Source organism: Dictyobacter aurantiacus (genome assembly GCF_003967515.1).
Lineage (GTDB): Bacteria > Chloroflexota > Ktedonobacteria > Ktedonobacterales > Ktedonobacteraceae > Dictyobacter > Dictyobacter aurantiacus.
This window is the reverse complement of the sequence record NZ_BIFQ01000002.1, coordinates 1,268,771-1,730,143: the sequence shown is the minus strand read 5'-3', so window position 1 is coordinate 1,730,143 and position 461,373 is coordinate 1,268,771. Positions and strand designations below refer to the sequence as shown.

Sequence of the window (461,373 nt, the reverse complement as noted above, 5' to 3'; positions counted from 1 at the left end):
GCTTCTCCAGATGTTCAGGATTGTGAAGAAACAGCCAGGCAAGATGGCGCGGAGCCAGTTTGTTTGTTCTCGTCTGCGTGTTTTGTTGCGTTTGGTCGGCTGCCTCAGCTCTCTCGTCCTGTTGAAGTTGAACCCAGCGGTAGACCATCATCCAACTACCAGTAAATCCACGCTCTTGCACATCCTTCCATAACTGGTCGATGGTGCGGCATCCTGCTTCCCAACGCTCTTGCAGATATGGGCGATATGGGTCAATCGCGCTCTTGGTGCGAGGAACTCGCTGAAATTCAGGAAAAGTGGAGGCCTGAACAAACTTGCGAACCGTTTGCCGGCTGATCTGGAGTTGTCTGGCGATCCCCTGAATAGTCCCTCCTTGCTTGGATAACTCCACCACCTGATTGTAGAGTGCCAGGCGTCGGTTTCGTGAGCCCTCGGAGCGAGCTCGCTCGCCACTGGTTCTCTTCTGACGCGGCGCAATCGTCAAGCTGATTTCCGCTCTTACCTCCTCTGGCATTTGGGTATGACTGAGAAATCGCTCGACAGCTTCCCGAAGATTTTTTAACAGATGCCAGCGATCTATGACTTGTTGGGCTTGTGGTGCGCCTTCAGTTGCCCCACGTAGGTAGTCCTTGGAACGATCTCGGCTGATAATTTCGACGCCTGGATGCTTCCTGAGCCAGTCGGCAAAGGTTTCTGCGCTCCTATCTTCCAGCACATCAACTGGTTGGTGACTTTCTAAATTGATGAGGATCGTCCCATAGGTGCGCCCGCGTCGAAAAGCAAAATCGTCCACACCCAGGATTCGGGGCGTTGGTGACGGTGGGGCCTTCTTTTTGGCTCGTCGGAGAAGTGTATCGGCGCTCACTGGCATGGCTAATTGCTCGGTGAGTCGTGAGCCTGCTTGTCCACTGAGAACAACAGCGATGCCATCCAGCAATGTTGCTAACCGAGTCGTTTGCCGGGCTGAAACGGGAAGACTAGGCAAGCGTTCGGCAAAGGTTTGTCGCTGGCAAGTGTGATTCAAGCAGCGGAAACGCCGCACTCGTAAAACAAGCTGGACAATGTGACCGCTGACCGGCAAGTCTTGTGGTGAGCGTGTGTAATAACTATGGATATGAGACGAAACGTGTTGGCAAGATGGGCAAGCCGCTGTGGGACTAGTGGCACAGGCCGTAATAGTTAGGATCTCCCTGATATGTGTGATGTGTTGAATGGCAAAACCGGATAACGAGAACGGAAGCATTGGCAAGAAGGAGCACCTCATTCATGATTTTATTGGAGGCAAAACAATTTCCCTCCATCTTTTTCTACGAATAGGGGTTGCAAGCCCAGCACGGAAAGTGCGGAAGAGCCAAAATATTTGACAGACCCACAGAAATCAAGAAGACTGCTCCTTGATATTTATATAGCTAATCTGTTAAGATAGCATCTGCCAAGAAAAGGCGATCACTTGTACTCTTATTGAACTTATAGCAATTACAAATACTATACAATAAGCGATTAATAATGAATATTGTTTCATTGTTAATCATATTCCATAAATGAGTACCGTATTTCGCGGGTGCTTTTTCTTATTCTTTCTACTTCAATGCTCCCTTATTATAAAAAGGAGACACAGATGTCTGCTGATGCGCAGTTGACAAAAAATCCCATACATATTCAAAATAGCTTTCTTGAAGATACCTCACAAAAGGCAGAGCTTTCATCCACAGTGACGCAACATCCACAGGCGGCATTTGCCCGTCACGAAACCTTTCACCCACGCTCTGGATGGATAAAAAAAGGCTTTGACCGCTCTCAACAGAATAGCAATATCTTTCTGAAAGACGATGCCACAACCATCCTTGGGGTTGGTAAAAATATGGTACGCTCCATTCGCTATTGGTGTGCGGCATTCAAAGTGCTAGCAGAGACTCAGGAGAAGAATACGCGCAATAAAGAGATTGCACCCACTCCCTTTGGAGCGCACCTGTTGGCTGATGATGGTTGGGATCCTTATCTCGAAGATCCCGCATCTCTCTGGTTGCTTCACTGGTATCTGCTCAAGCCATCCTGCATGGCGACGACCTGGTATTTTACCTTCACGTGTTTTAAACGGGCAGAGTTCTCTTCTGAGAGCCTCACTAATGCGTTAGATGAATACGTTCATCAACAATTTCCCAAAAGTAATGTAGCGATATCATCGCTGCAAAAAGATATTTCTTGCTTGTTGCATATGTATGCTGGCCTCAAGTCACGTTCCAATTCACTTGAAGAGGCGCTCGATAGCCCATTTACTACGCTGGGGTTGATCCAGCCTGAAAGCGATGGCAAGCATTATTCATTCCACGTAGGCTATAAAAATACGCTCCCCCCTGAGATTATCGTAGCTGCTTGCCTAGAGTTTGCCGAACAGGTTGGCAAAGGCGAACGCACGATGTCGATTCCCCGCCTCATGTATGAAGAGGGGAGTCCGGGTATGGTTTTCAAGCTTACAGAAAGCACTCTGATCGACGCCATTGAGCAGGTAGCGCAATCGGATCAACGTCTCTCGCTGTCAAATACAGCTGGCATTATTCAACTTGCTTTTACACAGCACCCTGCCATGCTGGCTGACGCGCTTTTAAATCAATATTATCAACACGATTAGCAAGAAGTAGAATCATGGAACAAAAACTCTCTGACGTTATTTCTTTAAAGCGACGATATAATCGATCAATCAATCTGGAGCGTGACCTCTCACTGACCGAGAGTGTCCTTGGCTACATCCCAACGTCGTGGGCCCTGGATACCAGTGAGCATATTCTGCGCGCCTTAGTCACCGATAACGCCGTTCGAGCCTGGACTATTACGGGCGTTTATGGCACTGGCAAATCGGCGTTCGCCCACTTTCTCGCCGCCCTGGTCGCGCCCAAGTCCGATCCGCTTCAACACAACGCTCAATCGATTTTAAAACACTATCTCGGCCCACACCATCCATTCATCGAGACGATCACTGATCAGCTATCCGACAAAGGATTGTTGCGCGCGGTGGCGACGGCCCAACGTGAACCATTGGGCTACACCATTCTGCGTGCTCTGCGCCGTGGCTGCGAACTAGTCTGGCCTCATGATTTCGACCAGCAGCCTATTGCCCATCTGCTCCAAGGTTTTGAAGAGATCATGGAAGAAGATCAGAAAGTTTCTAATCAGGAAATCATTCAATGTATCCAACAGGCGGCGAAAGAAACACAGAGGGGAATTCTCCTCATCATTGACGAGCTAGGGAAGGGATTAGAATACGCGGCCTGGCATCAAGAGAGCGATGATCTCTATCTGCTGCAGCAACTAGCCGAGCTACCAGCCACTGAGCATGCACCCAAAATCGCTGTGCTGGGACTCCTTCATCAATCCTTCGCGGAGTATGCGCAAAACCTCACCAAAACGCAGCGCAATGAGTGGAGCAAGATCCAAGGTCGGTTTGAAGATATTCCCTTCACCGCCACCAATGATCATATGTTGCATCTGCTTAGCCAGGCCATTGACCATGCACATGACACTGATCTCTTGCCGTTTCTTGATAGCTGGGCGACCAGCTGGCAGAAGACCCTCCATTCGCATGATATCCATCAGGAACGCCTGACCATTGAAGAATTCAGCAGTATCTATCCACTGCATCCTTTGGCCGCGTTGACGTTGCCAATTCTCTGTAGTCGCTACGCTCAGAATGATCGTTCGCTCTTTACATTCTTGACTAGTCAGGAGCCCTATTCCTTCACATCATTCCTACAGACAACGCCCTTGCAAGGGGAGCGGCCGACAACCTTAAAGCTCCATCGCATCTATGACTACTTTATGGAAGCTGCCAGCGTCTCACATTCAGCCAAAGCTTCAACTCAACGTTGGGTGGAAATCCAGGGTCGCATTTCAGATGCCCAGCATTTAGAGTCCGACCTGGTCCAGGCGCTAAAAACGATTGGTATTCTCAATCTAGTGGATACCGTTGGGACGCTGCGCGCGACGCCGCAGCTTGTTCTATTGGCATTATCGGAAGACCCCAACGATCTCCAGGAAGCGCAGCGCTGGACGCAAGCAATTGAGATGCTTGTTCAGCGTGGTCTGGTGACGCACCGCAAGCAGCTCGATGAGTTGCGTATCTGGGAAGGGTCAGATTTTGATATCGAGCAGGCCACTGCCGCAGCGGTCGAAAAGGAGCAGGCATCGCTGGCCAGCCTATTAACCCAGGCCTACCCGTTATCACCCATCATTGCCCAACGCCACAGCTATACCACCGGTACATTGCGCTATTTCGAGCGTCGCTACATCAGCGATTATAACGAGCTCGCTCAGATCAAGCCAACCAGTCCCGATAGTGATGGCGTCATCGCCTATTGGCTTGGCGAGCAGCTTCCCACCCAATGCCCACCGTCAACTACTAATGGCAAGCCGTTTGTATTGCTGGCTGGCAAAAATATTGAGAAGCTCGCCTCTGTCAGCCGGGAGGTGGCAGCGTTAGTCACCATTGATGCTACATCTCCGCAGTTGCAAAGTGATGGAGTGGCTCGTCGTGAAGTTCGCCAGCGATTGACACAAACACGCCGGCTGCTCATCGACTTGCTGGAACAATCATTCCTTTCAGGTAAAGAAGAGGTCCCATGCTTATCGAATGGGGACCTGCTACACCTGCGTACGCTTAAAGACTTTCAGCAACATCTCTCGAATCTTTGTGACCAGGTCTATCCAAAAACGCCTGTACTCTGGAATGAGTTGATCAATCGCCGCGAAATTACATCCCAGGGAGCCAAAGCGCGGCGCGAACTGCTCGAAGCGATGTTGCGCAACGCCCATCTTGAGCGTCTAGGATTGGAAGGCAATGGACCCGAAACCAGTATCTATCTGTCCTTGCTGAATCATTCCGGCATCCATCGTTATAGCGATGGTCAGTGGAGCTTTGCGGAGCCCAAAGAACCAACTATTCTGGGAGTATGGAAGGCTATTGAGCAGTTTTGTTTGGATGCACGTACGAAGCCAGAAACTCTCGATCAGCTCTATGCCATGCTAGAAGCTCCTCCTTATGGAATGAAAAAGGGGGCCATTCCGCTCTTGCTTGCCGCGGTGCTGCTTTATCATAAAGATGATGTCAGTGTCTATCAAGATGGTACCTTCATTCCATTGCTGGGCGCCGAGCATTTTGAGTTGCTGGTAAAACAACCGGGCCGTTTCGCGGTCAAGCATTTCGAGATCGCCGGTCTACGCACGCAAGTCTTCAAAGAACTGGCCCTGCTCTTGCGCCGCCCACAGTCTTCGTCGACAGTATCAGCTACGCGCAATAATACCGTACTGAGTATCGTCAAACCACTGATTCATTTCGGCAATAGCCTGCCTGCTTATACCGTGAAAACCAAGCAGCTCAGTCCAGAAGCCATGGCTATCCGTGATGCCATCCGTGACGCCCGTGAACCCGATGAACTGCTCTTTACCACGCTGCCTCAAGCGTGCGGCTTAGTGCCGATTAGCGCGCAAGAAGCTCATGATGATACCCAGGCTCAGCAGCTGAAAGAAATACTCATCCGTTCTTTGCAAGAGTTGCAGCTCGCATACGATCGCTTACTTGAAAAATGCAAATATTTGCTTTACAATACTTTTACCGTTCACAGCGATATTTCAAAAATCAGGGAAGACCTTCGTGTGCGCGCTCAATACCTAAAAGATAATTGCATTGAGCGGCAGATGCGCAGCTTCCTCTTTGCAGCCATCAATGATGCGGCTGACGAACGAGACTGGTTAGAAGCACTCCTTATGGTTGTCGCGGATAAACCAGTGGCGTCATGGACCGATGATGATGTAACACGCTTTGAAGTTCGTTTAAGCGACCTGGCTCGTCGTTTTATCCACCTAGAAGCCATCAAAAAAGAAGTCTATCAGCAACCGGCTGGCTTTGAGGCTCGGCGCATTACCGTGACTCAACCTGACGGCTATGAGAGCAACCATATCGTCTGGCTCAATCATGAGCATCAAGCACAAATTGAAAAGCTTGTTGAAAGCATTTTGCATACAGACTTTATTCAAGACAATGAGCAGTTGCAGCAAGAACTTGTTGCCGCACTCGTTGAGCGCATTTATCAACCTACCACACAACAGCACAGTTCTCACCGTGCGCCTCAAACGGGAAAGGAAGCCTAACTCATGGGGACAAAAGAAGTTCGACATATTCTTGGCCTCTCAGGAGGGAAGGATAGTACAGCACTAGCAATCCTCATGCACAAAAAAGTTCCGCAAATGGAATATTTTTTCTGCGATACGCATAAAGAGCTCCCAGAGACCTATGAATACCTTGATCGCATTAAGGCTCGCCTTGGCATTAAAATCACCTATCTCAGCGCGGAACGCGGCTTCGACCATTGGCTCGACGTCTATGGTGGCTTCCTGCCATCACCGAAAATGCGCTGGTGTACGAAACAGCTCAAAATTATTCCTCTGGAACAATTTATTGGCGAGGATGATGCCGTGAGCTACGTCGGTATTCGTGCCGATGAGAAACGCGATGGCTATATTTCTACCAAACCGAATATTAAACCAATCTATCCATTTAAAGAGGCTGGTTTGGTGCATGCCGACATTGTACGTCTACTTGAAGAGAGTGGTATTGGGCTCCCTAACTATTATAAGTGGCGTTCACGTTCGGGCTGCTTTTTCTGCTTCTATCAGAGAAAATATGAATGGGTCATGCTCGCTGAAGAACACCCAGATCTCTTCGCGGAGGCCGTGAAATATGAAGAAGAGCATAGTGATGGCCGTAGCTTCACCTGGGTGCAGGGCGAGACGCTGACCGAGTTGCTGGCACGAAAGGACCGCATTCTGGCTGACCACGAGAAGACACTGGCTCGCAAGCAACTTCTGAAACCCAATAAGAACCTGGCGCAGGCGCTCTCAGACGTGCTTGATGACGAGGACGACAGCCTTCCCTGCCTGACCTGCCATCTCTAAAAACTCTTATTCATTGAATTGTATTGAATTGGATGTAAAATGGTAAACGTTTTACATCCATACTTATGTTGTGTGTATATTTGTATTTCTATTCGCTTAAATACATAAGAAGACGAGGAATATGATGGCTTTTCATGACTCTGCATGGATACGCTTTCTCCGTCAATATGGCCCCGTACCAACCAATGACAATATGTATGACGAGTTTATTCAAAAAGCAGCTCGCAGCAAAAAGATGCACCCCGTCTCGTTTACTGCGGAATATTTAGATGTTCTCATCGACAATTTTCAATCCAATACACCTGTCTCGGTCATTCTCACTGGTACCGCTGGCGATGGCAAAACCTACTATTGCCGTCAAATCTGGACGGCCCTTAATGGCACAGAAGCTGCTTGGACGCAGAAGAGCAAGATCCGCACCTTGCGCCTTCCTTCTGGTCGTACATTGATTGTAATTAAAGACCTGAGCGAGTTCTCTGCCGAAGAGGCACAGACGGAATTGCCCCAGATCGCGGCATCCATCGATCGCCAGAATACTGAATATGTCTATCTCATCGCTGCCAATGATGGGCAATTAATGGAAAAGTGGCGTGATGTCACTGCGACGCCACAAATTGTCAAAGTACGTCAAGCTATTGAAAATCTGCTGGTCAATGAGCAGAGGGATAATCCAGACTTCGCGCTCCGGCTCTACAATCTGAGCCGCCTCCCCATTCGCCGCGTCTTTCCTCGTATACTTGATGCGGTGCTCAATCATGAAGGCTGGCAGACATGCGATCAGTGCCCTTTCCGGCAGGCGACCGCCTCTACCCAACAGTGCCCGATCTGGGAGAATAAAGAGCGACTACAGAACGATCCCACAACGCGTGAGCGCATCCTGCAGCTACTTGAGTTATGTGAACTCAACAACGTCCACATTCCAGTCAGACAACTGCTCCTGCTGGTCTCCAATATGATCCTCGGTCATCCCAATACCAAGGACCATCTCATGACCTGTAAAGATGTTGTACAGGTGATTGATAACGGGGATACAGCCCAGGCGAGTCTGTACCGCAATATCTTTGGTGAAAACCTCGGAAAGCGCCGCCGCCAGTCCACTGAAGTCTTTGTGGCGCTCAATCGCTTCGGCATTGGCAACGAGACTAATAGTAGCGTCGATAGCATGCTGATCTTTGGACAGGATGATCCCTCGCAGAAAGAGAACTATCAGCGCTTTGTGCTTTCCGACACCTACTATGGGGCCGATCATTCATTCCAGAGCCAACAAAACGCCTATCTCGAAGGCACTACAGCTGACAATGGAGAAAAGTTTCTGTCGATGTTGCGTGCGCAACGTCAACGCCTATTCTTCACACTCCCGCCAGAAGCGGCGGCAGCGACCAAACTGTGGAGCCTGACTGTATTCCAATATGCTGGCGAGTACCTTGATATCATTGAGAAACTGCGTCAGAGTGGCAAGATCACCTCGAAACAATCGCTCGCACGCCTGGTTCAGGGCCTGAACCGCATCTTCACCGGGCTCCTCGCCCATGAGGCGGAACATTTAATCCTGGCCACTTCAGGCAGCCATTCCCAGGCACGCGTCTGCCATGTCTTAGAAGACTATGTATCCGTCTCCAAAAAAGCCGGTGTCTATGTCAACCTTGAACTTGATCATAATGAGCGACCTCTCCTGACTGTTTCGCTTGGGAAAGAGGATGGCCTCCAGGTACCGCTACGCCTTCAACTAACACGCTTTGAATTTCTGTGTCGCGTTGCTGAGGGTGCCCTCCCGAGCAGTTTCTCGCGTGAGTGCTACGAAGACATCCTATCGTTCAAAACCAATCTGTTGCGTCAGCTCGATTACCGTCGCAGGTTATATGATGACGATCCGGATGCTGAGTTAACATTGAACATGATCTATCTTGACAATGAAGGGGATATCAAAGAGAGCTCGCTGGAGGTCCAATTTTCATGATTACATCACCAAATACTTCCAACAACACACCAGATACTTCTATCAATAAAAGTATTGAAGTTGATATGCTGGTGGACGAAGAGATCTGGGGCCACCGTATCTACAATGAGCAAACACCCTGGCTCTGCTTTCTTGAATTTTTGGGAGTTCTCTACTCTATTCATCAAGATCCAAATCAGCAAGCATTCGTCGAGGCCAAACCCAATACCCTGAGCTATCTTCCACAGTACCGGCTCTACTTACGCAACATCCTCTTTAACAATCCTCGCCTGGTCGCTGTTGTGAAGGAAACGACCAACGAGGAGGGGCGCTGGCAGCGTTGGTTAAACTATATGAAAGAGAGCGGAGCTGGCCTAAGCGAGCAGCCTGACTTTCACTACTTGCAGCAGCGCTTCGAGAAATTTACTGATTTTGTGAAGGTGATCGATTTTCTCCGTGGAACAGCCATCGAGGGCGATAGCAACAAGCGCTGGAGCTCAAAATTTGTCTTCCCCTACGGACCTTCTTGCTTCTATGAAGATGTCGCCGTTTCTACCAGAGGATCGGTAACCAACGATAGACGGTTCTTTGCCCGTACCGGCGAAATTCTCTATCTGATGCTCTGCCGTAGCAATCGGGCATCGGAGTTAGTGCCTGAGTTTGAAAAGTTGCTCTTCACACCCAATAAATGGGATAAAATCGTGCGAGCGCTCCAGCCCGATGAATCTAAAGAGCCCAACCCAAGCAAGCCCAGGGAAGGAGCCTATCTCCCCGGCGGCACACGCCAAAGATACCAAAATCTCGCCGATGATTGGCTCAATATCTTCCGCTGCTCAATGCCTGGATATGATGCCCTTCCACACATCGTAACAATTATGGGTCTGCACATGATCCTCTATATTCTAGAGCGCGCCAGTGAAACCATCCAGCGCGCGGACCGCGTTACCTTTGTGCTGGAGATCATCAGTCCTGAAAAAAACAGCGTCCATCAGCTGGCCACCGCCTCCTATCAGGAAAATAACCGCCTGACGCAACAGGCCCTTGAAGCATACATCGATCAAAAAATCGCGGCTGCTGACTGGCAAGAGGCGATCGCGAATAATGATATTGCAACCTTGCGCGATCTTTTCCGAGATGACTTTGCCCTAAAAGATGCGGACAAAATTGATGCTAATCAGGACGCGGAAAAGGCTATTCGAGAATTTAAAGCGCGCGTCTTCAGCCGGCATCAGAAACACCTTGAGAAAGTCCATAGTGTTTGGGGCAGCGCGATCGGCCTCTCTTCCAGGCGTAGCAGTCGCTACATCCGCTACACGCCAAAGGACATACTGATCAAAACGCTTGTCTTATGTACCGTTTCGGGTCGCATGGAATTTCAAGAGTTCCTGCATCAGCTCTATGAGAAATATGGCTTTATTATTGGCCCTAAGCAGGCGCTACAGTACTTCGATGCAAAAAAAGCTGAACAAGATGACTTTACGATGAATGCTAAGAGACTGGAAGATCGTCTAGCGAGTCTCGGCCTGCTGAAACGGCTCTCAGATGCATGTGCTTACGTTGAAAACCCATTCGCCCAGGAGCGCCAATAAATGAATACACATCAGTTGATCGGTCTGGTAGCCGCTGATATCATCAAACAATCATTGGGAACACGTGAAGAGCAGGACACCACCGTTGCCCGATTCCTGTTGGACCGCCTTACACCCGCGCAGGTAGCGGAAATTTGTCGCCAGGTCCTGAGCGATCCTATACTACAGCACGTCGTTGAGATCAAGATTCCACGCGCCTTCTCTGAAGGCGAGCAGTTACCAGAGTCAATCTTAACCAAAGAGCGTACCACCTACTGGCGCAATGCTCCCTGCGACAAACCCATTCTCATCCTCGCAAATAATGATGATGATCAGGGACAGTCTTTAAATGAGCTTGCCTCTCTCAATGCGAAGGAGCTGAAGTCCAACATCAATACCTGGATTACCATTGCCAGTCGCACGCTTCCACTAACAGATGAGCAGAAGAAGCAATGGGCAAAGGCTCTGACCGGCTTGCAGCAAGCGAATGAGTATACCCTGGAGATGTTCGCTGAGTATGTAGTTCAAGTTCATAATTGCATCGAGGAAGAACATCTTCCACTCATTGATGCACTTGGCTATGCCCTCCCCGTCCTGGAAATTCCAAGGGATACGGGATATTTCCAGGCCATCCCCGAAAAAAATCGCACCAATGTCACCAAATGGCAAAAACTCTATCAGGAAGCGATCTCCAAACGAGCGACGCTCCTGCGCAAGCATCTCCCCAATCAGCAACGCATTGATGATGATGATCTCCTAAAACAGTTCAACAATGTGAAGGATGAGATCATATTAGAGGCTCATCCAGTTATTCAGCGTTTTCTCAGCGCACCTGATGACTGGACCGAAGAGAGCGCTCAACTTGCTCAATTCGAGTGGGAGAAAGATGGCATCAGTGGGCTCTTTACCGGCCTCAAAGTTAAGAAGTTAGATCTCGCCACCGAGACCAGGGAGTTCTTTGAAGACGAAAATCCTGATGAGCTTACGCCGGAAGATCTGAATTACCTGGAAACCCTCTCGAAGCGGAAGACTCGCGAGCCGATTGATGAGGATAGAGAGTTCTACGATCATCATCATCTGACCCTGGATAAAAAACGCCAGCTCAAAGCGAAATGGGATAAATTCGTCTATGGGAAACCGATTGAGTGTACCGATTTTATCGTTGGCTTGCTTGATTGCATCGAACGATTGATCGCCCAGGCTGGCGGCGCCCAGGCAAAACGGTACTTCACAGTGAAAACCCAGTATGAAAAGGGAAAAAGTAAGTGGCTCAATTCACTCAACCAGGATGTTGGCCTCTATTTCTGTACTCGCTACCGTGGATTCGATACGCTGACCAGTCCATTCATCGAGTGGCAAACCTTCTGGCTGTTTGAATATGATCAGCTCATTGAGGATCAAAAAAGCAAGATCAACAGCAAAGGCGAGAAGTTTACCCCGAATACGTCCGCCTCACGCGATGCCACACAACTCAAGTTCCATGTCAGCCTGACCTATGTCCTGCATGGCAAACAAGAGGTGGCAACAACCCAACTAATCTGGAAGTGCAATCCCACCTCCATTGGGATGGAACTCAATGATGACCTGAACCGCTTGAGCAGAAAACCATTCCTACTGACATCGGTCAATCGCGAACCAGTCAGTAAAAAGGGACATCTGCAGGAAGTATCCTTAAGTGATGTTAGCACCCTTGAGGCGGCCTTCAGCCAGGATAGAGGCTCGCTGGTCAGCACTTCAACCAAGGCACAGGATGCGTCTAAAATCTTTCTGACCAGACTTCAGGAGGCAGAGAAAGATAGACGCCTTCCACCAGATGGGCAGGAAATACTTAAACAAGCCTGGAATACATTCGCCGCTAGTTATACCAGAGCCATCCAGAGCTTCGCCGATGCGGAAGGTATTGCCAGTGACGATATTCTCCACCAGGCCGATGCCTACTGTCATCTACTCCAGATGCTCCAGCAACATGCCACGGGAGATAAAAACCGTGTCGATCTCTGGCATCCCGTGTTAGAAATTGGCACAGTTCGCATTCAGGAAGGGAAACCGGCCGCCATTGTGACCCCCTGGCATCCGCTGCGCTTGCTCTCAATCTCGGTGAAGGCACGCCAGATTGCCCACTTTGTCAAATACCTCATCGAGACTCCTGATGTCGAGTTTGGTGACGATCGGCTCTTCTTCTTCCACCTCAAGAACGACATGAGTCATCCTTACTATCCAGAGGTGACCGTGGGCTTCCAGGGTGAGCAACCCAGACTCCTCGGCCTATCAGATACCGTCAACGACTATAGCTTGATGGAAGTTCCCTTGCGCGACGATACTGATCAAACAACCAATGAGAATCCGCAGGAAGCGTCAGAAAAGGTGCGCGAGGTCATTCGCCGCTACCTGGAACTGCAGCCCCATAAACGATCCAACATGGGTATCGTCCTCTACAATTGTGACTCTAAAGGTTTGCCTATGGCGGTGGTCGATAAACTCTCATCGCTCTACGAGAATAAGACCGCCAATGAGGTGTGTTGCCAGATCATCCTGCGTCACCAGGATACGCAGAAACTGAGCGAGCTATACGAAAAAATGATCAATGTCGTCGAAAGTGATCCTGATGCGTTTATTGCCAGTGAATCTGAGAATGATTTTATGTCGCGTTTACGCATTGGTATTATGGCGACCGATGCCGAGACCAACGGCAACTCTCAGGAGAAAATGACCGACATCGTCTTCTTGCAAGATGTCATTTCGCGGCAAGCCCAGATTGTCTGGATATCGGTGGACGGCGACAGTGATGTTCCGCAGCCCTTACAGCATTTCCCGGCCCGCTGGTCGCGCCGCCATCCCACGGCATATGGAGATTTGCGCTCGATCGTCTATCTGGTCTGTCCCAGCCAACCCGCTGTGGGCACAGCCTATCTAGATGCCATTCATGATGTGGTTGAGCAACAGACAGAAAAAGGGAAACACTTCATCCCATCACGCCAGGTTTCGTTTCAAGATAATAAAACTCAACACATTTTCCAGGAAGTTCATCAACTTGGTGAGTGGGTGGTCAACTATGATGACCTGCTGGAGAGACGTCTGCTCCAGCATCAAGATGTTACCGTCATTAAGTACCAGCAAAATCGCGCCCAGGATCGCAACCTGATCATTTCTTCCACCTCATCGTTCCAACTGCTGCAGGTGCTTGTCAAACAACGCCTGGAGAAACTCAGCCTCTCCAGTGAGATTGATATCGAAGCGTTAGCCAAACGATGTATCAATGAAGCCAAAACGCTCTCTGGAGACATCGTTTTGCGCGCCGCTCGCCGTGGTGCCAATGCCAGTGAGTTGATCGGGCTGGTACTCAGCAAAAGCCTCATCGCATCCGAACTGCAATCCAACGAGCCCGTTGGCTGGTTCTTCCTTGATGACTACGCAAGTTGGTTGGGGCAAGATGAGCAACAAATCGCAGACATCATGGCCCTGGCTCTCTGCGAATACAATGGCGTCCCCACCTTAAAAATCATTATCTCTGAAGCCAAATACTTCGAGGCCAACGTGGCTGATGCCCGCAAAACTTCGCAGAAACAGCTAAAAGAGACGGTACAACGCATTCAAGATGCCCTCTTCCAGAATCCCAGCCGTCTGGACCGTGATATCTGGTTAGCCCGGTTAAGCGATCTGTTAATTGATGGTATTCAGGTCAACTCGCTCCAAGCCATCGATATCCAGCAGTGGCGTGATAATCTGCGCAAGGGCAAACTGCAGATCGAAGTCAAAGGCTATTCGCACGTCTTCTCACCCATGCCAGACGTTGTGCTCAGCGACGATCCTCAAGTCAAACTCGCAGGGGTCGACGGCTGCTATCAGGAAGTCTTTGGACGCAAGAACATCCAGGATCTTCTATTGGCACTCTACCGCAACAGATCAAGCATGCCTGTCCGCACTAGTTTAGGGGATGATCGCCCATGGGATGTGCACACACCGCACTATCCTGCACCAGACGCCTTGTGGAAGGCACAACCTGCTGCTACGCGAGTGGCATCATCCAATGGTCATGCACCAACGACCCCAGGCGTCATAGGCAGCAATGGTTCTGGCGAACACATCGTAACAAGCAATGGAAACACTGTACCCAATCAGACGCCAGTTACTACCTCGGGTTCGGTTCTCACACAGATCCACAACCCACTGCCAGGTACGAGCACACAAACTAGCCAGGTCGCGACCAAAACCGATGTAATCGAGAAGAATGAGCAATGGAGCCAGAATATTCAACAAACATTGCGGAGCGCGCTTATCGGCTACAACCTTCAGGCCAAGATCCTGGGTTCGCGCCTGACGCCAAACGCGCTGCTTATTCGGCTCAAAGGTTCAGACCACCTGAAAGTTGAGGATCTTGAGAAGAAAAAATCGGTCTTGCTCACCACACATGGCCTCTCCCTCCTCAATATTACGGCTCAGCCAGGCGAGATCATCGTCTCGATTGCGCGTCCACAGCGAGAAACCGTCTCCTTGCTCGATGTGTGGAAGGAACGAGAATACTTCGCTGCACCAGGAGAGATGAACCTGTGCTTTATTCTGGGCATTAAAGAGATGGATGGCGAGATCCTCTACCTTAATGTAGGCAAGTCCAACGATAAAGTCCAGCAGCACGCGCCTCATACGCTCATTGCCGGAACGACGGGCAGTGGCAAATCGGTGTTGATGCAGAATTTGCTGCTCGACATCTGTCAGACCAATTCATCCAAACTTGCGCACATCTACTTGATCGATCCCAAAAAAGGTGTGGACTACCAACAACTCCTGGATCTGCCCCATCTACGGGAAGGCATCATCACCGAGCAAGGGAGGGCACAGGAGATCCTCGCCTCGCTTGTCACCCAGATGGACCAGCGCTATGATCTTTTAGCGAAGGCAAGGGTCAACAACTTGGTCGACTACAACAAAAAGGTCGCTCCCGAGGAACGCTTGCCAGTCCTCTGGCTCGTGCATGACGAGTTCGCCGACTGGATGCTGGTAAGTGAATATAAAGAGGCGGTCTCCGCGTCGGTACAACGTCTGGGCACCAAAGCCCGCGCAGCAGGCATTCACCTCATCTTCGCGGCCCAACGGCCAGAAGCCAACATATTGCCACCACAGCTACGAGACAATCTGGGCAACCGTTTGATCTTACGCGTTGAAAGTCAGGGTACCTCTGAAATCGCCTTGGGAGAAAAGGGAGCCGAAAAACTGTTGGGCAAAGGACACCTGGCAGCCAAACTGGGTGGAGAAATCACCTATGCGCAGGTCCCATTCCTCTCCAACGACGATCAACTCCAAGTTGTGGAAGCAATTAGAAAGTACGATAATGAACGCTAATACCCAGAAAAAACCCATTTACATGGATTATCATGCCACCACACCTATGGATCCACGTGTAGTAGAGCGCATGCTCTACTACATGACCCAGGCGTACGGCAACGCCAGCAGCACCGACCATGTCTATGGAGATGAAGCAGAAGCAGCGGTGGCGACCGCTGTCCGCCACGTCGCGACCCTGCTCGGCACAGTCCCGCGCAACATCGTCTTTACCTCTGGAGCAACAGAGAGCATCAATCTGGCCCTCCAGGGACACTGCCATGCCCGTGGTATCCGCCAACGCATCGCTGTCTCCCCGATCGAACACAAAGCCGTCCTTGACACCTGTCAGGCCCTCGAACAGCAAGAGAAAGCCACACTGACCTGGCTACGAGTCGACCAACAAGGGCGCATCGATCTGAACTATCTGAAAGAGGTCTGCCAAGCGGGTATCGACCTGATCTGTATCATGGCTGCCAACAACGAAATTGGCACCATCGCCCCGATCCAAGAAATCGCCAGCATCGCGGCCCAATACAACGCCGCTTACTTCTGTGACGCAACGCAGGCGGCCGGAAAAATCCCCATTGACTTCGATGCCACCGGCATTACGTACATGGCACTCTCCGCGCACAAAATGTACGGTCCCAAAGGGTCTGGCGCCCTCCTCGTGCAATCAGACGCCAATCTCGTCCCCCTCATCCATGGAGGCGGGCACCAGAGGGGTATGCGCTCCGGCACCCTCAACGTCCCCGGCATCGTTGGCCTTGGCGAGGCCTGCAAACTGCGCGATCAGGAAATGGACCAGGATGAGGCAGCGATTCAAGTCAAAAGAGACCGTCTACAAAGCCTCCTACAGGCCGAAATCCCCAACATCGTCATCAATGGAAATCTCAACCATCGTCTAGCGGGCAACCTCCACATCTCCATCCCTGATCTCGATAACAGCATCCTCATCGCCCACATCCGCCACCAACTCGCCATCTCCACAGGATCGGCCTGCACCTCCGGTGTGGAAGCCCCTTCGCACGTCCTGCAAGCCATCCACCTCCCCGCTAACCTCATTGGGGGAGCGCTCCGCATCAGCATCGGCAAATTCACCACCGATGACGACATTACCGCTGCCGCCCAACTTCTCGCTCAAACCTACCAAACCATCAACCAAAAACGCTAACCAACAAAGAGAGTTGTAAAAGCTTGCAGCTCTCTTTTTATATGTGAATAACATATAACTTTTATCTTTAACGCTAGCGCATACTTCTTTAAGACTTTATAAAAAAACTTCTCTTTTGTTGAGATAAAAAGATTGGGTAACCACCCAGGACCCAATGCAATGGGGAGGGGAGAACCTTGAAAAACGGCAGCCAGGGCAGCCAGCATGGAGCGTCCCTGCTTGCGCATGGTTGACAAGTAACTGCGAATGAGACAAAAGGCCGTCGCCCCGTCGTTGCTGCGGAAGGTCCCGGAAATTTTTTGCTGGACTTTGATCATCCGTAAGTCTCGTTCGGCGAGGTTATTCGTAAAAGGCAAAGTCAAGTCATCCAGGAAGGCAAGCACGTCTTGAGCACGCCTCAAAAGAGCGTCGAGCAGATTTTTCGAAGCATCCTGTTTGCGTCGCCCTTGTTTGTGGGGTATGGGAGGAGCTTGGGGATGATGCGCAGCAAATCCCGCCGCCAAGATGTCGAAGTACTGAGCAATCAAGTCGTTGCGTACCTCTCGCACAAGGGCACCTGCACCAGTGGAGCGCGCCTGGTCGGTGGTCTGGACCATCTGCAGCAGGAGACCGAACATCCTTTGTCCCCACGGCTGCTTTTCTTGCTCAGCCACAAAGAGACAATCGCGCAAGAGATGGGCTCCACAGAGGCTGTGAGCGCAATCATACTGGTCATAACTGGCCCAGCGATCATGCATAGCCCGCCCCTGAAAGTTCGGCCAAATCCCGATGGCGTCCATCGCTTCTTTTCCACGTTTGCGATGCCAGCTATACAAAGTCAGAAAGGTGGTCGCACTCACATGGACCCAATGCAAGATCCCCTTGATCCGCACGCCCGTTTCATCAGCATGCAGCAGTTCACTTTGCACCAGCAACGTTTTGATGCGTTGGTGGGTGGGTTCAAGGAGGTGTGTGGCCTGCTCAATCCAATTGAGCAGGGTGCCTTCCGAGAGACGACAGTGACAGAGATCGGAGAGCGTCTCACACACCCGCTCCATCGGCAGCAGTTGAAAGTGGGACAAATAGACCGCCAGGGCTTGCACGCGAGGGCCATATTGAGCTGCTGTTCGCACCGTGGCGGGAAAGCTGCCTCGGCTCCTGGCCTGACAGCACGGGCAACAGATCTCCACCACGTGATGCTCTTCGACTTCCAGGCGTAATTCCGGCAAATCGTGGACTTGACGCCGCTCTTTGACTTTCCCTGGGATGTGCTGCAAGTCCTGGTGGCAATTTTCACACGTCTCTGGACGGTGCATGAGGACGCGATCCGGTTTCGCTACCTGACTGAGGGTGTGGCCGGGATGGCCCTGTTGTCCGCCAGAGCTCTTCTCACTCTTCTTTCGTTTCTCCCGGACTTTTCGGTGCAACCCATCGCTCGATGGCGGCTTGCTGCTGTTATGGCTATCTTTTCCTAACCGCCTCTCCAGTTCCTCGATCCGCAATAACGCCGCCATCAACAGAGATTCTAACTCCGCTATCCGGCTGTCTTTCTGCGCTAATTCCTTTTTGAGCGCTGCGTTTTCTTCTCTCAGTTCCTGGGCTTCTTCTTCTGTCATATCCGCAGTTTACTCGTTTTCAGGACCCCTTTACAAGGGGTCCTGGGTAGGGCACCTCGCTGCATGATGCTTGATGTCTTTGGTCAGTCCAACGTGAGCAAAAACGCCTGAACCCTTGCAAGAGGCAGCTTGACTCCCCTACACTGGAATGAGTTGGCGAATGATGGACAGAAAGCTCTGCTGATCCTCCAGCATCATCATATGTCCCGCACCCGGTTGTATCGTGACGCTGGTCGCCCGCTGGAGAACCCATGGAGGAACATCCCACCCATCTCGTGAGCGTGAACCTGCAACCAGGTGGAATGGGATCGACTGGTCAAGAATGGTGGCGATTGCTTGAAGATAGGATGCATCCGAAGTTGTCTGAACCACCGAACCGGCCATTGCTTGGAGCGTGGAGCTGGGCTGGGCAGCCAGACTATGTGCGGCAAACTCAACCTGCTCCTGCGTGGCATCGATCCCGGAGCCGGCGAGCCAGGCGCGCGGATTGGCACGATAGGATTCAAGCAGAGCTTCCGCTTCGCTCCTGTCCATCTGTGCGAGCCGCTGGGACCAGAACGCGTCATTCAGGGTGAAGTTTCCCTCTGCGCTCACAATGGAGGCGACAGCCTCGGGATAACGGCTCGCGATAACGACGGCGACTGCTCCGCCAACCGAGTGTCCTACCAGGTGAGCCTGATCGTATCCCAGTTCGTGTATATGCCCACAGATGAAGTCAGCCGCAGCGCCGACCGAGATCGCTTCAGGGGGAACGTGTCGATGTGTTCCATACCCTGGCAGATCAGGGATGGAGACAGGATTTGGTGAAAGAAACTCCGTTACTCCTGGCCTGAATGGTCCCTGAAAGAGACCATGAATGAAAATGATGGGTTTGACTTGCGCCATTGCATTGCTCCTTTTTGAACACGTTCGCCGCTCGATTTGAGCGACGATTCGCTTACCTTATGTCAGGGCAGAACCACGTTCTTCAGTTGTCTTGCAATCTGCGCGGCATGAATAGCGTCATGGGAAACGATGTGCAGGGTGTGGCTGCTGATAGTAATAGTGCCCTGTTCTTCATGCTGCCCAGAGTGCTCCCACTCCTGTGGGGAGAGCTGCACCAGTTCGTTCACATGTTGGGTGCGGAAGCGAGTGAAGGCAGCCAGGGCATCTTGCAAGGAAGCCTGAGCATAATTGTATTCTCTCGCCCAACGTTCCTGGTCGTAGGCAGCGATCACCGGGGCAATGTTATCACGCATGAGGCGCATGCGGGAGAGCGCCTCCTCTTCAGCGTCACGCAGGTGACAGACGACCTCGACGACTGACCATCCCTCGTCACCACCCCGTGCCGCAGTGGCTTGCTCTTGTGTGCAACCATCTAATAGGGCCTCCAACACCTCAGGTGTGGCTCGCTGAGCATCCAACAAATCTTGTGCAGTGTTGTACATGTCTTTACTCCTTAGTATGATCTCGTCAAATCTCAACAAGCGCCGAGTATAGCAGAACGAGGGAGCAAGCACACCGTCCTTCTGAACGATGCGCTTGCTCCCTCGTTCTGCTATACTAGGAGACCCACCAGCAAGGGAGGACAGACACTCCTCATATGGCCGCCTTTGTTTTGCTCACGTTGGACTGACCAAAGGCATCAAGCATCATGCGGCGAGGGGTCCTGGGTAGTTACAAGATTGGAAAATATAAATGTAGCTACCAATATTCTAATACTTCTATTGTTTTATTTGCTATTACTCGCTTACTAAAAAGAACCTCTACATGACTGACACGAGCGGCCTTATTGCATCATCAATAGTCCACAATGTTACCAGCTTCGCTCCTGCCACAGGGAAAATACTCTGGTCGACCCAGAATTCACAACTGCTAACATCAACCCTCCCACTACTTTTGATCAAGGATACGCACATTCTCAATCACTGAGTATGAATAGCAAGATGAGAGGATGTCTCCAAAGGCATCCTCTCGCCTCGCTATAGTAGGAAGTTATACAGAAAGCTCAGTTGACCAAACATATCTTCTCATATCTTCTATAGTACGAGGCAATAGATAGTTGGCTCTTCCACGTTATCCCATTGCCCGCTGACGCCACTACTATTGTGCTCGCTTCCAACGGCTATCCATATGTACAAGATAACCCTGGAAGCATCCGAACTAGCACTCCAGGAGGTCCTGCAAGAAGACCCATTGCTCTTCCGCAAATACAAAACTACAAAGGGATTACAACGTGGGAACGTTTCATTCGACGATCGAGCCTATATAAAAATTGCATTGAGGAAGGACACTCCTGAGGAGTAACAGCAAAGAAAGCCGAAGAGACGGTGGAGATAAAAGATAAGGTCTCTTCGGCCCTCACACGTTCTGGCACCAGTAGCTCACTCTATCGGCAGTAAACATCCTTCTTTCTGTATATATCCAGGGATAGAGATACAGCCGATTTGAAAGCCATTTGGGCAGGCTGTGTACGAGTGATGAGATAAGTGTGGAACCTGTTCAAGCCACTTTCTGGCCAGAGTTCTTGCGTGTTGCTGATCACGAGCATAGACAAAGTGGTAGGCATCTGTAGAGCCCTCTTCTCCAGGAGCATTCGAACTAGCCCGTATGGTCCAGAGCACCTGATACTCTTCCCATACCACGATATCTACCTGCTCCAGCGATAGCTCCAGACCAATGTGTCGTGCCAGGGCAGCGACTATTTTCTCGGCATCGCGCTGAAAAACTGGCTGCCTAAGAAGCGCATGATACACGGTTCTGGTCTCTAATCCTGCAAGCGTTGCCAGAGTAGGGATATCAAAAAAATGAAGCGTTCGGATCTGCTCTAAAGTTGGTTTCTTCTTTCTCTCTTCCATCATCACTATCCCATTGTTTGAATATAAGCTTCCACAGTGATTTGTGCCGCTTCTTGTTCGCCGACAATAGCCGCTAACTGCTCCTGTAGATTACCGATCGATGTGTATTGATAATTAATCATATCGTGAGATGCTGTGACTTTGAAGCCGCTCATCGCTCGCTTCATGACTTCACATTCCATTTCTATTTGCTGTCTCAAGGCTGCAACTTCACTCAAGAGATGCTCCTTTCTATCCGATGCAGTAAAGAAAAAGGTTAGCATCATAATAATAGCATTACAATGCATACATTACAACGATATCTACGCAACGCTATCGTTATTACCATATTCTGTTAATCTTTTCGCTCTGATACACTTGCCTGGAACGAATACATAGGAGCGTCATCATGTTACGTCTCAGAGTCAAAGAGGTGGCTGAAGAAAAGGGGATAAGCATAGCTAAATTAGCACGGAGGGCTGATTTAGATAATCGTACGGTCTATCGTATCGTCCACGATCCCTTTGCTGAGATCACGACGATTACACTGGCACGATTAGCTGAAGCATTAGAAGTCTCCGTAAAAGATCTGATAGAAGATGTTCCCCCCTCTCCAAACAAACAAATATAGACGCGTCACATCTTTTTATGCATACATGTATTTCTCTCTTCTTGTTTGCTATCCCTTATATTGGCAGATTCATAACAGCTCAATAAACCACACAAAAAGGAATACATGATGCATTTTACGTTGCCAGACGAAACACTGATAGCGGCACTTGGTGCCTGGTCGCTTTCTCAGCCTTTCACGATTACACGTATCCCCGGGGGATTCACAGCTGACGTCTGGTATGTTGAGACCTCCCAAGAACGCTTTGTCGCGAAATTTGCCTATGATACCCAGGAGGCCTTCGAGACCGGCCTGCACACAGCAGAGATAATTAAGCGTGCCGGAATCGCAAGTGGTTCGCCGCTGCGAACAGGAACCGGGAAACGAACAGTCATGGTGGAAGGCCCCCCAACCCGCTATCACCCATTAGCGCTCCTTCATCTCGTGGCAGGAGAACAGATCCATTTTGATCAATCTGAGAGCGCCTATATGATCGGTTCGCTGCTCGGTCGCATCCATACTATCTGGTTGCGTGAACAGTTTCGTCCAGGTAACGGGGATCGTCTCTTTGGGTATTTGAGGGAAGAAGCAGAAGAAGTACATACTCAGCCTGGATTGTCAGAGTTGATCTATCAGGCAGCCAAGGCGGTGGAAACCTTTGAAGAAAGCAAGGGCGTCACCAATGGCACTCTCTATGGGGATAGCTTACATGTCCTTTATGATCAAGCCACCCAACAGGTAGGTATAATTGACTGGGGAGCGGTCAGTTGGGAACCATTACTCTTCGATGTCGCCTTGAACGCAGAACATTTCACTTCCAGCCAGGCTCTTACTGACAAATTCTTACGCAGTTATCAGGCTGAGGCACCGATCCAACCATACGAGTTGGAAGGATTACAATACTATCAGGCGTTGCATTCCGCGCAAGTAGCCAAATTTTTCGCCTGGCGCCTGACTCATCAGGCAACGCTCGGATATGCTGATCCCTTCACCAATGAAAGGGCGCTACAAAAAAATCGGATGATGCTTGAGCAAACCTGAAAAACATTGTCTAGAAAAAAAGGGCGGTAGATAGATCGGCGAGTGTTCCAGCACCATCGGAGGCGGCACTCAGTGCCACAAGCGTCGTGCCCACTGGTGTTCGGTAATCAGCATGTCTCTGTCGGCGCTCTAAACACCTCAGGCTTGCGCCATGTTTGGTCAGCGTCTGTTCGTCGGTGTTCAGAATCAGAGAGTGGGATCCATCAAGAAATGGTTTACTTGATGCCCCACGCAGTTAAAAGAAACCAGATGCCTGTATAATCGGGGCGAGACCAGCCATCGCGCATTTGTTCAAGCAGATCATCGAATGCTTGTGGGGAATGTATGATGTTTGCGCGCAATAAAAATGGCTTCAGCAAATGTAACGCAATCGAAAAATCTTGCTGTACTGCTTGAGCCTGCTCCTGGCCATAACTGATATCGATCGCAGATGGATAAATATGCACAGGCGTAAATCCTGCCTGTCGTAAAAAATAGGGGAGCTTATTCACAATGCCCATAGTTGTACTTGGATTGAATCCTCTATGCGACAAGTACATACTGCGCACAATATAGTCCGTCATTTCCGTTTGCGCGGCGTTATTGGTCACAGCGGCCTCACTTTCAGTGATGCGCAAAATACCTCCAGGCCGCAGCAATGATTTACATGTTTCGATTAATGGCATCCAGGATTCTCGCAACATAAAACCACTAATAAAACGCATGTTAATCAGATCAAATGTTTCCATTTCAAACGAGAGATCTTTGATGTCCATCTTTATAAAATGGGCATTTGCTGATTCTGCTCTGGCTAGCTGATTGGCAAATGCAATCATACGCTCACTGATGTCAATACCAGTGATATGCATATGTGGCGCTAGGCGGCTTAATTCTAACGCCCATCCTCCTGGGCCACATGCAATATCAAGAACATCTGTGATATGGTCAAGAGACGCTACGCTTTGCTCTGGAAGTGGTTTCCCTCCCGTGATCAATTTGTCTTGCTCTAAAAGACGAGCCATTTCAGTCGCTGACTCTGGATCGATAAAGTAATCGTTCCTATCCATGAATATGTCCTCTCGCGCTACTCTTTGTTATTATCAGTATCTAAAAGCTCAGCTATCGAAAGAAAATCATTGTCTGCAAATGCCAGTGATAACAGAACACTGTACTTTTCAAAATATCGATAAAACAATGAAGCATACGAACTTTCTTCGCTACACACAGTAAAACAGCCAGCAACGCTCCCAAAGCGGAGTAATGGAAATGCAGCTGAAGACTTAATATGCTCCACTCCAATTTGATTCGTTACACGTCCATCCTGTCCTAGTATATCATGCCCTACACTAACAGCAATAAATGGTAATGTCTCTGAATGCAAATAGCTATCGGTAAGTATGCGCTGTGTCGTTCTGCTTGTATGAGAAAATATATATCGTTCTTTAAGAAGAAGCTTATTTTGTTGAGAGTAGCATTGAGATACAATATAGTGAGCGCGATATGCTTGTGCTTCCAAACGTACTGCCATATCATTGAGACAGAGGGCAATAACCCCCCATGTTCTTAATGTATCCGCTCTTGTTGCTAAATCTCTTAATATGGAATCATATAGGATGCCGGAAATTTCCCTGGTATATTGGTCTTGAGCCTCATCAACATTGCTTTCCATATGATATGCCTGGGCCAGACATTTTTTGAAATCATTCTCTAAAGATGCAGCAGCTAGTAACGCTCGGACATTATTCATACGAGGATTTGATTCACCGCTTATCCATCGATCAATAGTAATTGCGCTTATATTAAGCTCAGCCTCGAGCATCTTATGTCTTTTATCATCAGCAACTATGTTTCCTAACATATCTCGCCAGTTCTCACGCATAGAACCACCTTGTAAAAAGAGAGAATAATGCCAACGGACACATTTCCGCTGACTGTAGACAACCCTTATATATAATAACGTATAACAACGATCACATTTTATCTTCAATTTGTATACAAAATGCCTGCTTTTGTATAATGTTCTTATTCTAAACACGCGTAGCGATAGAGCATAGCCTATGAGGTGAAAAGCAATAATATAGCAGTAATAAAAAGCAATATAAATTTATTTGTTAACAAAGTTGACAAATAAGCATCATAAATGTTATCTTTTTATTTGGACTTAGGTATTTCACTTAGGTGTGGCTCCAGGCAAGTTTTTTGATTGCTTCGTTTAGATGCATGGCTATTTGTAGTGCAAAGTATAAAAGAAACGAGTGAAGAGCTTCCTATGCGATCTGAAATCCAAATACACGACGAGACTATCGAAATTGCGAGGTTAACCAATAAGCATCCTCTTTTAACCACCTGCATGGGAGAAGTTTTACCAGGGGTATCTCAAGTATATCCTTCTATTACAAAACATCTTACGCATGTTCTCGATATCTCCTGTGGTCCAGGTGGGTGGATGTTAGAATGTGCACGAAGGTATAAAAATGCACATATTATTGGTGTCGATACACGTAAAACCATGGTCCGCTGCGCAGCAAACCGGTGCAAAGCATTTCCGAATATCGATGTCTTCCACATAGCATCCTATACGGACTTTGATCGCTTTCAAGACGCATTTTTCGACATTATTTCTCTTCAATGCATTCATTTGTCCGTACGGTATGACCAATGGATCCATCTGCTCAACGAATGTAAACGGATGCTGAAAAAAGGTGGATGTATTCGGTTCACAACGTTTGAGTATGCTCGCTCAAACTCTCCTGCTTTACAAAAGTTACATGAGTGGTACAGTCAGATAGAAGATCGGAAGCAATCGTTTTCACATACTCGTCAAGATCAGGGCAGCCTCTATGAATTAGAACCTCTTCTTTCCGATCATTTTTTTGAAACGTTCCTTCTCCCCCATCTCATCAATTTTTCTTACGGAACAGCTATTCACAAAGGGTGGACCCACGACCTGCTTTTGCAAGCCCAACAAGATTTGCCGTATATGGCACATCATCGCATTATCACGCAAGAGCAGATTATCCCTTTTTTACATCAAATGGAGATAGAATTTGCGCTTCCAAACTTTCATGCACTACAATACGGAATGACTATCTGGGGGCGCAAAAATTAGTGCTTTCTATGTATGATTACGAGCCCACAGCATAGCTTTGTTCTTGAGGGGCGCGTTTTCTCGTGTGCCACCACTTACTTACAACAGCAAGAGGCTACCAGAGCTCTATAACAGCCTCATGATAGCCTCTTGCTGTTGAGAAGAGACGTGCGATGTATCTCATTTCAGACCAAATGAAAAACCAGGCGTCCTGGCTATCAGCTCATTCATAGATGAGAACAAAGGCGCTGGCGACATCACCACGAATTCACTTCGTGATACTAACATGCATAGATGTTTTCTATCATGGCGTTTCTGAGCGCTCCCCTCTGCAACCAACAATATGCATATCCCCTATCATTAATCCATAAGGGATTGGCGTACAATAGACCTGAGGAAGAGCTTCCCGAACGTGATCAAACCAGGCTGCAGTTAACATTCGTGCATACGCTTCATTCTTTGCGTAGACACAGGTAAATTGATCGTGCTCAAAATGCACGCCGTCGGTTGCCCTGATACAGTAAAGAAGCAAAAAATCATCCCACAGCACAATATCAACGTTCTCCAGGGTAAGCCGTCTCCTGGGCGTGGAAAGCACCTCCAAAACTTTGTTTGCATGCTCTTTAGAGACAGGCTGACCAATGAGCATGAAATAGACGACGCGGGGAGGAACACCCGCAGCGGCAGCTGTCCCAGGAATATCGATGTGCATCGTTCCGCGTAACGTTTCTAACCGTATTTTTTCTTCACCCATCTCATCGCTCCTGACAAGGCCGGTTATCCAGAGAGGTCTCAACAACCGCAAGAAGATGTCGCACCTGAAACGGTTTCATGAGGAATTTGTTCACTCCGACTACACGCCCTTTGAGCCACTCAATCATGCTTAAGAAATCTTTGTCTCTCGACACGATACCTCCCAACCTTCACAGACACTTTTGTCCATAGACGAGATAGAACTCATACGTGGTTTTATACTGTTCCCACTCCCCGGGCAAAGCGGAGACCACCTGGTCAAATGCCATCGGATCAACGCCAAGGGTTCCCACATAAAATCCCTTGAATCCTTTGAATACTTCATACATGTCTCGTCCGAGGAGATCTCCAGCCCTCCCGGCCCATTTGCCAAGCGGAATCTGGATGGTTTCTAAATGAACGTGTTGCAAACCATGAGACATCAAAAGTTCGTCAAGCGTGGGCATTAAGGCCAGATCAAAGCCTATCTGTGGGGCTTTGGCGTCCCACCACGTATTCAACTGCGTGGTAGCTGGGCCGCGGTGAGAGAAGACCCTTCCCGCTTCTAGCAATTCCACCCAGCCACCTATGCGGGTAATACGCACCAGTTCTTTCATGGTAAAGGGCCAGAGATACGTGGGGATCGCCCCCACCAGGAGGCGTTGATGGACATAATCAAAGGCATGATCAGGATAGGGAAGTCCTTGCAAGATATTGCCTTGTTGAAAGAAACAATTGGAAGGAAAGTTCACGTACGATGCAGGTGGCTCAATATCAATGCCATCAATCCGGGCATGGGGAACTTCCTGAGCCATTTCACTCATCCATCTGCCCGTTCCACTCCCCACATCTAGGAGAGTGTGGACCTGCATCAAGTCCAGAGGAGCCTTATAATTCGCGCCGACGACACACTTCAACCCAAAGTGCTGAAAATCCAGGCGGTGAATCTCCTGATGATCCTTCGGCAGCAGATAGGGCACGTCTGTTCGGTGCCTACGACCTTCAATGATGGCCGTAGGAGTACAACAATGGTGTGATTGTGTCGCCCGCGTACGGCGTTTGCGGTGAAAGAGATGGAGGCGTATTCCCATGGATTGGACCTTCCTTTCTCAATCAAAGCGCTTATTCGATACGTTCTTGTAGGAAGAGGCTGAAGCAGGAAGACCATCGGATGCATGAGCATCTAGCTCTTCCGTAAGGATTTTCAGAGCATCCGTTGGTCCCACGAGCGTACTGAGTTGTACTTGATACGTACCCAACTGGGTATATTTACGATTAATGACACGGTGTTGTGCAACTGACGCGTACCCGTTCAGTGCCTGATTCATGGCCTCAATTTCAGTGGCGATACGCTCTCGCAGTTGCGCCACGTCACTTTCTAACATAGAGTTTCCCCTTTTTCTCCTATCACTACTAGCAATGGAAACGCACCTCATATCGAGCATTCCCTCGATGCATCTGTATACTATCGCTATGAAGGAATGACATATGGTTCATGATGAATGTACCAATCTATAAAGCTATAAGAAAAACCCCAAAATAGGTGGTAAATTTCTAGACCTTCATTCATCATCTTGATTTGGATTGCAGAGAAAAGTCTTTTCACCGATATGAGGAGTATAACTCAATTTGCGGTATTTGTAAATACCGCAAATCAGATCAATATTAATAAATAATGCGAAGCAATAAACTGTTCCCTATGAGTAACAATGCTGATCTACCAAACATTACAGGCTTTTTAACGATAAAAGAAGCTGCGCAAATACTAGCTCTGGCGGAAAGAACCGTCTACGAATACGTTGAAACTGGGAGGCTTCCCGCTGTTCGTGCCGCTGATATTCTATTGATCCCCCAAGAAGAGGTAGCAAATTTCAGACGCGGGAATACTGGTAGGCCACGCAAAAATACACCTCCCTGGCGTATTTCCTCTGGTAAGAATGTTCAGCATATGGTTCTCATCCATGTACAGATACGCTCTGGTAAAGAGGACACTTTTTTTCAGAGATTAGATCTCATTCGGCAGGAGAACAGGCATACATTTCCCGGCACAGTGATTCGATCTATCGCAAGTAATACTGCTCACCCCGAACAAATCACGATCATTCTTATTTGGCGCGGTACAGTCATGCCACATAAAGAGGATATCAATGTGGCATTGGAGGCATTAAAAAAGGATTTGATGGATGAATTAGACTGGGATACTGCTCAATATACTGAAAATACGGTGCTGATGCATACATAACGGTGGTATTATGAGTAAATTTAGTATGTTTCAAGAGAATAATCTTTTTATTGGTACGTCTTTGGCTGCTGAGATCCCATCATCATCTTCTGAATTAAGCGCATTTATTATCATTGGTTCTTATGTACCAGCGCCGAAAGAAGCATCTGATTTATCAGAAAGCAGTTTCCAAGAAATGTATCTAGGCTATCCAAGATTCTTAATAGAGATCACAACGATACAAGATTTTGGCTGAAAAAATATGAAATAGAGACCAATATTTGGAAAGAGAAGATGAAGTAGATGAATTTTTGATAAATTATATATATAAGAGGATTTTAAGCGTTGATATTTTAGAACATGAAGTAGAGGCCTATCTACAAGATTTTTCCCTTCTGAAACCAGCGTGGTATTTTGATCCACCTATTCCTTTTTTTTAATAGAGCAGCAACCAGGAATGGTATACCTACGACAATGGAGTATCCCGCACCCTGCGCCGCAGCACCACCTCGGCCGGCACCAGCCTGACCGTCTACGCCTGCGGCCTGGAGGAGCACACCTATAACAGTACGGGCACCACTACTGGTGGCACCTACTACTACAGCCTGGGTGGACACCTACTGGGAAAGACCGACGGCAGCACCACACAGTTCTACCTGACCGACTCGCTGGGCAGCGTCGTTGAAACCTTTACCAACACCGCCAACAGGGCCGCTGTTCTGGGCAACCAGACCTACGGCCCCTACGGCAACCAGCGCTACGCTCAGGGCGCCATGGGCACGGCCAAAGGCTTTACCGGCCAGTACGCCGACTCATCGGGATTGGACTACTACAATGCCCGCTACTACGATCCGGTCGTGGGCCAGTTTACGGCGCCCGACACGATCGAAGGGAACCTGCAGGGAGATGACCCCCTACACCTATGTAGGCGGCAATCCCGAAACGGCCACGGATCCCACGGGCCTCTTCCGCGAGGGCAACGCTGGCGAGAAATCATGGACCAGCCCGATCGGCAACAAAGCCACCTATGTCGACTCGGACTATAACCCATCGCTATCACCCATCATCATTGGCGATGGCTGGGGATCATCCTGGCATCCGGCTATGGGTCCCTTCCCATCCGTGACCCCACCACCATCAGCCGTCAAGCCAGCGCTCAGACCATCTCCCAGGCCATCGCCTGCACCCAAACACAAAGCCACACCGACACCCGCGCCGGTCTCTAACCCCATTATCGATGGGGCGCTAACCCTGCAGAAAGGCATCCTCTAGGCAGGCGATCAAGTCCTGGGTGTCTCATCAATGATGCACGATGGACAAGTCCTCACCAGCAACGCCAGTTAGCAAGAGAAAACACTGGCCGTGAACAGGCGACATTTCTGCATTATACTCTCCGAGGCTTGCTTTTCAAGCGAGCGAGGAGTGAGAATACACCTCCGATGACTGGACGGGCATGGAAGCCCACTTGCTTGTCGGAGATCGTATCATACCAGTCCGTGAACGGGACACGTGAACCGCTCGTATTGACAAACTGATATAACGCGTCGATGAGGTACTGACGCAGCGACGCGACATCAGTTGAAGCGGCAGTCCACATCTCCCAATCAGCTTTTGTATAGGAATGCCGAATATCAAGAGGAATGCCAAAGGCGTTTTCATGCTGCATATACCATGTGGATTCTTCCGTCAGGGCTGTCATCGGAATGAGGTTCAAGCCAAGAAGTTTGTCAGGGAATGCATTGTACTTCAAACTCCATGTCCCATCCTGATCATACGCCAGTTTAAGATGGAGGCCGGATGAGTCCTGCGACTTATTGACCCACTGGCTAATATAGCTTGTTGCCTGACCCTGATAGTATACGGCGTCTGCTGTCTTGCCAGCAGCCGTAGCGACCTGGCCCATAGCGGCAATGGCCAGAATACCTTTCAGCGCCAGATTTGAACTGTGGGCAATAAAACCGGTAAAGTCGTCGGTTTGATTTTGATATCCGGGATCCAGGGCATTCTGTACGAGGTAATCTGCCCATTGTTTGAGGATAGGATAGTGAGCGTTGGCATAGACCGTCGCATCATGGTCGCTTGCGAACCGTATGTAGGCCGCAACCATAATGAGCATATTGGCCGACTCCTCAACGGGCATATCCTCCTCGGTCTTATTCTCGGAGGTATCATCATTGTGTCCAGTTGCATTGGGATAATGTGAGCCAAGATCATGGACACAGAATGGAAGAGGCCAGCCACCAGTCTCCGTATAGGCAAGAATGGGGTCAAGCAAGAGCCGGAGCAGGTACGGATTGAGATAGACCAGGACGGGCATGCCGGGATAGATTACGTCAATAGTCGAGACGTTGCCATCGCTACTGATCTCCTTGAGCAGCAGCCAGGGCTGGCTCGTCGTTCCCACCAGCTCAGTGCCACTCATGGCTTGCCGGAGCGCGAGTGCACACAGGGCCGCGTAGTTTGTCCCACCGACCTGTGTCGCGTCAGCAGTAATCGCTGCGTCGATCTTCTCGGAACGTTTGAATGCCTCTTTACCATCAGCGTACGTCGAAGCGAGCATCTGCTGCCAGGTTGACCAGTATGCTTTCCAGAGCGGCGGGATTGGATTTCCCAGATAGCTGACAGCCGGTTCACGTACATGCCCCAGCACAAGTGTCATCGGTGATGTTGCTCGCTCTGTGACAGTTCCCATGTTTAAGGCGAAGGCAAACACCGGCCAGCGGTCATTAATGGCACGCGGCTGATTTGCATCCATCGTGTTGTTCAGCGTTCCCTGCGAGACGAAGAACGCGCGTACGACGACATCTTCACCACTCTGTATAGCCAGCTGCGGTTGACTCTCGGTCGCCCAGACGGCTGTTCCCCACGAGGGATAATCATTTACCTCTGACAAGACCTGGGGAGAATGGGGCGTAACGGTAAAGGTGGTAAGAGTGCCGGCACTTTTCGCATGTGACACCTGCTCAGTGTTCCAATTGATGAGCTCATTGCTATCCCCATGAGCCCACTCGCCAGAGATATCGAAGTAGAGGCGAACAGCATGTGTTTGCCCATCGTTGCTTTGGGCGGTGGCGGTAATATAACTCAGAGGCACAGACAGGTTTTGTATATTGTCTACCTCAACAGGTGATAGGAACGTCACCGTCAATGTCACCCCTCCCCCCTGCAAGGTGAAGATGGATTGTGTCGGCGTGATGGTCAAATTGGTCTGCGTCATGGTCTGTACTGAGCCAATACGGGTCGGGGCACCCATAAAGAGATACGCCGTCCCGTCGATATGCGCCATACCGGTCATGGCCTTGATCGCGCCGGTCCAGAAGGTCGGCCATGTGCCCGGGAGCGTGTCTGCCGCGAGCCAGGTACTCACGTAAGGGCTGCGTACCACCAGGGGTGTCGCTGGCGGGCGTAGTGGTGTGAAGGCTGCAGAGGTTTGTGGGGGAGTCGCATGGTAGAGCGAGAAAACGTCTGCATCACTCAAGACCCGATTATACAGGCGTACATCGTCGATGAGACCAGGCCAGAAGTCCACCGGCCCCCCATTATATTTTCCCCGTCCAATCACTGTCTCGCCTTGAGCATTCCACGCGGTCCCTACTGACTGCGTGTCGACTAATGTACCATTGACGTAGAGCTTGATCTGTTTCGCCATCGTATCATGTACCCCGACCAGGTGATACCATACATTGGTAGAAGGGGAAAACGGAGAGATGGCTCGTGTCGTCGGGCTTTGCGCCGAATCGGTGCTAATCAAACTAAAGGCGAAACGTCCTCCATCAGGTATAGCTGGATTGGTGTACTGCAAGTAGAAACCACTGACGTTCGCACCGTCTTGAGTGACTGCGGACGCCCAGACATTGGGATTGCTTATCTGTACCCATGCGGCCACCGTATAGTCTTTACTGGTGTCCAGCACGCTCGCATTGATATCAACTTCCGCGCGAGACCCATTGAAGCTGAGCGCGTCACTCATTCTTCCGCTGACCCAGATTGGCCCTCCGGTCAGTGTCCCGCTGTTGCCAGCGCCAGATGAGTCTACAGCGATGCTGCCACTGCCATCATCGAATTTCCAGTACCCCACCAATCCGGCAGTTGTATCCATCGACGCTGCAAGCGCGATCCCGGGCTGGAAAAAAAGCGCATCTAGCGCACCTCCCGCGAGCCCTGCCGCAGCGGCCCATTTGATGAACTCGCGCCTGCCTACAGGGGTGTTGTGAAACGATAGAACATTGCCCTCGTGATCCTTCACTGTAAAACTCCTTTTCTTCATTGACGCCTATGTTCGCAAGAGACGATCGCACTGTTATCTTTATTGCTGGGGCCACCAAACCACGTTTCAACCTTGATACCGCCTCTCTACACAGGAGGCGCTTTGGGAGCGGGAGACAGCACCATAGCGCGCAGTTTCTTCTGTCCGGCAAGACGCGTTTGCAGCAGGACAACAACCAGCAAGAACGCTCCCCGAATCACGGTTTCCCAGTAAGAGCTCAGGCTGATCAAACCATACCCGTTCTCGAAGTTGAGAACGTTCAGAATCAAGCCGAGCAGCAACGCACCAACCAGTGAGCCGAATAGAGTTCCTTTGCCACCTGTGAGTAGCGTCCCACCCACGATGACGGCGGCGATCGCATTGAGTTCCCAGCCGACAGCCTCGTTGGGATTGCCGGTATACGTTTGCGCCGCCAATAGCACACCTGCAAGACTCGCCAGTATCCCACTAATCACATAAACCAGTAATTTGATGCGTACGACTGGCAATCCCATCAGACGAGCCGCCTCTTCATTGCCGCCAATCGCCAGGGCATGGCGACCAAAGCGTGTATAATGAAGAAGAATGGAGCCCAGGACAAACGCCACTACCAATAATAGGATGGGCACAGGAATGCCCAGCAGCGTCCCCGAATAGATGGCGGGGAAATCGTTGCCGCTCGTCGAGAGCGTTGCCGCCCCCGAGATAATCAGGGCCATACCACGAACTCCGATCAGTGTTGCCAGCGTCACGATGAATGGCGGGATGCGCAAGCGCGCCACCGCCCATCCATTCAAAAGTCCGATCAGGAGCCCGACGAGCAGGGCCATACCCAGCGCGGGAACGAGGCCAGCGCCACTAAAACGTGTCGCGACGACCGCAGAGAGCGCCGCCACCGATCCAACGGAGATGTCGATGTTCCCCGTCATAATCACGAAGGTCTCTCCCAATGCGAGAAGTCCGAAAATTGTGTTGTAGGAGAAGAAGCTAATCATATTGTAGGTCGATAAGAAATAGGTATAACGAAACGAGGCAAAAAGAAAGAGCAGCACAAAGATGAGCAGTGGCCCTTGCTGGCTCAGCATTCCTCTTCCTCGACGCAGTAGCACTCCCCATGGTATTGAGCGGCTCCTGATAGGTGTCTGTGTCATACTACCCTCTTCTTCGAACTCCGGGGTCCGCTGCGTTTACCGCAGCACACCATGACAGTGACAATGACCCGAGATCGGGAGAACTATTTCCTCCTCGCCGAACAGCAATGGTCGTTGCTCAGGATTGTGGCCGAATCTGGAGGTAAACCGCAACAAGGATGATGAGTGCATTCACGACGAGCGCGGTCGCCTGGGGAACATTGTTACCGACCAGAAAGGTATAAATAAGTTGCGTAATTAAAGCCCCCAGAAACGTGCCAAAGACACGCGCCTCACCACCCAGAAGCGAGGTGCCTCCAATCGCTACCGCAGCGATTGCGTTGAGCTCTACGTTCAAGCCGACTGTACTGGGATCAGAGTTTGAGTTGAGCGAGACGACGATCAGCCCCCCTAAGGCTGCCAGCACGCCCGTAATAACGTATACGGCAATCCTGGTACGTGCAACCGGAACACCAGCCAGTCGCGCGGCCTCGGCATTCCCGCCAATCGCCTGAATGGAGCGCCCGAACCTCGTCCCACGCATAAAGAGCGAAAAGACTACGAGCAGCAGAGCCATCAGGTAAGCCTGAACCGGCAATCCCAACAAACTCCCTTTCCCTAACCATGAGAAACCAGCATTGGTAAAGGGTTGTCCCGCTCCATTGGTGAGCACCTGTGCGATCCCACGCCCCGCCGTGAACAGGATCAGTGTAGCGATAATTGGCTGGAGTTGAATACGTGCGACCAGCCAGCCATTGAAGAGTCCACAGGCGGCTCCCGCGAGCAGGGGAAGGAACAACGCTAACGCGAGCCCCAGGACCGGGTTAGCAATATGCAGAAAGAGGAGGGGCGCCAGCACCCCTGCGATCGCCATGACCGACCCCACAGAGAGGTCAATTCCACCTGTCGCGATGACAAGCGTCATGCCAATTGCCACGATGGTCGTGCTACTCATCTGCTGAAGATTGATGCCAAGCGTTTGAAAACGCAGGAAGTTTGGCGTAAAGATGCAATTGAGCAGTAGAAGCAAGATACAGGCCAGCAGCGAACCTGTGCGCCCTCTGGAGTGCCACAGGCCTCTGCTCCCTTTGAGACGAGATGCCGGCGCTTGCGGAGTGGGCGTTGTTGCCATTTGATTAATCCTCTCCACGTGGAGCCTCCGTTTTCAGGTCAGACACAGGCGGCTTCGGCTCCCCTTCGCCATGCGCCATGGCCGCCATTAAAGCATCCTGGGTCACCTCGTTACGCGCAAAGGAGGCCACACTTTTCCCATCGCGCAGAATAACGATGCGATCACACCCTTCGATCAACTCCTCTAACTCAGAGGAAATCATCAGCATACTGACTCCTTTTTCCGCCAGTTCTTCAATCAGTCCCTGAATCTCTGCCTTCGCACCGATATCGATGCCGCGTGTCGGCTCATCCAGCAACAACAATGTGGGATCGAGACAGAGCCAGCGAGCCAGCAATACCTTCTGCTGATTGCCTCCTGAAAGCTCGCGTATGGGCTGATCAGGGCCAGAGGTCTTGATGTCAAGGCGTCGAATGAACGTGTCGACAATCTCTTGCTGTTTCTGGCGCGAGACAATACCGTAACGTGAGATGCGTGGTAGCACCGCCAATGTCATATTCTCGCGTACGGAGAGAAAAGGAATAATGCCATCAGCTTTACGATCCTCCGAGCAAAAGCCAATCCCGGCGCGAATGGCATCGATCGGCGTGCGAAAATGCGTCTGTTCTCCCTCGACGCTAATCGTTCCTCCCTCAATCGGATCAGCGGCAAAAATCGCTCGCACAACCTCACTCCTCCCCGAACCCAGCAGGCCACCCAGGCCCACAATCTCGCCCGCGTGAACACGCACACTCGCTCCGTGTAACACCACGCTGCGGCGCAGATCATGGGCCTCTAACACCACCTTTGCTTGAGCATGATGCTGTTCGGGGGTAAAGCTTGTCTGCCCGTGCTGGCGCAGATCGGACTGTTCTTTCCCTAGCATGCGTGAGACAAGTTCTACTCTTGGAAGTGAATGCAGGTCACGCACATCGACCGTGCGGCCATCACGCATAATGGTTACACGATCACAGATGGTATAGATCTCATCAAGACGATGACCAACAAACAGGGTCGATACCCCTTCGGACTGTAACTGACGGATACTATCAAATAAGGTTTCGACCTCGTGCTCATTGAGCGAGGAGGTCGGTTCATCCATGATCACAAGGCGGCTCTCAAATGAGAGTGCTCGCGCAATGGCAACCATCTGCTGCAAGGCAATGTTATAGCTGAGCAGCGGCCTGGTGACGTCGATGGAGATGTGAAGACGCTCAAGCAATGTGCGCGCACCCTCGTTCATCGCGCGCCAGTTGATAAAACCCCAGCGCCTCGGCTCTTTTCCCATGTAGATATTCTCGGCAACCGTACGGAGAGGAACCAGGTTAATCTCCTGGTAGATCGTGCTGATGCCTGCGTTCTGGGCCTGCTGCGGCGTATGGAAGTTAACTGGTTGTCCCTCAAAGGTAATGCTGCCACTCTCACGCGTGTATGCTCCGCTCAGGATCTTGATCAACGTTGACTTGCCAGCACCGTTTTGCCCAACCAACGCATGCACCTCACCGGGAAAAACCTGCAGATGCGCGTCTGTCAACGCAACCACGCCGGGGAAAGTTTTCCTTACGTGTTCGATTGTCAGGAGTGGAACTGCCTGGTTCATGCCAGTATCCTCTTTCCAACACTGTGACTGCACAAGATCGAGGCACCTGCTGACCTCGATCTTGTGCGGCCATGTATGGTTCGCTAGAAACCTGCGCCTTTCGACAGCGCATCAGTGATGTTATCAGCGGTGTACTGGTTGTCTTGCTGGACAACCCACTGCTGGGGCACCGTGCCATTTGCGTATTTGTCAATGGTATCAAATGCGATAGGACCCAGGCGGGGATTACACTGCACGACAATGGTCTCTTCCCCGTTTTGAACAGCCTGTAGCGCGGCATTCTCACCATCAATGGATGCCACCAGGACATCTTTACCGGGTTTCTTGCCCGCCGCCTTGAGCGCATCTATCGCGCCCAGGGCCATTTCGTCGTTCTCAGCATATACAGCCGTGACTTCAGGATGCGATTGAAGCAGGGTCTGCATCGTCTTTAGACCTGTCGCACGATCGAAGTTGGCATCCTGCCTGGCAATGATCTGCATGCCGGAATGCGATTGAATCTCATCCTCAAATCCCTTGGTACGGTTGATCGCCGGTGAGGAACCGGTTGTTCCCTGTAACTCGATAATCTTCGCTTTCCCGTTGGTCTTCTGAATGAGGTGCTGCGCCACGCGCTGCCCCTCACGGACAAAATCAGAGCCAATAAAGGTGATGTAGTCTTTACCGGGCGTTACCTTACTATGGTTGGCATCACGATCCAGCAGGATCACTGGAATACAAGCCGCCGCCGCCTGCTTGATCGCAGAGACTTCGCCATCCTCGGTCAACGGCGCGATCAAAAGGACATCGGGATGTTGGGCGATAATGCTTTGAATGTCTGAGACCTGTTTGCTGTCTGAGTTCTGGGCATCGGTATAGATAACGGTGTCGCCGCGCCTGGAGGCTTCTTCCTGTACGCTTGTTGTCTCAGCAATACGCCAGGGGGCATTGTTCACTTGTTGGGAAAAACCTACCCGATAATGACTCTTTTTCGCGAGCTTGGGAGGAGAAGAACAGCCACTGCTGGAGGCATTGCCTGAGGTGTTATCACCTCCACAGGCAATCAGGAAGGTGCTAAAGAGGAAAAGGGCAAGAACCAGAGGTATACCATGATGGAGAAACGTGCGCTGTCTCATACGAAAATCCCTCCTTTAGGATCTGTACAACCTGGTGGTCAGGCCTTCACGAAACATAGGCCAGGAAGTTCTGTCGCTATAGCGCGGGGCGGAATGGGACACCCTTTTCTGATAACGGTACCCATCACCGCTTCTTCCTGGGAACGTGCTACTACTCCTTTCACTTTTTCCTTAGCCTATACATTGATTCTAAATAAATGCCCATTATAACGGCTTTCCTCCACGGAAATCAAGAAAAGCAAAAAAACATCTTCCCTAAAAATGGTCCTTCATTTCGTTTTTTGCCAAATCAAACAATAGCAAGTATAGTTTGCATTATAGTAAATGTCAATACATGCATTGACCTTTCTGACATCCTTTCTCGAATAGCAAATTTAGAGGTATATTGCCTGCATTACCCTTCTTATTAGTTATAAAAATATTTCTCATTTTAGACTCAGGGGAATAAAACTATTGACATTTACATATATGATTTATTATACTTTTCTTGCATCAATTAGCCGTTACCTTAAATAAACAGCAAGATCTTTAACGGCGAATGAAGATATTGAACGCTTCACAATGAAGTGTGCGTACCTGCAATGAAACAGCCGAAGATATCGAAAGGCGCAAACCCTGGTTTGGGGAGAAACAATGGCAAAATTGGGAAAAGTGCTCGTTCTAGATCTCACCGAGAATAGTGAGACCTGCTTGTTGCTATTGAAAGCCCTCAGTTCGGAGACGAGGTTAACCATTCTGACGTTCCTGGGCAATCGCACTGTCAATGTCAACGAGATCGCGGAAGCGCTCAATATCGCGCCCTCGTCAGCGACAACCCATATTCAGATCCTTGAAAAGGCTGACCTGATACGTACCAAAATCATCCCTGCCACCCATGGCTTACAAAAGCTGTGCGCCAGAACCTACGATGATGTGCATATCCGCATCGAAGGAAGCCCGGCAGATATGCAGGATGCATTTACAATCACTATGCCAATTGGGCAATACTATGCATTTGATATCCATCCAACCTGTGGCCTGGTGAGCGAAACGAGCCTGATTGGTCTGCTTGACAACCCGGCAAGTTTCTATGAGCCAGAACGTGTCAATGCACAATTGCTCTGGTTCGGCTCTGGAAGTATCACGTACCGCTTTCCCAATCATCTGCCAGCTGGCACTCGCCCCACACGTATTGATATCAGTGCTGAACTCTGTTCCGAAGCGCCCCTCCATCATAACAACTGGCCCTCTGATATTACTGTTTGGATTAACAACGTCGAAATCGGTAGCTGGACGAGTCCAGCTGACTTTGGTGGTGAACGGGGCCTGCTCACCCCCTCCTGGTGGGAAACAAAGGATACCCAGTACGGGATGCTCAAGATCTGGTCCGTTAAGAGAGAGGGCAGTTTTATCGACGGACGAACTATCAGTTCGGTACAAATAGATGACCTGTGTATCCTGGAGCACCCCTTTATCGAGGTACGTCTGGGCATCAAACAGGACGCGACGAACGTCGGTGGTATTAATCTCTTCGGTGAGAAGTTCGGTAACTATCCTCAGCCACTCGTTATGAAAGTGTACTTTGAACACGTGCGCAAAAGCTAATCATGCCCGCAGGAGCTAAACGGAATCTTTTGTTGGAGCTGTTAATCGGTGTGGCGTACAGGTTTGCCTTTCGCTTTTATGCGTGTGGTGATGGGGAGGCAGTTTCCGTTGGCACAAGTTCTTCTGTTAGTCCACTATCGTGACGATTACGTACATGCGAATCCCTGGAACCTGGTGGCCCGCTACGACTATGATCCATTTGGCGATGTGGTTGGTTGAAAACCAATAGAAGTGGAAAAACTCTCTATGAAAGCAAGGAGATAGCATGGCAGCGCTGCTTCATTTTCCTGATCGGATTTTTAGCATCTGGAAGTATACCATCTCTCACCGTCAGCTGATCCTGCGGAGCGTAAAAGACAAAGAGCGAGGGATATCGACACGAGTTGATATTCTTTTTAAGTCTGTGGCCTGGATGAGTCTTCCAATTAGCTTCTCGGATTTACGTGTTGACGCTGCAAGCCCAGAACAGGTCGAGTTCATGACGACCAGTTCTGGTGCGATCCTGCAAGATACAGAAAAATTGTTTGTCTTGAGAGGAAAAAGCTCACAAGGCTATGTGGCTGCCTCTGTCTATGCTTTCGATGAGAGCACGCGAGAGTTCGATGAACCTGACATTTGGGGGAATCTCTCTTTCTATGCTCCAGAATATAGTGAACGGACACCTGAGGAATGGAGGCAACTTGGATACAGCAACGGGAGACGACTTCGGAAAGCTTCTCCCGATACAGACGAGAACTTTCTCCACCAGATCATCAAAGATTGCCTGCTCGGTTTAGAAATCAGCGTTGAACAAGCGTCCATTGATGCCTTCATTGAAGGAATGGATGCCGGGTACACACAGCGTGCAAGATAACAAAGCCCTCCATTCATTTCAGATTGGTTACGCCCATGGACCCTAAAAAGCTCTGGAACACCAGACAGTGCGGTTGTCAAACAAACATAAGAACAGTATGCTTATTTATATATGCCTATGCCTGGACTCAGAATAGGCGGCGTGCGATGCCAAAGCAGTTGATGTTGTCACTGCTGCCTCATGAGACATATATGCAGATATATGTCCGCTTGTCATAGATGAGAGCAGACAAAAAGAAGGTTCGTTATTACATGAAAGTACACATTTCCGGTTTTGGACCGTTTGGAAAGGAAAAAACAAATCCCACGGCCCGCTTGATTGAAGACCTTGATAGCTACCGTATTGACGGCGCATCACTTCAGTTGCATCTCTTGCCTGTTACCGTTCAAGGAATCTATGATTATGCCACATTGCTTTCTGGAGAGAGTCTTGATGAGGAGATCCTGGTCATTGCTTTTGGTCTCGCCGGCGGAAGAAAAGGCATGACGATAGAACGAGTGGCCATTAACTGCTTCGACTTTTCAATACCTGATAACGATGGGCAGAATCTGATCGATACCCCTATTGTTCCAGGCGGCCCGGATGCCTATTTTTCCGGACTTCCCATAAAGCGAATCCAGGCATGCTGGCAACGTAGCGGTATACCCGGTTCTGTTTCCAACACGGCTGGCACGTATCTGTGCAATGGACTCTTCTACCTTCTCAGGCACTATACCAGGACTTCCGGCGCACGTGGTGGCTTTATCCATGTTCCTTATACAGGCGACATCATTACTGATGCTTCAGAACCAACAATGAGTTACGCGGATGTTTTGAGCGCGGCCAAGATTGCGATCGAAGTAGCGATACAGCACCCTGACGATGAAGTGCTTCCAGGTGGAGCTATTTGCTAACCTTTGGGAGTAAGCATGTATGGGGCCATCCGGATGCTGGTGCTCGTTCTTTTCGGGCATGTATCTGCGCCACTTGCCTATTTATGGCGCAGCAGTTTTTTCAGACATAATTTCTAAGGAGCATCACGCTTCGGGTAGCAGACGAACCGCTTCGCCAAACGGTACGTGTTCTGTGCTGATGCCGCCAGGCGAGAGCACCCAGAGCGTCTGCAGCGCAGGCGGTTGAGCGGGAAAGCTCCCATAGCCGTTGGTCAGATAGATGCACACGCCGTTATGGGGATCATCGAGCACACCCTCAAGCACACGAAAGAAGGGGCGGAAATCAGTACTACCTCCGCCTTGAGGCTGGGGCAGCGGCATCTCAACACTAAGCTCATAGGGACCATAGCAGGCGGCATCGGTATAGTAGAGCGTGGCCTCCAGGTGAGGATACGCCCTCAGGATGGCCTGCACCTCGCTTAAAAAGAGCGCCATCACCTTGGTATCGATCGAACCACTGGTATCGAGAGCGATAAAGACGCGCAGCTTTTCTCCAGCCAGCGTATCCAGGTAGAGGTCCTAGCCAACGAACCGGCGATCAAAACCTTGGAAATCGGTAGGTGTCTGCACCAGGAAGCGCCAGAGATATGTGCGCCAGTCTAGCTAGGAGGGATTGAGATGGGTCATCTCGCGCAGCAATCCCGCCGGAAGTGTCCCTGCGCCACAAGCAACGTCTGGGCTTGTTGTAAAACCTGCAGCCAATACTGCTCCAGTTCCGCGTAGACATTCGCCTCAAACGCTCCATCTGGTTCCAGCAGGTCGGCAAACAGCAGGCATAGCAACTTTTGCAGCCTTGGCTGTGCATGAAGTTTGTAGTACACTTGAGCAATTCGATGAGACCCATGATCACCTTGGCAGCATGGAGAGCTTCTCTCAGTACGTGCAAGCGCTTCAGGTGCTCGGCGTGGAAAAATATGATTCCTACCTCACTGACGGCCATTCCGAATTCTTTGGCAAGGATGGGCACAAGATAGTCTCACCTTCGGTCCACGTCACACTGACCTACGAGCAGTTCCGCTACGGCTTTACCAACGCGCTCTCGGAAGAGGAAGCCCGCCAACTCTACGACCGGTACGCAGTTCCAGGTTCTGGCACCCCTGTTTTCCAGGCCGCTGCCACCAACCTGAACCCGTGGACAGAAGATCAACTCAACATCAGGAATCCTGAGCGTGGACCCCTCTTGCTCATCGCAGGCGAACAAGACCATATCGTCCCTCTAGCAGTCGTCAAGGCAGCATACAAATTGCAACAGCAGAATCCCTCGGTCACAGCGTTGCGTGAGATGTCTGGCCGTGAGCACTCACTTATCATTGACCACGGCTGGCGTGAAGTGGCCGAGTTCGCATCAGCCTTCATCGCAGAACATCTCTTGAGCGACCAGTAGTCTGTCTTAACATTCTCCCCACAGCTTTTGCCGGGGGATTCCCGCAATCACTTACGGAGTTTTCCTGCTTTGCTGAGTCTTGTCGGGGGTGGTTTTCACCGCTCCCTCATCTCTAGCACCAAAGCCGCTTGTGAACCCGCTTCACAGGCGGCTTTCTTTTGCTTCCTTTTGCTCCACACTTGAGGTTGACCTCCATTAAAGATTTTGACAACTGATTAACTTATTTCAGACCCACGAGTTACCATAACCTTTACTCTTTACAGAAAGAATCATCCCATCTCTCCCGGCCTTTGATCACACATAATTTCAAATCTTTGATTATACACTAATTGTATGTCTGTAAGAGCCGCATCTAACGTCTCTAATAGAGCATCCATATGCTGGCAAAACGCTGGTACATGGAATATAAAATGAGGAGGAACGGAAGCCTGAGCATCTTTTTTAACGGGATATCGAAACGTATAGGAGCCTTCATCTACAGAGTCAAATTCTTTAACGAAGCGAACAAAGTCATCGAACGTGCGCATCTCTTCTGTTTCAGTTTCCCAAATACACCCCACATTATTAAAAATTTTCCTTACGTCACCTACAAATTGCGATAACTTATGCTGTGTTAAGAGATAATTAGGAAAAGGATGATTTTCATTATCAAGGCGCTCAATCTTACATCCTTCATACACGATAGCTTTAAGATAAAGCTCTAGAGAATGTCGATATAAAAAAACGATAGGGCAGGCATCAACATCATGGTAACTAGGAAGAGAAAACATAGCATCAGCTAATTTTTGACCTGCATTATGAAATGCACGAGCATATACTCCAAGCTCACTCATCGCTGAGGGTTGAAAATTAAGCACTACATTCCCATATAGAGAGCTTGAATGAAAAAGCAAAGATTCTGAAGATGCATCATCCATAACGGTTTTACTCCTATTATTATCTCTATTAACACTAAGTAAAAATAATATATCCTAGTAATCTTATAATATTCAATCTACATTAAAAACAATAAAAGCAGCCTCTACCACGGCGCCCTTTTTTCCTCATAAAAATACTCCTCAAAAAACAAACCTCGTGCTTCACAAAGCAACAAGGCAGAACAGAACCCAATAAAGCTTAAGCAGTGAATTCCTCATGAGATTTTAGTCATTCATACAAAGAGTCAGGATGAATACGGCGAACACCACGCAGGAGAATAGAAAGCAACCCTTCATGGTTAAGGTACTGGCACACGGTAGTACGGCAGACCCCAAGCATAATAGCCACCTCCGCAACACTCAACAACACAGGCTGAGCGGTCGAGATCTTTTTACGACGGCCCATAAAGCATCTCCTATGACGCTGAATCAGCGATATGATAGAGCACGCGTTTTTTGCGCACCGTTTCCGTGAAATCCTTCTGTCGTAGTCGCATGTACTCTTCCGCCAACCGGTAGTATACCGACAACGTATCCGAGAAATCAGCAGATATATCAGCATCCGGGCGATCATCAGAATGAGCACGCCAGGCTTCGAAGGTAGACATGCCCCCCGTCAGTTGGGCTACCTCCGTTCCATATTGACATGCCGCTTTCTTTCTCGAATGTAGGGAGCCAGATTGAACACCGCGGGATCAACGACAGGAGCAACATATGCAGGCTGCTGTACAGCAGACTTTCTCTTTTTCCTATGTACTGGCTTGCTGTGCTCGAAAGGATGCTCTTCCAGGTAGGCATCGACCTCGGCCAGCAACTCTCCTCTTGTTCATATTCGGACTCTTCTAGTTCAGGCACTGCAAAGGCTGATTGAATAACTTGCCAATCAGGATGCACTTTCCGGCGAGAGCGGTTGACATCCGTTTCGCTGGGAATAACATAGCGAGCCAGCCATCCGGCAGACCATCAACGCCGCCATCCACACGACCCGCCGCATACCCCCACAGACCAGCAATGTAGGTTTCGAGCAAAAACGCATCCTCGATCCCATGAAACAAGACCTCCTCTTGTTCCTCGCCATCCTTGACACCCGGCCTACTTGTTTCATTTCTCGAAGCGCTGGACGACGGTACCGGATCTCATTGCGTATCACCGACATATCTTCCGTATACTCAAACCAGCGGGCAACCATCAAAAGAAAAACGCGTCGGAATGTTTTCCTCTTCCTCTTGCGCCAGTTCTTGAGTTGCAGCAGCTCAAGTTTCAGCTCATCAGACAACTTTTTCTCGACTATCTGAAAATTGGTATCTCTCTGGTACACATTCAGATAGAGCGTATCTAGGAATGCTCCCAAGACTTTCACTTTGCTACCCATAGGCACCTCCTCTCAAAGTGTTTAAAACCAGCCACATTACTGGTAAAATGGCTTGGGTCATGACAACAAGTGACGAGGGAAAGAAAAGCGAGAAATAACCAGTTATGGATAACAACACCAGAAACCAGATTATTGAGAAAATCCAGTCAATTCGAGGTATTTTTTCCTGCATTGCTCTGCTTTTTATTTTTTGCGTTTTAGGTTATTTATGTGTAGATGCCCTTGAAAAGAAAATGTATCCTCCCTGCAATTGGTTATGGTTTTTTGGCCTTTGCTGTGCTGGGACCATTCTGGATAATGCTATTTGCCAAATTGCTCGTCGTCTTTTTAGCCAAGCGATACAACACACAGCCATCTAGCCAAGAAGCCCAATCAGAAGAATAAGAATATCAGGTAGAGGGAGAAAGAAAAGAGGAAATACTACCCGTCATATAGATGTGTTAAAATGGGGAAAAACGAGCTTGCGATGAGTGGGCCTTGTATGTTTTCGCCCCGATTTTATGCAATAGTTGCGATAGTGATTGTCTGCATAGCCATGGTCCTGCTCGATTATTTTGCATATCGAAATTGGATAGACACATTCATCTATATAATAATCGTGTTTATAGCAGGGATAATCGCAAACAAATTTGCAAAACCAAAGGCTAAACGGACAAACGAAAACAACCCTCAGGAGGACAATACCTAATTACCAAGCCCCCAATGCTTTGATATTGCTTTGTTTTATACACACCTCTTTGTGACTTATGCGATCAAAGACTGTAGTAATGAAAAATAATGTTATAAACACAAAAAAGGTAAAAGACATGTTCCTTTACAATAAAATCACTTTATTTATACTTTTTGTTCTTTGGATTATCGGAGTTGTAGTAATAACCTGGATGAATCTATCAGATGGCAAACCACTGCAAAAAGCTCTATACCTAGCGTTAATACCAATAAGCATTATGTCAGTATTAAATATATTATTGTTTCTATTGGCAGAAAAATCGATTAACAAGAACAAAAAGCGATAAAAAATATAATGCTAGAACCACCAAACAAATGAAAGGTATTCTGAGCAGTCTGGTTTACTTGTTGGACTGCTCAGAGCAATATCGCACAACCAATCCACAGAACGAAGCAAGGTATCAAACTCCTCATTCCAATCGTCTTGCACCTCATCCAAGGTTATGCACACGCGAAACGCTCGATAGCAGATCGACCTATCCAGAGCACGCGCACACGCATAGGCATCCGGCAGAGACCATAATTGCGCATGGCATCTTCAATCGCCTGGAAGGCTGTTGCAGCTTTGATATATCCAACATACAGAGGCATACGGTTCTCTCCAAGACCTGCAGGCCAGATTGCGATATCAAACCAACCTGAAACAGGTTCGCCGTCCCAAGGACCATAGTCCTGCAATGGTTGTCCATAATTCGGCATACAGACTACCTCCTAACATAGCTAGCACAGGAACAAAGAACGCGATACGACATAAGCGCAGTTTGTGGGATAGTAGGTACTTGCGTAAGGATTTTTGAGAGGTGAAAGCTTATAATTATATAGTTATATATTTGTGTTGTATGGAGATAAGAGCATCATATGGGAAGCATTCTATGATTTTACCAGATTTAAGTATCATCCTTTCAATTATTGCGATTCTTATTGGACTTCTAGGAGTAGGAATAAGTATTAATGAAGGCCACTATACTAAACATGCCTGTCAGGAACCCCATAGCTAAAGCTAGGGGCTTGCTTCGGTAAGCCTACCTGACCAGCTTGAGGTTTGAAAGACAACCTACGTTACGAGTGAAATGAGGTACGACAGGGTGCATGCCAGCTCTGCCCGCTACGGTCAGCGATTAAACAGAGGTACAAGGGTTAACTCAGTGTCGTTGGCGATAAACCACTCGATAACTTTAGCGAGGCACACATTACCCGTGCAAACGGAGGCTCTGAAAGGGGCAACAACCAATGTCCAACGTATTCGTTGTAGATACCTATCAGCGACCATTGAATCCGGTCCACCCAGGACGAGCACGAATCTTGCTCTCCGAGGGGAAAGCAGCCGTGTTTAAACGCTATCCCTTTACGATCATCCTAAAAATTGAAGTACAGGAGCCAGCAGTACAGCCACTACGCATCAAGCTTGATCCTGGTTCGAAGACAACTGGTCTTGCGATTGTCAACGATGCCACAGGTGAGGTGGTCTTTGCTGCCGAGTTATCGCATCGAGGACAGAAGATTAAAGCCGCCCTTGATGATCGTCGAACGGTGCGCCGATCTCGTCGGCAACGCAAAACCCGATACAGAAAACCACGGTTCAATAATCGCAAGAACAAGAAAAAGGGGTGGCTCCCACCATCCTTAGAAAGCCGCATTGCCAACGTGCTCACCTGGGTCAATCGGATGTCTCGCTCTTGTCGTATCACTGCCATCAGTATGGAGTTGGTCCGCTTTGATATGCAACTGATGCAGAATGCAGAGGTGTCCGGCGTTGAATATCAACAAGGAACGCTCGCAGGATATGAGATCAGACACTATTTGCTGGAGAAGTGGGACCGAACGTGTTCGTATTGCGGATCGAAAGACATGCCATTGCAGATAGAGCACATACAGCCACGTGCCAATGGGGGCACCAATCGCATTTCAAATCTGTGTTTGGCCTGTGAAGCGTGTAATACAGCGAAAGGGACGCTCGATATAGCGGTATTCCTCAAAAAGAAACCGGAGGTACTCAAGCGTATCCAGTCCCAGGCCAAGAAGCCTCTCAAGGATGCAGCCGCCGTCAACGCCACGAGGTGGGCGCTTTTTGAGAGACTCAAGGCCACGGGACTCCCGATTGAATGTGGTTCCGGCGGTTTGACAACGTTCAATCGAACGACAAGAGCATTCCAGAAGACGCACTGGTTAGATGCTGCCAACGTCGGCAAGAGTACGCCTGATGTCCTGATCGTAAAGGATATCGTGCCGGTACTGATCACTGCCACAGGGCATGGTTCACGCCAGATGTGCCGTCCCGATCGCTATGGCTTCCCACGCACATCAGCCAAAGGCAACAAGAAAGTCAAAGGCTTCCAGACGGGAGACATCATCAAAGCCATCGTGACGACTGGCATCAAGAAAGGCACGTATATCGGGCGTGTAGCAGTTCGTTCAAGCGGATCATTTACTATTGTGACATCGACCCAGACGATCCAGGGAATCAGCTATCGTTTCTGCCGAATGGTGCATCACAGTGATGGCTATAGTTATACCAAAGGAAGCGCACTCCTCCCCATGCATGAATGCAGGGGTATCCGTGCGCTTGAAAAGAGATGATGCTGTGAGACAGGTTGCAACAGCAAAGCCAGCAGATATACAACAAATTGCAGCCTCACAATTAGAAGTTAATAGTGCGTATTACAAAAGAGGATAAGGTATTTCGACCATCGAGGAAAGCCATGCATGTGTTTCGGTCATGGTAATGGAATACGAGTCTCGAAACATCCGTTTCACAGTGCTATAAGCGACATCGGCATTACGCTGAAGTTTTCCCTGCCGGAAGGGATGCAGGTTTCGCACATCCAGATCACCGAAGTTACTCCTGGAAAAGAGGCTGTCCAGCCAGAAAATCCTCGATCATACTCTCCCAGTTCATCTCGGCGAATTCAGATCCAAAGAAGGCTCCGATGGCGAAATCCATCTTGCCAGGCTCCCAGATATCCTCGTTTTCATAAATGGTCGTGAGTATATTCCGTTGAAGATCCGAGAGGTCGGAAACGGTTGTATTGCGCGCGATTTCCAGGTCTCCAAAAACAAAGCTGAGCAGAGCAATGCTAATGGAAGTATCAAGATCGGACTCGGCAAAGGGAAGTTCGTTGAATCGTTCTTTCACATCTGAAGACAGTTCGTAGCCCCGGAGAAGTATCCTCAGGGCATCCTGGCTGGTCTGCTCTCGCATAGCGAAGACCCACCCCATGGCTGTGGCAATTTGGCCAAGAGGATTTTCTGCCTCTTGTAAAAGGCCTGTGAAAAAGAAAGCCGTTTCTTCGCTCTTTTCGAGAAGTTGCCCCAGGCTCAAGAGAAGACTGGCACGGACAAAGGGAACAACCTCAGTTGAAAGAGATTGCTGCATATCAGGTGCTATTTTTGCTCTGTGCGATTGACAACGGCTGAGAGTATAAGCTGCCCAGGCGCGAAGCTTCTCGTCTGGTGCTTGCAATAAACGCAGATAGGTTGCATAGCCATCGCTTACAGCATCGCTTGCGTTCTGCACCCAACTGAATGCATCGGTAATCTTCAACTGTGCCTCAGGAGTTTCTCTGCGTTCTTTATTGAGCATATGGACATTGGAATAAGGAGCACCATGTGCGATCGCCTCTAGAAATGCAAGTAATTCAGTCTTATTTTGTACCTCAGAAGCTTCCAACAACTCGCAGAAGAAAGGAACGACATAGGCGGTTGAGCTATAGACCGTGCCCTGGTGGGCAACTGCATGCCAGAGACGACGAATGGCACCTTTGTAGATCTCTTCCTTCGGTGAGGCAAGAGCACGAATCAAATCAGGCACCTCACTGGCTTCACCATATGCGTGTTCCAGTTTGTTCCAGGGAATAGAATCGAGGGTTTCTAACATGTGAGAGTTCTTTCTCGCGTAAAAACGCTGCCAATTTTCATCCTAAAAACCGCTGCGGTAACACTGCGGAATAATAGTATATACAGAGAGACATTCCTTGTAAAGACCAACTTTCCACTGTACCAGGGCATGCGACGGGAAATAAATAGCGTGGAGAGATCTGATGTTCTCCATTGTATATTAGCGGAGGAGCAAGCGAGTTCCTGTGCCTGACCTCTCTTTGCTTGTGCGGAGAGCGAAGTCGGAAGCACGAGGCTTCTCTGGCTCTATTGCAAAAGAAAGCTGACCTGCCAGAATGGCGAGAAAAGCAGGAAAAGAGGATCAGTCATGATGGAGCACCCTCCTTATGCAGGAAAGCAGCCTTTGTGGGAATGCCTCTCGGCGCCTTTTACAGTAGAGTTTGCGGCGCTTTTTTGCACTGCTCGACAACCTGTGCAGTATGAGCCAGTGTAATGGAAAGCCTCACCAGTGCAAAGACCAACTCCGTGCTGTGGAAAGTTGGTCTTCACATATATTCCCGATTAAGTCCCCTGAGAATGCACTAGGCACCCTTCGTCTCATTGAAGCATCACTGTGTATTCCCATAGTGTCTCGTCGCGATATTCGCTATAATCTCGCTCTCGGAGGCGGGGCCACGATGGACGCGGGTTCCTATCCCATCAACCTCGTACGCTTCCTGAGTGGGGAGGAACCAGAAGTTGTGCAGGCAACGGCAACGTTGGCTTCGCAGGGCGTTGATCGCCGCATGGATGCCGATCTACGCTTCCCCAGCGGGCTCACAGGCCATATCAGGGCCTCGCTCTTCTCCAGCGATCTCTTGCGCATCAGTGCGCGCATCACCGGTGATCAGGGGCACATGAGCGTCTTTAATTACGTCTCACCGCAAGCCTATCACCGCCTGACCGTCAAGACCACCAGCACACATCGGACAGAACATATGGCAGGAGACGCAAGCTATACGTATCAACTGCGCGCCTTTGCCCGGGCCATCAATGAAGGGACACCAGTGCTAACCAACGCCAATGACGCGATCGCCAATATGCGGGTGATCGACTCGGTCTATCGCAAAGCTGGCCTGCAGCCACGTATGGCTGCAGAAGATAGTCCTCAGTCCACTCCAACAGCAACATAAAGATACTGAAGAAGAGATACGTTCGATGCATGCGGTCGTTGTTAGACCCATCCGTGAACTGCCTTTTCAACAAGGCCACTCTGATGAGTAGATAAACTCATCAATAAAAAGAGCAAAAAATTTTGAAGGAGCCATCAAAAAGCGTATTGTAAGGTAGCTTAAGGCAAATCGGCATGGGTAGTAGAGCGTTTCTCTCTCAAAACCAGATACGTCCTAGAAAAAGAACTGCTCTCATATCGGGCAGTTCTTTTTCTATTTACAACCGTAAGGAAGCTATCTCCACCAAGGAGCATACAATCCCACCCGAACTGATGCGATAGTCGCCGCATCACTAGTTATGGCGGTGACGCTGTGTAGTAATCGCATCGAAGACACAGGAGGCCTGAGCCTTTGTGAGCAGGTCTTCGGGAGTGGGAAACTCCTGATGGATATGCAAGACTTGTAGATGAAAGCGCCCGTAGCTAAAAGGCTCCATGGCTTGCGCGCGCAACGCATCATGCAACGTTTTCCCGAAATTGGGGGGAAGCCGGAGTCCGCGACGCGCTACAATGCGATCACTCGCTCCATCTACCAGTACCACGAGCAGAGGAATATATTCACCAGGAGCAACCGCAGGAGGAAGTGCGTGCGTATATACATTTCCGAAAAGGTGCCAGTTGTACGGAATATCTCCCCAGGATGAGAAACCATGGAAGTGGTGGCATAGAAACAGAATATGCTCTTGCACGAAAAGCGCCAGTTCTACCCGATTGTTCTGCACGGCACTGATACGACTGTGTGAAAGCTGCGATTCAGATAACACGAGTAGATGGTTTCCTTCAAGATAGCTCTAAAAATGGCCCTCCTTCTCCTTCTGAATAAATGACGGCCATGGAGCGCCAATTTGAAAGGGGTCCTGATACGTCATGTTGCGTTTCCTCCTCAGGCTCTAAAGGAACCTGTATCATGTCTATAGTTGCTAAAAGTCTAGCGAATCCTTGATTCACTGGCTCATGGAACTACCAGCGGGCTTCACGCGAGTCGTGGAGCAGCAGTTTGTTGAGTGAATCACACCCTGGAATGGTGTCCCAGTTCCCGGCTCTGTGGCGCTGTATTAAGGGTAAGCGAAAGCTGAAGGTGTGCAGCGTGTCAAAACCTCAAGGAACAATCGCGAGGGGCGTTTTACTTCCGAAAGGAGAGCTTAAAGCTATGATGTGTTTGGTGTATGTGATCAATCAGAATGGCCAGTGCTTGATGCCCTGCAAGCCATCCAAAGCACGTAAATTGCTCAGGGATGGCCGGGCTCGTGTCAAGCACCGGAGCCCTTTCACGATCCAACTCCTCTGGGACTGTGAGGAGCACGTCCAGGAGGTGGTGGTCGGGATCGATAAGGGCAGTTCGATCACAGGCTTCGCCTGTGTTGGTAACGGCGAGCTCCTGCTGTCGGGGGAGATTGTTCATCGGAAAGACGTCAAAGAGAAGATGCAAACCCGCCGGATGCATCGGCGCAGCCGCCGAAACCGCCGTTGGTATCGTTCGAAGCGGATACGCAACCGAGCTTCCAGTCGTCTCAGTGGGCGACTTCCTCCCTCGATCAAAACGAATGTGGAGGAGGTGATCCGCGTGGTAGAGCGCCTGCCGTTGCCGCTCGCCCACATCGTGATCGAAGATGTCCAAGTGGACATCGCTCGTTTGAACGATCCGACGCTTCAAGCACGTCGCTATCAGGACCCGACACGGCTAGATGAAAACCTACGGATCGCCTGCCTGATGCGCGACGGTTACCAATGCCAATACTGTCACAAGCGCGAGACGCGCCTGGAAGCGCATCACCTCGTGTTTCGCCAACACGGTGGCAAAGATACCCTAAGCAATCTGCTCACGCTCTGCGAGTCGTGTCATCACCGTGTGCACGAGGGCAAGGTCACGCTGTCGGTGACAGGCGTGAGCGGTCATTTGGACCATATCGCGCAACGGTCCATGCAAGGGAAATCGCATCTGTACGCAACGCTGGAACAAGGCATTTCCCTGACCACCCTCTTTGGGTACCAGACGGCAATCTGGCGCAAGCATCTAGACCTGCCCAAAGCCCATGATGTAGACGCTCTCTGCATTGCCACCTACGATACCGGAGAGGTTATTCCCTGGCAGCAAGACCGTTTCTACCAGGTGAGGTTTCGCCCGCGTCGAACGCGGCGGCACTACCATGATTTGCCTCGGAAAGGACAAGGCAGGGTGCGCTATCAGGTCAACAGCGAACTGGAGGGCTTTCGCAAAGGTGATGTGGTGCGCGTGAAGGGCACCTTTGTCAAGCAGATCAATTCGATCTACAGCGACGGCTATCTTGCCTTTCCGCGGGTCAAAGGGGAACCCTCAAAAGCTCGACCGAAGGATTGTGTGTTGCTCGAACGTGGCACCACAATACTCTGGCAAAGGATGGCAGAATGATCAAGAAATGTCAAGGATCCACTATGAATCCAAAGAACGATTATAATACACACAAAGGGCCTGCAAGGAGGAAACCCCTTGCAGACCCTTTGTGTTCAGCGCTGTAACAACCCCTAGCGGGGATCTTTGGAGCGAGGACGATAGATATTCACGCCAGCTTTGATGTGCTCATGTTCTGGTATAGAAACATTCCCATCTGTGCTGGCGATGGTGATTGATTTGCCGCTTGCTGAGAAACCATATTCCTGCGTCAAATCAACGGTGATAATCAGTTTGTCGCCTTCCACTTTCATTTCAATATTCTTCATGTTTGTTCTCCTTTGTAACGTGATCACAACTATAACTCATCAATATATTGCACACTGGCTACACAATTACTCCGATGCATTTTGCGTATCCTGGCCTGATTGTGTTTCAAGAGGCAGAAGTTCTTCTCGGACAATCGAGACGTCGGGTGGCGCACTAATGCCAAGTTTGACCCGCTCCCCTTCGACACCAAGCACTGCTATTTTAATAAAGCCGGCAATCACCAGGATTTCGCCAACTTTTCGCCGCAACACTAACATGTTTCTTCACATCCTTCTTGTATGGCCACCGGCCATGCTCATTGATGACAATATCCTGAATCCCCCTCCAGGTCACGACAATACCTCCTGCCTGCTTTCAATGGGCCTATAGAATCTCATGAATCTGATTGCACCTCACCGCTCTGCTCTTCCTCAGATCGTGTAGGCGAAACGAGAAAGAGGTGTACCTGGAGTTCCATAGCTTCCTGGGGACCCTCAAGATCTTGAGCGGTTAAAAATGTCATGTGCTTTGGTGGCGTGCTGGCATGAGCCAGTGCCAACGCTTTTTTCCTGGCGGCCTCGTACGCCGCAGCATAATCGGGATGGCCTAATCCGTCCTCTCCATAGGTTCCGACACATCGGACATAGGGGAACCAGGCCTCTTTTTGTTGAAGAATCATGTTCACCTCCTGGTAGGTGCGCTCGACACCTGAAAAGTAATAGACTGACCGATCCGGGGGGACAAGGATCACGACGGTGGGATCAAGGATCTGACCATCAGGCAGGGCATACCACCCATGCTCGTTGATCACTACTTCGTCCTCAAGATCAACGACATACCAGCCCTCGACCAGTTTCCCGGCAGCCGAAAACGCCTCAGGCAAGTAGTGCACCATCATATCGATGACATTGCTAAAACAGGTATTGGGATTCGCCCGCATAGCACGCGCGAATAGGAGCGAGAGGTCAACGACCAGATCGTCGCTGCTTTTCTCCTGGACACCATTGTGGGCATCCTTTGAACGTGAATCGTTCACAATAACAACTCCTTTCATACCAAAAGGACCCACCACGTTCTCTGCAGAACATGGCAGGTCTTCTGACGTAGATATATATGTAAAGCTCTAGAAAAAGCATCCCATGCCGAGTGCAGAGCAGAACAGCAATCCTACAACGTTGCGTTATCCTCACGATCATGCTGTTTGGAATGTCTTGCACATACCGTCACACTGGAGATGCTCCAGGAAAAAGGGACATAGGACATCATTAGATTGAGAGCATGGGTTTTCCGCCATGAAGAGGAATAGAGCAATCGTGTAGGGAGGATGGGAGCCATTTTTCAGTGCAGTGGGGCGAAGCGTTAGTGCTGCTGGCCGCGCAGAAAGTATTCTATCGATCGCAAGATGACCCCTGCGACGACATCCGGCAGGCGAAACAGGAGGCCGGGTAAGAGCACTTCATTCATATTAAAGGCATTTCTGATGCCCAGGCAGAAGTAGCCGGGATAGAGGCGAGCGCGTCCCGCAACCTCTGGCGCTCGCTGGACTTCAGAGTCATAGTCAAGGTCAACGGCTCCCAGATAGGGATGGTTGACACTCAGCCCCATCTCCCGCAGCAGATCAGCGTTGGGAGCATAGCCAATCAATGTGTAGAGCTCATCATAGGGAAACCGCTGCACGACTCCATCTTCCCGTATCGCCACCACCCGCCGTTGCTCGCCGTGCTCCAGGGACCAGTGCATAACATGCGAGACGATATGGCCAGTATCACGTGCTTGCTCAAATGCCGCAGCAACCTCTGGCAGATCTCCAGCCAGGCGCAGCAACTGCATTTTCTCAGGACTACGATACAGGCGCATCTTATGGCCATGATGCATCACGACCCTCCCGGGCTCAGCTAACGCCGCATCAGGGTAATGGGTAAGAATCCGATAATCGATATTGAGTCCAGCACGGTTAAAGTGCTGAATCTGTTTGACCATTTCCAGCGTTGAGTTGGACAGGCTAATAAAGAGTACCGTGCGTCCGTGATAGCGCCGAGCGTGCTCTGCCGTCCAAACTTGCTGCCAGCGGATGCCTGCTTCATGCGGCGCCACATCCGTGGTCATCACACCTGGTCGTGAGGGGGAAAGCGGCTCCCCAACGCCAAGCGCATTGATCACAATGGGCGCCATCATCTCGTGATGACGGCCCGCCTCATCTTCATAGCAGATGCGATGCTCGACATCCCCTGGTTGCACTGTAAGAACGCGCGCTTTGATCATCGTTGGGGGTCGATCACTGCGTCCACGCGCAATGCTGTGTAACCATTCCATCACAGCATGACCCGTGCCCGGTGCCGCATCGAGTTGGTAGTCCTCAAAGCGCAGCGGGAACGGGTTCGCTCTGGATGCTCCTCGCAGAAAATCCTGATTCCACACACCACCACACTGGCCTGATTGATCGAACAGCACGACATTGACGAATCCCACATCGAGCAGAGCACGGGCGGCAAGAAGTCCGGCCGCACCGGCGCCGATAATCACAATGCGGGTCGTCAGCCCAACCTGGGCCGGAACCCTGAGACCTGCACACGAATAGGCCCCGGCTGCGCCACGCCAGGTGACGCTACGCCATCCGCATGCCTGGCTCTGGCCCTCCCAACTCGCATCCACCTGGATGTTCTCACGCCGGGTCCCCTGGTATTCAGGTGGAGGAGCAGGCAGGTGTGTGAAACTCTGCCGCAAAAGCTGCCCCTGCGCCTGGATCGCGGGAGAGCGCAGGATCACGTGCCCAAACAACGCCCCGAGAAAATGGGGCTGCTGATGCGCCAGGAAGCGCATCGTTGCTGTGCTGATCCCTTTATCAGCCAGCATTTGAGCAAGCAGATGTTCAAACAATGGTCCAATGTGCGCATGATCGTGTTTTAAGATCGCTACAGCTGGAATATTCTCATTCATAAGATCCATCCTTTCTCCGCCAGAAGGCGGTACGAGACTCCGATGCGATAGCAACAGGACATTTCACTTCAAGTGGAAAGAAAAAAAGACAGCCCTAGAAGGCTGTCTGCTCACATTGGGAACATGATTGATCATCGTGAGGGGAATGAAATGGGTCTGGACGCAGAGGGGTGCGTGCAGCATACCAAAGATGAATTGCTCCTGGTGAAACGATCTCTGGGATGCTCTCTGAGATCGTTCCCATACATGGGATCAGCCAGAAACCGCCTCCCCTCGGTTATGTGAACATGGCATGGCTAGGCGGTGCGGTGAGTTCGTGGCGTCTCGTCCTCAATCGTGCTCCAGAGGGATTGCATGCCGTATTCTCCGATTTCCGCTCGCCTGGCACGCGTTTCCGCTCGGACCTGTGCCGCAAGAGTAAACTGTGTCGCATCCAGTTCCAGGCCAAGTTCCGCTCGAGCCTGACGGACAGCGGTCTCGGTCGGCACATCAGGAATCGCAATTTCACGGGCCAGCCTCGGCTCCTCTTCCAGATCGAGCAACGTGGATCGTGTCACGGTCGCGATCGCACGCAATGTGCGCTCAATATCGGCAAGGCTGTACTGACGCTCCGCCGGAGTTTCCCCGACGATCTCTTGCACCTGATCCATGATACGATCAATCTCAGCATCCCCATAAAAGTTCAAGGCCCGTACCTGCGTGAGCAGGTTCTCCAGTTGTCTGACCGATTGATAGGCAAAGCTTTCCCCCGAGCGCCGTTGGAGCGTGGAGAGCACATCACAGGCAACGGTGTAGGTGAGATGACGCAACTGGCTGACAACCGAGGAGAGAAAACTATCGAGGGCGGAATCAACACGTTCCTGCGCGTGCATGCGCAGATCATGCTCAAGCACAGAACGCTGCCATTCCCGTCCCTGGGTCTGCGATCGGGCAAGATCCACAGAGAGCGAATGCTCATTATCCTCACGTTCGTGGTCATCTGAAGCATCATGGTGCTCACCTGCAGACCCAAGCTGTGAGAGGCTATCGATCAACACGTATCGAAAATCGAAGGTCTCGCGAATGTGCTCAGGAGAGGGAATCTGAGCACTGATACGATTGCAGTACGTGGTGACAAACCGTTCTTGCGTTTCTGTGATCAGTTCCGGGTGGGTTCCGCGCAAGCGGCGATAGGTGTCAGCCGCAATCACTTCATATTCAGCCAGCACCTGACGGGAGAGAGCACGATGGTTGGCCACAATATCGTCACGCAATGCATCATACTGCGCTTTCAACGACTCTGTGGCATCCCGCCAGGCAACATAGGCTGACGAGGGAACAAATGCTCCGAGCTCGGTTCGAAATGATCGATCCTTCAGGGTATGCCTGGCACCGCTTTCAATGCGCGCGAGAGCCTTCATATACGCGATCGGCAGTAAGCGCTTCTCGCCCAGAACAAGCCACCTGGACAGTTTTTCCCTCACCGTCTCATCTTCAACCCGTACCCCAATATCTTCGAGCACCAGGCGCGTCGAAAATCGACAGCGCCGAATATGCAATCGCACAAGCACACCATCCTGAAGGAGGCGCCGCCAATCAATCGATTCAAACGAGCGTGCACCAAAAAGCGTGGCAATCGTCTGTCGTCGCTGTGAATCAGGCGGGGACCCTCCTTGCTCGGATTGGATAGGCTGGTTGTTGTTGGTCATAAAACACCTCGCGATATCACCTGGAAACAAGCATCCAGCATCGACGCCCTTTCCAGGCACTGCCTACACATCTCGCTCCTCATAGGGAAAACGAGACAACAACAAACCACGACAATGTACAGACATTGTTCAATGATAAAAAAGTGCTACATGCGACGCGACGAACGCGCTTCTGAAAGCGAGGTAACAGGCTCTGTGGGCTGCTCAGTTCCCGTTACGGCAGTACGTCGGCGTTCCCGTTCCTGGGCCGCCATGCCGGGAGGTAAGAAGCGGAGATTATTGCAGGCCTCACGCGCCCGACGGGTGAAGGCTTCAACGAGCGTCAGCGTGACAGGCCGCACGTTTTCCAGTGCCTCCTGCGCATCCTGCACGCTGATAATCGAGCGCCCATTCCAGCGAGCAAGCAAACGCGCCTCTTTCACCAGCGCCTCCAGATCTGCAGCACTATAATTGTGCGTTTGACCGGCAAGCAGCGTGACAGCCTCGGGTTCAAAAGCCGTTTCTTGCAGGCGAGCCTGTACCATCAGCATGCTCCGGCGCGCGTCCAGGTCAGGACACAACACCGGAAACACGACATCGAAACGACCCGGTCGAAGCAGCGCCGCATCCAGCAGTTCCGGGTGATTGGTTGCACCTACCACGATAACCCGACCACGTAAGGATTCATCGCCCATAAATTGCAGGAGCGCCCCAAACAGATTGGCAGCCACCGGGCTCCCCGAGGTAGTGCCGCGCTGGGAGACCAGCGTTTGATCAATTTCATCGATGAACAGAATCGTTGGGGCAAGACTCCGAGCGACATCAAACAGCTCCTGCAGATTGCGTTCAGAGGTGCCAACGATCCCTCCCAGAATGTTGGCCATGCGTAGGGCAAGCGCGTTATACCCGAGCTCCTTCGCCGCCGCCTCCACATAGCGCGTTTTTCCATTCCCGGGAGGGCCTACCAGCAGAATCCCTTTCGGCACATCCCATCGCCATCCCTGCCGCAGGGGAGCCATTACTTCCGCGCAGGTAAACTCGATCAACTGCTCCATACCTCCAAGGCCCCCAAACCCTTCAGGCAAGGGATCGAGCATCACAATGGCCTCGCTATATTGCTGGCGAATAATCGCATCTTTGCGAGTCTTGACGAGCAGACGCGTGACACCTGCCGTCTCGCCTTCACGTCCACTGGTTGCCCCTAACAGCAGGATATCTTCGACCTGCCGCAGGTCCAGTCCCGCTGTATTGCGAGCAAGATCTTCCAGCGAGAGATCAACCAGCGCAATCGGATCCTCTCGGCGGTGCTCTTCAAGGTACCAGCGGATATAGGACAGGCGTGTCTGCTCATCAGGCAACGACTCTTCGATCACTTTATAGCCACTGCCACTCGTGCGTAAGTCGGGATGCAGATCGCTCAGGCGAGGTGTCAACAGAAACACCGGATTATCCTGCTTCCCCAAGCTACTATCAAGACCCCAGTACTGCAGCGTTGCCAGCACCGATAGTTGATCATCTCGCATCACCGCCTTACTGGTTGCGGGACAGATAAGGTCGGCGCCATCGAGAATAACGGCCACACGCCCTCGCGATTCCGGCCCCCCGGCGCGAAGCAGCGCTTCTAAAATGGCCAGCGCTTCCCGTGGCCGGCGCGCACCACTGAAGACATCGCCCGCGGGCGCTATGCGACCAGGAAGGCCAGCGGCATCAAGCGCCGCTGAAAGATCATCGTCAGCGGCTGGCACCGTCCAGTCTGGACCAAGCAGTGCCAGAGCCTCGGTCCGCATCGAGGGCAGCGGGAATGTGATCCCGATGGCACGGTGATAATACGCGATAATCGTCCGGCGCTCGGTATGCAGGATCCCCTGCATGAAGCGCAGCTGGGATGCCCCTCGCAGAGAGGTGACCCCATGAACATCTCCATAGAGGATGAAACAGTGGCCGGCGCCTGCGCCAAAGAGCGTGCTAAATTCACGATACCAGGCAGGCAGTGCCTCCTGCATCTGCTGATCCATCATAATTCTCTCCTTCAACACAAAAAATGGGAAGATGGCGTGTGGCCATCTTCCCGCTATCAAAACACTATTCTGTGTCGCTTTAAGGACAGACATAGGCCTGACGCTCAGTCATGACAATACCCAGCGCTTCGAGCAAAGCAAAGTACCGGTCACGATCGAAATCAAGATCCTTATCGCCATCAGCGTCCCATGCGCGAATAGGTCGTCCCAGTTCCCACAGCACGCAGTGCTCGCAGGTGCCGATTTTGTAGGATGCATCGGCATCGATCGAGACATGAAGCTCGGGGGCTTGTACCGCCTCTGCAGGCGTCGTATCTGCAGCGCTAATGCCTGACCATTCAGGTGGCAGGTGGAGAGAGGATTCCATAGTCGTCATCGCTTATCCCTCCACGTGTGCTTCTTGATCGGGCTCAAAGGCAGCATTGAGTTCCTGCAGCAAGCCCTGAGCGGCCAGCAGTTCTGGCTTGGGGGTCATGGCCGTTTGCTCAGGCTGCACCCCAAACTGTGCCAGCAGGGTGTGCATCTGTTTGCCGGCCGCAAGACAGTCGGCGCCAGAGAAGTTGCGGAAATCGGTGATGTAGGACCCATCCTCTTTCACGGTGATATGAATCACTTTAGGCTGCATAGCTTCCTCCTGTAATCGTAATCTGATCATCCAATTGCTGGCTGCTGACCTGGTAGTTCATCTGCTTGAGGACCGCCATGTGGGCAAGCGCCGTGTACTTCTGGACAATCGCCTGTTGCACCTGCTGATAGAAGTGCTCATCTACCGCCCAGGGATCCCCCAGGAACTTCAGCGCACCCGTTTCGTCGACGACCAGTCCGATGCCACGCGGGATCGCTTCTCCTCTCGGCTTCCCAGGTCGTATCGGGATATGAAGCGCCAGGCCGGTATTTGCCGGTTGCTCCACGCCATAATAGGTATAGTAGGAAGACCGGACCTCGCCATCGTACTGCTTCGCCGTCAACACCACTGCCTGGTGAAGCAGCTTCATACAGGGATGTTGTGCCGCAGCAGACAGATCGCCTTGTTGGAGCAAGACCGGCAGTCCATTGAATACAAGATGGGTTTTACCTTCTTCAATATGACTCATGATTTTTTTCACTCCTTGTGTGTGAATGTGATACATATATCTCATCAAAACAAAAAGCGCAGCATAAGCCACGCTTAGGAACAAGCAACGAGAACACTGCGGAGGGGCACGAGGCCACGCCAGAGACGGGCCGTATATCTGCATCATAAGAGAACCTCACGCATAGGATTCGAGGAAACATACTCATGGAGAGAACTGCGCTCTGATCAGGCAGTTCGACCGATGACTGAGGCATTACATAGGCGGAAGGCAAGCAGTTCAACGCCCGAGAAGAACAATGAGAGGGTCTAGCACTTTATTGTAGAGAAGTGCCTGAGGCCAGCAATGCATTGAGGGTTGACTGTTTGATACGATAGGCCTGCCGCTTCCCGAGATGCGGGAGAGCGATCGCTTCCAGAGTGCCAGACTTAATCCAACGCCGCACCGTCGTATCATCGACACGGAGTTGGCGCGCAACTTCACGAACCGTTAACAGGGTATCTTCATGAGGATTCGACATGGGTTCCTTCTCCTTTTTTCATCAAAACAGGGTATGGCAAACCATTTTCATCATGGGACAATAGAAAATGAAGAAACAGCGAGTTGCCCGAGCGGTTTCTCGTACAGAAACAGGCAAGGTGGTGTGTGAGGATAGGGGGACTCCGAATCCCAGGTAAGAAATGCGCTCCATGCATGGTAGGTAGCCTTTCAAGAGCACTGGTGAGCGTGCGGCACGATGAGGAAGTTGCGAGAGGGATTAAACATACATCCGTGATCAGGGCAAACGGAAAACCTGCAAGGGAGAGGGTAGCAAAAAGAGATCATCGATGATAGTCTTTTCTTTGCTTTATGGTTGGGCGTATATGAGCATGCCAACAATGCAGACAGATGCCGATCAGGGTTATGATCAGGAAAAGCAGCGCCAGAGCAACCTCCACGGCATTGTTGAGCATCTCGTCCGTCAGGGAGGGTAACATGATGAAATGCCAGGCGAACAGCGTCTCCAGCACCACGCGGAACACATCGATGAGATGAGGGCGCATACCTTGCAGGGAAAGGAGACGCAGCACCTCAGCCCCCCATTCTTTTCCGGTATCGGCAAGACGTCCCTGTTTGCCTTTCTGACGAATCAACGCCTCGGTGACGTGACGTGCAGCACCCACCCCCGAGATATCTAACACCTCTTGCAAATGCAGGAGTGTGGCCGGTTTCAGCTCCAGTTGTCGCCACGTTTCCTGCAGTTCTTTTTTTGCCTCACCCCTCTGCTGAGGAGATCCACGCACCTGGCCGATTGATTTCCTGGACATATGATCCTCCTTGTCCTGGCGCGTTCTTCAACGACAGCAATTGAGAACGCAGAAGAAAACAGTCGGTGAGAGAAGGGTCTATTTCTGAGGAGGCATGTTCGCGCGCTGTTCATATCTGATTGCTTGATAATGGCGATAGGCTAGCAGCATACAGCAAAACAGGAGCAGAACTCCCAACGCCATCATACAGACAACCAAAGAGTTCAGGAGAAACGGCCCCTGCACAAAAGACCAGGTCAGACAGGCATCGATCAGCAGCCGACCCGTCTCAAGAAGATGCTGGCAGCCTTCTTCTAAAAACGTCAGTCGAAGCTCTTCGCTGATCCACCCCCAGATAGATCGGATCACCTTTTGCTCCTCGTGTTGCAGTTCCAGATCCAGAGCCGTCGTCGCGGCCAGAGCAAGCCCTACTCCCTCAGCCTGCACCAGCTGTTCAAGATGATCTCTGGTTTGTGGGAGCAGTTTTAAGGAATGCCACCGGGCTTCTAGATCCTGCACTGAAATGTCCGGGGCATGTTTCGTAAGATGGGAACGATGAGGATGCGAAGTACGATGTGCATGTTTGCGAGACATAGGGATCCTCCATATTCTGCTTGCTCAACTTGAGCAAGCGTCCTGTTTGGATACGGGATAGGGAGCGAAACAACCAGCAGGTGGAAAGAAAACGTCCAGAGGAGAGGAGCGTTGCTACACAGCGTATACCAAAGAGGAATAGAAGACAAGAATCGCTAGCGAACGAAACCCAGGTAGTGATGAATCAATGACACCGCAACTGCGCCATCACCGGTCGCGCTGGCAACGCGTTTGATGGACGCCGCCCGCACGTCTCCAACGGCAAAGATGCCAGGGATGCTGGTTTCCAGCAGGAGCGGATCGCGATCAAGTGGCCAGTGATCCCCTTTGGCCTGCGGGCCAGTCAGCACAAAACCAGCCTGATCCCTCATAAGTGTGTCAGGCAGCCAGGAGGTTGAGGGAGTGGCACCAATAAAAATGAATAGCGCCGCAGCCTCAACGAGCCGTTCGGATCCAGTGGTATTCTCACGCAAACGGAGGTGCTCAAGGTGATCCCCGCCGAAACAGCCGGCAACTTCCGTCTGTGTTTCTACCGTAATATTATCCCTGAGCGCCATTTCCTGCAGCAAGTAAGAGGACATACTCTCCTCCAGTGATGCACCACGCACAAGCAGCGTGACGTGCTGCGCATAATCGGCAAAGTAGAGTGCCGCCTGTCCCACTGAATTGGCCCCACCGACAACGAAGACCTGTTTGCCCTGGCACGTTGCGGCCTCGGTCATCGCGGCGCCATAATACACGCCACTGCCGGTCAGTCGATCCAGATCAGGCACTGCCAGCGTGCGATAGGACACACCAGTTGCCAGGGCGAGCGCATAGCATCCAAGCTCACTGCCGTCAGCAAGAGTAACATAGCGATAGGAATCGGCCACCCGAATTCCAACGACCTCTTGCGGAGAAAAGATATGCGCTCCCAGACGAGCTGCCTGAGCACTCCCACGAATGGCAAGTTCAGCGCCCGGCAGGCCAATTGGAAAGCCCAGGTAATTCTCAATACGAGAGCTCATGCCAGCCTGACCACCCGGAACATCTCGTTCAATGACCGCGGTACGCAATCCTTCTGATGCCCCGTAAACAGCGGCCGCAAGACCCGAGGGACCAGCACCAATGATGATGAGATCATAAAATGGGATCTCGCTATGCATCATCAATCCTATTTTCGCTGCAAGCTGGGCCAGCGTTGGCTGAGACAGCACTGATCCATCAGGGAATTGGAGGATAGGCAGTGGGAGCGGTACACCACCATGTTCTCCCATCTGCAGCGCTTCCGGATACGTTTCCAGGTCGACCCACTGAAACGGGATGGCATGACGAGCCAGGAAGTCTTTGACCTGGTGAGAGTCCGCTGACCAGCGATGACCAATCACGCACATCCTATGACAACGCGGGGCACATACCACATCACGAGTCACACCCGCCTCCTGACTGAGCAATGCATCCACCACGGGAAAGAAAAAGTCTTCTGGCGGCACACAGGTGCTCAGAAGCGCATCGACTTTGAAATGCAGGACCCCCAGTGATTCAGACGATTGCTGATCCGTGACCACCAGGCATTTTGCGCCTGGGACATGCTGTTTGGCCTGTGCTAAAAACGCCATCCCTTTCATATCTGGCAACTGTTGATCCACCATCACAAGGAGAATCGGTGCCTGTAACTGCTTCAGGTGCACAAGCATATCCAGCGCCTGATCACCTCGCTGGCACTGGATCACCTGATACTCACGATAATGTGAAGCAAGATCGAGCGTCGGGAATGTCGTTCCGACGGTAACGAAAACCTGTTGCATCAAAACCTCCTCGAAGGCATGCATACTTGCATATCCTTCTCAACAAAAAAATCTGCTCACAGCTTCGCGGCAGGCACGAAGGATGCAAGCAGAGTGCAGCAATAAAACAGCGTTTTGAAGAAAACATGGCACACGATGTGATAACACCAAGGCAGGAGGACAAAGGGAATAGCCGGAAGGCGCCATCCACCTCGGTTTCGATGAAGAGGAATATATGAGCAGAGAAGATGAGAGAGGCACAAAGCCAGGCGATGTCGACGACGTGAGCAGGAAAAGCATACTCATATCGCCGCTCCAGGCGACAATCAGGCGCTTTCTTCTGAGACGAGCGCGCGCACGTGCAGCAGATGGACATCCATGATCGTGAATATAGCGACAATCTGATGCCACACTGGACCATGCATGGTCGAGGCACCATCACAGAGGATCACCGCATCAAACAGGGTGAAGAATGGCTGTGCCATGTCGACACCAATCTGCGTCTGGATATCAAACACACTTGCCAGACAGATCTGGGCATCTTGAGCACGCTGAGGCAACGATGTAATCGAGAACTGCTCGGAAAGCTTCCGTCCATCAAGTGAATGCAGCTCCCACTCCTGCAGCAATCGGGCTTTGAGTTTTGGATCGACCAACACCAGGACATGGTTGTAGTGTTCATCGCGTAGGATATGCGCGATTGACATCATCGTTTCCATGAATATGCTTCTTTCTTTGGGTAGGGATGACCGTGGTCACAACAGCTTCTAGCTGCGGCATGCATCGGCATCCGATATGGTACGGAAAAACACGATAAAGAGGCGTTTCAACAGGGTGTCTCAACAGAGAGGTGAACATGATCACGCGCGATACGTTCGTGGAGAGCGCGTACGACTACGAGAAAGAGGAATAGTCAGAGAAAGGGATAGGAAGATCCTCATCGACATACCCTTGTTCCACAAGGGCTTTGGTGGCCAGCGAAAAGTCCCCACCATGTTCCAGAAAGGTATAGGCGGCGAATTTACTGATCCCAACGCGTGGCTCAAAGAGCGTTGAGGTGGAGAAGACATAGAGGTACCCGCTGCCCCGATAGTTGGTGGTGGCGCTGATCCCACTCGTTTTCCCGGGCCGGCGCCAGAAATCCTCTTTCCCAATCGTGCGCACCCAGGTCCAGCCGTGCGGCACTAAAATGTCAGACCACGTCGCTCGCTCATTGAAGATGGTGCCAGGCTGACGCCTCTCAGTACGCTGTTGGGATTGCTTCTGTGGTCGCAGTCCTTTTTGGGAGGAGGTCCTGTAAGACGGCGGGATCTCATCCAGGGTGCGAGCAACAGCGAGCAACAACGTACGATCCTCAGGTTGAATCGTTTGAATCGTCGTCAGATGGCCACGCTGGACCACATACGGCAGACCGCTGGGATGCACCGTTCCATGAGAGGGGGCACCAATGCTATAGCCACCTTCCCCTCTCGTTTCAATTAAACTCACAACATAGGGAGGCTCGTTGATTGGGCGCTGGGCCACCTTGATACTGCCCCCGGAGAGCAATGGAGTGCGGTAATACAGGTGAACGCCCTTTGGGGACCACTCTGTATATCCCCGTTCGATCCGTTCCAGGAGTGGGTGCAATCCTTCTTCCCGCACCCGCTCAACAAATTGCTGGTAGATGAGAACATCATCAAAATCCAGCATCTCCAAGCCGCCGCTCACCTGTCCAGTGATAAATGCAATGCCATACTGGTGATCATAAAACCACTGCCGTGCCTGGCCAGAGGTGGGGAGCCTGTATTGAAAGGCTTTCCATCTGACTGCCGGACTCTTGGTACCATCAGTCAGAATGGGGATGCAACTAATACCCGCACGGAGCGCAACCAACGCCGTCTGGTACACATTTAGAGAGGAAAGGGACTCAGATGATACACGCATCATCAAGGCCACTCCTCTCTCGGCACTGTGCATTCAGGCACCGGGAAGTGCGCTGAATGAAAAACATCCATGTAGGCATACCTATATGATTCTCGCCTCTCGTGATCGTTCGAAAACAAGCCTGGGAAGAACATACGTTCCATTCGTTCTTGTATATTATACGTGGTAAACCACGAAAGCTTCAAGAGATGATGCTGTGATCATCAGGACGCATGTCCCAGCCGGCTGCGTCCTGCTACCGGCTCCAGCGGTATCGTCTCCATCGAACTGATATCTGCGTGTGGACATACGTGCACGACAATACAGCCGATGTTATCCGTTCCACCTCCGTCGTTGGCCATCTGCACCAGCTGGCTCGTCATACACGAAGCATGAGCCCAGGGCGTCGCCAGCACTGCTTCAATCCTGTCGTCGCGCGTCATCTCCCACAGCCCATCACTGCAGAGCAGGAACGTGTCGTCGCCAGAGAGGGGTACCACAAAGATATCAACATCAACCTGGGGTCGAATACCGAGGGAGCGCGTAATCTGGTTGCGCTGTGGATGCGTATAGATCTCCTCTTCGCGAAGCACGCCTTCAGCAACCAGATGGGCAACCAGGGAATGATCCTGGGTGATCTTTTTGAGCGAGCGATGATAGAGATAGGTACGGCTATCACCCACGTTGGCAACATAGGCCACACGGTCCAGGAGCAAAAGCGCGGTCACGGTGGTGCCCATATGACGCATTTGCGAGGTACTGACGGCAACGCCATCGGCAATCCGCTCTTGATCCAGGCATTGATTGCGCAGATAAATGCATCGGTTCGCCTGCTCAATGCCATCGACGAGCAACCGTTCCCAGGAAGGAGGGTCCACATCATTTTCTAAATGGGGAAGCAGATATTCGAGGATCGTTTGCAGCGCGAGATGCGCTGCTTCCTGTCCATGAACGTGGCCGCCCATGCCATCACAGACAATAAACAGGCCAAAGGACTCCTGAGAAGGTCGACGCCCCTGAACCACAAGCACGCAATCTTCATTCCGGTCGCGTACACGACCGGGATGCAATCCAATACTGACATCACACCGGGATCCATCTGTGAGGGCACATGCATCACTCTGAGTACGATTGATCGCGTAGTCGACCAGAAATTGCACATGCTGGTATTGCCGATTGGCAAGCGCAGCATGAATATTGTGGAGAAACACACGCATATCGACGACCATACCACGTCCTTTCTGTGATACCTCCTGATAGGAGTATCAATGGACATCAAAAAGACACGCCTCTGCTGAAAAAAGCACAAAAAAGCCCTCCTCTTGAGTCCGCTTTCGTACAAACGGCTCAATGTCGTGCAGAACAGCTGGGGCTTTTTTACGCCATGAGTGCTCTCATATTCAGCACATCACGAATCGCCCGCGATGAGGGACCCTTCGTATGCATCCAGAAGGCGCATCGGACACACAGGCAGTAAAACAATAGACGTGAACAACACTATACGGACAACAACCTCAACAATACAACCCACAATACATATCTACATTTTTCGCCACCTATGATGGAACAACCTACAGAGATTGCACCATACTCTTTATGCCTACAAAGTGAAAGCGCTACGAAAAACACTCAGGTTTGTGCTGACCATCAGGAGAGTTCGTTCATCGCAACGATGAAGGCCCTGCAATCCGTCTTTCAGCTCATGATCAACGAACAGAACTGTGTTGCTGTGATCATGCGTGTATAGTCGATCTCCTCGTTTGGATGTACCAAGTGAGGAAAAACAACTATACGGGAATGGCAATGCTGCCAGGTGCAGATGGTGTCTCTGCTTTTTCTTTTTCTATTCACTTCAATCATACAAAACAACCCCATAGAGCAGAGGGGCAGCCGGGGGGTAGGATGGCGTAGGATAGCGACAAAGAGGCTGGTGAACTCTGTTCGTGGGTCAGACTCAATATTACGGCACTTCACCTCCGCGCACGCCAACGGCAACAAAAGGCCTGCCTTCTTTTTTGCGCTATCTGATCCGCCATACGCCCGAGAAGCGTCTTACGCCATCGCCCATTTTCGGCAGATCACCATTTCGTAGCACATGTGGATCTTGCAGTACAGTGACAGAAGTGGGAAATGGTCACACCGATGAACACAGCTGAGTAGATCCCCTGCAGAAAGAGAGCTGTCATGAGCAAGCATCACAGATGCCTCATTGCCAGCCCGCTTCTTCGCCACACCTTTTTACACAAAACACTTGTTTGGCTTCTTTTCTAGAAGAAAAATGTTCTTGAGTCCCTCTACCCCGACAATAATGGTAGAATGAAGAAGAGCATGATAGAAAAGAGAGGATCCATATCGATGCACGTCCCTGTAGAGGTTACACAACAAGCCAGCATCCATCATCTGGGTATCCCACAAAAACGATATACCCGCTTCTGGCAAACCCTGCCGTATCTTTTTGTCGCCATCATTACACTCCTTCTCAGCGTATCTCTCTTCATACTCGCGATACTCACTGGCCCCATTCCAGTCATCTCCGAAGTTCCAGACTGGAAAGGCTTTGGGATCCTCACCACGGTCGGCATCCTCATTGGCGCAACGTCTGCACTCTATCTCTACCTCAGCATCCCTCCATTGGCCTTTGCCGCCTATGTATATAGCGAGGGTTTTATCGAATGCAATCGATGGACACACAGCATCATCCACACGCTCCGCTGGAGCCAGGTGGAAGGGACACACATCAATCGCTCTCGCTACGGCACCACCTATAGTATTTATGCGTTCACGGCCTCCCCACCGAACAACGTCTTTACCATCCCTTATCGTGGTATCTGGAAACGGTGTAAGCAAGCAACTACAGGACATGAAGCACGCAGAAAAAAAGAAGAGATGCCTCTCACCATACTCATGCCATGTACGCAGTCGACCAATAGCCGAATGCACACTCCTTAAAAAGGCTCTGCAGTATCTCTCATGCCCCTGCCTGGCTGCGACAACTATGTTGCCGTACTCATTCAAAACTGCCGCAGCCATACATACCCATTTACCATGCTTGAGGGGTTATCTGTCGACAGGCGCACCATTGTTTCGCGTGGGTCACTGTGTGCGCACTATAAATATAGCTCAATCAATGTGCCCTCCAATATCTTATCGGCGAACAGACGCCCCCATTAGGCGATAAGGTATTGGCAACTGCACGGCTCGATCGCTTCTTACATCATACGAAGATGACCGCCATGAATGGTCGGAGCTATTAGGTCCACCAGTTTTCAATCAGCTCGCCACAGTGCCAACGTTGACAGGTGCGATGATTCAAACGATCGTATTCCATCTTTCATGTCCATGCTGAAAATGATCGATGAGGCTCAGTCAAATAGGAGCTTCAGCAGTCAACCTCTAATCGCAGAACTAGACGCCACTGATCACAAGAAGACTCGTTCCTCCACTACGAGCCAGAACCGTTTCACCTGGAGAGCCAGTATCAGTAGACCCTGTGCACTGAACAGTGAGAACGTGCGAGCCTGCCGGAACGTCACTATCTGTTGCTGTCATCGAGAGCGAGGCCGGTAGGCTCGCATTACTCGACCATGCCGTAGTAAAAAGCGTCGTACTACTATCAAGGACCAGCGAACAAGTCTCTGTTACGACAGTACCACCCTGTCCACAACATCCTCCACCGCCGAACTGCGCGTCAATGAGGCTTGTGATCTGGAGTTTTGCGGGTGCAACGACGCTAAAAGGAATACGTACGAGTGTGAGCGTACTTCCATCTTCAGGCAGATTCTGGCTGGAAAATGTTCCATTGAGCGTCTCGACAGATGGAAGCGTCTTCGCTGCCTGTGCTTGCAATGGGAAACGAACAAGTATCACAAGAATGCACACCGCGACGATCCACCCTCCATATTTGAGCAATCCGATTCTCTTCATCTTTTTTCCTTTCATCTTTTTACTTCTGGAAAATAACAACACATTGGTCCTTATCCCAATGGAGGCGCCCGATCAATTCCAAGTCCACCCAACAAATATCTGTACCAGTAGCGATACATCTACTAAGGGACATCATCAAGATCACGTGTCTCGTCCTGCTCAGTTAGCCACATTTTCTAATGCCCCTCCTGGTTACGATACTCGGCATTCCCTGTACGTTAATGCACACGCTCATTGACCTTCTACAAGGTGTAGGAAGGAAATAAAATTGACTATTGTTGCACTATCTATCTTCGTGAAAAAAGGTTGATATATATCAGAGCTCAATAGATGCCCTTTTATACAGAGCATTTTTATAGTATTCAATATCTGGATGACAAGAGTCAACAAGCATACGCCTTGTATATGAAAAATATCCACATCATGAATCTTCCTCCTCTATTCTTCTGAAAATCTCTACGTAACGTGTACTGAGAGCGCTCGACTGTTATCCTGGCTACTCTACTCACCGAACATAACACCGTTGGGTTTGCTCAGGTCCAGGCGATCAAAATAATCATTTCCTGGCTCCTCATACGGTACACCGGATCTAGCGACAAAAATAATATTGAGGTAGCGGATCCTCAATGTGAGTAGGCACGTGGTGGCATCCTGGTAGCCATCTGCAAACATCCATAGATTCTTTTTCCTGTGATCGTTTTGCCAATACGTCCACCGAAAGAATCATGAGCATAGCTGTTGAGCACAGTACCGGCGTTATCGGTCATCTCACATAATCAATCCCAATGCATCGAAGAGATAAGCGTACATTTGACGCCCGGTGCATACATACTAGTGAGCATTCGCAACTACAGTGCACATACTCGATGTCCACTCATCGCATGCACACAAGGAAAGACAAGAGAAGAGGTGAGGAAAACCCCAGCACTCTTGCTCTTGTCTGAGAGAAACAAACCAGAGGAAACAGTATGAATAGGCCCATGATCATGAACAAGCTCAACCAGAACGGGAGCGGACATAATCACCACAATCCATACCGGCAATCCGTGAGAGGAGAGAGAAAGTACACGAGCAAGCTCAACCAAAACGGGAGCGAACGTGCACGTTCTCCATCCTCTCGGTAGATCCAGACTTTATAGGAGGAGCCAGATCCACTTCTTCGCAACCGCGAAGCCTGCCCTGGATGCAGAGGACAGGGTTAGGAAAAGCTCCAAAGGAAGAAAGCAGCAATACTGCATCTTCCTGGCCAAACTACAAGAACGACATACACATCGTCGTGAGATTAGTGATGAGGAAACGCGAAGTAGATCGCGACCAGAATACCAGCAACGAGCAAAAGCCAGAGGAACAGACACCCGATGGTATTTTTTCCTGTGCTCACCATGGTGTTGGCAAAGGAAGCTCGGTCATCCCATCTGGCGAGGGAACGCAGAGCAAGCTGGTGTTCCCTGTTTTCACGCTCTTGCTGCCCAATGAGTTTTTCACGCTCTTCAATCTGCTGCTCACGTGTCTTCACGCTCTCCTCGTATTTGTTCGCCCAGTCACGAGCCATCTGTTGACCTGACTCAAAGACGGCACGGCGCTCTCGCTCACCATCTAATACCGCATCATTCAGACCACGCACGACCGGGTACGCTGCATCAAATGCTTGCTCAGCCTCCTTTCGTTTCGCGACGGCTCGCCGCTCATCTTCCTGTTCCCAGAACAGTTGGAGGTCAAGAATCATCGTCGAGATCTCTTGCTGTAGATCGTACTGAAACGGTTGGTAGAAATCCTGCCGGATCTGCTTGCCCGCCGCTTTCTCGCGAAGGATGGCAAGAGCTTGCTTGCGCGACCAGTTCCGTACCGCGGACAGAAGATGTGGTCCAGGATTCGCTCGATCACGCTTCGCAGCATCAAACGCCTGCGCGAGACGTCGGTCCGCCTGCTTCTCATCCGCTTGCAGCTGAGCCTCATCAATCGTAGAGGACGCACTACTGATCGTTTTCAAAAAGGCCTGACCACCCTCAAACATGGCGGTCGCAATAAAGTTGGTCCAGTCAGGGTGTACACTATTGGTGGATGTTGAATACTGCGTCATGGAAGGTCCCTCTTCTTCTTTCTTCCACACACCGCGAGGCATCTGTGCAACCGGTTCCATGACGAGGTTTGCACCATCGTCAGAGAAGCAGTCCTCCAGATGTCTCTGCGATGGTGAATGTACGAACAATACATTTCTTGCCCTCTCCACAAGGGTTCACTCGTACTCTACGCCATGCCAGCAGGGAATACCGGGGAAAGCAGCCCGAGAACGGAGGGAGAGGGTAGAGGAACATGGGAGCATACGAAAATAGTGACACGAAATGGTGATCTGCCAAATCGTGAAAATCGTATCAACGCACGTGTGAAGCAGTTCGAGAGCGTACCCTCTTCATTTTTACGGAAGGCACGTATGCTTCTACCTATGTCACCAAAAGAGCACATTTCACACTATCCATAATAATGCGTAACATGAATGAACACATATGTGAGCGGCAGGTAGAAAAGTTTTCTTCTCTAGCCACAAATATAGAAAAGAAAAATACCTTCCTCTATTCAACTTGGGTTGGTCGTTGAGACTAAGAAAAATCAAAGGACATGACAAGGTTTTTTTTGTGGATGCATATGGTATAAATGTATTAAAAGTGTGAACTGCAATAAATGTTGCTGTCGTAGACACTAATGAAGTAGCACGTAATCTTTGGCAACAAGGTGGTGCGCCATGGATGATTTATCAAAGGACCAGTTAGAACAACTCTTAGACATTCTGGGGAATATTTTTACCAGTAAAGAAAAACTGGGGAAATTGTTACGAACAAAATTGGATATCAGGTTAAATCGAATTACCAACGGTACCAATATGGATGAAATTATTTTTACGCTTATAGAAAATGCTGAGTCTGAAGGGTGGCTAGACGATTTTATTACAGCAACCGCAAAAGAATATCCCAAAAACCATCGCCTTCAACAGGTGTACCAGCAATTTTGCATACCCCAACCATCAGATCAATCATCCAAACATACAAACGCTCACGTTCAAATTCCTGGCAACACTCGTCCATCTCTTATACGAGCCACAGAAGAAGCATCGACTCCAGCCCAATCTTTCCACACAAGTCCAGTGTCACCTCAGCAATCTGTGTCTCAAATAATTCCACTGAGTGCATTTTCTCAACAGCAACAAATGAGTCATCAAGCTGCACCATTCTCAGCAAATTTTCGTCACCAGTGGAATTGTCATCCAGCAGCTGGCGATCCTTGGTATCACCAATTTAGCCGACATATCGCATGAACGTCAATTGCAGGTTTGCATTCATTGCCTGCAAGCAGGTCAACAACTTTTACAGGGGCAGACTGCTCCTGAAGAAAAAAAGGATATAGAAAATATAGAACAGAAACATATTGATTTGCTTAAAGATTTTTTTCAGGATATACGAGGAATTCTCAGCACCCTCCAGAAGGGTGCTCAATATCCTCGGATCAACTGGGAAAAGGTAGCGCATCTTATAGATGAGAGTAGTGCCCTTATTCTTTCGTCTTCCTCATTGTTGAAAACAAAGGGAAAAACATCAGACTATTATTTGCAATTACTACAATGTGATCGAAAATTGGCGGAAATCTTAGAAGATGTCACCCTGTGAATTGTCACACTTTGTATACATTCCTTGAATGCAGCCTTATAGTGTGCAGCTCATTGTATCCTCGAAAGGGATCGCAAACATGCCAAATACACCCATCATTCAAGGACCCTGGTTACCACAACCACAAAAACAGCTGTGCAACATTAGTCAATATCGTGCAATTATAGATCAAGCCACTGTTTCGATTCGTGAAAGTACAGTACAGATTAAAGAATATACAACATTTATTTCAGAATCACAGGGACCATACAGAACTCCATTTTGTCGCGCTGTTCAACATGCAATCCAATCAACGAGTGTAGCCTTAAAACCTTGCTCTCAACAATTAGAGTATCCCGAACTGCTCTCAACAGAGCTAAAGATTCAGCGCTATCGTTTTCTTGCATTCTATCGAACTATTGAGCATCTCGTTGATGTTCTCGTATTCCACATACAAAACCTATCCGCTGTGCATGTCTTACAGCCTCAAGAGGCTCCACAAATGCGCCGGCAGGTGATTAGAGAACTTGAACTTTTGGCGCACTATTTGGAGATGTTACCAGAAATCCTAAAAATCTTATGCGACCAAGGCATATTCTATACATAAACTCTAACGCTTAGAACACTACGATACGTGGTACCATTCAAAAGGGAACGTTACGTGTCCAATGAACGAAGAACAGATTCTAAACCTCGTTTTACCAGAAGATCGCGTATAGAGACAATGGGAATTCCCTCGTTGTATCTCATGCTTGAATGAGCATCCTGTGTACCTCCGCGATGAAGGCAGACTAAATCCATCATCTGATTGAAACCTGGAGCCCCCGATGACCCAGGCATGGTATTTGTTCGATACCGTACACGAGTCTGGTTAGCATTCATCTGAATGATAGAGTTCGTATCAAAGGCAAGCATAAGTGGAGATCCATGAGGGTATTGCAAAATAAACAACGAAGCGCCTGGAGTAAGTGAGGAAATCAACGCAGTCGAATGAAGCTCAGAGAGATTAAACCAGCCGCGTTTACGCGCATTTGGCCTTCCTTTTCCACTTAACTCTTCATTACCGATGCTCTGAGACAAACGAACAATAGCATAATCAAGTTCATCCACAGCAGGGAGTTGGGTTAATGAGTGAGATACATCGTCAAGGGAGCTTGGCTGGCTAGCGTCAACAAACCAATCCTGCGCAAGCCTCAACGTTTTCCCATCAAGCACTTTCCCATTTGCCAGTTTTTTGTGATCAAAACGAATCCGAATATCTGCAGGATAGACTGATGGCGCCTTAAGATAATGACCTAGCACATGATAGTTGGTGAGAACGAGATCAGGGCCAATAAGGAAGCCAGATCCTTGCGCATGTGGTGTCTCTATACGACATACACGAAATTCAGCTTCGCTCAACCGTGTGTTCCAAACCGCCAGGTCAATGAATACGTTTGCTTCCCGAATAATCGCTTCCGGCCTTGATACAGCTGTGACTGTTGGCAACAACCCAAGTTGCTGGACTACCACAAACAATGGTTGGTTTCCAGGAGTCATCCGATGCGCTCCCAGAAGCAGTTGGTCAAACCATCCCTCAGACTCTGCAGTATCCATGACATCAGATACAAGATCAAGAAGAGTATTGGCCAGGGAAATCTCTTCAAGCTTTTTACCACAATAAATACGCAGCATGCGCTTCAGCTTTTCTCGCGTTCTATACGCATCTTTCAGAGCAAGGAATGCCGCTTGATAATTATCATCATTCTGCATATATAAAACACCCATCTATTGCGAATAAAACCCAATATATACAATATTAACCGATATTTATATAATTATCATCATGCAAATGTTATAATTCCTAGGCTAGTAGCATGACTGGTGGCAACGCTACTCCTTTCAATGAATATCCACCCAAAATCGTTCACGAGATATGAGAACACAGCAGCATCAATCACACGTTGGATACGTATTCACATGTTCCTCCAGCCTTACAGAAACAGGCGGCAGCACAATTAAATACACTCTTTTCAACACCAATATCAACGTTGCAAAAAAATCAGTAGGCAGGATAATGTTCTGATCAGAAGAAGTGGCAGTTGCAGGTGCACTTGCTGCTCCTACCCCCTCACTCCCTGCCTTGTCCCTCCTGTACTCTCTCCCTGCTTACCAATGGCCTGCCACCGTTCCCGGAGTACGCTCAATCTCGACGCGTACAAACGGCGCGATGTTCGATGGAAGGCAACCATCTGAGGAGAAAAGCCTCGGAAGGAGAAGGCAGAGCCGTGGATTTTCAGCAATTTTTTCAAGTCTTGAAAGTACTGTTCAACGCGCCCAATGCAGGATTTGGAACTAGCATCTTGGGGCCACTGCAGCCCCTTTTTACCAGATTCATGAGTAGCACGCCATTGGAGTTGACGACCACCAATCGTGTTGTAGTTGGCGCCTGGGAAACCACGCTTGCGGTTGCGGATGCGTTTTTTCTGCTCCTGATCATTTTCGGCGCCATCCAGATCATGGTTTCAGAGAGTACTGGAACGCTCACGCTTCCACTTAACCAGTTCGTGCCCAAAATCCTCGTGACTGCGCTCTTGATGAATTTAAGTTTCTTCTTTGGGCAGGATCTGCTGATCTTCAATAATGTGTTGTGCGGTCTGGTCAATGCAAATCTGGATGGATTTTTCAACACCATCAATAACGGAGCGCGCATCACACAGGGGCAAGGCGCCTTGCTGTATCTTGGCGTCATCATTCTTCTCAATTTCACCATGATTCGCCTGGTGTTTCAGGCATTTGAGCGCTTCGTGCTCTGGAATCTGTTGTTTGTGCTCTCACCACTGGCCTTCTTATGCTCCTTTTTACCACAGACGTCCTCTTTTTTTTCGTTCTGGGGACGCATGTTTGTCGTTGTCACCTTTACGCAGTTCATCCAGTTTCTGGCTTTTGCCCTCGGGCTCGCGTTGCTGGCAAGTGCTGGGCAAAATGGCGTCAGCGGCATCTTGCTCGCCATTGCCATGCTGTTTCTGGTGGCCAAAGTCCCTGATCTGCTCGCACGTTTCCCATCGATGTCCATTCAAGGATCACAAGGTATTGGTCGCGTCATTGGAACCATTATCGTTGGTGCCAGGCTTCTCGCGCTCTGAGCACCTGTTGGAGGATTTCTCATGAACTATGGAACACTCAATACCCTCAATAACATTTTAAAAAATCTGCAGTCGGATGCCGCTACCCTGGGGCTCACGATTGCGGGATTAATGATTATCGTCTACGTGATCATGGTCATGTTTACCGATGATACCAATGTCACCGCCCACAACAAACGCTGGCAGAATCTTCAAAAAGTGTTTCTCTGTGCCGCGCTGATCGCGGCAGCTGGTGCCATTGTCACCTTTGGGCAACAGCTCGGGCACGCAATCCATCCCTGATTCCCACGGGTGCTCATCCATGACTGGAGTCCATACAGTGAAACGCGAGGAGGACGTATCCCAACGTCCTCCTCGCGAGAAAATGATACCATGATGCAAGAAGAAACGCAGGTACAACCACAACATGACAATCCATTGGTCAAAGAAGTTGCCGGGCACCTGTTTACCTTCGAAGAGAAAATCTTCGGTATGAGCCTGACCCAACTTCTCACCGATCTTGGAGTATTGACGGGCACATTCTCCTTGACGGGAGCACTCCCTCTCGTTCCTCACCTCATCAGTTGTGTGCTGATCACGCTCGTGGCTATGGTCTTCGTGCATGCCAGAATTCAGGGGGTCGCGCTCGTCACCTGGCTCTATCTGATTGCACGATCAAAAACGATCCCCACGAAAACCACCTGGCAAGCACACAAGAGCAACCAGAGCAGGCAAGCGCCTGGGAGCAAACCGCTCCCATCCGTACAGGCAACCTGGATCCCCATCGATACACTCCACCATGGCATCGGCTGCAAAATCTACCAGCACAAGAAAGGAGCAACGATCCGCTCCTGGACGGCACTGGAAATTGAGGGAAAAAACATTGGTCTGCTCCCAGAACACGAACAACTGCGCATCTTTCGCCGGTTCGAGGGATTTCTGGGTGGTCTTGATTTCCATCTGCAGGTGCTCTCCATCACTGAACAGGTTGATGCGCAGCAGGCGCCTGGCGTAGTGGCCCAACAAACAGCTCTTGCGACGCTCTCACAGACACCACGTCTGCGGGCCTTTCAGCAAGAGAGTATCCGCATCCAGCAACAGCACATGGCGTCCTGCACACGAACGCGGCATGTGCTCATCGTCTCCGCAGCCAGCACGGATGCGGTGTTTCAGCATCCCAATGGGTCCCCCTCATCAGTACGCGCCAGTGCCATCCGGCTCCTGAGATTTCACCAGAGGCCCCCGGTCTCGCAAGCCCAGGTGCTTGATCAGCTCCATATCCGCATCTCGGTGGTCAGGAAAGCCATGCAGCACCTGGGGATGCATATCTGGCCGCTCCAAAACCAGGAAGCGTTGCAGCTCTTTGCGTGTTGTCTTGCACCCGGGAGTGCGCATCCTACCTTTGCCCCGGAACTTCTGGCCTCACAGAGAGGGAGCAAAAACTATAAGAAGCGCATTCTGGGGCTGCATGGCGCGTTCGTATATAGCAGCCCGCATGCCAGGTGCGCCGACGAACCAGGCATCCTTGACGTGGCGGATCTGCTCGCCCCATCTGCCGTAACGATTGAGCCAGATGTTCTGCAGATACAGGCAGGGACACAGACGCGCTACATGTGCACGTTTACCATCACTGGCTACGGACATCACCTGCTGTGTGGATGGATGCAGACGCTCCACGACCTGGGGTTACCGCTGGTCGTCTCGTCCCAGATGACACCCATCGATAGCCGTTTCATGATTCTGAAATTGGAACAGGCCCTGACCAGGTTAGAAAGCCAGCGCCTCTCCAATCAAAAAACACTGCGCATCACGAGAGCAGATCAAACCGTGGAAGCAAACCAGATTCGCCGCATCACCCATGCCCTGGCGGCCAGGACGTTGAAGATCTTCGACGTCTCAATCACCATCTGTGTCCATGCGAGCACCATGGAGCGTCTCGAGCAACGCTGCCGCTACCTGCTCTCCCATCTGCGTGATATGCAACTGCAAGCTCGCCCTGCATCCTATCAACACGATCTGGCCTGGCAATCATGCCTACCGGTGGGACTCGACCGATTGCAACACGGGGTCAAGCTCACAAGTGACGTTGTTTCCACTATGTTGCCTGGCACCGGTGGCACCATCGGAACGCCAACAGGCGTGTTCCTGGGCTACACCGGCAGTGGTTTTTCCCGGCGACCCGTCTATCTCAATCCCTGGTCCCAGGACAAAAAGATCGCCAATCCCCATGTCGTGGTGATCGGAGAGACGGGGCAGGGAAAATCCTGGCTGGGCAAAACGATCGCGACTGGCTTCATGGGCCTTGGACTCGCCGACGTCGTTGTCCTTGATAAAGACGACGATTACCTGCCACTCCACGAGGCACTGGCCGGGGAAAGTCAACGCTATAGCCTGGCACGCAGTTGCCCCATCAATCTCTTTGATATTCCCTTTGGGCCGGCAGACGTTGACCCGGATGACCCGGCAGATATCCTGGCGGAATTTTTTGATAATGCCCTGCTCACCGGGCTGGCGCTCCTGGTCACTGATGAAGAGAGCAAACTCTCAAAGGGGGAAGAAGCCTATCTCACAACGGTTGCGCGCGCGACCTATGCGGCGTGTGGCATTACATCAGAGGCGATTCGGCATGATCCCGACACGCTCCTCAAACCGCCGCCTACCCTGGCTGATTTTATCAAAACAATGCAGAGCACCCCCACTTCATCCGAGAGCATGCGTCAGTCATTGCTCGAACGATTGGAAAAGGCGTCCTATCTCTTCCAGACCGGGCAGACCAGTGTCTCATTGGAAAAGCCGCTCACCATCTTTTCCATCAAGGGGCTCGATAGCAAATGGTTTGCGCTCATGACCTACGTCGTTCAGAACTTTCTACAGCGGCACCGAGCGCTCAAAAAGGATGACCGCTATCTCGCCTACATCGTGGAAGAGGCCTCCTATTTGCTCAAACATGCCGCAGGACAACACTACCTGGAAAACTGGAGTCGGAGTTTTCGCAAACTCGGCATTGCGCTTATCACGCTTTCCCAGCATCCTCGCGATTTTCTGGAGGCCGGGCAGGTCATCTTGTCGAATGCGGGGACAGTCTTCTATCTGGGGATGCAACGAACAGCCGTTGAGAAGCTCAATCTCCCAGCGGAGCTCGAACGCATCCTTGTTGAGGGCATTCCCGGGCAGTGTGTGGTACGCATTGGCAACGAGTACGCGCCACTCTCTATCTGGTCCAACCCCGTCTACCGCGCTCTCTTTACGACCGATCCCGTCGAGCGGCGAGCCATGCGTATGAAGACACAACGTCCAGGAACACTACCACAAGCGCCTGGTCCTTCAGCGTACGCTGGTCGCGCGTCTCTGGCAATGCCACAACAGAAAGGACAGCACACATGAGGCTCATGTCTTCTTCTGCGACAGCACCTACCATCCAGATACCGCCATCATCACCCGTTGATGTCATTGCCACACCGGTTGGGGCTGAACACGTGCTCCTCATTCTGCCCGGCGAAGAGGGAGAACTGCAGGCAAGCGCGATGGAGAATTTTTTTCAGGCCTGCGCCACCGATGAGGCGTTTAGCCTGGAACTGGTCGGAACGCGCCGGGAGCAGGGGTTTGTCCTGCGCGCCTCCTCAGCGGAACAACTGGTCCTGCTCAGCAAACAGTTTTCCGCTCAGTACCCTCAGGCTGAACTGCATCGCATTGCCCCGGCCGCTGATCCACTCTTTCTCCATCCTGGCGAGCACGCCATGATTGGAGAATTTGCCCTCACGCAACGGCCATGGATGCCGCTCAAGACATTTCCTGGAAAAACGCTGGCAGAACCGGGTGCGGACCCGCTGGCCGGTATTCTCGCCGCCATGGAACCACTGGGGTCCGGGCAACGCTGCATCGCACAACTGGCCCTCGTGCGCGCACCAGATACCTGGATCAGCCGCTATATCCGCAAATCCATTGAGCACCCATTGCAGGGGGAACGCGACGCCATCACCCGGGAAGGAAAACACACAACGACCACCACAGAAGGCCTCAAAACCCTGCTGCTGATTGGGGGAAGCTTCGGCATCCTGCTCGGCTCGCGTTGGTACCTGGCCCATGCCTGGGTACACCTGGCATTGCTGGGTATAGCGCTTGTGATGGGAGGGATCATGCTGCTCTGGTGGAAGATCACCCGGAGTCACCAGGACATGTATGACATGAAACTGGTCGCCGAGAAACTGTCACGTCAGGCATTCTATACTCGGCTCCGGGTGGTGGTGATCGGGCAGCAGGCAAGCTCAACGCACATCCAACTGAAAGCACACATTACACGACTGGAGGTCGCCTATCGCCAGTTTACGCTGGCCTCGGCCAACAGCCTGTATCTCAAACGGGTCCGCTACATCCGGGCAGAACACAAGCAGGCAAGCAGGCTCATACACGCAGCGGCAGCCTTTCCCTATCAGCATCCAGTGCTCCGGTTCCTGCACGGCGGTGCTCCCGGACCTGATATCTGCAATGGCCTGGAGCTCTCCGGCGCCTTTCATCTCCCGCAGGCCTTCACGGATCTGCCCCTGGTTCGCCGATTATCCGTGAAGCATCTCTTAGCCTCTCCTGAAATTGCCGCGCAGATTGAGCAGGCCCCGGCTCCTCTGCCACCGGCATTGATCGGCCATTCCAGGCATCGTGGCTTCTCCATTCCGGTCTATCTGCCCTATGACACGCTCTTTCGCCACACGTTCCTGGCCGCGCGGTCTCGCTACGGCAAATCGACCCTGATTCAACTACTGGCGCAGGCGGCGATGCAACCGATACGTCATGGGATGCCCCAACCTGGCATCTTCGTCATCGACCCCCATAAGGATCTGATCGAAGATCTCCTGCTGCTCATTCCTCCGCAGCGCGCACAGGATGTGATCCTGCTCGATCTTACCGATACAAACTACGTCGTTGCCCTCAATCCTCTCGATGCCAGTATGGGCTTTACCCGAGACCAGGCCATCGCCAATGTGATGTCGAGCTTTGAACGCGTCTGGGCCGATTTTTGGGGTCCAAGGATGAGTTATTTTTTGAAAGCCGTCTGCCTGCTGCTCTATAGCCTCAATCAAAAGAAAGTACGACAGGGACAGGCAGATCAGCAATATACCCTGCTCGATATTAATCCTCTGCTGCAATACCCTGACTATGCCCTTCAGGTCCTGCAAGAGCTTGATATGGCGGAAGTATGGCACCGGGAACTGCTGGCCTGGTGGCAACATGTCTATTTTAACCTGCCAAAGCAGAGCTCGTTTCGCAGTGAGGTGATCATGCCCATTGTCACCAAACTTGGCGTTTTTCAGGACAACCAGCAGCTTCGCAAAATCGTGGGGCAGCCGATCACCAAAGCTCCGATCCATTTAAGCGTGACTGAGGGCAAGATCATTCTCTGCGCCCTCTCTTCCCGTGATATGGATGACGCCGCAGTCAATGTCCTCGGCAGTACACTCATCAATTTGCTCCACCGCGCGTTTCGCATGCAAGAACCACTTCCCCTGCTCAAGCGAAGAAAGGTGTTCTGCGCGGTTGACGAGTTCCATGCCTTCTCAGGAGGAGACTATGACCGTCTGCTCTCAGAAGATGGTAAGTTCGGGTGTAGCATGCTGCTCGCGACACAAAATCTCAAACGCTTGAATAAGATCCGCGATGGCCTGCTTGAAATGGTCTTTTCCACCTGTGATACCATCTGCGCGTTTAACGTTTCGGCAGCAGATGCCGAGCTTCTAGAAAAAGAACTGCGCCAGGTGGTCGAGCAACGGCATATCATTAGCCAGCCCCGGCTGCATTGCTATGCGCGGCTAGCCATTCCCAGCTATCCTGTGCAGATCGTATCTGTCTCGCTTGCCAGGCCGTCTTCCTGGAGCCACACCGCAGCAAGCCAGCAGCAAGCAGAAGCTATTCGCCACTCCAATCAACAACAAAATGCACGGGCAGCTGATATTGATCAGCACTACGCCCGGCATGTCTCGCAGTTTCTCGATGTGGCGCTCTTTGTCCAGAAGATGCAACGCGATGTACAGGCAGAGCAAAAAGCGAGGCAAGAACGAGAAGAAGCTGATCAACGGGCAGAAGCGCTACGCCAGCAGGGGCTAAACATCTCATCCCCACAGCCGTCCTCATCAACGGTAGCAGATGAAAGCAAGCAACAATCATCAGACGCTGGCGACACACCAGCAACCATTGGCAGCAGCCTTGCAGGCGGATCATCAGCGAGAGGAACAGGAACGCACGAAGAGAACGAAGGGAAGCGCAATCATCCACGCAGCAGACGGAATAAAGCAACCAAAGATCCGGTCGGCGTCCCACCTCCATCACAACCCCAGAACAACCCCCAACCAATACCATCCAATCAGCAGGAGAATCGACCCATCATCCTCCCTGAGAGGAGCATGAAGGGGAGAGCGTTTTGGGGAAGTGAACGAGAAAGGGGTGAGTAATGACCAGAGAGCCAGCCAGCGTCTGGACGCCACTGTATCGAGCTGATCTCGAAACCATCCTGCACAAACAGGACTATACCATACTGCATCTCACGATTCTCTCCTGGCTGATCTGGCTGTCCCTTCTCTCTGAAGAAGAGTTGCTTCGTATCCTTGCTCAAAAAGAGGCACAGCTGGATAAAGGCCATCTTGCTGAGCAGCTCAAAAGAATGACTGAGTTGGGACTTATCGACGCGATTGTGCTCCGCGAACCTCCCATTGGCAAACAAAAGCGCTACTATGCCACAGATATGGGGCTCTACCTCTATCTGTCTGCAGTGCATCCATCCCCACCACTCACGATGGCCCGACTCGCAAAATCCTATCCCGTCGAACGCGCTGACCTGCTCGCGCGCCTGGCACGCCCTCACATCCATCTCGCATGCACGTCCCTGGCGACACGCATCATTGCCGAAGGAGCAACCCATAACAACCAGCTCATGAGCTATCAGCAACCATGGCACCATGTCTATTCCCTGGCACAGGAGAAACACACCCTCACCAGCGATGCCGCCTTGCTCATTGAGCACGTGGATGAGGAAAAAACCTACACCTTCCTCGTACATGTGGACACTGAGCCACACCAGAAAGCAGAGCGGGCAGTGGCACGCTGGTTGCTTTCACTGCTGGATCTGCGCCAGAGTCTGCGGCTCTATCGTCACCAGTGGCCAGAAGTGCTGATTATCTCCACACACTCCAGGCTTTCGCTCTGGGCGCGCCTGCTGCTGGAAACGAGCATCCAACGAACCACCACGCCGCTCTCAGGAGGAATAACCACGTTGGATGCGCTCAGCGATGGCATCTACACGCCTATCTGGTGGGATCTCGGCATCCTGGCATCGATAGAGCATCCCGACCGGTATGGCCTTTCCCACTTTCTTCGTGAGCCCGCCTCAAAAGAGCTCATCGAACAGATTTCGAACCAACGCCACTTCTATGCAATGCGCCTCAAAGAGGCAGCTGCGCCTCCACCACGTACCAAAAAACGGCTGCAGCGCTATGTTGGTGACACCCTGCAGGAGGAAGCAGAACAGCTGACAAGAGAACGTCTCAAGGAACTCTTTGCCGCAAAACGAAAAAATCAGCTCGGGATAGAGGGAACAGGGTTGCTGACCCTTGCGCTCACCAGCTCGGAAAAAACATTGATCAACTGGTCAGCGCACCATCCCTTGCTTGACGTGCCCACCTTCCAGGCACTCCTGCGGCCCGGATCTAATCCCCAGGCAATCAAACCACTGCAACAGCGTATCACCTATCTCTTCCAGCTTGGACTGATCGAAACGAGATTGTGGTCCTCGGGAAGAACACCATTAGAACAGCAGAGGTACCTCCTCACGCCTGTCGCATTAAAGTTCATGGCCATTCGTATTGGGGAACCATACACCTATTATTTTGTCTCACCCAAGTACAAAAAAAATGATGATGAGCAACTTGATCGGCAATGGGGTACACGCGGACTCAATGGGCAGATGTGGCACACCAATTCGCTCTATTCGTTTATGCGTCACCTCTACCGCAGTGCCCATGAGCGAGGAGAGGTCATCTATCAGTGGAAAAGCGCCCATGAGGCTGCACGCTGGTATCGGGACACCATCACCCACAACGATGAACACGTTCGGCCTGATGCCGAAATCATCTTCGCGCTCTCTCCCACCGACCACCCCATGAGAATGGTCCTGCTCGAATATGATCGAGGGACCACAGGCATCGTGCAATATACCCGCAAATTTACCGCCTATCTGGACTATCATCAGGCAACAGGCGCAGCGCTTCCACTCCTCGTTGTCACCACATCTCGTAAAGCCATAGCACGGATGCAGCAGGTCCTCGACTCACTGGGTCCATTACGGCTTGTCATCCTCCTGGAGAAAGACCTTCTCTCATACGGCTTCACGCTTGTAATCCATCATTTTCCTACAGCATTTTAGGAACCAATGAAAATAGCATGGTTTCTCATCATATGTGTCGGTAGAAAATGAGCATGAGGGAAAAGGGCACCATGGTCTACATCGAGAAGCGCTGCCGGGTCTGCAACGCAGTCATCACCTGGGAACAGAGCGACACCGCCTGTAAGATGCACTGCCGCGACCGACTCTATACCGAAAGCTATCGCATCGAGCGCCATAAAGAGAAATCCTATCGCAAGAACCACCCCTGCCGCCAGCAGATCGGCGAGTGAGCCGAGATTCTGCGGCACTACACATGGCGCGGCGCCTTCTGCCAGGGTCCATTTGAGAGCCTGAACCATTTTGTCCCAGTAAACAAGGGTGGCGCTACCCGGGTCGGCAACGTCGTGCTCGCCTGCCTGCCGTGCCAGATCGCCAAAGACAACCGGCTTCCCCAGGAAGTAGAGGTCATCCCCCAGGGGTCATTGAACGCGTCACCCGCTATATCCAGAGGCGCACCCACTAACACAATACCGATGGCACATTTGAATGGCTTTTTCCCACTCAGAAAAATAACGATTACGCTCAACTTTGAACCATATTCCATACCCTTCTGTCTGTATATTCTCAAATTCTCCCCTAAGCACATACACAAACCCATCTTTCTCAGCAATCAAAATGGTGAAATACTGTTCTAATTGAAAATAAGGAACGGCGAAACTTCCGCAAGGTACATGAAAAGTATTGTGACAAACGTGCGCAACCGTATAATCATCCCAGGAGACAGCTATATCCGATAAAAAGCCTTGTGATGCACTAAAAAAACAGGGCTGATATGTATCTTGATCATCATCCGTCACCGAAGTTTTATTGCCAGGGACGAAGTGGACCTCAAAATCTTCAATGACCGGAAAAAGCACTCGTTGAGCCGGGGTTAGTCCTACAGCATTTTCCTCTATCGCCTTCCTGAAGTAAGAAGGCCCGCAGATGTTCTCCAGATCAGGCACAGCAAGAGTATCGTATGAAATGTGAAGTCTAAAATAATCAATAGGCTCTGAATTCACCCATACTTTTACTTGATCGGGTTCCCAAATGTAGCCATCCAAAAATTTCAAGCCGTTTGGAAAAGAAAACGGGTGCATATATATCCTTTCTCTATTCAGGAGATGTGGGGGTGGGGAGCCAATGGTTGTGTATAATGTCGGTATCCGCTTGATAGATCGATGGAGCCGATATCGTGCATGTGTCGAAAGATCCAGTCCTGTTGAAGAGGCTCGTTACAGTCTTTTTGCCATATCGGCGTTGGCATTTTCAAGCCAGGGTGCGCAATTGCGTTCTTCACATTTCTTTTGTATCCAAAGAATGATGTCGGCATAACTTTGCACACCGTTTTCAGCCTGATTCATTTGCAGGGGAACCGTATGAAAGATATCCGCCAGCACAAAACAGGTGTGGTTATCTTTTGAGTAACTGGCGATGCGGATGTCGAGAAAAGCTCGATACAATAACGTGAAAAGGTACTCTTTTTCTGCCATAAATGCTTCCTTTCCTGCACGGGAGAGCCATGGAAGTTTAACATCCTGCCTCTCATCCTGCGAATAACCACACTTCCATTAAGCAAAGGCGGGTCTATCGCATCCTATCCTGTACGGCCTGCTATTTTGATCATTCAGAATGATATCATCCCTTGTCCAGAAGACAAAGGAGGCTTTTTGATCCGCTTCCTGAATGACTAACAGATGTGTTTACTCTGTCTACAACGGAAGCAAGGGCTAGTGGCACGCAGCTCGACGAGAACCTGGTCTTGAGTTGTGAGGAAGATTTACTAGAACCCAAAGTTCTGTCCACGTAGCTTTGGCAAATGCGCATGATGTTTGCTAGCAATATATGTGCGAGACCGCTAGAAAATGACCAAAGAGTATGGTATGCTTGAATTTAGCAGTCAAACAATCTATTTGCCAAAGGAGTACGTTAGTGTTTGTTGTTCTCCGTAATCGCAACTATGCTCTTCTCTGGCTTGGCGGGTTGATCTCTACCCTTGGTGATTGGGTTCTACGTGGTGCGTTGCCGTTTTACGTCTACGCCCATACGGGGTCTGCCCTCGCCACTGGCATGGCCTTTATCGCCAGTACGCTCCCGTGGATTGTCCTCTCTTCAGTGGCTGGGGTGTTTGTAGACCGCTGGAATCGGAAATGGACCATGATTGTGGCCGATCTCGCGCGAGCGATGCTACTCCTGCTCTTGCTGCTGGTTCTTTATGCACCAAATCTCTTCTGGCTTGTCTATGTTGTGAGCTTTACAGAAGCTTGCATTACCCAATTCTTTAATCCCGCGTCTCTCGCATTCATCCCCTCTATTGTTGGTCGTAATCATTTACAGAAGGCCAATGCGCTTAGTTCGTTGAGTAGCAGTTCCGCGCGCCTTCTAGGGCCTTTGCTAGGAGGCGCTCTCCTAGAAATCTTCGGACTCGGCTCGACGACTCTTGCAGACAGCATCTCCTACCTTTGTTCAGCAGTGCTAATCGCCCTGGTTCTAGTTGCGCCCAATTCCGAAGCGGAGCAAGTAGAGGCCTCTGGGGGTACAGTGCGTGCAAAATGGTTTGCGTACTGGCGCGACTGGCTAGAGGGGCTTCGTACAGTGGGACAACAAAAAGGGATCAGAACACTCTTTGTGGCAGTAGGATTGGGTTCGCTGGCCGATGGAGTGATCAATGCACTCTTTGTTCTTTTCCCATCGGCCATCCTCGGCATGGAAGCTGCCCAGTACGGGGCTATGCTGACAGCGCTGGGGATTGGTAGTCTCCTTGGCAGTGTTTGTGTCGGGTGGCTCGCGAAAAGACTCTCTCTACCGCGATTGTTCTGGCTGGGCTGGGCAGGCAAGGGCTTGATCTACCTGTTGGCTTTCAACGTTCGGTCATTTCCATTGATTCTAGCCTTGTTCACGCTCTCAGGCGTACCAACAGTGAGCAACCAGGTCAGCACTCAAACCTTACTTCAAACCTCTGTCGAGGATCGCCTACGCGCTCGCGTGTTCGGCGCCTATGTCGCTACGCTCTCTCTCCTTCTCTTGGTAGGTACCGGACTAGGTAGCATACTGGCTGTTCCGCTTGGTATCCTGCCCCTTCTCGACCTCGGTTGTGCTTTCTTTCTCCTCGCGAGTTTGGCTGCCCTCCTGCTCTTTATTCCCTCTCTTGCATTAGAATCTGGTCAATCACAGGAAACAAGAGAGCACAGCACATTACCTGACCACGCTGGTCAACATGATTAGAGTATTGAAACCGATCTTTGGAAGTATAGTGAATCCTTGACAATTCGTGCGTATCATCGTATCATAGGCCTATGAAACTCAGTGACTATGCCAAACAGCAAGGGGTCCGCTATGAGACCGCCTGGCGCTGGTTCCGGGATGGGAAGATCCAGGGGCGGCGCGTCGGGGCTCACACGATTCTCATTGATGAACCAACCACGGTCTCCGCCCCTGGATCGAAGACGCACACCGTGGTCTACACGCGGGTGTCTTCCGCCGAAAACAAGGCCAATCTGGATCGTCAGGCCGAACGGTTGGTCGTGTACTGCACGGCTCGTGGTTATGGTCAAGGAAATTGGCTCGGGCGTCAATGACAACCGCCCCAAGTTTCTGGCGCTGCTGGCTGATCCGAGCGTGGGGCGTATCGTCATTGAGCACAAAGACCGCGGCACCCGCTTCGGGTTCCGTTACATTGAGACCTTGCTTCACACCTATGGACGTGAGATCGAGGTCGTCAATCAGGCTGACACGAGCACCGAGGACCTGCTCGCAGACCTCACCAGCATTGTGTATTCCTTTTGTGCCAGACTCTATGGGCAACGACGTGCCAAACGAACGACAGAGCGTCTGGTGCAGGAGTTGGAGGCCGAGCATGCAGTTGACTGAAAGGCATATCATTGATCAGAGTGATCCCCGGTATGGGGCGCTCGATGCCGCCTGCTTTGCCTCTAAAAACCTCTATAACGCGGCGCTCTACGAAATGCGTCAGGCCTTCATCTTTGAGGGGATCTCTCTCACCTACCAGCAGATGGATCGGCGCATGCAGTCGCATGAAGCCTACAAAGCCCTGCCGGCCAAAGTGGCCCAACAGGTGCTCCTACTGCTCGAACGCAATTGGACCTCGTTCTTTGCAGCCCTCAAGGCCTACAAGGCCGATCCCTCCACGTTCCGTCGTCGTCCCCAACTGCCCACCTACAAACACAAAACGACCGGTCGCCATGTGCTGATCTATACGATGCAGGCCGTCAGCCGCAGCAAACGGACCCTTGGTCGGCACCTCATTGTACCTTCAGGATTGGGCATTCAGGTCAAAACGCGGCAAGACCCCAAGACGATCGCGCAGGTCCGGGTGGTTCCCAAACACGGCTTTGTCGTGGTAGAGATCGTGTATGAACAGGAGCCAGCCGAATCTGCTGTCGATCCTTCCCTCATCGCGGGCATCGATGCTGGGGTCGATAATGTGATCGCGTTAACTGCAAACAAGCCGGGCTTTGTCCCGGTCGTCGTTAACGGACGCGGTCTCAAAAGTACGAACCAGTTCTATAACAAGACGATGGCCGATCTGCAGCAGGCCCTTGGCCGCCCTGGCGTGACCCGACGCATGCAGCGCCTGACGATCTGGCGCCATCGACGCATCGAGCATGATCTGCATACCATCTCTCGCTTTGTGGTGGATCTGCTGGTCGCCGAGGGCATTGGCACCCTGGTGATCGGGCGCAACGCAGGCTGGAAGCAGGAGAGCAACCTGGGCGCACGCAACAACCAGCACTTTGTTCAGCTTCCCCATGCGCGCTTGATCCACATGCTCAGGTACAAAGCGGAGCACAAAGGCATCCAGGTGTTGCTCACGGAAGAGGCCTACACCAGTAAGGCCAGTTTCCTGGATCGTGATCCACTACCTCCCTATCAGGCTGGGCAGGAGAAGCCGCCTGTGTTCAGCGGAAAACGCATCGCACGGGGCCTCTATCGGGCCCAAGATGGCCGACTCATCAACGCTGATTGCAACGGGTCGTATAACATCATTCGAAAAGCAGCTTCTGATGCCTTTGAGGTGGAGGGAGTAGCGGATGGGAAGTGCAAGGTTCATCTGCCGGTAGTCCATCCCGTGAGGCTGTCGTTCCCTCACAAAGCTGCTCACGTGAAAATCCTGACACCTGTCAGGATTCGCTAGTCGTGACGGAACTATGGAGATCGTCTCCTACGAGTGGGAAGACGCACTCAAAAGACCCCAAAAGCAGAAGAAAGTTTGACCGTTTGTGGCCAAACTTATCTTCCATTTGCAATTTGGAAATTCACTTCCCAAATGCCATTCCCGTTGTCAATCGAAGTGAGACATGCTTTTCCTCCTAGCCATGTGTAACCGTCTACGGTTTATCCGTGGGATCTCCACTTAGCTATGCGGATAAATGATGCCGGGAACAGCACTCAGTGCGTGCCAGGGATGGGAATGGTGGGGCACTAGCAACATCAAACATGCAAGCACTGCCAGGAACACGAACAGAACGATTACGAAAGCTCTTGGTATAGTAAGTCTACACATCATGTCAACACTACCTTCCTTTAACTATGTGGGTAAATAACGTGAGGAACATGAGTACGTGGGTAAATAATGTTCGGAGTGCTGTTCAATACATGCTCGATTGGGTGTGGGCTAGCAAGAACCAGGGAAACAAGAACAAGCAGTGCAAGCAATGCAATAACTCCGACGATAAAGATGAGTTGCTGACGAAGTGTATGCGTCATATAGCTGTACCTTTCTACCGTAAAACTATGCGACTTTCACCATTTTTAGTGCCAGGGACACACGTTTGGAATTGTCATACTGACAAGAGGCCGCTCATTCAAAAACAAAGCGTACCGTGCGTACCAGGCCAAATCAAGGTATGAGCACAATCGATTGTATATGTGTGATAGTAAACCACGGATAAAAGACACGAGGAGATAGTGAAACCAGACTATACCAGGGGTGAAAAGCCCGAGGCATACCTGATGCTAAACGAAACCAGGGAAAAGCCACATGAGATGCTATAGTCTCAACACTATACCAGGGAAAAAAGACATGAGGCGCGATAGCCTCCACGCTATACCAGGGAAAAGACACATGAGGTACTACTGACGCCAGGCTAAACCAGGGGTAAAAAGCCTGAGGTATTACTGACGTCAAGCCATACCAGGGAACAGCAATAAGCGTCAATATTGCAACCACATGGAACCTGGGAACAGCAATAAGGGATTGTGCTGCAGCCAGGCTATACCACGGCATAATGATATGTGGATCTGGCTGGAAAGAGTGAGCCACGGCATACCAGGGAACAAATACCCGTGAAATTGCTCCAAACAAGGAAAACCAGGGAAACGATATGCAGGATGTTGTACATGGCTCTAAACTTGAATGAAGTTGAAAAAGAATTGACATAGAGGGCTTCCTTCCTTTATTCCCAGTTCCTGGAGCAAAGAACTGAGATTCAACTATACAAATAGATAATGGTGGGAGTCGTGCTCAATCTGTGCCAAAAAGGAACCTGACAGGATGCAATAAGCACCATACAAAACGCAGTTATTTCTATGAACACTATAAGGTTCATCAATGATGAAGCAAAAGCACCAGGTAGATAGCTCCTTTCCTTTCTATCTATGCTTTCAAGAAATGTCTCTGTTACAAGCCTAGCAGATATCAAAACAAAATACTTTTTTTATATGTGACATACAGCGTACAGACATGCCAAAAGTTCAGCATGTCTGTACTCACAATCTGATGGTTATTGAGAGACGGAGGATATATTCGCAAGGTATGCTCTATGAAAATGGGAGCGGGAGGTTTCATTCTAGATGGCACCGGGTCAATGCGCCTGTTCTGAGAGTGCCTCTCCTGTTGATTGTCCGCGACCATTGCTTGCAAATTGTACCGCGTATGAGAAGTTCGCTGGAGCATAGTATGGCCATCGTATTTGGATTATCCTCTGCGTGTATGTTCGGGCTCTTAGATATTTTCATCGCGCAAGCCACTCGAACAATAGGCATATGCTACACGCAGGTCTTAGCACATACAACGGCAGCAGGTATCCTGTGCCTCGTTCTGTGTGCGAGTACGCCAGTATGGACATGGGGAATGCATCCAGGATCCCTTCTTTTGCTGCTGTGCATGGGATGCGGGCTCGGGCTGGTCAGTAGCCTGACCAACCTCAGCTTGTATCGGGCCCTCGCCCTCGGCCCACTGGCCCTGATCTCACCGGTAACGGCGAGTTATGGGTTGATCACCATGGCTCTGGCTGTTCTCCTGCTCCATGAGATCCCCTCGCCCTTTGTGATTATCCTTCTGCTGCTCGTCGTCACCGGCATGATTCTGACTATCAGCACCGCAGCGAAAGAGCATGTTGCGTTCCCACGTCTGATGCCCTCACGTCAGATGCTCACATTTGTGGTGCTCGTCCTGGGTCTGACGGGAGCAGCAGCTACGACGTTGTTTGCCATGCTCTGCTGGTTGGGCGTGAATATGTGGTTTATTTGGTTCTCTGTTCTCACCGAAAGCATCTGTCTCCTGCTCGCCTGCGGCTTGGCGCTGGTGCCGATGCTGGAGAGAGGACAGTACAGGTGGTCCGACAATCAACAGCAAAGCGGCGTATTCTTTGGCATCGGTGCGATGCTTGGCTTTGGCACCGAATATTTTTTGCTCAGCCTGGCGACACGCCATCTGGGACCCATTCAACCGATCATGGCTTCACGCCTCTTCTCCGCGCTCTTTTTATTCATCTACGCGCGATACCAGCACGTTGCTGGTTGGGGAGAAATTCAGCTCAAACAGTGTGGTAGTATCGCCTTAATTGGTCTCTGCGATGTCATCGGCACCGTCTCCTATGACATCGGCTCACGTGAGAGCACCCTTATGGTCGCCGCACTCTCCTCCCTCTATCCTCTACTCCCATTTCTGGTGGGTGTGGTGTGGTATCGCGAGCGCATAAAGTTGCCCCAATGGGCTGGTACGGGCATGATAGTATGCGGAATGGTTGGGTTATCACTCTTTGGAAAGTAGGTCACAGTATGATGGTATCTTCGTTTGAGTATCCCTCTGTAGTCATGCCTTCCAGGGAAGAAACTACGAAGCCGATTTACATGATGTACCTCCTGAGTACATTTGCACTCTGCCTCGGGATCGGCTGTCTCCTCATGCTCCCGCTCGCTCCACACTATCGGCTGGTTGGTACCCACTACTGTGCAGCGCTATTACCCCTGCTGTTCACGTGGTGGGGAATCATCATACCAGTTGTGACCTATTGGCTTTTCCAGCAGTATGTCTCCACTTATTGGGGAGAGGCTACTACTCCACAAATATATGACACGGCCCCTGAGCCAGGAACAGGCACGCTCAATTTTCTAGCACTCCACTTGGCGCGCCAATGGTCATTTGCAAACCATCAAAAATACGACGAACGCATTCTTCACATGATGCGCCAAGAAGAAGCACTCGAGGCCATGGCGATAGCGACTGGAATGGATAAGAAACGCATGGCTTTGCCTATGTTGAGTTCTAACTCGGGCACAGTACGAACTGCTTTACTCCAGTGGTTCGGAGAGAAACAACACAAGCGGGCGCCACCACAGATTTCGCTCAGGCAGCCCATCAGTTCAATACTCTAACACAATTAATCTTTCATATGTGGTCATCTACCAATGACAACAAGGAGCTGCTAGCCCTTGACAACAGACACGCAGGTGTTTACTATAGGTATCTGCATATACCACGATACTTCGAATGGATCTTGCATGTTTTCGTGAAGGCACTGCAATGATGGGATCGGCAACAGGTGTTCAAAGCCCACCGAACCGCAATGAACGGGCGACATGGCACCCAAGAAGACGGCCTCTTTCTCCTTCTCCAGGAAGCGGCAGAGGCCAGATGGTGGATCATGGCCTCGTGTTGCGTCTCACCTGTGAAGCACAAGCGAGATCTGAAAAACCAGGAAAGCATAAAGGCACGCACGATGAAAACCGCACACCGGATCAGAATGAACCCCACACCCGAGCAGGTGGACTATTTGAAACGTGCCTGTGGCACCAGACGGTTTGTGTACAACTGGGGCCGCGAACAATGGGAGAAACAGTATCAGGCGTACAAACAGGAGCAGGAGACGACGCCCCAAGCGCAATGCGTGCTCAAAGCTTCGAACGCCTTCGCCCTCAAGAAGCAGTTCAATGCCATTCGCCATGACGCCTATCCCTGGACGGGTGAGGTCACTAAGTGTGTGGTGGAAGGGGCCTTCGATGACCTGAAGAAGGCCTATGACCATTTCTTTGCGGGCCGGGCAGCCTATCCCCGCTTCAAGAAAAAGGGAAAAACGCACGAATCCTTTTATCTCTCCAACGACAAATTCACCGTTGGCAGTCACTAAATCTCAATCCCAGGGTTGGGGCGCTTCATCCTGGACCAACGTCACACCACCAAGGATCGAGGCAAGCTCCTGCGCCCCCTGGGAACGGTCAATCTGGCAGAAAAGCTGCGCTTTGTCCAAGCGGGGAAGGCCACTAGGCCAACGACAAAGCGACATCGGCGCACACAGGTCCTTTGTGAAGACCTGAAGATTCTGGGGGCAACCGTCTCCTGTGAAGCCGGTCAGTGGTATGTATCCATCCAACTCGACATCCAAAAAGAGCGCTCGCCTACGCCCGTGCCCGTCGTGGGGGTCGATGTAGGCATTACGCACGCTGCGGTGGTTTCTGATGGGAGACGGCTCCAGAACCACAGGCCGTTGGCATCCCATCTCAAGAAACTCGGCAAGTTGCAACGTCAGATCTCCAGGAAACAGAAGACGAAAGACCTGGAAACCGGGCGAACCATCTTCAGCAAGAACTATGAGAAGCAGCGGCGCAAAGTGGCGCGCGAGCACCAGAAGATCGCCAACATCCGTCGGGATGTGCAGCACAAGTTCACGACCGAATTGGCGCGCACCTGTGGAGCGGTTGGCATCGAAGACCTCCATGTGGTGGGGATGATGGCCAACCGGAAGTTGTCGCGTGCCGTGGCGGATGCGGCCATGGGGCAACTCTTGCAGTTCCTGCAGACGAAAGTGGAGAGCGCGGGAGGCGATCTCTTCATCGCTTCACGCTGGTTTCCCTCGACCAAACGCTGCTCGTGTTGTGGGCATATCAAAAAGCGCATGCCCCTCAAACACCGAACCTATGTGTGCCAGATCTGTGAGTTGGTGATCGACCGGGATATGAACGCGGCGTTCAACTTGGCCTGGTTCGCGACCGACATGCTTTGCCAACGTCATGCGTAACGTTGACCGTCCTGGGTAGTGGTTACGACCGGACGCTAAAGCGCCTGTGGAGCCTATGTGAGACCGAAACGAGGGAGCTGATCCAAAGGTCCTCGTGCTCTGGCAACTGGCGATGAAGCAGGAACAACTGACCGCTCACGCGCGTCTTGCACACGTTTGAGTATGAGAATGGTAGCAAGGAAACGATGATGCTTCATCAAACAGTTGTTTTGATTGTCAGAGGAGGTACGGATAATTATATGTTGCTCCCCCTCCCAAATTCGCACTCCCTTGATCGAGAATCTGTCACTGCGTTGCTCAAGGGGATGCTGCGCCGAGCAAAAGAGAGTCGTTCTTAATAGTTCGTCGCTGCCCAGTACGTTCGCTGAAAGTATCTAGGGCGAGAATATGTGTTCTCGCCCTGGATACTTTCAATTTATATCAACGGCGTGATACACAAACAGTACTCTTATCGTATATTATATACTTGTGGTTTCTTTGTAACTATAGTTTACTCAATCATTCCTATTCAACTAGCGCGCTTTCAAACTTGTTATGTAGTTCTTGGCGTGCTTTTCAAACTGAAGAGATAGTCATCCTTATAAAGAAGATCCGGACGAGGATAGAAATTTGGGCATAACTCAGAGATCTTACTTTTATTCCTTTCCCTCATTGGAAAAGAATCTGGACGGATAAGGATTTGAGCGAACCAGCTCAGATAGCTCTCTTTGATACTGATCGGAGTGAAACATGGATGTTCCTGAGCAAGAACCAAAACCACAGCGCAAACGCAAGAACAGAACAAAAAAAACGAGCGGAGAAGTAACACGATCAGGCATAGATCCCTCATCGGCCAATCCGGATGAAGGGGCTGATGCGAGCGATGCACAGGGTGAGAAAAGACAGAGTGATTCGAAGGCGCATCACCCACGAAAGCAGAAAAAAGTGGAATCTCCGGCTAAAGGAACCAAGCAGCCATCTGCGGGGGATAGTCATCCGGCACAGACCATGCCCATCATACCAGACTCGCGTGTAGAAGAAATACCACAAGAAATCCTGACTCCTTCACCGAAAGAAGAAACGCTTCCTGCATTGCCACCACCGCATCCCGTCATTGAGGCACATAAAGCAGAAAAGGATGTAATACATGGTCAGGGAGGCATCTCCATTCGCGAACACGTTTTGCGCAACTTGTCCAGGGGATTGGGATGGTTTATCAATGCGTTTGCGACGGCGATTCTCTCTGTTCTGCTGGGTTTTGCGCCGCCAGTTTCTGATGTTCCTCTCCTGGATTTTATTAAGAGCCATAAGCTAACGGTGCTGGTTATTTTATGTGTTGTTGTCTTTCTCACAATGGTTGCGCTGCTCGCTTTCTATGAGCGTTTCCAGCCAATGGATGCTCTCCGCAAAGCCATGGGGACTGTGACCATTGTTTCTATGCTGAGTTGCGGCCTGTGTCTCTCTTTGCTCTGGGTCACTCTGGCCCGTCCTTCCTGGTGTTTGACTTCACTTTCTTCGCTCTGCCCGGCCTCAAAGACGATTGTAAAGCCACTTACCTCAACGCGGGGATCACACGATACGAACCTGGATGCCTACTTCATCAGTTTTCAAAGTGCAACCTATGCTATTGCGGGCAATCCTCTCAAACCAGATTATATTCCGAGCAGTGGGAATCCTCGCAGTATTGGGGTCGTACCACTCGATACCAAAGCGCCTTCCACTCCTTATACTATCGCGGTCGGCGTGCATAGTCTGTCTACAGGAGGATACAGCGTTGTGATTGATAAAGTGGCCCTGCTCGTGACGAGGGTGAATGTGGTACCAGATCCACTGAATGTCTATGCTGCTGGCCTTTTTACTACATACACCTCCACCAATCCGTCTCGTTTTGTGTATCGAGGCCAGCACGTTTCTCAGATGATCCCTGACACCTACTCCAATAGCCCACTTCCACGTGTCATATTGGGTGCCGGCGAATCTGATCAGATTGATGCCGCATTCGAATCAAGCGTCCCGGTGGATATACAGTTTCGCATCCAGGTAACATATCATATTCTTACCCACGAAGACGCTCATTCGCTTACGCTACCGCAAGTGTTTGAGGTCGTTTTCTCCAATGTTTCTACCTGGCGCACATATCAATTGAATCTTGCCAATCAGAATTTTGTTTCGGCACCATGACGATGCTATTAAGGAAGGTACTAGAAAATAGGTAAGAGATTGAAATCACACTGATTATTCAACCTCTCACCGTGTTCAAATGGGAGAGCCATTTAAAAGCAAATAGCTCCATTGGTTACAGGGACAAACGCTTTTCCCTGGAGTTGATAGCAACCGAAATGATCGTCAGGAGCCATGACAAAAGTTTCCTTCCATTGGGGGAGATCAATCACTTTGTTGGTTTCCTGTGGCGTATTGATCACAACCTCCGGCTCAATCGTATAAGTAAGTGCCAGAGAAAGATTGTCCGGCATGAAACGAAACTGAAGAAAGGCTGTATCTTTGGGGACAATGGTTTGCTCTTTCGGAGCGGCTAGCGTAGTGGATTGTCCCTGTACGACCGTACCAGCATGACCTGAGCCAAAAAAGAACATATATGAGATGGGTTGTACCTGGCCTCCAAGCCCGGGGCAGGTACCACTATCTATTTCAGGATGGACTTCGCGGAGGACAGAGCAGTAGTCGACCAGTCTGTATTGTGTATCGGCTGCTGTTGGTTCTGCTAACAGTTTCATGCGTAATTGGACGAGCTGAATTGGCTGTTGCCCGATGTTGGTTATCTCCCAGCCGGTTGGGCAATTCTCGAATTGTGGTAGAAGCATGCTGGGGCTGCTCGTAGTAGAACCCCCATCTATCTGCGTGAGCGTTTGAGGTAGAGGCATGCTGTCCCCATTAATGTAATAGTTATACATCTCTTGCAATTCGTCTGTTGTGTACGTGAGGCGGTTGGTTGACAGTGCAGTTCCCAGACAACTGCCTTCTGAACTCCGAAAGAAGGCGCTGGTGCTTATGCCTCCGGAGATGGTGAACAAACCCGGTATCGTCAATTGGGATGCCCCACTAGAGGTTGTCGAAGGAGCAGTCGCTTTGGCCTGTTCAGTTTTGCCGGGTTCACCAGCGGTCGCCGAAGGAGCTGTGGCCCTGCTCTGTGCGGTTTTGCTCGGCTCACTGGAATGTACTAATTGGCGAGATGATCGCTGGGGCCATGGTAGATGGCCGATAGCAGCACCATAGACCCAACTTCCCATGACGAGGGTCATGATGAGCACGATCGTCATGGCTATTGTAGGGGGAGATAATCGTATCTTTCTGTTTTTATAATAGCCCTGTTGCCCCACAATCCTTGTTTTGCCCTGTATGATTTGCTCTTTGATTTGACGTAGCAACCGCCTGGAAGATAATGGCTGGCGTTCACCGGGAATGCTTTGGGCCAATTGTTCCTGGGGCGCTTTCGTGTTTTCCGCTAATGCTTTGATCCGCTCTTCCTGTGAGGTGTTTTGAACTTTCAACAAGGTAATCTGCTTTTGTTGCTGTTCGGTGAGTTCCTTGAGCATGATGATTTGGTCGTGCAATTCAGTGTGTTTCTCTAGCAAGCCGATCTGCTTTTGCTGTTGCTCGGTGAGTTCCTTGAGTAAGGCGACTTGCTGTTGGAGCTCTTTTTTCATTTGCTGAAGTTGGGCCAACTCTTCTTCTAGCATACTTTGTGTTCTCCATTGTGATAGTGCTTGTGCTACTATCTACACTAGTCGAACGGTGCATGATAGTGATAAATACGTAAAGAACATGCGTATGTATGTATGCTGACTCCTCATATAAAGGGTAAAAAGCAGAAACATTAACGAGCCACCGAATTGTGAAACAATTAGATCTTTGCTTGTGAAAAATACAAGGACCGTAAAAATGCGCGACAGGAACATCACTTTTTGTCGACATCATTTGCACCTTCCGTGCAATAAGTTTGTTTGAACTGTGAGTCATTTCTTGCTTGTAGCTGCATATTTTTGGATGGTATTATCGCAACAAATGAGACTACACCCCAGCCATCTACTAAAACTAGTATACGTTAGCATCGCCTTTCTTACAAGTTCTGCACAAAGGCACTGGCTGACTCACCTGGATAATTATTAAGCTGAATGTACTATGTATCATTAGAAGAAGTGCATCTGCTCAGGACCCGACTCAGGCTCTTCGGGCTGCCAATTGAGAGGAGACAGGGGGATACGGGCTCGCACGCGCTGGAAGAGTTGGTAGTAGATCTCGGGCGAAAACCCGTCCTCATGGCTGATACCGCACAGTCCCTTGGGACAGATACGGAAACTGGTGGGTATCTCCTGAACCAGCGCGCCACTGCCTCAGTTGAGAGTATCGCGTAAAAATGATGTTAGTCCCATTATTATGCCTCAGCAGGTTTTCACCTGCATCTGCTTTCCTTTAACTCTAGGCCGAAGAACGCCAAAGAGTTGGCCTATACCAAACTTTATATCAACGCGTTACGCGAATGCCACGTCGAGTTAGAAATCCAGCGCCAGGTGATTGCTCATCCCTCACCCAGCCGGGCCAGGATGCCCCTGTCTTTTAAGCGGGGGAGGAAGGGCCGTTCCTTCTGTCGAGGTGGATTGGGCGGCGGGATTGGCATAGCCTTCTCCTTTCGCGTAACTATAGCCATCTGAACGGTGGAGATGACGGAAAAAGCGCACATCCAGCCCGGCAATACGCCCACGCCGGGTGGTGATATCAAATGAACCCGTCGCGCGCACCAGGACCCGGCCCACATAGATCCCCTGTTTTTTGCCTCTCGTCACGATAGCCCTGGTGATATCGCCCGTCTGGAAGCCCTGGACGTTTTTCGGCCCTTTGGGGGCTGAGCACGGCAGACTGATCGTATTGACGTTGCGCATGCGCCGGCACCCATGCCCGCACGCCTCAATGCGTAAGGGATGCACTCCTGCCACCTGCAAGACGTCGGGCGTACTGGCCCCCACGCATGCCGCATCAAGCCAGTGCGTTTTCGGCAAGTTGCGCATGACCCGGTTGTATTTGGTGCGTCCCCCGCTGCCACACTCGATCGGCAGCCTCACCGCTTTCAACCGCTCGAGCAACGCCAGGCGTGTGGCATTGACGGCGGCAGCATCCTTCAACGGAGCTTTCGCCTGTGCCTGGATGCGTTTCAACACCTCGGGCTTCTTCTTGAGGAACACAGAGAGATCCAGCGTACCTTTCTTCCTGTTGCAGGCTTCGCACACCAGCGTCAAGTTGCTCACGCAGTTGCTGCCTCCCTTGGCGCGTGGCACGATATGTTCCACCTGGAGCGGAACCCCTTCTTTCCCGCAATAGGCGCATTTCCGCTGCCACTTTTCCAACAGGTATTCGCGGGTCTCGTAGCCTGCGAGGGTGCCTTGTTGGTACTGCGTGCCGCTGATTTCTGGATTGTCCATGGCTTGCAAGTCGAACCGGACTAGCTCCATGCTGATCGCCTGGATGGGAGCCAGACGGCGCACGCGCTCGACCCAGGTAACCACATTGTGGATGCGGCTCAAAAGCGAGGGGGGCAACCAGCCTTGTGGTCGCCTGCGATTGCGCCAGCAGGGAGCGCGGTAGCGGGTCTTGCGTTGGCGGCGTCCCCGCCGGACTCCTCTTCGGGTGTTGAGGCTCTTCGTGATCTGCTGCCCCCGGTGGGACAACTCTGCGGCAAAGACCACCACCCCGCTCTCGTCGTTGACCAGCGCAAGACCGGTGGTCTTGCTGCCAGGATCGATCTTGAGGCGCAACGATTGCGCCTCCTGGGCAGGGACACCCCCTTTCAACATGATGGTAAAGGGATAGCGCCGCCACACAGCGGCGCGCCCCTGCTTTAAGAGCAGGCAAGCATGCCCAGGATGGACCGGGGCACATGGCTGTTTGTTGGTATCCACGACAAACACGTGTGACATCGTAACTCCTGGTGCTCCTTGCGGAGCCTCCGCGTGCGCGGGTAATGGTGGCCTCGACAATGTTGGAAGCGGTTTGTTTGCCAGAGGCACTGACCGTACCCTCGATCTGTTTAACTACTGGCCGTAGAGCGGTGGGCTGGCCTCGCACCCACCGGTACCTAATGTTGTATTCGCCTCCAACGGAGCCCTTTCGGGCCAAGTCTGCTCATGTTGCGGTCGGAAAATGGCGGGGCGTGCATCAATCGCTCGGATTGCTACATGCCCCGGTTTTCAAACCAGGGTCCATGACTACATCTCGTTTGGCTTTGCTCAATTCTGATCAAATCATGCCACGCAATCACTATACGTATAACAATATGCGAGCAACGGTCGCTCATCGCAAGTACGAGAACTTCCAAATCACAGAAAAGTAAGAGTTGTATCCCTACAAACAAACGGGTGCTCCACACCCCAGGAAATAGAGGCACCCATTTGTTTGTGACACCTTTGAGCATCGGTAACCTTTCTAGTACATCAGCATGTTTTCACGCTTGCTTCACGGAGAAGGTCGCCAGTTGCTCGATCTGCTGATGAACCCATATGCTGCCTTGCTGTGTGGCATTGCCAGTGTAGACATCGTTGGTCAGATTCGCTAAATCGTCCAAAAGCGTCTGGGCCACCGATTGGTGGAGCTGCTCATCGGACATGGCAAGCAGCACTTTGGCATCGTGTCGCGCCTGCTGGAGCATCTGGATGATCCCATTGATCGCGGTAATGATGGTTGCGGCGTTCTGCTTTTGCTGCATCGTGACACCGGGAGAGGTCGTTATGCTCGTCAAGTGGGAGGTGATATGAGGAAAGTATCCTTCTAACGCTTGCGTTTGCGTAACATCGATGAGACCGATGCGAAGGAGCTTTGGATCAACAAGTAAGGGTGTCCCTGCTGACACATCCTGATAGACATACGCCGTTCCATCGATGTAGTCCAGGGTACGAATAAGCTGCCGACGCATAAAGGACACATCAGCCTGTCCCCAATCATCACGCGCCGATTGCGTCCACTCGATGAGCTTCCCGCAATGCTTATACTGCCAGTAATCAAGCCCCGAGTGAAGCCCCAGTGCTTCCAGAGTTGGATCCTGGACCAACAGGTGTCGCAGGTGATCGAGCAGGCTATAATGGTGGCTATCACTGGGAGAGGGTGTTTGCGCAATAGATCCTACAGAGCGCCATACATGGCTATCCGGCGAAGGTGCAATTGGTGGAGCACTCTGGCTTTCCTCTGTAACCAGGAACTGGCTATAGCTGGCCAGGAGATTACGATGCCTTGGATCACGATAGGTCAGTTCTGCCACCCCACCGTGGGGAAGAAGCATTCCCAGCAAGAGTGGACGCCCATCACTCACGTTTTTATCACCGAGTAGCCAGGCGTAATAGGCATTCCCAATTGTAGGGCTGCTAAGATGCTGCAATGCAAGATGGACCTGATCACAGACGCCACTTGTCCCCTCTTGATTATAGATGCGACTACTTTCAAATGCGACCTGTCCAGTAACCTGGGATGCCAAAGGTGGGGATTGGCTGAGAGCGGCGGGAATCGATTGCTGCTGCACAAACACAAAAAAGGCGGCTGTCAGGAGCGTCAACAGACTTAGAGCGACAAGGAGCAGTTTCATCGGCCTCTGTGATACCCGTTTCTGCTGGAGGAGTTTTGTCTCGTGCACTGTTGGTGCTGGCTGAGGAAGATGTGGATCCAGATGCTGTTTATCAATAGCTTCTGGCTGAACGTGCGCGATGTGATCTGTAACATCCTCAAGAGAGGAAAAAACCAGCGAAAAACCGTTCTCCTTTGCCCATTGTCTGGCCAATCTATCCTCCTCAGGAATGACAAGAAACATCTGCTTCTTGTTTTGGGCATGGAGCTCATGAAAATCATGCGCTCGACCAAAGGCACATCGCTGTGCCGCGATTCCTGAAAGGACAAGAAGCAGGTTCTGAGATGGTAGTGCCTTCACTATTTCCAAAACCGTTGTGAGCTGATCCCGACGGTCAACCTGAATAACATGCAGTTTTTCCTGCATATCTGCCTGTGTCATACTCCCCCTCTTTTCTATATCAGGATCTGAGAACGTTCCGATTCAATAGACACCGCTGAAGGAGGAAGAGGCGTTCGTTGAAAACGCTTCAGCATATATCCTGTCTCCGTGACAGCGACAACATCGATGCCCAAACTGCGCATTTTCAATCGTGCGCGCGAGAGGGCTCCTCGCATAGGGCGAACGCATTCATCCCAGCGCCCCTCTTGTTGTGCCTTGTGAAGACGACGACGGGAATTATCAATATCCTGAAGTGTAGTCTGCCCTCCTGCATATGATGCAAGCAACTGTTCATAGGGGCAGTAGTGGGGATAGCATTGCAGGAGAGGGATCAATAAGCATATTTCACTGACGGTAAATTGCTGCTCTTCTAAAAGATCTGGTCCTGGGGTCAGGAGAGATACTGTTCCTAACTGAGGATTGAACACAAGCATATGATCTGTTTCGAGGAGGCCTGTGAGCCGAAATGACAGCATTTCATTGGGTCCTGACTGATAGCGTTCCTTGCGCGCCAGGTGAACCATTACATTTTTTCTCCTTTCCTGGTACGAGACAAGGCGGCTCGTATCCATACAACGCACCAACCCTGGTCTCTGGAAAAATCTCTTACACCGAATCTGGATAAAACGATAAACACATATACCAGAAGAACGTAAGCGAGAGAGAATGGTCGAAAGACGACATACTGGTAACTACTCAATAGGACATAGGCGGGAAATCCATGTACTGATGCAGGGTCGCACCATGTCCAACACTATGAGCATCTCTACACAATGGAATGGCTCTGTGCATATCCTCTAAAGATACATAATCAGCATACAATCACTGTAGCATAGATATGATGCATATGTCAACGCATTTTGGTGCATTTTGGAACGCGAAATGATGCATGAAGATACATGTCCAATAAGAGTGGCAGAAACTATCATCTGGCTGAAATCGAAGACGTTTTACCTGTAAAAAGACAGTCATTTCCGGTATAATAAGCATGTAAAAAGAGAAGCTTATCATTGATGAGCAAAACGTCGCATCTATCGGGAACTGTTGACGATAAGGGCTTTAGCCCGCCGCAAGCCTCCGTCTCTTTAGAGCGTGCGGTTAGGCGTGTTTAGGCTTTCGCCCGTGGTCCCTTCGGGCCTGACTTGCGTGGTTGAGCAAGAAATGCCTCAAGAGAATCGGTATAGATCAACCAGTCTCTTGCAAGTTGAAAGCCTTCCAGTTTCCCTTCCCTGAGAAGGTAGGTCATATAACTTGTGCTCAAGCCGGAGCGTTGAGCGGCTTGTGAGGTGGTAAGAAAAGGTCTGTTTGGTTGCATACATAGAGTATACCACGAATGATTCATGCTTGACAAATCATAAGCGCACATGATATAATTTTTTTAGAACAAATGATTTTGAAAGGAGCCAGGAATGGCAAAGGCTACAACCACCATTCAACAAACCTTGACCTATCAGCCCCATCATGGCGACTGGCTTGCCGCTAATCAGGCTCTTTTCAATCGTGTGGCCTCTTTTTATTTTGACGTCATCCAGGCACATTGCAACGTGCTTGATCATCCCAATAAAGAAGCCCTGACCATTCTTGAATTGCTCACCCATACCACACAACGCAATTCCAACCCGGTCATGCCTCTTTCTGATATTGCTGAAGATATTCCTGCCTATTTTCGCCGAGCGGCAATCCACGCAGCCCTGGGTTCTGCTCACTCATTCCATTCTCACCTTGAGAAATGGAAACAGCGTAAAGAGAAGGCCATAGCCAAAGGCAAGACGTTTCATGTGCGTCCACCTGTTCCCCCTCGCGCATGGAATAAATCAGTCACACTCTATCAAGGCATGTGGAAAGATCGCACTGACAATAGCATCATGATCAAAGTGTGGACCGGGACATGTTGGAGCTGGATCAACGTTCGCATAACAGGGCGTGAACTGCCTCTTGATGCTGAATTGGGAAGCCCTCAACTCATTCGAAAAGGAACGCAATGGTGGTTACATACCCCGGTTGAAAAACAATTTCAAAACCCTGGAAAAATTGAAAAGCAAGTCACCACCAATCTGGAAACAAAAATCTGTGCTGTAGACCTTAATATCAGTGAAAACATTGCGGTGTGTACCGTCCAAACTGTCGAAGGTACGATCCTCGCCACGAAATTTATCAAAGGTGGTGATGAGATATCCGGCTTTAGGAAGCGCCAGTTGGGCCGTATTGCACGCAACCGACGCAAGACGAGCATCATTGCAAAGGGTGAACAAGATAACATTGCCCTTTGGAAAATGATTCGCCAGGTGGATGAGCAATGCGCCCATCGTATCAGTGCACGCATTGTTCAGTTTGCCAAGCAACATGAAGCGAGCATCCTGGTGTTTGAACACCTGGGGAATCTTCGACCTGCAAAGGGGATGTATAGCCGACGGGGCAATACCAAACGGGCCTATTGGATGAGGGGACGCATTTTTACGTATGCCAAATACAAGGCGTATAACACAGGCATTGTTACCAGTAGGGTGAGTCCAAGAAATACCAGTAGAGAGTGTGCATATTGCCATAACCTGATTGCTCGCTACAATGCAGGCAAGCCAGCAGAAGGGTACACGCCTGGTGCTCCCCTTGCTGCTTGTGGTGCATGCGGAATGAAGGGCAATGCAGATAGGAATGCGAGTCTGGTGATCGGTCAACGTTTGATAGAACGATATCACCCAAAGGAAAAGCCTCAAGCTCTTCGGAGAGTATCGAAAGATACAGGTGTTATTGTCAGCCAGGATGCCAAAAACAAAAAGGAACCATCTATTCCTTCCGTCAGGCATGCAGACAGTAACGAGCATGGCACCGCTCAAGATGTAGTGTTCAGGATGGATGAACATGCATCAGATATTCCTACTCAACTACGGTTATTCAACGAGTAGTCCCTATGGGACACATACCCAGAATGCCGCGTATAGTGGAGTGTTAGAAGCTACGGGGTTTTAACCCCTGCGGAGTGTCACGATATGAAAAGCATGTTTTATGCTCAAAGCAAAATATCATGCTTACCGAGGACTATATGACAACAGAGAAAGCAGCCTGGCGTCGATATCTTGATGATCTCTTCCGTCGTCTGTCACCGGCGGAAAAACAACGCCTGTATGCAGAGGTTGGCGTTTCCCGTACCACAATCCAGCGCTGGAGAAATGGTGAGAATACGGCTGAGCCTTCACATGTCCATCGACTTCTCAATGCGCTTCCTGAACCAGAACGTCATCAACTGCGTCTTCTTATGCAGGAAGACCCGACACTGCAGGTGCCGGAAACACCGCCACCTATCGAAGTGGCGTCCGATCACATTCCCCTGCATGTGTACGAAGATGTCCTTCATCTAGCCCGCCATGCTCCTGATCAATTCTGGCTGCTGGGAGGAACCATTGTATTTCATGCACTCACACAATTAGAAGCCACCGAGCAAGCAGAACTTGAGATCGTGATTGCTGGTTGTATGCCACCAGGGGATGATGGGAAAATCAGATCCCTGAGAGCCCTGGGCGTGAGAGGCACTGCGCCCCGGCGAACGGATTTTCATACAAAAGAAATGCTTTTTGGCATAGAATCCCTGGCAGGATACGCAGCAATGCAACGACATAGCATGCTCGTTCCAGATACACAGGATCCAGGTACGGCGCTCCCGCTTCATAGCCTGGAACATGAACGCAGTTGTGCAGCAGTACCATTGATGTGGGGAGGCAAAATCGCAGGGGCCCTGCTTGCGACAAGTAACCTGCTCCATTTTTTTACAGAGGAAAAACTGAGGCTGCTGGAGAGATATGCAGATCTGATGTGCCTCGCCTTCTCTCACCAGGACTTCGTCGACGTTTCCTATCTGGACCTCGCCACGCTCCCAGACTGGCAGATACAACAAACTTACTTTCGTTTGTTTCGCCAACGTGTAAACGAAGAATATAAACGGTCAGTCCAACATGGATCGCTGCAAGAATTAGCACATGTAGAAGTCACAGTGCGTCAGAAAATTGAAGGGGAATTGCTTCAACTCACACCTCTTCCTTCACGCCTTGAAACCATAGAAGGATGAGGGATCCCGACTCCTCATCATCCATGGTGCAAGAGAGAGACAATGAACAGACAGAAGCATAGCGAACTCGGACATATACTACGAACGTTCGTTAAGGAGAGTCAGGATTCTTTTGAGGATTATGATTATCTGGTATTGGCGCAAAGTATATTCAGATATATTGAATTGAAGTCGGAGAACAGCAGCCTCCTTATGCAAACATGCTGCCTATTGATCACCCAACGGCAACTGGGAAAGCCTCACATTCGAAGCATCAAACTAGTCCTACAGTTGTAGATGACCTCTGCTTTGCCAAGCCAGGATTGCTTCGTGAAAAAAGAAGAAGTCTCCTTGAAGCTTATCAAAAGATCTCACGGTAATAGAAGAGGCAAGAGAGGTCGTTCTCTGCATGTCCATTAGAGGGGGAAACACACATCAAAGACCGAGCCTTCGCCTGGAGAGGATCGAACCTGGATGGAGCCACCATGCTCTTCGACGATCCAGCGCGCAATGGAGAGACCCAGACCGCTTCCAGAGGGAAGGCTCGCGTTCTCCGTTGGTCTGGTATGGGTACGGGATTGATCGACTCGGTAGAAGCGCTCGAAGAGATGGGGCAGATGCGCGGCTTCGATGCCCGGCCCCTGGTCGATGACCTGGAGCCGCGCGTAACTCTGATCCTGGGAGAGTTTGACTTCTACCTGTTTGCCAAACTGAGCGCTGTATTTGAGGGCGTTTTCCAGCAGATTGAGACACAGTTGCGTCAGATAGAGCCGGTCTCCCCAGACCATTAGCTCGTCCAGACCCGACAGGCGGATCTCGATGGCGTTGCGCTCTGCCAGGTGTGCGAGGTCTTCTGCCGCGTCGACGACGATCTCGCTGAGATCGACCCGTTCGCGCTTGAGCACGCTCTGCCCCTGGTCTGCGCGGGCCAGGGTCAGCAGATCACCAACCAGCCGCGTCATGCGTTGCTGCTCCTGGAGGATGATGGAGAGCGCCTGCGTATATTCCTGGGTGGTGCGTGGCCGTTGCAAGATCCGCTCTGTCTCGGTTGTCACAATGCTCAGCGGGGTGCGCAGTTCGTGGCTGGCATCGGCGGTAAATTGCCGCTGGCGCTCAAAGGCTCTTTCCAGGCGATCCAGCATGAGGTCAAACGTCGTGGCCAGCTCTCCTATCTCATCGCGCTGTTGCAGATTGAGGCGGCGGTGCAGATCGGTGGCGCTGATTTCCTGGGCGGTGCGTGTGATGGTTTGCACCGGACGCGTGGCCCGCGCGGCCAGCCAGTACCCTCCCGCGCTGGAGAACAACACCACCAGAGACGTTGCCACAGCCAGTGAGGCCAGGAGTTGCCGCAATTGTTCCGGGATATTGCTGCTGGGAACACCAACATACAAGAAAGCAACCGGTTGATGATTCTGCCAGTTGGTGATGGTCACGCGTTGTATGGCATAGCCATCCCAGGCGCCCCCCAGATCAGCAGCAATGGACGAACCCGCGCTTGTAAAAACAGGCGACCCCCCGCTCGTAAAAAGGAGCCCCTGGTTGTTGTGAGCGGCGGAGGTAAAGGAATCCCGACTGGTGCTCCACAGTTGACCTTTCCCCCAGTCTTTTATGTGAGAGAGGTCAGAACTCAGTGCCGGGAGAACTGAGGACGGCACGGCGGGCATGACCTGGGTGATGTCTCCCTGCGGATTTTGCAGGATGACCAGGACATTCGTACTGCTTGCTGTTACCTGGCCAGATTGCGCGTCATAGAAGGAAGTCTCTTGCTCAATCGTAGGATTGAGGATGGTATCCAGGTTCTGATAGGAGGTATATGCTTCAAATACATAAATAGCCGCGCTAAAGGCGCAGAGCGCGAGCCCCAGAATCAGGAGATACCAGAGCATCAGACGAAAGCGCAGACTGTGAAAGAAACGCAGTAGGCGCTGTGTCTGCCCGACTAAAAGCACTGTTGTTTGCATCTCTGCGCTCCTCATCTTATTTCCAGCTCGCGCAGGCGATACCCTGCTCCATAGACGGTCTCCAGCAGCTTGTTCTCGTAGGGGTCGTCAAGCTTGCGGCGCAGGCGTCTCACATAGACATCTACGACATTGGAGGCGCTGATAAAATCATAACTCCAGATATGGTTCTCGATCATGTCGCGGGTGAGCACCTGGTTGGGATGGCGCATGAAGTACTCCAGCAGGGCAAATTCTTTAGCATTCAGGCGGACGTGTACCCGCGCCCGCGTGACTTCATGCGTGGCCGGATTGAGAACCAGGTCCCCAACGGCCAGTACTCCGTTCTTGTGCGGGGCTGCGCGCCTGAACAGTGCGCGCAGGCGGGCTAGCAGTTCGTGTAAGGCAAAGGGCTTGACCAGGTAATCATCCGCTCCGCTGTCGAGACCCTGCACGCGGTCTTCGATTGTATCGCGGGCGGTGAGCATCAGGATGGGCGTGGTGATGTGGTGCTGGCGAAGCGCCCGGCAGACCGCGATCCCATCTTTGCGCGGCAGCATGATGTCGAGGATAATCGCGTCATAAGGCGTGCTCTCGGCATAGCTCTCGCCCTCTTCCCCATCATAGACCGCGTCGATGGCATAGCCTTCCTCAACCAGGCTCTTTTTCAGTGCCTGGCTCAGACGATAGTCGTCCTCGATAATCAATAGACGCATACTGGTTGCTTCCTTTCTGGTACTTCCATTCTATCCCAAAAAGATGACAAAAAGATGAAACTTCTTTTCACTTCAGTGTCATCTTTTTGCTTTAGAGTTTCCTGTGTCCCAGGAAATGGACAAAACCTGCTTTAGGAGGAGAGTTCTGGCTACAGGCTGCGCCTCCAAACTTCCAGATATAGAAGGAGAGTCCTATGACTATGACTGCGCTAACCAGTTCCGGGAAGGCTACCCGGACGATCCAGCGACCGCGCCTGATTGCGCGCGTGATAGCCTGGGAGTTGCGTCGCTTCCAGGCGTCCCGCATCTTCTGGCTGCAAGCCCTCGGCTTCTTTGGCCTAGCGCTTCTCCTGGTGTGGTCCCAAAAGATACCCCTGACGCTCAATCACGCGCAGGCCGTCGTGCCTTTTGACGGCTACCTGGCTGAAACCAGCGCCTGGGGGCTGCTGCGCACCCTTTCCACAGGACTGTTGCTGCTGTTGGGGATGCTCCTGCCTTTTATCAATGCGGATGGCGCGGCGCGAGATCTCTCCCGGCGTACCTATGAACTGCTCATGGCAACGGCACTGCCAACCCGGGTCTATCTCTGGGGACGCTACCTGAGCGGCCTGTTGTTGAGTCTGGGGCTGACCCTGCTGACGCTGGTCGCTCTCCTGGGCATGGGCTGGTTCTGGCACCTGAAGTTCGCCGACTATCCCATGCCGGATATCGGCGTGCTTCTGGCTGTCTGGGGGGGCCTGATTGTCCCCGCGACCATCGTGGTGAGCGGCCTCAGCTTTGCCCTCAGCACCCTGCTCCCGCGCCTGACCATTCTGGTGAAGGTCGCGCTCATGGTGGCCTGGTTTGTTGGGGCGGAGATGCCCTTCATCCAGTTCGGTGATGCCAGTCACTCTGCCAGCTTCAGTCTCCCTGCCTGGTACGTCAACTGGGACCCGACCGGCACTGGCATCGCGCTCGGCCTGTTCAACAGGTATATGACCGCCTTCAGCAATCTGGCCGACAGAGCCGGCACGACAGCGCAAACGCAGCTCGACCTGCTCGCGGTCGAGAACAGCTTGCTCGATCTCGGAGGCTGGTTCGGACCACATCTGCTCCTAGCCGGGCTCAGCCTGGCGCTGGTGCTGATCGTGGCTCTGGTCTTCAAGCGCACTCGTCCCACCCTCAATTAAGCCGTTCGTCAACTGCTGCAATAGAGACTATATGAGAGGATCTTCTATGACAACGCTCGTTCAGGCTCGACCTGACCCGCAGACCGTCACTCCCAGCGGACGGAACTCTCCGCTGCTGAGTGTCCTGGCCTGGGAACTGCGTCGCTTCCGCGCCTCGCGCCTTTTCTGGTTTCAGGCGCTCGGCATCTTCTGCTTCCTGCTTTTCCTGACGTGGGCTCTGCACGCGTCAGAGGGCTTTGGTACGGTGAGTAACAACTTGCAGATCACTGGCTTTATTGCCGGAACCAGCCCGGAAGGACTGCTTCACACGCTGCCCACTGTTCTGCTGGTGCTGGCTCTCTTTCTGCCCTTTGTGACAGCCGATGGCGTGGCACGAGATTTTTCCCGGCGCACTCATGAATTGCTGCTGACGACGGCGCTGCCAACCCGGGCCTATGTTTGGGGACGCTACCTGGCGAGTCTGCTGATGAGCCTGGGCCTGGCGCTGCTGTTGCTGGCCTCCCTCCTGGGCCTGGGCTGGCTGCTACATCTGACCGGGGATGACTATCCCGCGCCAGACCTCACTGCTGTGCTGCTCCTCTGGGTCGGCATGGTAGTGTCGGCGACGATTCTGGTCAGCAGCCTGGGCTTTGCCCTCAGCACCCTGTACCCACGCCTCTCCATGCTGATCAAAGTCGTGATCCTGGTGGCGTGGATCTTTGGCGGCGCGGTGATCCCCCTGGGCGAGGGCAAGGGCACGCCCCCGGCCTGGGCTGTCAATTGGGACCCCACCAGCGGCATGACCGGGCGCGGGCTGCTTTCCGCGTACCCCAATCCAATGGGCCCCGCGATCACGAGCGAGGCGCAGCTTCAGCGGCTCATTCTCGGCATTGAGAGCAAGATGCCCGCGCTGGCAGGCTGGTTCGTGCCTCACCTGCTGCTGGCCGGACTCGGCCTGGTGCTGGTGCTGGTCGCGGCCCTCGCCTTCAAGCGCTCCCGCGCTGTACTCAATTAACCTGTTTGCTGCTCCTTTCGCTGAAGGGAGCCAGTTCACACAAGAAGGAGAAAACACAGATGGAATTGACTATTGATCACCTGAGCAAACAGTATGGGTCGCAGACTGCGCTTCACGATCTGTCGCTGCGCTGCGTACCTGGCGTACTGGGGCTGGTTGGACCCAACGGCGCCGGCAAGACCAGCCTGATGCGCATGCTTGCGACTCTGCTGGCGCCAAGCGCGGGGACCATTCGCTGGAATGGGCAGGATATCCACGCGCATGGTCAGGCGCTCCGCCAGGTGCTGGGCTATCTGCCCCAGGATTTCGGCGTCTATCCAGAGTTCACCGGACGCCAGTTCTTGCGCTACCTGGCTGCGATGAAAGGGCTGTCCTCTGATCAGATCAAGCGGCGCGTCGATGAACTGCTGGAACTGGTCAATCTGGAGGAGGCTGCCGATCGCAAGCTGCCTACCTATTCTGGTGGGATGAAGCAGCGCGTGGGCATTGCTCAGGCGCTGCTGGGCGACCCCGAACTCTTGATTGTCGATGAGCCGACGGCGGGCCTCGATCCCGCCGAGCGTGTGCGCTTTCGCATGCTGCTCGCCAGCCTGACCCGCCAGCGCATTATCATTCTCAGTACCCATATCATCAGCGATGTGGAGGCAGTGGCCAGCCGCTTCGTGATATTACAGGCGGGACGCGTCCTGCGCGATACAACGCCAGAGGCTCTGCTGGCCGCCGCTGCTGGCTCGGTCTGGAGTGTGATCGTCGATCAGGCCACAGCCTCGCGCTTGCAGAACAGCTACCAGGTCAGCACGATGCTCAGCCAGATGAACGGCGTGGCACTCCGCCTCGTCAGCCCCACACGCCCGCACGAGCACGCCGTCGTTGTTGATCCCAACCTGGAAGAAGCCTATCTGCTGACGATGAGCAAGCAAGCTGTTCGAGCTTGACAGGAGTGCGCACTCTCTCTCAAGGAGATCGGCGGATCAAACTGCTGATCTCCTTGGGAGGCGGACAATACATCGTCCTTTTTCACCTCTCACGAAACCGAGAAACTTCTTTTCCCTTTATGTATCAAAAGAACACAAAGATAGCAAAGGAATCTCCTATGGCTTTTTCCCCAGAAGCTTGCCCATCTTCTTCCCCTAAAGAGGTTTGGACTACGGCGCTCGACCAACTGAGCCAACAGATCAGACAGCATTTCGTTCGATCAGAGTCTCATCAGCGAGCTCTGGCCTACATACAAGGATTGATGAGCGGAGCCTCACGAAAAAACGGATGGCAAGTGGCTGAAGAGGTAGGAGAAGCCACACCGTATGCCATGCAACATCTGTTAGACCGCGCCAGATGGGATTGTGACAGGGTGCGAGATGCGTTACGTATGTATGTCTGGGAATCGCTTGCAGAGCCCAAGGCGGTGTTGGTGATTGATGAGACAGGTTTTCTCAAAAAGGGACTCAAATCGGTGGGGGTTCAACGACAGTACAGTGGCACGGCTGGGCGCATCGAAAATTGCCAGGTAGGGGTGTTTCTTTCCTACGCCAGTTCGCGTGGACACACGTTGTTGGATCGCGAGTTGTACCTCCCCAAGAGTTGGGCTGACGACCAGGAGCGTTGCCGAGAAGCTCATGTGCCCGTTTCGGTGACTTTCGCCACAAAACCGGAACTGGCCGCGCGAATGCTTTGGCGCACTTTAGATGCTGGCCTCCCCGCCGCCTGGGTAACCGGTGATACCGTGTACGGGAGCGCACAGTCGTTGCGAGCTGGTCTGGAGGCTCGCAAACAGGCGTATGCGTTGGCGGTAACCTGCAAAGAACAGGTGGAGGTGCAGGGAACCTGCAAACGAGTGGATCAGGTGGCGCATGACATAGCCAGAGAGGATTGGCAGGTGTTGAGTGCAGGCACAGGGAGTAAAGGCCCTCGCCTCTTCGCGTGGGCGCGCATTGAACTCGCGGCACCAGAAATCAGCGGGTGGCAGCGCTGGCTCCTGATCAGACGAAGCCTGGATGAAGGAACAAAACCTGCTGAGATGGCCTATGTGCTGGTTTTTGCTCCCATTGGCACTTCGTTAGAGGAGAGATGGTGGAGGCTTTTGGCGCGCGCTGGACCGTGGAACAGTGTTTTGAGGAAGGGAAAGGTGAAGTGGGCTTGGATGAGTATGAAGTGCATTCCTGGCACGGATGGTACCGACATGTGACGCTCTCAATGCTCGCTTTAGCTTTTTTAACCGTTTTACGAGCTAATGGAGAACAAGATGTGCTTAAAAAAAGTCTGAGCAATCTCTCCAAACCCCAGAGTCAGAGGAGACCGACTCTGTTCAAGCCCAAGTATCTTCTGACCTCCCGGTGATGGTTCCCCTCTCTGTTGCTGAAATCCGACGGCTTTTCTTTTATCTCGTAGGCACACAGTCTCTTTCTTTTGCGTATCGCTTGGCCTGGTCATGCTGGCGACGCGCGCATCAAGCCCTCGCGAGACTCTGCCACTACAGGCATCGAAATGCTATTGCAAGCCATCTACAACTGTAGGATTAGATGGCCTGTATGGCAACGGGGGCGTCCTCAAAGACCTGGTGCAGTCCGGCGTCGGTATCACGGTGCACCGTAAGGACTATGGGCTCCTTGATCTGCCCCTGGTACAAACCCGTTTGCAATCCCCTCCTGACCAACACACCGTTCATCCCGAGAGTGGAGCAAGCCGTTCCCTCTTCGATTGCCCCGCGGTGCCACTGACCCCAACCGAGCCTTGCGTGCGTGTGATCGTAGCAACCCACCCAACTTCCTCCACCAGCAAACCGCCCATTGGAGTTCTGCGTGATGAGACGGTGTATGAATTGTTTCTCACTACGGCGCCCCCTTCTGCTTCACCTGCACTGATGTGCTGGATCTGTATCTGCATCGAGGGTCCTTTGAGACCGTCCTCTCCTGAAGATCATGAACAGTCCACCGATCGGTGGTGTTCTCGGACCAGCTATGGCCAGGAATTTTGGCAAATCTTGAACCAATGGCTCTGGAACCTTCGTCTGGATTTGGGGCAACACTGGCCAAGGTGGTGGGCGCTGAGCAGGTTTTACCATGATATACGCCCAATTTTTTCATTTTCTTGTTTCCTTCGAGCCTCGATTGGAACCAATCAAGGCTCGAAAATCTGTTCTCAAAATTCAGGGTAACTCATGTCTTTTCCCCCGGAGAGCGAGGCGAAGCCTTGCGAGCGTTACAGGGAAAACGGGTAAACTAAAAAGCCCTGTTGTTGTTGCTTTCGTGTTGTTTGTTATGGAACGATATAGCCCCCATCTACAGGGAGCGCGACGCCTGTCACATACGAAGCGGCATCTGAGCAGAGCCAGAGTGCCGCTTCTGCCACTTCTTCTGAATTAGCCATGCGCCGCATTGGGATCGCAGCGTTGAGTTGTCGCTGCCCCTCTTCTGTTCCTGCATACCCCCGCATAATCATCTCTGTCCGCGTCGCTCCAGGGGCAATGGCATTGACACGGATATGCTCTGGGGCATACTCCAGAGCGGCTGCTTTGGTAATTCCAATCACCCCATGCTTGCTTGAAATGTATGGAGTACGGTTATAATTGGCAATTAACCCACCTACCGAACTCGTATTCACAATGGCCCCCTGGCCATTCTTGAGCATCGCCAGGATTTCGTATTTCATGCATAAAAAGGCACTCTTCAAATTCCCATCAACCACACGATCAAAATCCTCTTCGCTAACATCAATGAGGCGAGCATTGGGAGCACCTACCCCTGCATTGTTGAAGGCAATATCCAGATGTCCGTAGACTTCAAGGGTGCGTGCGACCAGTGCCTCTACGGAGGCCGCGTTGGTCACGTCTGTTGGCACCGCTACTGCCCTTCCTCCCGCAGCACTGATCTCTTCGACGAGCGCGTTCAACGAATCAGCGGTTCGGGCTGCTAGCACCACGGCAGCACCTGCTTGCGCGAATAAGCGGGCCGCGGCTGCCCCGATACCTCGACTGGCACCGGTAATGATGGCTACCTTGTCTCTGAGCAAGCTATTCCTTGAGAAAAATTCCGGTGTATTAGAAAACGTGTTCATGATTCTTTCCTTTCTTTCTAAGTACAATCATATTACTTTCGCGAGATCATATATGCTTGGCAAGCCCAGATGGATTCTGTGTTTGCTCTATGAGCGTATTTAGATATGTGCTGCGCCGTTCGTAAGAATATGCTGTCCCGAGATCCAACGCGCATCGTAGCTGGCGAGGAACGCGACCACATCGGCAGTATCTTGAGGTGTTCCCAGGCGGCCCATAGGTGACGACTGGGCTATACGCTGCTTCTCTTCCAAGGGGTATTCTTCAAGGAATCCTGAATCGGTGGCTCCAACCAGGACACTGTTGACGGTTACTTGGCGCTGACCGATTTCCTGGGCCATCACTTCAACGAAGAGTTTTGAGGCAGCTTTACTGCCGGCATACACCGCTACTCCCTGTGTCGGGTAGTACGTTGTACTTGATGATATGACAACAAGACGACCGCCTGGCTCAACGCGACGTGCAGCTTCCTGAAGCATAAAGAACACACTGCGTGTGTTGATGGCAAACACCTGATCGAACTGCTCCTCAGTGACCTCGATGATGGGCATTCTGTGCGGTACACCCGCATTCGCGACGACGATGTCGATGCGCCCAAAATGGCCATGCACCTCCTCAAATAGGTGTTCAATCGCTCCTCTCTCTGTTAAATCTGCCTGCAAAGCAAGAACAGTTCCTCCCTGTGCACGTATGGCTTCCACGGCTTGTTGGGCCTCGTGCTCGTGGTTGCGATAATGGAGAATCACACTGGCACCGTCTCGACTGAGTCGCTCGGCTATAGCGCGTCCAATACTTTGAGAAGCGCCGGTGACTAGCGCCACTTTCCCTTTAAGAGGTTGATGTCTCTCCATCATTTCCGGAGAAAACTCATTGCTCTGTATCAACATTTCTCCTTTTTTCATTCTTCATCCTTTCACTCCTATTGCAGGGCCATAGTCGTTTACCCCTTCAACGGATGGTATAATTATGACATGTTTCTAAACATGCAACCAGCGTTTCTTCATCATAGCACTCTGAGTGATAGGATAAAACATGCGGCAGCAATATGATCAAAGGCGGCAGGCTTTGGGTGAGTTTCTGCGTACCAGGCGTATGAAATTGCATCCAACAGAGGTAAATCTGCCAGTAAGACGGTATCGGAGAACGCCAGGCTTGCGCCGTGAAGAGGTGGCAGTTCTGGCGAATGTAGGTGTATCGTGGTATACGGCCCTGGAGCAAGGGCGAAAGGTTCATCCTTCCGCCACTGTGCTTGAGTCTATAGCAGATGCCCTGCAGCTGACTGAGGAGGAGCGCCGTTACCTTTATATGCTTGCAGAGCAACCAATTCCTATACAAATACAAAACGAAAGATATGAAGAAGTTGCCAGCCCTGCAATTCGACAGATTGTAGATGACCTGGGTATTAATCCTACCTATGTGCTTGGGAAGTACTGGGATCGTCTCTATTGGAATCAGGCAGCAGAACAAGCGTTTCTGCTCTCCCTCCCTGCCCCTCCTCATACGCGCAATCTGGTGTGGCGGCTCTTTACCATTCCTCAACACCGGTCGCTTTATACTAACTGGAAACAGATTGCTCAACAGGTCCTCGCCGATTTTCGCGCCGATAGTGCTCGCTATCCCGGTGAGGCACAATTTACGGCGCTCATTAAGGATTTACAACAGGCGAGTGGGGAGTTTGGCCTGTGGTGGGCTCAGCATGATGTTCGAGGAGACTTTGAAGTACGTCAGGAGATGAATCATCCCGTCGTAGGGCCTTTGATTCTTCAGCTTACGGCATTACGTGTCGCAACGGATCCTGATATGAAGATTATGATCTATACTCCATCGACAGAAGCAGAAACTACCTCCAAATTGCGGCACCTTATAAACTCGCAATGATCGTAATTACTCACAATCTTCTTTCTCTGCATTTTACAAGCAAAAAAGAAAGTAAGCATTTCACCATGTCTGGTCGTTCTGCCCGCTCCTTTTTTCCCAACCAAAAGATTCCGGGTGTTTGACTATGCTGCTGAAGATACAGTCCCTTAAAATGATGACAAATATGCCTATCGGTCATCCGTTCAGACGGCCAGCCGTCTTGGGCGAACTGCCGCGCCCGCTACTCCTCGCCCCAATTGCAAAAGGTCGGAGTTACTTTTTCGGAGAATGTTCCAACTCCCATTGATATCGGCATGAATGATGGTTCCATCACTGGCGCGATACCAACTTCTCGCAATACGCCTGCCTGAAAATATGGGCCTTTCAGAACGATTGGCTTGATACGTTGGAAGAGGATCGTTATCCAGAAAGCTCGCTTTGCTTGTATAGCTCTCTTCTTGGATGATCACCTGAATTCCTACGAGTTGGGCCTTGTAGGCCAATTGCTCAATGAAACGAGCATGGGGAAGTTGCACAAATTGCTGATTGTTTTTGCTTCCCAGGTTCACTTCCTGCTTCCAGAGGGGATTTTTGCCGATCACGAGCACGCCGATGCCCTCTTCCACCAGCAGATCAATGATGCGACGGCTTGCCGTGTGCAGATAGCTGTCCACACGGCGATTGCGCTTCGTCGTCACGCGATCCAGATGGCGCGAGGTGAATCGTTTTTCGTGGCTCAAGCGGCTTTGATGCTGAGCACGACGTTTGTTGTACTGCTGATTAAGGCTTTTGAGGGGCTTGCCACTCACTAGGCGAGGGACAAAGCCGGGTTTGTTGCTGGTGAGAGCTGCAAGGACATTGACGCCAGGATCAAGGGCCGCGACGAGCTTCGTATCCACGTCAGCTTGCTCTTCCTGCTGCTCATACACGACTTCTATCATGTACCCATCTGCACGCGGCACGATACGTACCTGGGCCAGTTGCCACCACTCGGTGACCGAGGTCTCAATCTCGATGGGTAATCCTGAAGGGATCAGCTTGCCTGTTTTCTTGAACGCGCGTTTGCCCAGAGCCTGGGTGTCATAGATCAAGATGTTGCGTCCTTTTGCCTTGTCCTTGTACCTGGGAAGCCGGGGGCGTCCGGTGAAGCGAGAGGGCTCCGTTTGGAATGCCTCCAAGGCTTCAAAGAACGACACCCAGTTCTTATGCAGGAGGATGAGAATGGAATTGGCGACCTTGGCTGGCAACGCTTTGTAGCAGTCCATGCCCTTGACGAGGTGAAAAACGTCAGCATAGGACAGATACTTCCCATGAGAGATGTAGGTTTGCCGGATCTGATAATTGGCTTGATTGTACAGGTTTTTGGATGCAAACGCCGCCGCATCAATGGCGGCAAAGCGTGGATCAGTTGTGCGAACGAGATGACGTTCAACGAGCCGCATCAAGCATCCTCCCGTTTCCGCAACGCTTGCACAACGTTCTCCGTTTTGCGTTTGGCTCTCCGTTGTCCGTACAGTCGAGCACAAAACGAATAGATAATACTGGTCAAATCAGCCAGCAATTCTTCGGTATCGTTGTGAGCGGGATTGACCACTTCAATCACCCGGCCCTGCACAGAAAAGAGCGCATCAATGTACTGGAAACCGAAACGAGTGAGACGGTCTCGGTGTTCTACAACCACCCGCGTGATACTCGTATCCTTCAAAAGACTCAGCAGTTTCGGGCGGTTGTCATTGACGCCCGAAGCAACCTCTTTGACCACCAGTGCCACGTGGTACCCGCGTACCGTACAATACTGGCCTACCCGTTCTGCTTGCCGTTCTAAATCCGCCCGCTGCGCTGAGGAAGAAACGCGCGCATAAATCGCCACTTTCGGAACGGCTTGCGCTGGTTCGCGGCTTTCCGTCACGATGATCGTGCCTGATGGAGCCTGATACCCTTGGATGGTTCCAGCTCGAAACCAGCGTAACGCGGTCCGATAGCTAATCCCTTGTTGTTTGGCATACTGGCTTCATTTCATACCCATCATGGTTGCATATTTTTACGCATTTGTCAACGTTTGACGTCATTTTTTAGAAACGTTTATAACACTTGTAACTCAGTTAAGGAATGAAAAAAGTATGTAGAAAATAGGAGCCTCTAACGGCAAAGGTGTTCTTCCTATTTGGGAGTTGCGGCATACCTTTGCGGCAATGAAATAGTACATGCTTGCTATGCTACACTCGACTCTCGGCAAATGTTTATGACAATCGTGGCTCAGCTTTGCGACAAATCACAGTAGGACAGGCAAAAACGTAACAACACCGCAGTGAATTTACAGAATTGATTGAGCCCGATTCGCATTTGAAGCGGCTGCGCTCGCAGTCATGAACTGGACTGCTTATATCGGAGGGCAAGATCCGCTCATGTCGCAAGTCATTTACCACGATTTTTTCACTTCAGCGAGCAAAACAAAATCACGGCGAGAGGCTATTCGTGCGGCTGCAGCAACCAAAATCTCTGAGGAGAAAATTCGCAATACTCGATCTCTCGCAATGTGGTGGGCATTTCGTATCTATTTCCATATCAAGCCTAGGGGATCGCGACCGCACGATATTGAGAATGCAGCCAAGCTTGTTGTAGATGCATTCAGCAAAAAGATGCTTGAAGCTGATCAATCAAATTTTAAGGACCACCTTGCGCTTTTTGAGGATGACTCTATCGAGCATGTGAGAATTATCGAAATCGGTGGACAGCCAGATCAACACCCCAAGACTATTGTAGAGATATTTTACTGTTTAACATCAGAAATGTCTACATAAGCAGTGCAGCAATGTAACTTTGCATTGCTGCAGGGAGCAGACGCGATACAAACCGATCCTTATACTTGACTGCAAAATAATGCCATAACCTTGTCTATTGTGGTGAGTGTCCTTCAAGCTTGCTGCAAAATACCACCGCATTAGCTGCAGTGCAAAATCACCAGTTACGAGTGCAAATGGGATAAGAACGGGTCTGGCACACTTTAAGTGAAGCGCGCTTGTTGGGAGCGCCGGATTGAGAAAGGCTTGTCGGCACATAAAGCCACCGAGATCCAGATGGGAGAACTCCTGGCACCAAAACTCATCGGTGGGTTCCCTCCAAAGAGGATCTGGGTGATCCTGCAGTTCTCCCTTGCCGATGTCCACGGTATTCGAGCATCGGTGGGCTACCCGCTGGGGAAAAAGCGGAAGAAGCAGGGAATGTGTTGATCATATAATAACTGAGACAATAACACCAGGCTCACTCCGCACGGATGCTCAGGGCCGAATAGATCTCGTTGAGATAGCGGCTGGGGACGCGTTCCAGCACGGTAGTCTGAGTAAAGCCGTTCTGCCGTGCCAACGCCTCCCAGGTTCGATAGGAGAGCGGATAGGGAGCCCAGAAGTTGCCGCGATCGGCATTGTACTCGACCAGCAACAAGCGCCCACCGGGACGTAGATACCCATGCACGCGCTGCAAGAGCTCATCCTTCTTGCGCACATAGTGCAGTGAGTTGGCCATCACCACTCCATCGAGTGGGGGAAGATCCAGGCGGCGCGTGAAGTCAGAAACCTGGTAGATAACCTCGACGGCTGGAAAGTGCTCACGCAGAGCCTGCTCTTGCTGCTGGAGTGAGGCGCGCTCTTTGTCTATCGAGTAGATACGCGCCGTTGGCCCCAGCAGATCAGCCAGGGCCAGCGTAAAAGCGCCCCAGCCCGAGCCGAGGTCGGCCCATACCCCCCCATGCCCAGCCACCCCCTTGCGCAACAACCTGACATGATCGCTATGATTCATCATCTGTCCTTACTCATTCTGTAGCCTTCTTGAGAAACATTCACCTTCATTGTAGAGCATAGCAAGAGTATCCGACAAGGCAATTATTCCTCCCGGGCGTCAATGCCTCTGTTTCACCTCAAACATCGTCGAACATTCGGTTCTGCCCCCTTCTTGGGAATACAAGCATATCAGCAGAGCATGAGAAAGATGTTCATTCGCTTCAGGGAGCCTTTCCCAAAACCACTCCATAGCTATGCAATTCCCGGATCATGAAGGGTGAGGCAAAACCCCAACCTGCGTATATGCCCCTTGCTGCGCATGAAGAGAAACGCTCCCAGCAAAGATGCTCTCCAGCCAGGATATAGAAGATTGTCAGGAAACAATCTCCTCTGAAAACGAAGCAATTTCATGTTGGGTGGTGCCTCCAGATATGAAGGGCTTGGAGATGCTCATGGGCATAATCCGCTTTCCGTCCACACATCACCATGATGTACAGCATAAATCCTCTCTTGCTTTTCCTGCCAGAACCAACTATGATACGTTCCAGCAAGTAATGATTATTCAGGGGGCACTCATGCAGGTTTATCTACTGACCGTTGAAGGCATCGCAGACGCCAATGAAGGCAGGTTCAGGCTCACTCCTCGGGTCCTCTTGCGCAATCTCCCAAACACTATTATCATCCCTATGCCAGAGGACCCTCTTGAACTGCGTCTCCCGGATGAGCGTCTCCTTCAAGCCCGCGTCGCGAGCTTTGGTATCGACGCCTGGCGCGATGCAGAAGGGAATCTTCTGATAGATACTGATCCCGCGAACCCGGAGCTCTCGTTGACCATTACCGGGATCGAGTGGTCAGATATCCTCCCTGGGACGGAAATCTGGTTACTTGAGCCGAAATTTCACGCGGGCGGCAAGCCTTCTTGACGGTATCTGCGATCCTCATTGCTATGACGCAGGGCAGCGATCAGCGTGCATCGTGCTTATGAAAGCACATCCCTCACCAGGTGTGTGTATGAACCGACTGTTTGGCCAAGCTTCACGTGGGCCGGTCACGCAATAAAGGGACTGGAATTATACCCAAAAATGCTTGTATGGCAGGTTATCATGAACCTAGAAGAAACGCTTCAATATCATCATATCGATGTATCATCATTAAGCCTCCCTGAATATCAGCGTGGAGGGAAAGAACATCCCATCTGCCTTCTGCGGGTTCCCGTCACTCAGATCCTCGCGCAATGGGAAGTATTACGGGGTCTCGTCTCTGAGACAGGATATTGGCCAGTCATTGGATGGGATCGTTTTAAACAGCCTCTCTGGGAAGAAGAAATGGTCCAAACTATCCTTGAGGCAGGATTGTACATTGATATTCAGCAATGGCTGAAACAAGAGGGAATTCACACAAGAATAGATGAAGAGGGCGTGAGAAAGCGTGCTGACGTTCCACCGGCCCCTTTCGACTTCCGCCTTCCCTATGGTCGGTTTCCCTATACACTCCCTTCTCTGGTTCCCATTGCTCTTGTTCCAACAACTCATTTCTGGGAAGTGCCAGCCTATCTCCCCGTTCAAGGGAATGAATGGGACCCGTCAAATGCAGTCCAGGTGGCGATGATGAAATATTGGAATGAACGCTGGGGAGCCGAATTAGTTGCCATGGCCCCAAGTACCGTGGAAATGCGTGTGCTACAGCCGCCAACCACGTGGGAAGACGCTTTTCTGCTTGCAAAAGAACAGTACATTTACGCTCCTGATGTGGTTGATCAATGGCTCAGAGGGAATTTTGCGACGCTCGTCAAGACATTGCTTAACGGTCATGTATGGTTATTCTGGTGGGATTAGCAAGATGTGCTTTGATTTCAGGCAAGCGATGGAATGCAGAATTCGGCCCTACCCCAAAAGCGGCCAATCATTGTGATAGATAGCATCCGTGGTGAGGGAAGCCTTTCATGATCGATAGTATACTGAAAGGCTTCTCATGAGTGCTTGATAGCTTCTCAACGACGGCAATGTATTACTTCGCCATTCGGAATAGGTCTAGTCACAGCTTGCGCGCTAGAGTATGATAAATATGCCAATGCTTTGGTGCTCCATCTGCTGTTGCCCCATCTTCTTCCTCTTCCTCGAACTCAAGCAGTTCTAATCCTTCAAGATATGCGAGAGCCTGCTGGCGTGTCACAAATGTCATGTGCGTGCCTGGAATATTCCAGGTATCATGAGTTCCAAAGAATTGCCCAACAAAAATCGCTCCAGGTTTCAGTGCTGCTTTCAGGCGGCCAAAAACAAGAGGGAAGTGCTCACGATCAATAAAGGGAAGCGAAAAATGGGCATTAATCACATCATAACGGCCAAACTGAAACGCTTCAAATGAGCATTGCACCCGATGGAGTTGATCCGTTGGCAGATCAGAAAGGAGCTCCAGCGATGCTGCTTCTTGATCAACAGCAGTAACGCGGAATCCGCGCTCAATCAGATAACGAGTATCACGACCTGCACCACATCCCAGGTCTAATGCCTCACCACGGGACTTCTGCAGTTCTACCGCCCGAACGAGTCGAGGCCAGGGAGGGCGATTCTTCGTAATTGCATAAAAATCAGTCCAGTGAAATGCTTGCATAGCTTCATTCCTCTCTCTATCTCTGCCGGGATTTGGGTAGCCTCAATACACAAACCAGAATAAGGGCGGTATGTTTTTCTCTCCCTGGCTTACCTTCCTCTCATCACCATACCTCTTCCTCACCTCCCCCCGTATGAACACCATAGCTTCTCCTGTTCCAACGGTATCTGCAAACTACGCTGGGAAGAGCAAGTACCTCAGTCATACAACATCTGTCAGTCTCACATGGAAAGGAAAGCGACAATGATCGTATTGAAACAGCATCACACCCAACGAACGCTGATCATCCTTGGGAGCAGTCTTGTCACCACGCTCATGCTCATCACAGGAACCATAGCAATCCACAGCCAAAAAGTAGCGCCGTTCATAAATGCCGTTCACGCTGCAACGAACTCGGTTGCGACAACCTGTGCAACCACCAGGGGTACACAACAGGCTCTATGCGAACACCAGGATCCGATTGCCCAGGGGTGCGTTATCGATGCAGAAAGCCTCGATCTCCAAACCGTTTTTCAGGATACAGAGCAGACTAAACCGCTGGGTGACGTTGAGCTGCGTTACTCACCAACCTGCAAGGCGTATTGGGTCCGTACAACTGCCTTTGTGACCAGGTCGGGAATTTTTAAAGCGATCCACGCCATAATGCTCTTCCACAATCATACAACAGAAGACATCACCGGCACACCCACATTTGCTGGTACTCCTTTTGCCTATGCTGCCTGGTCAGATATGACTACAGCGCCGATCTCCCCACATGCTGGATCAGGCAGTTTTGATCTCGTTGGAAAATCGCGATCGTTCACCGTTTCTGTACAAGCTCACACATAATCACCTATACGCATCAAATGCTTCTGGAAAGGGAAATGAAACGAATGATTATCACACCACGAAGAAAACGTACACAGCCTGCCCATATGATTCTCCTGCTTGTGATTGCCTGCCTCACCACTCTGCTTGTGTTCTTTGGAAGCCAGCTGTTGCATGTCTCCGACGTTTCATTGTTCTCCCGTGCTCATGCAGCGATCACGTGCGCATCAACCCATGGAACGCAGCAGGCAGTATGTGAACAGCAGAACCGTTATCAAGAACTTAGACAAACATAGACAAGCTACATTTGCTGTCTTGTTCTTGCTTCGACCAGGGCAGTTTCACCGGGTATTTCTACCCAGCCAGAGCCGTCCTGTCCACAAGCTTTAAATCCCCTGTAACTCAGGGTACTCCTCAGGTCATGCTAACGCAGCCAGATTATACGCCGCGTTCAAATCTCGGTCTAAGACCAGGCCGCAGGCGTGGCACAAAAAGGTTCGCTCACGTAAATCAAGTTCTTCTCGGACCGCTTTGCACCCTGAACAGGTCTTGCTTGATGGCTCCCAGCGAGAAACCAGGACCACCTTGCAACCCGTCTGCTCGGCTTTATAGAGCATTTGACGGCGAAATTCGTAGAAGCCAACATCGGCAATGGCGCGGCTCAATCTTCTATTTTTGAGCATTCCCGAGACGTTGAGGTCCTCTAGCACAATCACAGCGGGCCTCTCACTTGATGACTTGGTTTTCATCACCAACTGCGAGGTCGCTTTATGGAGTGCATCCTTGCGAATATTGCCTATATGGGCATGCAAACGAGCAAGCTTACGGGTCGCCCTTGCTCTATTTTTGCTGCCTTTTTGTTTCCGAGAATGCTGGCGTGATGCCCGTCTCAGCTTTTTCAGGTTGGAACGCAGGGCTTTCGGGTTGGCGATGATCGTGCCGTCAGAGGCAGTCGCCATAGCCTTAACCCCTAGATCAATCCCAAGAGCGGGGCCAGTGGCCAGAACCGGGTCCGAACCGTATTCCTCGACCTGCACGCTCACAAACCAGCGGCCTGCTTGCTCAGAGACGGTTGCCGATAACACCTTGGCGTTTGTTGGGATATACCCGTGCTCGTGCAGTCGTAATGTACCGAGGCGTGGAAGCTGAATACGGTCCTCAAAGACGTGGATCGCTCCCGTCAAGCGAAAAGAGCCAATGCCTCTCTTCTTGCTCTTCCATCGAGGATACCCGAGCTTCCCCCGATATGTGCCCTGGGCCTTGAGTTTTACCTTCCCGAAGAACTGTTTGAATGCCTTCTCCAGGTTGCGCAATGCCTCTTGCGGCGCGCACTTGGAGACGGTATACATCCAGGGAAAATGGGTCTGTTTCAAGGCATTGAGTTCTTTATGCAGGCTCATTGCGCTTGGCGCTTTCCGGCCCGCTTTGTACTCTTCCTCATACCGCTTCAACCCCCAGTTATACGTAAATCGAGAGGCTCCGGCATGCTGCAAACACGCGGTTTTTTGCGCGTTATTCAGGTCCAGCTCGGTCTTGTATCCGCGTATCACCTGCATGTCCGGGGTCCCTCCCTTTCGTTTTTTCGTACTCCTGGTCGATGAGACGTTCTAACAGATCAATCATAGACACATTATTCGTAGCGGCAGCAATTTTGAGTTTGTGTAAAGAATGCCGCCATATTTTCGTGGTAACCCGCTCTTTTTCCATGGAGTCATTGTACCCCATGTACCCCATAACATCAAGGATAAAGGCCATCAAAAGACGAGAAATGGCTACAAAATTTAAAACTAGTTTCCACCCTGTCACACAAGGATGTATGCAAGACAGTCACATCATTGAACTCCAATCCGTCTTCACAGCCCAAAATGAGCTGATTGGCGGCGTCAGTTTCTTGCATTCGGCGATCTGCAAGACCTATTGGATCAGTACACTTGCCTATGCCAGTGCGCAGCAGCAGGTAGCAGCGATAGATGCGGTTATTTCTTTTCAGAACGGCCGAGTAGAAGACGTCAAACGCATAGTCCTCGCAGATGGAAGGCAAACCAGTGCCATCACGGATATGGTTTTTACACTCCCGAACGTTCGCCCAACGAACTGGGCAGGCGCTTTTTTCCTCAAAGGCCAAACACAACCCATAACGATCCCCGTCTAGCAAAGCACAGAGATAATCGAAAGGTACTTACACTATGAGCACCATGGGAACAACACAGCTGTCAGTTCTTCACATCCGCATGGCCATCAAGATGCTACCCATTATAGTCGTATTGTTGCTGATAGGCAGCATCCCTGATATGCTGCTCGCGCCCTCTGCTCACGCAGCAGGAACGATAGCCTGGCCAATTCCAGGGGCTCTGTGCATCCGATCCCACAGCACCACACTATACCAACCAGGATCCCATGATACAGGGATGCTACCAAGACGCACAGACCATCGCATTCCACGAAATCCCTGATGGTCAGGGGCAGATGTTAGCAACTCTCCAGCGGAGATATTCGCCAACCTGCCATAGTGAATGGGGAAGAATTCTCACTTCACCAGACACCCACCAACCCGTCAGCATCACCATCGGAGCGCGTGCCAGCCAGGCATCACCGGGCCCTGTAGCATTCACGGACATGGTTTTTGTTTCCAATCTGAGCCGCGTCTCCGAAATTAAAGGAACGGTCAGCATCAATAGAGTACCACCTGATCAAGCAGGTGGTGCAGGGCTCACCGTGACCCTCCCAACATTGCCCTCTTAACAAAAATAACTTAATCATTTTCCGGTGGTGCTTCTTTTCGAAAAGAAGCACCACCGTGTTTTGCCCTTGTTGTTTTATAGGATATTTTAAAGTACTATTTCATTGATATTTATTAATTCCAATCTTACAATGCATGCTATAAAATCCAATATTGATAAGAAAATGAAATATGCAAGTAACTTTTACATTTAACACAGATGCCTTACAGCGCTCTCGGCACATTCAAATAGGCTTAGGTAAAAAAGCACCTTACAATATTCCTCCAGACCCAATTTATAATCCTGTGCATTCTTTTCATAACAGATATGCTACTCCCGCACCAGGATATCCCTTTTCCCTCGTCACCCTCCTTCATGCTACAGCAGTAAAGAAACTTGGGTATCCAGGGAGTATATCTCGATTTATTAAACGAAGTCTCCTGATTACAGGGGGGTTATATTTAGCGTTAAATCCGAGGCATCCAGACCTAGAAATACGGAAGATTATGGGTGATTTTGCTTCGGGTTTCAGTCATGATTTTGGGGTTGGATTAACTCTGTTAGCAATTTCGGATATGTTTAATATAAATTTTGACAATCTCAATCCAATACGCGTTCAAGGTACTAAAGCTCTAGACTACGCAACATTACTTCCAAACAATCAAGGTCTACTACAAATAGAAGCGAAAGGTGTGACAAGCAATGAAAGTCGCAATAATGCACGAAGAAGCATTTATGCAAAAAAACAATCAAGCCAAAATACTGTAGTGTTGGAATCAGGAAAAACACTTACACATACTCAAGTAATCAAGCTAGGCATTATTGTTCAAGCTGCTTGTCAGAGTAAAACTCCATCTGTAAATTCAAAAAAGAAAGGTCAAACACAGATTCGACGAGGGTTAATTGAAATTATAGATCCAACACCGAACGAAAACTTAAGCAATTTACCAAATGAATATTTCACAGCAAGTAAATATTATCATTATGCCGGGATAGCGCTATTTTCAGGTTTATCCCAGATTGCAGAAGAATTTGTTTTAAGAGCACAATCTTTAATAAAAGGAATCCACAGGGATTTTGAATTACAAAACTTTCGTTTTGATGAGAGGATGCTATGGCAAAGACAAAATCGAACGTTAGTAGGAGTGCGGTGGCAACCAAGCGATATTCCTCTAGGGGCTAATGATGTTTGGTTTTATCAAGCAGCAGATCAAGACATATTACAACAGATTCTTAGATATGGTGAGTTTCCTGAAACTCATGCATACCATCCAGAAATATCTAGCATCGATCAAGGCAACCTTGCAGAGAGCATGCTGCCTGATGGCTCATATTTTGGCATTGGGACATATCAATCGAAGGGATTAACCTTTGAATCCCCATTCTAGGGTATGCGTCAAAGCCGTGCATTGTATTGTTCCTTTTGAGGAATGGGGAATATCGATTTACGCACCCACTCCTCCAGCAGTATTTCGCAGATCTCGAGCTAGAGGCCATGCCAGAACAAGACACAGAGCATGCGCCCGTGCCTCATGAAACACCATAGCCATCTGGGAACACTCCTTGTCCCAGATGGAGAAATCCACAGGCGCAGATGCGCATGGCAACACCGTGCAGCCATAGGCAAGCCATCCAAGAGTGCGTTTCTCATCCAGTACGAACAAGGTAACAGCCCCCCTCACCAGCGGATAGCGGCCTGCTCCTACTCCTGGTGCATAAGATAGCTTGCTCATTCGAGCGATGTATTTCCATTCTGCCCCTTATGCTATACACGAGATCCCTCTCATCTAACTCCTCCATCCACACCCTACCTCTCTGTTGCCTCTCTACTGGTATATTATCTGCCCCTGTTCTCAGAGGACGGATTTTCTATGCTGGTGGTGAGGGAAAAAGTGGAACACGTTCGTGATCCAGATCGCAACGCTGGATGATCAGCAATCCCTGACAGCAACGAACCTACCAATCAGCGAGGCATCTGGAGACATGCACAGGCAGAGGGCAACTCGCCCATGTACAGGAGGTTATGCTTCTATGATCACCCCGAACCAATCACTGGAAGAAAAGCAACTGAGACATCCGGATCCCCGGAATGCATCTATATTAACACTCGTACTGCAGCAACGAGCGATCAGAATCGATCAGATGATGTGTTTCATCACGGCATGCGAGGGAGGATCACAAGGGCATCGTCCATTCCCTTCAAAAAGCAGTATCCATAACCGTATCGAGCATCTCCAACGAGAAGGCCTGCTCAATCTGGAGCAGATTGAGCAGGGTCAACCAGGCTGGATATGGCTCACCAAAAAGGGCGTACGTATGCTTGGTTCAACTGCGCCGTGGAAACGTCCTGGTCGTCATGTGCTCCCATTCCTCTCAGCGAGCAATGCAATTCGCCTTCTGCTTACCGAGCAGTATCCACAGGCAACATGGCGAAGTCGGCAACAACTCAAGGAGGCTGCAACAAAGCCCCGCGAGTCTTTGCTCCCAACAGCAGAGCTACTCACAGACTCGGGCCAACGAATCGCTATTCATGTGATGATCCGCCTGGTAGGAACCGATGAACAGGTTGTGATGCATATATGTGAGCAGCTCGCCCACAACACCGATGATGGAACGCCCTATTATACAGCGCTCTGGTATTATGCCTCAGGCAAGGAAGAACAACGACTGCGAACAGCACGCGCCATCGTTGCCGCCCTCACAACACAGGCGATCGCACGAAAAATCAGCATTATCTCCTCTCCCTTCCAACCACACCAGAGATGGAACCACCCTCACCTCGCTGTTCAGACACATCCCTGCTCAGGAAATGACAATGCGTGCATCTCGATGCGGAAAGGGGAGAAACCATGAGAAATGCCAATACGATCGCTGCACTGCGCATCGGCCTGGCCAGCCCCGAAGATATCCATCGTTGGAGCCATGGTGAGGTCACCAAACCGGACACCATCAACTATCGCACACAACAGCCGGTCAAAGATGGTCTCTTCTGCGAACGCATCTTTGGCCCCACACGTGATTGGTCCTGCGCATGTGGAAAATATCAATACAGGCGTCAGGCTGGCCTCGTGTGTCGCACCTGTGGCGTGGAGCTGGCGCCGGCAACTGTTCGCAGAGAACGGATGGGGCATATTGATCTCGCAGCACCCATCGTGCATCCCTGGTATAAGCGTACCATTGGCCTCCTGCTGAACCTCTCACCCTGGCAAGTCACAGCGCTCCTGGGGTATCAGCGCTCTATCGTCCTCCACATTAATGAAACGCAGCGCAGCCATGAGCACCATCATATCTCAGACACGCAGGATCCAGAGGAGGCGGAAGCATACCAGCACCTGCAGACACTCACGGTTGGTGATCTGCTCAATGTGGAGCAATATCATACCTTATCCTCCCTGTTCCCAGGTGCCTTTGAGGCAAAAACAGGCGCCGAAGCGATGCTTGATCTCTTACGCACGCTTGACCTGGATGCCCTGGCAACACAACTTCACACAGAGATAACTACAGCGGGGATCAATACGAAGAAAGCGATCCGGCGTCTGCATGTCGTTGAGGCGTTTCGCAGATCCAAACAACGACCAGAATGGATGATTCTTACCGCTATTCCAGTTCTTCCGCCTGAACTCCGACCGATTCTTGTCCTGGATGGGGGACGCATAGCCTCTTCGGATTTGAACGACCTCTACCGTCGCGTTCTGCATCGCAATAACCGTTTGAAGCACTTCCTGGAACACAACGCACCGGACACGCTATTAAATAACGAACGCCGTCTCCTCCAGGAAGCCTGCCAGGCGCTCTTCGATAACGCCCATGCAAAAAAAAAGGTGACCGATGCTCGTCACAGGCCATTGAAGAGTCTCACCGATGTGTTACAGGGAAAAGAGGGTCGATTCCGCCGCAACTTGCTCGGAAAGCGGGTGGATTATTCTGGCCGTTCGGTGATTGTGGCAGGACCACAACTCCAGCTGCATGAATGTGGTCTGCCAAAAGAAATGGCCTGTGAACTTTTCAAGCCCTTTCTGATTGGAAAACTCCTGGATCATCACTATGCCTCCAGCCCAAAAACGGCCAAACGCATGGTTGAACGCCGGAACACGCAGATGTGGGATGTACTCGATGAAGTGCTCTTCGAACGTCTGGTGCTACTCAACCGTGCGCCGACGCTACATCGCCTGAGCATTCAAACCTTTCAACCACGGCTCGTTGAGGGAAAAGCCATTCAACTGCATCCACTGGTATGCGCAGCATTTAATGCCGATTTCGATGGTGATCAGATGGCCGTGCACGTTCCACTCTCCCAAAGAGCGCAACAAGAGGCACGCCGTCTGCTGCTCTCAACCCGCAATGTGCGCCATCCCGCCTCCGGTGATCCTGTCATCACCCCGAGTCAGGATATCGTCCTTGGCTGCTTCTATCTCACAGAAGAGCGACCGACTCCCAAAAAAGCTGGACGTCTCTTCACCGATCGCAATGAGGCACTGCTCGCACACGAGGCTGGGTATATCGATCTGCATACCCCCATCATCATACGCATGGGTGATATCCCTGTGTATATGGCCCCTCCTCCTGCAAACCCCGAACATCCAGCACGTGGACGCGTTGAAACGACCGTCGGACGCCTGCTCTTCAATGACATGCTTCCTGAGCCATGCGGGTACCGCAATTATCCTCAGACAAAGGAAACCTTGAAAGCACTGGTTGCCGAATGTCTTTCACAGTGCGGGGAAGAACAAACCGCGCGTCTGCTTGATGACATGAAACGGATCGGTTTTCACTATGCCACCAGGAGCGGCATCAGCTTTGCACTCAGTGATATCACCACCCCACCAGAGCGAGAAACGTTGATTGATCACGGGCGCACACAGGTCGCAGAGATAGATGCTCGCCACCATGCCGGCGAGGTCACCTATGATGAATGGTACCGCCACGTCATTGCCACCTGGACCGCTATTACTGATGAGATCAGCGGAAAAGTAAGCGATGCCCTTGATCCATTTGGCACGATCATGACCATCGTGAAGTCAGGCGCAACCAAGGCCAAGTTTCAGCAGATACGGCAGCTGAGCGGCATCCGTGGACTGATGGCAAGCCCTTCAGGAAAGGTCCTACCGATCCCGGTTCTCTCCAATTACCTGCATGGCCTGCTTGTCTGGGAGATTTTTATCGCGGCATCGGGTGCACGCAAAGGATTTATGGATCGAAGTCTCAATACGGCCATGTCTGGCTATCTGACGCGACGCCTGGTCGAAGCCGGGATGGACGTCATCATCACCCAGGAAGACTGCCGCACCACGGATGGCCTGCTCATCAGCAACGATACGTGTCGCCGGAACGGGCTGCCAGATATGCGCAGCACCATCATGGGGCGAGTGCTGGCGGAACACACAGGGCATGTCGCCGCAGGTACCCTGCTGAACAAAACACTCGTTGATGAACTTCTCGCCACTGGCGTCGAGCACGTCTTCGTCCGTACACCTCTTACGTGCCAGGCAACATATGGCATCTGTCAGCAGTGTTATGGGTCTGATCTGGCGACAGGCACACTCGTTCAAAAAGGCGTTGCCGTTGGTATTCTGGCGGGGCAGGCGATTGGAGAGCCTGGCACGCAACTCACCATGAGAACCTTTCATTCGGGTGGGATTGCCAACAATGCAGCCGACATTACGCTGGGCCTCCCTCGGGTCGATGACCTCTTTGAAGTCCATATGCCAGCGCAAGCCGCGCCAATAGCGGAGCGACATGGCATCGTGGCGACAATAGCCACAGATGCAGGAACAGGCGACTATCTCCTTCACTTCGTATCACCACACGGAGAGCAAGAGGAATGGAGCACCCGTATCCCGCTGAAGCGAAAGCTCACTGTGATGGAGGGGCAACATGTTGTACCAGGAACGCCCCTGGCCGAAGGCCCACTTCATCCCCAGGACATTTTTCAGGTGCTGGGATCGGACATGACCCAACGCTACTTGATCCAGGAAATACAAAAGATCTATCGTGGAACTGGAGCCATCGTGCATGATAAGCACTTCGAGGTTATTCTCAGGCAAATGATGCGCTATGTCCGCGTCACCGATGCAGGCGACACGCATCTTCTCCCGGGCTCCCTCATCGATCGCTTTACCTTCCAACAGTGTGTTGCCGATATCCTCTCCCAGGGAGGTAGTCCAGTAAGAGCGCAACCACAACTCCTGGGGTTAACCACTACCGTTTTACAGACACAGAGCTGGATTGCTGCCGCATCGTTCCAGGATATGAGCCGTGTCCTTGCTCGCGCCGTTATTTTCCACCAGCAAGATCACCTGGTCGGCTTCAAAGAAAGGCTCATCGTTGGGAAAAAGCTTCCTGGATTGAGCTGAAACGAACACCTGGGTAAATAAAGCTCAGAAATACGACAACAAACAAACATTCTTGTCGTGTCCAGCAAACAATGACACTTCTTCTACTCTCATCTATTGCATCACACTGTGATGTATTTTACAGACTATCCAAAAACCCCAGTGTAACATATAGGAAAGTATAGTTATGATCAATAAACCTGTACCACAAAAGAATGAATTTCAATAGGGACCATCCATATAGTGCTCTACTCAAGAAATACACCGATAGATATGCCCCTCTCAGTGAAAGGAATCATAGACATGCCTCAAGACAGCATGCATGCTCGAACCTCTCTGATGATTGCAGGAATGGTCGGACTCTTTATGGCTGTTGTCTTCACGGTTCGGCTCTCTCTCCCAACAATACCACTGCTTGGTCAGTTCTCTCACTTTTCGCTGCCAGTGCGCACAGCCATCATCGCCAGGCTCCTTTCACCGCTATTCAGTTTCCTCCTCACAGGCGGGTGGATCTGGGTGCTTCTGTCACTAGGCGAGCAGTTTTTCTTCTCACGCAAGAACACAGAACATACGCTCCTCGCCACGCCGTCTTCAGATACCACTCATCAACTCCCTCACTCTATAGAAGCACAATTCGTCACACCGCACACACGCCACCCAGAAGCATGGATCAGACAAAAACGTGTAGCGGTCCCTCCACTCTTTCAACTGGATCCAACCGATCCCTGGCAGTGGGACACCCTTCCAACAACACCATTGCCCATGACAAACCCTGACTGGTCTGAGAACGTCAATCACACAGAAGAAGAAACGAACAGCGAGCATGATGAGCATACAGGAACTCCCTCGCCAGAGCAGGCCTTGCCACCACAACCCCTGAGCGCGCCTGCACAGCAGGAAGAACTACAGCATGCAGAAGAACAGCAGAAAGAACTACAGCGCACAGAGGAACCAAAGGAAGCGCAACCAGTATTTTCTCCACAGATACTCAAACAGTCTACTTCGACGCCCACACCAGTTACATTGACACTCCTCAAACAGATGCGCTGCTGGATACAGGCAGATGACGGAACGCAGGTAGAAGTCAAGCTGCGCAAGGGAGAGCACGCGATCCGCCTGATTCAACTTGCCTACATCGCCTGGCGAAGAGGAAATGCCGTCGACCGCGATAAAGTCCTGACCTATGCAATCGCCCGTGGAAAACGGCGCGATATGAATGCCGATCAACTGGGAGAGGTCTTTGACGCGGCCAAACGCTACCTTCGTCAGGATTTAGATCGTGCCGTCAAAGAATTGGAAAAGAATGGCCATCCTGTCACAGGTGACATTGATTTCTTCAGCAACGAGTCTGGATTTTACTCGCTTCACCCATCCTGTCGAGTCATTGACCTTGATAAGATTGAAGAACACTACAATCCGATCAAAGTTGCACGCAAAGAAGGGCTGCTGGATGAAAAGCTTGATGGCACCATGCCGGACTGGGTCATACACGCCTGCCAAAACCTCATCGGTGCCTATCCAGGTGATCTCATCCAATCGCTGCTGGAGAAATTTCCAGAAGAATTTGGCTCCTGGGTTAAAGAGCCTGTGACCCTCTACCGCGACAAGTACCTGGATGCGCTACTGATCATGGCCAACCATGAAAGCGCCCTGGGCAGAAACGTCTTCGACAACAACCTTTCCATAGAACACAACGAAGAGCAACGCAGGCACCATATTGGCAGGGCAGCGCAACTGTTCTATGACTATGCTATGTATTCGATCAACACGCGCTGGGACCAAAAAGTAAAGTTCGCTTATCGAGCTGGCAAAGACGGCGAGCGCGTCATCAGGGCTGCTCGTGCCATGCGGCGCTGTGTCGTCGAGCTGGGCATGCTTGGCAATCCTGACATGATCGACCAGGTCTATCTCGCATTCAAAGAACGCATGTCAACCCTCAGCGAAGGCACCTGGAAGCCAGACAAGGACACCGAAAACGATGTGGCCGAAGCCAAAAAGACCACTAATGCCTATCGCTTCTCATTTCAACGCTCAACCCAGCAACAGGGGCACGTTCAAGCCAGATCCAAAGAGGTCACAAACAAAAGCATGAGCACGCCTCACAGCACCCATTAACAGGTCGGTGGCTTGCGACGGGCTAAAATAAAACCCCGCGTCAAGCTGCCCCTCTCCTCTCTCACTGGTACCCTGCCGCTCCCCTACGGCTCTCCACCCAAGCAACATAAACTCACTATCAAGGGTATGTCGAAGTACGGTATAGCTCGCAGAAATGCCGTATGCACAACAACATTGATACGTTCAATGTCTTGCCCTGACAGAAAACAACTTCATTGCAGGAGCGAAAGGAAAAAACCGATGTCTTTACACAGCAAGCCAAACTACTATCGTCCATTTTTCATCATTATTGCAGGTTCAGCAACCATTGGAGGGTGGTGGCACTGGAAGAATGCACCGAAGAAACAGAGGGAGCGTATTCACGATCACATGGAACAGGTAATGAAGAGCATCGATCTCCTTGCAGGGCACTCAGAAAAGCATGAGGATTCTCAAGAAATGTCACTGCTGCAGGATATGTGTGCCCCTCAAAAAAAATCGTGGGTGCTCTACCATTCCTATGTTTCAGGAAATAACAGAAATGCCTGTAAACCAGGCCATTGGCAAGCAACGTACTGGCTCCAATTTGTTGAGATCATTGAACAGGAGCCACGATGTGCTATTGTCCAGCATAGTGACACCAAACGCTATTACCTGATGACCCAGATTCCTGCAGAACGCCCTCTGCCCTGCGGCAGCTGCATTGCCCCTCATGAGGTATATCGACTACCGGTCCAGGATCGCTATGGCTACTTTGTGTTCGCTTCTCAGCAAGACCTCGATGGTTTTGCATCCTTGCAACATGCTCAAGAGGCTGCGCAAACACTGTCGACTTCACTCTGAACATGCTCCGCTTTCGTGGCCAGTAGACATCTCTTTTTATCCATGAAAGCGGGGCCATCACAGGCTCCATAAGGCGGGATATGTGGCAAACAAAATGGAACCTGTATCCCTGTCTTATGTGCATTTAATCAGTGTCGCGCAACTCCAGCAGAGCAAAGGTCAGCGCATGCAGATCAGAACTTTCAGTATCTAGCGAAAACACACATCAACCATCGCAAATACCTTTGCAATCGTCTCTTCCACAACATCCATTGAAGATGATGCCTACCTGAACTTAGGGATTATTTTTGAGAATGGAGCGCTAACTTCTGATATTTGACTTGTAGTTCTTTGGCCCAATCATCTACTTCGCACAGCGGCATGCGTCTACAATCATATCCCAAAACCTCACGGAAGATGGACATTTCTCGTTCCGCAAATACAACTGTTCCATCCTCGTCTATATGTTCGATGCCATCAAGCATAAGTCCTGCTTCGTTGATATCAATAGCAGCCTGCAACGACATCTTCTCGGGAAGAATAACGTTTACCCCACATCCATCTACATAGACAGGATATCCTCCAGGTAATCCATTCGGGCCAGGAGCGTGAGTAATAATCCCAGTATCATTGACGATTCCGTCGAAAATGACAGCTGCTGAAGCTGCGGTCATGATGTTGCCAATACTACCGCCAATTCGCCTGAGCGTCGATCTGAGTTGTTGAAAAACTGCCGCCTGGTCAATTGTGTCGGTTTTATTCACTCCATTGATGGCAATAGATAACGAGAACGGAACATCCTTCAGTGGGATACGCGACATCCAATAGCTCACATACCGAGACATAATCAGGCGCACATCAACCTGTTCACGTGGCACATTGAGCAGACCAGATACCACTTGCCGAAGCGCAGGAACATTATTCGCCAGATCGCCAACACCCGTTGTCGGTGCCAAACCAACTTTGGCTAGAATAGGATTGACTACATCAGGATAGATCGCATTGAGCACCTGAACCCTCTGTCCTGACATGCTTACCGATTGCATCAACGTATACATCAATGCAAGATGCCAGGGAAGTCGAGGACCAAGTTGGGCTGACAGCAAACGCTTTGACACAGAATCGGGGAGATCCTGAAATACGTCTTTTTTTTGAAGTGTTGCAGCACATACAATGATATCTGGTTGAAAAGCTGCGATGGTTTCTGCCGTTTGCTCTCTATGCTCTAGATCAAGATACGTGCAGGCAACGCCTGGCTCGTAGCCAAGTTGTACAGCGGACAAAAGGGAGAGATTTGTGCGCTGCTGGAGATAGTCCAGGTTTCTTCCCCCGACAAGGAATGAATGGTGTCCGCGAGTGCGAACAAGCAAGTCAAACATGTGGGAGCCAAGATCACCCAAACCAATAAATAAGATGCGTTGTGAAGCCACATTTCCTCCGTACACGAGTGAATCTCACGCATATATCTCTGCCGCAGAAACGATTGAAAGAGACGACATGAGCAACTTTGTTGCATCTATCAAGAAGCAACCTCCATCATAAAGTAGTATATAATTCTTAGAAAGTTCTATTTTGCTATGAAAGGTTCAACAATGGCATCTGCAGCCTCATATCTCTCTGATGCATTTTTGCAAAGACTGGTTGCTGACATCGACGATGAAACGGTTACAGCGATTATTCTTCATGGCAGCTATGCACGTGGAGATGCACATCCTCCGTATAGCGATATTGACATCGTCAGGATCACGCGCGAGACACCTGAACGACCTCAACAAAAACAATTCGTCTGGTATGAAAACTCTCTCCTCAATCTTTCGAGCCGTCCACTCTCTATTTATCGGGAATGGCTACGCATTCCACAAGAAGCTATTTTCCGGGTATCGACCATTCGAGATGCTCACATCCTCCTCGACAAAGAGGGAACGTTTCGTGCATTCCAGGATGAAGTATCTCATTGGACATGGGATCCTCTGCAAGCAGATGCAGATGTGTATGCAAGCAAAATACTTGTCGAGTTATCAGAAATTATACTCAGAACTTTGGGAGCCATCCAGAGAAACGACACGACAATGCTTGTCGAACGCATCTGCCTCCATATTCTTCCGGCAGTGATGGAAGCTGTCGGCGTACAAGGAGGCATTCTTGCCAAAGGCGATCACTACCTCCAACAGGTTCAAGAGGTATTGGGTCTCCAATCAAACTGGACACGATATTATATGGAAGCAGCAGGAGTATTCCCTTGCTCACCTTTCATAAGGCAAAGAGGAATTGCAGCCATTCGCCTCTATCAAGAAACAGTATTCAGACTCATGGAGCATATTCAACCAGAACACCAGGATACTATAAATACATTACTCACCATAATTGATCATGCGCTGCCAAAAAAGGTTCCCTAGATCTATGCGAGCAAACAACTTGAAAGGCACTGGACCCTACCGCTCGCTACCCTACACCTCCCTAACAGCCGCCTACTCCACCACTACCCATCATCTGCATCCTCACTTCTGCGCTCTGCTCAGTAGACTTATCTATGAAAACAAAAAGCTGAGGGCAGATACGCCAGAATCGCGTGTCGCCTGATCTCCACCATGGAAACGCCATATATCCTGGAGAAAGAAGGAGCTACGATGCAACAAACACCACCAGAAAACGCACAAGATCACACTGTTTTCACGCCGATACCGTCGATGTCTGGATCCCAACAACCGCCGCAGGAAGAAAAAACGCCCCCCTCAGGGAAGCAATCGCTGTTCTATACGCAGGAAGATGATCTTGATCTCCATTTGCCTCAGGTGGATGAGCAAGACGACCAGGCAGATCAGAGTTCGCCATTTGTGCTCCCATTCCAGCCTTCCGGAGCAATGCCAACCATGGCAACAATACAGACACATCAGCAGGGAGCAACCAGCACGCCACCGCCAGCAACGACATCACCAGGGAAAAAACGCTGGGGGTCGTTTCAGTTGCTCAAAGTCGTTCTCATCGGAGGCGTTGTTCTCATTACCATCATTGGTGCCAGCTTATTCGTGTTTGCTCAGTCGACTCCTCCTCCAGAAGCGATACACGTCACAAGTACGCACACACCAACGACAAGAGGAACGTCCTCAACAGCAGTATCAAAGCCCACACAACGGCCACCAGCACAAAAAGCAACACCAACGCATCCATCAGCACCACCAGCAACTCCTGCGCCTGCTCCATCACCACAAGGAACACAAGGGCCTGACAATTCACCTGCAGGAACACTTCCATCACCACAACGCCTCAACCAGTTTGGATGGACAAACGCAGGTCTCACGTTAGGAGATGCGCTAGAAGCGCTCCGTACGGGCACCACCTTTACCGATCGAGAGATGAGCTACGACTACCGTAACATCGGAACTCCAGCACACCATAGTGGAACGCTCACCGGCTCAACATTCCTACTCACGCCAGGAGGACAATTCCGCTTTGTCCATAATGACGTGCGCATGATCAACAATACGCTCTACAATAAAATCCAGGCTGGCAAAATCATTCAGCAGGTAGTCAATGCTCAGCCAACTCTCGTTCACTTTCAGGTCGTCCAGGTGCTGGGAAAGCAACACACATTTGCCTGGATCTCTGTTACATTTGAACTGCTTCAATCGAAGATCGATCCAGCCAGCGGCAAACGCATAGAACAACTCCAAACCGACCCTGCTACCGGTCAACCGCTTATCCATCATATGGCGGTGATCTTAGTACGAATCTTGCCACAGAGACAGGGCTCCAACGCCCCAATGGGAGGCACCGGCTGGCTAGTCGATACCTATGAGCTTGATACCAATACCCTGCCAGCTATCGCGATCGATCCCTCCATTTAAACAAGAACTCTGTTTTGTTCCTTCATGGAAAGCAACTTGGCCTCATTGTATGGCGTACCCACATAGAAGAACAGGGCACACCATACAATGAGGCCAATGACAGGAAGCTTAGCATCATGTGAGTTGGTGTCTATTGGAGAGAAGAGGCAGGTTCTGTGCGACGAGGGTAGAGATTCTGGAACAAAGCTCATCGCGCATAGACTGCCAACCCTCTTGCTGGCGTCGCGCATCGTCAAAAGTTCGACAAGCCTGAAGAAAGGCCTCAAACACGGCTGTTCCATACTTCTGATCAAGCCCCCAATCAAGTCGCCCAAGTATGCCCAGGCCAAAGACTCCATCGCTGCGCTCAAAAGCAACCATCCATCCATCTTCAGTCTTCGCACAGGAGCGCAGCCCGGGAGCCAAATGCTCTATCCCCTGTTGTGGCATACATGCCAGTTCCCAGGGCTCCTGCTCGCCATCCTGCGAACGAATGGCTGGTTGCAGAACAGACGCCAGCGCGCTCTGTGCACGGACACGAATCGTATGACGGGTCCAGTTCTCTGGCGGTAGTGTAGTCATCGGCTCGCTCTCTCCAGGAGATTCTCTTCGCGTCCCACCCAACGCACAATTCCACTTTTCCGCACCATCGGCGATCGCGAGCACCGGCATGCCCATGTAGGTCGCCAGTTGTGCCAATGCCATCTCCCACGCAATGGGCCAACTTTCAGAGCCAGGCTCATGTTCATCAGCTTTCCAGACAGTGTACCAGTCAGTTCCCTGTATACCCGCCGGAAGCAACAAGCCATCTATGGACTGCATCAACGACCAGAGCGATTGGTAGGTATGTGTATGCGTTGGGAATGGCCACAGTGGAATCAGAAACACCCGTGCTCGCATGCGTTCGACAGCCCAGACCCCAACCGCATCCGCCATGAGCACAGGTCCTTGACTCTCTTGCTTGACGAGAATCGGAATACCGATAATAGGTTGATACGCTGATGCGCCTTCCACACTCCACACATCACGCGATTGTTCCTGTGATCCATCATGCGTCTCTGCCATCTCCTGTACAGAAACGGTTGATCTGGAATTGGTCGTCATCATCATATCCTTTCACTCAGATCTGAATGTGCCAGAGCGTCACGTGCTGCCCAGATGCACCACCAAGAAGATTGCCTGAAGATGACCAGGCAAGGGCAGTAAGTGGCTCCTGTTTCGGTTGAACCAATAGCGGCTTCATCGTCTGTATAGACCAGATAATGAGCTGCTTATCGTCCCCACCCGATGCCAGCCACCTTCCATCTAGCGAAAATGCCAGGGCTCGCACAGGGTGTGCATGTTTCCGCAGGTGTATTGCACCATCAAGGCACTGGACGCCAAAGGCAGCGGGCACCTGGCGCTGACAGGTTCGTCCATCCCCCCACAGAGCGATCGTTCCGTCGTCTCCACTCACAGCAAGTATCCCTTGTGACGAGAAGGCCGCCGCGCGCAATGGACGCGCGTTCTGGAAATAATAGCCATGCATCTCCTGCCCGCTCAGTGCACTCCACACCCGCGTCACCCCACCATCAGAGGCGGTCGCCACCGTGGTTGAAAGGGTCGCCAACGTTTCAATAGGGGAAGTATGTCCACGAAAGATCTCCTGTGGTTGGTGCAACTGTGCATCCCAGACAATGGCCATCTTATCTGTACCAGCAGAGATGGCTCGCGGTACCGTTTCCTGGGTCCATCCAAGGGAGGTAATTGATGTCGTGTGGTGGACACCATCTTCAGCAAGGAGCTTCCCTGTGTGCGCATCGAAAAAGAAGACGACATTGGCCACCGCAGCCAACAGTTGCGCGCCATCAGGCGACCACGCAAGAGAGCGCACATGCGCAAAAAACTGATGCTGGTAGAGCACTGCTCCGTCCACATTCCACACAAACAGCTTGCTATCATTGCCGCCTGATGCCAGCAGACGTCCATCAGGTGACCAGGTCAGCGTTCTCACCGTTTGCTGATGCTGGTCAAACACCGTACGCAAGGTGATGGGAGCAGATACCGTTGCTGGCGTTTGCACCGATACCTTTGCTGGTGTCTTCATAGGCGGGCGGCGGCTCAAGAGATGTTGGGCAAAGGACGTCGTCATACCAGATCCCAGGCCCAGAAAACTGAAGGAGGCAAGCACGCTGATGAGTGATCGCCGGGAAAGACGCATATCAGCAACTGACACTGGAGTGGTACGACTCCCCTTGCTCCCTTTCGCTTCCAGCTGCAGTTCCTCCAGCTTCACTGGCTCGATACTAAAGGAACTTCCAGAGGGGAAGTCGATGTCTGCGAATCGACCCCTGGTGGGCAATATCCGACCATCAGATGCCAAACGCAGACAATACGGAAGTGGGGAACCATAGGAATCAACCAGGGGATACCCCAACCGAGCAACCAGTGTTGAGACCCATGGGCCAACGGCTGCTTGATCATCTACCCACACCTGAATGCTTTTTGATGCATACGTTCCCTGAAGTGAGGGACGTACAATCACAAGTTGACGCAGTGCCATTCCTGTTTTTTTATTCCTCCTCTTCCTCCTGATACCTGCCAATGCATTCTTCAAAAAGGACAATCAACACGAACAAGTATAAGAAAAGCGAGAGGTAACACAGAGGCAGGGCAGGGGCAGATAGGTGTAGCTACCCGCCCGAACATCATTTAGTGGAAATGGTAGAGCACGCATGAAAACATAACCTAGAAAATGCATGTATTTTTCGAGCAGCGTCTTGCCAGAACAAACATATCCATATAAGCTAGAGGCGAAAGGAAGCAACCATATTTTTAGAGCGAAAGAAAGAGCATTCATGAAGATTCGACAATATCGGCCAGCTGACCAGGGTGCCGTCTGGGCTCTTCATAAAGCGGCCCTCCATGGGACTGGAGCCGATTTGGAAGATGAGCAGTGGGATGCAGATCTGTTTCAGATAGAGGAGGTATATCTTGATAACCAGGGGGAATTCCTCGTTGGCGAGATCGAGAATCGCATTGTTGCCATGGGAGCCATCAAAAAGATAACTTCGACACGCAGTGAAATCAAGCGCATGAGGGTGCACCCTGACTTTCAAAAACGCGGACTGGGGCAGATGATGCTGACACGGTTGGAAGCTCGCGCCATTGCGCTGGGCTATCAGGTACTTCAGTTAGATACCACAACGCTTCAGGTAGCAGCACAACAACTCTATCGCAAAAATGGCTTTGTCCAGCTTGAGCAAACAGAGACCATCAAAGGGCTCACCGTCCTTTTCTTTGAGAAAGATCTTCCAACACTTACCGATGAATAATTGTATAAGAGAAAAAAAGACTCAATTTGACAAAGGGGCCGCATTACTATAGAGTATATTTGGAATCAAACCGCCTTATAAAGAAGGAAGTGTGCTCCATGCGTCTGCCGCGCTCGTACCTCTGCTAGTCCCGCTCTCACCCCTTCATTCTTCATCTATTCCATATGGCATATAAGCAACGGCTGCTGCTAACACGTCATTATCCATCTTGCCAAAAAGCAACAAACAGGAGCACATGGTTATGCAACACACCAACACGGAGCGACCACGCCCATGGTGGGCCCTTCCCGTGCGTAATCTTCCCATCAGTTACGCCTTTTATACGGAGCTTCTCGGTTTCGGTACGACAGCTACGCCACTTCCTGATCACCTCGTGGAGGTCACTGATTTTGGCGGTGATCCTCTGCTTCTCATTGGCCGGCAGGCCAGTGATGTAACGGAATACCTGAATAACCCGCACACGATCATGAAACCAGGGAACACATTGGGTTTCTTCTGCCAGGATCTCGACGCCCAGTTTGCCGAGTGGTCAAAACTCGGGCTCACAGAGATAGAAGAAAACACAGCACCACTGGGTGATCGCGCCCTACTCATTCGAGATCCAGATGGGAACACGCTACGCTTTACGACGCCACGCCAGTGGGCGCCAGAGGAGATCGTCGCCTTATATGCCCAGGGGCCAGCGCGCTTACAGCAAGCATTGGCTGATATCTCTGAACAGGAACTGGACAAGAAACGCTCGGAAGGAGAGTGGACTATTCGCCAGCTGGTGCATCACATTGTGGATGGTGATGATCTTTGGATGCATGCGGTCAAGGCCGCCCTGGCTCGTTCAGGAAGTCAATATCGCCATGATTGGTACACACCAGACAATACCTGCGCTGAGACGCTCGACTATGCTGGGCGAACCATTGAACCCGCTCTGCTGCTGTTTCAGGCCAATCACGAGCATATCTTACAGCTTGTCCAACACCTTCCTGACGCCCTTTCCCGCTTTCTATTATTTGCGGGGCCCGATCAAGAACCCCATCCGTTCACCGTGCAACAGATCCTTTACAGGAGACGAGCGAGAAAGCCCCGTCCATTCATGGCGGGGATGAATCGCCGTTCCTTGTTTGCGGCTTGGGGGGCATGGGTTGGTACGTTGGATCATCCCATGCCAGATAGGTATCAAGCGCCCTCCGAATAATTTCAGCCATGGGTAAATCTTCCTCTATGCTTCTCTTTTCCAGTTGTTTCTTTTGTCGTTCAGTGATGTAGATATTTGTTCGCTCTTTCCTCATGGGGCCTTCTTTTCTTGTTTGACATGGTACCCTATTAGGGTGTATACTATACCATAACAATACAGAAAGGACAAGCACGCCATGCTGATCCACGAATACAAGCTTGATGGCAATAAGGCACAATATGCCGCCATTGATGAAGCGATTCGTGTCTGCCAGTTCATTCGTAACACGTGTCTCCGTCTCTGGATGGACGACCACGCCACCAAGAATGACTTGCAGAAGTATTGCGCCGTCCTTGCCAAAGAGTTTCCCTTCGCCAACCCTCTCAATTCTCAGGCTCGTCAAGCGGCTGCCGATCGTGCGTGGAATGCTATTCAACGTTTCTATGACAACTGCAAAGCCAAGAAACCTGGGAAGAAGGGCTATCCCCGTTTCCAGCATGATAATCGCTCCGTTGAATACAAGCAGACTGGATGGAAGTTAGAGCCTGATGGCAGGCATCTTACCTTGATCGATGGGTGTGGCATAGGTCGTCTGCGTTTAGTGGGAACACGTGACATTGAAACGTTCCCCATCAAACAAATCAAGCGGCTGCGTCTGATCCGCAGGGCAGATGGGTACTATGCCCAGTTTGCGGTGCAGGCACATCGGGTCATTGAGCATGAGATGACCGGCGCAACGGTTGGTATCGATGTGGGGCTCAAAGCCTACTACACCGACTCCAATAGCAACACGATAAAGAACCCGCGCCACTATCGCAAGGCAGAAAAACGACTCAAGAAACTGCAACGCCGTTTGTCTCGCACCGCAAAGAAAAGCAACAATCGGAAGAAAGCCCGCCAACGAGTCGCCAAAGCACATTTGAAAGTCCAAAGGCAGCGTGAGGATTTTGCCCGCAAAGAGGCGAACGCGCTCGTCACGTCTCACGACCTGATTGCCTATGAAGACTTGAAGATTGTCAATATGGTGCGCAATCGGCACCTTGCCAAGAGTATCAATGATGCCGGTTGGGGACACTTCCTCCAATGGGTCAACTACTACGGAGCGATGCACGACATTCCAGTTGTGAAGGTGGTACCACACTTCACCAGCCAGAACTGTAGTGGATGCGGCACGCTCGTCAAGAAGAGCCTGAGCGTACGCACACATATCTGCCCTGCCTGTGGATTGGTAATGGATCGGGATCACAATGCCGCTGTGAACATTTTAAACAAGGCTCTCAGTACCGTCGGGCAGACGGGAACTGATGCACCTGTGAGTGCATAAAACGCTTCTGGACATCGGACCCCTACTTCTCAGGAGCAATCCTGTTAAGCACGTTGGATGGATGAAAGAAGAATCCCCCGCATTTATGCGGGTGGAGTGTCAATTCAACATATGGCGGGATGGGACTGTATCAATCTAGAAACGGCATGCGCTGGGAGCGCTGTTTGCGCAGGCGAGTACTCCAGTTCGGTACTATGATGAGATCCATTATGCACTGCGTCAACCAGCGAAGATCTGGCAACATCCTGCGGTACGGCTGCTGGGTATCGAAGATCTTCCACTCCTTGCCGCATCCCCTCCAGAGTTCCAAAACGATGGCTTTGAGAGCCAGGCTGTGCTCCTGCAGGAGAGCATTACCGCAGCGGGTATCATCGATGGGCACATAGTAGCAATCGCCTCTGCCTCCGCTCGTACACAAAGGTATGCAAATATTGCAGTGAACACGCTGGAAGCCTGGCGCAATCAGGGCATCTCCAGTGCTGCTACCTCATTAGTAGCAACACACCTGCAAAAAGCAGGCCAGGTTCCGGTATGGAGTACCGGTATCGATAATTATGCCTCACAACGCGTTGCCGAGAAACTTGGTTTTTCTCGGGAAGGAGCACGTACCTATCTCATACCACGCCTAAAGCAAACGCAACATACGTGATCAGGCGAACAGTCACGCAACCCGATAGAGTGTCAGGAGCTACGCATCTTCTGCTGTATCTGCTGAACCGCTATTTCAACCAGTTCATGAACTGGTCTCGTACCATCAAGCATGAGGTCATTATGCTTGAAAATACGCTCGTTGATCGCAAGGTAGAGCTCTCTATATCCACCAGAGAGATAGGTTCGTAACCACTCAGTCAGGAGATTATATCGATCATCTGGCTGTTGCATGACATAAGGAGGGTCGGTCAAACCTAAGAGACGACGCGCTAACGCGATATCGAGTGGGATGTCTAATGCAATCACAAAATCGATGAGATGTTTTATGCTCTCTCTTGCATAACCAAAGGGCTCTTCAACGACAATAAATGTCGCAGGCTCCAACCGCTCTCCACTCCAATGAATCGTGATCGCCTCCCTCCGGCGCAAGGCTTCTAGATCCAGAACGAGTTGTGGCGTTTCCCACAGATCAGGGTCTCCCCCATCTCTAGCCCACTGGATAAGATTCTCGGGGTAGCGTGTGGACGGGACAACCTGCGGTTTATAGTCATCAAAAAACAGCGTAGCCGCATCATGTAATGCATGAGCTAATGCTTTCACCAGCGTTGTTTTCCCCGCTCCCGATGCGCCACTGATCGCAATCACAAAACAGGGCAATGCCATATCTCCATGGTGGTATTTCATAAGTTCATTCGCCTCGTCAGGTGAACACAGTCATGCTGCGTCTCTCATCATGATGAAGAAAAAGACGGTCACATTCAAAGAGCAGTGAAGCGTTCGCGTAGGCGCGCGATATCGCTGGCATGCTTCTCGAAACGCGGAAGATCTGGCCGCCATATGGGAAACTGTTCTTTTATTTCAATTTGCACCAATGGATTCACGATGGGACAGACGAACTCGCCGATGTGCCCACGATGCGACCCTAGCATCTCCTGTGGCCAGACAGAACCTTTCGCTGGTCCTCCTGCCACAATGGCCTCCCCTTGATTGTTGAGATCGACCAGTGCCACTTGAATGCTTTCTCCATCTTGCATAAAATCCCGTTGTGCGTCAGGCGGGGGCCCTTCCTGTGGACAGAAGCCCGCTTGTTCAAATGCTTCAGTCAAACGCTCAGCGTCTTTAGCCCAGGCAAAAAGATCGATGTCTTCATGCTCACGAGTGATCTGACCCAGAGCAAAATCGACTGCCCACCCACCGCGTACCCAGATCGGAATAGCCTTCGTTTGGCACACAGCTAGAATCTCTTGCAGAAGTACAAGTTGCCGGGTGTTCATAAGAAGATTCTTTCTCCATAAGTAGTTCTACGCCTACGCTAGCCACGCCACCACTTCATTCAAACACTCATGAATTGGCTTGATAGTATCCACGATAAGATAAGGATGGAAAATGGGATAGCTTGCCTGGGAGCCATACAAACGTCGATATGCTTGAAAACGGTCCCAATCCGTTTGGTGATGAGCTGGAAGCCCAAGCGCTTTGCGACTGGTAATACGACGCTTCCAGAGTAACTCATCAGAACAGATACACTCGATTATGGCTAACGTGGCCTGCGCTTCCTGCGCAATAACTTGAGCATGATCATAGCTCATGGATGCAGTGAGGGGGCTATCACAAATCACGCTGAGACCTTGCAATAGCTGACGACGAGCAATGCGAAACATGATATCATACGCTAATCCACCAACTTCTGGGATCTCATCGGCCAGGCAATCTCTCACATCATCCTTGTCAATCAGGGGCCAACCAAAATGTTCGCTGACAGCACGGCTCAGCGTGCTCTTCCCACTTCCCGACAATCCCTTCATAACAATCAACCACATATGAACGCTCCTCGCGTCGGTCTTTCCACAGATAGAGAAGAAAGCAAGATGCCTCATCTCATATGCATCAATATGTTCTCACCTTTAGATCGCCACATAGTAGACGCTAAATGTCCCGTACGCCTGAAACCCAATGCGGCGATAGAGCGCACTTCCCATCGAGGAAGCCGCCAGCAGGCCGATGCGATACCCACACGATCGTGCCTTATGCAGTGCGGCAAGCGTCATCGCCGCACCAACACCGTGACCTCGATAGTGAGGCAGCGTAAAAATAGTTCTCAAGGATGCTGCTTCCATACCGCAAAACAACAGGGACGTCGCCACCGGTTCACCATCGATGGTTCCAAGATACAGACGCAGTGGGCTGTGATGGTCGAGGTGCAGGCCAGAGTAGAGGGTAAAGCACTGCCGAATGATCTCTTCAGAGCATTCAGAGAAACACACATACAGCCATTGCAACAACTGCTCATGGGTGCAAACACGATGGATGGTTAATCGAGATGATACTGGTAGGTCCGTGTTCATGTGGAGCAGGTCCACAGCCATGACAGGTTCCGTTTCGGCATGGCTAAATCCGTGATCCCTTAATAGTTCCGTCACGGCTAGCGAATCCTGACAGATGTCAGGATTTTCACGTGAGCAGCTTTGTGAGGGAATGACATCCTCACGGGATGGACTACCGGCAGATGAACCTTGCACTTCCCATCCGCTACTCCCTCCACCTCAAAGGCATCAGGAGCTGCTTTTCGAATGATATTATACGATCCATTACAATCAGCGTTGATGCGTCGGCCATCTTTGGCCCGATAGAGGCCCCGTGCGATGCGTTTTCCGCTGAACGCAAGCAGTTTCTCCTGACCAGCCTGGTAGGTGGGCAGAAGATCACGATCCAGGAAACTGGCCTTGCTGGTGTAGGCCTCTTCCGTGAGCAGCACCCGGATGCCTTTGTGCTCCGCTTTGTACCTGAGCATGTGGATCAAGCGCGCATGGGGAAGCTGAACAAAATGCTGATTGTTGCGTGCGCCCAGGTTGCTCTCCTGCTTCCAGCCTGCGTTGCGCCCGATCACCAGGGTGCCAATGCCCTCGGCGACCAGCAGATCCACCACAAAGCGAGAGATGGTATGCAGATCATGCTCGATGCGTCGATTGCGCCAGATCGTCAGGCGCTGCATGCGTCGGGTCACGCCAGGGCGGCCAAGGGCCTGCTGCAGATCGGCCATCGTCTTGTTATAGAACTGGTTCGTACTTTTGAGACCGCGTCCGTTAACGACGACCGGGACAAAGCCCGGCTTGTTTGAAGTTAACGCGATCACATTATCGACACCAGCATCGATGCCCGCGATGAGGGAAGGATCGACAGCAGATTCGGCTGGCTCCTGTTCATACACGATCTCTACCACGACAAAGCCGTGTTTGGGAACCACCCGGACCTGCGCGATCGTCTTGGGGTCTTGCCGCGTTTTGACCTGAATGCCCAATCCTGAAGGTACAATGAGGTGCCGACCAAGGGTCCGTTTGCTGCGGCTGACGGCCTGCATCGTATAGATCAGCACATGGCGACCGGTCGTTTTGTGTTTGTAGGTGGGCAGTTGGGGACGACGACGGAACGTGGAGGGATCGGCCTTGTAGGCCTTGAGGGCTGCAAAGAACGAGGTCCAATTGCGTTCGAGCAGCAGGAGCACCTGTTGGGCCACTTTGGCCGGCAGGGCTTTGTAGGCTTCATGCGACTGCATGCGCCGATCCATCTGCTGGTAGGTGAGAGAGATCCCCTCAAAGATGAAGGCCTGACGCATTTCGTAGAGCGCTGCGTTATAGAGGTTTTTAGAGGCGAAGCAGGCGGCATCGAGCGCCCCATACCGGGGATCACTCTGATCAATGATATGCCTTTCAGTCAACTGCATGCTCGGCCTCCAACTCCTGCACCAGACGCTCTGTTTTTCGTTTGGCACGTCGTTGCCCATAGAGTCTGGCACAAAAGGAATACACAATGCTGGTGAGGTCTGCGAGCAGGTCCTCGGTGCTCGTGTCAGCCTGATTGACGACCTCGATCTCACGTCCATAGGTGTGAAGCAAGGTCTCAATGTAACGGAACCCGAAGCGGGTGCCGCGGTCTTTGTGCTCAATGACGATACGCCCCACGCTCGGATCAGCCAGCAGCGCCAGAAACTTGGGGCGGTTGTCATTGACGCCCGAGCCAATTTCCTTGACCACCCGACTCACCTGATAACCACGAGCCGTGCAGTACGCGACCAACCGTTCGGCCTGACGATCCAGATTGGCCTTGTTTTCGGCGGAAGACACCCGCGTGTAGACCACGGTGTGCGTCTTCGATACAGGGGCGGAGACCGTGGTTGGTTCATCAATGAGAATCGTGTGAGCCCCGACGCGCCGCCCCTGGATCTTCCCATCCCGGAACCAGCGCCAGGCGGTCTCATAGCGGACCCCTTGCTGTTTGGCATAGTCACTGAGTTTCATAGGCCTATGATACGATGATACGCACGAATTGTCAAGGATTCACTATACTTCCAAAGATCGGTTTCAATACCAGTCCCACATTGTCTGGACGGGAAGAGGGACCTACGAACCAGAGGAATGGTAGGCGGCGCTGTTGAAAATACGCACAGACACGACCGATAGCAGGAGAAAGGCGATCAGGCTCCAGTTGTGTCTGCAGCACGCCATTAAAACTGTCGGCATCACTTCCCGTGGCATACCAAAGGAGACCTGGCTCGTCATGAAGCTCCGCCTGGGGGAGCCGGCTAAAGAGTGTGCGTTCAGCAATGTGATTGGCATCATACGCCAGGGCTACCTTTGATGGAGTGAGATTTTGCAGGATGGTGGTCACGAACAGGGCTACCTTTCTTCACTAACACATATTTGAGGTGAGGGACAGAGAGCACTCCCTCTCTCTTCGGTCTAGGTCTCGTTAGAAATATCATGTAATACCGAGCACGTCATTACCTTTGTTCGCTTCTTTCCCGCTGCTTTCGCCTGAGAGATATGATCTCATCCTCCGTCAACTGCTCCTCTGGAGGAATATATGTGTGCTCAACAAGTCGCACGTGGAGTTCTCTCTTTGTCAGCCACTCCCAACGAGTGACATTACTTGGATGAGGATGAGGCTCTACATCATGCTCATCTATCTCTTCTGATACAACGTAGAGATAACCAGGAACCACGCCATCATGTTTGATGCTTCCAGCATCAGAGATGCTGATAAGCGAAGGCCTATGAGAGAATGCGCATGCAATCGCTTTCTCCTGTGTAATAGAACTGCCAATGCGTAATGTCGTGATTTCTTGCTGAGATCCATGATACCAGGTGCGACGATAATCCCAGTTTTCCATGTTTCTTTCTCTCCATAGCTTTTTGCGCTCAATTCTATCATGGTAGGAACAAATCAGGCAAGGAAGGCTGCCACGGCAAGAACACACATAAAAGTAGTATAATTACCATGTTTTTCGGCCGACAGACAGTGCGATATAAGAAGGAGGCAATCATGGAGACACATCCCATCGATCAATCAAACATACAAGAAACCAATCGCACAGGCTGGAACAAAGCAGCACAGCAGTTTTATGGCAGCACAGCACTCCCAATATATGGTCCACTGGCACCCACAGAGGACAACCTGAGATTGCTTGATCCAATTCGGGATGCTCGTGTTCTTGAAATCGGTTGTGGAAGTGGGCATTCTCTCCTCTACCTGGGTGAGCACAATGCCGCCGAACTCTGGGGACTGGATCTCTCAGACACACAGATTGGCTATGCTTCCGCACTGCTCCAGGAAAAAGGCTATACAGCCCACCTCTTCTCGTCTCCAATGGAGGGAAATCCCGGCATCCCGGCCACCTATTTTGATATGGTGATCTCAATCTTCGCGCTCGGCTGGACCTATGATCTTGCCCGTACACTCTCTCTTATCGCGTCCTATCTGAAACCAGGTGGAAGCTTCGTCTTTAGCTGGGAACATCCCGTCTATGGATGCCTCAAAAGTCAGGATGGCCAGATGGTTCTCAAGCGCTCGTATAGCGATGCGAGTCCCATTACACGTTCCTCGTGGGTCAACAATGCAGCCGTTATTCAGTATCCCAGAAAACTGAGCACCTACTTGAATAGCCTCATCGAGGCCGGCTTGATGATAGAACGTGTCATCGAAGGCGACGTGAATCCCTCGCTTGCCACGGAGGACGACCACCTCTTTGAGAAATGGTATTCACTCGCGCGAGCACATATGATGCCAACAACATTCATTGTGAAGGCACGCAAGCCTGACATCCAACAGAGAGAGTCTTTGTGCTCAGATGGCAACTTCCCTGCTGTATCAAGATCAGAAACAGTAACCAACTGCATCCGGCAGAGGTGAGCAGAGTGCCTCTTTCACCACACCACCCAACTCTTGTTGAGAGCCAAAAAGTGCATGAAATTCATCAAGGGCATGGGCGCGCGCCTCTTCACCTAACTGCATATCAAAGAGCCGCCCTATATAGTCCGTGTACTCCTGTAAGACCCATTCATAATTGTAGTAGCTCATGAGATAAGCATCGACGTGATAATCAAGGCCATAGGCTCGGTGAAAGTCAGAATCTTCCGCGTTCATTTCCTGACGGTAAAACATGAGATCTCGTTCTCTGGGAGCAAGCATGATGCCGTCCCAATCAATCATGATGAGGGTCGTTGCTGTTTGTATGATATTGAAAGGGTGGATATCTGCATGACAGATCACCAACTCATAGGCATGTTGTTTGCAATATTGACTCAGTCGATACCCATTTTCAATGGTTTGATCTATCACGTCCCATTGTGACATCACAATATCTCGCAAGCGCTCCAAGAGGGCATCGTTGCCGATATACTCTCTTGCCTTTCTCACCAGGCTTCTCGCAGATGCTTGAAACTTGTCAAAGGCTTCTCTCGGAAGCAGTGCTCTGATGGGCTGTGGCAGTTTGGCATCATGCATGCTCCGCAGGTACTGAGCAATCTCGGCCTGGTGTTCTTCGTTGAGGCTATCATAGCTCAGGGTTTTGCCTTCAAGAAAGGGATACAGACTAAGATTGTATCCATGTACCCTTGGGATCGCCCTTTGATCGAGAGGAAGAACGGGACCGATCACAAAAGAAAGACCAAGCTCATCGTGAAGATACGAGGTTACACGAGCGACAGTGGGCGTATTGAGACGGGAAAGCTTCACTATCCATAAGCTCTGACTCTCATCGTGTCCTTTGTACACCCAGGCTCCTTCACCCACAGGGAGGAACTCCAGAAATTGCAAATGGAGAGAGAAATACTCTTGGACGGCTGAAAGAATGCTGCTTTCAGCAATATTCATGCGATGCTTCATGCCATCATTGTACCATCAACAACACCCCAGGCCACTTCAATGCATCTTGAAAGACCCCATCAGTCCAAAATTGCCAGCGCTGAATTGGCCTGCTGAACAGAAAAAAGCTCAGGATCGTAAGACGCGCCTGCCCACTGGCGCATCTGCATATGCTCAGGATGCTCGGGATTCTGCAATGCCTCAAGCAATAACGTGTACCCACCTATCCCACCAGCATCCTCAGGTGGGCAAGCTCGCTCACCAGCCAGACAACGAGGTGTCATCCAGAGATTGTCCTCAGGCAGATTTTCATCGGGCAGATGCTCAATCTTTTCAATAGTAATCTGGTGCATCCAGCCATCTCCCAAATCATATTCGTACGTGAGATTCAGCCAATCAGTCCAGACAGTCGCATCGAGCTTTGTTCGTCGGCTATCTCTGATACGTATGTCTGCATCCTCCCAATCAGGATCAGGGATGCCATAGATGGTTGTCTTCTCGTTGATCTTTCATCTGAATAAATAGAGATGAGCGTTCTCCCATCCCATCACCACCTGAAGCATTTTATGCAGGGTATGGAGGCTGATGGCTCCAGGTACAATTATTTTCCGCCAGATAGGGGGTTCAATGCCGGTCAACTGAACGTGTAAATAATAACGGCTCTCTGACTGATAACTTCCCATATACGTCTCCGCTTCTACAATTTAATTCAAGTGAAACAGATAGACACAGAAAAATCAAGCGAATCAAACACCTTTCCACCAGTTTTACACCGTTCAGCATTATAGCCCTAACGAATTTGAGTCATTGTATGCTCAAGGTTTTCTTGAGCAGTACCTCTGCTGGAGTGGGGGTTTGGGTCCAGCTTATAATATTCGATAAATAACTTTTGGAAATGTTCCGCCAGGAGTAAAATAACCAAATGCATAAGATCCATCTTCTGAATTAATGGCTGTGTTTAGTTTCCATATATGTGGTTGCCCCAGAAACGCAGCTTCTCCACTTATTAAAGTAATAGGTTGTACGAAACTTTTAGGTGTATATATTGTGATGTCCATAGCTGCTATAACAGAGTTGGAGGAACCCGTGTGAAGAGGTACGATAAACATGATTTTGCCTATATTCTCTTTCATGCTTTCAATTTGAAAATTTAAATACGGAGATTGAGACCACTGACCAATTGACCGAATTTTTTTCTCAATTTTTGATAATTCTATATGATCACTTTCTATTCCTGTCCAATCTGTGTCAGCAAGTACCCAACTTAAGTATACTCCTTCTGGAAGAAATTTTCCGTTTGGATTAAGATACCTTCCCAAATGTTGCATGATCTGAATTTGAGGTTCTTTTACAACTCCTGTATGCAAACATTCAGAAATAATGACGTCAAATTTTCTTTCAGGTATATATATTGTTGCATCTGTGCAAATTACTTTTATTTTCTCTGATAATGAGAGTGAATTGATGAATTTGGAAGCTCTATGGGCTGTCTCTTCATTAATCTCCAGTAGTACAACATCTGCTCCAGCCAACGCCGCTGCAATAGCTAATATGCCCGTTCCTCCTCCTGCTTCAACAACGTATATATTCCTTCTTCCCAATTCTAACTGTAACTCTCGTATACAACAAATAATTCCGAGAATAAATGCTTGTGTTCTTCTTATATCATAAAGGCACCGCCTCGCATCCTCACTGGCCATTCCCCATTTCCCATCAGATACGTTTCCCAAATACAGGGGCTGTATCGTAAGATACTGTTCCATCTGTGTTGCAGAAATAGGATCCAAATCATTTATTAGTGAATACATATGACCAAAGTGAAGAATTGCTAAAGGTTCTGCCTTTAATAAGGCGTTAATGAGATCTAGAGTAATTTGTTCGGTGCACGGCGTAGTTGTTTCCCAATTAATGCTCATGTAGGAACCTCTCCTCCAAGAATTACTTACTCTGTGTTAGTCAATTAGTAGATAAGGTCAATGGTGTATCAGGTGGAGTAAGGGAAATTGCATAGCAGATAATGCAGATATATTCCGATTTTTTTGAGTTATTTCATATTCCCGGAATATAACTCAAATCCTCAAAAAAGACCTCTGGTTTGTTACAGTAATGGGGTAAATGTTTCTCGTTGGTTCACAAAAAAGATTCTCCAGCACTGAATGCAATTAAAATTGCTCTCTGGTCTGTTCTAGTGAAACAAGCGAATTTGCTTCTCCTGTAAATGCAACTATGGGGCAAGTAAGAATGGAAGAAAGCTATAAGTATATTGATCGATTAAATTAAATGAATAGAAAATAATTATTAAAATTACCCTCTATTAAATCGATATACTCCCATAGCTCTTCTGGACTGTACTGAAATTGACGCAGCTTGTCTCAAAAAACACGTAACTGGCAAGATTACAATGAGAGGATAGTGGTTGGTTTCTTGTTGGACAAATTCCCCAACAACAATCAACGCCATCGATTGAGGCAAATTCCATTAATCTGAAAGCTCGACGACTGGATCGTTATAGCTTACTTCAGTTTCCTCTGCTGTATCCTTTTGGGGAGGGGTCAAGCGTCCAAAGTTCGTAAAAAAGAAGGGTAACGGAATACTCAAGAGAGCTATTCCACAAATGCTAAATACCCAATCAATATGATTTGTAGCAGTAATTGCTGCTCCCCCGGCCAGCATTCCAAGTGGCATGAAACACCAGGACAACACCATTTCAACGCTCGCGATACGCCCCAACAGAGCATTGGGTACAATTCTTTGCTCCAAACTGGTGATATTGAGATTTATAAGGACCACCAATGCATTAATTGCTGCCCATAAAAAGATCGCTATCCAGAATTGATGCCAGGCTGACATGATAATCAATAAGACACCTTCCACAATTTGCGAGCCTAGGATCAATGCTCTAAAAGTAAAGCGTGTATTGATCAACTTTACGCAAAAGGTCATAATTAAAACTCCGACTCCTTCAGATGCAAAGAGGATTCCAATCTGTGCGGGAGTCAAATTTAGAGCTTTCTCTGCGAAGAAAAGCATCTGCATCTGAGGAATTATAAAGAAGAAGTTTGATAGCATTAGCATAATAAATAACCCACGCAACAGTTGATGTTTCCAAGCGTAAATTAATCCGTCACGAATATCTTTTATCACTGCTTGTATATCAAGTTTTTCTGTCGATGCAGCATCAAGGTTGAAACTCCTTTTGATCATTATTAGTGAGAGAATCGCGACTAAAAAACTCATAGCGTCTACGAAGAAGAGTGATGTAATCGGAATAATACTAATTAACAACCCTGCGAGAATGGGACCGCCAATTGTTGTAACTGAGATACTTGTTTGGATTCGCGCATTTGCTGCCTCTAGCGAATCGCTCGAAACCAATGCAGGAATTGCAGAAAATTGAGCAGCATGAAAGAAGGCCATGCCAAGAGACATAAGAAACATGACAATATAAATCCATCCAATTGTCAGGAGATGCAACATATTGAAGAGAGGAATGGTTGCAATGGCAACGCCTTGCAAAAGATTGGATAATATGAGGATCACACGTCGATCAAACCGATCAATAAGTGCGCCTGCAATTAATCCAAACAGGAGAGTGGGAACCATGCTTATGGCGGTAGCTATGCCCAATTGCAGAGCAGAACCAGTGAGTATGAAAATGAGCAAAGGCAGGCCAAATATCGTGAATGAGTTACCCAAATTAGAAATAAACTGTCCGGTCCAATATTTCCAGTAATCAAGGCTGAGCCCTTGAGTCTGATTTGTACTGGTAGGTGTCATACATACTTTCCTTTTACGTTTATATTAATCAAGCCCCTGACAAAGGGCCAGAGCAAGCAATACACTTGCTTTCTTACAGCCATCTCATAGCACCCTAAAACAGCGCATCTCAGTGTTATTGGGCTCAAAACCATGCAATGCTAATAAGACTGGCATTAGTTTTGAGCCTTTTATTGAATGGATGCCAGTTCCTTTGCTATTGGTAGTTCCCGGAGTCAATGGACGCCGCAAAATTGCGCAAAATATCCATCATTGCCTCCACTAACTGTTCAATCGTCTCATTCTCGTAGAGGTTAGAGCTAAAGTTCCACTGGACATGTAATCTATTCATCGATACAGGAACAAAAATCTGAATAACTCCCATGCGTAGATATTCAGTATCGTAGGTGTGAACTGTCCAAGGGCCTATAATATCACATTGTGCATGCTCTGGATCGCTTTCATATTCTGATGCATAAGTAAACTCAATCTCAGGCATTGGCATCGATCGTAGTGGATCAGCATCCTGCGCATGCCGGAGTGTATGTAATACACTCCACCCGATTCCCTGGTTAGGTATTTGCTTCAGCTGAGATTGGATAGAACGGGCCACTGTAACAATCTGGCGACTTTCACCAATATCTAAAACTATTGGGAATGTGGCTACAAAAAAGCCGATTGTACGCGAGATATCCATATCATCAAAAAGCGGAACACGCCCATGTGTCGTCAGGTTGAAGCGCATCGTTCGTTGCCCAGTCCAAGCTTCTAGTACTAACATTACCGCAGCTAGTAAGATAGCATCAGCTCGTATGCTCATTTTGTTGGAGAATTCTTGCAAGATCTGCGTAGTCTCTTCAACTGTCAATTCTCGGTCCACAAAGACGGTTGTTCCTGCCAAATTAGGTTTATCGTGATGATCACGTGGTAGTGGTACAATATAACGCTCCGATTGTTCTACCCAAAAGCCCAATTCGCGTGCTGCTTTATCCGATTGTGCATAGGTATGAAGCCGTTCTACCCACTGCCTAAATGATGTCACCTTTGGAGGAAATACAACTGTGTCTGCAAGATCTAATTGCTGGTAGGCATCTAGCAAATCGTTGACAATAAGTTGTGTAGATTCGAGGTCTGCTACAAGAACATGAACCATGAAAATGATTTGGCTAGAGCGCATCGATCCTGAGTCATAGTGGAATACCTTGAAAAGTGGGCCTGTTTGCAATTCTGATGGCTCTAAATGAATAGTGTCCAGTTGAGTGGCTATCAACGCATCCAACTCCTCATTAGTTAGAAGCGTTGTATCAACACGTGTATAAATCTTCTCGATCGGTAAAGGGGGAATGATAGCCAATGGATAACGTGATCCAGAGGACGCATATACCATGCGCAGTCCATCGTGATGTTGTACCAACGCAGCAACTGCCCTCGCCAATCGGCCAGAATCCAGAGAAATATGCATTTTGAGAAGAAATGCATGAGTATGTACTTCATGTCTTGTGGCACTAGCCAGGAGGCGCCGTTGTAAATAGATGGCTGGCACGAGGCCTGTAATTTCCTCTTGTTCAGCAATAACGTGGTTTTGATCAATAACCGCTACGAGACGGGCAATCGTAGGGCATTCGAATATTTGCTTAATTGTTATGGTAATACCTAATTTAGCTGCTTTTGCTACAAGGCGAACAACATGCAATGAGTTGCCACCTATCTCGAAAAAATTATCGTTAATACCGACTTTGGTAATTCCTAGCATTTGTTCCCAGATCTGCACTAGTTTTTGCTCAGTCGGAGTTCTTGGGGCCGCATATGGTTTACCTGAACTGTTGCTGCGCGTATCTGGTATTGGCAATGCTTTCCTGTCAAGCTTACCATTATTTGTAAGTGGCAAAAGAGGTAAAGTAACATATGCTGATGGAAGCATATGCTTTGGAAGTTTAGCGCTCAAGTAAGCTGGTAAGTCAATGGTTTTAGATGTGTACTCGGCCGTGATTACGATATATGCTGTCAATCGTTTCTCTCCTGGAGTATCTTCCCGAGCCAGTACCGCACATTCCTGTATTGCAGGATGCAGACGAAGTACTGCCTCAATCTCTCCCAGTTCAACCCGTTGACCTCGTATCTTCACCTGGTGGTCAACTCGACCTATATACGCTATTTCGCCAGTAGCTCGATATTCGACAACGTCTCCTGTCCTGTACAGCCGAGCTCCAGGTTCATTGCTAAAAGGGTGAGGCACAAATCGATCAGCTGTAATATCTGGCCGCTGGAGGTAACCGCGCGTCACTCCTACACCACCAATGTACAGTTCGCCTGGTATACCAACAGGAACTGGCTGCATCCGCTGATCCAGAATATAGACCTGCGTATTTATGATGGGACGCCCAATCAGCGGTTTTCCTTCCCCCACCTCACAGCGCATGACCGTTGACCAGATACTGGCTTCAGTTGGCCCATAGAGATTGAAAAAACGTCGTCCTGCTGCCCATCGCTCAACCAGTTCTGATGAGCAGGCCTCACCAGCTACTGCGATGGTATGCAGTGCTGGCAACGCTTCAACTGTGAGGGTTGAGAGCAACGATGGGGTGAGAATAACCATAGAAATCGCAGTTTGTTGTAGGTACTGCTGAAATCCAGGTCCAGACAACAATACCTCGCGTGATACCAGACAGAGGGTCGCGCCCGCCCCCCAGGCAAGCAGCATCTCAGATGTTGCGGCATCAAAACTGATAGAGGCAGCCTGCAGCACCCGATCCCCCACCTGTAATCCGAATTGTATCGTTTGAGCAAGGGCAACATTCATCGCGCCACGATGAGGAACCATAACGCCCTTGGGAAGACCGGTAGAGCCGGAGGTGTAGATGACATAGGCCAGATGCGCGGGGTGGACGCCGCTCGTGCTCAGATTGGTCGAAGGAGCCTGCGCGATCTGAGACCAATCTGCATCCAGGCAGAGGACCCGTGCCTGATGCATGGGCAATCGGTCTTGCAGGTGCGCTTGCGTCAGCAGGACGTTCACCCCTGTGTTCGTGAGCATGTACTTCAAGCGTTCAGCGGGATAGTCGGGATCAAGAGGGACGTAGGCACCTCCTGCCTTGAGAATGCCAAGCATACCCACGACCATTTCCAGCGACCGCTCGACGCATAAGCCCACCAGCGTATCTGGTGTGACTCCGTAGCCCTGCAAGACATGGGCAAGCTGGTTGGCGCGGGCATTGAGCTCCTCGTAGCTGATCTGGGTATCCTCAAAGAGGACCGCCGGGGCCTGTGGACTTTTCTGAACCTGCTCCTCAAAGAGCTCATGAAGACAGCGATCCTGAGGAAATGGGGCCGCGGTCCGGTTCCACGTCACCAGTTGCAACTGGCGCTCCTGGGCGGTGAGCAAAGACACGCTTACTTTTTGATTTGGCTTGGAAACAATTGTTTCAAGGGCTATTTGGAAATGTTCGAGCAATCGTAGAATGCTTGATGTGTCAAAGAGGTGATTTTGATAACTAAGATGAATGCCAATTTCTTCTCCGGGAGTGATCGTAAGTGTTAGAGGATAATTTGTTTGCTCGATGGAGGCCATGGGTACCAACTCCAAGGTATCTTGTGTCGTACTCACTGTTGCTATGGATGGATAATTCTCAAAAACGAACAAGGATCTAAAAAGCGCTTGATCCTTTGGAATTTCACTCCATTTTTGAATTTTTACGAGAGGGCTAGATTCATATTGTCTATTTTGAATCTGTTGACTTTGAATTGCCTGCAACCAGGATAAGAGTGAAGTGTGAGGGTCAATCTTAACCCGTATCGGCAATGCATTGATAAAGAGTCCAACCATAGACTCAATGCCAGGAAAGGGGAGGGAGCGGCCGGAAACAGTCGCTCCAAATACCACATCGTCATCGCCACTATAGACGGAAAGAAGCAAGGCCCAGGCACCTTGCATAATAGTATTTATCGTTAGCTTATTTTGATGTGCTAGTTGCTGAATAGAAGCAGAAAAAGGAGCTGGTAAGCAAAGAAATTTATGTGCAATAGTACGTGATTGCCCTAATGCCACATGAGTATGCTCGATTGCTAATCTTGTCGGTTGGTTAAAACCCTGTAACGTGTCTCTCCAAAATTGTTCTGCCTTTGTATCCTCCTGCTGCTGTACCCAATCTATATAGTCTTTGTATGGTCTTAGCGAGGGAAGCATTGGTTCTTTTCCTGCACATAAAGCATAATAGGTGATTAACACCTCATCTAGGATAATTGGCACCGACCATCCATCTAACAATATATGATGAAAGTTCCAGAGGAAATAGTGCTTATTAGGAGCCAATTGAACAAGCGTAAAGCGTATAAGTGGAGATTTCTCCAGGTTAAACCCACGTGCTCGTTCGCCAGCACAAAGTTGCTCAAATCGCAGTTCTTGTTCTTCTGATGATGCGGTTTGCCAATCCACTTCAGACCAGGGTAAATTCATCTGTTGACGTACAATTTGGATTGGTATCTCTACCTCTTTCCAGACAAACAGTGTACGCAAAATAGGATGTCGTTGAATGATTGACTGCCACGACTTCTTAAATGCCTCAACATTAAGGGAACCTTGGATGCAATATCGGACTTGCACAAAATAGAGTTCGGGATCGTCAACATATTGAGTTTCAAATAGTATGCCCTCTTGCATTGAAGCAAGTGGATACGCATTCTCAATGGCATTCTGTATCATGTTATTTGTCTCCTTCAGACTCATCAAGATGGGAGAGTAGACTATCTAATAGATTCTGATCCACATCAAAACCCGGAAGGGCGAAGCGAAGCAGTGTTTGAGTATGTTGCACCTCACACCTTCTGAGTAGTTCCCGCAGCACAAACATGTAATTATCGGCTAGTTGCTCGATTGTCAGGTTATGATAGCGATTCGTGCTATAGTTCCAGAAGATGCGAAATTGTTCTTCTTCGATGGTTACGCTAATGTCTAAAAGATATGGACTATGAGCTTTATCGCTTTGGCTCTTCCCTGGTGAATAGTGAGAGAGGGTAAAAAGGTTCTCATGTGATGCTACGTGGAAGTCGCGTCCCATATAATTAAAGCTTATTTCAGCTGGCGGAATTTGGGTTAACTGGGCTGCAATTGTTGCATCAGATGTCAGGTAACGCAAGAGTCCGTAGTGGATGCCTCCATGTGATACGTGCCGCAGTTGAGTTTTCACTGCTTGTACTGTATCAATTAGGTCGCCACTCATTGATCGTTTCAGACGTATTGGAGTAATCGTTGTAAACCATCCCACTGTCCGCGTGAGGTCGACTCCTGAGATAACTTCTTCGCGCCCGTGTCCTTCTAAATCGACGAGCATTTCTTGTTTGCCTGTCCAGCGGGCGTAAGCATCGATCAGTACGGCGAGTAAGACATCATTAATATGAGTAGAACAAACTTTGGGAACTATCTGTAAAAGTGTTTGTGTTTCCTCACTAGTAAGGGTGCGAACAACCGCCATAGTCGAACCTATCAGATTTTCGCCAATGTTCTGATCGACAGGTAGGGGAGTAACTGGCTGTTGCAATTCTTGCACCCAGTATGCAAGTTCGTTGCGTACCTGATTGTTATTGGCATAGGTTTGTAAAGCTCGTGACCACTGTTGGAATGATGTGGTTTTTAAAGGAAGTTGAGCTGGTTGATTATTTTGCAATGCCAGGCAAACTTTAGTGAGATCCTCCAAGAGGATATGCCAAGATACAATATCAATTACTAAATGATGGACGACGATGAGTAATTGCTGAGGACGGTGTACCCCTAACGTAAAGAGAGCACAGCGCATCAATAAACCGGAAGTGAGATCGATACTGCTTTGGATACGCGTGGCTTCTGCTTCTATCGCCACCAGTTGTTGGTCAGCAGAAATATGAGTAAGATCGATCTGTTCAAGTGGAACATGGGAGGGAATGGGCGAAATCATCTGTTTCCACTTCTGCCCATCATATCGATACACCATACGCAGTGCATCATGATGTTTAGCTATGTGTAGAAGAGCTTGTTGAAGTACCTGATTATCGAGTGGCCCACGGATTTCGAATAGATTTGCCTGATTCCAGTGATGCATCTCAACAAACTGCTGCTCAAAGAACCATCGCTGAATTGGCGTTAGAGGCACGTCACCTCGGATTTCGTCCTGATCAGGTTGTATGAATGCTGTCGTTCCAGCGATAGACGCTAACTCAGCAATGGTCTGATATTGAAAAATATGGGTTGGCGTTAAATGTATCCCTTGTTCGCGAGCCTTGGCAACAATCAAAATGCTTAAAATTGAATCGCCGCCTATTTGAAAGAAATTGTCATGGATGCTAACTTTATTGAGATGCAGGACTTGAGACCATATTGCAGCGAGTTGTTTCTCGGTTTGACTCAACGGTTCGACAAAATTTGCTTCATTTTGTGAGCAAGACGGATCTGGTGATGGCAAAGCATTACGATCAAGTTTGCCATTACTTGTGAGTGGAAAGAGGGGGAGTATGACAAATAATGCAGGTAGCATGTACGCGGGAAGTTTGGAGCTTAAGTAGCTACGTAAGTCAGGGTTTGGCTTTATGCATTCTGGAAGAAGCACTACATAAGCTACTAATCGTTTTTCACCTGGAGTATCTTCTCGGGCAAGCACGACACATTCATGCACATTTGGATGCTGACTAAGGATAGCCTCAATCTCTCCTAACTCAATGCGAAATCCTCGTACTTTCACTTGATGATCATCACGGCCCAAGTATTCAATCAACCCATCAGAAGTGTATCGAGCCAGATCCCCTGTGCGGTAGAGCCGCTCTCCAGGAATAGAGCTAAAAGGATGGGGGATAAATTTCTCGGCAGTTGTTTCCGGGCGTTGGAAATATCCTCGTGCGAGTCCAATTCCGCTTAAATAGAGATTTCCCTGAACTCCAATTGGCACTGGTTGCAAATGAGCATCGAGAATGTAGGTGTGCATATTAGCGATCGGTCGACCAATGGGGACTGTCTGCCGAACTTCTTCCCGCTCACACGGCCAGTAAGTTACGTCTATTGATGCTTCAGTTGGACCATACAAGTTATGCAATTCAATATCTGGGAATTTCGCAAAAAAACGTGTTTGGAGATCATAGCCTAGTGCCTCTCCGCTACAAATTACCAGTCGAAGCGCCGAATATCTCCCACTGCTCACCTCTTCAAGGAAGACCTGCAACATAGAAGGAACGAAATGTATAATTGTAATTTGCTGTGCTACTATTGTGTCATGCAAGTAGCCAGGGTCACGATGCCCATTGGGGCGGCCTATTACTAATACTGCTCCATAGAGAAGTGGCCAATACAATTCCCAGACAGAAACATCGAAATTAAACGGTGTCTTTTGTAGTACTCGATCTTTGCTCGTCAGATGGTATGTGTCTTGCATCCACTGCAGTCGATTGCATAACCCACTGTGCTGAACCATAACGCCTTTGGGAAGACCGGTAGAGCCGGAGGTGTAGATGACATAGGCCAGATGCGCGGGGTGGACGCCGCTCGTGCTCAGATTGGTCGAAGGAGCCTGCGCGATCTGAGACCAATCTGCATCCAGGCAGAGGACCCGTGCCTGATGCATGGGCAATCGGTCTTGCAGGTGCGCTTGCGTCAGCAGGACGTTCACCCCTGTGTTCGTGAGCATGTACTTCAAGCGTTCAGCGGGATAGTCGGGATCAAGAGGGACGTAGGCACCTCCTGCCTTGAGAATGCCAAGCATACCCACGACCATTTCCAGCGACCGCTCGACGCATAAGCCCACCAGCGTATCTGGCGTGACTCCGTAGCCCTGCAAGACATGGGCAAGCTGGTTGGCGCGGGCATTGAGCTCCTCGTAGCTGAGCTGGGTATCCTCAAAAAGGACCGCCGGGGCCTGTGGACTTTTCTGAACCTGCTCCTCGAAGAGTTCATGAAGACAGCGATCCTGAGGAAATGGGGCCGCGGTCTGGTTCCACGTCACCAGTTGCAACTGGCGCTCCTGGGCGGTGAGCAAAGACACGCGGAACACCGCTTGGGTGGGATCATCGACCAACTGAGCAAGCAGATGAAGATAATGTGTCACCAGACGCGCAATCGTTTCTTCTCGAAAGAGATCGGTATTATATTCGATCTCGCCCTCTATCCTGCCCTCGATCTCTACCAGGTCCATGGTCAGGTCAAACTGAGCCACCCGACTCACCAGAGGTTGGATTTCACAGGTGAGTGCTGGGAAGCTCAAGGTGAGTGCTGGGGTGTTCTGCAAGCTAAACATGACCTGAAAGATGGGAGAATGGCTCAACGTGCGTTCTGGTTGCAGGGCTTGCACCACTTGTTCAAAGGGAACGTCTTGATGGGCATAGGCTTGCAGAGCCACTTCTCGTACCTGCTGCAGCAGGTGTGCGAAACTGGGATTTGCCGCCAAGGAGACGCGCAAGGCCAGAGTATTGACCAGGAAGCCAAGCATTTCCTCCAACTCGACTCGGGTGCGTCCGGCAATGGGAGTGCCCACGACCAGGTCCATTTGCCCACTGTAGCGAGCCAGGAGAACCTGGTAGACGGCAAGCAAGATCATGTAGGTGGTGACGTGTTCACGATGACTGAGGGTTCGCACCTTTTGGACCTGATCGGTTGAGATAGTAAACGGGTAGCGGGTTCCCACAAAGGTTTGCTGACCGGGGCGAGGGAAATCGGTTGGTAGGTCAAGAAGTGCAGGTGCCCCGGCCAACTGCTCTTTCCAATAGGTCAGCTGCTGGGCAAACTCGGTGGTTTGTTGGCGTTGCCAGACGGCATAATCGGCATAGTGGAGCTTAACGGGAGAAAGGGGAGAGGGAAGGCCTGCATGGAAGGCTGTGTACAAGGCGCTCAGTTCACGGAGGAAGACCTCCTGAGACCATCCATCGCTAATGCTGTGGTGCCAGGTAAACATTAGAATATGTTCCTGAGGAGATAAACGCAGGAGGAGATGTCTCAGAAGGGGTCCTTGTGCGAGATTGAACGGCTGCTCGATTTCCTGAGTGAGGAACGCATGGACATGCTCCTCGCGTAGTGCATCTACGATGGTGGTCAGATCCTGTATGCGCAGGGAAACTGGCTGTTGAGGGCTAATGAACTGGACTGGCTGGCCATCTTGCATGCGCAGCGTGGTGCGCAAGATGGCGTGGCGGGCAACCAGTTCAGTGAGACTGTGTTCGAGTGCGACGAGGTCAAGGGCGCCTTGCAGGCGGATGCCAAGTGGCATATGATAGGCGATGTTCTTCTCGTCCAGGTGGTCCAAGAACCATAGTCGCTCTTGCCCAAAGGAAAGTGGAGGTGGAGTGACATATTCTTCTGACTTTATCTCTGACAATTCTTTCGTTGTTTGGCTCAGTATCACATCGATATATTGTGCTAGATCTGTTAATCTCGGTTTATCATAGATCACGCGGAGAGGAAGCTCGACATTAAATTGTTCTCGTATGCGAACGATAGCCTGCATGGCTAACAATGAATGACCACCAATTCGAAAAAAGTTGTTGGTTGCACTAATATGATCATTATGCAGAACTTGTTGCCAGATATCGGCAATTATTTGCTCTGTTCCAGGTTTCGGTGCAACATAAGCAGTGGCATCAGCAATCTGCACTGGTAATGCCTGGTGGTCAATTTTTCCAGACGCTAAGCGAGGTAATGCTTCCATCTGTACAAGATGAATACTTGCGAGTAAACTGGCAGAAAGATATCCTTCAAGATATTGGAAAAGTGTTTCGCGAATGTCACCAAATTTTTCATTCGAAACCATATACCATGCAATAATAGAAGTTTCGCCATATTTGTTGGCATGTGGCAAAACGACTACTTCAGCGACGGCAACATACTTGCTGATAAGAGTTTCAATTTCACTCAGTTCTGTTCGCAAGCCACGCACTTTGATTTGCGTGTCGCGGCGCCCTAAAAATTCGAGCATACCATCAGCCTGATATCTAACAATGTCTCCTGTGCGATACATTCTAGCTCCTGCTTCAGAGCTGAATGGATCGGGAAGAAATAGATCTGCTGTTATCTCGGGAAGATTCAAGTAGCCACGGGCTACCCCGATCCCTCCCAGATAAAGTTCTCCAGATGTTCCTATTGGAACAGGCTTCATCATACTGTCAAGCACATATGCGCGCATATTGGCAATAGGTTTTCCGATAGGAACAAGCGTATCATCCTGGTAGATCAAATGTGTTTTTTGCTCAGAAGAATAGAGTATCGAGGTAATTGTTGCCTCTGTTGGACCATATGCGTTACACCAGATAATCTGGCTTTCGGTTAGCGCTTCCCAAATTGCGACCTTTGTTGCTAATACTCGTTCACTGCCCGTGGCAACCAGACGTAATGTCTTGGGGACACTTACCATACCTGCTTGAAGCCATGTAACCCATTCATGCCAGTAGGAAGCGGAAAGGTCCAGGATAGATACTTGATGCGTATCTAAAAAGGCAGTTAACTGCTCGGGTGAAGGAGCAAACTGTTCATTCCAAATTGCAACTGCACCACCACTGATCATTATGGGAATGATTTCTTCTAGCGCAAGATCATGGATTAATGATGTAAAATGCATTACACGATCTTGCTTATTCAAATGAAGCCGATCACGCATTGCCATTGCATGATTGAGAAAAGCATTGCGCGAAATAACAACACCTTTAGGCCGTCCAGTTGAACCTGAAGTATAAATAATATATGCAGCAATATTTCCCTCGTAAGGCGTACTTGGATTAATAGCTTCGGCATATGTTAATTCAGCGATAATCTCTGGGTAATCAATGACTGGTATATGGTCAATTGAAACGAGCACATTCTGACGATCCATCAGAACAAGACAGTCAAGAGCAGCGTCTTGGATAATAAACTTGAGTCTTTCTGGTGGTGCCATCGGATCTAGTGGTACAAAGGTTCCGCCTGCACCATATACAGCTAAGATGGTAGTAACAGTTTCTGACGAGCGACCCATCATAATGCCAACGCGTTTCTCCGGCCCTATACCATATCGAGTTTGTAGAATTTTCGCAAATGAGCGGGATTGAAGATCTAGTGTCGCATAATTTGTTACTTCCTTATCAAGAATGACCGCGGGCGCTTCTGGCTGTGTGTGTGCATGCTTGTGCACGCGTGCAGTAATTGATAGGTCCAGGTCATAAGTGACTGATGTTTGATTCCATCCATGGATCTGACGTTCATACTCATCTGGAGCGGTGGTCATAATCTCTTGCAGTTGCTTGTGCGAATTGTAAGCTAGAACGGTTATTAGATGACGTAAGTGCTTGCTGAGTTGCTGCGCCCGAGTTGTCGAAATATTTCCCTGGTCAAAGCTAATAAAAAGGCTCAATTCTGGTCCTGGTTCCACAATCAATTCGAGTGGATATGTTGTCTTCTCAAATACATGGACTCTCTTCCAACACAAACTTTCTGAGGAAGACTGTTTTGTTGCGAGGAAGGGATAGTTTTCAAACACTACTGCACTACTAAATAGTGGTACTTCACGTGGAATATGGCTCCAACCATGGATGTCAACTAGTGAGCAAAACTCATACTGGCGAGCTTCTACATGAGCATTTTGTATATCGGTGAGCCAGTCAGATACTCGCATATTTGGTATAAGACGTAGGCGTAGTGGTAATGCATTAATAAAAAGGCCAATCATTGACTCAGAGCCATCAAGCATAGGAGAGCGCCCGGAGACGATTGTTCCAAAGACGACATCAGTTTCACTATTTTGAGTAGCCAGAAGCATTCCCCAAGCAGCCTGAACTAAAGTGTTGAGTGTGACACCCATTTGACTTGCCTGGTGATGTAGCATTTTCGTTTCAACAGCATTGAAACTGACTGCTTGTTGCCCAAATGTACCTGCTAGCTCCGCATTTACTGCATGATCCGAGAGAGGTAATGTAGGGTGATGTACATCTTTGAGATAGTTCTGCCAAAAGTGTGCAGCGATTTCGTGATCCTGCTGATGTAGCCAGTGGATGTAGTGACGATATGGGCGTCGTGCGGGAGCAAGCGGGTGTTGCCCCTTCTTTAGAGAAGAATATGTTTCCTCGATTTCATGCATCAAAAGCGCATTAGACCATCCATCAATAAGCAAATGATGATTTGACAAAATAAAATAATATGACCGCGGGGCACAAGAAATCAAGGTCAGGCGAAAAGCGGGCTCCTCCGTGAGGGCAAATCCTCTTTTGCGATCTTCTATTAACCACGTCTCCATATGCTTTTGGTATTCGTTAGGTGAAAGGTTACTCCAATTAAGTTGAGTCCACGGAAGAGGAAAGGCGCTACAGACAACTTGTACAGGTTTTTCTATCTCTTCCCAATGAAATATGGTGCGAAAAATGGGGTAACGTGCAATAACAATCTCCCACGCCTTGCGAAATATGGTTTCATTAAAATGACCAGTGATGTGATAAACAGCTTGTACAAAGTATGCAGATGATTCCGGTGACAATGCCGTGTGAAAGAGGAGTCCCTGTTGCATTGGCGACAATTCATAAATATCTTCAATAGCATTGATGCTCATACTACTATATCCCTCCCTTTACTCTGACTTCTAAAATTATCTGGGTTTTTTGAGGCGATTGACCAAACGATCAAGTTGTTTTTGATCAAGACCAGCATCTGGAAAATCAGTCGCAGTAAGGCCCTGAGTATGCGCTGTCGGATATACAGCAATGATTTGTCGTAGCGCTGTAATGTAGCTATTGGCAAAGTCATCAATGTGCATGCGTTCCTCTAAATTAGAGTGATAGAACAAATCAATGGTGAATTGGCTGCGGTTGATCTGACAATAAATATTGATTAGATACGCACCTCCCGTCTGTAGACACAAGGATTGGTGGTGAGACTGTTCTATTGAGAAAAAATGCCCTCTTTTGCTGCTAGCCTCTTGCTTACCGGTGCTATCAATGAAGCTGAACCTGATGGGCGCCTGGGGAATACTATTCAGCCGCGCCTGAATATTTTTATCTGGATGAAGGTACTTTAGCAACGTGTATGCCTGTCCATGCTGAGTTGCAACCCTGACTTGCTCTTTCACAGAACGCACGACCGCGACAATGTCGGTGCGAGGAGGGAGTGCTAAATCGATTAGTACCGGAAATAGTACTGTACACCATCCAATTGTGCGTGCAAGATTTTGTCCGTCTAGATTGCGCCCCTGATGTTCAAAGTCAAACAAAATTTGTGAAGTACCAATCCATTCTGTGTACGCTTTGCTGAGTGCAGCCAATAATATCTCATTAATGTGAGCGTGATAGGCGGATGGAACAACCTCCACTAATGCTCTGGTCTCTTCTAGCGAGAGATGTAGGCGTTTTGATACAACTGTCGTGTCTAGGTTATATGCTAGCATTGGTGGATCAACAAATGGCAAAGATTTGACCATGCGTTTAGCTTGATCTTCCCAATAAGAAATAGCTCGTAGTGTTTCTGGTTCTCTTGCTTTGTGTACTAATATTTCTGCTAATTGTTGCATTTGAAGCGTGGGTGATGGCAAAAGTGGGATTTCACCGCTTACCAACTGTTCATATGCAAAGACTAGATCAGCTAGGAGAATTTGCCATGAAACGGCATCAATGACTAGCTGATGTATCATCAAAACCAGATATCCATCTTTCATTGATGGGGTAGTAATAACAACGGCCCTGAGGAGATGGCCCTGCTCAAGATTGAAAGATGCGTGAGAACTATAGGCGATGTTGCTTACAATCTCTGATATCCTATACGCATCTGACTCATCAATGATTTCTTCTTCCCAAAAGGCCTCTATTGAAATTGTTGCTTGTGTACTTGCTTCCCATTGATTACCGTTATGAATAAAACGGGTTCTCAGCGCATCATGGTGATTAAGTAGTACTTCTATAGATTGTCTTAATGCGTTCAGATTGACATCGCCAAGTAAATGTAGCGTAGATGATTGGTAGTGATGAGGGAGATCTGAGAACTGTTGCTCAAAAAACCAGTGTTGAATTGGCATCAAGCGAGTTGGTCTTATGATTCTGCTGGTTTCAACATCTTGTTGCAATGGCTGCACAGCACGAGCCAGTTGGGCAATCGTTTGATGTTGAAAAATTTGTTTGGAAGTGATTGTGAGCCCCTTTTGTCGAGCTTGTACGATCACGGATATACTTTTTATTGAATCTCCACCTAATGCAAAGAAATTATCGTGAATACCGATGGTGGTTCGCTCCAAAACAGTTTCCCAAACTGTTACTAAAAGCGCCTCGATATCGGTGTGAGCAGCTTCATAAGCAGTAGTTATGTCTTCAATCGCATGAATTGGAAGTGCTTTACGATCGAGTTTACCGTTGCTTGTAAGTGGTAAGGCTGGAAGAGGTACGAATGCAGCCGGAAGCATATGTGGTGGGAGTTTGCTATTGAGATAACTGCGCAGATCAGAAGGCGAGACAATATGTTCGGAATTGAGCGTCACGTATGCCACTAATTGTTTCTCACCTGAAATCCCCTCCCTCAGAACTGCAACACTATCTTTAATAGCCGAATGTTCATTCAAGGCGGCTTCAATTTCACCTAGTTCGATACGGTGGCCTCGCAGCTTCACCTGTTGATCGTTTCGGCCCAGGATTTCAATTGCCCCATCAGAGCAATATCGCGCCAGATCACCAGTCCGATAGAGTCGTGTCCCTGAACTCTTACTAAATGGGTTGGGAAGAAATTTCTCTGCTGTGATATCTGGGCGATACAGATAGCCCCGTGCTAGCCCCGCTCCTCCAATGTACAGTTCTCCAGTAACCCCTACAGGCACCGGCTGCATCCTTTGATCAAGAATGTATATCTGGGTGTTAGCTATAGGATACCCGATAGTAATATGGCTCACTTCGGGTGAAATATGACAACTACACGACCAGATAGTAGTCTCAGTCGGACCATATACATTCCAAAGGAGTTTCACCCGCATTTTTAATTCATCTGCGAGATTTTTTGGTAATGTCTCACCGCCACAGAGAGCCACCAAATCAGGATTCCCATCCCACCCATTTGCTAGCAGTAGTTTCCATGTTACTGGCGTTGCCTGCATAACGGTAGCCTGAGTTCGTGAGATAATTCTGGCAAGCGCCTGGCTATCTCTCGCCGTCTCTTGATTTGCAAGAGCAATACGTGCACCTGAGATCAACGGAAGAAAAATTTCAAGCCCTGCAATATCAAATGTAATGGTCGTGAGTGCTATAAAAGTATCTTTTATTGAAAGAGGAAGAATTTGGGCAAAAGATAGCAACAGATTAACAAGCTCACGATGCTGAACCATAACGCCTTTGGGAAGACCGGTAGAGCCGGAGGTGTAGATGACATAGGCCAGATGCGCGGGGTGGACGCCGCTCGTGCTCAGATTGGTCGAAGGAGCCTGCGCGATCTGAGACCAATCTGCATCCAGGCAGAGGACCCGTGCCTGATGCATGGGCAATCGGTCTTGCAGGTGCGCTTGCGTCAGCAGGACATTCACCCCTGTGTTCGTGAGCATGTACCTCAAGCGTTCAGCGGGATAGTCGGGATCAAGAGGGACGTAGGCACCTCCTGCCTTGAGAATGCCAAGCATACCCACGACCATTTCCAGCGACCGCTCGACGCATAAACCCACCAGCGTATCTGGCGTGACTCCGTAGCCCTGCAAGACATGGGCAAGCTGGTTGGCGCGGGCATTGAGCTCCTCGTAGCTGAGCTGGGTATCCTCAAAAAGGACCGCCGGGGCCTGTGGACTTTTCTGAACCTGCTCCTCGAAGAGCGCATGAAGACAGCGATCCTGAGGAAATGGGGCCGCGGTCTGGTTCCACGTCACCAGTTGCAACTGGCGCTCCTGGGCGGTGAGCAAAGACACGCGGAACACCGCTTGGGTGGGATCATCGACCAACTGAGCAAGCAGATGAAGATAATGTGTCACCAGACGCGCAATCGTTTCTTCTCGAAAGAGATCGGTATTATATTCGATCTCGCCCTCTATCCTGCCCTCGATCTCTACCAGGTCCATGGTCAGGTCAAACTGAGCCACCCGACTCACCAGAGGTTGGATTTCACAGGTGAGTGCTGGGAAGCTCAAGGTGAGTGCTGGGGTGTTCTGCAAGCTAAACATGACCTGAAAGATGGGAGAATGGCTCAACGTGCGTTCTGGTTGCAGGGCTTGCACCACTTGTTCAAAGGGAACGTCTTGATGGGCATAGGCTTGCAGGGCCACTTCTCGTACCTGCTGCAGCAGGTGTGCGAAACTGGGATTTGCCGCCAAGGAGACGCGCAAGGCCAGAGTATTGACCAGGAAGCCAAGCATTTCCTCCAACTCAACTCGGGTGCGTCCGGCAATGGGAGTGCCCACGACCAGGTCCGTTTGCCCACTGTAGCGAGCCAGGAGAACCTGGTAGACGGCAAGCAAGATCATGTAGGTGGTGACGTGTTCACGATGACTGAGGGTTCGCACCTTTTGGACCTGATCGGTTGAGATAGTAAACGGGTAGCGGGTTCCCACAAAGGTTTGCTGACTGGGGCGAGGGAAATCGGTTGGTAGGTCAAGGAGTGCAGGTGCCCCGGCCAACTGCTCTTTCCAATAGGTCAGCTGCTGGGCAAACTCGGTGGTTTGTTGGCGTTGCCAGACGGCATAATCGGCATAGTGTAACGTCACGGGAGAAAGGGGAGAGGGAAGGCCTGCATGGAAGGCTGTGTACAAGGTGCTCAGTTCACGGAGAAAGACCTCCCGAGACCATCCATCGCTAATGCTGTGGTGCCAGGTAAACACCAGAATATGTTCCTGAGGAGATAAACGCAGGAGGAGATGTCTCAGAAGGGGTCCTTGTGCGAGATTGAACGGCTGCTCGATTTCCTGAGTGAGGAACGCATGGGCATGCTCCTCGCGTAGTGCATCTACGATGGTGGTCAGATCCTGTATGCGCAGGGAAACTGGCTGTTGAGGGCTAATGAACTGGACTGGCTGGCCATCTTGCATGCGCAGCGTGGTGCGCAAGATGGCGTGGCGGGCAACCAGTTCAGTGAGACTGTGTTCGAGTGCGACGAGGTCAAGGGCGCCTTGCAGGCGGATGCCAAGTGGCATATGATAGGCGATGTTCTTCTCGTCCAGGTGGTCCAAGAACCATAGTCGCTCTTGCCCAAAGGAAAGTGGAGGTGGAGGCTCCTGTTCTTTGCGTGCTTGAATTGTAGGAAGGGAGTCAAAGGTCAACCGCATCTTCTCGTCCAGATGATGTGCTAATTCAGCAAGTACTGGTGCATTAAAGACGAGTCGCAACGGAATTTCGACGTGGAAGGTTTGTCGTATTTGTGCAACGAGGTGGGTAGCAAGTAAGGAATGGCCGCCAATTTCAAAGAAATTATCAGTAGTATTGATATGTTCATGTTTGAGGGTACTTTGCCAAATTGTGATAAGAAGCTCTTCGGTAGGAGTGAAGGGCGTATGCAATATATCAGCAGCGTTTCTGGCCGTGATCTCTGGAGGGGGTAATTCCTGCCTATTGATTTTTCCATTTGAGGTGAGAGGCAGAGTGGGTAGCGTGACAAAAAATGTTGGCAGCATGTAAGAGGCTAGCTTGGTACTCAGGTAGTTACGTAGATCAAGTTGTGTTCTCTCTTGCGTGGGAATGAAGATCACATACGCTACTAAATGTTTTTCACCTGGGATATCTTCACGAAGTAGTACGACACATTCCTGTATTGCAGGATGCAGACGAAGTACTGCCTCAATCTCTCCCAGTTCAACCCGTTGACCTCGTATCTTCACCTGATGGTCAACTCGACCTATATACTCTATTTCGCCAGTAGCTCGATATTTGACAACGTCTCCTGTCCTGTACAGCCGAACTCCAGGTTCATTGCTAAAAGGGTGAGGCACAAATCGATCAGCTGTAATATCTGGCCGCTGGAGGTAACCGCGCGTCACTCCTACACCACCAATGTACAGTTCGCCTGGTATACCAACAGGAACTGGCTGCATCCGCTGATCCAGAATATAGACCTGCGTATTTATGATGGGACGCCCAATCAGCGGTTTTCCTTCCCCCACCTCACAGCGCATGACCGTTGACCAGATACTGGCTTCGGTTGGCCCATAGAGATTGAAAAAACGTCGTCCTGCTGCCCATCGCTCAACCAGTTCTGATGAGCAGGCCTCACCAGCTACTGCGATGGTATGCAGTGCTGGCAACGCTTCAACTGTGAGGGTTGAGAGCAACGATGGGGTGAGAATAACCATAGAAATCGCAGTTTGTTGTAGGTACTGTTGAAATCCAGGTCCAGACAACAATACCTCGCGTGATACCAGACAGAGGGTCGCGCCCGCCCCCCAGGCAAGCAGCATCTCAGATGTTGCGGCATCAAAACTGATAGAGGCAGCCTGCAGCACCCGATCCCCCACCTGTAATCCGAATTGTATTGTTTGAGCAAGAGCAACATTCATCACGCCATGATGAGGAACCATAACGCCTTTGGGAAGACCGGTAGAGCCGGAGGTGTAGATGACATAGGCCAGATGCGCGGGGTGGACGCCGCTCGTGCTCAGATTGGTCGAAGGAGCCTGCGCGATCTGAGACCAATCTGCATCCAGGCAGAGGACCCGTGCCTGATGCATGGGCAATCGGTCTTGCAGGTGCGCTTGCGTCAGCAGGACGTTCACCCCTGTGTTCGTGAGCATGTACCTCAAGCGTTCAGCGGGATAGTCGGGATCAAGAGGGACGTAGGCACCTCCTGCCTTGAGAATGCCAAGCATACCCACGACCATTTCCAGCGACCGCTCGACGCATAAGCCCACCAGCGTATCTGGCGTGACTCCGTAGCCCTGCAAGACATGGGCAAGCTGGTTGGCGCGGGCATTGAGCTCCTCGTAGCTGAGCTGGGTATCCTCAAAGAGGACCGCCGGGGCCTGTGGACTTTTCTGAACCTGCTCCTCGAAGAGCTCATGAAGACAGCGATCCTGAGGAAATGGGGCCGCGGTCTGGTTCCACGTCACCAGTTGCAACTGGCGCTCCTGGGCGGTGAGCAAAGACACGCGGAACACCGCTTGGGTGGGATCATCGACCAACTGAGCAAGCAGATGAAGATAATGTGTCACCAGACGCGCAATCGTTTCTTCTCGAAAGAGATCGGTATTATATTCGATCTCGCCCTCTATCCTGCCTTCGATCTCTACCAGGTCCATGGTCAGGTCAAACTGAGCCACCCGACTCACCAGAGGTTGGATTTCACAGGTGAGTGCTGGGAAGCTCAAGGTGAGTGCTGGGGTGTTCTGCAAGCTAAACATGACCTGAAAGATGGGAGAATGGCTCAACGTGCGTTCTGGTTGCAGGGCTTGCACCACTTGTTCAAAGGGAACGTCTTGATGGGCATAGGCTTGCAGAGCCACTTCTCGTACCTGCTGCAGCAGGTGTGCGAAACTGGGATTTGCCGCCAAGGAAACGCGCAAGGCCAGAGTATTGACCAGGAAGCCAAGCATTTCCTCCAACTCGACTCGGGTGCGTCCGGCAATGGGAGTGCCCACGACCAGGTCCGTTTGCCCACTGTAGCGAGCCAGGAGAACCTGGTAGACAGCAAGCAAGATCATGTAGGTGGTGACGTGTTCATGATGACTGAGGGTTCGCACCTTTTGGACCTGATCGGTTGAGATAGTAAACGGGTAGCGGGTTCCCACAAAGGTTTGCTGACTGGGGCGAGGGAAATCGGTTGGTAGGTCAAGGAGTGCAGGTGCCCCGGCCAACTGCTCTTTCCAATAGGTCAGCTGCTGGGCAAACTCGGTGGTTTGTTGGCGTTGCCAGACGGCATAATCGGCATAGTGTAACGTCACGGGAGAAAGGGGAGAGGGAAGGCCTGCATGGAAGGCTGTGTACAAGGTGCTCAGTTCACGGAGGAAGACCTCCTGAGACCATCCATCGAACACAATATGATGAATGGTTACAAGCAAAATATGTTCTTCTGTTTGTCTTCGTAGAAGGTTGGCTTTTATAAGTGGACCCTTTGATAAATCAAAAGATAGATGAGTTATACCTTCGGTGATTTGAAGGAAACGATCGTCCTGTTCAGCTTGAGTCGATCCTTGTATTTCAATTATGGGCAAGTCTACTGGAAATTCCGGAACGACAACTTGTTGAAGATGGCCTTCGTGCTGTATAAAGACTGTATGGAGTACTTTGTGACGATGTATGAGTTCCTGCAATGCCTGCTTAAGGCATTTTATCCGGATTTTTCCTTTTAATTTGAGTTGAAACGAAATGTTATAGAAGGCGCTATTTTGTTCTAATTGATTTAAAAACCATAAACCATGTTGCAGAGGTGAGGGTGGGAACGTTGTGGTCGTATCTGGTTGCTGGACAATATGGGATGGGGATATACTATCATGTTGTTCCTGTTGCTTGAGGAACAGATTTTCTAAATTATCACAGAATGCACCAAATATAGGATATTCAAATACCATACGGAGCGGAACTGCGATTCCCAATCTTTCACGCAATCGCGAGATAACTTGAACACCGAGCAAAGAATGGCCGCCCAACTCTAAGAAATGATCATGTAATCCGATATTAGTGGCTCCTATGACCTCAGACCAAATGTGGGCTAAGTGTTTCTCGATAGAGGTACGAGGAGCAACATAAGCCTTTTCCTTTCCTTCATATTTTGAGATAGGGGTGGGTAATTGTTTGCGATCTACTTTGCCGCTTGGAGTCAGTGGTAATTCTTTTATTATTTCAAAGAAACTGGGAATCATATATTCCGGAAGCTGGGTTTGTAAATAGGCTCGCAATTCAGAAATTGCGAGACTCTTGTTCTCTTTTGTTGTTAAATATGCAACTAATCGTTTATCCCCTGGATTATCCTCCCGTACCACCACTGCCGTATATCCTACCAGCGGGTGCTGCCCAAGAACCGTCTCAATCTCACCAAGTTCGATACGGAATCCGCGTAGCTTCACTTGATGATCAATGCGGCCTAGATATTCAATATTTCCATTATGCCGATAACGAGCTAAATCACCAGTGCGGTAAAGCCGTTCGGTTTGTCCCTGGATAAAAGTATGATTGATAAACTTTTCCGCAGTAAGATCTGGCTGATTAAGGTATCCCCTTGCTAATTGTGTCCCCCCTATGTATATCTCACCAACTACCCCAACAGGCACAGGTTGTTGATTGTCATCAAGGATATATATGCGCGTATTTGCAACAGGACGACCGATCGGTGGTAACAAAGGCCATTCTTCTGAAGAACCATCTAGCAGAAATGCAGTGACAACGTGACTTTCTGTTGGTCCGTATTGATTGTAGAGTTTGCATCCGGGAACACCCTGTAGAAGGTGAGTAATTGCTGCCGTTAATTGGAGTTGCTCACCTGCTGTCATAATCTCAAATAGTGAAGTGGGAAATATTCCAGTAAGATCTGCTATTTGTGCGAATTGTTGCAAGGCCACAAATGGTAAAAAAAGTCTATTTATCTGGTATTCTTTCATGAATAGCAGAAGGCTACTGCTATCTTTTCGTAATTCTTCTGAAATAAGAACAAGGTTTCCACCTGAGCACCAACACGAAAAAATTTCTTGAAATGAAACATCAAAGCTCAGAGAGGTGAATTGAAGTGTTTTGTCATTAATACCTGCAGATGATGTTTCTACCTGCCACAAAATTAAATTGACGAGAGCGGCATGCTTCATAGCCACTCCTTTGGGTTTTCCTGTGGAGCCAGAGGTATAGATGATATATGCAAGATGATCTGATGTTGTAAGATTCGAAGGATTTTCCTCTTCTGCTTGAGCAAAAAGATTCCAATCCGTATCTAAGCAGAGCACTGTCCCCTCATAGCGAGGTAGCGTTGAAAGTAAGTGCCCTTGAGTGAGTATGACCGGCGCCTTTGCATCTTCAAGCATAAAAGAAATCCTCTCAAGAGGATAATTGGGATCTAGAGGTATGTAAACGCCTCCTGCTTTTAGTACTCCTAGGAGACCTATGACCATTTCAAGTGATCGTTCTATATAAATTCCAACTGGAACATCCGGCTCAATTCCACATTGCTTTAGATAATGAGCAACTTTATTTGCTTGTTTGTTCAGTTCCTGATATGTTAGTTGTTTTCCCTCAAATAGAACGGCTGGCGCTTGTGGAGTGCGCCCAACCTGCTCCTCAAATAGGTGATGGATACAAACAGTAGCAGGATACGCTCGCTGCGTCTTGTTCCATTCGATGAGAATCTGTTGCTGTTCTTGTGCCGTTAGGAAGGTGAGAGTACCGATGGATTGGTCGGGATGATAAAGCGCGTCCTTTAATACTACCTGCCAGTGTTTCATCATCCGCTCGATACTTGCAGGTTCAAAGAGATCTGTATTGTAATAAATTTGTACCTGTAAGTCGTTGTTCGTTTCTTGTACATCTAGGAGCAAATCACACCCTATAATTGGATGATTTACTTCTAGTTGTTGAGTTGTAGAACCTGATAGAGATAGAATTTCCTGAGTAGCAGTCGATCGCAAGACAAACATGGTCTGAAAAAGCGGGTGATAGTTTCTGTTGTGTGCTAACTGTAATTTTTTAAGAAGACTTTTGAATGGTAATTCTTGATGTGCAAAAGCTTCTAACGTACACTTACTTACTTGCTGGACCAACTTGCGAAACGTGAGAGTACTATCAACTCGAGTACGTAGGGCCAATGTATTTATCGCCTCACCAATCACATCCTCTCCATTGCTTCGAGGTTGCTTATCTGCTAAGGTACCTACGACTATATCTTCTTGCCTGCTATACCGGTGTAAGATTATCAAAAAAGAGGAAAACAATGTCGCAAAAAGCGTTACACGATCTTCCAGACTAAATTGTCGAGCTTTCTTTTGCAATTCTGGAAGGAGTTGAAAATGCTGCTTGCTTCTTTTAAATCCTGGGGATAAGGGACGAGGATAGTCAATTGGTAACTCCAATAAGGAAGGAGCATCAGCAAGCTGATCGCGCCAGTAGCTCATCTGACGTTCAAGCTCTGCAGCAAATAGTTTTCTATTTTCATCAGGAATCACGTCATCTCTATTCGGTAGAAGCTCTTCCATTTTTGTCTCCCAATAACTATATCAATTTGAATGAAAAACGTGTCTTACTTTCCTCGTGTTGGCGAACGTGAGCGCCCCTGCACGAGCACAGCAGGATCGAAAACGCATGCGGGTCGCAGGCGATGATCATGAAAGTCTGACACATTCTTAAGCCTTTGAGCGTAAACTCAATGGTACCATGTCGATCCAGATCTCCTTGATATAGCTTAAACATTCATCTTTTGTACCGCTCTTCCCAATATCTTGCCACCCGAGTGGATTTTCACGGTCCTGAGGCCAAATAGAATATTGCTCCTCATGGTTTACAACAACTTTATAAATGACTGCATCAAGCGAATCTTCAGTATTCATTGTGTTTCGCCTTCCAAATCTTTTATTGGTATTCTTTGTAAATAGGAAAATACTCGCCAGCTTCCTGCTGACATTTTTATCTCTATCTACGCATTAACCTTTATTTACAAAGAATATTACATTATAATTATGAAGGCGGCCATAACATTTCTAGACATTTTTTGTTCAGAACACTTTTTCTAACCACCTTGCGGGAAAGGGAAATATGGGCGTTTCCGAAGAACAACAATTTCGTCAAGTATCCTTTGGAGAATATTTAGCTCAAATACGAACGCGTCTCACGCTTTCGCAGGAAGCACTAGCAGAAGCCATAGGCACCACGTCCCAAAGCATTAGTCGCTGGGAACGGAATAAAGCTATTCCTCGACAATATTATTTGAATCGTTTAGCAGAAGTACTGCAGATTTCCCCGGAAAACCCCCTTACAGCAAAGGGTGAGCATCATCTTTCTGAGTCGTGTTCTGCTTCTTTGTGGCATGTGCCGCATATGCGTAATGCGTTCTTTACTGGACGCGAAAGTATTTTGGATCAATTACATGAAAGATTGCATGCTCATTCTCAGCCTGACCAGGGTCAATCTCAATTGCATATGCTGTCTGGTTTGGGTGGCATTGGTAAAACGCAAATAGCACTGGAATACGCATATCGCTACTCATCTGAATATAGGGCTGTTCTTTGGATCAGCGCAGAAACTGATGAGGCTTTATTTTGTAGTTGTCTCTCTACTGCAGAAGTGTTGAATTTGCCTGAGAAAAATGGGCCAGATCAACATAAGATAATTCGTGCGATTACACGCTGGCTCCGAGGACAAAGAGATTGGTTGCTCATCTTCGATGGTGTAGAAGACCTCACCTGTCTTTCCCCCTTTCTTTCCAGCATCCATCAAGGGTCTCTTTTAGTAACCTCACGTTTACAGGCTATCGGAACTGCCGCCCAACAGATTCTTGTGGAATCGATGAGTGCGGAAGAAAGCCTGACCTTTTTGTTGCAAAGAAGCAAATTATTTCAGCCAGGTAGACCTTCTAAATTCCTTTCAACTGCAGAAGTGTCAGCTGCCCACAAAATCGTAGAAGCTATGGATGGGTTGCCTTTAGCACTCGACCAGGCAGGAACATACATTGAAGAGACTCAATGCACTCTATCGGACTACCTGCAATGGTATAAACAACAAAGATTAAAGTTCTTAAAGCATCGTGGATATAGTAGTCAAGGACATCCTGCATCTGTAGAGGCCACATTGTCGTTGTCATTTCAACAGATAGAACAGAAAAATGTAGTTGCAACTGAGGTGTTACAACTATGTGCTTTTCTAGCTCTCAATGCCATTCCAGAAGAAATATTCACACTAGGATTTGTTCACTGTAGTAAACCCTTGCAAATACTTGTTACCAGTCCTTGGCTTTTAGATGAAGCAATAGCGGAGTTGAGAACCCATTCCTTAATTCACAGAGATCCGAGGACCAAGACCTTGAGTATGCATAAACTAGTACAAGCGGTGTTGCAAGATACTCTACCTGAACAGAAACGTGAGGAACGGATAAGGCAAGTTATCACTGCCGTTCAGAGGATTTTCCCAGATGCCAAAAACCATGCAACCTGGAAGGAGTGCGAGCGGTTAGTCCCCCATGCCCTTCAATGTACAAAGTATGCTATGCCTTGGATGCAGTCGAATAAAGAGTTGGAAACATTGTTATTTAAAACGGGACTGTATTTCACTGAGCGATCAAAATATCAAGAAGCAGAACTTTTATCGAAACAAGCTGTAGAGATGAGAAAACAAATGTTGGATTGAAGTCATGGACCCTCAAGGCCGGACAGTGAAGAAAGTCACCTTCTCCAAAATAGAGTGGACTAAGGACAGCACAAGCAAAGGTGAAGAGAGGATGCACAAACGCCAGCACAGTCCTGAGTTTAAATTGGAGGTGGTTCGACAAGTCGTTTCTGGAGAGGAACAGTCCGGCCAGGTCTGCCGTGAACAGGACCCGGCCGAGAGTGTGTTATCGCGCTGGCGCAAGGAGTACCAGGAACACAGAGAAGCTGCTTTCCAGTTCCAAACACCTGTAGCCACCGCAGAAGCGGCGCGCATTGCTGAATTAGAGCAATTCTGCGGGCAGTTGGCTCTGGAGAGCGCTGTGCTAAAAAACATTGCAGGCTTTGAGATCCAGGAGCGACCTGCGATGATTGTCCAAACCCATCAATTACACCCCAGCTTTCGGTTCAACGGCTGTGTAATCTCTTTAGAATCAGCCAGAGTTGGTACTACGTGATGAGATTGACTACATCACTCTGGAGTTCCCTGGGTATGGCTATTGACGAGTAACGCGGGCATTGCATCGGTAGGGGCAGTTCGTCAATCACAAACGGGTGCTGCGGATTATGCGTGCAGAGTCGTTCTTATGCCATCTGAAGAAACGCTTCGTCGCCAAAACGACGGATTCGCATCATCGTTTATAGATGAGGGTAAACATTAGTTAAGGTTGTAATGATCGATTAAGTGATTCTGGTCTTTTTAGTGCTTTTGATGTAGCAAGGTAGTGAAATCCTTGATAGGGGATGGAAAAGTTCTTTAGGAAAATGGCAGCAAAATTGCTGGGAATATGGGTGCAGGAGAGCCACAGTAAATGGCGAAAGGTCTGCTTATGTGAGCTCATGCTCGAGATTTTCTAGAAGCTCTTCACCGATAATGTGGCCCTACCATGAGTGCAGATCATTGTTCGACTGTTGGAGCTGCAAGTTGTGTAATTCCTTGCATAGGAAATCTATTCAACGTGTATGTTGCGCATCCTCTTGGCCTATCGATGCTGTTGCTTTTGCATCTTCTATCAAATAGCAAGATGCACTTAAAGGAGATTTTATGGACAAAGCATTTTGGCATAATATTATAGAGGACGAGTATGCTGTACCATCTCCATATTCGATCGCCACCCTCACACCTGAGTTACTATCTTATCTAGGATCGACTGATTCTGAACTTCGTGAAGAACTGGCGTATATGATTTTGTGTGAATGGATTGGTAGAGGCAATTACTCTTACCCAGACATTCAGAAGATGGCAACGCAGCTGCTGTATAATCTTACTATCGGTTTAGATGAACAACAGAGTGACACTGTCTTCTTACGCTCCTTTTCTGTGCTGATTTTAACAGAGATTGTGTGTTACGACTTGACTCAGTCTATCCTCTCAGAAGCTGAGGTACAGCAACTTCTCGATCAAGCACTCGATTATTTTCTTTTGGAAAAAGATGTGCGTGGTTATGAACCCGGAAAAGGATGGGCGCACGCCGTTGCACATAGCTCAGATTTCTTATGGGTCCTATCGCAACACCAATTTGTCTCGACCACTGGTCTTATGCGTATTATGGATGCTATCGGAAAAAAAATCACAGCACCCATTGACGACACTTACCTTTTCGATGAGGATGAGCGCTTGGTACGTGCCGTTATGAGTGTGCTTCAGCGCAATCTGCTCGGCTTTTCTTTTCTGACAATGTGGTTAGAAATGCTGATACATCCCAGAGGGCGTATTGCTTGGAACGCAGATTTAGATGGGAAAATGATGGAAGTTGTCAGGAATAAAGCAGAAACCTGTGCACGACACAATACCAAGCATTTCCTGCGCAGTCTTTTTTTTCAATTACGCTCTCCCGGTTTTGCTAATCTGAATTTAGTTGAGCATCGTCCCCCGGTATCAGATGAACTCTTACCATTGGTTGAACACACTCTTTCGCAGATACGTGCTTGGTGTTAACCAAGTTGAGGATCAATTATGATTGATATTCATCAGCTTACACCATCTCAAGGTGTGAACGGTCAATCATTGAGGCATGGTTTCCTCCTCCCAAACTGCGCAGGAAAGCAAAGTCCGGGTCATCTCCGTCCAGGACCGCCTGTGCAAAAAGCTCATCAACTGGTTGAGCAAAGCGAGAGAGCTGGGAGGGTCGTCCAGTTGGTTGAAGCCGCACGTACAGGGTTCACCTGACCTCTTCGGCCATCTTTCGATGAAGAGCATCCTGAATATCGGCGTGACGAGTGGCAGCAAAGTAGTGCTGGTAGGCTTCCATGGTCTGCCAGCCTTGTTTCCATTTATGTACTCAATGAGTTCCCGCAGACGCCGCTTCACTTCGCCTTCAGCGGTGGCAGTCTCGTGGATCTGCCGAACCGCCATGGTCACATACCAATGCTGACATTGATGAATATCGACCTCGATCCCTGCTGCCTGGCAGGCCGGATGCCAGAAGTTTTCTCGAAAGGTTTTCGCGCTGAGCGCCGTCCCAAGGTCAGATCATCGACGATCTGTGGGATCCACATCTCGTCTTCCAGTTTGAAATAGCTGTCAGAAAGACGCTGTTTACACGGAACTTAGTGGAGAACCCCAAGTTGACAGCCAATTTTGCCGAACAAGACGGTTGAAGACGTATCATGGCGCGCCGGTACGCATGCACTTTTGAGCTTGGATTCCTAGAAAAGACATCCTCTGTGTTCCCTTCGTTGAAGTGAGATTGGTAAGACTGGTATAAGACCATATCAGTTTTGTACTGCCATTGCAGTCTTTTGTACAAGACATTGCAGTCAATTTGCAAAGACATCCTCGTTTGTTTCCTCTGTTTTCCGCTTGCGTGCGCATAGAAATAGTGCCACACCTATGTACAACATCTTTTTTTCTTATTCCTGCAAGGCAACTATCCCAAAGCTATCCCTTTTGCTGATGACAATGGCTGTGCCTGTTTTGCACATAGCATGATTATGGCCAGAACCTCGTATTAAAGCGGCATTAAGAGAGGAAAATTGGGGAAGAATCGTGGGAGATGATCGAAAGCTCGACACTCTATACTCATCATAGATTTTGTACCTGTAGCTGTATCGTTTATGGATTGCGCCTCTGATGCATGAGAGAGCGGCATGCAAAGGGAGTCTATGTGGTCAAGAATAGGTCGGTTTTACAGTTAGAGCAGAGCAGGCAGCCAGACGCGATGCGATCGCACGTTGTTCCTGGCCTGGGCGCTAAGGCCTATACGCCAGCTCCCCGCATAGCGGCTGTCGCGCATAAGGGACGAACGCTGGAACTATGGCGCTGGCGCATCGTTGCCCTGCTGCGCGTCCTCTGCGGCGGCCTTTGCCTGGGTGATGCCTGGGTGAAATGGCGTGGTTCCTTCACCGCTGGGTATCTCTCGCTGCTGTCCCATGCCGCCGCGGGACATATACCGCTGGTATCCACCTGGTTCTCCTGGTGGTTCGGGCTGGCACAGTTGCAGACGCAGGCGTTCATCACCACCCTGCTGCTGGCGGAAATCTGCCTGGGGATCTGTCTTATTTGTGGAGTGTTTACCACGCTTTCTTGCCTGATAGGTATGTGCCTGACGGCTCTGGGCTGTATGGGCATGGGTCTGTTCGCTGGTTTCTTGGGGCAGGGTCCACCAGATATTGGTGTGCTGATCGTTTTCTGGCTGACCTTCCTGGGTCTGATGCTCAGCCGTGCGGGGCGATACGCGGGCCTGGGTCCAGACAAAGTAAGCTTGTAGATAGTGTATACGTACGTAGTCTGAGAGGATCGTTTATGGCATACAATGAGGCATCTCAGTTTTCGGGCTACCTGGGTGGGTCCGCGGGCCCACAAACCCCTCATCCTATGATGCAAGGCATGGAAGCGGGCTTTCATCAGGAGCAGATGCAGGGGATGGGTCAGCGCAAGGCAAATGAGAGGCATACCTCCTTCTTTCATGGCGAAGCGCTGGCACGCGACTTCTGGGCAGAACATAGCGGACCCTGGATCGTGCTGGTCTTTTCGGCGGCCTTCTCGCTCTTTCTGGTCTCGATGGTCCTGTTCGGCCAGGTTCCCGGGAAGAGCTTCTTTCTCAAGAGCGCTTCAGATATCTTCCAGTTTGTTGGTGAGGGCATAGGTCTGGTTTTCTGTACCCGTATTGCTTTACGTCTGTATAAAGTTTCCAATCAATTGCGTCGTCAGTTGCTTGAGAGCAAGACTGGTCGGTACTCCCCCAATGAACTGGCCACTATTCATAATGAGGCGCAGGCGGCTCGGCGGGCGTTTATGGCCTGGTCACTGCTGGCCTGTGGCATCGCCCTGTATGCCAGCGGCCAGGCTGTCTGGACCAGCTATGATATCCGCATGAATAGTGCCGATGTGCCATTTCCCGGCATCTATGATATCGGGTTTGTGGGATCATATCCTTTCTTTCTGCTGGGCACGCTGTTTCTGACGCGGCGCAATAAGGCGTCGGTTGGCCGGGTACGCCTGCTTCTGGATGCCCTGGCGGTTATTGGAACAGCACTGGCTCTCTCCTGGTTCTTCCTGTTGAGCCCACTCATCTCCGGCCTGGCACAGGCTCCCAGCACGGGCGCTGCATTCCTTTCAATCTACTTCCCAACCGGAGATCTGTTCCTGGTGGCGATCGGCGCCTTCCTGATGTTCAGCCCACTGGCCAGTCGGGCGCAACAACCGGTCTTTATCCTCCTGTGCCTGGGGCTCTTCTTCCTGGCTATCACCGATAGTTTGCTGGCGTTCTACAGCCTGTCGAATAACTTCAATACGGGCACGCTGCAGGATGTGCTGTGGCCACTGAGCCTTGCTCTGATCGGATTGGCGGCCATCGAGTATCCACGCAGCGTGGCTCGGGAACAGGAACAGGAGGAACGCCTGAAGAATCTCCGGCTGCCGGGAAGTTCAGGTCTGACTCCCAATCGCCTGACCCAGATCAGTATGACGGCACAGACGATCGCTCCCTTTATCCTGGTCCTGGCAACCTGCGCCATTCTGTTGACCAATATCGCGCCTCGTGGTGGTATCACACTCATCCAGGCCGATATCGTGGCGCTGCTGCTGATCTTGATCGTGATCGCGCGCCAGGCCATGACATTGCTGGAGAATAATCGCCTGACGATGCAGATGCGTGGCGAACTGGTCATCTCCAGGCGCGAACTGCAGGTGACGCGGCGCGAGGCCGATGAGGCGACGCGCGACGCACAGGAGAAGTTGTTGATGGAACAGGGGATCGCAGCCCTGCGCGACGTCCATGCCCGGGTTGCCCGTGGCGATATTGTGGCACGCGCCCCAACGGTCAGCGGACCCCTGCTGCCGATCGCTATCAGCTTGAATCTGATGCTGGATCGTATCAGCGCCCTGTCACAGCGCGGCGCCAAATATGATCAGATGACCCAGGAGTGCCGGGTATTGCAGGAAGGGGTGGACCGCCTCGGGCAGGGACTTCCTCCATGGGGACCCAATCAGCAGATGCCACAGGGTGCGCCCGAGCTGCGTTCAGTCTATCTGGGACTGGCCCACATTCAGCGTCGGCAGGAGGGTCAGTGGAGACGGATTGGAGCCGCCCTGGATTCTATCAGCAATCTGACACGTCGTATCCACGAGGCATTGACTGAGATCAAGCACTCCAATCTCTTTAAAACCGAGGTAAATGCCAGCTTTGAACGCATGGTACTGGATCGCGTCATTCGCGAGGTGGATCTACTGGCGGAACAGCAACATAACCTGGTAGGGCAGGTGTCGCAGATCACGACACGCAACGAGGCTTCGGCACAGAGTAACGAGAACGATACTCATCAGAAGCCACAGGCGCACAGCCAGCGCCCGATCACCGATGCGGCCCATGAAATACGTTCGCTGCTCCCTCCACACCAGGGTCATTCACAGGCCTTGCGGCACAATGGACATAGCGAGCTCAGCCAGCACTTTTACCAGTCGCATCACATGGACCAATTACCGTTAGACGAGTAGATTGGCGTTGCGAAAGGAGAAGGTTCATACACATTGGCAGCGTTCCATCACCGATGTGCACACCTTCTCCCTTCACCCGGTTCATATGTGGCACGAAAATTTCCTGAACTCAGAAGAGAGGCCGAACAAGATGGATCAAAATACACAATACGAGCCGCGGGCGGGATCGGGGGCTCTGTTTTGTCTGGGACATCCTTCGCACGCGTTGCGGCCGGGGGAGGTTATCTGTAGCGTATGTGGCGCCCTGGCAGCCCATACCACACTGGGGATCTACGAGGTTCGTAAACTTCTGGGGACTGGAAGGAGTGGCCATGCGTATCAGGCAATACATCAGCGCTCTGGTCAGCCGGTGGCGATCAAGCTGTTTCCGGCCTATACGGCCAATCCTGAACTATGGGAGGCGGCCCGACGCGAGGTGCGCGTAACGACGGCGTTGCGCCACAATTCTATTCTCTCGGTTTTCAGTTGCAGTACCTGGTCCTCGGAACAGCTAGATGGTGGAAGCGGCGCTCACTTCGAGCGATCATCTTCTGGCTCGACCAATCTGTACCTGCTGACACTCTGCCAGTATATCCCTGGCGCGCTCAGGCATTTTGTGGCCTATCTGCAAAACAGCGAAAATCAGCAGGCGATCTACCAGCAGGGGGGCTCACCACGCGCGCTGGTGATGCATGTCTTGCAACAGATCGGCTCCGCCCTGACGGCGGCCCATGCGCGTGGGCTGGCCCATGGCGCGCTGGTTCCGGGCAATATCCTGTTTTCCAGCTATGAGCGCGTCTGGGTAGCTGACTTCGGGCTGGCTCGCCTGCAGCCTCCACCGGCGCCATACCTGGCCCCGGAACTGTACATGGCGGCCCAGGCCAGCCAGCAGGGCAATGCCCAGGCATATTGGAACGCGGTCAGCGCGGCCAGCGATCAATATATGTTTGCGGCCCTCTGTCAGCAATTGTTGCCGCAAACACTGCCAGCGCAGGAGTACGAGCCATTGTTGCCCATCCTGAGTCGGGCCCTGCATCCCAAACCTGAGCGTCGTTACCCTTCTCTGCAGTTGCTCATACAGGATATGGTGACCCTGACATCACGACCCGTTCAAATGCCGGTCAGCCAGCAGTTTAAGCAGCCACAGATCGCTGGCACAAGGCTTGCAGCGACACCATCTGGTATATCATCATCAAGCTTCGATCGTGGCAGTGGACGACGTAACAGCGCGCCATTGACTCCATTGCCAGCTTTCCCATCAGGGCCGCTAACCCCGGCCTTACCGGCGACGCCGATTACACCCGCCATGCCATTGACTCCTGCCGATTGGGAGAAGCGCGGCGATAAGTTATTTACGATGCGCGAGTACGATGAGGCGCTCAAAGCCTACCACCGCGCTATCGAGATCAACGCCGGCAAAGCATCGATCTGGCTTGCTCTAGGCGATACCTATTTCGCGCTCGAACGCTATAAAGAGGCACTGATGGCCTATGAGCAGGCCATGCATATCAACCCGAACGATCCACAAATCTGGCTCAACCGGGGTACTGTTCTCGATGCCCTGGGCCGCCATCAGGAGGCACTCGATTGTTACGATCGCGCCGATCAACTGCGCTCGTCCTGACAGACTCTATCTCCTGCTTATCCGCGCCCTCCATGCTCTGCGTTTTTCGCGGGCATAGAGTGGTGGATAAGTAGAGAATGCGGAGGAGTTTTTTATATGCAGACATTGACCAGGGAACAATTGCGTAAAGATGAAGTTGACCACTATTATCAACAGACCCATCTGCGCCATCTCTTAATTCGGGGCTGTACGATCCTGGCTCCGAACGAACCAGACAAGCTACTGCATGATCAGGATATCTTGATCATTGGTCGCTATATCGCCGCGGTTGGTCCCAGCGGTACGCTCTCGTTGAATCCACTACACCTCGATAAAATCATTACAGGGAAAAATCGTTTAGTCCTGCCGGGCCTGATTAATGCTCATACGCATTCGCTGGAGAATTTGCTGAAAGCAACCTCTCCATCGCTGCCATTGGAGCTGTGGTTGGTACCGCTATTTGGCAACTCCATTGAATGGTCACCGCACCTGGTCTATCTCAGCACCTTGCTGGGCGCGCTCGAAATGCTCAAGACGGGCACCACCGCCGTGCTGGACCATCTCTGGACCAGCGCGGGTGTCGCCGGCGAGTACCTGGATGCTACAATGCATGCATACCATGATGCGGGCATCCGGGCCGCCGTCGCCCCATCCATTGAGGATCGCGACCTGGTATTGGAGGCCGGCACCAGATACGGCCTGCATTTTCCGGGCCATCCCTTTACCGACCGCTTCGCCGATTGGGAGCCGATCGAGGTTCAACTCGAGGTGCTGGAGCAATTTATCGCCACCTGGGATAATAGCGCCAATGGGCGCCTGCGCTGCTTCACGGGTCCCAGCGGTATCCACTGGTGTAGCCCCCAGCTATTGGAGGCGTGCCTGAATCTCACGGAACGCTACCAGACCGGCATGCATCTGCACGCGGTTGAGACCGAGCTGCAGGCGGCGGTGATTCATGAGACCCTGGGGCAGGGAGGCATTCGCTACCTGGAACAGATGGGGCTCCTGCGACCCGGCACGTCGCTGGCGCATACGATCTGGCTGGACCCCGGCGATCTGAAGATCCTGTCGCGCACCGGCACGACGGTGGTGCATAATCCGATCAGCAATCTGCGCCTGGGCAGTGGTCGTTTTCCCCTCTCGGATGCGCTGGACCAGGGGGTCAATATCGCGCTGGGCAGCGATGGTTCGGCCAGCAATGATCGCCAGAATATGTTTGATGTGCTCAAGCTCACAGGGCTGATGCATAATCTGCCCCAGATAGATTATCGCCGCTGGCCGCAACCAGCGACCATCTTGCAGGCGGCGACGGAGGGCGGAGCGACCGCCCTGGGTCTGCCGGGAGAGCTGGGGCGCATTGAGGAGCGGCAACTGGCGGATCTGATCTTATTGGACCTGGATGCGGATGCCTTCGTGCCGTTGCGCGATCCCTACCTGCATTTAATTTATTGTGAACACGGTACAGCCATCGATGGCGTGATCGTCAATGGTGAGATCGTGGTCGAGCAGGGGAAGATGCTCAACGTTGATGAGGCGGCCCTGCGCCAGGAAATTCGCGAGCAATGTCGCTTCGCCATGGCACAGGCACCAGATTCACAGACGTTGCTCGCCCATACCAACGAAATTCTCGCGCAGCTCGACACATTACGTCAGCTGTTTCTACAGAAAAAATAACATCCAGGAGTTCTTTATAACAGGTATCGGTATTTTAGAGTATCTTCACTCTATGTTTAAGGAAGGATTTTTCAGATGGAAGATTCATTGAAACGGTCAGATAATGTTGAGGTGAACCGCAATTATCCAGATGAGCCACCGGCAATCGAGGGCAGTGCATCGACCAGCATTCGCTATACGTTCCGCTTCACCGGCTGGCCAAGCCTATCTCAACTGGTGGCGGTGGCGGTGGCGACGGCGGTCTATACCGTCCTGTCCTGGCTCGGTGTGGTCACATTGCCGGGACCCGCATTTGGCGTAAGTACCATATTTATCGCGATCGGCTTTGGCCTGCCCTTCGCTCTCTGGTTTGGCGGCTGGGCCTTCGTCATCGCCTATATCGGCAACTTTGTGGGCGCGGGCCTGCTCTCTGGCATTCCGGTGCTGGTGGCGATCCCGTTCGGTGCCGCCGACTTCATCCAGCTGTGCATCCCGATGCTGCTCTATCGTTTCCTGGCCTATCGCTTCGGCGTCAGCCCGGTCGGCAAGGATGTCTTCACGCTGCGCGGCTTTATCTTTTTCTTGCTGTGCGCCGTCATCCCGAACAATATCATCGGTGGCCTCTATGGCAACCTGGTGCTGCTGCTGACAGGCCAGGAGCCAGCGAACGCCTTTATTCCCGGTTGGGTCACCTGGTCAGGCGTCAACATCATCATTGTGCTGGTCATCGGCTCAATCCTGCTCTCAACCCTGACGCCTATCGTTGAGCGCTTCGGCCTGACCATTCGCGATGCCCTGCGCTAATCTCTCTCGGCCCGATAAAAAACCAGCCCGCTTTTTTCCCATCGGAGAAAAGCGGGATTATTTTATTTGCCGTTGTTGTTGCATTGATTATAGAGTGACACCACATCAAAGAATTGAGGGTAATCGACGATGGTAGAGATCTCGATCATGATCGAGGGCCAGAATGGGCTGAACTGGCCATATTGGAAGCGGTTGGCGGCGGAGGTTGATCAGCTTGGCTTCGCCGGGCTCTTTCGTTCGGACCATTATACGAATCCCAATCCACCCGATTTAGATTCGCTGGAGATGATTATTTCGCTGGCGTACCTGGCAGATCGGACACAACAGGTCCATTTCGGTCCGCTGGTGGCGCCGGTATCCTTCCGCGAGCCAACCATGCTGGCCCGGCAGGCTGCGGCCATTGATGACCTGAGCAATGGACGCATGATCCTGGGTCTGGGCGCCGGCTGGCAGGAACGCGAGCACCATCTATTTGGTCACCCATTAGGTGATGTGAAGACGCGCATGGCCCGCTTTGAGGAGGCACTGGAGGTGGTGACGCGTCTGCTGCGCAGCGACGAGCCAGTCACTTTTGAGGGACGCTTCTTTCAGGTGCGCGGCGCTACGCTGCTGCCCCGTCCCCAGCGACCCGGTGGTCCACGCATCATGATTGGCGGCAACGGCATCAAACGAACGCTCCCGCTGGCCGCGCGCTATGCCGATATCTGGAACGCCGTCTTTCTGACGCCCGCTGATTTCAAAGAACGCTCTCAAATCCTGGATACCCTGCTCCAGCAGGAGGGACGCCAACCGGATGCAGTCAAGCGCACAGTGATGCATGGTCTGATCTTTGCCCGCGATAAAGCGGAATTGGGGCGCAAGCTCGATCAATATCGCCAGAAAGATCCAGAGTTTGCCGGTCTGGAAGTTGATGAGCTGGTTCAGCGCCTGGTCGCGGCCAATACATCTGTCATTGGTACGCCGGATCAGATTGTGCAGCAGCTTCAGGCCTATGTGGAGGCCGGTGCGCAGGAAATTATGCTGCAGTGGTTTGATTTTGAGGATATCGAGGGATTGCGCGCATTCGCCAGCAGCGTGCTGCCACGCCTGTCTACTTTATAATTGAGAATATATTAATCGAGCATAGTGTGCGGCCACTGTGTGCAGTGGCCGCACACTATGCTCACTTGTTGGAAACACCGTAGGCTTGCAGCTCTATAGATGTCGCGTTGGGCGGCGTGGGATCGCAAAAGGGACAGTTTTCCGCGGGTTTGCTGCTATCTGCTCTGGTTGGAACTCCCTTTCCGCCTGCATGGAAATTTGTGGTCGTGGTGCATCAATGCGTGGAGGCAGAGGCGATGGTGGCAGGATGCGATGCACATAACGGACCCGCGTACTCGCGTGACCGGGTAGCAAGCTGATGAGACGCGTGCGTAAAACGTAAGTAAAGGCCTCCAACACGATGCTGCGCGACATCTTGGACTGGCCCAGCCGGCGATCGACGAATATGATGGGCGTTTCGGCCACGGTGAAACCCTTATTCAAGACCCGGTACGTCATCTCCACCTGGAAGGCATAGCCGCGTGATTGAACGCTATCCAGGCCGATAGCCTCTAACACCTCGCGGCGATAGCAACGAAAACCACCGGTACAATCGCGCACCGGAAGACGCAGCACGGCGCGGGCGAAGATATTGCCGCTACTACTGATCAGGCGGCGCAGCAGCGACCAGTTGGGCGTACTCCCACCAGGAATATAGCGCGAACCGATCACCAGATCGGCGTCTTTGATGGCGCTTAGAAAAGCCGGCAGGTGCTGTGGATCATGGGAGAAATCCGCATCCATCTCAAAGGCGGCATCATAGCGATGGCTGATCGCATACTTGAAGCCAGCGATGTATGCCGTGCCCAGACCCAGCTTGCCCGGCCGGTGCATACAATGAATCCGCCCATCCTGCTTGCTCATCTCCTCCACTAGCTGGCCCGTCCCATCCGGCGAATGATCATCCACCACCAGCACATCTGTCTCAGGGACATAGGCAAAAATACCATGGAGTAATGAGGGCAGGTTTTCAGCTTCATTATATGTTGGAATGATAATTAACGTTTTCATGATCTTCCTTTTTGCTGCTGCTGGTTTAAATTCAGGTTTCTGTTCACACAACGTTAAACAGACCTATTCAGCTACACAACAAAGTGTACCGTTGCGTCCAAATTTTCCTTACTGTCAGGCATACTTTTTACAGGCGCGCGTCCGCTGCGCGGACGCGGGGATATTGATGGGCCGGGTGCGCGAATGCGCATCCGACCCATCAACATACAAATAGCCCCTCAACGCCGCAGGTGTGAAAACCCAGGCGCACGGCAAGCAATAACCATACAAAGAGTAAGCCCTGCAGGTGCGCTGAGGTCGTTTGCCTCAAAAAGCTCTGGTGCCACGTACTACAAGTGAGAGACAGAAAACATATAGAATGATGCCTTCCCGGTTTCCAGGGCAGACAGATCTAGTGTTTTCAGTACGAGAGAGTGTAATGGAGGCAGAAAAATAGATGAAAGCTGAAGATACGCAGAAGGCGTTAAAGAAAGCTGGCCTGGAACGCCTGGCGGACTCTGTTCAGGTCCTGGTACAGCCGGCGATCAGCCTGAAGGCTGCGCCCGTGAAAGATGAGGCCGGATTGAAGGCTGGCATTTCGAAGATAGGTGGCATACCAGATCTCCCCCAGGGACAGCAATGGCCGATGAAAAAGGATGCGCCCCTGTCGTTTGTGGCTCAGATCCGTCTGGATGAGGTCGCACCCTACGATACCAACCATAGGCTACCTCAGCAGGGTATGCTCTGGTTTTTTTATGATGCTAAGCAAGAGACGTACGGAGAAGATCCACAGGATGCTGGCGGCTGGAGTGTCCTCTACAGCAGTGATATCCAGCATCTACAACCCGCTAGGGTTCCCACAAGTTTGCCGCAAGAGGCCCGCTTCAAAACCAGCACAGTCGGCTTTGATGCGATGTCGACAATGTCCCAACAGCCGCAGTTGGAAATTGCCGACCTTGCCTGGAATAACGACGATCAGGCAAAATATGATACGGTATACGCCAGCTTTACGGGCAAACCCTCGACCCAGCCGCATCATCAGATGCTTGGCTATCCTGAGACGCTGCAGGATGACATGCGCCTGCAGTGCCAGATGATGACCAACGGCATCACCGATGCCGATGATCCAAAGGTGGCTGAACTCTCAAAGAGCGCCAACGAGTGGCAGTTGCTATTGCAGGTTGATAGCGATGAGCGTATCAACATGAACTGGCCCGGCTCTGGCATGCTCTACTATTGGATCAAGCTCGCCGATCTACAGGCACAGAAATTCGACTCCACCTGGCTGGTGGCCCAATCTTCCTGAGCTCCGGTAGATCACCACAACTGAAGGATCAGGCAGAAGGAGACGTTGGATGATGCGCAAAGGCTTGATATGGGTGACGCTATTCACGCTTCTTGTCGTTTTTTTCAGTGCGTGTGACCTTCCCTTTACAACAAATATCCTGACTGGCGACCAATCAAATAGGGCACAAACCATGCTCAGGGGCGCCTCCGCTTCCTTTGATAGTATTGTTGTAGCCCCTGCCTGGGGCCACCGGACCAAAACCAGTGGCTGCCAGGCGCAGGGACCGCTACAGGATACGGCGTGCACCCCCGGTGATATCTTCCCCAATCTGACCACGGCCCAGGTCTGCACACCGGGCTATGCCACCTCTGTGCGGAATGTGCCGGTGAGTCTCAAAAACCAGGTCTACGCCTCCTACGGCATCACCAGGCGCGCGCCAGGACAGTATCAGATCGATCATCTGGTAAGCCTGCAACTGGGCGGCACAAACGATATCTCGAACCTGTGGCCCGAGAGCGCGACGCCTGTGCCAGGCTATCATGAAAAAGATAAAGTCGAAAACTATTTACGCGACCAGGTCTGCAGCGGCAAGATAAGCCTGCGAGATGCGCAGATCCAGATCGCCACCAACTGGCTGCAGGAGTACAATCGCATGCCCTATAAATCATCCAACAACTATGACGGCCCCACCGACTGAAAAAGTGATGCGTCTCTGGCGAGAACACCCGGCATAAAAATATCCATCTTCAGGAGAGGCAATTACAGCGAAAACGAGGCCAGGCAACGGCAACGCTTACTGGCCTCTTATTCTTCTGGAAAGACACGATTAATCAGATGGTAAGCGGGCTATTTGTCCTTATGTGCTGGCTGAAGGTCTGTTATTTTCCATATAGGAGAACAGATAAGCCATAGACAAGAGAAGCAAACGCCACCGGCACCAAGAAAAAGTGTGGCGCGCAGACCAATGGCTGTGCCGAGAAAACCGCCCAGTAGAGAGGAAAAGGCGACAACACCGCCGGCAATAAAACGGATGGTGGCATTGACGCGCCCTTGCAAGTTGTTTGGAGTTCTGATCTGGCGCAAACTCAGTTGGTTAATATGGTAAATGAGATCCATCATCCCCATGAGAAAGCGTCCGGCGATGAACAGAGAAATGACAAGCCACATTGAACCACCAGCCAGCGGAATCAACAGAGCGCCCAATCCTTCCAGACAAACAGCTCCCACTATCGCGCGTCCAACACCACACCAATTGGCAGCAGGCGTAGCCGCGAAAGAACCAATCAATGCTCCAACGCTCCCCCCTGCTATGGTCAGCCCCAGGATTGCCGGACTCATATGCAATTCGCGAATAGCGTAGAGATTGACACTCCACCCGCATAAATGACTCTGTTGGAAATTTTTGTTCAGACAACTCGTCAAGGAAGAGCAAAGATGGTAAGGTGAGAAAAAATCCCCCCTTGACAGGAATGGAGTGAAAGACGAGAAGCAAAGGAGCATGCTCATGTCCATGAAACCGAGACGGCTAGATGAGGTTCCAGAAACAACGAACCGGATCGCCCATCGAGCATTCCCCAAAGGGACGCTCGCGATGGTCTTACGAGACGAACTGGCAAGCATCTCTACAGATGAGACCTTTGCTCATCTGTTCCCCAAGCGTGGACGGAATGCAGAAACTCCCTGGCGTTTGGCCGTAGTGACAGTGTTACAAACCATTGAGCACCTCACCGATCGTCAAGCAGCAGAAGCAGTGCGGGCGCGCATTGATTGGAACTACGCCTTGTTGCGCCGTGTGGCGCATGGTGATATCCCTGGTGCAGCCAGGAAGAATGAGAAGGGAGATTCTTGAGTCATCCAACTTACCTGGACCTGAAAAGGAAAGGGGACAAGAGCATGTTGGAAACGCAGAAAACATTCGAAGACGCTTAGGGTGCTGTTCTGCAAGGCTCGCGTGATATGGCAAGAGCTACACTGCTCAAATGCAAATCTCCATGTGGTGTCATATTTCACCCATCGGTCATAGCGTCTATTACCGATGCCATATGATGCAGTAATTACTTAGGGCGATTACTGCACCCTTCTTCATATTGGGGACCAGCTAATGAAGTTGGCAAAGGGGATGAATTGCGTGCCTACGTCACGCTCGGACGTATCACCATGACGTACCACGGGATGGCCTACGAGCTGCGAGGCTTAGGGTCACAGAGTCTTCATACTACTCGTGGGAGTCACGACCCACCAGGGCGGTTGGGAAAGCCAGCCACAGGGGGAAGGAAGACAGGAAATGTGGAGTTCCAACACGAAACGAGGTATGCGTAATGCAGGAGGCCAGGGTTTACTTGGAACTCGTTCGAGAACGTGGGAAAAAGCGATTACCATTGACCCGCGTGTATCGACAATTGTTCAATCGTGAATGGTACCTGATTGCTTACGGCAAAATCTATCGGAACAAAGGAGCCATGACCCAGGGGGTCACAACGGAAACCGTTGATAGCATGTCCCTGGCGAAAATTGATGCGATCATCAACGCATTACGTCAGGAACGGTATCAATGGAAACCGGTGCGACGGGTTGTCATTCCAAAGCGGAACAGCACGAAGACGCGCGCTCTGGGTCTTCCAACGTGGTCAGATAAGCTGTTACAAGAAGTTATTCGCCTCATACTTGAGGCATACTTCGAACCAACTTTTTCTGAACACTCCCACGGTTTTCGGCCCGGACGAGGTTGCCATACGGCTCTCAAGGACATTTACGACCATTGGGCTGGAGTAACCTGGACCATTGAGGGAGATATTGCTGCCTGCTTCGACAACTTGTCGCACGACTTGTTGCTCGATACCCTGGCAAAATATATTCATGATGGTCGCTTTCTTCAACTCATCCGCAGTTTGCTGAAAGCAGGATATCTAGAAAACTGGAAATGGAACCGCACATTAAGCGGTGCACCGCAAGGCTCAATTCTTGGTCCAATACTTTCCAATATCGTGCTCAGCCATCTGGATACCTTTGTCGAAGACACGCTCATCCCAGCATACACCAGGGGAGAACGCCGCAAGGCCAACCCCACCTACACTCGCCTCAGCAGTACCATCCGTCGAAAGCGGCAGCAGGGAAAGCAAGAAGAAACGAAAAGCCTGGAACAACAGCGGCGCTCTCTTCCTTCGATCGATCCCTACGATCCCGATTACCGACGGCTCCGGTATTGTCGCTATGCAGACGACTTTTGCCTGGGAATCATCGGGCCAAAGGAAGATGCCAAGGAAATCAAACGCCAACTGGGAATGTTCCTGCGTGAGTCTCTCAAACTGGACCTCTCAGAAACCAAAACGCTTATTACCCATATGCGCACGGAAAAGGCGAAATTCCTTGGGTATGAACTCTCGACCTTTCAGCGCAACGATGCGCATGAGCAAGCGTACTACAAGCGACGTGTGCTCAACGGGAAGATAGAACTCTCTCTTCCTGCGGCAGTAATCCAAGCCAAATGCCAGCGGTACATGACCCATAACAAGCCAATCCATCGCACGGAGATGCTCAATGACTCGGTCTTTTCGATCATCGTGCATTACCAGGGGGTGTATCGGGGCGTCGTGGAGTATTACCGCCTGGCTCACAATGTCTATGGATTAAACAAGCTGAAGTGGATCATGGAGCAATCCCTGGTCAAAACACTGGCAGCCAAACTCAAAATCTCAGTGCATCAAGTCTACGAACGCTTCCGAGCCACCCTGATGACCGATGGGAAAGTCTACAAAGGACTGCAAACGGTCATCCAGCGGGAAGGGAAAGACCCCCTCATTGCCCAATGGGGTGGTATTCCTCTGCAACGCCGTATGGAGGCGGTTCTCAATGATGATCCCTACCTTTATTGGAATGGGCGAACGGAAATCGTTCAACGACTGCTTGCGGAGACATGTGAACTCTGTGACTCGCATACGCAGATCGAAGTCCACCATATCCGAGCTCTGAAGGATCTTGAACGCTATGGTCGGCCTGAAAAGCCAGCGTGGGTCAAAACGATGGCGGCACGTCATCGAAAAACACTGGTTGTCTGCCAATCCTGCCACAAAGCTATTCATGCCGGGAAACCGCTGACATCTCATCGCCTCGAATGAACATTACCAGAGAGCCAGATGAATCGAAAGGTTCCCGTCCGGTTCGGTGGGGGGCCGATGGAAAAGTGCTCCGCTCTTTGCGGAGGAACTCGCCAGCGGCCTACCCTGTAGTTTACCTTTAGACGACGAAGGGGTCGATTTTACGATTTTATGCGATTTTCGCCAACGGCTCATCGATGCCCATGCCGAGTCTCTGGTGCTCGAACCCATCTTGACAGTCAGCCGGCAACGGGGCTGCCTCAAAGCCGGCGGCAAACAACGGACGGATTCAAGCGCCGTACTCGCTGCGGTGCGAACGCTCAACAGCCTGGAAAGTGTTGGTGAGAGTATGCGGGCCGCGCTCAATGACCTGGCGAAACAGGACCCGGAGTGGTTGCTTTTGCATGTGGCCCCCGACTGGTTCGATCGTTCTGTTCACCGTTTTGAGATGACACGCTTTCCTAAGCAGGAGAGCGAACAACAGGCCCTACGCAAGCAGGTAGGAGAGGATGTGGCACGGCTGTTAGATGGTCTCGAACAGCAAGAAATGCCCTCAGCTTTGGGCCAATTACCTTCTGTCATCCGTCTCCGACAGGTCTTTGATCAGCATTACGAGCGTGGCCAGACTGGAGTGCGATGGCGTGATGGGCCTGCGGTCACGAACGAGGACCGGATCGTTTCGCCCTACGATGAACACGCACGCTCGGCTCGCAAACGAGAACTCATCTGGTTAGGATACAAGATCCATCTGACCGAGACCTGTGATCAAGATCCGCACATGCCCCATCTGATTGTCCAGGTTCACACGGTCCCGGCAACGACTCCTGATAGCATGGCAGTGGAACCAATCCTGCAGGACCTGCGTGAACGCGAGGTGGCCCCTTCGGCCCTGTTCGTGGATCAAGGCTACACCAGTGCCACCTCTCTTGTCGAGCAAGCCAAACGAGGAACCGAGATGATGGGTCCGCTCCAGGAGTCAACCAGTTGGCAAGCGCAAGCTGGAGAGGGGTATGGGCTGTACGACTTTGAAGTGGATTGGCACCAGCAACAGGTCCGTTGTCCTCAAGGCCATCTGAGCCAGCGATGGGCTCCGTTTCGTGACCGACACGGCACAGACAAAATTGAGGTTTGTTTTCCTCCCCAATGCTGTCAGGCGTGCATGGCACGAGAGCACTGCACAACTGGGGCCAAGGGGCGTATTCTCAAACTCCTGCCTCAAGAAGCCTATGAGGCGTTAGAGCAGCGCCGAAAAGAGCAAGACACGTCTGCTTTCCAAGAGGAATACGCCCTGCGTGCTAATGTTGAAGGAACCATTTCACAAGCAGCGCGTCGGACCAGAATGCGACGGAGTCCTTATCGCGGGGAGCGAAAGACGCATCTGCACCATGTACAGATTGCGGCTGGGATCAATGTAGTGCGCATCATCGCACATCTTCAAGCACAAACGCAAGGGACGCTTTCCCGTCCTGAACGCCGAGCCACGCCCTTTGCTCGTCTCAAGGAGGTGGCTCAGGTGTGATGTTCCGATGCCTGAACAAAATTTCCCAACAGAGTCCTTCATGCGGGGGATGAATCGCCGTTCCTTGTTTGGGGCTGGCGCGCAGTGGAATGTTGACAAAGCATGTCGCATCAACTACAATAATCTACATGAGCGATACATATATCCATGAACAACATGCGGTCCACCACATTTTATGTCACATCGTTTTCTGCCCGAAACGACGACGCAAGGTGTTGGTAGGTCCGGTGCATGATCGGTTAAAAGAGGAGATTGAACACGTGGCAGAGGAAAATCAGTGGCACATTGTCCGACTGGCGATTCAACCCGATCACGTCCATCTCTTCATTCAGACCAACCCTTATACCACGCCCACCGATGTGGCACGGCTCATCAAAGGTCGCTCATCCAACCATCTGCGCAAGCAATTTGAGCACCTGAGACGGATGCCGTCATTGTGGACCCGTTCGACATTCTATTCAACTGCCGGGCATGTAAGTCAAGAGATTATTGACGCCTATATTGCCCGCCAATCAAGATCCTAGCAGGAAGGGGGGACACGAGGCTATGCTCATCTACGAATACAAGCTTGATGGCACGAAGGCACAATACGCCGCCATTGAAGACGCGATCAGGATCACGCAATTCATCCGCAACAAGGGTATCCGACAGTGGATGGACGGTCGTGGTGTCGGTCGCAATGATTTGCAAGCCTCGTGTTCCTTCCTTGCTCAGGAATTTCCTTTTGCCAGCAAGCTCAATTCGATGGCACGGCAAGCCGCAGCGGATCGGGCGTGGTCTGCGATCTCCCGCTTCTATGACAACTGCAAACAGAAGAAACCAGGGAAGAAAGGCTTCCCCCGTTTTCAGCATGACAACCGTTCGGTGGAATACAAAACCTCTGGGTGGAAGTTGAAAGCAGACGGCAGACACATCACCTTCACCGATGGCTGTGGGATTGGATGCTTGCGTCTGGTGGGTACGCGAGCCATTGAAACCTTTCCAGTCAAACAGATCAAGCGGGTTCGCCTCATCAGGCGTGCAGACGGCTACTTCTGCCAGTTTGCCGTGCAGACGGATCGGGTCGTCGAACATGAGATGACAGGAGCAATCACCGGCATTGACGTGGGACTCAAAGCCTACTACACCGATGCCAATGGCACTACTGTCGAAAATCCCCGCCACTACCACAAAGCCGAGAAACGTCTCAAGCGGTTACAGCGTCGTCTCTCCAAGACAACCAAGGGCAGCAAGAACCGTTTGAAGGCCAGAAAGACGTTGGCAAAAGCACACCTGAAAGTCCAGAGGCAGCGCGAAGATTTCGCCCGCAAAGAGGCGAACGCGTTAGTGACATCTCACGATCTCATTGCCTTTGAAGACTTGAAGATAGCGAATCTCGTGCGCAATCACCACCTTGCCAAGTCGATCAATGATGCATCCTGGGGCCGCTTCCTGGCCTGGGTGCAATACTATGGGTCGTTGCACACCATTCCCGTGATCAAGGTCGCACCACATTTCACCAGCCAGAACTGTAGCGGCTGTGGCACGCTTGTCAAGAAAAGCTTGAGCGTGCGTACCCACGTTTGTCCCAAGTGCGAACTGGTAATGGACCGCGATGAGAATGCCGCCCGTAATATTCTGGCAAAAGCGTTGGCAGAACGAGAGCAACGTGAACAGGACCGTACCGTAGGGCATACGGGAACGGATGCGCCGTTGAGTGCATGAAACGCTTCTGGACATTGGGCCTCTACTTGCTGGTAGCAATATCCGTGAGCAAGTTCGATGGATGAAGGAAGAATCCCCACGTCTTTAGATCGGGGAGTGTCAAAATAATTTTCAACGATGAAGTTGCCAGACACCATGTATTTATACATTTGCATCCATAGAAAAGGGGAATACATTTGCCGTATCACTACCTAAAGACCCCGGGCGCATTAGCAGCGACGTTACAGCGCATTGAGAAGGCTATCTACACGCCTCTGGCGGAACTACATAGCGAGGCATGGATTACGCCTGAGCCGGTGCCATTCGCGGAGCGCCAGTCAGGTCGGCACGCGACAATCGCTCTGGGCCAGAGCTGGGGAAAATTGTGGGACTGCGCCTGGTTCCATTTTACTGGCCAGGTGCCCGAGCAGGCTGCCGGACAGGCAGTCGTGTTGCTGATCGATCTCAGCGGCGAGGCCTGCGTCGTGGATGCAAACGGCGATCCTGTCCAGGGATTGACCACGGTGAGCTCTGAATTTGATTACAGTCTGGGCAGGCCGGGCAAACATGTATTTCCACTGACCGATTGTGCACAGGGTGGCGAGAACATTGACCTGTGGGCGGATGCAGGCTGCAATGATCTATTTGGACGCTACCAGGATAGCGGCACCTTGAAGGAGGCGCATGTCGCGCTCTTGCATGAAGAGCTGTACCACCTCTACTACGACTTCGAGGTCCTGCATGAGCTGATGACGAAGCTTTCGCCGGATAGCGCGCGCCAGCAGCGTATCCTGTTCGCACTCTCCAAGGCGGACGGTGAGCTGGTGGAGTATACGCCGGAGGAGGCCAGTCGGGCCCGCGCCATCCTGGCTCCCGAGCTGGCCAAAAGCGGTGGCACGCCTTCCTTGCGATTGAGCGCCATCGGCCATGCCCACATCGATCTGGCCTGGCTCTGGCCGATACGCGAAACCATCCGCAAAGGGGCGCGCACCTTCTCTACCGCGCTGGCCCTGCTGGATCGCTATCCCGAGTATATCTTCGGCGCCAGCCAGCCGCAGCTCTATCAGTGGATGAAAGACTATTATCCGCAACTCTTTCAAAGGATCGCGCCTAAAGTCGCCGAGGGTCGCTGGGAAACGCAGGGTGCGATGTGGGTTGAACCCGACACCAATATTTCGGGCGGCGAGGCTCTGGTACGTCAAATCATCTACGGCAAACGTTTCTTCCGTGAAGAGTTTGGCACCGAGCCAAAGATGCTCTGGCTGCCCGATGTCTTTGGCTATTCCGGTGCCCTCCCCCAGATCCTGAAAAAGGCTGACATCGATTATTTCCTGACCATCAAGCTGTCCTGGAACACCTATAACGTGTTTCCGCACCACACCTTCTACTGGCAGGGCATCGATGGTTCACGGGTACTGGCCCATATGCCGCCCGAAGGAACCTACAATAGTTCGGCCGCGCCACGCGCCCTGCTCGCCGCCGAAAAGAACTTCGCCGATAAGGCCATCTCCGAGTATAGTACGCTGCTGTTCGGCATCGGAGATGGTGGTGGCGGTCCCGGAGTCGAACACCTGGAGCGTCTGGCACGCGAAAAGAATCTGGCCGGCCTGCCCCCGGTCAAGCAAGAGCCGATCGAGACTTTTTTTGAGCGCATCGCCAGCGATACCGAAGACTATCAGACGTGGGTCGGTGAGCTCTATCTGGAAAAGCACCAGGGGACGTATACCACCCAGGCTCGCAACAAGCGCTTTAATCGTACGCTGGAACTGGCGCTGCGTGAACTGGAGTTTGCGGCCGTGCTGGCAGCCCGTACGCCAGGCTATACCTATCCCACAAGGCAGTTGGACGCGATCTGGAAAGAGGTCCTACTCTATCAGTTCCACGATATCCTGCCCGGCTCCTCCATTACCCGCGTCTACGATGAGTCGCTGGCTCGCTATGAAGAGCTGTCCAATCAAGTGCAGGATCTGACGCGACAGGCCCGAGCAACCTTGCTCACGCAGCCCGGCACGACCGAGGCGATTACCCTCTTTAATTCGCTCTCCTGGGAGCGTCAGCAGTGGCTGCGGGTTGAGGGAGAATGGTATCACGTTACCGTGCCCGCCCTGGGCTACGTCTCCCTTGAGCAGGCCTGCGGTGGTAACATGGAAGATACAAGAGGACAGCTAGAGGTCAGCGCGAACATGCTGCAAAACGATACGCTGCGCGTCCAGTTCGCCCCCGATGGCAGCATCCAGTCTATCTTTGATAAGGTGCTGCAGCGCGAGGTGCTTGAGTCCGGAGCGTATGGCAACCGGCTGGCGCTTTACCACGATGAAGGCGACGCCTGGGACTTCCCGATCCAGTACGATGAGCAAATGCCGCACCACTTCAAGCTGGAGGAGATGTCGGTTCGCGTCAATGGTCCCCAGGCCATTGCGGAACAGCACTATAGCTTCGGAAAATCGACCCTGCGGCAGCGCATCATACTGACGGCCGGGAGCCCGCGCCTGGACTTTGTGACGCATGTCAATTGGCAGGAAAGCCATACGATGTTGCGCACCAGTTTCCTGCTGGCCGTGAACGCCTCCGAGGCGACCTGCGACATCCAGTTTGGTTCGATCAAGCGTCCTACCCACCGCAATACCAGCTGGGATATGGCCCGTTATGAGATCTGCGCCCATAAGTGGATCGATCTCTCGCAGTGGGATTCTGGCGTCGCCCTGCTCAACGACTGCAAATACGGGCATAAAGTTACCCAGAATACGCTGGACCTCAACCTGCTACGCAGCCCATCGTATCCCGATCCGGTCGCCGACCGAGCGGAACACGACTTCACTTACGCGCTCTATCCCCACGCTGGCAATCATATTACCGGCAATGTGGTCCGTGCAGGCTACGAGTTGAATGTTCCCATCCAGTATGTGCAGGGCGAACCCCAACAGGGCTCGTCGAGCGTCACCTCCTTCGCGCAGTTGGCGGCGGAGAATGTCATTATCGAGACCATGAAAAAGGCCGAGGATGGTGATGATATTATCATTCGCCTCTATGAAGCCTCGGGCTCCACTACCCGCACAACCCTGACCATCAATGCGCCCATCAAAACGGCCAGCAGCACCAACTTGCTGGAGGTGGTAGAGACTACGCTACCGGTGCAGGATAACACGACGATTGAGCTCAACTTCAATCCGTTTGAAATCGTCACCCTCCGCATCCAAATATAGACATATGTAAAAAAATACAACTCTGAGCAAACCGCTCGCTTCTCATGAGGTATACTTTTCCCAGAACTTGTAATCTGCATTCCCGAGCAACAGTTCTCGTAACTGTTGCTCAGGATAAAAAAAAGCAGAATCATTTCTTGAAATGAGGTTACACATGTTGTTTGCAGTGATTGGCAGCAGCGCGGGAAAGACCCGCGACGGGATTATGGCCATCTACCCTCGCCATAAGGCATTCCTCGATGAGTTCCTTGCTCGTGGAGAGATAGTGGGAGTAGGCCCTTTTACAGACGCAGGAGGCGGAAATATGGTGCTCTTCCGCACCCGGGCTGCGGCCGAAGCTTTCGCCAGGTCAGATCCGTTCTATCTGGAGGGCGCCGTGAAAGAATATCAGATCAAGGATTGGGGCGATACCATGCTGTCTTGATCGAGAAATTAACGAACCATTGGTAGGCGAAAAACGGACTCACATATCAGGCGAGAATACTCATGCCCGCACCGGGAGGACAAGCATAGAGAGGCGGGCATGAAGCATGCGAAACGGGGAGCCAATTCCCCCTGAAGTTGCGAGTCGTGGTTATTACCAGCTATGTTCCTCTCCATCAACCTATGCGGAACGAGGCGCCGATTTGCTGAAAAAGGCTGGTATGTGCACAAACAAGAGCAAGGGCAGAGCGATATCAGCGATGAGGCTGTACGTCAGGGTCGTGCGGCTGTAGTGTGCCATGGCAAAGGTATAGGTGAGATTGGCGATCATCGGAATCCAGCAGGCCCACCAGGCCCAGCGGGCACGTCTGCGGAATGGAATACTGACGATGACCAGGAAAAGCAGGCCGAAGACGAGTTCATGCACCGCATAGGTCACCTCCAGCAGTGTCGTATAACGCGTGATCTGGGGTGACGCGACTTTCGCAGCGTTCCAGGTCATGCCGGTAATGCTGTGGAAGACCTCCAGATGATCGGTGGGAAGACCGACGCGGGCATCAGAAACAAGATCTGAGAGAGAGGCGAAGAGGAAGAGCCCTCCAATCAGGAGCAACAAAATCCAGGCCACCAGCAAGAAAACTGGCTGTTTGGAAGCGACGCGTTTCTGGGAAGTATGAGTTTCATGTGTCGATTGCGCCATCTCATCTGAGATAGGTTGGTCATTGAATTGTGCGTCCACGATGTGTCCTTTCACATGCGCATATACATTACAATTGATCATGTTTGTGTTTAAGCATAGCCAGAGCGGCGGGAGCAGCACCAATAATCCATAAGGCGCAGATCACCGTTCTCAGAATATAGCGAAACGTGGCAATATGCACGATGAAGTAAGGAATCGTAAGCGGACTGGTCAGAGCAAAAGCCCAGGCAGCCCACACAGGAATGATACGCTGCCGGCCCAGCATAATACCGATCAGGATGGCACTGAGAAGGTGACAGGGAATATAGATGAGCAGGTAAGTTACCATGACCGGATCGTTGTTGAAGTGTGTCCAGAGCGCTGAGAATTGTGTAGTGTCCCCCCGTAACGCAATATCATAGGCAAGATCATCGATGCTAATGAGCGCCGCCCAGGGAATCCACCCCAGTAGAGAAAGCGCCGCCGAGATGGTGCCCAGCCAGGGAGCACGTCGCATCCCCAGAAGCGACATTGCCAGATAGCCAACGGGCAAAAAGAAAGACGCGGCAATCGCCCCAATAAAGTGCAACATATTTCCAGTAGAACCGGCCATCATGCTGGTCTTGATAGGCGCAGCTATCGGGTCATTTAAAACGGACGCTGGATTTTCAGGCCACGCCAGAATATAGATGGTAATGCTCAATGGTGCAAGAATAATACAGGCCGCCAACAGGAGGCGTTGGAAGACAAAGGCCTGAGACGCTGATCGCTGTTCTGAACGGGATGCTGGTAGTTCCATCTTTAGTTCCTTCCTTGCATAAAAAAGGCCATCGATTCCGATAGAGAGGGTGACAGCAGCTATGGGAGGGATTCACGATGCAGGCGGCCAACAACGCGGTCGCGCAACGCCTGTCCCCACGTTATTTCAAGCTGCATCTGCTCGATTTTGAGGCGCATAAACGCCTGAACGCCTTCAGAAAAGGTATCGTTAATGTGGACATGTTTCTCCGCATCGGCTCCGAAGCGGTGAACCTCGGCCTGCTTATCCCGAATGAAGCTCTGACAGGCAAGCAGAAAGTGCTCAATCAGGAAAAGTTGCTGTTCCGCTGGCAAAAACTCCAGGTGTAAAGCTTTCATGTGGAAACGTGGGATATCCAGGTGAGAGGGCGTATCTAGCATGAGTTGTAAGAAGCGCTCACGACCAGCGGGGGTAATCGCCAGGACGCGAGAAGGGCGATCCGAAGGGAAAGGCGCCTCCGAAGACGCAGCTTCCGTAACGAGTCCAGACTGCTCAAGTTTTGCTAGCAAACCAGACAGGGTTCCACGACTGATGTTCCCAGTTGGACCAAGAATATTGTTGGCGATCTTAGCCAGTCGATAGGCATGCAGGGGCCAGTGCATAAGCAGACCAAGGACAAGCAATTCGTTCATCATGCGCCCCTTTTCGCTGTATCATTCTCAAACGATAGTTTGTTTCAAACTGTTTATTTAAACCTATCGCGAGTATACCTGAGATTAAAGAGGAAAGTCAAGGGGTACAAGAAGCATTCTGAGACGCTGCCGCGTGGTTAAACGTGCCTACAAAGAGAATAACGGGATGATAAGTTTTGTTTTCAATTTCAGATACCGAAGATTAGAATAGGTGAAGTACCCCACGGCTAAAGCCCTGATTCTTACCCACATCTTTTTGATCAGGCTTGAAAAACCAATTGCCAGAGATGGGTTTGTGAAACAGTCAACGTGGCAAGAAACCCTGATGGCCGTTTCACAGATTCCATTTGTAAAATGTGGGTAAGAATCAGGCCTTCAGACAGGGGTTAGGCGCCCCTGGCATTTATGGTATACCATGATAAGGCATGAAAGAGCAGCATACCAAACATGTTACCTACAACATAGCTTATCATTTTGTATGGTGTCCCAAATATCGTAAGGACATCCTGCAAGGAGCCGTGGCGCAATTCGTGGGCAGCGAGATCAGACGGTTGTATGAAACAAACGGCTGGCGGATTGGGACACTCAATGTTCAAGAAGATCATGTGCACCTGTAGAGAACATTCTCCCTGGACAAGAAGCAAGACTTGTCCAGGTACAACGAAAACTCATAGGAAGAGGAATGATGCACTCATCTTCGGTCACGGACCACTATCTACGAAGTGCCTGGTCTATCATATGGTCCCTACTGTTCTTATGCAACGTATAGGGATACAGTGGCTCAAGTGCGGTGATCGTGTCTAGTTCATTTACTTCCTCTTGCGAGAGATGAAGATCGGAGGCTTTCACATTCGCCGAGAATTGTTGAGGATTCCTGGCTCCGAGAATGACAGAGGTGACAAATGGCTTTGCCAGTACCCATGCCAGGGCGATCTGGCTCGGTGTTGCTTCATGGTGGGCCGCGATGGCACACAGTTTCTCTACAACAGGGTTGCTTGTTTCACGGTCCGCAGAGAGCGTCTCGAAAGCAGCCAATCGTCCAGCTCGTCCATCAACAGTGCCTGTGGGATTCTCACGGGTATATTTTCCACTTAATAACCCTCCAGCAAGCGGGCTGTAGGTCAGCAATCCCAAACCTGTATGCTGCGAAAAAGGCACAATCTCGTGCTCAATGCCACGGTTCAACAAGGAGTAGGACATCTGCCCACAAACGAATGAGGCATAGTGGTGCTGCTGCTGAATGGCGAGGAAACGATCCGCCTGCCAGCCAGAGAAGTTGGAATACCCGACGTAGCGCACAAGGCCATGTTGGAGCAGGTACTCGAGCGCACGTGCCGTCTCTTCAAATGGAGTTACCGGGTCAGCAACATGCAGTTGCAAAAGATCGATATAATCAGTGCCTAACCGTTTTAGACTGGCCTCTGTAGAGACGATCACGTTGCGAAAGGAGAGCCCTGCATCTATGAGCGCGTTGCTTGTGCGCCTGCCAATTTTCGTTGCGATGATTACCTCTTTGCGGCGTGATCCAAGGGCACGACCAAGAAATTCTTCAGCGAGACCTAATCCATAGACGTTTGAGGTATCGAACACATTGATTCCGGCTTCCATCGCCTGGGAAACCAACTTTGTGGCCATCTCCTGGTCTACAGGATGATCAATCCCATGACTCATCCCTGTTCCAAAGTTCGCTGTACCCAATATAAGACGAGATACAACCAATCCCGTCTTGCCGAGTGTCGTATATTGCATTACTCTTTGTTCCTCCTCATGATAATGAAATGATATCAACTTTATTAAAAACAATGCCGTTCATTTCTCTGTACAAAAAAGACTGGCTCCTTCTCTGCTGAACTGTTGCGTCTGTGTTCAAAACAGTGGTCGCACTGCAAAGAGAAAAATGGAGGACTTGTTGTTTCTTCCCTTGACTATAGCAGTATACTGGCGATATATCCAATATATGGTTCCTATGATCGTGAGATATTTTATGTATAATCAGCATGTCGAACTGCGTCACTTGCGCTATTTTGTCGCTGTCGCCGAAGAGCTTCACTTTAGTCGCGCTGCCAAGAAATTACACATCGCTCAACCGCCTTTAAGTCAACAGATTCGCCAGTTGGAGCAGATCTTAGGAGTGCGCCTCTTCGAGCGCAATCACCATGCAGTGATGCTGACGAACGCAGGCCAGGTGTTCTTAGAGGAAGCCCTGCGTATTCTTGAGCAGATGGAGGGTGTTCTCTTGCGCGTACAGAAGGCGCAACAAGGTCTGGTAGGAAGGCTGGATATTGGTTTTGTCAACAGTGCAACTGCTACTGATACCATCATTCCTGATGTGCTTGGCGTCTACCACCAACGTTTTCCTGAGGTCGAGGTACGCCTGAAAGAGATGTATCTCCAGGAACAACTCCAGGCTTTACAACAGCAACGAATTCAGGTAGGATTTGCTGCAAGCATCCCCCAGGACATCCCAACGGAATTTGACTCAGAAGTGATTCAACGCGTTCCGTTCGTTGCCGTTTTCGCACAGCAACATCGCTTCGCGTCACAACCATCCGTTATGCTTCATTCCCTTGCCAATGAACCGTTCATTTTTTGTCAACGCAAATCTGCAAGTGATCTCTACGATCGAATCATTCAGCTTTGTGGTTTCAGCCCCCTCATCAAGCAAGAAGTTTCTGACGTCCGCATGCTGCTTGGATTGGTGGCGGCTAATCTCGGTGTCTCCCTTTTGCCTGCTTCAGCGATGACCCTTTCTACACAGGGGGTCGTGTACCGTCCTCTGGCCGATGCACCTGTTGATATTGCCGTCGAGACAATTGTGGTATGGCGTCGGGAGGGAAGCTCTCCACTGGTTCAGGAATTCCTTGTGGCTCTACAGGAGGTGCTGAGGCAACAGAAAAAGACGACAAGAGGTGTTGAGGAGAGGGTACCCCCTGGGAAAGGTGCGAGAGGAGAGTCTCATCGGCATTCGCGGTGACAACCTCTATGGCAATGGGCTTTTTCATGTTCTTGTCAGATGACGTTCATCTGTACGGCAGGTGTTCAGTGAACCTCTTATTTCAGAGGAGAGAAATGTATCGCGTTAACGGACGTTACAAAAAGCAAGTTTGAGGCCGATTTGGAGCGTCTCAAGGATCTCCTCAAATTGGGTCTTTCTGTACGCAAGATCGCCACCCTCCCTGGGTATAAGAACCACCTCGCACTCAATACCTACCTCAACAAACGCCAACTCCGCAAACAGGGCTCATAGTTGGCTGAGCGAGAAGAATTTGGGGATTTTGTACTTGGGAAGGTATCAGCAGTAAAAATGGTGCGAAACATGTTATCGTTCCAAATACAACAAATTGCTTTGTGATTGATTTTTACAGTGATCCTAGCCTTACCTCGATAGAACAGACATGTTCTACTAGTAAAAAGAGAAGTGAGGATTATTTGAATACAAATTATTATAAGGAGATCTCCAACTTCCCCTGCTTCAACAGAAGACGCTAGCGCGCTAGCATTTGCGTCAGCGCGGCCGTCCCGCTATAATCTATTGCATTCTGTATAGGTTGGCAAGATAGCAAGAGGAGGGCAAGTCCTGGCATGGAAACTGAGCAGCTGGCAATTTTTAGCGAGACCATGGAACGCATCGGCGTGCGCACGCGCGCGGAGGTCCACCGCGAAGGCTACTGGCACGAGACCTTCCATTGCTGGTTCGTACAGAGGCAGGCCGACAGGCGCTCTATCCTGTTCCAGCAGCGCGCCGCGCAGAAGAAGGATTATCCAAACCAGCTAGATATCACGGCGGCCGGACATCTGCTGGCACATGAAACGCCTCGCGATGGGGTGCGCGAAATTCAGGAGGAGCTGGGCCTGGAGCTTGCTTTTGACGACCTTGTATCAGCTGGTATCTTGCCAGATCCGTTCTTACGGCCAGGCTTTCTGGATCGGGAGTTCTGCCACCTCTTCTTCTACTTGTTGTCTATCCCCATTACAGATCTGGTGTTGCAACGGGAAGAGGTGGCCTGTATCGTCCGTGTCGAACTCGAAGATTTCGAGCGTTTACTGCGCCAACAAGTCAGTGAAATTTCTGCCCCGGTCTACCTTACAGATAGCGCTGATCCCCAAACAATTATTACCAGAAACTTCCAGCGCGAGGATTTCTGCCCACATACTGATCAGTATTATGAAACCCTGCTGAAATTTGCCTATCAGCTCCTGAGTTAAACGGATGTTACATATTTTTAATGGAGATCGTGATGGTGGTACCCTCAATTGAGAGGATTTTGTGACACCTTCCAATTATACTGCTTACATGGATGGAAAAAGGAGGCCCGGCTCGCTCATAAAAACATGCATGACATTGATAGTTTGACCGCATTTTCCATCCACGCCTTTCGCATTCGTTGACACTCACAAAGGTGTGGCTAGTCTGTATTAATCACTGGTAGCCTCTTTCTTGCCTTCAAGAAAGAGGCTATTTTTCTGCTCGCTTACTGGTGAGAAGCCAGAATGTCACCCCATTGTTCGACGGTGAGCAATGGCGGCAGGGCAGGCTGAAGATGATGCAGGCGGCGGCTGAGTTCCGCCGCCGCCGGTGGACGCAGACCGGTGCGCCGCAGGATCTCCTCGTTGTCAAAAAGGTCTGCCGGGCTCCCGGTAAAGGCCAGATCACCGTCGCGAAACGCGACCACACGCTGGCAATATTCGGCGACCAGCGTCATGTCATGGGTGATTACCAGGATGGTTTTCCCCTGCCGCTGCAGATCACAGAGCAGGCTCATAATGCTGGTAATCGAGCGCTGGTCCTGGCCAGTCGTGGGCTCATCCACCACCAGAATATCGGGTCCCATCGCCAGTACAGCGGCAACGGCCAGGCGCTGACGCTGGCCTTTACTCAAGAAGAGGGGATCCTCATCCGCGTAAGAAGAGAGGCCCACGGCGGCCAGCGTCTCCTCAACCATGCTCCGTCGCTTCCTGGCATTGATGCCCAGGTTCTTCAAGCCATATTCGATCTCATCGCTCACCTTACGGCAAAAGAGCTGGTGATCGGGATTTTGAAAGACATAGCCGACAGAACCTGGCAGGCGGGCACGTACCTTGCGCGCCGCTACATTCTGCCCAAATACCAGCAATTGTCCCTGCGTGGCGCGATAGATGCCTGCCAGCAGCTTTGCGAAGGTGGTCTTTCCGCTGCCATTGGGGCCCAGCAGGGCCAGCATCTCGCCACGATACAGGGTGAGGTCGACGCCTTTGAGGGCTAGAGAGCCATCTCCGTAGTTATACACGATGTTTTTCGCCTCGACCACCGTCTCCTGTGGAACCGAAGCCGCTGGCTGGCTGGCTGTGAGGCGCTGCTGCTGAAAAGCGGGGGTAAACGCCTCCTCGGCTTCCGCGAAAGTCAGCGGGGGACGTCCCTGGAACATGTAACCGGTGCGCCAGCAGATGCGCGTCAGCTCGCCAACCGAGGCACCACAGCGCTCTAAAATGGCGCGTTCTCCATAGAAACTGCTGGGGGTCGCCACCAGTTCAATGCGTCCCTCGTGGAGTAGAGCGATACGATCGCAGAAGGTGGCCAGGATCTCAGGATCTTGCTCGACCAGGATCACGGTCATGTTGTAGTCCTGGCGCAGACGGGCAATGGTCTCGATCACTTCACGCTTGCCGACGGGGTCCAGGTCGCTGGTCGGTTCATCCAGAATCAAGATCTGGGGGCGCAACGCCAGGAAGGCCGCGATAGCGACGCGCTGCTTCTGACCGCCCGAGAGATCAGAAGGATGCAGGTAGAGCGCGCCCTGCCACAACTTCTGCAGGCCCACCCACTGCAACGCCTCATAGATGCGCTGCACAATCTCGTCCTGGGGCAGCGATTGGATCTGCAGTCCCAGTGCCAGCTCATGCAACAGGCTCATGCGCAGAAACTGGTTCTCGGGATCTTGCAGGACCATGCCGACCTTATGCGACGTGGCGGTCTCGTGGGTCACCGGCTCCTGTAAAATCTCAAGCTGGCCGCGAAAGTGATGCGGCAACTGCTCATTGGTCAGGCGCGCCGTATAGGGAAGGATCCCCATCAACACACGGCAGAGCGTCGTTTTCCCGGCACCGCTGGGACCGGTAATGCCGAAGCATTCACCCTGCTTGATGCGCAGGGCGATGTCGCGCAGGGTCCAGGCTCCCGCCTTCTCGCTGAAGGTGGGATAGCGCCACCAGAGGCCGGTTACGTTTACCGCATCCTGTCGACTATCGGTGGCGTCCATGGTCTGTACCCCCGCCTGCGCAGTGACAGGCTGCTGTTGATCGCTGAACTCTTGTGCCATCATCTAAAATTACCACCTCTGAATAAGCGCCGTCAGGCCAGGATAGGGGCCAATGGCCAGGTACAACAGGACGAGACATGCCAGCAGGAGCAACCAGTCGATGGCGCGGAGGGGGCTCGTCTCATAGAAGTCGACGTCGCGCTGGCGCAGGGTATAGCCACGTGCCATCAGAGCATCTCCGATTTCGCTGGAGCGCCGGATCATCATAGCAACCATCGGGACCGCGATACTGGCCAGGTCGCGCAGGCGACGCACAAAGCTCCGTGGCCGGGCATTGATGGCCCGCGCGATCTGCGCCTGGTAGATCGTCTCGTAGTCGGTCAGAGCCAGGTTAAGGGCGCGAAAAACGGTGCTTAAGAAGAAAATAATCGGGCGCGGGATATGAATCTGGCGCATCGCCCCCATCAGTTCAATGTCCCGGCTGGTCACCACCAGCGCGATAGTCGAGAGCATCATACCCGAGTAGCTAACCACCTTGGTCAGGGCCAGTAACAATCCCTGCTCACTGATGTAGAGCGTTAAAGGATGGAAGAGGGGAACGCGCGCAATGGTCCAGGCGGGCAAGGGCAGGAGATAGGAGACGACAATAGCGGCGACGCTGGCCAGGATGACACCGTTCACAATCCCACGCTTCCACCGATAGTAGAGCAACACAATACCGACCCACAACAGCTGCCAGACGGCCAGACTAAAGGTCAGAAAGCCAGGATAGACCTGCTGCCGCACAAATGTTATATTTCCCGCCACCGGATTGAGCAGCGTCCAGGAGAAGAAAAGACTGAAGATGGTGGGCACCATCAGCAGCAGATAGATGCGAGCCACCTTGCCATGCATGCCGCTGATCAGAAAGATGGCGATGCTCGGCACCAGTAAAACAATTGAGCCCACAATATCCGGGTGAGCTGTATTCATGGTACGCAGTTGAGCCGCCGAGAGGCAGATCACCAGCAGGGCGCGCACCAGCAGATGCACACGAGCAAAAGGGGCATCGACACGACGCGAGAACAAAAATGAGCGCACATAGCGACGTCCAGCAGGCGGCTGTAGATAGATCGCCTCCTCGGCAGTAGCTGAGAATGATTTCAGGTCAGACAAACAGTACGGCCTCCCTTATATGCATGCACTGGAATACGCTGGCACGTAGAACATATACAAATTATACGATATGCCGACGTGTAGCTCAGCTTGGCGTCCAGACACGGCCGGAGGATTTCAGTGCATGATCGTCAAAAACGTAACGCTACCAGCAGATAGAGCAACAGTTTGAGAGTATATACAAACAAACCGGCCTCCTTCATATTTTGGGATAGAAGTCCTTGTCAAGAACCCGTGAACCGCTAGTGATGGGGATCAAACGCATCGCGCAAACCATCTCCGATAAACGATATAGACAGCACAATAATAGTCAGGACACAGGTAGGCACGAAGATCTCCCACGGATGCGACTCGGTCACTTCCAGGGCATCCGCGATCATCAGCCCCAGGCTCGATCCGGGATCCTGCACGCCCACGCCCAGCAGGCTCAGGCCCGCCTCCCCGATAATGGTTCCGGCGATATTGAGGGTCGAGGCGATAAAGACCAGACTGAACAGGTTGGGGATAATGTGCCGGATGATGATGCGCCAGTCAGGAGTCCCCACCGTACGTGCGGCCTCAATGAACTGCCGCTCCTTGATCTGCAAGGTCTGGCCACGTACATAACGAGCCATCAGGGGCCAGGCGGTAAACGCCAGGGCCAGCGAGACGATCAGCAGGCGCGAATTACCAGGGTCCCCAAAGAGCGGAACCGCTTCAAAGAGATCATTGGCCCGAGGACCGAACACCCCGACCAGCAGCAGGGCAAATAACAGCGAGGGAAAGGCGAACATAATATCAGTAAAGCGGGCCAGCAGTTGATCGATCCAGCCACCATAGTAGCCTGCCAGCAAGCCGACGCACAGGCCGAGTCCCACATCCACCACTTCTACCATGATCGCGACCGTAAACGAGATCAGCAGCCCCTGCATCAGGCGCGCTAGAATATCGCGTCCAACGCTGTCCGTTCCCAGCCAGTACACAGACGAGGGCAATTGATCCTGCCTTGAAAGCTCTTCATGGTAATAGACATGGTAGCGCTCCGGCCCGATGCGTCCCGCGAGGTCGCTTTGAATACTAATCCCAACATGTTGATATATAAAGGGGCCAAACACCGCTATCAACAACATGAGCAGCAGCACCAGCGTACTCACCAGCGCCCGGCGATCAGCGATAAATCTCTTCAGCGCCTCCCATAAGGGACTGTATACGCGCCGCGCATCAGGATGATCTTCTTCGCCGGGCGGCACCTCTTGCACAACACCTGTTGTGGCCAGTGAGCGAGATTTGAAGTTTTGCCTGTTCATTCCCCCCACCACCTCTCTACGATAGCTTGATGCGTGGATCGACGATAGTATACAGGATATCCGAGATCGTATTGCCCAGGACCACTCCCAGGGCCGCCAGTAGAGCGGTAGCCTGGATGACCGGAAAATCTCCCTGGCTGACGGCGTTAATAGTCGTCAGTCCTATCCCCTGAATGTTGAAGATGCGCTCGATAAAAAACGCGCCGGTAATCAACAGGCCAAGCGAGAGTCCGAATACCGTGATTAAGGGCAACAGCGCGTTACGCAACGCATGGCGATAGACAACGGTCCGCTGGCGCAATCCCTTGGCGTGGGCGGTACGAATATAATCCTGGCGCAGCACCTCGAGCATGCTGGTACGCGCCAGCCGCGCATAGTAGGCGTATCCAGCCAGGCCATACACCATGATAGGCACCAGCTTATACTGGATGTCGCTCCAGCTGTATTGCCAGGGGGTACCCCAGTCGGTAACCGGCCAGCCCAGTCCCCAGTTCACGTTCAGCCACACGACCAGTAGTTGAGCGAAGATAGCGATGATAAAGACCGGCAACGCATACAGGATCAGGGCCAGCACCATATTGGTGGTGTCGAGCCAGGTATTTGCCTTGATCGCAGACAGAATGCCCGCTGGAATACCCAGCAAGATCGTGATCAGCAATCCCCAGGTAGCAATCTCCGCCGAAATGGGGATACCATCTTTCAGCAGATCTATCACGCGTCGGCTCTGATTATGGATGGAACGGCCCAGATCAAAATGCAGCAGGTTCACAACATAACGAAAATATTGCATATACCACGGCAGATCCAGTCCGTAAGCATGGCGCAGGCGCGCATAGCTTTCCGGGGTATAATGTTGTCCTAACTGCTGCAACACCGGATCAATCGGCGAAAAATATCCAATGATAAACGTAATAAAAGAAACGCCGAGCAGGACAAAGAGGAGTCCAAGCAGGCGCTTTAAGAGAAATTGCAGCATGAGTTCCCTCACATTCTCGCGCCGCCTGCGGCGGCGCGAAAGGAGAAAGGAGAGTGTGGGGACTTGAGCATGCTCGCCCACACTCCGGCAGAAGGGCTGGCCGCCCTCCTGCACCTCCCACATTACTAGCTGCTTGCCAGGCAAGCACAACTTACCGGGTTATGTAGATGTCGCTCCAGTCTTCGGGATCGACGACGCCAAGCGGATCGTTAATGTAGCCGTGGACGTGTGGACTGAGCATGACATCAATGGTGGTTTGGTACATCGGGATCCAGGCAGACTCGGACGATAGCCTCTGCTCTAACTCGTTGTACTTCTTAGCGCGGGCATCTCTATCCAGGATGTAGTCGGCTTTCTGGAGTTCGGCCTGGACCGCCTGCTGATCTTTCACCATCGGCGAATTGTTCTGGCCATAATTCATGGAGTTCTGCAATTCACCTTTGCCAAAGAAAACATTCAGCCAGTCATGTGGATCGGGGAAATCAGCCTGCCAGGCATAGTCCCACATCTGAAGCGTGGACTTGCCAGTGTTGCTGTATAAGAGCTTACTATAGGTCTGTGCGTCAACCGTGTTGAGCTTGATATTGACACCCAGGACAGTTTTCCACTGATCAATCAAGGCATTGGCGCGCTTGAGAGAGTTGGTAGCGTTGGCTTCGGTGAAGGTGATAGTTGGAAGGGCGGCTACACTGCTATAACCGTCTTCCTTTAAGCCTTCCTGTAAAAGCTTTCTGGCTAGTGCCGCATTACCGGCCGTGCTGGTTGTCCCATCGGGACCCTTGATCTCCGTGGGACTGGCTCCATACATCCCTGCGGGAACAAAGCGATTGGAAGGAATCACCTGATCACGGAACAGGGTCCTGGCCAGCAGATCGCGATTGAGGGCGAGATCAAAGGCCTGACGCACCTTTACATTATCAAAGGGCTTCGCCAGATAATTCATCTGGATCATGCGCAGCCCCAATACGGGGATATGCACATGGTCAGGACGCTTCATTGCTTCATCAAGCTTGCCCGTAGGGATGCCAGTGTAGTCAAGCTGACCACTGAGATAGGCATTATAGGCAGCCTCGGGCTGGCCCGTCATATGAATCTCTACCCGTCTCAACTTCGGCTGCGCCCCATAATACCTGGCATTGGGAACCAGGTCCAGGCCAACCGTATGACTGTACCTGGCGACTTTAAATGGACCAGTTGAGCCGCCCTCGTCCAGATGGTCGGTCCAGTTTTTGCCATATTTCTCAACAATACTTTTCTCCACCACGTACGAGGTTGGATACGCCAGTGTCTGGAGGAAATAGGCAACCGGCTGCCGAATAACGATAGAGATGGTCTGGGGATCCCTTACAATCAGGCTATCGTTAATCAGCGTCTTGATTTTACCGCTCACCATCGCATCGGCGTCCTTGAGCAGGCTAAGGTACGCGCTCACAGGTGATTGCAGCTTAGGATCAAGGGTTCGATTGATGCTATAGGCAACGTCGCTGGCCGTCAATGGCGCTCCGTCACTAAACCTTAGGTTTGGCTTCAACTTGAAGGTATACGTCAAACCATCGGGAGAGATCTGGTAAGACTCCGCCAGCTGCGGTTTGATGTCGCCTTTGTCATTAAACTGAATCAGCCCGGTAAAGAGCGTCTGAATAGCCGCCACATCGGTCGAGTCTGTTGCTAAGGCTGGATCTAACGTGGTAAAGTCCGTGCTACCGAGAATGCCCCAGCGGAAAACCTGTTGGCTCGCCGGGGCCATGAGGTCCGAGGTTTTCTGCGCCATCTGGGCACTAGAGCCGCAGGCCGATCCCAGCACACTCAACAGTGCCAGCGCAGAAAAGAAGAGGAAAATACTATAATTTTGAGCAATTTTATGCATATAGAGTACTCCTATACAACTACACCAACGACATATCTTACCATCCCTCTTATTGCATACAGTACATTATGCCATATTAATATTCAGATTGCTACAAAAAATGCTGAAGGTATTTTAATTATTTGTACATATATATTTTATAATGTGCAAGTGTATAACTGAAAGCTGTAGGTTTCGTGTCTGCGACCCCTGACTCTACGCGCCTCCGGCGCTCAACGGGTTTACAGAGGATGAGGTGCAAATGCACCCCTCTGTGGTACGCCCCTCATCCTCTACAAACCAGCATTTGCATAATGCGGCAATTCTGTCACATAAAAGGACTCTTGACCACTTCGGAGGCTTAGTTCTCGCTTCCTTCTTTTGGAAACGGGGTTGAATGCTTTGCGGAATGGTAGGCTGTCAGTGGTGTTGAAGAAGGATCAACTCTCTTGAGTTGCCGATCGACATAATGCACAAATGATGAGTCAAAAGATTCCTTGACACTGCTCCAATGATAGGCGAACCCCTTCTCAAGGATTAATTGGTCAAGACCAATCCTCCATGTAGAATAGTCTGCGTCATCAAATTGCTTCTCGCTCCACTGATGATAGGTTTCTGCATAGATATTTAATACATACATGAACAGCCTTTGATATCGCCACAGATGGACCTCACTGAGAGCATCAGGTGTTCTTGTTCCTTGAAGCCAAAGCTCCGCAAGTTGTTCATCCTGTGCTACCTGTAATTGCCAGTGACCCGCTCGTTCTGTTTGTCTCTGCCCATTAGCCGTTCGCGTGAGTAGTACAGCTTCTCGGAGTTGATACCAAATGAAACCGAGAGAAACAGCTACAAAAAACGTTTGGACAATCGTGGCAATACTCACCCAATCGTTGAGCGTCATGACTTGCTCCTCTCTCATATCTACATAGGAAAATGCATAACCAGTCTTGAATGTATAGACGTAAAATAGCGGATCTAGCAAAATATAGAGCTAAAAAATCTCCTCTACAGTGTATGGAGCACACATTTACATAAAAGAGGAAAACTAGCTCTCCCATATCCTTTTTGATAAGTTTCAGCGGAGGTTAGACATCCTCTTTATTGTTTACCTCTAGCTGAGTTTCTTGTATACTACATCATAATATCTACTTATATAAATGAGATATCAAAAAAGAAGCTGAATACTGACGGTGAACAAACATGCATATCTTATCGGCACTACTTTAGTGCGTGGTCGTAACAACAAGGATATGGATACTTTTCTGGCAACTTGCCCAAAATGCTTATCCCAGTTGAAAGGAAGATACTGAGAGGAGAGCGGAGCTATGGAAGAGGCTGTCAAGAAGGATGAAAACGTAGTATCCATGATAAGCATTTTTTTGTGCTATGCCCGCGAGGACGAAAAATTCTTAGTACAACTAGAAGAGCATTTGGCGCCACTGAAACGACAGGGATTTATTACGTCTTGGCATGATCGTGAGATTCGAGCTGGAACAGTTTGGGAACAAGAAATTCAGGATCGTCTCGATAATGCGCAACTTGTTTTGTTATTGATCAGCCCAAGCTTCATAAGTTCCAATTACTGCTACAGTGTTCAGATGGCTCGTGCACTCGAGCGGCAGAGCCGAGGCGAAAATCATGTCATACCAGTGATTGTGCGTCCAGTTTATTGGCAGGAAGAGCCTTTTGGAAAGTTACAAGTACTGCCAACCAATGGAAAACCTGTTTCTACTTGGCCTAACCACGATGAGGCTTTTTTGGATATAATTGAAGGGATGCGCCGTGTGATTGAAGAGGTAAAAGTGCAATCGACTCTCTCTACTCCTGCCTACCAACAACAAGAAAATGGCGAGAAGGCACTTCAATATACCAGTATTCAAAGGCAAGAACCCTTATCGGGAGAGTTTCTGAAAGAGCTTGAAACCCACCAGGAACGAACAAAATTGGCCTCCACAAGAGATCTTTCCCATACACTTGTCTATAGTCCTTTAAATATCATCGTGCATAAACTCCTCCGTCCTGATAAGCGCATTGGTAAATCTCAAAACAGAAAGCTCCTCAATTGGAAGCTTCTTATCACCGTTGTCCTCCTCTTTGCCCTGACAACATTCCTCATTCCATCTCTTTCATTACCAGCTTGCGCTTTTTCTTTTTGTCGTTCCTCGCTTCAACCAACTAATCAGTCACTTTCCCAGCAGAATGGAGGAATTCATGATCAGAATCTCTCGATAAAACTTGTGGATGTTCTAAGCCCCTCATTCGTCCTATCAGCTAGTAAAACTCTTTCGAGAAGCATTAGTGCCGTCTTATTAGCAAAAAATACTACTACGTACGACAAAATAATAGTGCAAGTGCAAAGCTTACGAGACAAGGGTGTAGATATTCAAATTGACTATATTGCATTGAAACTGCTCTCTATTCCAAAGCTTCCTCAGCCATTGAAAGTGTGGACGCCTGGAGTAACGACAACGTATATCACCTATCCTTATCCTGTGACCTACAAAGGGCAAACACCAGGCCAATTACTCTATGCAGAGCCTCCCCAGTTTGTTGTTCTGAAACCTGGAGAGTCTAATCAACTCTCTATCCAGGTTATATCAACAACCGTGGCATACCTTCAGTTTCAAGTACAAGTATTCTATCAGTTCGCTAATGCAAGTACTGAACCACCCCTAACGCTTCCTCAGACGTTTCAGGTTGTTTTCTCTAACGCCTCGAACTGGGATAACTCTCACTAGTAGTCATATCCAGCAAAAGCGATTTTTTAATAGATAAATACAGATTTTGGCAGTACCTCTATTAGAGGCTATTGTTTAAAAAAGCTTCAAAGGTGAATATAGCATCTATCTTACATACACCAATGATTCTTTTTTCCTAAAAGATCGTTCACCGGAACTTCTATAAATTGCTGGCCCTGTAAAGCGTAACAAGAAAATTGAGAAAGAGAAGCAGAAGTAAATGTCTCCTGGAGTTGTGGAGCAACATAGGTAACGCCGTTTCCTGTTATAGATCCTGGCGTTGGGGTAAATTCACTTGCTGACGCTGGCCAAGAAAGCGTAAATGATGGCACAAGTGAAAAAGAGAGGCTTTTTAAAGAAGTATAGGAAATGATTACCTTTATGACATCACCTGGTTGAATAAACTCATTGAAGTCGTTTGAGATGACTGTGCCTGCACGCCCTGGATGCAGAGCAAAAACAGACGTAGCAGAAAATCCTCCTCCACTCCCGTAAGGCAAACATACCTGAGCTTGAACTGAAATAGAGGGCATGGAACAAGCATCGATGAGATTATAGTGACCATTGTTTGGTTGTGTATCTGCTGTATATCGTACAGAGATCTGGGAAATTTGGATTGGCAATTTTCCGATATTCGAGATATACAAGATTTCATCGCAAAAATCACCCTGCCCACCTACACCGGTTGGCTCACCCTTAAACCGTAATATCCCGCTTACTGGTACTAACTGAAAAGCATCAGGATTCGCAGAAAAGGCTGGATAAGGAACAGTACCTTGGAGATTCTGTACGCGGTCTATTCCATTACCTGTCTTACTGATAGCAGTAAGATAATTTTCTAGTGACTGTAATGTGCCCTGATCATATGTTGAGCGTATCTTTGGAAGAACCAGGGTACCTGGTGTAAGAGGGTCCAGATTGGAGAAACTACAAGTAAAGCCACTTGAGGACTGAACATGTATACATCCACCAAGATCAAAGGCAACCTTCGCTCCCAGTGAAGATGACTTAACAGCCGAGGCAAGAGCAGGCTTTCCACAAGGAGCAGAAGGGGGTGTTTTCTGTGTCTGTTGAAGGGACGAGGATTGGTCACATCCACTCAGCAATAAAAGCAAAAGTAAAGGCAATAAGATAGATTTTTTAGATAAGTGCTCGGCCATAGACGTGACTCCTTTCGGCATGGCGTACTGCTCCTAGAATATCATAATACGCTTTATAAACACAAGGGTTGCTAATGGTCAGTTCGACTAGCTTCTAGGGAGGTGGGCCACTTATATGCCTGCTTCTTTTTTCTGTATACATCTTTCGTGATCGTTGCGGCCCTGCGGAGAGTTGCAACGACAGTTGACAGGCAGGAACGTCCTGTGCTAGGATAGAAGCACTTTTCAAACAACCAACAATAAGGATCGTGATGCAGCCATGATGAAACCACTTCACCTCTCCCTGACCTGCCTCATACGCGTCCTTGCTTACTCTCCCGGTGTGTTCGCGCCGCATGCGGCGCGAATCGAGGAGTGAGCGGAGAGTCAAGCTCTCCCCATTGTTTCCCCTGTTGGGACCTATCCCCCTCTTCTTCGCACTGCACCCCCTCTTGAGACACGCTTGAATCGATCTCGCATCTCAACGCGGATGTCGCGTGTGAAAGGATTGCTATGTTTCCTCGCTTTTCCAAACGCCTGTCCTCTCGGCCAAAGCTCGCGCTGCCCATCAATCGCAACTACACCTTGTTATGGCTTGGTGGGACGATCTCGCTGGTTGGTGATGTACTGTTCACGATGATGCTCATCTTATGGGTCGGGACGCTGCTGCAGAACCAGAGTGCGGCCCCCCTTGCAATCAGCGGCGTGGTGCTGGCCTCCGCACTCCCGGCTCTCCTGATCGGCCCATTGGCTGGCGTGTTTGTGGACCGCTGGCCCAAACTACGGACGATGCGCCTCATGGATGCACTGCGGGCTGTGCTGGTGTGCACCCTTTTGCCGATCAGTGGGCCGCTCCCGCTGCCACTGGCTGTCAGGCTCACCATCATTTATCTCGTTGTGGCAGCCGTCAGTGCTCTGAGTCAGTTCTTCACTCCGGCGACCAAGGCGATCCTCAAAGAGGTAGTCCCGCAAGAGCAGCTGACCCGCGCTTCGGCGCTGACCGTTGGGGCCGGCGTGTTCAGCTGGGCCATCGGGTCTGCCTGTGCGGGCATCTGCTACGTCTCCCTGGGAGCCGGGTGGGCGATTGCCTTGAATGCGGCCTCGTATGCCTGTTCCTGGGTGTTGATCGGGCGCATGCGCGCCTCTGCGGCAGAAAGGCGCGCGTCAGCCCAATCCACATCACTGCGGCGAGTCTTGACGGAACTGCGCGAGGGGTTGCGCTTCATCGGGGGCCAGCTCCAACTCCGCACTATACTACTAACCGAGAGCCTGTATTCCTTTGGATGGGGCATTGTGAGCGTCCTGTCCCTCTTCTATATCACTCAGAATATTCATGTGCCCATGAGCCTGTATGGCCTCTTCAGCACTGTGGCAGCCATTGGAGGCATCGTGGGGACCTTGCTCGCTGATCGTACAGCGGCCAAAGTCGAAGCGACCAGCGTCTATGCTCGCGCCTCCCTCTTTGCTGGGGTGATAGTCGTCGTCTCAACCGTCCCGAATCAGGCGATCATCGCCCTGCTGGGTTTCACACTTATTGGCATCGTCGCTCAGCAGGCCGAGGTGCTGGTTGGACCCCTGGTCCTCCTGGCCACGCCAGAGCAGATGGTGGGCCGCGTCTTCTCCACTCTAGGAACTGCCACGACCCTGAGTTCCTTGCTCGCCACGTTCCTGGGCGGGTATGTGAGCAGTACGCTGCTGCAAGGGGTTGTCGTCCATCTGCCCACAGGCGAACTGAACGCGACCAACCTGCTGTATATCGGGGCTGGGGTTCTCATCTTTGTGGGGGGACTGCACGCCTCTCGCCAGTTCAGAAAACGTCAATAGCAGAACCACATGGACAGGAAGGTGAGCCACTGCACGAATCTCGCACAATGCGCGAGATTCGTGCAGTGGCTCACCTTCCTGATAGCTCGCTTGCGAGAAACGGAGGGCTTGCTATGCTATTCCCATCGACGGTGTGTTTGACCTGCGAAGAGCAGGTAATCTTGGATGCCATGATCCATCGAGGCAAAACCAACGCCCGGACCGTGACCCGCGCCCGACGGACATGATCACTGGACGGTGCGCTTGCTCCTGGATACGTCTATAAAAGCAAGCGACCCCTCCTCTGGTATAGAGGAGGGGTCGCCTTCATTCCCCGCAACGTGTTTATCGCGATGACAATAGGCGAGCTGGTTGGCAGGCTTATTGCCGGGAAGTCGTTAAGGTTGGATCATCTGCATGAATTCGGCGCGCAGATCGCGGTCGGTGCGGAAGGAACCACGCATGACCGATGATGTCATCACGCCGGGGGTGCGAATCCCCCTGGCCGACATACACAGGTGCTCGCCTTTGACTATCACGGCGACATGATTGGTGCCGGTAATACGACTGACCTCATCAGCGATCTGCTGACCCAGCCGCTCTTGAATCTGCAGCTGGTGCGCGAACTGATGGGCGATACGCGCGAATTTTGAGAGCCCCAGCACTTTGTCACCGGGAATATAGCCAATGGCGACATCACACCACATGGGCAACAGGTGATGCTCACAAAGGGAGAAAACACGCATGCCTGAGACGCACACGATCTGATCGGTTGAAACAGAGCTAAAGGTGGTCTCGGTCGTTCCTGGATCATATTCAATAAACTCGCGCCACCAGTCGGCCCAGCGGCGTGGTGTCCCTGCTAATCCTTCACGATCAGGATTTTCGCCCAGAGCCACGAGCAACTCGCGCCCCAGCTCAAGCAAGCGGGGATAATCAACCTGTGCTGCCGCTGGCCGCTGCTCTCCAGCTACAATAACCTGCTCCTGTTCGCGATTGAGCATATGGGTATCTTCTTTATGCCCATTATGCTGAGCATGGCCATTGTTCATTGAGTGATCCCGATCTAAGTGCAATACCATAATTTACCTATCCTTATTTCAGTGCATTTTTTGCGTTGCTCAATGGGAACAGGGGAATTATACGCCACGCTTGTTTCCCCACAACAGAGTATGGAGTTGTGGGAGCACTGTTGCCCCATACCAGCGATCCGCGATCGTGCGCTGTATGAGCCAATCCATACGCTGTAAAATGCCTGATACGTCGATCTCTTCTGCCTGCTGCGGAGGCGTGTGATTTCCTGCCTGTAAGTACATTGGGATGGCGGGATAGCGCTCGGCAACATATCTGGCATATGCGTAATCATCCTCATCAAAGATAACAATTTTGAGGTTGATTTGTATTTCATGTGTGTGCCTGGCATTCGTTGCATACAATATACTACGATCAAGCCGCTCCCAACGAGTCACTTGCTTACTACTGGGTGGCTTGGGCGACAGTGTCAGGTAATCTAATTTCGCGAACCAGGGCTGTGCCACGCTGCCCTGCGTCTCAATGGCAAATGTATAGCCATGCTCATGCCCGAGATCGATCAGTCCTTCAAGCGGCTGAATCGCGGGATTCCCACCGGAGAGCGTCACCAGCAGAGGCGCGTGGCCCGACAGCCGTTCAACCTCAGCAAAGATCTGCCGGGTGTCCATGGCGTGCCATTCGGCTTTATGTTCCGGCAGGACCGCGTACAGGCTATCACACCAGCTGCAGCGATAATCACAGCCACCGGTACGCACAAAAACCGTCGGTTTCCCTATCAGTGCGCCTTCACCCTGAATCGTGGGTCCGAAAATTTCGGACACCTGAATCGTTTTTGTGCCAACACTGATATTCTGCGCTGTTTGCGTCATTGCCTACACCTCCTCACGCTCCGCATGCGTAATCTCCACATACCCTTTTTCTGTTTCCCACAATCTGATACGGTACAGCAGAGCATCGGGTATACCACCCGCGACTAGGGCATCCCATACCCAATGTACCAGATTTTCGGCCGTGGTGCGAATGCCGGTCAGGGCGTTGAGATCGTTGTGGTCCATGCCGCCCTTTTCTACGACCTGCGCCGCGTCCCCGCGCGGCACAGCGTCCGAAAGTTGCTCAAGAATCGTGGCGTTCACGATGGTTTTTACATCATCAAAGTCCATCACCATGCCGTCGCTGGATTCGCCGGGCGCCTGTAAGATGGGTCCACGCAAGGAAATCTGGAGACGGTAGGAATGTCCATGCGGACGACGGCACTTGCCACGATGATTGGGAAGATGATGGGCGGCCTCAAAGGTAAATTCTTTAGTGATAATGGCATATCTTGTCATCAGGATTTCCTCGCATCGTTTCTGTATGGTATCTATGCGTCAGCACGACCAGGGATATGCAGATATTGCTCTGGATCATTGGCGTAGACGGTCGGATCGGGCACCCCGGCCTCTTTGAAGGCCTCGTAGCGTTCGACGCAGGTGCCACAGATACCACAGTGTCGATCATCCAGACCAGAGCTTCCACCCTCATAACAGCTCCAGGTGTGCTCAAATGGAACATGCAGATTGGAGCCCAGGCGCGCGATCTGCGCCTTCGTGAAGCGCATAAACGGGGACTCAACCTTGATCGTCTGCCCTTCCATCGCGACGGCCAGCAGGTTGTTGAAGGCGTCCACAAACTCTTCACGGCAGTCGGGATACTGTGAGTAGTCTCCCTGGTGCGCGGCATAGGCGACAACACTGGCGTGCTCGTTCCAGGCGACGGTAGCCGCCTGCAGCAGCATATTTGGATTGCGATAAGGCACGACGGTGGCCTTCATGCTATCATCGGTATAGTGGCCGTGCGGCATCTGACGCTCAGGATTGATCAGGGCTGAGTCCGAATTGGTCAGCAGTTGAGCGATCGGCAGATCAATGGTGTCGTGTACGATCTCCAGCTGGCTGTAGCGCGCGCGCAGATCGGCGATATAGCGCTCGGCATAGTCTAATTCTTTGACATGCTTTTGTCCATAATCAAATGAGAGCAGGTGCAGATGAAAACCGGCCGCGGCGTAATAGTGGGCCAGCACACAGCTATCCATACCACCGCTCACAATCAATACTGCACGGTTGTTTATAGGCATATACATTCTCCTCGTAGGGTCTGGTGAACAGGTGCAGAATAGGATTAACCGATAGCGGGCAAGAACCGTTTGAGCTCGGGGCGTGGGCCATGATACTCGGGGTTAGCGTATTCTGTCGTAATAACCGTTTTAATATTACCGCGTACAGTGAAGTCTCCCACCACACGCATCCAGCGCGGCGATAATAGCGCCACCAGGTCGTCCAATATCGCATTCGTCGAAGCTTCATGGCTGATCTGGCGATTGCGATATGCATTAATATACAGCTTCAAACTTTTTAATTCAACAACTTGCTTATCGGGAACATAATCAACAATAATGGTGGCGAAATCCGGAAAACCTGAACGTGGGCAAAGACACGTGAACTCCGGAATCTCAAAATGGGTCACATAATCACGCTCGGGATATGAGTTGGGCCAGGCCTCTAAGTGATTGGCCGCAATCTCATCAAAGCCATAGCGACCGATAACACGATCCTGCTCAGACTCTGACATTGGGAACCTCCATATAGAATAAAACTAGATGATCTTTCAATATCAACAATATCACAACCTCGCAATACAATGGGGCCAAAAAATCACACTGCCCCGGCATGTTATGAAGTCATTTTACTGCGATAGCATCCAGTTCTTGTACGCAGGTCCAAAAAGATTACGACGTCTAAACGCGGAGAGCATTCGATTTCGCTCGGGGACGCCCATGGCAACACTACCTCATCAATACCCTCTGGTAAACCTCTCAGCGAGCGATAAAGCAGAAAAAGGATGTCGGTATGGCCCTTCTTGCCAGGGCGGCTGTCATGGCGTTGTCTGCCGCCATTCTTTTTTCAGGATGGCGAAAATCAGTGAGTCGCATAGCTGGCCCTTGATCAGCTTGTTCTCACGCAGATGCCCTTCCTGCTGCATGCCGGCTTTCTGCATGACGCGGATCGAGGCAGCATTGTCGGGTACGCAGGTGCCAATGATGCGACACAGCTGCAGCGTGTTGAAGCCATACGCAATGATAGCCCTGACCGCCTCGGACATATAACCCTGGCCCCAGTGGGCACTATGCAAAGCGTAACCCAGTTCCGCCTCACCAACAGCGCGGCTGGTAATCTGCAGGCCACAGGTGCCTATCAGCTGTTTCTCCCCTGCCAGTACCATTGCCAGATGGAAGACCAGGCGCTGCGGCTCATGCTGATGTCCAACCAGAAAATCCAGATTGACCTGGCATTCCTGTGGAGAGCTGGCAGGATACACCAGGTAGCGTGCTACGGCGGGATCACTTTCATATGCATAGACCTCCGGCCAATCTGTGGGCTCGAATTCGCGCAGTGTTAAACGCCGGGTGGTTAACGATACCATCTCTCTTCCTTACCTTCGCTGGCGCTTCAGTCAGCACCATATACGTTTCTTCTCATTCTCAACGCCTGCTGCGATCTTGTCAAGCAAAAACAGGCACAAAAATGAGGCGTCTCTGAGAAAGAGACGCTTCATTTTTATTCGTGTTGGTGGACCTGGGCGCCCCGCACGCGCGTCCGCATGCGCGGCCGCATTTGTGTGTTATGTTGGTGCATGGAGGGCGCATTCGCGCCCTCCATGCACCAACATAACATGGGCTGTTGGTCTCAACAGGGACGTGGATGCGCTCTCTATGCACTGGCATAACATGGGCAGTTGAGCTCCACAGGGACGAAACACAGGCGGCCGCAGGCGATATGCATAAACGTCAGACACGTGCTTCACAGCATCCAGCTGGTGTTATCGGCATCCTCGCCGCTGACGATGCCAACGGCGATCACGCTGATATTGTCGGCGCCGCCGTGGTTGAGCGCGGCCTGCACCAGCATGGCACTGAGCTGCGAGGGATTGTGCGCCGAAGAGGCGATAATACGCTCCAGCGCCTGGTCGCGGACCATCTCCCACAGGCCATCCGAACAGAGCAGCAGAATGTCGTTGAGCTGCAATGGAATGGCGAACGAGTCGATATCGACCGAAGCGTGCTCACCCAGACAGCGATAAATCTGGTTACGTTGTGGATGGGTATAGATGTCGTCACGTGTGATAACACCATCCTCTACCAATCGGGCCACCACCGAGTGGTCATGCGTGATCTGCACCAGGCCCTCAGATGGCCGATAGAGATAGGTACGGCTATCCCCGACGTTGGCGATATAGGCGATCCTATCCACTACCAGGGCAGCCGTCAGCGTGGTGCCCATCATACGCGGCATCTCACGGTTACGTCGATACAGCGCGATATTGGCCCGGTGCACGCCATCTTTGAGCATATCCTGGAACAGGGTCTTTTCCTCTTTGGCATTGCTACCGCTGACGTCACGTAGCAGGGCAGGCACAATGACGTCGCTGATGGTATGGATAGCCGTGCGGCTGGCCTCTCGTCCATTGGCATGCCCTCCCATGCCATCGGCGACCATAAACAGGCCGGCCGGCTTCGATGCTTCGTTGGTGACACGCATCCCCTGAATAGCAAAGATGCTATCCTCATTCGGCGCATCTTTACGCGCCAGGCCGGGATCCAGTCCAATTCCCACCACGTAGCGAGTCGGCGCGATCTCCGTGGTGATACGAGGCTTGCGAGCGGCACGCACAGGCTGATATTGCTGCTGATCAAAGTCGAAGCTATCACCAACGCTCAAGGGGTTTCTGCCCGCCTGCTGTTGTTGCGGTTCGGGAGCGGGAGGAGGTGGCAGGGTCGCCTCCAGATCCTCCTCAGCATCATACTGCTCAACATCGATCTCTTCATCCACATCACCCGGTCGGGTCTCCCACAGATCGATGTCAAGCTCGTCCTCATCCGTTTGTCGCTCAAATGATCGCTGATCCCGCTCAACCTGTGTTTCATCCGGCAACTCGGCAAAGTCCTGCTCGAAATCATCTTCGCTATCAAGCGGTTCATCTGGCTCAATGGGCGGCACGATGCGCAGTTGCTGGCGAACCGCCCTGACAGACTGCGTGACAGGTCGTGAAAACTCCACCGGTCGAGACGGCATTGGGTCCGGCTGACGTAAATCAGTAGTGCGCCGGACGCTGACTGTTGACGCCCCCTGATCACCCTGGCGCAATATCGGCGTGGGATAGGTCAGTCCGGGGAAGTTGACGGCGCCAACCGCCTTTGGCGCGGCCGTATAGGCGGTCTGATGCGCCATGGGTACCGGGATAGAGCGCGGCTCCGGCCTGGTCATCGCGCGGGTCGCCTGCGGGGCACTTGTCTGGGATAGTGGCACGCGGCTGCTTAATGACGCGGTTGTCCTGGGGCGTCTTGCTGGCACAGGTACCGGATCTTCCTCCGTCTGATCAACTTCCTGCGGCGCCGCTTGTGCCGCCAGCATCTCGGCCTCGCGCAGATCGTCTTCAAACGATCGGTGATCCGTAAAATCATTCCAGATATGCTTCGATACCTTTACCAGCAAGATGATAATGGTCAGCCATAAGATGAGCAGCGCCAGCGAAAGCAAGCAGAGTCCAAACAGTGGTAAGAAGATAGCCGCACCCTGGGCCTGCCACAGGACAGGAATCTGTGGTAACACCTGAAACAGGAAGCGCCATGCCCATGGTGGGAAGCCTCCCGAACAGATCGTCAGCAGGAGACTACTGGTACACAGGCCCAAAAACGCTGCTATCTTGACCCGGCGCTGATGTGTATATGCCTCTTTTAGATTCTCGATCATCATATGCCATCCAGACTTTCTTGCTCGATCATGTGTTACGTTACTGTGGTACATATCAGTAGCTCTACCATATGCATCTCTCTATACATCATTTCCCATTGTGGCAGGCACCGCTTGAAATGAGGTAATGCTCATGACGGTGGTTGGCTGGATGACCACGCGTAAGCCGGCCTGCCCATTTTTTAAATCAGGATCAGAAAGGGTAATCATCCAGCGCGCAGGTTCTGGGAGATCGGCTCGCCACGCCTTCGCGAAGAGCATGGCGCCAATAGCTTGAAAACGAATGGTGTAGACCCTGCCATTCTGTGCCTGAAAGGGCACTGTACGTACCTGGGTAGATTGGCCATTGACCCGTTTTAAAATGCTTAAATGCTCGCCATCAATGAGAGCTTTATACCAGTTGTGTCCATCGGTCCAGCGCAACAGGACACCCAGGTTCACTCCGTTGCCGAATTGATTGACGGACCCGCTTAACAGAGCGTTGGCATTATCGCTCACCGGACCCAGCACAGCGTTGACCGTCCCCTGCCCATTGGCGATCTGACCGGTGGATCCGACAATCGAGAAGACCTTCGAGGTATTGGCATCCCCCTGCCACTTGCGGCCATCGGAGGCCTGGCCCCAGAACAGCTGATTGGTACGCTGGAAGGTATCCTGTGCCAGCACATTGGTCTGCGCCGGTGACGTTATATTCTGCATGTTACCGGCATTCGGCGTCTGCATTGGCCTGACCTGCTGCGTGCCTTTAGCGGGTAGCGCCGGGCTGGCCTGTCCCTGTGCCGTATTCATAGTGGTCATCTGCGTTGTCAGGGCCTTCTGGATGGGGCCAGAAAAAAGTCCTGCCACCAGACCGCCAATGACAAGCATAATGAGTAGCGTGATAGCCAGCAAACGTCTGTTCATGCGCATTTCCCCCATCATCATGCGATCAATAAGCATTGCAAAGTGTGAGTGTATATGATTTCTGGCGTTCCATCATCTTTTGGCCGTATTCAGTACAATTGCCCTGGGATGTATATTGCCGGGTACAATCTGTGGCACGACTCCGCTGGAATCGGGCTTGATCGGGGTCAGGTCAATGCTGGCCAGAGCCTGCATATTATCGTGCAACCAGGTAACTCCTTGCCGCATCTGATTGGTCGATGGATCCAGCTGACCGGCGAAAGCATGGTTGGTATTGTCAATCATGTCATTGATCAGCGTGAGCGTTCCTGGCTGCTTCAACTGGTTATCGTCCATCTTGACGATTTTCTGCGCATCCTGTCGCACCTTGCCCAGCCAGAAGTTGATATTATCCAGGGATGTTGAGAGATCATTGATCTGCTTCCGCAGGGCCGTCGAGGTGTTATCCGCCTCCAGCAGGCCGCTCATATGATGCTCAATGTGATCCATATAGCTTGGCGGCTGCTGGTTGGGACCCGCAACGTTCACCAGTCCGACTCGCGCCAGTCGCTCATTTACCAGCAGTGGTGATTTGGGCGGCAGATCTTTATACAGATAGGTGGTTCCATCCAGATAGGCCAGGACGCGCAGCGTCTGACGACGAATAAACTCACTATCCTTGGTGCCCTGCCAGGTCTCTCGCATGCTGGTGGTCCATTCAACGAGTTTTCCCGTATTGTTATACAGCCAGACATTGAGCCCACCGGGCAGTTCAAGCTCATCCAGTGTAGGATCGGCGGCCAGTAGATGGCGCAGATGATCCAGGTAGCTATAATTTTTGGTATTATCGGCGGCCTTGATCGGCGTACTGGAAAATTCTCCATAGTAGCGCCAGTTATGCATATCCACCGAGGGCGACAGCGGCGGCATGGTCGCATCCTCCTCGGTAACCAGGACGCGACTGGACTGCAGGAGGAGATTGGAGTGCTGCGCATCTCCGGCGTAAAACAGGTGCGCGCTCCCATTATTGATATTGAGCGCTCCCAACGCGATGGAGGTGGGATCGTTCTGATTTTTATCGCCCAGCAACCACGCATAATATTTCTTCCCGGCCGCCGGTGCGGGCAGATTGTGTACATCCAGCACCACTTGATCAGCAATACCCTGGCTGCTGCTTTCGTTAAGCTGGCCGCTGCTGGTAAAGGCCAGGCGCCCAATACTGGTCGGGGCCGCCGTCTGCGAAGCGATCGATTGGAATGAGTGAGAGAACACCAGGAATGAGCCAATAATCGCCAGGATCAGCGCCATGGTAATCACAGCAAAGACAGCGGGCATGCGCCGGGGATGCTGCCTGGGTGGCCGCACAGGTGGCGGGGGAGACTGTGGCAGCGGCGGCTCGATAGGCGGCAAGGGCTGCGATATCTGTGGCCTTACCGGTGGCAAGGGCTGTGATATCCTCTGCTGCTGGAGCTGCGGGCGCGCCGGCAACGGCTGTGATATCCTCTGCTGCGGCCTCACCGGCGGCAGGGGCCGCGGCGTCTCCCTGTTAAACGTAAGCTGCGGGGTGGGAGCAAATGTCGGAACCTCTTCATGGATCGGAAAAGGTATATCTGCCAGCGGTGATGGCTGTATGCTCTTTGTGGGCCCGGTGATCGGTTCTGCAGAACCAGCGGGCTGCCCTTTTGATCCCAGCGGCAGCGTGTTCCTGTTCGCTATCCCCATCGCCTTCATATCTTGTTTTGGCGACAGAGGAACGGTGGAACGGGCCAGGGTGCGCTGGCGAGTGAACTGGCCGGCTTTCACAGCCTGGACCAGGCCCTCCATAGACTGATAGGCTGGAAAGCCATTCCGGGATGCCAGCTGCGCCTGCTGCGCGCTATGAGCAATCACAAAAATGATCGTCAGATCATACTGACGCTTAATATGCTTCAGCACGGTAAAATCATCCGGGCGTTGGAAGGTCTGTACCTGCTCGGCCAGCATCAATACGATCGGCTTCTTTTGTTCAGCGATCACCGGGAAGAGCTCTGCCCTGTCATCGGTCGGTTCCACATAGAGCACGCTGAAATCGCCCGCATCATTTTTCTTCATCTTTTTCTCGCTTCCATGGCTCCATGCTCGTCCCCCCAGGACCAGTGCTGCTCTACATCTCGATACTTCCGTCGCTGCGCTACCATAGTACGTCGACCGGGGACATGTGTTGGAGCTTCATATATTTGATCATCTACCGGCTCAATGTGCGCCAGTCGCACTGGTCGGTGGGTACGTCGTGGTTGTAAGAGCTCTGCGTTGATAACCGGGATGGCTATCGTGTTCTGCGCGTGCTGCGTATATCCCATCTGCCTCAGGGTGCGCATATCGTGTTCCACGAGAGGGGCGCTATTGGATGCGAATAGCTTGCTGCCTACCCGGTAGAAGATCAGCAATCCCAGTACAATCAGGGCCAGCCAGGCCACCAGCCAGCACGCGGATTGAGCGAGTAGCAGGAGCATTTCCATGCGCTGTCCGCTATGCAGCAACACCGGTAGTTGTGGCCAGTCACGGTAGAGGTCCAGCCAGACGGCGGGTGGAAAACCGGCCACCTTGAGTACAATACAGGCGCCCAACACACAACAGATCAGTGGATAGATAAAGGATTGAAACCAGGACTGCTGGAGCTGCTGGCGGGGCTGCGATTGCGCCTGGATGCGCGGCCGCTCAACGGTCCCCCAGGTATGGATCAGCACGCCGACCACGACCAGCAGGCCACCCAGGTATCCATCCAACGACACCACCTCATGCAGATAGAGATAGGCGACAAGGGTACCAAAGATCGGTTCCAGGATATAAATGAATGAGACTGTGACCGGCGAGATATAGCGCTGCAATACCACCGTGAACAGGGTGGGCAGAAAAATCGTGCCGAGTCCGATGTAGAGGACGATCCCCATATCCCAGGGCATCGAGAAGTGCATCACATTCCAGTCGCCAAAAAGCAGGGCCAGCAGATTGGCCCACAGTCCCATCGTCAAGAGCTCGATACCAAAGAGCGGCCAGTATGCCGCCTGGTCCTTTTGCTCGTGGTCGGCCAGGAAGACGTACAGCGTGCAGAGCAGTCCGCCGATAAAGGCGATCAGCGCCCCGCGTGCCCCACCCATCGATGCATTGGCCATCAACAAGATGGCACCACTCACCGAAACGATCCCGGCAAACCAGGTGGCCTTACTGATCGGCTGGCGTAAAAAGAGCCAGGTAAAGATGGCCGCCAGCAATCCATTCAGAGAGGGGAAGAAAGCGGTACCAGTCGCGCTGTTATATTTGAGGGCGACAGCCAGGGAAAACAACCCCAGGCACAGGCAGGTTCCCAGCAAAAAGCCGCTCCTGACCGCGCTACGTGTAATGTGCCGCCGCGAAAGAATCAATATACAAATGGCCGGAGGAACCAGTGTCATCATGGTGAAAAAAGTAAAGACAATAGGATCAACACGTCCCAGCATCTCTTTGCCAACTGAATAGTAGGAACCAAAGAGGAACGTGTTCAGCGCGAAAGCGATTCCGGCCAGCACCTTTAATTTTTTCACAGGAAACCTCACAAGCCAGTTCAGGAAACAGAATTCGGGGGTGTATGAGGGCCAATCCAGCTAGAGCGCGGCCAGATGACAACCAGGAGCTCAAAAAGCATAAGGCGGTAGGAAGCGGTATACCGTTTGATGTTTTACGAGAAAGTAGCTCTACTACTCTCCGGTAATCCCAGTACACTTCTCAAGTTCTCTATCACACACCCTGCCAAAAGTATACCTAAATGTAACCCTGGCATGAGGCAATTTCTTCTACAAATTGCCTGTGATTGCTAGCAGAGCGAAACCATAAAGCCATTACATTTTTGGACGCAGTACACGCTATTTTCAGCCAAGGCATTGCACAATTTTTGGACGCCGTATCATCTTTTCGCATGCATAACAACCACAGCGACCATGTGCGATCTCATTATGGCCCCATGCCCTCCACCCGTTCTGGCAGCCTCTCAAACTGATCCGGCGTCCTTTCAAATCAGGGGCACTACGTTGAAATCGTGACATACTACTATATACAGCATCCCGGCACTCAAACTCATCACCTGCCGCGACCTAAATGTTCACCGTTTACAACACCTGAGTGCTCAAGGGGGTTATATGTGTTAGAGGTCGGGGGCGCGGATGCGCCCCCGACCTCTAACACATACAGACAGGGCGTGCCGTAGTCTAGCACATGCATGGTCCTGCTCTTACAGGTCTGTAGTATGGTGGTGCCAGAGGGCGCGGATGCGCCACCGATGTCTCAACACATACAGCCAGAGCGTACCGTAATCTAACACATGCATGGTCCTGCTCTTACAGGTCTGTAGTATGGTGGTGCCAGGGGGCGCGGATGCGCCCCCTGGCACCACCATACTACAGATCCGGGCGTCCGCTGCGCGGACGCCCATGTGGGGGCGCTCACGTGCCCAGATATGAAGGGTACCTAAGTGGTGAATGTCTGTTACGGACGTAGTACTTTATGTTTATTGAAGTATACAAATTTACGTCCTTATACTATAAAATAGAACGTAAATAACCTATGTAAATATCTCATGCAGACAGCATCAGCAAAGAATACGATATAGGGCTAATTAAGCAACTGTCCTCTTCTACCGTTGGCAGCAAATTGAACATGCTCAACTTGAATTGGAGAGTATACTTGTAAAAAGAGGCTTCGCGTAAATCCTGTTTAACAGGATTTACGCGATACTATAAGAAGATCATGGCGGCAACAAAAAGCGCATGTTTCCAGTGCCTATTCTTCTTAATGAAAATGAGAGAGACAGCTGCAAACGTTCTATAAATAGATGGTATAGCAGGATCCAGGCATGTATTTTTTATCAATGATTGGAATTGGAGAAGCATAATGGAGATATTTCCTTCACATACCATTCATGACCTATCCACATCGCCACAGAAAGAACAGAGACAGAGCGTGGGTTCGCGAGTTCGGCAACTGTTTATGCGATCATCTACCGCCCCTGTCACGGCGCAGCAAAAGCGTGGGCAAAAAACACGTCCCCTGGCCCTCAACGTGGCGCAACGCACCGATGTTGGACGCAAACGTCAGCATAATGAGGATAGCGTTGCCTATATTATCCCCAAAGATCAGCAGTTATTAGAACACAAAGGTGCCTTATTTATCGTGGCCGATGGCATGGGAGGACATGCGGCCGGTGAAGTTGCCAGCGAGATTGCCGTCGATTCTGTCTGCACACTCTACTACCAGGATGCCGATGCCGATGTTCCCGCCAGCTTAATACGTGCAATTCGCTATGCCAATGCAACTATTTATCAACGCGCGACAGAAAATGCTCAGCACAGTGGCATGGGAACCACGTGTGTGGTCGCGGTCCTACGCGGCAACGTTGCCTATATCGCCAATGTCGGGGATAGCCGCGCCTATCTGGTCCGGCATGGACAGGTGCGACAGATCTCACAGGACCATTCCTGGGTCGCGGAACAGGTTCGCCTGGGGCAGATGACCGAAGAAGAGGCGCAAATGCATTCTATGCGCAACATTATTACTCGCTCCCTCGGTCCCTTTCCAGAGGTTGAAGTCGATATCTTTGTGGAACAGGTCGAAGAGGGCGATGCGCTGGTCCTCTGTAGTGATGGACTGTGCGGCATGATCAATGATCAGGAATTGACCAGTATTGTCGAACAGTTTGGCCCGCAGGAGAGCGTCTATCGCCTGGTAGAGTATGCCAATGCCCAGGGTGGCATCGATAATATCACAGCTATCGTGGCACGCGTTTATCAAAGATAGCTCTCGTCGATCACACATATCAAAGTATATCGATCAAAAAACCGCAGTGACCATGCTCTCAACCTGAAAAACACGCTGTTCGGCGATCGGTGGGAGACACGACGCGCTCCTGCAACCCGCCACGCTATGCCTGTGCGAGCCACTGTTCGGCCTTCTCCACGATCTGCAGATGCTCTGTGCTTCTTGCCTCCTCCATAATCGCCGCAAACGCCTGCCTGGCCTCCTGCTGCTGACCACGCATCAAGGTAATCTGCGCCAGGACAAGCTGCCCCTTCATGCGGGTCTCAGCCTCAACCTCCAGCTTCATCGCACGCTCGATATCTTTCTGCGCGCGGCACAATAGATGGGCACGCTTGCGCTCATCACCCTGGACGGCCGTTGCCTGCGCCAGGCGTATATTGGCCAGGGCGACCAGTGCCTGGCCGATCGATGGCGCGTTTTGCATCGAGCGGGCCACCGAGAAGGCGGTACGGATACACCTGGCCGCCTCGGCCAGTTCGCCGCGCGCCTGCAAGATACCGGCCAGGTTGGAGTTCCATTTGCTGGTATATTCCCGATCACCCAGCACAAGGCTCAATTGTAAAGCGACCTCGTATTGCTTTTCGGCCTCAACCAGGTCTCCCAATGCGGCATCCAGTTCACCAAGATTGCTGGAGACCAACGAGAGCAGTGGCCGGTCGCCAATGCTTTCAGCCATCCATTGCGCGCGCCGAAGCGCGGCCTGCGCCTCCGAGTACTGGGCCATTTTAAGATGGATAAAGCCCAGGTTGGAAGAGATATGGGCGATCTGTCTCTGCTCCTCATATTGCTCGAAGAATGCCAGCGCCTTGTTCTGGTAGGCCAGCGCCCGGCTGAGCTGTCCCATATCAACCGCGATTGAGCCCATATGCCGCTGCAGGCGTCCCAGCAGATCAGGATACCCTTCGATGATGCGCTGCATCAGCGTCTTGCACGCTTTACGATCTGTGGGAGGCCGGACCGGACCCTGCTGCTGGCCCTCTTCTAATAATAAGAGGGCTTCCTGCGCGCTATGTAGAGCCTGTTCGTATAACCCCTGCATCTGGTAGAGATTGCTGCGGGTATAGTACAGGCGCGCCCAGACGGGTCCACCAACGACTCCCGCCTCACGCAGCAATTGCTCGCCCTGCGTCCAACAATGCCAGGCCTGTTGCGGATCACCCCGGTACCGCCAGGTCCAGCTCATCTGATCCCAGAGCAGCGCCTGCTGTCGTGCTTCGGATTGTGAATCCAGCATGGTCATATGGCTGCGACGCAGTTCAAGCGCCTCGTGAAACAGGCTACACACTTTTTCGGAGTCGCCACCGCTGTTCATGGTGCATTCAGCCAGGAGTTCTAGCAGAGAGATAAGCTGTGGCAGCGTATCCTGGGACCGGACCTGTTTTAAATACTGAACGGCTGTCTGGTAATGGGTCGCGGCGTCTGCATAGGCCGATACGCCGTACGCATTATTGCCGGCCAGCTCCGCGTAGTACGCGATTTTGTCAGCCTCCGCTCCAGCTCGCAGCAGGTGCATGGTTACCGTCGCAGCCACGTTCTCTTCACGCCCCTTGTTCAAGCTGATAATACTCTCGGCAGCCTTACGGTGCAACATGGCCCGCCGCATGGAAGAGAGATTATCGTACAGATACGTGACCAGCAAAGGGTGCCAGAAGTGATAGGTGATGCGTGTGCCACTGCCCTCATCGGTAATCACGCCAAATTTCCATGCCTCATCCAGCAGAGGCAGAATGGCGTCATTATCATCGGTATCGGAGCCTGTTTCGAGCATGCAGATCATAGGAAGCTCAAACGACCCCCCCAAAACGGCCGCGTGCTGCAATAATTCCCGGCAGTTGGGCTTGAGTAGCTTGATACGCGCTCCCAGAGCTTCGGTGATCGTCACCGGAAGATCGGCGGCATCGGAACAGGCCAGTTGCTCGGCGAAGAAAGGGTTACCATCCGCATGGGTCTGAATGCGGTTCACAACCTCCTCGGGAAGAGGAGACAGGTTGGTGACCAGCAGCTTGATCTGCTCAGGGGAGAGCGGCTTGACGTCCATCGGCAGAATGGTATGCTCACGCTGCATCTCCAGGATCATCTTGCGCAAGGGATGAGAGGCCTCCTTTGGCACCTCGGATTCGCGGCAGGTGGCGAAGAAGGCGATGGGATAACCAGTGAGCTGGCGCGCGAGGTGACCGAGGAGCTCGTAGCTGCTGACGTCCGCCCACTGGATGTCGTCCAGGACAATTAGCATGGGACCGTTATCGCTCGTCTGCTTGAGCACTTCGCTGACCGCGTTATATAACGCGTATTTGGCCTGTTCGGGCAACAGGGAGAGCGAGGAGCTCCGACCGGCGATATGCGCCGGAAGAACATCGAGCAGTCCACTTAACGTCGATAGGGCGCGCAGCGTTTCAGTGCTGAGCGAAGAAACGATGCCGGGACTTTTGATCAAGATGTTGCGCAGCGCCTCAACCCAGACTCGATAGGGGATCACGCTTTCGATCTTGTAGATGCGGTTCCAGATAACGTTCCAGCCGTTGCTCTGCGCCTCGCGCCCTAACTCTTCCGCCAGGCGCGTCTTGCCGATGCCCAGGTCGCCCTTTAATAAGAGAAATTGTGGCTGACGCTGCGTATCCAGCGGAATGCCACCCACACGGCGCGCTCCCACCAGTTGTAGGCGCGCGTTCTGCTCGACGTTGCGCAGGAGCATGCGCATGGCCAGCAGTTCATTATCGCGGCCGACAAGATCCCCCTGATGCGTGCGCCCGATCGGTTCGCTGGAGGGAGGCGCGGGCAACACGTGACGGGCCTGCGCGGAACCGCCAGCCGCGTTGCCGTGCCGACCTGCCTTCTTGCGCAGCGAAACTGGCTTTTCTGGACTCTGGATGGTCGCTGACTCCGCCTTCAAGGCGATATCGGCCAGCGCTTCACCAGAACGAATCGCGGCATGCAGGGCACGCGTTTCAGCGGCAGGAACAGCCTTGTAATCGCGATACAAGAGCTTTTCAAAGTGTTGATATGCCTGGATGGCTTCACCGCGACGCTTTAACTTCATCAAAGCAACCAGCAGTTGCTGGATCGCCAGTTCATTGGCCGGCTCTTTCAGCAACAGGTTATTCAATACATTGATAGCTTTCGCATAATCATTGCGGTCCGCATAGAAGCCTGACAACTTCAAGAGGAGATCGATCCATTTTTGCCGCAAGAGCTGACGGCGACCGGCCGCCCATTCAGAGGTACGCTCCTCAAGAAGGAAATCACCCTTGTAGAGCGCGATGGTATCCTGTAACACTTTCTCATATTGTGCTAAACCACTTCCGCCCTGCTCTATCTGCTCAACCATCCGTTCAAATTCATCGGCATCGATCCAGATCCGGTCATGGCCTGCAAGGGCAAACCAGTCACCATCCGTGATAAAGCGTTCGCCAGCATTGCCAGGCCGCTCCTGACCCGGTTTGACCGAAGGGTGCCCTAAGATCTTTCTCAAGGAATTCAGCGTCTTGTTCAGTGAGCTGTTGGCGGTCGCAAGATCATCGTTGGGCCAGAGGGTAAGGATAGCCTGAGAGCGGGTAGAACGTCGTCCGGGACAGCAGAGGAGATAGGATAGCAGGGCGCGCACCGAGCGTTGTTGCCAGGCGGCATCATCAATCACCCGCCAGTTGCGCCCCTTCTGCTTGCCACGTGCTGATGAGGTCCGTTCTTCAAGGCGAAATTGACCCAGCGTGAAGATACGCAGCACAACATTGTCCGCCTCGGCAATCGCTGCGGATTCCGGCGCAGCCGTGGAAAGTGGGGAGAAATGTAAGATCACAGCACTATCTCCTGTCACGGTTGACGGTGTATCCAGAGTTTGCTGTACCTCTGGAGGCAGATGCTTGCCGATATAGGTCCGCGAGGTCTGCCCATTCACGGTCTTATACGCATACCAGTACGGACCATGGCCAATCCCTTCGCGGCACCTTCGACAACGTGGCTTTCCACAATACGTCACTTGTTGATGATAGGTGATCCTGTTATGCTGTGTCATGCCACATACTCCTCGCTATAGGTCTACGCTTCTTGCGCCTGCCAATGCCATGAATAAGAGTGATACCCGTTCTGGTATAGCCCCGGCCTATTGTTCTCTTATGACACATGCCTGCTATTATCAATCAATTCTTACTCTGAATAGAAAAAATGTACTGGTAAATAGCCATAACCTGGTCAATCTTAGTATGCGCTTTAATTTCAGAAAATATCACACTTTTTCAAAATCATCAATGTTTTGCTATCGTTCGCGAGCGGCCCTGTAATCTCTTCTTCCTTGCACTGTGGAATACGGTAGTGATCTTCGTACATACTAAAACAATTTTACTACGATCTTCTCAGAAAACGCAAAAAATAGGAACTAGCGAGACAACAATAGCGGGACCCAATGGTCCCGCTATTGTTGTCTCGCTGGATTAGAAGGTGGAGATCTGTACAGTGCGCTGACGGGGGCCGTCCAGCTCGACCAGTACGATGCGCTGCCAGACACCCAGGAGCAGGCGGCGATTCGTGTAGGGTATGACGAGCGAGGGCCCGATCAGCGAGGACAGGATGTGGTCCGGCGTATGTTCGGGATCGTGTGGATGGCGGTAATGGAGATCTGGTTGCATGGCTCGCAAGGCATCCAGAAAATCCAGGTCGGTACCAGGATCCAGGTCAGCGGTCGTAATGGCACAGGTTGTGTGCGCGACGAAAAGCGAGCAGATGCCGCTTTCGTTCCTGGAATGCTGGATATATTCCTCTACCGTCTCGGTAATATCAACGATCTCATCCTTTTTCTGGGTACGAATGTGCAGTGTCTTCATTTGCGTATCGATGCTGGCCTCCTCCAGGTATAAAAAGTTTACTTGCACGTGATCAAATTGTAGCATGCGCCGCCCAGGGCTTTGTCATGTTCCTCTTTGGCGCCTGCGGCGCCGGGTTGGGGTGTATGGTGGGCGGCCGCGGCCGCCCACCATACACCCCACACTCTACACTTGAAAGAATGTCCATCGTATCGCTTGCTCGTGATCTCCCGGGCTACACGGGACTTTTCTTTGTATAGTACTCCAGGACGCTGCGAGCTCGCTGAATAATTTCTGCATGGAGTTCGGCGGGTTCCAACACCTCTGCCTGGTCACCAAAACTAATGATGTAGGCGCATGCCTCATCCGGCGTATCAAAGCCCAGGTGAAAGATCTGCCAGCCATCCTGGTCAACGACCTCGGTCTGCTCAACACGAAATAATCTACTCGATCCATAGATACGCGCCACCGCTTCAGGCGCGACCCGTATGGTCGCCTGGTACCAGCGCAGGGTAGAGGTAAAATTTCGCGACGACTGCGTCCAAAAAGAGGCCAGGTCGAAGTCAGGCGGGCGCAAAGATGCTTCCTCCATAATACGTACACTCTGAACACGTGAAACGCGGTAGCTGCGACTCTGTCCGTCCACCACCGCCACCAGGTACCACGTGCTCCCTTTGGCAACCAATCCCAGCGGATCGGCGACGCGCTCCACCAGCGTCTCTCCGCGCAGATAGGTAAAGCATATCTTATGTTCCTGCCAGATCGCCTGCTGTAGCGTTGGCAGGGCGGGAACAGCCTCCTCGCGGCTATGCCAGCTGGCGGTATCGATATGGATACGCTGGCTCACATATTCAGCGTCCCGTCGACGGACCGCTGGCAACGCGGCCAGCAATTTGATCAAGGCCCCCTCGGACGCCTGGTGTAGACCCAGATCACTCAAGACATGCGAGGGCCGGGCCAGAAACAGAGTCTGTATCTCATGCTCATTCAAGCCGGTCAGATTGGTACGATACTCCTCCATCAAACTCCAACCACCGCCGGTACCGCGCTCAGCCAGCACAGGAATGCCCGCGCAGCTCAAAGCCTCCATATCACGATGAATCGTCCGCTCAGAGACCTCCAGGCGTTGCGCCAGTTCACGGGCCGTCAGGCGCCGATGCACCTGCAAAAGCAGCATAATCGAAAGCAAACGGTCAGCACGCATATCGCTCCTCCGCCAGCAGGAATCAAAATCATCATTATTTCTTAGAATGTGGCTGACGTTCCTCTTGTTCAGGCACTTGAGCGCCCCCGCACAGGCGGCCGCGTACGCGTCCGCACTCGTTTTGTATGTTGGTGCGACAGGCGCGCATTCGCGCGCCTGTCGCACCAACATACCATTGACTGCCGAGCACCGCAGGTGCGAAAACACAGGCAAACCGCGGGCGCTATCTTGAGGATCAGGCACATGCTTAAATGTAACACACCAATATGACAATGTATGTCATGAATGGTTCAGCCAGGGACCAATGCATCGAATTATGGTGGAAAGAGGTTGAAAAAGGTAATCTATACAAAGAAGCATGTGCTACTATAACAGGGGACGTGCGTGGTCCACACATTGTTAGAAGGACGGAAGACATACGTGAGTACACATGACATTCAAAGCAGCGAGTTGTGGGAAGTTTCTCGTCGGCTGATCAATTTTGATACCGTCAGTGCGCATAGCAATCTGGAAGCGGTCGAGTACCTGGAAGATTATTTAAAAGAGATCGGCTTTACCGTTAAGGTGATTGCGGATGACGTTGATGGGGTCAAAAAAGCATCGGTCCTGGCGTGGTTTGGTCCCAGCCAGCCCGGTGGCCTGATGATCTCAGGGCACATCGATGTGGTGCCATTTGAGGGTCAACCGGGCTGGAAAACCGATCCCCTGGTGATGGAAACAGATGGGAAACGCATCTATGGGCGCGGCACGGCCGATATGAAGATCTTTATCGCGCAGGCACTGGTGGCGGCCAAACAGGTTGTTCAGCAGCACCAGGACTTTAAGCGTCCCCTGCTATTTGTCTTTACCTATGATGAAGAGGTGGCGGGCCAGGGCTCGGGCAGGCTGATCAAGATGCTACCTCAATTCTTTGAGGAGACCTTCCCGATGCCAGAGATGGCGCTGATCGGTGAGCCCACGGACTTTGAGATCTATTCAGCCCATAAAGGCTATGCCACCTTTGATCTGGTCGTACGCGGCATCGGCGGACATAGTAGTGTGCCGAAAAAAGGCATGAACGCCATTGAGAAGATGGGCGATGTGATCCGTATCATCACTGAAATTGATAGAGAGCTTGAACAACGCATCACCCCCGAAAATACACAGCTCTTTCCCGAGTGTCCACCTTCGGCCTTTAATTTCGGCATCATCGGCGGTGGGCTGGCGGCGAATATGATCGCGGATACCTGCCGTCTGAAAATGAGCCTGCGCGTCTCACCTGGAGATACATCCGAGGAGATTCTGGGCACTATGAAGGATCGGATTGAGCGCGAAGTTACCAGGAAGATGCGCGAGTTCTCACCCGAATGCGCTGTGACGATTGAAAATTTACATGCCACCCCACCGATGAAATCGCCGCAGCAGAGTCCGCTCAGCGCATTGCTCAGTCGCGTCTTCAACAAACCAGTCGAGCATGGCGCGCCCTATGGCACCGATGCAGGCAATTTTCAGCATATTGGTATCAATTCATATGTCTGTGGACCAGGTGCACTGGAACAGGCGCATCAACCCAATGAAAGTATCCCGGTTGAGCATTTCTTAAGCGGACAGGAAAAGGTGGAGCAGATCATCGCGGACTGGTGCGTCCAGGACTAATCCCGAACGTAAATAGCAAAACAAAAGGACCACTGTGATAGTGGTCCTTTTTGATCAGGCTCCTCGAATAGGATTCGAACCTATAACCCATCGGTTAACAGCCGATTGCTCTACCATTGAGCTATCGAGGAATAGCGTTGCTCTTGAACGTTGATATAATAAACCACGACAGGCAATTTGTCAATACCCACCGCGCCACAAATTCTATCTTTTTTTTGGGAAAATTCGGTAGAGTTTATCCAGTATTTTTGATCGCCTGATATACTCTTCAGTAGAAGAGATACAGAGGTATAATCGCGCGTATATAATTTCCTGTCTAGATTTAAGAAAAGAGAGTACATTGAAGACCTCAGATGATCCCATGGCATCAATAACCAGTGCCTTTTTAGATATGAATACTGATGGTGAGACTATCGTGCTGGCGTCACTGTCGGCCGGCGTCACGCTCCCATATGCAAAGCAGGATATAGCCGTCACCGACGTAACCACCGGACAACGTATCGGGGTAGCGGCCATGAAAAATGCTCATACCTATCACGCGATTGTCGTGGGCGATCTCCAGCATATCCTGGGTGCGCCCAATGATTGGAATACCGATGATGATCATACACGCCTGCACGAAATACATCCCAATCTCTACCAATATACAGCCTCACTACCCGCTGGCACCTATCATTATAAGGTCGCGTTCAACAATGGCTGGAGTGATGTGATACCACCGGAAAATATCACCCTCACCATCGCGGCTGATAATACGCCTGTTACGTTTTCCTATGTACCGGATAGTCCGGTCACCCGGCAGGCGGAAGTATACGATAGCATCAATAATCCCGATGCCATCCTGCCAAAGGCGGCGGATACCACCACTGCCTTGATCGCCATTACGCTGGAAGCGTCGCCCGATGTTTCCCATACGCTGGAGCTTCAGTTGAGTGGCTACGCTGCGATCCCCATCGTACCCCGCACGATCCTGAATGCTGAACGGTTTATCTATCAGGGTAATGACCTGGGCTATACCCTGACGCCCCAATCTACAGCCTTTCGTCTCTGGGCACCTACCGCCGCGGATGTGCAATTGCTCCTGTTCGAGAGCGAAACGGGTGGTCTCACGCGTCAGCTGGCTATGCAGCGAGCGGAAAAGGGGACCTGGTACGCCAGTGTAGACCTGGCGCTGGAGAACTGGTACTACCTCTACCTGGTAACGGTACAGGGAGAAAACCGAACGGCGGTCGATCCCTATGCGCGCGCGCTGGCGGTCAACGCAGCCCGCGCCATGATCGTCGACCTGGCAAAGACCAATCCCGCCAGCTGGGAAGGAGATCGTTCGGTAACACTTGCCAATCCCGTCGATGCCATCATCTATGAGCTCCACGTGCGGGATTTCTCGATCAATCCCAACTCGGGCATGAGGCATAAAGGAAAATTCCTGGCCTTCACCGAGCGCAACACCAGCAGCCCCGACCAGATGTCAACCGGCGTGGAGAGCCTGAGGGAGCTCGGCATCTCCCACGTCCAGGTACTGCCAGCCTTTGAGTTCGCCACCGTTGATGAACGCAGGCCCGATGAATATAACTGGGGCTACGACCCGAGCAATTACAACGTGCCCGAAGGCGCCTATGCCACTACTCCCCATGGTGCCACTCGCATCAGCGAGTTCAAGCAGATGATTCAGAGCCTGCACCAGGTTGGTATCGGGATCGTTATGGATGTCGTCTATAACCATACCTTTGCGACCGGTAGCTCGGACTTCGATAAGATCGTGCCCGGATACTACTATCGCACCGATAACAGTGGTCATTATACCAATGGCTCGGGCTGCGGCAATGAGATCGCCAGTGAACGCCCGATGGTACAGAAGTTCATTCGCGATTCCCTCATCTACTGGGTACGGGAATATCATGTGGATGGTTTTCGCTTTGATCTGATGGCCCTGCTAGGCGTAGATACGATGAGCAAGATTGAGCAGGATCTACACGCGCTCAATCCGGGACTCCTGATCTACGGTGAGCCTTGGGTGGGTGGCGCTTCAGCCCTGCCGGCCCGGCAGTTGTTTACCAAGGGCCAGCAGCGCGGCAAACGCATCGGAGTCTTTAATGACCATATCCGCAATGCATTGATCGGCAATGTCTTCGCGCACGATATGAAAGGCTTCGCGACCGGAGATAGCGAACAGGTAGACGAGATCAGAAGCGCGGTCAGCGGGAGCATCCATGACTTTACAGATACGCCAGCCGAGACCATTAATTATGCCTCCAGCCACGATAACCTGACGCTGTGGGATAAGATCATGGCCAGCAGCGAGCAAGCCAGCGAGGCCGAGCACATCCTGATGGATAAACTGGTACTGGCGGTCTTGATGACGTCGCAGGGGGTACCCTTTTTCCAGGGCGGCGATGAATTCCTGCGCTCAAAAGGAGGAAATGACAACAGCTACAACGCGGGTGATGCCGTCAATCAGTTTGATTGGTCCCACAAGGCCAAATATAAGGATGTGTTTGAATACTATGCAGGCCTGATCAGGCTACGCAGAAATCATCCCGCCTTCCGCATGAGCACGGCGCAAGATATCAATGCCCACCTGACCTTCCTGGATGGTCCCGCCAATACCGTCGCCTTTCAGCTGGGGCCGCACGCCAACCAGGATAGCTGGCAACAGATCCTGGTTATCTATAACCCCAACAGTACCTCTGCTTCATTCGCCCTGCCTGAAGGCAGTTGGACGCTGGTCGTTTCGGTAGATCGGATCAGTGAACAGGGGCTGGAACAGGTCAGTGGAACCCTCGAAGTTCCCGCCATCACCTGTGTCATCCTGCATCAAGGCGAATAAGATACGGGACACTATTGCCAGGATAGATCGTTTTGCATCTCCATAACTCGACCGTACGTGTACCACACAAGTTCTATAAATTTATAAGTATGGAGGAACCATATGGCCGATGCAATCGATTCTATCGGGCAACCTGTGGTAGACCCCCGACATCCTGACAAGACCATTGGAGGAGAAGATCGACATGATACCCATGTGCGACGTATCATTGAAAGACTTCTCTGGGTGCTCGGGTTATGTCTTTTAGCCGGGGCTGCCTATTACCTGCACCTTCATAAGGGACCCCTGCCGGGCGAGGTAGCATTCTCACGTGCCGTGCAGGCCATTCATTATCCCGCCTGGCTACTGGCTGTGATCACGTTTTTTAGTACCTTCAATGATATTCCACCCTCAATTGTCGAGACCACCGTCGTCTTTATCTTCTTCTTACTGATTCGCTGGTGGAAAGAGGCGATCTTCTTTATACTGACCATCGGTGTTGGCAACGGTATCAACATCTTGATCGCCGACCTGGTCGTGCGGCCACGTCCAAGCCCAAAATTGATTCACGTCTATACGCCACTCACGTATAATAGCTTTCCATCCGGTCATACTGAACATGATGTCGTCTTCTATGGCTCGCTCTTATATATTACCTTCACCAGACAGGTGCGCGAATGGCGCTACCACTGGGTCTTGATCCCGTTCCAGATCTTCGCCGTCATGGCCATTCTGGGCATTGGCTATTCGCGCGTATTAGAGGGTGAGCACTGGCTCAGCGATGTGCTCGGCGGCTACCTGTCAGGCACACTGTGGCTATTCTTGCTCATCTTCTGCTACCGTGGGGTCACGAATATGCAATACAAACGGCGTCTCAAAAAAGAGCAAGGGAGGATGCACTAACATGCAATGGGGGTGATGTGCGATCGCACATCACCCCCATTGCATGTTAGTGCATCCTCCTTATTAAAATTTACGCAGGAGTGGGCGCGGGGACTTCTTCTCCATCTGTTGCTTGATGAGGTTGGTGTAGAAGCCGTTCTTCTGCAGGAGATCCTGGTGCGTGCCGCTCTCGACGATCGTCCCCTGATCCATGACCAGGATGACGTCTGCGTTACGAATCGTGCTCAGGCGATGCGCGATAATGATCTGGGTACAGGGCAGTGTTTCCAGATTCTGGGCGACTACCTGCTCCGTGACTACATCCAGGTTGCTGGTCGCTTCATCTAAGAGCAAGATCGCGGGATGATGGGCGATGGCACGGGCCAGGGCGAGGCGCTGGCGCTGGCCACCTGAGAGCGCGCTCCCACCTTCGGCCACCGGCGTCTCATACCCCAGTGGCATACGCACAATATCGTCGTGGATGGCGGCCATCTGGGCCGCGCGCACGGCATATTCCTTATCCATGTGTGGATTATTGAACAGAATATTCTCCATCACGGTCCCGCTAAAGATAGCCGAATCCTGCAAGACCACGCCGAACTGCCGTCTCACCTCCTGATATTGCAATTCGTTCAATGGGATGCCATCGTAGTAGATCTGCCCCTCACCAGGAATGTAGAGGCCCAGCAGGAGCTTGCCAAGTGTGCTCTTGCCAGAACCGGTCCGGCCGACAATCGCCACCTTCTGGCCGGCGACAATATGCAGATTGATGTTATGCAGCACACGGGGGGTTTCAGGCGAATAGCGGAAGCTTACATTCTCCAGGTGCACATGACCGGTCAGTTTGGGCGGCGATTTCAACGTCTGAGCGTGCTGTTCTGGCTCGCTCGTCATGATGTCGGCCAGGCGTTCCAGGTGCGCCTGCACGATCTGTAGCTGCTGCCCGCTACTCACCAGCGACGACAGGGGCGAGAGGAAAGAGGTCGAGAGGGAGCTCAAGGCTAACATGGTACCAACGGAGAGGGTTCCATTGAGGACCTGCGTCGCCCCTACCCAGAGCAGCGCCATGGGAGCAAAGCCGCGCAACAGGCCCATGGCCGTGCTGGCGATGGTTGAGATATAGCCTCTGCGCGTCGAGATGTTGAGCTGATCAAAGAACAGATTGGTCCAGCGATCGTGGGCGCTGTATTCGGCACCGGCAGCCTTGAGGGTGGCGATACCGGCCAGTGCCTCGGCCATGTAGCCCTGCGACTTGCCCTGGGCTGTCAATTCCTGCGCCGCCAGACTGGCAATGGTGCGATAAACACTGAGCATCAAGATGATCTGCAATACGCCGATGACCAGGGCCAGCAGTCCAAAAGTTGGCGCCACCACCATCAAGATCACCAGGTAAAGGATAACCATGCTCCCATCAAGAACGGTTGAGATCACCTGGCCGCTCAACGTATCTCGGATGATTGTATTGCTGCCCATGCGTGTCAACAGGTCGCCGCTGGAACGCTGCTGGAAGAAATTATAGGGCAGGAGCAGCAGATGCTCAAAGAAGCTGAGCATCATATGTGTATCGATGCGCGCCCGCACATAGATGAGCAGCCATTCTCGCAGCAGGGTAATAAAGGACTGCGAGAAGAGCATCATCAGCATGCCGGCCCCCAGCAGGATCATAGCATTTGTCAGATGGAAAGGGATAACCTTATCGATGACCGTTTGCGTGAGAATGGGCGGGAGCAGGCCGATGATCTGTAGTATAATGGAAGCCAGGATCACCTGGATCAACGCTCCCGGTGCCTGGCGCACGGCCTGCATGGCGTACATTTTCAGGGAGAGCGAGGAGGTAATTTTGCGGCGATGAAAACTCATGCCGGGCTCTAGCATCAGGACGATACCCGTAAAACCCCCATTAAATTCCTCCGCGTCCAGCTGCCTGCGGCCCGTCGCGGGATCCACCACGGTCACTTGCTCGGGGGTCCATTTTTCCACAATCAGAAAGTGGTTGAATTCCCAGTGAATGATGGCCGGCAGGGTCACGTCTTTAAAATCGTTCTTCTGCAAGGCGACGGCCCGCGAGATCATCCCCATGTTGCGAGCCGCCTTCACCATATTTAAGGCTGATATACCATCGCGGCCGGCGCCATAGTTCGCCCGCAGTTCAGAAATGGTCGTCTGACGCCCATGATAGGTCATGATCATCGCCAGGCAGGCCAGGCCGCACTCAACCTCGCTCATCTGCAGGATTACAGGAACGCGCTTTCTCCATATTTTATTGACCATCGGGTGTGGTAAATAGGGGAGCTTTCTCTTCTCTCCTTCCTTTGGCAGAAGTTGTGTCTTTTGTTTGCTGGCATCCATCATTTACCCCCTCATCAAACTACCCAGACCCGGCAACATCGAGAGAATGCGTTGCGACCCTGTTTTCACATTCGCGACCAGCACAGACCCTCCAAAGGTGGAGGCCGGTATCCTATCGATCTGTATCAACACCACAATGGAAGGTTGCGTCACGATCTGCGCCATAAATCCATAGCGCTGATGAATGACACTCGGGCTAACCACCGCTGGTTCAACCTTGATCACTTTACTGGCAAGCTCTTCTTTAGATGCACCGATATGCACCAGTGCCTGTTGACCTACCCGCAGTTGAGGTAGCTGGTCAGCAGAAAAAAAGAGCGCCGCCTGCGCCCCTGGTTGATTCGCGGCCCCCAGGCTATGCTTGTCCAGCACAACACCCGGCGCGGTCGCGTAGATAGGAATTTCATCGTTCCAGGCAACGCAACCTACCACAGCAGCTATCCCGAATAAGGTCCATATCAGCAATGCCGTTGGCAAGGCCCGGAAATGAGGCAGCGTTACTTTATCCCTTCTCTTCTTATAATGATTTAAAGCTTCTTCCCTAAAAATTTGCGAAGACGTAGACATATCTGCAATCCACCCAACATTCTATACTTTATAATTTTGCCACTATATACAGTATAAGAATTCACCCAAATACGCCCCAAAACGTTTTTACATAATTTTTATTCATGCAATAAAATGAGCTATAGATTTATAAAATATGATTCAATATACTTTTAAACTTCTTAATCACAACTATTCGATTTTTATTTTATTATTCTATATACAGCAATATTAAAAAAGCATTCATCTGATGTAGACATAATATGAAATAAAAGCGCTGCCATGAATTTTTTTTAAACTCTATGGTATTTTTTCGCCGGACGGTTGTTTTGTGAATTTTTATAATGCATTTAGGTACCGCGACAGGAGACACAAAAAGAGAATAATGCAATTAAGAAGTATTTAGCGATACCTGAACTTTTTGTGTGATTGTAATTAAATCGCTAATAACTTCACATATCTCTTATAAATTTTAGCGGTACCGGGAATGTTGAGTCTTTGCGTGACGCAAAGAGAAAGGATACATAACATGAACACTGAAAACACAGTTGAGCAAATTGAATTAAACGATTCTGACCTGGAACAAGTTGATGGAGCCATGGGCAACTTCCTTGGCTATGGTTACGGCTATGGTGGCTTCATCTCCCCGTATGTCGGTGGCTGCGGCCTCTACAGTGGCTTCATCTCCCCGTATGTCGGTGGCTGCGGCCTCTACAGTGGCTACGTTGGTGGCTTCGGCGGCTTCGGCGGCTTCGGCGGCGGTTGCTTCTAATCTTAGTGGCAAGCAATAGCCATTCATGTGGGTTGCCTGTGTCAGGCCCACAAATTGCTCACGCAAACAGGAGGGGAACTGTGGTTTCCCTCCTGGACGGCACGAATTATCAATTCTGCCAACAACCACAATGTGCCTGCCTGCATACAACACATAGACAGTCAGGTGCAGGCGAACAAAAATCTTACTATTGAACGAACGGAAGGTTACACACATCATGAGTTTAGACATTGCACGCGCCTGGAAAGATGCTCAGTATCGAGGAACCCTCACCAGCGAGGAACTTGCTCAGCTTCCTGAGAATCCCGTTGGGGCCCTTGAGTTAACGGACAACGACCTGGCCAGCGTCAGCGGTGCCTACAGTGTTGGTGTTCCTGGAGCCGCCTCTTCAACGAGTGGTTATGGCGCTGGAGCCGGCCTCAATATCAATCTCACCGGCTGCTGCGCAACTGGTAACGTCGGTGGAGTATATCCTTCAACCTATGGTGGTGGTGCATCTATCCCTGGCACACCAGCTGGCAGCTGGCACCTTTCCTATGTGTATGACGCCGGGGCAAGCGTAGGCCCAAGCGTTGGCTGTAGCAGCCCGAGTTACTATACCAGCTGCAACATCTGCTAGTTATTGCAGATCTTTGTGCATGATTTTGTTGCTTGCATCAGATACTCAAGATGGCTTGATGCAAGGCGGGAGAGAAAGTACCAGAAGATTCCTCTCCTGGCAGCGATCCGCATGAACAACACTTACTCTGCCAACAATGACAACATGCCTGCACTGCCTACCTTATAAAGACCTACGTGCTTCCACGGGGCCGGTAGGGTGCTGATGAATGAAGATTTTGAACGAATGAAAGGTTATATATCATGAGTTTAGACATTGCACGCGCCTGGAAAGATGCTCAGTATCGAGGAACCCTCACCAGCGAAGAGCTCGCTCAGCTTCCTGAGAATCCCGTTGGGGCCCTTGAGTTAACGGACAACGACCTGGCCAGCGTCACCGGCGCCTACAGTGTTGGTGTTCCTGGAGCCGCCTCCTCAACCAGTGGTTACGGTGCTGGAGCAGGCCTCGATATCAACATTACCGGCCTCTGCGCGGCCTGTGGCAATTATCCCAGCAACTATGCATCGAGCACGGCGAGCACCGCCGCCAGTGCCCCTGGTACACCAGCCGGTAGCTGGCACCTCTCGTATGTGTATGATGCTGGAGCAAGCGTAGGAGCAAGCGCTGGATGTAGCTCAAGCTACTATGCAACCTGTAGCGTCTGCTAATCACGGGTCTATGATGACACACACGACGTGAGAACCACGCGGTTCTCACGTCATGCCAACCAGCTTTACATCGCCAGATCAGCAAGTTGATCGGCTTGTCGCGCTGTAAGATGCCTTTATGCGCAGCGCGACAGGCCAGGTTTTTTTAGACGGTTTAGACCAGAGATCTACGTAAGATCAATATTCATAGAGTTAGCTCTACTGCTTTTAATAATTGTCGCGTTTGAGACCTTCATCCTCGGGGGATGTTGATCGGAAATACATATATGAAACAGAGTCTAGAGATTAATAAACAACACGATAGCTATACAGCCGGGTGGTTTCGCGCCTTGAGTTTGACCGAGCGCGCGGTTTCACTACCCCAGCATGGTGATACTGAAGAACCACAGACAATCTCAGAAGCGCAGCTGGCAATGGCACGCAAACACCTGAACCGCTGGAAGGAACAACTCCCATTTTCCAATACGTCTCTCTTTGAGCAGCGCCTGGCCAGCGATGGTCTGGCGGAGAAAGAGGCGTTGTTTTTGCTCGCCGAGTCACCAGAACAACTACAAGAGCGCGTGGCAGCTACCATCTCTCTCTCCTGGCTGCACACGCTGATCGATGCATATACACGTTACACGCCTGAGCAATCTCCCCTGAAGATCTTTAAGCCCCAGGAAAGGCCAAATCATTCAGGGGCCTTTCTGGAAACGGTAGAGCCTCTCATTATTAGCGGGCTCCTGCGCTTGCAAGCGGGCATCCACGCATTATCTCAAATGTATACGCGCCTGCCCTTCGATCCAAATACGATCATTCCGCTGCTGCTGGCGCAGATTCCAGATCGCGTGCTGCCAAAGATGGTCAAGACGATGGTGTTGGAGCTGCATATCGCACGCCTGCAGGGACGTCTGCGAGGCGAGACAGCGGAGAAGCGCTTTCAGGATTTTGTCGAGCAGCTGATCCAACCACAGAACATGCTTCAGCTGCTTGAAGAATACGCTGTCCTGGCCCGCTTGCTGGTCGAGAGCATCGACATGTGGGTCGACTATAACCTGGAGATACTGACGCGTCTGTGCGATGATTGGCCAGAGATCCTGGCAACGTTTCGTCCTCAGCATGAGCCGGGAACACTGATTGAGATTAACGCGAGCCAGGGGGATACCCACCGCCGGGGGCATAGCGTTGCCGTACTGGTGTGGGATTCAGGCTTTCGGCTCGTCTACAAGCCACGCTCGCTGGCTGTAGATGCTCACTTCCAGGAGCTGCTGGCCTGGCTCAACCAGCATGGTTATCAGCTGGGATTCCGTACAATAAAACTTGTGCAGAGACCCACCCATGGCTGGGCCGAGTTTATCGCCCCTCAGACCTGCACGTCTATGGAACAGGTACAACGCTTTTACGAACGCCAGGGCGGATACCTGGCTCTGCTCCATGCACTGGCCGCCACCGATTTCCACGCCGAAAACATTATCGCCGCCGGTGAACATCCCGTTTTGATCGACCTCGAAGCCCTGTTCCATCCTTACCTGCTCAAGGAGATCGAGCGGCAAAAACAATCACCCGCCATCCGGGCGCTGGATTACTCGGTACTGCGCATCGGTCTGCTTCCCCAGCGTATCTGGAGCAGCGAACAGGGTGAAGGAATCGATGTCAGTGGGCTGGGAGGAGCGGCCGGTCAGATGACGCCGACGCCGGTCACACGCTGGGCCGACATCGGCACCGATACCATGCAGATGCGCCTTGAACACATCGAGGTCAAGCTGGGTGATCATCGGCCAACCCTCAACGAGCAGGATATCGACACAAACATGTTCCGTGAGACTATCTCTGCCGGCTTTCGCGCCGTCTATCAACTCCTGCGCCAGCATCGCCAGCAACTGCTGGCAGAGGTGTTGCCGCGCTTCACCCATGATGAGATACGCTGCTTGATTCGCGCCACTGGCTACTATAGCATTCTGGTCAACAATAGCTTCCACCCCGATATTCTGCGCAACGCCCTGGATCGGGACCGTTTTTTTGATCGTTTGTGGATAAACGTTGAGCAGGACCCACAGCTGGCGCGCGTCGTCACACAGGAACGCCTGGACCTGCAGCGCGCGGACATCCCGATCTTTACGACGCGCGCAAACTCCATCGATCTCATCAGCAGTCAGGGTGAGGTTATCTCGGACTTTTTTGAGGATACGGGGATGAATGCGGCGATCCGCCATCTGCAGTCCTTTGATGATCAAAACCTGCTGCGGCAAGAATGGCTGATCAACGCGGCCTTTGCCAGTATCACACAGGTGACCGATCCACAGGTACAGCGCTCGATCAGCTTTAATCCCGAAAGTCCGACTGCGACGGCAGAGGATTGCCTGGCGCTGGCCAGCGAGATCGGCGATCGCCTGATCGAGATCGCGTTCCATAATGAGAACATCGTTGAATGGCTTACGCTAATCCAGATGAGAGAAACCGAGTGGCAGATCGTGTTTACCGATGCTGAGCTCTACAATGGCTCAGGGGGCATCGCGCTGTTCCTGGCCTATCTGGGACAACAAACAGGGGAAGAGCGCTATACAGTCCAGGCCCGCAAAGCCCTTCAGGCCACACGTCTGAAGGTCCATACGCACATCGTGCAGGGCGATGAGTATGGACTGGGCGCCTTTACAGGTCTGGGGTCCTTTTTCTACCTGCTTACCCACCTGGGAACACTGTGGCAAGAAGAGGAGTTGTATACAGAGGCCGAGGAGCTCATTCAACAGCTATCACCGCTCATCGCGCGTGAGACGGCATACGATGTCAATAGTGGCGTTGCCGGCTGCCTGCTAGCATTGCTGAGCCTCTATAAAATTCACCCCACCCCGAGCGTTTTGCAGATCGCGATCGAATGTGGGGAGCACCTGCTGGAACATATGCGTTCCACACCCGAGGGAAAAGGCTGGAGCCGAAGCGATGACCAGGTGCCGTTAACCGGCTTTGCCCATGGCAACGCTGGCATCGCCATGAGCCTCGCCCAGCTCTATGCCATCACCGGTGAACAGCGCTTCCTGTCGGCCGCCAGGGAAGCTGTGGCCTATGAAACAGCTCATTATTCACAGGAACAACAGAACTGGCGCGACCTGCGCAGGCATCGCCAGGCAACCGCGCGGGTAGATGGACAATCATTACAAAAGGAAGAAGAACCCAACGACATGGTCTCCTGGTGTCATGGAGCATCCGGCATCGCGCTCGCCCGCCTTGGCTCACTGGAGGCTGATCCCCGGGATGTCCTGTATACGGATATCACAAACGCGCTGGACACAACCCTGCGGCAAGGATTTGAGGCCAACCATTCCCTCTGCCACGGAGACATGGGAAACCTGGATATCCTGCTCATCGCCAACCAGGTCCTGGCAACCGATAGATACCAGGCAGACATTCAGCGCCTGTCCGCCCTGCTCCTGCAAAGCATTCGTGAACAGGGCTGGATCACAGGGGTCCCCCAGGGCATCGAAGTTCCCGGACTGATGACCGGTTTGGCCGGCATCGGCTACGCGCTCCTGCGCATGGCCGCCCCCACCCGCATCCCCTCCGTTCTCCTGTTAGCGCCACCCATCAAATTATAATCTCAACAAGGGAGGAAAACGGTGCAGTGGAGCTTACCGGGGCAGTTAGCCCCGGTAAGCTCCACTGCACCGTTTTCCTCCCTTGTTGTATGTGAGTAGCCATTATCTCCACCCGTGGACAATTTTTCGCTGGCTCATGCGTTATAAAAGATGAAAAAGAGAGTATTGTTCATGGTTGTCGAAGGAAGGTGGTGGGGGTATGCATATTCTTTTTATCACTCGTTATTACTATCCAGAGAAGGCAGCCGCCGCGGTATGCGTTGGAGAGACCGCCAGGCGTCTCCTCACATATGGGCACACCATTACGGTGCTGACCACGCTCCCCAGCTATCCCAACGGTATTGTACCGCAGCACTATCGCGGGCGCCTGGCACAGATTGAATATATCGATGGGGTGCGGGTGGTGCGCACGTGGAGCTATGCCAGTCCCAATCGCGGCTTTTTGAAGCGCGTCCTTTCCTATCTCTCCTTTGGTTGCCTGGCCGCTCTGCTGAGCCGCAAAGTGCTTGGCGCACCTGACCTGATCATTACCGGCTCCCCTCCACTCTTTAATGTGATCGCCGCTCATCTTCTACGCTGGCGCTGGCGCGTACCGCTTATCTTCTGGGTCGCGGATCTCTGGCCTGAATCGGCCGTACAACTGGGTGCGGTACGCAATCCGTGCCTGATTCAACTGGCCAGCTGGCTGGAGTGGTTTACCTATCGCCAGGCCCGGTTAGTATGGGCGGTGACAGCCCATATGCGTGATACACTCATACGCCGCGGATTGCCGCCTGAGAAGGTCTTTCTACTACCTAATGGTGTCGATACACAGCGCTTCTATCCCACCTCGCGGACCGCTGCTCGCCAGGCGCTGGGCTGGGGACAGGGCTTTGTCGTGCTGTACGCGGGCACCCATGGCCTGACCCATGGGCTCGATACGGTGCTGGCGGCGGCCGAGCAGCTCCGTGGCTATCCCGCCATTCGCTTTGTATTCGTAGGCGACGGCGCCGAAAAGCCCGCCCTGATGGCCGCGGCCCGGCACAAAGCTCTCTATAACGTCCACTTTCTCAATCCACTCCCGCATGAGTGGATACCTACCCTGCTGGCGGCCAGCGATGTTTGCCTGGCTCACACACGCAAACTTCCTATCTTCGAAGGGATGCTCCCGATGAAGATGTTTGAAGCCATGGCATGTGGTCGCCCTCTGCTGCTGGCGGTCAAAGGTGAAGCACGCCAGATTGCCGAGCAACAGGCCGGAGCCGCTATCTATTGCGAACCAGAAAACGCGGAGGCTCTGGCCGCAACGGTCTATTATCTCTATACCCACCCCGAAGTGGTCGAGCAGCTCGGACAAAAAGGACATGCGTATGTCAGGAAGCATTTCGACTATACAAATTTGACATATCAATTGAATCAGCAATTGCATCAACTCTTACCCGAGGCTGTGCTTACTCGCTGAGCGTGTCTGACTCTCGTCGTATAGAGCCACGTCAGCGCCCCCGCACAGGTGGCTGCTGACGCAGCCACACCGATTTTGTGTGTTGGTGCAAGGGGCGCGGATGCGCCCCTTGCACCAACACACAAAGAGCTGTTGAGCACCGCAGGTACGAACACCCATGCAGGCCGCAGGCCATCATCATAAAAGTCTGAGGCATAAGATAGCTCGGGTTGCCAGTGATATTACGATAGCGCCTGACACACCGGCCGGTTGCTCGATTGTTCACAATTTGACGTATACGTATACGTATACGTCAAGCAAAGAAGTAAGGAACAGGACGATGAAGATGATTTTTCCTGCCTGTGGGGATGAATATGTAGAGAATGGTCAGTTTCCAACCTCGCTCCATGTTTGCATGCATGTGGTGCGCAACGCTCGCGTCGATATACGCCTGCAGCGTAACGCGACAACGTTGACTGCGGCGGGATGCTGGGTGACGATAGTGGACGTGGCTACCTCAGCTTCTCAGCAGCCACTGGAATCTTCCCATTACCAGGTGACGCATATCGATGTCGATCAGCAGTTTGAGCTCACACGCTTTCAGCGCCATGGCTGGCGCACAGCCCTGATGATGTTTATACGTGGGGTGATCACCTTGATGCGGCAATCAACCGATATCTATCATGCCTGCGAATTGACGGCCTTGCCCGCCTGCTACCTGGCTGCACGTTTGCGGCGCAAACCATTGATCTTTGAGGCATATGAGATGCCGCTTCAAGATATGCCGCTGGCGGCTATGTCGAAGAGTCGCCGCCTCTTTTATGGCATCATGAAAGGATGCCTGCGCTCTATGCTGACGCGCTGTGCCACGGTAATTACGGTATCGCCTCCAATTGTGCAGGAGCTACAGCGGCGCTATCACATTCCCCACGTCGTGCTACTGCGCAACCTGCCACAATACCGTACCTGTGGGAAGACGGATCGCCTGCGCCAGCATCTAAACCTGCCCGCGTACACGCGCATCGCCCTCTACCAGGGAAATATTCAGCCCGATCGTGGTCTGGATCGCCTGGTACGGGCAGCCGCCTATCTGGAGCCTGAGCATGTCATTGTTATTATGGGACAAAATATCGGCACGACGCGCACGGAATTAAGGCAGCTCATCATGCTGCAAGGGGTGGATGCGCATATCAAAATCATTCCGGCCGTTCCCTACGATGACCTGTTGGAATGGACGGCTTCCGCTGACCTCGGCCTGAGTATCCTTCCACTGGATTATACACCGAACGTGCGCATGTGCCTGCCCAACAAGCTGTTTGAATATCTTCAGGCCGGCCTGCCGGTGCTCTCATCCCCCCTGGAAGCGGTACGCGAGATTCTGGATACCTACCAGGTTGGTCGTGTCGTTCGCTCGATGGACCCCGCCGATGTCGGGAAAGACATCAACATGCTGCTCAGCAATGCGGATGAACTGGCACGCATGCGCGCCAACGCCCTGCAGGCCGCCCGTCAGGATCTTTGCTGGGAGAAAGAAAGTACAAAGCTGCTGCAGCTATATCGTCAGATAAGTAGCCAGCAAGCATAAATGCCCTTGCGCTGCTGCGCAGAGCTAATTTGTCTTGTGCCGTTGTGGAAATTTGTCAGCCATGGCTGACAAATTTCCACAACGGCACAAGACAAGCTGGTTGATGCCGTAGGCGTCAATCAGACTTAAAGAGTTACAAAGGCGGTAGAATAAGCAATCTTTCTCGATTGCTCATTCTACGTAGCGTCGCCATTTCCATTGGCCACGGAGAAAGAGCCAGGCCAGCACAACCATCAGGGCTGCGACCAGCAGACCAGACTCACCTGTCCAGTGCGAGGTGTCTCCGTCGCGGTTGAGCGAGTTGAAGATCTCTACGATAAAGCTGTTCCAGGCGGCATGCAGGACCACTGAGGGCCAGATGCTTCCGGTCTGCAGACGCAGGCGCGCCTCCAGGCAGCCAAGACTGGTGATGGTGACCAGGAAAACGCAGGCGGAAAAGACGACCGGCCAGCCCATAACTGGCGCGGTCAGAAAGATCAGCGGCCAGTGCCAGAGGGACCAGATAAGTCCACTGACGATGATGGGCTGCGGCACGCCCGCGTCGATCAGACGCGTCAGCATGTAGCCACGCCAACCAAGCTCCTCACCAGTGGCATTGATCATCTCAGCCGAGAAAAAGGAGATGATCAATAGCAAAGTCAGTGGCCACGCCGCATTGGCGCCAAACAAGTTGATCGCGAAGCCAAGGCTGGGAGAGGGTCGAAAAGGGATCAGATGTGCCAGGCCAGTGGACCAGGCCAGCCCGTAGGCCAGCAGCGCCACCACGAGCGGCGTCAATAGCGCCAGCGCGATCGCGCTCCAGGTGCGGCGACCACCAAAGCGCAGCGAGATGTCACGCCACCCCTCGTGCAAGATCCAGCGTGTCAATAAAGCCGCGCAGCCAGGGGACCACATCAATAGAAAGCTGCTCACCACACTTTGTGTGGCCAGGGTAAACCAGGCAGCAAGGCCAGAACAAACAATCAGGAGCAGGAAGAACAGCAACAAACCACGTCTGGCAGAGGCTTTTAAGGGTACGTTCTCATCTTTCACAGACAGGTCAGCGTTGCTAACCTCCACTGAGAGACGACCTTTTTGCGGTAGGAGCATATAGGCAAATCCTTTTGTGCAGGCCCGGCATTCATATATATTTATTGTAGCATAACGCCTTGCGAAAGTGTCTGATTTTGTAAGGGATAGAACAGCAGCACAGGTGGACGCGACCGCGTCCACCTGTGCTGCTGTTCTATCCCTTACAAATGATGCCTACGATCAAGCGGTCGTATAGGGGACGTTCACCAGGGGCGCGGAACACGATGACCCACAACTGCTGGGATAGGAAAATGTATAGATGCGCCCATTATTGATGGGCTGATTATTAGCATCAAAGACTTTGATCTGGTAGTCCTTTCCACCAGAGGTGGTTGGCAGAATGATATAGTCCTGGCCGAGATCGCTGTCCATCGAAGCGTTGACCCAGGCGCCATTCTGATAATACTCGATGCCATGGATGCCATTGGCCAGGTGCGTGATCGAGATGGCCGACCAGTATGGGCTAGCCCCCTGCAAAAATCCGAGCTGGATATCACCGGTATAGTTGGGCGCGGGAATGAATTGCCAGCTAATCTGGCGATTCTGCCAGGAATTGGGATACATATCGCCAACAGGCTGTCCGTTGAGGACAAACTTGTTTAGCGAGTCCTGCGCCAGGTCCAGATGGTTGGGATCGTCGCGGCACCAGGCGTTTCCATCCTGGCAGCTATCGGCCACCAGCATATCGAGTGTCGCGCCGTTATACTTATCGGTAATCCAGTTGCCGTTGCGGCAGAAAGGCATGTTCTGGGCCCCATCATTGATGCCGGTGCAGAAATCGCCGATGGTGACGCGCACCCAGCGTCCGCAGTTGAGTCCGTTGCTAAACATACCGATCTTGCTGGCGTTTTGCGCCCCGATCGGACGTGTGAGGTAGGTTGTATAGTCGTTCGGCGTATTCTGTACGTTCATGGCAACAAAGTTCTGCGAATCCAGATTGGCCTGGGGCACGCCACAGCCGCCATAAGGACTGCCCAGTCCAGAGAACCAGGTAGCGTTGCCAGTGTGACTGCCTTCGAGCTGCAGTTGCGTTGGAGTAACACCGGGCACAAAAGAGCCAGGAGTCGGCGTTGGTGTCGGCGTCTGTCCCGGCGTGGGTGCAGGCGTCGGTGTCGTACCCGGCGTTGGCGTTGGTGTCGTACCCGGCGTGGGGGTCGGGGTTGATCCACCGCTTCCATTGCAGGGATTGCCATTGACGCTAAATGAGGTGGAGGCCGCACTGCTGGAGCTGGCGTTGGCGTTAAAGCCGGGAACGGCGGTCCCGTTGACCGCCACGTTCCCATTATAGCTGGCGTTCACCACCGTCACCTGCTGACCTGACTGGGTAAAAGTACCATTCCAGCCCTGCGTAACGCTCTGGTCGCTGGCCCCCAATGTGAATTTGAGGGTCCAGTTTGACCAGGCACTACCGCTGGTATTCTGAATGGTAATATTGGCGCTATAGCCTCCCGGCCACTGATTGGTCACGGCATAGGTTGCCTGGCAGTAGGTGGATGCCGCGTGTGTGACCTGCAGGCTTATGAATAAGACGCCCACAAGGCAGCAGATCAGCAGAACAGCCATGCCACTAACAAGCCATCGCTTAGGATTCTTTCTATCTTTCATTGCTTTTCCTTAGTCGCTACGCGGCAAAGCTGGGGCAAGCCCCACCTACGATGCGACCTGGCAGGATGTGCCGTTGAGCGTGAAGGTGGTGGGATTATTGTTGCTACCACTCACGTTCGCGCTAAAGCCGATACTGGTCTTCGCACCCGCGTTGATCGTGCCATTATAACTGGCGTTGGTGACCGTCACCTGCGCGCCTTGCTGGGTAAAGGTGCCGTTCCAGCCGCTGGTGACCTGTTGACCGCTGGGGAACGAGAAGACCAGGGTCCAGCCATTGATGATGGATGAGCCGGTATTGGTAATGTCGATGTTGCCATTGAAGCCGCCCGACCACTGGTTGGTAATGCTATAGGCGACGCTGCAACTGTTGCCGGTCACGGGTGTACTGGTCGGCGTCGGCGTTGGTGTATTAGTCGGGGTTGGCGTCGGCGTCGGCGTCCCACTGCTACCGCTGCCACTATAGGTGACCTGCGCGATCTGAGGATCCCAGGCATTCGTCGCATTGGTAGGGAAGACCATCTTGACGTAATTGGTTCCAGTAGGAACGCTCACGATGTACTGAATGTGGGTCCAGTTGCCGCCCAGATTGCTCGTCTGTGGTGTGACCGGGGTATAGGTCTGGTTATCCGCCGAGGTGTAGAACTGGAAGTCACTCACCCCGGTCTGGCCGGGCCAGTAGTAGGTATCAGCCTGGAAGGAAGTCATGCCGGTGAGCTTCCAGACCGCCCATTCGGCAGAGGTGGCGCTGCGCGTCAAGCGTGAGGTGTCATTATTGAAGTACTGAGTATTGGTTGAGTCAAAAGTGAGATTGGCCGAATGAGAAGCGATATTGCTAAAGTCGTTGAGATTATCAACAACGGTGGTGCCGCCGCCATTACCGCCGCCACCAATGTTGCCAACTCCCACCTGCCAGGTCTGCGAATAGGCGCCGGAGACGCCCGAAAGATTATAGGCGCGCACGCGATAGAAGATCTGGCCACTGCCGGGCTGCGAAGAATCGGTCCAGGGCGCATTATTATCGGTGACACAGCGATTGCACACGACGGTCCAGGGACCATTGCTGTTGCTGGCACGCTCGATCGAATAGGTATCACCACCGGCGGAACCACGCCAGGCGATCTGGTTACCAGAGACGCTGGTAATTAGTGGAGCGGGCGGCACAGCATCGGCCGGGACCGACTTCCCTTGCATCTTGTAAGCATGGGTGCGCAAAAGCTGGGCATCTGAACGCATGGTCGAGTCGTCACCAGGATAGTGCATGGTATAGCCGTCGTTATGCTGCACATATCCATAATTGTCCGCATGCGGAAAAATGGACCAGAAGGTGTCACCAGCGGTATTGCTGTTCTCGATGGTGCTCAAGAAGGTGTTGAGTGGATCACCACTGTTCCAGCCGTATTCACCAACATAGAATACTTTGCCGGCAGCGCTCACAGCCTGGGCATACGACTGCACCCAGGAGACGCTCATCGGATAGTAGTGCATGGTATACATGTCAACATCGGGCAACGAGTATTCAGAGCTGGCCGGACCACTATGGCCGTCGAGTACGAGATGGTTGTGGTCGATGCCCTTGATATAGGCGGCGATCGTCTCGGTCCAGTTATCAGGAGGAATGATCTCGTTGCCGGTCTCCCAGGCCATGACGGTGGGGTCGTCCTTCCAGGCAACGCCGGTATAGGTGTTGACGTGGTTCAGCAACGTGCTGATATACTGCTCGAAATCTCCAATGACAGTGCTGTTGGTATAGAACTGATTCTCATCGGAGATACCACGCCAGTCGGTGAAGTTGTGCTTGCCACCATGAAAGTAGTGATAGTTATCGGTGAAAGGGATAACCAGCCGGATGCCGCGATCTCCAGCCGCCTTGATGGCGTAGTCCATATGCTGCAACGCGGTCTGGTTGAAGACTCCCAGCGAAGGCTCGACGCAGAGGCTACAGCCGGTGGAGATGCCCAGGGTGTGGGAGCGCACCACGTTGGCCCCCATCTCTTTGGCGGTATCCAGGGCATCATCGACGCGGAACTGCGTCGGATAGTTCACGCCACCGACGTTCTCATCGAGTCCTAGCCAGTAAATATTGCTGCCAGCGAAACGAAAATTATTACCATTTAACTTCAGTTGCGAACCCGAACGCGTCACAAATCCGCTCACAGCGGCCTGCGCGGTCGAATTGTGGGTTGAGGGGATGACGAAGAACAGTGACAGCATGGCGGTAAATAAGATCATACCCACTGCCAGCACACGCGTAAAGCGAGGCGTTGATCTCCTCATTTCTTTTCTCCTTTGAACGTGTGAACCGTACTGGATCATTTCCAGCATTCATATGTATCAGTGATTCGTTCATTGAACCGTTCGCGGCATTGATGGCGTTCGTTCATGAAAAATAGCGATCTCCATGAACAACCATACATGTTTCTATGAATACTGTTATACATCCCTACATCATGTTCAGTCCATCCTTTTATCACCAAATTTCTATGCAAAAATTATTCAGTTTTTGTTCACCCAGCAAAAAGGTGAATTTTACCCTCTTATTACATTCATTGAACATATTCATATTATTCATTGAATAAAGCAATAAAAGATATCACCGGGCATTTTCCCTGGTGGTTAATCGCGCCCACATGGATGAGTTGGGATAGCACGGGCTGGCAATGGACAACGCTAACGTCATACTCATACGGCGCTATGCATGTGTTATAGTAAGGGGAATTACCACAGCATTGTCGGTGGTGCGGAAATCAGGAATGCATCAATAAGGATATATGAAAAAACATGGCAAATAATAATACGACAACTACCCTCTATATCACCCGGCATGGTCAGACGCATTGGAATGCGGAACGCAGGATGCAGGGCCATACCAACTCTGATCTGACCGAACTGGGCACGCAACAGGCGACATGGTTGCGCGATGCTGTGCAAGACGTAGACTTCGCCGCCATCTATGCCAGTCCTAGCACACGCACCTACCATACCGCTGAAATCATCCGTGGCCAGCGTACGCAACCGGTCATCCCCTGCGAAGAGCTCAAAGAGATCGGCCTCGGCTCATGGGAGGGACAACTGGTCAGCGAGATCGAGCGGCAACATCCAGCTGAGTTCTTTGCCTTCTGGCATGCGCCCCAGGAATACCAGGCCCTCAACGGAGGTGAGACCTTCGCGCAGGTGCGCGAACGTGCGCTCCCTAAAGTCAATGAATTGATCGAACTGCATACAGGGCAGAGCATCCTGCTCGTCACGCATGCCGTGACCCTCAAAACCATCGTCAGCAGCTTTGAAGATCGTTCGCTCGCCCGTCTCTGGGAGCCGCCGGTGATCCACCCCACCTCCCTCACCAAAATCGCCATTGAGAACAGCGTCGCCCGCATCGAATTATACGCCGACGTCTCGCACCACCAGGTCAAACCCTCCTCGCCCCAGCTCGAAAAAAGCGCCCAGGGTCGCAGCGTGTAAGCCACAAATCAACCACCCACGAAATGGTCCCGTGGATCATCATACATTCGCATCCCTACGCCCGCCATACGCGAAAATGTCCCCGTAGGCGGCACAGGGCTGCGGCACAGCGTACACGCATCGCCGACATCAAAGCAGCAGCCCGGCCTTGTGTGTGCCGCCAAACCTCCCCCCACGATTCCGTGCCTGGAAATGATGATGCCGATGGTTCGCGTATCAATAAAGGCATGCTCCACTTGCATGATATGCAAGGCTTATGAAATCGAGATTTCGTACGTCAACGGGGCAGCATGCACAAAGCAAGCACCGCTGAATTTATGTAAGCCATACGTGTATGATGGGTCGCAGTGCTATGCCGCCTACGAGGGGATTCCATTTCGTGCTTCAGGGGCTTTTTCGCGTGGGAAACATTCTCGTGGTCTGGGAGCGATGAATACTTTGATTATCCCTTTAGTATCGGAGGTATAAAGTAATCCGCCAAAACATTAAGAGGCCCACCTTCTAGATCAATCGATCACGGCGGGCCGCTTCGTCTATTGTTATGTATCAATCTTCATGCTAATCAAAATGAGACATCTGAACCGCTCCTTTCAATTTAATACATGATGACCGCAGTTCGTCTTAACAGTAAAACCACTTGTACAGTAGTTCGTACGTCAGACTCAGAACCAAGGATAGAAAGCGTTAGGTGTAGCATTAAGTGTATGCCACAAATTAATATGAGCCATGCTAAGAACAATAAAAGATAACACAATCAAAGAGAGAATAATCAATGCAACAATAGTAATCATCTGTTTGTTACGAAGTGCGAGCATCATGTTAGTCAATCCTTTCCTAAAAGGGTAATTATTTTGGGACCAAATCCCACAATTGCCAAACCACCAGAGGCAACAGCTTGTATCAACTTGGATAGAAGCATCATTCAATTGCTAATGCTAAAGTAGAGGGAAGTAATCATCACTCTACTTCCAAATCATTCACGCTTTGCCTCACAACCAGCATCTATGGTACTAGTTTGTGATTAAAATATACACGGTTTGATAGCAAAACATGGTTGATTTTATCCATTATCTAAGGTACTACCTCTCTAGTAGACATGCGAAAGAGATCACCAATTTAGTCGGAGATTGCTAAAAAATGGGAGAGGAATATCAAAAATGGAGGGGTAAATCAAAATGAGATGAACATCTCAAAAAATTTGGATGTGTTATTTCATCAGCTGTCAGTTTAATATATATATGCTAAAAAAAACTACACATCTATTAAAATGATATAATTAAGCTCATAAAATCAATTTTCCATAATAAACGTTAACTAAAATTTATCACATCTTCATATCGGTCAGCATTTTGTCATTGTATTCTTGTAGATTAACCCAAGCATTACACCGCTTAAAAATTTGATAAGATTCTTGAATATACATATTCCCTCTTGTTATTTCTTCTACAGAAGGAGCCTCCTTATTCAACAATGCATTGCCGTAGTGCAGGAGAATACGTGCATATTCCAAACGCATATCACATTTCTGAAAAACATTTAAAGCTTTTTCATAATAAATTACACCTTCATCAAAATCGTGTTGCTCAATTAGTATTCTACCGATCATATGGTGGGCTCTGGCTACAAGCCAATTCAATTTTAGCTTCTGAGCATCATTAAGAGCTATTTCTGATTGCTCATAAGCACTTTTAAGCTCATTCATTTGAAACATCACTTGAGAGAGTACTAAACGCGCTTCTATTCTCGATTCAGCTTCAATAGCATTAATGCTAAGAGCGTGAAACAAAGTGTTTTTGGCTTTGTTTAATAAGGTTTTCGCTTCATTTTTGCTCTTTAGAGACTGAAGCAACCTTAGATAGCCAATGACCACCAATGCATATCCCAAATATGGCAATGCCTGGGTTTTACGGCCATTTATGAATGCTTGAAACAAATTTAATCTTGCTTCAGATACTTTCCCTTGTTCTAACAAAGCTAGAGAATAATTTGTATAAAATAAGCATGCTAAAGCTTGAGTTTTGGTTATCTCAATTAAATCCAGGGCTTCTCTAAATTCACTTGTCGCCTCTATAAGATTTCCAGTGCGAACATCACCAATACCCATATTGCATAAACTCATAGCTTCAAGTGGTCGATCTCCCATAAATTTAGCTAAATTACGAGAGCGACGTAAAGCTGCTTGAGCCAGAGGATATTCAGCAGTCCTTAAATATAAATCTCCCATATTACAGCCGATAATAGCAATTTCTCTTTGAAAATTGTATTGCTCTGCAATTGCAAGAGCTTTTTTAAGGTGTGGCAAAGCCTCATCACATTTACCACTTGCTGCTTCAACATTGCTAAGCAGAGTATAAATTCTACCTATATCGATGGAGTTCCTTGATAATTCACGCTTTGTAAGAGATAAATAAGAATTATCATCAACTTGATAATTCTTGCTGTCAATTACCTCAGAAAACATACTTAATGCTTCATTAGCGCTTTTTCTTACTTCAGTATAATTTCCTTCCCGAAGAAATGCATAACTCTGTTGAAGTTTTATTTTAGCCCAAACTACTCCAGATAAAATGTTGGCTTCTTTCAAAGTATGACCAGCCAAGTCTGTATATTCTCTTGCTTGACTTAAATTGCCTTGATTCCCCCAAGTAGTTCCTATTTTCCACAAAAGCATTGCATGAACTTGAGCGTCTGCATACTCAGACATGTTACAATTTTTGAGATGCACATCAAGAGATCGCTCAAAAAACTGACGAGCTTCCTCAAATCTTCCAGCGATTCTGGTACATTCACCAAGACGCTCCAATAAAAAAGAAATCCGCTGCCAATCTGGATGGCTAATGCCTAAATGATCAACCGCGATACGATAATATTCTTCAGCTTCTCGATATGAAGAGAGCAATGAAGCGTTATTAGCAGCCATCTCGGCATACTGAGCAATAAGCTGATCATCTGCCCCGCCTTTTACAAGATGGTTAGTAATAGTGGCTGCTCCTTTTTCTTCGTGGCCCTGGTACATGGCGCGGAAGACTTCGGCGGCTTTACGGTGAAGGCTGGCGCGCCGGGCTGCGGACAGGCGGTCATAGAGATAAGTTTTGAGCAGGGGGTGCCAGAAGTGGTAGGTGATTCTGGTGCCGGTGCCTTCTTCGGTGAGCATGCCGGAGCGCAGGGCTTCTTCGAGGAGGTCGAGGACGACGTCTTCGTGGTTGGGGAGCTGCGATTCCATTTCGCTGATGGCCTGGAACTCGAAGGAGCCTCCGATGACGGCGGCTTTGCCGAGCAGCTGCTGGCACTTTTCGCTCAGGCGCGTCAGGCGCAGGGCGAGTACGGCGTTGATGGTGTCGGGCAGGTTGTCATTGCTGTTGCTGTCCTGGCCGCTGGTTGCATCGGACGCGTCGACGACGCTGCGGGCTAGCTCCTCGGCGAAGAAGGGGTTGCCACCCGCGCGCTTCGTGATCTCCTCGATCGTGGTTTCGGGGGCGTGCGAGACCTGGGAGACCAGTGAGTTGATCTGCTCTTTACTCAATAGATCCAGGGAGATGGTTTCGACGGCGTTCTCACGGCGCAGGTCGGTGAGCAAGGAGCGCAGGGGACTATTGGGGTCGAGCTCGTTTTCGCGGCAGGTGCCGATGATGGTGATAGGATAGCCATAGGTGCGGCGCGCCAGGTAGGCCAGCAGCTCGCAGCTGCTGCTATCCGCCCACTGCAGGTCGTCCAGTGTGATCAGGAGCGGGGTGCTCTCGCTGATCAGGGTGAGGAGCTCGCGGGCCGCCTCCCAGAGGCGCAACTGCTCCTGCTCGGGAGAGAGCGAGGAGGGGAAATTAACCGTCGCGAGCAGGTCGTGGATCTCAGGCAGCAGGGTACCCAGCGGCTGGAAGACCAGGGGACGCCGCTTGACCTCCTGACGCTGCCAGACGCCCTGGTCCATGGCTTTACGCAGCACTTCGGTCCAGAGACGATAGGGGATGGTGCCTTCCTGAGCATAGACGCGGCTCCAGGCTACAGCCCAGCCGCGCTTCTTGGCTTCGCGGCCCAGCTCTTCGGCCAGGCGCGTCTTGCCGATACCAACGTCACCCATCAAGAGCACACACTGGGGGCGACGATTGGGATCGAGCGTGGCCACGGTAGAGCGGCGCTGAGCACCCAGGCGAAAACGTGCCGCCTGCTCGGTTGCTGTCAGCAGGTCACGCAGCTGCTCTAATTCCTGCTGGCGGCCCACCAGCGGACTCTGATGACTACGGCCGATCTGTACCGACGGCGACTCGCTTGCTGCCCCAGGATTGCTGGTAGCGTCGCGGGCTCCACGCTCGGCGGCAGCTTCGCTGGCGCGGGCCTTATTGCGGCCACGCATCAGATCGTCATAGAGCTTGCGCGTCTCTGGCAGGGGCGCGATATTATATTCCTGCTGCAGCACCTTATCCAGCTTCTTATACGCGCGCAGGGCCTCACCACGGCGTCCCAGCTTCTCCAGCACAATCATCAGCCGCTGCACACCCGCCTCATTGGTGGGATCTACAGAAATCAATTTGTCCAGCGGCTCGATCGCGTGCACCAGGGCATCGCGGGAAATCATCAGGTCCGCCAGTTCCAGCAGCAGACCAATCCAGCTGCGCTGCAACGACTCGCGGCGCGCACGCGTCCATTCATTGCGCCGATCCTCGGGCAGGAACTCACCACCGTACAGGCTGGCGGCCTCCTTGAGCAACTTCTCTTTGGTGCCAAGATCCTCATCATCCTTCATCTCATGGGCCCGCGTCAGCAACTGCTCAAAAACATCGGCATCCACCCAGATCTGCGAGGAATCCGCCAGTGTCAGAACTTCACGCTCGGTCAACAGGAGCGGCGAGGTTGCGGGACGGTTGCGGCCCGGCTCAAATACCTGGCGCAGGCTGTAGACTGCGCGATCCAGGCGGCTACCAGCGGTTTCTATATCCAGATCCGGCCAGAGTGCCTCGGTTATCTGTTCGCGCCCCAGCTTGCGTCCCGCCACGCTAACGAGACAGCCCAGCAGAGCCCGCACCCGCTGATGCTGCCATGAAGCATCCGTCGCCGTCTGCCAGTCCTGATGATCACGCGGATCACGCCGTTCCAGACGAAACTGCCCCAGGGTATAAATACGGATAACAGCCTGATCCTTCTCGTTCGTCTGCGCGGTCGCTGGCTGCTGATTGCCCAGCATCGTCGCTTCCGCCTCGGGCGGCAAATGTTTTCCAATATAGGTGCGAGTCGTACGCCCCTCTACCGTCTGATAAGCATACCAGTAAGGGCCATGTCCAACCCCTTCCCGGCACCGCTTACAACGTGGTTTTCCGCAATAACTGACCTGCTGGTGATAGGTTATCTTCGTATTCATCGCACGTGCTCCTGAGTTCGCCACCCGAAAGTTCTATATCTATCTAAAAGGGAGGGAGTTCGGGGATTTGAACATGCTCTCAGCATGCTCGTCTAAACCCCGGCAGGAGGGGCTTGCCGCCCCTCCTGCACCTCTCCGCTTTGCTATTTCTAACTGCCTGCCATCTATGCCGGGCAATATGCCAATCCCGTGAAAAGATGATCATTACAAAGACGAACAATCCCCCTGGTATATCAAATACTGTACAGCAGGCAGTATATATCATGATAAATAAAACTTCATCATGGTATGAAAATAGTATTAAAAATGAGGAGGGAAACATTTGTAAAAGCGATGTTCTTCATATGCAAAAAATAACGGATGCTATAGTTAATTGTATGTGGAACTTTTTTATAGGACTGTGACCCACTACTACATTCTTTCTCGCCCTACGAAAAAGTTCCAGACTCTTTTGCGCTCAAAATAACCGCACCACGTAACGACCGGCAAAGGAAACGGCCTGGATGTCACCTTCACGGATATCAGCCATTAATTCCAGGCGCCCTTTCCTATGGGTGCGCAGCATCTTCTCAAAACGTCCCAACTGCTCATTTGAGGGACGATAGCAATACGCCGAGAAGTCCTTCGTTACCGGGGCCAGATAGCGGCACGTGCTGTCTTGAATGATTATTTCGCCCTGCAGTCCATACTCCTGCAACATAAACCAGAGCATACTCCAGCCAGCCAGGGTTAACAGGGCGCTCAGGCTACCACCAAAGGCAGTGCCAGCATGGTTGACATTCTCGGCCAGGGGCGCGTCCAGGCGCAGCATGCGTTCATTATAGGCACCTACTGTCAGATGAAAATGCCGGGTGATCGGTATCTCTGTATTAAGCAACCTCTGGAGCTCGCGCAAACTATCCTGCATAATATCACTGCCTGCCTTCTCCATAAAATCTTCAATGTCTATAGTGTATCCCTTTTTAAGCGCATCCATCAAATACGTGGGCACACTCTATGCTCTATAAGCAAATAGTTATTTTTAAGTAGAAAAGCTTCCTTGACAGAAATAGTAGCTCAGTTTATCTTATAAGGACGCTCGCCCCGTGTCTCTCAGGGGGCGAGCGTAATAAAACGGGCACCGAACTGTCCGTATATGAGGTGATAGAATGCCCCTGGAACTGCTTTTTTTTCTTTGCCTGCAATTCATATTTATCATCATCAACTTTGGGGTGGGGATGATTGGCTTTGCGCGCAGCCGAAAAGTCTTACAAGAGTCGCTTACAACTCCCAACCAGGAGGGCCTGCCTATCCATGGCTTTATGCGCTATATCACCAGACGGAATCGTGTCGTGCGCCAGAGTAATACTATGAATGCGTTGGTACTGGTCTCTGGCATAGTGCTACTTGGGATCAGCTTTGTACAGATGCCAGATCTCCTTGTGCATGGACAGATAGTAGCCATTAATAATAATGATAGTCAAACATTCATTAACTTTGTCATTATTGTTTTCCTGGGCATCTTTTGCGCGCCACTGCTGGGACTCTCAATTGGTGGCAATATCGCTATCCTTCTGATTAACATCTTTGTGGATGTTCATGCTATTGAGTTCTTCCACGTTTCTTCTCTGTCCCGACAAGCTTTCGCCGCTGTGCGCCTGAAATATATTTTGAGTGTTTCCCTACCACTCATTATTTTGCTGGAAAGCGTTACGCTGATCGCGACCCTGACGGGACAAAGCTTTTCCATCCTGATCGTGATACTGACCTACATTATCGCCATTGTCTGCATGCGGACTTTCTTTGGAGCCAGGCTGTTGAAGGCCGTAAATAACTTACAGCCAATTGAGCAGACCAGCTGGGCTTACCTGCAGCCGCGCATCGTCGCCTGGTCGCGTCTGGCAGGCGTGGAGTTTCGAGAAGTCTTGATTCAAGCTGATGCGCTCGGCACCAATATCCGCATCCGGGGTCGCCAGAAACCGGTTCTGATCCTCGGGGAATGGCTGTTGCGCTACACCGACTGGCGCCAGCAGGATGCAATGCTCTGTATAGAGATAGCACTGGTCAGAAAAAAAGTGCTCACCTGGAGCCTCTGGCGAACCATCTGCCTGCTTACGAGTTTCAGCATCCTGATTGGCTTATTTATTGTCTTACAGATGGACGGAGGGCTGTTGGATGTCCTCACGCTCACAACCAGTGTTTTTCTGACGTTGCTCGTGGTGCTACTCATTAATCGTTTCTTTCGAAAAAAAATGCATGCGTTGTATCAGGATGCGGACTGTATCGCCTGCTACTTCACGGGAGACCCAATGGCGGCGATGGTGGCCTTGACGACGGTACAGGCCCTCAATGGCGTTCAGTCCACGCAAAGCACAGTCACCATCCCCTCGGCCAATAACCGCCTGCAACAATTGGATCAACTGGCACGCCAGCCATGGCCGCGCGCCCCCTACGCCAGCAAGCCAGTGCCAGCCATTACTCCGGTGATGTTCGGCCCTTATCAACTCAGCACCAGCATCGATCAGCAGAGCGAGCCTGCTCCGCTACCCACCGCACCATATGTGCCACTGGTATGAGATAACAAAAAAGAGGGCGAGCGTGCAGGCCGCACGCTCGCCCTCTTCCGGCTGTTCAGGATATCTTCTGCGCATAGTGGTCGATATTGCGGATCATAGCGGGGATCCATTTTTTGGTCTCAGGCAGTTCATACATAGCTTCGGTCAACGTCCAACGGATGCTGGTAATCAGGATGCAGACGGCGCCAAGGGCAATCTGCCACTCAAGCGGCCGGCTCAACATAAGCCCTACATCGGGATACGTCGCCGCCCAGTGTCTGACTTCGGCTTCATAGGCCTGCAGCATAAGCTGCGTCTCCACCTTGCGAAAAGCAGCCGCGTGCACCAGGCTATATAAATCACCCAGGTAAGGACTGAGGTAAGCCATGGCCCAGTCAACCGGGACAACAGTATCATCGCTGATGACCAGATTTTTTACGTGGTAATCGTTATGGCAGAGGGTCAGAGGAAGCTGGCTGTAAAGATCATGCAACTGGTCCGGCAACCAGCACTTCACAGCCTGTAGCACCGCCTTCTTCTCCGTCTCTAGCTCACCGCACTGGAGCAGATAATCAAGGGCCTGCAGATAGTAATCAGCGGAGATGCGATACTGTTCGAAGTTGCTGGCATTCTCATGCTGCAACTGCACCAGAGCGGCACAGCGCAGACGTGCCAGTACTCGCGCGGATTCCAGGAAGTGTTCCGTCTGAGGCTGCTGCTCAAGCGTGTCAAAGCCGACATCCTCTAAGATAAACAGATGCTCGGATGCGCCCAACCAGTAGGAATGGAGCTGTGGTCGAGGTGCATGCAAAGGCAACAGCACCTCCTGATAAATAGGAAGCTCTACAGCCATTGAGCCGCTACTCTTCTTGGCAATCCACGTCGTTCCGTTGCGCATCGTGATGCGCCACACCTCAGAAAGCCCCCATTTACGTAGCAGTTTCCACTGTACCGTTTCCGCCAGCATAGGCAGTTGCAAGATATAGTTGCGCCATGGTAGAGGAATCATATTAATGTTTGACATATATTTTCTCATTATATGCAACAACATCGTACATCACTACATAGAATAGTATAGACAATCCTCTTCAAAGTTAGCAAGTTTATATAGTGTGGCGAATGATGCGGATGATGCGCATCATCTGCATCATTCGCCACACTATATAAACTGTCACGCCCTCTCTTTTCATAGTAACCTGATCGGGAGTACACTATGGAGAGATGGTTCGGCTTGAGGGATGAAGATTAGATGAGCGTTATACGATAGAAATGCTATACAGATTATATATGTATTGCAGGAGTTATACATGACAGATCACTTTTATGATATAGATACGGCAGAACAAGAGGATACCCTGGCATCCTGGCACGATGGTTCAACAAAACGGGCCATCTGTAATTTTGTACGCAGAGTCAGCTCCCAGGACAGTCCCGACTATATTCCCCCGGATGAGAGGATTGCCGCCTTTGACAATGATGGCACCTTATGGTGCGAGAAACCATCGTATGTGCAGGAAATCTTTATTATCAAATACTTCCATGAGCAGGTGGCGCTCCATCCAGAGTTGCGCGATGTACAGCCGTTTAAAGCTTTTGTGGAGAATGATCGGGCCTATTTTCAGGCATTGAGTATTCAGGAAGTGGATAACCTGATCCTGCAGGCCGTCTCCGACGTGCCACAGGATGAGTATGTGCAGAAGGTGCGCGCCTTCTTCCAGGAATCGTTGCACCCACATTATCAGCGTCCCTTTACCGAGATGGCCTATGCGCCGATGCTCGAGCTGATGACATATCTACGACAGCACGAGTTTCAGATCTACCTGGTAACGGGAGGTGAGACAGATTTTGTGCGTCAGATCGCGGAGACGATGTACGGGGTTCCCCGCAGTCACGTGATTGGTAGCTCGGTGAGGATAAAACTGGAAACACATCATGATCGACCACTACTCGTCAGGCAGAAAAGCATGGTTGAACCGCTGAATGAAGGTCCCGGTAAGGTTGTCAATATACATGTGCATATCGGCCAGCCACCAATTTTATCGGTTGGCAATTCGAATGGCGACCTGGATATGCTTCTGTATACTGAACATCAGGCACGTCCACACCTGCCACTGCTGATACAGCACGATGACGAAGAGAGGGAGTTCGCCTATGATCATGGAGCGGAAAAAGCCCTGCAGGCGGCCACACTGTACGACTGGAATATCATCAGCATGAAGCGTGACTTCAAACATATCTTCTCGACCGCCCCTGCTGAAGCGGCCTACAACACAACCCGATAACCATGTGGCTGCTTCCCATGCTGGGGAGCAGCCAACACCTGAGTCTGGGGAACGCAAGCGCCCCACACCCTGATTTCTGTGTTGGTGGAACAGGTGCGAGAATGCGCACCTGTTCCACCAACACAGAAATGACTTTTGAGCACCGGAGGTGCGATAGCTTGTGCGGGCCGCAGGCAATAAGCATGCGAGCAAGTACAATTTACATTACCATATATTAATTTGGGCGGTAGGGAAGTTGCTCATCCGACGGCTTATCAGAATCCGCGTTGGGATAGTTATTCGCGGCGGATGGCCTCGCCCCCGCCTGGGGACCAGAAGCATAAACCGTTTTATCCTCAGCAGGTGATTGCTCTCTTTGCGCTTCTGCGGGTCGCTCTGGCACTGATGGTCTATAGGCAGGTTGTCCCGGCTGCGGGAAGCTATAAGAAGAACCAGCCCGCTGCGTTGGCTCCAACTGCGATGATTCATACGCTGATTGTCCAGGCTGTGATGACCCGACTTCAGGCTGATTAGGATTCGACTGGCCAGGGTTTGGTTGACCATACGCAGGCTGTCCGGGGTATGAAGGACTCTGGGGAGGCTGCGCTGGATAGGGTTGCCCAGGATAGGGTTGTCCATATGGAGGCTGACCAGGATGTGGTTGCCCATAGAACGGCTGGCCGGGATAGGGAGGCTGGCCATAGAAAGGTTGACCGGGATAGGGAGGCTGGCCATAGGGAACCGGACCCGCCAGGTAGGGATTGCCAGATTTCCGGGCCAGGCTGCGTCCCAGCAGACCACCCAATGCGCCCATGCCAGCGCCAAAACCAATCGTCAGCAGCAAGGATATTACTACACCCAAAATACCGCCCGCGGTCTGAATTGAGCGTGTGGCTGCCGGCGAAAAGCTGCTACTCGTCGACTGAGAAACAGAGAGGCGATGCAACGTAACGGTGAAGAACATGATCGTGGCAAAAATCGCATAGGGTACACCATCAAACACAGCAGTCCAGATACCCGCAATCGTGGCGGTCCCCACCCTACCAGTCTTGCGGGCTGCCAGCGTACCAACCAGAAAGAAGAGACCCAGGTCAATCAACCCTGCCAGACCACCAATAAGGAGCGCGAGGATCGGGCTGGAAGATAGTAAAAATGCGTTGATGCAGTAAAAAATGACGCCCACCAGAAACATACCCAGACCAAAGATGAGGCCATAGAGAAATGAGACTTTCCCTCCTTCAGGAGGACGCTGATAAGGCTGCATGAAATACTCCTTAAAAAATGACACCCACCAGAAACATACCCAGACCAAAGATGAGGCCATAGAGAAATGAGGCTTTTCCTCCTTCAGGAGGACGCTGATAAGGCTGCATGAAATACTCCTTACTACAAAGCAGCGCGGCCTCTCATTACTTTCAATCGTGCGGAAACCCCGGACTTCAGGCATGGGGAGGAAGCACGCCTCCTTGTATGTAACTATAGCCATCGCTTTGATGAAGCATATGACAGTAGTGATAACTCACTCCCTGAATGGTTTCTCGCCTGGTTTTTATATTGAATGATCCTGTCCTGCGAACCGCAACACGCCCGACATAGGTTCCTTTCTTTTTGCCCCTGGTCACAATGGCTTTGACCATATCCCCTGTTTGAAAACCTTTTACCTTCTTTGCTCCCTTGGCAGAGGTACGCGGGAATCCATATGTGTCAGGGAGACACATCTGTCGGTTCCCATGACCAGTAGCAGTAATCAACAAGGGCACAACCTGTTGTACCAGGAGCTTCTCAGGCGTACTCTTGCCAACGCATGTGGCATCAAGCCAGTGCGTCTTCGGAAGCTCTCTGCTCGTTCGATTGAATTTGGTCAATCCCCCACTGCCAACTTCCACCGGCAACCCCGTTGCTTTGAGTCGATCAAAGAGCGCCCATCTGGAGGCATTGGCGGCTGCTGCATCTTTGAGCGGCGCTTTTGCCTGCGCTTGAATGCGTTGTAACACGTCAGGTTTCTTCTTGAGGAATGCCGCAATATCCTTTGTTCCCTTTGCTGTGTTACACTTCTCACAAGCCAGGCAGAGATTACTGACTCTGTTAGTGCCACCATGAGCGCGAGGGCGAATATGCTCCACGTGTAAAGGCACATCTGTTTTTCCACAATACGAACAGTGGTGGTTCCACTTTTCGAGCAAATATTCTCTCACCTCATATCCTGCTAAGGTTCCTTGTTGATACTCCACGCCTTTCACTTCTGGATTCTCCATCAACTGTGTATCAAAACGAACCAATTCCAGGCTCATCGCTTCAATGGGAGCAACGCGAGAAAGGCGACGAACCCAGGTCAGAATATTGGCAATCCGGCTTTCTACGGATGGCGGAAGCCAGCCCTGTTTGCGTTTTCGATTGGCCCACCGTGCTTTTCGGTAGCGTGTCCTTCGCTGCCTTCGGTTTCGGCGCAGAGCACGCCTTGAAGTAAGAGCATCTTTGATGGCATGCCCACGATGAGAAAGTTCGGCTGCAAAAGCAACTTCACCTGATGCATCATCGACAAGAGCGATGCCCGTTGTTTTACTGCCAGGATCAAGCTTGATCCTCAATGGCTTCACGTGTGGCTGTTCTATCTCCTTTTTTAAGATCAAGGTAAATGGGTATCTCCTATAAACAGCCGCCTTGCCTTGTTTGAGCAAGAGGCGTGCATACCCCGGATGCACCGGGTCCAATGGTATACCAGAACGATCTATGACAAAAACGTTGCTCACAATGAGCCTCCTATTGCTAGGGTAAGGTTGGCCGCGTCAATGTTACAAGAAGGTTTATCGTCACCCACACTGGTTTAACCCTGTACGCCTGTTTAATGAGCGACCGTAGAGGGCAGAGCTGGCCGCGCACTCTGCCGTACCTCATTTCTTCCGTAACGGAGTTTCTGTTTCAAAACTGAGACTGGTCAGGTGTGGGCTTGCTTTTACAAGCCCCCGCGTTCATGCGTGGGGTCCCTGACATATATTGAACATCCATTCATTCAAATGAGATGATTTAGCATAATAAATTTTTCTCGCTTCATTATAAAAGAAAATGAGATCTACCACCAGTAGGGTGGTACTGAATTTCAAGTTTTATTAGCCGCCGCAGCCGCTACCTCCTTAATACGCGGAGGCCATGGCTCAGGTTTCGAAAAAAGGAGATGATGCCAGCTCATTTTGGCGTACTGGCTATCATACGAGTATAGATGTATTCGGGGCGGCATGTATGTCTGAAGAATATGCTAGCTATAAGAAAATGAGAATATCTAAGAACGGACAGTTCCATCGCTGGCTGGTTCCGCTCTATCTATTGATCGCGGCTTCCAGCATTCGGTTCCCACTGACGACGGCCGGGCTTCCTTTCCGTCTGTTTGTGGGCAATATACTGTTTATGGTGGTTGTAGCGATTGGCCTGCTGCGCGGTCTCAGAACCAGGGCCGGCCCGACCTCCCTTCCACCACATATCTTGCTGCCCACAATGCTCTTGATCTTGCAGGGATTGGTCTCAATTATCTATGCCAGGCTTAATCCGACGCTGCATACAGCCGACGTATTTCAACAGATGGACAACGCATGGACGCTCCACAACATTGCCGAGATGCTGCTGCTCCTGGGACTACCGCTGGCATTGATCGTGATGCCACAGTTTATCCAGCAGGTACACGATGTGCGGCGGGTCGTCATGGCCTGTACGGCACCGGGCCTGCTCTACGCGCTGATCGCCATCTGGACCACGCCCTTTGCACATTATGCGCATCTCATGATGCTGACCATACGGCAACCATCAATATTCAGCAGAGCGACCGGTATATCCAGCACACAGCTTATCTTCTTTGTGTGTATCGCGTTAGGGCAGGCACTCTATGCGCGGCGGCGAGTAGCTGCCTGTTGCTGGTGGCTGACGACCCTGATACTGATCCTGGCGACCACACTCTCACTTGAGCGCACCGCCTGGATAACGCTCTGCGTCTCGGCCATGGTCATGCTCGGCCTGCGCCACAGGAATATCGGCGTGATCCCCCTGATCCTGGCCCTTCTTCTGCCATTACTACTACCAATCATCCTTCATATCATTGTTCCTAATCAGAGCAATACCGCTGATGATCAATCCAGGTGGTGGGAGGCATTGGACATCTGGCAACGCCATCCATGGCTAGGCGTCGGCGCGGGCAACTATCAGTTTGCGGCTCGCCTCTATGGTATGGATGCCGGGGAAGGGGCGCATAATCAGTTTTTAGAACTGCTGGCCGAGATGGGCTTGCAGGGCGTTCTCTGCCTGCTATGGATGATCATCGCGATCGGATATATCAGTCTGCAGCGGTTCATGAAAGCGGTCAGTGCCACGGGCAAAGCCATCGCTCTATCCTATCTGGGTTACTATACAACCCTGCTCATCCTGAGTTTTAGCGGGAACACTTTTCTCCCCTCGCTGGGCGAGATACACGGCACAGCGGACCAGATCTTCGCCTCGTATCACTGGCTGCTGCTGGGGATCGTGCTGGCCTTGCCCAGGTGGGAGATCGCGGGTACGCATCCTGCGCTCCCTAAACCTTTACCCGGTCCCCAAAAACAGCTACAGACAGAACGAGAGCCATCCACATAACACTATCAGAAGGTTGATAAATAACTAATCATAACTTTTATGCTGCCCTGTACAATAATCATAAGTAAACAAAATAAATAAGCCATCTTCTGGTGTAGCTAAGGAATGATTATTATGCGCATCTTGTTCATTACTCCACAGGTGCCTTCGCGCATTCAGGCACGCTCATTTCATTTGCTCAAAGAGCTCTCACGAGAGCATGACATAGCCCTGGTAGCGTTACTCATGCATCAGGATGAGTTGACGTTGTTAAAAGAGATTGAACCCTATTGTGTTTCTATTGATCTGGTGCCACATTCACAGTGGCGGATATATCGTAATCGCCTGCTGGCATTAGCGAGTCGCGTTCCTTTGCATATCGCTTCCTACCGTTCTCCTATGCTGATCCAATGCCTGAAAGAGGTTATCCAGCGCCAGCGGATCGAGCTTATTCAGGCGCAAGGCGCCGAACTGGTCCCGGCTCTTAATAGTCTGCGCGACGAGGTGCAGGTGCCTATTGTGTATGACGCTATCAATTGCGCATCCTGGCGGCTGCAGCAAACATTGGATACGCAGCATCGCCCGCTCCCAGGGTGGTTCGCCCGTAACGCTTTACAGAGGATGCTCCACTTTGAACAGTCCGCTTTGGGGCAGTTTGAGCAGATTGTATCCATCGATGCATCCGAACGGGACCGTCTGGGCTTGCTGATGGGACGGCTGCACAACATCAAGGTAGTTCGCAATGGCGTGGATACCAACTATTTCAAGCCCAGACGGTCCCGGCCCGAGCATTCCAGTACGCTGGTCTTCTGCTCCCACCTGGATACATGCGCCAATGCCGAGGCGATTTTGCACTTCTGCGCACATATTCTGCCGTTGATCTGGCAACAGAAGCCAGAGACGACTTTGACCATTGTGGGGCCCCATCCTCCTCTAGAGGTCAAGTCACTGGCAGAGGATGCGCGGATTACGGTGACCGGATATGTACCAGATGTGCGCCCATACCTGGATCAGGCGGCGGTCGCCCTGGATCCACTCCTGGTCCCTGCTGGTCACCAATCTAATATCCTTGAGGCTCTGGCAATGGAGATCCCGGTTGTGACAACACCTCGCTGTAGCCGGTCACTGGGAACGCTCAATGGTCAGCAACTACTCGTAGCCGAAGGTTCTCAATCGTATGCTGAAGCGGTGCTGACATTGCTCAATTATCCTTTACTGGCCCGGGCCATTGGGGAACAGGGACGCAAATTTGTCCTCAACCATTATAGCTGGGCCTGCGCGGCGGCTGTGCTCAATCAGATCTACGTAGAGCTATCGGGGAGAACCGAGCTCTGCCATACCGAGACGCCGTTGCCGTTCACCCACAATTCCCACACCGAACACATCCGAAAAATGTAGGATATATGGAAAGGCGCGTTATATGACCATTCAGCAGTATATGCATGCTGCGGGTAGACGCTGGAAATTGATCGCTCTGTGCGTTCTCATCATGGGAATGGGAGCATGTGTAGCCAGTAATTGGCTGGTTCTGCCCGATGTGCGCGTGAATACGGCTCTGGGCCTGGGTGGCGGACTCCTGGCGGGACTGCTGCTTACCTTTTTTCTGGAGCTCCGTGATCCTCGCATATACGAGGAAGAGGATCTGATGCGGCTGGTCGACTGGCCGCTACTCACCACCATCTGGTGGGAACGCGCCGCTCGCAACAGAAAAGGGCGCAAGCAAGAGGAACTGCTGCGGCCACTTGATCAGAGTCCCAATAATGAGGCCTATCGCCTCTTGCGCATCAATCTTGGCCTCATTCAGGCGCATCAGTCTATCCGCACAGTGATGATCGTCAGCGCGACCCCGCAGGAAGGGAAAAGTACCATCGCGGCCAACCTGGCCATCTTTATGGCGCGGGCCAATAAAAAGACGCTGCTGATCGATGCCGATCTGCGTCGCCCAACGCTGGCGCAGAAATTCCATCTGCCGCTCGACCAGAGCGGCTTCAGTTCCGCCATCACGCATTGTGGCTCGGCACAGCAACCCATCCCCGACTCACCGACCGCCATGTTAGAAGAGTTGAGCAAGGGCAAAAATAGCATCCTCAAGGACTATCTGCACTCAGGCAACATTCCCAACCTGCTGGTGATGCCTGGCGGTCCACTGCCACCCGATCCGCCAGAGCTACTGGATTCGAAGGCCATGGATCATTTTATGGAGGCGCTCGACGAGAGCAATTTTGATGTGATCATTTTTGATACGCCACCCCTGCTGGGCCTATCGGACACGGCCATTCTGTCGGCGAAAGTCGACGCGGTCCTGGTGGTGGTTGATATCACGAGATCACGCAAGAGAGATATTCAACGCGTATGCCAGCAGCTAGAGCGGCCGGGTTGCCAGGTCGTGGGCTGCGTTATCAATAAGCAGAAACTACATGCCCGCGATCTACCCACGCACTACTATCGGAAGAACAGGCCGAGCGATGTTCAGAAGCGGAAGCGGCCAGGCAATCTACCTCGATCAGAAAAAAAGCCTCCCAGCCCAGGCAGCCCGGTCACGGCACCCAATCACAAATCCGGCCTCCTGAAAGGTTCAGATCGGGAACAGCGGCAGCCAACGCCACACATCGCCAGCATAGACACCGTACCACTACCGGCCCTCGCCACGCGTACTCCCGAGGGATACCTCCAAATCGATGAGGATGTGCGCCTGTACTATAAAGTAGTCGGGGATAAACCGCAGACATTCATCATTCCAGCCGCCAGCTGGCTGGCCGCCGATCTGGTAGCGCTGGCTCAGGAGTATACCCTGATCTTTTACGATCAGCGTGGGCGTGGCAGATCGAGCGCAATCAGCGTGCCCGACAAAATCGGGATGCAGCAGGACATCAATGATCTGGAGGCGATACGCCAGCACTTCAATGTAGAGCACTGCGCCCTGCTCGGCTGGTCCTACCTGGCCAGCACCACAGCCTTATACAGTCTGCAGCATGCCAGACATGTCAAAAGCCTGATTGTGGTGGCCCCCATGGCTCTGCGCAGTGGCGCATACGAGGATCCACGCATGCTCGATCCAGATAAGCGCCTGGATCCCCGGGCGATCAAACGGCTGGAGGAGATGCTCAGGCAAGGCGTTGACAAAACAGACCCCGGTACCTATAACCGTGAATATATTAAGGCGACCCGCCTGCCGCGCCAGATGGGCCGCCCGGCCGCCCTCGCCAGCATGAAGAGCGATCCCTGGATCTCCTCCAATGAGTGGCCAGATGCCATCTCAACCTTCTTTGACATCTTTGCCCGCTCAATCGGGGATTGGGACTGGCGCGCGCAACTGGCCAATCTCAGGGTTCCAACACTGATCATTCATGGCTCGGAAGATCTCGTACCACTATCCTCTTCCACGGAATGGGCACAAACGCTGCCCGCCAGCCGCCTCCTGACCATACCAGGTGTAGGACACTATCCCTGGCTGGAAAGCCCCGAGGTCTTTATACCCGCGGTTACCCGATTCATCAAGGAACACTGGTCACCAGAGGTCCAGGCGTCGCCCGATATGGTTACCTCACAGCCACGTCGCAGAAAACGCTGATATCTGGCATACAAGCAGCAATAGAAATATGAAGAAGTACCATAATGGTTGAAAAGAACATGGCTATGCACAAAAATATCTATTGAAATGCAACGAAAAGCATGCTATAACAGAAGCATATTTTATTACTGACTATCAGAAATAAGGGTGTGCTTATGCATTCACAGGACCCACCTCGCCTGATTGACTTTCATAGTCATTACTATGATGAGGGCTGGCTACCGTTGCCCGCGCCACAGGGATCGAGTCGCATCGCGCGCGCGTGGCCTCTTCTGACAGATATTAATGCGCAACTGGCGGCGATGGATGTGGCGGGCATCGATGCGAAAGTGGTCAGCGCGCCAGCCAGTACGATCGTCTCACCAGTTGAGCAGCTCCCCATGATCTTAATTGAGCGCATCAATGATCAGATCGCTGCATTAGTAGCACGCTACCCACAGCGCCTGTTCGGCCTGGCTACCATCGATGCCTTCCAGGGTAAGGCGGCCGCCCGTGAGGTGGTGCGCGCGATCAAAGAGCTTCAGCTATCTGGTATCTGCATTGATTGCTCGCAGGGCGGCCATTACCTGGATGCGCCACAGGTCCGTCCGGTCTTTGAGACCGCATCTGAACTGGGCATCACTGTCTTTATCCATCCCGTCAGCCCGGCAGGCCTGACGGAACGGCTGGCGCATATGGGTCACACTGGCACCCTGCTGGCACGTGGAACGGAGCATACCACCAGCATTCTGAAACTGCTGCGCGGCGGTATTTTGGACCGCTATGCCGGTCTGAAAGTTGTGCTGCCAATGATCGGTGCAGCTACCCTTATCTTCGCGGGCATAGCCGAACAGGAATACGCCCAGGATGATGGCTGGAAGGGCACGCCACCTGCCAGCGCGCGCAAAAATCTGTACATCGACACGATGGGCTTTGATCTGCCAACACTGCGCTTCGCCCTGGATGTGCTGGGACCAGAACACCTGCTTATCGGTAGCGATTGGCCAATTATGCCCATCATGAGCCGCCGACGCATCGATGAGCTACTGGCCAATCTCAATCTCAGCGAAGAAGACAAGGCGGCCGTGCTCAGCGGCAATATCGAGCGCCTACTTGCATCCAGCGTCAATTGAATCCTGTCAAGAAATTGAACCGCAGCGTTACATATGCTGACACTCTTGCTCCAGCGCATCGGCCAGGAAAGGCTTTACAGTTTACCATTTTTGCAGATGCTGTACAAAGCGAGTATAGATACCTGATCCCCCGATGGTGCATAAAATATCCGTGGCCGGATCATAAGTCATATCGCCTTGCTTCTGCAACTGCAGATGCGCGGGCGTGGGTAGTTGGGACAGGGTGTTTCTATCTGGTACCTTCGCCTGAGCATAGCCAAATTGCTGGAAGACCTGCTGTGGATGGTCACATACTTTCTGCAATCCCGTCACTAATGTGGTCTCGCGATTGTGAATAGTCTGTACAGCCCCGGTTTCATCAGGCATGGGAAGCAGCCAGACCGTGACCAGCAGAGCAAGAATAAGCAAAACACCCACAACCCGCCAGCGATGCTGACGCAGTCGATAGATGGATTTAAACATGCCAAGTCGCCAACGCACCAGCCAGCGATCGAGTTCATCAGGTGGACCACCCAGAGGCCGGGAGTTTCTTGCTCCCAGGGGCGAGGGGAAATCGCGAAAAGGATACTTCATTGCACTTAATCCTCTCTAGCTTGCTGGATAAAACCAGGGGCTAGCCAGGTAGCTTGATTGGTTTTACGCTTTCAGGAAGTATACAGGACAAAAAGTATCTGAGCCTACATTAATAATAATAATATAAAAAGCTCTAGAATGGTAGGTAGGGTTCATCGCTTTTGAATTCGCCGCTTTCTAGCTGGCTCTGGAGCAGACTGGCAGAAAAGTCGCCCAGGACAATAAACTCTTGTTTGAAAAAAACGGGAGCAGGGGTGCTCCCGTTTTTTAGATTTGTGGGGAATCCGAGATCAATGTGTCGCGGAAAGGGGCTTGACCGGCCCCACTTTCTGGATGGTTTCTTGCAGCTGCTGCTGCACATCATTGAGGGCTTTGGCCGGATCAACCTTGCCGGTATTATAGACGGGCGATAACACATTTGAAATCACACTGTCGAACTGCCCATAGCTAATCGCCAGGTGGTTGATCGATTCCCTGCCATGGTCCAGTGATCCCTGCGCTACCTGCATCAGTTGCTCCTGGGACAAGGAAGGCATAACCTTGTGGGTATTCTCCGCCCATTCCGGCAACAATTGCGACCAGGGGGGTACGGCACCGGAGGCCTCCATATAGGATTTAGCACCGTGGGCGGGATCGCATAGCCACTGAATAAATGTCCAGGCCTCCTTGGGGTGTTTGGAATCCTTGGACATCATCCAGGGGTCGGTAAACAGGACATCCTGGGTGTTGTTACTGAAATGTGGTAGGGGAGCTACCGCCCAGTGAAACGTAGCCGGCTTGTTCGCCCAGAAACCCCACACGCCAGTCATAGACATACCCACTTTACCACTCAAAAACCCATTGAGCAGGCTGGCATCGGCGGGCAGAGGCGCGATTTGATATTTGTACATCAGGTCGCGTTTCCATTGCACCGATTTCTCAACGAGTGGATCGGTCGCGGTAGTCGCTGAAACAACACCGTCTTGATAGGTAGACTTCTGGAAATAATCGCCTCCAAAGAGCATGGAATTGGCATTTTCCGGCCACAGATCGTCGCTCATACCATACTGGCGATTATTTAAAGAAGCATTCTTCACTGTCATAGCCTGAGCATCTTTCAACATGGTATCCCAGTTCCAGTTGGGATCGTCCCAGCTGGTTGGCGGCATCGGCAGATTTGCCTTCTTGAACATATCCACATTATAGAAGGTGTAGCTACCACCGGTGGCAAACGGGATGGCGTAGACATGGCCGTTAACGCTATACTGATCCAGCAGTTTCTGATTCATGCCGTCGAAGGAGAAATGGCTGGCCTGAATATACGGGCTCAGATCGGCGGCAAAACCTCGATAGACCTCGTCCGCCCAACTGTTGTTGCCCCAGGTTGAGAAGACGTCGGCCGGCTCCCAGCCAACTTGCATCGTCACCAGTTTCTGATCGAAGTTCGCCCCGGAAGGGACCAGCACCAGTTTGATATGAATGTTGGGATGCGTGGCCTCAAACTCATCGACGACCTTGTATTCCCAGGGATTGATGTTGACATCGGTGCGTACCAGCCACGTCACCGTGGTTCGGCCCGAGAGGGTTTTGGCATTAACGCCCAGCACGCTACAACCGGTATTAACCAGGACAACCAGGCATAAAAATGCACCCAGTAGTAGTGTTCTGCTTAACCATTTAAGCATTAAGCACCTCGCTTCATCAGAACTCGATACGTTCGGGCTTGCGCGGCAGGCAAGCCCGCTTATCTCTCTTTACTGCTGCTTCTCTACGGAGGGCCGGGCAACGACGATTCCTTGAATGATGTAACGCTGTGAGAAGAAGAAGACCAGCACGCAAGGAATTACCGCGACCAGCGCGGCCGCCATCAAGATGTTCCACGCGGTAGTACCGTAGGCCGCCGTATACTGGGACAGGCCCAGACTGATGGGATAGGACTCGTTCGTATTGAGATAGATCAATGGACCCATCAAATCGTTCCAGTGGAACATAAAGGAGAAGATAGCAACCGCCGCCAGGGCCGGCCTGGAGAGCGGCAGGATGATCCGCCACCAGATGACCAGGTGATTGGCCCCATCCAGTTTGGCGGCCTCTACCACGTCGCGCGAAATACCGCGAAACGCCTGCCGCAACAAAAAGATCAGGTAGGGACTTCCAAAGAAGGTAGGCACAATCAAGGGGAGATACGTATCGATCCAACCCAGCGAGCGGAACAGCAGGAACTGTGGGATAATCAATACTTCATACGGGATCATCATAGTCGCGAGCACAAAGATAAAGACGATTTCGCGATACTTAAAACGCACATGGGCAAAGGCGTAGGCAACCAGCGAGGAAGAAAGAATATCCCCGATAATCGTCAGTAAACAGTACGCCGCCGAGTTTCCCATGTACTGAAAAACCGGGACCGCCGTCAGCGCCGTTACAAAATTTGACCACAGCGGCGGATTAGGGATGATAACGGGCGGAAACGCGCTGACATCCGCCAGCGACTTCAGTGCCGTCGACAACATCCAGGCAACGGGGATCAAGAAGATGATCGCAAAGAAGATAAGCAAGGCATAAACGATAACCTTGTTGATGCGCTTGCGCAGCAGCGCCCTCTTCCTGGCAGAGTCCATCTGCGTTACTTGCAATGACATATGATTACTCTCTCTTTCACCTAAGCTTCGTAGTACACCAGGCGCCGACTGATCTGCAGCATCGCGATCGTTAAGGCCAGAATAATGACAAACAGAATCCATGCCTGACTGGCCGCGTAGCCAAATTTAAAGTACTGGAAGGCGTTGTTAAACAGATAGAGTACATAGAACTCGGAGGCGAAATTCGGTCCACCCTGCGTGATCACGTATCCCTGCACAAAAATCTGGAAAGCTCCAATCACGCCCGTGACCAGGTTCAGCAGGATGGCGGGGCTGATCATTGGGATAGTTACATATCTAAATTTATGCCAGCCATTAGAACCATCGAGGGAGGCCGCCTCATACAGTTCAGGAGGAATGCCCTGTAAAGAGGCCAGGAAGACAATCATCGGACCACCCAGTCCCCACAGGCTCATGAGCACAAAGGATGGGATAACCGTGGACTCATCCTGAAACCAGAGCAAAGATGGCAGATGCAGCAGGTTCAATAGATAGTTGGCAATGCCAAGATCAGGATTAAAGATCCACTGCCATAAGAGGGAGAGGGCGACGCCCGCGATGACGGTCGGCATGTAATAGATAGTGCGGAATACTCCCAGGAAACGGACACGCTGATTGAGCAGCAGAGCCAGCAACAGAGAGCCTATCAGCGCCAGCGGCACCGACAGCACCACATAATACGTCGTCACCGCCAGCGATTTCAGAAAGATAGAATCCGCGAACAGGGATGTATAGTTCTGCAAGCCAATAAAATTGGGAGCGCTAGACGTTCCCGTGTAATCCGTAAAGCTCAAAATAAATGAGGCCACTACCGGGCCACCGGTAAAAAGGATGAAACCAATGACCCAGGGCGAGATCAACAGCCAGAAATCCCTGGCCTCGCGAGCCTCCAATTTATTTTTGTGGCTCCGTCGCCCGAACCGCTTCTGGGCGTCCGTGATCTGGCTGGCATTGGTGTCAATAGCCTGTACACCAGATGTACTCATGCTCGGTCAACCTCCTTGCAGAAGAATGTGTCAGACTCTCGTCGTATAGGGGCATGTGCGCGCCCCCGCACGGGTGTCCGCGTGCGCGACCGCATCGGTTTTGTGTGTTAGTGCAACAGGTACGCAAACCCATGCAGGTCGCAGGCCATTATCATGAGAATCAAACACGCTCTACAACGTGCACTAAAACAAACGTTAGCTGTAAAAGCTTGCGTTACAGGGACGTTAATCTTTTTAAAGAGTAGATTACAGGAAGAGATGGAAGGGGAAGAAAAGCAAGCGGTATCGAGCGGATGGGCCAATGGAGATACTGCTTATGCATTATACACCTACCTTCATGAATTAGCGCATCTTCAATGATTGGCTAGAAAGGTCACAATAAGTTTGTATATGTAGCCCGCGTCTACCACAAACTTATCTCGCTTGTTCAAACGATGAACACAGCGTGGATATAGTAAAGCATATAAGTAATCATAATGATTTTTCTGTAAAAGTCAATGCTATTTTTCTGCAAAAAAGCCTGTAATGGCGCATTGACTTTTTACGTCAGCCATGGTATCAAGAGAATAGCCAGGTATTCTGTAGTTTGCAGCAGGAGAAAAACACGTGACCCGTTCGGTGACAGTGAAAGATATCGCACAGATGGCTGAGGTATCGATTGCGACGGTTTCTAGAGCCCTGAACAATCATCAAAATATCAATGCGGAGGTCAGGCAGCGTGTGTTGCAGGTGGCGGCTGAGCTCGGCTATTTTAAGGCCACGACGCGCCATGCTTCATCAAAGCAAAAAGAGCTGCAGATCAAGAAGATCTGTTTTCTCTTATGCTATAACGAGTTCAATCAACGCCAGGCCCTGAGTGATCCCTTCTGGGCCGGTGTGCTCCATGGGGCAGAAACAGAAGCGCGCAAATACAATCTCCAGCTGGTCTACCAGGCCATCAATTATCAGACCCCTCCCTATAGCTTGCAGGCACAGATTCATGAGATGGAGGTCGATGGTATCCTGCTGGTCGGCCCCTCCGAGACCCAGACGATCCAGACTATTCAGGCGGTAAACGTTCCTATTGTGCTGGTGGATAACTATGTATCAGGCCTGACACAAAAAGTGGATAGCGTGCTATCCGACAACTACGAGGGCGCCAAACAGGCTACCCGCTATCTGATTCAGCAGGGATACAGGCGCATCGCCTATATCAATGAACATAGCACCCGCGATTTTCCCGGCAATATGATCCACTCTTTTACCTGGCGGCAAAAAGGCTATCAAGATGCTCTGCTTGAGGCGGGACTCCCCCTCGATGACCAGATTATTTATCACTCCTATCAGGATACACTCGCTGTATGTAAAAATCTGATGCAGCAGATGGATCCTCCAAGGGCACTGTTTTGCGCCAATGATCCAGTGGCCAGCCGGATCATTAAAACGTTGCGCGCCATGGATTTTCATGCGCCCCAGGATTTCTCTATCGTTGGCTTCGACGATGTTGACCTGGCGGAACACCTGACGCCTCCACTGACCACGATGCGCGTCCATAAAGAAGTTATGGGCGCAGTAGCTGTGCAAACATTGATCGCACGTGTCAGCAACCCCGAAGCAATTCATATGAATCATATTCTGGATGTACAGTTGATCGTTCGAGATTCAGTACTGCCACAGACACGTTAAACGTACTTTCTCTTGCCAAAAGATTAATCATCAAACTATAGATTCATCAACTAACGAGCATTGCTCAACTTCTGGGATCAACTCAACAATAAATAGAGCCGAATTTCGTTGAGAATAAATATTCTGTGCAAAAATGGCCCCAAAGTTGTAACCTCAAGCAATTTTTCTGTGTTTTCTTTGGTTAGAGGTAAAAAATAGAACCCATTTTTTTATAAGGTTTTATTCTATCCAAGGGAGGATTTCTTATTATGATCCATGAGCAACGCCAGGCTCTTGACGAAATGATCACCAAAATGCGCTCTGGTCGCCTGACACGCCGCAGCTTTATGCAGCGGGCCGCCGTGATTGGCCTGAGCAGTTCAGCTGCGATGTCACTGTTAGAGGCCTGTGGTGGTAGCTCCAACAGCCAGGGTGGTAATGGAGCCGCAACCAACATCGTCTGGCAGAGCGATAACGATACAACGAATACCTATAAAGATATCGTTGATACATTTAACAACACTACAGGTAAGAGCAAAGGTATTCACGTTACCTGGCTGAATGGTCCTACAAACACGCAGGACATGCTGACCAAGTACAACAATATGTTCCGAGCGCGCAGCAGCACCAACGATATCATCTCCCTCGATATCGTCTATCCAGCTCAGTTCGCGGCGCAGCAGTGGACAGTGCCGATCGATGAGAGCAAATGGCCAAGCAGCGAGCGGGCAAAATATTTACAGGGCCCGATTAAAGGATGTACCTTTAATGGTAAGCTGTGGGCGGTCCCTTTCCGTACCGACCTGGGACTCCTCTACTACCGCAAAGACCTCGTCCCCAATCCACCCCAGACCTGGGATGATCTGACCAATAACGCCAAGGGCGTTTCTCCTTCAAAGGTAAAATACGGCTATGTCTGGCAAGGTTCACAGTACGAAGGATTGGTCTGTGACTTCGTTGAGGTTCTCTATGGCTTCGGCGGCTCTGTATTGGATGCCAACGATTCCACCAAAGTAACCGTCAACAGCCCACAGGCTTTACAGGCATTGACCATGATGGTAAGCTGGGTCGGTACGATTTCGCCTGCCGCCGTCACCACCTATACAGAAGATCTTTCCCTGGCCGCCTGGGAGCAGGGAAATGCCGCCTTCATGCGTAACTGGCCATATGCCTATGTGAAGAGTAACAATCCTCAGGAATCGAAGATTCCCAATAAGTTTGATATCTCCCCCCTCCCTCATGGTGGTAGTGAGTCGGTTGGTCACTCCGCCATCGGTGGTTGGAATACAGCGATCAACGCATACTCCAAGCACCAGGATGAGTCATGGGAGTTCGTCAAGTATACGATCAGCCCGGATGCTCAGAAAAAGGGCGCGATTAACGCCAGTTATACCGTGACGCTGCAGAGCATCTACGATGATAAGGATGTGCTGGCCAAACAGCCTCTGTTCGGCAAGTTAAAACCCATCCTGCAGAACGCCCTGCCTCGCCCGGTTTCACCAAAGTACGTGGATGTTTCGGACGCTATTCAGCGCAATGTCTACAATGCACTGAAGAAGACCACGTCTCCTGCCAACGCTTTACAGCAGCTTGAATCTGACCTGAAAAATGTGGTGTCATCCAAGTAGTTTTTGATCCCTCGCAATGAAGCTTGAGCTTGCTCAGGCTTCATTGTCGGTTCATTAAGCTGAACTGGCCTCTAACCCTGAACCAAAGATAGCGGGCACATGCAATTAATGATGTTTTACGGCCTCTATTATCTTTTTTGAAGTGAAGTGAAAGAGAACATGGCAACACAAACAGCTGAAGCAAGCACCCAGAAACCAGTAAAACGAGGACGGAATAAGGACGGCAGTGGCATCATGCCATATATCCTGGTGCTTCCCACCATTCTGCTCATCCTCGTGATCGCGGTTTATCCAATGCTGGATTCATTGCGCATCAGCATTCTGGATAATCCTTTTATCGGCTCTCCGGCCGTTGTTGGCCTGGCAAACTATACGCGCGTCCTGGGCGATCAGCAGTTCCGGATCGCGACACTTAATACCGTCATCTTTACCGTGGTCAGTGTAGCACTCGAGACCTTCTTCGGGCTGCTGGTGGCGCTCTTGATCAATAAGACGTTTCCCGGACGTGGCCTGGTACGTGCCGCTATTCTGGTCCCCTGGGCGTTTCCAACCGTCGTTTCCGCCCAGATGTGGTTTCTGATGTACAATGACCAGACGGGTATCATTACCTTTATCCTGCAGGGTCTGCACCTGCTCAAACCAGGTGATACCTTGATTGGTAGCCCTTCGGGCGTCATTATCGCGGCCCTGATTACCGACGTATGGAAAACAACACCATTTATGGCGCTGCTCATCCTGGCTGGTCTGCAGGTCATTCCAGCGGAGCTCTATGAGGCCTCGGGAGTTGATGGCAGTACGCGCTGGCAATCCTTCTGGAGCATTACCCTGCCACTACTCAAGAGTCCCTTGATCATCGCTTTGATGTTCCGTACCCTGGATGCCTTCCGCGTCTTCGACCTGTTCTATGTCTTTGGTAAACGGTCCGTGCAATCCATGTCGACCTATGCCAACTACTTTATGTTTGGTGGAACAGCTGCCGATTTCACGCCTGGTGTCGCGGCCGCCGTCATTGTCTTTCTCTGCGGTATCATAATCAGTATCATCTATGTGTTCCTGATGGGCGATACCTTGAAACAGGTGGATTAGGATGCTCTGCTTATACGCGGAAAGAATTAGAAGAGAAGGAGAGAGATTATGGCAGTAGCTGAGCAGACCGGCTCAAAAGAACATATAGCGCAGGCGCGCGCGCGCCTGGCCGCCAAGCAGCGTATGGCGACCTTTGGGAAGGTGGCACGCTATGTAGCAGTGGTGGTTATCGTCTTCATTTCGCTGGCTCCACTGTACTGGACCTTCGCGACGTCGGTGAAAAATGGTATTGAGATTAATCAGTCGCCACCAACCATTTTTCCACACCAGTTTGATTTCAGTAACTATGTCCAGGTACTCACCAATTCAACCTTTTTCCTGCCAACGTTGAGAAATAGTACCATCATCGCGGTGGTCACAACGCTGCTGGCGCTGGTGTTTGGTATCCTTTGTGCCTACGCCATAGGCCGTATGAAGTTCCGTGGCAAGCCGGTTGTGCTGGCCACGGTGCTGTCCGTGCAGATGTTTCCGTTCATCGCCCTGCTTGGTCCTCTGTTTGTGTTGTTCACAGGACCCATCTATCTGTATAACACATATTGGGCCCTGATTATCGCGGACCTGGTACTGAACATTCCCCTGGTGGTCTGGTTCCTGACATCGTTTTTCCGCGATCTACCACCAGACCTGGAGGAGGCGGCGCGTATCGATGGCGCTTCTCGCTTGAAGGCGCTGTGGTACGTGATTATGCCACTTACCGCGCCGGGCATTTTTTCGTCGGCGATCCTCTCGTTTATCGCGGTCTGGAATGACTTCCTGTTTGGCCTCAACCTGACCAGCGATGAGAGCGCACAGCCGGTTACGGTAGGTATTACGCGCTTCAACTCAGAGCACGTGGTAGCTTATGGACAGTTGGCAGCGGCGGCCATCATTGTAACCATCCCCCTGGTTATTATTGTCCTTTTCCTGCAACGCCGCATCGTCTCCGGCCTCACCGCCGGCGCGGTCAAAGGTTAAGAGGATTGTTGTCAGGCGCTTGTGAGCGCCTGACAACAATTGTTGCCCCTGGGCCCTTAATGCCGCCCTGCGGGCGGCAGGGATGGGGGGAGAAGTTGGGGGCACAGCCCCCAAGCCCCCAGTCAAGGGGCTGGTCGCCCCTTGCATCCCCGCTTCGTAGGTTCGGCCCTCGCGGCCGATTTCCCTTCGACACCCGAAATGTCCCATCATAGGTTCGGCCCTCGCGGCCGATTTCTCTCCGCTCCCAAACACATCCTCCCGTTGGTTCGACTCTCGCGGCCTGCATTTCCTGTTCGCTGTTTGGTGAGCTGGAGGGATTGGTGGTCTAGACATCTTGACATTTATAAGAGAAGAATTTATAGTATCTGCAAGAGCTGTGCGTGACTTGCCCGTGGTGGGTGCGTGCGGCGATGAAGCCTTTCTATTTGTTGCTTTCACGTTATACTCCATTTGTTCCTGTTTGTGACGTTGTTATGTCATGTCAGCCGTAAGTTGTGACAAAAGTTTGTAGTTACATTGGTGTTTGTTTCGGAAAAAGCGGGGAGTGAAAGGTGTTCCCTCCATTCATCTCTTCTCTCTAGCTTCCGATGCACTTGTTCTCACGATGTGCAGTGACAGGTAGACTGTATCGATGTCTACCGAAACTGCTGTGCCTGTTTGTGGAGGGCGAATTTTAGTAGTCCTTTAGTAGAGGAGAACTTGCGATGAGTTCAATCACCACGTCATCGACCAGTACCGGTGATCGCGTCCTTGGAGCACTTCAGAGCGTTGGTCGTTCCCTCATGCTGCCGATCGCAGTCCTGCCGGCGGCGGCTCTGCTGCTCCGCCTGGGGCAACCTGACCTGCTTGGTGGCATTCATGCGGGCATTATCCATCTGGATTGGATCGCGAATGCGGGAAATGCTATTTTTACAAACCTGCCGCTTATTTTCGCGATTGGTATCGCCATCGGCCTTTCCGGTGGTGAGGGCTCGGCGGCACTGGCGGCGGTGGTGGGCTTCCTGGTGTTTACGGCGGTATTTAATAATATTATCCCGCAGGTTAAAGGCGCCGATGGCACCATGGGACCAGATCCAAATATTTCCATGGGTGTACTTTCTGGCATCTTGATGGGTATCGTTTCAGCGGGCCTGTACAAGAGATTCTATGATATCCGCCTGCCCGATTATCTGGGCTTTTTCGGCGGTCGCCGCTTTGTTCCCATTATTACAGCATTCGTGGCCCTTATTCTAGGCCTGATTTTCGGCATTATCTGGCCCCCCATTAACAGCGGCATTAACGCGCTCGGAACCGGCATCGTCTCTCTGGGCGCGGTTGGTGCTGGCATCTACGGCTTCTTGAACCGCTTGCTGATTCCCACCGGTCTGCATCATGTATTGAACTCCTACTTCTGGTTCCAGCTAGGCAGCTTTACGGGCCCGGATGGAAAAGTGGTGCACGGAGACCTCACCCGCTACTTCGCGGGCGATCCCACAGCGGGATACTATATGGCAGGCTTCTTCCCGATGATGATGTTTGGTCTACCCGCCGCGTGTTTCGCGATGATCCGCCATGCGAAATACCCCAAGGTGGCGGCCGGTATCCTGCTCTCGGCTGCGTTCGCCTCGTTCTTGACCGGCATTACCGAGCCAATCGAGTTCGCCTTCCTGTTTGTGGCTCCCGTACTCTTCGTGGTGCACGCAATCCTGACCGGTACGGCGCTGGCCGTCTGCTACCTGCTGCAGATCAAGATCGGCTTCGGCTTCTCAGCTGGTCTGATTGACTTTGTGTTAAACTTTAATAAGCCAAACACTACCAACCACTGGCTCCTGTTGCTGGTCGGATTGATTTACGGAGTCATCTACTACTTTGTCTTTAGCTTCTTTATCGTTCGCTTCAACCTGGGTACGCCGGGACGCGGCGAGGAGTCGACTGGACTGGCACCCGACTGGATCCTGCCCGAGTCACAGCGTCGACCGGCGGCGAATCGGTCCACTGCGACTTCTCCAGCGACCAGTGAAGCAGTCGCGACCAGCGAGGTGGAGGATAAAGATACAGTGCTGGCTCGCGAGGTGTTGAGCGCGCTGGGCGGTAAAGAGAACATCGAGAGTCTGGAAGGCTGTATCACGCGCCTGCGCACCTTTGTGAACCAGCCCGACATGATTGATGAGCCGCGTCTGAAGAGTCTGGGCGCCTCGGGCGTGATCAAAAAAGGGAAGATCGTGCAGGTGGTAATGGGCACGCAGTCCGATCGCATTGCCAGCCGCATTAACCGTCTGCGCAAAGAGAACAATGTCGAAGTGTAGTTTTAAGTGAGGAAGTAGAGATACGATGGCAAAGATTAACGTGCTCGCGCCCATCGATGGGACCGCGGTTGAGCTTGAGAAGGTTCCAGACGAGGTGTTCGCGCAGAAGATGGCCGGTGATGGTGTGGCCATCGATCCATCGGGGGCGGTCGCGGTCGCCCCTATCAGTGGAGAACTGGTCAAGCTGTTTCCCGGCGGCCATGCCTTTGGCATCGCTGCCGACGATATTGAGCTGATCGTGCACATCGGCCTCGATACCATCGAGCTCAACGGCACCGGCTTTGAGAATATCGCCACCGAGGGGCAGCATGTCGAGGCAGGCACCCCCATTGTGCGCTTCGATCGTGCCATCATTGAAGGCAAAGGCAAAGTCGTGCTGAGTCCCGTCGTTTCCAGTGGCGACGGTACCGTCGTCAGCCGCGCCAGCGGCCCCGTCAAAGCGGGGAGCGACGTACTCTTTGTCCTGGAAGTATAATTTTTCACATTGGTCGCCAGCCCAATCCTTCTATCAGTTGGATTGGGCTGGCTTTTCTTTGGCCCTCCGCCCCTTTGGAAGGACGGAGAGCCAGGATGCCATTCATTTTTTCCAAAAAGAAAGGTATCCGAAAAACGGAAATGCTCGCGTTGGCGAGGATGCTGGGAGCATCCGTTTCTTCCAAGACACGAGCATTCCCAGAAAAGGATGAGCAAATGGATAACACGTGCTTGCGTTGATCGACCCGCGCAGGAAGCGATATCACCGTTGGTGGAGCGTGCTCGCCCGGGAACCGGTCGCTTCGCGACAAAGTCGGGGCAAGCCCGACACCTACGTGTGCGTTTCTTTTTCTTGTCACGGTTTCCTTTTGCAAAATAAAGAAATGACACCTTGAGAGGCTATTTAAGTTGATCTATACCCCTAAAACTTGTATACTAATGTTATCAATATATTCTCATGTGCGTATCCCTGGACACAAAGTGTAATGTAATGAGGCATCAATACAGCTAACCTATATAATGTCCTGAAAACTCAATCCAGGCACGTCTCCTGTTGCATGGAAATAGTATCAGAGTTTTAAAAAGGAGCCCTATGGCAGAGAGCACCGTCGATCTCGATAATATGATCAGCCCGGAGTATTTCGCTGATCCATATGTATTATTTGAGCAGATCAGAGAGAATGATCCCATCCATTGGAACGCGCTTTTTGGTTTCTGGATCCTGACCCGCTACGACGACATTTATTCCGCCTTGCAGGATCGCCGCTTTGCCAGTACGGTTACACCTCGAAGCTCTTTGCTTGCCTCCCTCGCACCTGAAGACCTGGCCGCGCTGCCAGCAGTAGCGGGCTATCTCACTATGTTTATGCAGGGTATGGATCCGCCGCTGCATACACGCCAGCGTGGATTAATCCACAGGTCGTTCACGCCACGCATGGTGGAGCATATGCGCGAGCGCATTGAAAGCATCGTCACGGAACTGCTTGATGCGGTACAGGCTAAGGGTGAGTTTGATCTGATGGATGACCTGGCTTTCCCCTTGCCCTCAACGGTAATCTTTGAGTTGTTGGGAATTCCATTGGAGCTGCGCGATAGCGTCAGGCGCAGCTCGGAGACGATCGCAGCTTTTGTATCCCTGACAACGCCCGCGCCGGGTCAGCTTCAACAGATGGCCGCTTCCTTACAGATCGTGGCGGACCAACTAAGGCCTATTATCGCGCAGCGGCGCACTCAACCACAGAATGATTTTCTCAGCTCACTGGTCCAGGTGGAAGAACACGGCGAGTACCTGAGCGAACAAGAACTGATCATTTTGATTACGATGCTGCTCTTTGCCGGACACGAAACGACAACCAATCTGCTGGGCAATGGCATCTTCGCGCTGCTCAATCATCCCAGGCAGTGGGAACTGCTGAAAGCCAATCCATCGCTGGTTAACGGGGCGGTTGAGGAGATGCTGCGCTTCTCATCGCCGGTTACGATCATCTCACGCTTCATCACCGAAGATCTCACGATGGATGGCAAACGTATTCACAAAGGTGAACAGGTGAGACTGGCATTAGGGGCCGCCAACCGCGATCCCAAACATTTTCCCGATCCTAATGCGTTCAACATTACCCGCAAGCCTGAGCGCATCCTGAGCTTTGGCTTTGGCATCCATTTCTGCGTTGGAGCCGCCCTGGCACGTATGGAGAGCCAGATCGTGCTCACCGAGCTGATACGCCGCATGCCCAATCTGCGCATCGCTAACGACAGCTATCAATGGCGCCCCAACCTGGCAATGCCGGGCTTACTTTCACTCCCCGTAAAATGCTAAACATGCCATAAAGGTGCGCCCGGCAATGCTACAGTCGGGCGCGCCTTTGCTTTCCCTATGCAGATCGGCTACACTATAAGCTGAGAATCCGCCTGTTGTCCTGGACACAATAAACAGGCAGACGGCATTTTAACTAGAGGGAAAACCAGCCAGCATGTCACTACCCGAGGCGCACTCATCGGAGCCATCACTGACGGCGCATATACTAAACGATCCACTCAATCCATTCCCCTGGTACCGGGTAATGCGGGAACGCTATCCAGTCTACTATTCGCGCGAATTCCATAGCTGGTTCATCACGCGCTACAGCGATGTGCAGCGTGTGATCAGTGATCCCCTGCTCTTCTCTTCCGAGCAATCCATCCGCGCGCGTCCAACGAACAAGATACAGCCAACGACCAGGCCGCTGCTGTGGACCGATCCACCACGTCATCGCCAGCTGCGCTCGCTGATCAACCAGGCGTTTACGCCGCGCACCATCGCGAATCTGGCCCCACGCATCACAGAGATCGTCCATGCTCACCTGGACCAGGTCGCAGCGCGCGGCCAGATGGACGTGGTCAGTGACCTGGCCAATCCCCTGCCGATCATTGTAATCGCCGAGTTGCTGGGTATCCCGATTCAGGATCAGCAGCGATTTAAACATTGGTCTGATATTATTGTGAGTCCGGCGCGCCAGCAGAAAAAGCAGGCCGTCATCGAGATGAATAATTATTTTCAGATGGTGGTGGATCAGCGCCGCCAGCACGCGCAGGATGATCTGATCAGCGCGCTGCTCAGCGCCCATATCGAGGGAACGTATCTGACCGATGCCGAGATTTTAAGCTTCTGCCGCCTGCTGCTGGTCGCCGGTCACGAGACCTCCACCAATCTGATCGGCAACGCCCTGCTGACCTTTGATGAACATCCCGAAGCCTTTGAGGAGCTACAGTCCAGGCCCGAGCTGCTGCCAGGGGCGATCGAGGAGGTGGTTCGCTATCGCACCCCGATTCAACGTCTGCGGCGAGCCACTACAGTCGATACACAGCTCGGTGAGCACCACATCAAGGCCGGGGAGATTGTATCGCCCATACTGGGCGCGGCCAACCGCGATGAGACGCAATTTAGCGCTCCCGAGGTTTTTGATATTCATCGCAACCCAAATCGGCATATCGGCTTCGGCCACGGCATTCATTTCTGTATCGGCTCCTCACTGGCACGGCTGGAAACAAAGATCGCGCTAGAAATCCTGCTGTCGCGCTTCACCTCCCTCAGGCGCATCCCGGATGTGCCGCTGCAGCACGTTACCAGTTCGTTCGTCTACGGCGTCAAAAGTCTGCCCATGACCTTTCGAGAGCGCCAGTAAATCCCATAGCTGACCGCCCATCGCTTATGTGAGCATCCTGTGACTAACAGAAGAGCAACTGTGATAGTTCCGTAAAATGCATAGGCCATCATATTCTCCAGGAAAGTCTATGTGAGAGGAGAAGAAACACATGGCCATACTCGTTCTCTACGCAAGCAAACATGGATCAACACGAGGCATTGCGGAATGCCTCGCGGAACAACTCAAACAAGAGGGGAAAGAAACCGAACTCCACACGGTGGATGAAGTATTAAACCCCGAACGCTACGAGGCATTTGTGATCGGTAGCGCCATCTATTATGGCTCATGGTTGATAGAAGCGACGAAGTGGGTGCATCGTCACCGTGACATCCTATCCCGGCACCCAATCTGGCTATTTAGCAGCGGTCCCCTCGGAACGGCAATCGAAGACGCCGAGCAGCAACCCAAAGAGATCGCAGAGTTCCAGCAAACGCTTGATATCCAGGATACACGCATCTTCTTCGGTACACTCGATCATAGCAAGCTATCATTCGCTGAGCGCATGATGAGCAAAGGAGTAGGCGCGTCCGAAGGCGATTTCCGCGACTGGCAGGCCATCAAAGACTGGGCCACGAAAATCGCCAGGGATCTAGATACGCGGCTACCCGCGCGTAGTTGATGCGGGACAGATCGCGGCCAGCGTACATTGGGCGCAGCGGGGTGAGCGCGCCACGCAAACGGCTCGTCCATGATAAATAATGCGATGGGCCAGGCTGAGCCACTCTTGTTGAGGAATAAGGTTCATCAGTTCACGCTCAGCCTTGACGGCATCATCCTGCTGCGTCCAACCGAAGCGTTTGATCAGGCGTGCCACATGGGTATCCACAATAAAGCCTTCCGTGATGCCATAGGCGTTGCCGAGCACCACATTAGCCGTTTTACGTCCCACGCCAGGAATCTTGACCATCTCGGCCATCGTCTGTGGCACCTCACCATTGTGATGCAGCAAAAGATACTGGCAGGCGGCCCGGATCTGTTTAGCCTTCTGACGATAAAAGCCGGTCTTGATGATATCCTGCTCTAGCTCTTCCTGACTGACAGTCGCGTAATCCTCGGCGCTGCGGTATTTCTGAAACAGATCTATAGTGACGGCGTTGACACGCTTATCCGTACATTGCGCCGCCAGCAAGGTAGCCACCAGCAGTTCGAGGGGCGTCGAAAAATTCAGATCATAGCGGGCCTGGGGATACAGCGAACGCAGCTCATCAATCACAGTTTGTACAGGCAAAGCGCCCTCGGGCAGAGCCGCGATAGTGGTTTCCTGAGACGTGTCTTCCATATAACCTCTTCACAATAAAATAGTAAACGCATCCTTAATTCTACCTTATTCTCTATGTTCCACGGAATTATGGCAAAAAAAGTAGGATAAACAGTCGCGCTGGTTTTTGTGTTGGCGCGGGGGACGCGAATGCGCCCCCGCGCCAACACAAAAAAACAATGCGGCCGATAGGTCACTCTTTCTTTTGATTATCTACTCTATGCCCGCGTCATCCAGGATACCGCGGCTCAACTCTGACCAGTCGCGATCGGCACGGCCGCGCGCGAGGCCAGAGAGGAGGCGATTCGATAGGTGACTGGCAAACGGCATGGGCGATTGCACCTCTTTCGCCGCATCAAGGACCAGGTTGACATCTTTAAGCGCCAATTGCATGGTAAAGCCGACCGGCTCGAAGTTCTTTTCGGCGATACGCTTACCATACGATTGGTAGGCGGGACAGGCAAACAACGTCTGGGTGAACAGCTCATACATTTTAGAGCGCTCAATCCCGTTCTTTTCACCCAGGGTAAACGCTTCTCCCATCGCTTCCATAGCCGCAGCCAGCATAAAATTCCCGCTGATCTTGACCACATTGGCGTTGGCTGCCTCTTCCCCAAAATCGAACTGACCCTGTCCCAGAGTGTCCAGGATACGCCGCACCCGCTGTTTCCCTTCAGGCTTACCGGCTACCGCGATCCAGAGCTGACGAGCGGCCGCAGCCTCTGGCCGGCCAAAGACGGGGGCGGCCACATAGGCGCAATCCTGCTGCTCGTGCAATTGCTGCATCTTCCGAGCCATGGCGGGCGATACAGTACTCATTGAGAGATGGATGCCACCGGGACCCAGATGAGCCAGCAGACCATCATTCCCCAGTGTGACGGCCTCCAATGCCTCATCATTCGCCAGCATGGTAATCACGATACTCCCATGATTGACCACATCACGCGGACGCGCGCCACGCCGGGCACCAGCCTCTACCAGATCCTGCGTCTTGCTTTCATCACGATTGTACACCTGTAGATTATAGCCAGCCTTCAACAGATTGATCGCCATCGGACGACCCATATTGCCCAGGCCAATAAAGCCAATTGTCTCACTCATAGTTTTACATTCTCCTTCCTACTCTTTATCACGTTGTAACGGCGCAGAGAGAGATACGAGGGCCCATGAGCACTGAAAAGATAAAAAGGATCTGCCCAAAAATGTTGCTCATTCTCTGATCGGATCTTGAAGCAATATAGGAATTGACACTCCCCATGGCTAAAGCCAGAGAATTCTTCTTTCAGCCATCCAACGCGCTCAAAGGTATTGCTACCAGAGAGTGGAGGTCAGGTGTCCAGAAGCGTTTCATGCACTCACAGGTGCATCAGTTCCCGAGTGCCCCTCGGTACTGAGTGCCTTCTCTAAAATGTTGCGCGCCGCGTTGTGATCTCGGTCTAGCACCAGGCCACAACCGGGACAGATATGGGTACGCACGCTCAGACTCTTCTTGACGAGCGTGCTACACCCACTGCAATCCTGACTGGTGAAGTGGGGGGCAACCTTCATGATCGGGATAGCATGCAATGACCCATAGTAGTTGACCCACTGGAGAAATTGCCCCCATCCGGCATCACTGATGGATTTGGCAAGATGGCGATTGCGCACCATGTTGGCAATCTTCAAGTCTTCGTAGGCAATGAGATCGTGAGATGTCACAAGCGCGTTCGCCTCTTTGCGGGCGAAATCTTCACGCTGCCTCTGGACTTTCAAATGCGCTCTAGCAACCTGTTTGCGGGCTTTGAGGCGGTTCTTTGACCCCCTCTTCTTGCGGGATAGACGGCGTTGGAGACGTTTCAAATGGGCTTCAGCTTTGCGATAATAGCGCGGGTTCTCTACCGTGTGTCCGTTGGAGTCGGTGTAGTAGGCTTTGAGTCCTACGTCAATACCTACTGTTGCGCCCGTTGGCTCATGCTCTACGATCCGATCCGATTGCACTGCAAACTGAACATAATACCCATCGGCGCGCCGAATCAGGCGAACGCGTTTGATCTGCTTGATCGGAAAGGTTTCAATGGTACGAGTGCCAACCAGACGCAGGCGACCGATCCCGCAGCCATCCTTGAACGTGATATGACGTCCATCCGGTTCCAGCTTCCAGCCTGATGTCTTGTATTCGACCGAACGGTTATCATGTTGAAAGTGGGGATACCCTTTCTTGCCTGGTTTCTTAGCTTTACAATTCGTATAGAAACGTTGAATGGCATTCCATGCCCGATCGGCGGCAGCTTGACGAGCCTGGGAATTGAGGTTGTTGGCAAAGGAGTATTCTTTCGCAAGGACGGCGCAATAGCACTGGAGATCATTTTTTGATGCGTGATCATCCATCCAGAGGCGCAAACACTTATTGCGAATGAATTGACACACGCGTATCGCTTCATCAATGGCAGCATATTGCGCCTTGGTGCAATCAAGCTTGTATTCATAAATCAGCATCGCGCCCTTGTCCTTTCCGTGTTTCTATGGTATAGTATACACCTCCACTGAGTTGTATGTCAATAAGAAAGAGGCTCACGATGCCCAAAGAGCGAACCAACATCTATATCACCGAACGACAAAAAAAACAACTAGAAAAGAGAAGCATGGAAGAAGATTTGCCGATGGCTGAAATCATCAGGAGAGCGTTAGACACGTATTTGGCATGGGATGACCCAACGTATCACCCCATACCTCCCAAGCCCCGAACAAAGGAACGCGCCTGAAGGCAGGGGCTTTACGGCGCGCCTTGGTAATCATAAGATAGACATAAGGCTCGGGAACATTTATCTCCCGGGCACATTCTATTAGGAGCGTGTATGCGTATACTCGTCACTGGAGGCGCCGGATTTATTGGGAGCACTTTTGTCAGACATATCCTGGCTACCTATCCAACAGATGAAATTGTGGTACTGGACAAATTAACATATGCGGGCAACCTGGCCAACCTGCCACCGTTGTCTACAACCCCTCGTCTCTCATTTATCAAAGGCGATATCTGTGACGAAACGATTGTCGAGCAGGCAATGTCGGACTGTGATACGGTCGTCCACTTTGCCGCCGAAACACATGTTGATCGTTCGCTGCTGCAGGCCCGGGACTTTATGCGTACCAACGTTCAGGGTACCTATGTGCTGCTGGAGGTCGCTCGGCGGCAGCAGGTACGGCACTTCCTGCATATCTCAACCGATGAGGTCTATGGCAATGCCTGCTCGCCCGATGGGGTCAGCCGACCATCACAGGAAACCGATACGCTGCTCCCGCTCTCACCTTACGCCGCCAGTAAAGTGGGGGCGGATACACTGGCCTTCTCGTATTGGGCCAGCTATGGGCTCCCCGTCACTATTACCCGCTGCAGCAACAACTATGGACCCTATCAGTATCCCGAAAAGCAGCTGCCCCTCTTCATCCTGAACGCGCTTGAGGACCGTCCCCTCCCCGTGTACGGGCATGGAGAGCATTCGCGCGATTGGATACATGTGCAAGACCACGTGGAGGCACTGACGTTGATCCTGCATCAGCCGGAAAGCCGGGTGATCGGCCAGATCTTCAATATCGGTGCCCACGAAGAACGCAGCACGCTACAGAATGCCCGCGTGGTCCTGGAGATACTGGAAAAGCCAGAGAGCCTGCTGAGCTTTGTCGAGGATCGTCCAGGCAACGTCCAGCGCCACGCGGTCGACACCAGCAAAATCGCCCGGCAACTGGGCTGGCGCGCACGCATCCCTTTCGCAGTCGGCCTGCGACAGACCATCGATTGGTATCACGCTCATCCTACCTGGATCAATACGATCAAAGAGCAACGGAACGAATTCCTCGCGGCCGCCCTGCAACGCGGCATGCAGAGCCGATCCGTCGATGGGGTGGCTCATTGAGCCATGCTCAAAAGGAGGAGGACGTCAAGCGCCAGCCATCGGGGATGTTGAGCAGAACCGTTGCGCCCTGCTGATCAAAGCAAAAATGCATCCGCTTCAGGCCGCGCTGATGCAAAACAGCAGTAACGGCCTCCTGGGCCTCTTGGGGGCAGTAGAGCAAGAAAAAGCCACCACCACCGGCGCCAGTGATCTTTCCACCCTGCACGCCATGCTGACGCGCCAGTGTATAACATTCGTCAATAAAGGCTGAAGACAGGTTGGGAGCAAGGCGCCGCTTCTCCTGCCAGGAGTAGTCCAGAATCCTGGCGAAACCATCCAGGTCGCCAGCCAGCAGGCATTGCTCGATTCCGGCCGCGCTCTGCTTGATATTATGCAAAGCCTGCAACACCGCTTCATCCTGCTCGGTGGTCGATTTGCGCTGATGCTTCAGGATAGAGGTCGACTCGCGAGAGCTACCTGTAAAGAAAAGCATCAGGCGCCGCTCCAGAAGAGCACGTATCTCTGGATCGATGCGCAGAGGTTCGACGGTTACGCCGGAACTGGTGAAGGTAATCTTATTCAGGCCACCAAAGGCCGAGGCATATTGATCCTGCTTCCCAATCGGCATGCCCATCTTCTCGATCTCGATCATGGATGCCATCTCGGCTACCTGTTGCCTCGTCAGCGATTGATCGACCAGGGTCGACATGGCCCGCACCAGCGCCACCGTCGCGGCACTCGATGAACCCAGGCCGGTCCCCGGTGGCACCTCGCTGGCGCTAAATAGATTGAGGCCACCGCGAATACCAAATTGATGCAATACAGCCCTGGGTAATGCCAGTTCACCATCCCATGTCAGATCGGCAGAGGACGTGTTCCGAAAGAGTGTGTGATAATCGGCTGAGATCAACTGGAGATCGTGCGGCTCTTCGGGCGTCAGGATCGCGTAAAAATACTTATTGATGGCGGTACTGATAACCACACCACCGTATGTTGCATAGTAAGCTTCAAGATCTGTGCCACCACCTCCCAGGCTGATACGCATCGGTGCTCTAGCAATTAACATAGTATCCCTCGCGCTACCTGTGAACAAAGCATACAGAAAAATGTCTATCAATCTGTTATAGAGCTATCTTACCATTTTTCTACTTTTTCTGCGCAATAATCATTCATGGGTATGCTTGTCACGTTCCTTTACCTTCCCCTTCTTACCCGCTGTAGATTTTTCGTCAACCCATCCATTCAGCGGTGACCGTTCCATTGTAACAACGGCTACCGATGGCCATCGGTAGCCGTTGTTACAATGGAACGCCAGTAGTCGAGTGTGTGCTTGAGTGCCTGACTGAGGTCCACATCTGGTCGCCAGTTCGTATGACGTTGAAGCTGTGACGTATCGGCACGCATGGCGGCCTGATCGGAAGGTAGCAAACGATTGAGATCCTGCTGGATGCGAATAGGATGGTCGGTATGCTGTAGCAGCATGTTCAGAATGTCCGCGATTGAATAGGCCATGCCCGAGCCAATGTTGTACGCTTCTCCAGGCTGACCACGCTCCGCCACGGCCAGGTAGGCCTGCACCACAGCCTCAACAGGCAGAAAATCATGCCGGGTCTGCAGATTACCAACAGATAGCACGGGCTCTATTTTGCCCGCCTCAATCAAGGCAATCTGGCGCGCCAGGCTGGCGATAACGAAAGTGGGCAGTTGCCGTGGTCCAAAGTGATTAAAGGGGCGAACGCGTATGGTGGGCAGACGATAGGCGACAAAATACTGATAGGCATAGAGATCCTGGGTCGCTTTCGCCACGGCGTAGGGGTTCGTCGGGTGAAACGGCTGGCTCTCTTTGATCGGATTTGCCTCTGGAGGCACCGCGCCATATTGTTCGCCTGAACCCACAACGACAATGCGTGCCATCAATCCCGCCAGGCGTAAGGCTTCGAAGAGATGGATTGCCCCCTCAGCATTCACGCGCAGCGTCCTGATGGGATCAGACCAGGAAGAGGCCACCGAAGATTGCGCGGCCAGGTGGAAAACCAGGTCGGGCCGTGCGCGATCAACAACATTTTGCATGCTCTCCAACGAGAGAACATCACCACTGATAGGTTGAATACCTGTCTGAGGAAGCGGCAACGCCAGATGCTGACGATAGAGGCCAAAGGTGGTGGCCTTTGGATAACGGCGCAGGCATGCCTGGGCGAGATAGCTTCCCACGAAACCAGAAACGCCGGTGATCAGGATGCGGGCAGGCACTGTCATGACTCAGTAACTCTCTTTCTGCGGACTTAAATGTCTTTTCTGGCTATCTTGACCGGATCTGGCAGGGCTGTGTTTCCAACAACATCAATCTACGCTTACAGCACTACATTATAATAAGCAAGTTATAGCTAAAAAGTTGTCAAATCGTTATATTGCAGTTAATTATCGCAATTTATGGTTGAACTTTCAGATTCAGTAAATACATATAGTAATATCAAATTAAATAATTCAAATATTATGCTCCAACCATGCTCAGTAAACCGTTTGTGTGTGCGGACGCCTGTGCGGGGGCAATCAAACGCGCCAGCAAGAGAGGGGGCACGTATCTATCCTGATACTCGCGATAACAATGCAGGTATTAGGATGGATGGGCCACCAGTTACTATATTTTTGTGGAAACGTTGTATGCTTTGATCATAGATGTTCGTATGAACAGCTAAAGGCAGCGCGTGCTTGTGAAGTACAATGAAGGTGGAAAGGTGGAAGTGGATGTCTAATGGGGCAGGTATAAAACATTACGGAGCATTGCTGCGGCGCTGGCTGTGGTTGTTATTGCTCGTCGTCGCGCTCTGCACGTCGGCGGCCTACGCCATCAGTATCACGATGCGACCAGTTTATGAGGCTGTGGCACTACTACAGGTTCACGATGTCAGCACAAACAATGGCAGCATCTTTGTTGACCAGGCCCTCGCGCAAAGCGATGCCCTCCTGATCAATCGTCCCGCTGTGCTGCAGGGCGCAGCTCGTAAAATTCATACTGTGAGCGCTCAGCAGCTAGCGAAGCAGATAAGCGCATCCCCTCTGAATAATACACCAATCATCCAGGTACGCACCAGCGATACTGATCCGGCTCGTGCGGCCACGATCTCCAATGCAGTGGTCACCGTCTTTATCCAGCTGCAAAATGATTCACAGCAGCAACAATTAAAAAATATCGCCACCCGCCTGGCAAAAAATGTGAAAAACGCCAGAAACGCGGTTGACAACGACCAGGAACAGCTGGCACTCCTGCAAGCGACCCACGCGACACCCGAGAGCATTGTCCATCAGAACGATATTATCAACGATGATCAAACCACATATAATTCTTCATTGACCAATTACACCCAGGTGCAGCAGCAATTGCTGCAGGTGCCCGGCAGCTTAAAAATCGTCCAACTCGCGATCGCGCCACGCGACCCGGTGAGTCCGCGCGTACTCCTCAACACAGCAGCCGCCGGTGTCATGAGCCTGGTACTAACCCTGGTGTTTATCCTGTTGAGGGATTGGATCGATACCTCACTGAAAACGGCGGAAGATGTGGAACGAATGGCCCGGCTGCCAGTGCCAGGCAGTGTACCTGACGTCACAGTAACACCACAAAAGATGCGCGATGAGCTCCCGCTGGTCAACAACGAAGCGATCGAACAGGCGTTTAACACCATCAGTACCCATTTGATAATGAGGTGCGCCGAGAAACGTGCCGTGCTGGTAACAGGAGCACACACGAAAGCGGGCACATCAACCGCGGCGATCAACCTGGCAATCACACTGGCACGCACAGGCTTGCGTGTCATGCTGGTAGATGGAGATCTGCAACGAGGAACCCTGCATCGCGTCTTTAAACATCCCAACATTTATGGTCTCACCACAGTCATGGCGGAGGGAATGCTCTTTCAGGAAGGAGCAACCAGATCTAGCCGGCTGCATGCCTGGCTACATCCCCATAAAACCTCTATCCCCAATCTCTGGTTTTTACCAACCGGACCATTGCCCAACTCACGGGGAACCATTCTGCGTATACCGATGCTATCCCTGTTCCTGAAATGTCTGCTCCAGACGGTACAGGAATCAGAGGAGCAGGCGCATAGTTTGATGGATGTTATCATCATAGATAGTGGTCCGCTGGAAGAGTGTGCGCATACAGCGGTCCTGGCGGCGTGCGCGGACGCCTCACTGCTGGTGATTGAAGCCGGTCATGAACAGGCGGCACATCTGTGCCACATAGCCCGCAATCTCCAACGTCTGCAGGCTCCGGTACAGGGGGTTATCATCAATCGTCAAAAAGCGCACCACCGACCTTACTTCTATGTTCCACCTCAACGTAGTGAAAAGACCTGGCTGGATGATGTTGAGGAAGCGGACAAAAAACCATGGCGCGCGACCTCGCCCTGGACGCGTATGGCGATAAGTAATCAGAGACGTGCCTCACTAGTACGATCAACGACATCGACCCATCATAAACCCGCGCTACCACAGATCACCACGGCATCGGACGAGGCACCGGATGGAGGACATCTATTGCCCGCGGTCTATCATAAGCAACCGCCAAATCAACTTAAAGGGAGCGTGGATGAGAAGTAGTAGCCTGCTGGTGGTGATGCCAATCTCTATGTGGAGCCAGCAGATGCTGCTGGCTCTGTGTTTCGTAGGATTGCTGGCCTTTATCGCGATAAGCTGCGCCTGGTTGGCTACCCCAATGAAAGGGGAAAACTTCTGATGGATACGGCTTCTGTAAGCGTCATCATCCCTTATAGCCGGGTGGACCTCATTGAAACAGTGCTTGAAAAACTCAGTCAACAGGCATATCCGGCAGATCTGATTGAAATTATCATTGTGGGGCAGCCTGGAAAAACGGTCGAGGAGCAGTGGTCACCCCATACCGTTAACGCGGCATCCAATATGTATCCAGGCCAGAAGCGTAACCAGGGAGCGCGTATCGCGCGTGGCGACTATCTGCTCTTTCTCGACGATGATTGTGAGCCAGCGCCCGATTGGGTCGCGCAAAATGTACGCGAGCTGCAGGATCCACAGATCGGAGCAGTTGGTGGACAGATCAAAGGAAAGTCTAACACGTTCTTCGCGCGTTGCCTCGATTTTAGCAGCTTTGCCTTCTACCAGAATAGTAAACGCAGCGAGATGCAGCTATGTTCAGCCAGCCTTGGCGTCAGGCGCCAGGTCTACAAGGAAGTGGGAGGCTTTAACGAGACGTTGCGTGTCTGTGAGGACATAGATTTTTGCTATCGCCTGGTGCAGCACGGCTACCACACCGTCTATCAGCCCGCGATCAAGGTGAAGCATAACCATCGCCGCGACAGCTTCAAGGTATTGATGGCTTACAGCTATTTTTTGGGACGCGAATCCGGCTTACACGTCAAGCTTTTATACTCCCGCATGAACGGGCGCAACCGCATCCTCACAGTGGCACGCCACCCCATCATTTACGCCCTGCTACTCGTCCCGGTCTCTCTCAGCATTACCATCCTGATCATTCGCGTCAACGTCTCCGAGCAGCCTCGCGTCCTGCTCTATGCTCCTTTTATCTTTCTGGCCAGGCTGGCGTTCCACGTGGGCGTGCTGCAATGGTTGCTGGCTAAGCGCAACGCCTCTGAAGATAGCCTAGCAGCGACTCAATGAATGGAGAGATCCCCTTATAGGCCCGCATTTCAGGTGGTGTGGTGGTCAGAACGCGCTCCATCTTACGGGCGGCCACCGGATCGACAACTATCTCTGCAACAGACGTCTGATAGGTATGAACGGTAAAAAGGATGGCCCCCATTTCTGGCAACCGTGTCAGGGTCTGACGCTCGACGCGCAGCCAGCACTGCTCTCCAATCGTATCTTCCGACAGGTTCGTATATGATCGCTGCACCTCATCAGCGGCCCGGGGCGTAATATCAAGCCGGGGAGTACTACGAAAAGCCCAGTTCAGCCGCCAGACGGGACGACCGGCCTTCAGGCGCTGCAATAACAGCAGTGAGGATCGCCCCAGTTGTCTCTCAAATGAAGGGACCGGCCCATGGATCGCCAGGAACGATTGCCCAAGCTTCTCTTGCAGGCACCAGGAATTAGGAAAACACAATAGACCAGCGACCAGGGGAAAGCCGGTCTCCATATTCCCATCCAGCACCAGGAGATCCTCTTGCAGCTGGCGCCCTAGCCAGTGAAGCGGCAAGAGCGGGAGGTCGGCCAGCGTGCCCGGCCGAAATTCGGTATATTCGTTCAGCAACCGGTTATGCCAGTGCCAGCGCCCCTGCTCCACTTTTAAGGTAAACCACTGTGGATAACGCGCCGCCAGCTGCGGCAACAGCAGTTCCAGCACCTCCCACTGCGCCGACTCGGTCCGTGGCAAGGCTTGAAAATAATAAGCGGCATCCTCTGTCAGAAGACGCTGCTTGAGCGCTATCTCAGCATGATAATGATCGGGATCAATCTCAATTACATCGCCAGCCCCCAACGCTCGCACCCCCATAGACATCACAAAACTCTCATCCTCAAAAGGGAAGTAAGGAAACAAGTTTGTATACTCCTCCGGTAAGCGTTACGTGCGCGCCTCCGCACAGGCGGCCGCTGCGCGGCCACCTTCATTTTATTTCTAGTGGCACATAAGGTGCGCGAATGCGCACCTTATGTGCCACTAGAAATAAAATATTAATGCTGCAGATGCACATCTCGTGCACCAATAAAAACAAAAAATGAACACCGCAAGTTCTCCGTCCTTTAGGAGGAACCGATGAGCTTGATAGAGCCAATGCCCACCTTTGGAATAAAATGTGAATGTAGATAATGCTTGTACTGCGTGGTTATTATCCAAGCACACATTATTCTCCAAACTCGCGTGCCAATATATCCATGTAAATCACATCTATGTACTTTCCGTCTTTGAATACCCACTCGCGCCGTCGTCCTGTTTCCCGTAAACCCGCCTTTTTGAAAGAAGCGATGCCCGCATAATTGTCAGCATGGACGGAAAGCATGATGTTGTGAAGATTCATTGTGTTGAATCCATAGCCAAGTATTAACCGAATGGCTTCAGTACCATAACCTTTGCCTTGCTCCTCCTGGCCTATAAAAATGCCAATGAAAGCATTACGGTTTAGGTGGTTGATGTTCTGTAGGCTGATGCTACCAATCAGTACCTCACCGTCAAGGAGCACTATCGCATAACGATGTACCCCATCTGCAGGCTCAAAAAGCCATTTCAAATCATTTTTCGATGATACTACCGATGAATACTGAGCGTATGTGTTGGCTACTGCCTTATCGTTCAGCCATTGTATGTAATTCTCTGCATCATCGGTATTTATAGGTGAGAGATATAAACGATTACCAGTAATTTTTTTATAATATTTCATTTGCTCACCCTCCTCAAAAAATACATGTTCTACGCTCACCTTGTCGCCCAAAGGCGAACAAATTATCATTCGCATATTTTATTATGGCTGTTTTTATTCTTACCAAGTCAATGAATGATAAGCTTTTTTTCTTCCTCCCTTTATCTCATTTCACCCGCAAAGACAGAAGCCCACACCGCAGGTGTGAAAGCCCCGGCATGCCGCAGACGATGGTCTTGTGGGTAAACATTACTCCAAGTATACCTGTCTGTGGGGAACATTGGTAGTGTAATGGTTCAGGCGAGATGCTACATAAGCGAATAGACACGGCCTGACAGCCATTTGGAGTCATCAATACAATGTACATAAAGAGCTGGAGAATACAATACATTTAAAATAAGTGGCTTATTTGCCGCCTGGAACATATGCTGATGAATAAAATCTGGAGGCCTCGTAGTGTTTGATGTAATTATCATTGGTGCTGGCCCTGCCGGCTTGAGCGCCGCTTTAATGTTAGGGCGTTGCTGCCGCTCTGTGCTTGTCTGTGATAATGGACAGCCGCGCAATATTGTCTCCCACGCCATGCATGGCTTTTTAACCTGTGATGGTATGGTACCAGCGGAATTCAGACGCCTTGGACAAGAACAATTACAGAAATATACAAACGTAGAGATACGCTCTACTACCGCGATCGATGCCAGGCGTACAGACGATCTCTTTACCGTCACCCTGGGCGATGGCTCTATACATACAGCCCGTGCCTTGCTGCTAGCTACCGGCCTGAAGGATGTTACCCCATCGATTGAGGGGTTTCGGCGCTACTATGGAGCCGGGGTCTTTTCCTGTCCTTACTGCGACGCCTGGGAAGTACGCGACCAGCCACTGGCCGTCCTTTCACAGAGAGCAGGGGGTGAGGCGCTGGCCTTTCAACTTCTACAATGGAGTCGGGACATTGTACTGTGTACCAATGGTCCCCATCAACTCAATAGCGAAACGCTGGCACTGCTCAATCAGCATAACATTCAGATTTATGAAACACCGATCGCCCGGCTGGAGGGTTCGGAGCAGTGCTTTGAGCGCATCGTCTTCACCGACGGCAGCACGCTTGCGCGCGCGGCCCTGTTCTTTCAGGTGCAGCATGTACGGCGCCTGGAGCTGCTCGATAAGCTCGGCTGTTCATTGCCCGACACATATCAACAACCGATTGCCCCTGGCATCTACCTGGCAGGCGATGTCTACCGGACGCGCTGGGTGAGCGGAGCGGTCGCCGACGGCGTCGAACTCGCCGTCATGATCAACATAGAACTACAAAAAGAAGAGCTGGTACGCAGCTATCAAACCCTGAAAGCATTTAACAGGGCCATTTAAAAGTAGCGAACAGCGGGGTCAAGGGGCGGCTAGCCCCTTGCGGGGTGCGGGCGAGCATGCCGGGGGCATGATCAGTCCCCGCTCACCCCTCCCTCTCTCACCGCCGCCGAAGGCGGCAAGAAAAGACTTTTAAATGGCCCTGAGCATTTAAAGCATAGCTTGACAGACCACAATCTGTCGGCTATAGTTGTAGTGGTTGTGATAAAAGTTTTAACGACGATAACAGAAAGGAGGGCATGCCATGAAAACAGGTAATCATATATTCCTGCAAATTTCTAGCTGGGACCTCCTAAATGTGATCGTATCCATACACAACCCGCTGAACAACGGTGCGCACATTGATCTGGGGACCACAGGAGCCGTCTGCCCATTTTCAGATACGTGTGTCGCATATTCTGATCTCTACCCGCTAGCATAGAACAATAGCACACCTTCTGACCGTGGGCATCCGCCAATGAGGGCCCGCGGTTTTTTGTTGCCTTGCGCTACACACCTCCATGGGTTCCATCATTGCCGGGCTCCCCTTTCAGCCATACGTTTTTTGCTCGCCAGTAACTGCTGCTCGTTTTACAGAAGCATAAGGAGGATACACATGGCAATGACGCTGGATATCGCCGCCCCTGAGTATAGACGTGACCTGGGTGATGGCCTGGTCGCACGCTGGTCCACGGCAGACGATACAGAAAAGATCGCGCAGACCGCCGGCCAGGTTTTTCGTGGCAAAGATAGTGATCCCTTTAATGAGAGGACAGCCAATGCCGTCAGGGTATATATGAGTGGTCGCGTACCCGTCATGGGGCCGGGCGACTACGCGATTGTTGAGGACCACACGAAAGAGGGCAATCCCGTTGTGGCGGGCATCTGTCTGATGCGCATGGAATGGTACTACGAGGATATTCTCTTTAAGATGGGACGCCCGGAAATCGTCTTCAGCGATCCCGGCTATCGTAACCGTGGGCTGATACGTACCCTGTTCGAGTTCGTCCATGCGCGCAGCGCCGCCGAAGGACGCCTGCTGGACGCCATCACGGGCATCTACTACTTCTATCGCCAGTTTGGCTATGAATACGCCCTCGACCTGGACAGCAGCAAGGGGGTCTACCTGACCGCCAGCCCCAAAGCTAAAGAGGGCGATGCAGAACTTTATACACTGCGCCCGGCCACGCAAGCGGATCTGCCGCAGATGAAAGAAATTTATCAGCAGCGTGATCGATCTTTACATACTGTCACGACACACATAGGTGATAGCTATATGAAATTTATGCTAGAAGATTGGTCCGACCATCCTGCTCGTCCTCAATTTGGCACTACGATGATGATCGTCGATAAACAGGGGCAGGCACAGGGCTGGCTCTCGCTGCCAATCACCCGTGGAGGTAAATCGCTCAATGTCTGGAGTATGTATACCAGGCCACATCTGAATCTACAGGCAATGCTGCAATCGCTCTTGCACGCCTTGCAGACCTATGGTCAGCAGATGCCGACCCAGAAACCCGACACCGAAGCGTTCAGCGAGATCAAGTTTTACCTGGGACAGCAACATCCTGTCTATACAGCATTGGGCAACCTGGCGGCCATTACAGATCCTGGCTATGCCTGGTACATTCGCATCGCGGACCTGCCTCGCTTTATCCGCCATATCGCGCCCGCATTGGAGAAACGCTTGCTTAACTCTCCTGTCGAGGGCTTTACGGGCGAGTTAAAGCTGGATTTCTACCGTGGGGGCATTCGCATGGCCTTTAGGGAAGGGCGGCTTGAGACGGTTGAAGACTGGCGCTCAACCGTGCTGAACAACTGCTCGGATGGTGGCTTTCCGCCGCTGGTCTTTTTCCAGGCGCTCCTCGGCTATCGCAGCCTGGATGAGTTACGCCGCAACTATCCCGACGCCTGGGTCAATAACGAGGTACTCTTCACTACCCTGTTCCCGGTGCGACCATCCTGGGCAATCTGGCTATAATCCGCTCAATTCCAACCAGAGGACGGACGCATTTTACCTGCGTCCGTCCTTGCTTATGAAACCTCTTCCTTAATGACGGAAGGGGTACTGGAGCCACGTACATGGAGCTGGCCACGCAGCATAACCTGGCGCGAGGATCGTGAAGGGTCAATGATACGCTGGATCAGCAGTTCGGCGGCGGTCTTGCCGATCTCATAGGTAGGCTGTGAGATAATCGTGATTGGTGGCTGCACCAGCACGGTCCAGGAGGTCTCGTCAAAACCTGCCAGCGCGATATCTGCAGGCATTGAGAGATTGGACTCGCGAATCGCCTGCAGGGCTCCCTCCAGGGTCAGGCTATTGCTGGTCAGCAAGGCATCTGGCGGTTGCGGTAAGCGCAGTAACGCGGTCGCGGCCGCCTTGCCAGACTCAACCCGTGGCTGGGTATGCCTGATGTATTCGGGTACCACAGGCAAATTATGCTGCCGCAGTGCCTGCTCATACCCCTGTCGCCGTTCCAGGCCAGTCAGGCTGGTCTCTCCAAAAATGGCCCCGATGCGTCCAAAACCATTATTGAGCAGGTGCGTTGTCAGCCGATACGCCGCCTCCACATTATCCAGCAGAACGGCATCAGCCGCAAAATCAGGGGCCGTGCGATCCACCATCACGATTGGGAAATCAAAGCGCTGTTGAGAAAGGCTGGCGGCCGTCTGGCGCGTAGGAGAAAAAATGATACCCGCCACGTTGGTGTCACGCATCAACTGTAGATAAATAGCTTCCTTATTGACGTCTTCATCGGTATTACAGAGCAGGACCGTAAGACCCTGGGCATAGGCGATATCCTCAACGGCACGGCTGATTGAGGTAAAAAAGGGATTGCGAATATCTGATACAATCAAACCAATAGTATTCGATTGCTGGGAACGCAGGCTGCGCGCCACCAGGTTGGGCCGGTAGCCTAATTTTTCGACGGCCTCCATCACCCGTTGACGCACCTCGGGCCGTACGTGCTGCCCATTCGAGAGCACGCGCGAGACCGTAGCGGTAGAAACGCCAGCCACCTCGGCAACTTCTTTAATACTCGCCATACCCACTCCCTCAATTGATCGGGCTAACCATGAATTGTAAACGATTGCAAATAGTATACCATATTGTGAAGCACTTTGAAAGGAAACCGGGTAAAAATTCCTTGACAAATGGCTTTGTAATCGATTACAATTTGCTTATCAATTGTAATCGATTACAAGAAAAGGTCGGTCAGTGGTGACCATGTAGTAAGGACCATTCAGTTGTAGGACTCTGGGGAGAGCTCGCATGATTGAGATCAACGAACGACAGATCAGCTTGCATGCCAGTCCGCGTGACAAGCAAGAGGCCATCAATCTTGTAGGACAGCTGCTTATTGATAGCCATAATATCGCCCCCGGCTATGTGAACAGTATGCAGCAGCGCGAAGAGGTGTCCAATACCTATCTGGGAAATGGGATCGCTATCCCCCATGGCTTAAATGAACATCGCGATCTCATTGAGCGCACGGGCATTTCTGTACTGCAGGTCCCCGCAGGCGTTACCTGGAATCCAGGTGAAACGGCGCGCCTGATCGTGGGCATCGCCGCCAAATCGGATGAGCATATCGAGGTTCTGCGCCGCCTGACACGCGTGCTGAGTGATGAGAAGCAGGTTGAGCGCCTGGCTCAGACCACCAATCCACAGGACATCATCCAGGCGTTAACCGGTGAACGCGCCCCTGAAAAAGCCGCCACCAGCAATCAACCGGTCGATTATGAACACTATTTTGATGCCGTGGTAACCAATAAAACCGGTCTGCATGCCCGTCCAGCAGCTATGTTTGTTAATCTGGCGAAAAGCTTTAAGGCCCGTATCCGCGTTCGCAACGGCGAGCGCGTCGCGGACGGCAAGCGTCTGCTTTCCTTGCTCCAGATAGGCGCTGAGCACGGCACACAGATCCGTGTTTCCGCCCAGGGTGATGATGCCGATAAAGCCCTGAAAGCCCTGCAGGAGGCGCTGAATAACAAACTGGGAGAGGAAGAGGCTGAGACCGAGCAACGCACGGAGACGGCATCCTGGACTCCTCGACATGCCAGCGCGACAATCAATGGTATTTCGGCCGCGCCAGGCATCGTATTTGGAGCGGTGAAGACATATGTCCATCGCGCTGCAAAAGTTGAGGATGTGGCCGGAGATCCGATTGAAGAGGGCGAAAAGCTACAGCAGGCTCTGGATACGTCCAAAAAAGAGCTTGCACAGTTGCATGCCGATGTCAGCGCTCGCTCAGGCGCCAGCCAGGCCGCTATATTTGAAGCTCACAGCGAATTCCTCAGCGATAGCAGCATCCTGCAACAGACGATCTCGCTGATCTATCAGGGTCACAGCGCCGCCTGGTCATGGAATCAGGCCATCCAGGAGCGTGTGGAGTCGTTACAGCAGTTGAGCGATCCGGTGCTGGCCGGCCGTGCCGCCGATCTGCGCGATGTCGGCACGCGTGTGCAAAATCATCTGACAGGAACCCAACAGCAGGAGATTCATCTGGATAACCATCCCGTTATTCTGGTGGCGGACGATCTGGCCCCATCTGATACGGCCACCCTCGATCCACAGGGGGTGCTCGGCTTCTGTACTGTGGGCGGCGGCCCAACTTCGCATACCGCCATTATCGCTCGCTCACTGGGCATTCCAGCCATCGTTGGAGCGGGCAAGGAGCTTCTGAACGTCGCCGATGGCAGCACCTGTATTCTGGATGGCTCAGCGGGAAAGCTCTATCTACAGCCCGATGACGAGGATATTGAGCAGGTACGCCAGCTACAACAGCAGGCGCGACAGCAGGAGGAAGCGGCCCGCGCCGAGCGTTTCGCGCCTGCCATTACCCGCGATCAGCATCGTGTCGAGGTGGCCGCCAACATCGGCAATGTGCGCGACGCGCAGAAAGCAGCTGAGGCGGGTGCTGAGGGTGTTGGACTCCTGCGCACCGAGTTCCTCTATCTGGAACGCAACAGCGCCCCTTCTGAAGAGGAGCAATTCGCGGTCTACCGCGACATCATTCAGACACAGAAGGGGCAGAACGTGATTATCCGCACGCTGGATATCGGCGGCGATAAAGAGGTCAGCTACCTGAACCTGCCCAAAGAGGATAATCCATTCCTGGGCGTGCGTGGCGTCCGGCTTTGCTTTGAATATCCCGACCTGTTCATCCCACAGTTGCGCGCCATCTACCGGGCGGCAACTTATGGTCCGGTGAGCATCATGTTCCCCATGATCGCGACGCTGGAGGACTGGCAGAAAGCCGCGGCCATCGCCGAGCAGGTACGCCAGGAGCTGAATGGCCCCACCATACCGATCGGTATCATGGTTGAGGTACCTTCAGCGGTCCTGCTGGCCACTCACCTGGCCAGGGAGATCGCCTTCTTCTCTATCGGTACCAACGACCTGACGCAATACGTGATGGCCATGGATCGCGGTCATCCACAACTGGCCAAACAGGCCGATAGCCTGCATCCAGCCATCCTGCAGATGATCTGGCAGACCGTACAGGCAGCCGAGCAAGAGGGCAAATGGGTCGGCGTCTGCGGTGGACTGGCCTCCGAGGTGCTGGGAGCCAGCATCCTGACCGGCCTGGGCGTAAAAGAGCTGAGTGTCAGCATCCCGAGCGTCGCCACCATTAAAGCCCACATCCGCAGTTCCTCCCTGCAAGACATGCAGGAACTCGCAAAAAGAGCGCTCCAGTGCCGCACCAGCGCAGAGGTACGCGGCCTATGAGTAAAATCGCAACCATTACGCTGAATCCCGCCATCGATCTGACGGTGCGCGTGGACCAGTTTGAGCCCGCCAGAGTCAATCGGGGCCAGCAAATGCAGATGGATGCCGGTGGCAAAGGGGTTAACGTGGCCTCTTTCCTGGCCGACTATGGTCACGCCACGGCGGTCACCGGCTTTCTGGGTCGCGATAACGCCGCCATCTTTGAGCAGCTATTCATGCAGAAACGGATCGAGGATGCCTTCGTTCGTTTGCCCGGGCAGACGCGTACCGGCATTAAGGTGATTGATGAGGCCAGGCAACAGACCACTGATATCAACATGCCAGGACTTCACCCCTCGGAGGCCGATGTTGAGCAGCTTATGGCACGCATCGAACAACTGGCCACCACCTGTGACTGGTTCGTGCTGGCGGGACACCTGCCTCCCGGCCTGCCAACCGGCTTCTATGCGACCATTATTGAACGCCTGAAAACGCTGGGCAAGCATATTGTGCTAGATTCCAGTCAGGACGCCCTGCGCGCGGGTGCGCAGGCGGGACCCACCATCCTCAAACCGAACATCGATGAACTGCGACAACTTGTAGAGCGTCCCCTGGAAAACGAAGTAAGTATTGAACAGGGTGCCAGGCAATTGTTACGGGACAGCGTGCGCCTGGTCGTGGTCTCAATGGGAGAACAAGGCGCCCTGTTTGTGGATAAGCATACCACCCTGGTAGCTCAACCACTGGCAGTCAAGGTGAAGAGCACGGTCGGCGCCGGAGACGCCATGGTCGCGGGCCTGATCGCCGGACTCACCGAGGATCTATCCTTGATCGAATGCGCCCGGCTGGCGACCGCCTTTTCCGCTGGAACCATCACACGCATCGGCCCGCACCTTCCTGAGCGCCCTGTACTGCAACAATATGCCAGCCAGGTTCAGGTGCGTACACTCCTGCCAGCCCCCAAATCCAGGGAGAATAATTGACAGCATAGATAATAAGCACTGACTCAAAAGGATCTGGATCAAGATCGTATTTCGTGTATGCAGAGCAGCATGGTCTTATCCCGTGCAGAGGAGTTTTATTATGGCAAAGATTGTGGCCATCACCTCCAGTCCCACTGGCATAGTGCATACCTTTATGGCAGCGGAAGCACTACAGCGTGGCGCCGAGGCGCTGGGACACACCATCAAGGTGGAGACCCAGGGTTCAGGAGAGGCGCAACATACATTGACCACGGACGATATACAGACCGCCGATGTGGTAATTATCGCCGCCGATGAGAAGGTAGCGCAGGACCGCTTTTCCGCGAAGCCGGTCTATGAAACCACCACCAGTAAGGCGATCCGTCAGAGTCAGCAGATCATTGAAGAGGCCCTGGCGCAACAGGCAGCAAGCAGCGATACTTCCTCTCCCGCCGCCCAAACAACTCCTGCTACTCCAGTTGCACCAAAAGAGGTTGAGCATGCGCGCATCGTCGCCATTACCTCGTGCCCCACCGGGATCGCGCATACCTTTATGGCCGCTGAGGCGCTGGAGCGGGCCGCTGAAACATTGGGCCACCAGATTAAAGTGGAGACCCAGGGCTCGGTCGGCGCCCAGAACGCGCTGACGCCGGAGGAGATTCAGCGGGCGAATGTGGTGGTGATCGCGGCCGACGCCAAGGTCGATCAGAGCCGCTTTACTGGCAAGACGGTCTATGAGACCTCGACCCATGACGCACTCCAAAACGGGCCGGGCGTGCTAAATAAAGCCCTGGCGCTGGCCGCGCGCAATCCACAGGGCACGGCAACCGCCAGCACAACCGGCTCATCATCACAGGATTACCTGGCCCAGATTCAGGATGCCAAAAGCAAGCGGTCGGCTGCCAGCACGGGCGTCTACAAACATTTGATGACCGGTGTCTCTTATATGCTCCCCTTTGTGGTCGCCGGTGGACTCCTGATCGCGATCTCTTTTGCCATTGGCGGTATCGACGCGGCCAAACATGCCGGCACCCTTGGCTGGGCCTTAAACCAGATCGGCGCGGGCACCGGCGCCTTTAGCCTGATCGTGCCCATTCTGGCAGGCTATATCTCCTATTCGATCGCCGATCGGCCGGGTCTGGCGCCAGGCATGATCGGTGGTGTGCTCTCCAATTCGATCGGAGCCGGTTTCCTGGGCGGCCTGATCGCGGGCTTCCTGGCGGGCTATGCCACCTTCTATCTCAGCAAATGGATCAACCTGCCAAAGAACCTGGCCGGACTGAAGCCGGTGCTGGTCCTCCCCTTGCTCAGTACCGCCATCGTCGGCCTGTTGATGGTCTATGTCATTGGCACCCCGGTCAGCCTGATCCTGGCGGCCCTGACCAACTGGCTCAAGACCATGCAGGGAACGAATGCCCTGCTGCTGGGGCTCCTGCTCGGCGGTATGATGGCCATCGATATGGGGGGTCCGATCAACAAGTCGGCCTATACGTTCTCAGTGGGACTCCTGAGCAGCCATGTCGATGCGCCGATGGCGGCTGTGATGGCGGCAGGCATGACTCCACCGCTTGGGCTGGCCCTGGCAACCTACCTGTTCAAAAATCGCTTTACGGTGGAAGAGCAGGACGCGGGCAAGGCGGCGGCGGTACTGGGTATCGCCTTCATCACCGAGGGTGCCATCCCCTTTGCTGCGCGCGATCCCTTCCGCGTCATTCCGGCCACTATGATTGGCTCGGCGGTCGCGGGCGCGCTCTCCATGCTGTTCGCCTGCCAACTTCAGGTTCCCCATGGGGGCATCTTCGTCCTGTTCATCCCCGGTGCGGTCACCAACCTGCTCTCTTACTTCATCGCGATTATCGCCGGTACCCTGGTGACCACAGGCATCCTCTTCTTTACCAAACGTTCGCTCACCAGCAAAACGGCAACGGTCAAAGCCGAAGCCCAGCTGGCCCAGGCATCTTAAAAAGCATGTATATGTTGGTGCCTCGGGCGCGCATCCGCGCCCGAGGCACCAACATGTAAACGCAGTACTTTTGGGATATGTTTGTATCGAGAGATGTCACAGATTCCCCGCAACCAACGAATATATTTATATACCTACATGCAAGATAAAGGATAAAATAGCTGTTAATAGACGTCTAATACTTAGTAGAAAAGTTTTATGCTTCGAATACTCTATCATGCTATTCATATGAAAAGCACTACCATATTTTTACGTATATTAGACATGAGTAGCAATTAGAGGTTTCATAGAGAGCGAGGACAGGCTAATTGTGAAGCCCGTAAATATTTTATACTGCGCGAATTGCGGAGCTGCCAATCATGAACAGGATACTATCTGCTTTGCTTGTGGAAAGACACTTGTACATGCCCAGGATATTGATGAGCAAGGACAGATGCAAACTATTGTTCTCCTTGAGAATCGATATCGCCTGATAGATCCGGTTGGTAAAGGAGGGTTTGCTACCGTCTATAAGGCTGAGGATCTACGCAACAAAACAATCGTGGCGGTCAAAGAGATCACGTTGAGGGATTTGAAACCGCAGGAAATCATCGATGCCACCGATACCTATCACCGTGAGATACGCTTTGGAGAGTCGCTCAAACATCCAGCTCTCCCTAGAGTCTACGCCCATTTTATGGACCAGGATCACTGGTATATCGTGGCCCAGTTCATCGATGGTCAGACCCTGGAGGAGTACCGGCAACAATTGCCCGGTGGGCAGCTTCCCCTAGATGAGGTGCTCTCCATCGCCCTGCGGGTCTGTGATGTGCTCACCTATCTCCATTCACGTCAGCCCCCCATTATTTTCCGCGATATCAAACCCGATAATATCATGCGCACCCGCACTGGACGTATCTATCTCATTGATCTTGGTATCGCGCGCCAGTTCAGACCGGGGCAGAGACGCGATACGCAGGCGCTCGGCTCCCCCGGATATGCCGCCCCAGAACAATATGGCTCAGATCAGACCACGGAGCGCTCAGATATCTATAGCCTGGGCGCCACACTGCGAGCATTGCTGACAGGACAAGATCCCCTGGATGAGGATACCACGATTACCAGAAAGCCTGTAGCCCTCCCAGAAGAGCTTTCAGAGCTTCTCGCGGAAATGCTGGCCAGGGATCCCGCGCAACGCCCCACCTCCATCATCAGCGTACAGCGCCGCCTTGAGCGGATCAATGCCAGGGTAACTTCCTCACAGGCAGCTCCGATCCCCGTTCCACCTCCCGCCCCAGCATCAACTCCTTACTACATCCCTTCCACTGTAGCAGGAGCAGGCAAGGCACCCGCTACTCCTAAAAAACGCTCGGGCAGATTAAAAGTAATAGCCATCGCTATTGTATTGCTCGCGGTTCTCGGCTTTGGGAGCGATAATCTTCTGAATTATATTTCTGGTTGGACACATCAAAGTTCCCTGGCACAAGAACCATCTATAGCGCCGGCCAGCCAGCAGATGCTCAATATAGCCGTCACCTCCAATTTAGATGAGCCGCTGGATCCCGCTACTGTTCAAAGAAAACAATCCATGCAGATTGTAGGCATGACATCAGCAGGGCTGCTCTCTCTCAACGATAATATGGAGGTTGTGTCGCAACTTGCCGATTCATGGGAAGCGGGTGATCAGGGATACACCTGGACCTTTCATCTCCGCCACAACCTCAAATTTAGCGATGGTACCCCATTGACATCGGCCGATGTGGCATATAGTCTTGATCGAGCGCTTGATCCTGCACAGAAATATGGTACAGCCTCATATAATCTACAATATATTAAAGGGGCGGACCAACGTTCTGCTGGAAAAATCAAGTCCTTGATCGGGCAGGGCATTTTAGTGCCCGATGCCGACACCATTATCTTCAAGCTCTCAAAAAATGTTGGCTATTTTCTACAGACCTTAACGACCACCTGTGCTGTGGTGGTAGAGAAAGCACTGGTCGACAAATATGGTCCGAAATTCACCAATCACCTCAGCGAAGGGGGAAGTTCGGGACCATTCGAACTCGTTCAAAACACAGCACAAAAAATCGTTCTTAAACCTAATCCCCATTACTATGATCATAAGCCAGCGCTCACAACCATTGTGTTTACCCCCTATGAATCAACCCAAAACGCTTATAGTGCTTATCAGGCAAATCTGAGCGACTTTGTGGACAATATTCCATCATCACTAATAGATAAGGTAAATCAAGACCAGGGTTTCCACCGTTCACTACAATTGACCACAACATATATAGCCATGAACTACCTGAATAAGCCGTTCGACAACATTAAAATCCGACAGGCCTTTGCCCTGGCAGTCAACAAGACGCTCATTAGCAAGGAGATTAGAAAAAATACAGTTCTGCCCACCAACCATATCATACCAGAGGGAGATCCCGGTGCCAGCGCCACTCTGGCAGGTCCTGCAGGCGTACAAACGCTGTTCGGAGATCCCACACTGGCTAAGAAACTCCTGGCCGAAGGCATGCGTGAGGAAGGTATCGCTTCTCTACAAACATTTCCTCAAGTGACGTTGACCTATCCATCAACGGCCGATCCCTTACGGCACAATGAAATGGTCATTATGCAGAAGATGTGGAAAAACAATCTTGGTATTTCAGTTCAATTACAGGAAATGCCAGGCAGCGATTTTTATCAGGCAATCAGCAGTCAACAAGGCGTCAAAAATATGCAGATGTGGCGCTTAAGCTGGGCCGCCGATTATCCAGATGCCAGCGATTGGATGACGGTCCAATTCGGCCAGAATGCCTCGCAAAACGTTTTCGCGTATGGACAAAATCACAACAGCAACATGGCACGCCAGCGAGAAATCCAACACATACTGGCCCAGGCTGACGTTACACAGAATCTACCACAAAGGACGATTATGTATAGAAGCGTCGAGCAGGAACTTGTCAATGATGTCGCCTGGTTACCACTGTATCAGTACTTTGATAATTATGTGGTTAAACCAAATATACATGGCCTGACAATCAATGCGATGGGTATGGTCGCCCCTGATGATTGGCCTGATATCTACGTCACCCAATAGGCAGCGATGTTGAGATTTAAATCTCAACATCGGCGATCGAGTCGAGAATCCAGGTGGGACGGTAAGGGAAGCGTTCCACCTGCTCGCGTTTGGTAACTCCTGAGAGGACCAGGACGGTGCGCAGGCCGCTCTCGGTGCCCGCCACGACGTCGGTATCCATGCGGTCCCCGATCATGGCCGATTCCTCCGAGTGGGCGTTGAGCTTGCGTAGCGCCATGCGCATCATAAGCGGATTGGGCTTGCCCACAAAATACGGCTTGACACCCGTGGCGGAACTGATTAAGGCCGCGACGGCGCCGGTCGCCGGCACAAATCCACCCTCGCCGGGACCCATGACGTCCGGATTGGTAGCGATGAAGCGCGCGCCATTGCTGATGAAGCGGCAGGCCTGCGAGATGCGCTGGAAACTATACATCGTCGTCTCGCCCACCACTACATATTCCGGCTCCTGTGAGGTCAAAATATAGCCAATGTCGTGCAGGGCAGTCGTTAATCCAGATTCACCAATGGTGAAAGCACTGCCCCCTGGACGCTGCCCATGCAGGAACTGCGCGGTCGCTAACGCGGATGTAAAAATAGCGTCCGCCGACACATTCAATCCCATATATGCCAGCCGCACCTGCAGGTCGCGAGGCGTGTAGAGAGAATTGTTGGTAAAAATCAAAAAGGGGATACCTTTATCCTGCAGTTTATGAATAAAGTCAGCCGCCCCCGGTATCAACGATGAGCCCCACAACAACACCCCGTCCATGTCGATCAGGTAATTTTTAACGCCGTCCATTCCTTGCCCCCGTTCGTTAAATCGCTACCCCTATAGTATCGAGTAGCAAACACACGTTAGTGTAGCCCACCGTCCAAGTGGATGTCAATGAGCTTAACAGAATAGAACAAAGCGTGGGCAAAGCCCATGAGGGTACTATCTGCTTGACGAGCGAGCACGCCAATAGCTACAGTATAGGGTAAAAACCGCACGCAGCCTGCATAGCACCGTATAAACAGAATAGCAGATAGAAAGTTAGGAAGAGAGCCGCTATGGATATTGCTACCTACACCCGCGAGGTGCATCGCACCTGTGACATAGAAGATCGCCGTGAACTATTGATCCTGACCGCGCTGGGCATTGCCGGGGAGTCAGGCGAGGTTGTCGACCTGCTCAAAAAGACGCTCTACCACTCCCACTCCCTGGATATAACCACCCTCAATAAAGAGATCGGCGATCTGCTCTGGTATATGACCTTGCTCTGTGATACCGTAGGTCTGACCCTGGAAGACGTCATGCAGGCCAACGTCGACAAACTGCGCCAGCGCTATCCCGATGGCTTCGATCCCCAACGCAGCCAGTCTCGCCAGGAATAATATAGCGATTATATATTTTGCAACGTGTCCCTGAAGTTGGTTATAATGTTGAGAATGTCAGTCGATATGCAAAGAGGCATGTATATACAGACTGACCAGTACTACAATCATCTTTCCCTCACACTATAAATTGTAGAACGCTATGTCGCGCATGGAACGAAGGGAGTTGCATTATGCATGCAAAGGTAGAAAAACTACTGGGCCAGATGACGTTGTCAGAAAAGGTATCGTTGCTGGCCGGTGCCTCTATGTGGAATACGGTGCCAATAGAACGGCTGGGCATTCCATCGCTCAAGGTATCCGATGGACCCAACGGGGCTCGCGGCTCGGGCGATATATTGATGTCAGCCAATACCAATGAGGGTAGCGCGGGAGTGACCTCGGCCTGCTTTCCGGTCGGTATCTCATTGGCGGCCACCTGGAATCCCGCGCTGATTGAACGCGTTGGACAGGCGCTGGGGCAGGAGGCAAAGACCAAGGGTGCGCGGGTTCTGCTGGCTCCCACGGTCAATATCCATCGTTCGCCCCTCAATGGCCGTAACTTTGAATGCTATTCTGAAGATCCGTATCTGTCGGCCAAAATGGCGGTCGCTTATATCAAAGGGGTACAGAGTGAAGGGGTAGGCGCGACGGTTAAACACTTCGTGTGCAATGATTCAGAATTCCAGCGCAATAGCATCAGCTCAGAGGTAGGCGAGCGAGCATTGCGTGAGATCTACCTGGTACCCTTTAAAGCCGCTATTCAGGAAGCTGGTAGCTGGCTGATCATGGCCTCCTACAACAAGGTCAATGGCACCTATGCCAGTGAGAATCCCTATACCCTGACCGATATTCTCAGAAAGGAATGGGGCTTTGATGGCGTCGCGATGTCTGACTGGTTCGGCACCCAGAGTACGGCTCCCTCGGTCAATGCAGGCCTTGACCTGGAAATGCCGGGTCCCGCGCACTGGCGCGGCGACAAGCTGCTGCAGGCAGTAAAGAATGGCGAAGTGCCAGAGAGCAAAATAGATGAGAGCGTGGCGCGCCTGCTGCACCTGTTTATCAAGGTGGGACTGTTTGAGCCGCATGAAGATAGACCTGAGCAGGCCATCGATCGACCCGAACATCGCGCATTGATCCGTGAGGCAGGGGCAGAGGGTTGCGTGCTGCTCAAAAATGAGCATGCTATCCTGCCACTGCAGCCAGATCGATTGAAATCCATCGCGATCATCGGTCCCAATGCGCGTACGGCACGCATGATGGGTGGCGGCAGCGCCTTTGTTAATGCCCACTACTCGGTTGCGCCCTATGATGCTATTGTCGCACGAGTAGGGGATCAGCTTACCATTGAGGATGAAACGGACTTTCCCAGCCATAACCTGCTCCCCTTGTTCAACAAAGAGCTATTCAGTTCCACAAACAGCCAGCAGGAGTCGGGCTTCGACATTGAGTATTTCCAGGCTCCTGACTTTACCAACCAGATTGATGAAACCGCTCATATCACCAGTTCTGAGATCACCTGGTTTGGATCGGTCGCCTCTAACATTGATCCTCGCCACTTTTCGGCACGCCTCAGCGGCCATATCCGACCTCAAAAGACAGGTCCCTATACCTTTGGCCTGGCCAGTGCTGGCTTGAGCAAGCTCTATATCGATGGTCATGAGCTGGTCAACAACTGGGATCAACAGGTTCCGGGGCAGACCTATTTTGGAATGGGAAGTACGGAGGCGACAGCGCCAATTGAGCTTACCGCGGGACAGGAGTATACGCTAACTGTCGAGTATGCCAAAGACGACGAGAAGGTTCCTATCGCGGCCGTACGCATCGGTGTGCTGCCTCCAACATCGACCACTGCCCTCGACCGGGCGATTGAACTGGCCACGCGGTCAGATGTAGCACTGGTCTTTGCCGGTCTGAATGGCGAGTGGGAGAGCGAGGGCTTTGATCGACCCAACATGGATCTGATGCCTGAGCAGGTCGAGTTGATCGAGCGGGTGGCCGCGGTCAATAAAAATACTGTCGTCGTCCTCAATACTGGATCGCCAATCACCATGCCCTGGCTCGACCGGGTCGCTGGCGTGCTGCAATGCTGGTATCCAGGACAGGAATGCGGCAACGCCATCGCGGACGTGCTGTTCGGTGAGGTCAATCCATCGGGCAAACTACCACAGACGTTTCCGCAGCGCCTTGAGGATAATCCGGCCTACATCAACTATCCAGGCGACAACGGTCGTGTTTACTACGGCGAGGGTCTATTCGTAGGCTATCGTTACTATGATAAAAAGCAGGTCGCGCCCCTCTTCCCCTTTGGCTTTGGTCTCTCTTACACGACCTTCAGCTACTCCCCCGACATTGAACTCAGTACACAGAAGTTACAACCCGGTGAAACCCTGCGAGCGACCATTCAGGTTACCAATACCGGACAGCGAGAGGGTAAGGAAGTTGTACAGCTGTATGTGCGGGATGTCAAATCGACGCTGCACCGGCCCGAAAAAGAGCTCAAGGCCTTCGCTAAAGTCCAGTTAGAACCCGGTGAAAGCAAGTTTGTCAGCTTTGAGCTCGATCAAAGCGCACTGGCCTACTACGACGACGTGGCCCGGCAGTGGATCGCTGAAGCAGGAGAGTTCGAGCTTCTCATTGGCTCTTCCGCCCGCGATATCCAGGCTCATACAACCTTCTCGCTAACCGAGACCAGCCGCTTTACCGAGGGTCCAGAGGCTCACTGAGACGTTCACAATTGTCATCAGGAAGAGGCGCGTTTGCGCCTCTTCTTCATTTACTGTAAGCGCACAAAATTGGTAACTACAGATAGCTGATCAGCGTGTAACACCCTTGCCGCATCCACGCGCCCATCAGCCTGCACGATCGCCCCCTGCTGAATATCCTGATTGCGCCCAACACTGACCTGCTGATTGGCTCCCCACACGATGTGTACGATATTGTTAGTACGCTGATATGCACCATTATTCGTCTGCTCCAGAATATAGCCATCCAGTGAGTTGTTGCCGGAGGACGAAATGACCTGGCAGACCACACTGGTCTGGCTACCAGTCGCCGCGGAGGCGAACTTTGGCCCACTCGATAACTGTACCAATCCAGGAACGGTTATCAGATGATTGGCATATAAATAGAGCAAGACAATTGCCGCGACCCCGATGATCAACGCGAATAATCCCTTGCGGTCAGGCGCTCTTCGCGATCCACCCTGTTTAGAATCTTTCATAACCATAACTCCTCTTAATGGAATGCAATCGATCTAATGCACACACCTGTATCGACGCAAAAAGAAAATACCTCAACACATTCTCTACCATCACACCATGCCTGAATCATGCACCCACAATCGCAGTTTCATATAAAACCATATCGGAAATATAGCATATATCTATAGCAGAGGTCATGCCAATACCTATAAATGACTAATTTTCTTCTGAGGCGATCTAAACGCCGTAGGTTTCGCGCCCGCGGCGCTCAATTGTTTTATGAGGAGTCGGCGCAATGCAACGCCTGTGCGAATGCACAGGCGTTGCATTGCGCCGACTCCTCATAAAATAGGACGCGGCCGCGTATGCGGACGCCCGTGCGGGGGCGCTCAGGCTCACCAGCATACTGAAAATCACCCGGAGTGAATGTATACTTGCATTGGGAAATATATTGCTCTAATTAAAAAGGGAGATTTGAATGGGTACGACGTTGAACACACATTCAGATGATCCAGCTAAACACCCTTCACGTTTAGCCTGGATGATGATGGAACCTTATCACGCGATGATCTATTTCGCGCCGGAAGCACGAATCGCCTACAGTGAAGCAGGCTTAAAAGGCTACTGGATGGGTTATTTTGCTTCGAGGGTAGCGGCGATGGGGCCGGTTCCCGCCTCGGTGGTTACCGCGACGTTCTATAATTTTCATCCTAAGATGGTTGCGCGGTCCATCCCTGATGCCTGGCGCTTCTCCACGCCGGAAAAGGTTTTATCCGCGCGCCTGAACGCCGCGGATGCGGCCCTGCGCCGCTTGCTGGGAGATGACATCATCGCTTCTGCAGAACTCGTGGAAGCAGCGGAACTGGCGAGAAAGGCCGCAGAAGCCTGTTCCGTGGCTGGCCGCCCCCTCTTCGCGGGCCATGCCTCATTACCCTGGCCCGAGCAGCCACACCTGGCTCTCTGGCACGCCACTACCCTCTTCCGCGAATTTCGTGGTGATGGTCACATCGCCGCTCTACTCGCGGAGAATGTCGATGGGTGCGAGGCGCATCTCACCATCGTGGCGCAGGGTGGCCTCACCCGAGAGGGGATCCAGCCGCATCGAGGATGGAGCGACGAAGATTGGCAGGCCGCGCAGCAACGACTGATACACAGGGGCTGGCTAGATCAGGATGGGAATCTAACTACAGAGGGACTGAGTAAGCGTCGCCATATTGAGCAGGTCACAGATGAACTGGCACTGCCACCATGGCAATCCCTGGGTGAACAGGATTTCGAGCGGTTGCTTTCACTCATGAAAAAGTTCAGCATACACATCCTTGAACAGGGAGGCGTTCCCATGCCCAATCCAGTGGGAGTACCCGACCTGCGTAACCTGGCATAAAAATAAGGAGAATCCTGGCTTCAGCAGTTTCTGTCTATGACAGTCAAAAGCGCGCCAGGATTCTCTACCAGATAGCTACGATAAAAGCAGGGCCAGGTGCTGAGATGCATCCAGGAATGAGCGAATTTCTGGATGGCTGATCAGTCCGCCCAGGTATCCCACATATATCAACACGCCTGTATTAATAACCAGGACAGCCATCACTATAATCTGGAGATAGCGGGGAAGCACCGGCTTGCGCGTATAGAAAAGGATACCAAAGACTGCAACAATACCGGTGAAAAACATGATAATCAAACTGATGCGCGCCATCGATTCATGGTCCTGTATCAAGGCAGGAGAAACATGGTTAAAGCTCTCGACAATGTGGGCGGCACCGTCACCAGTTAAATATGCAACTGCGGTAGCCAGCGCAGCCAACACCAGAAACCACAGTGAAAGTTTCTGCAGAAAGACATTTCGGAAAATCAAAGCAATTAAAAATGTCAGGGCGACAAACGGTGTTCCAATGATTGGAATATGATTCACTATGATATGAATATGTGCCATGTTCAAGTTCATGCGCTAAAACTCTTTCTATTTTGATTTGGATGGTTATATTCCATACGTTTACTGGCTCTAGTATGGATGCACATGATTAAGCGCAGATGAAAATAGCACATGCTTGCTTCAAAAGTCCTGGTTCAACAAAAAAGAAGCATAGATATCATGCCATGATATCTATGCTCAAAATTTTTTATTGTGAGATCAGGAAATTGCGAGACCCAGGATGGCATTTACCTGCTCTTGCAATTTTTGTGTATTCGCAAAACCATAGTTGACAGCATGCGCATTGCCTTCAGTATCAAGTACAACGGTCGTGGGTACCGTCAACACTTTGTAACGCTCTGTCAAATCATGCCGGGTGACCGCATCTATATGCACCACCTCTATCTTGTCTCCACTTTGCTTGAGCAAACGTTCAAGCGCCGGCTGCTGCAGTGTATGGCATTGGCGGCAGTCTTCACTACTAAAGGCCAGGATACGCACCAGATGCTCATGCTCATGCTTATCAGACAATGTAAAGACAAGAGGTTCAGCCGCCAATGCCTGCTGACGACGCCGGGCAACCAGCATCCGTCCGGCCACGACGGCGATGGCAACCAGTACGCAAACCACGAATAAGATGATCAGCCGCAGTGAAAAGTCAGCCATAGCTTAAACGCCTCTCCAACGAAAACCACCATCATAGCGCACGCGTGGCATGAGTCCCCAACGCCCCAGGTAGTAATAGACAAAACAGCCAGCACAAAATCCGACGAAGACATTGATGGCGGCCAGCACAAATACAATAATCGTGAGAATCCAACCCGCCAGCGTGGCCGAGGTCAGAAAGAAAAGAATGCTGGCTGCCAGTAGAAATGTAGCGCCCACGCCCTGGGCGAAACGATGCGGTGCGGGATCGTCCTCAACCATGCGTGGCTTTAGCAAACCAGCACGCACGATAACCTGGCGATAAATCAATCTGAATGGGCTGGCAGCGGGCAAGATAGCGCTGAGAGCCAGGGCCAGGCCGCTAATGAGGACAAGAATGGGCAGATTAAAAAGAAAACTAAGTGCGGTCAGCACAAGAACACATGATTGTGAAAATTTCAGCATATGTGCATCTACACGTGGAACAGCTACCATGATACAAATACTCTCCCTTGACACATTCCATCGATGTTTGCTTATATAGAAGAGAACTACATCAGAGCTCAAAATATTCCTGCGTGGTTTTTCTACAAAAAAAGAGATAAGTAACCTATCAAGCTACTTATCTCTTTTCTCAAAATGGAGACAAGGAGATTCGAACTCCTGACCTTCGCCGTGCAAAGGCGACGCTCTACCAACTAAGCTATGTCCCCATACCTCACTGGAAATAGTATTCCCTCAATTTTGCCGAGCGCGCTGCCAACCAGCGTGAAGCAGAAGACACGCACGCATGTGTCCACGATGAAGATACACAATGGTGAAACAAGCCGTACGATCATTAGGGCGACTTCGCTGCGCCTGTTACCAGGTGTCCACGTGTCGTCTATCGACCAGGTCGTCTTCCTGGGATCTTGACTCTTCAAGAGAGTGGGAGAACTCGTCTTGGGTGCGGCTTCGCGCTTAGATGCTTTCAGCGCTTATCCCTTCTCGACATAGCTATCCAGCTCTGGCCCGGGCAGGCCAACTGGCACACCAGCGGTCGAGCCATCTCGGTCCTCTCGTACTGGAGATGACGCCCCTCAATTCTCCTACGCCCACGACGGATAGAGACCGAACTGTCTCGCGACGTTCTGAACCCAGCTCGCGTGCCGCTTTCATGGGCGAACAGCCCAACCCTTGGGACCTACTCCAGCCCCAGGATGCGACGAGCCGACATCGAGGTGCCAAACCTTGCCGTCGATGTGAACTCTTGGGCAAGATAAGCCTGTTATCCCCGGGGTAGCTTTTATCCGTTGAGCCACACTCCTTCCACTCGGGAATGTGGGATCACTAAGCCCGACTTTCGTCCCTGCTCGACCTGTCCGTCTTGCAGTCAAGCTCCCTTGTGCCTTTACACTCTGTATGGGTGATGTCCATCCACCCTGAGGGAACCTTTGGGCGCCTCCGTTACCCTTTGGGAGGCGACCGCCCCAGTCAAACTACCCGCCTGATCCTGTCCACGTCCCGGCTCACGGTGACGTGTGAGAAACAAAACACAACGAGAGTGGTATTTCACGGCTGTCTCCCCTACCCCCACAAGGATAGGTTCTCCGACTCCCACCTATGCTACGCACGCTCTGCCTCGTTTCGAGGTCAAGGTGTAGTAAAGCTCCACGGGGTCTTTTTGTCCTGTCGTGGGTAACCCGTATCTTCACGGGTACTTCAATTTCGCCGAGTCCTCTGTCGAGACAGTGCTCAACTCGTTACTCCTTTCGTGCGGGTCGGAACTTACCCGACAAGGAATTTCGCTACCTTAGGACCGTTATAGTTACGGCCGCCGTTCACCGGGGCTTAGATTCGCAGCTACGTACACCGCTCCTCGTAACCTTCCGGCACTGGGCAGGAGTCAGCCCCTATACTTCCGCTTTCGCGTTCGCAGAGACCTGTGTTTTTGGTAAACAGTCGGTTGAGCCAATTTCTTGCAACCCCCTCACGCCACTCCGAAGAGCCTCGCTACTAGGGCACCCCTTCTTCCGAAGGTACGGGGTCAATTTGCCGAGTTCCTTAACAGAGGGTCGCTCGATCACCTGGGGAGTGTTCCCCCTGCCTACCAGTGTCGGTTTGCGGTACGGGCGGAGATGGCTCTGGCGAGAGGCTTTTCTTGGCGGCCTAGGGGCCGATGACTTCCGCGAACCAACGTCCGCTCGCTGCACGTGTCATGCACAGGAAACCGGGATTTGCCTCGGCTTCGCACTTCAACGCACAGACCCATCCTGTCCAATCGATGGGCTCACCTTCCTTACCGCGTCCCCCCATTGCTCATCACGAGCATCTCCGGTGCAGGAATCTCTGACCTGCTTTCCATCGCCTACGGCTATGACGCCCTCGGCTTAGGACCCGACTCACCCTGGGACGTTTGACGGTGCCCAGGAACCCTCAGGCATTCGGTGTGTCTGGTTATCACAGACATGACGCTACTCATTCCGGCATTCTCACTTCTCTTCGCTCCACCAGTCCTTGCGGTCTGGCTTCTCAGCTGGAGAACGCTCCCCTACCAATCTCTCCAAAGAGAGATTCCATGGCTTCGGTAATCCGCTTGAGCCTCGATACGTTGTCGGTGCCACGACACTCGACCAGTGAGCTATTACGCACTCTTTAAATGGTGGCTGCTTCTAAGCCAACATCCTGGCTGTTTGGGCGTTGTGACCCCCTTTTACACTCAGCGGATACTTGGAGACCTTAGCCGATGGTCTGGGCTGTTTCCCTTTTGACGACGAAGCTTAGCCCCCGCCGTCTCACTTGCATGCATGCTGTCCTGGCATTCGCAGTTTGCTTGGGTTTGGTAACCTGCACGAGGCCCCTAGCCCATTCAGAGCTCTACCTCCAGGATAGTGTATCATACAGCTGTACCTCAATACATTTCGGGGAGAACCAGCTATCTCCGTGTTCGATTGGAATTTCTCCCCTATCCACAAGTCATCCCCCAGTTTTGCAACACTGGTGGGTGCGAGCCTCGACGGACTGTCACATCCGCTTCACTCTGCTCATGGATAGCTCACACGGTTTCGGGTCGCATCGCCGCAACCGCTCGCCCTGTTCAGACTCGGTTGCCCTGAGGCTCCCCAGCTTTAACGCTGGTTAACCAGGCTACGACGATGCACTCGCCGGATCATTCTACAAAAGGCACGCCATCAGCCCTTGGTTCCGCAACGGAACAGTGGCCTCTGACTGCTGGTGAGTACGTGGTTTCAGGGTCTCTTTCATCCCCCTCTCGGGGTGCTTTTCACCTTTCCCTCACGGTACTTGTTCGCTATCGGTCGCTAAAGATGTGTAGCCTTGGAGGGTGGTCCCCCCAGCTTCCCACAAGATTGCACGTGTCTCGTGGTACTCAGGATCCTAGCCGATTCGAGTTCTCCGTCCTTTACGGGACTGTCACCCGCTCTGGTCGCGCTTTCCAACGCGTTCAAGTGGAAATCTCTCCTGTGTTGCTAGTCCTACAACCCCGATGGACCCGAAGGTTCATCGGTTTGGGCTCCTCCCGGTTCGCTCGCCACTACTACGGGAATCTCGGTTGATTTCTCTTCGTCGGGTTACTGAGATGTTTCAGTTCACCCACTGCCCCCCGTCACTGCCTATGTGTTCAGCAGGCGGTCTCCAGACATCACTCTGGAGGAGTTGCCTCATTCGGATTCTCGGGGTTCATCGCTTGTATGCAGCTCCCCCCGAACGTTTCGCCGGTCTCCGCGTCCTTCTTCGGTCTTTAGCGCCAAGGCATCCACCTCGTACTCTGTGTAGCTTGTTCTCTTCTTATCTCATCATGTACTATGAATGCTTTGACTTATTCTTTGCGAGAATAAATCGATCCTCTGCTTCAACTCTGGCTGACCTTATCGCTCAGCAAAATTGAAGGAATACTATCTTCAGTTGTTCAGGTGCACTGTTGGCCATCCGTTTTCCGTAGAAAGGGATGCTGTACCCCAACAGCTCAAGAGTGGAAACCAGCGTCGCTTCTGGCAACACGCATCGTACCAATATCCTGGTCGACCTGGAAGTGGAACACGCGTGTGTGTCTGAAGTGTCTTCAGACGCGTGCTCAAGCTCCCTAGAAAGGAGGTGATCCAGCCGCACCTTCCGGTACGGCTACCTTGTTACGACTTCACCCCAATCACTGACCCCACCCTCGACGCTTGCCTCCCAAAGGGTTAGCCCAGCGGCTTCAAGTGTTGCCAACTTTCGTGGTGTGACGGGCGGTGTGTACAAGACCCGGGAACGTATTCACCGTAGTGTGCTGACCTACGGTTACTAGCAACTCCAACTTCATGGAGGCGGGTTGCAGCCTCCAATCTGAACTGAGGCCAGGTTTGACGAGATTAGCTCCCCCTCGCGGGTTCGCAACTCTTTGTCCTGACCATTGTAGCGTGTGTGTCGCCCAAAGCGTAAGGGCCGTGCTGACTTGACGTCATCCCCGCCTTCCTCCGTCTTATAACGGCAGTTTCGCTAGAGAAGTTCAACTAACGACAGGGGTTGCGCTCGTTGCGGGACTTAACCCAACATCTCACGACACGAGCTGACGACAGCCATGCAGCACCTGTGAACCCGCCCCGAAGGGACAGCCCGTTACGGCTGGTGCAAGTTCATGTCAAGCCTTGGTAAGGTTCTTCGCGTTGCATCGAATTAAACCACACGCTCCGCTGCTTGTGCGGGTCCCCGTCAATTCCTTTGAGTTTTAATCTTGCGACCGTACTCCCCAGGCGGACCACTTATTGTGTTAACTGCGACACTGAAGGGGTCGATACCCCCAACGTCTAGTGGTCATCGTTTACGGCTAGGACTACCAGGGTATCTAATCCTGTTCGCTCCCCTAGCTTTCGCACCTGAGCGTCAGGTACTTCCCAGGACACTGCCTTCGCCTTTGGTGTTCCTCCGGATATCTACGCATTTCACCACTCCACCCGGAATTCCGTGTCCCTCTGAAGCCCTCAAGTCAGACAGTTTCCATAGTACTTCGTCAGTTGAGCCGACGACTGTCACCACAGACTAATCTGACCGCCTGCGTGCGCTTTACGCCCAGTAACTCCGGACAACGCTCGCCTCCTACGTATTACCGCGGCTGCTGGCACGTAGTTAGCCGAGGCTGATTCCTCTGGTACCGTCCGTTCTCGTCCCAGAGAAAAGCAGTTTACGATCCGAAAACCGTCTTCCTGCACGCGGCGTTGCTCGTTCAGGGTTGCCCCCATTGACGAAAATTCCTCACTGCTGCCCCCCGTAGGAGTCTGGGCCGTTCTCAATCCCAGTGTGGCTGATCGTCCTCTCAGACCAGCTATCGATCGCGGTCTTGGTAGGCCATTACCCCACCAACCAACTAATCGAGCGCAGGCTCATCCTCGGGCGCCGTTTCCGGCTTTCTTCTTACGAAGCTATGCGGTATTGTCGGCGATTTCTCGCCGGTATTCCTCACCCCAGGGCAGATGACCCACGTGTTGCTCACCCGTCCGCCACTCCCTGTTTGCACAGGGCGTTCGACTTGCATGTGTTAGGCACGCCGCCAGCGTTTATCCTGAGCCAGGATCAAACTCGCCATCCAATTTTTATGTGTACATCACAGAGCAGTGATGTGCAATTGCATGTGAATTGCGATCATGGCCAAGTTACATTAACATTGGCTTATTTCGCAGATTATTATGGATACTTGATGGTGATCATCAAGCCTCCGAATTGACAGGAACTGGTTCGTTGTGTGTTGTTGTTCCAGTTGCTGTTCTGCTTTCCACTCTTCAGTTGTCAAGGTACTGAGTCAACAAAACCGGAGTTTTGTTCTTCGAGAGGCGATCGTTGTTTTTTCGTTCGCTTGTCTCGTGTGCTGTAGTATCGCATGTTCGTTGTGCTTTGTCAAGCGGTTCTGGGACCACTTTTGCGAGCCGTCCGAAATCTCGTTGCTCATCCCGGTTCCACTGGGAACCACCATCCAAAACGGCCTGAAACGTTCATGGACGCGGTCATCCCGCGTTGGATAATTCAGAAGGGGAAGTTGATCCCGGAGAGGCTACCTTACCGTAGCACAGCTGATGCGAACGAACAGGAGCACTCACGCTCAACGAGCCAGGTGATTGTTTCGTTTGTTGACAGCTCGATGATTATGCCATAGCTATCCCGCGCTGTCAAGCCTTTTTGGCATGAAAGTCAGATATAAAATGCCTGCTTAGAAAAATGAAAACTCCTCTGTTTAGATCTTGAATAACAACGAAAGACGTGTTATTCTATACTGACAACCAGATAGTGGGAATGCAGTTGGGCTGGATTCTAAACAGACACTATCTAAGGAACAGGGTTATAGCTAAACCCTACCCACGTTGAACGATCAACGAAAAGTAGTCAGCCATTTGTTGATAAGTGCCAGGCAGCAAAGTAGTCATTGGCACCACTCTCCGGCATAGGCGCCTCTTCTATTGAACAGCAAGATGCTACATAGCCCCCACAGACGCGAGGCTCACGCAGTTTCTTTTCAGCTATTTTGTGCCTAGAATGAGGTTTACAACATCACCATGACACACTACCAAATGCAGTTGATCGTTCCTATCGATACATCAAACATCCACAAAGCTAATAAAGAAATAGAGCATTTAGAGCAGTGCTTCAAAGACATTATTGGCAGCTTTACGTCTTACTCCGACCAGTTCTATCGCGTCTATAGCCTGATCTGTAACGAGGAGCAGTCAGATAAACTGGCCATTAAAATTCGTGGTCGCTGCGCTCTTCTGGAAGTAGTGCCGGTCACTACAATCCCTCCCCTTACCACTATCACTCCTATCTCTTCTGTAATATAAGTCGTAACCTCTAGCCCGAAACTCTATAACAACATATATTTCTATAGCAGGCATTCTATAACAGCGCGATATTTACTCCAGACGGAATGCCTGCTATGACTCATCACCAGGCTTATTGATCTCTGCCATTCAGCCTCGATCTTCGTTATATACTTCCAGTCCCTACTTATCGCGATCGGCACTTTTCCTGTGCAAATCTACGTTGTAATACGTCTATATTAGTGGATATTATCGTGCCCGCTTAATGGATGAAGTATAACTCTTTGAATGAGGTTGTCAGGATGGATTCTACCCAATGTTACTGCTCGCACTGTGGTGCTGCAAATGATACCGACGCAGAGCGGTGTTTCGCCTGCGATCATATATTAAAACAGTCTGAGCTACCAGTTGAAGATGTTGATCTACTACACAATCGTTACCGACTGTTGCATAAGTCTGGAACAGGTGGCTTTGGCGCGGTCTATAAAGCACAGGATACACACAATTACGATCAATACGTTGCGATCAAGCAGATTATGCTTCGTGGACTGACCGCGCAAGAGATCATCGAGGCTACGGATGGCTTCAATCGCGAGTTGCGGATTCTTTCTCGCCTATCTCACCCTCATCTGCCTCGCATTATTGATCATTTCACCGATCCAGAAAACTGGTATCTTGTCATGGATTTCATCGAGGGCGAGACGCTAGAGGTTTATTTAGATATTGCTGATACGCGGGAGAGGACACGTACCCTGCCACTTCCAGAAGTACTCGATATCGCGATGCAGCTCTGCTCTGTACTGGATTATCTCCATACGCGTCAGCCTCCAATTATTTTTCGTGACCTCAAGCCAGGCAATATCATGCGTACGCCTGAGGGCAAGTTGTATATGATTGACTTTGGGATCGCCCGCCAGTTTAAGCCCGGCCAGGCCAGGGATACCATGATCTTTGGTTCCCCTGGATATGCTGCTCCAGAGCAATATGGGAAAGCTCAGACAACACCAGCCGCCGATATATACAGTCTGGGAGCCTTACTCCATCAAATGCTGTCCGGCATCGATCCCGCTGAACACCCTTTCCATTTTACGCCCTTACAACTCTATGGCGCCGAAGGTATGGATCAGTTAAAGACGCTCATCCAACTTATGGTCGATATACATGCTGAAAAGCGACCGGCCAGCATAAAAGCCGTTCAGACCGAAATACAGATTATTATTGACATGCAGCAGCCAGCAGCATATCTCAAACGACCAATGCAAAATATCAATGGACAAATCCCCTATTATCAACCCTCCTCTAGCGCGAATAACGTGGCTGGTAACGGCATGCAGCAGCAGCAGCAACAGCAAAGTCACCAGCCAAACCCTGTTTCCTCTAAGGGGCGCCGTACCGTGATGAAAGGGCTCCTTGTGTTGGGAATAGTGGGTATGACAGCTAGCGGGGCCGGGAGCTACCTGCTAGATCACTTATTCGGTGGGCCGCACCATATAGATCTATCTATGGACGGACGTGGACCATATTTACCCGCATCAGGTAATCCCTCCGATCAACTATCTACAGAGAATGCATTGAGTGCATCCCATCACCTGCAAGATAAAGGAGCGGTCAATACGGTTCGCTATGCGCCTGGCGGTCGCTTTTTTGCTTCTGGTAATATTTATGGGGCCGTACAGGTGGTAGACTCCAGGACCGCCACAATCCTGACCCGCAAATCTATCTCTTCCGAAGCCATTATATCGCTGTCGTGGTCTTTTGATGGCGGTTACCTGGCTTTCAGCACAAAAACAAAGGTGTACATTGCGCAAGTCAAGACGACCGCCAATACAGTACTCCTCTCCAGTCCCGCCCTGGTGTATAGCCTCCATCCATCCCCGCAGACAAATACGCAGACATCAATCTACACACTGGCCTGGTCGCCTAAAGAGCATCTGCTGGCGGTGAGCGATTATACCAGTACCACCCATTTATTTCAGATTGGAGAGGATCAGACACCTCAGCTAAGAACCCTGGATGCAGGCCATTATCCACCTGAACCTGTAACCAAAAATGCGGGTTCTACTCTATCCAATCAACTGGCCTGGTCACCCGATGGCGAGCGGATTATCTCGGTTAGTAAACCCGGTGGCTATAGCGTCTGGCAGGTCACAGATCAGAAAATTATTGTGGATACCTCTTTCGCCAGAGCCGTCCCGCTCCAGCTCGACTGGCAGCTCGATAGCGCTACACCAATTATCCTGATTACGGGCGATGCCATCCATCTCACTGATATCTATGGGAACTCGCGATACGACACCTTGCTCCCCGACAAAATAATTGATATTGCCTATGTGCAGAAGTTCGATTACTTTATCGCTCTGGCCAATGGAGATATTTATCGCTGGTTCCCGGGTTCCGAGGATCCTTTACTGGTCAAAAATGGCAATGATACCCTGGCAACCTTAAATTCTATTGCTATCACACAGACTGGGAGCACCTATTCATTGGTGGCAGCTTTTTCGGATGGCATGATGATATCCTATGCCGTGCCTCCGCATACGGGCTAGCGCCATAACGAAGAAAGGCAGCCCCCACACCCAGAGACTGGTCAGATAGGTGGGTTGAAGCTTTGGCAGCAGGTTGTAAAAAATCCATAGACAATATAAACCCACCATGCTGATCGAGAGCAATCCCGCCAGTAAAGTTACGTCCAACGGCCCAAAGACAAAGTGCACCGGCGTGCGACCGATGGGCAGTTCTTGCTGCGTCATAGCCAGCAGGGCAAACAGACCAAAGAGGATGATGGCGTACCAGGGCCAGTACCAGGGCGATCCTATAACACAATAGAGCAACCAGGTACAGGCGAGCCATGCTACGAGCGCGGGCCAGGTATTGATATACTGAGGTCGCCTGATCGATCGGATGCAGATCGCCACATAGAACAGGGTGAAAAGGGTTGTGCTCAATATATGTGATAAAACTTCAAGCTTTGAGCCGCGATCGATGCTGTGTGCCAGTGGAATTCCTCTTAATTGCGCGTAGCTATGCACAAGCAGTTCATAGATACTGTTGATATTGCGCGATGCCGATGGCGTCATGGCAAAAACCCTGAGCAGGGCTCCATGTGACCAGAAAGGCACATGAATAGCGATAATAAGTCCTACATAGAGGAGTATAGCCAGCCCCACATCCAGTATGCGTTCGCGCACAGCTCTGGTCGTGCTGCTTTGCAAAAATAGAAACAGGAGAATGCCCGGCATCAATATGATATAAGAGATTTTGAGACCCGCAATCAAGGCCAGCAGGACGACAGCGATCAGAAACCGTGGTCGGCTATTTTCGACGTGGGGAAAGAGAAACCAGAGCGCGAGCAGCAGTAAGAAGAGGATCGTTGCATCGTTATGCGCATTAACACAGGCCTCTAATAACAGGAAGGGATTCCAGGCAAAGGCCAGCGTAGCTCCCAACCTGCGCGACTGCCAGATAAGGTCGTCAGTATTTGAGTTTACGTTGATAAAACGTCCACTTAACAACCATACAAGCCAGGTAGAACCCAGATGCATCAATAAGCCAAAGATGCGCAGGAGCATCTCCATGGAGAGTACATATTTAAAGCCGATAACGGTTGCCAGTAGCTGCAAAGTGGCGGTAATGGCTAACCAGGTTGGACCATAGACGGATGGCTGATGCACCCAGTAGAGAAAACCATAGACGAAGTCTGGCCGAATAGCCGTAGGAGGCACAATCATGGGATTAAGATGATAGAATACGGCCATGCGTGCATAGGCGATATAAGAAAACACATCCTGCGAGGTGACCAGCGGCAACAGTAGATAGCCGATTCCCAGCACTGCCGTAGACCTGAAAATAAAGCGCTGCGTTATGTTATGTGCCAGAAGACGCAGGGCCAGGAAATAAAGGGTGAATAGCACGATAAACAGACCGGTAAAGGCCAGGGCTAGCGGGAGGGACTTGATCTGGTTGAGCGGCATCGCTTCACCTACCGCTCCGCGAATAACGGCATGATGAACCGCATGCAGGTGGCTATAAAAGACGGTATATAACCAGAAGTGACGATTGCTAAACGTAAAGTCGGCGATAAACAGAATCAATAAAGTAGCTAGCAGCAGGAAACGCGGCATGCTGCCCGCTTGATAAACCAGGGATCTTTGTGGTAGCAATCTAGGTGTGGAAGCATCGAGCTTGTTTTGAGCCATGATCAGCATTCCTCGTGTCGAGTTATGCTTCCATGCCCTATATCCAGACAGAAATAAGCTCTTGCACTAATTGGGCCTGATAGCGGGACGCATGTACCATTGCTATTACGTCAAATTTTCCTAATCAGTAACAGTTATATTCCCCAATTATAGATGCCATACCTCGGCTCAACCATCTGCCTGAACTTTCTCACCTGCGATGCTCACAAAAAACAAGCGCATCCGCGCGGGCAGACGTCCGCCCGCGCGGATGCGCTCACGCGCCAGAAAAAAAGAGAGTAAGACCTATCTCATAACCTCTACCCATTGGCGGCTTTCAGTAGCCTCTACCACCGCGTCGATAACGGCCTGGCAGCGCATGCCATCATAGAAAGTTGGAATATCTTCATCATTGTTTTGCAAAATCGCCTGGATAAACGCAAAATCTTGATCGTAACGAAAGGTGGTGGTAGGATCGCCTTCAAGTGGTTTGCGGGATGAGCCAGGATAGGTCAGGAATTCATCTGGTACGCGCACGGTTTCTAACATGCCACCGGGGCGACCAACTAAAATTTCGTGGGGATGATGCAGGTGGTACACCAGCGTTCCATCTGTACCGTAGACTTCGAACTCATCCAGACTCTTGCCGCCGGAGCCACGTCCTCTGGCTACTTTACTTAGATCGAAGGAAGCAACGGCTCCCTGATCTCCACCAAACTCGGCAATAAAGACAGCACAATCCTCCACGTCAGCCACGATAGGCTGGCCATCCGCTCCATTACGCAGGGGAATAAAGGTACGCTTTAAACCGGCGACACGTTCAATGGGGCCAATCAGGTCCAGGCAGAAATCGATCCGGTGAGCTCCCATGTCTCCGATCTCCCCTGAGCCTGCCAGTTCACGCTTCTGCCGCCAGCCCAGGCTGGTATCCCTGAACTCCTGCAGGCGTGCAACACGTACATGTCTCGGCGTGCCGATGTCACCACGCCGTAACAGATGTTTGAGGTAACGCATCCCCGGAACAAAACGATAGGTAAAGGCGGTCATAGTCTGTACACCAGCTTTTCTGGCCGCTTCGTACATCTGCACAGCCTCAGCGTAGTTCATGGCCAATTGCTTTTCAACCAGCAGATGCTTTCCAGCCGCGATCGCCGCTAACGCGATGGGCGCGTGCATAACCGTCGGAGTGGCAATCACTACCGCGTCAATATCCGGTCGGGCGAGCAGATCCTGGTAGCGCGTATAGACGTGCTCAACTCCATATTCCTGCGCTCGCTGTTGCGCTAATGCTTCATTGACATCGCAGAGCGCCACAATTTTCGCCTGCTCACAGGCCCTCAGACCTGGTAGATGCACATAGCCACTGATGCCTCCAACTCCGATGACACCCACACCAACAACTGACTGTTGCATAATACGTCACCTTTCTCATACATACGTCTCCAGACGGCAGCGTTGCCGCCGGTGGGCAAACTTTTGAAACGGTTCTCTCGTATCATACCTTATTTACTGGCCTTGCTTGCATGGTCAAAAAATCCATAGATTCTTTTGCAGCTATTAGAATGTGTCAGACTTGCGTCGTGTGCGCCATCTTTCCTCATGAGCTTTTGATTTCGGCGAGCGCACCAACATACAAAACCAATGCGGCCACTCAGCGGACGCCCATGCAAGGGCGCGCACGTGCCCCTATACGACGAGAGTCAGACCCTCTCTTCCATCAAACCCGATTTTATTCGCTCCGGTATCGTAGATGAACATACCTTTGATGAGGCGTACGCGCCATGGTAGAAGATTTATGGAGCCTACAACACGTGGCTATCTCGTTTGGGCTTACAACCTGCGCCCAGAAAACTCTGGACTGATCTTTGTTTCTATGCCAGACTTGCGTTGCCTGTATCACTGGCACGGGCCAGGATAAAGCCGCCCACCAGAATGATGACACCACCCACTATTTGTAGCCAGCTAATAGTGTCATGCAACAATAACATAGCGGAAATAGTCGAGAAGATCGGTATGGTCTGCATCATTGCTGCGGATTCCCAGGCTTTCAAAAATCGCAGCCCTTCCTGCAGAGTAATATACCCGATGCAAAAGTTGGTGATAATATAAGCGATTAGAACCCATAACAGTGTAGGCGTAATCGTAAACATAAATGTATGGGGTAGTATAAACAGGAAGGGTAACAGGATAAGAGACCCCAGTAATAGCCTCCATACATTCAGTGGCAGGCTATGGATCCTACCAGACAATTTTTTGGCCGGAATCATACCATAGCCAAGTCCGGCTGCCCCCAAAATAATCAGTAGATCTCCCCGATTAAACGCTTCCCACAATGATATATCCAGATTCTTTATGATCACCAACAAACTGCCGAGCAAAAGACAGATGATACCACCAAAATGTCGCCAGGCCATACGCTCACGCAAAAAGATGATGGCACAGACAACAGTGACCAGGCCCTGCGTCTGGAGCAAGAAACCGCCTTTAATGGCGCTTGTCTGTGCCAGGCCCGTTATGATACATACCAGTGGTAACGCAGTGCCCACAATAGCCAACAAGCATACATTGATCCAATCCTTTCTCTGCAACCGGGACCAGAGCGGGACTTTAACCACCAGTAAAATAATCGCTAACAGAATGCCTCCCACAAAAAGATCCAAAAAAGCAACAAGCAACGGCTGCATATCGGTAGCAGCTATTTTCCCCAGGACAGCTCCCAGACCAAACATACAAGCAGTCAGAAGAGTCAACATAAATCCGCGAACTTTCACATTGGTTCCTTTCAATGCAGAATAAACTCACTATGTGCATCAATATGATGGAATAGCTTTTCGTCTGCTTTAATGCGGGTAAGCGATTAATAGATAGATTGGCATGCATCATTGCAACACATCAATTATAACATGTACCACTCTCATGGTAATGTATGTAAATTATCCCTGTTTAGTAGCCATTATAGAAACGAGGAATGAATGGACTGTCCAAAAGACCAGTCGACAGCACTCCCTATAATAAGCATAGAACAACATCACCTAACACGATTAGAAATGAAGAAGCTGAAGCATACGAATGTGTAAATGAAGCGCTTGCAGTATCATTGTGCAGATAAAGTAGCAGAAAGGGTAATACGCTATGCTACATATGTACCTGGCTATGGAACAAGCATTACTGGTTGTTAGAGAGCAGCAGGGTAAATGGCAGGCCGAGACCAGGTTAGCCGGTATGCAGACCACCTGCGTGGCCTCTGATCCGTTTCAGCCAGAGCGGCTCTATTGCGGCACCTTTGGCCGCGGTCTCTGGAGAAGTCTGGACGCCGGCGACTCCTGGCATCCCATCGGCGACCCAGGCAAAGCCATGGATGCTTACCACGATAATGGCATTCCTCATGCCCAGATTACCTCCGTCGCGGTCAGCTCAACCGAAAAGGCGGGAGGCTACGGCGTAGTCTACGCGGGCACGGAACCAGCCTCACTGTATCGTTCTGAGGATGGAGGGGAGAGCTGGCAAGATCTCAAGACGTTGCGCGATCTTCCTTCCGCCTCTAGCTGGAGCTTTCCACCACGTCCCTATACCAATCATGTGCGCTGGATCACTCCTGATCCCCTAGTCGCGGGCCGCCTCTTTGTCGCTATCGAGGCCGGAGCACTCATCCGTAGCGTTGATGGTGGCCAGACCTGGATGGATCGTCAGCCGGGCGGACCGCTGGATACACATACCCTGAGAATGCATCCTCGCGTCCCTGATCGCCTTTATTCAGCTGCCGGGGATGGCTTTGGTAGGATGCATGGCCGCGATACCCACGGCTATAACGAAAGTCTGGATGCCGGCGCTACCTGGCGCTATCCCGACGCGGGATTGCAGTATCACTATCTCTGGAGCATAGCAGTTGATGCAGTTGACCCGGACACTATCCTTATCTCAGCCTCCCCTGGGCCGGGTGAAGCCCATCGGGCCCATTCACAGGAGGCGCTCTCGTTTGTGTATCGTAAACAGGGTGAAGCTCCCTGGCAGAAGGTAACAGAGGGATTACCAGAGCCACATTATACCGTTATCCCTGTGCTGGCTAATCACCCCCATCAAGCCGGCCAGTTCTACATGCTCAGCAACAAAGGGCTCTTCTCTTCATCCGATACAGGCTTGCACTGGCGGCCAATTGATATTCCCTGGTCACCAACCTACCAGCACCAGCATCAGCAAGCCCTGCTCATTACCGAACACTAAAAGATCATCCCGGCAAAGGTACTCCTTAATGACTGAAGTGTCGCTGCCGCGCTGAGCGCGGCGGCGACACTTCAGTCATGATTGATGCGAGCGCCTGCGGCGCTCGCATCAGGGGCCGAAGGCTTGCAAAATCATTTGTCCGCTTATAGGTATAAATGGGGCCGAATAGGCACAATTGTATCTCCTGGCTCAACCCCTTTACTGATCGCTGTGTCCAGAGCGGAAAACAGAGCGCGTGCGATATCCGCTGTATCAACCTCGACGCTGGCCATCTGCTTGGTGCGGCCAAACAGAATCGGCGAACCAGCATTGGCGTACGTGACAATTTTAATGTCTTTTCCAATCTCTATGCCCAGTTCCTCCAGCGCCACCAGCGCTCCCGAAGTCAGCATGTCGTCAGAGATGTAGAGTCCATCGGGTCTGTGTTCGTTAAAGGTGGCAAATATTTCACGCGCCAGCAGATATCCCTGCTCCTGGTAGATCATCGTTCGCACAGGAGTAGGTGGCAGGTTGGCCACGCGGAAGAACTCGGGATACAAATGCATCGGCAGGTCTGCGGCTACCTGTTTGAGTGAATCCAGCACAATTAACTCGTAATTGGTGGGGGGTCCATTGGGAACAGCAACCCAGCAACCTACCTTCTTACACCCTTGCTGAATTAACGTTTGCATCGCCAGCCGAGCCGCCTCCTGCTGGTCAATCTGAACCATGACATCGCCTCCACCTGCGAAAACAACGTGGGGAGTAGTTATGAGCTTCTTTACGCCATCGATGCGTGCGCTTAAACCAATCAGAAGACAACCATCAGATTGCGGTGAATTGAGGAGCGCAAGATACTCATCTGGCAGGTTTTCGCCGGGCGCGAGACAGAGAAAGTGAAAGCGATATTGCTCATTTTTGAAGGCTGCATTCTGCTCTGCTTCCTGCAGAAGCTTGACCCATAATAAAGACCAGAAAGGTGATTGACCAACGTTGGTCATGGTGGAAACGTTGAAGACAATGTGGATGGTGCGCTGATAGATGACATCGGCGACAAAAATACCCTGGCGCTCTTTACGGCAGAGAATTTTTTCACCTTCCAGCAAATCTAAGGCGGCGGTCAGGGTGGCGCTGGACGTTTGCAGCCGTACACAAAGTTCCCGGATGGTCGGCAACTGGGTACCCGCGCCCTGCGCCAGAGCCAGGGCGCGCAGATCTTTACTAATACGCTCGACTTTGGCATTCGCTCTTTTCGTCATCGTCTGACGCAGTTGCCTGGGCGTTACAATCTGTATCGCGTCCGTATTGGTAATACGTTTTTCTATCTGCATATCGCTCTCATGTTTTCTTCGCTCTCATGAACGAATCCCGGTCGTGTCCTAAAACAATAATAAATTTAATAAACTTCTCTGTCAAGAGCCCTACAATATATACGCCTGCATGTCATATACATCCTTTGGCCACATTCTCCTCAATTGTATCAACTACGATTCACACCAAAAGTACCTGACAAAATGGATAGCATATCCAGTTTCCTGTTTTAGGACAGAAACAAAAGCAGAGCACCACAGTCATATGTGAGTTGGTGCGGACGCGCGTGCGGGGACTATCACGTGCCCCACGCTAATCAATACATCCATATAGGCGCTCAAACCTGAGCGCCTATATGGATATCAAACCACTCCATGGTTCTTTCCCAGGCCAGGTAGTATTGACCTGGATTTTCAGCCCCCGCATGCCAGCTGGCGGGCAGACGCATAAATTCGACTGGCGCCTTTCCAATCGTCTTGAGCGCCACGTAGAACTGCTCGGATTGTCCGATGGGACAGCGCAGGTCGTTCTCGCCATGCACAATCAACGTGGGCGTCGTCACGTTGGGAGCCGAAAAAAGGGGAGAGCGCTCTCGATAGTAATCCTGGCGCTCAGAGTCCCACGGATAACCTTGGGATTGCCAGGTCAGCCAGAAACCAAGATCAGATGTGCCTACAAAGCTCGGCAGGTCAGAGACGCTGGCCGTCGGTACCGCCGCCTTGAAGCGATCGCTATGGCCAATAATAAACATGGTCATGTAGCCGCCGTAGCTGGTCCCCATCACACCCAGCCGCTTGGGATCGATTCCTCCGCGCTTGATACACTCATCAACGCCTAGCATAATGTCCTGGAAGTCTTTCCCTCCCCAGTCTGCCAGGCTTCCGTTCAAGAATTCTTCGCCATAACCGGTACTGCCATGCGGATTGCAATAGAAAACAGCGTATCCACGTGCGGCCAGGCACTGGCTTAGAGGCTCTATGGCGTTCCCGATGCCGTAAGCCCCATTGGGACCCCCATGAATACGCACAATCATGGGATAGCGCTCGCCCGCGCGTGCATCCAGGGGCCGTATCAGCCAGCCCTCGATCTCATCACCCTGCGCACCCATGTACGTCACTCGTTCAACCGGTGCCCAGCGTCTCTCGGCCAGCCACTGGTCGTAAAGATGAGTTAAACACCTGACCTCCCCATCTTCCTCTGACGAAAGCGACAGGCAATACAGTTCCCATGGCTGCTCGGTCGTCTCTTTCGCGTACAGCATCTTCTGTTCATCAGGGAGTAGCGCCAGGTAGCGGATAATCTCTGCCCCCTGCGTCACCCGGGTTATTGAACGCCAGACAACATCCAGTCGATAGATATGCGCGCATCCAGATGCTGAGGCCAGAAAATAGATGCTCTGTCCATCACTGCTCCACTGAGGACGATAGGGACCGGGAATGCCGAAGGTGCTCCCCAGGGTAATATCGGCATCGTAGGCGAAATCCGGACTGATGCATAGGGTGCGATCACCGACATTTCCCTGTCTCGTCACCAGGTAGAGCCGTGATAGCTTCAAACTGCTGAAGGCTTTCTGTTCTGCCGCAACCACAACTGCTGACTTCCCATCAGGTGACCAGGCATACGTTGAAATTCCTAGATTGCTGTCTGTCAGGCGACGGCCTTTGCCGCTCTCGACATTAATCGCCCATAGGTTAGAGTCAAAGAACTCCTCCTGTTTGTCTAACTCGCGCAGAACGCCGATCTCACGCCCATCGGGCGCCCACTGGGGCTGGGAGTATGTGTAATCGCCCGCAGTCAGGCGACATATGCTGGCTGGATCGACATCAGAGATGCTGTTTTCGGGCGCGGGCATCACAAACAGATGGCTGGTGCGGTCAAACAGGCCAACACCATCTAGCCTGTACCAGAGCCGGTCGATGGTGCGAGGGCGCAGACGCTGTTGTTCGGCCAGTTTTTTTTTGCTCTCTTCGTTCAATGAGAGACGGCCCAGCAATACATCGTCTTCAACATCTGCCGCCGTGGCAGCTGTAAAAGCGATCTGCTTTCCATCCGGCGACCAGGCGGCCTCGTCTACCCCGTAAAAAAGATTGGTCAGCCGCCGGGCCTCACCCCCTTCGGTATCGATCACCCATAATTGATTGCCGTTCTCACGATTAGATTTAAAGAGAAGAAGCTTGCTATCAGGGGACCAGACGGGATAACGATCGTTTTTGAGCCCGCTGGTCAGCTGACGTGGTTCCGCTAGCACTTCTCCATTCTCATCCAATGACAGGAGAAAGATGCTGCTGCTGTCGTTTTTCTCTTTGTCCTGGCCGCTTATCACAAAGGCTACACGCCTGCCATCCGGCGAGAGCGCAATCTCGCCCATATTTTTTATCGACCACACATCCTCCATCGTCCATTTATGTGGCGTTGTCATTAAATATGCCTTTCGCTTATCTACCAACCTATGGAGTTCAAAATCTGGCTTTTCTTTACATATGATGCATACTCTCTTATATTAAGGGCATGCACAGTAAATTATTGTCAAGAAACGCCAGCAGGCTGGTTGCTCGCAATCGCTACGCGGCACATAGCGATTGCGAGCAACCAGCCTGCCCACCATATAATTATGCTATGGTACCCGGCTCTCGCGATTCTCGGCCACATCTGTGCCGGTGATCTCTACCAGGTTCTCGGGCTCTGGCATCTGCTCGATGCGACCGAGCAGGAACAGGAAACAGAGAATACCGAGAATCAGGATGGCGCCGGCCACCAGGAAGTTGGCGGCAAACGATTTGGTGTATTGCAGAATATAACCAGCTACGATGGGAGCAGCGATACCCGCCAGATTTCCCAGCAGATTCATAATCCCGCCGACCGAGCCAACCGTTCCTTTGGGAGCGATCAGAGAAGGAATACTCCAGGCAACGGGAGCGGCGAAGGCCAGTCCACCAAGGGCGATGCTGATCCAGATGGTAGCGACAATGGCGTTGGAGGTAAAGGCGGCCCCGATCACAGCCAATCCCAGCAACATGCCAATCGTGACGACGGTGCGCCTTACTTTGGTGTTGTCGCGGCCTTGCGAGATCAATCTATCGACCAGCACGCCACCGATAAAGATATCGGTTAACGTGGCGATAAACCAGGGAATGATTGTGTACCAGCCACTGGTAAGCACCGACATGTGTAGCGTCTTCTGCAAGTAACCGGGCAGCCAGGTCAAGAACAGATAGAACGAATAGTTATAGGCGGCAAACCCTAGCGCTAATCCCCACACCTTTTTCTGTCTGAAGAGATAGGAATACGTGGCCCAGCCACTGGCTTTTGGTACGACCCTCTCTTCTTGCGCACCTCCTTCTTTAATATAGCTGGCTTCCTCCGGCGATAATTGTTTCGCCTCACTGGGATCACGGTAGAGCAGCCAGAAGGCGAGAGCATACACTAAACTGATTACACCCGTTAGATAAAACGCGGATTGCCAGCCATAGGCGCTGACAACAAACGCGATCAGTGGCGCACCGATGACCGAGGAGAATTTGGCCGCAGCGTCAAAGGCCGAGGTGGCCCGTCCACGCTCCTTGACCGGAAACCAGTAACCGGTGGCTTTGGATGAACCGGGAAAGGCTGGTGCTTCACCGATACCAAGCAGTAGCCGACAAAGTAGAATCAGCCCAAATCCACTTACTAAAGCGGTTAAAAACGTGGCGATGGTCCAGATGATGGTGCCGATACGGTTCATCCATTTGACACCAAAGCGATCCAGCCATGCTCCAACCGGCAACTGCAATACAGCATACGAGATTAAGAAAGAAGATAAGATATAGCCAACCTGCGCATCAGTGAGGTGAAACTCTTTTTGCAAACTGACACTGGTCACTGAGAGATTGACGCGGTCAAGGTAGTTGATGACGATCCCAATACCCAGTAATATTGCCATCCACCAGCGCATATTGCCAACGCGCTTCTGCATGATAGACCTCCATTATTCTATCGCTATTAGATTTAGATTTACTCTCTATATTAGTTACACGTTTTCAAGAAGTTAGATCGATATGATGATGAAATAGAGCTCCTCTAGTGCACTTACGGTGCGCCAGTATATGTATGTGCTGGTCGAATGATGCAAATGGTGCCCATTGGGCACCATTTGCATCATTCGACCAGCACATAAACGTGAGTGCCCCCGCACAGCGACCGCATGCGGTCGCTGTGCGGGGGCACTCACGCACGCCATCAGCGTGTGGTATACTATATTTACATAGCTTCATGTATTTGCCTTTTGTCAAGTAACACGTTCTTTACCGCGTTCCAATACGATAAAAACGTTCCGCTATTGTACTTCCACTCTGTAGCTCTCACCCGTAGATCACACTCTTATAGCTGGCGCTCCCTTTGATCGATAGAAGTGGCGCATGCTTATCTGCTGATATGGATAGAATGAAGGGATAAACTGAATGCATGATCTGCCCATTCTGGTGAATATTACGGTTGCTCTGGTCGCGGCTTTTGCCGGCGGTATCGTGGCTCGTCTTTTAAAGCTGCCACCGATGGTCGGGTATCTATTGGGAGGTGTGGCGATCGGACCCTTTACACCAGGTTATACCGGTAATGCCGATACGATTCGGCAGCTGGCTGAAATGGGTATCGCCTTTTTGATGTTTGGCGTCGGTCTGCATTTTTCCCTCCATGATCTATGGGTGGTGCGTCGTATTGCCTTTCCAGGCGCTTTGCTACAGTTGCTCATTCTGGCTCCCCTGGTCATACTCGTGACTACGTTGTGGGGCTGGTCTTTCCCCAGCGCCCTCATCGTTGGCCTGGCGGTCCCGATCGCTACCAGTACCGTGGTGATGCTGCGCAATTTGATGGATCAGGGACTGCTCAATACGTCGCAGGGGAAGGCGGTGATCGGCTGGCTGGTGCTGGAAGATCTGATTACGGTACTGATCCTGGTGCTCGTTCCAACCCTTTCGTCCCACAGTTCCGGACCCATCTGGCAGACGATTAGTCTGGCACTGCTGAAGGCAGCCGCCTTTGCCGCGATTATGCTGATCGCGGGTACGCGCCTGATTCCGGCTCTGCTGCGACGCCTCTCGCTGACCGCCTCGCGGGAGATCTTTATTGTGGCGATCGTGCTGGTGGCGCTGGGCACGGCTATCGCGGCTTCAGCCTTCTTTGGGGTGTCACTGGCTTTGGGTGCCTTCCTGGCTGGAGCGGTCATCAATGAAACAACACTGAGCCAGCAGGTGGAGAGCGAGATCCTACCGTTCCGCGAGACCTTTACGGTACTCTTCTTTGTTTCTATCGGGATGCTGGTCAACCCATTACACCTGATCGGTCATCTGCCCGAAATCGCCATCCTGGCAGTCATTGTTATCGTGGGCAAATATCTATTGACTCTGATTATGGGCATCGTCTTGAAGTGGCCGGAGCGTACGACGCTAGTCCTGGCGGCGGGACGTGGCCAGATCGGCGAGTTCGCGTTTATCCTGGGCGAGACCGGTGTGGCGGTAGGTTTGCTGGCCGAGGAGCAGTATTCGATCCTGCTGGCCGGGGCGATTGTGTCGATTATTGTGAACCCTTTTGTCTTCCGCACATTACCCGCGACACAGTATGTGTTGCGCAAGATGCCGGCGCTCCTATCACGCATGCAGCAACAGCCGCAACAGCAAGAGGTCAGTGGTGCCACCTATCATGATCACGTGGTGATCGTTGGCTTTGGACGCGTGGGCGAACACATCATTAAAGTATTGGGGCAGCTACAGGTGCCGCGCCTGGTGGTTGATCTTAATGTGCAGCGCATCAATACACTGAATCAAAAGCAGATTCCGACCCTTTATGGCGATGTGGCCAACTCCGACATCCTGGCCCATGCACAGGTGGATAAGGCGCGTGCCGTGGTGGTGACGATTCCGGATGAGACGGCGGCCGAGATTGCAATTATGAATGTGCGGCGCATCTCATCCGAGGTTCCAGTCATCGTGCGCGCGACAACCCAGGAAGGTTTGCACCGCCTCTTTGCTCGCGGCGCCACGGCCGTAATTCAGCCAGAATTAGAGGGTGGCCTGGAAATCGTGAGCCGCACCCTGTCCGCGTTGGATTTTCCCAGGGAGCAGATCGATGAGTATACAGATTGCGTGCGCAACGATCTGTATGATACGTCTAAACTGACACCTGAGGAACAACATGCTCTCGAGCAGATAGCGGTACGCCGGCCCAGGTAATGCGTAATAGCCTTGCGCCATACGATACATTCATAACCTCTCTAATTGTCGGGTAAGCTACCCATTTGCCAATCATGGTTTCTCTTATGTGATAAAAGGGTTATGATCGGTAGAGTATGCGCCTTGACAATAATCGGACCACAATCATAATATGAAGTATTGCACCTTATTTCATATCATCAGCATCCACCTGCTAACCCATTCTTCAGTGAAAAGGACGAGAGAGATAGATGGTTATGAAAATTTATAATACGCTGACCAGGCGAGTTGAAGAGATCGTGCCCCTTGAGCCGGGGGTGATCAAAATGTATTCGTGCGGCCCCACCGTCTATCGCAATATCCATATCGGCAATCTGCGTACCTTTACGATGGCCGATTGGCTGCGCCGCGCCTTTGAGTACCGTGGCTATCAGGTACTGCACGTGAAAAATATCACTGATGTGGGCCATATGCGCCAGGAGATGCTGGACCGGGGCGAGGATAAGATCATTGCGCAGGCCCGTAAGGAGGGAAAGACCTCGGCCCAGATCGCTCAATTCTATACCCGGTCTTTCCTTGAGGATGAGGCCAGCCTGCATATTCTGCCCGCCCATGTTTTTCCACGCGCTACCCAGCATGTTCCGGAGATGATCGCCATTGTTCAGCGCCTGCTGGAAAAAGGACTGGCCTATGAAGCGGGAGGCAACGTTTACTACGATACACAGAAGTTCAGGGATTATGGTAAGCTCTCGGGCAATGAAGTGGAGAATATGGTGGCGGCCAATAGCGAGGCCATCGATCCTAATCGTCACCATCAGGAGGATTTCGCGCTCTGGAAGTTGGCCGAAGCAGGACGCGAGATGGCGTGGGATAGTCCGTGGGGACGCGGCTTTCCCGGCTGGCATATCGAGTGTAGCGCGATGTCGATGAAATATCTGGGCGAGCATTTCGATATCCATACCGGCGGCGTGGACAATATTTTTCCCCATCATGAAGATGAGATCGCGCAGAGCGAGGGCTACTCCGGTGGCCCCTTCGTCAATTATTGGGTCCACGCCCAGCACCTGCTGGCCGATGGTCAGAAGATGGCCAAGTCGACCGGCAATGCCTATATCCGCACTGAGATTGAGCAGCGGGGATTTGATCCGCTGGCCCTGCGCATGTTCTATACGACGGCGCTCTATCGCAGTCGCCTGAACTTTACCTTCCGCGCCCTGCAGGCGTCTCAGACTACGCTGACACGTCTGCGCACCCTGGCCTATCAGCTCTTCTTGCAGGCCGACCAGGCGCTGTTGCGCGATCACCAGCGCCCCGGACATACGCATTGGGATGATGAGTTCCTGCAGGCAATCGAGGATGATTTGAATCTGCCGCGCGCGATGTCTATCATCTGGCGCCTGCTGCGCTCCGCCGAGGATGATCCCACCACCAGGTTGAGCCTGCTGCTGGACTTTGATCGCATTCTAGGCTTCGATCTTTATACCTACTTATTTAGCGAGACGCCTCGACAGGAGCACGATCCCGCTTTCTCGCTTTCTCAGTTGGCCAATAACATAAAAGCTACGGTACTGCAACGCGATCAGTTACGCCAGCAAAGGGAGTATACCCGGGCCGATCAGTTGCGGCAGGCGGTTAATCAGGCAGGCTATGCGTTACGTGATACACGGGCGGGGACGCAGGCGCTGCCTCGTCGTCTGGAGGATGAGTTCCATGTTCTCTCCAGTTCACGCGATGTGCCCAACGGCAGCCTGCAACCGGATCTCTATGATTTTTCTATCAACCTGATAGCCCACAACAATCGGACGGACCTGGAGCGCTGCATCCAGAGCATTTGCCGGCACGCGGGCGATCAGAAACTTGAGATCCTGGTCGTTGAGAATGGCTCGACCGATGATACGCTGGCCTACCTCCAGCACCTGGCTCGTCAGCAGGCTCTGACCGGCAGTAAAGATCAATCGGTTACCATCAAGGTGCTTTTTGTCGATCATAATATGGGCTTCGGTGCTGGCAGAAACGCGACGCTGCGAGCCAGCCGTGGGAAGTACGTCGTTCTGCTGGATACCTCAATTGAGCTTAAAGCAGCGATCTGGCCGCTGCTGTGCCATACACTGGACGATCCACAGGTGGGGCTGGCCGGACCCTATGGTCTCGTGACAAATGATCTGCGCGATTTTGAGGAGGCCGCCGGACCTGCCGTAGACGCGATTGAGGGCTATCTGATGGCGTTTCGCCGCTCTCTGCTACACGAAGTCGGATGGTTCAATGAGAAGTTCCGCTTCTATCGCCTGGCCGATGTCTATTATAGCTTCATGTTTAAGACCTCCGGCTACCAGGTTGTGACAATTCCACAGTTGCAGGAGCAGATCATCAAGCATCCCCACCGTGAGTGGTATAGCCTCAATGAGGAGGAGCAGCGCACGAAAAGTAAGAAGAACTATGACATCTTTCGTACGCGCTGGCATCATGGTCAAAGCCTGCTGACCGCGAACTATCAGCCTGAGCAGCGCTGGTTCGGCCATGATCACCCCTATCATCTAGAGGGCGACCATACCCATCCCGCCGAGGAACTGCCGGAACCGGGCACGATGCATAGCCACAAACATCAGCACTGGCCCGACCACGACCACGAGCATCCCCATTATCATACATACAGGTAATGGGTAAATGCTCCTTGTGGGCCGCTCGCGCGGCGGGCGGCCCACACAACCATGGCTACAGGCGCAGGGCGAAGCCGGACTCATCCCTGGCTGTGCTGAAGATGGTCTCATCCAGGACCAGACCAAAACCGGGCGTGGCGGGTACGTGGACCTGTCCTTCCTGGAGGCTATAGCCGGGGGCGCTCAGGCCGGGTGTGCTGGCCTCGTCCCATTCGAGATAGAGGTAGTTCTGAATGGCTCCCGCCAGGTGGGCTCCGACATAGTTGCCGTAATGGGTGCCGTAGTGATGAGGGGCGACGCGCGCTCCCCAGCGATCGAGCTGACCACCAGTGGCAAGCCAGGAGGTAAAGCCATGGCTGAAAAGATCGTACTGGATCACGTCGACCAGTCCGATGCGCGCCCATTCTAGCAGATGTGGATCGGCGGCTCCTTCACCGTCGCTGATCAGGACCGGGAGTTGCCGGTCCTCCAGCCATTCGCGTAGATCCTCGTATAAGATGGCGTCTTCATGGAAGGGCTCTTCAATCCAGAAAATGGTGTCCTGCGCCGTTTCCAGCAAAACGCGTTTGATAATATTCAGATTATAGCCATTGTTGGCATCCAACATAATGGGCAAGTTCGGCCCGATCTCTTTGCGTACCGCGTGCACAACAGCGATATCGCGCTGAATACCCTGCTCCAATGGCATATGCCGCGCTCCGCGTCCGATCTTGATTTTGAAGGCTCGGTGCCCACGTTCATATCCCTCGCGCGCCTCGCGGGCGATTAATCGTGCCGCCTCGCTATCATCGGCGATCTGCAGATCATCCATATACAGCGAGGTATCATAACAGGGGACGTGCAGAGGTTCATTCACCCTGACACCCGTTACAGCGGCTGCCAGCGCATACACTGGTTGCCGCTGACGCTGACCCACTAGATCCCATAGCGCGTAGTCAAAGGCCTGCCATGCGATGGCGGTCCCGTGCCGGGCATCAAACACATCATTAATCCGGCGACCCAGCAAGGCCGCGGCCTGCTCTTCATCAGCATGGCACAGCCCAAAGCCACGAGCCCCATCTTCAGTGGTTAGACGAACCAATGGTACACGAACACGGCTCCCATGAGCTCCCAGACGTGCATTATTCCCAACCATCCTGGGACGTTCTCCCTCCAATGAACCCCATTCAATCGCTGCGATGCGTGGATTTTCCATGGAAATGTCCTCCCAGACTTTACAACAGTAGTTGTGCTGCCTGTAACGCCATATAGTTACAACCACAGCTTACCATATCAGGCCATCACTCATTTCCTACCTTCTATTATGAGCCATGATCAGAAACAGGGGCTACCTGCACCATATCACCGATCGGCAGGCAATGTATAAGGGCTGGCATATCACAAAATGGTCGTTAAAGGTGCACAGGATTGGCTGTTGCCTCACCTCGCTCAACCTGCTTATACTCGTTGTAACAATGCTTCAGCTTGATAGAAGATCTGCTTCTCAGGAGGATTCTCAGTTACCATGACCGTAACTATACGCACACTTTGTGATACAGACGTGGACGCGGCAGACGCTGTAATAGTAGCCGCATATAACGCCCCTCACAGTAGAAAGGCCGCGCTCCAGGCGTACCTGCGGCTACAACCCGATGGGTGGATGCTGGCTTTGCAGGACAACGAACCGGTAGGATTGGGTGGATTGGTCAATTATGGTCCTTTTGCCTACCTGGGCATGATGTCGGTCTTACCGGCGGCGCAGGGCAAAGGGATAGGTAAGCAACTGGTGAGTCATCTCCTACAGTGGGCCGAAAATAAAAAGTGTCCAACAATACTACTCGATGCGACGCCCGCCGGCTCCTATCTTTATAAGTCTTTCGATTTTGTAGAGATCGATAGGAGCCAGCACTGGCAACATGCAGGCGTTGATGAACTGACCATGCCTTCCCAGACCAACGGTATTGTGACGGCCATCAGCGTCAGTGACCTGCCCTCCCTGGCGGCATTTGACACTCCCTACTTTGGCGCGTCACGCATCCATGTACTTGAAGCGATGCTCGGCCAATATCCTCGACGCGCATTCGCTGTATGGGATACAAACGGTCAGGTCAATGGCTATCTGTTCGCTCAGGAGAGGAGTATCGGCCCATGGGTCGCGCGCTCTATGGAGGATGCTGAACGTCTGCTGGCTGCGGCCCTGAAACTACCATTTCCAGGGAATGCCATATCAGTAAATATCTCCTCAATCACCAATCAGGATGCGATCCAATTATTGGAGCGCTATGGTTTCAAGCTCCAGCGTACGCTCAGCCATATGCGCAGGGGACCGGCTGTGGAACGCAACCTGCGAAAGATATATGGACAGACCGCCTTCGCGCTTGGATAGGCGTTCCCTATCGAACAGGTTGCATCATTCAATTATAATATTATAGCTCCGGGTAATACTTTCGCTCGTAGCCGTATGTGACGATAGTAAATAGGTATGACGTCAGGTGGTTGGACATCTCTGTACTATTATATGATAAGTTCTCAGGCTAGCGCATGGGAGTTCAGGCTATGAAAAAGCTGGGACATTATTTCGCCCTTTCTTCGTTGTGTGTATGCATCCTGGCTACTAATCTGGTCGCCTGTAGCCCCTCAACAGTCGTCCATCATGTTCCGATGCATCTATCTGCCAGCCTGAATCACGCGATCAAGACTCTCGACGGTTTTAGCCCGCATAGCGGGGATGGCTATACGATTAACTATCCCGCTGGCTGGCAGTTCGGCAGCAATCCCAATACCGGCAATTATACAGGCGACTTTTTCACGGACCCTACCGGGAGCTATGCCTTCCATGTCTACCCCAGTCAGGATCAAAGCTCGGCCGCGACAATCCTGAATCAGTTTTTGACCGGTGATATCCATAGCCGCCTGCAGCCAATCGCCGCCACGATTACGGTAAACGGCATCATCTGGCAACAGGGGAAGGCCTTGACCACTGATCCAGTAACGGGCAAACCGATCGAAAAAATTGGTTGGGTGGCCAGAAATACGGTCGCCCCGCAACGTATCCCGTATTTCGTGCTGCACGCCGATGGCGATCCCGCTGCTTTCGATCAGTATACCAGTACATACTTCCTCCCTATGTTGCGCTCCTTCCGGTTTACTCAGTAGCACGCACACCATTTCTTGCCTGGGACCGAGACAGGCCGTCCTGGGTATGATGTGATTTTATCAGCCAATAGCTCAGCAAGATTAGAAATCTTAAAGCTATTTAAGTAAATGATTAATATCCCCGCAATACTGCAAAAATGTGTATCCCTTTCCATTTACGTATCCGTATAACACTCAGAGCGGAGAAACAAATAAGAACTTCTCCAGATTGAATAATCTGTTAATAACTGAAATGATGTCTTCGTAACTTAAGAAGGAGAAAAAAACTATGTTTGCTGCAACAACTCTTGTTCTTGGCGCTATTAATGCTACTGCTATCATCTGGTGGCTGTTGGTGGGTCTGATTGCTGGTGCCCTGGCTGGCCTGGTCATGCGTGGCGGCGGTTATGGTATCGTCGGCGACATCATTGTTGGTCTCGTTGGCGCCCTGCTTGGTGGTTTCCTGGCTAGTCTGATCGGCCTGGGTGGCTATGGTTTCATTGGTACAACCATCATTGCGTTTATCGGTGCGTGTGTCCTCATCGCTATCCTGCGTGCTGTTAGTGGTGGCGCACGCCGCGTATAACTTACGCTGCAATACTCAGAGCTACAAAAAAGTGGATGGCTACGGGCTGCAAGCCCCGTAGCCATCCACTTTTTTGTAGCTCTCCTCTTATTTTTCCCAACGCAGGGAGCGTTCAACGGCGCGCTTCCAGTTGTTGTAGTTGTGGTCGCGCTGATCCTGGCTCATCTTTGGCTCAAACGTGCGATCGACGGCCCAGTATTTGGAAACCTCCTGCATGCTGCTCCAGAAGCCAACGGCCAGACCCGCCAGGTAGGCAGCTCCTAACGCGGTGGTCTCGGCTACCTGGGGACGCTGCACCGGCACACCCAGGATATCGGCCTGAAATTGCATGAGCAGGTTGTTGGCGACGGCCCCACCGTCGACACGCAGGGTTTTAAGGTGGGTGCCACTATCGGCGATCATGGCTTCAAGCACGTCACGCGTCTGATAACACATCGATTCTAGCGTGGCACGCGCAACATGCCCGATGGTTGAGCCACGTGTCAGGCCAACAATGGTGCCACGAGCATATGGATCCCAGTGCGGAGCCCCCAGGCCCACGAAAGCGGGTACCAGGTACACACCACCATTATCTTCTTCCGTCGCGGCCAGAGCCTCTACTTCAACGCTGCTCTGGATGGCTCGCAAGCCATCACGCAGCCATTGGACCGCCGCGCCGGTGACAAAAATACTGCCTTCCAGAGCATAGGTGATATCAGCATGCTTGGGATCTCCCAGTCCCCAGGCAATGGTTGTCAGCAGGCCATTTTTCGATGGTACATCCTTGGAACCGGTATTCATCAGCATAAAGCTGCCGGTGCCGTATGTGTTCTTGGCCATGCCAACTTCATAACAGGCCTGCCCGAAGGTTGCCGCCTGCTGGTCACCGGCGATACCAGCCATTTTGATCGGGCCCCCAAAGAACTCAGGATCGGTCTCACCGTAGACGGTGCTGGAAGGCATGACAGTCGGTAACATGGAACGTGGCACGCCAAGCTCCTTAAGCAACACATCATCCCATTCACCGGTATGAATGTTAAACATCAGGGTACGCGATGCATTGGTATAGTCGGTGACATGGATGCGACCTTTTGAGAGGCGCCACAGTAAAAAGGTATCAACGGTTCCAAAGAGAAGTTCGCCGCGCTCGGCCTTGTCGCGTGCTCCCTCAACATTGTCGAGAATCCACTTCACTTTGGTGCCAGAAAAATAAGCATCGGTCACCAGGCCCGTGCGTTCTCGGATCTCTTTGTCGAAGCCTTTGGCCGTAAGTTCGTCGCAGATCGGGGCGGTCAGGCGGCTCTGCCATACAATAGCATTAAAGACTGGCCTCCCTGTAGCTTTCTCCCATACCAGAGCAGTCTCGCGCTGGTTGGTAATGCCTAAAGCGGCGATATCGGTCGCGGAGGCACCAACTTTCTGCATCACCTCCTGAGCTACAGCGAGCTGGCTGGACCAGATAGCCTCGGGATCGTGCTCTACCAATCCGGGAGCAGGATAGATCTGGGGAAATTCCTGCTGCGCCACGTCTACAATGGCCCCATCATGGTCGAAAATAATCGCGCGCGAACTGGTTGTGCCTTGATCCAATGCTAAAATGTACTTTGCCATCGTAACCCTTCTTTCTCAAGAACATCTCTCTCAACAACAACGTAGCGATAAGCGCAGGCAGCGGCGTCTCCGCTTATCTAATAAAGTGACTGGACTTCCACTTGATTGATCAAAATAGTGATACCTACTATCAATCTCTATGCTAGCATTAATCACAGACTCTACTATAGTATATCAACATTAATCAGTATACACCAGATCGAGGGGAGACACATGTGTACATTATATGCCCTGAAAAGCGTCCTTAGCCACGCGAAGAAGCTTGCATGGGCGGCCGCTGGCGCGGCCGCCCGGTTTGTTGTGTGTTGGTGCATGGCGGCGCGTTTGCGCCGCCATGCACCAACACACAAATGACTACTGGCACCGCCAGAGCGAAGGCTTAAACATGCACCAATTCACAACTGACTGCTGAATAGGATGCGGCGAATGCGCCGCCAGACATCAACACAAAGCTGACTGTTGAGCGTCACGGAAGGTGAAAACTTAGAGATCGGCAGGGGCACAAACGTGCCCCTGCCGATCTCTAAGAAATGAATGGGGCTGTTAATCTACCGAGAAGGAGAGGGCGGGACCAAAGACCTCGTAGTGGATATGCTCCATGGGATGGCCCTGGCGCAGTAGAGTTGAGATCATGGCCTGCATGAAGGGGCGCGGACCACATACGTAGACTTCAGCATTACCGGGAATATGCTGCTCAAGCCAGGCCGCAGTGATGCGCCCTATATACGCACAGCGCCGCTGCTCAACATCCTCTTCGGTCCCGTTTTCATAAAAGATGGTATTGGATACCGTAGGGGCCTTCTCTGAGAGTTGCTTGAGATCATCGGCAAAGGCATGGAAGTGATGGTCGCGTACCGCGTAAGCCAGCCGTACTTCGCGGTCAGGGTGCTGCTCAACCACGGTGCGCAGCATACTCATGAGCGGAGTAATACCGATGCCTCCAGCAATCAATGCGACCGGATTGGTCAGCGTAGTATCCAGCGTAAACACTCCCGCTGGCACGCTGACCAGCAATGTATCACCATTACGAACATACTCATGTATGTATGAGGAGACAATGCCGGCCTGGTGCATATCTCGGCTGGTATCCTCAAACTTGACTGCGATACGATAGGTATGCTGAGAGCCGGGCGCCTCACAGAGACTATACTGGCGTAGATGCTCAAAGCCATCCTGCTCGATTTTAACCGTTACATATTGTCCAGCCAGGTAATCCTCAATAATGGGCTGTCCATCGGCGGCCTCCAGTTCCAGGGCCACAATATCCTCGGCCACCCGCTGGCGACTCCTGACGATAAAGGGACGGAAACCAGACCAGCCACCACGGCGCAGCTCTTCTTCCTGATATATCTGCTGCTCAAGCTGAATAAAAGCGTCCGAGATCAGCGCGTAAGCCTTCTTCCAGGCAGAGAGACGCTCAAGGGTCACCGCATCACCCAGTACGTCCTGAATAGCCAGTGTCAGGTATTTACCTACGATCGGATAATGCTCCGGCTTGACTCCCAGACTACAATGCTTGTTAGCGATATGCTTGACCGCGGGCAAAATCGCGGACAGGTCGTCGATATTTGCCGCCGCCGCGTATACCGAGGTGGCCAGCGCCTGCTGTTGCAAACCGTCGCGCTGATTGGAGTGGTTAAAGATGTTGAGCAGTTCGGGGTGAGCTTCAAACATCTTCGCGTAAAAACGCGTTGTGATTTCGCTGCCATGTTCCTGTAACGCCGGAACCAGCGATTTTACGATGCCTATTGTCTGTGTATCCATGATCATCTACAATTATCTCCTTACAGGATCGTTGTCTATCAGATTCGTTTCTAAAGCAGTAGGCAGATGCCTACCAAAAGATGCATATTAAATACATCTTTAATATACACCGTGGTGAGAAAAAATGCAACTGCAAAAAAGACAGAAGGAGATGCTCCATGCGTTTAACACAATACACAGACTATGCCTTACGCACCTTGATGTATCTCGCGAACCTGCCTGAGGGAGACCTATCAAGCATTCAGGAGATCACAACCGCCTACAATATCTCAAATAATCATCTGGTCAAGGTGGTACATCAACTGGGAAAACTGGGCTATGTCGAAACGTTGCGCGGACGTGGCGGCGGCATCCGTCTGGCACAGGCGCCGCAGGAGATCAATATAGGTCAACTGGTGCGCCAGACCGAGGAGGATTTCTACCTGGTGGAGTGCTTCAATGCTGAAAAAAATCACTGCTTTATTACGCCCGAGTGCCAGCTGCGCTCCGTCTTCGCGGAAGCGATGCAGGCCTTCCTGGCAGTTCTCGATAGCTACACCCTGGCTGATATCGCCCGCAATCAGCTCCTGGCTCAACACATTATCCAGATCGAACCAGCCAGGCGTAAACCGGCCTCCAGTCAGGCAGATGTGGTATAAATAACGCCGCAGCCAACCACCAAAAGTCGTCATTATATCACCGAATTTGAATATATTTTTCCAACTCTTTTAGAATATGTCTGACTCTCATGATGATGGCCTGCGGCCTGTATGGGTTTTCGCACCTCCGGCGCTCAGAATTCCGTTATGTGTTCGTGCATGGGGCGCACTGATGCGCGCCCCATGCACGAACACATAAAAGCAGTGCGGCCGCGTAGCGGACGCCCGTGCGGGGGCGCTCACGCGCCCCCAACATGACGGAAGTCAGACACGCTCAGAGTTTGGCAATCTGTGATCACCATGGCCAATCCCGAAGACAATGAGTTCTGTGTCCACTAATAAGTCCATCCATGGCAAAGATCATCTTTGCCATGGATGGACTTATTAGCTTAGGCCTGCGCGCCATCAACCTCATGATCTTTGAAGAAGGTGTGCCAGGGGCCGCAGTCCACAATGAAGGGCTGCATCAGCGCGCGCTCGGCCTGGACGGTGTGGTTCAGGTCGTGCGCGGCCCACGTGCGCAGCATCTGCGCCAGGCATACCGTTCCCAGCTTTGGATGCTGCACGGTGCGCTGCAGGTCTTTCTCCTTCAACTGCGCGATCATGGTCAGATTTTCCTGCCGGTAGCGCGTGAAGGCGGCCACCTGCTGCTCAGGCGTCTGCAGATCAGCATCTTCGATCCGCTGCTGGGGATCGAAATCAGTGAAGTTCTGCCCGTCTAGAAAAGAGTGGACGCGGACAGGAAAGAGTGCGCGCTCCGCGTTCAATATGTGCTGCAAGCAGCCAAGCGCCGACCACTCACCAGGGGCGGGTTGACGCGATAGTAGATCAGCGGGCAGCGTGCTGACCAGCCGCTGCCAGCGCTCGGGGGTGGTAGAGAGAATTGCCTGTACATGCTCTAAAGTAGTAAGCAATAGATACCTCCTTCAAGCTTTTCCAACAAAGCTTGACCAGTCTCAGAGACCGTTTATCTGTTCTCTATCTGCTCGAAAGCGGGTTACCAGGGTAAAAATAACGATATTGCTTGGCAGGAAAACGCTCATATGCTACCATTCTGCCATGAATGGAACAGTTCTGCCAGTGGCAGAAAAGACAAGGAGCACCAAAAAACTGCCATGCATACCGTTGCGGTCCTCATCTATGATTCCGTCAATCCCTTTGAGTTGGCGGTAGCTACAGAGGTCTTTGGCTTTGACCGGCCCGAGTTGAACGTACCCTGGTACCGCTTCCTGGTCTGTGCCTGCGAGCCGCGTCCTATCCGCTCGTCCGCAGGATTTCTGCTCACAACACCATATACACTTGAACAGGTTGAGGAGGCGAATACCATCATTATCCCTGGTTCGCGCCCTGGCGTTGTTCCTGTTCCAGAAACGCTGCTCGCATCTCTGCGCAAATGCTATCAGCGTGGTGCGCGCATCATTACGCTCTGTACGGCAACGTTTATCCTGGCGGCCGCCGGTCTGCTGGATGGTCGCTGCGTCACTACCCATTGGGCCTGGGCGGCCGAACTGGCCGCGCGCTATCCCAGGGTACAGGTCGATCCCAAAAGATTATATACCGACGATGGCCAGATCCTGACTTCCGCTGGAACCGCGGCCGCCATCGATCTCTCGCTCCACGTGGTGCGCCAGGACTATGGAGCAGAGGTAGCGGCGGCCGTCGTCCGGCGCATGGTCGTGCCACCACACCGCGATGGTAGCCAGGCCCAGTACATCCAGACTCCACTGCTTTCTATCCGTGAACAACATGAACCGTTTGGCGCCACGCTCGAATGGATCACGGCCAACTTGCAGGAAGATATTACGGTGGAACAGATGGCGGCACGGGCGGCGATGAGTCCACGCACCTTTGCACGCCGCTTCCAGGCAACCATCGGCACCACACCCTATCAGTGGTTGCTCCAGCAACGCATCGCGCTTGCTCAGCGTCAGTTAGAAACCACCAATAAAACCATCGAACGCATAGCTGCCTGCTGCGGCTTCAAATCAGCAGCCACATTCCGCCTGCATTTTCAACGCCTTCTTCATGTCTCTCCCCAGAGATACCGCCAGTCCTTCCATCAGGCTAAATAAAATATCTTATGTAATTATCAGATTTTCTTGTATAAGAAACACACAGTATTTCTTTATAATCTCATGTAAAAGAGAGTAAACACAAACACTATTTAAGAATGTGTCTGGCTCTCACGATCATTGCTCTGAGCATGCTTACGTTTTCGCACCTACGGTGCTCAGGAGTCCATTGTGTGTTGGTGCATCAGGCGCGCGGATGCGCGCCCGATGCACCAACACACAAAACCGGTGCGGCCGCTATGTGGCCGCGCGTGCGGGGGCGCGCACGTGCCCCCATGATAAAAGGAATCAAACACATTTTAAGTGCAAAAATACAACATTTTAAATCTTATTTTTTGGGCTTCTACTAATGAAGCACCAATTAAGCCAATTATAATTATCATAATTTATACTCTATTCAACAACGGTAAGAGAATATAAGGATGTAAACATCTCGATAGCCGTTGCCACCTTTCGTTCATTCATTCAAACATAGGAGGTTTGCATGAAGAAACGCGTTCTTCAAATCCTCGTATTGCCGATGCTGATGCTGGCATTCCTGATTGCCATGCCATTAAGCGCTTCCGCGGCCACAGATTCGGTCACCCCTCAAGCGGCAAGGCATCATAAGGCACACTTTTTTACGCACAGCCAGGCGCAGCGGCATGCGGCACGTCAGTTCGCCAGTGGCGGCAACCTGAACTATGGTGGCGGTCCCGTGATGGGTGGCACCACCAACGTCTACGCTATTTTCTGGGAGCCGACGGGCAACGTCTCTTCCACCTACCACAGCCTGATCCAACGCTATTTTAGCGATGTTGGGGGCACTGGTCTGTACAACATCAATACCCAGTACACAGACTCATCAGGCAATGCTCCCAGCAATACGCAATTCGCTGGCTCCTGGACCGACAATTCGGCTTATCCGGAGAGCCCATTGCTGGATAGCGATATCCAGAATGAAGTCACCAACGCCATCAACGCCAATGGTTGGAGCCCCAGCATCGACAATATCTTCTTTGTCTTCACCGAAGCGGGTCAGGACCTCTGCTTCGATAGCTCTCAGTCGCAGTGCGCCTCCAATGCGTTCTGCGCCTATCACAACTACTTTGGCTCCAACACCATCTACGCGGCGATGCCCTACGCGGCCAGTTTCAACTGCAATGGTGGACAGGGACCAAACGGTGACCAGGCGGCCGATGAAACAATCAATGTGACCTCGCATGAGCAGATGGAGGCAGCCACCGACCCGTTACTTAATGCCTGGACCGACAGTAGCGGTCAGGAGAACGGCGACAAGTGCGCGTGGAACTTCGGTACCGTGAACTCTGATGGCTCCAATGTCAACTTTAATGGCGATCCCTATCTGCTCCAGCAGGAGTGGGACAACAACATTAGCGATTGCGCGCTCACCGGACCGTAACATCACAGCAATGGTAGGAAGCAACTTATAAATTCAGACATGGAGTCGGCACCGGTAGATCACTGGCGCCGACTCCATATTCCTGCAAAAATTACTTGCCGCGCAGCGGTCCATTCCCCGCGCTCACATCTCTCAGAGAGTGTCAGAGTTGCGTCATAGAGGGGAAGGTGGAGCGAGCCGGATCAGCATGCGTAGGCTTGCTGAGAGCATGATAAAGGCCTCCGAACTAGCTGGCAAGCCCTCATGATCGCGGCAGAGCCGACGCCAGCGCGTGATCCAGGCAAAGCTGCGCTCCACCACCCAGCGTTTGGGCAACGGCTGGAAGCCCTGGGGCACGAGCTTGTCCCAATCCACTTCCTCGCCCTCGGGCACTAAGATCCCGCGTTTGGGCACCTTGAAGTGCTTGACCGTCTGCATGCTCCAGCCCAAATGCAGCTTGAGCCACAGGATCATCTGACCACCATAATGACTATCCCCCCACACCGTCTGCATGCGCGGAAAACGTTCTTGCAGTGGCTGCAATAACGCTTGCCCTCCTTGCAGATCAGAACACTGGGCTCCCGTGACTTTGATCGCCAGCAGGGAGCCTGCACTATCGACGAGGGCGTGTCGCTTGCGTCCCCACATTTTTTTTCCCCGCATCGTAGCCCTTCTCCGGACCACGAACCGCACTGCTTTTGATCGATTGGCTATCAATCACCCCCACGCTGGGTTGGGGATCTCGCCCTTCTTGCTGGCGCATCTGCATGCGCAGAGCCTCCAAGACCTGGTCCCAGACCCCTTCGCGTTGCCAGCGTCGAAAGTAGCTATGCACCGTGCCATAGGGCGGGAAATCGTGGGGCAACGAGCGCCAGGGGCAGCCGCTCCGCAACACGTAGAGAATCGCATTGACGATCATGCGCCGTTCATGATAATGGTAGACCGCCTCGCGATGGACGCGAGGAATCAGTGGCTCCAACACGCTCCATTGTTCATCACTCACATCAGATGGATAGGCACGCCATACGGCACGGCTTGGCATCGTCACCCTCCTTTAGAAAACAGACAGGGGCTCACCTCGTGGTTGCCCTCAGTATGGAGGCTTTGGGGGGCCGATGTCAATCTGAAGCAGCGGAGGCGTGTGTTCTTTCCCTTCTCGCTCCTTTTGGTCTTCCTCCTTCTTTTGTCCTCTCTTCTAAACCCTTCAGTGAGTCGTCATGGCTCCCACTACGACGCAACTCTGACACTCTCTCAGAACGTGTCAGACTTGCGTCGTGTGCGCCATCTTTTCTCATGAGCTTTTGATTTCGGCGAGCTCACCATCTTTCCATCTATTGGTGCATCGGGTGCGCATTAGCGCACCCGATGCACCAATAGATAAAAACCAGCACGGCTGCGGAGCGGCCGCGCGTGCGGGGGAGCGCACATGCCCCCAGAGAGACGAGAGTCAGACACACCCTCAGAACGTGTCTTACACTCATAATCATCGCCTGCGGCACTCCTGAGCATTCGCACCTACGGTGCTCACGAGTCCGTTGTGTGTTGGTGCATGCAGTGCGCGGATGCGCACTGCATGCACCAACACACAAAACCAGCGCGGCTACGTAGTGGACGCGCGTGCGGGGGCGCTCACGTGCCCCTATAGTGACGAGAGTCAGGCACACTCTCACAGACACCATCCTCTTCAACGAGTCGCTTTAAGTTGAATGTATTGTCATCAAAATAACGCTAGAAGTAATAAGTAATTATTAACCCGATTGAAAGGACAGATAACCTTTACTTAACAAAAAGAGGTACACTGGACAATAGTGTTCAATAAACATTGCTCCTACATATCAGATCGGCGCCTGGGTAAGAGATTCTTTTTGCGCCGCGTATTTCTGCATATTTCTGGTAAGGAAATCTTGTATGTTTCAGGGAAAACATGGTCTTGATACTACATCAAGGCAAACCAACCGACAAAAGTACATTATCTTCAATGTAGTCCTTATCTCACTTATTTTCATATTGCTGGGCAATAATGCTGCTTACGCCCGGACAAGCATGGCACATAGTCAGCATCAGGACCTGGCACATCTTGCCAGTACATCCTGGCTCCCTTCAACTCCGCCCAACTGGCCCGTTGTGGTGGATGAGCACACTACCCTTCAACAGCAACAGGTCACCAATGGGGTAACCGTCTCCAGCGATCTGCTGCAGACCGTTGGTGGTCCGGAGCAGGCTCATCAGCTTGACATCGACCTTGCCAACCCTAATGTGCGCCTTGGCGTTGTGCAGGCACACAATACCCTGTTCAGCCAGGACGAGCCGATCAGCTCGATGGCCAATCGCACGCATGCGGTGGCGGGCATCAACTCCGATTTCTTTGAGATCTACGGGACCGGTGATCCGATCGGTATGGTCGAGATCAACCATCGGATCATCCAGAGCCCGGCCTCGTACGCGGTGCTGGGCATCACAGCCTCCGGTAAGCTAAGTATCGCGGATGAAAGCTTCTCAGGCACCGTCACAGATGGTAGCGCCGGCCATGCACTGAGCTCGGTCAATCGTTATAACGATATCAAAGGTGATCATCTGGCTCTGTTTACGCCAGACCTGGGTAGCGCGCTGACCCTGAGTGGAGATACGGTCGCGTTCCTGAAGGCCGTGAATGGCAGCAATGATACCTATACGGTCCAGTCGCTCCAGATGAATAGCAATTCATTGCCGGTGCTGAGCGGTGAGGATGCCCTGGTCGCCAGTGGTAGTTCGGCCAGCTGGCTCTCGACCAGTGTCCACACCGGTGATACCATCACGCTGTCCGAGCAGATCTCGCCCGATACTAACCTGGTTCATGCCGTCGGCGGCGGGAATATCCTGGTCAAGGATGGAACCTATTTCGATGATCCGCAGAGTGTATCGAAGGGAGAGAGGGACGTCCAAAATCCGATTACTGCCCTCGGTATCACTAAAGATGGCAATCATGCCTTCATGGCTGTGATCGATGGTCATGAAGCGGGACCCAATAAGAGCCGTGGCGTGACGCAGCCTGAAATGGCCGGCTATATGATCTCTCATGGCGCCTATCAGGCCATTATGTTCGATAGCGGCGGCTCTTCTGAAATGGTCGCGCGTCTTCCAGGCCAGCAGCAAGTCTCGGTGATCAATACGCCATCAGATGGTCATGAGCGCCCGGTCGCAAACGGTCTGTTCGTTTATAGCACCGAAAGCGCCCCTGCTCCCGCGACAAAAGTCGTGGTGAATAATGGTCAGCCTCTGACGATGCTCACCAATACGAGCATTCCCCTGGCTAGCTACGCCCTCGACGCTCAGGGCAATCCAGCCTCGACACCAGTCGAGGTGAGCGTCTTTCCATCCAATTTGGCCAGCGTGAGCAATGGCACCATCACGGCAAAAGATACAGGACACGGCATCCTGAAGATCCAATCGGGCAATGCGCGCTCGTTCGCACCGTTGACTGTTGTGGATCATCTGTCTTCGCTCACCATTGCACCAGATAGCGTCGATCTGGCTAATAAGCAGACCCAGCAGTTCCAGGTATCAGGTAAAGCTGTTGGCGGCGCCAGCGTTCCCGTTCCGTCCAGTGCTGTGAGGTGGAGCGTTGATCCATCTTCCATGGGCAGCGTCGATCAGAACGGGCTCTTTACGGCCTCCGATACGACGACCGCCCTGGGTAAAGTAACGGCCACCATTGGTGGGACCAGCGCGTCCGCCAGTGTGGCGGTTGGTCAGGTGTCGAAGAATATCGCGCCACTGACCGATGTGGACAAGTGGAGCGTGACCGATAAGTACATGAGCAATTATCCCAGGACCGTTCCCAGTCCGGGGCCGCAAACGACGTCGACCGGCAGCATCTCATTAAGCACCACCGAGAAGCATGCGCCGGGCGATAGTGGTTCGCTTGATCTTCACTATACCCTGGCTGGCGGCAAGCATGTTCTGGACCTCAATGCCTATCCCAATGATCTCAATGAGATTCAGGTCCCGACATTGGATAACAATCAGGCTCCGACCTCGATCGGTATGTGGGTCAAAGGGAACGCGGACCTTGCCAAAGGCTCGGGCAAGCCACTTGATCCGGGGACGCTGACCTTTACGCTGGGCCTCTTCGGGTCCGATAATCAGACCGTCAAGTTCTATCCGGCGGCCCTGACATTCGATGGCTGGCAGTTCGTAACCGCTCAGCTCCCGGCTGGCCAGTCGTATCCACTGCGCTTCAATTACCTGGGGCTGGTGGTTATCAATCCGGTGACCACGATGACTGGCGATATCTATATCAGCGACTTCCAGGCGCTGTATTCACCGCGTCCGCCTAAACCATACGTGTATCAGCCTATCCCTAACAATCCATCCTGGCTCCAGTACACCGAAAATCCGGCCGATTTCAAGCAGGAAGGAACCACCATCGCCAGCCTGGACGATGCGCACGTTCACGCCGACGATCCTGGCTCGACGGGCAGCGTAGCGCTGCAGCAGGTAGGCCAGCAGTTCAAGCAGCTGCCAACGCAGGCGCAGCCCTCAGCGATACAGACGCAGGGTGACATGGTTGACGCTGGAACGGTGCCGAATCTGCAGTACCTGAAGTCGATACTGGACAGCTTCGGGGTTCCGTATCACGAGGCTGTCGGAAACCACGAGATTACGCAGGGAGCCGACCCAGAAACGAAGAACTATGCGTCCGTCTTTGGTCCGACACACTATGCGTATACGGCCGGCCAGGCGAACTTCGTGGTTCTGGATAGCGCGCATATTGGTATTCTGCCTTCAAACAAGTTTCAAACGCCGGCTGAGGAGCAATACCAGTGGTTGATCAACCAGTTAAACTCCAATACATCGCCCGTGGTCTTTATTACCACCCACGTTCCGGCATACGATCCACACCCGGTCAAGACCAGCCAGTTCGCCGATAGCTACGAGGCTCAGATGTATGAGTTGCTGGCGGAGCGCTATCAGCAGTCACATCCAAACGTTCACGTTATCATGCTGCTCGGTCACGCACGTGGCTTCTCCGAGAATCTGCTCGATCAGTATGGAAACAACGATGTTCATGGTCTGCCCAACTTCGTGATCGCCGACGTTGGCGTACCGGCATACGCGCCAGCTGACCAGGGTGGTTTCTACAACTACGCGCTCTTCCACGTTCTGCCCGATGGGAAGGTGCAATTCTCGGTCATGCCCCTGCTCAACAAGATCGACGTTACAAGTCCGTCTTCAACCCTGGCAGAGGGGACAGCCCTGCAGTTGACCGCGCTGGGAACCGAACCAAACGGCAACGATCTGGCTCCACTCCAGTTACCGATCAGCGATCCAGCCTCACACTACTGGACCAGTTCAGATCCCCACATTGTCAGCGTCGATCGCAATAGTGGCAAGGTAACGGCTCACCGGGCAGGAACCGTCACCATCACCTGCACATCGGACCTGATCAGCGGATCAACAAAACTGACCGTTACCCCGTAGCGCAAAAAATGACAATCCATCTCTCACCTGCGCCGGGTCGCTCAACGTTGAGCGACCCGGCGTCTTTTATTGATAACCAATATCCAATAGGAAACGTGAAGAAGGTAATAAGATGCTTCGCTTAGCGGGGGGATATGGGTTCTACAGTATAAGTTCGCGCCATCGTCAAAGCAACGAGAGAGGAGCGGAAAATGAAACCCAACATTGATCAGACAGCCTTTGGCTCTATTACTATTGAAGGCACCACCTTCGACCACGATGTGATTATCAGGCTGAACGGGCAAGTCAAAAAGCGGAAGAAAAAACTATCAAAGGCGATCTACGGCACGTCGCATATCCTTTCACTCGACGAAGCCCGGCACGTCTATGAACCAGAAGTAAAACGATTGATTATTGGAAGTGGACAGCAAGGAAATGTTCGACTATCAGAAGAAGCCGCTGCATACTTCAAGCAAAAACGGTGCCAGGTCGATCTTCTGCCAACACCAGAAGCGATCCATGTCTGGGATGAAGCGACAGGTTCCGCTATCGGCCTCTTCCATGTTACCTGCTAGGGCCAAAAGTTTTCAACAATAAATTGCCCATGATGCGCCAGCATATCGCGAGGTCTTGACAGCAGCAAAAGCGGTCAGTTATACTCCTTTTATAGGTAAGTTAAGAAAGTTTCTTAACTTACCTGGCGTTTATTCAGGCAGTGACGAAAGATACAGAGCAATGACATCGTTTCTTGAGATACCAGCCATCCCTGGCAGCCTGCGGCAGATCAATCGCCTGACCGTCTTGCGGCTGTTGCGCAGATTTGGCCCTATTACCAAGCCTGCGCTGGCCGAGTATAGTCGGATCAGTCGTCCGACTATCAGCAAGCTGGTCGACGAGTTGGAAGAGCAGGGACTGGCGGAATGCGTTGGCGTGGCCGTGCCGACCCCCAGCGGGGGTAAGCCTGGTGCGCTCTATCGCTTTAACGCGGAGGGCGTGCGGAGCGCGGGAATTTTCCTCACCGTAGATGCCGTGCGCGTCGCGCTGGTCAATGGAAACGGACGTGTGTCAGGTAGCCTCGAGCGCCCACTGGGTCAGGATCGACGACCAGAACCGGTCATCAACGCGATCGTTGAGACCTTGCAGGAACTCCTGACCTCTCAGCAGGTTAGCCTGGCACAATTGCTCGGTATCGGTGTTGGCGTACCCGGTCTGACCTCGTTCGCGACCGGTGTGGTGCATTTCGCGCCTCATTTTCCGCAGTGGCGGGACGTACCGGTGCGAGATCTGCTCAAAGCTCGGCTGGGTAGCGAGGTCTGGGTGGACAATGACTGCCATGTGCAGGCGCTGGCCGAACGCTATTTCGGCGCTGGCCAATCCTGTACCGACTTCGTCACGGTCGAGAGCGGCATCGGCGTCTCCGCCGCCTTCTATTTACAGGATACGCTCTATCGTGGCGTGGGGGAGACCGCCGGCGAGATCGGTCATATGACGATCCAGGAAGATGGACCGCTATGCGAGTGCGGCAATCGCGGCTGTTGGGAGACCCTGGCCTCAACCACCTGGATGGTCGAGCAGGCCTCGGGTCTGGCTCTATTCAGCCATTCTCATGATGAGATGATTGAAAAGCTGGAACCTGAGGTTATCAATACTCTCGCACACACCATCTTTCGCGCCGCGCAGGGTGGACAAGCAGATGCCATCGAGCTTGTTCGCCAGCACGCCATGCACTTTGGTGTAGGACTCGCCGCCCTCATCAATGTGCTCAATCCACAGCGCATCATTATCTGGGGCGATTCCATCAACGGCGGCGAACTCTTTCTGGAGACCGTGCGCGCAGTCGTACAACAGCGCGCCATGGCACGTCCACGTGAAATGTGTAGCATTATCTTTTCATCGTTTATCCAGGATGTTGGTGTAATCGGCGCGGCAAGTCTCGTCATAGACGCGCTGTTCACCCATTATCAGCCAACAGCATAATATATGTAAGCGCGCGATCCGGCAAAGCTCCATGGTGGAACTTTGCATCATATAGTTCAGAGAGGATAGGAGCAAACATGACTCAGATCAAAGAAGCAACCAGCGATCAATATACTCCAACGAAGGCGGACAAATTTAGTTTTGGCCTGTGGACCGTCGGCAACCAGGGACGCGATCCCTTCGGCGATGTCGTCCGGCCCGCACTTAAACCAACATATAGCGTGCAGAAACTGTCCGAACTGGGAGCCTGGGGCATAAACCTGCACGACAACGACCTGGTCCCCTTTGACGCCACGCTCCAGGAGCGCGATCGCATCGTGCGCGAATTCAAGCAGGCCCTCAACGACTATGGCATGGTTGTTCCGATGGCGACCACCAACCTCTTCTTCCATCCCGTCTTCAGAGATGGTGCCTTTACCTCGGTCGATCCCAGCGTACGCGCCTTTGCCTTGCAAAAGACCATGAAAGCTATCGACCTGGGCGCGGAACTGGGCGCGAGCACTTATGTCTTCTGGGGCGGCCGTGAAGGTGTGGATGCCGAGGCCAGTAAGAATCCAGTCGACGCTCTCAAACGCATGCGCGATGCCATCAACTTCCTGTCCGAATACGCCATCGACAATGGCTACAACATGCGCTTCGCCCTTGAACCCAAGCCCAACGAGCCCCGTTCCGACACCTACTTCGCGACCATCGGTCATATGCTGGCCTTCATCTATACCCTTGACCATCCTGATATGATGGGCGTCAATCCCGAGGTAGCCCACGAACACATGTCGGGCCTCAATTTCGTCCACGGCGTGGCCCAGGCTCTGGAAGCTGGCAAGCTCTTCCACATCGACCTCAACGACCAGAAGGGTCCACGCTACGACCAGGACCTGCGCTTCGGTAGCGAAAGCATCAAGAGCATGTTCTTCCTGGTCAAGTTGCTGGAGGACAACGGATACACGGGTCCGCGCCACTTCGATGCCCACGCCTATCGTACCGAGGACGAGCAAGGCGTGTGGGACTTCGCGGCCGGCTGTATGCGCACCTATAACATCTTCAAAGAGAAGGCGCGCCGCTTCAACGCCGATCCCGAGATCCAGGCCCTGCTACAGGAGATCAACGGCGGCGACGCCAACCATGCCTCCCTCTTCAGCGGTGGCTACAGCAAAGAGGCCGCCAATCAGCTCAAATCCATCGACTTCCAGCCCGACACGCTGGCGCAGCGTGGCTTCAAATACGAAAAGCTCGATCAGCTCACCATCGAGCTCCTGCTCGGCATCCGCTAAGCACCGAGGATTAAAAAAAGAGCAACGGAGAATATGAGCCTCCGTTGCTCTTTTTTTGTGATGCAACGTTTACAATATCTGTTCAAGGATAGTGGGATCTTTGATTTCATGATCACGAGCCAGGGTAATAATCTTTGTGATTACCTCCGCTGTTTTGGGGTCATCGTCGGCGAAAGGAAGGAAGATGCGTCCACGATGCTGCGCGTGCACCGGAATGATACAGAGCGCGCCACCCGGCTGGCGATGAACGACGGCGCTGCCAAGGTGAACGCTGTAGTGACCGAACGAGCCGGCAATCAGCGCATGAGAGCTCTTGAAGGTGACGTTCTCGATCTCTAGTAGTGTACAGGTCTCGCTGGCCAGGGCTCTACGCATCTCCACCGTCGAGGCGCTGGCCTCTGGATCAACTCCGCCACTATGGGCAACGCTGACCATTAGATCCAGATCACGCATAGCTTCGCTGAAGACGCGTGGCGGCACGCTGTTCAGCGCGATAGGTTTATAGCTGTCACGCGGAAGGAAGAAGACATCTCCAACAGTTAATCCTTCAACCTCGCTGGGAGTAGAGATGCCCTGTGTAAACGAGACAATGGCGGTCAGCTTCTCGGCGTGGAAGGTGCGCCGCACTCCTTCTTCATAGTCCACAATCCAGCCGCGTTGTCCCAGCAAAGCATGCGCCTGGCGCGGCTGCACCTGGTGACCATGGTAACGCTGCGAGTGCGCATCATCACCATTTCTCGTTTCGTTGCTGGTGCAGATATAAAGCTCACGGAAGACCTGTTTGAATGGCTGGGCACGCCCTGCGTTAAAGCATTCATATTGCCACCCGTGCCATGTTTTTGCCAGCCATAGATCATGAGGATGCGCCAGGCGCAAATCCCTGGCGGCAGAATCAATAGCATTGATATTACCAGCATAATCACGCAGGCTCAGTCGCGGCCCATTCTGGTCATCGGAATAACATGGATAACCCATAATCGTGCTGTCCGTGTCGCGTACGATAATAAGCTGTTGTAGCAGGCGCGAAAGCACAGGATGAGACAACAGATCAAGGATTTCATGAGCGGTGAAAAGATCGCCGCGGCACATCGAAGCTTCCAACGTGGAACGCATGCGGGAAAGTTGCCGCTCGATTTCGAGCTTGCGACCGAGCAGTTGCGCGACCTCCGGATGCTTTTTCAAACGCGCAGGCAGATTTTTAAGCGCTTTACCATTTTTGCCTTGCACCCCTAAAGCTGGTTCAGCCAGAATGGGATCAAGTTCAAGTGTCACCGTTACGTCTTCAATCGTAACGCTCAAGGAGCCACCGCGCAGATCGGCCGCGCTGCGCGCCTCCATCGCCCATTGCAAACGCAGGGGATCAGCAAAGCCAGCGTTGCGCGCCAGATTCTCCATGCCGATGCGGACGGCCGTCTCCTCGCTGTTCCTGCGCTGCGCACCAAATTTCCGGCTCGTGCGTTTAAATTCCTGAAATGCCTGGTAGCGCTCGGCAATGTCCGCCTCACGTTCCGCGCGCTCCTCGGGTAGCGGCGCCAATCCCAGAGAGCGCACCACGTCTTGCGAACGCTTCGCAAACATGCGCTGGCGCAGCGTTGAGACCTCTATTTTGCCGAGCATCGTATCCGCGTAGAGTCGTGCCCTGCTATGGCCGGTACCATCGGACGCATATTTCGCGGCGGCGTAGATCTGTTCCCAGCGTTGCGCGCCAAGCCCGTGATAGCTGGTCTGGAACCAGGTGACATCAACCGCGCCGTTGGTCAGTTCATCGGTACTGACCATTGTGCGCTCGGCAACCTGCACCTGCCACAACTGGCGAATGTCGTTGTCAACGCTCCAGTTGTTCCCTTTAGTGTGCGCGTAGATCCACCATATGGCATCAGTAAAGTGCGGCCAGCCAAGTACATATTCAACATAGGACGCCCATTGCGGCGCGTAGAGCGAGGCCGCGATCAGCCGCTCGGTGGGTAGTTGAGCTTTGTGTACCTGGTGGGCAAACTCCTCTAACGTCTCTTCAGGACCCGGGAAGCTGACCCGCAACAGATGGCTCCAGGTACCACCCTTGCTCTTATTGAGAGTGCCATAACCACGCGCAAGCTCGGTAGGCTCAATCAAAGCAACCAGGCGTACAAAGAGGGCTACGCCACCACTGTAACGCAGCGCGAGCGCCAGTTCAGTCGCCGGCGTAGGCATCTCGCCGCGACCCAGTTCGACCTCCAGGATACGTGTCCGCAACTCGCTAACGATAGTGTTGAGCACCGGATATTTTTCTATTAGTAAAGGTGGTACGAGCGTCGAAATCCGGCGCAGATCAGTATGGCTGATATCTGTGTCTGGTCCTCCCAGCTGGTCCAGGATATCAGCCTTATTGGCCGCTCCAATGGCATAGGCATGCATCAGCATATTAAGCGAGGGTCGCCTCCTTTCAAGGCCTGGCACGGGCTCATCCAACCAATGTAAGAGTTGCCAGTAACGCCGGACATGCTCCGCTTCCCAATTGTCCCCATGCCAGGTGTGATACTCCTGCAGGAGCATCAACCCGCCATCCCAGGAGAAGCGATGGCGTATATATTGCCGTTCCCACTCGGATCTCCGGGCGCCTGTTTCCGTGGCCACCAGGTCAGCGACATCAATGTGAGCCAGCGTGGCTTCCGCAGTATCAAGCAGGAAATTCAGAGCGGCACACGATAGTTCCTGGCGACGACGCAACCAGACGAGCAACCAGTTCAGCAACGCATGGTGGCGCAAAAAGAACGGTTTGAGTCCAATGGCCTCCCGCTCCTTCTCTAGCAATGTAGCGAATTCGTTGCGCGAAGAAAAATCCGTATACTTTGATTCATCACTATAGCTATCGTCGATGATCTGCGGAGTGGGGGCCGCTAGAGTTCCGCGCAGAAACAGGGAAGCCCGAACCAGTTCCAGACCATCTTCATCACGCATAGAGGCGGGGCGCTCACGTTCCCACGTGAACCAGGTCTCGGCCAGCGGGAGACGCTGACGCGCGTCCTCATCTACATTCAGCTTCAGATCAGGCTGGAGCATATGAAGACTGTTCCCTATATTTGCTAACAGCAATTCCTCGTGGCCGCGCCAGGTTTCGACCTGGACAGGCGTTGTGCTATGTTCCTCAATCAGCGCGTCAAGGGAGCTCAGGCAGGCGCGCGCGGCTGGTGTATCAATGGTCACATGCAGCTTACGGGGAGGAACAACGGGCGTGCGTTGGGAGGGCTTGATCAGACCCAGCACATTTTCCTGCGTCCGTGCTTCTTTCGCGTGATCGGCCGCGAAGATGGTTTCCAGGAGGACGTTCTCTGGAGCGCTAAGGCTCTCGCGCCTCTCAGCATACGCGCGCGCCATGGCTATTGCCCGCTCGACCTGCCGATTGCCTATCACCAGTCCATTGAGAAGATCCAATCCAGCCTGACGTTGTAGGGGATGCTCCTGAGCAAGCAGATTATCAGCACTGGTCAGAACGGCGTCATCATCACCTTTGAGCAATAATTCTATCAGGCCAGGTCGCAGTTCGGCACTCTTCCGAGTCAACAATTGCTCTATTGCTCGTATATCTAGCTCGTCTCGCGGACGGTCCGCGATGAGCTTTAAGATCTCAGAGCTTACATAGTGGATGCGATCACCAAGCAACTGATATAGTACCCTACTTACTTCTTCGTTCCTGGTGGATAGAGCTATCATGTTCTTAGCCAGCTTTAAGCGATCATGAGGGTACATTGTAGATAGGTAAGGGACAAGGCACAAAGGGCTGCGATCACCCAGACAGGTGAGCAGCATTCTCAACAGATCGGCAGCGTTGACCTGAATGATCAGCCACGGCCAGATACCACTCTGGATGCTCTGGTCTTTACCTTCTATGCGTTTCAGTAAGTCCTCAACACGTTCAAAACATTCACCCTGGCGCTGCGGCTCTATCTCGCTATTGGCGAGATGTGTATAAGCCTGAAGCGCGACACGCAGATCAGAATCAGCCAGGCACAAAAGAAGTCGCTCCCGAGCAGAGGGCAACTTCAGCAGGCCCAGCAGGTGAACAGCAGCCAGGCGGCGTTCGGGCATATCATCGGCGAGCATAGGCAGGGCCGCTTCAACAGCCTTAGAGGCATCGGCAAATGCAAGCGCCCACAATGCCAGATAAACCTCCTGTGGATTGCCCTGGTCGAGCGCCTTCTGGCATTCGGCTGGCTCATCAAGCAAACGGGCTACATCAGTCAGCGCACGGCGCAGATCCGCGACGTCTGCAACATGTCTGTCAAAGCCCAGCCAGACATTGGCGGCGCGTACCGTCGCGCTAAAACGCAACAGATCATGATCCAGAATGAGGTCGAGCATACAGCGAAAAGCCTGGGGATTCGCCTCATCGACCGTCTCAAGGATCACCTGGCGCAGACCCTCCTCGCGCTGAGCCGCCAGCAACAGGCGCTCTATACACTCCCAGCCTTCCGGACGTCCCGCTACGAGCAAACCGGTGGCGACGTGACGGCCCATCTTACCAACCGGGTGTTCACCACGCGCACAGGCCAACAGGATTTGCAAGACCTCCTCACCCTCGGGTCCACCTGTGTCGATAGCGGCGGCGAAAAGAATGCCGAAAAATTGTGTGTGGCTCGATGTCAGGTATGGGGCCCAGATAGCAAACCAGGACAGTTCCTTCCGACGATAGGGCACCAGGTTCAATATGATGTGCCTGAGCCAGACTATACGTTTCTCCTGGTATGCCCAAGGCTGAGCAGGCGCACGAAAGGCGCGCCGATCGGCCATAAACTGGTACGGCAGTTGTCCGAGCATCCGCCACGCTGCTTCTAAATGTGCGGCCAGGCAAGGTACCAGCGTCACAAAGATCGTGTGGCGCTCCTCAGAGCTCATATCAGCCAGGCGCGCTATCTGCTTCTCTCGCTCACCGAGCCCAGCTAGCCTCTTTTTTAAATCGTAGATCTGATCCAGGTCGTTTCCATGCTCGTCACGGTTGAATAAAGCATAGACGGGAGGACGCAAGGAGGCTGGTAACTCGTTCTCAATGCTGGTTAAAGACAGTTCCAACCAGTTTGGGGTCTCTTCAGCTTTCAACCTCCGCTGAACATCTTCGCGTGAAAGAACCATCTTATTTCAACCTCCTACCAGCGCTACAAGTCGAATAAAGAGCAGGGAACTCTTCTGATGCACCTGAACCGGGGCATCCAGTTCTCTATAGGGTTTCCCATCGATAAAAACCAGGTAGATGCCATCAGTAAAACCCTGAAGCGCCACGCGCACCGCCTCATCCTCATCAACCGCGACAGGTGCCCGCTCATCGTCTCCACCCATACTGATCTTGCCCATCAGGACGGCCTCATCGATCTCCTGCGCGCTTAAAATATGAAGCACGCGCCGCTCTTGCTGGCGTGACTGAAAGGTCTGCACTTCTGAACGTACCAGCGCCGCGATCAGGTCGCGAAGCCGCAAAACCTGTCTACTATCTTCATCAGGAGATAACAAATCGGGGGAGAGCATCACTTGCCATGGTGCATCCAGCGGCCTCTTCTTCCCCACCATCCTGGCTTCAACGCGCAGAGTAATATTTGCCTCATCCATAAGATCCCTCTATCAGCTCAATTGGGGTAAAGTCGCACAACACCGCTTTGCATGCCTGGCATCGCGACGCTGCTGATCAGCTTTTTTCTCACTATATCATTCTCTCGAAGAGGGAAGAAAACGGTTATAGCGCCATCCTGGTCTATCAAGAGGAACACTCCTGGAATCTCCATCGTCCTGTACTCTTCAGCGCCACAGTCCACCCCTGCCTCACAGACCAACCCATTCCACCCGAACTCATTCTCTTGACATAACACCGCTCAAAGGAAGATTTACGTAAGTATATAGAATCAAGGTTAATTTTAACCCATGTTGACTATGCGCCGCATCATGAACCGGTGCAGTATAGTTATCATGGTTTTTTCGCCTGCTATACATTCTTTATACATATGTGCTACAGTAGTAACAGATGCTCTATGATTCCATTTCACAAAGGAACCCGTAGCATCCATCGAGCGTATTCTTTTTGAAGGATATCGTAATACGTCCATCAGCATCTTTAATCTGAACATTTCATCCATGTGACCTTAGAGATATACAGTAAGAAAGGTTTCTATGATGATCCCAACCCTATCAACTGTGGAAGATAGCCAGAAAATGTATCAGTGGTTTGAGCAGATGCGCCAGACGCTGCCCGTCTGGCTGGACGAGGAGAGCAAGTGCTGGCATGTGTTTCGCTATGATGATGTGAACACGGTGATTACCGATTACCAGCGTTTTTCGTCTGAGCGCAGGATACAGCGCGAAGTGATCGCGGCGACTGCTCACTCTAACAATGAGCGTCCACCACGCACCGGGCGAAGTATTATCGCGATGGACCCACCTCAGCATCGGCAATATCGCAATCTGGTCACATCCGCTTTCACCCCACGTGCGATCGATAAGCTGCGCGGCCGCGTCGCCCAGATCACGCAGGAACTGCTTGATAAGGCGGCCGCCGGTGGCGGTATGGATTTCGCCAATGATATCGCCTATCCGCTCCCGACGATCGTGATCGCCGAGATGCTGGGGGTGCCCGTCAGCGATCGACCGCTCTTCCAGACCTGGGCCGATGGGCTACTCAGACGTCAGTTGAGCGATGCCGAAGTGTTCAGATCAGCCGAAGAGCAGCGCAATAATCCAGAGCTGCAGCGCCTCGGACGCGTATTTGAGGAGATGTCGGACTACTTTGAGCGCATGCTTGAGGAGCGCAAACGCGAGCCACGCGATGATATGATGAGCGCTCTGTTGCAAGCCGAGGTTGATGGTCAGCATCTGAGCATGGATGACACCATCAGTTTCTGTACCCTCCTGCTCCTGGCCGGACACGTTACTACCACCAATCTCCTCGGTCAAGCCATCCGCTGCTTCGATGAGCATCCCGACGCGCTGGCGCAGCTCTATAAAGAGCCCGAACTGATACCGTCCGCCGTGGAAGAGGTCCTGCGCTACGCCTCACCCGTCTGGCGCCTGATCCGGACCACGAAAGAAGAAGTAACGCTCTCCGGGATAACCATCCCGAAGGATGCGGCAGTCTTCGCCTGGCTGGCCTCGGCCAACCGTGATCCCCAGCAGTTCACCGCGCCCGAACGCTTTGACATTACGCGCACCCCTAACAAGCACGTCGCCTTTGGTCACGGCATCCACTTCTGCATCGGTGCGCCGCTCTCGCGCATGGAGGCGGCGGTCGCGCTGCCGATCATCCTCAAACAGCTGCCCAACCTGCACGTTGACTGGAGCGGCGCCCAACTGTTTGAAGGCCGTTTCCTCTTCGGCTTCAAGCACCTGCCCATCACTTTCGACATGCAAAGGACGAAGACAGCCTGAGGGCTTATCGAACACTTTGCGAGATTTCGGTCTTGCATGAAGTATAGACTGGTAGTCATAAACACTACCAGTCTATACTTCATTACGTTCTTGCCTCCCCGTTCGCCTGCGCAGCGCGATTGGCCTCCCAGGAGGGACGAAAAATAGCCATGACCAGCTTGTCATGATAGGCACCATCACGGTAGCATGCATCACGCAAGACACCCTCCTGCTGAAAACCCACCCTCGTATACGCTCTCACTCCGGCGATGTTTGATTCAGAGACCGTCAGCATAATGCGGTGCAGATTCAAGCTGGCGAATCCATAGTCGACGATCAGGCGCGTCACTTCCGTTCCATACCCTTTGCCCCAACTCTCTTTCGCTCCCAGAAAAATATAGTACTCCCCTGAACGATTCACCAGACTGATTGAGGCGATCCCAGCATATCCAATCAGTGAGCCTCCCTCTTTTTCCACCACGCCAAGCGAGAGCGTCTCTTTATCTAGCAACGTGCGCTTCAACCACTGTTCCGTTTCATAGCGCGACCACGGAAACAACCACACCCCCATCGAGTATCTCGTGGCCTCCCGATCCATAAACCAGCCCGCAAAGGCTTCCAGATCATCCATCTCAAGTGGACGCAACAGAATATGTTCACCTGCCAGAAATGCATTCATTCTTATGGCGCTCCTTTGTTATATCCATTCATGCAGATAGAGCTTAATATATCAGAAACAATCATAAAGGATGACTATTACAAAAAATCACTCAACTTCTCTCATTGCTCGCTAGTACATGGGCCAGGAGGGACAGCGGTTAGTTCCGAGCATAATGACAGCTCGTATTACTGACAAACTCAGCATTAACGCTGGCAAACATTACATTGGTTTAACCTTACATTAAATTTCGAGTGCTATGCTTCAGCTAGAAGTTAGAGGCAGGCAATAAATGGACCCTTCTTTAAGTAATTCTTTTATTCTGTCTTTACAGCTAACATACAATTCTATTTTTCTTCACATATCTGGAGGTATTTCATGAGAATTTCTGGACAAGAGGTTGTACGTACTTTATTTGAAACACAGGATCGTCGCAGTTTTTTGAAACGTGCCGGGGCACTGGGCCTTTCTGCATCTGCATTCGCTACATTTCTGGCGGCGTGCGGTGACACAAATACAGCTACTACAAATGCTGCTTCTGATGTCAACATGTCTGGTCCTATCGATATGAAAACCCTTATCGCGAATGCGAAAAAAGAAGGTGGCATGCAGGCAGTGGGCATCCCACCAGAATGGGCCGACTACGCTGATATTTTGAAAAATTACGCATCCCAATATGTGCCGGTGGACTACAAAGCTGATGCCGAATATTCCTCAGCGCAGGAGATCCAGGTATTTAAGCAGTCAAAGAATCATCCATATGGAGATATCGGCGATGTCGGTTTTTCCTTTGGCCCCACGGTAATTAAGCAGGGTCTCGTTAGCCCATACAAGCATGCCCACTGGGATGACATTCCCGACGAGCTAAAGGATCCCAAAGGTAACTGGTGTACGGAATACTGGGGCGCGCAGTCCTTTGTGGTCAATACCGATATTGTAAAGAATCCCCCAACGTCTTTTAAAGATCTGCTCAATAACAATTACAAAAATATGGTTGGTATCGATGGCGATCCCCGCCAGGCTACCGATGCGCTCTACGCGGTCTACTCTGCTGCCCTGGCTCAGACCGGAAACCTTGATAGCATTCAACCCGGTATTGATTTCTTCGCGCAGTTGAAGAAAAAAGGTAACTTTACGCCTGCACGCTCCAGTGAAGCAAATATCGTTAAGGGCGAGGTTGCTATCGGCATAATGTGGGACTACCTGGGTCTGGGCTTCCGCGATAAATATGCCTCAAGCCACCCGAATCTGAAAGTTATTATTCCAAGCGATGGCTCAATCGCGGGACCTTACATCTCGATCATCAATAAATACGCTCCACATCCTTACGCGGCCCGCCTCTGGAATGAGTATATCTTCTCGGATGAGGGTCAGCTTTTCTATCTGAAGGGCTATGCCCATCCGGCACGCTACCAGAAATTGCAGGCTGCTGGCAAAATCCCAGCTGACCTGGCGGCGAAGCTGCCTTCGGCTGATGAGTATAAGAATGTGAAGTTTGTCAGCGACACAACGAAACTGAGTGCCGCGACCCAGGCTCTGAGCCAGAACTGGCAATCGCAGGTCCTTGGTCAGTAATGTCTCTATCTACATCATTTCTACTCCAAAATAAACAATACTATCTCTGGTTGTCGCAACCAGAGATAGTATGCCTTACGGCGTTCGATTTCAGGAGAAAGCGTAATGCAGCTACCCGGCTCCACTGATAGAGCTGAAACGGAGGTCACCATACCATCATTGGCAACCAGTTCCAAACGATCTACGATGAATAGAAACCAGCCATGGAGTCTCACCCTTACAAACTGGTTGGGATTTATACCTTTCGCGCTCTTCTGCTTGCTCTTTGAGATTCTGCCGGCCGTTATGGTGATCGAGGGCAGCTTTACCAATAGTGATACTGGCGCGTTTACCTGGAATAACTATCAGCGTATATTCTCACAGCCCAGCAATCTACACGCTTTCCAGACCAGCATTTCACTATCCCTCGTTACGGCTGTGATCAGTACGGTGCTCGGTTTTTTCGCGGCCTACGGACTCTACCAGGTGCGCGCGAACTGGGTACGCAATATCGTTGTCGCCTTTTCAAGTATCGCTGCTAATTTCGCGGGCGTCCCGCTGGCCTTCGCTTTTATTTCGACGCTCGGCGTTACCGGCTTTGTGACTGTCTTCCTGCTGAACTGGTTCCACATCGACCTGTATCATACCCTTAATTTCAGCGTCTATTCGTTCTGGGGACTGGTACTGACATATAGCTATTTTGAACTGCCTCTGATGATATTGATCACGCTGCCAGCGCTCGATGCGCTGCGTCCGCAATGGCGTGAAGCGGCAACTAGCCTGGGAGCATCAAATATAACCTACTGGTTCAGAATCGCTCTCCCAATCCTGTTTCCGTCTTTGATCGCTGCCGCCATGCTGCTCTTCGCCAATGCATTCGCTGCGTTCGCGACCGCCTATGCACTGGCACAGGGTGCGATCAATCTGGTGCCCATTCTGATCAGCTTTGTTGTCAACGGCAATGTGAATATCGATACAGGACTCGGCGATGCACTGGCGGTTGGCATGATCGTCATTCTCCTTGTCGCATTCTCACTCTATACGGCAATGTTGCGCCGGGTGAGTAGATGGCAAGGGAAGTAGAAAACGTCTATATGAATGAAGAGGAGAAGGTATATTCAATGAGTCTTTCCGCACGCAAAGCCTCTCCATCACTACCTGCTATGGGTGCCAGTCCCGAGAAACGTATATACTTCGGTATCGATACGCTGGTGCTCATTCTGGTCTTGCTGTATCTGTTGATACCTCTGGGGACAGCGTTCGCCTTTGGTATCTCCAATGGAAAAAGTATCGATCTTAGCTCATATCAACAGATTTTCAGTGATGGTGATTTTTATCAGACATTGTTGTTCTCACTCGGACTCTCACTGGCAACGACGTTTCTAACAATTATCGTCGTGACGCCAACCGCGTACTGGGTACAGACGCGCCTTCCCCAGGCTCGCCCTATCATGGATATTCTGGCGCTCGTCCCTTTCGCGATGCCCGCGATCGTGATGGCGCTGGGACTGGTTCAGGTCTATGGTACCCCCAATACGCTGATCAGTATTCTCTCGTTTGGACTGGTACCTCTGCTGAGCAATCCTCCATTCAACGTTATTAATACACCTCCCTTGCTGGTGTGCGCGTACCTTATTATCTCTCTCCCCTTCGTCTATCGTCCGATTGACAATAGCTTGCGCGCCATCAATACGCAGACGTTGACGGAGGCGGCCTATAGCCTTGGCTGCGGCTGGTGGAAAACGTTCTTCGCCATTATTCTCCCCAATATTCTACCGGGTGTGATTAGCGCGGCACTCCTGACCTTTTCTACCGCTATGGGCGAATTCACTCTGGCCAGCCTGTTTAGCATTACGACGTTTCCCATTTATCTGAATGTAACGGGACAAAGTGATCCGCATAAAGCTGCCTCGCTCACGATAGTAAGCTTCACGCTAACACTGATCTGTGTCCTCGCAATGCTTCTGCTGGTGAGACGCAGGTCTGGTGGTACAAAAGATAGCGCCAGTCTAGACATTGTTGCAACAAAATAAGAAGGAACATCTCATGGCATTTCTTGCTTTAGAGCATATTACAAAACGCTTCGGACGGCACACTGCCGTTGACCAGGTCGATCTCCAGGTTGAGCAGGGGGAGTTCTTAACGCTCCTTGGGCCCAGCGGCTGCGGCAAGACGACCATATTGCGCATGATCGCGGGCTTTGAAACGCCAGTCGAGGGTACAATCTCACTCGATGGTACCGATATTACCAGGATGCCTGCCAATAAACGACCGATAGGCATGGTTTTTCAATCATACGCTCTGTTTCCACATATGACTGCGGCACAAAATATCGCGTTCGGCATGAGTATCAGACGCCAGCCCCAGAGTGTTATTCGCCAGCGTTGCGCTGAATTGCTGGAACTGGTCGGTCTGAGCGAGAAGGGCGAAAATTTTCCACATCAACTCTCCGGCGGTCAGCAGCAGCGTATCGCCATCGCGCGCGCACTGGCCGTAGAACCCAGGCTCCTCCTGCTAGATGAACCCCTTTCGGCACTTGATGCCAGGGTGCGCGTTTCGCTCCGCAATGAGATCCGCCGCATCCAGCAACAATTGAAGATCACGGCTATCTATGTGACCCACGACCAGGAGGAGGCTCTGGCTATTTCAGATCGTATCGCCGTCATCGCTAAAGGCAAGATCGAACAGCTGGATCAGCCTGAAACCATCTACAATCAGCCACGCTCGGTCTTCGCTGCCACCTTTGTTGGCATCAGTAATCGCTTTGAGGGACTGGTTGAGTCCACAGAGGATGGGATTTGCCGTGTCGGCGACCAGCTCCTGCACGTCCCAACACCATTACAGCTCACAAAAAACGAGCCGGCATTAATTCTTGTGCGTCCAGAGGCTGTCATATTGCAGCAAACGAATGGAACCACAGCAAGTACGCCAGACATGCGAAACCAGATCTCCGGTACCATCACGCTGCGTACATTTCTGGGTCCATTCACGCGCTTCCATGTCCAGACCTCTGAAGCCAACACGCTCCTGGCTGATATTCCGAATCAACAGGCGCACAACTTCCATACAAACCAGCAGGTAACGCTCTCGTTCCCGCCCTCGGCCTGCCAGGTACTCCCCCTGCACGAACCAACTCCGGCTGTATAAAACCGGCGGTATATTTGAAGCAGCAAAGCTTAGCGTGATTGTAACTGCTCCTCGTAGAGTCGGGAATAGAGGCCGTCTTGCTGGAGCAGTTCGGCATGCATGCCACGCTCGACTATGCGGCCCGCATCCATGACCAGAATCAGGTCGGCAGAGAGAATCGTCGAGAGGCGGTGGGCAATCGCCAGCGTCGTGCGTCCCTTCTGCAGTTCCGTGAGCGCTGTCTGGATCTGGCGCTCAGAACGGGTATCGAGGGCGCTGGTCGCCTCGTCCAGTATCAATATACGCGGATTTTTGAGCAAGACGCGGGCAATGGCAATGCGCTGCTTCTCACCACCCGAGAGAAGATAGCCATGCGCACCAACCACTGTCTGATAGCCTTCAGGCAACTGCAGGATACGCTCGTGGATCTGCGCGGCCCGTGCAGCGGCCATCACTTCTTCATCGGATGCCTCGGGCCGCCCATAGGCGATATTCTCACGTATCGTTGCGTTGAGTAGATACGTTTCCTGTGTTACGATCCCGATATGCTGCAGCAGGCTTTCCTGCGTTACAGAGCGTACATCATGACCATCAATCTCTACCATCCCCTTCTCCACCTCATAGAATCTAGGCACCAGATAGGCTGCCGTTGTCTTACCTGCGCCACTAGGACCCACCAGGGCCACTATCTGGCCCGGTTGACTCTCAAAGTCGATATCTATCAGCGCTGGCTGTTCCGGTCGATAGCTAAAGCTCACATGACGAAAACGAAGATGTCCATTGATATGGGGAAGCGTCCTGGCGTCGGAACGATCAACGATCTCGATTGGGAGGTCGAGATAGGCAAACAGACGCTCAAAGAGGGCAAGCGCCGATTGGACATCGATTGGAATACTAAGCACCTGACGCAGCGTTGGAAAGAACTGGCTCTGCAGCGCGATAAGGGCAACCAATGATCCCAGGCTGAGACGCGCACCAATGACCTGTAAACCTCCGACATAGTAGACCAGCGCCGGGGCAATATTGAAAAAGATATGGAAACTCAAGAGAAACCAGCGTTCGATCATCGTCTGGCGCACCTGAATAGCAACCAGCCGCTGACTGGCCGCACTGAAGCGTGCCGTCTCAACACGTTGCCTGCCAAATCCCTTAACCAGCAGAGCGCCGCTGACAGTAAGCGTCTCTTCTAGCAGGGACACCATATCGGCCAGCGTCTGCTGCCTCTCTTTACTGGCACCACGCATAACCGCACCCACGCGTGGAGCCAGATAAACAAAAATAGGAGTCAGCCCCAGGGAGAGCAGCGTCAACGGCATATTCAAGCTCCACATCACAATCAGCGTCGTCAGCATCGCGATGGAGTTGGATAGGGTCTCGCTTAAACCGGTGCTGAGCACATTGCTCACTCCATCAACATCGTTGGTCAGCCGCGAGATAATCTCACCGGTGCGCTCCGTGGTATAGAAACGCAGAGCCACCGCTTGCAGGCGCGCATATAAACCGGTGCGCAGATCATGCATCACATACTGTGCCAATGTCACCCTTACGTAATCCGTCACGATACTGAGCAAGCCAGTCACCACTGGCAAAGCGATCAGCGCCAGTACCAACCCGGCAAGCAGCAAAGTATCCTTATGTGGAAACGCCTGGTCAATAATCATTCTCGTAACTTCAGGAACAACAGCGGTGCCAAGGACAGCATTCATCATAATCAGAACAATAATCAGCAACACACGCCCTCTATATGGACAAAAAATCTGGATCAGGCGCTTGAAAGTACCGTGAGTGAAAAAACTGGTTGGCTGAAGCACAATGCTCCTCCTTAAAACTGGCAGACAAACAAAGGGCGCCACGCCAATCCGGCTATTTTGGGCATAAAAAGGATACGGCAGCTATGCGAAGGGTAAAAAACGTGTTGAGAAGAAAATCGTTTTGAGGATTGGGAAATGGGTGGCGAGGCACCTATTATACACCCTGAACCCAAAAATTCTCGGAGATTACAAACGATTTTTGAAAGCGATGCAAAAATTGAGATGAATCATAACAATGTGTGGATAGCATAGAACTGACACAGCCAGGTAAGCAAGCGTTACTTATCTACCTGACTCTGTCAACTCCAACATATATGAAAAGCCTGATTATCCCTGCGCTGTGGGACGGATGATAATCTCACCAACATCTATATCGTCTGGTTGCTCGATTGCGTAGGCGATAGCACGAGCGACCGCGTCCGGTGGCATGGCGAATCTGTCTCGCTGGGCGGCCAGTTGAGCTTGCATCTCGGGATTCGTTACGCCTTCCGTGAAGTTCGTATGGACAAAGCCTGGCGAGACAATCGTTACGCGCAACTTATCACCAGCCTCCTGGCGTAAACCCTCAGAGATGGCGCGCACGGCGAACTTCGTCCCGGAATAGACGGACTGATTCGGGACCGTCTTATGTCCGGCGGTCGAAGCGATATTGATGAAATGTCCAGATCCCTGCTCACGAAAGATAGGTAGTGCCGCCGCGATGCCGTAGAGAACACCTTTGATGTTGACGTCGATCATCTCCTCCCAATCCTCAACGCGTAGCTCATCGAGGGGAGAAATCGGCATCACGCCGGCGTTATTGATGAGCACGTCAAGCTTGCCATAGCGCTCGTACGCCAATCTAACAAGATTGGAAAGGTCGTCACGCCGCTTTACATTGGTGGATGCATACGCAACTTTTCCACCAGCATCTATGATGCGTGCCGCCAGCGCCTCAAGGCGGTCGGCTCGGCGCGCACCGAGGACGACTGTCGCGCCACGCTCAGCGAGCAAAAGCGCGGTCGCCTCACCAATTCCACTGCTCGCGCCCGTGATAACGACAACTTTTCCACTGATATTTGACATATCCTATCTCCTGTTCCTCTATCGATTTTTTCTCAATGTCGTCGAAGAAGGCAGATCTCACGCTGGTCTTTGCCTCTTCATGGCTCTCCCTCACCTCAACCATCGATAGTGTATAATGAGGAACAGGCCTTAACGAGACAGGTGTTTATCCTGGAACTGGTACTCCTAGTTTATTTACAGCCACACCTCGATACTGAGCGGAGATTATCACGTGCCCATGAATCAGTTGGAGTTGGATCGTCATCACGAATTAGCGGAGTTCTTACGCAGCCGCCGCGCTCGCTTATCACCAGAACAGGTTGGATTACCACGAGGGACTCGCAGGCGTACACCTGGATTGCGCCGTGGCGAGGTTGCCATGCTCGCCGGAGTCAGCCTTGAGTGGTATACCTGGCTTGAGCAGGGGCGAGACATCAATGTCTCGGTGCAACTGCTGGAAAGTCTGGCACGCGCACTGCAACTGGACGCGAATGAACGCCAGCATCTATTTTTGCTCGCTATCCAACAACCTCCTCCCGTGGAAACTTTTTCACAGCCAACGATCAGTCCGACCTTACGGGACTTTCTCGATCAGCTTGACACAATCCCCGCGTGCGTCGTTGACCCTCGCTTAAATATCGTGGCGTGGAATAAAGCCTTTTGTGTTGTCTTTGGCGACTACGCAAAGATGTCAGAAAGAGAAAGAAATATCATCTGGAGACTTTTCACATTACCTTCCAGCCAATCCGATGAAGAGTGGGAGGCGCATACACGTGCGTACCTGGCCCAATTTCGTGCTGAATACGGTCGCTTCATCAAAGATCCCTGGTGGACTCAACGGATCGAGGAATTGAGCCAGCTTAGCCCTGAGTTTCGAGAACTGTGGGCGCGTCACGATGTGCTCAATGTTCCAGAAGGCCAGAAATCAATGCACCATCCGCTCGTGGGAGAAATGACGTTCGATTTTCTCTTTTTCCAGGCTGTTGATGCTAGCGACCTTCGGCTACTGATCCATACTCCACGCCGCAACTCCGCAACCGCCGATAAAATCAAGCAGCTTCTAGCTCTTGAACATGGTCAGATATGACCTCGGGTGAGCAACTCTGCAAGTTGTTGGTGGAATCGCTCATCAAGAATAAGCTCCATATCATAGCGATGCAGGCGGGGACCGTAGCATCGGCCATGAAGGCAACCGTATGAAAATCTGGCTTTGCATAAAAGCCAACAGTTTCCTGGCTGGTATTCAGTGTGAGTAAGACCCATGATTTGTGGCAAAAATGGACGACAGAACGATATCTTCGCCGTTTTGCCCCATATCACTGCCTCATTTTGGCGAGTTACCATGATCTTGAGCAGGAATTCGACTCTTTTCTGCAATAAGGCCCGGGCTATGGAAGGTGTCATGAGCCGCAAGGTAGCGGCTACTACATGCATAAGCAGTATCGTCAATCATCGCTAGTTCCGTTTCCATGGGGCAATTCGGCACTCGCCTATCAAGATTATCCGCCTGAAAAACGATGTAAAATCCGTTAGAGCGAACAGCGCCCCCTCCCCTGCCCTTCATGACACCTTCCGTAGCGCAGGGCCGAAAAGCAACACAAAGGAATTGGATTAGCGCAGAGGACGCTTGGAGAGGGAACCAGAATCGCCCCCAAGAGCGTAGACCATGCTTTGTTCTCTGCTCATCGAACTGCCAAGGTGCCAGGCTTCCTCAAAGGCTTGCGAGCTGAGGGAGGCATGCAGGAAGTAGATCGTGTCATCGTAATTGGCGTGCTCAGTGGGCAGGACGACAGCCCCCAAGGAGGTGCGTTGTTTCTCCGCAGCAGCGAGAAGGGTGGCCGCGCGCGGGAAATCGCCTTGTGCACAGACCACCCTGGCCAGCCCCTCCAGGCTACGAGTAAGGAACCAGGTGCCACGCATGCCCTGGCAGAGGACGATGCTCCTGGTATAGAAGCGAGTAGCCAGCTCATACTCTCCTTGCATCCAGGCGAGATGCCCCAGATTGCGCATGGGGCCGGTTTGCTCCCAGTGATCCTCTGTCTCCTCGAAGCCACGTAAGCTCTCCTGATAGATCTGTTCAGCTTGGAGATAGTCTCCTTGCGTCTGGAGCACCGTTCCTAGTACGCGCAGTGAACTTGCCAGATTCCAGTGGTCTCCCTGCTTGCGTGCCAATCGTACGCTCTCTTCGGCGAACTCCCTGGCTGTCTTCTGTTCCCCTTGACTCAATTCGACCTGGACCAACAGGCGCAACGCGGTCGCGACCATGGCATCGTCCTCGCTGCGCCGAGCCAGGGCGACTGCTTTTCGTGCCAGGTGCTCAGCCAATTGCCGTTCCCCCTGAACCCAGACCAGGACGCTCAATCCATGAACTGCTCGCGCTAGAGGAATACTCCCGGCGTGATGTGGCACTCGTGCCAGCAACTGTTCCAGCCAGGTGCGTCCTTCACTCCAGGCTCCTTCATGCAACCAGAACCAGTAGAGCACGCCCGCGATGCGTATGCCCACCTCTAGATCTCCCTGTGAGGTGAGACTCCAGGCCAAGGCGGTGCGCAGATTCTCCTGCTCGGCTCGTAGCTGCACCAGCCAGGTTTCCCGTGCGCTGCTGCGCAGATAGCGATCTGCTTGCTCGACCAGACTCAGGTAATACCAGGCATGACGCTCTTGCAACAGAAATTGTTCCTGCGTAGGCTTCCCCGCCCACGCTTCTAATTGTTCCTGCCCATAGTGCTTCATCGTCTCCAGCAGGCGATAGCGGAGGGTGTGTGGGCTCGCTTCTGAGTGGGCTGAGAGAGTTTGGACCAGGGATTTGTTCACGAGCTGGGCGAGAAGATCCAGCACTTCCTCTGGCTCAATTGTCATCTCGGCCGGCTTGGTTTCTGTTGCGGGCCAGGCGCAGATGGCTTCCATGGCCTCCAATGTACAGCCTCCAGCGAACACACTCAAGCGCCTAAACAACCGCTGCTCTTTCTGGCTCAGGCTCTCATAACTCCAATCCAGTGTGGCACGCAGCGTCTGGTGACGGGGTAATGCCGTACGCCGACCAGAGGTGAGCAGATGGAAACGATCTTCCAAGCGCTCGGCAAGCTGCTCCAGGGAAAGCAAATTCATCCGTGCAGCGGCCAACTCCAGCGCGAGCGGGATGCCGTCGAGGTGCTGGCAAATCGACGCGATCGCCGGGGCATTCTGGTCAGTCAGCTCGACATGGGGCAGGAGAAGGCGCGCACACGCGAGAAAGAGCTGGACCGCCTCCGTGTGTCTGATCTGCGCCGCTGTCACTGATTGAAGAGAGCGTGCAGGCACCGCCAACGGCGCAACCTGCCAAACCGTCTCCCCGACAACGTTGAGGGCCTCGCGGCTGGTGATCAGCAAAGAAAGTTCCGGGCAGGAGGCATGTAGGTGTTCTGCTATGCCGGCGCAAGCTTCTACCAGGTGCTCACAATTATCCAGGATCAACAGCATCCGTCTGTGTTGCAAAACTGCGACAAGGGTCTCCAGTAGCGTCTGCCCTGGCTGTTCCCGAAGCGCCAGGGTGGTCGCGATGAGATCGGGCAGCAGGGCAGCATCAGTGAGGGTGGCCAATTCCACCAGCCAGACGCCATCGGCATACTGCTCACGCATGTCTTCACCGACCCGTTGCGCCAGGCGCGTTTTCCCGCAGCCGCCAGTGCCCGTCAAGGTCACGAATTGTGTATTTACCAGGAACTGCTTGATCTCGGCAAGATCAGGACCACGTCCAATAAATGCAGTGGGGTGAGGACGAAGATTGGTGGGCGTGTATGGTATGCCAGACCCAGTGCGCTCGCCGCTCTTTCCTGCGTATGTTTCCTGGTGGGGTCCATCTTCCGCTACTAGCGCGTGCGTTGCCTCTTGCAACAGGTGGCAGAACCAGCGCTCGTCAAATAAGGGATAGCGACGGTAGGTGCCTGGGCGCTCCTCATACGCCTGAGCAACGGTTTCCCACAGGCGTCGAGCTTCCTGTTCCTCCTCTCCCGGCAACAAGAGGTGCTCCGCCAAAAGGACACTGATCAAGCGCTGCAAGTTATCGGGATTGGGCAAACGCTCACCGCTCTCCCAGAGTTGCAGGGTCCGGGTTTCGACCCCCACCAGCGCGGCCAGATCGATCTGACGGAGCTTTTTCTTGCTTCCGGCTCGTGGTCGCAAACGCAAGAGACGAAGCAGTTGATCTGGGGAAGCTGGTTCCCACTCCCGCGTGGCATGGGGCATCAGGTTCTTTTCACTCCTTTTCGTCTTCACCTACCGGGGGAACAAGACGAACAGCTAACACGAAACAAGACGAACAGTTAACACGAAGGCATATCCATTCTACCACCAGGTGCCAGTCAGCTACAATGAGTTCCGTAGTAGAACACGTTCATAGAGAACCATCTGAAAGTGAGGACGATATGGTCAAATTCATTGTACTCTGGAATACCCCGGAAGATCCCGTGGCCTTTGAGCGCCACTATCGCGACGTACATATCCCATTGGTCAAGCAAATGCCTGGCCTGCGACGCTACACCATTGGCCGTGTGACGACGCTTGGCGGAGGCGAGCCCTATTATTTGATAGCCGAGTTAGAGTGGGATAGCATGGACGCACTCCAGAAGGCGCGCCAATCGCCCCAAGGCCAGGCCACCTCGCAAGATGCCGCCAATTTAGCCCGCAGCACTGGAACTGGCTTGCGGACCATAGCATATGAGGTGGAAGAAGTCTAGGAGTGCGTCCGACGACACAGGCGACCTCTTTTGCGTCTTTCTTCCCTTTTTGGCAAAGCGGACGAGAAGATGTGTTCTCGTCCGCTTTTCGATAATAAGGCCCTGCGCTACGGAAGGTGCCATGAAGGGCAGGGGAGCGGGCGCTATTCGCCCTGACGGATTTTACATCGTTTTCAGGCGGATAATCTTGATAGGCGAGTGCCGAATTGCCCCATGGAGACGGAACTAGCGCCATTTTTGACCGGATGACAGCCTGAAAAATCGGCTTTTGCGCTTTTCACGACGGCGCTAGTTCCGACTCTATCAGAATCAGGAACTAGCGATGACTGACGATACTGCTTATGCATGTAGTAGCCGCTACCTTGCGGCTCATGACACCTTACGTAGCGCAGGGCCAATAAAAAAAGGCGATTTTATGAGTCAATCTCTGTTTCAGGCGAATATATGTGTCCGAAAAATCAGCATTAGCTCATCCATTCAAGCTCAAGGAACTGGCGGATTTATGAGTCAGAAGTGGCGAATTTATGGTCTTTCTGACAAATCCTTTCTGTGCAGCGCTTCTTCCCCCTCGGTCCCTGAATAAGGAGTGAAGTCAGAACTGGTGGCGCGTGTGGCTGAAGGAACCCTTGCTAAAAGCGAGGATTTTTGCTAGTTTGACCGCGAATACCAGGACTTTACCACCCTTTGGATGGTAAAAGGCTCCGTCGCGCACCTCGAATTTCCAGCTCCCATCCCATTTGGTGGCCCACGCCTCGGCGAGGCGTTTTAACATGGCGTTATCAGTGCATGGAACGGCATCGCCTTCAACCATGACATCAAGTCCTTCTTTCCAGTCGTTACAGCCGGTTGTTAACACCACGTGCGGATTCTGGCGCAGATTGATAGCCTTCTGTTCCTCAGGGCCGGTCGAGAAGTGGATAGCCCCATCCAGCCATACCGCGACGAGCGGAGTAACATGGGGGCGTCCATCGCTTCGCATCGTTGAGATCCAGAACAGTTGGGCCGTTTCGAGCGCGCGCTGCGTCTCCTCCCACGGGGTAGCAACGGCTTGCGGATCGCTAAAACGCGGATCAATTTTTGTAATGGGTTCTTTCATCAACAACATTCCTTTCGACCACTTGATAAGTAGCTCTCATACATCATACCTGGAGCATAACATGAGAATCTGCGAAAAACTTCTTCTCTCTTGCTCATCTTGATAGATCTGTATAGTTTGGCTCTTACGCCCTTTAGGGGCTTACTCTTCGCTTGATCTGCATGAGAAAATGCACCCTACAAAGACGTAAGAGTAAGAGGGGAGAAAAAGGGAAAGGAGCTTTTATGTTCTTACAGACAGATCGGCTGTTGATCCGCGAGTTCCAGCCAGATGATTTTGCCGCATTGCGAGAGGTGGATGCGGATAGCAAGGTGCAATCACCACGTGGATTAGAGGCACTTCCAGAAACTCAAACCCGTGATACTATTCTGTACAGTATGGTAGCCCAGCAAGAGTCTCCTCGGCTTCTCTACCAATTGGCTATTCAGCTTCCAACTTCCCCGTCATTGATTGGGTGGTGTCGGCTCAGGCTCGCTTCTGTTGACAAGCAGGAAGCCGAACTAGGCTATTGTCTTGCCTATCGTTTCTGGGGACAAGGATACGCAACAGAAGCCGCTTCCAGCTTGCTCCAGTTTGGTTTTGAGGTGTTATGCCTCCATCGCATTGTTGCTGGGTGTTTAGCCACCAATCGTGTTTCTGCACATGTCTTAGAGAAATTAGGCATGCGCTGTGAAGCTCACTTCCGTCAAAATGTCCAGGTAACAGGCATCTGGCACGATTCTCTGGTTTATGCCGTTCTTTGTGAAGAATGGAAGCAACAGCTTAGAGTACATGAAGGACACGTTGACGAAGAAGGGTAAAACTAACTCTCCTATACATCTGACGCTTGATCAGCTTCAATTTCGTCACCTGGCCTTCCACCTGACCATTGTTGATCGGCCAGGTGAGACCGATTCTCACCGCCTCTTTGCCTTTCTCGATCCCACAAGCAAAAGCTTGCAATTGCTCCAGTCCGCTCTCTACAACCTTTTTCAGCCAAACATCTAATCGCGCCCCTTCTCGTTTATGGACCATTAACAAGAAATCTTGAATCAACTCATATGCTCGCTTGAGAGTCGAGCTGGCCTGGCAGAAGGCAAGCGAGGAGTAACCACCCAAAGTGACCAAGAGCCGTAGTTTTCCATATCTGAATCCAATAGTTTATCTGCCTCACGCTGCTTTTCCCTCCATATAGGAAAACTTTCCTTTAACAATCATTATTTGCGAACAGAATTTGATAAGTGTGCTCATTTACGTAGTTTTGGTGGCTTTTATGCTTGACTTCATGATGTATATTGGGTAATCTTCGATCATGCGGTTGATATATTTCTATTTATTTAGGAAATATTTCCTCCATACTAACATTCAAGGAAAGTAGAATAATTCGTGTCTGAACCGGATGAACAATTATTTGGTCTAGCGCCACAGCCTGGGCAGAACGTCACGTTGCGCGACGTCGCACAGGCTGCGGGTGTGACGTTAGGAACAGCCTCTAAAGCCATTAATGGGCGTGGAAAATTAAGTCCCGAAACACGTGAGCGTGTACGTGCCGAAGCCCTGCGCCTGGGCTTTCGCTTTTTTAGTCTGCAAGAGGATGTTCCTGCAACTCAAGGCGTCATGGTGGGAGTATTGACCACCGATAGCTATGGACGCTTTAGCCTTCCCCTCTTGATGGGGATTGAAGATGCCTTTGGGTCTCGTCCGGTCTCAGCTATGCTCTGTAATTCACGCGACCAGAGCCGCGAGCAACAGCATCTGCAGCTGCTACTGGCGCGCAAAGTTGATGGAATCGTGGTGTCGGCCCGACGAGAGGATGCACGCCCTCCCATTGATATTGGGAGGTCAAACATACCGATCATCTATGCCTTTACCCATGTTACCGATTCCAATGCTCTATGCGTTCTGCCCGATGACGCGCAGGGCGCCCGGCTGGCAACCGAGCACCTGGTCAGTCTGGGACGGCGTCAGTTCGCCCATATTACAGGCCCCAGCTATTTTGAGGCGGTCCGCTTGCGCGAAGGAGCCATGCGCCAGGTGCTTACCGAGCATGGCATTGCGCTTCCCGATTACCGTGTCCTGTCGGGTCCCTGGCAGGAAAGCTGGGGATATACGGCGACGAATTTTCTCTTTGACCAGGATGCCTCGATCGACGCGCTTTTCTGTGGCAGCGATCAACTGGCAAGGGGAGCGATCGAAGCGTTGCACGCACGCAACATCCGTGTTCCAGCCGATGTCTCGGTCGTAGGTTTTGACAACTGGGAGCCGATGGCGTGCGCTACGCGTCCCCCCCTAACGACGGTAGATATGAATCTCTCACAGGTGGGGCGCTATGTAGGCGAAAGCCTGCTGGCACTATTTGCCGGTGAGCAACGCTCCGGCGTTGTGCGCCTCCCCTGTAGCCTGGTTATACGTGATTCGAGCGATCCTTTACAGCAAGGGTAGCAAGCAAGAAAGGAGGTAAACGCGACAGGATTTGATGGTGGAGACATACCTCGTTATAGTTGATTTTCTGAATGATAACAACACCCCTCAATAGAAGAGGATGGGATATCCCTCTGAGAGAGTTTCGGTAGCTATCATCCTGATAAGGAGGTCGTAGATGACCCACAATCAACGAGCACATCTGGCAGATATGGTAACCGAGGTTAGTGCCGGCCGTATGAGCCGTCGCACCTTTATGGGAAGGGCCGCAGCTATAGGGATTGGTTCCAGCGCGGCATTTACGCTCCTGGAGGCGTGCGGTGGCGCCTCTTCTGGCAGTGCCAGTCCCAGTTCTGGACCCGTAACACTGACCATCTGGGATTATTCTAACCCGCCCGGCGCCGGTTATTTACAGCTTCTGGCCGCCTACCCCAAAGTCAAACCAAATGTAAAGCTTCAGCGTACAGCCATTCCTTTCGCGGACCTCAAGCAGAAGATTATTCAGGGGGCGGCGGCCCGCCAGCTTCCCGATATCGTGATCATCGATAATCCCGACCATCAGGCATTCTCTTCGATGGGCATCCTCGCCGACTTGACCTCACAGATCTCTACCTGGGGACAGGGCAATGAGTATCTGAAGGGGCCCTGGACATCAACTACCTGGAAGGGGAAGAACTACGGCGTTCCCAACAACAGTAACTGCCTGGCGCTCTACTATAACGTGGATATGCTGAAGAAGGCTGGCGTCAAACCTCCCACAAACTGGGATGAACTTCATAGCGCGGCGCAGAAACTGACCACCAAAGGGGTCTATGGACTATCAATGGCCCTGGTACAAAGTGAAGAGGGAACATTCCAGTTCCTGCCGTTCCTGTGGGAAGCTGGCGCGGACCTGAACACGCTGGATAGTCCCGAGGCTACAACCGCCCTCCAATACCTGGTCGATCTTACCAAACAAGGATTGCTCTCAAGGGACGCCCTGAACTGGACACAGCAGGATGCGATGACGCAGTGGACCGCCGGCAAATCCGCTCTGTGTATCAATGGTCCCTGGAACCTGCCCGCAGCCCGCTCGAATGCCAAATTTAACTGGGATGTGGTTCCTCTGCCACAGGGCAAGCAGGCGGCATCTATCCTGGGTGGCGAGAACTGGGCCATCACCGCGACCAGCCAGCACCAGGCCGATGCGTGGGAGTTTATCAAGTGGACGCAGGAACAGTCCGTCCTCAAGAGCTACCTGCTGGGCAACGGGACACTGCCCAGTCGTACGGATCTGGGCAGCGACCCGGCCTTTATCAAAGATCCCAAACAGGCGGTGTTTGTTAAGGCTCTGACAACGGCCAAACCGCGCGCCTATGGACCTAACTATCCAAAGATCTCCAATTACGTTCAGCAAGCCTTCCAATCCGCGATTAGCGGACAGAAATCAGCTTCCGCTGCTCTTCAAACGGCCAGCCAGGCTGTCAAGCCTTTACTACCATCCTAATGATCCTGCTCGCTTTGGATAAAGAGCTGGCGTATTTCTCTCTATCGAGAAAGCGCTTACTCTTTATCCCGCGCCTGACTCGATCATAGTAAGGAGGATTTTTACCGTGTCTACGCTTGTCAATTCCTCTCCATCCATATCGGAGACTATGACTCAGCGTCCGGTGAGGCGGCGTATCTTTAAATCGTTGAGCCCGTATCTGTTCTTGCTGCCCGCGACCCTGTTCTTGCTTGGCTTTCTGGTGTATCCGGTTATTACCATGATCATCTATAGCTTTGAGCAGGTAAACGTAGGGAGCCTGTTGACTGGCAATACTCCATTCGTTGGCCTGGATAATTATCATACTGTGCTCTCTGACCCTGGTTTCCGCTCTTCGCTGATCGTCTCGCTGATCTTTACTATCGCCTCGCTGGTCTTTCAATATGTGATCGGCTTCACGATGGCGTTGTTGTTCAATCGGCATATCCCGCTGGTTGGCGTGATGCGTGGTTCGGTTATGATCGCCTGGATGCTACCAGTGATTGTTAGCGCGACGATCTTCAAGTGGATGTTGCAGAGCGACTCGGGCATTGTGAACTACATCTTGCAGAGCCTGCACATAATCTCCTCGCCCATTAGCTGGCTGACGAGCCCGCAACTGGCCCTGTGGGCCGTGATCATTGCGAATATCTGGATTGGCATCCCCTTTAATATGTCGTTGCTCTTAGCCGGTCTGCAGAGTATCTCGGATTCGCTGTACGAGGCGGCGGTCGTTGATGGGGCAAACGGGTTCGGACGCTTCTGGCATATCACGGTCCCCCTGATGCGTTCAACCAGCCTGACGGTTCTGATGCTGGGCTTCATCTATACATTGAATGTATTTGATCTGATCTATGTGCTGACTGGTGGAGGCCCGGTTAACGCGACTGAAGCCATGCCATTGTATGCCTATCGCATCGCCTTCGGCCAGTTTGATCTGGGCTCGGGAGCGGCCATCGCGACGTTAATGTTCTTGCTCTTATTGGGCGTGAGCGCGATCTATCTGTTCCTGCTGCGACGAGAGGAGGTAGCCTGATGATTACCACGCAAAATTCATATCGCGGCACGAAGAGGCCCGCCCTCAACCGCCGCTCCTGGAACACGATCATGCTCACGGTGCTGGGAATCTTCTTTACGGTGGTGATGATCTTTCCTCTCTACTGGGTGATCGTCAGTTCGCTCAAAAATACGTCCGAATTGTTCAGTACACCACCGACCTTCTTTCCACACCAGATCGATTGGAGCCCGTATATCTCCAACTTTATCCAGAACACGGATATGTGGCACTATATGGGCAATAGTCTGCAGATCGCGCTGGGCACGATGATATTGACGCTGGTGCTGGCCGCGCCGATGGCCTATGGCCTGGCGCGCTTGCCTATCAAGGGAAAACAGGGGCTGCTGCTGGTCTTCCTGGTGGTGCAGATGTTTCCCAGCATCATGCTCGCCCTGCCGCTGTTCGTGATTTTTTCGCAGATCGGCCTGGTCAACTCTATCCCGGCGGTAATCCTGGCGGTCACGACGCGTACGCTACCATTTGCCACGCTTGTGATACGTCCCTACTTTTTAAGTCTGCCGCGTGACCTGGAGGATGCGGCCTTTATCGATGGCTGTAATCTATGGGGAGCGTTCTACCGCATCATTCTGCCGCTTTCGCGTCCCGGCATGTTGACTGTGGGAGCCCTCACCTTCTTGATGGGCTGGAGCGACTTCCTGTTCCCACTAACGCTGATCTCCGACGATAGCAGGCGTCCCCTGACACTGGGTATCTACAAGTTTATCGGCGAATACGGGGTACGTTGGAACGATCTGATGGCGGTCTCGGTGATCGCGGCCCTGCCGATTATCCTGGTGTTTATCTTTGGTCAGCGTTACATCACTTCCGGCCTGGTGGCTGGCGCGGTGAAGGAATAAAGGGATGCACGGTCATGGATGACCGACTGCATAGACAATTGCGACTGGTACACTCTTAGCTATGAAGGGAATGGACAATGACATTATCTTCTCCATCATCGGCCCGGCAGGCGGAGGCAAGGCGCAGTTCCAACGCTCTCTCTCATACGGCGGTTACCATCGAGGATGCCTTCTGGGCTCCTCGCCTGCGCACGGTACGCGACAATACGCTACCAACGATGTATGAGCAGATGAAGCTGAATCACTATTTTGATGCTGAGAAGCGTGGATGGAAGCGGGGCATGCATCCCATCCCCTACGTTTTCTGGGAGACAGATATTACGAAGTGGGTTGAGGCGGCGAGCTTGAGCCTGGCTACGCATCCCGATGCGAAACTGGATGCCCTGCTCGATGAGACGATCGAGTTTATTCGCTCCATTCAGCAGCCAGATGGCTATCTCAATCTCTGGTTTACCGAGGTGGAACCAGAGAAGCGCTGGTCGAATATGCGCGATCTGCATGAGCTCTATTGCGCGGGACACCTGATTGAGGCCTCTGTGGCGCATTTCCAGGGGACCGGCAAGCGTTCGCTGCTGGATATCGTGTGCCGCTACGCCGATTACCTGGATCGCACCTTCGGTCTTGAAGAGGGAAAGAAGCGGGGATACAGCGGGCACCCGGAGATCGAACTGGCCCTGGTCAAGCTCTATCGCGCCACCGGCGAGCAGCGTTACCTGAAGCTGAGCCAGTACTTTGTTGATGAGCGTGGCAAACAACCTCATTACTTTGATCAGGAAGCACGCGAGCGCGGCGATACTCCAGAAAATTTCTGGGCGAGAACATATGAGTACAACCAGTCGCACCTACCCGTACGCGAGCAGACCGAGGTGGTTGGTCATGCGGTGCGCGCCATGTATCTGTATAGCGCGGTCGCCGACCTGGTCAAGGAGCAGTATGATGAGGCGCTATTCCAGGCGGGTGAGCGCCTCTGGCATCATCTCGTGAGCAAACGGCTCTATATTACCGGTGGCATCGGCTCGACCGCAAAGAACGAGGGCTTCACGGAAGATTATGATCTGCCGAACCTGACGGCCTATGCGGAGTCCTGCGCCTCAATCGGCCTGGCGATGTGGAATCACCGTCTGCTACAGCTCGACGCCGATAGCCGCTATGCGGATCTGCTTGAGCGCGCGCTGTACAACGGGATGCTGAGCGGCATCTCGCTCGATGGCAGCAAATACTTCTATGTCAATCCGCTGGAGAGCAAAGGCGATCATCACCGCGTTGGATGGTTCAAGTGCGCCTGCTGCCCCCCTAATATAGCACGTACATTGATGTCGCTGGGCCAGTATGTCTATACGGCCAATGATACTGACATCTTTACGCACCTCTATATCCAGGGGACAGGTAAGCTCTCGATCGCTGGTCGCGATGTGACGCTGCGGCAGGAAACACACTATCCCTGGGATGGCGCGGTCAGCCTGGCGGTGACGCTCGCTGAGCCTGCTACATTTGGTCTGAATCTGCGTATTCCGGGCTGGTGTCAGGATGCACAGCTCTCCGTGAATGGCGAGACGGTAGCGCTCGATCAACTGCAAAAGGGCTATGCGCGCATTGAGAAACGCTGGCAGAGTGGCGACCAGGTTGTCCTCAATCTGACCATGCCCGTGGCACGCGTCTATGCCCATCCAGATGTGCGCGAAGATATCAACTGCGTCGCCCTGCAGCGTGGCCCGCTGGTCTACTGCCTGGAAGGCACGGATAACGCGGTCCCCCTGCACCACATCCGCCTGCCCGAAGCGGCGACACTCGAGAGCCACTTCGAACCAGAGCTGTTAGGGGGCATCGCTGTCATCCAGGCTCCAGCAACCGCTGTAGACAGCACGGACTGGTCGGATACACTGTATAAAACGACGCCTCCGCAGTCTCACCCACATACCCTCACCGCCATCCCCTACTACGTCTGGGATCAACGCCAGCCAGGTGAGATGCGCGTCTGGATCTACACTAAATAACTCAACATTGGACGAAGATCCTCTGTCGTCAATTGACAGAGGATCTTCGGATTCTTTGGCAGCTCGATGCTTACAAAAAAACTGGTTTGCCCCCAATACGTTCAACTTGACAGCATGCTCGCCCACACGTACTGTGGTCTTTTCTCTTCATACGTGCTCTCAAGTTGCACTCTCCGCAAAAATTTGAATAGCGCCCTGATATTCTCATGTCTTGACAAAAGCTTTTTTTTTCGGGTATGCTATTTCCGTAAACGATTACGGAAAGTATTTAAGCCTATTAATTATCTTTTTCTCTGATGCTTGCGTAATCGGTTACGAAAAGCGTGCAGGCGATTTCTAATATAATGCTCTTTATAGAGCCCATCCTGCACCCAATCGGTGATCTGCATTATGGTATTCTTCGATGCGTATTTGTATTTTATCAGCCTCAGAGTACATGATGTCAGTATATGTTATAGCACTCAGAGCAGGAAAGGAGGTCTGGCACACACCTATAGGCAGATATAACAACAATTAATACCCTCTTCTTCATTGTTGAGCCTGCAGGGTATTAGCATGACACACCGTATTGCAAGGATGTCAGTACGAAATGATATCGCATAGACAGATATCTTTGCTTCCACAGAAGGAGTAGCAAAACATGTGTGTTGCCACATTGTTACGGCGTAGATGGCTCAGCGTAATGGTTCTGCTGGCCATGCTCGCCACTGTATTTATCAGCTTCGCCACCACTTCCCCCAGCCGCGTGGCTCACGCCGCCAGCCCCATCACCGGTCTGCACATCGTAGGAAATCACATTCTCAATAGCAGTGGCCAGGTCTTTACCCCCCATGGTGTTGATCGTGCCGGCACTGAATATATCTGCGTCAACAGTAGTGGTGTCTTTGATGGTCCCAGCGATGCCACCTCGGTGGCCGCCATCGCTAGCTGGGGCGTCAATACCGTTCGCGTTCCACTCAATGAAGATTGCTGGCTGGGTATCAACGGACTGCCGAACTCCTCATCGGCCAGCACCTACCAGCAACAAATTATCAGTTATGTCAATCTGCTCAATTCCAAAAATATAGCGGTCATCCTCGACCTCCACTGGGCTGCGCCGGGCGGAAACCAATCGACGGGTCAGGATCTGATGCCTGATGCCGACCATGCCGGTGCCTTCTGGACCTCGGTGGCCAATACCTTCAAAAACAATTCATCCGTTATCTTCGACCTGTACAATGAGCCCCATCCCGCCAGTTGGAGTTGCTGGTTGAATGGGAGCTCCGGTGCCAATCAGTCTCCCTGTGGTGATGTGAACTTTGCCGCTGCTGGCATGCAATCGATGGTCAATGCCGTGCGTTCTACCGGGTCAACAAACATTTTGATGGCCGGCGGCCTGGCCTGGTCCAATGACCTTTCTCAGTGGTTGCAGAACAAACCTAACGATCCTCAGAACAACCTGGCTGCCTCCTGGCACCTCTACAACTTCAACGGCTGCAACAATAGCGGCTGCTGGGATTCGCAGGTGGCGCCGGTCGCCGCGCAGGTGCCGGTGATTACCGGTGAGTTGGGCGAGAACGATTGCGCTTCCGGCTTTGTTACCTCGGCCATGAACTGGGACGATCAGCATGGTGTGGGCTATCTGGGCTGGGCCTGGAATCCGTATGACTGTAGCAGCTTCCCTGCCTTGATCACCAACTACGATGGTACCCCCACCGCCTTTGGACAGGGCATCAAAGACCACCTGCTTTCTCTGGCTCCTCCTCCAACTCTGCTCAATCCCGATGCCAATGGCGCGATCAATATCAACTCTGGTGGTAGCGCAACAGGTGGCTTCTACGCCGATGGCGACTACAACGGCGGTCAGACAGGCTCCACGACCAGCGCCATCGATACCAGCGCCGTGAGCAATCCCGCTCCCCAGAATCTCTATCAGACAGAACGCTACGGCAACTTTACCTACAACGTCGCGAACCTGAAGGCCAATACAGCCTACAATGTGCGCCTGCACTTCGCGGAGATCTACTTTACGTCGTCGGGTCAGCGCTCCTTTAACGTGAGCATTAACGGATCTCAGGTCCTGAGCAATTTTGATGTCTTTGCCGCCGCCGGTGGGGCCGATAAAGCCATCGTCAAACAGTTCAGCGCTAACACGGATAGCAGTGGCACGATCACGATCCAGTTCACCTCGGTCATCAATAACGCCAAGATTAGCGGTATTGAGGTCACACCGGCCAGTTCGCCAACGCCGACTCCGACTCCGACTCCAGGTACATCTGTCGCCATCAATACGGGTGGCGGGGCCGCTGGCAACTTTGTCGCCGATACCGATGGGAGCGGTGGCACCACCGTCTCAACGACGAATACCGTCGATACCAGTTCGGTGCCCAATCCGGCACCCCAGAGCGTCTATCAGAGTGAACGCTACGGCAACTTCACCTATACCATTCCCAATCTGACAGCCAACTCTCCCTATACAGTACGCTTGCACTTCGCGGAGGTCTACTTTACATCGGCTGGTCAACGCTCCTTCAACGTCACCATCAACGGAAACCAGGTCCTGAGCAATTTCGATATCTTCGCTGCTGCCGGAGGACAGAATAAAGCGATCATCGAGCAGTTTAACACCAGAGCAGACGCCAGTGGCACGGTCACGCTGCAGTTTACTTCGGTCGTCAACAACGCCAAGATCTGCGGCATTGAGCTTATTCCCAATACCTCGGGAGCTGTAGCGATCAATACCGGTGGCAATATCGCTGGTAACTTTGGTTCCGATACCGGTTACAATAGTGGCACCGCCGTCTCAACAACAAATACCATCGATACCAGCGCGGTAACCAATCCTGCCCCGCAGGCGGTTTATCAGAGTGAGCGCTATGGGAACTTCACCTATACCATTCCCGCCCTGAAGGCTAATGCCGCCTATACGGTACGCCTGCACTTCGCGGAGGTCTACTTCACTTCAGCCGGGCAGCGTGCCTTCAATGTCAGCATCAACGGAAACCAGGTCCTGAGCAACTTTGACATCTTCGCCGCAGCGGGAGGACAAAATAAGGCCATCGTCAAGCAGTTTACCACCAATACCGATGGCAGCGGTACGGTCTCAATCCAGTTCACCGCGGTCGTTAACTATGCCAAGATCTGTGGCATTGAGGTTATCCCACAATAAGACGCAACCGTCAGCCTGCCCAGGATATTGGACAGGCCAACAACAATTCTAGCTGTGACATGTTGTTTCTCTATCAAGGTAGGCTCAAGGAAAGTCCTGGGCCTACCTTGTGCTTTAACCCGAAACGGCTTGCTGGTGGCGATCAGGAGTCTGGAGAGCCCGTTTTGATAGCTTTCTACAGGTATCACGGATCATCAGGTTAGTTGGCAGTTGGATGCGTGGGGCGTATTCTGTCAAATCCTGCTTTTTATCTTCAGGTTGTTGTCGATAATAGAGATGCGGCTCTTCTATCAGTTGAAGCAAGAGCTCAATCGCCTGCTGACCCATCTCGGTGCAGGGCTGCTGAACCGTGGTCAGGGCCGGCTGCATGTGGGCGGATGAGGGGTTGTCATCAAAGCCCATCAATGAAATATCCTTCGGAATACTTAAACCAAATTCAGCCGCGGCGGACATCACTCCATACGCCATCAGATCACTCTGGGCGAAGATGGCGGTCGGACGTTCGGACTTTGGCCGCGCCAGCAGCTCTCTGGCACCCTGGCGCCCACCAGACAACATAAAATCACCCTCCAGGACCAGTGCTGGGTCGAGCGGGATGCCAGCGTCCCGCAGGGCATCCTGATATCCCTGGTAGCGATCGCGCGAGACCTTATACTTCATCGGACCTTGAATGCAAGCGATACGCTGGTGTCCCAGGGCGATAAGATAGCGCGTTGCTTCATACGCGCCTCCACGGTTATCCACTCCGATCCAGGGAACGCCTTCCACCGGAGCATGCTGGTCATCGATCAAAACAACGGGAAAACCCTGTCGCTGCAGGTGGGTAAGATGTTGCGCCGATTGGCCCGGAAAGATCGCCAGCATGCCCGCTGTCAGCCTCGTCGCCAGGATGCGGTCGATTACCTTGCCACAATCACTCAGATGGTTCGAGCTACTGATACTGTACAGCACGATCTCATACGGGGTACCTTCCACAATTTCCGCTACCTTCACCATCATCTCGGGGATCAGCGGCCACGTCAGTGCCGGCACCAGCACGCTGATTAAACGGCTCCGCCCTGATACCAATCCAACCGCCGTACTACTGGGAACATATCCCTGTTCCTCCACGATGCGCAAGATACGTTCGCGCGTCGCCGGGCTGACATCGGGCTTGTTATTTAACACACGCGAAACTGTGCCCGTCGAGACGTTGGCCAGGCGCGCAATATCCTGGATGTTGAGTTTTTCAGACATGAGATCCTTTCAGGCGCAGATGTGTGTATGCCATCATCCCAACCATGTGGAAACGGTAAAAATAACTATTACCCCTCGACTTCGTGAAGAAGGGTATAATTATTCGCATTTTATCACAAAATAATTATACCAATGGTTCAGAAGCCTGTGCTTCTTCTTCAATCAGGAGGCGATCCTTTTCTTGTTGTGTTTTCTCCTGTTGCAACATCCAGCGCAGGAACAGCACACTGGTGACCACGACCAGCAGGAAAACGCCACCAACCACCCACATCAGTAGTCCACCCAGTTGCTGATCGGTCGCCGACACCGCCATCTGCATAGCGGGATGAGGCATCGTAAACGTGTAAAGAGGTGGGGAAAAGGTCATGCCTGCTCCCAAAAGCATCATCGGCATATCGCTGAAAAATAGATAGGCCAGTTTGCCCGCCAGTGAGAGATCCTTACGCCCAAACGTCAGCCCCAACAATGGACACCAGAAGAAAAAGCCGGTAACCAGGTAGAGAAGATTGGTAGCATCGTGAAGAAATGCACTGCTCATCATCGCCCGCATCAGCACGGGAGCGTGCCAGAGCCAGATATTACCATTAAAAATGAGGGAGGCAACCACCGGAATCGTTAAGAGTGCCAGGCAGCGCTGAAGCAGGGAATGGCGATCCAGGAAATTTTGCAGGCTTTCTCGGCGAAGACCCAGAAGGATCAGTGGCGGCGCCACGAGAGAGAGCAAGAGGTGCTGTGACATGTGAACACTAAACATGTATGACATGCCAAATATATCCATCGGTATTAAAAACGCGATGATCGCAATCAACCATCCTACAACAAATAAGATGGTCCCTTTGCCCATCAATGGTTTTTCTCTTACACTCGCCCGCATCATTATCTATCCTTTCAGAGGTGAATCGCTTTAGTTCAGGATCACGTCGTCTTACCCCTTTCGAAGAAGGAAGATCCTATCTTCCGATTCTATATCCTTCACTTCCCCCCGGTCAAGATCACTTCATTCACTATGCGTTTTCCTGCTCCAGCACGCCAGTAAAAGTGTGTGTTCGGCACATTTATAAATTATGTGTGCATTAATATTTTTATTGTTTATTTCCCTCAGTTTCTACAGCATCAATCAAATATTCAATCAGCATAGTACACAAATAAGCTCATCTAGCATTAAAATCCGATATTGACTTACTTCTATTAATCTGGTACATTTTACGTATCCTGTATTTTCTGTTCATTGACAATGCTGTCAACGAGTTTCATCGCTACATCCACGGTGCCCATTACTGGTGGAGGTCTACATGACGGCGATCCATAGTATACTGGTCGGTTGTCGTCCCTGACAGCTTGCCGGCATTACTTTAATGGACCGTGCTCTCGTCATATACGCAATACAATTCCTGTCTCAACACCACCCCCTTCAGTAAGAGCCCCCCGATCTTTATGCGTACCGCGATCGCAATGCAGATTGCTGATACGCTTGACGGTGAAAGGAGATCGCCATGACAGATCGCTTTGCATTTTCAAAGGTGAAAATTGTACCGCTGCTATTGCTGGCCGCGCTGTGCCTCGGCATGCTATCCGGGTGTGACAGCGGAACTGGTTCCAGTAGCAGTTCAACATCAGACACCAGTGCTAGTAGCTCATCCGGAGGAGGAGGTCAGGTCACCCTGACGTTTTGGAACTGGGTCACCGGCGTTGATAAGGCGGCGGCCGAGTACACTAAGCTCCATCCAAATATTCACGTGAATGTGATCAATGTAGGTGGTGGTACGAACGAATACAACAAGCTCTACACGGCGATCAAAGCCAATAACGAGCCCGACCTGGCACAGATTGAGTATCAGGTCCTGCCAACCTTTGAAACAACCGGTTCCCTGATCGACCTCTCCAAATATGGTGCAAACGACATCAAAAATCAGTTTGTACCATGGACCTGGAATCAGGTCTCACTGGGCAATTCAGTCTACGCTATGCCCCAGGATACGGGCCCCCTGGTCCTCTACTATCGGGCGGATCTCTTCCAGAAATATAATCTGCCCGTACCAACCACCTGGGCTCAGTATGCCGATGATGCCGCCAAACTGCATGCCGCCGATCCCAACGCATACATTACTGATTTCCCCGCCAGGGATCCAGGTTGGTTCAACGGTCTCGTGTGGCAGGCGGGCGGCCAGATGTTCAGCATTGATGGCCAGTCATGGAAAGTGAACATCAATAATCCGCAGGCACAGAAGGTTGCATCTTACTGGCAGGGACTGCTCAGCAAGAACCTCATCAAAGCCGAGCCAGACTTCGCGGATGCCTGGTACCATGACATTGGCTCCGGTACCCTGGCTACCTGGATCTCCGCCGCGTGGGGCGCGGGTACCATCAAGCCGAATGCTCCACAGACAGCCGGCAAGTGGCGCGCGGCCCCTCTTCCACAATGGCAGGAAGGCCAGTATGCCAACGGAAACTGGGGTGGCTCTACCACCGCTGTGTTCAGCAGTTCCAAACATCCTAAAGAGGCCGCCGATTTCGCCATGTGGCTCAATACCAACAAGCAGGCGGTCGAAGAGATGATCAAAGGAAATGCCATTTATCCCGCCAGCCTGTCAAATCTGGACTCGCCCCTGGTGAACGGTCCGCAGCCTTTCTTTGGTAATCAGAACCTCGGCATTTTATTTAAAGATGCCTCGCAACATGTGAATCCTACCTACCAATGGGGCCCCACCATCAACCAGGTGTACAACGACTTCGGTGACAATTTTGCTGGTGCCGTCAACAATCAGGATACTCTAATGAACGGCCTGAATTCAGTTCAGCAGAGCACAATCCTGTTCATGCAAAACCAGGGCTTTAATGTCAAATCCTGAGCAAGAGAGGAGAAAAAGCAATGGCGCTCGCAGCAAGCTCCCGTGCGTCCACGAGTAGACGCCAACATTCTATTGCATGGAAGCGGGTACTGACGCCCTACCTGTTTATCCTTCCATTCGGGGTGCTTTTCATCCTGTTTTTTCTCGCGCCTATCGTCTATGCCATTGTCCAGAGTACCTTCCATTTCCAGCGTACAGGACTGGGCTTGAGCGGGGCGACCGTGGGTTTCAGCGGTCTGAGCAACTATGCGGCTGTACTCATCGATGCGAAATTCTATGCCAGCATCGGTCGTATGTTGCTCTATGGCGTGGTCCAGGTCCCGATCATGCTGCTTCTGGCACTCGTGCTGGCTCTCTTGCTGGATTCAACTGTGGTGCGCTTCAAGGCCTTCTTCCGCCTGGCCTTCTTCGTGCCATACGCTGTTCCGGGCATTATCGCGGCCCTGCTGTGGGGCTATCTCTATGATCCGGCCCTCTCACCTATCGTCAAGGGATTGCAGGCGCTGCACCTACCAGCACCAGACTTCCTCGGTTATAGCACCGTGCTCTGGTCAATCGCGAATATCGCGGTCTGGGCCTGGACAGGCTATAATATGCTGATTATCTTCGCGGCCCTGCAGGCCATCCCCCAGGACATTTATGAGTCCGCGCGCCTGGATGGCTGTTCGGGATGGAACATTGCCTGGTTTATCAAGGTGCCTCTGGTTGCCCCGGCCCTGGTTTTGACAGGCGTTTTCTCGATCATCGGAACCCTGCAGCTCTTTGCTGAACCACAGGTGCTTGCATCGATCTCGAACAACATCTCAACGTCCTTCACACCAGTGCTCTACGCCTATAACAGCGCCTTTGCTTACAACAATTACTACTACGCGGCCGCGCTATCGGTTATCCTGGCCCTGGTGACCTTTGTCTTCTCTTTCGGTTTCTTGCGCGTAACACGACGGCAGGCAGGAGTGTAACATATGAGTCAACAAACCGCTTCGGTTCCAGTATCGATCAGCCAGAAACAAAGAACCTCGCAGGTCAGAAGGCAAGGTTCCCGCCAGTCTTCCGGCAGTGGCCTGGTGGCGATGGTATTCCTGATCATCTGCGCGCTGTACTTCCTGATCCCTTTCTTCTGGCTGGTCGTCTCGGCTACCAAAAATACAGGAGATCTGTTCAACACCTTTGGCCTCTGGTTCGCTTCCAGCTTTAACCTGTGGAGCAACTTGCAACAGTTGTTCACCTACAGCGGTGGCCTCTACGTGCACTGGCTACTCAATACGTTACTCTACGCGGGAGTGGGCTCGATTGTGGGTACATTCCTGGCGGCCATGGCCGGCTACGCCCTGGCAAAGTATAATTTCCACGGCCGCGACCTCATCTTCGCGACTATTCTGGGAGCCATCCTGGTCCCGGCAACAGCCCTGGCACTGCCATTGTACTTGATGATGAGTGGCGTGGGCCTGACCAACACCATCTGGTCGGTGCTCTTGCCCAGCCTCGTCAGTCCATTCGGGGTCTATCTCTCACGCATTTATGTGGCCTCTTCTGTACCCGATGAACTTGTAGAAGCGGCCCGCATCGACGGGGCTGGCGAGTTTCGCACCTTCATGACGGTCGCCATGCGGCTCATGGTCCCCGCGCTGGTGACGATCCTACTCTTCCAGTTCGTGGCGATCTGGAACAACTACTTCCTCCCGTTGATCATGCTGAGCGACCAGAATCTCTTCCCGATCTCGGTCGGGTTGGAAACCTGGAATATCACCACGGGTGGAGCGAACAACTTCCTCTATCCCCTGATTGTGGCGGGAGCGCTGGTCTCCTCAATCCCACTGCTAATCGGTTGTATCCTTCTGCAGCGCTTCTGGCGCGGCGGTCTGGGAGCTGGCAGCGTCAAAGGATAAGTTATACCGCAATAAATCGCGTCAAAGCAGCGGCGCGCGGCGTGTAAATACGCGCGCCCCCCCGCTGCTTTGACGCGATTTATTGCGGTATAATAGCTGATAGCATGTGTATGTATTAATATAATCAGAATCACAAACGGATACGCAATGAAGGTTTATGCTATTAGCGATCTGCATCTCGGTGTTCCAGGCAATCGACAGGCATTGGCAGAACTCCCCTTTTATCCAGAAGACTGGCTTATTGTTGCGGGAGACGTTGGAGAGACAACAACACACCTCCACTATGCTCTTTCAATCCTGACTGCCCGCTTCGCCAGGGTAATCTGGACGCCTGGAAACCATGATCTGTGGACAATTCCTTCGTCAGGAGAGAAGGCTCTCGCAGGCGAGGAAAAGTATCAAGATCTGGTCGCCATCTGCCGCTCCTACAACGTTGCCACCCCGGAAGATCCCTATCCCGTCTGGCCGGCCAATAACGGATCAACAGTTCTGGCGCCACTCTTTCTCCTCTATGATTACAGCTTTCGTCCAGCCCATGTACCAATGGAACAGGCGGTTGCCTGGGCAGAAGAGTCAGGGGTGGTATGCAATGATGAATTCATTTTGCATCCGACCCCCTATTCTTCACGCAGTGAGTGGTGCAGGGTACGCACAGCGTATACAGAAAAACGCCTGGCCTCTCTTCCTCCCACATCCTCTATTGTTCTGATTAACCATTTTCCTCTACGACAAGAATTTGCCCGCGTCAAAAATATTCCGCGTTTTTCTCTCTGGTGTGGCACTACCCGAACAGAAAACTGGCACACCCGCTTCCCTGTTAGTGTGGTCGTCTATGGTCACGTCCATGTTCGAGCGACGGACTACCGGGATGGAGTGCGCTTTGAGGAGGTATCACTAGGCTACAAACAAAACTGGCGACAAGAAAAAGGGGTACGAGCATATCTACGCGAAATCTTACCCGGCCCTCAAGCACCTGGCAATGAAACAGAAACACAATGGTATCGATAGCCCTGATGAAAAGAGTCTTGAACAGAACGCGATATGGGCTTGATCCGCTCCATGGAGCGGATCAAGCCCATGCCTGAAAAGATTGTACTCAACGCATCCTGCTATTTGGCGACTACATGTACGCGGGCGGTCGATCCACAGGAGGTCGAAACAACCACCTGGAGTCCGGCATGCGTGTTGCGCAGGGTGTAGGCGACCTTCTGACCGTTGAGGGTGACGTTCAAGATGCGGCTGCCTGCTGGCAACGTTGCGCCAACATGCAATGTCGCGTTCAGATGGGACGTTACCGTGGTCGTCCAGCTATTTCCATGGTGGGTGGCCTCGACGTCGATCGAGCCAGTGCCAACACGGATGTTTTGGGCCGCAACAATCGATTGGCCGTTGGGAACGCTCGGGAGCACTTCGAGCAGCCCGTTACCAAGCTGGGGATCAACCCCGAGCTGCTGGTGTACAACAGGCCACAGTACGCCATAGGTACCCCATGCCTGCTCAAGCGAGGAGCGCTCATTAAACGGTTGATCAATGTTGGCGGTAAAGTCGGGCGAGGGTCCAATCTCTGGCATCGCGCCTGGCTGCTCGGCAACCGCACCGAGCTGGAGCTGGGCCAGGTCATCGGTATAGCGCTGCTGCCGACCGGGACCCAACAGACCATAGTTCCCGAGCGCGACGGCCATGACGGCGGTGTTGAGCGTATACGCCTGCTGTGACTTCCCCTGATACGTGCCGGGATCGCATCCTGGTGCTCCCTCAACGTACAGTCCCCATTGACCTGAGTAACAGGAGGTCTCCCGCAACGCCAGAGCCTTGAGAGCATCATCGGTGGGCGCGAGCCCTGGCTGTTGAGCACCAGACGGGTAGAGCTCTGCTTCCATGGGCGTGACACCGGTCCACCAGCGCTGCATCAACTGCTGATTGCTGGGATCAGAGAGCGAATCAGCATACTGCGGGATGCTCCCATCCCACCAGGCGGTCTGGAAGGCGCTCTCCATCTTTTTAGCGCGATCGGTGGCCCACTGCTCTGTGGCGACGTCATGTTTGCTCGCCGCCATGTCAGCAAGGTCATACAGGCCACGGATCATGTAGGTGGCGACGTCAACCGGTTCCGCGCCCAGTACGCTGGACTCGACATTACCAGAGCCATCGGCCCATATGTCGTCGTCATTTTTCGTCAGATTGACCAGGTACTGCATGTTGCGCAGGCTAAAGGAGTACATCTCGTCACGGAACGCGTTATCCCCCGTCCAGCGCCAGACCATTGCTACCGCGGTCGGGAACTTGGCTGTCTCGTCGATGTCACCGGGTTCGTCATTCAATCCATAATAGACGGAGCCGTCGGTAACAGTCTCGTGGACAACCTTTCCCGATTTATGGTTGGCGATATCACTGACCGTGGCCAGCGAGCGTAAGCCATCCTCGGCAGTGCTGAATTGGCCAGCGGCAAGCAGGGCGTACATCGTGTACTCCTGGTCGGTCGCGAACATCCAGGGATAGTCAGGGAAGCCAGCGCCTTCAAAGCGCATGTGCTGCAGCGTCCCTATCGGCGCGGGATACACCTTCCCTTCTTCGGTCGGGCGCACCTGTACATTGTCGGCCTGCTGGGTCAGATCGGCGAGATTCTGTTTGCTCCAGGCGACCGCGGCGGCAAGCGCCGGGTCAGATGGCAGCTGCACCTGCGTCTGGCGGTCCAACGCATTACGGGTAGCGGTCTTTGCCGAGAACTCGGCGGATGGATTCGCGCTCGCTGATTGGTACTGCGCCTGAGCATCGGCGAGGCCCTGGTCCGATCCGGCTACGGTGAACCAGATGGTGCGGCTGGTTTTGGCGGGCAGCTTGATGGTGTAGGTAAGTTCACCACCTGCACCTTTCCCATAGGCCGTGTCGTCGCAGCGAAATTTATCGGGCTGGGAAGAGACAGGACAGATCACTGGCGGGTCCTGTGAACCACGGAACGCGCTGCCGGTGACACCTTTGGCGGGGGTCAGTCCGGTCGCGCCAACGATGGCTGCCCAGTTATGGGGAGTCGCATTGGCGGTCGGAGGTGTCCCGCTCTCCTGGAATACCAGCTGGTTGCCGTTAAACTGCGCGCTATCAGGAAGGTTAAACTGCTCCTGAGAAGGGGTGGTAAAGCCCCATGGATACGCGCTCATGAGCTCGGAATGAGCATCGACATTGAGATTGATCTGCGTGGCGCTCCGCGCGGTCAGTGTCAACCCGAACTCCACCGCGCGCTTCCCATCAGGGGCGAAATCTGTACGGCTGATCTGCACACCGTTGGTCGCTGGCAGAGCCATCTGCGCGTAGCCGTATCCAGAAGTAAAGGTCGTTGCCGGCCCGATCCACTGGTTGTTGACGCCAAACCAGATACCATCGAGCAGCTTGATGGGTGGTATCCAGATGCCGCCCATCTCACCACGGGTGTGGAAGCCCATCGCTGGATAACGGCCATCCTCACTCCCAATTTCGTAGGCGCGATCGCCCGAAGCGACATAACGCCGCTGACTGAGTTGGCTGGAAACCGAGAGCGTGGAACCTGAGTGATTGATACTGGAATGATTGGTGGACGATGTCACAGTTGCCGCCATCGCCAGGTTCGTGGTAAACGTCACCATGAGGGTTAAAGCGATAGCAAACGATAGCTTCATGCTTCGGACATGCCGCATTGCGATTTCCTCTCTGTCTTCTTTTTTCTGCATCTGATAGAGATAGGATCCTCCATTTCCGGAAAGGAAAAGCTCACCATCGAGCCTGGAGGGAGAATGTGATTGATGTATAAAAGTATATAGATCTACTAGAAAAGATTATCTCGACAGAACAATGATAAAATCAAAGAAAGAAAAAAGCAAGGGTTAACAATTAGAGATGCAATTCATACTGATGAGTTAGAATATAAATTGATGAGATAAATAACTGAAGAGATGCAAGGATAGATAGCTCTCCTGGCTTAAAATTTGTATGGCCCTCTGCAACAGCTTGTCTATGCCCTCCATCACACTTCTGCTGATGCATGAAGAGCTGATTTCACCCATCGCTAGAATATTGAAACCTTGTTTCCCGCTGTTCCGTGCCAGAGGATGAAGCATTTCGACGAAAAAAGGAGTCTCATATTATGAATAACACTATCAATGCCACGGCCAGTGGTCAGTTCACCATTGGCGGTGACATTACTATAAATCGTCTTGGCTATGGAGCTATGCGTATCACCGGTAAAGGCATCTGGGGAGAGCCAGAGGATCGTGAGGAGGCGCTGCGTACACTGAAACGGCTGCCGGAGCTTGGCATAAACTTTATTGATACCGCCGATAGCTATGGTCCCGAGGTCAGTGAGAACCTGATTCATGAAGCACTCTATCCCTATCAGGGTATGCTTATCGCCACTAAAGGCGGTTTAACCCGCCATGGACCAGATATGTGGCCTCCCCTGGGACGACCAGAATACCTGCGGCAGTGCGTGCTGATGAGCTTGCGCCGCCTGGGCCTGGAGCGTATTGATCTCTGGCAGCTGCATCGTATCGATTCCAAGGTACCACGCGATGAGCAATTTGATGCCATCAAGCAGATGCAGCAGGAAGGTCTGATTCGCCACGTTGGTCTCAGTGAAGTCAACGTTGAAGAAATTGAGGCGGCCCAGAAGTTCTTCAAAGTGGTAACGGTACAGAATCTATATAACCTGGTGACCCGTCAGAGCGAGGATGTTCTTGATTATTGTACCAATCACAACATTGGCTTTATACCATGGTTTCCGCTGGCTTCTGGTGATCTGGCCCAACCAGGAACCCTTCTTGATACCCTCGCCAAAAAACACAATATCACGCCCAGTGGCATCGCTCTCGCCTGGATCCTGAAGCGTAGCCCTGTCATGCTCCCAATTCCTGGTACCAGCAGCGTGAAACACCTGGAGGAGAATGTCGCCGCGGTAAACATCCAGCTCAGCGACGAAGACTTTAAACAACTCGATCAGCAGGGCCACAAAGCTCAATAAAGCATCCACCAATACATCACTGACTTGTGAACACACCGACGCTCACGAGTCCATTGTATGTTGGTGGATAGGATGCGCAGATGCGCATCCTATCCACCAACATACAAAACGAGCGCGGCCGCGCAGCGGACGCGCGTGTGGACGCGCTTACGTGCCCCGGTAATGACGAAAATCAGAAGCATACGAAGAGCCGTTGCGGATTCTTGAAAATTTCAAGAATCCGCAACGGCTCTTCGCTTTCCTTTTTCAGAAAGAAGTTGTGTGATAATTGATGTTTCAACACACAACACGGTAAAAGGGAAAAATCCGTAACACTCCCCGTCAATATTTTGATGCTATATAGGGAATTTCAAAGTAATGGAAGTTATAATTTAATAGTGCGCAGCAATAGTTATTTTCGTGGATGCGCGCCACAAAGCCATTATCATGCCTTTATTTTCTGCCGGCCCCGGATTTAAGCGGGGCCAAATATGTACGCCAGGAGTGCAAGGAGCAGCACGTGCAAAGCACCATCTTTTTACATACAGAGATCCCTGTCTTTAAGCTCTGGACACCCGCATCAACCGGTAGCCTCACGTATAGCGTGGCCGATCGCAGCGGCACAAACGTGGTAGAGGGCCAGGTAAATGTGCAAAGCGATCAAACGATCATATCATTGCAGCAATTATCCCCCGAATACTACGTACTGAAGATCACTGACCATACCACAGCCGACGATGCGCCAGTACGCACAATCCCATTTACAGTGATTACGTCGACAGTGCTACCGGTTGATAGCAGGTTTGGTGTCAGCGCTCACTTTTCCGGCAAAAATCCGCTGAATGGGACGCGGGAACTCATCGCCATGGGAACCAGTATGGTGAGAGACGATGCCCTCTGGGCCGATGTCGAGACCAGCCCGGGCGAGTACGATTTCACACCTGTGGATAGGTATATGAGCGCGTTTCAACGTAGTGGTGTGAATCCTTTGCTCATTATCGATTACAACAATCCTTTATATGATGGTGGTGTGACACCCTATGACGAGAGCGGTTTTGCCGCTTACGCCAACTACGCGCGGGCGCTCGTCAGGCACTATCCGCAACTGAAAGCGGTCGAGATCTACAACGAATATAATAAGGGCAGGTTCTCAACCGGGCCGGGCGCGCATGATCCGGCAAATTACGCGCGCATGGTCACAGCAGCCTACCAGGCGATTAAATCAGTGCGTCCGGATGTCACGGTGGTGGTTGGAGCGACCTTTGGCATTGACCTGGATTGGTTGAAGGACCTTTTCACGGCGGGCGCATTGGCGTACGCCGATGCAATCTCTGTGCATCCCTACTCTGTCATTTCCGTCGATACGCCAGAACTCCGCAATCTAGCTCAGCATCTGCAGGCATTGCAGGATCTGATCAAGGAACATAATAATGGGCAGACGAAGCCAATCTGGATCACTGAACTGGGCTGGTCAGATGCCTTCAACATTACCAACGAGTTTGAACAGGCGCACTACCTTGTGCGCAGCATCGTGCTCAGTCTATCAGCCGGGGTAGATACATATTTCTGGTACGACTTCATTAACGACGGAACGAATAACTTTGATCTGGAACAGAATTTTGGCTTGATCCGATTGCCCGACGCGGACGGATACTATACACCTAAACCATCTTACACCGCCTTTGCGGTCCTTACTCGTCTGCTAAAAGATCGCTCATTCCTGGGTCGCGAGGTGGCCGAATTTAATGTATATCATATGTGTTTTAGCAGCAATCTGCATGTGCTCTGGTCAACGCCGTTTAATCAAAAAATCGAACTGGCCTCAGATGGTCCCCTGACCTCCATTAGCATGACGGGCAAAACAGAGATACTTCAACCCGCAGGTGGCAAGGTGACGCTGCGTCTGACGCCAGAGCCCATCTATATCCTGACAGAGACCGAACAGTTCACGATGCGTCCACTGGAACAAGAGCGGCCAGCGTAAGCGTGATCCACTAGACAGTATTGAGAAGGGAAAGACGGATGACGGATTTTCAACAACTCTTTCGCGACCCCCCCATAGACTATCGCCTGGTGCCTTTCTGGTTCTGGAACGATGCCATGGAGGAAGAAGAGATTAGTCAGCAGATCAAAGAAATGGCGGAAAAAGGGGTGGGCGGTTTTTTCATCTGTGCACGTCAGGGGCTAGAGGTTGCGTATTTATCTGAACAGTGGTTTCAACGTGTCGCCGTGGCGGTGGAGACGGCCCAACAATATGGGCTACACAGCTGGCTCTATGATGAATATCCCTACCCCAGTGGCATGGGTGGCGGCGAAGTCACCCTTCAGCATCCCGATGCCAGGCATCGCCAGTTACTGCATCAGTCCCTCGTCGTTGAGGGGCCGCAAGAGCTTTCCCTGCATGGGTTTCCACAACAGGGAGGCGAGGTAAGATCATGGCTTCAACCAGGCCTCAATCACCTGGTTGTTCACGTGGAGGGGCAACGCGATGAAGATGGATTGCGCGATCCGCTCTATCTCAGTGGTAACTTTGGGGTTTCGTTTGATCCCGCTGGCACGCCAGTGATTGGTCCACGCCCGGAAACCGGGGAGCCCAAAAGCGGCATTCAGGTCGGCTATCCCTATTTCGCGGGCACCCTCTGTTTTACACGCGAAGCGGTTCTGGATGCACTACCTCGCGAGCGAACATTCGCCCTCGCCTTCGATGGCTGGGATCAGCACCTGCATGATTGTGTTGAAGTGCTGATCAATGGGCATTCTCTCGGCGTGTGTTGCTGGTCACCTTATCATTGGCAGAGAGCGTCCAACATCTTGCGCCAGGGGCAAAATGAAATTGAGATCCGCGTCACCAACACCTTGAGCGGCATGCTGGAAGGCTCGTATTTTGAGCCTGCTACGCACAAAATAATTACCATATAAAATAGTTACTATATAAGGAAGACAGGAACATGAAAGCAGTCCGCCTGGTTGAGGCCCGGTATCCCCTGCAAATGCAGGAGATTCCTGTACCCTCCATTGGAGAAAGAGATGTGTTGATACGAGTGCGAGCAGCAGGCATTTGCCACAGCGATGTTCACTATCGAACAGGGCAATCGCCTGTGCAACCCTTGCCCAGGACGCTAGGACATGAGATTGCGGGCGTGGTTGAACAAGTAGGCAGCCACGTGACGACTGTCGAGGTGGGTAGTCGCGTCTGTGTGCATTATGTCTTGAGCTGCGGTGAGTGCTCATATTGCAACGCCGGGCATGAGCAATTTTGCACACGAGGGTCCATGGTAGGACGTTTTGTCGATGGTGGCTATGCTGAATATGTGGCTGTACCTGAACATAACACTGTGCATCTGCCAGATGAAATCCCTTTTGAACAGGGCGCGATCCTGATGTGTTCGTCAGCGACCGCCTTTCATGCCTTGCGCAAGTCCAGGCTCAGGGGTGGTGAGACGGTCGCTATCTTCGGGATAGGCGGCCTGGGCGCCTCAGCAATACAGCTTGCCTATGCCTTTGGCGCGCTCGATGTCTACGCGATCGATATCAATGCAGACAAATGCAAAATCGCCGAACAATATGGCGCAATTCCGGTGAATGCCAGCGTGAGCGATCCGGTCACCGAGATTCGCAGACGTACCCAGGGCAAAGGGGTTGATGTCGCGCTTGAGGTCATCGGCCTCCCTCAGACGATGAAGCAGGCGATACAATCTCTGGCGGTCATGGGGCGCGCCGTTGTGGCGGGGATCAGTCACAGGCCCCTTGAGGTAGATACCTATCAGGAACTGATCGGCAGAGAAGGTGAAGTGATTGGAGCGAGCGATCACCTGCTTCATGAACTACCACTCCTGCTCGAATTGGCGCGCCGTGGAAAGCTCAAAATTTCAGACACCGTCACGCGCACGATCCCGTTGGATGCTGGTGCAATCAACCAGGTGCTGGATAACCTCGAACAATTCCGTAGTGATGTGCGTACGGTGATCGTGCCATGAGCCATGTGAGGCCAACCCAAAATGACGGCATAGCCCTATACTGGTGCAGGTCACTCTTCCTCCTGCACCAGAGTGTCAGGAAGAGGAATGCGCAGACCAGCATATATATCATCCACAGCCAGGGAGAGATCAAGGCAGGCCAGTTGAAAGGTCTCACCAGCACTATAGGTTTGATATGTCCAGGGGTCTCCAGGCTTTCCCCGGCTAAAGATTTCTACCATTTGCACGCGAGTATTGATGAGCATATATTCCTGAATGCTGGGATGGCTGCGGTACCAGTTCAGTTTCCGTCCTCGGTCGATGGCTTCTGTGCTCGGTGAGATGACCTCAACAACCAGGCGAGGAGAAAAGATGGTGTCCTGCTCTCCCCGATGATCATTCTCATCACAGGAGACCGTAACATCTGGATAGATGTATTGCCGTTTGGCAACCAGCACACGTATATCACTATTATACGTGATGCAAGGACCGCTGCTACCCAGCGCCCGAGTCAATAGAAAAAAAAGCTTGCCCGCCAGACGGCTATGATTGACAGAGTCACCTGACATTGCCACAGCTTCTCCATCAAGGTATTCATATTTTGTGTCGCTGGCTCGGTCTAACGCAAGATACTGCTCTGCGGTCATATATAAACGTTGTGGATTCGCTGCCATCGCCGCACTCCTCGCTCAAGGTGATCTTTTTTCTGCAGAACGGCTCTCCATTTGCTTTCTTTATTATATATCATGCTTTTCCAGAGATACGGCCCACGATCATGCTTACCTGCTCTGAAGCTTATCAGAGATGAACTGGAGAGCCGCATCCACCTGCGCTTCCGCCAGACCATGGATAATCAAAGGACCGGGAAACGCCCTGGCCTGAAGCAGATGCAAATAATAATCGTAGTCGAGGATCCCCTCTCCGGCAGCCCGGAAGGTATCGTCAGCCCCGCGATCTTTGGCGTGGGCGATGATGATCTGCTCTTCCAGCAGATCAAAGGCCTCGTCCAGCACCTGGCGCATCGGTCGTTCGCCGCCTGGCACAATCAGGTTGGCGGGATCAATCACCACTTTCAAGTGCGAGGACCCCATGGCGGCAAGCAAGGCGTGGCCGCGTGCGGCGGTATTCACCACGTTGGCTCGCTCTGGCTCAAAGGCAAGGGTCACCTGTTCTTCCTCGGCGATGCGCAGGGCCGCCTCCATCTCATATAAGAGATCAGCCCAGGCCTGCGGAGATGAGTTTTCTGGATGCCAGCGCCACATGTCGAGGGGATCGCGTGTTCCTGTACACAGCGTGATAATTGTCGTTCCCAGATTCTGACAGGCGGCTGCCAACGTACGCAAGCGGCGCAGACCCTGCTGGCGTACCGCTGGATCGGGGTGGATCATGTTATAGGTGCCAGAAACAGCAGCAATCTCGATGCCTCTGCTCTGCGCGGCTTCGTGAATACGCCTACTGAGAGAAGGGGCGATCTCTTCTGGCAGGGACGGCACACCCGCGCAGACCATATTAAACTGCACGCACCGCAAGCCATGCGCCCTCACCGCGTCGAACACCTCTTCAACGCTCGGGCGTGCAAACGTCCTGGCAAAGATTCCCAGCTGCATCATACGCCTCCTGTCACATCGGACACAGAGACCCATGCACCGGTTTCAACAGAACGCGAGATAGCCACCAGGGTCCGTATGGCCGCGACTCCATCTTCGGCCCCGGCCCCATGCTGTGGCACTCCATGCAGAATCGTCTCAGCGAAGCCCTCGATCTGCCGCTTGTAGACATGTCCATCGGCACCCAGGACGCGATGATATTGTCCATCACGCGCGCTGAAACACTCCACCTCACTGGAGCGCAGGTACCAGGGATTAAAGGTCTTGCCAACCACACTGCCATGTTCGCCATACACCTGAAAACCCTCATGCCAATCCATGCGCACAGCGATCGTCAGGTCGAGATGACCGAGACTGCCATCGGCGAACTCGGTGTCGACAAACCAGCAATAGGCACCAAACTTCTCGACGAGTCTGGCATGGACACGGATGATCTCGCCACCCAAAAAGCGGGCCGTATCAACCAGGTGACTGGCGTGCCCCAATAAGTAGTAGCGCCGCCGGTCCGCCTTCGGATTGCCCTCTGGTCGTCTGGCATGGGCGCTGCTGATCATGAGGGGCTGAAGGTTGTCCGTCACCGTGTACCGATACGTCGAGTCGCAGTACCAGGCTTTGAGCGCGAGAAGTTGACCGATCTCTTCCTGGATAAACTGGTGGGCAAAGGCAATGCCGGGATCAAAACGCTTCATCGTCCCGATCTGGAGTACAAGCCCGGAAGACCGCACCTGCTCACAGAGCGCCTCGCACTCCTCAACAGTGACCCCCAGTGGTTTTTCCACCAGCACATGCTTCCCGGCGGCAAGAGCTTGAGCAGCCATAGCGACATGGAACTGATCGGCGGTCGCCACAATGACCGCTTCCACCTGCGGATCTGCCAGCATCTCGTTGTAGTCGAGATAGGTGACGCGGGGATGGTGGATAGCAGCCATATTCGTAACCAGGTCTTCCGCCAGATCGCAGATGGCATACAGTTCGGCATTGCGCGCCCTGCGACAGGCCTCAAAATGGGCGGCCTGCGCGATCGGACCAACTCCGACAACCCCGATTCTCAGTAATCGTGCTTCTTTCTCGATCATCTTCTTCCTCTTTTCTTTTGCATGACACATTTTTCTATCATTTGTTTGTGAATATAAGAAGCTCTACAGTATCTTTATTGCTTTTACTTGACAGAGCTCGTATGCTCAGACTATACTACATTTGTACCGATTGAAAAGTTATTATTGTTTTCCCCATTTTTGAAGGAGGTAAGAGGTGAAAAGACAATTCTGCATTCGCCAGGTCTTACACTTTTCCACATACCGCCTTCTTACACGCCTGTCGTTCTAAGCAGGTCTACTATCAAGAGGCTTTGAATCACGTTCTGCTGTGGGAAAGAGTGACCCACGGCAGTGTTGTGTTTTGGAGACGAAAGGTATCACCCACCCATCACTCTCCTGTCTGAAAACATATGTGATTCGACAGATATAGCTTGTCCTCGTTGAACCATAACGTGTCCGGTGCCAGAAAGCCGTCTAGAAACGGATGGATGACCAGACCAGATATGGGTTAACGCCCGGGCAGTGTATGTGTCATACCACAGTACTTCTATAACAGTACGTTTTTAGAAGAAGGACAGGAAATTTGATGGAGCTTTCATTTAGCCACTATATGTCCCTTCTGCATAGATATCTACGCCCTCAATGGTTGAAAGTCTGCCTGCTGCTACTGCTGCTCGCTGGCAGTATCGGGCTTGAGTTGTATAATCCTCAGTTGCTGAAACACTTTATCGATTCTATTCGGGGCAGCCTTGATAGCTTGCTCTGGCTCTCGCTCCTCTTCATTGGCCTGATCTGCCTGCACCAGATCCTGACAACCCTCGCCAGCTACCTGAGCGAGAATATTGGCTGGCAGGCGACAAACGAATTGCGTCTCGATCTGGCCTTGCACTGTCTCAACCTGGATATGTCCTTTCACAAAGGGCATACACCGGGCGAACTACTGGAGCGTGTGGATGGCGATGTGGCCCAGCTCTCCGATTTCTTCTCGCAGTTCATTTTCTCTATGCTTGGCCGGGGTCTGCTGCTGGTGGGCATCCTGGCGGTAACATTCTGGACTGATGGGCGCCTGGGACTCCTGCTACTTGCCTCCACGGCTTTGCTGCTGGTGTCTATCCGCTCGCTGCGAGGCATCACTGCCCCCTCCTTTCGTGCCGCACGTCAGGCCAGTGCGGAACTGGCAAGCTTCTTTGAGGAGCGCCTGATAAGCATCGAGGATATCAGTAGCAATGGTGCCCAGCCCTATGTGCTCGCCAGGCTCAACCATCTCTCACGGCGTTCGTTGCGCTGCAACCGCTTGAGCGGCGTCTCGGGGCGTTTCTTCTCCACCACCGTTGCGATGAGCATCACCCTGACAACAGCAGCGGTACTAACGCTGGGGGCCTATCTGTTGCGACATGGGCAGATGAGCCTGGGAACCATCTACGCGACTTATACCTATACGTCCTTGCTCTCAAGTAGCCTGAACAGTATTACCTTGCAACTAAACAAAATGCAGGTGGCTACAGCCAGCCTCCAACGCATTACCGAGCTCTATAATACGCCCAATGCACTCCTGGATGGTCCTGGCGCGGAACGGCCAGAGGGAGCGCTGGCAGTCACATTCAAGCAGGTCGGCTTTGGCTATTCACCAGAGCAAAGTGTGCTCCAGGACATTTCATTTGAGCTGGCACAAGGACGGACGCTTGGCCTGCTGGGGCGCACGGGCAGTGGCAAGACAACATTGACGCGCCTCCTCTACCGGACCTACGATACCCGCGAGGGCGCTGTCTTGCTTGGCAATATCGATGTGAGACAATACAAGCTCAGCGAGCTGCGCTCACGCATTGGTATCGTCACACAGGATGTCCAGCTCTTTCAGGCCAGCATCCGTGACAACCTGACCTTCTTTGACGCGAACATCTCCGATGAGCGCATCCTGGAGGCTCTGGTCCACCTCGGACTCACGTCCTGGTATGAGTCCCTGCCAGATGGACTTGATACCACGCTTGCGCCGGCCGGGAAATCACTCTCGTCGGGCGAATCACAACTCCTGGCCTTTGCCCGCGTCTTCCTGCAAAATCCCGCGCTGGTTATTCTCGATGAGGCCTCTTCGCGCCTCGATCCAATGACGGAGAAGTTGATCGAGGGGGCTGTACAGCGTCTACTGGAGGGGCGCACGGGCATCATTATCGCCCACCACCTCGAAACTGTGCGCCATGTCGACAACATTCTGATTCTTGACGAAGGGCGAATACAGGAGTATGGTCCACGCCAGCAGCTCGCGATCGATCCCACATCTCGCTTCGCGCACCTGCTCCAAACAGGTCTGACGGAGGTGCTGGCATGAAGACGCATCAGATCCTCTGGAAGCTCATCAGCTTTACACCCTGGCTGTACGCCAGCGACCTTTGCTTGCAGCTTGTCCTGAGCCTGTTCCAGCTCTTACCAGGCGTCATTGTCGCCAACATGTTCAACATCATCACGGCCAATCGCCCTATCGGCTGGGACCTCTGGACGCTGAGCGCGCTCCTGGCTGGGACGGCCATCACCCGCATGGCCGCGCAGCTAAGTATCGCGGCCATAGAGATCACCTGTAACGAGTATGGCAAAACGCTGGTCCGCCGTAACATCTTCGGACAGTTGGTCTCCCGCATAGGAGCACAGCGGCTCCCCGCCTCGCCCGGCGATCTGGTGAGCCGCTTCGACACCGATACTGAAGCTCTACCCAACACTATCCTCTACACTGTAATGAATACAGGCTTGCTGCTCCAGGCTCTGGGAGCGCTTGTAATCATGCTGATCATGCAGCCGGTGACGACCCTGGTGGTCTTCATTCCTCTCGTCGGCGCCAGCCTGCTTATGACCAGGCTCAGCAGGCGCATTCAGGAATATCATCGCGAGAGCCGTAAGGCCGCGGGGACGGTCAGCGCGTTTATGGGCGAGGTGTTTAGCATGCCTCAGGCCATCCAGCTCGCCGACGCCCAGCCGCGTATCCTGGCGTACCTGCGCCAGCTCAATAACGTGAGACGCCGGAACACGTTGCGCAGCCTCTTCTTCACCAATGTTGTATTGAGAAATGTAATGAACAATACGGCGAACCTTGCCACTGGCCTGCTCCTGCTCATGTCGGCCCGGGCCATCCAACATGGCACCTTTACCGTGGGTGGGCTGGCGCTCTTCGTCTCCTACCAGGCCTGGGTCACCGCAATTGTCGCGACGCTGATCGATAACCTGACGTTGTATAAACAGGCCGGGATCTCCCTGCAACGCTTGCAAGAGGCCCTGCCAGCCGAATGTCCCCGAGAGACAGTTGTTGCGCACCAGCCAGTCTACCTGCGCGGTGCCTATCCTGAAATACAATCGCCTGAGCGAACGATGCCAGAACTGGCCCATCTGGAGATCAGCGACCTGACCTACCTCTATCCTCAATCTGGAAAAGGCATCGCGGACATCAACCTTCAGATCCAGCGCGGCACTACAACCGTGATTACTGGCCGCATTGGCTCGGGGAAAAGCACGCTACTGCGTACGATGATGGGGCTGCTCCCTAGACAGGCGGGCGAGATACGCTGGAACGGCACGCCTGTGCAACGACCTGAGTGTATCTTCGTGCCGCCGCAGAGCGCCTATACGCCCCAGGTGCCGCGACTTGCCAGTGAAGCGCTCAGGCAAAACATTCTCATGGGCTATCCCGATGAGCCTGCGCGCCTGGAGAGAGCTATATATGCCGCCGTAATGGAGGCGGATATCGCCGCGCTCGAACAGGGGCTAGACACTATCGTTGGACCCAAAGGGACCAGGCTCTCGGGTGGACAGATCCAGCGTGCAGCGGCGGCACGCATGTTTGTTCACGAACCCGATCTGCTCATCTTCGACGACCTCTCCAGTGCTCTCGATGTCGAGACCGAACAGCAGCTCTGGCAGCGTCTCTTCAGGCGTGGAGATCACACCTGCCTGCTCGTCTCGCATCGCCGCTACGCCCTCCAGCATGCAGACCAGGTCATCGTGCTCAAAGATGGACGCATTGAGGCTCGGGGCAAACTCCAGGACCTCTTAGCAACCAGCGCCGAAATGCGCGCCCTCTGGAACGGGGAATAAATAGCCGCGTATACCAGGAGCGGGCCCGCTCCTGGTATACGCGGCAGTCTGCTATAGATACTTACTCGTCAGCGAATGCTCGGCGCCGAGGAGCTCTCGCGGTGTACCCTCGAAGATGACCATGCCGCCCTTATTGCCACCTTCTGGGCCCATATCAATGATCCAGTCGGCGTTGCGAATCACATCGAGATGGTGCTCAATCACGATCACGGTGTTGCCACCATCGACCAGCCGGTTCATGATGGTGAGCAGGCGACCGATGTCTGAGAGATGCAGACCAGTGGTGGGCTCGTCCATGACGTAGATGCTGCCCCGCTTGTGGAGTTCGCTGGCGAGCTTGATACGCTGGCACTCACCGCCAGAGAGGGTGCTCATGGGCTGGCCGAGGGTCAGGTAGTCCAGACCTACATCGCTCAAAGCCTGCAACTTTGGCTGCACTTCTTTGATCTGCAAAAACGCCAGGGCCTGCTGAACGGTCATGTTCAGGACATCGGCAATGGATTTGCCGTTCAATGTGTAGGCCAGTACCTCGTCATTAAAGCGCTGGCCGCCGCACACGTCGCAAGGAAGCTTGACCCCTTCAAGGAAGCCAAGGTCGGTGTAGGTGACGCCCAGACCCTGACAATTAGGGCAGGCGCCTTTTGAGTTAAAGCTAAATAGACCAGCGTCTACCCTGTTGGTGGTCGCGAAGACCTTGCGCACATCATCCATGATGCCGGTATAGGTGGCGGCGGTAGAGCGGCTGGAAGTGCTCAGAGATGCCTGGTCAATCACCACGGCTTCCGGATGCTGGCTGAGAAAGGCTTCATTGATGAGCGAGCTTTTGCCCGAACCGGCCACGCCGGTGATGACCGTCAGCACACTAGCGGGAATATTCACGCAGACATCCCGCAAATTATGCACCGTCGCGTGGACGATTGGCAGCGTCCCGCTCGCCTGACGAAAACTCTCCTTCAGTGGCCGCTGACACAGCAAATGGTTCCCGGTCAGCGTGTCGGACTGGAGCAGACCGCTGTAATCGCCTTCATAGACGATCTGGCCGCCTTCGCTCCCGGCATATGGTCCCATATCTACCACGTAGTCGGCGATTTTGATCACATCGGGATCATGCTCTACGACAATGACCGTGTTCCCTTTGTCGCGCAATTTTTCCAGCAACTCGTTCAGTCGATGGACATCGCGCGGATGCAATCCAACGCTGGGCTCATCAAAGATGTACATGGCATCCACCAGGCTGCCATTGAGCTGTTTGACTATTTTCACACGCTGCGATTCGCCACCAGAGAGTGTATCGGTCGCTCGATCCAGGCTGAGATACTCCAGGCCAATCTCCACCAGATGTTGCAGCCGCTCGGTCAACGTGCGCACGAGTGGCGCCGCCGCCGGTTCCGTGATACTTTTGACGACCTCTAACAGCTCGTCAATCTCCATTGTGGTCATATCGATGATATTATACCCATTGATCTTACAATTTAAGGCGGCCTGGTTGAGCCGGGCACCCTTGCAGAGCGGGCAAGGGCCAAGCTTCAAAAACGGCTCGACCTTTTGCCGGACACGAGGCGAAAGCGTCTGGATGTCGCGCGCGATGAACTTGCGATTGAACTTGTACACCAGACCCTCATAGGTGTTGTAGGGCAGATCCGTGTGCCTGCGCGGTTCGCTGTAGAGAAGCAGGTCTAGCTCTTCTGTGGTATAATCGGTAATCTTCTTATCGTTGTCGAAGTAACCAGAACGCGCATAGATATCGCTTTCCATGTTGGTCAATCCCGGGGCGATGACAGCTCCCGAATTCAGCGATTTCGTTGCATCAATCAACGCTTCCAGGGGAATGCCAATCTTGCGGCCAATCCCATTACACTCCGGGCATATGCCCTGTGGATCGTTGAAGGAAAACGCATTGGCAGAGCCCGCATAGGGTTGGCCGATACGTGAAAAGAGCAGGCGCAACACGGGCGCGATATCGGTCACAGTGCCCACCGTCGATTGCGATCCCCCACCCAGGCGTTTCTGATCCACAAGTACCGCCATGCTCAGGTTCTCAATCGCATCGGCGTCCGGTTGGGGATAGCGAGGCAGGAAGTTGCGAACAAACATGCTAAAGTTTTCGAACAACAGCCGTTGTGCTTCGTTGGCGATAGTATCAAATACCAGCGATGACTTCCCCGAACCAGACACGCCGGTAAAAATGGTGATTTTGCGTCTGGGCAGCCTCAGCGAGACATTCTTAAGGTTGTTCTCGCGGGCGCCACGGATCTCGATATATTCTTGAACCATGCTGATAGAGGCTCCCCTGGATCTTTTAATCACGTGTTTCCTTACCAAATTGCTGAGTGTACTCTGAATTGAGCCGGGGCCAATCGAACTTCATCGCCTCACCGCCAACGATGCGGCCAAGGGGGGTTCCGCTGAGAAGGTGATTCAGAACATCAAAACAAATGTGCCAGCCGGCAGCACCCATTGAGATGAAGCGGCGATCGATATTGTGCCATAGCGTCAGGCGCGTGCCGCCATCAGAGGCTTCGAGTTCCCACCGCATATCGTTGCCACCCCAGTTGTATTCAAGCAGCCTGGGCGCCTCAGCCCGTGTCACCCGTGTTTCGGATACCTGTGGCGTGGGCGCTCCCACCGTGGTGAGCTTCACCGTGGCGCCAGCCGTGCCCAGGTTTTTATCAGCGTCAAAGGGGGCCCACTCGCGCAGATGCGCGGGATCGGTAAGCGCCTGCCAGACTTTCTCCGGCGCGTGGCGCAGTTCTCTGACGAGAATGAGCGTCCACTGCTCTCCATCCTTGCGTACCTGCGCCCCGCTGGCCGGACCCGGTGAGTACTGCTCGCGAGAGGTCGTCATTTTCTTCTCCTTGTCTTCCTATTCGTTGGTGGTGATTAATCCATGTGATCGAGATGGCGTTCAAGGGCATCCACGTGGGCGGACCAGAACTGACGGAACGGGGCCAGCCAGGTATCCACTTCCTGAAGTGGTTCAGGTCTCAGCCGATAGACACGGCGCTGTGCGTCCACCGTGGATTCTACAAATCCGGCCTCGCGTAGTACGCGCAGATGCTTTGACACGGTCGGCTGCGACATATGAAGTTGACGCACGATATCTCCAACCGACTGTTGTGAAGAGGCCAGCAGGCTCAATATCGCACGGCGGTTGGGTTCCGCAATGATTTCAAACACGGTTTCCATTGTCTTAGTATACTCCACAGCGCAGCCAATCGGCCGTTCTTAGTAGCGCGCCAGCTGCGAGATCTGAATGAGGTTGCCACAGGTGTCGTTCAGCATCGCAATAGTCGAACCGGTCACCTCGGTGGGCGGCATCGTAAACTCGGCACCATGGGCCTTGATTCGCTCATAGTCTCCTCTAACGTCATCGGTGAAGAACATGATCGCGGGCTGGCCCTGTTGAAAGAGCGCCTGCTGATACGCTTTGGCCGCGGGATTGTCATTGAGCGCCAGTTGCAGCTCAGTGCCGTCCGGCTCCTCAGGGGAGGCCACGGTCAGCCAGCGATATGAGCCCTGACTGAAATCGGTCTTCTTTGCCAGGCCTAGTATCTCTGTATAGAAGCGCAACGCCTTGTCCTGATCATCTACGTATACCGTGGTCAATTTGATCTTCATACCGTTTCTCCTCTGTTATATTCACAATGTTGAGCGTATCATCTAATAATTTCGAACCCGAGTTCCACTTCCATAGTATACCTCATCACGTATATACGTGTCAAGGCATATAAAGACAATTACTTTGATGGCTAGTATATACATGCCTTCTCTCTCCATGAGATTGTGACAAGTTCAGACACCTGCTCGCGCCCTGCACAAATGCTTGTCTCATGTGGGCTGGTATGCTACACTGGACGAGGTTGCTTTCTTCTGCTTCTCATTCAACATAATCCGTTCGGAGCACAAACGCATGCTTTTCTTTGATGCGCAAAGACCCTCTGACTCGCCTTTTGTCGAACTGATCTGGCGTAGCCATAGTGAAGACACGCATCCGTTCCTCTCCATTGCCGTCAACCGCATTGAGCTAGTTGTGAGCAAACTGCAGGGCAAGACTACTCTGACAGTGCGAGGACCAGAAACCAGAGCCACCCCGGTAGGAGACTGTCCTGCCGAAGGAGAGTGGTTCGGCATCTTGCTGAAGCCAGGTGTGTTTTTATCCTACCTGCCCGTAAGGTTGCTGGTGGATAACTCGGTGGATCTGGAAGCCGCATCCACGAAGACCTTCTGCTTAGGTGGTTCAAACTGGCAATTTCCGACTTATGAGAATGCCGATACATTTGTCAACTGGCTGGTACAGAAGGGGCTGCTGGTTCGTGATCCCCTCATCGAGGCAGTCCTCCAGGGTCACCACAACGATCTAACCCCGCGCTCGGTCCAGTATCGGTTCCTGCGCTCTATCGGAATCACCCAGAACGTGGTCCGGCAAATCGAACGGGCGCGTTCCGCGACGTTCCTCTTACAACATGGCGTCTCCATTCCCGACACCATTGTGCAGACTGGCTATTACGATCAACCACATCTCACCAGATCACTGAGGCACTTCATCGGAAAAACACCCGCTCAACTGTTTCATCATAGCCAGCCTGAACAGCTTTCGCTTTTGTACAAGACAGTCCCTTTTCCTTGAGGCATACTATCCGTGTTCAGGGAACCACATACACATCTTTCAATAAGTATTGGATAGGAACAACACGGAGGGAAGCATGCGAAAAATTGTTGTATCAGAATTTGTATCGTTGGACAATGTCATACAGGCACCTGGCGGGGCAGAAGAAGATACCGAGGGTGGTTTTACCCACGGTGGATGGACACATCCATTCTGGCACGATGACATTGGCGCGTACTTCTTCGAAGAAATGGACCAGAGCGATGCCCTGCTTCTGGGACGCAAAACATGGCAGATCCACGGTGGAGCATTTGAACCGATGCCAGATGGAGATCCCTTCGGCGATGCCATGAACGCTAGACAAAAATACGTTGTCTCCACAACCCTGACAACAACTTCGGCCTGGCGTAATTCAACATTGATTCGTGAGAATGTCGTCGAGGAGATACGCGCCCTGAAAGCACAACCCGGCAAGAACATCGTCATTGATGGCAGCAGCGTGCTAGTACATAGCCTGGCCAGGCACGACCTCATCGACGAATATAGCCTGTGGGTATACCCGGTGATCCTCGGCGGCGGCAAAAAGCTGTTCCCGGAAGGCCTGCATCTTCCGCTGCGCCTGATTGAGTCCAAACCACTACCATCAGGCGTTGTCCTCATGCGTTACACCCGCGCATAGCTGCACTGCGATCGTTCCTGCTTTCTGGCTGTTCTATGATTTCAGATCAACCAGCATAGCAAGGATCGATCTTTTTTTCACCTCCCTCGACTTTCAAACAGCCCTGATTATCTGTACCGCGTTCACGCTAGACCCAAACAAGCAGCCTGCAATGCTTGCGAACGGCGCGGTACGCATGCACACTGGCCTCGATTCTCCAGAAAAGACATCCTCTGCACTCCTCACGATGAAGTGGAATTGGTAAGACTGGTATAAGACCAGGTACATCTTGTTGTATTTCTTCACGGAAAAGAAGGTCCCCGCTGTGCTTGGAGGTAGAAAAATTTGGTCGCATCTCTCTTTTTGTCAAACAGGCGCTTAAGACGGCATTAAAAACAGAGAAAAAACAGCGTGCGCGTCGGGAAGTTCTGTGGGAGATCGTAGAAAGCTCCTCCACGTATACTCAGTTTCATCAGAGGCCAGTAAAACCCAAATAGAGTGGAGGATGTCCAGATGAAAAACACGACGTTAACCGACGCGGCACAGACGAAAACGATAGAAGCAATGCGCATTGAGGCGGATCCGGAAGTACTTAGCCTGAATGATTCTTCTCGTTTTTATCGCTATGAGATCGGGCAGGTGGATCTACTTTCTTCAGACGAAGTGAAAAATCTAGCCCAGCGGATCGAAAAGGCTCGGGTAGTGACAGGGAAGCGGCAGCGCGGTCTACAGCGTACCCCGAAGGAGCCAACAGAGGTCGCGGCAGCTCGTGAGGCCGAGGAGGCTAAACGACAGCTGGTCGAGGCGAATCTTCGCCTGGTCATGCATATCGCCCGCAAGTACAAAGGCTTCGGTGTTGACCTGATGGACCTCGTCCAGGAGGGCAATATTGGACTGATGCATGCCGTGGAGAAGTTTGATTATCGCAAGGGCTATCGTTTCAGTACCTATGCAACCTGGTGGATTCGCCAGTATATTACACGCGCTCTGGTTGAGCAGGCCCATATGATTCGCGTACCCCTCTATAAAGTAGAGGAGATCAAGCGCCTGGGCCGTGTACGCCGTCGCATTCAGCAGGAGCATGGTCTGGAGAGTGAGCCAACGTTGGAGCAGCTGGCCAACCAGATGGAGGTCAGCGTGCAACAGGTTATTTCACTGCTCTCAACCCATCAGGAGACGATCAGCCTGGATATGCCTCGTAAAGGGGGCGACGACGAGATTTCCTTGAGCGATGTCCTGGAGGATGATCCTATTTATTCGCCTGAGCGTGTCGTCATCACCGAAACGTTGAGAGAACATATTCACGACCTGCTTGACGAGCTATCCCAACGTGAGAGGAGGGTCCTACAACTCAGGTACGGCCTGAATGGTCAGGGTGAACATAGTTTATCGGAGACTGGAAAAAAGTTAGGCCTGAGCCATGAGGCGGTGAGACAGGTGGAGTTTCGCGCCCTGCGTAAGCTAGACCCACCCAGTCGCAGCAAAATGCTTCAGGACTTTTTGGGGTGATGCGATTGAGCCATTTCGATGATGAGGAACAGGAACATAGCTAGTTCCTGGATGAGACAAGGTTGAGCCGCTCTAGCGCCCGCCAAGCGCACCAGGCTCGACCTTTTTTTGTGCTTTTTCCACAACTCGCGCACCTGCGGTGCGCAATTAGTTTAAATACGGTGGCGAAGATGCAGATGGCGCGCACTGCGCGCCATCTGCATCTTCGCCACCGTATTTAAACATAGGGCGTCCGCGCACACCAGTGCGGGGGCGCTCACATCCTTTCAAGTATAGGTTTTCAAGGGCCTTGCCCCTTGAACCCGCTTGTGCCGCCTGACGGCGGCACAAGGAGAGGAAAAATCAGGGGACACCCCTGAAACCCCGCCATGGGCTGCCGCCCCTGGACCCCGCTCCAAAAAAACCTATACCTGTAAGGCGCTCACATCCCCCAATACGAGAAAAGTCTGCTATTTTCTGGGATGCCTGGTCGGGGTTTCCGCGTTGCTATCAACCGCACAATTCCTTGCCAGGGAATCTCCTACTCTGACCAGGCATCACTCGATGATGAGTGATTCTAGTCTACCATAAGCCTCTGTTCCAGGTGAATGAAAAAAACATTAAATAAATATTGACATATTGTGACCCGCATGATAAAATAATGACTAAAGAGTCATAAAATTACTCAGTATCCAATGCCTATTCATAATGGTCACAAAAAGACAAGGAAGTCACAAAATTGTCATGTGGTCATGCAGTAAAGGAAGTTTATTAATGCCATCGGTTCATACACATACTTCTCTTAAAGAGCGGCAGCGTGAGCAGCGTGAGCAGCTTATTCTGCAGGTCGCGGAGGAGGTGCTACTTGAGAAGGGGTATTATGAAACTTCGATGGAGGAAATTGCTGCCCGTGTTGGTATCAGCAAAGGTACAATCTATCTACACTTTCGAAGCAAAGAAGAACTCATTACAGCGATCCTGCAACGAGATTTGCGCATTGTGCTCGATAATCTAGATGCAACCATTGCCCGCTATACAACAGCAAAATCGAAGTTCGAAGCATTACTCACGTATCTCAATGCTGGCCTCCTGTGCAAAAATTCACAGTTGTTTTCTTCCATCTACAGCGGTGTAGATTTACAGCGCAAGCTGAAAGAGCAATCGAGCTTTTTAAGGGAAGTTATTGAGTTTCTTTTTCAGCGGATCACCAGAATTATAGACGAGGGCAAAGAAGCGGGAGAGATTACAAGGGAGATTTCAACGCCGATTATAGCGCGTACATTTCTGTCTTTAATCGCTCCAAGAAGCTATGATGCATTGCTGCAACAACAATATCATATATCTATAAACTCTGATGAAGCACTCAAACAGATAGGAAAGATCTTTTTCGACGGAATTGTAATTGGAAAGTAAGTTAACACGCGTAAAATACGTTAACATAATAAAAAAAGTGGGAAGATTATAATGATGAAGAGTCCGACACAAGCAAAGCCAATGGACGGGATTGCTGTCGAGCGCAATGCGACTCCTCCATTGTCAGCTGAAACACCAAACGTGGATCAGCCACGCTACACGCAAAGAGAGACACTCCTGACGATGCTGGGCGTGCTGCTGGTCATGCTCCTGGCCTCGCTGGACCAGACAATCGTATCAACAGCCATGCCGCATATCATCTCTGAACTGCAGGGCTTTGATCGCTATACCTGGGTCACCACGGCTTATATGTTGACATCAACCGTGATGGTGCCCATTTACGGAAAACTATCAGACCTCTTCGGGCGCAAATCGATCTTTTTGATCGGGGTCAGCGTTTTCCTGTTTGGTTCGGCCCTCTCGGGCGCGGCCCAGACCATGAATCAGCTGATCGCCTTCCGTGCCTTGCAGGGTCTGGGAGCCGCGGCCCTGCTCCCGATCGCCATCGCGGTCGTTGGTGATCTCTTCACACCGCGTGAGCGCGGCAAATGGCAGGGTGTCACTACCGCGGTCTTCGGTCTCTCGTCTATTCTGGGACCCGCAGTTGGCGGATGGATCACGGAAAATACGACGTGGCGCTGGGTCTTCTATGTCAATCTACCTATCGGCCTGATCGCGCTCGGCGTGCTGATCTTCCTGATGCCTACCCTGCATAGAAAAGTAGCAAAGACAAAGATCGACTATATCGGTGCCGTGCTACTGGTATTGGGAACGGTGCCAATGCTGCTGGGTTTCACGTGGGCTGGTGGAGACCTGCCCTGGCTGTCAGTGCAGATCATCGGACTCTTTAGCTTCGCGCTGGTGGCCCTCGTCGGCTTCTTCATCTATGAGATCAGGCTGGCGCATCGTGGAGAGCAGCCCATTATCGATCCACGCCTGTTCAAAAATAGCATCTTCAGCATCTCAATCCTGGTCACCATGATCACGAACATGGGCATGTTTGGCAGTATCTTCTTCCTGCCACTCTTCGCACAGGGAGTGATGGGCGTATCAGCTACCAATAGTGGACTGCTGCTCTCGCCAATGATGATCGCCTTGATGATCAGTAGCGTCATCTCGGGCCAGTTGATCTCGCGCTTCGGCAAATACAAATGGGTCGCCATCGTTGGTCTGCTGATCACCATCGCTGGTATGTACCTCCTGTATCGCCTGAACGTGCATTCGGCGAATCTGGATCTCTCGGTCGCGATGATTGTCGTTGGCCTGGGATTGGGCTTTGGCATGTCAACCTACACCATCGCCGTGCAGAATGTGATGCCGGACAAAATTGGTGAGTCAACCTCGGCGCTGACCTTCTTCCGCTCGATCGGTAGTACGGTGGCGCTGGCCGCCATGGGTTCATTGATGTCATCAGCCTATGTGCCGGCGTTCCATAATGCTCTGCCCGCCAACCTCAAACTGATGCTACCTGCGAAGCTGATCAGTGCGCTCGATAATCCAAATATCCTGCTCTCACCTGATGCGCAGAAACAGATGCTGCAGCAATTCAGCAAATATGGTCCACAGGGAAAAGTCATCTACAGCCAGTTGATCGAGGCGGTGAAGGTGGGATTAACCCAGGGCATCCACAACGTCTTTATCCTCAGCCTGGTGTTGATGGTGATCGGCCTGGTCGCTGCGCTCTTCTTGAAAGAGGTGCCGTTGCGCGGTAGCATGACCAGAAAAAAGACGCAGACTGTTGACGACCTCACAACAGAGGTTGAAAGCGTCAGCCCCGCCATGCTGCACTAGGTGAAAAGATTGCCGGGCAAAAGACTTGATTTTTGTCCGGCAATCAGGTATACTTTATAGGTAAGTTTGAAGGAGCCGCAACAGTGGCTCCTTTTTTAGCCATTCTCTTCCACTATATTCTTCAACCATTCAGCGCAAGTTGTAGTACTCCATTTTTTGTACATCTCTAACTATTACTTTCAAATTTTTATGGACCCAGCATCAAGTATATCGGCAACAATTACCATGTTGCCAGTTTCTCTTATCAGGACCGGAAGAGAAAGACATGGAGTCCGTACCTGTTATTCCCCCAATGAGGGAAAGCCATGCGCTATCGGTTTGCACTTATACTTATTGGTTTGCTGTTCACCACCATGTCATTCACAGGTTCCAGCTCAGTGCATCTGCCAGCTGGACAACCTGTTACCATTGTGTCCGCGATACCACGATTAGGAGCACATCTGGCGCCAGTTCCCGGTATTGCCATCCTGGCTAAGCAGGCGCACCCACTCCTTTGCCACAGTTCAGGACATCAGAAAAAGGTGACATTGACCTTTGACGATGGGCCAGATGTTACTTATACGCCAGAGATCCTGACTATCCTGAATCAATACCATCTGCATGCTACCTTTTTCAATCTGGGGCAAAACGTCCAGGCTCATCCCCAGGTTACCAGGATGGTTTATGCGGCGGGTCACACTATCGGCAACCATAGCTGGAACCATACTCGGCTAACGGCACTCAGCCCAACCGGGGTAATGTGGCAATTGGAATCTACCAACCATATTATTCAGCAAACCATTGGCATCAAACCAACACTGATGAGACCTCCATATAACTCCATCAACAACATGGTACGTATGCAGATTGAAAAAGCCGGATTACAGCCAGTTTTGGGTGATGTCGATAGCCTCGACTGGCAACGTCCTGGTGTCAACGTTATCGTCCAGACAACATTGAGGGAAACCGGCAATACCTCCATTATCGTGATGCACGATGGCGGTGGTGATCGCACGCAGACAGTGGGGGCACTACCACTCATCATTCAGGCATTAGAACAGCGTGGCTATGCTATCGTCCCCATACAGCAATTGTCAGGCCACTAAACTGATAGGACAAACGCCACCTCTTCAATCACACTTTGTCACATTCAATGACCGGGAACGGATGGTTAGTCACCCGAGCAGGGTGCCATTGAGGGCTCGATCCAGGTTGTAACATGAGCTAATCAGGGCCAGGTGGGTAAAGGCCTGGGGAAAGTTGCCCAATGCCTCACCAACCGGGCTGATCTCTTCCGCGTAGAGTCCCAGGTGATTGGCATAACTCAGCATCTTCTCCAGGACCAGGCGCGCCTCCAGCAGGCGTCCAGAGCGCGCCAGCGTCTCTACCAGCCAGAAGCTACAGGGACTAAAGGTTCCTTCGTTCCCGATGAGGCCGTCATTGGCAGCCCGCGCTGGGATATAGCGATAGACGTGGGAATCGGTCGTCAGCTCACGCAAAACGCGGTCCAGGGTGCTGAGCATCTGTGGATCAGTGGGGCCACAGAACTTGGTCAGGACCATCAGCAGAGAGCTGGCATCTACTTCTGCGCTACCATAATACTGCACAAAACTCTTTGTGCCGGCATGCCAACCATTTTCCATCACATCATCATAAATTTCGGCGCTCACAGCCATCCAATCAGCGATGGGGGCTGGCAAACCTCGATGGCGCGCGATGCGCAGGGCACGATCAAACGCGACCCAGCTCATGACTCGTGAATGCAAGAATGGTTTGGGTCCCCCACGCACCTCCCAGATCCCCTCGTCGGGCTCACGCCAGTGGCCCTCCAGCCACGTCAATAAATGCCGCAACTGCTTCCATAGATCATAGGAAATATCCTGGTGGCGATTAAAGATATAAATGGAATCGAGTAGTTCTCCATAGATATCCATCTGCTTCTGCCTGTACGCTCCGTTGCCGATACGAACGGGACCGCTCTTGCGATAGCCTTCGAGGTGATCAAGCGTGAACTCCTCCAACCGGGCACGTCCATCGATGCCATATATAGGCTGCAATGAGCCATTAGGTTCCAGATCGTGGCAGCGGTTATCCAACCAGCCCATAAAGGCTTCAGCCTCGTCATAAAAACCCAGCGTCAGCAGGCCGTAGAGGGTAAAGGCGGCATCACGCAGCCACGCATAGCGATAATCCCAGTTGCGGGATCCGCCGATGCATTCTGGCAGACTGGTCGTGGGGGCTGCTACAATCGCTCCCGTTGGCGCGTATGTCAGCAGCTTCAGCAACAGAGCCGAGCGCTGCACCATCTCACGCCAGCGACCCTGATAGGTGCACTTTGACAGCCAACGCTGCCAGAAATCCATCGTCTCCTCAAAATCCTTTTGAAAGTGCCGTGCCGTCATAGGATGCAGGCTGACATCACTCTCACTCGTACACTCCAGCAAGAAATACGCACGGTGGTGAGCATGCAGTGTAAAATGCGCGTGTACCCCACCCTGTCCATCCTCGGTTAAGGGGACATGAGTCGCCAGGCCAAGGCAGAGATCCTTGCTATAGAATACAGCCCCATGGTCAAAGAGGCGCGCGGTATGCTCGTCACGGGCATAATTAAATCGGGGACGACAGATCATCTCAAACGGCAACGATCCCTGCACCACCGCAACAGAACGGATAATGTGATGCGGATGACCAACATCCCACGATTGCCGGATCGGCATAAAGTCAATAATCTCACCAATACCATTGCTGGTCAAAAAACGCGTCACCAGGATATTCGTCTCAGGAAAATACATTTGCCGGGTTCGCACATCGGTGGCAGGCAGGTCGGGGGAAATCTTAAAAAAGCCACCCTTCTGCGCATCCAGAATGGCCCCGAAAACGCTGGGAGAGTCAAAGCGGGGGATACAGCACCAGTCGATAGAACCATTTTTGCCGACCAGGGCGACGGTATGCAGGTCGCCAATGATTCCATAATCTTCAATTGGCTGATAAGCCGCAGATCGTACCTGTTCCATCATTATTCCTTCCCACAACTCTGGTGGAATGCCTCACACCAGACAACCAGCAACAACTCGCTACAAGATGATGAATACACAAAGCACATCCAGAAAATCAGACACCCACAGTATCAGTTGTACCATGTTGTACAACAAAACTGGCCCCTCTTCCAAATAAACGGAACAATGATCTTCGATCAAGAAGAATAAATTCTCTTGCGGCAATGCCGCAGCTATAGCCCATTTGGAGCGTCTTAGATTATTCATGCAAACGAAACAGTACAATTGTCCGTATAAGACAATGAGGCCTCCAATATAATGGCCACATCCATCTGTATGCCTTATTGCGCTGGCCCGCAATCAAAAAAAATGAAGATAAAGGTATGACGTATATGCTTATTCATTCACAGATTGTTGAATTTAAGGCGGCGGGAAGATCAACATTTGGTTACCTGGCTCACCCCAAAGGGGAGGGGACGTTTCCGGGTGTTGTCGTGCTGCAAGAGTGGTGGGGCATCGACACCCATATGCAACAGGTGGTCGAACGATTGGCACAGGAAGGTTTTGTCGCGCTGTCCCCTGACCTGTATCATGGCCAGGTGGTCACAGATGCTGAGGAGGCCCAGCAGCTCGCACAACAGCTTGATCGACAGAGCGCCCTGCAGGAGATAGAGCAATCCATCGCATATTTAGAGAACTCGCCCCTGGTTGATCCTAAGAAAATTGGCCTGCTCGGTTTCGGTATCGGGGGCAGTCTGGCCGCCATGCTCGCTTCGACCGGGCACGCCAACCGGGTAGGCGCGCTAATTATCTTCTATGGTGGCCAGGGTGATCCCGATAATCCCAGCCATGAGCAGGCCATTCAGGCGACCGTGGCCCCTTTCCTGGGCATCTATGGTGGGGAGGACGAGACGATCTCCCAGGACTACATTCGCTGGCTACAGGAAAAACTGGCCAGGCATGAGAAAAAACACCATATTATCGTCTATCCACAGGCCAGGCGTTCATTTTTCCATACCAACCGCGACACCTACCGGGCGGATGACTCGGCCGACGCCTGGGAACATACCTTATCCTGGCTCAAACAACATCTCGTCAAAGCCTGATCCCATCGCTATAGTGATCGTGCCGGGCCGACAAGGTATCCGGTACGGTCGCCAGCTAAACATCCAGCACCACCACGCTGATATTGTCACAACCACCACCACGCAACGCCATCTGCACAAGCCGATCGGACGCTACAGGGGCGCTATCACTTGCCCGCAGCACGCGCTCAATAGCAGGATCACGCACCATCTCCCACAGTCCATCTGAACACAGCAGCAGGCGATCGTGCGGCTGAAGATCAACGACAAACGAATCAATATGTAGCTCCTCACCCTGGCCCACGCTACGATAAATCTTGCTGCGCTCAGGATGGGTGTAGATCTCATCCGGAGTAATCTCACCAAACGCCACCAATGACGCCACCAGCGAATGATCGCGCGTCACCTGCGTCAGACCGCTGCTATCGCGAAACAGGTAGGTGCGACTATCGCCCACATTCACCACATAGGCCCGCCTGTTTATCACCAGCGCGGCCGTCAGGGTGGTTCCCATTTCGGTACCATCGGCCTGCGCCCGCTGGAAAATGGCCATGTTGGCCCACTCGACACCGCCCACCAGCATATCGATAAAGAACTCGTTGCTCAATTCGCGTCCCATGATGATGTTCTGCAACACGGTATACGACATACTCTGCATGGCAATGCGGCTGGCCAGCAGACCATCCGCGTGACCACCCATGCCATCGGCGACCACAAACAGGCCAAACGGCAATAAATGGCCCTGGTAGGTATACGTTCCCTGGAACGCCACGATATTGTCTTCATTGGGGGAATCACGACGCACCAGGCCTGTATGCCAACCGACGCCAACACGCAAAGGCAGCGCCGCCGGATACTCAGCGGGCAGCGCATCCAGCGGCACAGTCAGGCGAGCGGGCTCAACTGCCGGACGCGTCGGCACATCCGCCACGTCTCTGACTATGGGTCCGCGCGGCAGGACCAGTGATCCAGAGTCGCCGGAGATGGGAGAACGCTGTGGCAGGCGTAAACGCGGTACCGTTATTCCCAGGCTATCACTACCAGCATGTAACTGAGGTGAGACGGCCAGTGACAGCTGGTTCGCTGGCAACCAGGATCCGCTTAACTGCCGGGCCATCTGTGCCGACAGCTGTTGATGATGCTGAAACAGGACCTTACAAACTCTTAACGCCACGTACCACAGACACCCCCAGATCACCGACCAGATCAACGGGTTCACCACATGCGTCAGAGACGAGATACCGTGAGCAGGCCACAGAGCCGGTAGCACCGATACGCTCTGGATTAAAGCCAGCCAGGACTGTGGAGGCAGACCGCCTTCAGCCACCAGAAAAAAGACGAACAGCAAGCCCAGACCAAGCCAGGACACATAGCGTAGCCAGCGATGAATATCATACATTGTCAAAAACTCTGCAAACATGCTCTTTTCCTCTGGTGTGCTCAAAACGTCGCAAGCCACAAATACCGAGCTGAATCGCAAAACAAGCATCTACAAGCAAGCACTACAGAGCGATAACATTCACACACTACACGGTCTCGGCCACACGCTCCATCTCTTCCATCGTCTGGATGTACAGTTCACACACTACCAGCGTCGCATCGCTCTCGCCCAGATGATGGGCCAGCCGGTCCTGGCATACTCCCACACGATCCATCCGCGCGCGAATAAAGGCATGGCGAGCATCACCACAAGACAGACCGGACAGACCACGGCGCATCGCCACCAGCTCCAACTCGATTTGCTGACGAAGCTTAGCAACCTCACTCATAACAAGTAGATCCCTTCTGAACACACAGTTCCTGGCAAAGCACAGTTCAAAAAATGAATAGATAAACAATTCAAAGCGAAAGGACGATACAAAATGTTTCAACATAGCTTGCAATGTACACTGCAATGCAAAGAACATGTTCAAAGTATAAGCAGAGAACATTTCTGCTAACTCCCAAATCGCTTTTCAAATAAAAAAAGCTGTGCAGAGGAGATGAAAAATTGCTCGGTCCAACTTCATCACCACAGCGCCAGAAATGATTGGCATAATGAACATGGACGGCAAAGAGCATATTAATCGGTAATAAAAACGTATGCGCCAGAAAAATTGTCGAACCTGATGAAGAATCTTAGAGGAATCTGCCAGCAGCTATATGCTTCTAGAGTGAAGCAGGTTTTACACTACTGGATAGGAGATATAAAAAAGTGAGGTGGGAAAAAACACAAAAAAAGATTAAAAAAGGTCCGACCTATAAGCAATACCTCTTTTTTTATTACCTGCTTAGATGTCTTATATATCTTATACCATGTCTTATCATTTTGCTTTCCTGGAAAAGACAGGGCGGGGACAGTGCGTTCGGATCGATGGCGCTGGCGATCCTGATTATTGTGATCGTTCTGGAGATATAACGATGAGCAATCGATAGCCTGAACGGGGGATAGATCTGTAGGATAGAGGCCAATATGAGCATGGTCAATTGTTTTTCAAGCAGAAACTTTGTATGCTATAGCCATAGGATATAGTTCAGTGTCCAACCAGGTTGAGACGCGTTGAGGCGTGCTTTCCCCTTTGATTTTCCCATGCTCCACCATGATGGTGTTGATGAATGAGCATAGATATCGAAGCATCCCTGTTTCGTCAGGCTCGTTCACCAACCATGTCGCTACTCCGATCAGCAGAACCAGCACGATACGAAACAGATACGAGGACACACGCATATAGCCTGCCTTTATCATCTCTTTCTTGTAAGGAGTTCCCAATGAGACAGACTATTGATTCTTTAGTACAGGCACGCCTGGTTCACAATGGCCCTGGAGCGGCCATTGGCGTTTTGCGGGGAGGGGACCTGCTACATTGTCAGGGCTACGGGCTGGCTTCGCTGGAATGGAATGTGCCCATTCGGCCCGATACAGTTTTTCGCATCGCTTCACTCACCAAACAGTTTACCGCCATGGCCATCCTGATCCTGCAAACGCAGGGCAGGCTCCACATTGAAGATCACCTGACCGCTTACCTACCCGATTGTCCCCCGGCCTGGCACAACATCACATTAAAACACCTGCTCACGCACACCTCGGGCCTGGTCAATGTGGCAGAACTGCCAGTATTCCAGGACCAGGCAGCAAGGCACCTGACCATCGAAGAAGTGATCGCCCTGTTTCGTCATCTACCATTACTCTTCGAGCCAGGCACCAATTTCTGCTATGGCAACTCGGGCTATCACCTGCTGGGGTTGATCGTTGAGCGCGTCACAGGCATCGACTATGAGAGATTCATCCGGCAGGCCATCTTGGAGCCGCTAGGGATGCACCACTCCTACTTCCAATGTACAACACCGATTATTCCAAATCGGGCCAGCGGCTATATCAATCAGAACGATACTATCATTCCGGCACCTTTCACAAGCAGCATCAGCACCCACTCATCTGGCGCCATGGAGTCTACGCTAGAAGATCTGCTCATCTGGGAGCAAGCGCTACACAATCATACACTGATCGACGCTGACACGCAGCAATTGATGTTTACACCTGTGCGTCTGGCCGATGGACGCTGCGTGGAATACGGCTTCGGCTGGTCCTTCTCAAAGTACCGTGGCAAGACGCTGGCCTGCCATGGCGGCTGGGCCAATGGTTTTCGCTCGCTCATCACAAGATTTATCGAGGACAACCTGACAATCCTGATCCTGACCAACTATCGGGAATTCTCTACGGAACGCGTCGCGCTAGAGATCGCAGCCCAATATATCAGCTTTCCCACCGCCACTTACCAGACGCTTTCCCGCGAGCTCGTCGAGATCAAGAAGATTGTGGGACACTATGATATGCCTGGATCACGTATAGAGGTCGTAGAGCAGGACCAGCGCATCCTGCTGCGCAAAGGAGCCAGAGAGGTAGCGCTCTTCCCGATCAGCGAGAACATCTTTATTGCCGAGACCGATCACGATGTCGTCTATCACTTCACTGAAGAACGCGATGGCGCCTTCCATTCCCTGGTTATCAACTATCCACTCCACTTTTCAATCGCCACCCGCAATCAGACAACCTACGCCAGCTAAAGAAAAGAGAGGATAACATCCCGCCGGGGATGCTATCCTCTGTGTGAAGATTAATAGCGAATCAGTCCTCGTTGAGGCGCAGAACCTGCCCGAGGGTGGGACGCGAGACGACGCTGACCATAGTGATCAGGGCGATCGCATACAGACCGATCAGCGCGACCAGGGCCCAGATGAGGGTAGAAGGAAAGATGATGCGGGTCGGGAAGGCCGACTGGAGCGAGTAGAGCTGATCATTATTGGCCAGGGTACTATTCAGGTCGGTAAAGGAGAGCGCGGGTATCATGGTGTTGGCCAGCACCAATCCAAAGCCAACGCCCAGCAACAGTCCAATGCTATAGACAATAGCCTGCTCCCAGGTAAGCATACTGGCGACTTCGCGTGGCGTCGTGCCAATGGCGCGCAGGATAGCAAAGTTGGTCAGGCGCATACGTGCGCTCAGCCAGGATGCCAGGAGATCACCAACCAGAGCCAGCAAGAGGGCTGTAATTGTGCCCACAATCATCAATCCCGTCAGGATCAGATAGAGCGGATCGGTGTTGAGGGAGGCCAGGATCTGCCAGCGATCTTGCAGGTTCTGCAGCCCATACTGCGGCTGCTTCAACGCCGTTCGCACGCTGATCAATGAAGCCTGATCAGATTTTGTATGCAGCCAGACGTGATTGATGACGGGAACATCGGGTATAACCATACCCTTGTTTGCTTTATGCAATTTATTATTGTAAATCGTTGTATAGGTCATATAATCCATCAAGACACCACCGGGAATGACGCTGCCTTTGCCACCTACGGCGATGCGGTCGTTGATCGTAGGGATATGCGGCACGATCCCGACCACGACACAGGTCATATCAGAGATGTTCAAGCCGTTGATGCGCACCGTCAGGTCAGAGTTATTATGCAGCAAGAGCGCATTGGCGGTATTGTTATCAATAATAACCGGTACGACTCCTAGCTTGATTGAAACCGAACTTCTGGAGAGCAACTGCTTCAGGAGCGCATTACCCTTTTGTGCCTCCTGCTGGGAGGGCCAGATGACCGTCGAGCCAAAGGTGTGGGAATCCACCGCGCGCACTTCCATAGTGATGCCACCACCACGGCCCCCAACCGCCTGCGTCTGATAGCCGGAACTGGCCGCGATTACACCTGGAACACCCATGTAGCGGCTCGTCAGCTTTGCCGGATCATGCACATTGACCTGTGAATACGTGTCACCACTGATGTCGGCGCCGACCTGGTAGATGGAGATATCCTGAATATGCTGGGCCTGGGTCGCCATATAGACCAGCGTAAACAGGGCAAAGGCCGTCGCCAGCGCCAGCAACAACGTCATGCGAATCGACTGCCGTGGCGTACGTCCAATCTGCGCCAGCGCCAGCATAGAGACGGCACCACGTCCGCGAGTCACTATCGAGGCCATCAGGCGCAACAACAACGGGAACACACGCAGGAACAGAAACATCAAACCAATAATCAAGAAGAACGGCGCGATAATGGAGAGCGGGGTCGCGATCAAGGTTTTCGCGTCGCCCTGGATAACGTCGCTCAGACTGGTCAGATAGTATGAAACCCCATAGCCGGCCAGAGCGATGATGGCCGCGATTACATCCAGATTCAAACGCTGCCACAAAGGTCGCCTGTTACTGCGACTAGACTGACGACGAATAGCCAGCACATCCGAGCGTGAGGCACCAAAGATAGAGAGACTCATCGTCAACCAGACCACCAGAATCACCGCCAGCGCATACCAGACGCCCCGTTCCAGCGCGGCAAGCGGGTTGTTGGTAATCACATTCAAGGCATCCCGAGAAGCCTGGGGTAGGATGCGTCCCGAAATCGAAAGAATCAGGAAGACCGCCAAAGGCAGACCGATCAGCAGCGCCAGAACGCCCAGTCCGATACATTGCGTCATCAATGCCCAGAAAATCTGGCTGCTACTGGCGCCCCGCGAACGCAGGACCGCGATCGCCTCAGACTGGCGATCGACCAGCAGATTGGTCATCAAGCTCACAAAAAAGAGGATCAGTACCATGATCATAATCGTCAACACAGCCGCGGGTATCTGCGCCACCGAGATGCGGCTACGAAAACGTTCAAGGTTGCTGGGACTATCAGAATAGCTAAACAGCGTACTCTGCAGATCCATCTTGGATACAAACGGAAAGGTATTGCCCGCATCCTGGACAAAGGTGCTATCACCATAATTAGCCTGATACTGATTCTGCAGCGAAGCCAGTTGATTGATCAGGTTATCCAGGTTGCCAACTGTAGCCATGGCGGGATTCAAATGATAGGACCACAAACATGAATAAGCACCCAGGGTAGAGAAGACGCCATCCGCCTTATTCAGGGTGCGCACCTGTTCCACAATGGAAAGCAGGCGATCCTCAGAAACCATAAAGTTATAGGAATAGGCGGTATGGCCCTGAGCGGAAAAGCTGGTCGGCTGAAAGGTGTTGCCATGCCAGTAGGCGCTATTGGCGGGATCGATATCAAAGGTCCCCACGACACGCCCGGTAATCAGAAACTTCCGTTGTGGAGGTGCGGGATCATTAGAATACGGGCCGGGCTGTGGCTTGGCGAAATAATTCAGATTCAACGGAATAGTAGAGCCGATCTTTACGCCCAGACGCTTAGCCGTCAGAGGCGTCACCATCACATCGATGGTATTAGCCTGGGCATTGGTAGTCGCAGCCATCTGTCCTTTTAAATGAGCCACGTGAGACGCTGCATGAGCCGTATTGACAGCGCTCACAATCAATGAACGATCCTCCTTTGAGGGTGCAGCGAATGACAGATCGCCACTCACAAAGGAGAACTCAGGCTCCTGCACAAATGAGCCCAACGCAGGCTTCACCAACGATTGAAATTGATCATGAACGGCCGCAACAGAAGCGGATGACAAAGCAACCAAATTCGCCGTGGCCACGATCTCCGAATCATCTGGAGTCGAACGCAGTGTTGTACGTAAGCCCGCCGTCGACATCACATCCGAAAAGAGCGGAATAGCACCCGCGATCAATACAGCAGCGATCATGCCGAGGGCGATGATGCTCATCAAAAAACCTGTTTGTCTCCAACGCCACAATGCCAGTGTCACCACAGACGAAAAAGGGGAAAGGCGACGACTGCCTCGTTGGGATCGTGTTGAATCAGCCATGAAATCCTCTTCTTAAACTCAGATAGTGTCAGACACACTTTTTACTGGTGTGCATCCGTGCCCCTGTCACACCACTACACATCAGATGCAAATATGATTGATGCATTTCTGAATGGTTATACTCTTTAGTATGCGCTGCTTTATTTGGATAGGTCAATGCAAATATATGACAAAAGGTGTCGCAGGAGTCTCATCACAATATACAGTTTTCTTATGCGCTCTATAGACACAAAGTACAGTTACAACACGATTGTGTGCAAATGCTAGAATGTATAGCTTTTTAAACATTTAAAGGAGCCATTGCAGGGATATGGACAGCATGGGTTATACTATCAGGTGTCAGCACCATTGAGAGGATAGAGAGCGTGATGATACCGCTTGTGGTCGTAGACGGTCACAATCTGTTGTTCAGGGCCGCCTTTGGCTTTCCAGCCCCCATTAAGAGCCGTTCCGGCGTAGATCGAACGGCCGTCTTTGGTTTCTTCGCCATCGCACGCAAAGCGGCGCAAGAGATCGGGGAGGCCGAATGGGTGGTCTTTTTTGATGGGATACAGGGGACTAGCAGTCGCCTGGCCGAACATGAAGAATACAAGGCGCAGCGTGTCCTTAAAGATCCAACTATCTTCACAGCCATGCCCGATATTAAAGCTGGCCTGGATGCCCTGCAGATCCGCTGGATAGAACAAGAGACGTGTGAGGCGGATGACCTTATTTCAACGCTGGTTACCGATGAGGCGCAGAAAGGTCGAGATATCTACATTATGTCGACCGATAAAGATTTTTATCAACTGGTCAGCCAGACTACCAGAATTCTCAACACCGCCCGCAAGAGAGCACAGTGGATTATCCAGCACGAAGATATCCTGGTCCAGTTTGGCATAGTCCCAGCGCAGTGGTGTGATTTCAGAGCCCTTACCGGCGATCCATCCGACAACATCAAAGGGATCGCGGGCATTGGTCCACGCACGGCAGCGCGCCTGCTGGCCGATGGACTCCAGTTAGAAGAGTTAGTAGCAAGCGGTAGATTAAGCAAGGCGTTAGAGGCAAAGGTACTGGACAGTTGGGAAAAAATCGAGCTGAACCGCAGGCTGCTCAAAATGCGCTACATCACCGATCCCGTACTCAGTAGCCTTACCACAGGCACGGTCAGCAACTGGCCGCCAGCCAAAGATGTGCTAAGACAACTTCAGCTCTGGGACTGACCTCGTGAGCGACATAAAACTGATTGTTCAAGAAGATGGCGGATCCACGGTGGACAAGGTACGCTCCTGGTATACCTGAGAACCCGCTTCGACGGAGAGCGCACCGGGCGCGTTCTGCCTGAGATCACAATCAGCAATGATGCCACGCCCACCCTGAAAAACAGCGATCCCCGGATACGCATGATGATGAATCGAACAGCGGCGAATAATGGGATTGCTTTCCCACATCACCTCGATACCGGCCATCACATTATCAAAGATCTCACAATCCTCAATAATACCCTGGCTCACATCGCTCACCAGGATACCAGACCACTTGCCTTTATATATCTTGCACGAACGAATTATGGGGGAGCTATGATGCTTAATCTCTACCGCGGAGCTGAGATTGGCGTACACTTCACAATCCTGCACCAGGCCACGAGCCTGCTGATAGAACGTCAAGCCACTTCCCCAGCCATGATGCAACTTACAATCCGAGACATCAGCGATGCTTTCCTGAAACACAGCCACCCCTGCCTGCGCGTTGGCATGGATATCACAGCGTAAGAGACGCCCCTGGCTACAATCCTGAATCAGGACGCCATAACCTTTCCCCTCACACAACGTACAATCTTGCAACGATAAATCGCTGTTCTGGAACGCGGCCGCCTCAGCCAGCCCATTACGCTGGATAGTACATTGCTCAAGCCTACAACTCCCGACGGTGCTCACCAGTACCCCATAACCATCACAGTCATGGATGCGGCAATTTCTCACGTGGGCAGCCGCCTCGGGTCCAGAAACAGCCAGGCAGGCGTAGGAGATCGATGAGAGATCACAGTCCACCAACTCCACCTGTCCACAAGACACATCTACCGCCCCATACTGACTTGGCTGTACGGCCAGAGAATTGCGCACAGTAATACCCTCGATGCGCACGTCGTGTGCCTGTAAAGAGAGGCAGGGAAGATCGATACTTTCAATAGTTACCGCCGTAGGACCGCCACACCCAACCAGACAGACATCTTTATCAATAACCACAGACTCACGATAAATACCAGGCTCAACCAGAATAGTATCTCCATTCATAGCAGCCTGTAAAGCAGCCGTTATAGACGTATAAAAAGCAGGATTCTGGGATGATAAAGATACTATTCGTAACTCTAAAGTATCATCCATATGAGAGAATGGTTGTGAATACAAAGTATATTGCTCCAAAAAGCACCTCCAACACCTCAACCACATTAATGCGACAATTAGAGAATTTTACATGAATGTATATGTTTTATATGAATCAATGATTTTCAAAGTACAACGTAAAACTTGTACTCTAAAATGATTTATATACGGTAGCATAATTCAAGTGAGCTTAATTTGTCAAGGAGTTGATCAGGAATAACCGGTGCGGATTATTCCTGATCAACTCCTCGTTTTATAGAGGCAGACTGGATTTGAAGCGTTGCCAGTGATCCACGACCATAGCTTCCAGAGACACGGGATACGTAAACTTATAGATATGGGCGAGTTCCCGACCAACACGAGCAATAATAGAACGATGAAGTTCAATGGCAGAACAAAGCTCGGACAAATCACGAATTGGAGCCCCCAGCATCCTCAAAACGTCTGATCCAAGAGACCGCTCAATGGTACGGGCGATGTGAGAAAAGCTGTGAATCGTCTGCTGGCGCAGATCCCCACAATCCTCACCACTCACCTGAATATACCAGAGTCGCATGATCATGTTGGTCTCGACCGAAAGCCCTAAAGGCACCATAAGAGGGAGATCGCGAAAAAGAACTTTGCGATGCTTATGGGTGCTGATCCAGAAATCT

Annotated in this window: 339 protein-coding genes, 2 tRNA genes, 2 rRNA genes and 8 pseudogenes (2 of these 351 only partly in view); 175 read left to right on the top strand and 176 right to left on the bottom strand. The window is 52.0% G+C overall.

Going from position 1 to position 461,373, the window contains the following annotated elements:
* Positions 1–1,243, bottom strand: the 5' portion of a protein-coding gene (locus tag KTT_RS31770; protein ID WP_235845818.1) for an ISL3 family transposase. The gene continues 332 nt to the left of window position 1, outside the view; the window shows 1,243 of its 1,575 coding nt (coding positions 1–1,243); its start codon is at positions 1,241–1,243; its stop codon lies off the left edge, out of view.
* Positions 1,244–1,618: 375 nt separating this feature from the next.
* Between KTT_RS31770 and KTT_RS31765 the strand changes: the two genes are divergently transcribed.
* The 7 genes from KTT_RS31765 (at position 1,619) to KTT_RS31735 (ending at position 16,939) form a co-directional block, all read left to right on the top strand.
* Positions 1,619–2,629: a DUF4007 family protein gene (locus KTT_RS31765; RefSeq protein WP_126601677.1), complete on the top strand. Its 1,011-nt coding sequence runs from the start codon at positions 1,619–1,621 to the stop codon at positions 2,627–2,629.
* A 14-nt stretch (positions 2,630–2,643) separates the two neighbouring features.
* Complete coding sequence (locus KTT_RS31760; RefSeq protein WP_126601676.1) at positions 2,644–6,141, top strand: hypothetical protein; 3,498 nt, start codon at positions 2,644–2,646, stop codon at positions 6,139–6,141.
* Positions 6,142–6,144: 3 nt separating this feature from the next.
* On the top strand, positions 6,145–6,945 hold the full coding sequence (locus tag KTT_RS31755; RefSeq protein ID WP_126601675.1) for a phosphoadenosine phosphosulfate reductase family protein: 801 nt from the start codon (positions 6,145–6,147) through the stop codon (positions 6,943–6,945).
* A gap of 121 nt (positions 6,946–7,066) precedes the next feature.
* Positions 7,067–8,902 carry a hypothetical protein gene (locus tag KTT_RS31750; protein ID WP_235845933.1) on the top strand — a complete coding sequence of 612 codons (1,836 nt, stop codon included), beginning with the start codon at positions 7,067–7,069 and terminating at the stop codon, positions 8,900–8,902.
* Positions 8,899–10,470: a hypothetical protein gene (locus KTT_RS31745; protein WP_126601674.1), complete on the top strand. Its 1,572-nt coding sequence runs from the start codon at positions 8,899–8,901 to the stop codon at positions 10,468–10,470. The genes KTT_RS31750 and KTT_RS31745 overlap by 4 nt, the downstream gene beginning before the upstream one ends.
* Complete coding sequence (locus KTT_RS31740; RefSeq protein ID WP_126601673.1) at positions 10,471–15,786, top strand: FtsK/SpoIIIE domain-containing protein; 5,316 nt, start codon at positions 10,471–10,473, stop codon at positions 15,784–15,786.
* A complete protein-coding gene (locus KTT_RS31735; RefSeq protein ID WP_126603295.1) occupies positions 15,776–16,939 on the top strand; it encodes a cysteine desulfurase family protein in 1,164 nt (387 codons plus the stop codon). The genes KTT_RS31740 and KTT_RS31735 overlap by 11 nt, the downstream gene beginning before the upstream one ends.
* Here the strand turns inward: KTT_RS31735 and tnpC are convergent.
* The 5 genes from tnpC to KTT_RS31710 form a co-directional block, all read right to left on the bottom strand.
* Positions 16,936–18,534, bottom strand: a complete 1,599-nt coding sequence (gene tnpC, locus KTT_RS31730; protein WP_235845932.1) for an IS66 family transposase — start codon at positions 18,532–18,534, stop codon at positions 16,936–16,938. The two genes, KTT_RS31735 and tnpC, sit on opposite strands and share 4 nt — an antisense overlap.
* Before the next feature lie 138 nt (positions 18,535–18,672).
* The gene (locus KTT_RS31725) at positions 18,673–19,419 is read right to left on the bottom strand and encodes an alpha/beta fold hydrolase (protein ID WP_126601672.1); all 747 of its coding nucleotides are present in this window, start codon (positions 19,417–19,419) and stop codon (positions 18,673–18,675) included.
* Positions 19,420–19,481: 62 nt separating this feature from the next.
* Positions 19,482–19,961: a DinB family protein gene (locus KTT_RS31720; protein WP_126601671.1), complete on the bottom strand. Its 480-nt coding sequence runs from the start codon at positions 19,959–19,961 to the stop codon at positions 19,482–19,484.
* Positions 19,962–20,897: 936 nt separating this feature from the next.
* Positions 20,898–21,374 (bottom strand): hypothetical protein, encoded by a 477-nt coding sequence (locus KTT_RS31715; protein WP_235845931.1) that lies wholly within the window; start codon positions 21,372–21,374, stop codon positions 20,898–20,900.
* Positions 21,375–21,376: 2 nt separating this feature from the next.
* Positions 21,377–21,589: a hypothetical protein gene (locus KTT_RS31710; protein ID WP_126601670.1), complete on the bottom strand. Its 213-nt coding sequence runs from the start codon at positions 21,587–21,589 to the stop codon at positions 21,377–21,379.
* A gap of 170 nt (positions 21,590–21,759) precedes the next feature.
* Between KTT_RS31710 and KTT_RS31705 the strand changes: the two genes are divergently transcribed.
* Positions 21,760–21,981 (top strand): helix-turn-helix domain-containing protein, encoded by a 222-nt coding sequence (locus tag KTT_RS31705; protein ID WP_126601669.1) that lies wholly within the window; start codon positions 21,760–21,762, stop codon positions 21,979–21,981.
* Positions 21,982–22,086: 105 nt separating this feature from the next.
* The gene (locus tag KTT_RS31700) at positions 22,087–23,001 is read left to right on the top strand and encodes a phosphotransferase enzyme family protein (protein ID WP_126601668.1); all 915 of its coding nucleotides are present in this window, start codon (positions 22,087–22,089) and stop codon (positions 22,999–23,001) included.
* 215 nt (positions 23,002–23,216) lie between these two features.
* Here KTT_RS31700 and KTT_RS31695 read toward each other — a convergent pair whose 3' ends face one another.
* Both KTT_RS31695 and KTT_RS31690 read right to left on the bottom strand, forming a co-directional pair.
* A complete protein-coding gene (locus tag KTT_RS31695; protein WP_126601667.1) occupies positions 23,217–24,047 on the bottom strand; it encodes a class I SAM-dependent methyltransferase in 831 nt (276 codons plus the stop codon).
* Positions 24,048–24,064: 17 nt separating this feature from the next.
* A complete protein-coding gene (locus KTT_RS31690; protein WP_126601666.1) occupies positions 24,065–24,859 on the bottom strand; it encodes a hypothetical protein in 795 nt (264 codons plus the stop codon).
* 390 nt (positions 24,860–25,249) lie between these two features.
* Here KTT_RS31690 and KTT_RS31685 point away from each other — a divergent pair, with 390 nt between their 5' ends.
* A complete protein-coding gene (locus tag KTT_RS31685) occupies positions 25,250–26,089 on the top strand; it encodes a class I SAM-dependent methyltransferase (protein ID WP_126601665.1) in 840 nt (279 codons plus the stop codon).
* A gap of 283 nt (positions 26,090–26,372) precedes the next feature.
* Here KTT_RS31685 and KTT_RS31680 read toward each other — a convergent pair whose 3' ends face one another.
* The 3 genes from KTT_RS31680 to KTT_RS31670 form a co-directional block, all read right to left on the bottom strand.
* Positions 26,373–26,822, bottom strand: a complete 450-nt coding sequence (locus KTT_RS31680; protein WP_126601664.1) for a hypothetical protein — start codon at positions 26,820–26,822, stop codon at positions 26,373–26,375.
* A 169-nt stretch (positions 26,823–26,991) separates the two neighbouring features.
* Positions 26,992–27,891, bottom strand: coding sequence for a class I SAM-dependent methyltransferase (locus tag KTT_RS31675; RefSeq protein WP_126601663.1), 900 nt, complete (start codon positions 27,889–27,891; stop codon positions 26,992–26,994).
* A gap of 18 nt (positions 27,892–27,909) precedes the next feature.
* Positions 27,910–28,185, bottom strand: a complete 276-nt coding sequence (locus KTT_RS31670; RefSeq protein WP_126601662.1) for a hypothetical protein — start codon at positions 28,183–28,185, stop codon at positions 27,910–27,912.
* Between the two features lie 314 nt (positions 28,186–28,499).
* On the opposite strand from KTT_RS31670, the gene KTT_RS31665 reads away from it, so the two are divergent.
* The 3 genes from KTT_RS31665 (at position 28,500) to KTT_RS38000 (ending at position 30,067) form a co-directional block, all read left to right on the top strand.
* A complete protein-coding gene (locus KTT_RS31665; RefSeq protein WP_160146277.1) occupies positions 28,500–29,042 on the top strand; it encodes a helix-turn-helix domain-containing protein in 543 nt (180 codons plus the stop codon).
* 10 nt (positions 29,043–29,052) lie between these two features.
* Positions 29,053–29,277, top strand: a complete 225-nt coding sequence (locus KTT_RS31660) for a hypothetical protein (RefSeq protein ID WP_126601660.1) — start codon at positions 29,053–29,055, stop codon at positions 29,275–29,277.
* A gap of 235 nt (positions 29,278–29,512) precedes the next feature.
* On the top strand, positions 29,513–30,067 hold the full coding sequence (locus tag KTT_RS38000) for an RHS repeat-associated core domain-containing protein (protein WP_503826474.1): 555 nt from the start codon (positions 29,513–29,515) through the stop codon (positions 30,065–30,067).
* Positions 30,068–30,405: 338 nt separating this feature from the next.
* Here the strand turns inward: KTT_RS38000 and KTT_RS31650 are convergent, their stop codons facing one another.
* The 5 genes from KTT_RS31650 to KTT_RS31630 all read right to left on the bottom strand — a co-directional run bounded on the left by KTT_RS31650 (position 30,406) and on the right by KTT_RS31630 (position 38,223).
* Positions 30,406–33,267 carry a glutaminase domain-containing protein gene (locus tag KTT_RS31650; RefSeq protein ID WP_160146276.1) on the bottom strand — a complete coding sequence of 954 codons (2,862 nt, stop codon included), beginning with the start codon at positions 33,265–33,267 and terminating at the stop codon, positions 30,406–30,408.
* Positions 33,268–33,374: 107 nt separating this feature from the next.
* Complete coding sequence (locus tag KTT_RS31645) at positions 33,375–34,418, bottom strand: ABC transporter permease (protein ID WP_218031055.1); 1,044 nt, start codon at positions 34,416–34,418, stop codon at positions 33,375–33,377.
* Between the two features lie 118 nt (positions 34,419–34,536).
* Entirely contained in the window at positions 34,537–35,529 is a 993-nt protein-coding gene (locus KTT_RS31640) for an ABC transporter permease (RefSeq protein WP_126601657.1), read from the bottom strand.
* 4 nt (positions 35,530–35,533) lie between these two features.
* Positions 35,534–37,108, bottom strand: a complete 1,575-nt coding sequence (locus KTT_RS31635; RefSeq protein WP_126601656.1) for a sugar ABC transporter ATP-binding protein — start codon at positions 37,106–37,108, stop codon at positions 35,534–35,536.
* Positions 37,109–37,191: 83 nt separating this feature from the next.
* Positions 37,192–38,223, bottom strand: coding sequence for an ABC transporter substrate-binding protein (locus tag KTT_RS31630; protein WP_126601655.1), 1,032 nt, complete (start codon positions 38,221–38,223; stop codon positions 37,192–37,194).
* A 633-nt stretch (positions 38,224–38,856) separates the two neighbouring features.
* Between KTT_RS31630 and KTT_RS31625 the strand changes: the two genes are divergently transcribed.
* The 3 genes from KTT_RS31625 (at position 38,857) to KTT_RS31615 (ending at position 41,553) form a co-directional block, all read left to right on the top strand.
* Complete coding sequence (locus KTT_RS31625) at positions 38,857–39,807, top strand: ArsR/SmtB family transcription factor (RefSeq protein WP_126601654.1); 951 nt, start codon at positions 38,857–38,859, stop codon at positions 39,805–39,807.
* Between the two features lie 265 nt (positions 39,808–40,072).
* Positions 40,073–40,660 carry a hypothetical protein gene (locus tag KTT_RS31620; protein ID WP_126601653.1) on the top strand — a complete coding sequence of 196 codons (588 nt, stop codon included), beginning with the start codon at positions 40,073–40,075 and terminating at the stop codon, positions 40,658–40,660.
* A gap of 251 nt (positions 40,661–40,911) precedes the next feature.
* Positions 40,912–41,553: a pyroglutamyl-peptidase I gene (locus KTT_RS31615; RefSeq protein WP_126601652.1), complete on the top strand. Its 642-nt coding sequence runs from the start codon at positions 40,912–40,914 to the stop codon at positions 41,551–41,553.
* Positions 41,554–41,676: 123 nt separating this feature from the next.
* Here KTT_RS31615 and KTT_RS31610 read toward each other — a convergent pair whose 3' ends face one another.
* A complete protein-coding gene (locus tag KTT_RS31610) occupies positions 41,677–42,027 on the bottom strand; it encodes a VWA-like domain-containing protein (RefSeq protein ID WP_126601651.1) in 351 nt (116 codons plus the stop codon).
* A gap of 188 nt (positions 42,028–42,215) precedes the next feature.
* The gene (locus KTT_RS36345) at positions 42,216–42,374 is read right to left on the bottom strand and encodes a hypothetical protein (RefSeq protein ID WP_160146274.1); all 159 of its coding nucleotides are present in this window, start codon (positions 42,372–42,374) and stop codon (positions 42,216–42,218) included.
* Positions 42,375–42,391: 17 nt separating this feature from the next.
* Between KTT_RS36345 and KTT_RS31605 the strand changes: the two genes are divergently transcribed.
* On the top strand, positions 42,392–42,976 hold the full coding sequence (locus tag KTT_RS31605) for an alpha/beta hydrolase (protein ID WP_126601650.1): 585 nt from the start codon (positions 42,392–42,394) through the stop codon (positions 42,974–42,976).
* 269 nt (positions 42,977–43,245) lie between these two features.
* On the opposite strand, the gene KTT_RS31600 is transcribed toward KTT_RS31605, so the two are convergent.
* The 3 genes from KTT_RS31600 to KTT_RS31590 form a co-directional block, all read right to left on the bottom strand.
* A complete protein-coding gene (locus KTT_RS31600) occupies positions 43,246–43,893 on the bottom strand; it encodes a hypothetical protein (protein ID WP_126601649.1) in 648 nt (215 codons plus the stop codon).
* A gap of 229 nt (positions 43,894–44,122) precedes the next feature.
* Positions 44,123–44,299 carry a helix-turn-helix domain-containing protein gene (locus KTT_RS31595; protein WP_126601648.1) on the bottom strand — a complete coding sequence of 59 codons (177 nt, stop codon included), beginning with the start codon at positions 44,297–44,299 and terminating at the stop codon, positions 44,123–44,125.
* A 436-nt stretch (positions 44,300–44,735) separates the two neighbouring features.
* Positions 44,736–44,948: a hypothetical protein gene (locus KTT_RS31590; RefSeq protein ID WP_126601647.1), complete on the bottom strand. Its 213-nt coding sequence runs from the start codon at positions 44,946–44,948 to the stop codon at positions 44,736–44,738.
* Positions 44,949–45,369: 421 nt separating this feature from the next.
* Here KTT_RS31590 and KTT_RS31585 point away from each other — a divergent pair, with 421 nt between their 5' ends.
* Positions 45,370–45,624 (top strand): hypothetical protein, encoded by a 255-nt coding sequence (locus KTT_RS31585; RefSeq protein ID WP_126601646.1) that lies wholly within the window; start codon positions 45,370–45,372, stop codon positions 45,622–45,624.
* Positions 45,625–46,435: 811 nt separating this feature from the next.
* Here KTT_RS31585 and KTT_RS31580 read toward each other — a convergent pair.
* Positions 46,436–46,693 carry a hypothetical protein gene (locus KTT_RS31580; RefSeq protein WP_126601645.1) on the bottom strand — a complete coding sequence of 86 codons (258 nt, stop codon included), beginning with the start codon at positions 46,691–46,693 and terminating at the stop codon, positions 46,436–46,438.
* Positions 46,694–47,224: 531 nt separating this feature from the next.
* Here KTT_RS31580 and iscB (KTT_RS31575) point away from each other — a divergent pair.
* Positions 47,225–48,571 carry an RNA-guided endonuclease IscB gene (gene iscB / locus KTT_RS31575; protein ID WP_126601644.1) on the top strand — a complete coding sequence of 449 codons (1,347 nt, stop codon included), beginning with the start codon at positions 47,225–47,227 and terminating at the stop codon, positions 48,569–48,571.
* Positions 48,572–48,830: 259 nt separating this feature from the next.
* Here iscB (KTT_RS31575) and KTT_RS31570 read toward each other — a convergent pair whose 3' ends face one another.
* The gene (locus KTT_RS31570; RefSeq protein ID WP_126601643.1) at positions 48,831–49,868 is read right to left on the bottom strand and encodes a hypothetical protein; all 1,038 of its coding nucleotides are present in this window, start codon (positions 49,866–49,868) and stop codon (positions 48,831–48,833) included.
* Between the two features lie 439 nt (positions 49,869–50,307).
* Between KTT_RS31570 and KTT_RS31565 the strand changes: the two genes are divergently transcribed.
* On the top strand, positions 50,308–51,000 hold the full coding sequence (locus KTT_RS31565) for a Gfo/Idh/MocA family protein (protein ID WP_126601642.1): 693 nt from the start codon (positions 50,308–50,310) through the stop codon (positions 50,998–51,000).
* A 331-nt stretch (positions 51,001–51,331) separates the two neighbouring features.
* Here the strand turns inward: KTT_RS31565 and KTT_RS31560 are convergent, their stop codons facing one another.
* Complete coding sequence (locus KTT_RS31560; protein ID WP_126601641.1) at positions 51,332–51,802, bottom strand: hypothetical protein; 471 nt, start codon at positions 51,800–51,802, stop codon at positions 51,332–51,334.
* 386 nt (positions 51,803–52,188) lie between these two features.
* Here KTT_RS31560 and iscB (KTT_RS31555) point away from each other — a divergent pair, with 386 nt between their 5' ends.
* The gene (gene iscB, locus KTT_RS31555) at positions 52,189–53,427 is read left to right on the top strand and encodes an RNA-guided endonuclease IscB (RefSeq protein WP_160146272.1); all 1,239 of its coding nucleotides are present in this window, start codon (positions 52,189–52,191) and stop codon (positions 53,425–53,427) included.
* A 113-nt stretch (positions 53,428–53,540) separates the two neighbouring features.
* Here iscB (KTT_RS31555) and KTT_RS31550 read toward each other — a convergent pair whose 3' ends face one another.
* From KTT_RS31550 to KTT_RS31475, 16 genes are all read right to left on the bottom strand, one after another.
* Positions 53,541–53,735, bottom strand: coding sequence for a hypothetical protein (locus tag KTT_RS31550; protein WP_126601639.1), 195 nt, complete (start codon positions 53,733–53,735; stop codon positions 53,541–53,543).
* Positions 53,736–53,801: 66 nt separating this feature from the next.
* The gene (locus KTT_RS31545; protein ID WP_126601638.1) at positions 53,802–53,993 is read right to left on the bottom strand and encodes a carbon storage regulator; all 192 of its coding nucleotides are present in this window, start codon (positions 53,991–53,993) and stop codon (positions 53,802–53,804) included.
* 116 nt (positions 53,994–54,109) lie between these two features.
* Positions 54,110–54,751 carry a hypothetical protein gene (locus KTT_RS31540; RefSeq protein ID WP_126601637.1) on the bottom strand — a complete coding sequence of 214 codons (642 nt, stop codon included), beginning with the start codon at positions 54,749–54,751 and terminating at the stop codon, positions 54,110–54,112.
* A 323-nt stretch (positions 54,752–55,074) separates the two neighbouring features.
* Entirely contained in the window at positions 55,075–56,652 is a 1,578-nt protein-coding gene (locus tag KTT_RS31535) for an NAD(P)-binding protein (protein ID WP_160146271.1), read from the bottom strand.
* Between the two features lie 296 nt (positions 56,653–56,948).
* On the bottom strand, positions 56,949–58,340 hold the full coding sequence (locus KTT_RS31530; protein WP_126601635.1) for a hypothetical protein: 1,392 nt from the start codon (positions 58,338–58,340) through the stop codon (positions 56,949–56,951).
* A 146-nt stretch (positions 58,341–58,486) separates the two neighbouring features.
* Positions 58,487–60,337 carry an AAA family ATPase gene (locus KTT_RS31525; RefSeq protein WP_160146270.1) on the bottom strand — a complete coding sequence of 617 codons (1,851 nt, stop codon included), beginning with the start codon at positions 60,335–60,337 and terminating at the stop codon, positions 58,487–58,489.
* Between the two features lie 79 nt (positions 60,338–60,416).
* On the bottom strand, positions 60,417–60,713 hold the full coding sequence (locus KTT_RS31520; RefSeq protein ID WP_126601633.1) for a hypothetical protein: 297 nt from the start codon (positions 60,711–60,713) through the stop codon (positions 60,417–60,419).
* A 3-nt stretch (positions 60,714–60,716) separates the two neighbouring features.
* A complete protein-coding gene (locus KTT_RS31515; RefSeq protein WP_126601632.1) occupies positions 60,717–60,962 on the bottom strand; it encodes a hypothetical protein in 246 nt (81 codons plus the stop codon).
* On the bottom strand, positions 60,952–61,431 hold the full coding sequence (locus KTT_RS31510) for a hypothetical protein (RefSeq protein WP_126601631.1): 480 nt from the start codon (positions 61,429–61,431) through the stop codon (positions 60,952–60,954). Before KTT_RS31510 ends, KTT_RS31515 begins: the two co-directional genes overlap by 11 nt.
* 295 nt (positions 61,432–61,726) lie before the next feature.
* On the bottom strand, positions 61,727–61,930 hold the full coding sequence (locus KTT_RS31505; protein WP_126601630.1) for a helix-turn-helix domain-containing protein: 204 nt from the start codon (positions 61,928–61,930) through the stop codon (positions 61,727–61,729).
* 301 nt (positions 61,931–62,231) lie between these two features.
* Positions 62,232–62,717, bottom strand: a complete 486-nt coding sequence (locus tag KTT_RS31500) for a hypothetical protein (RefSeq protein WP_126601629.1) — start codon at positions 62,715–62,717, stop codon at positions 62,232–62,234.
* A gap of 78 nt (positions 62,718–62,795) precedes the next feature.
* Positions 62,796–63,290 carry a hypothetical protein gene (locus KTT_RS31495; RefSeq protein ID WP_126601628.1) on the bottom strand — a complete coding sequence of 165 codons (495 nt, stop codon included), beginning with the start codon at positions 63,288–63,290 and terminating at the stop codon, positions 62,796–62,798.
* Between the two features lie 155 nt (positions 63,291–63,445).
* On the bottom strand, positions 63,446–65,077 hold the full coding sequence (locus KTT_RS31490; RefSeq protein ID WP_160146269.1) for an NAD(P)/FAD-dependent oxidoreductase: 1,632 nt from the start codon (positions 65,075–65,077) through the stop codon (positions 63,446–63,448).
* Positions 65,078–65,382: 305 nt separating this feature from the next.
* Entirely contained in the window at positions 65,383–65,775 is a 393-nt protein-coding gene (locus tag KTT_RS31485) for a hypothetical protein (protein WP_126601626.1), read from the bottom strand.
* 175 nt (positions 65,776–65,950) lie between these two features.
* Positions 65,951–66,985 (bottom strand): bifunctional DNA primase/polymerase, encoded by a 1,035-nt coding sequence (locus tag KTT_RS31480; RefSeq protein WP_160146268.1) that lies wholly within the window; start codon positions 66,983–66,985, stop codon positions 65,951–65,953.
* Between the two features lie 200 nt (positions 66,986–67,185).
* Positions 67,186–68,190, bottom strand: coding sequence for a PP2C family protein-serine/threonine phosphatase (locus KTT_RS31475; RefSeq protein WP_126601624.1), 1,005 nt, complete (start codon positions 68,188–68,190; stop codon positions 67,186–67,188).
* Positions 68,191–69,316: 1,126 nt separating this feature from the next.
* Between KTT_RS31475 and KTT_RS31470 the strand changes: the two genes are divergently transcribed.
* Positions 69,317–69,910 (top strand): DUF6585 family protein, encoded by a 594-nt coding sequence (locus KTT_RS31470; protein ID WP_126601623.1) that lies wholly within the window; start codon positions 69,317–69,319, stop codon positions 69,908–69,910.
* A gap of 456 nt (positions 69,911–70,366) precedes the next feature.
* On the opposite strand, the gene KTT_RS31465 is transcribed toward KTT_RS31470, so the two are convergent.
* The 3 genes from KTT_RS31465 to KTT_RS31460 all read right to left on the bottom strand — a co-directional run bounded on the left by KTT_RS31465 (position 70,367) and on the right by KTT_RS31460 (position 72,965).
* The gene (locus KTT_RS31465) at positions 70,367–70,885 is read right to left on the bottom strand and encodes a hypothetical protein (RefSeq protein ID WP_126601622.1); all 519 of its coding nucleotides are present in this window, start codon (positions 70,883–70,885) and stop codon (positions 70,367–70,369) included.
* 501 nt (positions 70,886–71,386) lie between these two features.
* A complete protein-coding gene (locus KTT_RS36340) occupies positions 71,387–71,557 on the bottom strand; it encodes a hypothetical protein (RefSeq protein ID WP_160146267.1) in 171 nt (56 codons plus the stop codon).
* A 610-nt stretch (positions 71,558–72,167) separates the two neighbouring features.
* Positions 72,168–72,965 (bottom strand): hypothetical protein, encoded by a 798-nt coding sequence (locus tag KTT_RS31460; RefSeq protein ID WP_126601621.1) that lies wholly within the window; start codon positions 72,963–72,965, stop codon positions 72,168–72,170.
* A gap of 660 nt (positions 72,966–73,625) precedes the next feature.
* Between KTT_RS31460 and KTT_RS31455 the strand changes: the two genes are divergently transcribed.
* From KTT_RS31455 to KTT_RS31445, 3 genes are all read left to right on the top strand, one after another.
* Positions 73,626–74,195, top strand: coding sequence for an effector-associated domain EAD1-containing protein (locus tag KTT_RS31455; protein ID WP_126601620.1), 570 nt, complete (start codon positions 73,626–73,628; stop codon positions 74,193–74,195).
* Between the two features lie 7 nt (positions 74,196–74,202).
* A complete protein-coding gene (locus KTT_RS31450) occupies positions 74,203–74,544 on the top strand; it encodes a hypothetical protein (protein WP_126601619.1) in 342 nt (113 codons plus the stop codon).
* A gap of 79 nt (positions 74,545–74,623) precedes the next feature.
* Positions 74,624–75,130 carry a hypothetical protein gene (locus KTT_RS31445; RefSeq protein WP_126601618.1) on the top strand — a complete coding sequence of 169 codons (507 nt, stop codon included), beginning with the start codon at positions 74,624–74,626 and terminating at the stop codon, positions 75,128–75,130.
* Between the two features lie 50 nt (positions 75,131–75,180).
* On the opposite strand, the gene KTT_RS31440 is transcribed toward KTT_RS31445, so the two are convergent.
* Entirely contained in the window at positions 75,181–76,275 is a 1,095-nt protein-coding gene (locus KTT_RS31440; RefSeq protein WP_160146266.1) for a trypsin-like peptidase domain-containing protein, read from the bottom strand.
* Between the two features lie 515 nt (positions 76,276–76,790).
* On the opposite strand from KTT_RS31440, the gene KTT_RS31435 reads away from it, so the two are divergent.
* The 6 genes from KTT_RS31435 to KTT_RS31410 all read left to right on the top strand — a co-directional run bounded on the left by KTT_RS31435 (position 76,791) and on the right by KTT_RS31410 (position 86,285).
* Positions 76,791–77,648: a hypothetical protein gene (locus tag KTT_RS31435; RefSeq protein ID WP_126601616.1), complete on the top strand. Its 858-nt coding sequence runs from the start codon at positions 76,791–76,793 to the stop codon at positions 77,646–77,648.
* Positions 77,649–77,669: 21 nt separating this feature from the next.
* Positions 77,670–77,930 carry a hypothetical protein gene (locus KTT_RS31430; protein WP_126601615.1) on the top strand — a complete coding sequence of 87 codons (261 nt, stop codon included), beginning with the start codon at positions 77,670–77,672 and terminating at the stop codon, positions 77,928–77,930.
* Between the two features lie 90 nt (positions 77,931–78,020).
* Positions 78,021–81,011, top strand: a complete 2,991-nt coding sequence (locus KTT_RS31425; protein WP_126601614.1) for a VirB4 family type IV secretion system protein — start codon at positions 78,021–78,023, stop codon at positions 81,009–81,011.
* The gene (locus tag KTT_RS31420; protein WP_126601613.1) at positions 81,008–84,067 is read left to right on the top strand and encodes a type IV secretory system conjugative DNA transfer family protein; all 3,060 of its coding nucleotides are present in this window, start codon (positions 81,008–81,010) and stop codon (positions 84,065–84,067) included. The genes KTT_RS31425 and KTT_RS31420 overlap by 4 nt, the downstream gene beginning before the upstream one ends.
* Positions 84,067–86,034: a replication-relaxation family protein gene (locus KTT_RS31415; RefSeq protein ID WP_126601612.1), complete on the top strand. Its 1,968-nt coding sequence runs from the start codon at positions 84,067–84,069 to the stop codon at positions 86,032–86,034. Before KTT_RS31420 ends, KTT_RS31415 begins: the two co-directional genes overlap by 1 nt.
* A 71-nt stretch (positions 86,035–86,105) precedes the next feature.
* Entirely contained in the window at positions 86,106–86,285 is a 180-nt protein-coding gene (locus tag KTT_RS31410) for a hypothetical protein (RefSeq protein WP_126601611.1), read from the top strand.
* A gap of 201 nt (positions 86,286–86,486) precedes the next feature.
* Here the strand turns inward: KTT_RS31410 and KTT_RS31405 are convergent, their stop codons facing one another.
* Both KTT_RS31405 and KTT_RS31400 read right to left on the bottom strand, forming a co-directional pair.
* Positions 86,487–87,134, bottom strand: coding sequence for a hypothetical protein (locus KTT_RS31405; protein WP_126601610.1), 648 nt, complete (start codon positions 87,132–87,134; stop codon positions 86,487–86,489).
* A gap of 135 nt (positions 87,135–87,269) precedes the next feature.
* Entirely contained in the window at positions 87,270–87,527 is a 258-nt protein-coding gene (locus KTT_RS31400) for a hypothetical protein (protein WP_126601609.1), read from the bottom strand.
* A gap of 439 nt (positions 87,528–87,966) precedes the next feature.
* Between KTT_RS31400 and KTT_RS31395 the strand changes: the two genes are divergently transcribed.
* The 7 genes and pseudogenes from KTT_RS31395 (at position 87,967) to KTT_RS31365 (ending at position 98,453) form a co-directional block, all read left to right on the top strand.
* Entirely contained in the window at positions 87,967–89,259 is a 1,293-nt protein-coding gene (locus tag KTT_RS31395; RefSeq protein ID WP_160146265.1) for an MFS transporter, read from the top strand.
* Between the two features lie 71 nt (positions 89,260–89,330).
* Positions 89,331–89,904, top strand: a pseudogene (locus KTT_RS31390) (IS607 family transposase).
* On the top strand, positions 89,891–91,189 hold the full coding sequence (locus KTT_RS31385) for an RNA-guided endonuclease InsQ/TnpB family protein (protein WP_126601607.1): 1,299 nt from the start codon (positions 89,891–89,893) through the stop codon (positions 91,187–91,189). Before KTT_RS31390 ends, KTT_RS31385 begins: the two are co-directional and overlap by 14 nt.
* Positions 91,190–93,127: 1,938 nt before the next feature.
* On the top strand, positions 93,128–94,048 hold the full coding sequence (locus KTT_RS31380; protein WP_160146264.1) for an EamA family transporter: 921 nt from the start codon (positions 93,128–93,130) through the stop codon (positions 94,046–94,048).
* 8 nt (positions 94,049–94,056) lie between these two features.
* Entirely contained in the window at positions 94,057–94,653 is a 597-nt protein-coding gene (locus KTT_RS31375) for a hypothetical protein (RefSeq protein WP_126601605.1), read from the top strand.
* A 344-nt stretch (positions 94,654–94,997) separates the two neighbouring features.
* Positions 94,998–96,293 (top strand): annotated as a pseudogene (locus KTT_RS31370) (RNA-guided endonuclease InsQ/TnpB family protein).
* A 924-nt stretch (positions 96,294–97,217) separates the two neighbouring features.
* Entirely contained in the window at positions 97,218–98,453 is a 1,236-nt protein-coding gene (locus tag KTT_RS31365) for a hypothetical protein (RefSeq protein ID WP_126601604.1), read from the top strand.
* 92 nt (positions 98,454–98,545) lie between these two features.
* On the opposite strand, the gene KTT_RS31360 is transcribed toward KTT_RS31365, so the two are convergent.
* From KTT_RS31360 to KTT_RS37830, 5 genes are all read right to left on the bottom strand, one after another.
* Positions 98,546–99,970 carry a coiled-coil domain-containing protein gene (locus KTT_RS31360; protein WP_126601603.1) on the bottom strand — a complete coding sequence of 475 codons (1,425 nt, stop codon included), beginning with the start codon at positions 99,968–99,970 and terminating at the stop codon, positions 98,546–98,548.
* An 846-nt stretch (positions 99,971–100,816) separates the two neighbouring features.
* Positions 100,817–102,202, bottom strand: coding sequence for an RNA-guided endonuclease IscB (gene iscB, locus KTT_RS31355; RefSeq protein WP_126601602.1), 1,386 nt, complete (start codon positions 102,200–102,202; stop codon positions 100,817–100,819).
* 524 nt (positions 102,203–102,726) lie between these two features.
* The gene (locus tag KTT_RS31350; RefSeq protein ID WP_126601601.1) at positions 102,727–104,277 is read right to left on the bottom strand and encodes a hypothetical protein; all 1,551 of its coding nucleotides are present in this window, start codon (positions 104,275–104,277) and stop codon (positions 102,727–102,729) included.
* A 14-nt stretch (positions 104,278–104,291) separates the two neighbouring features.
* Positions 104,292–104,801 carry a hypothetical protein gene (locus KTT_RS31345; protein WP_126601600.1) on the bottom strand — a complete coding sequence of 170 codons (510 nt, stop codon included), beginning with the start codon at positions 104,799–104,801 and terminating at the stop codon, positions 104,292–104,294.
* A gap of 584 nt (positions 104,802–105,385) precedes the next feature.
* Positions 105,386–105,592: a helix-turn-helix domain-containing protein gene (locus KTT_RS37830; protein ID WP_160146263.1), complete on the bottom strand. Its 207-nt coding sequence runs from the start codon at positions 105,590–105,592 to the stop codon at positions 105,386–105,388.
* Positions 105,593–105,686: 94 nt separating this feature from the next.
* On the opposite strand from KTT_RS37830, the gene KTT_RS31335 reads away from it, so the two are divergent.
* Together KTT_RS31335 and KTT_RS31330 are read left to right on the top strand one after the other, a co-directional pair.
* Positions 105,687–107,180, top strand: coding sequence for a zinc ribbon domain-containing protein (locus KTT_RS31335; RefSeq protein WP_126601598.1), 1,494 nt, complete (start codon positions 105,687–105,689; stop codon positions 107,178–107,180).
* A gap of 119 nt (positions 107,181–107,299) precedes the next feature.
* The gene (locus KTT_RS31330) at positions 107,300–108,337 is read left to right on the top strand and encodes a GAF domain-containing protein (RefSeq protein WP_126601597.1); all 1,038 of its coding nucleotides are present in this window, start codon (positions 107,300–107,302) and stop codon (positions 108,335–108,337) included.
* A gap of 395 nt (positions 108,338–108,732) precedes the next feature.
* On the opposite strand, the gene KTT_RS31325 is transcribed toward KTT_RS31330, so the two are convergent.
* Both KTT_RS31325 and rppA read right to left on the bottom strand, forming a co-directional pair.
* A complete protein-coding gene (locus KTT_RS31325; RefSeq protein WP_160146262.1) occupies positions 108,733–110,277 on the bottom strand; it encodes a sensor histidine kinase in 1,545 nt (514 codons plus the stop codon).
* Positions 110,278–110,288: 11 nt separating this feature from the next.
* Positions 110,289–110,969, bottom strand: coding sequence for a two-component system response regulator RppA (rppA, locus tag KTT_RS31320; protein WP_126601595.1), 681 nt, complete (start codon positions 110,967–110,969; stop codon positions 110,289–110,291).
* A gap of 194 nt (positions 110,970–111,163) precedes the next feature.
* Between rppA and KTT_RS31315 the strand changes: the two genes are divergently transcribed.
* From KTT_RS31315 to KTT_RS31300, 4 genes and pseudogenes are all read left to right on the top strand, one after another.
* Positions 111,164–112,138, top strand: a complete 975-nt coding sequence (locus KTT_RS31315) for an ABC transporter permease (RefSeq protein WP_126601594.1) — start codon at positions 111,164–111,166, stop codon at positions 112,136–112,138.
* A gap of 46 nt (positions 112,139–112,184) precedes the next feature.
* Entirely contained in the window at positions 112,185–113,132 is a 948-nt protein-coding gene (locus KTT_RS31310) for an ABC transporter permease (protein ID WP_126601593.1), read from the top strand.
* 59 nt (positions 113,133–113,191) lie between these two features.
* The gene (locus KTT_RS31305) at positions 113,192–114,067 is read left to right on the top strand and encodes an ABC transporter ATP-binding protein (RefSeq protein ID WP_126601592.1); all 876 of its coding nucleotides are present in this window, start codon (positions 113,192–113,194) and stop codon (positions 114,065–114,067) included.
* 158 nt (positions 114,068–114,225) lie between these two features.
* Positions 114,226–115,466, top strand: a pseudogene (locus KTT_RS31300) (IS701 family transposase).
* A gap of 178 nt (positions 115,467–115,644) precedes the next feature.
* On the opposite strand, the gene KTT_RS37480 reads toward KTT_RS31300, so the two are convergent.
* The 3 genes from KTT_RS37480 to KTT_RS31290 form a co-directional block, all read right to left on the bottom strand.
* Positions 115,645–115,767 (bottom strand): hypothetical protein, encoded by a 123-nt coding sequence (locus KTT_RS37480; protein ID WP_268904555.1) that lies wholly within the window; start codon positions 115,765–115,767, stop codon positions 115,645–115,647.
* Positions 115,768–116,384: 617 nt separating this feature from the next.
* Entirely contained in the window at positions 116,385–117,182 is a 798-nt protein-coding gene (locus KTT_RS31295) for an SDR family NAD(P)-dependent oxidoreductase (protein ID WP_126601591.1), read from the bottom strand.
* 99 nt (positions 117,183–117,281) lie between these two features.
* Positions 117,282–118,082, bottom strand: coding sequence for an SDR family oxidoreductase (locus KTT_RS31290; protein WP_218031054.1), 801 nt, complete (start codon positions 118,080–118,082; stop codon positions 117,282–117,284).
* A 130-nt stretch (positions 118,083–118,212) separates the two neighbouring features.
* Here KTT_RS31290 and KTT_RS31285 point away from each other — a divergent pair, with 130 nt between their 5' ends.
* Complete coding sequence (locus KTT_RS31285; RefSeq protein ID WP_126601590.1) at positions 118,213–119,058, top strand: helix-turn-helix transcriptional regulator; 846 nt, start codon at positions 118,213–118,215, stop codon at positions 119,056–119,058.
* Between the two features lie 182 nt (positions 119,059–119,240).
* Here the strand turns inward: KTT_RS31285 and KTT_RS31280 are convergent, their stop codons facing one another.
* Positions 119,241–120,479, bottom strand: coding sequence for an RNA-guided endonuclease InsQ/TnpB family protein (locus KTT_RS31280; protein WP_126601589.1), 1,239 nt, complete (start codon positions 120,477–120,479; stop codon positions 119,241–119,243).
* Positions 120,479–121,048: pseudogene (locus KTT_RS31275) on the bottom strand (IS607 family transposase); the annotation flags it as partial. The pseudogene KTT_RS31275 and the gene KTT_RS31280, both read right to left, overlap by 1 nt.
* A gap of 394 nt (positions 121,049–121,442) precedes the next feature.
* Here KTT_RS31275 and KTT_RS31270 point away from each other — a divergent pair.
* Positions 121,443–121,838 (top strand): hypothetical protein, encoded by a 396-nt coding sequence (locus KTT_RS31270; RefSeq protein ID WP_126601588.1) that lies wholly within the window; start codon positions 121,443–121,445, stop codon positions 121,836–121,838.
* A gap of 460 nt (positions 121,839–122,298) precedes the next feature.
* On the opposite strand, the gene KTT_RS31265 is transcribed toward KTT_RS31270, so the two are convergent.
* On the bottom strand, positions 122,299–122,835 hold the full coding sequence (locus tag KTT_RS31265; RefSeq protein ID WP_235845927.1) for a class I SAM-dependent methyltransferase: 537 nt from the start codon (positions 122,833–122,835) through the stop codon (positions 122,299–122,301).
* A gap of 553 nt (positions 122,836–123,388) precedes the next feature.
* Here KTT_RS31265 and KTT_RS31260 point away from each other — a divergent pair.
* Both KTT_RS31260 and KTT_RS31255 read left to right on the top strand, forming a co-directional pair.
* Complete coding sequence (locus KTT_RS31260) at positions 123,389–123,736, top strand: hypothetical protein (RefSeq protein WP_126601587.1); 348 nt, start codon at positions 123,389–123,391, stop codon at positions 123,734–123,736.
* Between the two features lie 180 nt (positions 123,737–123,916).
* Entirely contained in the window at positions 123,917–124,648 is a 732-nt protein-coding gene (locus tag KTT_RS31255; RefSeq protein WP_160146261.1) for a DUF4253 domain-containing protein, read from the top strand.
* Positions 124,649–124,847: 199 nt separating this feature from the next.
* On the opposite strand, the gene KTT_RS31250 is transcribed toward KTT_RS31255, so the two are convergent.
* Positions 124,848–125,423 (bottom strand): class I SAM-dependent methyltransferase, encoded by a 576-nt coding sequence (locus tag KTT_RS31250; protein WP_126601585.1) that lies wholly within the window; start codon positions 125,421–125,423, stop codon positions 124,848–124,850.
* A gap of 243 nt (positions 125,424–125,666) precedes the next feature.
* Here KTT_RS31250 and KTT_RS31245 point away from each other — a divergent pair, with 243 nt between their 5' ends.
* Positions 125,667–126,251 (top strand): DUF2690 domain-containing protein, encoded by a 585-nt coding sequence (locus KTT_RS31245; RefSeq protein WP_160146260.1) that lies wholly within the window; start codon positions 125,667–125,669, stop codon positions 126,249–126,251.
* 398 nt (positions 126,252–126,649) lie between these two features.
* On the opposite strand, the gene KTT_RS31240 is transcribed toward KTT_RS31245, so the two are convergent.
* Positions 126,650–127,786 (bottom strand): RNA-guided endonuclease InsQ/TnpB family protein, encoded by a 1,137-nt coding sequence (locus tag KTT_RS31240; protein WP_126601583.1) that lies wholly within the window; start codon positions 127,784–127,786, stop codon positions 126,650–126,652.
* Positions 127,787–128,046: 260 nt separating this feature from the next.
* Between KTT_RS31240 and KTT_RS31235 the strand changes: the two genes are divergently transcribed.
* From KTT_RS31235 to KTT_RS31205, 7 genes and pseudogenes are all read left to right on the top strand, one after another.
* Entirely contained in the window at positions 128,047–128,382 is a 336-nt protein-coding gene (locus KTT_RS31235; protein WP_126601582.1) for a hypothetical protein, read from the top strand.
* Between the two features lie 239 nt (positions 128,383–128,621).
* Positions 128,622–128,972: pseudogene (locus KTT_RS31230) on the top strand (DUF2690 domain-containing protein); the annotation flags it as partial.
* 169 nt (positions 128,973–129,141) lie between these two features.
* Positions 129,142–130,338 (top strand): hypothetical protein, encoded by a 1,197-nt coding sequence (locus tag KTT_RS31225; protein WP_126601580.1) that lies wholly within the window; start codon positions 129,142–129,144, stop codon positions 130,336–130,338.
* A gap of 643 nt (positions 130,339–130,981) precedes the next feature.
* Positions 130,982–131,803: a hypothetical protein gene (locus tag KTT_RS31220; protein ID WP_126601579.1), complete on the top strand. Its 822-nt coding sequence runs from the start codon at positions 130,982–130,984 to the stop codon at positions 131,801–131,803.
* Entirely contained in the window at positions 131,800–135,303 is a 3,504-nt protein-coding gene (rpoC, locus tag KTT_RS31215) for a DNA-directed RNA polymerase subunit beta' (protein WP_126601578.1), read from the top strand. The genes KTT_RS31220 and rpoC overlap by 4 nt, the downstream gene beginning before the upstream one ends.
* 282 nt (positions 135,304–135,585) lie before the next feature.
* Positions 135,586–137,397: a hypothetical protein gene (locus tag KTT_RS31210; RefSeq protein WP_126601577.1), complete on the top strand. Its 1,812-nt coding sequence runs from the start codon at positions 135,586–135,588 to the stop codon at positions 137,395–137,397.
* 240 nt (positions 137,398–137,637) lie between these two features.
* Positions 137,638–138,219, top strand: a complete 582-nt coding sequence (locus KTT_RS31205; RefSeq protein ID WP_126601576.1) for a hypothetical protein — start codon at positions 137,638–137,640, stop codon at positions 138,217–138,219.
* Between the two features lie 281 nt (positions 138,220–138,500).
* On the opposite strand, the gene KTT_RS31200 is transcribed toward KTT_RS31205, so the two are convergent.
* Complete coding sequence (locus KTT_RS31200) at positions 138,501–139,628, bottom strand: hypothetical protein (RefSeq protein WP_126601575.1); 1,128 nt, start codon at positions 139,626–139,628, stop codon at positions 138,501–138,503.
* 147 nt (positions 139,629–139,775) lie between these two features.
* Here KTT_RS31200 and KTT_RS31195 point away from each other — a divergent pair, with 147 nt between their 5' ends.
* Both KTT_RS31195 and KTT_RS31190 read left to right on the top strand, forming a co-directional pair.
* Complete coding sequence (locus KTT_RS31195) at positions 139,776–140,594, top strand: nucleotidyltransferase domain-containing protein (RefSeq protein ID WP_126601574.1); 819 nt, start codon at positions 139,776–139,778, stop codon at positions 140,592–140,594.
* A gap of 231 nt (positions 140,595–140,825) precedes the next feature.
* On the top strand, positions 140,826–142,043 hold the full coding sequence (locus tag KTT_RS31190; protein ID WP_126601573.1) for a hypothetical protein: 1,218 nt from the start codon (positions 140,826–140,828) through the stop codon (positions 142,041–142,043).
* 114 nt (positions 142,044–142,157) lie between these two features.
* On the opposite strand, the gene KTT_RS31185 is transcribed toward KTT_RS31190, so the two are convergent.
* Positions 142,158–143,132, bottom strand: coding sequence for a gamma-glutamyl-gamma-aminobutyrate hydrolase family protein (locus KTT_RS31185; RefSeq protein WP_126601572.1), 975 nt, complete (start codon positions 143,130–143,132; stop codon positions 142,158–142,160).
* 10 nt (positions 143,133–143,142) lie between these two features.
* Positions 143,143–144,564, bottom strand: coding sequence for a WD40 repeat domain-containing protein (locus KTT_RS31180; protein ID WP_126601571.1), 1,422 nt, complete (start codon positions 144,562–144,564; stop codon positions 143,143–143,145).
* 295 nt (positions 144,565–144,859) lie between these two features.
* Here KTT_RS31180 and KTT_RS31175 point away from each other — a divergent pair, with 295 nt between their 5' ends.
* Together KTT_RS31175 and KTT_RS37280 are read left to right on the top strand one after the other, a co-directional pair.
* Positions 144,860–145,336: a GNAT family N-acetyltransferase gene (locus tag KTT_RS31175; RefSeq protein WP_160146259.1), complete on the top strand. Its 477-nt coding sequence runs from the start codon at positions 144,860–144,862 to the stop codon at positions 145,334–145,336.
* A gap of 241 nt (positions 145,337–145,577) precedes the next feature.
* Positions 145,578–146,525 carry a DinB family protein gene (locus KTT_RS37280; protein WP_160146258.1) on the top strand — a complete coding sequence of 316 codons (948 nt, stop codon included), beginning with the start codon at positions 145,578–145,580 and terminating at the stop codon, positions 146,523–146,525.
* Here the strand turns inward: KTT_RS37280 and KTT_RS37575 are convergent.
* Positions 146,422–146,697 (bottom strand): ribbon-helix-helix domain-containing protein, encoded by a 276-nt coding sequence (locus tag KTT_RS37575; protein WP_307720680.1) that lies wholly within the window; start codon positions 146,695–146,697, stop codon positions 146,422–146,424. The two genes, KTT_RS37280 and KTT_RS37575, sit on opposite strands and share 104 nt — an antisense overlap.
* Before the next feature lie 3 nt (positions 146,698–146,700).
* Between KTT_RS37575 and KTT_RS31160 the strand changes: the two genes are divergently transcribed.
* Entirely contained in the window at positions 146,701–147,828 is a 1,128-nt protein-coding gene (locus KTT_RS31160) for an RNA-guided endonuclease InsQ/TnpB family protein (protein WP_126601567.1), read from the top strand.
* 130 nt (positions 147,829–147,958) lie between these two features.
* On the opposite strand, the gene KTT_RS36445 is transcribed toward KTT_RS31160, so the two are convergent.
* On the bottom strand, positions 147,959–148,210 hold the full coding sequence (locus tag KTT_RS36445) for a hypothetical protein (RefSeq protein WP_162511824.1): 252 nt from the start codon (positions 148,208–148,210) through the stop codon (positions 147,959–147,961).
* On the opposite strand from KTT_RS36445, the gene KTT_RS37825 reads away from it, so the two are divergent.
* Positions 148,163–148,477, top strand: a complete 315-nt coding sequence (locus KTT_RS37825) for a GNAT family N-acetyltransferase (RefSeq protein ID WP_160146257.1) — start codon at positions 148,163–148,165, stop codon at positions 148,475–148,477. The two genes, KTT_RS36445 and KTT_RS37825, sit on opposite strands and share 48 nt — an antisense overlap.
* Positions 148,478–148,509: 32 nt before the next feature.
* On the opposite strand, the gene KTT_RS31150 is transcribed toward KTT_RS37825, so the two are convergent.
* From KTT_RS31150 to KTT_RS31115, 8 genes are all read right to left on the bottom strand, one after another.
* Positions 148,510–149,163, bottom strand: coding sequence for a nucleoside/nucleotide kinase family protein (locus KTT_RS31150; RefSeq protein ID WP_126601566.1), 654 nt, complete (start codon positions 149,161–149,163; stop codon positions 148,510–148,512).
* Between the two features lie 74 nt (positions 149,164–149,237).
* A complete protein-coding gene (locus tag KTT_RS31145; RefSeq protein ID WP_126601565.1) occupies positions 149,238–149,753 on the bottom strand; it encodes a nucleotidyltransferase domain-containing protein in 516 nt (171 codons plus the stop codon).
* Positions 149,754–149,786: 33 nt separating this feature from the next.
* Positions 149,787–150,299, bottom strand: a complete 513-nt coding sequence (locus KTT_RS31140) for a P-loop nucleotide/nucleoside kinase family protein (RefSeq protein WP_126601564.1) — start codon at positions 150,297–150,299, stop codon at positions 149,787–149,789.
* Positions 150,300–150,383: 84 nt separating this feature from the next.
* Complete coding sequence (locus tag KTT_RS31135; RefSeq protein WP_126601563.1) at positions 150,384–150,899, bottom strand: GNAT family N-acetyltransferase; 516 nt, start codon at positions 150,897–150,899, stop codon at positions 150,384–150,386.
* A gap of 2 nt (positions 150,900–150,901) precedes the next feature.
* Complete coding sequence (locus KTT_RS31130; RefSeq protein WP_126601562.1) at positions 150,902–152,200, bottom strand: RNA-guided endonuclease InsQ/TnpB family protein; 1,299 nt, start codon at positions 152,198–152,200, stop codon at positions 150,902–150,904.
* Complete coding sequence (locus KTT_RS31125) at positions 152,187–152,774, bottom strand: IS607 family transposase (protein WP_126601561.1); 588 nt, start codon at positions 152,772–152,774, stop codon at positions 152,187–152,189. Before KTT_RS31125 ends, KTT_RS31130 begins: the two co-directional genes overlap by 14 nt.
* A 31-nt stretch (positions 152,775–152,805) precedes the next feature.
* A complete protein-coding gene (locus KTT_RS31120; protein ID WP_126601560.1) occupies positions 152,806–153,144 on the bottom strand; it encodes a hypothetical protein in 339 nt (112 codons plus the stop codon).
* 112 nt (positions 153,145–153,256) lie between these two features.
* Positions 153,257–153,646, bottom strand: coding sequence for a hypothetical protein (locus KTT_RS31115; RefSeq protein ID WP_126601559.1), 390 nt, complete (start codon positions 153,644–153,646; stop codon positions 153,257–153,259).
* 152 nt (positions 153,647–153,798) lie between these two features.
* Here KTT_RS31115 and KTT_RS31110 point away from each other — a divergent pair, with 152 nt between their 5' ends.
* A complete protein-coding gene (locus KTT_RS31110) occupies positions 153,799–154,665 on the top strand; it encodes a class I SAM-dependent methyltransferase (RefSeq protein WP_126601558.1) in 867 nt (288 codons plus the stop codon).
* On the opposite strand, the gene KTT_RS31105 is transcribed toward KTT_RS31110, so the two are convergent.
* From KTT_RS31105 to KTT_RS31070, 8 genes and pseudogenes are all read right to left on the bottom strand, one after another.
* Positions 154,630–155,628 (bottom strand): phosphotransferase, encoded by a 999-nt coding sequence (locus KTT_RS31105; protein WP_160146256.1) that lies wholly within the window; start codon positions 155,626–155,628, stop codon positions 154,630–154,632. The genes KTT_RS31110 and KTT_RS31105 overlap by 36 nt on opposite strands.
* Positions 155,629–155,699: 71 nt before the next feature.
* A pseudogene (locus tag KTT_RS31100) lies at positions 155,700–156,302 on the bottom strand (plasmid pRiA4b ORF-3 family protein).
* A 183-nt stretch (positions 156,303–156,485) separates the two neighbouring features.
* Positions 156,486–157,535, bottom strand: coding sequence for a methyltransferase domain-containing protein (locus KTT_RS31095; protein WP_126601556.1), 1,050 nt, complete (start codon positions 157,533–157,535; stop codon positions 156,486–156,488).
* Positions 157,536–158,097: 562 nt separating this feature from the next.
* On the bottom strand, positions 158,098–159,396 hold the full coding sequence (locus KTT_RS31090; RefSeq protein ID WP_126601555.1) for an MFS transporter: 1,299 nt from the start codon (positions 159,394–159,396) through the stop codon (positions 158,098–158,100).
* Between the two features lie 196 nt (positions 159,397–159,592).
* Entirely contained in the window at positions 159,593–164,074 is a 4,482-nt protein-coding gene (locus KTT_RS31085; RefSeq protein ID WP_160146255.1) for a non-ribosomal peptide synthetase, read from the bottom strand.
* Between the two features lies 1 nt (position 164,075).
* Positions 164,076–171,890 carry a non-ribosomal peptide synthetase gene (locus tag KTT_RS31080; RefSeq protein WP_126601553.1) on the bottom strand — a complete coding sequence of 2,605 codons (7,815 nt, stop codon included), beginning with the start codon at positions 171,888–171,890 and terminating at the stop codon, positions 164,076–164,078.
* A gap of 36 nt (positions 171,891–171,926) precedes the next feature.
* Positions 171,927–182,387 carry a non-ribosomal peptide synthetase gene (locus KTT_RS31075; protein WP_126601552.1) on the bottom strand — a complete coding sequence of 3,487 codons (10,461 nt, stop codon included), beginning with the start codon at positions 182,385–182,387 and terminating at the stop codon, positions 171,927–171,929.
* A gap of 147 nt (positions 182,388–182,534) precedes the next feature.
* The gene (locus tag KTT_RS31070; protein ID WP_126601551.1) at positions 182,535–182,738 is read right to left on the bottom strand and encodes an MbtH family protein; all 204 of its coding nucleotides are present in this window, start codon (positions 182,736–182,738) and stop codon (positions 182,535–182,537) included.
* 205 nt (positions 182,739–182,943) lie between these two features.
* Here KTT_RS31070 and KTT_RS31065 point away from each other — a divergent pair, with 205 nt between their 5' ends.
* The 3 genes from KTT_RS31065 to KTT_RS31055 all read left to right on the top strand — a co-directional run bounded on the left by KTT_RS31065 (position 182,944) and on the right by KTT_RS31055 (position 186,486).
* Entirely contained in the window at positions 182,944–184,530 is a 1,587-nt protein-coding gene (locus tag KTT_RS31065; protein ID WP_126601550.1) for a helix-turn-helix domain-containing protein, read from the top strand.
* A 4-nt stretch (positions 184,531–184,534) separates the two neighbouring features.
* A complete protein-coding gene (locus KTT_RS31060; RefSeq protein ID WP_126601549.1) occupies positions 184,535–185,005 on the top strand; it encodes a transposase in 471 nt (156 codons plus the stop codon).
* 587 nt (positions 185,006–185,592) lie between these two features.
* Positions 185,593–186,486, top strand: a complete 894-nt coding sequence (locus KTT_RS31055) for a DUF2785 domain-containing protein (protein WP_126601548.1) — start codon at positions 185,593–185,595, stop codon at positions 186,484–186,486.
* 37 nt (positions 186,487–186,523) lie between these two features.
* Here the strand turns inward: KTT_RS31055 and KTT_RS36330 are convergent, their stop codons facing one another.
* On the bottom strand, positions 186,524–186,700 hold the full coding sequence (locus KTT_RS36330) for a hypothetical protein (protein ID WP_160146254.1): 177 nt from the start codon (positions 186,698–186,700) through the stop codon (positions 186,524–186,526).
* A 954-nt stretch (positions 186,701–187,654) separates the two neighbouring features.
* Here KTT_RS36330 and KTT_RS31050 point away from each other — a divergent pair.
* From KTT_RS31050 to KTT_RS31025, 6 genes are all read left to right on the top strand, one after another.
* Complete coding sequence (locus tag KTT_RS31050; protein WP_126601547.1) at positions 187,655–188,257, top strand: hypothetical protein; 603 nt, start codon at positions 187,655–187,657, stop codon at positions 188,255–188,257.
* Positions 188,258–188,292: 35 nt separating this feature from the next.
* Positions 188,293–190,485 (top strand): hypothetical protein, encoded by a 2,193-nt coding sequence (locus KTT_RS31045; RefSeq protein ID WP_126601546.1) that lies wholly within the window; start codon positions 188,293–188,295, stop codon positions 190,483–190,485.
* 130 nt (positions 190,486–190,615) lie between these two features.
* Positions 190,616–192,088 carry a protein kinase family protein gene (locus KTT_RS31040; RefSeq protein WP_160146253.1) on the top strand — a complete coding sequence of 491 codons (1,473 nt, stop codon included), beginning with the start codon at positions 190,616–190,618 and terminating at the stop codon, positions 192,086–192,088.
* A gap of 96 nt (positions 192,089–192,184) precedes the next feature.
* A complete protein-coding gene (locus KTT_RS31035) occupies positions 192,185–193,741 on the top strand; it encodes an amidohydrolase family protein (protein WP_126601544.1) in 1,557 nt (518 codons plus the stop codon).
* 75 nt (positions 193,742–193,816) lie between these two features.
* On the top strand, positions 193,817–194,524 hold the full coding sequence (locus KTT_RS31030; protein ID WP_126601543.1) for a hypothetical protein: 708 nt from the start codon (positions 193,817–193,819) through the stop codon (positions 194,522–194,524).
* A 129-nt stretch (positions 194,525–194,653) separates the two neighbouring features.
* Positions 194,654–195,625 carry a TIGR03560 family F420-dependent LLM class oxidoreductase gene (locus tag KTT_RS31025; RefSeq protein WP_126601542.1) on the top strand — a complete coding sequence of 324 codons (972 nt, stop codon included), beginning with the start codon at positions 194,654–194,656 and terminating at the stop codon, positions 195,623–195,625.
* Between the two features lie 93 nt (positions 195,626–195,718).
* Here KTT_RS31025 and KTT_RS31020 read toward each other — a convergent pair whose 3' ends face one another.
* A complete protein-coding gene (locus KTT_RS31020; RefSeq protein ID WP_126601541.1) occupies positions 195,719–196,615 on the bottom strand; it encodes a polyprenol monophosphomannose synthase in 897 nt (298 codons plus the stop codon).
* A gap of 436 nt (positions 196,616–197,051) precedes the next feature.
* On the opposite strand from KTT_RS31020, the gene KTT_RS31015 reads away from it, so the two are divergent.
* Positions 197,052–197,900 (top strand): YwqG family protein, encoded by an 849-nt coding sequence (locus tag KTT_RS31015; RefSeq protein ID WP_126601540.1) that lies wholly within the window; start codon positions 197,052–197,054, stop codon positions 197,898–197,900.
* A gap of 49 nt (positions 197,901–197,949) precedes the next feature.
* The gene (locus KTT_RS31010) at positions 197,950–198,579 is read left to right on the top strand and encodes an HNH endonuclease (protein ID WP_174844815.1); all 630 of its coding nucleotides are present in this window, start codon (positions 197,950–197,952) and stop codon (positions 198,577–198,579) included.
* Positions 198,580–198,728: 149 nt separating this feature from the next.
* Here KTT_RS31010 and KTT_RS31005 read toward each other — a convergent pair whose 3' ends face one another.
* Complete coding sequence (locus tag KTT_RS31005) at positions 198,729–199,382, bottom strand: MFS transporter (protein WP_371864943.1); 654 nt, start codon at positions 199,380–199,382, stop codon at positions 198,729–198,731.
* Between the two features lie 4 nt (positions 199,383–199,386).
* Between KTT_RS31005 and KTT_RS31000 the strand changes: the two are divergent.
* The 7 genes and pseudogenes from KTT_RS31000 to KTT_RS30970 form a co-directional block, all read left to right on the top strand.
* Positions 199,387–199,665 (top strand): annotated as a pseudogene (locus tag KTT_RS31000) (transposase); the annotation flags it as partial.
* Positions 199,666–200,200: 535 nt separating this feature from the next.
* A complete protein-coding gene (locus KTT_RS30995) occupies positions 200,201–201,997 on the top strand; it encodes a reverse transcriptase/maturase family protein (protein WP_126601537.1) in 1,797 nt (598 codons plus the stop codon).
* Positions 201,998–202,043: 46 nt separating this feature from the next.
* The gene (locus tag KTT_RS30990; RefSeq protein ID WP_126601536.1) at positions 202,044–203,495 is read left to right on the top strand and encodes a transposase; all 1,452 of its coding nucleotides are present in this window, start codon (positions 202,044–202,046) and stop codon (positions 203,493–203,495) included.
* 128 nt (positions 203,496–203,623) lie between these two features.
* Positions 203,624–204,019: an IS200/IS605 family transposase gene (gene tnpA, locus KTT_RS30985; protein WP_126601535.1), complete on the top strand. Its 396-nt coding sequence runs from the start codon at positions 203,624–203,626 to the stop codon at positions 204,017–204,019.
* Positions 204,020–204,041: 22 nt separating this feature from the next.
* Entirely contained in the window at positions 204,042–205,199 is a 1,158-nt protein-coding gene (locus KTT_RS30980; protein ID WP_126601534.1) for an RNA-guided endonuclease InsQ/TnpB family protein, read from the top strand.
* A 176-nt stretch (positions 205,200–205,375) separates the two neighbouring features.
* On the top strand, positions 205,376–208,381 hold the full coding sequence (locus tag KTT_RS30975; RefSeq protein WP_126601533.1) for an alpha-mannosidase: 3,006 nt from the start codon (positions 205,376–205,378) through the stop codon (positions 208,379–208,381).
* Between the two features lie 154 nt (positions 208,382–208,535).
* Positions 208,536–208,805 carry a YciI family protein gene (locus KTT_RS30970; protein WP_126601532.1) on the top strand — a complete coding sequence of 90 codons (270 nt, stop codon included), beginning with the start codon at positions 208,536–208,538 and terminating at the stop codon, positions 208,803–208,805.
* Positions 208,806–208,985: 180 nt separating this feature from the next.
* Here the strand turns inward: KTT_RS30970 and KTT_RS30965 are convergent, their stop codons facing one another.
* From KTT_RS30965 to KTT_RS30955, 3 genes are read right to left on the bottom strand one after another with little or no spacing between them, the layout of a single operon-like run.
* Positions 208,986–209,543, bottom strand: coding sequence for a hypothetical protein (locus KTT_RS30965; protein WP_126601531.1), 558 nt, complete (start codon positions 209,541–209,543; stop codon positions 208,986–208,988).
* A 28-nt stretch (positions 209,544–209,571) separates the two neighbouring features.
* Positions 209,572–210,282 carry a hypothetical protein gene (locus tag KTT_RS30960; RefSeq protein WP_126601530.1) on the bottom strand — a complete coding sequence of 237 codons (711 nt, stop codon included), beginning with the start codon at positions 210,280–210,282 and terminating at the stop codon, positions 209,572–209,574.
* 59 nt (positions 210,283–210,341) lie between these two features.
* Positions 210,342–210,917, bottom strand: a complete 576-nt coding sequence (locus KTT_RS30955; RefSeq protein ID WP_126601529.1) for a PadR family transcriptional regulator — start codon at positions 210,915–210,917, stop codon at positions 210,342–210,344.
* A gap of 422 nt (positions 210,918–211,339) precedes the next feature.
* On the opposite strand from KTT_RS30955, the gene tnpA (KTT_RS37820) reads away from it, so the two are divergent.
* Positions 211,340–211,531, top strand: a complete 192-nt coding sequence (tnpA, locus tag KTT_RS37820) for an IS200/IS605 family transposase (RefSeq protein ID WP_126601528.1) — start codon at positions 211,340–211,342, stop codon at positions 211,529–211,531.
* A 94-nt stretch (positions 211,532–211,625) separates the two neighbouring features.
* On the opposite strand, the gene KTT_RS30945 is transcribed toward tnpA (KTT_RS37820), so the two are convergent.
* Positions 211,626–212,663 carry an aldo/keto reductase gene (locus KTT_RS30945; RefSeq protein ID WP_126601527.1) on the bottom strand — a complete coding sequence of 346 codons (1,038 nt, stop codon included), beginning with the start codon at positions 212,661–212,663 and terminating at the stop codon, positions 211,626–211,628.
* A 235-nt stretch (positions 212,664–212,898) separates the two neighbouring features.
* On the opposite strand from KTT_RS30945, the gene KTT_RS30940 reads away from it, so the two are divergent.
* Positions 212,899–213,888, top strand: coding sequence for a LysR substrate-binding domain-containing protein (locus KTT_RS30940; protein WP_160146251.1), 990 nt, complete (start codon positions 212,899–212,901; stop codon positions 213,886–213,888).
* Positions 213,889–214,496: 608 nt separating this feature from the next.
* Positions 214,497–215,120 (top strand): NUDIX hydrolase, encoded by a 624-nt coding sequence (locus KTT_RS30930; RefSeq protein ID WP_126601525.1) that lies wholly within the window; start codon positions 214,497–214,499, stop codon positions 215,118–215,120.
* Between the two features lie 266 nt (positions 215,121–215,386).
* Here KTT_RS30930 and KTT_RS30925 read toward each other — a convergent pair whose 3' ends face one another.
* The 6 genes from KTT_RS30925 to KTT_RS30900 form a co-directional block, all read right to left on the bottom strand.
* Entirely contained in the window at positions 215,387–217,213 is a 1,827-nt protein-coding gene (locus KTT_RS30925) for an ABC transporter ATP-binding protein (protein WP_126601524.1), read from the bottom strand.
* 6 nt (positions 217,214–217,219) lie between these two features.
* On the bottom strand, positions 217,220–218,305 hold the full coding sequence (locus KTT_RS30920; RefSeq protein WP_126601523.1) for an energy-coupling factor transporter transmembrane component T: 1,086 nt from the start codon (positions 218,303–218,305) through the stop codon (positions 217,220–217,222).
* A gap of 242 nt (positions 218,306–218,547) precedes the next feature.
* Complete coding sequence (locus KTT_RS30915; protein ID WP_126601522.1) at positions 218,548–219,591, bottom strand: ABC transporter permease; 1,044 nt, start codon at positions 219,589–219,591, stop codon at positions 218,548–218,550.
* Positions 219,592–219,607: 16 nt separating this feature from the next.
* Complete coding sequence (locus KTT_RS30910) at positions 219,608–220,690, bottom strand: ABC transporter permease (RefSeq protein ID WP_235845925.1); 1,083 nt, start codon at positions 220,688–220,690, stop codon at positions 219,608–219,610.
* Between the two features lie 28 nt (positions 220,691–220,718).
* Complete coding sequence (locus KTT_RS30905) at positions 220,719–222,434, bottom strand: peptide ABC transporter substrate-binding protein (protein ID WP_126601521.1); 1,716 nt, start codon at positions 222,432–222,434, stop codon at positions 220,719–220,721.
* A 340-nt stretch (positions 222,435–222,774) separates the two neighbouring features.
* Positions 222,775–223,314, bottom strand: a complete 540-nt coding sequence (locus KTT_RS30900) for a hypothetical protein (protein ID WP_126601520.1) — start codon at positions 223,312–223,314, stop codon at positions 222,775–222,777.
* 424 nt (positions 223,315–223,738) lie between these two features.
* Between KTT_RS30900 and KTT_RS30895 the strand changes: the two genes are divergently transcribed.
* Complete coding sequence (locus tag KTT_RS30895) at positions 223,739–225,151, top strand: toll/interleukin-1 receptor domain-containing protein (protein WP_126601519.1); 1,413 nt, start codon at positions 223,739–223,741, stop codon at positions 225,149–225,151.
* Positions 225,152–225,261: 110 nt separating this feature from the next.
* Here KTT_RS30895 and KTT_RS30890 read toward each other — a convergent pair whose 3' ends face one another.
* Positions 225,262–226,311: a hypothetical protein gene (locus KTT_RS30890; RefSeq protein WP_126601518.1), complete on the bottom strand. Its 1,050-nt coding sequence runs from the start codon at positions 226,309–226,311 to the stop codon at positions 225,262–225,264.
* 492 nt (positions 226,312–226,803) lie between these two features.
* Between KTT_RS30890 and KTT_RS30885 the strand changes: the two genes are divergently transcribed.
* Entirely contained in the window at positions 226,804–228,114 is a 1,311-nt protein-coding gene (locus KTT_RS30885; RefSeq protein WP_126601517.1) for an MFS transporter, read from the top strand.
* 377 nt (positions 228,115–228,491) lie between these two features.
* On the opposite strand, the gene folE is transcribed toward KTT_RS30885, so the two are convergent.
* The 10 genes from folE to KTT_RS30835 all read right to left on the bottom strand — a co-directional run bounded on the left by folE (position 228,492) and on the right by KTT_RS30835 (position 239,353).
* On the bottom strand, positions 228,492–229,175 hold the full coding sequence (folE, locus tag KTT_RS30880; protein WP_235845924.1) for a GTP cyclohydrolase I: 684 nt from the start codon (positions 229,173–229,175) through the stop codon (positions 228,492–228,494).
* Between the two features lie 57 nt (positions 229,176–229,232).
* Complete coding sequence (gene queE / locus KTT_RS30875) at positions 229,233–229,994, bottom strand: 7-carboxy-7-deazaguanine synthase QueE (protein WP_126601516.1); 762 nt, start codon at positions 229,992–229,994, stop codon at positions 229,233–229,235.
* Positions 229,995–229,997: 3 nt separating this feature from the next.
* Positions 229,998–230,453, bottom strand: a complete 456-nt coding sequence (locus KTT_RS30870) for a 6-pyruvoyl trahydropterin synthase family protein (RefSeq protein ID WP_126601515.1) — start codon at positions 230,451–230,453, stop codon at positions 229,998–230,000.
* A gap of 32 nt (positions 230,454–230,485) precedes the next feature.
* Entirely contained in the window at positions 230,486–231,238 is a 753-nt protein-coding gene (queC, locus tag KTT_RS30865; RefSeq protein WP_218031053.1) for a 7-cyano-7-deazaguanine synthase QueC, read from the bottom strand.
* 44 nt (positions 231,239–231,282) lie between these two features.
* Positions 231,283–231,732, bottom strand: a complete 450-nt coding sequence (gene queF / locus KTT_RS30860) for a preQ(1) synthase (protein WP_126601513.1) — start codon at positions 231,730–231,732, stop codon at positions 231,283–231,285.
* A gap of 303 nt (positions 231,733–232,035) precedes the next feature.
* Complete coding sequence (locus KTT_RS30855) at positions 232,036–232,584, bottom strand: GNAT family N-acetyltransferase (protein ID WP_126601512.1); 549 nt, start codon at positions 232,582–232,584, stop codon at positions 232,036–232,038.
* Positions 232,585–232,961: 377 nt separating this feature from the next.
* Positions 232,962–234,914: a protein phosphatase 2C domain-containing protein gene (locus tag KTT_RS30850; RefSeq protein WP_160146250.1), complete on the bottom strand. Its 1,953-nt coding sequence runs from the start codon at positions 234,912–234,914 to the stop codon at positions 232,962–232,964.
* 78 nt (positions 234,915–234,992) lie between these two features.
* A complete protein-coding gene (locus KTT_RS30845; RefSeq protein WP_126601510.1) occupies positions 234,993–235,814 on the bottom strand; it encodes a hypothetical protein in 822 nt (273 codons plus the stop codon).
* A gap of 72 nt (positions 235,815–235,886) precedes the next feature.
* Positions 235,887–237,884 (bottom strand): hypothetical protein, encoded by a 1,998-nt coding sequence (locus KTT_RS30840; protein ID WP_126601509.1) that lies wholly within the window; start codon positions 237,882–237,884, stop codon positions 235,887–235,889.
* Positions 237,881–239,353, bottom strand: coding sequence for a DMT family transporter (locus KTT_RS30835; RefSeq protein ID WP_126601508.1), 1,473 nt, complete (start codon positions 239,351–239,353; stop codon positions 237,881–237,883). Before KTT_RS30835 ends, KTT_RS30840 begins: the two co-directional genes overlap by 4 nt.
* Before the next feature lie 1,411 nt (positions 239,354–240,764).
* Between KTT_RS30835 and KTT_RS30830 the strand changes: the two genes are divergently transcribed.
* Positions 240,765–241,598: a Stp1/IreP family PP2C-type Ser/Thr phosphatase gene (locus KTT_RS30830; protein WP_160146249.1), complete on the top strand. Its 834-nt coding sequence runs from the start codon at positions 240,765–240,767 to the stop codon at positions 241,596–241,598.
* Between the two features lie 124 nt (positions 241,599–241,722).
* Here KTT_RS30830 and KTT_RS30825 read toward each other — a convergent pair whose 3' ends face one another.
* The 3 genes from KTT_RS30825 to KTT_RS30815 all read right to left on the bottom strand — a co-directional run bounded on the left by KTT_RS30825 (position 241,723) and on the right by KTT_RS30815 (position 247,616).
* Positions 241,723–245,628 (bottom strand): DUF6788 family protein, encoded by a 3,906-nt coding sequence (locus KTT_RS30825; protein ID WP_126601506.1) that lies wholly within the window; start codon positions 245,626–245,628, stop codon positions 241,723–241,725.
* Between the two features lie 415 nt (positions 245,629–246,043).
* A complete protein-coding gene (locus KTT_RS30820) occupies positions 246,044–246,499 on the bottom strand; it encodes a secondary thiamine-phosphate synthase enzyme YjbQ (RefSeq protein WP_235845923.1) in 456 nt (151 codons plus the stop codon).
* Positions 246,500–246,647: 148 nt separating this feature from the next.
* Entirely contained in the window at positions 246,648–247,616 is a 969-nt protein-coding gene (locus KTT_RS30815) for a helix-turn-helix transcriptional regulator (protein ID WP_126601505.1), read from the bottom strand.
* 420 nt (positions 247,617–248,036) lie between these two features.
* Here KTT_RS30815 and argE point away from each other — a divergent pair, with 420 nt between their 5' ends.
* Positions 248,037–249,251 (top strand): acetylornithine deacetylase, encoded by a 1,215-nt coding sequence (argE, locus tag KTT_RS30810; protein WP_160146248.1) that lies wholly within the window; start codon positions 248,037–248,039, stop codon positions 249,249–249,251.
* Between the two features lie 59 nt (positions 249,252–249,310).
* On the opposite strand, the gene KTT_RS30805 is transcribed toward argE, so the two are convergent.
* Positions 249,311–249,382 (bottom strand) — tRNA-Asn (locus KTT_RS30805).
* Positions 249,383–249,591: 209 nt separating this feature from the next.
* Here KTT_RS30805 and pulA point away from each other — a divergent pair.
* Positions 249,592–252,078, top strand: a complete 2,487-nt coding sequence (gene pulA / locus KTT_RS30800) for a type I pullulanase (protein ID WP_218031052.1) — start codon at positions 249,592–249,594, stop codon at positions 252,076–252,078.
* Positions 252,079–252,180: 102 nt separating this feature from the next.
* Entirely contained in the window at positions 252,181–252,960 is a 780-nt protein-coding gene (locus KTT_RS30795; protein WP_126601503.1) for a phosphatase PAP2 family protein, read from the top strand.
* A 63-nt stretch (positions 252,961–253,023) separates the two neighbouring features.
* On the opposite strand, the gene KTT_RS30790 is transcribed toward KTT_RS30795, so the two are convergent.
* The gene (locus KTT_RS30790) at positions 253,024–255,291 is read right to left on the bottom strand and encodes a peptidase domain-containing ABC transporter (RefSeq protein ID WP_126601502.1); all 2,268 of its coding nucleotides are present in this window, start codon (positions 255,289–255,291) and stop codon (positions 253,024–253,026) included.
* Positions 255,292–255,720, bottom strand: coding sequence for a hypothetical protein (locus KTT_RS30785; RefSeq protein ID WP_126601501.1), 429 nt, complete (start codon positions 255,718–255,720; stop codon positions 255,292–255,294). It abuts the gene before it with no gap.
* A gap of 643 nt (positions 255,721–256,363) precedes the next feature.
* Here KTT_RS30785 and KTT_RS30780 point away from each other — a divergent pair.
* The 6 genes from KTT_RS30780 (at position 256,364) to KTT_RS30755 (ending at position 264,446) form a co-directional block, all read left to right on the top strand.
* Entirely contained in the window at positions 256,364–256,606 is a 243-nt protein-coding gene (locus KTT_RS30780; protein WP_126601500.1) for a hypothetical protein, read from the top strand.
* A gap of 217 nt (positions 256,607–256,823) precedes the next feature.
* The gene (locus tag KTT_RS30775; protein ID WP_126601499.1) at positions 256,824–257,225 is read left to right on the top strand and encodes a mersacidin/lichenicidin family type 2 lantibiotic; all 402 of its coding nucleotides are present in this window, start codon (positions 256,824–256,826) and stop codon (positions 257,223–257,225) included.
* 242 nt (positions 257,226–257,467) lie between these two features.
* Positions 257,468–257,872: a mersacidin/lichenicidin family type 2 lantibiotic gene (locus KTT_RS30770; RefSeq protein WP_126601498.1), complete on the top strand. Its 405-nt coding sequence runs from the start codon at positions 257,468–257,470 to the stop codon at positions 257,870–257,872.
* A gap of 266 nt (positions 257,873–258,138) precedes the next feature.
* Positions 258,139–261,441, top strand: a complete 3,303-nt coding sequence (locus KTT_RS30765) for a type 2 lanthipeptide synthetase LanM family protein (RefSeq protein ID WP_160146247.1) — start codon at positions 258,139–258,141, stop codon at positions 261,439–261,441.
* 199 nt (positions 261,442–261,640) lie between these two features.
* Positions 261,641–262,882 (top strand): glycosyltransferase family 4 protein, encoded by a 1,242-nt coding sequence (locus KTT_RS30760; protein ID WP_126601496.1) that lies wholly within the window; start codon positions 261,641–261,643, stop codon positions 262,880–262,882.
* Between the two features lie 319 nt (positions 262,883–263,201).
* Entirely contained in the window at positions 263,202–264,446 is a 1,245-nt protein-coding gene (locus KTT_RS30755) for a glycosyltransferase (protein ID WP_160146246.1), read from the top strand.
* A 171-nt stretch (positions 264,447–264,617) separates the two neighbouring features.
* Here the strand turns inward: KTT_RS30755 and KTT_RS30750 are convergent, their stop codons facing one another.
* From KTT_RS30750 to KTT_RS30740, 3 genes are all read right to left on the bottom strand, one after another.
* Entirely contained in the window at positions 264,618–265,535 is a 918-nt protein-coding gene (locus KTT_RS30750) for a CPBP family intramembrane glutamic endopeptidase (protein ID WP_126601494.1), read from the bottom strand.
* Positions 265,536–265,697: 162 nt separating this feature from the next.
* Complete coding sequence (locus tag KTT_RS30745; protein WP_126601493.1) at positions 265,698–267,122, bottom strand: cellulose binding domain-containing protein; 1,425 nt, start codon at positions 267,120–267,122, stop codon at positions 265,698–265,700.
* Between the two features lie 45 nt (positions 267,123–267,167).
* Positions 267,168–269,396, bottom strand: a complete 2,229-nt coding sequence (locus KTT_RS30740; protein WP_235845922.1) for a cellulose binding domain-containing protein — start codon at positions 269,394–269,396, stop codon at positions 267,168–267,170.
* A gap of 504 nt (positions 269,397–269,900) precedes the next feature.
* Between KTT_RS30740 and KTT_RS30735 the strand changes: the two genes are divergently transcribed.
* Positions 269,901–270,581, top strand: a complete 681-nt coding sequence (locus tag KTT_RS30735; protein WP_126601492.1) for a histidine phosphatase family protein — start codon at positions 269,901–269,903, stop codon at positions 270,579–270,581.
* 1,324 nt (positions 270,582–271,905) lie between these two features.
* Here KTT_RS30735 and KTT_RS30730 read toward each other — a convergent pair.
* On the bottom strand, positions 271,906–275,931 hold the full coding sequence (locus KTT_RS30730; RefSeq protein ID WP_126601491.1) for a DUF6788 family protein: 4,026 nt from the start codon (positions 275,929–275,931) through the stop codon (positions 271,906–271,908).
* A 457-nt stretch (positions 275,932–276,388) separates the two neighbouring features.
* Entirely contained in the window at positions 276,389–276,838 is a 450-nt protein-coding gene (locus KTT_RS30725; protein WP_160146245.1) for a YiiD C-terminal domain-containing protein, read from the bottom strand.
* Between the two features lie 241 nt (positions 276,839–277,079).
* On the opposite strand from KTT_RS30725, the gene KTT_RS30720 reads away from it, so the two are divergent.
* Positions 277,080–278,486: a hypothetical protein gene (locus KTT_RS30720; RefSeq protein ID WP_126601489.1), complete on the top strand. Its 1,407-nt coding sequence runs from the start codon at positions 277,080–277,082 to the stop codon at positions 278,484–278,486.
* Positions 278,487–278,541: 55 nt separating this feature from the next.
* Here KTT_RS30720 and KTT_RS30715 read toward each other — a convergent pair whose 3' ends face one another.
* A complete protein-coding gene (locus KTT_RS30715; RefSeq protein ID WP_160146244.1) occupies positions 278,542–279,489 on the bottom strand; it encodes an aminoglycoside phosphotransferase family protein in 948 nt (315 codons plus the stop codon).
* A gap of 283 nt (positions 279,490–279,772) precedes the next feature.
* Here KTT_RS30715 and KTT_RS30710 point away from each other — a divergent pair, with 283 nt between their 5' ends.
* On the top strand, positions 279,773–280,747 hold the full coding sequence (locus KTT_RS30710) for an HAD family hydrolase (protein ID WP_126601487.1): 975 nt from the start codon (positions 279,773–279,775) through the stop codon (positions 280,745–280,747).
* A 214-nt stretch (positions 280,748–280,961) separates the two neighbouring features.
* On the opposite strand, the gene KTT_RS36595 is transcribed toward KTT_RS30710, so the two are convergent.
* Complete coding sequence (locus KTT_RS36595; RefSeq protein ID WP_174844814.1) at positions 280,962–281,990, bottom strand: hypothetical protein; 1,029 nt, start codon at positions 281,988–281,990, stop codon at positions 280,962–280,964.
* 175 nt (positions 281,991–282,165) lie between these two features.
* Positions 282,166–283,476, bottom strand: a complete 1,311-nt coding sequence (gene iscB / locus KTT_RS30700) for an RNA-guided endonuclease IscB (RefSeq protein WP_126601486.1) — start codon at positions 283,474–283,476, stop codon at positions 282,166–282,168.
* Between the two features lie 487 nt (positions 283,477–283,963).
* Between iscB (KTT_RS30700) and KTT_RS30695 the strand changes: the two genes are divergently transcribed.
* The 4 genes from KTT_RS30695 (at position 283,964) to KTT_RS30680 (ending at position 290,002) form a co-directional block, all read left to right on the top strand.
* Complete coding sequence (locus KTT_RS30695) at positions 283,964–285,340, top strand: O-antigen ligase family protein (protein ID WP_160146243.1); 1,377 nt, start codon at positions 283,964–283,966, stop codon at positions 285,338–285,340.
* 114 nt (positions 285,341–285,454) lie between these two features.
* Positions 285,455–286,717 carry a glycosyltransferase family 4 protein gene (locus tag KTT_RS30690; RefSeq protein WP_160146242.1) on the top strand — a complete coding sequence of 421 codons (1,263 nt, stop codon included), beginning with the start codon at positions 285,455–285,457 and terminating at the stop codon, positions 286,715–286,717.
* Between the two features lie 22 nt (positions 286,718–286,739).
* Positions 286,740–288,890, top strand: coding sequence for an alpha/beta fold hydrolase (locus KTT_RS30685; RefSeq protein ID WP_126601483.1), 2,151 nt, complete (start codon positions 286,740–286,742; stop codon positions 288,888–288,890).
* A 155-nt stretch (positions 288,891–289,045) separates the two neighbouring features.
* Entirely contained in the window at positions 289,046–290,002 is a 957-nt protein-coding gene (locus KTT_RS30680; protein WP_126601482.1) for an amidohydrolase family protein, read from the top strand.
* An 81-nt stretch (positions 290,003–290,083) separates the two neighbouring features.
* Here KTT_RS30680 and KTT_RS30675 read toward each other — a convergent pair whose 3' ends face one another.
* The 4 genes from KTT_RS30675 to KTT_RS30660 all read right to left on the bottom strand — a co-directional run bounded on the left by KTT_RS30675 (position 290,084) and on the right by KTT_RS30660 (position 294,182).
* Positions 290,084–290,575: a hypothetical protein gene (locus tag KTT_RS30675; RefSeq protein ID WP_126601481.1), complete on the bottom strand. Its 492-nt coding sequence runs from the start codon at positions 290,573–290,575 to the stop codon at positions 290,084–290,086.
* Between the two features lie 290 nt (positions 290,576–290,865).
* On the bottom strand, positions 290,866–292,239 hold the full coding sequence (locus KTT_RS30670) for an extracellular solute-binding protein (protein ID WP_126601480.1): 1,374 nt from the start codon (positions 292,237–292,239) through the stop codon (positions 290,866–290,868).
* Between the two features lie 69 nt (positions 292,240–292,308).
* The gene (locus KTT_RS30665; RefSeq protein ID WP_160146241.1) at positions 292,309–293,196 is read right to left on the bottom strand and encodes a carbohydrate ABC transporter permease; all 888 of its coding nucleotides are present in this window, start codon (positions 293,194–293,196) and stop codon (positions 292,309–292,311) included.
* Positions 293,197–293,216: 20 nt separating this feature from the next.
* Positions 293,217–294,182, bottom strand: a complete 966-nt coding sequence (locus tag KTT_RS30660) for a carbohydrate ABC transporter permease (RefSeq protein ID WP_126601478.1) — start codon at positions 294,180–294,182, stop codon at positions 293,217–293,219.
* Positions 294,183–294,788: 606 nt separating this feature from the next.
* Here KTT_RS30660 and KTT_RS30655 point away from each other — a divergent pair.
* From KTT_RS30655 to KTT_RS30615, 9 genes are all read left to right on the top strand, one after another.
* Positions 294,789–295,847, top strand: coding sequence for a LacI family DNA-binding transcriptional regulator (locus KTT_RS30655; RefSeq protein ID WP_126601477.1), 1,059 nt, complete (start codon positions 294,789–294,791; stop codon positions 295,845–295,847).
* A 248-nt stretch (positions 295,848–296,095) separates the two neighbouring features.
* Positions 296,096–297,454 carry an ABC transporter substrate-binding protein gene (locus KTT_RS30650; RefSeq protein ID WP_126601476.1) on the top strand — a complete coding sequence of 453 codons (1,359 nt, stop codon included), beginning with the start codon at positions 296,096–296,098 and terminating at the stop codon, positions 297,452–297,454.
* 159 nt (positions 297,455–297,613) lie between these two features.
* On the top strand, positions 297,614–298,540 hold the full coding sequence (locus KTT_RS30645) for a carbohydrate ABC transporter permease (RefSeq protein ID WP_126601475.1): 927 nt from the start codon (positions 297,614–297,616) through the stop codon (positions 298,538–298,540).
* 48 nt (positions 298,541–298,588) lie between these two features.
* A complete protein-coding gene (locus KTT_RS30640; protein ID WP_218031051.1) occupies positions 298,589–299,494 on the top strand; it encodes a carbohydrate ABC transporter permease in 906 nt (301 codons plus the stop codon).
* Positions 299,495–300,198: 704 nt separating this feature from the next.
* Positions 300,199–301,779 carry a PTS transporter subunit EIIC gene (locus KTT_RS30635; RefSeq protein ID WP_235845921.1) on the top strand — a complete coding sequence of 527 codons (1,581 nt, stop codon included), beginning with the start codon at positions 300,199–300,201 and terminating at the stop codon, positions 301,777–301,779.
* A 25-nt stretch (positions 301,780–301,804) separates the two neighbouring features.
* Complete coding sequence (locus tag KTT_RS30630; RefSeq protein ID WP_126601474.1) at positions 301,805–302,254, top strand: PTS sugar transporter subunit IIA; 450 nt, start codon at positions 301,805–301,807, stop codon at positions 302,252–302,254.
* Positions 302,255–302,845: 591 nt separating this feature from the next.
* Complete coding sequence (locus tag KTT_RS30625) at positions 302,846–304,069, top strand: cytochrome P450 (RefSeq protein ID WP_126601473.1); 1,224 nt, start codon at positions 302,846–302,848, stop codon at positions 304,067–304,069.
* 154 nt (positions 304,070–304,223) lie between these two features.
* Positions 304,224–305,414, top strand: coding sequence for a cytochrome P450 (locus KTT_RS30620; RefSeq protein ID WP_126601472.1), 1,191 nt, complete (start codon positions 304,224–304,226; stop codon positions 305,412–305,414).
* 130 nt (positions 305,415–305,544) lie between these two features.
* Positions 305,545–306,054: a flavodoxin domain-containing protein gene (locus KTT_RS30615; protein ID WP_126601471.1), complete on the top strand. Its 510-nt coding sequence runs from the start codon at positions 305,545–305,547 to the stop codon at positions 306,052–306,054.
* Here the strand turns inward: KTT_RS30615 and nth are convergent.
* The 3 genes from nth to KTT_RS30600 form a co-directional block, all read right to left on the bottom strand.
* Positions 306,037–306,714, bottom strand: a complete 678-nt coding sequence (gene nth, locus KTT_RS30610) for an endonuclease III (RefSeq protein ID WP_126601470.1) — start codon at positions 306,712–306,714, stop codon at positions 306,037–306,039. The genes KTT_RS30615 and nth overlap by 18 nt on opposite strands.
* Positions 306,715–306,906: 192 nt before the next feature.
* A complete protein-coding gene (locus KTT_RS30605) occupies positions 306,907–307,794 on the bottom strand; it encodes an NAD(P)-dependent oxidoreductase (protein ID WP_126601469.1) in 888 nt (295 codons plus the stop codon).
* Positions 307,795–308,040: 246 nt separating this feature from the next.
* Positions 308,041–309,168, bottom strand: a complete 1,128-nt coding sequence (locus tag KTT_RS30600; RefSeq protein ID WP_126601468.1) for an RNA-guided endonuclease InsQ/TnpB family protein — start codon at positions 309,166–309,168, stop codon at positions 308,041–308,043.
* Positions 309,169–309,248: 80 nt separating this feature from the next.
* On the opposite strand from KTT_RS30600, the gene KTT_RS30595 reads away from it, so the two are divergent.
* Positions 309,249–309,434, top strand: a complete 186-nt coding sequence (locus KTT_RS30595; protein ID WP_235845920.1) for a ribbon-helix-helix protein, CopG family — start codon at positions 309,249–309,251, stop codon at positions 309,432–309,434.
* Between the two features lie 93 nt (positions 309,435–309,527).
* A complete protein-coding gene (rfbB, locus tag KTT_RS30590) occupies positions 309,528–310,583 on the top strand; it encodes a dTDP-glucose 4,6-dehydratase (RefSeq protein WP_126601466.1) in 1,056 nt (351 codons plus the stop codon).
* Positions 310,584–310,590: 7 nt separating this feature from the next.
* Here rfbB and KTT_RS30585 read toward each other — a convergent pair whose 3' ends face one another.
* Positions 310,591–311,628 carry a GHMP family kinase ATP-binding protein gene (locus KTT_RS30585; RefSeq protein WP_126601465.1) on the bottom strand — a complete coding sequence of 346 codons (1,038 nt, stop codon included), beginning with the start codon at positions 311,626–311,628 and terminating at the stop codon, positions 310,591–310,593.
* 206 nt (positions 311,629–311,834) lie between these two features.
* Positions 311,835–312,818 carry a GDP-mannose 4,6-dehydratase gene (locus tag KTT_RS30580; protein WP_126601464.1) on the bottom strand — a complete coding sequence of 328 codons (984 nt, stop codon included), beginning with the start codon at positions 312,816–312,818 and terminating at the stop codon, positions 311,835–311,837.
* Positions 312,819–313,307: 489 nt separating this feature from the next.
* On the opposite strand from KTT_RS30580, the gene KTT_RS30575 reads away from it, so the two are divergent.
* Genes KTT_RS30575 through KTT_RS30570 form a run of 3 tightly spaced genes read left to right on the top strand, consistent with a single transcriptional unit; the run spans position 313,308 to position 316,214 of the window.
* Entirely contained in the window at positions 313,308–315,161 is a 1,854-nt protein-coding gene (locus KTT_RS30575) for a polysaccharide biosynthesis tyrosine autokinase (protein ID WP_160146240.1), read from the top strand.
* Positions 315,151–315,297, top strand: a complete 147-nt coding sequence (locus KTT_RS36325) for a hypothetical protein (RefSeq protein WP_160146239.1) — start codon at positions 315,151–315,153, stop codon at positions 315,295–315,297. The genes KTT_RS30575 and KTT_RS36325 overlap by 11 nt, the downstream gene beginning before the upstream one ends.
* A complete protein-coding gene (locus KTT_RS30570; RefSeq protein WP_126601462.1) occupies positions 315,297–316,214 on the top strand; it encodes a glycosyltransferase family 2 protein in 918 nt (305 codons plus the stop codon). The genes KTT_RS36325 and KTT_RS30570 overlap by 1 nt, the downstream gene beginning before the upstream one ends.
* On the opposite strand, the gene KTT_RS30565 is transcribed toward KTT_RS30570, so the two are convergent.
* Positions 316,171–317,055, bottom strand: a complete 885-nt coding sequence (locus KTT_RS30565; protein ID WP_218031050.1) for a heme-dependent oxidative N-demethylase family protein — start codon at positions 317,053–317,055, stop codon at positions 316,171–316,173. The genes KTT_RS30570 and KTT_RS30565 overlap by 44 nt on opposite strands.
* A 343-nt stretch (positions 317,056–317,398) precedes the next feature.
* Entirely contained in the window at positions 317,399–317,932 is a 534-nt protein-coding gene (locus KTT_RS30560) for a GNAT family N-acetyltransferase (protein WP_160146238.1), read from the bottom strand.
* Between the two features lie 435 nt (positions 317,933–318,367).
* Between KTT_RS30560 and KTT_RS30555 the strand changes: the two genes are divergently transcribed.
* Positions 318,368–319,279, top strand: coding sequence for an NAD(P)/FAD-dependent oxidoreductase (locus KTT_RS30555; RefSeq protein WP_160146237.1), 912 nt, complete (start codon positions 318,368–318,370; stop codon positions 319,277–319,279).
* Between the two features lie 592 nt (positions 319,280–319,871).
* Positions 319,872–321,236, top strand: coding sequence for a GNAT family N-acetyltransferase (locus KTT_RS30550; protein WP_235845919.1), 1,365 nt, complete (start codon positions 319,872–319,874; stop codon positions 321,234–321,236).
* Positions 321,237–321,289: 53 nt separating this feature from the next.
* On the opposite strand, the gene KTT_RS30545 is transcribed toward KTT_RS30550, so the two are convergent.
* Entirely contained in the window at positions 321,290–322,303 is a 1,014-nt protein-coding gene (locus KTT_RS30545) for a LacI family DNA-binding transcriptional regulator (RefSeq protein ID WP_126601458.1), read from the bottom strand.
* Between the two features lie 226 nt (positions 322,304–322,529).
* Between KTT_RS30545 and ptsP the strand changes: the two genes are divergently transcribed.
* The 4 genes from ptsP to KTT_RS30525 all read left to right on the top strand — a co-directional run bounded on the left by ptsP (position 322,530) and on the right by KTT_RS30525 (position 330,966).
* Positions 322,530–324,989 (top strand): phosphoenolpyruvate--protein phosphotransferase, encoded by a 2,460-nt coding sequence (gene ptsP / locus KTT_RS30540; protein WP_126601457.1) that lies wholly within the window; start codon positions 322,530–322,532, stop codon positions 324,987–324,989.
* Positions 324,986–325,951: a 1-phosphofructokinase gene (gene pfkB / locus KTT_RS30535; protein ID WP_126601456.1), complete on the top strand. Its 966-nt coding sequence runs from the start codon at positions 324,986–324,988 to the stop codon at positions 325,949–325,951. The genes ptsP and pfkB overlap by 4 nt, the downstream gene beginning before the upstream one ends.
* 100 nt (positions 325,952–326,051) lie before the next feature.
* On the top strand, positions 326,052–327,893 hold the full coding sequence (locus KTT_RS30530) for a PTS fructose-like transporter subunit IIB (protein WP_126601455.1): 1,842 nt from the start codon (positions 326,052–326,054) through the stop codon (positions 327,891–327,893).
* Between the two features lie 433 nt (positions 327,894–328,326).
* On the top strand, positions 328,327–330,966 hold the full coding sequence (locus tag KTT_RS30525; RefSeq protein WP_126601454.1) for an ABC transporter substrate-binding protein: 2,640 nt from the start codon (positions 328,327–328,329) through the stop codon (positions 330,964–330,966).
* A gap of 16 nt (positions 330,967–330,982) precedes the next feature.
* On the opposite strand, the gene KTT_RS30520 is transcribed toward KTT_RS30525, so the two are convergent.
* Positions 330,983–331,747: an HAD-IIA family hydrolase gene (locus KTT_RS30520; protein ID WP_126601453.1), complete on the bottom strand. Its 765-nt coding sequence runs from the start codon at positions 331,745–331,747 to the stop codon at positions 330,983–330,985.
* 251 nt (positions 331,748–331,998) lie between these two features.
* Between KTT_RS30520 and KTT_RS30515 the strand changes: the two genes are divergently transcribed.
* Together KTT_RS30515 and KTT_RS30510 are read left to right on the top strand one after the other, a co-directional pair.
* Positions 331,999–332,322, top strand: a complete 324-nt coding sequence (locus KTT_RS30515) for a nucleoside triphosphate pyrophosphohydrolase family protein (RefSeq protein WP_126601452.1) — start codon at positions 331,999–332,001, stop codon at positions 332,320–332,322.
* Between the two features lie 173 nt (positions 332,323–332,495).
* On the top strand, positions 332,496–335,027 hold the full coding sequence (locus tag KTT_RS30510) for a glycoside hydrolase family 3 C-terminal domain-containing protein (protein ID WP_126601451.1): 2,532 nt from the start codon (positions 332,496–332,498) through the stop codon (positions 335,025–335,027).
* A 50-nt stretch (positions 335,028–335,077) separates the two neighbouring features.
* Here KTT_RS30510 and KTT_RS30505 read toward each other — a convergent pair whose 3' ends face one another.
* On the bottom strand, positions 335,078–335,524 hold the full coding sequence (locus tag KTT_RS30505; protein WP_126601450.1) for a hypothetical protein: 447 nt from the start codon (positions 335,522–335,524) through the stop codon (positions 335,078–335,080).
* 521 nt (positions 335,525–336,045) lie between these two features.
* Here KTT_RS30505 and KTT_RS30500 point away from each other — a divergent pair.
* Complete coding sequence (locus KTT_RS30500; protein ID WP_126603267.1) at positions 336,046–336,888, top strand: SCO6745 family protein; 843 nt, start codon at positions 336,046–336,048, stop codon at positions 336,886–336,888.
* Positions 336,889–336,963: 75 nt separating this feature from the next.
* Here the strand turns inward: KTT_RS30500 and KTT_RS30495 are convergent, their stop codons facing one another.
* From KTT_RS30495 to KTT_RS30470, 6 genes are all read right to left on the bottom strand, one after another.
* Positions 336,964–337,449: a hypothetical protein gene (locus KTT_RS30495; protein WP_126601449.1), complete on the bottom strand. Its 486-nt coding sequence runs from the start codon at positions 337,447–337,449 to the stop codon at positions 336,964–336,966.
* A gap of 186 nt (positions 337,450–337,635) precedes the next feature.
* Entirely contained in the window at positions 337,636–338,082 is a 447-nt protein-coding gene (locus KTT_RS30490; RefSeq protein WP_126601448.1) for a thioredoxin family protein, read from the bottom strand.
* A gap of 3 nt (positions 338,083–338,085) precedes the next feature.
* Complete coding sequence (locus KTT_RS30485) at positions 338,086–338,556, bottom strand: DUF4395 domain-containing protein (RefSeq protein WP_126601447.1); 471 nt, start codon at positions 338,554–338,556, stop codon at positions 338,086–338,088.
* A gap of 145 nt (positions 338,557–338,701) precedes the next feature.
* Positions 338,702–338,774: transfer RNA gene (locus KTT_RS30480), tRNA-Ala, on the bottom strand.
* Between the two features lie 105 nt (positions 338,775–338,879).
* Positions 338,880–341,842, bottom strand: a 23S ribosomal RNA gene (locus KTT_RS30475).
* A gap of 304 nt (positions 341,843–342,146) precedes the next feature.
* A 16S ribosomal RNA gene (locus KTT_RS30470) occupies positions 342,147–343,624 on the bottom strand.
* Together the 16S and 23S rRNA genes with 1 tRNA gene alongside form the textbook arrangement of a ribosomal RNA operon.
* Positions 343,625–344,582: 958 nt before the next feature.
* Between KTT_RS30470 and KTT_RS30465 the strand changes: the two genes are divergently transcribed.
* A complete protein-coding gene (locus tag KTT_RS30465) occupies positions 344,583–344,864 on the top strand; it encodes a hypothetical protein (protein ID WP_126601446.1) in 282 nt (93 codons plus the stop codon).
* A gap of 281 nt (positions 344,865–345,145) precedes the next feature.
* Positions 345,146–347,389, top strand: a complete 2,244-nt coding sequence (locus KTT_RS30460; RefSeq protein ID WP_160146236.1) for a serine/threonine-protein kinase — start codon at positions 345,146–345,148, stop codon at positions 347,387–347,389.
* Here KTT_RS30460 and KTT_RS30455 read toward each other — a convergent pair.
* The 3 genes from KTT_RS30455 to KTT_RS30445 form a co-directional block, all read right to left on the bottom strand.
* The gene (locus KTT_RS30455) at positions 347,324–349,039 is read right to left on the bottom strand and encodes a hypothetical protein (protein ID WP_126601444.1); all 1,716 of its coding nucleotides are present in this window, start codon (positions 349,037–349,039) and stop codon (positions 347,324–347,326) included. The genes KTT_RS30460 and KTT_RS30455 overlap by 66 nt on opposite strands.
* Positions 349,040–349,324: 285 nt before the next feature.
* On the bottom strand, positions 349,325–350,431 hold the full coding sequence (locus KTT_RS30450; RefSeq protein WP_126601443.1) for a Gfo/Idh/MocA family protein: 1,107 nt from the start codon (positions 350,429–350,431) through the stop codon (positions 349,325–349,327).
* Positions 350,432–350,889: 458 nt separating this feature from the next.
* A complete protein-coding gene (locus KTT_RS30445) occupies positions 350,890–351,789 on the bottom strand; it encodes a DMT family transporter (protein WP_126601442.1) in 900 nt (299 codons plus the stop codon).
* Positions 351,790–352,150: 361 nt separating this feature from the next.
* Between KTT_RS30445 and KTT_RS30440 the strand changes: the two genes are divergently transcribed.
* The gene (locus KTT_RS30440; protein WP_218031048.1) at positions 352,151–353,239 is read left to right on the top strand and encodes a beta propeller repeat protein; all 1,089 of its coding nucleotides are present in this window, start codon (positions 352,151–352,153) and stop codon (positions 353,237–353,239) included.
* Positions 353,240–353,382: 143 nt separating this feature from the next.
* On the opposite strand, the gene KTT_RS30435 is transcribed toward KTT_RS30440, so the two are convergent.
* The 3 genes from KTT_RS30435 to KTT_RS30425 all read right to left on the bottom strand — a co-directional run bounded on the left by KTT_RS30435 (position 353,383) and on the right by KTT_RS30425 (position 358,481).
* Positions 353,383–354,549 (bottom strand): substrate-binding domain-containing protein, encoded by a 1,167-nt coding sequence (locus tag KTT_RS30435; RefSeq protein ID WP_126601441.1) that lies wholly within the window; start codon positions 354,547–354,549, stop codon positions 353,383–353,385.
* A 317-nt stretch (positions 354,550–354,866) separates the two neighbouring features.
* Positions 354,867–356,948 (bottom strand): S9 family peptidase, encoded by a 2,082-nt coding sequence (locus KTT_RS30430; RefSeq protein WP_126601440.1) that lies wholly within the window; start codon positions 356,946–356,948, stop codon positions 354,867–354,869.
* 195 nt (positions 356,949–357,143) lie between these two features.
* A complete protein-coding gene (locus KTT_RS30425; protein ID WP_126601439.1) occupies positions 357,144–358,481 on the bottom strand; it encodes an MFS transporter in 1,338 nt (445 codons plus the stop codon).
* Positions 358,482–358,965: 484 nt separating this feature from the next.
* Between KTT_RS30425 and KTT_RS30420 the strand changes: the two genes are divergently transcribed.
* Positions 358,966–360,732, top strand: coding sequence for a cation:proton antiporter (locus KTT_RS30420; protein ID WP_126601438.1), 1,767 nt, complete (start codon positions 358,966–358,968; stop codon positions 360,730–360,732).
* 236 nt (positions 360,733–360,968) lie between these two features.
* Positions 360,969–363,368, top strand: a complete 2,400-nt coding sequence (gene cysS / locus KTT_RS30415) for a cysteine--tRNA ligase (RefSeq protein WP_160146235.1) — start codon at positions 360,969–360,971, stop codon at positions 363,366–363,368.
* Positions 363,369–363,423: 55 nt separating this feature from the next.
* On the opposite strand, the gene KTT_RS30410 is transcribed toward cysS, so the two are convergent.
* Entirely contained in the window at positions 363,424–364,563 is a 1,140-nt protein-coding gene (locus tag KTT_RS30410) for an enolase C-terminal domain-like protein (RefSeq protein WP_126601436.1), read from the bottom strand.
* A 309-nt stretch (positions 364,564–364,872) separates the two neighbouring features.
* On the opposite strand from KTT_RS30410, the gene KTT_RS30405 reads away from it, so the two are divergent.
* The 3 genes from KTT_RS30405 to KTT_RS30395 all read left to right on the top strand — a co-directional run bounded on the left by KTT_RS30405 (position 364,873) and on the right by KTT_RS30395 (position 367,068).
* Positions 364,873–365,733: a GNAT family N-acetyltransferase gene (locus KTT_RS30405; protein WP_126601435.1), complete on the top strand. Its 861-nt coding sequence runs from the start codon at positions 364,873–364,875 to the stop codon at positions 365,731–365,733.
* 170 nt (positions 365,734–365,903) lie between these two features.
* Positions 365,904–366,503 (top strand): hypothetical protein, encoded by a 600-nt coding sequence (locus KTT_RS30400; protein WP_126601434.1) that lies wholly within the window; start codon positions 365,904–365,906, stop codon positions 366,501–366,503.
* Between the two features lie 268 nt (positions 366,504–366,771).
* The gene (locus KTT_RS30395) at positions 366,772–367,068 is read left to right on the top strand and encodes a GlsB/YeaQ/YmgE family stress response membrane protein (protein ID WP_126601433.1); all 297 of its coding nucleotides are present in this window, start codon (positions 366,772–366,774) and stop codon (positions 367,066–367,068) included.
* Between the two features lie 87 nt (positions 367,069–367,155).
* Here the strand turns inward: KTT_RS30395 and glpK are convergent, their stop codons facing one another.
* Both glpK and hmpA read right to left on the bottom strand, forming a co-directional pair.
* Positions 367,156–368,658 carry a glycerol kinase GlpK gene (gene glpK / locus KTT_RS30390; protein WP_126601432.1) on the bottom strand — a complete coding sequence of 501 codons (1,503 nt, stop codon included), beginning with the start codon at positions 368,656–368,658 and terminating at the stop codon, positions 367,156–367,158.
* A 543-nt stretch (positions 368,659–369,201) separates the two neighbouring features.
* Positions 369,202–370,428 (bottom strand): NO-inducible flavohemoprotein, encoded by a 1,227-nt coding sequence (gene hmpA, locus KTT_RS30385; protein ID WP_126601431.1) that lies wholly within the window; start codon positions 370,426–370,428, stop codon positions 369,202–369,204.
* A 152-nt stretch (positions 370,429–370,580) separates the two neighbouring features.
* Between hmpA and KTT_RS30380 the strand changes: the two genes are divergently transcribed.
* Positions 370,581–371,060: an Rrf2 family transcriptional regulator gene (locus tag KTT_RS30380; RefSeq protein ID WP_126601430.1), complete on the top strand. Its 480-nt coding sequence runs from the start codon at positions 370,581–370,583 to the stop codon at positions 371,058–371,060.
* A 389-nt stretch (positions 371,061–371,449) separates the two neighbouring features.
* Here KTT_RS30380 and KTT_RS30375 read toward each other — a convergent pair whose 3' ends face one another.
* On the bottom strand, positions 371,450–371,974 hold the full coding sequence (locus KTT_RS30375; protein WP_126601429.1) for a DinB family protein: 525 nt from the start codon (positions 371,972–371,974) through the stop codon (positions 371,450–371,452).
* A 129-nt stretch (positions 371,975–372,103) separates the two neighbouring features.
* Between KTT_RS30375 and KTT_RS30370 the strand changes: the two genes are divergently transcribed.
* Together KTT_RS30370 and KTT_RS30365 are read left to right on the top strand one after the other, a co-directional pair.
* Complete coding sequence (locus KTT_RS30370; protein WP_235845918.1) at positions 372,104–373,132, top strand: helix-turn-helix domain-containing protein; 1,029 nt, start codon at positions 372,104–372,106, stop codon at positions 373,130–373,132.
* Between the two features lie 484 nt (positions 373,133–373,616).
* On the top strand, positions 373,617–374,534 hold the full coding sequence (locus KTT_RS30365) for a hypothetical protein (protein WP_126601428.1): 918 nt from the start codon (positions 373,617–373,619) through the stop codon (positions 374,532–374,534).
* Between the two features lie 153 nt (positions 374,535–374,687).
* Here the strand turns inward: KTT_RS30365 and KTT_RS37270 are convergent, their stop codons facing one another.
* Both KTT_RS37270 and KTT_RS37265 read right to left on the bottom strand, forming a co-directional pair.
* On the bottom strand, positions 374,688–375,176 hold the full coding sequence (locus KTT_RS37270; RefSeq protein WP_235845707.1) for a transposase: 489 nt from the start codon (positions 375,174–375,176) through the stop codon (positions 374,688–374,690).
* On the bottom strand, positions 375,127–375,555 hold the full coding sequence (locus tag KTT_RS37265; RefSeq protein ID WP_235845709.1) for an IS5 family transposase: 429 nt from the start codon (positions 375,553–375,555) through the stop codon (positions 375,127–375,129). Before KTT_RS37265 ends, KTT_RS37270 begins: the two co-directional genes overlap by 50 nt.
* Positions 375,556–376,421: 866 nt before the next feature.
* Between KTT_RS37265 and KTT_RS30355 the strand changes: the two genes are divergently transcribed.
* The 4 genes from KTT_RS30355 to xylA all read left to right on the top strand — a co-directional run bounded on the left by KTT_RS30355 (position 376,422) and on the right by xylA (position 383,200).
* The gene (locus tag KTT_RS30355) at positions 376,422–379,973 is read left to right on the top strand and encodes a phosphodiester glycosidase family protein (RefSeq protein ID WP_126601427.1); all 3,552 of its coding nucleotides are present in this window, start codon (positions 376,422–376,424) and stop codon (positions 379,971–379,973) included.
* 191 nt (positions 379,974–380,164) lie between these two features.
* Positions 380,165–380,527 carry an MTH938/NDUFAF3 family protein gene (locus KTT_RS30350; protein ID WP_126601426.1) on the top strand — a complete coding sequence of 121 codons (363 nt, stop codon included), beginning with the start codon at positions 380,165–380,167 and terminating at the stop codon, positions 380,525–380,527.
* Between the two features lie 160 nt (positions 380,528–380,687).
* A complete protein-coding gene (locus tag KTT_RS30345) occupies positions 380,688–381,929 on the top strand; it encodes an ROK family transcriptional regulator (protein ID WP_126601425.1) in 1,242 nt (413 codons plus the stop codon).
* Between the two features lie 77 nt (positions 381,930–382,006).
* Entirely contained in the window at positions 382,007–383,200 is a 1,194-nt protein-coding gene (gene xylA, locus KTT_RS30340) for a xylose isomerase (protein ID WP_126601424.1), read from the top strand.
* Positions 383,201–383,269: 69 nt separating this feature from the next.
* Here the strand turns inward: xylA and KTT_RS30335 are convergent, their stop codons facing one another.
* Together KTT_RS30335 and KTT_RS36590 are read right to left on the bottom strand one after the other, a co-directional pair.
* A complete protein-coding gene (locus KTT_RS30335; protein WP_126601423.1) occupies positions 383,270–388,306 on the bottom strand; it encodes a DUF5724 domain-containing protein in 5,037 nt (1,678 codons plus the stop codon).
* A gap of 6 nt (positions 388,307–388,312) precedes the next feature.
* On the bottom strand, positions 388,313–388,777 hold the full coding sequence (locus KTT_RS36590; RefSeq protein ID WP_174844813.1) for a hypothetical protein: 465 nt from the start codon (positions 388,775–388,777) through the stop codon (positions 388,313–388,315).
* Positions 388,778–389,332: 555 nt separating this feature from the next.
* Between KTT_RS36590 and KTT_RS30325 the strand changes: the two genes are divergently transcribed.
* A complete protein-coding gene (locus KTT_RS30325) occupies positions 389,333–390,583 on the top strand; it encodes a cytochrome P450 (protein WP_126601422.1) in 1,251 nt (416 codons plus the stop codon).
* 82 nt (positions 390,584–390,665) lie between these two features.
* On the opposite strand, the gene KTT_RS30320 is transcribed toward KTT_RS30325, so the two are convergent.
* On the bottom strand, positions 390,666–391,241 hold the full coding sequence (locus KTT_RS30320) for a GNAT family N-acetyltransferase (RefSeq protein ID WP_126601421.1): 576 nt from the start codon (positions 391,239–391,241) through the stop codon (positions 390,666–390,668).
* A 357-nt stretch (positions 391,242–391,598) separates the two neighbouring features.
* Between KTT_RS30320 and KTT_RS30315 the strand changes: the two genes are divergently transcribed.
* The 4 genes from KTT_RS30315 to KTT_RS30300 all read left to right on the top strand — a co-directional run bounded on the left by KTT_RS30315 (position 391,599) and on the right by KTT_RS30300 (position 395,921).
* Positions 391,599–392,795 (top strand): ABC transporter substrate-binding protein, encoded by a 1,197-nt coding sequence (locus KTT_RS30315; RefSeq protein ID WP_126601420.1) that lies wholly within the window; start codon positions 391,599–391,601, stop codon positions 392,793–392,795.
* 105 nt (positions 392,796–392,900) lie between these two features.
* The gene (locus tag KTT_RS30310; RefSeq protein WP_126601419.1) at positions 392,901–393,857 is read left to right on the top strand and encodes an ABC transporter permease; all 957 of its coding nucleotides are present in this window, start codon (positions 392,901–392,903) and stop codon (positions 393,855–393,857) included.
* A 38-nt stretch (positions 393,858–393,895) separates the two neighbouring features.
* Complete coding sequence (locus KTT_RS30305; RefSeq protein WP_160146234.1) at positions 393,896–394,807, top strand: ABC transporter permease; 912 nt, start codon at positions 393,896–393,898, stop codon at positions 394,805–394,807.
* A gap of 13 nt (positions 394,808–394,820) precedes the next feature.
* Positions 394,821–395,921 (top strand): ABC transporter ATP-binding protein, encoded by a 1,101-nt coding sequence (locus KTT_RS30300; protein ID WP_126601417.1) that lies wholly within the window; start codon positions 394,821–394,823, stop codon positions 395,919–395,921.
* 29 nt (positions 395,922–395,950) lie between these two features.
* Here KTT_RS30300 and KTT_RS30295 read toward each other — a convergent pair whose 3' ends face one another.
* The gene (locus tag KTT_RS30295) at positions 395,951–397,711 is read right to left on the bottom strand and encodes an ABC transporter ATP-binding protein (protein ID WP_126601416.1); all 1,761 of its coding nucleotides are present in this window, start codon (positions 397,709–397,711) and stop codon (positions 395,951–395,953) included.
* 327 nt (positions 397,712–398,038) lie between these two features.
* Complete coding sequence (locus KTT_RS30290) at positions 398,039–398,776, bottom strand: SDR family oxidoreductase (RefSeq protein ID WP_126601415.1); 738 nt, start codon at positions 398,774–398,776, stop codon at positions 398,039–398,041.
* 217 nt (positions 398,777–398,993) lie between these two features.
* Here KTT_RS30290 and KTT_RS30285 point away from each other — a divergent pair, with 217 nt between their 5' ends.
* Positions 398,994–399,842 carry a helix-turn-helix transcriptional regulator gene (locus tag KTT_RS30285; RefSeq protein WP_126603262.1) on the top strand — a complete coding sequence of 283 codons (849 nt, stop codon included), beginning with the start codon at positions 398,994–398,996 and terminating at the stop codon, positions 399,840–399,842.
* 524 nt (positions 399,843–400,366) lie between these two features.
* On the opposite strand, the gene KTT_RS30280 is transcribed toward KTT_RS30285, so the two are convergent.
* The gene (locus KTT_RS30280; protein WP_126601414.1) at positions 400,367–402,979 is read right to left on the bottom strand and encodes an ATP-binding protein; all 2,613 of its coding nucleotides are present in this window, start codon (positions 402,977–402,979) and stop codon (positions 400,367–400,369) included.
* Between the two features lie 179 nt (positions 402,980–403,158).
* On the opposite strand from KTT_RS30280, the gene KTT_RS30275 reads away from it, so the two are divergent.
* Positions 403,159–403,470, top strand: coding sequence for an EthD family reductase (locus KTT_RS30275; RefSeq protein ID WP_126601413.1), 312 nt, complete (start codon positions 403,159–403,161; stop codon positions 403,468–403,470).
* Positions 403,471–403,792: 322 nt separating this feature from the next.
* Positions 403,793–404,053: a hypothetical protein gene (locus KTT_RS30270; protein ID WP_126601412.1), complete on the top strand. Its 261-nt coding sequence runs from the start codon at positions 403,793–403,795 to the stop codon at positions 404,051–404,053.
* 9 nt (positions 404,054–404,062) lie between these two features.
* Here KTT_RS30270 and KTT_RS30265 read toward each other — a convergent pair whose 3' ends face one another.
* Positions 404,063–404,566, bottom strand: coding sequence for a pyridoxamine 5'-phosphate oxidase family protein (locus KTT_RS30265; RefSeq protein ID WP_174844812.1), 504 nt, complete (start codon positions 404,564–404,566; stop codon positions 404,063–404,065).
* A 224-nt stretch (positions 404,567–404,790) separates the two neighbouring features.
* Between KTT_RS30265 and KTT_RS30260 the strand changes: the two genes are divergently transcribed.
* Positions 404,791–405,366: a GNAT family N-acetyltransferase gene (locus KTT_RS30260; RefSeq protein ID WP_160146233.1), complete on the top strand. Its 576-nt coding sequence runs from the start codon at positions 404,791–404,793 to the stop codon at positions 405,364–405,366.
* Here KTT_RS30260 and KTT_RS30255 read toward each other — a convergent pair.
* Positions 405,329–405,643: pseudogene (locus KTT_RS30255) on the bottom strand (transposase); the annotation flags it as partial. The gene KTT_RS30260 and the pseudogene KTT_RS30255 sit on opposite strands and share 38 nt — an antisense overlap.
* Before the next feature lie 288 nt (positions 405,644–405,931).
* On the opposite strand from KTT_RS30255, the gene KTT_RS30250 reads away from it, so the two are divergent.
* The 6 genes from KTT_RS30250 (at position 405,932) to KTT_RS30225 (ending at position 415,526) form a co-directional block, all read left to right on the top strand.
* A complete protein-coding gene (locus tag KTT_RS30250) occupies positions 405,932–406,987 on the top strand; it encodes a LacI family DNA-binding transcriptional regulator (protein WP_126601409.1) in 1,056 nt (351 codons plus the stop codon).
* Between the two features lie 157 nt (positions 406,988–407,144).
* The gene (locus KTT_RS30245) at positions 407,145–408,452 is read left to right on the top strand and encodes an ABC transporter substrate-binding protein (RefSeq protein ID WP_126601408.1); all 1,308 of its coding nucleotides are present in this window, start codon (positions 407,145–407,147) and stop codon (positions 408,450–408,452) included.
* Between the two features lie 106 nt (positions 408,453–408,558).
* A complete protein-coding gene (locus tag KTT_RS30240) occupies positions 408,559–409,506 on the top strand; it encodes a carbohydrate ABC transporter permease (RefSeq protein WP_126601407.1) in 948 nt (315 codons plus the stop codon).
* Positions 409,506–410,384, top strand: a complete 879-nt coding sequence (locus KTT_RS30235) for a carbohydrate ABC transporter permease (protein ID WP_126601406.1) — start codon at positions 409,506–409,508, stop codon at positions 410,382–410,384. Before KTT_RS30240 ends, KTT_RS30235 begins: the two co-directional genes overlap by 1 nt.
* 77 nt (positions 410,385–410,461) lie before the next feature.
* On the top strand, positions 410,462–412,378 hold the full coding sequence (locus KTT_RS30230; protein WP_126601405.1) for a glycoside hydrolase family 127 protein: 1,917 nt from the start codon (positions 410,462–410,464) through the stop codon (positions 412,376–412,378).
* A gap of 640 nt (positions 412,379–413,018) precedes the next feature.
* Entirely contained in the window at positions 413,019–415,526 is a 2,508-nt protein-coding gene (locus KTT_RS30225) for a malectin domain-containing carbohydrate-binding protein (protein WP_126601404.1), read from the top strand.
* 114 nt (positions 415,527–415,640) lie between these two features.
* On the opposite strand, the gene KTT_RS30220 is transcribed toward KTT_RS30225, so the two are convergent.
* Both KTT_RS30220 and KTT_RS30215 read right to left on the bottom strand, forming a co-directional pair.
* Entirely contained in the window at positions 415,641–416,762 is a 1,122-nt protein-coding gene (locus tag KTT_RS30220; protein WP_126601403.1) for a LacI family DNA-binding transcriptional regulator, read from the bottom strand.
* A gap of 124 nt (positions 416,763–416,886) precedes the next feature.
* Positions 416,887–417,639 (bottom strand): cytochrome c oxidase assembly protein, encoded by a 753-nt coding sequence (locus tag KTT_RS30215; protein ID WP_126601402.1) that lies wholly within the window; start codon positions 417,637–417,639, stop codon positions 416,887–416,889.
* Positions 417,640–418,255: 616 nt separating this feature from the next.
* Between KTT_RS30215 and KTT_RS30210 the strand changes: the two genes are divergently transcribed.
* The 4 genes from KTT_RS30210 to KTT_RS30195 all read left to right on the top strand — a co-directional run bounded on the left by KTT_RS30210 (position 418,256) and on the right by KTT_RS30195 (position 422,505).
* The gene (locus tag KTT_RS30210) at positions 418,256–419,611 is read left to right on the top strand and encodes an ABC transporter substrate-binding protein (protein ID WP_126601401.1); all 1,356 of its coding nucleotides are present in this window, start codon (positions 418,256–418,258) and stop codon (positions 419,609–419,611) included.
* A 20-nt stretch (positions 419,612–419,631) separates the two neighbouring features.
* Positions 419,632–420,570, top strand: a complete 939-nt coding sequence (locus KTT_RS30205; protein ID WP_126601400.1) for a carbohydrate ABC transporter permease — start codon at positions 419,632–419,634, stop codon at positions 420,568–420,570.
* 3 nt (positions 420,571–420,573) lie between these two features.
* Positions 420,574–421,497, top strand: a complete 924-nt coding sequence (locus KTT_RS30200) for a carbohydrate ABC transporter permease (protein WP_126601399.1) — start codon at positions 420,574–420,576, stop codon at positions 421,495–421,497.
* Between the two features lie 147 nt (positions 421,498–421,644).
* Entirely contained in the window at positions 421,645–422,505 is an 861-nt protein-coding gene (locus tag KTT_RS30195) for a metallophosphoesterase family protein (protein WP_126601398.1), read from the top strand.
* 101 nt (positions 422,506–422,606) lie between these two features.
* Here KTT_RS30195 and KTT_RS30190 read toward each other — a convergent pair whose 3' ends face one another.
* A complete protein-coding gene (locus tag KTT_RS30190) occupies positions 422,607–425,165 on the bottom strand; it encodes a glucosidase family protein (protein ID WP_126601397.1) in 2,559 nt (852 codons plus the stop codon).
* Positions 425,166–425,611: 446 nt separating this feature from the next.
* Here KTT_RS30190 and KTT_RS30185 point away from each other — a divergent pair, with 446 nt between their 5' ends.
* The 4 genes from KTT_RS30185 to KTT_RS30170 all read left to right on the top strand — a co-directional run bounded on the left by KTT_RS30185 (position 425,612) and on the right by KTT_RS30170 (position 430,440).
* Positions 425,612–426,484, top strand: coding sequence for an aldo/keto reductase (locus KTT_RS30185; RefSeq protein WP_126601396.1), 873 nt, complete (start codon positions 425,612–425,614; stop codon positions 426,482–426,484).
* Between the two features lie 499 nt (positions 426,485–426,983).
* A complete protein-coding gene (locus KTT_RS30180) occupies positions 426,984–428,447 on the top strand; it encodes a glycosyl hydrolase (RefSeq protein WP_160146232.1) in 1,464 nt (487 codons plus the stop codon).
* A gap of 38 nt (positions 428,448–428,485) precedes the next feature.
* The gene (locus tag KTT_RS30175) at positions 428,486–429,382 is read left to right on the top strand and encodes a hypothetical protein (protein WP_126601394.1); all 897 of its coding nucleotides are present in this window, start codon (positions 428,486–428,488) and stop codon (positions 429,380–429,382) included.
* Positions 429,383–429,411: 29 nt separating this feature from the next.
* Positions 429,412–430,440 (top strand): alcohol dehydrogenase catalytic domain-containing protein, encoded by a 1,029-nt coding sequence (locus KTT_RS30170; protein ID WP_126601393.1) that lies wholly within the window; start codon positions 429,412–429,414, stop codon positions 430,438–430,440.
* Positions 430,441–430,490: 50 nt separating this feature from the next.
* On the opposite strand, the gene KTT_RS30165 is transcribed toward KTT_RS30170, so the two are convergent.
* The 3 genes from KTT_RS30165 to KTT_RS30155 form a co-directional block, all read right to left on the bottom strand.
* Positions 430,491–431,093, bottom strand: a complete 603-nt coding sequence (locus KTT_RS30165; protein WP_126601392.1) for a Uma2 family endonuclease — start codon at positions 431,091–431,093, stop codon at positions 430,491–430,493.
* 105 nt (positions 431,094–431,198) lie between these two features.
* Positions 431,199–432,029, bottom strand: coding sequence for a sugar phosphate isomerase/epimerase family protein (locus tag KTT_RS30160; protein WP_218031047.1), 831 nt, complete (start codon positions 432,027–432,029; stop codon positions 431,199–431,201).
* The gene (locus KTT_RS30155; RefSeq protein ID WP_126601391.1) at positions 432,026–433,102 is read right to left on the bottom strand and encodes a Gfo/Idh/MocA family protein; all 1,077 of its coding nucleotides are present in this window, start codon (positions 433,100–433,102) and stop codon (positions 432,026–432,028) included. The genes KTT_RS30160 and KTT_RS30155 overlap by 4 nt, the downstream gene beginning before the upstream one ends.
* 547 nt (positions 433,103–433,649) lie before the next feature.
* Here KTT_RS30155 and KTT_RS30150 point away from each other — a divergent pair.
* Together KTT_RS30150 and KTT_RS30145 are read left to right on the top strand one after the other, a co-directional pair.
* Positions 433,650–435,389 (top strand): ABC transporter ATP-binding protein, encoded by a 1,740-nt coding sequence (locus KTT_RS30150; RefSeq protein WP_235845917.1) that lies wholly within the window; start codon positions 433,650–433,652, stop codon positions 435,387–435,389.
* Positions 435,386–437,140: an ABC transporter ATP-binding protein gene (locus KTT_RS30145; protein WP_126601390.1), complete on the top strand. Its 1,755-nt coding sequence runs from the start codon at positions 435,386–435,388 to the stop codon at positions 437,138–437,140. Before KTT_RS30150 ends, KTT_RS30145 begins: the two co-directional genes overlap by 4 nt.
* Positions 437,141–437,191: 51 nt before the next feature.
* Here the strand turns inward: KTT_RS30145 and KTT_RS30140 are convergent, their stop codons facing one another.
* From KTT_RS30140 to KTT_RS30125, 4 genes are read right to left on the bottom strand one after another with little or no spacing between them, the layout of a single operon-like run.
* A complete protein-coding gene (locus tag KTT_RS30140) occupies positions 437,192–439,414 on the bottom strand; it encodes an ATP-binding cassette domain-containing protein (protein ID WP_126601389.1) in 2,223 nt (740 codons plus the stop codon).
* A 25-nt stretch (positions 439,415–439,439) separates the two neighbouring features.
* The gene (locus KTT_RS30135; protein WP_126601388.1) at positions 439,440–439,985 is read right to left on the bottom strand and encodes an SRPBCC family protein; all 546 of its coding nucleotides are present in this window, start codon (positions 439,983–439,985) and stop codon (positions 439,440–439,442) included.
* 35 nt (positions 439,986–440,020) lie between these two features.
* Complete coding sequence (locus KTT_RS30130) at positions 440,021–440,326, bottom strand: ArsR/SmtB family transcription factor (protein WP_126601387.1); 306 nt, start codon at positions 440,324–440,326, stop codon at positions 440,021–440,023.
* 39 nt (positions 440,327–440,365) lie between these two features.
* Positions 440,366–440,758 (bottom strand): VOC family protein, encoded by a 393-nt coding sequence (locus KTT_RS30125; protein WP_126601386.1) that lies wholly within the window; start codon positions 440,756–440,758, stop codon positions 440,366–440,368.
* 292 nt (positions 440,759–441,050) lie between these two features.
* On the opposite strand from KTT_RS30125, the gene KTT_RS30120 reads away from it, so the two are divergent.
* The 6 genes from KTT_RS30120 (at position 441,051) to KTT_RS30095 (ending at position 448,181) form a co-directional block, all read left to right on the top strand.
* The gene (locus KTT_RS30120; protein ID WP_126601385.1) at positions 441,051–441,767 is read left to right on the top strand and encodes a helix-turn-helix domain-containing protein; all 717 of its coding nucleotides are present in this window, start codon (positions 441,051–441,053) and stop codon (positions 441,765–441,767) included.
* Between the two features lie 76 nt (positions 441,768–441,843).
* Complete coding sequence (locus tag KTT_RS30115) at positions 441,844–442,425, top strand: dihydrofolate reductase family protein (RefSeq protein ID WP_126601384.1); 582 nt, start codon at positions 441,844–441,846, stop codon at positions 442,423–442,425.
* 492 nt (positions 442,426–442,917) lie between these two features.
* The gene (locus KTT_RS30110; protein ID WP_126601383.1) at positions 442,918–443,913 is read left to right on the top strand and encodes a sigma-70 family RNA polymerase sigma factor; all 996 of its coding nucleotides are present in this window, start codon (positions 442,918–442,920) and stop codon (positions 443,911–443,913) included.
* Positions 443,914–444,666: 753 nt separating this feature from the next.
* Positions 444,667–445,305: a TetR/AcrR family transcriptional regulator gene (locus KTT_RS30105; protein ID WP_160146231.1), complete on the top strand. Its 639-nt coding sequence runs from the start codon at positions 444,667–444,669 to the stop codon at positions 445,303–445,305.
* An 81-nt stretch (positions 445,306–445,386) separates the two neighbouring features.
* Complete coding sequence (locus KTT_RS30100) at positions 445,387–447,096, top strand: MDR family MFS transporter (RefSeq protein WP_126601381.1); 1,710 nt, start codon at positions 445,387–445,389, stop codon at positions 447,094–447,096.
* Positions 447,097–447,401: 305 nt separating this feature from the next.
* On the top strand, positions 447,402–448,181 hold the full coding sequence (locus KTT_RS30095; protein ID WP_126601380.1) for a polysaccharide deacetylase family protein: 780 nt from the start codon (positions 447,402–447,404) through the stop codon (positions 448,179–448,181).
* A gap of 69 nt (positions 448,182–448,250) precedes the next feature.
* On the opposite strand, the gene KTT_RS30090 is transcribed toward KTT_RS30095, so the two are convergent.
* Positions 448,251–450,092, bottom strand: coding sequence for a glycoside hydrolase family 15 protein (locus KTT_RS30090; protein ID WP_126601379.1), 1,842 nt, complete (start codon positions 450,090–450,092; stop codon positions 448,251–448,253).
* Positions 450,093–450,463: 371 nt separating this feature from the next.
* Between KTT_RS30090 and KTT_RS30085 the strand changes: the two genes are divergently transcribed.
* Positions 450,464–451,177, top strand: coding sequence for a dienelactone hydrolase family protein (locus tag KTT_RS30085; RefSeq protein ID WP_160146230.1), 714 nt, complete (start codon positions 450,464–450,466; stop codon positions 451,175–451,177).
* 55 nt (positions 451,178–451,232) lie between these two features.
* On the opposite strand, the gene KTT_RS30080 is transcribed toward KTT_RS30085, so the two are convergent.
* Positions 451,233–452,576 (bottom strand): PP2C family protein-serine/threonine phosphatase, encoded by a 1,344-nt coding sequence (locus KTT_RS30080; protein WP_160146229.1) that lies wholly within the window; start codon positions 452,574–452,576, stop codon positions 451,233–451,235.
* Between the two features lie 106 nt (positions 452,577–452,682).
* On the bottom strand, positions 452,683–452,925 hold the full coding sequence (locus KTT_RS30075) for a hypothetical protein (protein WP_126601376.1): 243 nt from the start codon (positions 452,923–452,925) through the stop codon (positions 452,683–452,685).
* A 979-nt stretch (positions 452,926–453,904) separates the two neighbouring features.
* Between KTT_RS30075 and KTT_RS30070 the strand changes: the two genes are divergently transcribed.
* A complete protein-coding gene (locus tag KTT_RS30070) occupies positions 453,905–455,200 on the top strand; it encodes a serine hydrolase domain-containing protein (protein WP_160146228.1) in 1,296 nt (431 codons plus the stop codon).
* A gap of 61 nt (positions 455,201–455,261) precedes the next feature.
* Here the strand turns inward: KTT_RS30070 and KTT_RS30065 are convergent, their stop codons facing one another.
* Complete coding sequence (locus KTT_RS30065) at positions 455,262–458,357, bottom strand: FtsX-like permease family protein (protein ID WP_126601374.1); 3,096 nt, start codon at positions 458,355–458,357, stop codon at positions 455,262–455,264.
* Between the two features lie 368 nt (positions 458,358–458,725).
* On the opposite strand from KTT_RS30065, the gene KTT_RS30060 reads away from it, so the two are divergent.
* Positions 458,726–459,559, top strand: coding sequence for a 5'-3' exonuclease (locus KTT_RS30060; protein ID WP_235845982.1), 834 nt, complete (start codon positions 458,726–458,728; stop codon positions 459,557–459,559).
* A gap of 27 nt (positions 459,560–459,586) precedes the next feature.
* Here the strand turns inward: KTT_RS30060 and KTT_RS30055 are convergent, their stop codons facing one another.
* Together KTT_RS30055 and KTT_RS30050 are read right to left on the bottom strand one after the other, a co-directional pair.
* Positions 459,587–460,630 carry a right-handed parallel beta-helix repeat-containing protein gene (locus KTT_RS30055; RefSeq protein ID WP_160146227.1) on the bottom strand — a complete coding sequence of 348 codons (1,044 nt, stop codon included), beginning with the start codon at positions 460,628–460,630 and terminating at the stop codon, positions 459,587–459,589.
* A 343-nt stretch (positions 460,631–460,973) separates the two neighbouring features.
* A protein-coding gene (locus KTT_RS30050) for a hypothetical protein (RefSeq protein ID WP_126601371.1) crosses the window boundary here: on the bottom strand, positions 460,974–461,373 show its 3' end. 473 nt of this gene lie beyond the right edge of the window; 400 of the gene's 873 nt are visible here — the last part of the coding sequence; its start codon lies beyond the right edge, outside the window — the gene reads right to left on this strand; the stop codon is at positions 460,974–460,976.

Coding starts and splice junctions, on each gene's coding strand:
- KTT_RS31765 (WP_126601677.1), top strand. CDS start 1,619: ATGTCTGCTGATGCGCAGTTGACAAAAAATCCCATACATATTCAAAAT.
- KTT_RS31760 (WP_126601676.1), top strand. CDS start 2,644: ATGGAACAAAAACTCTCTGACGTTATTTCTTTAAAGCGACGATATAAT.
- KTT_RS31755 (WP_126601675.1), top strand. CDS start 6,145: ATGGGGACAAAAGAAGTTCGACATATTCTTGGCCTCTCAGGAGGGAAG.
- KTT_RS31750 (WP_235845933.1), top strand. CDS start 7,067: ATGATGGCTTTTCATGACTCTGCATGGATACGCTTTCTCCGTCAATAT.
- KTT_RS31745 (WP_126601674.1), top strand. CDS start 8,899: ATGATTACATCACCAAATACTTCCAACAACACACCAGATACTTCTATC.
- KTT_RS31740 (WP_126601673.1), top strand. CDS start 10,471: ATGAATACACATCAGTTGATCGGTCTGGTAGCCGCTGATATCATCAAA.
- KTT_RS31735 (WP_126603295.1), top strand. CDS start 15,776: ATGAACGCTAATACCCAGAAAAAACCCATTTACATGGATTATCATGCC.
- tnpC (WP_235845932.1), bottom strand. CDS start 18,534: ATGACAGAAGAAGAAGCCCAGGAACTGAGAGAAGAAAACGCAGCGCTC.
- KTT_RS31725 (WP_126601672.1), bottom strand. CDS start 19,419: ATGGCGCAAGTCAAACCCATCATTTTCATTCATGGTCTCTTTCAGGGA.
- KTT_RS31720 (WP_126601671.1), bottom strand. CDS start 19,961: ATGTACAACACTGCACAAGATTTGTTGGATGCTCAGCGAGCCACACCT.
- KTT_RS31715 (WP_235845931.1), bottom strand. CDS start 21,374: ATGATGGAAGAGAGAAAGAAGAAACCAACTTTAGAGCAGATCCGAACG.
- KTT_RS31705 (WP_126601669.1), top strand. CDS start 21,760: ATGTTACGTCTCAGAGTCAAAGAGGTGGCTGAAGAAAAGGGGATAAGC.
- KTT_RS31700 (WP_126601668.1), top strand. CDS start 22,087: ATGATGCATTTTACGTTGCCAGACGAAACACTGATAGCGGCACTTGGT.
- KTT_RS31695 (WP_126601667.1), bottom strand. CDS start 24,047: ATGGATAGGAACGATTACTTTATCGATCCAGAGTCAGCGACTGAAATG.
- KTT_RS31690 (WP_126601666.1), bottom strand. CDS start 24,859: ATGCGTGAGAACTGGCGAGATATGTTAGGAAACATAGTTGCTGATGAT.
- KTT_RS31685 (WP_126601665.1), top strand. CDS start 25,250: ATGCGATCTGAAATCCAAATACACGACGAGACTATCGAAATTGCGAGG.
- KTT_RS31680 (WP_126601664.1), bottom strand. CDS start 26,822: ATGGGTGAAGAAAAAATACGGTTAGAAACGTTACGCGGAACGATGCAC.
- KTT_RS31675 (WP_126601663.1), bottom strand. CDS start 27,891: ATGGGAATACGCCTCCATCTCTTTCACCGCAAACGCCGTACGCGGGCG.
- KTT_RS31670 (WP_126601662.1), bottom strand. CDS start 28,185: ATGTTAGAAAGTGACGTGGCGCAACTGCGAGAGCGTATCGCCACTGAA.
- KTT_RS31665 (WP_160146277.1), top strand. CDS start 28,500: ATGAGTAACAATGCTGATCTACCAAACATTACAGGCTTTTTAACGATA.
- KTT_RS31660 (WP_126601660.1), top strand. CDS start 29,053: ATGAGTAAATTTAGTATGTTTCAAGAGAATAATCTTTTTATTGGTACG.
- KTT_RS31645 (WP_218031055.1), bottom strand. CDS start 34,418: ATGACACAGACACCTATCAGGAGCCGCTCAATACCATGGGGAGTGCTA.
- KTT_RS31640 (WP_126601657.1), bottom strand. CDS start 35,529: ATGGCAACAACGCCCACTCCGCAAGCGCCGGCATCTCGTCTCAAAGGG.
- KTT_RS31635 (WP_126601656.1), bottom strand. CDS start 37,108: ATGAACCAGGCAGTTCCACTCCTGACAATCGAACACGTAAGGAAAACT.
- KTT_RS31630 (WP_126601655.1), bottom strand. CDS start 38,223: ATGAGACAGCGCACGTTTCTCCATCATGGTATACCTCTGGTTCTTGCC.
- KTT_RS31625 (WP_126601654.1), top strand. CDS start 38,857: ATGGCAAAATTGGGAAAAGTGCTCGTTCTAGATCTCACCGAGAATAGT.
- KTT_RS31620 (WP_126601653.1), top strand. CDS start 40,073: ATGGCAGCGCTGCTTCATTTTCCTGATCGGATTTTTAGCATCTGGAAG.
- KTT_RS31615 (WP_126601652.1), top strand. CDS start 40,912: ATGAAAGTACACATTTCCGGTTTTGGACCGTTTGGAAAGGAAAAAACA.
- KTT_RS31610 (WP_126601651.1), bottom strand. CDS start 42,027: ATGGCGCTCTTTTTAAGCGAGGTGCAGGCCATCCTGAGGGCGTATCCT.
- KTT_RS31600 (WP_126601649.1), bottom strand. CDS start 43,893: ATGGATGATGCATCTTCAGAATCTTTGCTTTTTCATTCAAGCTCTCTA.
- KTT_RS31595 (WP_126601648.1), bottom strand. CDS start 44,299: ATGGGCCGTCGTAAAAAGATCTCGACCGCTCAGCCTGTGTTGTTGAGT.
- KTT_RS31585 (WP_126601646.1), top strand. CDS start 45,370: ATGGATAACAACACCAGAAACCAGATTATTGAGAAAATCCAGTCAATT.
- KTT_RS31580 (WP_126601645.1), bottom strand. CDS start 46,693: ATGCCGAATTATGGACAACCATTGCAGGACTATGGTCCTTGGGACGGC.
- iscB (WP_126601644.1), top strand. CDS start 47,225: ATGTCCAACGTATTCGTTGTAGATACCTATCAGCGACCATTGAATCCG.
- KTT_RS31570 (WP_126601643.1), bottom strand. CDS start 49,868: ATGTTAGAAACCCTCGATTCTATTCCCTGGAACAAACTGGAACACGCA.
- KTT_RS31565 (WP_126601642.1), top strand. CDS start 50,308: ATGAGCCAGTGTAATGGAAAGCCTCACCAGTGCAAAGACCAACTCCGT.
- iscB (WP_160146272.1), top strand. CDS start 52,189: ATGATGTGTTTGGTGTATGTGATCAATCAGAATGGCCAGTGCTTGATG.
- KTT_RS31550 (WP_126601639.1), bottom strand. CDS start 53,735: ATGAAGAATATTGAAATGAAAGTGGAAGGCGACAAACTGATTATCACC.
- KTT_RS31545 (WP_126601638.1), bottom strand. CDS start 53,993: ATGTTAGTGTTGCGGCGAAAAGTTGGCGAAATCCTGGTGATTGCCGGC.
- KTT_RS31535 (WP_160146271.1), bottom strand. CDS start 56,652: ATGAATGAGAATATTCCAGCTGTAGCGATCTTAAAACACGATCATGCG.
- KTT_RS31530 (WP_126601635.1), bottom strand. CDS start 58,340: ATGACCAACAACAACCAGCCTATCCAATCCGAGCAAGGAGGGTCCCCG.
- KTT_RS31525 (WP_160146270.1), bottom strand. CDS start 60,337: ATGATGGATCAGCAGATGCAGGAGGCACTGCCTGCCTGGTATCGTGAA.
- KTT_RS31520 (WP_126601633.1), bottom strand. CDS start 60,713: ATGACGACTATGGAATCCTCTCTCCACCTGCCACCTGAATGGTCAGGC.
- KTT_RS31515 (WP_126601632.1), bottom strand. CDS start 60,962: ATGCAGCCTAAAGTGATTCATATCACCGTGAAAGAGGATGGGTCCTAC.
- KTT_RS31510 (WP_126601631.1), bottom strand. CDS start 61,431: ATGAGTCATATTGAAGAAGGTAAAACCCATCTTGTATTCAATGGACTG.
- KTT_RS31505 (WP_126601630.1), bottom strand. CDS start 61,930: ATGTCGAATCCTCATGAAGATACCCTGTTAACGGTTCGTGAAGTTGCG.
- KTT_RS31500 (WP_126601629.1), bottom strand. CDS start 62,717: ATGTCCAGGAAATCAATCGGCCAGGTGCGTGGATCTCCTCAGCAGAGG.
- KTT_RS31495 (WP_126601628.1), bottom strand. CDS start 63,290: ATGTCTCGCAAACATGCACATCGTACTTCGCATCCTCATCGTTCCCAT.
- KTT_RS31490 (WP_160146269.1), bottom strand. CDS start 65,077: ATGCAACAGGTTTTCGTTACCGTCGGAACGACATTCCCGACGCTCGAT.
- KTT_RS31485 (WP_126601626.1), bottom strand. CDS start 65,775: ATGGAAACGATGATGTCAATCGCGCATATCCTACGCGATGAACACTAC.
- KTT_RS31480 (WP_160146268.1), bottom strand. CDS start 66,985: ATGATGCGTGTATCATCTGAGTCCCTTTCCTCTCTAAATGTGTACCAG.
- KTT_RS31475 (WP_126601624.1), bottom strand. CDS start 68,190: ATGGTCGTCGATATGCGTGTGTTTCTCCACAATATTCATGCTGCGCTT.
- KTT_RS31470 (WP_126601623.1), top strand. CDS start 69,317: ATGCACGTCCCTGTAGAGGTTACACAACAAGCCAGCATCCATCATCTG.
- KTT_RS31465 (WP_126601622.1), bottom strand. CDS start 70,885: ATGAAGAGAATCGGATTGCTCAAATATGGAGGGTGGATCGTCGCGGTG.
- KTT_RS36340 (WP_160146267.1), bottom strand. CDS start 71,557: ATGTTTGCAGATGGCTACCAGGATGCCACCACGTGCCTACTCACATTG.
- KTT_RS31460 (WP_126601621.1), bottom strand. CDS start 72,965: ATGACGCAGTATTCAACATCCACCAATAGTGTACACCCTGACTGGACC.
- KTT_RS31455 (WP_126601620.1), top strand. CDS start 73,626: ATGGATGATTTATCAAAGGACCAGTTAGAACAACTCTTAGACATTCTG.
- KTT_RS31445 (WP_126601618.1), top strand. CDS start 74,624: ATGCCAAATACACCCATCATTCAAGGACCCTGGTTACCACAACCACAA.
- KTT_RS31440 (WP_160146266.1), bottom strand. CDS start 76,275: ATGCAGAATGATGATAATTATCAAGCGGCATTCCTTGCTCTGAAAGAT.
- KTT_RS31430 (WP_126601615.1), top strand. CDS start 77,670: ATGAACTATGGAACACTCAATACCCTCAATAACATTTTAAAAAATCTG.
- KTT_RS31425 (WP_126601614.1), top strand. CDS start 78,021: ATGATGCAAGAAGAAACGCAGGTACAACCACAACATGACAATCCATTG.
- KTT_RS31420 (WP_126601613.1), top strand. CDS start 81,008: ATGAGGCTCATGTCTTCTTCTGCGACAGCACCTACCATCCAGATACCG.
- KTT_RS31415 (WP_126601612.1), top strand. CDS start 84,067: ATGACCAGAGAGCCAGCCAGCGTCTGGACGCCACTGTATCGAGCTGAT.
- KTT_RS31410 (WP_126601611.1), top strand. CDS start 86,106: ATGGTCTACATCGAGAAGCGCTGCCGGGTCTGCAACGCAGTCATCACC.
- KTT_RS31405 (WP_126601610.1), bottom strand. CDS start 87,134: ATGCACCCGTTTTCTTTTCCAAACGGCTTGAAATTTTTGGATGGCTAC.
- KTT_RS31400 (WP_126601609.1), bottom strand. CDS start 87,527: ATGGCAGAAAAAGAGTACCTTTTCACGTTATTGTATCGAGCTTTTCTC.
- KTT_RS31385 (WP_126601607.1), top strand. CDS start 89,891: ATGCAGTTGACTGAAAGGCATATCATTGATCAGAGTGATCCCCGGTAT.
- KTT_RS31380 (WP_160146264.1), top strand. CDS start 93,128: ATGCATCCAGGATCCCTTCTTTTGCTGCTGTGCATGGGATGCGGGCTC.
- KTT_RS31375 (WP_126601605.1), top strand. CDS start 94,057: ATGATGGTATCTTCGTTTGAGTATCCCTCTGTAGTCATGCCTTCCAGG.
- KTT_RS31360 (WP_126601603.1), bottom strand. CDS start 99,970: ATGCTAGAAGAAGAGTTGGCCCAACTTCAGCAAATGAAAAAAGAGCTC.
- iscB (WP_126601602.1), bottom strand. CDS start 102,202: ATGTCACACGTGTTTGTCGTGGATACCAACAAACAGCCATGTGCCCCG.
- KTT_RS31350 (WP_126601601.1), bottom strand. CDS start 104,277: ATGACACAGGCAGATATGCAGGAAAAACTGCATGTTATTCAGGTTGAC.
- KTT_RS31345 (WP_126601600.1), bottom strand. CDS start 104,801: ATGGTTCACCTGGCGCGCAAGGAACGCTATCAGTCAGGACCCAATGAA.
- KTT_RS37830 (WP_160146263.1), bottom strand. CDS start 105,592: ATGCAACCAAACAGACCTTTTCTTACCACCTCACAAGCCGCTCAACGC.
- KTT_RS31335 (WP_126601598.1), top strand. CDS start 105,687: ATGGCAAAGGCTACAACCACCATTCAACAAACCTTGACCTATCAGCCC.
- KTT_RS31330 (WP_126601597.1), top strand. CDS start 107,300: ATGCTTACCGAGGACTATATGACAACAGAGAAAGCAGCCTGGCGTCGA.
- KTT_RS31325 (WP_160146262.1), bottom strand. CDS start 110,277: ATGCAAACAACAGTGCTTTTAGTCGGGCAGACACAGCGCCTACTGCGT.
- rppA (WP_126601595.1), bottom strand. CDS start 110,969: ATGCGTCTATTGATTATCGAGGACGACTATCGTCTGAGCCAGGCACTG.
- KTT_RS31315 (WP_126601594.1), top strand. CDS start 111,164: ATGACTATGACTGCGCTAACCAGTTCCGGGAAGGCTACCCGGACGATC.
- KTT_RS31310 (WP_126601593.1), top strand. CDS start 112,185: ATGACAACGCTCGTTCAGGCTCGACCTGACCCGCAGACCGTCACTCCC.
- KTT_RS31305 (WP_126601592.1), top strand. CDS start 113,192: ATGGAATTGACTATTGATCACCTGAGCAAACAGTATGGGTCGCAGACT.
- KTT_RS31295 (WP_126601591.1), bottom strand. CDS start 117,182: ATGAACACGTTTTCTAATACACCGGAATTTTTCTCAAGGAATAGCTTG.
- KTT_RS31290 (WP_218031054.1), bottom strand. CDS start 118,082: ATGAAAAAAGGAGAAATGTTGATACAGAGCAATGAGTTTTCTCCGGAA.
- KTT_RS31285 (WP_126601590.1), top strand. CDS start 118,213: ATGCGGCAGCAATATGATCAAAGGCGGCAGGCTTTGGGTGAGTTTCTG.
- KTT_RS31280 (WP_126601589.1), bottom strand. CDS start 120,479: ATGCGGCTCGTTGAACGTCATCTCGTTCGCACAACTGATCCACGCTTT.
- KTT_RS31270 (WP_126601588.1), top strand. CDS start 121,443: ATGTCGCAAGTCATTTACCACGATTTTTTCACTTCAGCGAGCAAAACA.
- KTT_RS31265 (WP_235845927.1), bottom strand. CDS start 122,835: ATGATGAATCATAGCGATCATGTCAGGTTGTTGCGCAAGGGGGTGGCT.
- KTT_RS31260 (WP_126601587.1), top strand. CDS start 123,389: ATGCAGGTTTATCTACTGACCGTTGAAGGCATCGCAGACGCCAATGAA.
- KTT_RS31255 (WP_160146261.1), top strand. CDS start 123,917: ATGAACCTAGAAGAAACGCTTCAATATCATCATATCGATGTATCATCA.
- KTT_RS31250 (WP_126601585.1), bottom strand. CDS start 125,423: ATGCAAGCATTTCACTGGACTGATTTTTATGCAATTACGAAGAATCGC.
- KTT_RS31245 (WP_160146260.1), top strand. CDS start 125,667: ATGATCGTATTGAAACAGCATCACACCCAACGAACGCTGATCATCCTT.
- KTT_RS31240 (WP_126601583.1), bottom strand. CDS start 127,786: ATGCAGGTGATACGCGGATACAAGACCGAGCTGGACCTGAATAACGCG.
- KTT_RS31235 (WP_126601582.1), top strand. CDS start 128,047: ATGCAAGACAGTCACATCATTGAACTCCAATCCGTCTTCACAGCCCAA.
- KTT_RS31225 (WP_126601580.1), top strand. CDS start 129,142: ATGCAAGTAACTTTTACATTTAACACAGATGCCTTACAGCGCTCTCGG.
- KTT_RS31220 (WP_126601579.1), top strand. CDS start 130,982: ATGATCACCCCGAACCAATCACTGGAAGAAAAGCAACTGAGACATCCG.
- rpoC (WP_126601578.1), top strand. CDS start 131,800: ATGAGAAATGCCAATACGATCGCTGCACTGCGCATCGGCCTGGCCAGC.
- KTT_RS31210 (WP_126601577.1), top strand. CDS start 135,586: ATGCCTCAAGACAGCATGCATGCTCGAACCTCTCTGATGATTGCAGGA.
- KTT_RS31205 (WP_126601576.1), top strand. CDS start 137,638: ATGTCTTTACACAGCAAGCCAAACTACTATCGTCCATTTTTCATCATT.
- KTT_RS31195 (WP_126601574.1), top strand. CDS start 139,776: ATGAAAGGTTCAACAATGGCATCTGCAGCCTCATATCTCTCTGATGCA.
- KTT_RS31190 (WP_126601573.1), top strand. CDS start 140,826: ATGCAACAAACACCACCAGAAAACGCACAAGATCACACTGTTTTCACG.
- KTT_RS31185 (WP_126601572.1), bottom strand. CDS start 143,132: ATGATGATGACGACCAATTCCAGATCAACCGTTTCTGTACAGGAGATG.
- KTT_RS31180 (WP_126601571.1), bottom strand. CDS start 144,564: ATGGCACTGCGTCAACTTGTGATTGTACGTCCCTCACTTCAGGGAACG.
- KTT_RS31175 (WP_160146259.1), top strand. CDS start 144,860: ATGAAGATTCGACAATATCGGCCAGCTGACCAGGGTGCCGTCTGGGCT.
- KTT_RS37280 (WP_160146258.1), top strand. CDS start 145,578: ATGCAACACACCAACACGGAGCGACCACGCCCATGGTGGGCCCTTCCC.
- KTT_RS31160 (WP_126601567.1), top strand. CDS start 146,701: ATGCTGATCCACGAATACAAGCTTGATGGCAATAAGGCACAATATGCC.
- KTT_RS31150 (WP_126601566.1), bottom strand. CDS start 149,163: ATGAAATACCACCATGGAGATATGGCATTGCCCTGTTTTGTGATTGCG.
- KTT_RS31145 (WP_126601565.1), bottom strand. CDS start 149,753: ATGAACACCCGGCAACTTGTACTTCTGCAAGAGATTCTAGCTGTGTGC.
- KTT_RS31140 (WP_126601564.1), bottom strand. CDS start 150,299: ATGTGGTTGATTGTTATGAAGGGATTGTCGGGAAGTGGGAAGAGCACG.
- KTT_RS31130 (WP_126601562.1), bottom strand. CDS start 152,200: ATGCAGTTGACTGAAAGGCATATCATTGATCAGAGTGATCCCCGGTAT.
- KTT_RS31125 (WP_126601561.1), bottom strand. CDS start 152,774: ATGAAACTCAGTGACTATGCCAAACAGCAAGGGGTCCGCTATGAGACC.
- KTT_RS31115 (WP_126601559.1), bottom strand. CDS start 153,646: ATGGAAAACTGGGATTATCGTCGCACCTGGTATCATGGATCTCAGCAA.
- KTT_RS31110 (WP_126601558.1), top strand. CDS start 153,799: ATGGAGACACATCCCATCGATCAATCAAACATACAAGAAACCAATCGC.
- KTT_RS31105 (WP_160146256.1), bottom strand. CDS start 155,628: ATGAATATTGCTGAAAGCAGCATTCTTTCAGCCGTCCAAGAGTATTTC.
- KTT_RS31095 (WP_126601556.1), bottom strand. CDS start 157,535: ATGAGCATTAATTGGGAAACAACTACGCCGTGCACCGAACAAATTACT.
- KTT_RS31090 (WP_126601555.1), bottom strand. CDS start 159,396: ATGACACCTACCAGTACAAATCAGACTCAAGGGCTCAGCCTTGATTAC.
- KTT_RS31085 (WP_160146255.1), bottom strand. CDS start 164,074: ATGATACAGAATGCCATTGAGAATGCGTATCCACTTGCTTCAATGCAA.
- KTT_RS31080 (WP_126601553.1), bottom strand. CDS start 171,890: ATGAGCATCAATGCTATTGAAGATATTTATGAATTGTCGCCAATGCAA.
- KTT_RS31075 (WP_126601552.1), bottom strand. CDS start 182,387: ATGGAAGAGCTTCTACCGAATAGAGATGACGTGATTCCTGATGAAAAT.
- KTT_RS31070 (WP_126601551.1), bottom strand. CDS start 182,738: ATGAATACTGAAGATTCGCTTGATGCAGTCATTTATAAAGTTGTTGTA.
- KTT_RS31065 (WP_126601550.1), top strand. CDS start 182,944: ATGGGCGTTTCCGAAGAACAACAATTTCGTCAAGTATCCTTTGGAGAA.
- KTT_RS31060 (WP_126601549.1), top strand. CDS start 184,535: ATGGACCCTCAAGGCCGGACAGTGAAGAAAGTCACCTTCTCCAAAATA.
- KTT_RS31055 (WP_126601548.1), top strand. CDS start 185,593: ATGGACAAAGCATTTTGGCATAATATTATAGAGGACGAGTATGCTGTA.
- KTT_RS31045 (WP_126601546.1), top strand. CDS start 188,293: ATGGCATACAATGAGGCATCTCAGTTTTCGGGCTACCTGGGTGGGTCC.
- KTT_RS31040 (WP_160146253.1), top strand. CDS start 190,616: ATGGATCAAAATACACAATACGAGCCGCGGGCGGGATCGGGGGCTCTG.
- KTT_RS31035 (WP_126601544.1), top strand. CDS start 192,185: ATGCAGACATTGACCAGGGAACAATTGCGTAAAGATGAAGTTGACCAC.
- KTT_RS31030 (WP_126601543.1), top strand. CDS start 193,817: ATGGAAGATTCATTGAAACGGTCAGATAATGTTGAGGTGAACCGCAAT.
- KTT_RS31025 (WP_126601542.1), top strand. CDS start 194,654: ATGGTAGAGATCTCGATCATGATCGAGGGCCAGAATGGGCTGAACTGG.
- KTT_RS31020 (WP_126601541.1), bottom strand. CDS start 196,615: ATGAAAACGTTAATTATCATTCCAACATATAATGAAGCTGAAAACCTG.
- KTT_RS31015 (WP_126601540.1), top strand. CDS start 197,052: ATGAAAGCTGAAGATACGCAGAAGGCGTTAAAGAAAGCTGGCCTGGAA.
- KTT_RS31010 (WP_174844815.1), top strand. CDS start 197,950: ATGATGCGCAAAGGCTTGATATGGGTGACGCTATTCACGCTTCTTGTC.
- KTT_RS31005 (WP_371864943.1), bottom strand. CDS start 199,382: ATGCTCCTTTGCTTCTCGTCTTTCACTCCATTCCTGTCAAGGGGGGAT.
- KTT_RS30995 (WP_126601537.1), top strand. CDS start 200,201: ATGCAGGAGGCCAGGGTTTACTTGGAACTCGTTCGAGAACGTGGGAAA.
- tnpA (WP_126601535.1), top strand. CDS start 203,624: ATGAGCGATACATATATCCATGAACAACATGCGGTCCACCACATTTTA.
- KTT_RS30980 (WP_126601534.1), top strand. CDS start 204,042: ATGCTCATCTACGAATACAAGCTTGATGGCACGAAGGCACAATACGCC.
- KTT_RS30970 (WP_126601532.1), top strand. CDS start 208,536: ATGTTGTTTGCAGTGATTGGCAGCAGCGCGGGAAAGACCCGCGACGGG.
- KTT_RS30960 (WP_126601530.1), bottom strand. CDS start 210,282: ATGGAACTACCAGCATCCCGTTCAGAACAGCGATCAGCGTCTCAGGCC.
- KTT_RS30955 (WP_126601529.1), bottom strand. CDS start 210,917: ATGATGAACGAATTGCTTGTCCTTGGTCTGCTTATGCACTGGCCCCTG.
- tnpA (WP_126601528.1), top strand. CDS start 211,340: ATGAAAGAGCAGCATACCAAACATGTTACCTACAACATAGCTTATCAT.
- KTT_RS30945 (WP_126601527.1), bottom strand. CDS start 212,663: ATGCAATATACGACACTCGGCAAGACGGGATTGGTTGTATCTCGTCTT.
- KTT_RS30940 (WP_160146251.1), top strand. CDS start 212,899: ATGTATAATCAGCATGTCGAACTGCGTCACTTGCGCTATTTTGTCGCT.
- KTT_RS30930 (WP_126601525.1), top strand. CDS start 214,497: ATGGAAACTGAGCAGCTGGCAATTTTTAGCGAGACCATGGAACGCATC.
- KTT_RS30925 (WP_126601524.1), bottom strand. CDS start 217,213: ATGATGGCACAAGAGTTCAGCGATCAACAGCAGCCTGTCACTGCGCAG.
- KTT_RS30915 (WP_126601522.1), bottom strand. CDS start 219,591: ATGAACAGGCAAAACTTCAAATCTCGCTCACTGGCCACAACAGGTGTT.
- KTT_RS30910 (WP_235845925.1), bottom strand. CDS start 220,690: ATGTGGGAGGTGCAGGAGGGCGGCCAGCCCTTCTGCCGGAGTGTGGGC.
- KTT_RS30905 (WP_126601521.1), bottom strand. CDS start 222,434: ATGCATAAAATTGCTCAAAATTATAGTATTTTCCTCTTCTTTTCTGCG.
- KTT_RS30900 (WP_126601520.1), bottom strand. CDS start 223,314: ATGACGCTCAACGATTGGGTGAGTATTGCCACGATTGTCCAAACGTTT.
- KTT_RS30895 (WP_126601519.1), top strand. CDS start 223,739: ATGGAAGAGGCTGTCAAGAAGGATGAAAACGTAGTATCCATGATAAGC.
- KTT_RS30890 (WP_126601518.1), bottom strand. CDS start 226,311: ATGGCCGAGCACTTATCTAAAAAATCTATCTTATTGCCTTTACTTTTG.
- KTT_RS30885 (WP_126601517.1), top strand. CDS start 226,804: ATGTTTCCTCGCTTTTCCAAACGCCTGTCCTCTCGGCCAAAGCTCGCG.
- folE (WP_235845924.1), bottom strand. CDS start 229,175: ATGGTATTGCACTTAGATCGGGATCACTCAATGAACAATGGCCATGCT.
- queE (WP_126601516.1), bottom strand. CDS start 229,994: ATGACGCAAACAGCGCAGAATATCAGTGTTGGCACAAAAACGATTCAG.
- KTT_RS30870 (WP_126601515.1), bottom strand. CDS start 230,453: ATGACAAGATATGCCATTATCACTAAAGAATTTACCTTTGAGGCCGCC.
- queC (WP_218031053.1), bottom strand. CDS start 231,238: ATGCCTATAAACAACCGTGCAGTATTGATTGTGAGCGGTGGTATGGAT.
- queF (WP_126601513.1), bottom strand. CDS start 231,732: ATGTCAGAGTCTGAGCAGGATCGTGTTATCGGTCGCTATGGCTTTGAT.
- KTT_RS30855 (WP_126601512.1), bottom strand. CDS start 232,584: ATGGTATCGTTAACCACCCGGCGTTTAACACTGCGCGAATTCGAGCCC.
- KTT_RS30850 (WP_160146250.1), bottom strand. CDS start 234,914: ATGATGATCGAGAATCTAAAAGAGGCATATACACATCAGCGCCGGGTC.
- KTT_RS30845 (WP_126601510.1), bottom strand. CDS start 235,814: ATGAACAGACGTTTGCTGGCTATCACGCTACTCATTATGCTTGTCATT.
- KTT_RS30840 (WP_126601509.1), bottom strand. CDS start 237,884: ATGAAGAAAAATGATGCGGGCGATTTCAGCGTGCTCTATGTGGAACCG.
- KTT_RS30825 (WP_126601506.1), bottom strand. CDS start 245,628: ATGACACAGCATAACAGGATCACCTATCATCAACAAGTGACGTATTGT.
- KTT_RS30820 (WP_235845923.1), bottom strand. CDS start 246,499: ATGCTACAATTTGATCACGTGCAAGTAAACTTTTTATACCTGGAGGAG.
- KTT_RS30815 (WP_126601505.1), bottom strand. CDS start 247,616: ATGCGTGCTGACCGTTTGCTTTCGATTATGCTGCTTTTGCAGGTGCAT.
- KTT_RS30795 (WP_126601503.1), top strand. CDS start 252,181: ATGGCCGATGCAATCGATTCTATCGGGCAACCTGTGGTAGACCCCCGA.
- KTT_RS30790 (WP_126601502.1), bottom strand. CDS start 255,291: ATGATGGATGCCAGCAAACAAAAGACACAACTTCTGCCAAAGGAAGGA.
- KTT_RS30780 (WP_126601500.1), top strand. CDS start 256,364: ATGAACACTGAAAACACAGTTGAGCAAATTGAATTAAACGATTCTGAC.
- KTT_RS30775 (WP_126601499.1), top strand. CDS start 256,824: ATGAGTTTAGACATTGCACGCGCCTGGAAAGATGCTCAGTATCGAGGA.
- KTT_RS30770 (WP_126601498.1), top strand. CDS start 257,468: ATGAGTTTAGACATTGCACGCGCCTGGAAAGATGCTCAGTATCGAGGA.
- KTT_RS30765 (WP_160146247.1), top strand. CDS start 258,139: ATGAAACAGAGTCTAGAGATTAATAAACAACACGATAGCTATACAGCC.
- KTT_RS30760 (WP_126601496.1), top strand. CDS start 261,641: ATGCATATTCTTTTTATCACTCGTTATTACTATCCAGAGAAGGCAGCC.
- KTT_RS30755 (WP_160146246.1), top strand. CDS start 263,202: ATGAAGATGATTTTTCCTGCCTGTGGGGATGAATATGTAGAGAATGGT.
- KTT_RS30750 (WP_126601494.1), bottom strand. CDS start 265,535: ATGCTCCTACCGCAAAAAGGTCGTCTCTCAGTGGAGGTTAGCAACGCT.
- KTT_RS30745 (WP_126601493.1), bottom strand. CDS start 267,122: ATGAAAGATAGAAAGAATCCTAAGCGATGGCTTGTTAGTGGCATGGCT.
- KTT_RS30740 (WP_235845922.1), bottom strand. CDS start 269,396: ATGAGGAGATCAACGCCTCGCTTTACGCGTGTGCTGGCAGTGGGTATG.
- KTT_RS30735 (WP_126601492.1), top strand. CDS start 269,901: ATGGCAAATAATAATACGACAACTACCCTCTATATCACCCGGCATGGT.
- KTT_RS30730 (WP_126601491.1), bottom strand. CDS start 275,931: ATGAATACGAAGATAACCTATCACCAGCAGGTCAGTTATTGCGGAAAA.
- KTT_RS30725 (WP_160146245.1), bottom strand. CDS start 276,838: ATGCAGGATAGTTTGCGCGAGCTCCAGAGGTTGCTTAATACAGAGATA.
- KTT_RS30720 (WP_126601489.1), top strand. CDS start 277,080: ATGCCCCTGGAACTGCTTTTTTTTCTTTGCCTGCAATTCATATTTATC.
- KTT_RS30715 (WP_160146244.1), bottom strand. CDS start 279,489: ATGTCAAACATTAATATGATTCCTCTACCATGGCGCAACTATATCTTG.
- KTT_RS30710 (WP_126601487.1), top strand. CDS start 279,773: ATGACAGATCACTTTTATGATATAGATACGGCAGAACAAGAGGATACC.
- KTT_RS36595 (WP_174844814.1), bottom strand. CDS start 281,990: ATGCAGCCTTATCAGCGTCCTCCTGAAGGAGGGAAAGTCTCATTTCTC.
- KTT_RS30695 (WP_160146243.1), top strand. CDS start 283,964: ATGTCTGAAGAATATGCTAGCTATAAGAAAATGAGAATATCTAAGAAC.
- KTT_RS30690 (WP_160146242.1), top strand. CDS start 285,455: ATGCGCATCTTGTTCATTACTCCACAGGTGCCTTCGCGCATTCAGGCA.
- KTT_RS30685 (WP_126601483.1), top strand. CDS start 286,740: ATGACCATTCAGCAGTATATGCATGCTGCGGGTAGACGCTGGAAATTG.
- KTT_RS30680 (WP_126601482.1), top strand. CDS start 289,046: ATGCATTCACAGGACCCACCTCGCCTGATTGACTTTCATAGTCATTAC.
- KTT_RS30675 (WP_126601481.1), bottom strand. CDS start 290,575: ATGAAGTATCCTTTTCGCGATTTCCCCTCGCCCCTGGGAGCAAGAAAC.
- KTT_RS30670 (WP_126601480.1), bottom strand. CDS start 292,239: ATGCTTAAATGGTTAAGCAGAACACTACTACTGGGTGCATTTTTATGC.
- KTT_RS30665 (WP_160146241.1), bottom strand. CDS start 293,196: ATGTCATTGCAAGTAACGCAGATGGACTCTGCCAGGAAGAGGGCGCTG.
- KTT_RS30660 (WP_126601478.1), bottom strand. CDS start 294,182: ATGAGTACATCTGGTGTACAGGCTATTGACACCAATGCCAGCCAGATC.
- KTT_RS30650 (WP_126601476.1), top strand. CDS start 296,096: ATGATCCATGAGCAACGCCAGGCTCTTGACGAAATGATCACCAAAATG.
- KTT_RS30645 (WP_126601475.1), top strand. CDS start 297,614: ATGGCAACACAAACAGCTGAAGCAAGCACCCAGAAACCAGTAAAACGA.
- KTT_RS30640 (WP_218031051.1), top strand. CDS start 298,589: ATGGCAGTAGCTGAGCAGACCGGCTCAAAAGAACATATAGCGCAGGCG.
- KTT_RS30635 (WP_235845921.1), top strand. CDS start 300,199: ATGAGTTCAATCACCACGTCATCGACCAGTACCGGTGATCGCGTCCTT.
- KTT_RS30630 (WP_126601474.1), top strand. CDS start 301,805: ATGGCAAAGATTAACGTGCTCGCGCCCATCGATGGGACCGCGGTTGAG.
- KTT_RS30625 (WP_126601473.1), top strand. CDS start 302,846: ATGGCAGAGAGCACCGTCGATCTCGATAATATGATCAGCCCGGAGTAT.
- KTT_RS30620 (WP_126601472.1), top strand. CDS start 304,224: ATGTCACTACCCGAGGCGCACTCATCGGAGCCATCACTGACGGCGCAT.
- KTT_RS30615 (WP_126601471.1), top strand. CDS start 305,545: ATGGCCATACTCGTTCTCTACGCAAGCAAACATGGATCAACACGAGGC.
- nth (WP_126601470.1), bottom strand. CDS start 306,714: ATGGAAGACACGTCTCAGGAAACCACTATCGCGGCTCTGCCCGAGGGC.
- KTT_RS30605 (WP_126601469.1), bottom strand. CDS start 307,794: ATGAGTGAGACAATTGGCTTTATTGGCCTGGGCAATATGGGTCGTCCG.
- KTT_RS30600 (WP_126601468.1), bottom strand. CDS start 309,168: ATGCTGATTTATGAATACAAGCTTGATTGCACCAAGGCGCAATATGCT.
- KTT_RS30595 (WP_235845920.1), top strand. CDS start 309,249: ATGCCCAAAGAGCGAACCAACATCTATATCACCGAACGACAAAAAAAA.
- rfbB (WP_126601466.1), top strand. CDS start 309,528: ATGCGTATACTCGTCACTGGAGGCGCCGGATTTATTGGGAGCACTTTT.
- KTT_RS30585 (WP_126601465.1), bottom strand. CDS start 311,628: ATGTTAATTGCTAGAGCACCGATGCGTATCAGCCTGGGAGGTGGTGGC.
- KTT_RS30580 (WP_126601464.1), bottom strand. CDS start 312,818: ATGACAGTGCCTGCCCGCATCCTGATCACCGGCGTTTCTGGTTTCGTG.
- KTT_RS30575 (WP_160146240.1), top strand. CDS start 313,308: ATGTCTAATGGGGCAGGTATAAAACATTACGGAGCATTGCTGCGGCGC.
- KTT_RS36325 (WP_160146239.1), top strand. CDS start 315,151: ATGAGAAGTAGTAGCCTGCTGGTGGTGATGCCAATCTCTATGTGGAGC.
- KTT_RS30570 (WP_126601462.1), top strand. CDS start 315,297: ATGGATACGGCTTCTGTAAGCGTCATCATCCCTTATAGCCGGGTGGAC.
- KTT_RS30565 (WP_218031050.1), bottom strand. CDS start 317,055: ATGTCTATGGGGGTGCGAGCGTTGGGGGCTGGCGATGTAATTGAGATT.
- KTT_RS30560 (WP_160146238.1), bottom strand. CDS start 317,932: ATGAAATATTATAAAAAAATTACTGGTAATCGTTTATATCTCTCACCT.
- KTT_RS30550 (WP_235845919.1), top strand. CDS start 319,872: ATGGCAATGACGCTGGATATCGCCGCCCCTGAGTATAGACGTGACCTG.
- KTT_RS30545 (WP_126601458.1), bottom strand. CDS start 322,303: ATGGCGAGTATTAAAGAAGTTGCCGAGGTGGCTGGCGTTTCTACCGCT.
- ptsP (WP_126601457.1), top strand. CDS start 322,530: ATGATTGAGATCAACGAACGACAGATCAGCTTGCATGCCAGTCCGCGT.
- pfkB (WP_126601456.1), top strand. CDS start 324,986: ATGAGTAAAATCGCAACCATTACGCTGAATCCCGCCATCGATCTGACG.
- KTT_RS30530 (WP_126601455.1), top strand. CDS start 326,052: ATGGCAAAGATTGTGGCCATCACCTCCAGTCCCACTGGCATAGTGCAT.
- KTT_RS30525 (WP_126601454.1), top strand. CDS start 328,327: ATGCAAACTATTGTTCTCCTTGAGAATCGATATCGCCTGATAGATCCG.
- KTT_RS30520 (WP_126601453.1), bottom strand. CDS start 331,747: ATGGACGGCGTTAAAAATTACCTGATCGACATGGACGGGGTGTTGTTG.
- KTT_RS30515 (WP_126601452.1), top strand. CDS start 331,999: ATGGATATTGCTACCTACACCCGCGAGGTGCATCGCACCTGTGACATA.
- KTT_RS30510 (WP_126601451.1), top strand. CDS start 332,496: ATGCATGCAAAGGTAGAAAAACTACTGGGCCAGATGACGTTGTCAGAA.
- KTT_RS30505 (WP_126601450.1), bottom strand. CDS start 335,524: ATGAAAGATTCTAAACAGGGTGGATCGCGAAGAGCGCCTGACCGCAAG.
- KTT_RS30500 (WP_126603267.1), top strand. CDS start 336,046: ATGATGATGGAACCTTATCACGCGATGATCTATTTCGCGCCGGAAGCA.
- KTT_RS30495 (WP_126601449.1), bottom strand. CDS start 337,449: ATGAACTTGAACATGGCACATATTCATATCATAGTGAATCATATTCCA.
- KTT_RS30490 (WP_126601448.1), bottom strand. CDS start 338,082: ATGGCTGACTTTTCACTGCGGCTGATCATCTTATTCGTGGTTTGCGTA.
- KTT_RS30485 (WP_126601447.1), bottom strand. CDS start 338,556: ATGGTAGCTGTTCCACGTGTAGATGCACATATGCTGAAATTTTCACAA.
- KTT_RS30465 (WP_126601446.1), top strand. CDS start 344,583: ATGACACACTACCAAATGCAGTTGATCGTTCCTATCGATACATCAAAC.
- KTT_RS30460 (WP_160146236.1), top strand. CDS start 345,146: ATGGATTCTACCCAATGTTACTGCTCGCACTGTGGTGCTGCAAATGAT.
- KTT_RS30455 (WP_126601444.1), bottom strand. CDS start 349,039: ATGGCTCAAAACAAGCTCGATGCTTCCACACCTAGATTGCTACCACAA.
- KTT_RS30450 (WP_126601443.1), bottom strand. CDS start 350,431: ATGCAACAGTCAGTTGTTGGTGTGGGTGTCATCGGAGTTGGAGGCATC.
- KTT_RS30440 (WP_218031048.1), top strand. CDS start 352,151: ATGCTACATATGTACCTGGCTATGGAACAAGCATTACTGGTTGTTAGA.
- KTT_RS30435 (WP_126601441.1), bottom strand. CDS start 354,549: ATGCAGATAGAAAAACGTATTACCAATACGGACGCGATACAGATTGTA.
- KTT_RS30430 (WP_126601440.1), bottom strand. CDS start 356,948: ATGACAACGCCACATAAATGGACGATGGAGGATGTGTGGTCGATAAAA.
- KTT_RS30425 (WP_126601439.1), bottom strand. CDS start 358,481: ATGCAGAAGCGCGTTGGCAATATGCGCTGGTGGATGGCAATATTACTG.
- KTT_RS30420 (WP_126601438.1), top strand. CDS start 358,966: ATGCATGATCTGCCCATTCTGGTGAATATTACGGTTGCTCTGGTCGCG.
- cysS (WP_160146235.1), top strand. CDS start 360,969: ATGAAAATTTATAATACGCTGACCAGGCGAGTTGAAGAGATCGTGCCC.
- KTT_RS30410 (WP_126601436.1), bottom strand. CDS start 364,563: ATGGAAAATCCACGCATCGCAGCGATTGAATGGGGTTCATTGGAGGGA.
- KTT_RS30405 (WP_126601435.1), top strand. CDS start 364,873: ATGACCGTAACTATACGCACACTTTGTGATACAGACGTGGACGCGGCA.
- KTT_RS30400 (WP_126601434.1), top strand. CDS start 365,904: ATGAAAAAGCTGGGACATTATTTCGCCCTTTCTTCGTTGTGTGTATGC.
- KTT_RS30395 (WP_126601433.1), top strand. CDS start 366,772: ATGTTTGCTGCAACAACTCTTGTTCTTGGCGCTATTAATGCTACTGCT.
- glpK (WP_126601432.1), bottom strand. CDS start 368,658: ATGGCAAAGTACATTTTAGCATTGGATCAAGGCACAACCAGTTCGCGC.
- hmpA (WP_126601431.1), bottom strand. CDS start 370,428: ATGATCATGGATACACAGACAATAGGCATCGTAAAATCGCTGGTTCCG.
- KTT_RS30380 (WP_126601430.1), top strand. CDS start 370,581: ATGCGTTTAACACAATACACAGACTATGCCTTACGCACCTTGATGTAT.
- KTT_RS30370 (WP_235845918.1), top strand. CDS start 372,104: ATGCTACCATTCTGCCATGAATGGAACAGTTCTGCCAGTGGCAGAAAA.
- KTT_RS30365 (WP_126601428.1), top strand. CDS start 373,617: ATGAAGAAACGCGTTCTTCAAATCCTCGTATTGCCGATGCTGATGCTG.
- KTT_RS37270 (WP_235845707.1), bottom strand. CDS start 375,176: ATGCGGGGAAAAAAAATGTGGGGACGCAAGCGACACGCCCTCGTCGAT.
- KTT_RS37265 (WP_235845709.1), bottom strand. CDS start 375,555: ATGCCAAGCCGTGCCGTATGGCGTGCCTATCCATCTGATGTGAGTGAT.
- KTT_RS30355 (WP_126601427.1), top strand. CDS start 376,422: ATGTTTCAGGGAAAACATGGTCTTGATACTACATCAAGGCAAACCAAC.
- KTT_RS30350 (WP_126601426.1), top strand. CDS start 380,165: ATGAAACCCAACATTGATCAGACAGCCTTTGGCTCTATTACTATTGAA.
- KTT_RS30345 (WP_126601425.1), top strand. CDS start 380,688: ATGACATCGTTTCTTGAGATACCAGCCATCCCTGGCAGCCTGCGGCAG.
- xylA (WP_126601424.1), top strand. CDS start 382,007: ATGACTCAGATCAAAGAAGCAACCAGCGATCAATATACTCCAACGAAG.
- KTT_RS30335 (WP_126601423.1), bottom strand. CDS start 388,306: ATGGTTCTTTCACGCGAAGATGTTCAGCGGAGGTTGAAAGCTGAAGAG.
- KTT_RS36590 (WP_174844813.1), bottom strand. CDS start 388,777: ATGGATGAGGCAAATATTACTCTGCGCGTTGAAGCCAGGATGGTGGGG.
- KTT_RS30325 (WP_126601422.1), top strand. CDS start 389,333: ATGATGATCCCAACCCTATCAACTGTGGAAGATAGCCAGAAAATGTAT.
- KTT_RS30320 (WP_126601421.1), bottom strand. CDS start 391,241: ATGAATGCATTTCTGGCAGGTGAACATATTCTGTTGCGTCCACTTGAG.
- KTT_RS30315 (WP_126601420.1), top strand. CDS start 391,599: ATGAGAATTTCTGGACAAGAGGTTGTACGTACTTTATTTGAAACACAG.
- KTT_RS30310 (WP_126601419.1), top strand. CDS start 392,901: ATGCAGCTACCCGGCTCCACTGATAGAGCTGAAACGGAGGTCACCATA.
- KTT_RS30305 (WP_160146234.1), top strand. CDS start 393,896: ATGAGTCTTTCCGCACGCAAAGCCTCTCCATCACTACCTGCTATGGGT.
- KTT_RS30300 (WP_126601417.1), top strand. CDS start 394,821: ATGGCATTTCTTGCTTTAGAGCATATTACAAAACGCTTCGGACGGCAC.
- KTT_RS30290 (WP_126601415.1), bottom strand. CDS start 398,776: ATGTCAAATATCAGTGGAAAAGTTGTCGTTATCACGGGCGCGAGCAGT.
- KTT_RS30285 (WP_126603262.1), top strand. CDS start 398,994: ATGAATCAGTTGGAGTTGGATCGTCATCACGAATTAGCGGAGTTCTTA.
- KTT_RS30280 (WP_126601414.1), bottom strand. CDS start 402,979: ATGCCCCATGCCACGCGGGAGTGGGAACCAGCTTCCCCAGATCAACTG.
- KTT_RS30275 (WP_126601413.1), top strand. CDS start 403,159: ATGGTCAAATTCATTGTACTCTGGAATACCCCGGAAGATCCCGTGGCC.
- KTT_RS30270 (WP_126601412.1), top strand. CDS start 403,793: ATGACTGACGATACTGCTTATGCATGTAGTAGCCGCTACCTTGCGGCT.
- KTT_RS30265 (WP_174844812.1), bottom strand. CDS start 404,566: ATGAAAGAACCCATTACAAAAATTGATCCGCGTTTTAGCGATCCGCAA.
- KTT_RS30260 (WP_160146233.1), top strand. CDS start 404,791: ATGTTCTTACAGACAGATCGGCTGTTGATCCGCGAGTTCCAGCCAGAT.
- KTT_RS30245 (WP_126601408.1), top strand. CDS start 407,145: ATGACCCACAATCAACGAGCACATCTGGCAGATATGGTAACCGAGGTT.
- KTT_RS30235 (WP_126601406.1), top strand. CDS start 409,506: ATGATTACCACGCAAAATTCATATCGCGGCACGAAGAGGCCCGCCCTC.
- KTT_RS30230 (WP_126601405.1), top strand. CDS start 410,462: ATGACATTATCTTCTCCATCATCGGCCCGGCAGGCGGAGGCAAGGCGC.
- KTT_RS30225 (WP_126601404.1), top strand. CDS start 413,019: ATGTGTGTTGCCACATTGTTACGGCGTAGATGGCTCAGCGTAATGGTT.
- KTT_RS30220 (WP_126601403.1), bottom strand. CDS start 416,762: ATGTCTGAAAAACTCAACATCCAGGATATTGCGCGCCTGGCCAACGTC.
- KTT_RS30215 (WP_126601402.1), bottom strand. CDS start 417,639: ATGATGCGGGCGAGTGTAAGAGAAAAACCATTGATGGGCAAAGGGACC.
- KTT_RS30210 (WP_126601401.1), top strand. CDS start 418,256: ATGACAGATCGCTTTGCATTTTCAAAGGTGAAAATTGTACCGCTGCTA.
- KTT_RS30205 (WP_126601400.1), top strand. CDS start 419,632: ATGGCGCTCGCAGCAAGCTCCCGTGCGTCCACGAGTAGACGCCAACAT.
- KTT_RS30200 (WP_126601399.1), top strand. CDS start 420,574: ATGAGTCAACAAACCGCTTCGGTTCCAGTATCGATCAGCCAGAAACAA.
- KTT_RS30195 (WP_126601398.1), top strand. CDS start 421,645: ATGAAGGTTTATGCTATTAGCGATCTGCATCTCGGTGTTCCAGGCAAT.
- KTT_RS30190 (WP_126601397.1), bottom strand. CDS start 425,165: ATGCGGCATGTCCGAAGCATGAAGCTATCGTTTGCTATCGCTTTAACC.
- KTT_RS30185 (WP_126601396.1), top strand. CDS start 425,612: ATGAATAACACTATCAATGCCACGGCCAGTGGTCAGTTCACCATTGGC.
- KTT_RS30175 (WP_126601394.1), top strand. CDS start 428,486: ATGACGGATTTTCAACAACTCTTTCGCGACCCCCCCATAGACTATCGC.
- KTT_RS30170 (WP_126601393.1), top strand. CDS start 429,412: ATGAAAGCAGTCCGCCTGGTTGAGGCCCGGTATCCCCTGCAAATGCAG.
- KTT_RS30165 (WP_126601392.1), bottom strand. CDS start 431,093: ATGGCAGCGAATCCACAACGTTTATATATGACCGCAGAGCAGTATCTT.
- KTT_RS30160 (WP_218031047.1), bottom strand. CDS start 432,029: ATGATGCAGCTGGGAATCTTTGCCAGGACGTTTGCACGCCCGAGCGTT.
- KTT_RS30155 (WP_126601391.1), bottom strand. CDS start 433,102: ATGATCGAGAAAGAAGCACGATTACTGAGAATCGGGGTTGTCGGAGTT.
- KTT_RS30150 (WP_235845917.1), top strand. CDS start 433,650: ATGGAGCTTTCATTTAGCCACTATATGTCCCTTCTGCATAGATATCTA.
- KTT_RS30145 (WP_126601390.1), top strand. CDS start 435,386: ATGAAGACGCATCAGATCCTCTGGAAGCTCATCAGCTTTACACCCTGG.
- KTT_RS30140 (WP_126601389.1), bottom strand. CDS start 439,414: ATGGTTCAAGAATATATCGAGATCCGTGGCGCCCGCGAGAACAACCTT.
- KTT_RS30135 (WP_126601388.1), bottom strand. CDS start 439,985: ATGACGACCTCTCGCGAGCAGTACTCACCGGGTCCGGCCAGCGGGGCG.
- KTT_RS30130 (WP_126601387.1), bottom strand. CDS start 440,326: ATGGAAACCGTGTTTGAAATCATTGCGGAACCCAACCGCCGTGCGATA.
- KTT_RS30125 (WP_126601386.1), bottom strand. CDS start 440,758: ATGAAGATCAAATTGACCACGGTATACGTAGATGATCAGGACAAGGCG.
- KTT_RS30120 (WP_126601385.1), top strand. CDS start 441,051: ATGCTTTTCTTTGATGCGCAAAGACCCTCTGACTCGCCTTTTGTCGAA.
- KTT_RS30115 (WP_126601384.1), top strand. CDS start 441,844: ATGCGAAAAATTGTTGTATCAGAATTTGTATCGTTGGACAATGTCATA.
- KTT_RS30110 (WP_126601383.1), top strand. CDS start 442,918: ATGAAAAACACGACGTTAACCGACGCGGCACAGACGAAAACGATAGAA.
- KTT_RS30105 (WP_160146231.1), top strand. CDS start 444,667: ATGCCATCGGTTCATACACATACTTCTCTTAAAGAGCGGCAGCGTGAG.
- KTT_RS30100 (WP_126601381.1), top strand. CDS start 445,387: ATGGACGGGATTGCTGTCGAGCGCAATGCGACTCCTCCATTGTCAGCT.
- KTT_RS30095 (WP_126601380.1), top strand. CDS start 447,402: ATGCGCTATCGGTTTGCACTTATACTTATTGGTTTGCTGTTCACCACC.
- KTT_RS30090 (WP_126601379.1), bottom strand. CDS start 450,092: ATGATGGAACAGGTACGATCTGCGGCTTATCAGCCAATTGAAGATTAT.
- KTT_RS30085 (WP_160146230.1), top strand. CDS start 450,464: ATGCTTATTCATTCACAGATTGTTGAATTTAAGGCGGCGGGAAGATCA.
- KTT_RS30080 (WP_160146229.1), bottom strand. CDS start 452,576: ATGTTTGCAGAGTTTTTGACAATGTATGATATTCATCGCTGGCTACGC.
- KTT_RS30075 (WP_126601376.1), bottom strand. CDS start 452,925: ATGAGTGAGGTTGCTAAGCTTCGTCAGCAAATCGAGTTGGAGCTGGTG.
- KTT_RS30070 (WP_160146228.1), top strand. CDS start 453,905: ATGAGACAGACTATTGATTCTTTAGTACAGGCACGCCTGGTTCACAAT.
- KTT_RS30065 (WP_126601374.1), bottom strand. CDS start 458,357: ATGGCTGATTCAACACGATCCCAACGAGGCAGTCGTCGCCTTTCCCCT.
- KTT_RS30060 (WP_235845982.1), top strand. CDS start 458,726: ATGATACCGCTTGTGGTCGTAGACGGTCACAATCTGTTGTTCAGGGCC.
- KTT_RS30055 (WP_160146227.1), bottom strand. CDS start 460,630: ATGAATGGAGATACTATTCTGGTTGAGCCTGGTATTTATCGTGAGTCT.